Annotated in this window: 437 protein-coding genes and 5 tRNA genes (2 of these 442 running past the window's edge); 207 read left to right on the forward strand and 235 right to left on the reverse strand. The window is 49.6% G+C overall.

The window, feature by feature from the left end:
- From ubiA to G3M78_10105, 4 genes are all read left to right on the forward strand, one after another.
- A protein-coding gene (gene ubiA / locus G3M78_10090; protein ID QPJ65720.1) for a UbiA family prenyltransferase crosses the window boundary here: on the forward strand, positions 1 to 49 show its end. The gene continues 800 nt to the left of window position 1, outside the view; only the last 49 of its 849 coding nucleotides appear in the window; its start codon lies off the left edge, out of view; the stop codon is at positions 47 to 49.
- Positions 50 to 157: 108 nt separating this feature from the next.
- Positions 158 to 1264, forward strand: coding sequence for an aminofutalosine synthase MqnE (gene mqnE / locus G3M78_10095; protein ID QPJ65721.1), 1107 nt, complete (start codon positions 158 to 160; stop codon positions 1262 to 1264).
- A gap of 256 nt (positions 1265 to 1520) precedes the next feature.
- On the forward strand, positions 1521 to 1904 hold the full coding sequence (locus G3M78_10100; GenBank protein QPJ65722.1) for a response regulator: 384 nt from the start codon (positions 1521 to 1523) through the stop codon (positions 1902 to 1904).
- Between the two features lie 417 nt (positions 1905 to 2321).
- Positions 2322 to 2840, forward strand: coding sequence for a chemotaxis protein CheX (locus G3M78_10105; protein QPJ65723.1), 519 nt, complete (start codon positions 2322 to 2324; stop codon positions 2838 to 2840).
- 72 nt (positions 2841 to 2912) lie between these two features.
- On the opposite strand, the gene G3M78_10110 is transcribed toward G3M78_10105, so the two are convergent.
- The gene (locus G3M78_10110; protein QPJ65724.1) at positions 2913 to 3998 is read right to left on the reverse strand and encodes a chemotaxis response regulator protein-glutamate methylesterase; all 1086 of its coding nucleotides are present in this window, start codon (positions 3996 to 3998) and stop codon (positions 2913 to 2915) included.
- A gap of 218 nt (positions 3999 to 4216) precedes the next feature.
- Here G3M78_10110 and G3M78_10115 point away from each other — a divergent pair, with 218 nt between their 5' ends.
- From G3M78_10115 to polA, 3 genes are all read left to right on the forward strand, one after another.
- Positions 4217 to 4468, forward strand: a complete 252-nt coding sequence (locus G3M78_10115; protein QPJ65725.1) for a hypothetical protein — start codon at positions 4217 to 4219, stop codon at positions 4466 to 4468.
- A 109-nt stretch (positions 4469 to 4577) separates the two neighbouring features.
- Positions 4578 to 5108 (forward strand): NAD(P)H-dependent oxidoreductase, encoded by a 531-nt coding sequence (locus G3M78_10120; GenBank protein ID QPJ65726.1) that lies wholly within the window; start codon positions 4578 to 4580, stop codon positions 5106 to 5108.
- A 108-nt stretch (positions 5109 to 5216) separates the two neighbouring features.
- Positions 5217 to 7910, forward strand: coding sequence for a DNA polymerase I (polA, locus tag G3M78_10125; protein QPJ65727.1), 2694 nt, complete (start codon positions 5217 to 5219; stop codon positions 7908 to 7910).
- A gap of 119 nt (positions 7911 to 8029) precedes the next feature.
- Here the strand turns inward: polA and G3M78_10130 are convergent, their stop codons facing one another.
- On the reverse strand, positions 8030 to 8836 hold the full coding sequence (locus G3M78_10130) for a PAS domain-containing protein (protein ID QPJ65728.1): 807 nt from the start codon (positions 8834 to 8836) through the stop codon (positions 8030 to 8032).
- Between the two features lie 222 nt (positions 8837 to 9058).
- Here G3M78_10130 and G3M78_10135 point away from each other — a divergent pair, with 222 nt between their 5' ends.
- Positions 9059 to 9784, forward strand: coding sequence for a tetratricopeptide repeat protein (locus G3M78_10135; protein QPJ65729.1), 726 nt, complete (start codon positions 9059 to 9061; stop codon positions 9782 to 9784).
- A 43-nt stretch (positions 9785 to 9827) separates the two neighbouring features.
- Here the strand turns inward: G3M78_10135 and G3M78_10140 are convergent, their stop codons facing one another.
- Complete coding sequence (locus G3M78_10140) at positions 9828 to 10739, reverse strand: DUF3108 domain-containing protein (protein ID QPJ65730.1); 912 nt, start codon at positions 10737 to 10739, stop codon at positions 9828 to 9830.
- A gap of 125 nt (positions 10740 to 10864) precedes the next feature.
- Between G3M78_10140 and G3M78_10145 the strand changes: the two genes are divergently transcribed.
- Positions 10865 to 11185 (forward strand): ATP-dependent Clp protease adaptor ClpS, encoded by a 321-nt coding sequence (locus tag G3M78_10145; protein QPJ65731.1) that lies wholly within the window; start codon positions 10865 to 10867, stop codon positions 11183 to 11185.
- A gap of 28 nt (positions 11186 to 11213) precedes the next feature.
- On the opposite strand, the gene G3M78_10150 is transcribed toward G3M78_10145, so the two are convergent.
- A complete protein-coding gene (locus G3M78_10150; GenBank protein ID QPJ65732.1) occupies positions 11214 to 12506 on the reverse strand; it encodes a citrate synthase in 1293 nt (430 codons plus the stop codon).
- 221 nt (positions 12507 to 12727) lie between these two features.
- Here G3M78_10150 and G3M78_10155 point away from each other — a divergent pair, with 221 nt between their 5' ends.
- Both G3M78_10155 and G3M78_10160 read left to right on the forward strand, forming a co-directional pair.
- Complete coding sequence (locus tag G3M78_10155; GenBank protein ID QPJ65733.1) at positions 12728 to 13960, forward strand: dicarboxylate/amino acid:cation symporter; 1233 nt, start codon at positions 12728 to 12730, stop codon at positions 13958 to 13960.
- Positions 13957 to 14319: a sulfite exporter TauE/SafE family protein gene (locus G3M78_10160; GenBank protein QPJ65734.1), complete on the forward strand. Its 363-nt coding sequence runs from the start codon at positions 13957 to 13959 to the stop codon at positions 14317 to 14319. The genes G3M78_10155 and G3M78_10160 overlap by 4 nt, the downstream gene beginning before the upstream one ends.
- 92 nt (positions 14320 to 14411) lie before the next feature.
- Here the strand turns inward: G3M78_10160 and G3M78_10165 are convergent, their stop codons facing one another.
- The 3 genes from G3M78_10165 to G3M78_10175 all read right to left on the reverse strand — a co-directional run bounded on the left by G3M78_10165 (position 14412) and on the right by G3M78_10175 (position 16411).
- Complete coding sequence (locus G3M78_10165) at positions 14412 to 14831, reverse strand: DUF1566 domain-containing protein (protein QPJ65735.1); 420 nt, start codon at positions 14829 to 14831, stop codon at positions 14412 to 14414.
- Between the two features lie 318 nt (positions 14832 to 15149).
- A complete protein-coding gene (locus tag G3M78_10170; protein QPJ65736.1) occupies positions 15150 to 15608 on the reverse strand; it encodes a hypothetical protein in 459 nt (152 codons plus the stop codon).
- Between the two features lie 344 nt (positions 15609 to 15952).
- A complete protein-coding gene (locus G3M78_10175) occupies positions 15953 to 16411 on the reverse strand; it encodes a hypothetical protein (GenBank protein ID QPJ65737.1) in 459 nt (152 codons plus the stop codon).
- Between the two features lie 433 nt (positions 16412 to 16844).
- Between G3M78_10175 and G3M78_10180 the strand changes: the two genes are divergently transcribed.
- Positions 16845 to 17228 carry a DUF2203 domain-containing protein gene (locus G3M78_10180; GenBank protein QPJ65738.1) on the forward strand — a complete coding sequence of 128 codons (384 nt, stop codon included), beginning with the start codon at positions 16845 to 16847 and terminating at the stop codon, positions 17226 to 17228.
- Positions 17185 to 18039, forward strand: coding sequence for a hypothetical protein (locus tag G3M78_10185; protein ID QPJ65739.1), 855 nt, complete (start codon positions 17185 to 17187; stop codon positions 18037 to 18039). The genes G3M78_10180 and G3M78_10185 overlap by 44 nt, the downstream gene beginning before the upstream one ends.
- A 25-nt stretch (positions 18040 to 18064) precedes the next feature.
- On the opposite strand, the gene G3M78_10190 is transcribed toward G3M78_10185, so the two are convergent.
- Positions 18065 to 18847, reverse strand: coding sequence for a hypothetical protein (locus G3M78_10190; protein ID QPJ65740.1), 783 nt, complete (start codon positions 18845 to 18847; stop codon positions 18065 to 18067).
- Positions 18848 to 18959: 112 nt separating this feature from the next.
- Here G3M78_10190 and G3M78_10195 point away from each other — a divergent pair, with 112 nt between their 5' ends.
- The 9 genes from G3M78_10195 to G3M78_10235 all read left to right on the forward strand — a co-directional run bounded on the left by G3M78_10195 (position 18960) and on the right by G3M78_10235 (position 30276).
- Positions 18960 to 19334 carry a hypothetical protein gene (locus G3M78_10195; protein ID QPJ65741.1) on the forward strand — a complete coding sequence of 125 codons (375 nt, stop codon included), beginning with the start codon at positions 18960 to 18962 and terminating at the stop codon, positions 19332 to 19334.
- A 133-nt stretch (positions 19335 to 19467) separates the two neighbouring features.
- The gene (locus G3M78_10200; GenBank protein ID QPJ66829.1) at positions 19468 to 20349 is read left to right on the forward strand and encodes a formylglycine-generating enzyme family protein; all 882 of its coding nucleotides are present in this window, start codon (positions 19468 to 19470) and stop codon (positions 20347 to 20349) included.
- A gap of 413 nt (positions 20350 to 20762) precedes the next feature.
- Positions 20763 to 23690, forward strand: coding sequence for a tetratricopeptide repeat protein (locus G3M78_10205; GenBank protein ID QPJ66830.1), 2928 nt, complete (start codon positions 20763 to 20765; stop codon positions 23688 to 23690).
- A gap of 130 nt (positions 23691 to 23820) precedes the next feature.
- Complete coding sequence (locus G3M78_10210; protein QPJ65742.1) at positions 23821 to 24561, forward strand: tetratricopeptide repeat protein; 741 nt, start codon at positions 23821 to 23823, stop codon at positions 24559 to 24561.
- Between the two features lie 175 nt (positions 24562 to 24736).
- Positions 24737 to 25672, forward strand: a complete 936-nt coding sequence (locus G3M78_10215) for a VacJ family lipoprotein (protein ID QPJ65743.1) — start codon at positions 24737 to 24739, stop codon at positions 25670 to 25672.
- 88 nt (positions 25673 to 25760) lie between these two features.
- Positions 25761 to 27938: a thioredoxin domain-containing protein gene (locus tag G3M78_10220; GenBank protein ID QPJ65744.1), complete on the forward strand. Its 2178-nt coding sequence runs from the start codon at positions 25761 to 25763 to the stop codon at positions 27936 to 27938.
- Positions 27939 to 28074: 136 nt separating this feature from the next.
- Entirely contained in the window at positions 28075 to 29034 is a 960-nt protein-coding gene (locus tag G3M78_10225; GenBank protein QPJ65745.1) for a chlorite dismutase, read from the forward strand.
- A 74-nt stretch (positions 29035 to 29108) separates the two neighbouring features.
- Entirely contained in the window at positions 29109 to 29765 is a 657-nt protein-coding gene (locus G3M78_10230; protein QPJ65746.1) for a hypothetical protein, read from the forward strand.
- The gene (locus G3M78_10235; GenBank protein ID QPJ65747.1) at positions 29752 to 30276 is read left to right on the forward strand and encodes a DUF1643 domain-containing protein; all 525 of its coding nucleotides are present in this window, start codon (positions 29752 to 29754) and stop codon (positions 30274 to 30276) included. The genes G3M78_10230 and G3M78_10235 overlap by 14 nt, the downstream gene beginning before the upstream one ends.
- A 31-nt stretch (positions 30277 to 30307) precedes the next feature.
- On the opposite strand, the gene G3M78_10240 is transcribed toward G3M78_10235, so the two are convergent.
- Complete coding sequence (locus G3M78_10240) at positions 30308 to 30745, reverse strand: hypothetical protein (protein ID QPJ65748.1); 438 nt, start codon at positions 30743 to 30745, stop codon at positions 30308 to 30310.
- A gap of 11 nt (positions 30746 to 30756) precedes the next feature.
- On the reverse strand, positions 30757 to 31647 hold the full coding sequence (locus G3M78_10245) for an Mrp/NBP35 family ATP-binding protein (protein ID QPJ65749.1): 891 nt from the start codon (positions 31645 to 31647) through the stop codon (positions 30757 to 30759).
- A gap of 283 nt (positions 31648 to 31930) precedes the next feature.
- On the opposite strand from G3M78_10245, the gene G3M78_10250 reads away from it, so the two are divergent.
- Both G3M78_10250 and G3M78_10255 read left to right on the forward strand, forming a co-directional pair.
- Positions 31931 to 34060, forward strand: a complete 2130-nt coding sequence (locus G3M78_10250) for an ATP-binding domain-containing protein (protein ID QPJ65750.1) — start codon at positions 31931 to 31933, stop codon at positions 34058 to 34060.
- Positions 34061 to 34112: 52 nt separating this feature from the next.
- Positions 34113 to 34763, forward strand: coding sequence for an adenosylcobinamide amidohydrolase (locus G3M78_10255; GenBank protein ID QPJ65751.1), 651 nt, complete (start codon positions 34113 to 34115; stop codon positions 34761 to 34763).
- A gap of 21 nt (positions 34764 to 34784) precedes the next feature.
- Here G3M78_10255 and G3M78_10260 read toward each other — a convergent pair whose 3' ends face one another.
- From G3M78_10260 to G3M78_10290, 7 genes are read right to left on the reverse strand one after another with little or no spacing between them, the layout of a single operon-like run.
- Positions 34785 to 35588, reverse strand: a complete 804-nt coding sequence (locus G3M78_10260) for a pentapeptide repeat-containing protein (GenBank protein ID QPJ65752.1) — start codon at positions 35586 to 35588, stop codon at positions 34785 to 34787.
- 6 nt (positions 35589 to 35594) lie between these two features.
- Positions 35595 to 36938 (reverse strand): hypothetical protein, encoded by a 1344-nt coding sequence (locus tag G3M78_10265; GenBank protein ID QPJ65753.1) that lies wholly within the window; start codon positions 36936 to 36938, stop codon positions 35595 to 35597.
- Complete coding sequence (mltG, locus tag G3M78_10270) at positions 36935 to 37951, reverse strand: endolytic transglycosylase MltG (protein ID QPJ65754.1); 1017 nt, start codon at positions 37949 to 37951, stop codon at positions 36935 to 36937. Before mltG ends, G3M78_10265 begins: the two co-directional genes overlap by 4 nt.
- 33 nt (positions 37952 to 37984) lie before the next feature.
- Positions 37985 to 39064, reverse strand: coding sequence for a histidinol-phosphate transaminase (gene hisC, locus G3M78_10275; protein QPJ65755.1), 1080 nt, complete (start codon positions 39062 to 39064; stop codon positions 37985 to 37987).
- A complete protein-coding gene (gene gmk / locus G3M78_10280; GenBank protein QPJ65756.1) occupies positions 39064 to 39705 on the reverse strand; it encodes a guanylate kinase in 642 nt (213 codons plus the stop codon). Before gmk ends, hisC begins: the two co-directional genes overlap by 1 nt.
- On the reverse strand, positions 39702 to 40583 hold the full coding sequence (locus G3M78_10285; GenBank protein QPJ65757.1) for a YicC family protein: 882 nt from the start codon (positions 40581 to 40583) through the stop codon (positions 39702 to 39704). The genes gmk and G3M78_10285 overlap by 4 nt, the downstream gene beginning before the upstream one ends.
- Before the next feature lie 5 nt (positions 40584 to 40588).
- Positions 40589 to 42979, reverse strand: a complete 2391-nt coding sequence (locus G3M78_10290) for a sulfite reductase (protein ID QPJ65758.1) — start codon at positions 42977 to 42979, stop codon at positions 40589 to 40591.
- A gap of 214 nt (positions 42980 to 43193) precedes the next feature.
- On the opposite strand from G3M78_10290, the gene G3M78_10295 reads away from it, so the two are divergent.
- Positions 43194 to 43907 (forward strand): isoprenylcysteine carboxylmethyltransferase family protein, encoded by a 714-nt coding sequence (locus G3M78_10295; GenBank protein QPJ65759.1) that lies wholly within the window; start codon positions 43194 to 43196, stop codon positions 43905 to 43907.
- Between the two features lies 1 nt (position 43908).
- Here G3M78_10295 and G3M78_10300 read toward each other — a convergent pair whose 3' ends face one another.
- Positions 43909 to 44316: a hypothetical protein gene (locus G3M78_10300; protein QPJ65760.1), complete on the reverse strand. Its 408-nt coding sequence runs from the start codon at positions 44314 to 44316 to the stop codon at positions 43909 to 43911.
- A 146-nt stretch (positions 44317 to 44462) separates the two neighbouring features.
- Here G3M78_10300 and G3M78_10305 point away from each other — a divergent pair, with 146 nt between their 5' ends.
- From G3M78_10305 to G3M78_10335, 7 genes are all read left to right on the forward strand, one after another.
- Positions 44463 to 44825, forward strand: coding sequence for a YraN family protein (locus tag G3M78_10305; protein ID QPJ65761.1), 363 nt, complete (start codon positions 44463 to 44465; stop codon positions 44823 to 44825).
- Between the two features lie 149 nt (positions 44826 to 44974).
- Positions 44975 to 45802 carry a hypothetical protein gene (locus G3M78_10310; protein QPJ66831.1) on the forward strand — a complete coding sequence of 276 codons (828 nt, stop codon included), beginning with the start codon at positions 44975 to 44977 and terminating at the stop codon, positions 45800 to 45802.
- Between the two features lie 9 nt (positions 45803 to 45811).
- Positions 45812 to 46156, forward strand: a complete 345-nt coding sequence (locus G3M78_10315) for a helicase (protein ID QPJ65762.1) — start codon at positions 45812 to 45814, stop codon at positions 46154 to 46156.
- 666 nt (positions 46157 to 46822) lie between these two features.
- Positions 46823 to 49066, forward strand: coding sequence for a tetratricopeptide repeat protein (locus G3M78_10320; protein ID QPJ65763.1), 2244 nt, complete (start codon positions 46823 to 46825; stop codon positions 49064 to 49066).
- Between the two features lie 344 nt (positions 49067 to 49410).
- A complete protein-coding gene (locus tag G3M78_10325; protein QPJ63875.1) occupies positions 49411 to 49671 on the forward strand; it encodes a hypothetical protein in 261 nt (86 codons plus the stop codon).
- Positions 49672 to 49761: 90 nt separating this feature from the next.
- The gene (locus G3M78_10330) at positions 49762 to 50070 is read left to right on the forward strand and encodes a hypothetical protein (protein ID QPJ65764.1); all 309 of its coding nucleotides are present in this window, start codon (positions 49762 to 49764) and stop codon (positions 50068 to 50070) included.
- 513 nt (positions 50071 to 50583) lie between these two features.
- Positions 50584 to 51066, forward strand: a complete 483-nt coding sequence (locus tag G3M78_10335) for a hypothetical protein (protein QPJ65765.1) — start codon at positions 50584 to 50586, stop codon at positions 51064 to 51066.
- A gap of 82 nt (positions 51067 to 51148) precedes the next feature.
- Here G3M78_10335 and kbl read toward each other — a convergent pair whose 3' ends face one another.
- Together kbl and G3M78_10345 are read right to left on the reverse strand one after the other, a co-directional pair.
- The gene (gene kbl / locus G3M78_10340) at positions 51149 to 52333 is read right to left on the reverse strand and encodes a glycine C-acetyltransferase (GenBank protein QPJ65766.1); all 1185 of its coding nucleotides are present in this window, start codon (positions 52331 to 52333) and stop codon (positions 51149 to 51151) included.
- A 19-nt stretch (positions 52334 to 52352) separates the two neighbouring features.
- Positions 52353 to 53534, reverse strand: a complete 1182-nt coding sequence (locus tag G3M78_10345; GenBank protein ID QPJ65767.1) for a zinc-binding dehydrogenase — start codon at positions 53532 to 53534, stop codon at positions 52353 to 52355.
- A gap of 168 nt (positions 53535 to 53702) precedes the next feature.
- On the opposite strand from G3M78_10345, the gene G3M78_10350 reads away from it, so the two are divergent.
- The 4 genes from G3M78_10350 to G3M78_10365 all read left to right on the forward strand — a co-directional run bounded on the left by G3M78_10350 (position 53703) and on the right by G3M78_10365 (position 57105).
- The gene (locus tag G3M78_10350; GenBank protein ID QPJ65768.1) at positions 53703 to 54479 is read left to right on the forward strand and encodes a hypothetical protein; all 777 of its coding nucleotides are present in this window, start codon (positions 53703 to 53705) and stop codon (positions 54477 to 54479) included.
- Between the two features lie 112 nt (positions 54480 to 54591).
- Positions 54592 to 54981 (forward strand): FxsA family protein, encoded by a 390-nt coding sequence (locus G3M78_10355; GenBank protein QPJ65769.1) that lies wholly within the window; start codon positions 54592 to 54594, stop codon positions 54979 to 54981.
- 34 nt (positions 54982 to 55015) lie between these two features.
- Positions 55016 to 55726, forward strand: a complete 711-nt coding sequence (locus G3M78_10360; protein QPJ65770.1) for a methyltransferase domain-containing protein — start codon at positions 55016 to 55018, stop codon at positions 55724 to 55726.
- Positions 55727 to 55821: 95 nt separating this feature from the next.
- Positions 55822 to 57105, forward strand: coding sequence for an NAD(P)/FAD-dependent oxidoreductase (locus G3M78_10365; protein ID QPJ65771.1), 1284 nt, complete (start codon positions 55822 to 55824; stop codon positions 57103 to 57105).
- A 13-nt stretch (positions 57106 to 57118) separates the two neighbouring features.
- Here G3M78_10365 and G3M78_10370 read toward each other — a convergent pair whose 3' ends face one another.
- Positions 57119 to 57346: a hypothetical protein gene (locus G3M78_10370; protein QPJ65772.1), complete on the reverse strand. Its 228-nt coding sequence runs from the start codon at positions 57344 to 57346 to the stop codon at positions 57119 to 57121.
- On the reverse strand, positions 57336 to 58049 hold the full coding sequence (gene tsaB / locus G3M78_10375) for a tRNA (adenosine(37)-N6)-threonylcarbamoyltransferase complex dimerization subunit type 1 TsaB (GenBank protein QPJ65773.1): 714 nt from the start codon (positions 58047 to 58049) through the stop codon (positions 57336 to 57338). Before tsaB ends, G3M78_10370 begins: the two co-directional genes overlap by 11 nt.
- A gap of 315 nt (positions 58050 to 58364) precedes the next feature.
- Between tsaB and G3M78_10380 the strand changes: the two genes are divergently transcribed.
- Both G3M78_10380 and rnd read left to right on the forward strand, forming a co-directional pair.
- Positions 58365 to 58565 (forward strand): hypothetical protein, encoded by a 201-nt coding sequence (locus tag G3M78_10380; GenBank protein QPJ63876.1) that lies wholly within the window; start codon positions 58365 to 58367, stop codon positions 58563 to 58565.
- A gap of 166 nt (positions 58566 to 58731) precedes the next feature.
- The gene (gene rnd / locus G3M78_10385; protein ID QPJ65774.1) at positions 58732 to 59916 is read left to right on the forward strand and encodes a ribonuclease D; all 1185 of its coding nucleotides are present in this window, start codon (positions 58732 to 58734) and stop codon (positions 59914 to 59916) included.
- A 20-nt stretch (positions 59917 to 59936) separates the two neighbouring features.
- Here rnd and G3M78_10390 read toward each other — a convergent pair whose 3' ends face one another.
- Positions 59937 to 60602, reverse strand: a complete 666-nt coding sequence (locus G3M78_10390; GenBank protein ID QPJ65775.1) for a tetratricopeptide repeat protein — start codon at positions 60600 to 60602, stop codon at positions 59937 to 59939.
- Positions 60602 to 62008 (reverse strand): motility associated factor glycosyltransferase family protein, encoded by a 1407-nt coding sequence (locus G3M78_10395; protein QPJ65776.1) that lies wholly within the window; start codon positions 62006 to 62008, stop codon positions 60602 to 60604. Before G3M78_10395 ends, G3M78_10390 begins: the two co-directional genes overlap by 1 nt.
- A gap of 113 nt (positions 62009 to 62121) precedes the next feature.
- On the opposite strand from G3M78_10395, the gene mutL reads away from it, so the two are divergent.
- On the forward strand, positions 62122 to 63996 hold the full coding sequence (mutL, locus tag G3M78_10400) for a DNA mismatch repair endonuclease MutL (protein ID QPJ65777.1): 1875 nt from the start codon (positions 62122 to 62124) through the stop codon (positions 63994 to 63996).
- Positions 63997 to 64123: 127 nt separating this feature from the next.
- Here the strand turns inward: mutL and G3M78_10405 are convergent, their stop codons facing one another.
- The 8 genes from G3M78_10405 to glgA form a co-directional block, all read right to left on the reverse strand.
- A complete protein-coding gene (locus tag G3M78_10405) occupies positions 64124 to 64663 on the reverse strand; it encodes a helix-turn-helix transcriptional regulator (GenBank protein ID QPJ65778.1) in 540 nt (179 codons plus the stop codon).
- A gap of 67 nt (positions 64664 to 64730) precedes the next feature.
- Positions 64731 to 65504 carry a tetratricopeptide repeat protein gene (locus tag G3M78_10410; GenBank protein ID QPJ65779.1) on the reverse strand — a complete coding sequence of 258 codons (774 nt, stop codon included), beginning with the start codon at positions 65502 to 65504 and terminating at the stop codon, positions 64731 to 64733.
- Between the two features lie 65 nt (positions 65505 to 65569).
- Positions 65570 to 65917: an aspartate 1-decarboxylase gene (locus G3M78_10415; GenBank protein ID QPJ65780.1), complete on the reverse strand. Its 348-nt coding sequence runs from the start codon at positions 65915 to 65917 to the stop codon at positions 65570 to 65572.
- Positions 65917 to 66765 carry a pantoate--beta-alanine ligase gene (locus G3M78_10420; GenBank protein QPJ65781.1) on the reverse strand — a complete coding sequence of 283 codons (849 nt, stop codon included), beginning with the start codon at positions 66763 to 66765 and terminating at the stop codon, positions 65917 to 65919. The genes G3M78_10415 and G3M78_10420 overlap by 1 nt, the downstream gene beginning before the upstream one ends.
- Positions 66766 to 66768: 3 nt before the next feature.
- Positions 66769 to 67614, reverse strand: a complete 846-nt coding sequence (gene panB, locus G3M78_10425; GenBank protein QPJ65782.1) for a 3-methyl-2-oxobutanoate hydroxymethyltransferase — start codon at positions 67612 to 67614, stop codon at positions 66769 to 66771.
- 211 nt (positions 67615 to 67825) lie between these two features.
- Positions 67826 to 68473: a deoxynucleoside kinase gene (locus G3M78_10430; GenBank protein QPJ65783.1), complete on the reverse strand. Its 648-nt coding sequence runs from the start codon at positions 68471 to 68473 to the stop codon at positions 67826 to 67828.
- Between the two features lie 20 nt (positions 68474 to 68493).
- Complete coding sequence (locus tag G3M78_10435; protein ID QPJ65784.1) at positions 68494 to 68835, reverse strand: hypothetical protein; 342 nt, start codon at positions 68833 to 68835, stop codon at positions 68494 to 68496.
- A gap of 290 nt (positions 68836 to 69125) precedes the next feature.
- Positions 69126 to 70592, reverse strand: coding sequence for a glycogen synthase GlgA (glgA, locus tag G3M78_10440; GenBank protein QPJ65785.1), 1467 nt, complete (start codon positions 70590 to 70592; stop codon positions 69126 to 69128).
- A 147-nt stretch (positions 70593 to 70739) separates the two neighbouring features.
- On the opposite strand from glgA, the gene coaBC reads away from it, so the two are divergent.
- Entirely contained in the window at positions 70740 to 71951 is a 1212-nt protein-coding gene (coaBC, locus tag G3M78_10445; GenBank protein ID QPJ65786.1) for a bifunctional phosphopantothenoylcysteine decarboxylase/phosphopantothenate--cysteine ligase CoaBC, read from the forward strand.
- A gap of 322 nt (positions 71952 to 72273) precedes the next feature.
- On the opposite strand, the gene G3M78_10450 is transcribed toward coaBC, so the two are convergent.
- A complete protein-coding gene (locus G3M78_10450) occupies positions 72274 to 73485 on the reverse strand; it encodes a winged helix-turn-helix domain-containing protein (protein QPJ65787.1) in 1212 nt (403 codons plus the stop codon).
- 135 nt (positions 73486 to 73620) lie between these two features.
- Positions 73621 to 74343: a formylglycine-generating enzyme family protein gene (locus G3M78_10455; protein QPJ66832.1), complete on the reverse strand. Its 723-nt coding sequence runs from the start codon at positions 74341 to 74343 to the stop codon at positions 73621 to 73623.
- A gap of 290 nt (positions 74344 to 74633) precedes the next feature.
- Between G3M78_10455 and G3M78_10460 the strand changes: the two genes are divergently transcribed.
- The 3 genes from G3M78_10460 (at position 74634) to G3M78_10470 (ending at position 78515) form a co-directional block, all read left to right on the forward strand.
- A complete protein-coding gene (locus G3M78_10460; GenBank protein ID QPJ65788.1) occupies positions 74634 to 75038 on the forward strand; it encodes a hypothetical protein in 405 nt (134 codons plus the stop codon).
- Between the two features lie 342 nt (positions 75039 to 75380).
- Entirely contained in the window at positions 75381 to 77840 is a 2460-nt protein-coding gene (gene cadA / locus G3M78_10465; protein QPJ65789.1) for a cadmium-translocating P-type ATPase, read from the forward strand.
- 15 nt (positions 77841 to 77855) lie between these two features.
- Positions 77856 to 78515, forward strand: coding sequence for a DnaJ domain-containing protein (locus G3M78_10470; protein ID QPJ65790.1), 660 nt, complete (start codon positions 77856 to 77858; stop codon positions 78513 to 78515).
- Between the two features lie 9 nt (positions 78516 to 78524).
- Here G3M78_10470 and G3M78_10475 read toward each other — a convergent pair whose 3' ends face one another.
- Both G3M78_10475 and G3M78_10480 read right to left on the reverse strand, forming a co-directional pair.
- Entirely contained in the window at positions 78525 to 79625 is a 1101-nt protein-coding gene (locus tag G3M78_10475) for an FAD:protein FMN transferase (GenBank protein QPJ65791.1), read from the reverse strand.
- A 6-nt stretch (positions 79626 to 79631) separates the two neighbouring features.
- Entirely contained in the window at positions 79632 to 81407 is a 1776-nt protein-coding gene (locus tag G3M78_10480) for a chloride channel protein (GenBank protein ID QPJ65792.1), read from the reverse strand.
- A gap of 146 nt (positions 81408 to 81553) precedes the next feature.
- On the opposite strand from G3M78_10480, the gene G3M78_10485 reads away from it, so the two are divergent.
- Positions 81554 to 82201, forward strand: a complete 648-nt coding sequence (locus G3M78_10485) for a ribulose-phosphate 3-epimerase (GenBank protein QPJ65793.1) — start codon at positions 81554 to 81556, stop codon at positions 82199 to 82201.
- 28 nt (positions 82202 to 82229) lie between these two features.
- The gene (locus G3M78_10490) at positions 82230 to 82721 is read left to right on the forward strand and encodes a cyclic nucleotide-binding domain-containing protein (GenBank protein ID QPJ65794.1); all 492 of its coding nucleotides are present in this window, start codon (positions 82230 to 82232) and stop codon (positions 82719 to 82721) included.
- Positions 82722 to 82756: 35 nt separating this feature from the next.
- Here G3M78_10490 and G3M78_10495 read toward each other — a convergent pair whose 3' ends face one another.
- Positions 82757 to 82987 carry a hypothetical protein gene (locus tag G3M78_10495; protein QPJ65795.1) on the reverse strand — a complete coding sequence of 77 codons (231 nt, stop codon included), beginning with the start codon at positions 82985 to 82987 and terminating at the stop codon, positions 82757 to 82759.
- Between the two features lie 128 nt (positions 82988 to 83115).
- Between G3M78_10495 and G3M78_10500 the strand changes: the two genes are divergently transcribed.
- On the forward strand, positions 83116 to 84819 hold the full coding sequence (locus G3M78_10500) for a hypothetical protein (protein QPJ65796.1): 1704 nt from the start codon (positions 83116 to 83118) through the stop codon (positions 84817 to 84819).
- 10 nt (positions 84820 to 84829) lie between these two features.
- Here G3M78_10500 and G3M78_10505 read toward each other — a convergent pair whose 3' ends face one another.
- The 3 genes from G3M78_10505 to G3M78_10515 are packed head-to-tail and all read right to left on the reverse strand — an operon-like array spanning position 84830 to position 87230.
- Positions 84830 to 85831 (reverse strand): OmpA family protein, encoded by a 1002-nt coding sequence (locus G3M78_10505; protein QPJ65797.1) that lies wholly within the window; start codon positions 85829 to 85831, stop codon positions 84830 to 84832.
- A 23-nt stretch (positions 85832 to 85854) separates the two neighbouring features.
- Positions 85855 to 86703: a flagellar motor stator protein MotA gene (motA, locus tag G3M78_10510; protein ID QPJ65798.1), complete on the reverse strand. Its 849-nt coding sequence runs from the start codon at positions 86701 to 86703 to the stop codon at positions 85855 to 85857.
- A complete protein-coding gene (locus G3M78_10515; protein ID QPJ65799.1) occupies positions 86703 to 87230 on the reverse strand; it encodes a hypothetical protein in 528 nt (175 codons plus the stop codon). Before G3M78_10515 ends, motA begins: the two co-directional genes overlap by 1 nt.
- Before the next feature lie 318 nt (positions 87231 to 87548).
- Between G3M78_10515 and G3M78_10520 the strand changes: the two genes are divergently transcribed.
- The 10 genes from G3M78_10520 to G3M78_10565 all read left to right on the forward strand — a co-directional run bounded on the left by G3M78_10520 (position 87549) and on the right by G3M78_10565 (position 99860).
- A complete protein-coding gene (locus G3M78_10520) occupies positions 87549 to 88526 on the forward strand; it encodes a KpsF/GutQ family sugar-phosphate isomerase (protein QPJ65800.1) in 978 nt (325 codons plus the stop codon).
- Positions 88527 to 88560: 34 nt separating this feature from the next.
- Positions 88561 to 91200 (forward strand): alanine--tRNA ligase, encoded by a 2640-nt coding sequence (gene alaS, locus G3M78_10525; protein QPJ65801.1) that lies wholly within the window; start codon positions 88561 to 88563, stop codon positions 91198 to 91200.
- Between the two features lie 416 nt (positions 91201 to 91616).
- Entirely contained in the window at positions 91617 to 91952 is a 336-nt protein-coding gene (locus tag G3M78_10530) for a hypothetical protein (protein QPJ65802.1), read from the forward strand.
- A gap of 79 nt (positions 91953 to 92031) precedes the next feature.
- Positions 92032 to 92105: transfer RNA gene (locus G3M78_10535), tRNA-Arg, on the forward strand.
- A gap of 364 nt (positions 92106 to 92469) precedes the next feature.
- On the forward strand, positions 92470 to 93594 hold the full coding sequence (locus G3M78_10540; GenBank protein ID QPJ65803.1) for an efflux RND transporter periplasmic adaptor subunit: 1125 nt from the start codon (positions 92470 to 92472) through the stop codon (positions 93592 to 93594).
- On the forward strand, positions 93594 to 96719 hold the full coding sequence (locus G3M78_10545) for an efflux RND transporter permease subunit (protein QPJ65804.1): 3126 nt from the start codon (positions 93594 to 93596) through the stop codon (positions 96717 to 96719). Before G3M78_10540 ends, G3M78_10545 begins: the two co-directional genes overlap by 1 nt.
- A complete protein-coding gene (locus G3M78_10550; protein ID QPJ65805.1) occupies positions 96716 to 98131 on the forward strand; it encodes an efflux transporter outer membrane subunit in 1416 nt (471 codons plus the stop codon). Before G3M78_10545 ends, G3M78_10550 begins: the two co-directional genes overlap by 4 nt.
- 200 nt (positions 98132 to 98331) lie before the next feature.
- Positions 98332 to 98727 carry a CBS domain-containing protein gene (locus G3M78_10555; protein ID QPJ65806.1) on the forward strand — a complete coding sequence of 132 codons (396 nt, stop codon included), beginning with the start codon at positions 98332 to 98334 and terminating at the stop codon, positions 98725 to 98727.
- 155 nt (positions 98728 to 98882) lie between these two features.
- Entirely contained in the window at positions 98883 to 99353 is a 471-nt protein-coding gene (locus tag G3M78_10560; protein ID QPJ65807.1) for a cyclic nucleotide-binding domain-containing protein, read from the forward strand.
- A 39-nt stretch (positions 99354 to 99392) separates the two neighbouring features.
- Entirely contained in the window at positions 99393 to 99860 is a 468-nt protein-coding gene (locus G3M78_10565; protein ID QPJ65808.1) for a cyclic nucleotide-binding domain-containing protein, read from the forward strand.
- A 23-nt stretch (positions 99861 to 99883) separates the two neighbouring features.
- Here G3M78_10565 and G3M78_10570 read toward each other — a convergent pair whose 3' ends face one another.
- A complete protein-coding gene (locus G3M78_10570) occupies positions 99884 to 100021 on the reverse strand; it encodes a hypothetical protein (GenBank protein QPJ65809.1) in 138 nt (45 codons plus the stop codon).
- Positions 100022 to 100163: 142 nt separating this feature from the next.
- Between G3M78_10570 and G3M78_10575 the strand changes: the two genes are divergently transcribed.
- The 12 genes from G3M78_10575 to G3M78_10630 all read left to right on the forward strand — a co-directional run bounded on the left by G3M78_10575 (position 100164) and on the right by G3M78_10630 (position 112357).
- Positions 100164 to 100436: a hypothetical protein gene (locus G3M78_10575; GenBank protein ID QPJ65810.1), complete on the forward strand. Its 273-nt coding sequence runs from the start codon at positions 100164 to 100166 to the stop codon at positions 100434 to 100436.
- A gap of 97 nt (positions 100437 to 100533) precedes the next feature.
- Positions 100534 to 100758, forward strand: coding sequence for a hypothetical protein (locus G3M78_10580; GenBank protein ID QPJ65811.1), 225 nt, complete (start codon positions 100534 to 100536; stop codon positions 100756 to 100758).
- Positions 100759 to 101166: 408 nt separating this feature from the next.
- Entirely contained in the window at positions 101167 to 101916 is a 750-nt protein-coding gene (locus G3M78_10585) for an FkbM family methyltransferase (protein ID QPJ65812.1), read from the forward strand.
- A 118-nt stretch (positions 101917 to 102034) separates the two neighbouring features.
- Positions 102035 to 102811, forward strand: a complete 777-nt coding sequence (truA, locus tag G3M78_10590) for a tRNA pseudouridine(38-40) synthase TruA (GenBank protein ID QPJ65813.1) — start codon at positions 102035 to 102037, stop codon at positions 102809 to 102811.
- A 138-nt stretch (positions 102812 to 102949) separates the two neighbouring features.
- Entirely contained in the window at positions 102950 to 104041 is a 1092-nt protein-coding gene (gene leuB, locus G3M78_10595) for a 3-isopropylmalate dehydrogenase (protein QPJ65814.1), read from the forward strand.
- Positions 104038 to 105048, forward strand: a complete 1011-nt coding sequence (locus G3M78_10600) for an aspartate-semialdehyde dehydrogenase (GenBank protein ID QPJ65815.1) — start codon at positions 104038 to 104040, stop codon at positions 105046 to 105048. Before leuB ends, G3M78_10600 begins: the two co-directional genes overlap by 4 nt.
- Positions 105049 to 105210: 162 nt before the next feature.
- Positions 105211 to 107490: a hypothetical protein gene (locus G3M78_10605; protein ID QPJ65816.1), complete on the forward strand. Its 2280-nt coding sequence runs from the start codon at positions 105211 to 105213 to the stop codon at positions 107488 to 107490.
- Positions 107491 to 107670: 180 nt separating this feature from the next.
- Entirely contained in the window at positions 107671 to 108531 is an 861-nt protein-coding gene (gene mtnP / locus G3M78_10610) for an S-methyl-5'-thioadenosine phosphorylase (protein ID QPJ65817.1), read from the forward strand.
- The gene (gene hemL / locus G3M78_10615; GenBank protein QPJ65818.1) at positions 108528 to 109820 is read left to right on the forward strand and encodes a glutamate-1-semialdehyde 2,1-aminomutase; all 1293 of its coding nucleotides are present in this window, start codon (positions 108528 to 108530) and stop codon (positions 109818 to 109820) included. The genes mtnP and hemL overlap by 4 nt, the downstream gene beginning before the upstream one ends.
- A gap of 85 nt (positions 109821 to 109905) precedes the next feature.
- Positions 109906 to 111198 (forward strand): phosphopyruvate hydratase, encoded by a 1293-nt coding sequence (eno, locus tag G3M78_10620; protein ID QPJ65819.1) that lies wholly within the window; start codon positions 109906 to 109908, stop codon positions 111196 to 111198.
- A gap of 54 nt (positions 111199 to 111252) precedes the next feature.
- The gene (locus G3M78_10625; GenBank protein ID QPJ65820.1) at positions 111253 to 111576 is read left to right on the forward strand and encodes a septum formation initiator family protein; all 324 of its coding nucleotides are present in this window, start codon (positions 111253 to 111255) and stop codon (positions 111574 to 111576) included.
- Between the two features lie 493 nt (positions 111577 to 112069).
- Entirely contained in the window at positions 112070 to 112357 is a 288-nt protein-coding gene (locus tag G3M78_10630; GenBank protein ID QPJ65821.1) for an integration host factor subunit alpha, read from the forward strand.
- A 23-nt stretch (positions 112358 to 112380) separates the two neighbouring features.
- Here G3M78_10630 and queA read toward each other — a convergent pair whose 3' ends face one another.
- Complete coding sequence (queA, locus tag G3M78_10635; GenBank protein QPJ65822.1) at positions 112381 to 113430, reverse strand: tRNA preQ1(34) S-adenosylmethionine ribosyltransferase-isomerase QueA; 1050 nt, start codon at positions 113428 to 113430, stop codon at positions 112381 to 112383.
- 355 nt (positions 113431 to 113785) lie between these two features.
- On the opposite strand from queA, the gene G3M78_10640 reads away from it, so the two are divergent.
- Both G3M78_10640 and G3M78_10645 read left to right on the forward strand, forming a co-directional pair.
- Positions 113786 to 114706: a cytochrome C-554 gene (locus G3M78_10640; GenBank protein QPJ65823.1), complete on the forward strand. Its 921-nt coding sequence runs from the start codon at positions 113786 to 113788 to the stop codon at positions 114704 to 114706.
- 121 nt (positions 114707 to 114827) lie between these two features.
- Positions 114828 to 116213 carry a nucleotide sugar dehydrogenase gene (locus tag G3M78_10645; GenBank protein QPJ65824.1) on the forward strand — a complete coding sequence of 462 codons (1386 nt, stop codon included), beginning with the start codon at positions 114828 to 114830 and terminating at the stop codon, positions 116211 to 116213.
- An 11-nt stretch (positions 116214 to 116224) separates the two neighbouring features.
- On the opposite strand, the gene G3M78_10650 is transcribed toward G3M78_10645, so the two are convergent.
- The 6 genes from G3M78_10650 to G3M78_10675 are packed head-to-tail and all read right to left on the reverse strand — an operon-like array spanning position 116225 to position 120023.
- Positions 116225 to 116530 carry a hypothetical protein gene (locus G3M78_10650; protein ID QPJ65825.1) on the reverse strand — a complete coding sequence of 102 codons (306 nt, stop codon included), beginning with the start codon at positions 116528 to 116530 and terminating at the stop codon, positions 116225 to 116227.
- Between the two features lie 3 nt (positions 116531 to 116533).
- Positions 116534 to 116929: a RidA family protein gene (locus G3M78_10655; GenBank protein QPJ65826.1), complete on the reverse strand. Its 396-nt coding sequence runs from the start codon at positions 116927 to 116929 to the stop codon at positions 116534 to 116536.
- 19 nt (positions 116930 to 116948) lie between these two features.
- A complete protein-coding gene (recO, locus tag G3M78_10660; protein ID QPJ65827.1) occupies positions 116949 to 117698 on the reverse strand; it encodes a DNA repair protein RecO in 750 nt (249 codons plus the stop codon).
- A complete protein-coding gene (locus G3M78_10665; GenBank protein ID QPJ65828.1) occupies positions 117685 to 118212 on the reverse strand; it encodes a methylated-DNA--[protein]-cysteine S-methyltransferase in 528 nt (175 codons plus the stop codon). Before G3M78_10665 ends, recO begins: the two co-directional genes overlap by 14 nt.
- Positions 118213 to 118263: 51 nt before the next feature.
- Positions 118264 to 119532: a TRAP transporter large permease subunit gene (locus G3M78_10670; protein QPJ65829.1), complete on the reverse strand. Its 1269-nt coding sequence runs from the start codon at positions 119530 to 119532 to the stop codon at positions 118264 to 118266.
- Entirely contained in the window at positions 119529 to 120023 is a 495-nt protein-coding gene (locus G3M78_10675) for a TRAP transporter small permease (protein QPJ65830.1), read from the reverse strand. The genes G3M78_10670 and G3M78_10675 overlap by 4 nt, the downstream gene beginning before the upstream one ends.
- 94 nt (positions 120024 to 120117) lie before the next feature.
- Here G3M78_10675 and G3M78_10680 point away from each other — a divergent pair, with 94 nt between their 5' ends.
- The 7 genes from G3M78_10680 (at position 120118) to lpdA (ending at position 127462) form a co-directional block, all read left to right on the forward strand.
- Entirely contained in the window at positions 120118 to 120915 is a 798-nt protein-coding gene (locus G3M78_10680) for a formylglycine-generating enzyme family protein (protein ID QPJ65831.1), read from the forward strand.
- 27 nt (positions 120916 to 120942) lie between these two features.
- Positions 120943 to 121848 carry a hypothetical protein gene (locus G3M78_10685; GenBank protein QPJ65832.1) on the forward strand — a complete coding sequence of 302 codons (906 nt, stop codon included), beginning with the start codon at positions 120943 to 120945 and terminating at the stop codon, positions 121846 to 121848.
- Complete coding sequence (gene sppA, locus G3M78_10690; protein QPJ65833.1) at positions 121835 to 122842, forward strand: signal peptide peptidase SppA; 1008 nt, start codon at positions 121835 to 121837, stop codon at positions 122840 to 122842. The genes G3M78_10685 and sppA overlap by 14 nt, the downstream gene beginning before the upstream one ends.
- Positions 122843 to 123217: 375 nt before the next feature.
- Positions 123218 to 124738 carry a sensor domain-containing diguanylate cyclase gene (locus tag G3M78_10695; protein QPJ65834.1) on the forward strand — a complete coding sequence of 507 codons (1521 nt, stop codon included), beginning with the start codon at positions 123218 to 123220 and terminating at the stop codon, positions 124736 to 124738.
- A gap of 56 nt (positions 124739 to 124794) precedes the next feature.
- Positions 124795 to 125442 carry an MOSC domain-containing protein gene (locus G3M78_10700; GenBank protein QPJ65835.1) on the forward strand — a complete coding sequence of 216 codons (648 nt, stop codon included), beginning with the start codon at positions 124795 to 124797 and terminating at the stop codon, positions 125440 to 125442.
- Between the two features lie 38 nt (positions 125443 to 125480).
- A complete protein-coding gene (locus G3M78_10705; protein ID QPJ65836.1) occupies positions 125481 to 126062 on the forward strand; it encodes a hypothetical protein in 582 nt (193 codons plus the stop codon).
- Between the two features lie 2 nt (positions 126063 to 126064).
- Positions 126065 to 127462: a dihydrolipoyl dehydrogenase gene (gene lpdA, locus G3M78_10710; GenBank protein QPJ66833.1), complete on the forward strand. Its 1398-nt coding sequence runs from the start codon at positions 126065 to 126067 to the stop codon at positions 127460 to 127462.
- 6 nt (positions 127463 to 127468) lie between these two features.
- Here the strand turns inward: lpdA and G3M78_10715 are convergent, their stop codons facing one another.
- A complete protein-coding gene (locus G3M78_10715) occupies positions 127469 to 127720 on the reverse strand; it encodes a hypothetical protein (GenBank protein QPJ65837.1) in 252 nt (83 codons plus the stop codon).
- 290 nt (positions 127721 to 128010) lie between these two features.
- On the opposite strand from G3M78_10715, the gene G3M78_10720 reads away from it, so the two are divergent.
- Positions 128011 to 128295, forward strand: a complete 285-nt coding sequence (locus G3M78_10720; protein QPJ65838.1) for a BolA family transcriptional regulator — start codon at positions 128011 to 128013, stop codon at positions 128293 to 128295.
- A 16-nt stretch (positions 128296 to 128311) separates the two neighbouring features.
- Here the strand turns inward: G3M78_10720 and G3M78_10725 are convergent, their stop codons facing one another.
- The 7 genes from G3M78_10725 to rlmN form a co-directional block, all read right to left on the reverse strand.
- Positions 128312 to 128794, reverse strand: coding sequence for a hypothetical protein (locus G3M78_10725; protein QPJ65839.1), 483 nt, complete (start codon positions 128792 to 128794; stop codon positions 128312 to 128314).
- Positions 128795 to 128972: 178 nt separating this feature from the next.
- Positions 128973 to 130253 carry a c-type cytochrome gene (locus tag G3M78_10730; GenBank protein QPJ66834.1) on the reverse strand — a complete coding sequence of 427 codons (1281 nt, stop codon included), beginning with the start codon at positions 130251 to 130253 and terminating at the stop codon, positions 128973 to 128975.
- A 33-nt stretch (positions 130254 to 130286) separates the two neighbouring features.
- Positions 130287 to 132422: a hypothetical protein gene (locus G3M78_10735; protein ID QPJ65840.1), complete on the reverse strand. Its 2136-nt coding sequence runs from the start codon at positions 132420 to 132422 to the stop codon at positions 130287 to 130289.
- A gap of 267 nt (positions 132423 to 132689) precedes the next feature.
- Complete coding sequence (locus G3M78_10740) at positions 132690 to 132887, reverse strand: hypothetical protein (protein QPJ65841.1); 198 nt, start codon at positions 132885 to 132887, stop codon at positions 132690 to 132692.
- A complete protein-coding gene (locus G3M78_10745; GenBank protein ID QPJ65842.1) occupies positions 132884 to 133165 on the reverse strand; it encodes a lipid A biosynthesis protein in 282 nt (93 codons plus the stop codon). The genes G3M78_10740 and G3M78_10745 overlap by 4 nt, the downstream gene beginning before the upstream one ends.
- A 4-nt stretch (positions 133166 to 133169) precedes the next feature.
- Positions 133170 to 133910 (reverse strand): glycosyltransferase family 2 protein, encoded by a 741-nt coding sequence (locus G3M78_10750; protein ID QPJ65843.1) that lies wholly within the window; start codon positions 133908 to 133910, stop codon positions 133170 to 133172.
- A 14-nt stretch (positions 133911 to 133924) separates the two neighbouring features.
- Positions 133925 to 135010 (reverse strand): 23S rRNA (adenine(2503)-C(2))-methyltransferase RlmN, encoded by a 1086-nt coding sequence (gene rlmN, locus G3M78_10755; GenBank protein ID QPJ65844.1) that lies wholly within the window; start codon positions 135008 to 135010, stop codon positions 133925 to 133927.
- A 336-nt stretch (positions 135011 to 135346) separates the two neighbouring features.
- Here rlmN and G3M78_10760 point away from each other — a divergent pair, with 336 nt between their 5' ends.
- Positions 135347 to 136171, forward strand: a complete 825-nt coding sequence (locus G3M78_10760; protein QPJ65845.1) for a J domain-containing protein — start codon at positions 135347 to 135349, stop codon at positions 136169 to 136171.
- On the opposite strand, the gene G3M78_10765 is transcribed toward G3M78_10760, so the two are convergent.
- Positions 136145 to 136921: a hypothetical protein gene (locus G3M78_10765; GenBank protein ID QPJ65846.1), complete on the reverse strand. Its 777-nt coding sequence runs from the start codon at positions 136919 to 136921 to the stop codon at positions 136145 to 136147. The two genes, G3M78_10760 and G3M78_10765, sit on opposite strands and share 27 nt — an antisense overlap.
- Before the next feature lie 103 nt (positions 136922 to 137024).
- Between G3M78_10765 and rdgB the strand changes: the two genes are divergently transcribed.
- Positions 137025 to 137603, forward strand: coding sequence for an RdgB/HAM1 family non-canonical purine NTP pyrophosphatase (gene rdgB, locus G3M78_10770; protein ID QPJ65847.1), 579 nt, complete (start codon positions 137025 to 137027; stop codon positions 137601 to 137603).
- A 17-nt stretch (positions 137604 to 137620) separates the two neighbouring features.
- Here rdgB and G3M78_10775 read toward each other — a convergent pair whose 3' ends face one another.
- On the reverse strand, positions 137621 to 138025 hold the full coding sequence (locus tag G3M78_10775; protein ID QPJ65848.1) for a hypothetical protein: 405 nt from the start codon (positions 138023 to 138025) through the stop codon (positions 137621 to 137623).
- 151 nt (positions 138026 to 138176) lie between these two features.
- On the opposite strand from G3M78_10775, the gene G3M78_10780 reads away from it, so the two are divergent.
- From G3M78_10780 to G3M78_10790, 3 genes are read left to right on the forward strand one after another with little or no spacing between them, the layout of a single operon-like run.
- The gene (locus tag G3M78_10780) at positions 138177 to 138629 is read left to right on the forward strand and encodes a DUF1566 domain-containing protein (GenBank protein ID QPJ65849.1); all 453 of its coding nucleotides are present in this window, start codon (positions 138177 to 138179) and stop codon (positions 138627 to 138629) included.
- A gap of 17 nt (positions 138630 to 138646) precedes the next feature.
- Complete coding sequence (gene acs / locus G3M78_10785; protein QPJ65850.1) at positions 138647 to 140620, forward strand: acetate--CoA ligase; 1974 nt, start codon at positions 138647 to 138649, stop codon at positions 140618 to 140620.
- A gap of 8 nt (positions 140621 to 140628) precedes the next feature.
- Positions 140629 to 140934, forward strand: coding sequence for a hypothetical protein (locus G3M78_10790; protein QPJ65851.1), 306 nt, complete (start codon positions 140629 to 140631; stop codon positions 140932 to 140934).
- A gap of 375 nt (positions 140935 to 141309) precedes the next feature.
- On the opposite strand, the gene G3M78_10795 is transcribed toward G3M78_10790, so the two are convergent.
- Entirely contained in the window at positions 141310 to 143676 is a 2367-nt protein-coding gene (locus G3M78_10795) for a tetratricopeptide repeat protein (GenBank protein ID QPJ65852.1), read from the reverse strand.
- Positions 143677 to 143959: 283 nt separating this feature from the next.
- Between G3M78_10795 and G3M78_10800 the strand changes: the two genes are divergently transcribed.
- The gene (locus G3M78_10800; protein ID QPJ65853.1) at positions 143960 to 145261 is read left to right on the forward strand and encodes an amidohydrolase family protein; all 1302 of its coding nucleotides are present in this window, start codon (positions 143960 to 143962) and stop codon (positions 145259 to 145261) included.
- 96 nt (positions 145262 to 145357) lie between these two features.
- Positions 145358 to 146266 (forward strand): formylglycine-generating enzyme family protein, encoded by a 909-nt coding sequence (locus G3M78_10805; protein QPJ65854.1) that lies wholly within the window; start codon positions 145358 to 145360, stop codon positions 146264 to 146266.
- Between the two features lie 47 nt (positions 146267 to 146313).
- On the opposite strand, the gene G3M78_10810 is transcribed toward G3M78_10805, so the two are convergent.
- The 4 genes from G3M78_10810 to typA all read right to left on the reverse strand — a co-directional run bounded on the left by G3M78_10810 (position 146314) and on the right by typA (position 151039).
- Positions 146314 to 146742 (reverse strand): transcriptional repressor, encoded by a 429-nt coding sequence (locus G3M78_10810; protein QPJ65855.1) that lies wholly within the window; start codon positions 146740 to 146742, stop codon positions 146314 to 146316.
- A gap of 43 nt (positions 146743 to 146785) precedes the next feature.
- Complete coding sequence (locus G3M78_10815) at positions 146786 to 148063, reverse strand: histidine--tRNA ligase (GenBank protein ID QPJ65856.1); 1278 nt, start codon at positions 148061 to 148063, stop codon at positions 146786 to 146788.
- Between the two features lie 31 nt (positions 148064 to 148094).
- Entirely contained in the window at positions 148095 to 149090 is a 996-nt protein-coding gene (gene fbp / locus G3M78_10820) for a class 1 fructose-bisphosphatase (protein QPJ65857.1), read from the reverse strand.
- Between the two features lie 125 nt (positions 149091 to 149215).
- The gene (gene typA, locus G3M78_10825) at positions 149216 to 151039 is read right to left on the reverse strand and encodes a translational GTPase TypA (GenBank protein QPJ65858.1); all 1824 of its coding nucleotides are present in this window, start codon (positions 151037 to 151039) and stop codon (positions 149216 to 149218) included.
- 302 nt (positions 151040 to 151341) lie between these two features.
- On the opposite strand from typA, the gene xerD reads away from it, so the two are divergent.
- The 11 genes from xerD (at position 151342) to G3M78_10880 (ending at position 159651) form a co-directional block, all read left to right on the forward strand.
- Positions 151342 to 152220, forward strand: coding sequence for a site-specific tyrosine recombinase XerD (gene xerD / locus G3M78_10830; protein QPJ65859.1), 879 nt, complete (start codon positions 151342 to 151344; stop codon positions 152218 to 152220).
- A 106-nt stretch (positions 152221 to 152326) separates the two neighbouring features.
- Positions 152327 to 152872, forward strand: a complete 546-nt coding sequence (locus G3M78_10835) for a DUF177 domain-containing protein (GenBank protein ID QPJ65860.1) — start codon at positions 152327 to 152329, stop codon at positions 152870 to 152872.
- Positions 152873 to 152883: 11 nt separating this feature from the next.
- Positions 152884 to 153066, forward strand: coding sequence for a 50S ribosomal protein L32 (gene rpmF / locus G3M78_10840; GenBank protein QPJ65861.1), 183 nt, complete (start codon positions 152884 to 152886; stop codon positions 153064 to 153066).
- Between the two features lie 149 nt (positions 153067 to 153215).
- On the forward strand, positions 153216 to 154358 hold the full coding sequence (gene plsX / locus G3M78_10845) for a phosphate acyltransferase PlsX (protein ID QPJ65862.1): 1143 nt from the start codon (positions 153216 to 153218) through the stop codon (positions 154356 to 154358).
- Positions 154359 to 155360 carry a ketoacyl-ACP synthase III gene (locus G3M78_10850; protein QPJ65863.1) on the forward strand — a complete coding sequence of 334 codons (1002 nt, stop codon included), beginning with the start codon at positions 154359 to 154361 and terminating at the stop codon, positions 155358 to 155360.
- Positions 155354 to 156298, forward strand: coding sequence for an ACP S-malonyltransferase (gene fabD / locus G3M78_10855; GenBank protein QPJ65864.1), 945 nt, complete (start codon positions 155354 to 155356; stop codon positions 156296 to 156298). The genes G3M78_10850 and fabD overlap by 7 nt, the downstream gene beginning before the upstream one ends.
- 33 nt (positions 156299 to 156331) lie before the next feature.
- A complete protein-coding gene (gene fabG / locus G3M78_10860; GenBank protein QPJ65865.1) occupies positions 156332 to 157081 on the forward strand; it encodes a 3-oxoacyl-[acyl-carrier-protein] reductase in 750 nt (249 codons plus the stop codon).
- Between the two features lie 23 nt (positions 157082 to 157104).
- Positions 157105 to 157338: an acyl carrier protein gene (gene acpP / locus G3M78_10865; GenBank protein QPJ65866.1), complete on the forward strand. Its 234-nt coding sequence runs from the start codon at positions 157105 to 157107 to the stop codon at positions 157336 to 157338.
- 21 nt (positions 157339 to 157359) lie between these two features.
- Positions 157360 to 158604, forward strand: a complete 1245-nt coding sequence (gene fabF, locus G3M78_10870; GenBank protein QPJ65867.1) for a beta-ketoacyl-ACP synthase II — start codon at positions 157360 to 157362, stop codon at positions 158602 to 158604.
- 12 nt (positions 158605 to 158616) lie between these two features.
- Positions 158617 to 159330: a ribonuclease III gene (gene rnc, locus G3M78_10875; protein ID QPJ65868.1), complete on the forward strand. Its 714-nt coding sequence runs from the start codon at positions 158617 to 158619 to the stop codon at positions 159328 to 159330.
- 36 nt (positions 159331 to 159366) lie between these two features.
- Entirely contained in the window at positions 159367 to 159651 is a 285-nt protein-coding gene (locus tag G3M78_10880; GenBank protein ID QPJ65869.1) for an antibiotic biosynthesis monooxygenase, read from the forward strand.
- A gap of 14 nt (positions 159652 to 159665) precedes the next feature.
- Here the strand turns inward: G3M78_10880 and G3M78_10885 are convergent, their stop codons facing one another.
- On the reverse strand, positions 159666 to 159884 hold the full coding sequence (locus G3M78_10885) for a hypothetical protein (GenBank protein QPJ65870.1): 219 nt from the start codon (positions 159882 to 159884) through the stop codon (positions 159666 to 159668).
- A 51-nt stretch (positions 159885 to 159935) separates the two neighbouring features.
- On the opposite strand from G3M78_10885, the gene G3M78_10890 reads away from it, so the two are divergent.
- On the forward strand, positions 159936 to 160181 hold the full coding sequence (locus G3M78_10890) for a hypothetical protein (GenBank protein QPJ65871.1): 246 nt from the start codon (positions 159936 to 159938) through the stop codon (positions 160179 to 160181).
- Positions 160182 to 160184: 3 nt separating this feature from the next.
- On the opposite strand, the gene mgtE is transcribed toward G3M78_10890, so the two are convergent.
- Entirely contained in the window at positions 160185 to 161537 is a 1353-nt protein-coding gene (gene mgtE, locus G3M78_10895) for a magnesium transporter (GenBank protein QPJ65872.1), read from the reverse strand.
- A 128-nt stretch (positions 161538 to 161665) separates the two neighbouring features.
- On the opposite strand from mgtE, the gene G3M78_10900 reads away from it, so the two are divergent.
- Positions 161666 to 161908 carry a hypothetical protein gene (locus G3M78_10900; protein QPJ65873.1) on the forward strand — a complete coding sequence of 81 codons (243 nt, stop codon included), beginning with the start codon at positions 161666 to 161668 and terminating at the stop codon, positions 161906 to 161908.
- A gap of 113 nt (positions 161909 to 162021) precedes the next feature.
- Positions 162022 to 162699: a pilus assembly protein gene (locus tag G3M78_10905; protein QPJ65874.1), complete on the forward strand. Its 678-nt coding sequence runs from the start codon at positions 162022 to 162024 to the stop codon at positions 162697 to 162699.
- A 238-nt stretch (positions 162700 to 162937) separates the two neighbouring features.
- Here G3M78_10905 and G3M78_10910 read toward each other — a convergent pair whose 3' ends face one another.
- From G3M78_10910 to G3M78_10925, 4 genes are all read right to left on the reverse strand, one after another.
- Positions 162938 to 164647 carry a GAF domain-containing protein gene (locus G3M78_10910; GenBank protein ID QPJ65875.1) on the reverse strand — a complete coding sequence of 570 codons (1710 nt, stop codon included), beginning with the start codon at positions 164645 to 164647 and terminating at the stop codon, positions 162938 to 162940.
- A gap of 116 nt (positions 164648 to 164763) precedes the next feature.
- A complete protein-coding gene (locus G3M78_10915) occupies positions 164764 to 165567 on the reverse strand; it encodes a hypothetical protein (GenBank protein QPJ65876.1) in 804 nt (267 codons plus the stop codon).
- Between the two features lie 38 nt (positions 165568 to 165605).
- Complete coding sequence (locus tag G3M78_10920; GenBank protein QPJ65877.1) at positions 165606 to 166277, reverse strand: hypothetical protein; 672 nt, start codon at positions 166275 to 166277, stop codon at positions 165606 to 165608.
- Between the two features lie 113 nt (positions 166278 to 166390).
- The gene (locus tag G3M78_10925; GenBank protein ID QPJ65878.1) at positions 166391 to 166807 is read right to left on the reverse strand and encodes an EVE domain-containing protein; all 417 of its coding nucleotides are present in this window, start codon (positions 166805 to 166807) and stop codon (positions 166391 to 166393) included.
- Positions 166808 to 167017: 210 nt separating this feature from the next.
- Between G3M78_10925 and G3M78_10930 the strand changes: the two genes are divergently transcribed.
- The 3 genes from G3M78_10930 (at position 167018) to G3M78_10940 (ending at position 168977) form a co-directional block, all read left to right on the forward strand.
- Positions 167018 to 167968: a nucleoid-structuring protein H-NS gene (locus G3M78_10930; protein QPJ65879.1), complete on the forward strand. Its 951-nt coding sequence runs from the start codon at positions 167018 to 167020 to the stop codon at positions 167966 to 167968.
- A gap of 64 nt (positions 167969 to 168032) precedes the next feature.
- The gene (locus G3M78_10935) at positions 168033 to 168671 is read left to right on the forward strand and encodes a bifunctional 4-hydroxy-2-oxoglutarate aldolase/2-dehydro-3-deoxy-phosphogluconate aldolase (protein QPJ66835.1); all 639 of its coding nucleotides are present in this window, start codon (positions 168033 to 168035) and stop codon (positions 168669 to 168671) included.
- Between the two features lie 42 nt (positions 168672 to 168713).
- Positions 168714 to 168977, forward strand: a complete 264-nt coding sequence (locus tag G3M78_10940; GenBank protein ID QPJ65880.1) for a hypothetical protein — start codon at positions 168714 to 168716, stop codon at positions 168975 to 168977.
- Between the two features lie 41 nt (positions 168978 to 169018).
- Here the strand turns inward: G3M78_10940 and G3M78_10945 are convergent, their stop codons facing one another.
- Positions 169019 to 170569 carry a hypothetical protein gene (locus G3M78_10945; protein ID QPJ65881.1) on the reverse strand — a complete coding sequence of 517 codons (1551 nt, stop codon included), beginning with the start codon at positions 170567 to 170569 and terminating at the stop codon, positions 169019 to 169021.
- Positions 170566 to 172563, reverse strand: coding sequence for a c-type cytochrome (locus G3M78_10950; GenBank protein ID QPJ66836.1), 1998 nt, complete (start codon positions 172561 to 172563; stop codon positions 170566 to 170568). Before G3M78_10950 ends, G3M78_10945 begins: the two co-directional genes overlap by 4 nt.
- A gap of 403 nt (positions 172564 to 172966) precedes the next feature.
- On the opposite strand from G3M78_10950, the gene G3M78_10955 reads away from it, so the two are divergent.
- Entirely contained in the window at positions 172967 to 173575 is a 609-nt protein-coding gene (locus G3M78_10955; GenBank protein ID QPJ65882.1) for a cob(I)yrinic acid a,c-diamide adenosyltransferase, read from the forward strand.
- Between the two features lie 44 nt (positions 173576 to 173619).
- On the opposite strand, the gene G3M78_10960 is transcribed toward G3M78_10955, so the two are convergent.
- The gene (locus G3M78_10960; GenBank protein ID QPJ65883.1) at positions 173620 to 173916 is read right to left on the reverse strand and encodes a (2Fe-2S)-binding protein; all 297 of its coding nucleotides are present in this window, start codon (positions 173914 to 173916) and stop codon (positions 173620 to 173622) included.
- A gap of 40 nt (positions 173917 to 173956) precedes the next feature.
- Entirely contained in the window at positions 173957 to 174832 is an 876-nt protein-coding gene (locus G3M78_10965) for a J domain-containing protein (protein QPJ65884.1), read from the reverse strand.
- A gap of 80 nt (positions 174833 to 174912) precedes the next feature.
- On the opposite strand from G3M78_10965, the gene G3M78_10970 reads away from it, so the two are divergent.
- Genes G3M78_10970 through G3M78_10980 form a run of 3 tightly spaced genes read left to right on the forward strand, consistent with a single transcriptional unit; the run spans position 174913 to position 177401 of the window.
- Complete coding sequence (locus G3M78_10970) at positions 174913 to 175722, forward strand: tetratricopeptide repeat protein (GenBank protein ID QPJ65885.1); 810 nt, start codon at positions 174913 to 174915, stop codon at positions 175720 to 175722.
- Between the two features lies 1 nt (position 175723).
- Positions 175724 to 176380 (forward strand): TlpA family protein disulfide reductase, encoded by a 657-nt coding sequence (locus G3M78_10975; protein QPJ65886.1) that lies wholly within the window; start codon positions 175724 to 175726, stop codon positions 176378 to 176380.
- A 34-nt stretch (positions 176381 to 176414) separates the two neighbouring features.
- A complete protein-coding gene (locus tag G3M78_10980; protein QPJ65887.1) occupies positions 176415 to 177401 on the forward strand; it encodes a methyltransferase domain-containing protein in 987 nt (328 codons plus the stop codon).
- A 9-nt stretch (positions 177402 to 177410) separates the two neighbouring features.
- Here G3M78_10980 and G3M78_10985 read toward each other — a convergent pair whose 3' ends face one another.
- From G3M78_10985 to G3M78_11005, 5 genes are all read right to left on the reverse strand, one after another.
- A complete protein-coding gene (locus G3M78_10985; GenBank protein ID QPJ65888.1) occupies positions 177411 to 179276 on the reverse strand; it encodes a motility associated factor glycosyltransferase family protein in 1866 nt (621 codons plus the stop codon).
- A 77-nt stretch (positions 179277 to 179353) separates the two neighbouring features.
- Positions 179354 to 180118: a methyltransferase domain-containing protein gene (locus tag G3M78_10990; GenBank protein QPJ65889.1), complete on the reverse strand. Its 765-nt coding sequence runs from the start codon at positions 180116 to 180118 to the stop codon at positions 179354 to 179356.
- Between the two features lie 60 nt (positions 180119 to 180178).
- Positions 180179 to 182440, reverse strand: coding sequence for a DUF429 domain-containing protein (locus G3M78_10995; GenBank protein ID QPJ65890.1), 2262 nt, complete (start codon positions 182438 to 182440; stop codon positions 180179 to 180181).
- Entirely contained in the window at positions 182437 to 183093 is a 657-nt protein-coding gene (locus G3M78_11000) for a hypothetical protein (protein ID QPJ65891.1), read from the reverse strand. Before G3M78_11000 ends, G3M78_10995 begins: the two co-directional genes overlap by 4 nt.
- Entirely contained in the window at positions 183081 to 184226 is a 1146-nt protein-coding gene (locus G3M78_11005) for an 8-amino-7-oxononanoate synthase (GenBank protein ID QPJ65892.1), read from the reverse strand. Before G3M78_11005 ends, G3M78_11000 begins: the two co-directional genes overlap by 13 nt.
- Before the next feature lie 276 nt (positions 184227 to 184502).
- On the opposite strand from G3M78_11005, the gene G3M78_11010 reads away from it, so the two are divergent.
- Both G3M78_11010 and G3M78_11015 read left to right on the forward strand, forming a co-directional pair.
- The gene (locus tag G3M78_11010) at positions 184503 to 184886 is read left to right on the forward strand and encodes a glyoxalase (protein ID QPJ65893.1); all 384 of its coding nucleotides are present in this window, start codon (positions 184503 to 184505) and stop codon (positions 184884 to 184886) included.
- Between the two features lie 39 nt (positions 184887 to 184925).
- Positions 184926 to 185321 (forward strand): hypothetical protein, encoded by a 396-nt coding sequence (locus G3M78_11015; GenBank protein QPJ65894.1) that lies wholly within the window; start codon positions 184926 to 184928, stop codon positions 185319 to 185321.
- Between the two features lie 21 nt (positions 185322 to 185342).
- Here G3M78_11015 and G3M78_11020 read toward each other — a convergent pair whose 3' ends face one another.
- The 7 genes from G3M78_11020 to G3M78_11050 all read right to left on the reverse strand — a co-directional run bounded on the left by G3M78_11020 (position 185343) and on the right by G3M78_11050 (position 193045).
- Positions 185343 to 185765 (reverse strand): DUF1566 domain-containing protein, encoded by a 423-nt coding sequence (locus tag G3M78_11020; GenBank protein ID QPJ65895.1) that lies wholly within the window; start codon positions 185763 to 185765, stop codon positions 185343 to 185345.
- 123 nt (positions 185766 to 185888) lie between these two features.
- Complete coding sequence (locus G3M78_11025) at positions 185889 to 186764, reverse strand: hypothetical protein (protein ID QPJ65896.1); 876 nt, start codon at positions 186762 to 186764, stop codon at positions 185889 to 185891.
- Positions 186761 to 188251, reverse strand: coding sequence for an anthranilate synthase component I family protein (locus tag G3M78_11030; GenBank protein ID QPJ65897.1), 1491 nt, complete (start codon positions 188249 to 188251; stop codon positions 186761 to 186763). The genes G3M78_11025 and G3M78_11030 overlap by 4 nt, the downstream gene beginning before the upstream one ends.
- Positions 188252 to 188286: 35 nt before the next feature.
- Positions 188287 to 189495 (reverse strand): FtsX-like permease family protein, encoded by a 1209-nt coding sequence (locus tag G3M78_11035; GenBank protein ID QPJ65898.1) that lies wholly within the window; start codon positions 189493 to 189495, stop codon positions 188287 to 188289.
- The gene (locus G3M78_11040; GenBank protein QPJ65899.1) at positions 189489 to 190178 is read right to left on the reverse strand and encodes an ABC transporter ATP-binding protein; all 690 of its coding nucleotides are present in this window, start codon (positions 190176 to 190178) and stop codon (positions 189489 to 189491) included. The genes G3M78_11035 and G3M78_11040 overlap by 7 nt, the downstream gene beginning before the upstream one ends.
- A gap of 7 nt (positions 190179 to 190185) precedes the next feature.
- Positions 190186 to 191526 (reverse strand): efflux RND transporter periplasmic adaptor subunit, encoded by a 1341-nt coding sequence (locus tag G3M78_11045; GenBank protein QPJ65900.1) that lies wholly within the window; start codon positions 191524 to 191526, stop codon positions 190186 to 190188.
- A 1-nt stretch (position 191527) separates the two neighbouring features.
- Positions 191528 to 193045, reverse strand: coding sequence for a TolC family protein (locus G3M78_11050; protein QPJ65901.1), 1518 nt, complete (start codon positions 193043 to 193045; stop codon positions 191528 to 191530).
- 453 nt (positions 193046 to 193498) lie between these two features.
- Between G3M78_11050 and G3M78_11055 the strand changes: the two genes are divergently transcribed.
- The 5 genes from G3M78_11055 to G3M78_11075 all read left to right on the forward strand — a co-directional run bounded on the left by G3M78_11055 (position 193499) and on the right by G3M78_11075 (position 198971).
- Positions 193499 to 194134 (forward strand): response regulator, encoded by a 636-nt coding sequence (locus G3M78_11055; GenBank protein QPJ65902.1) that lies wholly within the window; start codon positions 193499 to 193501, stop codon positions 194132 to 194134.
- A gap of 112 nt (positions 194135 to 194246) precedes the next feature.
- Positions 194247 to 195068: a transketolase gene (locus G3M78_11060; protein QPJ65903.1), complete on the forward strand. Its 822-nt coding sequence runs from the start codon at positions 194247 to 194249 to the stop codon at positions 195066 to 195068.
- 55 nt (positions 195069 to 195123) lie between these two features.
- On the forward strand, positions 195124 to 196053 hold the full coding sequence (locus G3M78_11065; protein QPJ65904.1) for a transketolase family protein: 930 nt from the start codon (positions 195124 to 195126) through the stop codon (positions 196051 to 196053).
- Between the two features lie 97 nt (positions 196054 to 196150).
- On the forward strand, positions 196151 to 198031 hold the full coding sequence (gene asnB / locus G3M78_11070; GenBank protein QPJ65905.1) for an asparagine synthase (glutamine-hydrolyzing): 1881 nt from the start codon (positions 196151 to 196153) through the stop codon (positions 198029 to 198031).
- Between the two features lie 58 nt (positions 198032 to 198089).
- On the forward strand, positions 198090 to 198971 hold the full coding sequence (locus tag G3M78_11075) for a PhzF family phenazine biosynthesis protein (protein QPJ65906.1): 882 nt from the start codon (positions 198090 to 198092) through the stop codon (positions 198969 to 198971).
- 76 nt (positions 198972 to 199047) lie between these two features.
- On the opposite strand, the gene G3M78_11080 is transcribed toward G3M78_11075, so the two are convergent.
- Together G3M78_11080 and G3M78_11085 are read right to left on the reverse strand one after the other, a co-directional pair.
- Positions 199048 to 199281 carry a hypothetical protein gene (locus G3M78_11080; GenBank protein ID QPJ65907.1) on the reverse strand — a complete coding sequence of 78 codons (234 nt, stop codon included), beginning with the start codon at positions 199279 to 199281 and terminating at the stop codon, positions 199048 to 199050.
- A 130-nt stretch (positions 199282 to 199411) separates the two neighbouring features.
- The gene (locus G3M78_11085; protein QPJ65908.1) at positions 199412 to 199960 is read right to left on the reverse strand and encodes a DJ-1/PfpI family protein; all 549 of its coding nucleotides are present in this window, start codon (positions 199958 to 199960) and stop codon (positions 199412 to 199414) included.
- A gap of 278 nt (positions 199961 to 200238) precedes the next feature.
- On the opposite strand from G3M78_11085, the gene ubiE reads away from it, so the two are divergent.
- Both ubiE and G3M78_11095 read left to right on the forward strand, forming a co-directional pair.
- Positions 200239 to 200958, forward strand: a complete 720-nt coding sequence (gene ubiE, locus G3M78_11090; protein ID QPJ65909.1) for a bifunctional demethylmenaquinone methyltransferase/2-methoxy-6-polyprenyl-1,4-benzoquinol methylase UbiE — start codon at positions 200239 to 200241, stop codon at positions 200956 to 200958.
- Positions 200951 to 202126: a PDZ domain-containing protein gene (locus tag G3M78_11095; GenBank protein ID QPJ65910.1), complete on the forward strand. Its 1176-nt coding sequence runs from the start codon at positions 200951 to 200953 to the stop codon at positions 202124 to 202126. The genes ubiE and G3M78_11095 overlap by 8 nt, the downstream gene beginning before the upstream one ends.
- Positions 202127 to 202159: 33 nt before the next feature.
- On the opposite strand, the gene G3M78_11100 is transcribed toward G3M78_11095, so the two are convergent.
- Positions 202160 to 202360 (reverse strand): heavy-metal-associated domain-containing protein, encoded by a 201-nt coding sequence (locus G3M78_11100; protein ID QPJ66837.1) that lies wholly within the window; start codon positions 202358 to 202360, stop codon positions 202160 to 202162.
- Positions 202361 to 202890: 530 nt separating this feature from the next.
- On the opposite strand from G3M78_11100, the gene G3M78_11105 reads away from it, so the two are divergent.
- On the forward strand, positions 202891 to 203196 hold the full coding sequence (locus G3M78_11105; protein ID QPJ65911.1) for a flagellar biosynthesis anti-sigma factor FlgM: 306 nt from the start codon (positions 202891 to 202893) through the stop codon (positions 203194 to 203196).
- A 51-nt stretch (positions 203197 to 203247) separates the two neighbouring features.
- On the opposite strand, the gene G3M78_11110 is transcribed toward G3M78_11105, so the two are convergent.
- From G3M78_11110 to G3M78_11120, 3 genes are all read right to left on the reverse strand, one after another.
- Positions 203248 to 203748, reverse strand: a complete 501-nt coding sequence (locus G3M78_11110; GenBank protein ID QPJ66838.1) for a hypothetical protein — start codon at positions 203746 to 203748, stop codon at positions 203248 to 203250.
- 236 nt (positions 203749 to 203984) lie between these two features.
- Positions 203985 to 204542 (reverse strand): hypothetical protein, encoded by a 558-nt coding sequence (locus G3M78_11115; GenBank protein QPJ66839.1) that lies wholly within the window; start codon positions 204540 to 204542, stop codon positions 203985 to 203987.
- Positions 204543 to 204598: 56 nt separating this feature from the next.
- Complete coding sequence (locus G3M78_11120; GenBank protein QPJ65912.1) at positions 204599 to 204835, reverse strand: hypothetical protein; 237 nt, start codon at positions 204833 to 204835, stop codon at positions 204599 to 204601.
- A 214-nt stretch (positions 204836 to 205049) separates the two neighbouring features.
- On the opposite strand from G3M78_11120, the gene G3M78_11125 reads away from it, so the two are divergent.
- Entirely contained in the window at positions 205050 to 205472 is a 423-nt protein-coding gene (locus G3M78_11125; GenBank protein ID QPJ65913.1) for a DUF1566 domain-containing protein, read from the forward strand.
- Here the strand turns inward: G3M78_11125 and G3M78_11130 are convergent.
- Both G3M78_11130 and nadC read right to left on the reverse strand, forming a co-directional pair.
- Positions 205469 to 205894 (reverse strand): hypothetical protein, encoded by a 426-nt coding sequence (locus G3M78_11130; GenBank protein ID QPJ65914.1) that lies wholly within the window; start codon positions 205892 to 205894, stop codon positions 205469 to 205471. The two genes, G3M78_11125 and G3M78_11130, sit on opposite strands and share 4 nt — an antisense overlap.
- Positions 205884 to 206741: a carboxylating nicotinate-nucleotide diphosphorylase gene (gene nadC, locus G3M78_11135; GenBank protein ID QPJ65915.1), complete on the reverse strand. Its 858-nt coding sequence runs from the start codon at positions 206739 to 206741 to the stop codon at positions 205884 to 205886. The genes G3M78_11130 and nadC overlap by 11 nt, the downstream gene beginning before the upstream one ends.
- Before the next feature lie 108 nt (positions 206742 to 206849).
- Between nadC and G3M78_11140 the strand changes: the two genes are divergently transcribed.
- On the forward strand, positions 206850 to 208103 hold the full coding sequence (locus G3M78_11140; GenBank protein ID QPJ65916.1) for a Glu/Leu/Phe/Val dehydrogenase: 1254 nt from the start codon (positions 206850 to 206852) through the stop codon (positions 208101 to 208103).
- A gap of 64 nt (positions 208104 to 208167) precedes the next feature.
- On the opposite strand, the gene G3M78_11145 is transcribed toward G3M78_11140, so the two are convergent.
- The 8 genes from G3M78_11145 to rpiB form a co-directional block, all read right to left on the reverse strand.
- Positions 208168 to 209493, reverse strand: a complete 1326-nt coding sequence (locus tag G3M78_11145) for an L-lysine 6-transaminase (protein QPJ65917.1) — start codon at positions 209491 to 209493, stop codon at positions 208168 to 208170.
- A 257-nt stretch (positions 209494 to 209750) separates the two neighbouring features.
- Positions 209751 to 210779 (reverse strand): diguanylate cyclase, encoded by a 1029-nt coding sequence (locus tag G3M78_11150; protein QPJ65918.1) that lies wholly within the window; start codon positions 210777 to 210779, stop codon positions 209751 to 209753.
- Between the two features lie 14 nt (positions 210780 to 210793).
- Positions 210794 to 211729 carry a hydroxymethylbilane synthase gene (hemC, locus tag G3M78_11155; GenBank protein ID QPJ65919.1) on the reverse strand — a complete coding sequence of 312 codons (936 nt, stop codon included), beginning with the start codon at positions 211727 to 211729 and terminating at the stop codon, positions 210794 to 210796.
- On the reverse strand, positions 211729 to 213003 hold the full coding sequence (locus G3M78_11160) for a glutamyl-tRNA reductase (protein QPJ65920.1): 1275 nt from the start codon (positions 213001 to 213003) through the stop codon (positions 211729 to 211731). Before G3M78_11160 ends, hemC begins: the two co-directional genes overlap by 1 nt.
- A 1-nt stretch (position 213004) precedes the next feature.
- Entirely contained in the window at positions 213005 to 213790 is a 786-nt protein-coding gene (gene ccsA / locus G3M78_11165) for a cytochrome c biogenesis protein CcsA (protein QPJ65921.1), read from the reverse strand.
- Positions 213791 to 213943: 153 nt separating this feature from the next.
- Positions 213944 to 214429 carry a transcriptional repressor NrdR gene (gene nrdR, locus G3M78_11170; GenBank protein QPJ65922.1) on the reverse strand — a complete coding sequence of 162 codons (486 nt, stop codon included), beginning with the start codon at positions 214427 to 214429 and terminating at the stop codon, positions 213944 to 213946.
- Positions 214430 to 214438: 9 nt separating this feature from the next.
- Positions 214439 to 215686 carry a serine hydroxymethyltransferase gene (locus tag G3M78_11175; protein QPJ65923.1) on the reverse strand — a complete coding sequence of 416 codons (1248 nt, stop codon included), beginning with the start codon at positions 215684 to 215686 and terminating at the stop codon, positions 214439 to 214441.
- 1 nt (position 215687) lies between these two features.
- The gene (gene rpiB, locus G3M78_11180) at positions 215688 to 216173 is read right to left on the reverse strand and encodes a ribose 5-phosphate isomerase B (GenBank protein ID QPJ65924.1); all 486 of its coding nucleotides are present in this window, start codon (positions 216171 to 216173) and stop codon (positions 215688 to 215690) included.
- 761 nt (positions 216174 to 216934) lie between these two features.
- Here rpiB and G3M78_11185 point away from each other — a divergent pair.
- Positions 216935 to 217420, forward strand: a complete 486-nt coding sequence (locus G3M78_11185; protein QPJ65925.1) for a CPBP family intramembrane metalloprotease — start codon at positions 216935 to 216937, stop codon at positions 217418 to 217420.
- Positions 217421 to 217469: 49 nt separating this feature from the next.
- Here the strand turns inward: G3M78_11185 and tatC are convergent, their stop codons facing one another.
- Positions 217470 to 218342 carry a twin-arginine translocase subunit TatC gene (gene tatC / locus G3M78_11190; GenBank protein QPJ65926.1) on the reverse strand — a complete coding sequence of 291 codons (873 nt, stop codon included), beginning with the start codon at positions 218340 to 218342 and terminating at the stop codon, positions 217470 to 217472.
- A gap of 351 nt (positions 218343 to 218693) precedes the next feature.
- Here tatC and G3M78_11195 point away from each other — a divergent pair, with 351 nt between their 5' ends.
- The 5 genes from G3M78_11195 to G3M78_11215 all read left to right on the forward strand — a co-directional run bounded on the left by G3M78_11195 (position 218694) and on the right by G3M78_11215 (position 220317).
- Complete coding sequence (locus G3M78_11195) at positions 218694 to 218879, forward strand: hypothetical protein (protein QPJ65927.1); 186 nt, start codon at positions 218694 to 218696, stop codon at positions 218877 to 218879.
- Between the two features lie 24 nt (positions 218880 to 218903).
- Positions 218904 to 218979, forward strand: a tRNA-Gly gene (locus G3M78_11200).
- Between the two features lie 49 nt (positions 218980 to 219028).
- Complete coding sequence (locus tag G3M78_11205; protein QPJ65928.1) at positions 219029 to 219310, forward strand: DUF507 family protein; 282 nt, start codon at positions 219029 to 219031, stop codon at positions 219308 to 219310.
- A gap of 16 nt (positions 219311 to 219326) precedes the next feature.
- Positions 219327 to 219605, forward strand: a complete 279-nt coding sequence (locus tag G3M78_11210; GenBank protein ID QPJ65929.1) for a DUF507 family protein — start codon at positions 219327 to 219329, stop codon at positions 219603 to 219605.
- A 40-nt stretch (positions 219606 to 219645) separates the two neighbouring features.
- A complete protein-coding gene (locus tag G3M78_11215; protein ID QPJ65930.1) occupies positions 219646 to 220317 on the forward strand; it encodes a YdcF family protein in 672 nt (223 codons plus the stop codon).
- A gap of 2 nt (positions 220318 to 220319) precedes the next feature.
- Here the strand turns inward: G3M78_11215 and G3M78_11220 are convergent, their stop codons facing one another.
- The 5 genes from G3M78_11220 to G3M78_11240 form a co-directional block, all read right to left on the reverse strand.
- Positions 220320 to 221714, reverse strand: coding sequence for an aldehyde dehydrogenase family protein (locus G3M78_11220; protein QPJ65931.1), 1395 nt, complete (start codon positions 221712 to 221714; stop codon positions 220320 to 220322).
- A 49-nt stretch (positions 221715 to 221763) separates the two neighbouring features.
- Positions 221764 to 222975: a nickel pincer cofactor biosynthesis protein LarC gene (gene larC / locus G3M78_11225; GenBank protein QPJ65932.1), complete on the reverse strand. Its 1212-nt coding sequence runs from the start codon at positions 222973 to 222975 to the stop codon at positions 221764 to 221766.
- Positions 222972 to 223520: a hypothetical protein gene (locus G3M78_11230; protein QPJ65933.1), complete on the reverse strand. Its 549-nt coding sequence runs from the start codon at positions 223518 to 223520 to the stop codon at positions 222972 to 222974. The genes larC and G3M78_11230 overlap by 4 nt, the downstream gene beginning before the upstream one ends.
- Before the next feature lie 143 nt (positions 223521 to 223663).
- A complete protein-coding gene (locus G3M78_11235) occupies positions 223664 to 223936 on the reverse strand; it encodes a (2Fe-2S)-binding protein (protein ID QPJ65934.1) in 273 nt (90 codons plus the stop codon).
- 250 nt (positions 223937 to 224186) lie between these two features.
- Positions 224187 to 224263, reverse strand: a tRNA-Met gene (locus G3M78_11240).
- A 283-nt stretch (positions 224264 to 224546) separates the two neighbouring features.
- Between G3M78_11240 and G3M78_11245 the strand changes: the two genes are divergently transcribed.
- Positions 224547 to 225083, forward strand: a complete 537-nt coding sequence (locus tag G3M78_11245; protein ID QPJ65935.1) for a hypothetical protein — start codon at positions 224547 to 224549, stop codon at positions 225081 to 225083.
- Between the two features lie 55 nt (positions 225084 to 225138).
- On the opposite strand, the gene G3M78_11250 is transcribed toward G3M78_11245, so the two are convergent.
- Together G3M78_11250 and G3M78_11255 are read right to left on the reverse strand one after the other, a co-directional pair.
- A complete protein-coding gene (locus G3M78_11250) occupies positions 225139 to 226332 on the reverse strand; it encodes a hypothetical protein (GenBank protein QPJ65936.1) in 1194 nt (397 codons plus the stop codon).
- A 59-nt stretch (positions 226333 to 226391) separates the two neighbouring features.
- The gene (locus G3M78_11255) at positions 226392 to 227159 is read right to left on the reverse strand and encodes an alpha/beta hydrolase (GenBank protein QPJ65937.1); all 768 of its coding nucleotides are present in this window, start codon (positions 227157 to 227159) and stop codon (positions 226392 to 226394) included.
- Positions 227160 to 227386: 227 nt separating this feature from the next.
- Here G3M78_11255 and G3M78_11260 point away from each other — a divergent pair, with 227 nt between their 5' ends.
- A complete protein-coding gene (locus G3M78_11260; protein ID QPJ65938.1) occupies positions 227387 to 229645 on the forward strand; it encodes an aconitate hydratase in 2259 nt (752 codons plus the stop codon).
- A 288-nt stretch (positions 229646 to 229933) separates the two neighbouring features.
- Here the strand turns inward: G3M78_11260 and G3M78_11265 are convergent, their stop codons facing one another.
- The gene (locus G3M78_11265; protein ID QPJ65939.1) at positions 229934 to 231091 is read right to left on the reverse strand and encodes a M48 family metalloprotease; all 1158 of its coding nucleotides are present in this window, start codon (positions 231089 to 231091) and stop codon (positions 229934 to 229936) included.
- 17 nt (positions 231092 to 231108) lie between these two features.
- Positions 231109 to 231783 (reverse strand): tetratricopeptide repeat protein, encoded by a 675-nt coding sequence (locus tag G3M78_11270; GenBank protein QPJ65940.1) that lies wholly within the window; start codon positions 231781 to 231783, stop codon positions 231109 to 231111.
- Between the two features lie 177 nt (positions 231784 to 231960).
- On the opposite strand from G3M78_11270, the gene G3M78_11275 reads away from it, so the two are divergent.
- Entirely contained in the window at positions 231961 to 232983 is a 1023-nt protein-coding gene (locus G3M78_11275; protein ID QPJ65941.1) for an NAD(P)-dependent glycerol-3-phosphate dehydrogenase, read from the forward strand.
- A 141-nt stretch (positions 232984 to 233124) separates the two neighbouring features.
- Positions 233125 to 233883, forward strand: a complete 759-nt coding sequence (gene larB, locus G3M78_11280; GenBank protein ID QPJ65942.1) for a nickel pincer cofactor biosynthesis protein LarB — start codon at positions 233125 to 233127, stop codon at positions 233881 to 233883.
- Here the strand turns inward: larB and G3M78_11285 are convergent.
- From G3M78_11285 to G3M78_11335, 11 genes are all read right to left on the reverse strand, one after another.
- Positions 233861 to 234862 (reverse strand): NAD-dependent epimerase/dehydratase family protein, encoded by a 1002-nt coding sequence (locus G3M78_11285; GenBank protein ID QPJ65943.1) that lies wholly within the window; start codon positions 234860 to 234862, stop codon positions 233861 to 233863. The genes larB and G3M78_11285 overlap by 23 nt on opposite strands.
- Complete coding sequence (locus G3M78_11290) at positions 234859 to 235464, reverse strand: dephospho-CoA kinase (GenBank protein ID QPJ65944.1); 606 nt, start codon at positions 235462 to 235464, stop codon at positions 234859 to 234861. Before G3M78_11290 ends, G3M78_11285 begins: the two co-directional genes overlap by 4 nt.
- A gap of 13 nt (positions 235465 to 235477) precedes the next feature.
- Positions 235478 to 236350: a branched-chain-amino acid aminotransferase gene (locus G3M78_11295; GenBank protein ID QPJ65945.1), complete on the reverse strand. Its 873-nt coding sequence runs from the start codon at positions 236348 to 236350 to the stop codon at positions 235478 to 235480.
- A gap of 62 nt (positions 236351 to 236412) precedes the next feature.
- Positions 236413 to 237162, reverse strand: a complete 750-nt coding sequence (locus G3M78_11300; protein ID QPJ65946.1) for a CvpA family protein — start codon at positions 237160 to 237162, stop codon at positions 236413 to 236415.
- Positions 237163 to 237192: 30 nt separating this feature from the next.
- Positions 237193 to 239598, reverse strand: a complete 2406-nt coding sequence (locus G3M78_11305) for a transglycosylase SLT domain-containing protein (protein ID QPJ65947.1) — start codon at positions 239596 to 239598, stop codon at positions 237193 to 237195.
- On the reverse strand, positions 239595 to 240101 hold the full coding sequence (locus tag G3M78_11310) for an NUDIX domain-containing protein (GenBank protein QPJ65948.1): 507 nt from the start codon (positions 240099 to 240101) through the stop codon (positions 239595 to 239597). The genes G3M78_11305 and G3M78_11310 overlap by 4 nt, the downstream gene beginning before the upstream one ends.
- A gap of 15 nt (positions 240102 to 240116) precedes the next feature.
- A complete protein-coding gene (locus tag G3M78_11315) occupies positions 240117 to 241439 on the reverse strand; it encodes a hypothetical protein (protein ID QPJ65949.1) in 1323 nt (440 codons plus the stop codon).
- A 26-nt stretch (positions 241440 to 241465) separates the two neighbouring features.
- Entirely contained in the window at positions 241466 to 242008 is a 543-nt protein-coding gene (locus G3M78_11320; GenBank protein ID QPJ65950.1) for an HNH endonuclease, read from the reverse strand.
- Positions 242009 to 242138: 130 nt separating this feature from the next.
- Positions 242139 to 243563, reverse strand: coding sequence for an FAD-binding oxidoreductase (locus G3M78_11325; GenBank protein ID QPJ65951.1), 1425 nt, complete (start codon positions 243561 to 243563; stop codon positions 242139 to 242141).
- A gap of 4 nt (positions 243564 to 243567) precedes the next feature.
- Positions 243568 to 244164, reverse strand: coding sequence for a hypothetical protein (locus G3M78_11330; protein ID QPJ65952.1), 597 nt, complete (start codon positions 244162 to 244164; stop codon positions 243568 to 243570).
- 204 nt (positions 244165 to 244368) lie between these two features.
- Positions 244369 to 245064 carry a bifunctional precorrin-2 dehydrogenase/sirohydrochlorin ferrochelatase gene (locus G3M78_11335; protein QPJ65953.1) on the reverse strand — a complete coding sequence of 232 codons (696 nt, stop codon included), beginning with the start codon at positions 245062 to 245064 and terminating at the stop codon, positions 244369 to 244371.
- Between the two features lie 131 nt (positions 245065 to 245195).
- Between G3M78_11335 and G3M78_11340 the strand changes: the two genes are divergently transcribed.
- A complete protein-coding gene (locus tag G3M78_11340) occupies positions 245196 to 246140 on the forward strand; it encodes an AAA family ATPase (protein ID QPJ65954.1) in 945 nt (314 codons plus the stop codon).
- A 12-nt stretch (positions 246141 to 246152) separates the two neighbouring features.
- Positions 246153 to 247985, forward strand: a complete 1833-nt coding sequence (locus G3M78_11345; GenBank protein ID QPJ65955.1) for a hypothetical protein — start codon at positions 246153 to 246155, stop codon at positions 247983 to 247985.
- A 12-nt stretch (positions 247986 to 247997) separates the two neighbouring features.
- Here the strand turns inward: G3M78_11345 and G3M78_11350 are convergent, their stop codons facing one another.
- Positions 247998 to 249629 (reverse strand): DUF4139 domain-containing protein, encoded by a 1632-nt coding sequence (locus G3M78_11350; protein QPJ65956.1) that lies wholly within the window; start codon positions 249627 to 249629, stop codon positions 247998 to 248000.
- 11 nt (positions 249630 to 249640) lie between these two features.
- Entirely contained in the window at positions 249641 to 250213 is a 573-nt protein-coding gene (locus G3M78_11355) for a hypothetical protein (GenBank protein ID QPJ65957.1), read from the reverse strand.
- Between the two features lie 270 nt (positions 250214 to 250483).
- Here G3M78_11355 and murJ point away from each other — a divergent pair, with 270 nt between their 5' ends.
- Positions 250484 to 252070, forward strand: a complete 1587-nt coding sequence (gene murJ / locus G3M78_11360; GenBank protein ID QPJ65958.1) for a murein biosynthesis integral membrane protein MurJ — start codon at positions 250484 to 250486, stop codon at positions 252068 to 252070.
- Between the two features lie 44 nt (positions 252071 to 252114).
- The gene (gene thrH / locus G3M78_11365; protein ID QPJ65959.1) at positions 252115 to 252735 is read left to right on the forward strand and encodes a bifunctional phosphoserine phosphatase/homoserine phosphotransferase ThrH; all 621 of its coding nucleotides are present in this window, start codon (positions 252115 to 252117) and stop codon (positions 252733 to 252735) included.
- Between the two features lie 23 nt (positions 252736 to 252758).
- On the opposite strand, the gene G3M78_11370 is transcribed toward thrH, so the two are convergent.
- The gene (locus G3M78_11370) at positions 252759 to 253355 is read right to left on the reverse strand and encodes a response regulator (GenBank protein ID QPJ65960.1); all 597 of its coding nucleotides are present in this window, start codon (positions 253353 to 253355) and stop codon (positions 252759 to 252761) included.
- Between the two features lie 83 nt (positions 253356 to 253438).
- Between G3M78_11370 and G3M78_11375 the strand changes: the two genes are divergently transcribed.
- Together G3M78_11375 and nfi are read left to right on the forward strand one after the other, a co-directional pair.
- A complete protein-coding gene (locus G3M78_11375; GenBank protein ID QPJ65961.1) occupies positions 253439 to 255034 on the forward strand; it encodes a PEGA domain-containing protein in 1596 nt (531 codons plus the stop codon).
- 15 nt (positions 255035 to 255049) lie between these two features.
- Complete coding sequence (nfi, locus tag G3M78_11380) at positions 255050 to 255730, forward strand: deoxyribonuclease V (protein ID QPJ65962.1); 681 nt, start codon at positions 255050 to 255052, stop codon at positions 255728 to 255730.
- Here the strand turns inward: nfi and G3M78_11385 are convergent.
- From G3M78_11385 to G3M78_11400, 4 genes are all read right to left on the reverse strand, one after another.
- The gene (locus G3M78_11385) at positions 255723 to 256478 is read right to left on the reverse strand and encodes a class I SAM-dependent methyltransferase (GenBank protein ID QPJ65963.1); all 756 of its coding nucleotides are present in this window, start codon (positions 256476 to 256478) and stop codon (positions 255723 to 255725) included. The two genes, nfi and G3M78_11385, sit on opposite strands and share 8 nt — an antisense overlap.
- Before the next feature lie 64 nt (positions 256479 to 256542).
- Complete coding sequence (locus G3M78_11390; GenBank protein ID QPJ65964.1) at positions 256543 to 257541, reverse strand: ATP-grasp domain-containing protein; 999 nt, start codon at positions 257539 to 257541, stop codon at positions 256543 to 256545.
- Positions 257538 to 258320: a methyltransferase gene (locus G3M78_11395; protein ID QPJ65965.1), complete on the reverse strand. Its 783-nt coding sequence runs from the start codon at positions 258318 to 258320 to the stop codon at positions 257538 to 257540. Before G3M78_11395 ends, G3M78_11390 begins: the two co-directional genes overlap by 4 nt.
- Positions 258321 to 258353: 33 nt before the next feature.
- Positions 258354 to 259511: a radical SAM protein gene (locus G3M78_11400; GenBank protein ID QPJ65966.1), complete on the reverse strand. Its 1158-nt coding sequence runs from the start codon at positions 259509 to 259511 to the stop codon at positions 258354 to 258356.
- Positions 259512 to 259751: 240 nt separating this feature from the next.
- Here G3M78_11400 and G3M78_11405 point away from each other — a divergent pair, with 240 nt between their 5' ends.
- Positions 259752 to 260186, forward strand: a complete 435-nt coding sequence (locus G3M78_11405) for a hypothetical protein (GenBank protein ID QPJ65967.1) — start codon at positions 259752 to 259754, stop codon at positions 260184 to 260186.
- A 74-nt stretch (positions 260187 to 260260) separates the two neighbouring features.
- Here the strand turns inward: G3M78_11405 and G3M78_11410 are convergent, their stop codons facing one another.
- The 5 genes from G3M78_11410 to G3M78_11430 all read right to left on the reverse strand — a co-directional run bounded on the left by G3M78_11410 (position 260261) and on the right by G3M78_11430 (position 265103).
- Positions 260261 to 260653, reverse strand: a complete 393-nt coding sequence (locus tag G3M78_11410; protein QPJ66840.1) for a Rieske 2Fe-2S domain-containing protein — start codon at positions 260651 to 260653, stop codon at positions 260261 to 260263.
- Between the two features lie 97 nt (positions 260654 to 260750).
- Positions 260751 to 262139 (reverse strand): trigger factor, encoded by a 1389-nt coding sequence (tig, locus tag G3M78_11415; protein ID QPJ65968.1) that lies wholly within the window; start codon positions 262137 to 262139, stop codon positions 260751 to 260753.
- Between the two features lie 21 nt (positions 262140 to 262160).
- A complete protein-coding gene (ispG, locus tag G3M78_11420) occupies positions 262161 to 263312 on the reverse strand; it encodes a (E)-4-hydroxy-3-methylbut-2-enyl-diphosphate synthase (protein QPJ65969.1) in 1152 nt (383 codons plus the stop codon).
- A 64-nt stretch (positions 263313 to 263376) separates the two neighbouring features.
- Complete coding sequence (locus G3M78_11425) at positions 263377 to 264390, reverse strand: radical SAM protein (protein QPJ65970.1); 1014 nt, start codon at positions 264388 to 264390, stop codon at positions 263377 to 263379.
- Positions 264387 to 265103 carry a DUF4197 domain-containing protein gene (locus tag G3M78_11430; protein QPJ66841.1) on the reverse strand — a complete coding sequence of 239 codons (717 nt, stop codon included), beginning with the start codon at positions 265101 to 265103 and terminating at the stop codon, positions 264387 to 264389. Before G3M78_11430 ends, G3M78_11425 begins: the two co-directional genes overlap by 4 nt.
- A 199-nt stretch (positions 265104 to 265302) precedes the next feature.
- Between G3M78_11430 and G3M78_11435 the strand changes: the two genes are divergently transcribed.
- The 3 genes from G3M78_11435 to G3M78_11445 are packed head-to-tail and all read left to right on the forward strand — an operon-like array spanning position 265303 to position 269689.
- Positions 265303 to 267168: an ABC transporter substrate-binding protein gene (locus tag G3M78_11435; protein ID QPJ65971.1), complete on the forward strand. Its 1866-nt coding sequence runs from the start codon at positions 265303 to 265305 to the stop codon at positions 267166 to 267168.
- A 29-nt stretch (positions 267169 to 267197) separates the two neighbouring features.
- Positions 267198 to 268334, forward strand: coding sequence for an ABC transporter permease subunit (locus tag G3M78_11440; protein ID QPJ65972.1), 1137 nt, complete (start codon positions 267198 to 267200; stop codon positions 268332 to 268334).
- 8 nt (positions 268335 to 268342) lie between these two features.
- A complete protein-coding gene (locus tag G3M78_11445; GenBank protein ID QPJ65973.1) occupies positions 268343 to 269689 on the forward strand; it encodes an ABC transporter permease subunit in 1347 nt (448 codons plus the stop codon).
- 123 nt (positions 269690 to 269812) lie between these two features.
- Here the strand turns inward: G3M78_11445 and G3M78_11450 are convergent, their stop codons facing one another.
- On the reverse strand, positions 269813 to 270589 hold the full coding sequence (locus G3M78_11450; GenBank protein ID QPJ65974.1) for a carbonic anhydrase family protein: 777 nt from the start codon (positions 270587 to 270589) through the stop codon (positions 269813 to 269815).
- A 125-nt stretch (positions 270590 to 270714) separates the two neighbouring features.
- Here G3M78_11450 and G3M78_11455 point away from each other — a divergent pair, with 125 nt between their 5' ends.
- The 4 genes from G3M78_11455 (at position 270715) to G3M78_11470 (ending at position 276093) form a co-directional block, all read left to right on the forward strand.
- Entirely contained in the window at positions 270715 to 272730 is a 2016-nt protein-coding gene (locus G3M78_11455) for a dipeptide ABC transporter ATP-binding protein (protein ID QPJ65975.1), read from the forward strand.
- Positions 272731 to 272934: 204 nt separating this feature from the next.
- Entirely contained in the window at positions 272935 to 273618 is a 684-nt protein-coding gene (locus G3M78_11460; protein QPJ65976.1) for a tetratricopeptide repeat protein, read from the forward strand.
- Between the two features lie 371 nt (positions 273619 to 273989).
- Positions 273990 to 274886: a proline dehydrogenase gene (locus G3M78_11465; GenBank protein ID QPJ65977.1), complete on the forward strand. Its 897-nt coding sequence runs from the start codon at positions 273990 to 273992 to the stop codon at positions 274884 to 274886.
- The gene (locus G3M78_11470) at positions 274864 to 276093 is read left to right on the forward strand and encodes a glycosyltransferase family 4 protein (protein QPJ65978.1); all 1230 of its coding nucleotides are present in this window, start codon (positions 274864 to 274866) and stop codon (positions 276091 to 276093) included. Before G3M78_11465 ends, G3M78_11470 begins: the two co-directional genes overlap by 23 nt.
- Positions 276094 to 276097: 4 nt before the next feature.
- Here G3M78_11470 and G3M78_11475 read toward each other — a convergent pair whose 3' ends face one another.
- The 3 genes from G3M78_11475 to lipA are packed head-to-tail and all read right to left on the reverse strand — an operon-like array spanning position 276098 to position 278932.
- Positions 276098 to 276550 carry a response regulator gene (locus G3M78_11475; GenBank protein QPJ65979.1) on the reverse strand — a complete coding sequence of 151 codons (453 nt, stop codon included), beginning with the start codon at positions 276548 to 276550 and terminating at the stop codon, positions 276098 to 276100.
- Positions 276547 to 278022 carry a PAS domain S-box protein gene (locus G3M78_11480; GenBank protein QPJ65980.1) on the reverse strand — a complete coding sequence of 492 codons (1476 nt, stop codon included), beginning with the start codon at positions 278020 to 278022 and terminating at the stop codon, positions 276547 to 276549. Before G3M78_11480 ends, G3M78_11475 begins: the two co-directional genes overlap by 4 nt.
- A 10-nt stretch (positions 278023 to 278032) precedes the next feature.
- On the reverse strand, positions 278033 to 278932 hold the full coding sequence (gene lipA / locus G3M78_11485) for a lipoyl synthase (protein QPJ65981.1): 900 nt from the start codon (positions 278930 to 278932) through the stop codon (positions 278033 to 278035).
- A gap of 98 nt (positions 278933 to 279030) precedes the next feature.
- Here lipA and G3M78_11490 point away from each other — a divergent pair, with 98 nt between their 5' ends.
- A complete protein-coding gene (locus G3M78_11490; protein ID QPJ65982.1) occupies positions 279031 to 280332 on the forward strand; it encodes a YjgP/YjgQ family permease in 1302 nt (433 codons plus the stop codon).
- Between the two features lie 26 nt (positions 280333 to 280358).
- Here the strand turns inward: G3M78_11490 and G3M78_11495 are convergent, their stop codons facing one another.
- The 7 genes from G3M78_11495 to cysE all read right to left on the reverse strand — a co-directional run bounded on the left by G3M78_11495 (position 280359) and on the right by cysE (position 288411).
- Positions 280359 to 281978, reverse strand: a complete 1620-nt coding sequence (locus G3M78_11495) for a CTP synthase (GenBank protein ID QPJ65983.1) — start codon at positions 281976 to 281978, stop codon at positions 280359 to 280361.
- Positions 281979 to 282017: 39 nt separating this feature from the next.
- Positions 282018 to 282770 (reverse strand): 3-deoxy-manno-octulosonate cytidylyltransferase, encoded by a 753-nt coding sequence (gene kdsB / locus G3M78_11500; GenBank protein QPJ65984.1) that lies wholly within the window; start codon positions 282768 to 282770, stop codon positions 282018 to 282020.
- A complete protein-coding gene (locus G3M78_11505; GenBank protein ID QPJ65985.1) occupies positions 282760 to 284166 on the reverse strand; it encodes an undecaprenyl-phosphate glucose phosphotransferase in 1407 nt (468 codons plus the stop codon). The genes kdsB and G3M78_11505 overlap by 11 nt, the downstream gene beginning before the upstream one ends.
- On the reverse strand, positions 284160 to 285281 hold the full coding sequence (locus G3M78_11510) for a glycosyltransferase family 4 protein (GenBank protein ID QPJ66842.1): 1122 nt from the start codon (positions 285279 to 285281) through the stop codon (positions 284160 to 284162). The genes G3M78_11505 and G3M78_11510 overlap by 7 nt, the downstream gene beginning before the upstream one ends.
- A gap of 63 nt (positions 285282 to 285344) precedes the next feature.
- A complete protein-coding gene (locus tag G3M78_11515; protein ID QPJ65986.1) occupies positions 285345 to 286298 on the reverse strand; it encodes a tetratricopeptide repeat protein in 954 nt (317 codons plus the stop codon).
- A gap of 216 nt (positions 286299 to 286514) precedes the next feature.
- A complete protein-coding gene (locus G3M78_11520) occupies positions 286515 to 287675 on the reverse strand; it encodes a cysteine desulfurase (protein ID QPJ65987.1) in 1161 nt (386 codons plus the stop codon).
- A 64-nt stretch (positions 287676 to 287739) separates the two neighbouring features.
- Positions 287740 to 288411 carry a serine O-acetyltransferase gene (cysE, locus tag G3M78_11525; protein QPJ65988.1) on the reverse strand — a complete coding sequence of 224 codons (672 nt, stop codon included), beginning with the start codon at positions 288409 to 288411 and terminating at the stop codon, positions 287740 to 287742.
- Between the two features lie 258 nt (positions 288412 to 288669).
- Between cysE and G3M78_11530 the strand changes: the two genes are divergently transcribed.
- Positions 288670 to 288864, forward strand: coding sequence for a hypothetical protein (locus G3M78_11530; protein ID QPJ65989.1), 195 nt, complete (start codon positions 288670 to 288672; stop codon positions 288862 to 288864).
- Positions 288865 to 288934: 70 nt separating this feature from the next.
- Here G3M78_11530 and G3M78_11535 read toward each other — a convergent pair whose 3' ends face one another.
- Positions 288935 to 289327, reverse strand: a complete 393-nt coding sequence (locus G3M78_11535) for a hypothetical protein (protein QPJ65990.1) — start codon at positions 289325 to 289327, stop codon at positions 288935 to 288937.
- 201 nt (positions 289328 to 289528) lie between these two features.
- On the opposite strand from G3M78_11535, the gene G3M78_11540 reads away from it, so the two are divergent.
- Complete coding sequence (locus tag G3M78_11540; protein QPJ65991.1) at positions 289529 to 291505, forward strand: DNRLRE domain-containing protein; 1977 nt, start codon at positions 289529 to 289531, stop codon at positions 291503 to 291505.
- A gap of 55 nt (positions 291506 to 291560) precedes the next feature.
- Here the strand turns inward: G3M78_11540 and G3M78_11545 are convergent, their stop codons facing one another.
- Genes G3M78_11545 through G3M78_11555 form a run of 3 tightly spaced genes read right to left on the reverse strand, consistent with a single transcriptional unit; the run spans position 291561 to position 293887 of the window.
- Entirely contained in the window at positions 291561 to 292373 is an 813-nt protein-coding gene (locus G3M78_11545; protein ID QPJ65992.1) for a segregation/condensation protein A, read from the reverse strand.
- Positions 292374 to 292418: 45 nt separating this feature from the next.
- Complete coding sequence (locus G3M78_11550; GenBank protein ID QPJ65993.1) at positions 292419 to 293156, reverse strand: 16S rRNA (uracil(1498)-N(3))-methyltransferase; 738 nt, start codon at positions 293154 to 293156, stop codon at positions 292419 to 292421.
- Complete coding sequence (locus tag G3M78_11555) at positions 293153 to 293887, reverse strand: HAD family hydrolase (GenBank protein QPJ65994.1); 735 nt, start codon at positions 293885 to 293887, stop codon at positions 293153 to 293155. The genes G3M78_11550 and G3M78_11555 overlap by 4 nt, the downstream gene beginning before the upstream one ends.
- 252 nt (positions 293888 to 294139) lie before the next feature.
- Between G3M78_11555 and G3M78_11560 the strand changes: the two genes are divergently transcribed.
- Complete coding sequence (locus tag G3M78_11560) at positions 294140 to 294685, forward strand: DUF2284 domain-containing protein (GenBank protein QPJ65995.1); 546 nt, start codon at positions 294140 to 294142, stop codon at positions 294683 to 294685.
- A gap of 10 nt (positions 294686 to 294695) precedes the next feature.
- On the opposite strand, the gene G3M78_11565 is transcribed toward G3M78_11560, so the two are convergent.
- The 3 genes from G3M78_11565 to G3M78_11575 are packed head-to-tail and all read right to left on the reverse strand — an operon-like array spanning position 294696 to position 297915.
- Positions 294696 to 295286 carry an SH3 domain-containing protein gene (locus tag G3M78_11565; protein QPJ65996.1) on the reverse strand — a complete coding sequence of 197 codons (591 nt, stop codon included), beginning with the start codon at positions 295284 to 295286 and terminating at the stop codon, positions 294696 to 294698.
- A 12-nt stretch (positions 295287 to 295298) separates the two neighbouring features.
- Complete coding sequence (locus G3M78_11570) at positions 295299 to 296816, reverse strand: carboxypeptidase M32 (protein QPJ65997.1); 1518 nt, start codon at positions 296814 to 296816, stop codon at positions 295299 to 295301.
- A 13-nt stretch (positions 296817 to 296829) separates the two neighbouring features.
- Positions 296830 to 297915: a hypothetical protein gene (locus G3M78_11575; protein ID QPJ65998.1), complete on the reverse strand. Its 1086-nt coding sequence runs from the start codon at positions 297913 to 297915 to the stop codon at positions 296830 to 296832.
- 150 nt (positions 297916 to 298065) lie between these two features.
- Between G3M78_11575 and G3M78_11580 the strand changes: the two genes are divergently transcribed.
- The 8 genes from G3M78_11580 (at position 298066) to carB (ending at position 307742) form a co-directional block, all read left to right on the forward strand.
- On the forward strand, positions 298066 to 299262 hold the full coding sequence (locus G3M78_11580) for an MFS transporter (GenBank protein QPJ65999.1): 1197 nt from the start codon (positions 298066 to 298068) through the stop codon (positions 299260 to 299262).
- The gene (locus G3M78_11585) at positions 299259 to 299513 is read left to right on the forward strand and encodes a hypothetical protein (GenBank protein QPJ66000.1); all 255 of its coding nucleotides are present in this window, start codon (positions 299259 to 299261) and stop codon (positions 299511 to 299513) included. Before G3M78_11580 ends, G3M78_11585 begins: the two co-directional genes overlap by 4 nt.
- A gap of 237 nt (positions 299514 to 299750) precedes the next feature.
- A complete protein-coding gene (gene pyrR / locus G3M78_11590) occupies positions 299751 to 300287 on the forward strand; it encodes a bifunctional pyr operon transcriptional regulator/uracil phosphoribosyltransferase PyrR (protein ID QPJ66001.1) in 537 nt (178 codons plus the stop codon).
- A 5-nt stretch (positions 300288 to 300292) separates the two neighbouring features.
- A complete protein-coding gene (locus tag G3M78_11595; GenBank protein ID QPJ66002.1) occupies positions 300293 to 301228 on the forward strand; it encodes an aspartate carbamoyltransferase catalytic subunit in 936 nt (311 codons plus the stop codon).
- On the forward strand, positions 301212 to 302513 hold the full coding sequence (locus G3M78_11600; GenBank protein ID QPJ66003.1) for a dihydroorotase: 1302 nt from the start codon (positions 301212 to 301214) through the stop codon (positions 302511 to 302513). The genes G3M78_11595 and G3M78_11600 overlap by 17 nt, the downstream gene beginning before the upstream one ends.
- Entirely contained in the window at positions 302510 to 303646 is a 1137-nt protein-coding gene (gene carA / locus G3M78_11605) for a glutamine-hydrolyzing carbamoyl-phosphate synthase small subunit (protein QPJ66004.1), read from the forward strand. The genes G3M78_11600 and carA overlap by 4 nt, the downstream gene beginning before the upstream one ends.
- The gene (locus G3M78_11610) at positions 303646 to 304521 is read left to right on the forward strand and encodes a hypothetical protein (protein ID QPJ66005.1); all 876 of its coding nucleotides are present in this window, start codon (positions 303646 to 303648) and stop codon (positions 304519 to 304521) included. The genes carA and G3M78_11610 overlap by 1 nt, the downstream gene beginning before the upstream one ends.
- Entirely contained in the window at positions 304521 to 307742 is a 3222-nt protein-coding gene (carB, locus tag G3M78_11615) for a carbamoyl-phosphate synthase large subunit (GenBank protein QPJ66006.1), read from the forward strand. The genes G3M78_11610 and carB overlap by 1 nt, the downstream gene beginning before the upstream one ends.
- 24 nt (positions 307743 to 307766) lie before the next feature.
- Here the strand turns inward: carB and G3M78_11620 are convergent, their stop codons facing one another.
- Positions 307767 to 308681: a hypothetical protein gene (locus G3M78_11620; protein QPJ66007.1), complete on the reverse strand. Its 915-nt coding sequence runs from the start codon at positions 308679 to 308681 to the stop codon at positions 307767 to 307769.
- 161 nt (positions 308682 to 308842) lie between these two features.
- Between G3M78_11620 and G3M78_11625 the strand changes: the two genes are divergently transcribed.
- From G3M78_11625 to G3M78_11635, 3 genes are read left to right on the forward strand one after another with little or no spacing between them, the layout of a single operon-like run.
- Positions 308843 to 309607, forward strand: a complete 765-nt coding sequence (locus tag G3M78_11625; protein ID QPJ66008.1) for a formylglycine-generating enzyme family protein — start codon at positions 308843 to 308845, stop codon at positions 309605 to 309607.
- A 24-nt stretch (positions 309608 to 309631) separates the two neighbouring features.
- Positions 309632 to 310276: an endonuclease III gene (gene nth, locus G3M78_11630; protein ID QPJ66843.1), complete on the forward strand. Its 645-nt coding sequence runs from the start codon at positions 309632 to 309634 to the stop codon at positions 310274 to 310276.
- Positions 310277 to 310284: 8 nt separating this feature from the next.
- Positions 310285 to 311040 (forward strand): M14 family metallocarboxypeptidase, encoded by a 756-nt coding sequence (locus G3M78_11635; protein ID QPJ66009.1) that lies wholly within the window; start codon positions 310285 to 310287, stop codon positions 311038 to 311040.
- Here the strand turns inward: G3M78_11635 and G3M78_11640 are convergent, their stop codons facing one another.
- The 12 genes from G3M78_11640 to G3M78_11695 form a co-directional block, all read right to left on the reverse strand.
- Entirely contained in the window at positions 311041 to 313212 is a 2172-nt protein-coding gene (locus tag G3M78_11640; GenBank protein QPJ66010.1) for a LysM peptidoglycan-binding domain-containing protein, read from the reverse strand. It abuts the gene before it with no gap.
- Between the two features lie 161 nt (positions 313213 to 313373).
- Positions 313374 to 313661, reverse strand: coding sequence for an EscU/YscU/HrcU family type III secretion system export apparatus switch protein (locus tag G3M78_11645; GenBank protein QPJ66011.1), 288 nt, complete (start codon positions 313659 to 313661; stop codon positions 313374 to 313376).
- The gene (locus tag G3M78_11650; protein QPJ66012.1) at positions 313658 to 315142 is read right to left on the reverse strand and encodes a flagellar hook-length control protein FliK; all 1485 of its coding nucleotides are present in this window, start codon (positions 315140 to 315142) and stop codon (positions 313658 to 313660) included. The genes G3M78_11645 and G3M78_11650 overlap by 4 nt, the downstream gene beginning before the upstream one ends.
- Before the next feature lie 33 nt (positions 315143 to 315175).
- Complete coding sequence (locus G3M78_11655) at positions 315176 to 315577, reverse strand: hypothetical protein (protein QPJ66013.1); 402 nt, start codon at positions 315575 to 315577, stop codon at positions 315176 to 315178.
- An 11-nt stretch (positions 315578 to 315588) separates the two neighbouring features.
- A complete protein-coding gene (locus G3M78_11660; GenBank protein QPJ66014.1) occupies positions 315589 to 315924 on the reverse strand; it encodes a hypothetical protein in 336 nt (111 codons plus the stop codon).
- A gap of 115 nt (positions 315925 to 316039) precedes the next feature.
- Positions 316040 to 316657 carry a flagellar basal body-associated FliL family protein gene (locus tag G3M78_11665; protein ID QPJ66015.1) on the reverse strand — a complete coding sequence of 206 codons (618 nt, stop codon included), beginning with the start codon at positions 316655 to 316657 and terminating at the stop codon, positions 316040 to 316042.
- Positions 316658 to 316765: 108 nt separating this feature from the next.
- A complete protein-coding gene (gene tsaD, locus G3M78_11670) occupies positions 316766 to 317782 on the reverse strand; it encodes a tRNA (adenosine(37)-N6)-threonylcarbamoyltransferase complex transferase subunit TsaD (protein ID QPJ66016.1) in 1017 nt (338 codons plus the stop codon).
- Positions 317783 to 317808: 26 nt separating this feature from the next.
- The gene (locus tag G3M78_11675; GenBank protein ID QPJ66844.1) at positions 317809 to 319257 is read right to left on the reverse strand and encodes a S41 family peptidase; all 1449 of its coding nucleotides are present in this window, start codon (positions 319255 to 319257) and stop codon (positions 317809 to 317811) included.
- A 112-nt stretch (positions 319258 to 319369) separates the two neighbouring features.
- Positions 319370 to 320545, reverse strand: a complete 1176-nt coding sequence (locus G3M78_11680; GenBank protein QPJ66017.1) for a peptidoglycan DD-metalloendopeptidase family protein — start codon at positions 320543 to 320545, stop codon at positions 319370 to 319372.
- Positions 320535 to 321458 carry an FtsX-like permease family protein gene (locus tag G3M78_11685; protein ID QPJ66018.1) on the reverse strand — a complete coding sequence of 308 codons (924 nt, stop codon included), beginning with the start codon at positions 321456 to 321458 and terminating at the stop codon, positions 320535 to 320537. The genes G3M78_11680 and G3M78_11685 overlap by 11 nt, the downstream gene beginning before the upstream one ends.
- Positions 321455 to 322111 carry a cell division ATP-binding protein FtsE gene (gene ftsE, locus G3M78_11690; protein QPJ66019.1) on the reverse strand — a complete coding sequence of 219 codons (657 nt, stop codon included), beginning with the start codon at positions 322109 to 322111 and terminating at the stop codon, positions 321455 to 321457. The genes G3M78_11685 and ftsE overlap by 4 nt, the downstream gene beginning before the upstream one ends.
- Before the next feature lie 57 nt (positions 322112 to 322168).
- Entirely contained in the window at positions 322169 to 322807 is a 639-nt protein-coding gene (locus tag G3M78_11695) for a hypothetical protein (GenBank protein ID QPJ66020.1), read from the reverse strand.
- A gap of 125 nt (positions 322808 to 322932) precedes the next feature.
- Here G3M78_11695 and G3M78_11700 point away from each other — a divergent pair, with 125 nt between their 5' ends.
- Positions 322933 to 323649 carry a hypothetical protein gene (locus tag G3M78_11700; protein ID QPJ66021.1) on the forward strand — a complete coding sequence of 239 codons (717 nt, stop codon included), beginning with the start codon at positions 322933 to 322935 and terminating at the stop codon, positions 323647 to 323649.
- Complete coding sequence (locus tag G3M78_11705; protein QPJ66022.1) at positions 323646 to 324377, forward strand: formylglycine-generating enzyme family protein; 732 nt, start codon at positions 323646 to 323648, stop codon at positions 324375 to 324377. Before G3M78_11700 ends, G3M78_11705 begins: the two co-directional genes overlap by 4 nt.
- A gap of 13 nt (positions 324378 to 324390) precedes the next feature.
- On the opposite strand, the gene G3M78_11710 is transcribed toward G3M78_11705, so the two are convergent.
- On the reverse strand, positions 324391 to 326403 hold the full coding sequence (locus G3M78_11710; GenBank protein QPJ66023.1) for an Rne/Rng family ribonuclease: 2013 nt from the start codon (positions 326401 to 326403) through the stop codon (positions 324391 to 324393).
- Between the two features lie 244 nt (positions 326404 to 326647).
- Between G3M78_11710 and G3M78_11715 the strand changes: the two genes are divergently transcribed.
- Positions 326648 to 328198 (forward strand): phosphoglycerate kinase, encoded by a 1551-nt coding sequence (locus tag G3M78_11715; protein QPJ66024.1) that lies wholly within the window; start codon positions 326648 to 326650, stop codon positions 328196 to 328198.
- Here G3M78_11715 and G3M78_11720 read toward each other — a convergent pair.
- From G3M78_11720 to G3M78_11730, 3 genes are read right to left on the reverse strand one after another with little or no spacing between them, the layout of a single operon-like run.
- Positions 328150 to 329874, reverse strand: a complete 1725-nt coding sequence (locus tag G3M78_11720; protein ID QPJ66025.1) for a glycosyltransferase family 9 protein — start codon at positions 329872 to 329874, stop codon at positions 328150 to 328152. The genes G3M78_11715 and G3M78_11720 overlap by 49 nt on opposite strands.
- Positions 329875 to 329876: 2 nt before the next feature.
- Complete coding sequence (locus G3M78_11725; protein QPJ66026.1) at positions 329877 to 331670, reverse strand: glycosyltransferase; 1794 nt, start codon at positions 331668 to 331670, stop codon at positions 329877 to 329879.
- A gap of 3 nt (positions 331671 to 331673) precedes the next feature.
- Positions 331674 to 335138 (reverse strand): glycosyltransferase, encoded by a 3465-nt coding sequence (locus G3M78_11730; GenBank protein QPJ66027.1) that lies wholly within the window; start codon positions 335136 to 335138, stop codon positions 331674 to 331676.
- A 190-nt stretch (positions 335139 to 335328) separates the two neighbouring features.
- Here G3M78_11730 and G3M78_11735 point away from each other — a divergent pair, with 190 nt between their 5' ends.
- The 11 genes from G3M78_11735 (at position 335329) to G3M78_11785 (ending at position 344770) form a co-directional block, all read left to right on the forward strand.
- Positions 335329 to 336015, forward strand: a complete 687-nt coding sequence (locus tag G3M78_11735; protein ID QPJ66028.1) for a sulfite oxidase-like oxidoreductase — start codon at positions 335329 to 335331, stop codon at positions 336013 to 336015.
- A 120-nt stretch (positions 336016 to 336135) separates the two neighbouring features.
- Positions 336136 to 336336, forward strand: a complete 201-nt coding sequence (locus G3M78_11740) for a cold-shock protein (GenBank protein ID QPJ66029.1) — start codon at positions 336136 to 336138, stop codon at positions 336334 to 336336.
- A 74-nt stretch (positions 336337 to 336410) separates the two neighbouring features.
- Positions 336411 to 337028: a CBS domain-containing protein gene (locus G3M78_11745; protein ID QPJ66030.1), complete on the forward strand. Its 618-nt coding sequence runs from the start codon at positions 336411 to 336413 to the stop codon at positions 337026 to 337028.
- Positions 337029 to 337179: 151 nt separating this feature from the next.
- Positions 337180 to 338526 (forward strand): bifunctional folylpolyglutamate synthase/dihydrofolate synthase, encoded by a 1347-nt coding sequence (locus G3M78_11750; protein ID QPJ66031.1) that lies wholly within the window; start codon positions 337180 to 337182, stop codon positions 338524 to 338526.
- On the forward strand, positions 338456 to 340618 hold the full coding sequence (locus G3M78_11755; GenBank protein ID QPJ66032.1) for an LPS-assembly protein LptD: 2163 nt from the start codon (positions 338456 to 338458) through the stop codon (positions 340616 to 340618). Before G3M78_11750 ends, G3M78_11755 begins: the two co-directional genes overlap by 71 nt.
- A 112-nt stretch (positions 340619 to 340730) precedes the next feature.
- On the forward strand, positions 340731 to 341366 hold the full coding sequence (gene pyrE / locus G3M78_11760) for an orotate phosphoribosyltransferase (protein ID QPJ66033.1): 636 nt from the start codon (positions 340731 to 340733) through the stop codon (positions 341364 to 341366).
- Positions 341367 to 341591: 225 nt separating this feature from the next.
- The gene (locus G3M78_11765; protein QPJ66034.1) at positions 341592 to 342329 is read left to right on the forward strand and encodes a 2-oxoglutarate:ferredoxin oxidoreductase; all 738 of its coding nucleotides are present in this window, start codon (positions 341592 to 341594) and stop codon (positions 342327 to 342329) included.
- Between the two features lie 213 nt (positions 342330 to 342542).
- Complete coding sequence (locus tag G3M78_11770; protein QPJ66035.1) at positions 342543 to 342914, forward strand: response regulator; 372 nt, start codon at positions 342543 to 342545, stop codon at positions 342912 to 342914.
- Positions 342915 to 343015: 101 nt separating this feature from the next.
- Entirely contained in the window at positions 343016 to 343852 is an 837-nt protein-coding gene (locus tag G3M78_11775; GenBank protein QPJ66036.1) for a protein-glutamate O-methyltransferase CheR, read from the forward strand.
- Positions 343853 to 343855: 3 nt separating this feature from the next.
- Complete coding sequence (locus G3M78_11780; GenBank protein QPJ66037.1) at positions 343856 to 344317, forward strand: chemotaxis protein CheX; 462 nt, start codon at positions 343856 to 343858, stop codon at positions 344315 to 344317.
- An 18-nt stretch (positions 344318 to 344335) separates the two neighbouring features.
- Positions 344336 to 344770 (forward strand): chemotaxis protein CheX, encoded by a 435-nt coding sequence (locus tag G3M78_11785; protein QPJ66038.1) that lies wholly within the window; start codon positions 344336 to 344338, stop codon positions 344768 to 344770.
- 76 nt (positions 344771 to 344846) lie between these two features.
- Here G3M78_11785 and G3M78_11790 read toward each other — a convergent pair whose 3' ends face one another.
- Both G3M78_11790 and G3M78_11795 read right to left on the reverse strand, forming a co-directional pair.
- Positions 344847 to 345506, reverse strand: a complete 660-nt coding sequence (locus G3M78_11790) for a response regulator transcription factor (GenBank protein ID QPJ66039.1) — start codon at positions 345504 to 345506, stop codon at positions 344847 to 344849.
- Positions 345503 to 347515, reverse strand: coding sequence for a GAF domain-containing protein (locus tag G3M78_11795; GenBank protein ID QPJ66040.1), 2013 nt, complete (start codon positions 347513 to 347515; stop codon positions 345503 to 345505). The genes G3M78_11790 and G3M78_11795 overlap by 4 nt, the downstream gene beginning before the upstream one ends.
- A gap of 540 nt (positions 347516 to 348055) precedes the next feature.
- Here G3M78_11795 and G3M78_11800 point away from each other — a divergent pair.
- The 3 genes from G3M78_11800 (at position 348056) to G3M78_11810 (ending at position 354016) form a co-directional block, all read left to right on the forward strand.
- Complete coding sequence (locus tag G3M78_11800; GenBank protein QPJ66041.1) at positions 348056 to 351517, forward strand: molybdopterin-dependent oxidoreductase; 3462 nt, start codon at positions 348056 to 348058, stop codon at positions 351515 to 351517.
- A gap of 83 nt (positions 351518 to 351600) precedes the next feature.
- The gene (locus tag G3M78_11805) at positions 351601 to 352878 is read left to right on the forward strand and encodes a nitrate oxidoreductase subunit beta (GenBank protein ID QPJ66042.1); all 1278 of its coding nucleotides are present in this window, start codon (positions 351601 to 351603) and stop codon (positions 352876 to 352878) included.
- Between the two features lie 163 nt (positions 352879 to 353041).
- Entirely contained in the window at positions 353042 to 354016 is a 975-nt protein-coding gene (locus G3M78_11810) for a nitrite oxidoreductase, gamma subunit (protein ID QPJ66845.1), read from the forward strand.
- 103 nt (positions 354017 to 354119) lie between these two features.
- Here the strand turns inward: G3M78_11810 and G3M78_11815 are convergent, their stop codons facing one another.
- The 4 genes from G3M78_11815 to G3M78_11830 form a co-directional block, all read right to left on the reverse strand.
- Positions 354120 to 354653, reverse strand: coding sequence for a DJ-1/PfpI family protein (locus tag G3M78_11815; GenBank protein QPJ66043.1), 534 nt, complete (start codon positions 354651 to 354653; stop codon positions 354120 to 354122).
- A 53-nt stretch (positions 354654 to 354706) separates the two neighbouring features.
- A tRNA-Arg gene (locus tag G3M78_11820) sits at positions 354707 to 354780 on the reverse strand.
- Positions 354781 to 355001: 221 nt separating this feature from the next.
- Positions 355002 to 357095 (reverse strand): response regulator, encoded by a 2094-nt coding sequence (locus tag G3M78_11825; protein QPJ66044.1) that lies wholly within the window; start codon positions 357093 to 357095, stop codon positions 355002 to 355004.
- Positions 357096 to 357272: 177 nt separating this feature from the next.
- Positions 357273 to 357920 (reverse strand): DnaJ domain-containing protein, encoded by a 648-nt coding sequence (locus tag G3M78_11830; GenBank protein ID QPJ66045.1) that lies wholly within the window; start codon positions 357918 to 357920, stop codon positions 357273 to 357275.
- A gap of 257 nt (positions 357921 to 358177) precedes the next feature.
- Between G3M78_11830 and G3M78_11835 the strand changes: the two genes are divergently transcribed.
- From G3M78_11835 to G3M78_11875, 9 genes are all read left to right on the forward strand, one after another.
- A complete protein-coding gene (locus tag G3M78_11835) occupies positions 358178 to 358858 on the forward strand; it encodes a trypsin-like peptidase domain-containing protein (protein ID QPJ66046.1) in 681 nt (226 codons plus the stop codon).
- A 123-nt stretch (positions 358859 to 358981) separates the two neighbouring features.
- Complete coding sequence (locus tag G3M78_11840; protein QPJ66047.1) at positions 358982 to 359860, forward strand: hypothetical protein; 879 nt, start codon at positions 358982 to 358984, stop codon at positions 359858 to 359860.
- 50 nt (positions 359861 to 359910) lie between these two features.
- Positions 359911 to 360891, forward strand: a complete 981-nt coding sequence (locus tag G3M78_11845; GenBank protein ID QPJ66048.1) for an ABC transporter ATP-binding protein — start codon at positions 359911 to 359913, stop codon at positions 360889 to 360891.
- Positions 360888 to 361856: an ABC transporter ATP-binding protein gene (locus G3M78_11850; protein ID QPJ66049.1), complete on the forward strand. Its 969-nt coding sequence runs from the start codon at positions 360888 to 360890 to the stop codon at positions 361854 to 361856. Before G3M78_11845 ends, G3M78_11850 begins: the two co-directional genes overlap by 4 nt.
- Complete coding sequence (locus G3M78_11855) at positions 361849 to 362730, forward strand: AEC family transporter (protein ID QPJ66050.1); 882 nt, start codon at positions 361849 to 361851, stop codon at positions 362728 to 362730. The genes G3M78_11850 and G3M78_11855 overlap by 8 nt, the downstream gene beginning before the upstream one ends.
- 317 nt (positions 362731 to 363047) lie before the next feature.
- Entirely contained in the window at positions 363048 to 363821 is a 774-nt protein-coding gene (locus G3M78_11860) for a motility protein A (protein ID QPJ66051.1), read from the forward strand.
- Positions 363822 to 363883: 62 nt separating this feature from the next.
- On the forward strand, positions 363884 to 365347 hold the full coding sequence (locus G3M78_11865) for an OmpA family protein (GenBank protein QPJ66052.1): 1464 nt from the start codon (positions 363884 to 363886) through the stop codon (positions 365345 to 365347).
- Positions 365348 to 365369: 22 nt separating this feature from the next.
- Positions 365370 to 365708 carry a PilZ domain-containing protein gene (locus tag G3M78_11870; GenBank protein ID QPJ66053.1) on the forward strand — a complete coding sequence of 113 codons (339 nt, stop codon included), beginning with the start codon at positions 365370 to 365372 and terminating at the stop codon, positions 365706 to 365708.
- Positions 365705 to 366358: a hypothetical protein gene (locus G3M78_11875; GenBank protein ID QPJ66054.1), complete on the forward strand. Its 654-nt coding sequence runs from the start codon at positions 365705 to 365707 to the stop codon at positions 366356 to 366358. The genes G3M78_11870 and G3M78_11875 overlap by 4 nt, the downstream gene beginning before the upstream one ends.
- A gap of 46 nt (positions 366359 to 366404) precedes the next feature.
- On the opposite strand, the gene G3M78_11880 is transcribed toward G3M78_11875, so the two are convergent.
- The 3 genes from G3M78_11880 to G3M78_11890 form a co-directional block, all read right to left on the reverse strand.
- Positions 366405 to 366617: a hypothetical protein gene (locus G3M78_11880; GenBank protein ID QPJ66846.1), complete on the reverse strand. Its 213-nt coding sequence runs from the start codon at positions 366615 to 366617 to the stop codon at positions 366405 to 366407.
- 156 nt (positions 366618 to 366773) lie between these two features.
- A complete protein-coding gene (locus G3M78_11885; protein ID QPJ66055.1) occupies positions 366774 to 367091 on the reverse strand; it encodes a DUF971 domain-containing protein in 318 nt (105 codons plus the stop codon).
- 37 nt (positions 367092 to 367128) lie between these two features.
- Positions 367129 to 368220, reverse strand: coding sequence for an Mrp/NBP35 family ATP-binding protein (locus G3M78_11890; protein QPJ66056.1), 1092 nt, complete (start codon positions 368218 to 368220; stop codon positions 367129 to 367131).
- A 362-nt stretch (positions 368221 to 368582) separates the two neighbouring features.
- Here G3M78_11890 and G3M78_11895 point away from each other — a divergent pair, with 362 nt between their 5' ends.
- The 4 genes from G3M78_11895 to G3M78_11910 all read left to right on the forward strand — a co-directional run bounded on the left by G3M78_11895 (position 368583) and on the right by G3M78_11910 (position 376403).
- Entirely contained in the window at positions 368583 to 370865 is a 2283-nt protein-coding gene (locus G3M78_11895) for a DNA topoisomerase 4 subunit A (GenBank protein ID QPJ66057.1), read from the forward strand.
- A 12-nt stretch (positions 370866 to 370877) separates the two neighbouring features.
- A complete protein-coding gene (locus G3M78_11900; protein ID QPJ66058.1) occupies positions 370878 to 372770 on the forward strand; it encodes a DNA gyrase subunit B in 1893 nt (630 codons plus the stop codon).
- A 792-nt stretch (positions 372771 to 373562) separates the two neighbouring features.
- Positions 373563 to 375992, forward strand: a complete 2430-nt coding sequence (locus G3M78_11905; GenBank protein QPJ66847.1) for a GspE/PulE family protein — start codon at positions 373563 to 373565, stop codon at positions 375990 to 375992.
- Between the two features lie 81 nt (positions 375993 to 376073).
- Positions 376074 to 376403 (forward strand): YnfA family protein, encoded by a 330-nt coding sequence (locus tag G3M78_11910; GenBank protein ID QPJ66059.1) that lies wholly within the window; start codon positions 376074 to 376076, stop codon positions 376401 to 376403.
- A gap of 7 nt (positions 376404 to 376410) precedes the next feature.
- Here the strand turns inward: G3M78_11910 and G3M78_11915 are convergent, their stop codons facing one another.
- The 32 genes from G3M78_11915 to G3M78_12070 all read right to left on the reverse strand — a co-directional run bounded on the left by G3M78_11915 (position 376411) and on the right by G3M78_12070 (position 412961).
- Positions 376411 to 377742, reverse strand: coding sequence for a methylenetetrahydrofolate--tRNA-(uracil(54)-C(5))-methyltransferase (FADH(2)-oxidizing) TrmFO (locus G3M78_11915; GenBank protein QPJ66060.1), 1332 nt, complete (start codon positions 377740 to 377742; stop codon positions 376411 to 376413).
- 2 nt (positions 377743 to 377744) lie between these two features.
- The gene (gene topA / locus G3M78_11920; protein ID QPJ66061.1) at positions 377745 to 380000 is read right to left on the reverse strand and encodes a type I DNA topoisomerase; all 2256 of its coding nucleotides are present in this window, start codon (positions 379998 to 380000) and stop codon (positions 377745 to 377747) included.
- Between the two features lie 21 nt (positions 380001 to 380021).
- Positions 380022 to 381092, reverse strand: a complete 1071-nt coding sequence (dprA, locus tag G3M78_11925) for a DNA-protecting protein DprA (GenBank protein ID QPJ66062.1) — start codon at positions 381090 to 381092, stop codon at positions 380022 to 380024.
- 53 nt (positions 381093 to 381145) lie between these two features.
- On the reverse strand, positions 381146 to 381919 hold the full coding sequence (locus tag G3M78_11930; GenBank protein ID QPJ66063.1) for a TolC family protein: 774 nt from the start codon (positions 381917 to 381919) through the stop codon (positions 381146 to 381148).
- Between the two features lie 398 nt (positions 381920 to 382317).
- Positions 382318 to 383181: a site-2 protease family protein gene (locus G3M78_11935; protein ID QPJ66064.1), complete on the reverse strand. Its 864-nt coding sequence runs from the start codon at positions 383179 to 383181 to the stop codon at positions 382318 to 382320.
- Positions 383178 to 384470, reverse strand: coding sequence for a glutamate-5-semialdehyde dehydrogenase (locus G3M78_11940; GenBank protein ID QPJ66065.1), 1293 nt, complete (start codon positions 384468 to 384470; stop codon positions 383178 to 383180). Before G3M78_11940 ends, G3M78_11935 begins: the two co-directional genes overlap by 4 nt.
- 109 nt (positions 384471 to 384579) lie before the next feature.
- The gene (locus tag G3M78_11945; GenBank protein QPJ66848.1) at positions 384580 to 386712 is read right to left on the reverse strand and encodes a hypothetical protein; all 2133 of its coding nucleotides are present in this window, start codon (positions 386710 to 386712) and stop codon (positions 384580 to 384582) included.
- 41 nt (positions 386713 to 386753) lie between these two features.
- Positions 386754 to 387488: a hypothetical protein gene (locus tag G3M78_11950; protein ID QPJ66066.1), complete on the reverse strand. Its 735-nt coding sequence runs from the start codon at positions 387486 to 387488 to the stop codon at positions 386754 to 386756.
- 33 nt (positions 387489 to 387521) lie between these two features.
- Entirely contained in the window at positions 387522 to 388415 is an 894-nt protein-coding gene (locus G3M78_11955; protein ID QPJ66067.1) for a formylglycine-generating enzyme family protein, read from the reverse strand.
- On the reverse strand, positions 388412 to 389293 hold the full coding sequence (metF, locus tag G3M78_11960) for a methylenetetrahydrofolate reductase [NAD(P)H] (GenBank protein QPJ66068.1): 882 nt from the start codon (positions 389291 to 389293) through the stop codon (positions 388412 to 388414). Before metF ends, G3M78_11955 begins: the two co-directional genes overlap by 4 nt.
- 77 nt (positions 389294 to 389370) lie before the next feature.
- Positions 389371 to 389865 carry a restriction endonuclease gene (locus G3M78_11965; GenBank protein ID QPJ66069.1) on the reverse strand — a complete coding sequence of 165 codons (495 nt, stop codon included), beginning with the start codon at positions 389863 to 389865 and terminating at the stop codon, positions 389371 to 389373.
- Entirely contained in the window at positions 389866 to 390048 is a 183-nt protein-coding gene (locus G3M78_11970) for a hypothetical protein (protein QPJ66070.1), read from the reverse strand.
- Positions 390049 to 390124: 76 nt separating this feature from the next.
- Positions 390125 to 392770, reverse strand: a complete 2646-nt coding sequence (locus G3M78_11975) for a c-type cytochrome (protein QPJ66849.1) — start codon at positions 392768 to 392770, stop codon at positions 390125 to 390127.
- 182 nt (positions 392771 to 392952) lie between these two features.
- Entirely contained in the window at positions 392953 to 393705 is a 753-nt protein-coding gene (locus tag G3M78_11980) for a cytochrome C (protein QPJ66071.1), read from the reverse strand.
- 55 nt (positions 393706 to 393760) lie between these two features.
- Positions 393761 to 394549 (reverse strand): DUF4405 domain-containing protein, encoded by a 789-nt coding sequence (locus G3M78_11985; GenBank protein QPJ66850.1) that lies wholly within the window; start codon positions 394547 to 394549, stop codon positions 393761 to 393763.
- 127 nt (positions 394550 to 394676) lie between these two features.
- Positions 394677 to 395240, reverse strand: coding sequence for a Rieske 2Fe-2S domain-containing protein (locus tag G3M78_11990; GenBank protein QPJ66072.1), 564 nt, complete (start codon positions 395238 to 395240; stop codon positions 394677 to 394679).
- Positions 395241 to 395377: 137 nt separating this feature from the next.
- Positions 395378 to 396724, reverse strand: a complete 1347-nt coding sequence (locus tag G3M78_11995; protein QPJ66073.1) for an NAD(P)/FAD-dependent oxidoreductase — start codon at positions 396722 to 396724, stop codon at positions 395378 to 395380.
- A 31-nt stretch (positions 396725 to 396755) separates the two neighbouring features.
- Positions 396756 to 397112, reverse strand: a complete 357-nt coding sequence (locus tag G3M78_12000; GenBank protein ID QPJ66074.1) for a hypothetical protein — start codon at positions 397110 to 397112, stop codon at positions 396756 to 396758.
- Positions 397113 to 397136: 24 nt separating this feature from the next.
- Entirely contained in the window at positions 397137 to 398153 is a 1017-nt protein-coding gene (locus G3M78_12005) for a GGDEF domain-containing protein (GenBank protein QPJ66075.1), read from the reverse strand.
- Between the two features lie 143 nt (positions 398154 to 398296).
- Positions 398297 to 398381, reverse strand: a tRNA-Leu gene (locus tag G3M78_12010).
- An 11-nt stretch (positions 398382 to 398392) separates the two neighbouring features.
- A complete protein-coding gene (gene secG, locus G3M78_12015) occupies positions 398393 to 398707 on the reverse strand; it encodes a preprotein translocase subunit SecG (protein ID QPJ66076.1) in 315 nt (104 codons plus the stop codon).
- Positions 398708 to 398731: 24 nt separating this feature from the next.
- Positions 398732 to 399481 carry a triose-phosphate isomerase gene (locus G3M78_12020; GenBank protein QPJ66077.1) on the reverse strand — a complete coding sequence of 250 codons (750 nt, stop codon included), beginning with the start codon at positions 399479 to 399481 and terminating at the stop codon, positions 398732 to 398734.
- Between the two features lie 6 nt (positions 399482 to 399487).
- Positions 399488 to 400504 (reverse strand): type I glyceraldehyde-3-phosphate dehydrogenase, encoded by a 1017-nt coding sequence (gap, locus tag G3M78_12025; protein QPJ66078.1) that lies wholly within the window; start codon positions 400502 to 400504, stop codon positions 399488 to 399490.
- A gap of 240 nt (positions 400505 to 400744) precedes the next feature.
- A complete protein-coding gene (locus G3M78_12030; GenBank protein ID QPJ66079.1) occupies positions 400745 to 401566 on the reverse strand; it encodes a hypothetical protein in 822 nt (273 codons plus the stop codon).
- A gap of 106 nt (positions 401567 to 401672) precedes the next feature.
- Positions 401673 to 402404 (reverse strand): pyridoxine 5'-phosphate synthase, encoded by a 732-nt coding sequence (locus G3M78_12035; protein ID QPJ66080.1) that lies wholly within the window; start codon positions 402402 to 402404, stop codon positions 401673 to 401675.
- On the reverse strand, positions 402401 to 403249 hold the full coding sequence (gene folP / locus G3M78_12040; protein ID QPJ66081.1) for a dihydropteroate synthase: 849 nt from the start codon (positions 403247 to 403249) through the stop codon (positions 402401 to 402403). Before folP ends, G3M78_12035 begins: the two co-directional genes overlap by 4 nt.
- A 111-nt stretch (positions 403250 to 403360) precedes the next feature.
- Positions 403361 to 405289: an ATP-dependent metallopeptidase FtsH/Yme1/Tma family protein gene (locus tag G3M78_12045; GenBank protein ID QPJ66082.1), complete on the reverse strand. Its 1929-nt coding sequence runs from the start codon at positions 405287 to 405289 to the stop codon at positions 403361 to 403363.
- An 87-nt stretch (positions 405290 to 405376) separates the two neighbouring features.
- Positions 405377 to 406816 carry a tRNA lysidine(34) synthetase TilS gene (gene tilS, locus G3M78_12050; GenBank protein ID QPJ66083.1) on the reverse strand — a complete coding sequence of 480 codons (1440 nt, stop codon included), beginning with the start codon at positions 406814 to 406816 and terminating at the stop codon, positions 405377 to 405379.
- A gap of 41 nt (positions 406817 to 406857) precedes the next feature.
- Positions 406858 to 408117 (reverse strand): hypothetical protein, encoded by a 1260-nt coding sequence (locus G3M78_12055; protein QPJ66084.1) that lies wholly within the window; start codon positions 408115 to 408117, stop codon positions 406858 to 406860.
- Positions 408092 to 409072: a hypothetical protein gene (locus G3M78_12060; protein QPJ66085.1), complete on the reverse strand. Its 981-nt coding sequence runs from the start codon at positions 409070 to 409072 to the stop codon at positions 408092 to 408094. The genes G3M78_12055 and G3M78_12060 overlap by 26 nt, the downstream gene beginning before the upstream one ends.
- The gene (mfd, locus tag G3M78_12065) at positions 409059 to 412502 is read right to left on the reverse strand and encodes a transcription-repair coupling factor (protein QPJ66086.1); all 3444 of its coding nucleotides are present in this window, start codon (positions 412500 to 412502) and stop codon (positions 409059 to 409061) included. The genes G3M78_12060 and mfd overlap by 14 nt, the downstream gene beginning before the upstream one ends.
- A gap of 84 nt (positions 412503 to 412586) precedes the next feature.
- Positions 412587 to 412961 carry a hypothetical protein gene (locus G3M78_12070; protein ID QPJ66087.1) on the reverse strand — a complete coding sequence of 125 codons (375 nt, stop codon included), beginning with the start codon at positions 412959 to 412961 and terminating at the stop codon, positions 412587 to 412589.
- Positions 412962 to 413219: 258 nt separating this feature from the next.
- Between G3M78_12070 and G3M78_12075 the strand changes: the two genes are divergently transcribed.
- Together G3M78_12075 and G3M78_12080 are read left to right on the forward strand one after the other, a co-directional pair.
- Positions 413220 to 414092: a carbon-nitrogen hydrolase gene (locus G3M78_12075; GenBank protein QPJ66088.1), complete on the forward strand. Its 873-nt coding sequence runs from the start codon at positions 413220 to 413222 to the stop codon at positions 414090 to 414092.
- Positions 414093 to 415148 carry an agmatine deiminase family protein gene (locus G3M78_12080; GenBank protein QPJ66089.1) on the forward strand — a complete coding sequence of 352 codons (1056 nt, stop codon included), beginning with the start codon at positions 414093 to 414095 and terminating at the stop codon, positions 415146 to 415148.
- Between the two features lie 36 nt (positions 415149 to 415184).
- Here the strand turns inward: G3M78_12080 and G3M78_12085 are convergent, their stop codons facing one another.
- Complete coding sequence (locus tag G3M78_12085; GenBank protein ID QPJ66090.1) at positions 415185 to 415547, reverse strand: LapA family protein; 363 nt, start codon at positions 415545 to 415547, stop codon at positions 415185 to 415187.
- 38 nt (positions 415548 to 415585) lie between these two features.
- Positions 415586 to 416482 carry a hypothetical protein gene (locus G3M78_12090; GenBank protein ID QPJ66091.1) on the reverse strand — a complete coding sequence of 299 codons (897 nt, stop codon included), beginning with the start codon at positions 416480 to 416482 and terminating at the stop codon, positions 415586 to 415588.
- A gap of 458 nt (positions 416483 to 416940) precedes the next feature.
- Between G3M78_12090 and G3M78_12095 the strand changes: the two genes are divergently transcribed.
- Together G3M78_12095 and G3M78_12100 are read left to right on the forward strand one after the other, a co-directional pair.
- Positions 416941 to 417729 carry a sulfurtransferase gene (locus G3M78_12095; GenBank protein ID QPJ66092.1) on the forward strand — a complete coding sequence of 263 codons (789 nt, stop codon included), beginning with the start codon at positions 416941 to 416943 and terminating at the stop codon, positions 417727 to 417729.
- Complete coding sequence (locus G3M78_12100; protein ID QPJ66093.1) at positions 417730 to 418044, forward strand: Rieske (2Fe-2S) protein; 315 nt, start codon at positions 417730 to 417732, stop codon at positions 418042 to 418044. It abuts the gene before it with no gap.
- Positions 418045 to 418109: 65 nt separating this feature from the next.
- On the opposite strand, the gene G3M78_12105 is transcribed toward G3M78_12100, so the two are convergent.
- The 4 genes from G3M78_12105 to G3M78_12120 form a co-directional block, all read right to left on the reverse strand.
- Complete coding sequence (locus G3M78_12105; protein ID QPJ66094.1) at positions 418110 to 418496, reverse strand: hypothetical protein; 387 nt, start codon at positions 418494 to 418496, stop codon at positions 418110 to 418112.
- Between the two features lie 227 nt (positions 418497 to 418723).
- Positions 418724 to 419044, reverse strand: a complete 321-nt coding sequence (gene fliE / locus G3M78_12110; GenBank protein QPJ66095.1) for a flagellar hook-basal body complex protein FliE — start codon at positions 419042 to 419044, stop codon at positions 418724 to 418726.
- Positions 419045 to 419131: 87 nt separating this feature from the next.
- A complete protein-coding gene (gene flgB / locus G3M78_12115; GenBank protein QPJ66096.1) occupies positions 419132 to 419557 on the reverse strand; it encodes a flagellar basal body rod protein FlgB in 426 nt (141 codons plus the stop codon).
- 244 nt (positions 419558 to 419801) lie between these two features.
- Positions 419802 to 420398 (reverse strand): sel1 repeat family protein, encoded by a 597-nt coding sequence (locus tag G3M78_12120; GenBank protein ID QPJ66097.1) that lies wholly within the window; start codon positions 420396 to 420398, stop codon positions 419802 to 419804.
- A 172-nt stretch (positions 420399 to 420570) separates the two neighbouring features.
- Between G3M78_12120 and G3M78_12125 the strand changes: the two genes are divergently transcribed.
- Entirely contained in the window at positions 420571 to 423414 is a 2844-nt protein-coding gene (locus tag G3M78_12125) for a GAF domain-containing protein (GenBank protein ID QPJ66098.1), read from the forward strand.
- A 174-nt stretch (positions 423415 to 423588) separates the two neighbouring features.
- A complete protein-coding gene (locus G3M78_12130) occupies positions 423589 to 424893 on the forward strand; it encodes an adenosylhomocysteinase (protein QPJ66099.1) in 1305 nt (434 codons plus the stop codon).
- A gap of 67 nt (positions 424894 to 424960) precedes the next feature.
- On the opposite strand, the gene G3M78_12135 is transcribed toward G3M78_12130, so the two are convergent.
- From G3M78_12135 to G3M78_12150, 4 genes are all read right to left on the reverse strand, one after another.
- Positions 424961 to 425845 carry an alpha/beta fold hydrolase gene (locus tag G3M78_12135; protein QPJ66100.1) on the reverse strand — a complete coding sequence of 295 codons (885 nt, stop codon included), beginning with the start codon at positions 425843 to 425845 and terminating at the stop codon, positions 424961 to 424963.
- Complete coding sequence (locus G3M78_12140; protein QPJ66101.1) at positions 425839 to 426873, reverse strand: 3-oxoacyl-ACP synthase III; 1035 nt, start codon at positions 426871 to 426873, stop codon at positions 425839 to 425841. The genes G3M78_12135 and G3M78_12140 overlap by 7 nt, the downstream gene beginning before the upstream one ends.
- Positions 426860 to 428638 carry an ATP-binding cassette domain-containing protein gene (locus G3M78_12145; GenBank protein QPJ66102.1) on the reverse strand — a complete coding sequence of 593 codons (1779 nt, stop codon included), beginning with the start codon at positions 428636 to 428638 and terminating at the stop codon, positions 426860 to 426862. The genes G3M78_12140 and G3M78_12145 overlap by 14 nt, the downstream gene beginning before the upstream one ends.
- 168 nt (positions 428639 to 428806) lie before the next feature.
- On the reverse strand, positions 428807 to 430876 hold the full coding sequence (locus G3M78_12150) for a universal stress protein (GenBank protein ID QPJ66103.1): 2070 nt from the start codon (positions 430874 to 430876) through the stop codon (positions 428807 to 428809).
- A 581-nt stretch (positions 430877 to 431457) separates the two neighbouring features.
- On the opposite strand from G3M78_12150, the gene G3M78_12155 reads away from it, so the two are divergent.
- The gene (locus G3M78_12155; protein QPJ66104.1) at positions 431458 to 432855 is read left to right on the forward strand and encodes an aldolase; all 1398 of its coding nucleotides are present in this window, start codon (positions 431458 to 431460) and stop codon (positions 432853 to 432855) included.
- A gap of 6 nt (positions 432856 to 432861) precedes the next feature.
- On the opposite strand, the gene serB is transcribed toward G3M78_12155, so the two are convergent.
- The 5 genes from serB to G3M78_12180 all read right to left on the reverse strand — a co-directional run bounded on the left by serB (position 432862) and on the right by G3M78_12180 (position 438506).
- The gene (gene serB / locus G3M78_12160; GenBank protein QPJ66105.1) at positions 432862 to 434079 is read right to left on the reverse strand and encodes a phosphoserine phosphatase SerB; all 1218 of its coding nucleotides are present in this window, start codon (positions 434077 to 434079) and stop codon (positions 432862 to 432864) included.
- 2 nt (positions 434080 to 434081) lie between these two features.
- Positions 434082 to 434534: a hypothetical protein gene (locus G3M78_12165; GenBank protein ID QPJ66106.1), complete on the reverse strand. Its 453-nt coding sequence runs from the start codon at positions 434532 to 434534 to the stop codon at positions 434082 to 434084.
- Positions 434531 to 435829, reverse strand: coding sequence for a replication-associated recombination protein A (locus G3M78_12170; protein QPJ66107.1), 1299 nt, complete (start codon positions 435827 to 435829; stop codon positions 434531 to 434533). Before G3M78_12170 ends, G3M78_12165 begins: the two co-directional genes overlap by 4 nt.
- Positions 435830 to 435855: 26 nt before the next feature.
- On the reverse strand, positions 435856 to 437529 hold the full coding sequence (locus G3M78_12175) for a hypothetical protein (protein QPJ66108.1): 1674 nt from the start codon (positions 437527 to 437529) through the stop codon (positions 435856 to 435858).
- A gap of 62 nt (positions 437530 to 437591) precedes the next feature.
- Positions 437592 to 438506: an alpha/beta fold hydrolase gene (locus G3M78_12180; GenBank protein QPJ66109.1), complete on the reverse strand. Its 915-nt coding sequence runs from the start codon at positions 438504 to 438506 to the stop codon at positions 437592 to 437594.
- A 198-nt stretch (positions 438507 to 438704) separates the two neighbouring features.
- On the opposite strand from G3M78_12180, the gene G3M78_12185 reads away from it, so the two are divergent.
- A complete protein-coding gene (locus G3M78_12185) occupies positions 438705 to 440138 on the forward strand; it encodes a tetratricopeptide repeat protein (protein ID QPJ66110.1) in 1434 nt (477 codons plus the stop codon).
- 11 nt (positions 440139 to 440149) lie between these two features.
- On the opposite strand, the gene G3M78_12190 is transcribed toward G3M78_12185, so the two are convergent.
- Genes G3M78_12190 through G3M78_12200 form a run of 3 tightly spaced genes read right to left on the reverse strand, consistent with a single transcriptional unit; the run spans position 440150 to position 442885 of the window.
- The gene (locus G3M78_12190) at positions 440150 to 440842 is read right to left on the reverse strand and encodes a hypothetical protein (protein ID QPJ66111.1); all 693 of its coding nucleotides are present in this window, start codon (positions 440840 to 440842) and stop codon (positions 440150 to 440152) included.
- A 26-nt stretch (positions 440843 to 440868) separates the two neighbouring features.
- Positions 440869 to 442533 carry an arginine--tRNA ligase gene (locus G3M78_12195; protein ID QPJ66112.1) on the reverse strand — a complete coding sequence of 555 codons (1665 nt, stop codon included), beginning with the start codon at positions 442531 to 442533 and terminating at the stop codon, positions 440869 to 440871.
- Between the two features lie 52 nt (positions 442534 to 442585).
- Positions 442586 to 442885, reverse strand: coding sequence for a hypothetical protein (locus tag G3M78_12200; GenBank protein QPJ66113.1), 300 nt, complete (start codon positions 442883 to 442885; stop codon positions 442586 to 442588).
- Between the two features lie 141 nt (positions 442886 to 443026).
- Between G3M78_12200 and G3M78_12205 the strand changes: the two genes are divergently transcribed.
- The 4 genes from G3M78_12205 to G3M78_12220 are packed head-to-tail and all read left to right on the forward strand — an operon-like array spanning position 443027 to position 446306.
- Complete coding sequence (locus G3M78_12205) at positions 443027 to 443761, forward strand: uracil-DNA glycosylase (protein QPJ66114.1); 735 nt, start codon at positions 443027 to 443029, stop codon at positions 443759 to 443761.
- Between the two features lie 7 nt (positions 443762 to 443768).
- Complete coding sequence (locus G3M78_12210) at positions 443769 to 444716, forward strand: MoxR family ATPase (protein ID QPJ66115.1); 948 nt, start codon at positions 443769 to 443771, stop codon at positions 444714 to 444716.
- A 53-nt stretch (positions 444717 to 444769) separates the two neighbouring features.
- Positions 444770 to 445765, forward strand: coding sequence for a DUF58 domain-containing protein (locus tag G3M78_12215; GenBank protein QPJ66116.1), 996 nt, complete (start codon positions 444770 to 444772; stop codon positions 445763 to 445765).
- Positions 445758 to 446306, forward strand: coding sequence for a molybdenum cofactor carrier protein (locus G3M78_12220; GenBank protein QPJ66117.1), 549 nt, complete (start codon positions 445758 to 445760; stop codon positions 446304 to 446306). The genes G3M78_12215 and G3M78_12220 overlap by 8 nt, the downstream gene beginning before the upstream one ends.
- Here the strand turns inward: G3M78_12220 and G3M78_12225 are convergent.
- The 3 genes from G3M78_12225 to G3M78_12235 all read right to left on the reverse strand — a co-directional run bounded on the left by G3M78_12225 (position 446303) and on the right by G3M78_12235 (position 449049).
- Positions 446303 to 446998, reverse strand: coding sequence for a response regulator transcription factor (locus G3M78_12225; GenBank protein ID QPJ66118.1), 696 nt, complete (start codon positions 446996 to 446998; stop codon positions 446303 to 446305). The genes G3M78_12220 and G3M78_12225 overlap by 4 nt on opposite strands.
- 115 nt (positions 446999 to 447113) lie before the next feature.
- Positions 447114 to 447770, reverse strand: coding sequence for an alpha/beta fold hydrolase (locus G3M78_12230; protein QPJ66119.1), 657 nt, complete (start codon positions 447768 to 447770; stop codon positions 447114 to 447116).
- 4 nt (positions 447771 to 447774) lie between these two features.
- On the reverse strand, positions 447775 to 449049 hold the full coding sequence (locus G3M78_12235) for an MFS transporter (GenBank protein ID QPJ66120.1): 1275 nt from the start codon (positions 449047 to 449049) through the stop codon (positions 447775 to 447777).
- Positions 449050 to 449230: 181 nt separating this feature from the next.
- On the opposite strand from G3M78_12235, the gene G3M78_12240 reads away from it, so the two are divergent.
- The 4 genes from G3M78_12240 to G3M78_12255 all read left to right on the forward strand — a co-directional run bounded on the left by G3M78_12240 (position 449231) and on the right by G3M78_12255 (position 454711).
- Entirely contained in the window at positions 449231 to 450796 is a 1566-nt protein-coding gene (locus tag G3M78_12240) for an OmpA family protein (GenBank protein QPJ66121.1), read from the forward strand.
- A 116-nt stretch (positions 450797 to 450912) separates the two neighbouring features.
- Complete coding sequence (locus tag G3M78_12245; protein ID QPJ66122.1) at positions 450913 to 453003, forward strand: adenylate cyclase; 2091 nt, start codon at positions 450913 to 450915, stop codon at positions 453001 to 453003.
- A gap of 11 nt (positions 453004 to 453014) precedes the next feature.
- Positions 453015 to 453851, forward strand: coding sequence for a biopolymer transporter ExbB (locus tag G3M78_12250; protein ID QPJ66123.1), 837 nt, complete (start codon positions 453015 to 453017; stop codon positions 453849 to 453851).
- An 8-nt stretch (positions 453852 to 453859) separates the two neighbouring features.
- Entirely contained in the window at positions 453860 to 454711 is an 852-nt protein-coding gene (locus tag G3M78_12255) for a pentapeptide repeat-containing protein (protein QPJ66124.1), read from the forward strand.
- Between the two features lie 23 nt (positions 454712 to 454734).
- Here the strand turns inward: G3M78_12255 and G3M78_12260 are convergent, their stop codons facing one another.
- A complete protein-coding gene (locus G3M78_12260) occupies positions 454735 to 455598 on the reverse strand; it encodes a formylglycine-generating enzyme family protein (GenBank protein QPJ66125.1) in 864 nt (287 codons plus the stop codon).
- Positions 455599 to 455771: 173 nt separating this feature from the next.
- On the opposite strand from G3M78_12260, the gene G3M78_12265 reads away from it, so the two are divergent.
- The 4 genes from G3M78_12265 (at position 455772) to G3M78_12280 (ending at position 458728) form a co-directional block, all read left to right on the forward strand.
- Positions 455772 to 456311 (forward strand): SH3 domain-containing protein, encoded by a 540-nt coding sequence (locus G3M78_12265; GenBank protein QPJ66126.1) that lies wholly within the window; start codon positions 455772 to 455774, stop codon positions 456309 to 456311.
- Between the two features lie 27 nt (positions 456312 to 456338).
- On the forward strand, positions 456339 to 457205 hold the full coding sequence (locus G3M78_12270) for a M48 family metalloprotease (GenBank protein QPJ66127.1): 867 nt from the start codon (positions 456339 to 456341) through the stop codon (positions 457203 to 457205).
- Between the two features lie 184 nt (positions 457206 to 457389).
- The gene (locus tag G3M78_12275; protein ID QPJ66851.1) at positions 457390 to 458355 is read left to right on the forward strand and encodes a hypothetical protein; all 966 of its coding nucleotides are present in this window, start codon (positions 457390 to 457392) and stop codon (positions 458353 to 458355) included.
- Between the two features lie 145 nt (positions 458356 to 458500).
- On the forward strand, positions 458501 to 458728 hold the full coding sequence (locus G3M78_12280) for a hypothetical protein (GenBank protein QPJ66128.1): 228 nt from the start codon (positions 458501 to 458503) through the stop codon (positions 458726 to 458728).
- A gap of 90 nt (positions 458729 to 458818) precedes the next feature.
- Here G3M78_12280 and G3M78_12285 read toward each other — a convergent pair whose 3' ends face one another.
- The 3 genes from G3M78_12285 to G3M78_12295 form a co-directional block, all read right to left on the reverse strand.
- Entirely contained in the window at positions 458819 to 459328 is a 510-nt protein-coding gene (locus G3M78_12285; GenBank protein ID QPJ66129.1) for a response regulator, read from the reverse strand.
- Positions 459329 to 459417: 89 nt separating this feature from the next.
- Positions 459418 to 460986: a GAF domain-containing protein gene (locus G3M78_12290; protein QPJ66130.1), complete on the reverse strand. Its 1569-nt coding sequence runs from the start codon at positions 460984 to 460986 to the stop codon at positions 459418 to 459420.
- 207 nt (positions 460987 to 461193) lie between these two features.
- Positions 461194 to 461373, reverse strand: the 3' portion of a protein-coding gene (locus tag G3M78_12295) for a hypothetical protein (GenBank protein ID QPJ66131.1). The gene runs 135 nt beyond the window's last position; the window shows 180 of its 315 coding nt (coding positions 136-315); its start codon lies beyond the right edge, outside the window; it ends in the stop codon at positions 461194 to 461196.

The following is a 461373-nucleotide window of genomic DNA, read 5'->3' on the forward strand; positions in this document are numbered from 1 at the left end:
ATGCGTTAGCCTGTTATTGATGTTTGTGGTGATTGCGGATTGTCTGTGATGTTTTGTTGGATGAATTTTACAGGGTTCCATGTATAATAAAAATTTTTAACTGATCCTGAGGCTTGCCTGAATGCGATGCATGGGCGGGCGTTGGAAGTGAGTGAATATGCTATTTGAATTTGAAGACAAGGCTTTGGAGCCTATTGCGGAAAAGACGCGACGGGGTGAACGACTTTCGTTTGACGATGGCGTGGCGTTGTGGAATTCGCCGGACCTTCTGGGCGTGGGTTATCTTGCCAACATGGTTCGCGAGCGTATGCATGGCGACAGGACGTATTTTATTCATAACCGTCATATCAACCACACGAATATCTGCGTCAACAGTTGCCAGTTCTGCGCGTTTGGCGTTAAAGAGGACGACCCGACGGCTTACACGAAATCTCTCGACGTGATTTTTGAGGATGCGGAAAATTATCGCGGCGGCAAGGTCAGCGAGTTTCATATTGTCGGCGGTCTTCACCCGGATCTTCCTATTGAGTATTATCTCGATATGTTGTCGGGTTTGAAGGATCGTTTCCCCGAGGTTCATATACAAGCCTTCACTGCGGTGGAGCTGGAGTATCTGGCGAAGATTGCGGGCATGGGTTTGCGTGAGACGATCGTGTTGTTACGCGAAAAGGGCCTTGGCTCGGTGCCGGGCGGCGGGGCTGAAATTTTTTCGAACAAGGTTCGCCGAAAAATCTGTAACGAAAAAACCGGTGCGGATGACTGGCTGGGCGTTCATCGCACGGTTCACGAAGTGGGAATGAAGAGCAATGCGACGATGCTCTACGGTCATTTGGAATCGGCAGAAGATCGCACCGATCATTTGATTCAGTTGCGCGAGTTGCAGGATCAGACAAACGGTTTTCTGACGTTCATTCCTCTGGCATTTCATCCTGAAAATACCAATCTGTCTTTTTTGAAGACAACGCCGGGCCAACTGGATTTGAAGGCGCTGGCGATTTCTCGTTTGATGCTGGATAATTTCCCGCATGTCAAGGCATTCTGGATCATGATCACTCCGAAGATCGCGCAACTTGCCTTGTCTTATGGCGCGGATGATATGGATGGTACGGTGGTCGAGGAGAAGATCACGCATGCGGCTGGCGCGGTGACGGATCAGATTTTTCAGAAAGATACGATCATTGATATGATTCGCGAAGCGGGACGCGAACCTGTGGAGCGGGATACGCTTTATGAAGAGTTTAAAGTGTTGGGCTGTGTTGCATAATCAGGTCTCTGCTTTATGAGTGTAATGATTGCCACCCGGGACGCAAATATGGCTTGATTTGCGTTCCCGTTTTCTGTAAATTTTGCGTCTCTTTTTCGCTTTAATCTGATTTTTTTATAGGTTATCACCCATTCGCTTGAAGGGGATGGTCTATAGAGTTACAATTAATTGCTAAGTGATTCGTTGTGTGGTAAAAGTCGTGAGCAAGGGGCTGATTTAACTCAATAATGATTTGAATTTTTTTGAAGGGTTGCTTATGTCATACGATAGCAAGAAAGTTCTGGTTGTCGACGATTCGGCTGTAATGCGGCAGATTATAAAAAACACATTGAAGCAACTGGGATTCGGCGCAGGAAATTTGACTGAGGCTGAGGATGGGGCCGCGGGCTTGAAAAAACTGGAGGAAAACGGCGTTGATCTTGTTATTTCAGATTGGAACATGCCGAAAATGACCGGTATTGAATTCTTAAAGGCGGTACGCGGTAGCGCGAGTTTGAAGGGCACCAATTTTATCATGGTCACTTCAGAAGCAGATAAGGAAAAGATCATGGAAGCGGTTCAAGCGGGCGTCAATCAATACATTGTGAAGCCGTTCAACGCCAAGCAACTTGAAGAAAAAATTTCTGCAATCAAATTTTAGTCTAATGTAATGACGGGGAGGCTGGTTCCTCCCCGATGTATTTTATGCCATCGTTTATCCGGTTTTCCCACCTGCGAGCAGTCGTATTTCCTTCTCATTGAATTTTAGCCTCCCTGCATTTCGATAGAATTGTTTCAGAATTTTTCTGTAAGACTCTTTGAATTTTCAGACAGTGTGTAGAAATATCGCATTGACCTGTTGTTTGAAAAGCTATATAATTGTTTTTATATAACTTATTTGAATCTTGTGGAATGAATTAACAGAGTGCGCTCTGAGAATTGGTTTGATATTTTTTTCTGTTTAAATTTGTCAGGATTATTTAGGGGAGTTGAACCCGTTTTTGGTGGATGCATCGATTAATTTCTTGCTACTCAATTCAGGCGCTTGGCAAAGGGGCCAGCTTATGGAAGGAGGATCATGGTTGATCTTCAAATGAAAGATGGCGTTATTCCCAGCGAACTTTCGGAATGCGTGAAGGGTTCGGTTATTTCAATTTTCAATACCATCATGGGTAACGATCCCACATACCATGAGGTTACCGAAACCAAAAAGTTGGGTGATGGGGTGGTTGGAATCATTTCTTTTGTCGGGGATATGAATTGGCTTCTCATGCTGACCTTGCCAAAAGATTCTGCTGAAAAGTATGCGCTCAAATTCGTCGGTTTCGACATCTCCTACGATAGCGAAGATATGGGGGGAGTGGTGGCCGAGCTTGCAAATTGTCTTGCCGGGGATATTGTGGCGCGTCTGGGGAAGATAAATGTGAAGGCTTCCATGTCCTTGCCTACGGTCATGCGGGGACAAAATGTAGAACCGATTTTGCCGAGGGGAACTCCCACCTGCCAGCAGTTATTCAGTTTGCCTGAGGGCGAGATGCTACTGAAACTTGCAGGGGCCAAACCTGGCGAGACTTTGGGACGTATTCCTGGAACCTGATTGTGTAGATCGGAGAAGCCGTAGAGCGGCTCCGATGTTTCGATAGTTTGTTTTTGAGGTCGCGTGGATTGATTAGCGACCGTACTTCAGCCGGAACATGATTTCACCCGCTATATGTTGAAGCGGCATGACCTTGTCGGCAAGCCCGTCTTTGGTTACAAAACCTGGCATTCCCCATACCACGCTGGTTTCTTCATCCTGTGCGACCACTTGCCCTCCTGACTTTTTGATTTGCTGACACCCGATCAATCCATCCTGTCCCATCCCGGTGAGTATCACTCCCAGCGTATGTGCTCCATAAATTTCGACGACGGACCGGAGCATGACATCGACTGCCGGGCGACACGAATTTTCAGGAGGGTTCTGGTTGGTTGTTATTTGAACAGATGTTCCTTTACGCTCAAGACACATATGGTAATCGCCGGGAGCGATCCAGGCTTCGCCAGGTTTCAGCGTCTCGCCTGCCGCGCCTTCTTTGACCGGAATGCGGGATTTGGAGCTCAGGCGTTCCGCCAGCAACTTGGTGAAGTAAGGCGGCATGTGTTGGGTGATTACGATTGGTACCGGAATTTTAGCCGGGTCTAATGCCGGGAACAATTCAGCGAGCGCGTTGGGACCGCCAGTTGATACGCCAATAGCGATGATGTCGATTCTCGATTTGACAGTGGTCTGAGGAGTTCGCGCTTGGAATGTTGCCTGTGTCGTCATTGGAGCAGGGCGGGAGGCGACCGGCGGCGCAATGCCTGCGGCCTTTGAACAAAATGATTTAATCTTTGGGATGAGTTCGTCTCGAACCCGTTGCATGGCGATGGAGACGCTACCGACGTTTGCCGGTTTGGTGACGTAATCGGTTGCGCCCAGAGCCAGCGCTTCCAGAGTTTTTTCTCCGCCGCGCTCCGTCAATGTGCTGAACATGATGACGGGTAATTTGGGGTATATCTTGCGGATTTCAGCGAGCGCTTGCAGTCCGTCCATTTCCGGCATTTCAATGTCCATGGTCACAACGTCAGGATTGACCTGCTGGATTTTGGCTAAGCCGATTTTTCCATTCGCGGCGAGACCCGCGATTTCAATTTCCGGGTCGACGCTTAACGAGTCGGACACAATTTTTCGTACGACTACGGAATCGTCTACTATTAAAACCCGGATTTTTCTCATGTCGATGAATTAAAGGAATTGATTCGCAGGCGATTTTTTCGAGAAATAAATGATTGACAAAAATCGCATTCAACATAAACTCAAAAAAAATAAATACTCGGATAAGATAACTCAGTTGATAGCAATTATCTACTAATATTATTGATTTTATTTGCGTTATATGACTCGTTTGTGAAGGCTCCGGGTTGCGGGAAATCATTTAAAAAGAAAGTCTTTTTATGCAAGAAGTCGTGAATGGTAATGGCTTGAAACTGGAATTCACTGCCAGAGATATTTTGAATGATATGAAGTCGGGATCGGGTCGATGCATGAGTTCGCAGGCGGCGATTTACATGGAGAACAGTTCCATTACCGACCAGCAGGTCATTGTCGAACGCTATGGCGCGGACGATCGCGTGGCTGAAACGACGCGTTTCAAACTGACGGAAATCAAAGAAGCGGTGGTTAAGTTTATGGACTGGTGCAAGTGAGTCGAATGTAGCGGTCTTTCTGATTGAGGCCTGGCTTTGGCGTATTGAAGTTTGAAAATTTTTTCATTCCAGATTTTTTTCTGAATTCTATTTTTTAACGAGTGATCCGGTGTCTTTCTTAATCATCTCTGCAAGTTTGAATCCTGACAGTCGCAGTCGCATTCTGGCGAATTATGCCCGGTCTGTGGCGCAATCGCGTGGTATGACAGTCGATTTCATGGACTTGGAAGGGCTTCAACTACCGCTTTGCGACGGACACAAGGCTTATGAGGCGGAAGGGGTGGATGCGCTCCGGGCCAGGATAGAGTCTGCGCAGGGTATCTTGATTGCGTCTGCCATCTATCACTTTTCTCCCAATGCGGCGGCGCGCAATATCATTGAACTGACGGGTTCGGCCTGGAAACAAAAGGTGGTGGGTTTCCTTTGCGCGGCGGGCGGCAAGTCGAGTTATATGTCGGTGATGAGTCTCGCCAATAGTTTGATGCTGGATTTTCGATGCTGGATCGTTCCGCGTTTTGTCTATGCGATTGGCTCTTCATTTGAGAATGATGTTTTGACCGACGAGGGCATCAAGGAGCGGGTTTCCCTGCTGATTGCTGAATGGGAGCGAGCCACCCGGGCTTTAAACCCTGAGGCATGATTGCGCTTTGGTCAGGCCTTATGCTTTAAAATTTCCTCTTTAGTTTTGCGAAGCATGAGGCTTTGCATGAATACCACTCCCATCAAAAAAACTTTCACTGATTGAGTCATGTCGAAAAAAAGCACGCTTTATCTCGTTGACGGGTCGTCTTATATTTTCAGGGCTTATTTTGGCATTCGGCAAAACCTGACCACTTCGAGTGGCATGCCGACGAATGCGCTGTATGGTTACGTCAATATGCTCAACCGCGTGGTGCGCGAAGAGAAGCCGGACTTTCTGGCGGTCGCTTTCGACAGCAAAGAGAAAACCTTTCGTCATGAGTTCTGGCCGGAGTACAAGGCGAACCGGGACACACCGCCGGAAGATTTGCAGGCTCAGTTCCCCTATTTCCTTCCCGTTACAGAAGCCTACAACATTGCCTGCCTCAAGCTTCCCGGATTTGAAGCGGATGATTTGATCGGAACGCTTTCGCTGTGGGGACATCAACAGGGTCTGGACGTGGTCATCGTGAGCGGCGACAAGGACATGATGCAGTTGGTGGGAAACCATGTGGGGATGCTGGACACGATGAAGAACAAGCGGATCGGGCGCGAGGAGGTGATCGAGAAATTTGGCGTGCCTCCCGAGAAGGTGATTGAAGTGATGGGCCTGATGGGCGATACCAGTGATAATATCCCCGGCGTTAAAGGCGTCGGTCCCAAGATGGCGGCGGAATTGATTTCTCAATATGGAACGATCGAAGGGGTGTATGAACATATTGACGAGATCACAAAAAAGAAATTGAAAGAGAACCTGGAACGGGATAAAGACCAGGCTTTTATGAGTCGCAAACTGGTTACCATAGAGACTGCGGTCGACCTGCCTCTTGCCATAGAAGATTTGAAGTTTAGAGAACCGGATAGCGAGGTTTTGAAAAAACTGTTTTCACAGTTCGAGTTTAAATCTCTCCTCAGCGATTTGGGCGCTCCCTCGGATGACGCCCCTGAGATACCTGACAAAGTTGAAAGGAATTATCAAACGGTGCTGGATGCGCAGGATTTCGACGCTCTGACGGAATCGCTAAAGAAGGCGGAAACCTTCGCGTTTGATCTGGAAACTACAAGCAAGAGTCCGGTGCGCGCCTCCATCGTTGGGATTTCATTCTCATTTGAACCGGGTCGTTCATTCTACATTCCTTTGGCGCACAACTATATTGGCGTCCCTGAACAGCTCGACAAGAAAATGGTTTTGGAAAAATTGAAGCCATTGTTTGAAGACGCCAGTTTGAAAAAGGTCGGGCAAAATATCAAATACGATCTGATCGTTTTGCGTAACGAGGGCATTCAGTTGCGAGGCATCTATTTCGATACCATGCTGGCGCATTATTTGCTGAACCCTTCCAGTCGCGGACATGGCCTGGATGAACTGGCGATGGAGTTTCTCGGCGTTCAAACGATCACTTATAAAGAGGTGGCGGGTTCCGGCGCCAAACAGCGCGGATTTGATGAAGTTGAAATTGAAGCGGCCTCGGAGTATGCGGCGGAAGATTCCGATGTGACCTGGCAACTCTATGAGATTTTCAATACCCGACTGGATGCGGATGAAAGAAAATTGCTGGATGAAATTGAAATGCCGCTCGTGGAAACGCTGGCGGATATGGAACTTGCGGGCATCCTTCTCGATGCAAAAATGTTGGGCGGCTTGTCTGTATCGATCGATGGGATGCTGAAGGATTTCGAGGCGAAAATTTACGATCAGGCGGGGGAAACTTTCAATATCAATTCCACCAAACAGCTGGCGGTGATTTTATTTGAAAAGCTGGAATTGCCCGCCGTCAAAAAAACCAAGAGCGGTTATTCCACCGACGTGTCGGTGCTGGAGGAACTGGCGGCGCAACATCCTCTGCCTGAACTGATTTTGAATTATCGTCAGCTGGCGAAATTGAAATCCACCTATGTCGATTCGCTTCCGCAGGAAGTGTATTCCAAAACGGGCAGGGTGCATACTTCTTACAACCAGACGGTGGCGGCGACGGGGCGACTGAGCAGTAGCGACCCCAATTTGCAGAACATCCCGATCCGTACTGAAATCGGACGTGAAATCAGGAAAGCCTTCATTGCGCCTGAGGGGCGCCTTATTCTTTCCGCAGACTATTCGCAAATCGAGTTGAGACTGCTCGCGCATCTGTCAGGCGACCCTGCTTTGACGCAGGCGTTTGAGCGCGGTGAAGACATTCATTCACGAACTGCGGCGGAGATATTCAATCAAGATCTGGATGCGGTGAACCCGGATTTGCGGCGTATGGCGAAGGCGGTTAATTTTGGCATCGTCTACGGCCTGAGTCCTTTTGGATTGTCGCGTCAACTCAAAATATCTCAAAGGGAAGCGAAGGAATTCATCGAGCAGTATTTTCATCTCTACAAAAACGTAAAGCTCTATATGGAGACGACGGTCGAGCAGGCGAGGGATCGCGGTTTCACGCTCACCCTGTTCAATCGAAAGCGTTATTTACCGGATTTGAATAGCAAGAATCGTCAAGCCCGGCAAGCGGCGGAGCGTGTCGCCATCAACTCACCGGTGCAGGGCAGCGCCGCCGACCTCATCAAAGTGGCGATGATCCGTTTGCGAGAGCATTTTGCAAAATCAAAAATGCAGGCAAAAATGCTGATGCAGGTGCATGACGAATTGGTGTTTGAATGCCCGGAGGAGGAGAAAGATGCGCTCGGCAAACTGGTGAAGCAGGAAATGGAACAGGTGATGAAGTTGTCGGTTCCGCTCGTTGTTGATATGGGCTGGGGACCCAATTGGAACGACGCTCACTAGTTTTGTTGGAGGATCTTTTATTAGATTCTATCAGGCTATGAAATACAGCGGCGTGTCTACCGCGCGAGCGCCCGGCGCTTTTTTAGTTCAAAACAAACTTCAGTCCTTCCCAGCTTGTTCTAATGAGAGACGTTTTCTTCAATCGCGATGAAGTTTTTTAGTTTGCCGTCTTCATCGTTGATGGGGAATACCTGGGCGGTCGACCAAAATGACCTTTCATTTTTTTTGTCGCCGCGAATCTCTCCCTTCCATTCTTTAGAAGACGGCGTGTGATCCCACATGATTTTATACTCCGCTTTGCTGGTCCCTTCGGTTTGTAAAATACGCGGCTTTTCTCCTATGATTTCATCCTCTGTATAACCGGTGCGCCGGTAGAATTGTGGATTTGCATATTCGATTTGCGCGTATTGATCTGTGATGAGGATGGCGTTGGGATTTTTTTCTACGGCCTGGATGAGTTTGAAGTTTTCGTTCTCAGATTGTTGATGCAGATAGATTTCTTTCTTTAGCAGGTCATTGGCTTTTTTGAGCCCCTCGGTGCGGTCGTTGATCACTTTCCTCAGTGAATTTTGGAATTCAAAGAGAGCGTTCTCTATTGCTTTTATTTTGAGACACAGCAGGGCTACGACCCAGATCGAAAACAGAATCAAGCCGCGATTCATGAGCGGTTTCCAGGATTCGTTCGTTGCAGGAGATAGATAGTATCCTGCAATTGTGAGCAGGCTGGCCAGAATCGCGAGCAAAACGATATATCGTTTTCCAGGAAGCCAGACTCCTATGAGGATGATTGCTGTGTAGGGGATGCCGCTGGCAATACCGAGTTCAAGCGATAGGTCCATTCCAAAAATTATCCCGAGCAATACCAGCGCCCCAGACAAGGTAGGAATGACAGGCTTTTCGATATCTTTTGATTCAACGATTTTCACTGTAAATTATTTCCTGTTCTTGCGCTTGTGAGTTTTGTTTTCAGGGCTCATCCTGTTCGGAAGACCATTTCGAATGCTTCTTTGTTACTCATAAAGATATAACTTAAATGTAACGTTTGCTCCGAATAATGCAAGTCAATTCAGCGCTTAAATTGTTATACTGAAATTCGACCAATTGTAAAATATGCATGCGTTCTTTGGCGCGAAAGGGGGATCGGCTTGATGACTATCAGGGCTTGTTTGTGGGCGCTGTCGTTCGTTATATTCGGTTCGCTTCAGGGCTGTGGTAATGGTAATGAGATTGAGAGCGCTGTTCCGTCCAGCGCTGAAGGCTGGCTTGAAAAATCGGCACAGGATCAAGGCATCGGAGCGTTTGAAGAGGCGATCCTTGCGCTGGATCAGGCCCTGATACTGAAACCCGGTTGGGATGAGGCTCATTTTCGCAAAGCCAAGGTTTATCAGGAATGGTCGAAGAATCGCGAAGCCATGCGCTCTTTCAAACAGGCTCTGGAGATCAGCCCGGGGCATGTCGAGGCATTGAGCGGCCTGGCGGTTGTTTTGTCCGCGCTCAAGTTGAATGAAGAGGCGATTGAAGCCTATAAGAGGATAGCGCGGATACAACCTGAAAATGCATCGATCCATTTCAAGATCGCTCTGGAAAACTGGTACATCCAGAATTTACCGGAAACGGTCGAGCATTATAAAAAGGCTATCGAAATTGATCCCGAATATTTACAGGCCCATCTCAACCTCGCGAGCGTTTATGAAAAGATGGAAAACTGGCAGGAGGCGATTCGCGAAGTTGAAATTGCAACGCAGTTAGCGCAACAGAAGGGCGATATGAGGGAAGTCGCTATTGCAAAAAAGAAATTGCCGTTTCTGATCGCCAGAGAACATTTGACTAAGGAAGAATTGGCCTTGAAGTCCCATCCATCGTTCAACAAGTGATTCTCTTGCCAGAGGGAATTCAGGCTGCGCGAGCCAGGCTTAATCAGTCGCGTTGCCTTTGCAGGGATTTTACGGGCTGAAGAATTTTTCTTTCTTTAAGAACCGCATGCAGGTCTCCGAGCAAAATATAATCTTCTACGGTTGTCTCCACTGGAATGAGATGCTTTGAACTCCAAAAAGTCAACTCGCCATGCGTGGTCTTGAAAATTTCCGGTGGGATGATGACTTTGAGGGCCAGTTCATCTTGTAAAGGGCGTTGCTGTAGCTTCCTTAAGGCGGCTTCTTCTTCTGCATTCATGATATGGACTTTGAATTGCGCCGTATTTTTTTCTGGAATCGTGTTGATGACGTAGTCTGAATCCTTGCGGATTTCTCCGTAAGCGTTATTTCTGAAATTGTAAAATGCGGCGAGAATGTCGTCGAATTGAACTCCTTCGGGGATTTCCCGCGAGCCTTTTTCGATCACCTCGTCATCCGACATTTTGTACCATTTGTTGAGGCGGGAATTGTAGTCCAGAAAATTCACGGTTTTCTCCACAGAGCCGCCTATGGTGACCTGGCGAACAAATTTTCTGGATCGAAATCGTTTTCCATTATCAACAACGTTGAACTGAGCCTGGTAAAAATGCCTCCGATAGGCTGTGAAAAAACCAACGAAACCTTTGGTCTCGGCTTCCAGACTGGCAGTGAAAGAACCGTCTTCATTTTCTCGTAGTTCGACGCGCGCGGTGGCGGCGTTTTCAAACCAGAGAAAGCTGATATCAATCAACAATTGTTCGTTTTTAAATCGGCGGATATCTCCGCTGGCCTGGTAGCCATCATATTCGCCGATCCGAAGCGGAGGTTTTGGGTCCGTCGGCGCCGTTAAAAGAGGATCCGCGAGCGCTGTTGTCCCAATAAAGAAGTGCAAAAGAAGGAAGAGTGGAGTGAATTTACGGACGGACAGTTTATTCAAAATAATTACCTTTTGATCGCCACAATTTTTTCTGAAACTCTTGCCAGAACGCGCAATTTATGGAAGAATGTTAAACCTGATTCATACAATTTTAACCCTATGCTAATTTTGATCCTATAGATTTTATGTCTACAGAAACGCTCCCATACCTACCTGGAACAGACGACGATCAAGACGAACGAACGCGATTATCCTACCTGCCGATGTACAGGGTCATCATGTGGAACGATAATGTGACGACGATGGAATTTGTGATTCGCGTTCTCATCAACCTGTTCGCGAAAGATTTCGATACTGCGGAGGGGTTGATGTACGAAATTCACGTTAATGGTTCGGCTCATGTCGTTACGCTCCCTCTGGAACAGGCTGAGTTCAAGGTGGAGCAGGTTCATTCCGCGGCGGCGCTGGAACAGTTTCCGTTTACCTGCACAATCGAACCAGAATAAAAGTTCTGTTGGTTCCCGCCCTAACCAGTCAGCTTGAACGCTTCTCCAGCGGGATGTATTGTCTTTTTTCGCTTCCGTCGTAGATTTGGCGAGGTCGGCCGATCTTGAAATTTTCATCCTCCTGTAGTTCTTTCCACTGCGCGATCCATCCGGGCAAGCGTCCCATTGCAAACATCACCGGAAACATATTGACCGGAATTCCCAGCGCCTTGTAAATCAATCCAGAATAAAAGTCAACGTTGGGGTAGAGTTTCTTTTCGACAAAGTAATCTTCTTCCAGAGCGATGCGTTCCAGCTCCAGAGCGATTCCAAGCAGTGGTTCTTTGTCGCCCAAAGGTTCGATGAGTTGGTGCGCCATTTTCTTGATCACGCGCGAGCGCGGGTCAAAATTCTTGTAAACCCGGTGGCCAAATCCCATCAGGCGGAATGGATCGTCCGGGGATTTTGCCTTGTTGATAAATTTCCGCACATCGCCGCCGTCTTCGTGAATCTGTTGCAACATTTCCATGACGGCCTGATTGGCTCCGCCATGAAGCGGCCCCCACAATGCGTAGATGCCGGCTGAGACGGATGCAAACAAATTGCACATCGAACTGCCAACGAGTCGCACGGCGCTGGTCGAGCAGTTCTGTTCATGATCTGCATGAATTAGTAAAAGTGTATCCAGAGCCTTGGCCGCAATGGAGTCTGGCTCGTAGGGCGCGCAAGGGGTTCCAAACATCATTTTTAAAAAGTTGCTGGCATAGTCGAGTTGGTTGTCCGGGTAGGGCAGGGCCTGACCGATTGACTTCTTGTAACTGTATGCGGCGATGGTTGGTAACTTTGCCAGCAGGCGATGAATGGTGATTTCGATTTCCCGCTCATTGCGCACGCTCAATTCGTTCTGGTAAAACGTTGCGAGCGAACCGACCACAGCAGAACACACGGCCATAGGGTGCGGGTTGTTGGGGAAACCGTCGTAAAAGTTTTTTATGGATTCATGCACCATCGAATGATGGGTGATGTGATATTGAAAAGTCTCCAACTGATCCTTCGTTGGAAGCTCGCCGTAAATGATTAGATAAGCGGTTTCGATAAAATTACTTTTCTCGGCAAGATCTTCGATGGGGTAGCCGCGGTACAACAAGATGCCTTTATCTCCTTCGAGGAAGGATATAGAGCTTCTGCAGGAGCCGGTGCTCATGAATCCGGGGTCGAAAGTGATCAAACCGGTTTCATTCCTTAACTGGGTGATGTCGATTGCCTTTTCGCCCATGGAACCTTCGATCACAGGCAGTTCGTAGGTTTTCCCCTGATAAACTAATTGAGCGGTTTCATTCATTGTTAGACTCGATCTTGTGCTGAATTGAAAATTGGATGATTAACTCTGCGGTTGTTTTATTTTTACAATCTATTATAACCATAATGCAGGTTAAATTTAATAATTTGTTCGCGATTTCCTGCCCGTTTTGACTCTTCATTGATTGAGTTATAAGGATCCTTGAAATGGTTGTGGCTGTTCGATGGCCCTCACGAGATTGCAATTTATGAAATGACAAGATTATGAAATCGAATCAACTTTTGCTTTACATGATGTTGGCAGGCATTGCGCTCGGAATATTCTGCGGTTGGAGTTTTGGTCATCGCATGGAAGCCGTCGCATGGATCGGTGAAATGTTTCTCGACGTCTTGAAAATGCTGGTCATTCCTCTGATCGTTTCTTCAATGATTGTTGGCATCTCCGGGCTTGGCGATATTCGCAAAGTCGGGAAGACTGGTGTGCTGGCCTTGATCTATTTCAGCACGACGACGGCGATTGCCGTGCTGATCGGGATCATCATGGTAAATATCTTCCAGCCTGGGGTGGGCGTTGAGTTGGCCTCGGAAATCCCTGATAAAGTCGCGGGCAAAGAGGTGGTGGGGATTACGGATGTATTGAAAAGTTTTGTGTCGCCCAATCTGGTCGAATCCATGGCGAACATGGATATCTTGCCTATCATCATCTTCTCCCTTATTTTCGGCGGGACCTTGACGACTTTAGGAGAGAAGGGCGTTCCGGTGATCGCTTTTTTTGAAGGCGTCAATGAAGCGATTATGAAGATGGTGCATTTAATCATGTACGTCTCGCCAATAGGCGTGTTTGCATTGATTGCTTCCAAACTGGGGGCGGCGGGCGGAGGCGACTTGTTCGTGGCAGAAATTATGAAGATTGGCAAGTACGCGGCGACGGTCATCACCGCTTTACTGGTTCATGCTCTTATCGTTTTGCCATTGATTCTTGTACTAGTTACCAAAAGGAGTCCTCTGGTCTATTTTCGGAACATCAGCGAGGCTTTGACGACGGCATTTTCCACGGCGAGTAGTTCTGCGACCTTGCCGGTGACGATGGAGTGCGTTGTGAACTCCAATGGGGTCCGTAAAAAATCAGCACAGTTTGTACTCCCCCTTGGCGCGACGATCAATATGGATGGAACGGCTCTTTACGAATCGGTGGCCGCGATTTTCATAGCTCAGATGGTTGGAATTGAGTTGGGTATGGGGCAACAAATGATTATTTTTCTAACAGCGACCCTGGCGGCGATTGGCGCGGCGGGGATCCCGGAGGCGGGTCTCGTTACCATGGTTATGGTATTACAGTCGGTCGGCCTTCCCTTGGAGGGGATCGGCATGCTTTTGTCAATCGACTGGTTTTTGGATCGTTGCCGTACCACGATCAATGTCTGGGGCGATTCGATTGGCGCGGCGGTCGTCGATCAGCTGGAATTGAAATATGTTGAGAAAGGAGGCGAGTCTTGATCATCGTGGCATTGGGGGGAGCGTTGGTTGGTATATTGTCTTCAGGCACGGGAATGGGGGGAGGATTTCTGGTGGTGCCCTTGCTGATTTTTTTGGGAAAGGATGTGAAGCTGGCGGTGGGCACGTCGTTTATTTTTATATTTTTTGCCGCCGCGTCCGCGCTTGCGGCTCATCATAGGTTGGGGAATCTGGAATGGAAGACAGGACTGGCTCTGGCTGTTGGAGGGCTTGTAGGCGCCCAGATCGGGCCTGCTTTACTGGAACAGGTGCCCGACGCCATGTTCAAACGGGTTTTCGCGTTTATTCTGGTGGGAGTCGGGGTGTGGATGTTGTTTTCAGCAAAAAATAACGGCGCTTGAACTTCTCAATGAAATCTGGGATTCGAGCGGCTGTCTCTTGATGATTGAATCATATTCCTGGTTGCTGAGAGCGGCGCTCTCAATGATATCAATCAGGATTTTCGTTCCCCTCTGACCAAGCGTACTGCAAAAGGCCCTTCGCCAAATTTATTGATCCAGCTGGATCGACCTTTAACCAGGCTGAACATCATGGCGCGTTCTCCGTTCACGGTGTCGGTCCAGGTGCAGTCTGCGCAGCCCTTTTCAAATTCCTCGGGGATAAAGATTTCATTGTTGCCAAAGTCCCGGTTGCTGAATTCCTTATTGTAAATCGTTTTAACGTCCTCCAGAGTTGGCACTCGCCAGTCATTGAAGCCTCCCACTTGCGATCCACTTTGCTCCTCTGCAAACTTTCTGGCTTTTTCAAGGTGCATCCATTTTCCGGTGACTTGTCGGGAATCTTTTTTTAGCCAGGTCAGGCCTGAAATGGAATCGGTGATGGTATCGTTTTGATTGTCGATGAATTGAGTCATTAGAACCTCATGAAGAAAATACGTTTAGAAAATCAATCTGTCCGGGAGTCAGCGGAGCTGACGTTTTAGCGAATACCCCAAGAATCGTCTTGAAAAATCGGCAGAAGCCGCTCGTCATGAAAGGCGGGAACGGAGGAGACAAGCGCCTTCTCATGGCGTTCGGCTTCTGCCTTTAGACCAGCCACAGGGTGGGCTTGTATATTAGATAAGAATAGCAGAGTTGGGGATTCGTTTTGGAGAAAAAAAAGCGAGGGAGCGCAGAAATAAAAAAAACCGGCAAGCCCGTAGGCCTGCCGGTTTTCTTGTAAAACGGATTACTTATTTGATCGTAGCGTGATTGTCTTCACATTGTGCATCAGAAACCAAAGGCTCTTCCATGAATCCATCGCGGCTTTGATTCATTTGTTTGCGATAGGCATCGTCAGAGTTATCTCCGCGACAGTCGCCGGGGATCAAGCCTACGGTGCGAGCTTCTTCAGTCGAGCGATTCAACGTTGCAGATTTCCAGCTTTGATCGGATTGAGAAGCGCCGAACTGGTAGTCGATGTTGATGCTACCAGTCGTATCATTTCGAGCCATATCCGCTCGTGAAGCGCGGTTAACGGCATCCGTTAACGTTCTTTGTTGTGCGCCCATCTGCATGATGGTTTGTCCAACGGACATGACGCTGGAGTCAGTTTGTACATAAGAGCCGGGTAAAACCGTGTCAGCAGAAGCAGAGCCAGCAAATACGACCGTTAAGGCAGTCGCAGCCAAAATCGATAATGCTTTTTTCATCTTTAATCCTCCTGGAGAAAAAAATTTCATTCAGCGATTTACCCTTTAATAAATCACCGAACTTTTAAAAACAACTTCCCTCAGTCGAAAGAATGAAGGATACCCTGATTAATTCTTACACAAAGTTGTTAATTTTGACCTGAAGTATTAATTCGGATAGAAAATTTGGTAGTGTGACTCCAGGAGAAAAATCAAACTCTATATAATTGGGGTCAATGTAACCTAAAAATTAAAAAATAACCATCTATTTATGTGGAAATAAGGAAAAAAAATGGAGGGCGTAGTAAGGCGAGTGAAATCAACCGGCAGAAGCAGAATTCTGCCGGTTGATTCTACTGTCAGTCTTATTTAATCGTTGGATGATAGTCGCCACATTGGGAGTTAGCAACCAACGGCTCTTCCATGAATCCATCGCGGCTTTGATTCATTTGCTTGCGATATGAATCATCCGTGTTGTCGCCTCGACAGTCGCCAGGAATCAAACCAACAGCGCGGGCTTCGTCAATAGATCGATTTAAGGTAGCCGCTTTCCAGCTTTGATCGGATTGCGAAGAACCAAACTGGTAGTCCACGTTAATGCTACCACTGGCATTGTCGCGGGCCAGATCTGCGCGGGATGCGCGGTTGACGGCGTCAGTTAAAGTTCTTTGTTGAGCGCCCATCTGCATCACAGTCTGCCCAACGCTCATAACGCTTGAATCGGTTTGTACATAGGCGCCCGGCAATAGAGTGTCAGCCGTAGCGCTTGAAGAATAGGCCATCAAAAACATAGTTGCAATTGCTAGAAACACCTTTTTTTTCATTTCAAAGCCTCCCCGAAAAAAAATGAAAATTGACTCGGTTTCAGTTACTTGCGTTAAGTTTCCGAGCTATTTAAAAGTACAACTTGATCAATGTTATATATTGTTAGTTGGTTTTTAAATGCTACCAGCTTGTCATCCTTTTCCTAGTGGCCCGAATGTATAATCATAATGTCTATTTGTCAATAAAAAATGCTTGTGTTTTGTAAAGAATCTTGCTAGTCGAAAACGGTTTTTGAGGGTCTTGGGATTTCTATCAAAGAAATGATTTTGCAACTATTTGAAATATATATATTTTCACGGAAAATTGCTATAAACGCTGGTTCTTCAATGGCATTTAGTGATATGTTTTAGCAGTCTCACAGGCTGATTACCGCATGCGCCTCTGTATTGATTTTTTATTTTCAATTTAACCCTGAAAAATTAAATAGTTACTATGTCTCAAAAAAAATATTTTACGGTTACGGAAGCGAACTCCTTCGTCGACCGTTTATTAACAGATATTCCCAGGATTCAGGAGTTATTAGGTTCGTTGAGCAATGATTTTGAAGATGTAAAACATGCACAGAAAAAAGCGAATCTCAATGGCGGTAGTTTGCAGGGTGGGGCTTATCTGGAAAAGGCCGTATTATTTCAAGATATGATCAAGCGCTTGGAATCAGATGGATGCATTTTAAAGGGCGTCCAGAACGGATTGGTTGATTTTCTTCATGAGCGGGAAGGTCGTGAGGTGTACTTGTGTTGGCGTTATCCGGAGCGGAAAATTGAATACTGGCATGAAATTGACGGCGGCTTTGCAGGGCGACAGAAAATCGAATGAACATTCCGTGTCGTCACCCTGGCGGGGTTTGGCGCGATGCGTTGGCCTCCTTTGCGCGGTTTTTCTTGTCACTGCGTTTTCCTTGAGTTCCTTGCCCTATCCGGCGTTCGCCGTGGACAAAAAATTGCCTGAGTATTCGTATCAGGTTTCTGTGCATGAATTTAAACCCGAAGAGCTGAAGTCTTTCCAGTTAGAGTTGAAACAGCCCTATGCCCTGGACGCGCGAAGGGTTTCTGTGGCCCTGTCGCGTCTTGCCTATCAGCAGAAGAAAATACTGTGGTCTGGTAAGAAGCGAGTCTTTCCTCCCGCGCTGGTGAAATTGCTGGCGCCTCAAATTACGCAGGGTTTTCGTCGCGCCGGCAGTCATGATCGTATTGTTTTCCAAGTCAAAAATGCAAAAGGGCGAAGCTATCTGGCGGGCGACGTCTTCCTCGCCTCGAATGGCTTGCATTGGCGCGTGACAATCCTGAAGTATGAATCGAGGGCGATTGGCGATTTCAGCGTTTCCGGCGAGCGCTGGCGGCTGGCTCCGCTTGAGGGGCAGTCTTATATGACTCTCAAACCATTTCCAGATCTCAAGCAGGAACTCACAAACTGGATTTATTTTGAAACGATCCGTCCAAGCCCGGAAGGGCTCTTAAAGGAAGTCGAACCTTCCAGTGAAAGCCCGCCTTCTTCCGGCGCGTCGATAGAAGGGACGAGTGACAGCATCAAGGAAAGGCTTCGAGTTCTAGAAGAGTTGAAGCGAGATCATTTGATTCGACCGCAGGAATACGAGAGAAAGCGTAAGGAAATTCTGGATCGTCTTTAACGGATGAGTCGACGGGTTTGGGAACTTAATCAGAAGGCTTTATAAGTTTTCTGATTTCTCTGACCAGACCGGGGCTACCGACCAGCGCCGTTCCTTCGGAAATATCTTTTCGATTGCCCGTGAAATTTGCGAAGCTTCCCCCGGCTTCCTCGGCGACAATTTTACAGGGCGCAAAGTCCCAGATATAAGCCCAGGGGTCGACCATTACATCCACCGCGCCGCGAATGGCCATTAAATGACCAAAGGCGTCCGGGTAGGTTCTGAGCAGGGCGGATTGACGACTGAGTTGATTGAACAGACTCTTGCGTTTTTTCGCTTCAAAGCAATAGATATCCGCGACGGCGACTACGGCTCCGTCCAGTTTTTTTCTGCGAGAGCTTTGCAGACGTTGCGCGCCTTCCCAGGCTCCGTGACCGCGCGCCGCCCAGGCGGTTTCTCCCAGGGCGGGAAGGGAAATGACTCCCATCACCGGTTGGCCTTTGTGTAATAAGGCAATCAATGAAGCGAACAGCGGTAATCCCTGGATAAAAGATCGAGTTCCATCAATAGGGTCGATGGTCCAGACCCATTCCGCCGTTTCGTTTTCGTTGCCGAATTCTTCGCCAATGATTCCATGATCGGGGAAATCCCTCTTTATTCTTTTTCTAAGAAGGGTTTCCGCGTTTCGGTCGGCGATGGTAACGGGGCTGTTGTCCGCTTTGTGAGCGACTTTGAATTCTTTGCGGAACCATTTGAGCGTTTCTTTGCTGGATTGTTTTAAATAGTCCAGAGCGGCGTCTTTGGCGTGGATCAAGTCAGTTTGGGGCATAAACTTCTTTTCGGTCTGCGTGAAAGGTTGCGGGCTGTGCTATTCCTGAATCGGACAGGGCGTATTTTAATCTAATAGAGGACTTATTGGAAATCATTAAAAAGGCGGAATTTTGGAGTCATATAAAAATAAAGCGGATTTGGATGCGTTTCGACGAGAGACTTTGAATGTCGTCGTTTGTTTTAGCGGCGATCCCGATCAAGGCTATCAGCATTTAAAGGCTCAGTTGACAGGCGCGGCCGACGAGATTGGTTATCATTATGTGATCGAATCGGATGGTAAAATATTAATGGGCCGAAATCAGAACCGCCTGGGAGATTATCATCCCGAATATAATGAAAACAGCGTGGGTATTATCGTTGCTGGAGAACGGGATAGTATGGAGTTGGAGCAGGATTCGGCATTGATTTTGTTACTCGACAAGCTCCAGGCGGATTATCCCGGCGCACGCAGTGTGAAATACATTTATCGCGTTGCCCAATCCTGACGATTCCAGGCGGTCTGGCGCGTAAATGTCTGGAGTGGGTTTAAAACCTTGCTTTCGTTTTATTTTTTCAAATATAATCGAAACTTTATTTGCACTATAGAGGCTATTGGAATTCATGAAAGACAAGCGTTTGATGTTTGGCATCATTGGCAGTTTTGCCATTTCTATTTTATTTTTGCTGGTGATTGTGTGGGAAGTTCAAAAATCCATTACTTACGATAAAGAAATCAGGAAAAAAGCAGGCGAAGCCAAGCAATTGGTGGTCGGCGACAATCGGGATTTCAGCATCTATGAATCGTATGTCGGCTCTGACGAGCGGGAGATGGTCCTCATTCCAGAGGGCGTGTTCACGCGCGGGGCGGACAATGGCGGCTATGACGAAAAACCCCAGCAGGAAATTTATCTCGACGCTTTTTATATAGATAAATACGAGGTGACGGTTGAAGCTTACGACCGGTTTCGGCGCGCATCGAATTATGTGGAACCCTCATTTCCTTTTTTTCAGGGGGATAGCGCTATCTTTGCCACGCCGGACTTTCCGGTTGTCGGCGTTTCTTGGGTGGACGCCAGCAATTATTGCGAATGGGCGGGCAAGCGATTGCCGAGCGAGGCGGAGTGGGAAAAAGCGGCTCGCGGCACGCACGGTCTGACCTACCCCTGGGGCAACAAGTATTTGTCCAAGCGCGCCAATATCAATGGCACTGAGGACGGTTTTCAGTATCTGGCGGCGGTTGGCAGTTTTCCAATGGGGCGGAGTAATTACGGCGTTTACGATATGGCCGGCAATGCTTCGGAGTGGGTTCTCGACTGGTACGACCAGTTTTATTATGCGAATGCGCCGATGATGAATCCTGAGGGACCTGAGAACAAGAGCAATCGGGTTTTCAGGGGAGGTTCCTGGGACGCTCGAAAAGTCGACGTGCGTTCGGCAAAACGCTTCGCCGCAACGCCGGGTCGAAAAGACAGTATTCTTGGTTTCCGTTGCGCTCTTGCGAAAAAAGACGTTGAAAAATAATTGCAGTTTTTTCAGCAAGGCTTCCAGGTTTTTTCAATGATTATTCCTGCTTGCGCGGCATCCCTGACTTTTCAGGGATGCTCGCGTTGAGGGAGCTGAAACGTATTTGCGCAATTTTACAGATTGCGTTTCCCTTCAATCCTTGCCTGGATTTTTGGGGATGCGAGGGAAGCGATAGAAGCGGGTTTTGAACCTTTCTCTAATTTCTGTTCCGGCGACTCTTATTCTCTGATTTTCGGAGGACGTTTGCGGCCATTACCTTTTAGAACTCTCTAACTGCGGACCCGGAATAAACAACTAAAAGAGTTGCTTTGAATTCTCCTTCCAGAGTTTGGGTTTATTTTTTCTTTTTCATTTCCGGCGCAACGGGTCTGGTTTACGAAGTTGTATGGACCCGTTTGTTTACCCTTGTTATGGGGAATACCCAGTATTCCGTCGCCACGGTGTTGACCTTGTTCATGGGAGGTCTGGCTGTCGGTAGTTTCTGGGGCGGAAAACTGGTGGATCGCTCGCATTCACCCTTGAAGATTTACGCTGTTCTGGAGGTCGCCATTGGCCTCTTTTGTCTGCTGGTTCCGGTTCTCATTGACTCTGCCTTCCCAATTTTTCAATTCATATATTTGAGTTATGGCGACAATCATGCCGTTGCGAGCCTGCTACGTTTTCTGGTTTGCGGCGTCATCCTTCTGATCCCAACCTCTCTCATGGGGGCTACGCTTCCGGTGTTGGGCAAATTTGTCTCCAATGATCCTGCGTTCATAGGTCGGGATGTCGGCAGTTTGTATTCGGCCAATACTTTTGGCGCTGTGATTGGCGCCTTTGTTTCCGGCATCGTTTTGATTCGTCTTTTCGGGGTTCAGGCCTCCATTGGCATCGCCGCCTTCTTTAATCTCTTCATCGCCTGGGTCGTCTGGTTTTTATTTTTGAGACAGGCTTCTGTAAATGAAAGCGGGGTGGGCGGGTCGGATTCCGATGTGAAAACGCCGCCGACTTCCTGGACGTCGGAGCAATGGCAGGTGTTGATGGTTTTTTTCGTTTCCGGCGCCTGCGCCATGATTTATCAGCTAGCCTGGAATCGTATTTTCTCGCTCTTGCTCGGTTCGTCCATCTACGCCTTCAGTTTGATCCTGACCACCTTCATTCTTGGCCTTGCTCTGGGAGCGGTTGTTTTTTCCAGATGGGTGAACCGCTTTCAGGATTTGCCAAAAGTTTTTGCCGTCATGCAGGCGGTGATCGGGCTTTCGGCCTTACTCGCCCTGCCTTTTTTTGGCGACATTCCGTTTCTCAATCGCTGGGTCTATCAGAACCTGAATTACGATTTCATTTTGATTCAGGGTTTCATGTTTCTGGTCATCTTCAGCCTGCTGTTCATCCCGACCTTTTTCATGGGCGGTCAGTTTCCTGTGGTCGTTAAAATCCTGATCGAGCGTCTGTCTAATCTTGGCGAAAACGTCGGTCGGGTCTATGCCTCCAATACGATCGGCTCTATCGCAGGTTCTTTTGTGGCGGGCTTTGTGCTGATTCCGATCGTCGGCATTCAGAATTCCATTTTAACGGCGATCATGCTCAACCTGACTCTGGCGGTTATTCTGCTGTGGAAAAGTCCGAGCGTGTCGTCTTTCGCCAAAATCTATATTGCTCCCATACTCCTTCTGGCTTGTCTGGCTGTCGGTAAGAACGTTCCCGCCTGGGACAAGGCGGTGATCTCCAGCGGTTCATTTATGCCTTACCGTATTGAGGATTTGAGCGAGGCCGAACAGAAAAAAAATAAAATTCTTTTTTATAAAGAAGGGATGCACACCACGGTGACGGTGGAATTGTCGGTATCCGGGAATGTTTTTCTGCGTGTGAATGGAAAAACAGACGCTTCCCTGGCGCTGGACATGCGGACTCAACTCTTGTCCGGTTATCTGCCGATGGTCCTTCACGAAAACCCGCAAAGCGCCTTGGTGGTCGGGCAGGGGAGCGGCATCACCTTGGGCGCAGTCGAACAGTTTCCGGTCAAAGAAATCGATCTGGTGGAAATATCTTCGGCGGTGATCGAAGGCTCGCGCTTTTTTGATCCCTTCAACCATCAGGCGCTGGACGATCCGCGCGTTAATTTGATTGTGGAAGATGGGCGCAATCATATTGCGCTGACGGACAAGAAATACGACGTCATCATTTCTGAACCGTCCAATCCCTGGATATCCGGCGTTGGCGCTTTGTTCACGAAGGATTTTTTTGAATTGGCCCAGAGCCGTTTGGCGGAAAAGGGCATCCTGTGCATCTGGGTACATACGAACATGTCTCCAGACGGTTTCCGTTCGATCGTCAAATCATTCTCTGAAATTTTTCCTGTCGCTACGATGTGGGAATCCATTGTCGGGGATGATTATTTATTGATCGGGTCGAACACTCCTTATGCGATGAATTACGAAACGGTCGAGGGCCTGATTCATGGCGAGTCGACGCGAAAGGATCTCAACGGCGTCGGAATTTTCGATGTCAGCGATCTCATGAGTTTGATGACTATGGGGCGGGAGGGTTTGCTGAAATTCAGTGAAGGCGCCATGATTCATACCGACGACAATTCCCTGCTGGAGTTCAGCGCGCCGCAGTATATTTACAAGGATGAGAGGAGCCGGATTGTTAGCGATTTGACGCCGTTTTTTTCTATCGACCCGAAGCTGGTTCGCTTCACGCACACTCTTCCAGAAGAGCAGGACCGCATTCTCCAGCATATTTCAGGTTTGAAACGCTCTGAAAGCCAGATGGCGGAAATCAAACGCAATGGACAGATCGAATTGAGGCTGGAGCAGGGCAAGGAGGCGGTTTCTGAAAACAATTACGCGCTGGCATTGCAACGTTATAAAGACATACTGACCATCGACCCGGACCATGTGCTGGCCCTTTACAATATGGGTTCCATTTTTTCCGGGATGAATGAACCCCGCGCCGCGATTGCCGCGTTCGAGCGTACTCTGGAAATCAACCCGCATTATCTTTTTGGAGCCATCGAACTGGCGAAGGCGCATCTGGCTTCAGGCAGTCCCGAAGAGGCTGTGACTTTGTTGCGACCGCTGATAGCCAAGTACCCGGCAGACAGCGAATTGCATTTGAATTATGGATTGGCGCTGGCTTTCGACAAACAACACGATCATGCGATCAGGGAATTTCAGCTAGCGTCGCGATTGAACCCAAAATCCCCATTACCGCATTATTATCTGGGCGTTGAATTCAGTAAAAGTAATAAGGGCGAGGCCCGGGATCATCTGAGACGTTTTGTCGAACTGGCGGCTAGCGATGCAGAAAAGCAGGGTATGCTCGATAAGGCAAGAAAACTTCTAAACTCCCTTTAAATTAATAGGGCTTTCACGTATACTGTGGTTTTTTTTAAGCTTTTTTTATTCAGAATGCACATTTTTCCACGCATACTCCACCGTAGCGCAGATCACTGCGGTTCATGTTCCAAGGATTTTTAATACTACCATGCCTACCAAATATAAAGTTATCTGGACCTTTTGCACCCTCATCGTTCTGTTGGGTTTTGTTCTTGTCTCTGCAATTAATAAATCGGGGAAAGCGGGTAAGGGGCCGATGAAGGAAGCAAAAATCAAGAAAGAATTTGACGCTAAAATGAAGGCGGCGCAGGAACCGCCCGCTCCCCCGCCAGTCGACCCAATCAAGGAAATTCAGGAACTCAATGCTCTGGGTAAATACGTTGAAGCGGCAGAGTACGCCGCTGAAGTGGCGGAGGTTAACCAGGATGTCTCGAAAATTTTCACCTGGTGGGGGATTTCGCTCGTTAAAGCGGAACGTCGCACCGAGGCGTTTGAAAAATTCGAACGGGCTGTTCAACTGGACACGGCCAGCACGAAAACCTTTTTATATTGGGGTCTCGCGCTTGCGATGGAAAAACGCTACCAGGAGGCGATTGAAAAGTATGAGGCGGCTGTCGCTCTAGATCCTGAAAACGCCAGCGCCTACGCCTATTGGGGCGCCGCCCTGGGACATCTGGGCAAACATCGTGAAGCGGTGCAGAAGCTGGAGCAGGCGCGTCTGGTCAATAAATTCGAGCAGGCGAGCTATGGCTTGCTTGTGGACATGTATTTTCATTTGAATAATTACGATTCCGCTTGGGAAATCGTGAAAATTGCCGAAAAGATGAATATCGCCATACCGGAAGGTTCCTTGCGACGATTGTCCGAAGCTCAGCCCCGGGTCGGCTGAACTCAATCCGAATGGCGCGCGGGCCCCATGTCCGCCTTTCGAAACGGCCGTTAGGCTTGGGCAATTGTATGAAATTGTTTGAATTAGCATTTTTTTTCAGGTAACTTTATAATTGGTTAGTTACATTTTGCATTAGCCCTTTTGACTCTAACCTATCCTGTTGGAGGTTGCGCAAGTGAATCATTTTCGAATTTTATCCATTATCTGTGGGGCCTTGTGCGCGGTTTTACTGGTCAACGCGCCGGGAGACACTTTCGCGAGCGCGAGTCATTCGTTCCAGTCGCCGACAGTATCTTCGCAATCAGCTTCGGATCTTGTTTTTGCACAGACTTCGGAAGTCACTATCAATCTCGAAAAAAAGATGCCGTCTCAGATGGATATAGAGAAGGCGAATGAAGATTCAATTCAAGGCGAAAAGCCGTCCGCTCTGGATGGCGCCGTTTCAGAAAGCTCCTCTTTCAGCGATATCGAAGATCCCTTCGCGACCCAGGCGGATGAAATTCCTGAATTGAAGGATCCGCTCGAAGGCTACAATCGTTTCATGTTCAACGTAAATGAGAATATTTACGACTATTTCATGGAACCGGTAGCGCGCGGCTATCGCGCTGTTTTGCATGAGGACATCCGCATCGCCTTGAAGAATGTGTTTGATAATGCGATGTCACCAGTTAAGTTTGTCAGTAGCGTGGTTCAAGGCGATCTGGATAAATCGGCCCGGGTATTGAGCCGTATGGTGATTAACACGACGGTTGGATTGGGCGGGATTTTTGATGTTGCCGGCGATGGTTACGCAGTCGACAATGTGAATGAAGATTTTGATCAGGCACTGGGTTATCACGGAGTGAATACAGGGCCATATATTGTCCTTCCATTCTTTGGCCCCTCAACGGCGCGTGGAATGGCGGGTCGCGTGGTCGACTCATTTTTAAACCCCACAACTTTTTTCTCACCGTCCTTTTTGGTCGGAGCGGGAATTACCATGGAAGAAAAGGTGAACGACGTGTCGTTCATCATCGAAGATAAGAAGTCGATCAACGAAAGCGCGATTGACGAATATGAAAGCGTTCGGGATTTTTACCATCAATATCGAGAAGGTCTGCTGAAAGAATAAGAGCCTGCGCTCTCTATTTCCACACCCCCATCGTTATCTCCGAAACGGTTGCGTCGAGGAATCCCGTCTTTACTGAAATACACTGATTATGGCCAATGCCCTGAGCGAGTCCACGAGTCCTTACTTGTTGCGTCATGCGCATCAGGCGGTCAATTGGTTTCCCTGGGCTGAAGAGGCGCTGAAAAAGGCTGTCAGCGAGCAAAAACCGATTCTTTTGAGCATAGGCTACACCGCCTGCCACTGGTGCCATGTGATGGCGTCGGAATCGTTTGAAGACCCCCGCATCACCCAATACCTGAACGAACATTTCATCTCCATCAAAGTCGACCGGGAAGAACGTCCTGATGTCGACGCCTTTTACATGAAGGCGTTGATTGCCATGAACGGGCAGGGCGGCTGGCCTCTCAACGTTTTCCTGACTCCCGATCTCAAACCCTTTCTGGGCGGATCGTATTTCCCGCTCAAAGGCGGAGACAATCGCCCCGGTTTTCTCGATGTGTTGAAAGCCGCATCGGACAGCTTCCAAAATCGCTCCGAAGCCACCGCTGAATACGCTGAATCCATCATGAAGCAGACGGCGCAGTCGCGCATCAAAAAAGGCGGCTCCGGTTCGCGCGAATCCGTATTGAAGGGAGCGTGGAAAGATGCGCTTGCCGTTCTCGAAGAAAACTACGATTCGGAATATGGCGGCTTTGGTTTTGGCATGAAGTTTCCCGAAAGCTCGGTCTATCAATTTTTATTGAGATGCTGGCTGAAAACAGGTTCGAAGGAAACGCTGGAAATGCTGGATAAAAGTCTGACCGCCATGAGCAAAGGGGGATTGTACGACCAGTTGGGCGGCGGCTTCCATCGCTACGCGACGGAACGAAACTGGGAGGTTCCTCATTTTGAAAAAATGCTCAGCGACAACGCGCTCTTGACGCGCCTGTTCCTTGAATGTTTTCAGGCGACGCGGCAGGAGATGTATTCACGGATTGCGCTGGAAACGCTGGATTATTTACGACTCGAAATGATGTCTGAAGACGGCGTATTTTACTCCAGTCAGGCGGCGCATACCGACGGGCTGGAAGGCGCTTATCACACTTGGGAGATGAAAGAAGTCCTGGCCTTGCTGGGGCCGAGAAACGCCAAGGTGTTTGCCCAGGCTTATGGAATGAGCGCTGGCGGCAATTTCAATCGCCGCAATGTGCCGGTGGCCCGAGCGTCAATGGAGGCGATCGCAGAGCGAGACGGCATCCCCATTTTTGAAGTGCAACATATTTTGAACTCAGGAAAGAAGACCTTGATGGAAGCGCGTCGTCGAAGAAAAGCGCCTGAGAGGGACGATAAAATCATCACCGCCTGGAATGGTTTGATGATTCAGTCTCTGTCGCTTGGTTACGCGGTGTTGCAGGACAAGAGCTTGCTCGACGCTTCTCTCAAATGCGCGGAGTTTATCTGGAGTCGGCAATGGGATGGAGATCGGCTTTTCCGCGTGTATTCTCAAGGCCGGTCCAGCGTGCAGGGGACGCTTGAGGATTATGCCTGTCTTGTGGAAGGTTTCATCGCCTTGTACGAGGCCTGCTTCGATCCGGTTTGGATTGAACGCGCCTGTCAAATTGCCGATGCCTTGATCCGTGAATTCCACGACGTCTCGGACGGCGGCTTTTTCATTTCTTCGATTTCGGATGATTCCATTCCTCTGCGTCTAAAAAACGCCGCAGACGATGCGGCTCCGTCCGCCTATTCTCAAGCCGTATCTGCATTGGCGCGATTGGCGGCGATCACGCAAAAGAAAGAATACCTGCGTTTGGCGCGTGAGTCTGTCACCGCCTGCGGCGACATGATCGAAGAGACTCCCGCCGCATTCGCCAGTCTGCTGGGCGCGCTCGATCTTGTCGAGGGGCCGGTGGCAGAAATTGTCTTTACCGGTTCTGCCGATCACTCAGAATTTAAAAAAATGTATGCGGAAGTGTTTCATGATTTTCGTCCCTGCAAGATTGTGATGCAGGCTGTCGGCGACGCGGCGGCGGAAACCTTGCCGTTGACACTGGGGAAATCATCCGCACAGGGAGAACCGCAGGTCTACGTTTGTCAAAACCAGACCTGCAATGCGCCGGTGGATTCTGCGACGGCGCTCCAGCGATTGCTGGAACCGCCCCCTGAAATTCAAATCAATATCTTTGATGAAAACAAGCATACGGCTGAAATGCATACCAAGGAAAATGAGAATTTTCTTGGCGCCATGTCTGAAATTTTCAAACATTCAGGCTTGGGCGGTAGGTAGCAGGCGAGAAAAGGTTATTTTTTGTTTTGTAGTTGCGTTTGGATTAGAGCAAGGCCAGGATATAAAATCTTTGCTTTTATGAATGGTTAAGGTATAATCCGCTTATTCAAAACCATTAAATAAAGAGAATTCCGATATGAGTGTGAACGACAAAGAACTTGAAGATTTCATGCCCGCCCTGGAATTGAACTGGACCGACGGCGCGGTCGAGCGAATGAAGAATGTACCGTTCTTCGTACGCAAGAGCGTTGTCAGAGGGATTGAACAATTTGCGAAGGATATGGGCATTGAAGAAGTAGACGATGCGGTTGTTTCACGAGCCAGACAAGAGCGTGAAGGCGCGGCGATCGCTAAAGCGCGCGCAGAGAAAACCCAGACGTCGACTGATAACGGAGAGAATAAGGAAGTTAAGCGTCAGTATGTTAACTTCGCTTTTTATAAATTGGACCCTGCGTTTCGCCGACTTCCCAAAGAGGAACGGGAAGAAGCCAAGCGTGAGTTCACCGACTTTTTAGAGGAATGGGACGCCAATTCCAAGATGATCCTCCTCAGTTATTCCATGGTGGGGATTCGTAGTGACTGCGACATCATGTTGTGGCGGATTTCTTATGAGCTGGAAGAGTTCCAGCGCATGACGACGCGTATGTTGCTCACGAAACTGGGTTCGTATTTGAACGTAACGCTTTCGTATTTGTCGATGACCAAGCGTTCGATGTATCAGGATATGTTCAACCCGGAGCATGAGGAAGATCGCACCCATATCATTCCTGGAAAAGCGAAATACCTGTTCATTTATCCTTTCGTTAAATCGCGAGAATGGTACTTGCTGACTCAGTTCACGCGTCAGGGAATCATGGACGAGCATATTTTCGTAGGTAATAAATTCCCATCCGTTAAATTGAACACGACCTATTCGTTCGGCATTGACGATCAGGAATTCGTCGTGGCATTCGAAACGGATTATCCTCAGGATTTTGTGGATCTGGTCATGGAGTTGCGCGAGACAGAGGGAAGTCGCTACGTTGTGGAAGACACGCCGATTTTCACCTGTGTTGCGATGTCTCTTGAAGACGCGATCAACAGCCTGGGCATCTAGTCCTCGGGATTGATTTTTGATGGAAAGGGCTTGCGCCTCGGGCGCAGGCCCTTTTTTTCGTTGTGGAGGATGTCGTGCGGATCATTTATCTCCTGTTCTTCATTTTAACAGCATCGCCAGTCGGAGCGACGCCTGTAAATGTGGCGGCTCTGGGCGACTCCTATGTGAGCGGAGAAGGACTTCTGCCGGAAGAGGGCTGGCCGGAGCAATTGATTGCAAGGGTTGAAGGGGTGGAGTTTTCAGGCAATCTTGCGGTCTCTGGCGCGATGGCGAACGAAGTCTTGCAAGATCAAATTCCCGGCTTGAATGCTCTGCGCCCGGACTACCTTCTGTTGCAGGTGGGCGTCAACGATTGGATGCACAGCGCATCCAGCAAAACCTATCGCAAACGCTTGCGGCGACTGCTTGACGCGATGCAGGATGCGCTCGTCGATAAAAACAATATTCTGTTGGTGACTGCGCCCTTGTTCTCATGTTCACCGGCGCGTTCAAACTGGGGTTACGGCAAGAGCGCGGTGAACGGCATTCAGAGAATGAATCGAATTTTGATGGAGGAGGCGAGCTTGAGACATCTGGCAGTGGTCGATATCTTTGATTTATCCAGACAACTTTGTTCTGGCGAGGACATGTTCGCGGACGACGGACTGCACCCCTCGGCGCGTCAATATACGGAGTGGACAAATCTCATCCTTCCAGAATTTTTGAAACTACTGGCAGATGACAGACGATAAAGAGTGGGACAGGGGCGCCTCGTTTTCCCGGTGCGGCGCCTACCGATACGACCTTTGGCGGATATGGGATCAGAATAAGGATTTTGTCGCCTTCATCATGTTGAATCCGTCAACAGCGGACGTGTACAAGAACGACCCGACGGTGGAGCGCTGCCAGCGATTCGCCCTTGCCTGGGGCTTTGGCGGCTTGCATGTTTGTAATATTTTTGCGTTGAGAACAACCTACCCAAAGATTTTAAGAGAGAACAGTCGCCCTGTGGGAACTGGAAATGATGCGATGATTCTAAAGCGAGCGCAAGGCGCGGGGAAAGTGATTTGCGCCTGGGGGAATCACGGCGCATTTCTGGATCGGGGTGAAAAAGTGGTGACCAAACTCCTCAAGCGCGGGATTCAACCACACGCCTTTGACCTGACCCTGCAGGGGCAACCCAAACATCCTCTTTATTTGCGGAAAACCGCCAAGGCCAGGCCCTGGAACGGTTTCCCGCGCAATAAAAAGAAAAGCTCCTGACAAGTAGAACGGCTCGCAAGCGAGCGCTCTGTCACATACCGACTTTTTCGCGAACCTCGTCCATCAATTTGGCGTCGATGGTGGTGACGCCGCGTTCCAGGGCAAAATTGATGACGGTTTTTTTCGCCATGTTGCGCACGAAAAATGGAACGCGCTTGATGCGTTGTTGCGCCTCTTCCGTCCAGATCAAATCGTCTGCCGACGGAGCGCCTTTTTTCAGTTCTTCTTTTCCTTCCGCAAGACTCGAAGAGAGCACGCCCATAGGGGCCGTGCCTTCCGCCGACGAGCCGCCCATTTCGACGCCGAGTTTGCTGACAAATTCGGTTTCAAATTTATTGGTCAGCATGGCGATGGAGTGCCCGCACTTATTACACTTGAATTTCATGGCCAGGTTTTTATTTTCTTCCGGCATGATGCCGTCAACCTGGGTTTGCATTTGTTCATCGCAAGGGATGCAAAGGAATTTCATTACTCCTCCTGTCAGGATTTTTGTTTGATAAAAGTTAAGATGGCGTCGGCAACTCCTTCGATGGCTTTGCCCGTTACTGAGTCTTTGTTTTCTACGTAAAACAGACCGCCAGAATCGGTTTTTCTGGAGATTCGGGTGTCGAAAGGAATTTTGCCGATGAAGGGGATTCCCTTGCGCGTTGAAAGCTCGTTGACGTCTTCGCCTTCAAATAAAGTTCCTTCTTTGTCGCAATGGGGGCAGACATAGGTGGCCATGTTTTCGATCAGGCCGATGACTGGAACCCCCATTTTGTTATTTTTGGTGATGGATTTTGAAACGATGTGTTGCGACAGGGGAGAGGGGATGGTGATCTCCACCACGCCGGACAATTCCGGAATCAGACTGCGGATATTGTCAATGCGGTCGCTACCCGGAGGCATGTCCACCAGCAGAAAGTCCAGTTCGCCCCATTTGGTGTCCGCCACAAGCTCGCGCAAGGCGGTGGACTCCATGGTGCTCACCCAGACTGCGGTGGCTTCCGGGGTTTCCGTCCACATCACCGGTTGGTCGGGATTGGACAAGAGCATGTCCATTGACATGATCTTGATTCCGTGAACGCCGTGTCCTGGCTCCACGCCGGTTTCATCGACTTCCAGCTTGGCGTCTGGGGCCACTCCCAGGAGATGCGCGATGCTGGGACCGTTCAGGTCGGCGTCGAGAATACCAACGCTGAAACCTTTATCCGCCAGACAGGCCGCAATGTTGGCGGTAACGGAGCTTTTGCCAACCCCGCCTTTGCCGCTCATCAGGCAGATTTTGTATTTGATTTTATCCAGGCGGGAGCGCAGTTTGACTCCCAGGCTTTGCACCTGCTCAACAATATTCGAGCCGCCGTCTCCCGCAAGGTCCTCATATGTTTTCATGAATTTCTCACTAATGATTGGTTAGGATAATGTTTTCTGGCGTGACTTCTATCATAGCGAAAAATCCCCTCATCTCAAAGCATTACTTGCCCCATTGCATGGCGTTAAACGTAAATAACGCGCCGGGGAACATTATTATTGACCCTGAGACGCAAGATAGTTAGAGTGATGGGTTTCAGCCGATTCGTCTCTGCGGCGGCTTTTCGGGCTAATTAGCATGGAGTCTATCGAGTTCGTCGATTGATCTTATGTCGCTGGTTTTAAATTGAATATTGAATAACTCATGTCCCTTTCAGAAACAGATAAACAGCTGGTTGAGGCGGAAGAAGCGTTGTTTCAGAAAACGCTTCAATCCTTGTTCGAGCAACTTCCCAAAGCGCAGTTGGCAAAAATCGCGGCGCACAATGAAGCGCGTGAATTGACCCGTCAAATGGTAAACGAGTGGAATGACGAGGCGCGTCAGGCGCTGGTTTCTGATGAAGCGGTGGCGCATCGTGTCTCGGAAATTCGCAACGACTCCGATCAGATTCTGCTGGAATTGCTCAAGGAGCCTTACTTCGGGCGCATCGTGACCGAAGAGGAAGACGGTTCCGGGGCTTCGTTTCTGATCGGTTCTCGCGGCAATCCCGATGCGGGAATCGTGGACTGGCGCAGCGGTCCGCTCTCTGCCCTGTATTTCAATTACCAGCAAGGCGAGGAGTTTTTCGAAGAGATCAACGGTCGCGAGCGTATTGGGAAAATCAAACTGCGCCGATCCTACAAAGCGGATCAGGGGCAGTTGATTCAGATTGAAACGACGGAGGGCGTGTTCCAGAAGAAAGAGGGCGAGTGGACTCGATTGGATGAGGACATGCAGGCGGCGGCGATGCGTTCACGCGCCGGTCGTTCCAAAGAAAAGCGCTTGCCTTCCATTCTGTCGCTCATCACCAGCGAGCAGTATGAAATGATCACCACCGACCCGCACCGACCCGTTGTCATTCAGGGATCGGCGGGTTCAGGTAAAACAACGGTCGCTCTGCATCGTCTGGCCTGGCTCCTGCATGAGAATAATTCATTCGCCAGCGCAGAGAACACGCGCATCATCGTGATGAACAAATCCCTGCAGGTCTATGTCGGCGCAACCCTGCCTTCGATGGGGATCCACGATGTTTCGGCGACCACTTTCAATAGCTGGGCTTTTGCGTTTGCGCGCGAAGCAGGGGTGGATCAAAACCGTTTCAAATTTCAGGAACTGCCTGCGGATGTGGAGGAGATCAAATCATCGGAACGCTCGCTGGCTCTCCTGCGTTCCTATGTGCAAAGACAGAGCGACGCTCTGGACGCGACCGTACGCGACGCGGTCGCCTCTTCAGCCTATTTGCTGGCGATTTGGGAGGCCTCGTCGTCCAAGGCCTGTCTGCCGCGACTGAGGGACTTTTTGTTCGATGTGGGTAAGGAGAAATTACCGCCGGATGAAAAAGAGTCGATCGTCGCGACTTTGAATTCAAAATTGCAACGCCTGGAAGATTATCCCCAGGACATTTACGACCTGTTCATGGACACCGCTTTCCTGCAACAGTTTCTCGGAAGCGACCGCGCCCCGACGCTGGAATTGCTCGGCCGCAGGACGGAGAAAAATCAACAGAGCCGCCTGCTCGATTTCTTTGATCTGACTTTGATCCTGAAGCTCATCCAAATCAAAAACGGCGGATTGCCTGCGAAGAATGGCGGCTATGTGAAACTCGATCATCTGGTCGTGGACGAGGCGCAGGACTTTGGTCCGGTTGAATTTGACGTGTTGTTCGGCGCAGTGAAAAGCAAAAGGGATGTGACCATCGTCGGCGACGTGTCGCAGAAAATTGTGTTCTCACGAAAATTCCCTGGCTGGGACCGCTTGCTGGCAAGTCTTGGCATTCCCAAAAACGAATTGGTTCGTCTGGAGGTTTCGTATCGTTGCACGGCGCCGATCATCAATCTGGCGCGTAAGATTGAAGGCAAGCAAACGGATATCGAGGGACGACGCGGTTCTCCGCCGCACTGGATACAGGCGGAAACTTATGAAGACCTGCTCTTTCGCATGGCCGAGTGGGCGGATAAATTACGCAAGAAGGACCCCAATTATTTGATCGCGCTGATCTGCCGACGCACCCGCCAGGCGATGGAATTCAAGGAAGAGCTGGAGCAATACATTCCCGGCGTTCGCTTGGGGCGCAGGGAAATGTTTTCCTTTGAGCCGGGAATCATGGTCACTAACGTGCATCAGGTCAAGGGATTGGAATTCGACGCCGTCGCCCTCATCGATCCGAGCGAAGACAATTATCCTTCGCATCAGGAAGAGAGTCGAAATCTTTTATATGTTGCGATCACCCGCGCTCAGGACGAGCTGGCCCTCGCCGTGCATGACAAAGAATTCTCGCGCATACTGACCAACTGACGGCTTTGGATTCAGCGATCAAACGCCGGTTGAAATTTCAAGGCTTCATTCCATGCAAAGCGATGTCCGCATTGACCTCATCGACAAAGCCCTTGTGGTCCGGCTTCCCGAAGCCTGGCCCGTTATCAGCTGGGCGCCTTTCAACGGCGGTTCTCGCCGGGCTTCCACCCTTGTCAATAAACAGATAGAGAGCGTTGACCCCGAGAAAATAGATTCTCTGTTCCGGGAATCCGCGCGATCTCTGGACGTCTTGCCTGATGAAATGGTGGGGCTGTTGACAGCGGCGGATGTTGGCAAATATAAAGTGTCGATGATCGAATTGGATGGACTGTGGGTTCTCGCGGCGATCACGCTTGGGCTGGACAACGCGCGAACCGTAGGCGAAGCGCATGAGCCAGATCAGCGCAAACGACGCTCTCCGGGTACCATCAACACCCTCTTGTTATGCAATGCCCTTCCCAATGAGGCGGGACGCCTCGAAGCCCTGCACATGGTCGCCATGGCCAAGACCTATGCCCTGATGCAACACGGCGTGAAGTGCAAACACTCCGGCCAGCCTGCGACGGGAACCGGAACCGATTGCATCGTCATCGCCGCCAGCGGCGAAAAGCCGGTCGACTATTGCGGCATGCACACCCCGCTCGGCGAACTCATCGGCAGAACAGTTGCTACGGCGATGAACGCCCATCTTTCCGTCGAGTAATAATTTTTTAATAATTGCTAGTCAGCGTTTCTTTTTGGCTTTTTTGACGACTTTTTTTGCACCCGGTTTTTTCCTGGGTTCTGGAGGTTTGGTTTCTTCTTCAGTTTTTCTCTTACTGACTTTGAATGTCGATTTGGAAGTCCATGAGATGTTGATATAGTCTGGCAGTCGAGTGGCTTTATCGATCAGGATCGATTCGATTTGCTCAGGTTCCAGATTCAATACGGAAGAGAAATCGGTTCCTTCTAATTGCGCGTCGGTGAGCATGGCTTTGTCGACGATTGTGTTTTCAAAAACAGCGTTGCGTAAATCGGCGCCGTAGAAATTGGCTTCGGTGAAATCGGTTTCGATGAAATTCGATTCGTTCAGCGCGGCGTTGCTCAAGTTGGCCCAGCTGAAATCGGCGCCATCCATGTTGACGTTTCTCAGATCAGCTCTGTCGAATTGCGCATCGCGACAGTCGGCGTCGCTGAGATTGGAATTGGAGAGATTGCATTGTGAGAGGTCGGCTTCGATGAGTCCGGCGTTGGACAGGTTCGCTCCGCTGAGGTCTGCGCCGCTTAGGTTGGCGTCGGTCAGGCTTGCATTGGACAAATTGGCGTCGATCAAAATGGAATTGGATAAATCAGCGCGGTTCAGTTTTCCGTCGCTCAAGTCGGCGCCGCGAAGGTCTTTGTTGCTGAGGTTTTTACCCGAGAGATTGGCTTTGGAGCGTTCTACTTTTTGAATTTCTTCGAGGCGCGCGGCTTCCTGCTTTTTGATTTCGGCGAGTTCGGCTTCGCTGAGTTCAAACTCATCTTTCTTTTTTTCAGTTTCTTCGGCCATGACGGATCATTCCGCCTGTCTGTAAATTTCAGATGCGGGTAGAATTTTGATGCCCAGCGCTTCGAAACCATCCTTCGCCCTTTGCGTGAATTTGCCTCCAAGCATCAAATCGATTTCCTTGTTGGAGCTTTCCTGAATGGCTTGAATTATAGCCTTCGCCATTTCCGCTGTTTCCTTATCCCATGTCAACAGATCCCAGGCGATGGGAATCACCCATCTGGAGTTGTCAGCCTGAGCGACCACGCGGCCGTTGAGGACGGCAATGCGATTGATTGGCGAGTGATCTTGAGAATATTGTCTCAATAATTGAGCGCGTTTTTGATTCAAATAGGCCTGTGAAAAATTATTCGCCTTCATGGATTCCCTGATAAATACAGAACGATCAGCGGTTCCTGGCATGGAATAGAGGGCGGAGACAAGAATGATTTCCTGCCTCGGGGTGTAGTGCGGGTGCCTGAGAAATTCCTTGATGATATCTTCATCCATGTCCATCTGCAGAAGACGCTTGCGATTGATACTGCGTAAATCTTCCGGTGGATAATCTCTGATGATTTCGTTGATCTGGGTGGATTCTTTATTTCGATTCGATGCGCCGCCGGTCAGGGAGGACAGCCCTTCTCCAATAATGAATCCTCCGCTATAGCTGGCCCAGGCCACGCGGTTGAGCTCCTGTTGCAAGGCCTTGTTCGGTGAATAGACGTCGATATCCAATTGAAACGCCAGTTTGCGTTTGGCGGAAGAAAAGCCGATCAGTTCTTTTGCAATGGCGTCTTCTTCTTCACTCCGACTGCCTGTCGCCATTTCTCCAACGCGGTCCATGTAGCGAACGACGCCTTTGGGAATGCCGGTGATGGTGTCGACGGGATCTTCTAATAAATTTTTAACGAAGTTGAAAGGAGCGAGCGCGGCTTTTTCTGCGGCGCTGACAAAGGATTTTGATTCTTTCATGTTGAGCAATGCATGCATTGCGTGAATTTCGCGAATCAGATTTTGCGTGTGGCGGACCCCCAGCGGGGTGTGCGAGCCGAATTTGCTTTTAATCTGAAACTGGACGAAGCGTTCATTGAGCTGGGCGCGTGAGCTGACGCGGTGTAGCTTGCTCGCCATGAATGAATCGGCAAGAAATTGTCGAGTCTGTATTTCTGAAAGCGATTCATAGTCAGCGGAGACTTCAAGCGGTTTCGTTATTTTAGGGAGCGGTTGATAGAGACCTTCCCATAGATTGGGGGAACTGGGTAATTTCTGGGCGAACAGAAGCTCGACGTTGCCGGCCAAGAGCGAGCTACAGAACAGGCCGAAAATTGTAAGAGAGAAAAAGCGGCGCGAAATGTTTTTGGAGGTATCTGTCATGGCGTCCTTTTAATGGGTCGCAACTGATATTTATGTACGGCGCGGTTGTGTTCCTTCAGATTATTGGAAAATTGATGCGTTCCATCCTGTTTGGAAACAAAATACAGGTGATCGGTTTGCGCGGGGTAGAGTGCCGCTTCGATGGCCAATTGACCCGGGCTGGCAATGGGGCCGGGGGGCAGGCCGCGATAGCGGTAGGTGTTGTAGGGCGAATCGATGTACAGATCCTTTTTTCTTAAATTGCCGTCAAAATCCTTGATCGCATAGATGACGGTGGGATCGGTTTGCAGGCGCATTTTTTTATTCAGACGATTGTGGAATACCGATGAAATGAGTTTGCGCTCTTCTTTGGCTCCGGTTTCTTTTTCTATGACCGATGCGAGAGTGATGATTTCATGCAGACTGTAGCCGATTTCACTGGCGCGCTCCAGGTATTCTTCGGTGAAAATTTTCTTTTTAAAATTATTCAACATCGTTTCCACGATGACCTGGGCGCTGGTGTTGCGCGTGAAGTGGTAAGTGTCCGGGAACAGGTATCCTTCCAGCGATCCGCTGGTGATGCCGAGGGAAGCGAGGTGTTCCGGGTTGGAGACTTGTTCAATAAACGCTTCGCCTCCGGCGAGTCCTTCGTCGCTGAGGATTTTATTGATCTCGATGATGCGGTAGCCTTCAGGGATGGTGACTCTGTGTAAAATGGCCTGTCCTGAGGTGATCTTCTCTAGAATCTCTCCGGGTTTCATCCCAGCGTTCAATTCGAACTCGCCAATCTGAATATTCTTTTGTTTGCGTTGCGCGTAGGCAAGAAGTCGGAACGCGCTGGGACTGCGGATGAGGTTCTTTTCAAATAAAAGACGGGAGACGCTGGTGAGGCTGGCGCCTGGCGGGATTTCAACGATGGCGGCTTGTGAACCGCGTTCTGCAATGGGTGTGAACGCCTGATAATAGAAGAGGCCGCAGATATAGAGAAAAAGTCCTAATGCAATACCCGCTCCGGCGAATACGGAATATTTCAATAGCCGCATATTCTTATGAAGTAGACCGTCTCGCTACTGGAAAGACGATGCGCTTGTCGTGAGTTGGTTGAGGAATAGGTCGTTTTGTTCCGGTGAACCGATCGTCGCTCTTAAACAATCTTTAAGGCGCGGGTGCGCTCCCAAATAACGAATCAGAACTCCATTTTCTTTCAGGCTTTGATGCCATGCTTCGGCCTGGCCCGGGGCCTGAAAAAGAATAAAATTTGAATCGGAAGGGAAGGGCGTTACATTTTCTATTTCTCCAAGTCGGGCGCTCAAACGCTCTCGTTCCTGAAGAATGATTTCAATTTGTTTTTCTACGGCTTCAAAATTCGAGATCAATCGCTCTGCCATGAACAGGGACACTGAGTTCAGATTGTAGGGTAGGCGAATTTTTTCCATCTGCGTGATGATTTCGGGAGAAGCGACGCCGTAGCCAACGCGTAGACCGGCGAGTCCGATTTTGGAAAGGCTTCGCAAGACAACCAGATTGGGATAGGAACTCAATTGATCGACAAAACTTTTTCTGGCGAAATCATGGTAAGCCTCGTCAAGCACGACAATGCCTTTAAAATTGTCGAGCACCTTGATGATTTCCTGTCGTGAAAAACAATTTCCCGTTGGGTTGTTGGGGTAACTGAAAAAAACTATTTTTGCTTTGCGTTGTTGCAGGACGTCCAGAATGCGCTCCCCTTCAAAATCCCATGCGTCGTTCAAATCAATGGGGATGGGCGTCGCGCCCAGACCCCGCGCAATGATCGAGTACATGGCAAAGCTCGGATCGGGAAATGCGACGCCGTCTCCGACGTCGCAAAAAACCTGTATCAACAGTTGAATCAGTTCGTCGGAGCCGTTGCCCAGTACAACTTGAGAGACGGACGTTTGCAGTCGGGAGGCGATGGCCTGTTTGAGTCCTGCGCCCGACGGGTCGGGGTAGCGATTCAGTTCCAGAACAGACAACTGGCTTTGCAATTCCGCAACCAGTTCCGCCGGAGGGGGAAACGGGTTTTCATTTGCATGCAGAGAAATAGCGTCGAGCGGTTGCTCCGCATGATAGGGATTTAAATCCTGAATTTTTTGAGTGACCAGTTGCGGGTCCCAGGTTCGCGGCATCAGATGATTCGGTTTGAGTGTAGTAATGTTTGTAAATCCTGCGCGGTCGGCACATAGTGCGCGGCTCTTAATTTTTCGGTCTTGATGATCGACATGATGTTCTGCGCAGTGTCTTCGACATTATGATTGGTGATGACGTAATCGTATAATTTGTACTGGCAGATTTCATTTTTTCCGGTTTCAATTCTACCTTTGATTTTTTCTGGACTTTCCGTGCCGCGCGTTTCCAGGCGGCGCTGAAGTTCTTCAAGAGAGGGCGGCAAAATGAAAATGAAGACGCCGGAAAAATTCATATCGCGCAGGCTTTCCACGCCCTGGATGTCAAGCTCCAGCAATACGTCGTCGCCTTTAGCAATGGTTTTTTCGATGGCGTCGATTGCGGTGCCGTAAAAATTATTGTGGACTTGCGCCCATTCCAGAAAATCTCCGTTTGAGATTTTTTGCTTGAAGGTCTCTTCGGAAATGAAATAGTAGTCCAGGCCTTCTTCTTCTCCGTTTCGCTTGGCGCGAGTGGTGTGGGAGACGGCGAATTTCAGTTCAGGCAGTTTGGCCCGAAGCAATTTGCAGGTGGACGTTTTTCCCGTACCCGAGGGAGCGGAAATGATGAACGGAATTCCTTTTTTGGCGCCGTTGATGGTCATTCAATGTTGGCCAACTGTTCGCGGATTTTCTCGAGAATACTTTTAATTTCGATTGTGGATTTTGAAATTTCCAGATCGATTGCTTTGGAACCGATGGTGTTGGTTTCCCGGTTGAATTCCTGAATCAGAAATTCCAGTTTGCGGCCAATCGGTTCTTCGGATTCTGCCAACTGACGGAAGTGGTTCAAGTGGCTTTCCAGCCGGGTGATTTCTTCCGTGATGTCGCAACGGTCCGCCATGAGCGCGACTTCTTGCGCGAGTCGACTTTCTTCCATGGGCGCGCCGTCGAGTAAGGCTTGAATCCTTTCCTTCAGACGTTCCTTGTATTGCTCCACCATGATCTGTTGGCGCGGCATGATCGCTTCCTTGCAGGTTTCAATTTCATCCAGTCGTTGCAGGATGTCCGTTTGCAAGTGATCGCCTTCGTGCCGTCGCATCGTCAACAATTCGTTCATGGCGTCTTCTGCGGCGCTCAACACCAACTCTTCCTTTTCTTCATCGACGCTGGTTGGCTCTACCTGAATAAGGTCTTTGAAGGACAGAAGAGAGTTCAGGTCAATCTCGCCCGATAGACCAAGCGACTCCCGAATTTGAATCAACGCGCCATGATACTGCGTCGCCAGAGGCAGATTCGGCCGAATTTCTCCAGTGATGCCGTCGGCGTCGTTCTTTTGAAGGGTGACGGAGCAGTCCACCGTGCCTCGGGCGCATTTGGATTTAATAAGCTTTTTGAGGGGAAGCTCCAGGCTTGCAAAGTTTTTAGGGATGCGCGTTTTGACTTCAAGAAACCGGTTGTTTACAGACCGGATTTCAACCTTGCACGTGTAGTTTCCCAATTGCTTTTCTGCCCGGCCAAACCCGGTCATGCTTTTAAACATTCAGTCTACGCTTTTTTAACGACGATTTTGTGGTGTCCGTTCTCGCTGACCTGAGACAGGATCTCATGACCATCGTTGCCAAGGCTTTTGGGAACGTTTTGAATCGGTTCGCCGTCGTCCAGCAGGATTTCGAGCAACTGACCTGAATTCATCATTTCCAGTTTCAACTTGGCTTTAACGTAGTTGAAGGGACATTTGACGCCAAGAAGGTCCATCGACACTTTCTCAACAGTCGCTTCCTTTTTAGAAGATTTCTGCTCTTCTGCAGGAGAGTCTCCGCCGGTGCGAATTCTCAGCGATTTGTCCTCGTGAAGTTTATTCGTGACGAGTTTGCATTGTTCCAGTAAGTCCTGTGCGTTTGCGACCCACCATTCAGACTGTTCCTGCGTCACCGTCGAGGTGTTGCGGAATTGTTCGATGAGGCTGGAGAAGCGTTGCGACACGATTTCCATATCGATAATCAGCGAATGGAATTTTTCCATACATTCCAGATCGTCGGTGAAGTCCATGCCTTCGGTGACAAGCAAGGCTCTCGCCGAGGCGACCGCAGAGCGTTTTCCGAAATCGACCGATTCCTGATACTGTTTGTTTTCCAAAGCAAGTTTGCACTGGAATTGTGCGCGTTCCGCTTCGGAAAGTCGGTCGGTTATCATATCGGTGACGGCGCCGGCGCATTCGCCCTGACCCCGGTCTTCCAGAGAAAACTTTTTCTCGGAACCGTAGTCGAGATAGGCGAAAGGGTTCTTTTCGATTTCTTCAAGAGCGATGTAATCGCGCAACAGTTCCTTGAAATAAGGTTTACCCATGCGCTCAACATAGCCTTCGAAACGTTCTTCGGATTGTTTCTTTTCCTTGTAATCTTCAATCAGCTTGCGTATTGCCGCCGGTGAATTTTTAGCGGGCAGTTTGATTACGGACTCGCCAAACTTCATCGCTTCTTCGGTGACGTATCCGCCGAGGAACAATTCGTAATGCGGCGTGAGGATGCCGTTCACCTTTTTGGCGCCGCCATGAAGGCCGATGGAGGCGATATGGTGCTGACCGCAGGAGTTGGGACAACCGCTGGCCTTGATGCTGATGTGGTCGAGATCGGCTGAATGCGGGAAGCCGTTTTCCATTTCCTTGCTCAGATGCTCTGCGATGCCGCGCGACGCGGTGATGCCAAGGTTGCAGGTTTCGGAGCCGGGGCAACAGGTGATATCGCGAATCTCTTCGGTGCCTGCCTTGTGCAGACCGATTTTCTTCAACTCGCCAAAAACATGACCGAAGGCGCTCTCCTGAATCCAGGGGATCATGATGTTCTGGTTGACCGTGTTGACCACTCTTCCCGCAGCGTATTGCGACGTGATTCGGCTCAAGGCGCGGGCTTGATCGCTGTTCAGGTCGCCAAGAAGCAGTTTGATGTGGACATTAAAGAATCCATCCTGCTTCTGGGCAAAGGTGTTGCGGGCCTTCCAGGACTGAAATTCCGGGTCGGCGTCGAACTCCGTATTTGCCTCAAATTTGGGAATATGAGGGGTGAATTCTTCGGGAACCTCAATCTTCGGAAATTTCTTGTCGGCGCGGGCGTCGAATTCTTCCTGAATGAGTTGGTTGACCTTGTCTGAACCTAATTTATCCAGCACATATTTGAAACGCGCCTTGTTGCGGTTGCGCTTGTCGCCATGCTTGTCGAAAACCGCGACGACGGATTCGCACAATCTCAGAAGGTTGTGCGCTTCAACGAAATCGCTGAAAGGCTGGGCGATGCGCGGGGAGGAACCGAGGCCGCCGCCCACAACCACTTTGAAACCGAGAACGCGCTTGCCGTCTATGACTTTATCTGCGGCGTTCAGGCCGATGTCGTGCATCGGAGACAAACCGCAACCGTTACAGCCGCCCAGACTGATCTTGAATTTGCGCGGCAAATTCTGCGTCATCTGATGGCGGATGAGGAAATCGGTGACCGCTCGCCCGTAAGGCGATACGTCAAACAATTCATCTTTGCAGGTTCCAGCTTTATGACAGGCCGTTACATTGCGCACGGTGTTGCCGCAGGCTTCGCGCGTGGTCATGCCGTTTTCGGCGAGCAATTGCATGGCTTCGGGAACGTCTTTAACGTTCACGTAATGGAACTGGATGTCCTGTCGCGTGGTGACGTGTAAAATTTTATTGGAGTATTTATCCGCAAAATCAGCGAGAACATTCAGTTGTTCCGAGCTCAAACGCCCTTGAGGGAGTTTGGTGCGAACCATTTGCTGGTTTTCTTGTCGCTGACCGTAAATGCCTTGTTGCAGACGAAATCGTTTGAAATCGTCATCGGATACTTCGCCGCGTTCGAGCCGCTCTACCTCTGCGGCAAAATCTTCAATTTCACGACGGACGACCTCGGGGATATTAATGGTTTTGGCGTCCATGACTTGGAACCTCAAAAAAAGTGTCTATAATTTCGATTTGATTTAGTTTAATGACGTGTATATGAAAGCGCCTGCCGCAAGGTTTGCATATCTATATAAAGCAGGCAAAAATAGTGATTGAATGAGTCGTCGGAGACGACGGCTTCTATTGAGCTTCTATCTTATAATAAAATTACCAAAAAAAACAAAGAAATACTGTATTTTATGTGTCGTCATGATTGAATCCATCATTTATTTCAATTTCATTGTCTTCGTCGCGGCGTTTGCATTCGCCTTGTGGAAAAACTGCAACGCGACGACTTTGCAGGTGGGCGCCATCTATCTGGCTCCGCTGATTCCTGTGGGTTTAGATGATGCGGTGGCGGAACGGTTTCTTATTGTTTCTCTTCTGAATTTTATTTTCGGAATCATCGAGCTGGTTCTGTTCGTTAAAACGGTGAGGCCGGGGGACGCTTCGCTCTCGAAGGATTATTTTCGGCAACTGTTCGGTCATACTTTGCCGATCGCCGCCGCTCTGGTCGGGGCGTCATTTATTGCGCGCGCGTCGGAGGCTCCGGTCGGGTTTTATGAAGGGATGGCTCTTGCTCTGATTTTTATCGCGGGAGCCGTTTTAAGGGTTGTTGCGGTCTGGCAAATTGGAGCGCTTGGCTTCAAATTTGACATTGTTTTTCGCGAGGAGCAGACGCTTAAAAACGATCAGCTTTACGCCCTGATGCGTCACCCGAGCTACACGGGAATGATGCTGGTGATCCTGGCTTACGCGATCAATACGCATTCCTGGATCGCCGGAACAGTGACGCTATTGGTGGCCTGGTTTGGCTTTCAATTCAGGATTCATTACGAGGAAAAGGCGCTTGAAGCGCAGTTTGGAGAGCCGTATCGGGAATATCGGGAGCGCACTTCGATGTGGATTCCGTTTGTAAAATAATCTAGCTATTAAGACTATTTACGATTGATATTCTTATGAAGTAGTTTAGGTAAAGTGTGAGCAGGATATAGCCATAACTGCCTAAAATGTAGATGGGCAGGTTGATGCTTCGCGGCGGCGTTTCCTGGAGCGCGTCGGTCTCTTGTTTTTTGATGCGGAACCAGTTGGCGATCAGCATGACCACGATCAGAATAGGGGGATGGTAACTGAGCACCGCCATCAATCCGGCGGTGATAAACGAGAGTCCCCACATCAGAGGAACCTTGATCCAGTGATTGCCGGTGAAGTCGTCGGAGGCGTTCATCATCGCCGTGAAGCAAACGAGATAAAAGAGTACGGATTGCACCAGCCAGACCAGAAACTGGGCAATATTTCCTCCACCGGGGATGTCTTCTAAAGTCAGGATCATGATTCGATTTTCAATCTCAGGATTTTTCTATGCCTCACGCCGGGCGAAGGTTTTTTGTACAGGGCGAAGGATAGCAGGGCCGTTTAAAATGTCTAGTCCCATTTTTGCCATATGGGGCCTCTGATAGATTTTCTTCCGAGGGAGTAATGACGAAAGCGAACAAGTCATTTGGAGATGCGGGAGAAGCCGCCGCTGTTGCGCGATTAAAAAAGCTGGGCTACCGGATATTGAAGACAAACTACAAGGCCCCGTTTGGCGAAATCGATGTGATCGCAGAACACGAAGGCGCCGTCGTCTTTGTGGAAGTGAAGGCGCGAAGCGGGACGGATTTTGGCGGTCCGTTACTCGCCGTGCATCCTCAGAAACAACGCAAGATTGCCCAGGTGGCGCAATATTTTCTAACAAAAAACAAGATCGGCTCCCGCGAAACGCGATTCGACGTGGTGGGCATTACGGGAAATCAGGACGATTGGACGATTGAGGTGGTCAAGGGGGCGTTCAGGATTTAGAATAGTATTTGTATTCTTTTGGCTTAGATGGGTGAAATCTTGCAACTTTTTGCCGTTTTTTGCTTCAAAATGAATAACATATCGACGACGCTGGTAGGTCTTCGATCATTAATTGATTTCAGGAGATGTCTGTGAATATATTGAACAAAATGAAAACCCTGTTTTCCGGTTCCGAGGCGAAGCCGCGCGAGGCTGTCGAGCCGGAAAAGCAACCGGTCGCAACGGAGGAAACAAAAATGGAAGAGCCTAAGACGCCGGAAGCGGCGCCGAGTATGATTCAACCGCCTTCAATGCGCGACGATATGGACGAAGAAGATAAAGTAGCCGCGCCCGTGGTTCGGCGCGTGCTTCAGGCCCCGGTCATCGAAACCGGCCTGTTCGAAGAGGGAACGGACAAAATTCTCATCAAGGCGCAGGCCGCGGCGAATGGCGAGCATTGTCTGTTCCGCGTCAATCGCGATCTGTTCAAGGGCCATTCCTGGTGGTTCCCGAACTTCGAAGCTGCCGCAGGTTCTCCCATCGCCGAGCGCATGTTCAGCATTGACGGCGTCGAAACCGTTCTCGTTCATGAATCGACGGTCACTCTCACGCGCACCGATAAGACTCTTGTGGACTGGAAGGCGATGGCGACGGAAGTGGGTCAGACCCTTCGCGAATTGCTGGAAGAGGGAGGGCCTCTGATTTCCGATAAGATCATCTCCGAGATGCTCACCGAAGAGCAAATCCGCACCGGAATCCAAAAAGCCATCGACGTGGAAGTCAATCCCGGCGTCGCCGGACACGGCGGCAACGTCACCTTGCTCGCGGTCAAGGGCAACACCGTCACCATTCAAATGGGCGGCGGTTGCCAAGGCTGTAGCGCGGCGGATATCACCCTCAAGCAGGGCATTCACACCACCTTCCGCACCCATGTGCCCCAGGTGGGCGCCATTTACGATGAAACCGATCACGCCGCAGGGCTCAACCCATTTTTCTAGGTCTCAACCATGCCAAAACTGAATAAATTCAAAGTGACCGTGGAGACCGGGGACAAGGGAACCGAAGGCCCCATCCACTTCTGCATCAACAATCATAAAGTACCCTTCGAAGAGGTCAAAGGCTCCACCGCCCCCGGCGAAACCTTCGAAGGCGAGTTTGAGGTCAACAGCTTCGCGCACAGCCTGACGCTGGTTGGTCCGGAAAAGGGCGAATGGGAGATCAAGAAAATGAAGGTGGATTTTGAACCGGATTTGAATGAACCCTACGCCGTCACCTTCGGCGCAGTCACCCTCGACGAAACGACGGAAGTGAATATCTGGAAAGACCCGCCGCTCCCCGTTTTCGACGTCTGAAACCGCGGGATCACCGCAACGCGATATATATTCAGAAACGATCCAGTTTGAAAAAGCCCTGCCGGAATCCCGGCAGGGTTTTTCTAATGGCGCTCACCAAGTGTAATCCAGATTGTAAATTCAGAAAGGTCGTCATCGCGGCGACTGTTAAGTAGCGCGGTGATCCAGTCACGTTTCGCATAAGACGCTGGATTGCTTCGTCGCTTTGGCTCCTCGCAATGACGTTATTTCCAGGCAGGCTTTTCTATTGGCTCTCGCTCAATGCAATCCTCAATTTCGAAGTCAGGAGGCCGTCATCGCGAGCGACTGTTAAGGAGCGCGGCGATCCAGTCACGTTTCGCATAAGACGCTGGATTGCTTCGTCGCTGGTGGCTCCTCGCAAAGACGTTATTTCCTGGCAGGACTTTTCTATTGGCTCTCGCTAAATGCAATCCTCAATTTCGATGTCAGGAGGTCGTCATCGCGAGCGACGATAGGAGCGCGGCGATCCAGTGACGTTTGGTATGAGACGCTGGATTGCTTCGTCGCCGATGGCTCCTCGCAATGACGTTATTTCCTGACAAGGCATTTTTTATATTGGAGCGACTGCGAAGCGTTGACAATCGATTGCGAATCGGACATCATTGGCCTTCCGATATTTCCTTATAACAATGAGGAACCCCTTTCGTGAACGAACCCAAAACCCGACCCAAAGTTTTCATCAGTTACGATCATGCCACCGAAGGCAATAAAGAGCGAGTTGCAGGTTTGAGCGCGATTCTTCGCTCCAAAGGAGTGGACTGCATGATCGATCAGTACGAACCAAATCCTCCAAAAGGCTGGCCTAGGTGGATGAAGGGCCAAATTGAAGAAGCCGATTTTGTACTGGTTGTGTACACAGAAATTTATAAACTGAGATTTGAAAATAAGGATGCTCCCGGTCAGGGCAAGGGGGTTGTCTGGGAGGGGAACATTATTACCCAGGAACTTTATGATTCCTGCGGCATCAATACAAAATTTCTCACTGTTGTTTTTGATGATGGAGATGCGGCCCATATTACTGATCCTTTGAAAAAACAAACTTATTTTCAGGTATCAGCGGAAGGTGGTAGAGATTTTGAGAAATTATTTCGTGAATTAACAGGTCAACGACAAAACCTTCCTCCGCTGGGGCCAATTGAAATTTTACCAACCGATGCCGAGCCAATTACGGAAGCGCGATTCGATAGCCCAGTCTGGATGGTCCCTTACGAGAAGAATAATTTCTTTGTCGATCCGGACAATCAACTGGACGCGATCCAACAGAATCTGGAATCGCAGGGTGTTGTAGCGTTGTGTGGTCAGCCGGGGGTGGGGAAGACCCAGACCGCTTCAGAATATTGTTGGGAAAATCAAGATTCCTATTCGTATGTGTTTTGGATCACGGCGGACAACGCGGACGCGCTGGATCAAGAGTACCTGACTCTGGCAAAAGCTATGGGAATGACCTTCACGGACACGGACGATCTTTCCATCATTTCCGCCCGCGTCAAAGACTGGCTGTCGTCGCGCGCCGACTGGTTGCTGGTTCTGGACAATGTGGAGCGCTGGCAGTCTGCTGAAAAATTTCTTCCAAAAACGCGACAGGGCAAGGTCTTGATGACCAGCAACCAACCTACAGGTAGCCATTGGTTGTATCGCATGCCTGTTGACTTGATGAGTCCGGCGACGGCGAAAGCGTTTCTGTCAAAGCGTTTGGGCGCACCGGAGAATAGCGAAGGCCTTGACGCGGTCTGCGAAGTCCTGGATTACCTGCCATTGGCCTTGGAGCATGCGGGCGCTTATATCGAGAGCAATGGAATCGATTGTAAAGAATATCTGGAATTGTACAGGGAAGAAGGCTTTCGTTTATTGGGCGAAGAGGGGGCGCAGCCGACGGATCATCAAGCCGTTACTGTCACCTATGCGATGGCTTTCAGAAAAATAGACAATCCAGTTTCGATCAATTTATTGAAGGTTTTTTCTATTCTCGCCCCTGATGATATTCCTGAGTCGCTTTTTCAGGGCGACGCGCTCGCTTTGTGGGAGGGAACGCTGGGAGAACTGTCAAGTAATGTAGATTTGCGAAACGCAGTGTCGGCTATTTCAAAATATTCGCTGATAAAGCGCGAGTCCAAAACCAAAACTTTAAGTCTCCACCGTTTATTGCAAGCCGCCGTATGGCAGGAGATGGACAATGAGGAACGCAAGCTCTGGACGGAACGCCTTGTAAAGGTTTTAAGCGCCGTGTTTCCCGAACCTAAATTCGAAAACTGGGACGCTTGCCGATCCTGGGTTCCACATATTGAACATGCGGCGAACCGTATCAAGCAGGCTGAAGTTGAAACCGAATATGCGGCGCTTTTGTTGAATCAGGCTGCATGTTATTTTCATGCGTTTGGAAGCTATGCGCCAACCGAGCCCTTATTCAAAGAGTCCTTAGAGATTCGTAAGAAGGTATTGGGATACGAGCATCCGAATACGGCGAGCAGCCTCAATAATCTGGCGGGGCTGTATGAGTCCCAGGGACGTTATTCCGAAGCGGAGCCCTTGTATAAAAAGTCCTTAGAGGTTTATAAGAAAGTTTTCGGCGACGAGCATCCAGACACGGCGACCAGTCTCAATAATCTGGCGCTACTGTATGGCTCTCACGGACGTTATTCCGAAACGGATCTTTTAATTAAAGAGTCCTTAGAGATTCGTAAGAAGGTATTGGGTGACATGCACCCGGATGTGGCAGCGAGTCTCTATAATCTGGGTGTTTTGTATGCGCAACAAAGGCGTTATCAGGTAGCGGAGCCTTTGTTGGTTGAAGCTCTGAAAATTTTGGAAGCGGTTTTAGGAGTTGATCACCAAAATACACGAAATGCCCGCGAAAGCTTGAAGAATGTTCGTAGAGAAATGGGGCGTTAATTTAATGACTCAGGCCGGATGGTTGAATAGAGTCATGGTCGTCATCGTGAGCGACTGTTAAGGAGCGTGGCGATCCAGTGGCGTTTCTCATGAGACGCTGGATTGCTTCGTCGCTTTGGCTCCTCGCAATGACGGCAGGCTCTGCTTGATTTGCGTCTATCAGAACAGCCCCCCTCACCCAGCTATTGTCTGGCTATGCCTGCCCGAAAGGGTGTTTTTTTCGTTGTATCCTTAATGGGAAAAATTATTGGCTAGGGGCGATAGTGTTTGTTGACAATTTCAAGCAATCCTGTCTATTCTCAAATTTGTTCCAGATGTCCTTAACTATTCAATTGAGGGTTGCCATGAAAAAAATGTCTTCCAGAGTCATTGTGTTTTTGATGGTGTTTTCTTTTGTTTTCGGCGGGGCTTTGCAATGGTCAGGGTTTGACCTGATGGGGCCTGTTGCCGCTGATGCCAAGAAGGACAAGGACAAAGATAAGGATGATGATAAAGATAAGGATGATGATAAAGATAAGGATGATGATAAAGATAAAGATAAGGACAAGGACCGGGGTAAGAGTGATGGTAAGGGGAAGGGAAAGAAAAAAGGTCACCATAAATAAAAATGTCGTTCTTCCTGAAAAGGATCGCGCTTCTATTCATTTCGGGTTTTAACTTGAATTTATCAGGGGCTGATTTCAAGCTGGAAAAATATGAAACAGATCGAACTGGTATTTGACAGGGACTGCCCGAATGTAGACAAGGCTCGACACAATCTGCGCGAGGCGCTTGCCTTGGCAGGTCTGTCTGAGTCCTGGAAAGAATGGGACCGCAGTGATGCGGCGACTCCGGCGGATTTAAGCAGGTTCGGTTCGCCAACGGTTTTAGTCGACGGAGTGGATATCGCAGAATCTCCTGAACAGGCTGGGAATAATTGCCGGGTTTATTCTGATGGGAATGGCAGATTTCAGGGCGCGCCTGCTGTGGAGGTTCTTGTTTCGGCTTTGAACAAGACCGAGTAATGTAAAAGTTCGTCATCGCGAGCGACTGTTAGGGAGCGCGGCGATCCAATGGCGTTTCGGGGCGACGTCGTTTTCCCCCTCACCCAGCCCTCGTCAGGCTGAGCCTGCCCGTGAGGGGAGAGGGTTCATTCTTGTCGGACGCTTCGCCGCTAATGGCTCCTCGCAATGACGTTAGCAAAGGGAAGGATGCTATTCGTAGATTCGTCATCGCGAGCGACTGTTAAGGAGCGCGGCGATCCAGTGACGTTTGGCATGAGACGCTGGATTGCTTCGTCGCCAATGGCTCCTCGCAATGACGTTATTTGTTAGCTAGGCTTTTATTGTGTTTTTTTCTGTGTAAAGAGTTAGAGGGCAGGAGTGTATGGATTGTTGTTCATAATAAGGAAGGCGGGTTTAAACCCACATTAGATCGAGATGTCCTTGGTATGAAGTTGTTTAGTATCCGACGCTTCCATGTCGTTTTCTAGATTCCTGCCCCTTTACAGAAAACAAGGCGTATTTTATAAATTGAAAATGAATGATGATATTAAAATAGTAGCGATTAGCAAAGATATTAATGGCCTTTTGGTAAGATTTAATGGCGTCAAAGGTTCTATAAATTGTCCGTCGCTAGTTAAAATGATAAGGCGTATAGTTCCACTACCTTGGATTTTTCAGGTTATTCCATATGGCGAGCACAAGCGTAGTTTAGAGGGAATTTTAACTGAATTGGAGAACCATAGAGCTACTATCTGTAACCTAATATCTAACACTTCTGAAGAGAAAAAAGATTATCTTGATCTCTTGTTACAATATTCAAACTGTTTATCCGAATCTATTATTTTATTTTTGAAAATCGTTACACTGCTAGACGGCGTATCCAATAATCAGGTGAATTACAAATGGAAAGATTATATAAAAGATGAAGATCGCTTTGAAGAATCTTTTGAGAGTTGTTGTTTATTAGGGGATCGTTTAACTATGTTTTACAAAAAACTTATTGCTGACATAGTTTAAAATGTACCGTGATGGTATTTTGAAAATAGCGGTTCCAGACCGATGGCTCCTCGCAATGACGAATATGGATACTTTTCCCCAATCACAACACGCCAAGGTCCTTGCCGATTTTTTTGAAGGCGTCGACGGCGCGGTCGATGTCCCCTGTTTCGTGCGCGGCTGAGACTTGCACGCGAATGCGGGCTTCGTCTTTGGGAACGACGGGGTAGCTGAATCCGATCACATAAATGCCTTCCTCCAGCATGCGGTCCGCCATCACCGTCGCCAGCTTGGCGTCGCCAAGCATGATGGGCACGATGGGATGCTCTCCCTCTCTTATCGAAAATCCCGCTTCTTTCATTCGCGAGCGAAACCGCGCCGTGTTGTTCCGCAGTTTTTCCAGCAGATCAGGCGATTCATCGACCATGGCGATGGCCTCCAATGTTGCGGCGGCGATCACCGGTGACAGGGAGTTGGAGAACAGGTAAGGGCGGGAGCGTTGCCGCAGTAGCTCGACGATTTCCTTTTTCCCGGAGGTGAAACCGCCGGAGGCGCCGCCGAGGGCTTTGCCGAAGGTGGAGGTGATGATATCGACGCGGCCCAGTACGTCGCGGTGTTCGATGCTTCCGCGTCCATTGGCGCCGAAGAATCCGGTGGCGTGGGAGTCGTCCACCATCACATGCGCGGAGTAGCGTTGGGCGAGGTCGCAGATTTTCTTGAGCGGCGCCACGTCTCCGGTCATGCTGAACACGCCGTCGGTGGCGATGATGCTGTGTCGGTATTTTTCGGCGCGTTTGAGTTGGGTTTCCAGATGCGTCATGTCGCAGCTGTTGTAGCGAAAGCGCGTGGCTTTGCACAGGCGCACGCCGTCGATGATGCTGGCGTGATTCAGGCGGTCGCTGATGATCGCGTCTTTTTCTGTCAGAAGGGTTTCGAACAGGCCCGCGTTCGCGTCGAAGCAGGAGGAGTACAGAATCGTGTCTTCGGTTTGCAGGAATGCGGAGATTTTCGCTTCGAGTTGCTTGTGCACTTGTTGCGTGCCGCAGATGAAGCGCACCGAGGCCATGCCGTAGCCGTGTTCGTCGAGAGCGTTTTTAGCGGCCTGCAGGATGCGCGGATGGTTGGCCAGCCCGAGATAATTGTTGGCGCAGAAATTGACGACCTCTCCCTCGCGCGTGTTGATGTGCCCGGTTTGCGGCGACAGCAGGACGCGTTCGTTTTTGTAGACCCCGGCGTCGCGCAGGGCCGCCAGTTCCTCGCGTATGTGTTCGAGCAATGGATCGTTCATGAAAGCTCCTTGTTTCCGCTCAGCTGTATTTCAAAATAATTTTGGGATGCTTTTTGATCGTCGCCTCCAGCTCATCGGCGTCGGTTTCGTGAAAGGGCAGGATCACGTCGCGTCCTTCATTGAGTATGTGACGGTAGATTTTGTCCTGTAATTGATGTTCTTTGGAAGCCAGCAGATTGCTCATGATGTACCAGGTCTGGAATACCTTGCGCCCGACGATGCTGTGCAGGGTGATGCCGTTCATGATGATGTTCTGAAAATTGGGGATGACAAAATCTCCCGCAGACAAGCCAAACAGAATGACGTCGCCTCCAGCGCGCGTGGATTCGATGGCGTTGTTCAGGGCCTGATTGCTTCCCGACATTTCGAAGGCAACGTCGACGCCGTCGCCGAGACATATTTTTTTGATGGATTCCGCGATCTCCGCGTCGGCTGAGTATTTGTTCTCCGGCGTCACGGAATTATCGACATGGAACAAGGCGTCGACGCCGAGCCGATCAGCCAGCGCCAGGTTGTTTTTATTCACGTCCACGCCGATCAGCGTGGTCGCGCCCATCGCCCGCGCCACGAGCAGGGCGAAGAGACCGATGGTGCCGCAACCGAAGATGGCGACGGTTTTGCCGCGCAGGTCCACCCGGCTACAGGCGTGCACCGCGTTGCCCAGCGGTTCCTGAATCGCCGCGACCTCCGGGCGAATCTTGTTCAGGTCCGTCGGCCACAGTTCTTTGGCGGGCAGTTTGATTTGTTCGGCGAAACAACCGTCCATTGAGATGCCGATGATTTTGTGATTGGTGCAGACATGGGCGTCGCCGATTTTGCATTGGTGGCAGATACCGCAAAAGATATGCGATTCGGTGGAGACGATGTCTCCGGCTTTGTAGCCGTAGCGCTGGCTGGCGAAGGAACCGACCTCCTGGATTTCGCCCAGCAGTTCGTGTCCGCAGATGCGATAGTCGGCAGTCGGGTCGCCCGCCGCTTTTTCGGCGTCGAGCGAATCGAAGATCATTTCCTTGAAGGCGTGACGAAACCAGATGCCTTTGTCGGAGCCGCAAAACCCGGTGTAGAGAGGACGAATGAGAACCCGTCCATCGTCGAGCGCGTCTTTCGATTCGTTCAGTTCGGGCGCGGAAACGTCCCGAAACCGCATCCCCCGTGTCGCTTCCCATTCCTTGCGTTGAATATCGATCACTAATGCGCGCATGAACTCTGGCTCCTGGCAGATAGTTTCTATCTATTATAGCGCGTGTCGTATTGAATTTCTTTAAATTGCTCGACGGCGTTGTTGAAAAATTTTTAGCGGCGGGGGATTGATAGTAAGATGCTCTTGATACGAAATTTCCCTTTTGGGGTTCTATATGGGGGCTTTGCTATGATGGTTGTATCTAAAATTTCCGGCGTTCTGCTTTTGATAATTCTGGCGCTGTTCTCCGCCTGCGCGGGGCCGGTTGACGAGAAGCGTTCTCAGGTCAGCTTGAGCTTGTCTGCCTTGTCCGGTTTCAGCGCGAAGGAAATGGGAAGCCGCTATTTTGATCGGGCGATGAGTTATCAGGATTCGCGCTTTGAGGCGATTTCCCTGACCGAAATTGCTTCCGCTGAATCCTTCGAGGGAGCGGATGCGTTGTTGCTGGATTGTCGCGACGATTACGAAGGGGTCGTTTCCCTTGCGGATATCAGGGATTTTGATCTGCATATGGCGACGAAGATCATGCTCAAACCGGGAATCGCGGCGCCGGACTGGTTGCAGGCGGGTCTGATCCTTGTGCCGGATCATATCAAGGCGCCGTTTCAGGAGCGTTTTGTCACGGCGAATGTCCGCACGATTCGCTCGATCAATCTGGATGAATACTATCGACCTCTGCATGAGGCGGTTCGCAAGAAACCGGAATATTTGAAAGCCTTGCAGACCTATAAAGATAATTGCCTGTTTTGTCATTCACTGGGATCGGTGGGCGGTAAAAAAGGCGGCGGCTTGCTGGAAAAGTTCCGATTTGAGAAGGAAGAGGGGCGCAGGGCCTTTGCGGTCGCCTTCATCCAGTTTCATAATCAGGGAAATATGGACAAACAGAATATGGAGCAGTTCGTGTCTCCCCACATGCTCAGCGATCTTGCCGGTTTTCTTTATTATATGGAGGGTCTTTCTCATTGACAGGAAGCGCCTGCCCGGCTTATCTTAATGGGATTTCCCTTAGGTATTTGTTCGCAACGGAAAAATAGTAACTATTTCGATTCATTTTATAATTTTTGTAAAGGATCATCCCTTGTTATTGACAGCGCTATTTGCTTTTGGGACCGCCCTGGAATTGGGCGGCCTGATATTACTGAATAATTATATGGATACGGTTTCCATCCTCAATGAGATCATGCTGACCTTTTTGATCGGTATTGTGCTGGGCCGTAGTTATGGTAAAGAGTATTTTGAAAAAATGCAGTGGCACCTGAAATCGAAAACCCTTCCGGCGGACGATGTGCTCAACGGCGCGATCATGGCGATTGCCAGCACCTTGCTGATCACGCCGGGAATCATAACGGACATGATCGGATTTTTGATTGCGATTCCGCTGACCCGGAGTATCTTTAAAGAGATCGCTCTGAATTTTTTCAGGAAGAAAACCAACCGCGGCGAACTGTATTATTTCTTTAAAGATTGATAGCAAGCTCCCGCCAATCACCCTGTCTTGAAGCATGCTGTTTTCTGCGCCTCCCAGGAATTTGCGTCCGGAATTGCTCGATCTGGACGAAGCCCCTTTTGAAGAAGTCCGCAAAAGCCTGAAAGACGTGAGACGCGTCAACCGCTACCTGAGCGGTTATCGCGTGCTTCTGCATTACGCCGAAGAGTTGTTCCGAAGTCATAACGAAAAACGACCGCTGACGATTCTGGATCTGGCGACCGGCTCCGCAGACCAACCCCTTGCCTTGCTTCAACATGCTAAAAAAATGAAGGTCGAAGTTCGCATCACGGCGGTGGACATCAATCGCAAGATGCTGGACTACGCCAGAGAAGAAACCGGCAAGCACAAGGAAATCGATCTCGTGCAAGGCGATATTTTATCTCTCCCCTTTGCCGACAGCAGTTTCGATCTGGTCGTCAACTCCCTGTCCCTGCACCATTTCTCCAGCGAGCACGCGGTCGCGATTTTGAAGTCGGCGATGCGTGTTGCGCGGCGTCGGGTTGTGATCAACGATTTGAATCGAAGCCGCATCGCTTTCGGGGCGATCTGGATTTTAACGCGACTGCTCACGACCAATCGCCTGACCCGTTACGACGCCCCGGTCTCTGTGATGAACGCCTTCACGCCTTCTGAAATGACGGCTCTGGCTCAGGATGCGGGCTACGCGAATTTCAAGGTGCATCGTCATTTCCCATACCGCATCGCGCTGGTCGGCGAAAAATAAATTTTTTCATAGTCAGAAACGGGAATCGGCGTTCTCTCAATTCAAGCAGTGGCAATCGATCTCTGGCAGAACTTATTTCACTCTTCGAGTCGCGCATGAAAACATACGACCTGATCGTTATTGGAGGCGGCCCGGCGGGCTCGGCTTCGGCTATTTTTCTGGCGCAACGCGGTTATCGCGTCGCTTTGCTGGACCGCGCAAATTTTCCGCGAGATAAAGTATGCGGCGAATTCATCAGTCCGGGCGCCGATGCGATTCTGGACAGCCTGGGCGTGTTGGACCGGGTGAACGCCGCCTGTAGCATGCGCTTGAAGGGAATCGCCGTTTCCTCATACGAGACGGAAGGCTTCAGCGCCGAGTACCCGGATTGTCCAAAGACCGGGCGGGTGATGACGAGCCTTTCACTCGACCGCATGACCTTCGATCCGATTTTATGGGAAGCCGCGGGCGAAGCGGGAGCGGAGCGATTCCCAGGGTTTCAAGCGACGGATCTGATTTTAGAATCCGGTCGCGTGGTCGGCGTTAAGGGATGGGACGCGGAGAAGACCGTGTTTGAGCTTCGCGCCAGGGCGGTGGTCGATGCGGGCGGCAGAAACGCGATTTCATTGCGACGGCTGGGTTTGAAACGGGAACACTCCGGAGAGGGCAAGGTGGCTCTGGCCGCGCACTGGGACGGCGTTTACCCCCCGGAGCCGCTGTGCTATATGCATGTGAGCCGACCCGGTTACACGGGCCTCGCCTGCGTCGGCCCCGGACGAGCGAATATTGTTCTGGTGGTCGATCAGAAGCGATTGAGGGGCGAGTCGGTCCACGAATTTTATGTGCGCACGGTTTTGGGAAATCCCCTGCGCGCAGGCTTGCTGGCTCAGGCGCAACCGTCGGAAGAGGCGCGAACGATTGAGTCGCTGGCGTTTTCCGTACAGCCGCCGAAATGCGGCGGATTGTTTCTGGTCGGCGATGCGTCGGGATTCATCGACCCTTTCACAGGCGAAGGCATCTACCTGTCTCTGCGGAGCGCGCAACTTGCCTGCGAGACGATCGCGGATTGCCTGGATGCAAATGATTTTTCAATCACCCGGACTGCGGCGTATGAAGATCGGAGAAGGGCGGAGTTTGGAAGGAAATTTTTCTTAAGCCGGGCCTTGCAGTTTCTGTTGTATCGTCCCGTGTTATGCAAGGCGGTGACGCGGATATTTGCGCGCAATGCCGATCTGGCTTCGCGAGTGGTGGGGGTGATCGGCGATTATATCGAACCGGCGAGCGTTGTTGCGCCCCGGTTTTTGCTGGAGTTGGTCTGTCGCATGGCTCAATTCCCGGCGCAGGATCGCGCCGGGTTGGATTTTGTGAACCGTTTGCCTGAAAAATTCAGAGCGGGATAAAGAAGAATTCCTCTTATTGAATATTGGGTTCGTGCTCGACGAGCAGTTTTTCCATTTGGTCCTTCATGATGAGCTTTTCTTTTTGATGCTGTTTCTTTTCCACTTCCTGTTCGGGCGTCAGGTATTTTAATTTGTTGAGCGCTTCGACTTTTTGTTTGAGACCGTTGTGTTTTTCGTGGATTCTTTTGAATTCGGGGCTGGCGTTAATCATTTTTTCTAGCAGGTTAGCTTCAATTTCCATTGGATCGACCCTCCTTTTTGGTGATGTCGGGTTGCTTGAACTCGGCTTCCGCCTTTCTAGCATATTGAATTGTCAGTTGATTGATTTCGGTTTGCGAGTTGCTCAGAAACGCCGACCGACCCAACAACGCGGCAGATGACGCGATGGTTTGCATCGGTTTGGGCGCATCGAGAAACCGCTCCCCAAGTTGTTCTCTAAAAAACGATTCGTAAGTTTCCAGACCGCTCCCTACAAAAATCGTTGGTTTGATGATTTCATCGCACAGCGCTTCGGGGTTCATTGCACGGTCCCCGGACAAACGCTCAAGCGTTTCCCCCTCATACTGAAACAAGGCGGCGTAGACCTGCTTTTTTCTGGCGTCGAGAAAGGCGCAGATTGGTCCTTCGACACGCGGTATCGAACGCGCCACAGCTTCCAGAGTGCTGGCTCCAAACAGAGGCTTTTGAACCACCATGACAAGGCCTTTGGCCAGACTCACGCCAACGCGCAGTCCGGTGAAGGAACCCGGGCCGGAGGTGACGCAAAATCCGTCGATTTCGTTCAATTGACAGTCGGCGTGTTTTAAAACCTGATCGACCATCTCCAAAGCCTTGTCGGAATGGGTCCGTGTGCGATCATTAGTGGTTTCGTAGAGGATACAACTATCCTGAATGAGCGAAACGCTAGCTGTTGTCGTGGAAGAATCGATACCCAAGATCTTCATATGGAATCGACCTTAAATAGCCCGCAATGGGAGGAATTTTGTTCAGATACATAGTTAAAATAGGTGATAGTCGGTGAATTGTCAATCACAATTCCATGCGACAGAGAAGCGCATATGTCGCGGTTTTTGAGACGGTTTGCCAAATAATGAGCTTAATTATTGATTTTATTGGGTTTATTTTCTTGACAAAAAAACAATTTAAATTTAATGTTGATTTCTGTTTCATTAAGTTACTGTTTTATTGAGTTTTATATTAGTAAGGGGGCAGTCGAAGCCATCAGGCCGGGCTTTCATTTTTGAAAACAGGAGGGCGTCATGTTTTTTGAAGTCAAAATTTTTGATTCCAAAGGCGATTTACAAAAAGTAGTCTCTCCCAAAAAACTGAGTCGGCGGTTTTGGAAAGAGGACAGCATTGGCGTTGGGGAGTATGTTGACGGAAGTTTTGTCAAAGATGACTGGGGTGATTCGGCGGAAAAAGAACTGGGCTTGAAAATGGAAGATAAAGAATTAGGATAAACAAGCTCAAATTGATTATAATCTCATTAGAAACCGGGTTGAGGCATTGGCGGATGTTAAGATACCGCTAATGTTCACCCGGTTTTTTTTTGTACTTTATAACTGACCTGTCAGGCGACGGGACAGAAAGTATTTTTTTTATGACAGCTATCTCTATAAATCGACCATGTATATAACAACCGACGAACAACTGAAAGAACTTTGCGATACCTTGCGCGGAAGCGAAATGCTGGCTCTGGATACGGAGTTTGTGCGCGAGAGAACTTATTTCCACCGGCTGGGATTGATACAGGTGGCGAATGATGAAGTGAGCGCCGCGATCGATCCGATCACGATCAATGATCTGGAGCCGTTTCTGGAAATCATCAAGGATCCGAAGGTGTTGAAAGTGTTTCATGCGGCGCGACAGGACCTGGAAATTTTCTACCGTCTCTGCGGGATGGCGGTTCGCCCGGTGTTTGATACCCAGATTGCCGCCGCTCTGGTGGGATGGGGATCGCAGATTTCTTTCGCTAAAATTGTTCACAAGGTTTCTAAAAAACATATCTGTAAAGCGCATCGTTATACGGACTGGTGTCGGCGTCCTCTAAGCGAAGGGCAGATTGAATACGCGCTGGACGACGTTCGTTATCTCGGTCCCGTCTATAAAAGGTTGAATTCGCTCATGAATAAAATGGATCGGAAGGAATGGATCGTGGGCGAATTTCAATGCCTGGAAGATCCCAAAAATTTTCAGCCATCAGACCCGAACAAACAATTTTTAAAATTAAAAAATATACGTTCTTTTAAACCGCGGGCGCTCTCTGTTCTGCGTGAACTGGCCGCATGGAGAGAGTTGGAAGCGCGTTCGCGGGATTGTCTGGCGAAGTCGATCATTCGGGACGAAACCCTGATCGAGCTGGCACGCTCGGCTCCGAAGACGATGGAGGGTTTGCGTTCCCTGCGCGGCTTTTATCAGAAGGAAGCGGCGCGTAGCGGCAAGGTGATTCTTGAAACCATCGAGAGAGGCTTGAACGTGCCCGACAGTGAGTGCCCGCGACTTCCCGAGTCGGACGGTTACACGGCGCCGCGCGGGCTGGAAGAAATCCTTGCGGCGGGCGTGCAGGTGCGGGCGGAGGAAATGAAGATCGAAGCCAATGTGCTGGCGGATCGAAAACAGATTCATGATTTTGTGAAATGTTTTGAGCGCAATCAGGATCTGGAAGAGCATTTTCTATTCCAAAGCTGGCGCAAGGAATGTATAGGCGAAACCCTGGCGTCCTTGCTTCACGGCAGAACCGCGCTGGTGATCGGCCAGGATCGAAAGGCTCAATTGATGAAGGTGGAAAGCAACGGAATCCATTCCGAATGATGGATTGACTTAAGGCGCGGCTAGGTGGTGGTGGGTAGCGCGTCGTACCAGCGTTTGAATTCCGGCGTCGCGCGAACCGCCGTCAAGTCCTCATCCCCTGCGATTTCTGCGACTCCGGGAAGTCCTTTCTCAATCGCTGTTTGCAACATTTTCAAACTTTCCTGCAGTTTTCCCGTCAACGAATAATAACAAGCGTAGTTGTAATACAGGTAAGGGTGGGAGGGGTTCCTGCTCTCCAGCGCTTTCAAGGTATTGAACGCTTCATCGTATTGTTTGAGCCGCAGATAAGCGGAACTGAGATTGACGTAGCTTTCTGAGAAATTTTCGTTGTGGCGCAGGGCCATTTTGTAATTGACGATGGCTTGTTCGGCTTCTCCCTTACTGAGAAAACGATTGCCCTCGTTGTAATGAAAGATGCCCATACGCCGCTGGTTTTCAGGGTCCGAATGATCCATCGGCCCATGATCGTGTCCGTCGTCTGCATGCGATTCTTCCGAATGGCTTCCCTCCATCCCCTTGGAGCCTTCCATTTCTTTATCCTTCGTGGATGCTTCCTTCAGGACAGGCTCCAGGCTCGGCGCGTTATTTTTTTGCGCTAGGTCGGCGATGATCGTGATTCCTGCGCACAGGATGAGCAGGGGAATGATCGCTTTTTGCATTCGCAATTGCCATTTGTTGTTTGTCATTATCCGTCGTGAGTGAATGAATGCGGGTTTTGGATATTGGGAATGGAAGCGATGCTCGCTCCGTGCGATCCCCAGTTGACGATTTGAACGTCGGGGTGACGGTCTATGATTTCTTCCAGCGATCTCAAATAACTATACATAACCTGGCTGGTGTTTACCATGTTTCCCTGAACGCCTTCGGTGGGCGTGGTTTTGCTTCTCACAGTGGACTTGCGTTGTTCGATAGAAACCGTGCCGCCAGGAAGAACGCGATCGAGAAATTCCATAGAGGGAACCGAGTATCGAGCGTAAGCGCGACTGCTTGTGAATGCGCAGTCCTGACCGGCGAGCAGAATGGGATCGCATCCCCACTGAATCAGGCAATCGAGGGCGAGGCAGGCGACGGAGCCGCCGGATTGCGTGACGCCTTTATCGCGCGCCCAATCGACTTCATCCTTGTAGAGCCGATGACCTTTTTGAATCGCGACGCGCTTGGGTCCTTCGTATCCGGCGACCACGCGCGGGAAGGCGGTCGGCGTGAAGATCAGCGTCGCGCTTTGTTTGAGGCGTCCGTTGAAATGCTTGAAACTGGCTTCCTGCGGGTCGAGGGTGAAGACATAATCGGGAACGATTCCTTCCTCCATCAGAACGGGCAGGGCGGTGTCGACGCAGGCGATTAAAGTTTTTTTTCGCGCCAATAATTTTAAATAGGGCAGGACCTTGTCCAAAGAAGGACCGGCGCTGACCAGCACAGCCGTTTGCCCTGCATGCGCCTTTGCCAGGTCTTTAATACCCGAAGAACTGTCAATCCATTCCCGGTTCCAGTCGAGGTTGGAGCGTTCCTGATCGCCAAGAACGGCGGGAAAGCGTCTCTCGATCAACAAAACTTCGAGGGCGTTGGACAAACGCGGAAACTGTTCCGGGATGCATTTGAATGCGGGATTGAGAAAGCGGATTTCCAATGGATGCCCCGGGCGCGAATTCAGACGCGCCATGGCGGCTGAAAGTTTGCCGACAGCGCTTTCTTCGTCCTCGGCATAAATCAGAGAGAATCTAGGGTCAGAAAGCACGGCGCTGTGATCGCGGCAGGTCAGGGCGGTTTTCAAAATATCCGGGTTCAGTTCGATGACGACGAGCGAGCCGTCGTCGCCCAAACGCTTCAATAATTCCGGCAGGTGATAGCCCATGCCGAAGCCGTAAAGAACGACCTGACTGCCCGCTGAAATCTTTTCTGAAAAGCGGTTGCCTTCCGTTTCCGGGTCATATACGCTATGTAACAAGACGCCGTTGTAGCGCAAGGTGGGCTGACCATTTTTTGCGTTAAGGATTTCCAGAGAGGGAGGCGACGCGCGTTTCTGGAGCTTGGACAAGCCATCCTTGTTTTGGTCCAGAGCCTTCAGGTTTTTTTCAAAAAAATCAACGGTCAATAGAATGTCCTTTCTTTTTTTCCGTGACCCATCATAACATTATCCCGTTTATTCTTGTCATTGGATGACGCTTGAATTAAAAAAACAGAGAGCAACCCGCCGGAAGTGTAGCTATGAATAAAAGGTCTGAATCCGAAAAATCGCCGATGTCCCGAATCCATGTTCTGCCCGATGCGCTGTCCAACCAGATCGCGGCGGGGGAGGTGGTGGAGCGTCCTTGTTCGGTCGTTAAAGAACTCGTGGAAAATGCAGTGGACGCGGGCGCGCGAAAAATTTTGATCGAGGCGGAGCAGGGCGGCAAAGAACTCATCCGCGTGGACGACGACGGTTGCGGCATGTCGATGGAGGATGCGGAATTGTCTTTCGAGCGTCACGCCACCAGCAAGATTTCATCGCAGGAGGATCTGGTGCGCATCGGGACTTTTGGGTTTCGCGGCGAGGCTCTGCCCAGCATCGGTTCGGTCGCCAAAGTGCGGTTGACCACATCGCTCGATGAAAATCAGGGCGGCCAACTTGTCTCCGTGGAAGCGGGCGAATTGAAGATGTCCAAGCAGGTGGGGCGACCGCGCGGCACTCAGGTGGAGGTGCGCCATTTATTCTTTAACACGCCGGCGCGTCGGAAATTTTTAAAATCGGACAGCGCGGAATTTTCTCATATTGTTCAGGTAGCGACGCAACAGGCGCTGGCGCATCCCGAAATTCATTTCACGCTGATTCATAACGGTCGGAAGATTCTCAATACCGCATCCACCGATCAGTTGCTCTATCGTATCGCTGAATTGTTCGGCTCGGATTTAGCGGGGGAACTGGTGCAGGTCGATGCGGAGGTCGGCGACTATCGCCTGACCGGATTTATCTCAAGCCCAGTGTTCACGCGCTCGAATCGCAATAATCAGTATGTCTATGTGAACGGTCGACTGGTGCGCGACAAGGTGGTGCAACACGCGACCCAGCAGGGCTACAGCCATTTGCTTCCCAAGGGAAGACACCCCGTGATTTTTCTGTTTCTGGAAATGGACCCGGCGCTGGTGGATGTGAACGTTCATCCCGCCAAGGCGGAAGTGCGTTTTGCGTTCCAGAGCGACGTTCACCGTTTCGTCAGCCGCGCGGTGCGCGGCGCCTTGTCGAGCAGCGATAAACTGCCGCTCGCCGAACCGACGCAGGAATCCGGAGCGGGAGCCACTTATTCGCCGCCTTCAGCGCACAGCGTGCAGAGCCATCACGACCAGCCTTCGGCGCAACGGACCATGGAATGGAAACGTGAGGAGCCGTCTCCAAGGGAACATCAGGAAGCGCTGGCTCAGTCGCTTGGCGCCCTTTACCAGAGCGAGGCTTCCGATACGCATCGCGATGTCACTGCGGGCGGTATGACGCTGTTCGAGAAAAAGGGCATCCCCTTATCAAAACTGATTTATTCCGAATTCGAGCCGATCGGGCAGTTGGAAAATTCCTTTATCATCATGCAGGGAAAAAAGGGAATGGTGATTGTCGATCAGCATATAGCGCATGAACGGGTGTTGTACGAACGTTTTCGCGAAGCGGCGCGCGACAAGCGGGTGGAATCGCAACAACTGCTTTTCCCAAAGACCCTGGAATTTTCTCCGGTGGAGGCGCAGATTTTGACGGATGAATTGCCGGTATTGAAAGAACTGGGGATGGAGCTGGAGCCGTTTGGAGAGAATGGTTTTTTACTGCGTTCGGTTCCCGCCATCCTGAAGAATGAAGACCCGGAGCGCGTCCTGCGCGACATTCTCGAACTGGCTGAGTCGGGAGAGGGCAACGCCCTGCAGAATAAATTCGACGACATTCTTATCATGATGTCGTGCAAGAGCGCGATAAAAATAAACCAGCCGATGGAGTTGAACCAGATTCGCAAACTGATTTCTGATCTGGAAGCCACTGAAATGCCCTACACCTGCCCACACGGACGTCCGATCTCTCTCCTGTTTGACATGGACGATATTCTCAAAAAATTTCTTAGAAAATAGTCTCAATTGTCCCTAGATCGTTCGATCTCTCTCCTGTTTGATAGGGGCAATATTCTCAAAAATTTCTTAGAAAATAGTTTCAATTGCCCGCACGGGAGTCCGATCTGAAGGGTCAGACTTCAGAAGTTTAGAGCGCGGATTTTTCGTTATAGCATTGCGCCAGGTTCTTCAAGCGTTCAATATTTTTTTTCTTGATAACGCTTTTAGGCGTGCGTTTGAGGTAGGGTGAAAGTTTGCGCTTGTTTTTAAGCGTCCACTCCGCATCGAGAATGTATTTTTCTTTCTGCTCAGCGCTGAGATTTTTGAAGCGGTTCACGGCATCGCTCTCCTGACGGTCGAGGCAGACCAGAATATCCTCGGCGATTCCCTTGATCGTCAGGCGACCGGAAGCGAGGCTCCCGCCCAGGACATGAGGTTTTTTTATAATCCCGGATACAAAATCTTCTTGAGTGAGATCGTCCGCCTGGGTTTTTGTGGTCAGGAGTTGATCGAGGCTGAGTCCGCCAAGCCGGGCGATTTGCACCAGCGTGGAAGGCGGCGGCGGGCGTTCGCCGGATTCGTAGCGCACATAGGTGCGAAATCCAATGCCAAGCACTTCTGCCATGGCGAATTGGGTGCAACCATGCATCTTGCGAATGGTTCTAATATTATCTGAGAGGAAGGACATGATTCCTCCATCCCTTTTACAGGGAGGTAGAATCCATACCTGGGATTCTGGCGACAGTTAGGGTAGCTCAGGCAAGCTCAATACCGTTCTTTTTGAGAAACTTGTAGGCTTCGTCAATCCAGTAACGCTCTTTTTCCAATTTATAATCGGGCAGGTCTTTGGAAGAGCCGATAATACTTTTCATGTAACCAATGGCGCCCTGTTTATCGCCTTTTTTATCCAGCAGGCGGGCGTAATGGTAATAGGCTTTGAAAAAGTGAAATGAGTTGATCACTTCTTCGTACATCTGGAGCGCCTTTTCGTCTTCACCAGCGAGTCGGTAGCAGTCGGCGAGTCCAAAAATAGCATTCCCGTAATCGTATTTCCGGTCGATAGCGACCAATTTTTCCAGCACTTCGGCAGATTCCATAAATCGGCCCAGACCGTGCAGACATTTTGCCAGACCGTATCGCGCTTCTTCCATTTCAGGATCTTTGCGGATGGCTTCCTCAAATTGAGGAATGGCCAGTTCAAATTTCTTTTGTCCAAGATAAGCCTGTCCGAGTTTGTCGTAATGATAGGCTTTGTGATACTGGTTGATCAATTCCTTCAATTGCAGGGTTTCTTCGGTTTCCAGCTCACGCGCCGAAGACGGGACTGGGGAGAGTACGCGACCGATGCCGCCGCCGCTTCCGGGAACCTGTGACGGAGCCTTGGATTTGACGACGAAAAAATAGATCAGCGAGCCGATGGGAAACAGCGCAAGCATGATCACAACCCAAACGAAATGTTCTTTTCGTTGAAGACAATCCAGGCACATCCAGCCTGTAAATACCCCTGCAATGACAAAAAAAATGTCCATCTAAAATCTCTCCTGGATTGCGCTTTAATTCCTATTAAAGAATGAAAAGCGACAAAACCGGTTGGTTATCGTATTACGTTATTGTTCTCGTTGAGCAAAGCCACTCTAGGAGCATATTCCTGGGTAACGTTATCCATCATACCATAGGCGGCAATTATGATGCGATCTTTAATATGAACCATGCGCGCGGCCGCGCCATTGACTGAAATGACGCCGGACTTGCGTTTGCCCGGAATCACATAGGTTAAAAATCGATTGCCATTATTGATGTCATAGATATGCACCTGCTCGTAGGGCAGGATGTCGACCATTTCCATCAGATCCTGATCGATTTCAATGCTTCCTTCGTACTCCAGATTCGCGTCGGTGACGCAGGCCCGGTGTAGTTTTGATTTTAACATAATACGTTGCATTAAGCGTTCTCCACAATACAATTATCAATCAGTCGCGCCGATCCTACTTTTACCGCCAGCGCGATCAAGGCTTTTCCATCAATGATCTCTTTCTCCGACAGGTTGTTTGCGTCGCAGATAGAAATATAGTCAATTTCTGTTTCGGGTTCTTCGGCGATGAATTCCCGTAAAAGCTGGCGAATGGACTCGCTCCGATGTTCCCCGGATTGTATCTTGTCCCGCGCGAGACTCAGCGCTCTGTTGATTTTCAGAGCCGACTGCCGTTGCCGGGTCGTCAGGTAGCGATTTCTGGAACTCATCGCCAGCCCGTCTTCATCGCGAATCAGCGGCGCCGCGCAAATTTCGACGTCGAGATTCAGATCGCGGACGAGGGTCTCGATCACGCGCAGTTGTTGCCAGTCCTTCTCGCCAAAATAGGCTTTGTGCGGAGCGACGATATTGAACAGTTTCAACACCACTGTGGCGACGCCGCGAAAAAAACCGGGGCGGCTCGCCCCACACAAAAATTGTGTGATTCCTTCAACCTCGACGTGAGTTTTGAAACCGTCCGGGTAAATCTCAGCCGCGTCGGGATAAAACAAATAGTCAACGCCCGCCTCGCTCAACAGGGCGATGTCCTGATCGATGCTTTGCGGGTACACGGCTAAATCTTCCGTAGGACCAAATTGCGCCGGGTTGATGAAAATACTGGCGACGCTTCGGTCGCATTCGGATTTTGATTTTGCGACGAGACTCATGTGCCCGGCATGCAGGCATCCCATGGTCGGCGTGAAGCCGATGTTTTCTCCATTGCTACGGATCGCGCGCGCGATGGATTTCATTTCCCCAACAGTTTTGACGATTTGCATGGATCAGCCTGTTTCCTCAACCGATCTCAGCGAAGGACTTTCCTGATTATAAGTGTGTTCTTTGGCCGGAAACTCTCCAGAGCGGACTTCGCTGACATAGGACTGCACTGCGCTTTGAATTTGTTCGCCGAGATTTGCATATTGTTTTACAAACTTCGGAGTGAAATCGACGTTCATTCCGAGCAGATCCTGTAGCACCAGAATTTGCCCGTCGCATTCCACGCCCGCGCCAATGCCCACCGTTGGGATTTTCAGTTCTTTTGTGATTTCAGCGGCGAGGGAGCCGGGCATGCCTTCGAGAACGATAGAAAAGGCGCCGGCCTTTTGCAACTCTCTGGCGTCCTGCTTGATCTGTCTGGCGTCGGCATAGTGCTTGCCCTGTATGCGGTAACCGCCCATTTGATGAACCGATTGCGGCGTCAGACCGATATGCCCCATGACCGGGATGCCGGCCTGGGAGATGGCTGAGACTTTGTCCGCTTCGCGGGCGCCGCCCTCCAGTTTCACGGCGTCGGCGCCGCCTTCCTGCATGAGCCGTCCGGCGTTGCGGATCGCCTCTTCAACGGAGATTTGATAGGACATGAAGGGCAGGTCGGAGACCAGCAAGGGGTGGTTCACCGCTCGCTTGACCGAACGCGTGTGCAGGATCATGTCCTCCATGGTGACGGGCAGGGTATTCTCATAACCGAGACACATCATGCCCAGCGAATCGCCCACGAGGATCAAATCGAGATCGGTTTCGTTCAGCAATCGTCCGAAGGAGTAATCGTAGGCCGTCAGGGCCACGATTTTTTTTCCGGAGCTTTTTCTGTTCAGTATTGTGGGAATGGTTACGCGTGAATTTTTCATGATCGACTTCCAGCAGAAATTAAGTTGTCCGGGCTGGGAGCGCAGGAGGGGGGACGGTCGAAAACTACGCGCGAAAGTTCGCCTTGCCGTCTTGCATGGCAATGGCGGGGGCTTGCTACCCATAGAACCCGTTAGTTTTATTTAAGGCCGCAAGGGTCCTCGTTAAACGGGTTCTGTGTCATTCAGCGTTGTCTTTCCGTCCCGGTCCTCTTCAGGATCCAAGCGGATTGTAATATTCTCTACCTATTCTATGCTTATTGATCTTATTTATCAACTCATCCAGATCGCATTTTTTCTCTACAAAATCGATTTCATTCGTGTTCACCACCAGAAGCGGCGTTTCGGAATAGTAGAAGAAAAAATTGTTGAAGGCGCTGTTGACGCTCTCCAGATAATCCGGGTCCATATAGGCCTCGTAATCCCGGCCCCTTTTCTCGACCCGCGCTTTCAAGACTTCGTTGCTGGTTTGCAAAAACACCACCAGGTCCGGCTTGGGTAATTTGTGCCGGATCAAATCATAGATCTGCTCATAGAGATGCAGTTCATGACCTTTCAGATTCAAGTTGGCGAAAATGCTGTCGCGGGAGAACAGGTGGTCGGTGATAACGACGGAATTGAACAGGTCGCGTTGCGCCAGCTTGAGGTATTGATTGTAACGGCTCAGTAAAAAAAAAATCTGGGTCTGAAAGCTGAAAGTTTCTTTGTCCTGATAAAATTTGGCAATGAAAGGGTTGTCTTCATCCTTCTCCAAAACAATCTGCGCGTCGAGTTGCTTGCCCAGCAATTTTACCAACGAGGTTTTTCCCGCGCCGATGGAGCCTTCCACGGCTATGAATCTGGGTTCTATTTGAGTCGTCATTAAGTAAGTTTGCCGTTATTTTATTGGAGTGATTGCTTGATGCTGGTCTGCAATTGAAAGCCGTCCCCGGAGCGTACCGCAGGCGAATTGCAGGCCCAGGTCTGAAAGCTCATTTTGTAATCGCCGTGCTGAGTGACCAGAATGACCGGTAAAAAATTTCCATCTTTGTGACGGAGAGTCTGGATGAATTCAGATCCCGATTCGCCATCCTGCTGATCCCATACGACTGCATCGACGCCCTTCAGCTCAGGGAGCGTTCCCTGTTCTGTGATCGAGCCATTGAAGCCCGCTCCCTGAACGGCTTCCAGCGCCCATTGTCCTTCTTCACTGCTGTTGGAAACGATGAGTACGTTCTTTGACATGGATGTTGGCGTTCATTCAGGCTGATGACCGTTTTATTGCAATCGGATCAGCGGGTTTCGATTGGCGTGAACAGATTCCCTGACGCCGACGCTATTTCAGCGACGCGCCTCAGGAGAGTATCTTTTTATAATATCCTGACCGGATTTTCAATTTTAACTTGTCTAGCGCGACGGGGCGCTAAAAAATGTCGCGAAGCAGGGAAGCGAATGAAACTCAATAAACGCGGTTTATTTGGTAGATGGGAAATCTGTCAATAGATGCATTTTTTAAAGCGCAGTTCGGGAGAAACTCATGCGCTCAGAGCGCGTCGGTAAAGGTCGATATAGCGTTGCGCCGAAGGTTGCCAACCGAAATCCTGGCGCATGGCGTTATCGACCAGCGTTTTCCATAATTGAGGTTTGGAAAAACAGCTCTGCGCTTTGTTCCAGGCGTTCAATAAATCGTCGCGCTGAAAATTGTCGAATTTGAATCCGGTGCCCTTCGCGGAATCCACGCTCACTTCCTCGACAGAATCCTGCAGTCCGCCGGTGGCCCGCGCCAGCGGCAGGGTTCCATATTTCAAGCCATACAATTGGGTCAGGCCGCAGGGCTCGTAACGCGAGGGGATCAGGATCAGATCGCTTCCGGCGATGATCTGGTGCGCGAGAATTTCATCGTAGCCGATAACGACAGCGGCTTGATCGGAAAACCGCTTTTGTAATTGCTCGAAACGGTCCTGGTATTCCGGGTCGCCGGAACCGAGCAGGATGAATCCGGCTCCCTGATCCAGCATGCGTTGCAAATTATCTGCGATGAGGTCGATTCCCTTTTGATGGGAAAGCCGTGTGACCATGCAGGCCAGGGGTTTGTCCGGCGCCAGCTTCAATGCGAAACGACGTTCCAGATCGCGGCGGCAGGCCAGTTTCGTTTCGGGTTGTTTGATGGAATAGCGGGAAGGGAGCGTCGCATCTGTTTGCGGGTTCCAGGTTTCGTAGTCGACGCCGTTCAGGATGCCAACGAGATGATCGGATCGTTTCTTGAGAAGTCCCTCCAGTTGCCAGCCGCCTTCCGGAGTTTGAATCTCCTTGCTGTAGGTTGGGCTGACGGTCGTTAAATAATCCGCGCAGACCAGCCCGGCTTTGAGGAAACTGAATTGACCGTAGAGTTCGACGCCTTCGGGATGGTACAGCTCGCGCGGAACATGAGCGAGTTCCAGTAAATCACTGGAAAAATTTCCCTGATAAGCCAGATTATGGATGGTGAATACCGATTTCGTTTTGCTGAAGAATGGGTCCTTCGCGTAGACGGTCTTTAGATAGAGCGGTACCAGTCCGGTCTGCCAGTCGTTGCAATGGATGATGTCAGGCTGAAAGCCGATCGCCTTGCAGGTTTCCAGCGCCGCCCTGCAAAAGAAGATGAAACGCTCTCCGTTGTCGCCGAACTCTCCGTATTCGCTTCCGTATAAATCTTTGCGAAGAAAATAAGACGCCTTGCTGATCAATGTAACGGGCGGACCGTCGGGAAGGGCGCTTTCGAAGAGAAAGCCCTTGCATTGCCGCTGTCCCACAGGAACCGACACATCAATGCCGCTGGGTTTCAATCCCTGATCGCAGTCAATGACCGACGCGTATTTCGGAAGCAGGAGGCGAACATCATGCCCGGCGCGTTGCAGAGCCTTGGGAAGGGCGCTTGCAAAATCGCCAAGGCCGCCGGATTTGGCGAAGGGGTAGGCCTCCGAAGCGACGAATAGGATTTTCAATGGTGAAACCGCACTCATATTTCGATCCGGGGAGAAAGGAAAGACTGTCAGGGGCGCGAAGAAACTGAAACGCGAAAAGCATTGAACCCACCCTTATTAACGCCTATAATTATTAAATTCAACTATAAAAATTAATAGCTTGCAGAATCGGAGACGCATCGGGAAATGGCCGGAGAACTGAAAGGAAAGAATATCGCGCTGGGCGTTGCGGGCGGAATCGCCTGTTACAAGGCGGCTGAATTACTACGCCTGCTTGCCAAAGAAGGAGCGGGGGTCTATGTGACGATGAGCCAGAACGCGCATCGCTTCGTCGCGCCCTTGACCTTTGAAGCCTTATCGGGCAACCGTGTTTACGATGCGATTTTCGAAAGCGACGCCTCCTCCTCCATGGAACATATCAAGATGTCGGAAACCGCAGACCTTCTGCTGGTGGCTCCGGCGACCGCTAGCAGTCTGGGTAAGATGGCCAATGGTCTTGCCGACGACGCCCTGTCGAGTTTGTTCATCTCGTTTCGCGGTCCGGTTGTAGTGTGCCCGGCGATGAACGACGGCATGTACGCCAACCCGGCGGTGCAGGCGAATTTGAAAACGCTGAAAGAGCGCGGCGTTCATGTGGTCGAACCGGACACGGGAGAGCTGGCCTGCGGTTCCATAGGGCCGGGACGTCTGGCGGAACTGGAACGCATCGTCGCCGAAACGAAAGGCATCTTGAATGCGAAGGAAGATTTGTCCGGTCTGCGATTTCTGGTGACGGCAGGGCCGACGCGGGAATTTCTCGATCCGGTGCGCTATATCAGCAATCCCTCGTCCGGCAAGATGGGTTATGCGCTGGCGGAGCAGGCGAGACAACGCGGCGCGCAGGTGGATTTGATCAGCGGCCCAGTGCAACTGGAAGCGCCCTCAGGCGTTACCGTGCATCCCTGCGTTACGGCGGCTGAAATGCAGCAACAGGTGCAGAAGCGTTTCGGCGATTGCGATGTGCTCATCATGACCGCCGCTGTGGGCGATTTTGCACCGGATCTTGTGCAAAAAGAAAAGATGAAGAAAGCGGGCGGCGATCCGCTGACTCTGACTCTCCGTCAAACCGTCGATATTCTCAAGGAAGCGGGAAACGCCAAGACCCATCAATACGTCGTCGGCTTTGCGGCGGAGACGCAGAACATCGTCGAAAGCGCAAAAGAAAAACTCGTCAACAAAGGCGCGGACATGATCGTAGCGAATGACGTGAGCGCGCCCGGCATCGGTTTCCAGTCCGACGCCAACCAGGTCACCTTGGTATTTAAAGACGGGAGCGTGACGCCGCTGGCGCTCGCCTCCAAACGCGATATCGCCAACGCCATTCTGGATCATTTGCTTCCGCTACTTTCAAAAGGCTAGATGAACCGAACTTTTTTTCTACCCGGAGCGGGCGCAAGCAGCGCTTTCTGGAAAAGCGTCTTTTCCTTCCATTGGCTGTCGGCAGACGGTTGAAAGATATAATGCCAAACGCTCAATTGCATATCGTTGCAGGCGGCGATCACAATTTAGCGAATACGCATGTATCAGAAATTGCTCCCATCATTGCGAAGCATATAGATCTTAGATTGAAGCGCGACTGATTCAAGGGAGATGGAACAATAAACTACGGATCGATCTGCTGAGGTTTCTTTGAGAGGTCGTTCGATGGGGAGACCGTCGACATGATTTCAAGAAACATCCACTAAAGATAATTGCTGAGCGCTTTCACGAGCCTTTGTTTGGCGAATGAGGGGCGACAATGCGTTACGAGCACATTGTCGCACTGATCGAAGCGGGCAAAATCTATTATCGCGGAGGCCAGTGGATCGGCCAAACCGGAAAAGGTTCGTTGACTGGAAAAATCCGGTTCAAGAAACAATGCCTTGATTTCAAATCGCGCCTCCTCGCGGTGAGCTTTGCAGTCCATTCGACCGATGAATCGGTCGCCGCGCAGTATGGGTAAGCAAAAATAACCGTAACGTCTCTTAGCTTCAGGGACGTAACATTCGATCTGGTAGTCAAAGCCAAAAAATTCCCGCACGCGTTCGCGCTGGATGACCAGATTGTCGAATGGAGACAATATTTGTACGGTATCAGAAGGAAGAGTTGTTCCCTGATCTAAAGTCTCCGGCTCGATCCAGATTTTTGTGCCCGCGCTCGTCGTCGCACAGTTGAGTTCGCCGGACTCGACGCGACGTTTTAATTCGGCTTTCACAGAGTTGCCAAGCGACATTCCGTATCGTCCGCCGGAGCTGAACGATGTGTAGGCGGCGAAACCATGGCTTCGAATCGTTGTGTCGATGAGAAAAGAAGCAAACTCTTCAATCGCAGGTTCTCGGGTATCGACGGTCGAAGGCAGTACTCGTTCGGTCAGGTCGTAGGATTTTTCGAAGCCATCACGCGCGCTAATCATCAGGTCGCCTTGAAAATAGAGTTGCTCCAGCGCGCATTTGGCGGGTTTCCAATCCCACCAGCCTGAACTTTTGGGGGCATTGTCTCCAAAGTCCCGGGAGCGCAGGGGGCCCTCTGAGCGGATGCGTTGCAATACCCGTTTCATCATCGATTGGACCTCTTTCGAACGAGGTTGTTTTGACCTGAATTTGCGGGCGTGCAAGCGCGTGAACCTGAAGTCCTGAATCGGACGAAACGCAGCGACAGGAAACCGGTACTCAAAAATTTTTCTTTCCTTGAGCAATGTTTCCAGGTAACTGTTTTCGAAATTTGACACCCGGGTCAAGAGCGTGTGCGTGTGCGCACGGGCAACGACTGAAATCGTATCAATCTGGACATATCCCAAATGACGAATCGCGCGTTCAACGGCGTTCAGGCCGCGCCCAAACGTATCGCGCTTGAGTAAGCCCTGTCGGTCCAAAGCAATGTGTTTTAGTTTGCCGGGAGAAATAAGATCGGTCATGCCGCGAATTGCCCTGATCCCAAACGATCATTTATAATACTGCCAGCCGACTTGGTTTGTTCGCCTGCCTTCGGAATCGTTAGATACCGCGACGCCCGCACGTTGTTTGAAAAACCGACCGGATTCTATCGCAACTTACTCTTCCTCAGGTTTGATTGGAAGAACGCAACGAAAGCCGACGGTTTTGCTTCTGCTGGTGGGGACCGTGGCATTTCGATAGGTCAGGCGAATGTCTTCTGCGGTGTTTCTCCAACTGCCGCCGCGGATGACTTTGTACTGTCCCTTGTCCAGTCCCATCGGGTTCTTCTTGGGCGAAAAAACGTAGTATTCCGGGTAGTGCCAGTCCCAGACCCATTCCGCAACATTTCCAGACAGGTCGTGCACGCCATAGTCCGAGACGCCTTGCGGATGATTCCCCACGGCAACGGGTTTGCCGACTTCGTTATTAAAGTTGGCTTTGACGCTGTCCGGCAAAACATTTCCCCAGGGAAAGAAGATGGGGCGTTTACCGCGAGAGGCTTTCTCCCATTCGGCTTCCGTCGGCAGGCGTTTGCCCTTCCATTCACAATAGCTTTTGGCCTCTTTCCAGGACACGCCGACCACGGGCTGGTCGGGGGCGTTGAAATCCGAATTGTTCCAGAATGCGGGTTTGTTCGCCTGAGTCGCCGTTACATAGGCGTCATAGTCTTTATTGGTCGTTTCATAGATATCTATATAGAAAGGATCGATATCCACTTCATGCGCCGGGTCTTCCGGCCCCAGGGTGTGGCGATCCGTATTGAACAAATCGGTCGGGTCCAGTTCCAGCAGAGACTGTCGGCTTCCCATTTCGTAGACGCCGCCGGGGATCAACGCCATATTGTTAGGGGTTTCCATGGCGGTGGCGATGGCGGGGGATGAGGCCCAGGTTCCTAGTATTGCCAGACAGGCGACTGCAAATTTCATAAAATTCTCCACAAGAATAACTTTTTGACTAAGGAAACGGAATTATAGGCGCCGACAACAGGGAACTCAAGGATGATTATTTGCGTTGCCGGAGATGTGATTTTCCAGTTGATTGACAGAATTATAACTTCAGTTTACAATGAGCCTTCGGTAATTACAAAGAATCGCTCCAGTTTTCCCTTTGAACGAAAGGGTCTTTGCTCTTGAAGGAAAATCCGGAAGAAGAACCCACGCTATTGAATGGCGAGCGCGAAACTCATTTGTGTCTGAATTGTGGATTTCCCAATCGCAATTCGGACAAGGTATGCATGTACTGCCGCGCCAGTCTGGTTGAGGATACGGGATTGATTTCCTGGGCGCGCAATACCTATCTGGTGTTGAAATGGCGCTGGGAACTCAAACAGAAACGTCAGGGGCTTCAATCGGCGACCCGAAGATCGCTGTTGGCGGTCATGGGTTATTCCACCGCCGGCATCTTGCTGGCTGGAGGCGGTTTTCTGCTACTGCGCGATGCGCTTTCCGAAAATTCCTTTGCCAATGGTTTGATCTCCATTGTTTTTCTGCTCTACGGCGTATTTGTTCTCAAATCGCTCTTCACAAAAAAATAATTTTCCCTCAGTTTTAATTTTTAAATCCCACTTCCATATTGATACATCGCATACATGAGTTCGGTGTTGGCTTTGATAGGTAATGTTGAGATTTCCAAGGAATCTCTAAAAATTATTTTTTCGAGCTTGCCAACGAAAACAGGCAATCGCATATCAGGAATTAGGGCCTTGATTTATTTTGAAATTGCAAAATAAGGTTTCTGGTTAGCAGTCCCCAGCCCTGAGCGCAGGTCAGGTTTTTATAATCCTACTTGCGAACAGTTAACCATCCGATCCCCTTTTGATATCGGATTAAAATTTTGTTTCCTTCACTAGAGGACGATTCTTCATCGTACAACATATATGATCGACACCACTCATGATAATTCTGTATCGATTACGCTCCCCATCAAGGGAATGACCTGCGCCAGTTGTTCGGGGCGCATCGAAAATAAAACCAAACAACTGCCCGGGATGCGCGAGGCTCATGTCAATCTGGGCGCTGAATCAGGAAAGTTCACATTTGACCCGGATCAAATCAGTTCAAACCAGATCATTGAATCGATCCAGGGGCTGGGTTTTGAGCCGGGTCTCTCCACGCAAACATTCAATGTACGAGGGATGACTTGCGCCTCTTGCGTGTCCCGCGTTGAAAAAGGTTTGAAGGGATTCCCCGGCGTGCTCGATGCGCGGGTCAATCTGGCATCCGAAACCGCGAGCGTGGAGTTTTTGCCGTCGGTGAACGGCTTTGATGATTTCAAACAGCGTTTGGAGAAAATGGGATTTTCTCTGGAGCGGCGCGATGAATCTCAGGAGGCCGAACGCGCCGAGGAGGAGCGTTCTCAGCAGGAGTATAAAATTCTCAAACTGAAGTTGATCGTCGCGGCTTTGTCTTCGCTGGTCATTATGATGTTGAGCATGGGAAGCATGGCGGCAGAGCCTTGGTCGCGCTGGGCCTTGCTGGCTCTGAGCACGCCGGTTCAGTTCTGGTGCGCCGCTCAGTTTTACAAGCATGCCTGGAATGGAATGCGGCATGGTTACGCGGATATGAACACCCTCATTGCGATGGGAATCACCGCCGCGTATTTTTACAGCTTGGCAATAACACTGTTCCCAGACTGGGGAGCCGTTGGCGGCGCTCCGGCGGAAGTGTATTACGATTCCGCCGTCATGATCATCGCATTTATTTTACTGGGTCGTTTGCTGGAGGCGCGGGCCAAGAGCAAGACCACCGACGCGATCCGTCGCTTGATTCAACTTCAACCGAAGATGGCGCGCGTGAAACGCGATGGCATGGAAAAAGATATTCCCGTTGAAGAAGTGGTAGCGGGCGATTGGGTGATCGTGCGTCCGGGAGAACAAATCCCTGTGGATGGAGAAATTATTGAAGGCAGAACGACGGTGAATGAGTCGGCCCTGACAGGTGAAAGTCTCCCGGTCGACAAGGTGAGCGGGGCCTCTGTATACGGAGGCACAATCAACCAGACAGGGAATTTCATAATCAAGGCCACGAATTTGGGCAAGGATTCCATGCTGGCGCATATCATTCACCGGGTTGAGGAAGCGCAGGGTTCGCGGGCGCCGATTCAAAGATTAGCGGATCAGGTGGCGAGTATTTTTGTTCCGATTGTGATCGGTCTTGCGGCTTTCGTTTTTATTTTCTGGATGATCTTCGCCGAACAATTGATATCGGAATCGGCTTTTCAATTTGCATTGACGACGTGTATTGCGGTTCTCATTGTAGCCTGTCCCTGCGCTTTGGGATTGGCGACGCCAACAGCGATCATGGTGGGCACGGGGAAGGGCGCAGAACTCGGCATTCTCATCAAGGGTGGCGAAGCATTAGAACAGGCAGGCCGACTCGACACGATTTTGTTTGATAAGACGGGCACCTTGACTCACGGCAAGCCGGTGGTGACCGATTCAATTCTGGCCCCGGATTCGGGCTTAACGATAGAGGAGTTTTTCTCTCTGGCGGCGTCTTTGGAGTCGCGTTCCGAGCATCCGCTGGCGACGGCGGTGATGGAGGAAGCAAAATCCAGAAAAACGTCATTTCTGAATATTGATGAATCGAACGCGCTTCCAGGCTTCGGCATCGAAGGGCGGGCGGGGAGTAAATCTCTTTTGTTAGGCAATCCCCGATTGATGAAAGAGCGTGGCATTGATATGTCCCTGCTCGAGAAGTATCGGGAGGAGTTGTCCGCTCAGGGCAAGACGGTGATGATCTTGTGCGTGGACAATCACCCTGAAGGGATCATTGCGGTGCGCGATCAAATCAAAAAGGAAGCGCGTCAGGTGGTGGATCGTTTGCGCGAAATGGGAATGGATGTTTTAATGCTTACGGGTGACAATGCCGGAACGGCTTCGGCGATCGCCAAAGAGTTGGGCATCTCAAAAGTTTTTTCAGAAGTGCTTCCAACAGACAAGGACGATGTGGTGGCCCGCTTGATAAAGGAAGGTCGCACGGTGGCGATGGTGGGCGACGGCATCAACGACGCGCCTGCATTGGCCCGCGCTCACGTCGGGATCGGATTGGGGACGGGAACGGACATCGCTCTGGAAGCTTCTGATATCGCCTTGTTGTCGAAAGACCTCAATGCGGTGCCCAATGCGATTTTGTTGAGTCGGGCGACTTTGAGAAAGATTCGGCAGAATCTTTTCTGGGCGTTTTTCTATAATATACTGGCGATACCCGTTGCGGCAGGAGCCTTCTATCCCTTGCTCGGTCTGCTTCTCAAACCTTCGATGGCGGCGGCGGCGATGTCGTTCAGCAGTTTCTCCGTAGTCGGCAACGCACTTTTGTTAAAGCGGTTCCGGCCTTGATGGCGTTATGACTTGATGAAAAAATATTTCGAAATTTTACAGGCCTCTCCCGATGCGTCCCTGCAAGAGATCAAACGGGCTTATCGGGAGCGGGTCAAGGCCTGGCATCCCGACCGCTTCCCTGCGGTTTCGCCGCGCCTGCAAAAAAAAGCGCACGAGCAATTGAGTCTGATTAACGAAGCCTACCGGGCGCTCGAACAGCATCATTTGTCTGAAGGGGTGGCTGAATCGGAATCGACAAGGAGTCATTCCAGACAGGCGACGCCTTCGGAAACTCCTGTCGAAGACGGTGGCTTGAATATTGATCCCTTGCGCGCTTGTGAACAGTTTCGAGTTTTTACCTGGGAGAATGGCGACCGCTATGAAGGCGAAACGCTGGACAACCAGATGCATGGATTGGGCATTTACAGCTATTCAACGGGCGGTAGCTATCAGGGCGAATTTTCCAGAGGAAAACCCCACGGTATGGGGGAGTTGAGATTACCCGGCGGCGATGTGTACCGGGGAGAGTTTCATCTGGATCAGATACAGGGGCGCGGCGTCTATTCATATGCAAACGGAGATCATTATGAAGGCTCGTTTGCCAATGGGCAACCGCATGGTCACGGCGTCTATACCCTGGCTTCAGGCAGTCGCTACAGCGGACAATGGCAAAACGGCGTTTTTTCTGGCTGAGGTCATCCTCTAATGAACGTTGCCCGCTTCAAACCCGCGATAAATAAAGTCGGGTTGGTATTTGAAATTTTCTGAAAAAAAGGTTGTCCCTCCCTCCGTGATGATCATCGCTTCAGCGGAGTCCAATGCATTCGCCAGTTCAATTCCTTTTTGCGGTCCCATAACAAATAAAGCCGTTGCCAGCGCATCGGCGTCCATCACCGATTTCGTTATCACTGTCGCCGAAACGATGGAAGCCTCAGTCGCAGGCGATCCGGTTTTCGGGTTGAGAATGTGGTGATAGCGTTTGCCTTCGAACATAAAATATTTTTGATAGTCGCCAGAGGTCGCCATCGACTGATTTTCCAGAGACAGGGCGGCGATCATTTTTTCCGGGTGACGCGGGTGTTGTAGTCCGATGCGCCAGGGTTGCCCCTTGCGTTTGCCGAACACGGCGAGGTCGCCTCCGGCATTCACCAGCGCCGCTTCAACGCCCGCCTCTTTCAACGCTTCAATGGCGCGATCCACCGCATAGCCTTTTCCGATGGCTCCAAGATGCAGAGACATTCCTTTCGCTGTCAATCGCGCCTTGCCGTCCTTCAGCTCGAGTTTGCGGTAGTCAATAAGAGACGCGGCTTCTTCCAAAGTTCCGGGAGAGGGGAGCGCTTTTGGAATTTCTTCCAGATTCCATAAGGCCGCCGCCGCTCCGATCGTGGGGTCGAAGGCTCCTTCTGATTTTTGAGACCAGTACAAAGCGCGTTTGAGAACCTCCTGCGTTTCTTTGGAAATCGCCACCCAGTCGCCTCCGGCGTTCTGGTTGATGCGGGAGATTTCGGAGTCGGGCAGATGCGAACTGAACAGGTTTTCGATGCGTTGCATTTCGTCGAAGGCCTTGCTGGAGGCATCGTTGGACTGCTCGGGAGTCCGCTCGCTGATGATGATCTCGACAAGCGTTCCCATCAGTATTTGCGTGCGACGGTGCAGATCGCCGTTCCCATCGCCACAGGCGGAGAGGAAGGTCAGAAGCAAAAAAAGGGCGATGGTTTTCAATGTTAAAAATCTTTCAAGTTTGTGAACCACTATATATTTCGTATCTACGACGACGTTGTTGCCGGAAGTTGGGATCTTCAATGTTTCTTATCTTTCAAATTTATGAACCAGAACTTCCCGATTGTAAGCCGCGACCACGTCGCCGCGATTGATCATGCCGATGACCTTGCGGGGATTATCTTCAGGCGAAACCGGGAGTTGCTCGATGTCCAGACGCGCGAACTGTTCCATCGCTTCGTTGAGGTTCTGGTTCGGGTGCAGGTAGACGACTTCATGCGTCGCCAAAGTGCTGGCGATAACGAGGTCGTCGAGACCTTCTTCAAAAAACACTTCCCTGAGATCGGAAAACGACAAGATGCCAGTCACGTCGCCTTGCTGATTCACGACGGGGAAGTACAGACTTTTGGAATAGGATACCGTTTCCAGAATGCGACGGAAAGTCATTCCTTCCGGTATCGTCGTGATTTCTTTGGTCATGACATCCTTCACCTTGATGGCATTGAGGATGGAGACTTCGCGACCGTGCTTGATGTTGATCCCCTTGCGCAGGAGATATTCTATATAAATCGATATTTTACCCCGACCGCGAAAAACATAAGTCGATACGATGCAGGTCGCCATGATCGGCAGGATCAGCGTGTAATCGTTGGTCAGTTCAAACAGCATCAGGATATTGGTCAAGGGAGCCTGCATGACCGCGCCGGCGACGGCGCCCATACCAACCACCGCGTAAGTTTCCGGCGATGCCGTGAACTGCGGCGAGATACTGTGAATGACCGCGCCAAAAACCGAACCTGTCATCGCGCCGATGAAAAGAGACGGAGCGAAGATGCCTCCCATGCCCCCGGAACCAAGCGTTATGGCGGTCGCAAGTATTTTCAGAAACACCAGGGCCAGAGCCAGTCCCCAGAACATTTGTCCGTTGAGGGCCTGCCCCATGGCGTCGTAGCCATTGCCGAGTACCTGCGGAACGGCGATGGACATGAGACCAACGATCAAACCGCCCAGCGCGGGTTTGAGAATTTTAGGAATGTTGACTCGTTCCTCAAAAAATTCAGAGGACTTGAAGTAGGTGGTCGAGAACAAGCTGGCGACCAGTCCGCACAAAAGGCCAAGGATCAGATAAAAAATAATTTCGGTGTGGCTGACCAGCTCGTGAAAGGGAACCTCGAAAGTCACCGCGTTGCCCTCCAGCGCCCGTCCGGTGACGGTGCCGATGACGGAAGCGATGACGATGGGGCTGAAGGTGTGAATCGTGAAATCGCCGAGAATGATTTCCATGGCGAACAACACCCCTGCCAGCGGAGCGTTGAACGAGGCGGCAATACCCGCCGCCGCGCCGCATCCAACGAGAACGCGCATTCGATCTGTTGAAACGTGAAGCCATTGGCCTATCAAAGAACCGACGGCGGCTCCAATCTGCACGGTCGGGCCTTCTCGTCCCGCCGAACCGCCGGAACCAATGGTGATCGCTGAAGTGGTGGAAGCTGAAAGAATGGTGCGCGGTCGGATTCTGCCGTTTTTCAGAGCCACCATATGCATGACCTGATGAACGCCGTTTTCTTTGACGGCATCTGGAAAGAAATGACAGATGACGCCGATCGCCAGCCCGCCCATCATTGGAATCAGCGGGATCACAAAGGGCAGGATCGATCCTGTGATTCCGATTAAGGCAAGGCTCTCTCCTGAGAATATTGAATCGACAAAATGGATCATCCACCGAAAAGCGGTGGATGCCAGACCTGCGAGCAATCCGATCAATGCCGCGAGGACCAGTAAATGCGGGTCCAGAAGCAGCGCTTTTCTTATCAGCTGGCGAAATTTCTGTCTGTATTTCTGGCTTGCAGGTTCGGTGGTCGACATAAAATTTAAGAAGGATTCTTACAAAACCAGTCATTATAAAGGATTCATACGCTAACTGCCAGAGCTTGCGAGCCTTTTCATGAATCTGTTTAGGAAATATTTTTTATTATGGTATTCTCTTGCAAATTATTTTTAAGGGTTAAACGATGATTAAAATTGCTCCATCCATTTTATCCGCTGACTTTGCAAGATTGGGGGATGAGATAAAAGCCGTTGAAGATGCCGGCGCAGACTGGATTCATGTTGACGTGATGGACGGACATTTTGTGCCGAATATTACGATTGGGCCGCCGGTCGTGGAAAGTTTGAGAAAAGTGACCCAGCTTCCTCTGGACGTTCATTTGATGATCGAAAATGCGGACGCTTATATCAAGGATTTTGCATCTGCAGGCGCGGATATTTTAACGGTGCACGTCGAGGCTTGCCCGCATTTGCATCGCACGATCCAGCACATTAAAGAACAGGGCGTGCGCGCGGGGGTTGTGCTCAATCCGGCGACGTCGCTGTCCAATCTTGAAGAGGTCTTGCACGACGTGGACATGGTGTTGTTGATGTCGGTCAATCCGGGATTCGGCGGCCAGAGTTATATTCCTTCGATGACGGACAAGATCAGCAATATGCGCGATATCATGAACCAGTACGAGCATGAGTATGATCTGGAAGTGGACGGCGGCGTGAAGCCTTCCAATGTAGCAGAAGTGCTGGAAGCTGGGGCGAACGTCATTGTTGCGGGATCGGCGATCTTCAACAGCAAAAACTACAAAAAAGCCATCAAGGCTTTGCGAGGTTCCTGATTCACAGGGAACGCTTCCCGGGTCCAATATGAAAGAACTCAGCAAGGATGAACTTCTCGGTTTAATTTACAAGATTAATTTCTTCAAGACTTTCACCCCGGAAGAAAAATTCAAACTGGCGGATATCCGAAGCCACCTGGTGTCTTACGTTCCCAACGCTTTCATTCTCATTGAAGGCGACCCGGGTGATGCCCTCTATATATTACTCAAAGGCCAGGTCTATATCACCAAAAGCAACAGTCCGGGCGTGCGGCTTGCCGAGCTGGTTCCCGGCGCGATTTTTGGCGAGGTATCCTTTCTTTCACATCGACCGCGTTTGACCAATGTGCGAGCGGACGCCAAGGTGCTGGCGTTGAGGATTGACCCGGAATTTTTAGAGGTCGTGGGGCCGGAAATTGCCTGGAAAGTTAAGGATCAATTGTTGACGGCGATGGTGGACAAGCTCGATCGAATGAATCTGGTTTTTCAGGAGGCGAAACGACGCATCCCCGGCGACGAATGGTACAAGCGGGTTTTATAAACTGAGGGAGCCTGATTGAAACGGGACGGGAAAAATCAAGCGCCGCCCAGTATAATCGCCAGTTCTTCCAAACCTTCATTTCTTGCCGTTCGCGCTACCGCTTCCCAGGATTCCTGATTTTCGATTGCCTGGCGTGTTGGACTCGAATCTTCAAGATCGAGCTTTAATTCCCCCAAAAGAATTTTCACAGCCGCTTCATATTTACTGCTTTCTTTCAAATCCCTGCCGTTGGACCAAAATCGGGAAATTGGGTCGTCGACCAACATAATAGTAAACCTTTCAATAAGTTATGGCTAAGCTACATTGCTAAAAAACTCGATTATTGTACAATAATTGCAGTATATTTATAAACTAAATATATGACTTTCCTTTATTTTCTCAAGCGTGGGTTGTTTTGACGCCGGGTCGTTTGGCGGTTCAGGTGGGAGCGGCGCTTCTGATTCTGGGCGCTCTGTTTGGAACGGCCTATGTGCAGGGCGTACAGAACGCGTTTCATCCTTTCCTTTTTGCCGACGATGCGCGGCAACAGATCGTTCCTTTTCTAAATATTGAGAGTTCCACCCCTGTCGCCGCATACACGCCCCAGTATTATCAAAAAGTATTCATCCCCGCAGGCGTTCGATTTTTATATGAAACGCTTGCCGGTTTTAGCGATCCTGCATTTGCCAGCGTTGTTGTCAGCTATTTTTTATTTTTCATATTCTGCTCGCTCATGGGCGCGTCTGCCTATCGTCTTTCTGGGACTGGTTTTGCGACTTTGATTCTGGCGCTGTCGAGCGATCTGTTTCTGGAGCGGATGATGGGCGGTTTGCCTCGCTCCTTTGCTTATCCAATCCTTGCGGGAGCCTTGGCGGCGCTGGTTTATGGAAGGGCGGGGTGGCTGGTTGTGTTGACGATTCTGGGTTTCGCGTTCTATCCGGTCGCTGGCGTGGTTTGCGGTTTGACCTATGCCTTGTGGAGTCTTCTCTCTTTGAAAGATGTCGAAAGCGGAATCAGGATTAGAAAAATTCTGAACCGGATAAGGTGGCTGGGCGCTATTTTGTTCGTCTCTCTGGCCATGACCTTTCCTCAATTGATTGCGAGCGGGGATTATGGCTCCCGCATCACGCAGGCGATGTGGAATGAATTTCCCGAAGCAGGGGAGGGCGGACGCTACGGTGCGAACGACCGTCCGCCGTATCCCGGTTTGATTGCAACCTTGCAAGATATGGGCGTTGCGACGCTGGACGGTTCGGGGTACGCTCCCGTTCCCTTTCTCAGCCTCAAGGATAATGAGAGTTATTCTACGATTCTTACTGTCTTCGTCTGGCTGGCGTTTGCGGTGATTGCAGTGGGCGGAGTTTTTGCGCTGGTTCGTAAAACGCATACTAGTTACTTGCGCGGATTGATTCTTCTTCCCGCGTCTCTGCTCGGATACTTTCTGGCGCTTGTTTTCGATCCCTATTTATTTCTGCCTGAACGTTATTTGTTGTATACGATTCCGGTTCTTTTAATCGTTCTGGCGCCCTCTGCGATCGTTCTGTTACTACAAGATCGTATGAGAGATAAATCATTCGTCTTGCATGCGTCGTCGTTCGCGCCGGTGTTCGCTCTATGGCTCGCAGTGGGAGGGACCGGAAATAATATGGCGGGCTTGACGGTTCGCGCAGAAGCCTGGAAACCATTTTATGAAGCGCTCGAAAACTTGCCGAAAGGGAGTCTGATCGCCGGGTGGCCCGGCGGACTGGTCGAGAATGTTCCTTACCTGAGTCGTCGCCCGATTTTAATCAGCTATGAAACGCATCAGGTCTTTCACTCGGAATACGCTCTGGAAATGCGCCGTCGCATGAACGCGCTGATCACAGCCTATTGGGCGCAAAGCGCATCGGCCCTGCGTGAATTAAGGGATGATTATGACGTGGATTATTTGATCGTCGATCTTCAACATTTCTCAAGCAACCCGCCGGGTTATTTCAAACCTTTCGATGCAACTATCGAGGCGGCTTTGACTCGCAATGAAAATCGACCTTTTTATATTGAGCGTCGTTATTCAGAGATGGCGCTTTTTCAAATGGGGACTCAGACGCTTTTGGATTTGCATAAACTCCCGACCGAGTGACGGCCTTCGTTTATTTCCTGACAATGATGCTGATGCGGCGATTCATGGGGTCGAGGAGATTTTGGGGATTGTAGGGCTGAGTGTCCGCATAGCCGACGACTTTTTCGAAATAGGATTTATCCACTCCATTTTTCTCAAACTCCTGGCGCGCCGCAACTGCACGCAAGACAGACAAGTCCCAGTTTTTGGATCGACTCCCGCGAAATGCCGAAGCGTCGGTATGTCCCTCGACAATTAATTTATTGCTGAGTCCTTTGATATTTTCAGAAAGCATGCGCACCATTTGACGTCCCCTCTTATTCAATTCGGTGCTTCCCGGATCGAAAAGGGCCAGATTGTCGCGGTCGAGTATTTGAATCCTCAAGCCATCGCCGACGGGTTCCATGAGGATTTGACCTTTCAGGTGATTGAACTTTTCATTGACGTCGCGACGGATGTTTTCCGCAAGCATGGATATCTTGGCGCGTTGAGCCATTTTCTGAATGTCATTCATTGCGTCCGGCGAAGCGTTGCCCATGAGAGCGTCTTGCGCAGACACGCCGTTTGGGTCCGGCATCGGGTTGCTAGTGGCTGTGGCAAGACTGCCGCCGCTGGCGAGGAATTTTTCCGGGTCGGTAAAGTATTCGGAGAGTCCGCCCTTGGTTTCCGCTGGAACCATGTTGATCAGCCACATCAGTAGAAAGAACGCCATCATCGCGGTGACGAAATCAGCGTATGCGACTTTCCAGGAACCGCCGTGATGCCCGCCGCCATGCCCGCCTTTTTTCTTTTTGATGATGATTTGCTGAATGATTTGCGGTGTCGCTTCTTCCTCTTCCGGTGAACGCCCGCCGAGCGATTTTAAAAAATCAGGAGAAAAAATCCGCCAGGCATGGGCCTTGTGCTGATGGAGCCAGAATTCGAATTGATCTTGCTGAATGCTGTACTGATCGCAAATTTTTTCAATACTGTCCCCCTGATGGTACTGCAGGACGATTTTATTGATCAATTTGGGATCGTTGATGGTGGCCATGAGCGTGTCGCGTTAAACAGCGTTCAGTTTTTTAAGATTTTTTCAGCTTTAAGGAATGTCGGGCGCGCCGGTTCGGGAATCATGATGCGTCCGAACTCGATGCAGATTTGCGGTTGCAGTCCACCGACAAAGCCTACGATGATATAGCGCAGGATATTTAGATATTCTTTTTCCTGATCCGCCATCCATTCCATTTTTTTCGCCAGCGGTCCAACGACTCCATAAGCGCCGAGGATGCCGATAAAGGTTCCGACCAGAGCGGCGCCGATATGATGTCCCAGCACTTCGGGCGGTTCATTGATCTTCTGCATGGTGATGACAACGCCGAGAACCGCCGCGACGATGCCCAGTCCCGGGAGGGAGTCGCCGATATTGGCGACGTTTTTAGAAGAGGCCATCATCTCTTCGTGATAGGCGTCGATTTCGGCTTCCATCAGGCTGTCGAGTTGATGCGCTTCCATTTTGGAAGAGCAGAGCATGCGGAACGAGTCGGTTGTAAGATGTAGAGCGTGTTCGTTCTTCAGGAAATTTTTGTGACGGGCGAAGATGGGGCTCTTTTGCGGTTTGTCGAGATGGGCTTCGAGCGCGACCAGTCCCTGCTTTTTAACCACGCTGAAAACGCTGTTCAAAACCTGCAACAGTTCCATGTAGTCTTTTTCGGTGTAATGCCGCGCCGACAGCATGCCCTTCATACTGTGAAGCACGTTTTTCATCACCTGACCGGAGGAGGTGATGATGAAGACGCCGAAGGCGGCTCCGAAAATAATGACAAATTCAGCCGGTTGCCACAGAATGCCCAAGGCGCCGTGGGCCATCAAATAGCCCCCGACCACGCAACCAAACACCACGCACAGTCCGACAATAACTCCCATTAGATCTTTGCTCCTTCAATGCCGCGTTCCAGATTGAGAATAAATCCCGCCAGTTCATTTTCCATCCATTGATCGAGCCCGACAAAATGAACGGCAATATCGTGCCGACCCTCCTCTTTGGTGAGACAACGAATGACATCACCGTACAATGTGTACACGCACTGCCTTGCCATTGACTGACGTTTGATTTTAATTCTTAACAATGATTCTGCTTCAAACGTTTCCTTCCACTTGAAACCCATGCCGGTTGCGCTGAGAGTGACCGGGGTGGATGTGAATTCTTGTTTGCCTGCTTCCCGCTCGGAAAGCAGTTGAATGATGAGGTCGAGTTTTTTGTTGATGATGTTCAGCGCCGGGTCCATGGCGGGATCATTCGATTGAATGGAAGTCGACTTGAATGAAGCCTGATTGGGCAGACCCATGTCGCTGACGGAGCATTTTGTATTATCCGAAGGGTCGCGAGTTACCAACTCAACCTGGATCGGTATGAGCGACTGCACCCGGTAAAACTGCCTTTGGTTATCCATAGGTCAAAAATCAATCATTCCAAAAAGTTAAGGCCTGCGATCTGGATTTCTGTGAGTCGCTGGTGATATTTAGAGAGCCTAGCATTTTATCTAAAATTGCTAAAAGCTCAAGCGTCGATATGCGATCCGGGTTTCAAAATACACAATTTTAGGGAAATGGGTATCCCGAACGCTTTGAATCGCAATTGCGCCCGGGCAGACAAATAATATGTATGCTATTGATTTTCCACTTTCTCCATATGTTAAGATGGCGTAGAATCACGGGTTTTCGTACTCACGACCTCGCTTTAAATGAAAGCGCTTTAAAATATTCTTTTTATGGATCAGAAGGACACCGAAATCATAGCGGCGGGACAGCGCGTTCTGGATATCGAATCGCGTTCCATTCTGCAAGTCCGGGACCGCCTCGGCGAAGATTTTGCCCATGTGGTGCGCAAAATCGACGCCTCTGAATCGCCTTTGATTGTGACGGGGCTGGGCAAGTCCGGCATCATCGGCTCCAAGATTGCCGCGACCTTTTCGAGCATCGGCATTCCGGCTCTGTTCCTGCACGCCGCCGAGGCCAGTCACGGCGATTTGGGCATCATCGCCAAGCACAGTCTGGTTCTGGCGATCTCGAATAGCGGTGAAACTGAAGAATTGATAAAAATACTGCCGGCGATGGGGCGGCTCAATTGCACGCTGGTGGCGATGACGGGCAACGCAAATTCTACGCTCGCGCAACGCAGTGATTTTCTCCTGAACACTTCTGTGGATGAGGAGGCTTGCGGTAAAGATCTGGTGCCGACTTCCAGCACGACGGCGACTCTGGCGCTGGGCGACGCTCTGGCGATGGCTCTGCTGGCGCTTCGCGGCTTCAAGGAAGAGGATTTTGCAGTCAACCATCCCGGCGGCAGTCTGGGCAAGAAATTATTGATGACGGTGAACGACCTGATGCACGCCGGGTCTGCAGCGCCCATCGTGTCCGAGCAGGCGGATATTTTTGCGGTTTTGAAGGAGATGAGCGCCAAACGCTTCGGCACGACCTTCGTCGTTTCTGAAAACGGCGATTTGAGCGGCGTCATCACCGACGGCGACTTGCGTCGCTTGATCGAAAAGAAACAGGATATTTCCCGGGTTCTGGCGCGCGAGATGATGGGTTCGCGTCCGAAGACGATCCAGCGCGACAATCTGGCGACCAAGGCCGCGTTTTTAATGGAACAACATTCCATCACGGCGCTCGCCGTGACGGAGGATGGAAAAAAAATAGAAGGCATCCTGCATTTGCATGATTTGTTGAAAGCGGGAATCATTTGAATATCATCAAGGATCAATCCTAGAGAAAAGGCATATGACTGGAGACGAGTTAAGACAGGCATTTCTGGACTATTTTAAAGGCAAGGGACATCACTCCGTATCGAGTTGTTCCCTGATTCCCCAGAACGACCCGACCCTGCTGTTCACCAACGCGGGTATGGTCCAGTTCAAAAATATCTTTCTGGGCGAAGAGACCAGCGAGCACTCGCGCGCGGTGTCCTGCCAGAAATGCGTTCGCGCGGGCGGCAAGCACAACGACCTGGAAATGGTCGGCCGCACCGCAAGGCATCACACCTTTTTTGAAATGCTGGGAAATTTTTCCTTCGGCGATTATTTCAAGCGCGACGCCATCGAATACGCCTGGGAGTTTCTCACTCAAAATCTGGGCATCCCGAAAGACCGCCTCTACGCTTCCGTTTTCCGTGAAGACGACGAGGCCTATGAGTTCTGGAAGAACGACATCCATATGCCGACGGAACGGATTTTCCGCATGGACGAGAAGGACAATTTCTGGGCGATGGGCAACACCGGCCCTTGCGGTCCCTGTTCAGAAATTTATATCGACCAGGGCAAAGAACTGGGTTGCGGCAAGCCGGACTGCACTGTGGGTTGCGATTGCGACCGCTACCTTGAAATCTGGAATCTGGTCTTCATGCAATACGACCGCGACGAAGCGGGCAAGCTGAGTCCGCTTCCCAAACCCTGTATCGACACGGGCATGGGGCTGGAGCGTCTGACCGCCGTCATGCAGGGCCGCACCAGCAATTATCATGGCGACCTGCTGATGCGACACATTCAGGAGACGGCGTCGGTCACTCACCAAAATTATCTGAAAAATAAGGAAACCGACGTTTCCATCCGCGTCATCACCGACCACGCCCGCGCCACCGCGTTTTTGATCGGCGACGGCGTGCTCCCTTCCAACGAAGGGCGCGGCTATGTTCTGCGCCGCATCATCCGGCGCGCGCTCCGACACGGAAAATTACTGAATCAGAAAGATCCCTTCTTCTATCGCATCGTCAATCATGTCGTCGAGCAATTCTCCAGCGTCTACCCGGACTTGAAAACGCATTCCGAGTTCATTGAAAAAGTGGCGCTGAATGAGGAGGAGAGCTTTGGCAACACCCTCACTTACGGCACCCAGAAGCTGGAAGAGGTGCTGGCTCGCGTGCGCAAGGATCAGCAGAAAGTCATTCCCGGCGACGAAGTGTTCAAGCTGTACGACACCTTCGGATTCCCCGTCGACCTGGTCGAAGAGACCGCGCGCGATGAAGGGCTGGCTCTGGACATGGAAGGCTTCAACAAGGCCATGCAGGAGCAGAAGGAAAAGGCCTCGGCTTCCTGGAAAGGTTCGGGAGAAAAAGGCGTGTCGCCTGTGCTCATGGATTTCCTCAAGACAAAGCCCGAGGGCGTTGCGTTCACCGGCTACGGCTCGGTGAAAGGCGAGGGGACCGTGATCGCCCTGTACAAGGACCAGACGCTGGTAGAGAGCGCGAAGTTGGGAGACGAAGTCGAAGTGATCGTTGACCAAACGCCGTTTTATGGCGAGTCGGGCGGCCAGGTGGGCGACGCGGGCAGCGCCTACAACGAAAACGTTCTGATGGAAATACAGGACGCCTTGAAACCCCTGCCGAACCTGATCTTGCACAAGGCGAAGATCGAAAACGGATCGCTCAAAACCGGCGACACGCTGACGCTGGAAGTGGACCCGGAGCGGCGCAACAGCACCGCCCTGAATCACTCCGCAACGCATCTCCTGCACGCCGCGCTCAAGGAAACTCTGGGCGATCATATCAAACAGGCGGGGTCGCTGGTCACGCCGGATCGCTTGCGTTTCGACTACACCCATTTCTCCGCGCTCAGCGATAAGGAAAAAGAAAAAATCGAATGGATGGTCAACGACAAGATTCGCGAAAACATCATGGTTGAAACCCGCGAAATGGAAATCGACGAAGCCCTCAAGGAAGGCGCGACCGCCTTGTTCGGCGAGAAATACGGCGAGAGCGTGCGCGTTGTCTCCGTGCCCGGATTCAGCAAGGAATTGTGCGGCGGCACACATGTCGGGTCGACGGGAAGCATCGGCCTGTTCCTCATCACTCACGAAGGTAGCGTGGCCTCCGGCGTTCGCCGCATCGAAGCCGTCACCGGCCCGACCGCCCTCAGATCCGTGCGGCGCGAAATGAACGCCCTGTCTTCCATCCGCTCCGTCCTCAAGGCCCAGCCGGATGAGGAAGTGCAGAAATTGAAGAAGAGCCTCGAAAAAAACAAGGAACTGGAAAAAACCGTGGCTTCGCTCAAAGAGAAACTGGTCAGCGGTAAAAGCTCGGGCATGCTGGAAGGCGTCGAAGTCATCGACGGCGTCAATGCGCTCATCAAAAAGCTGGATGAAGTGGACGCCAAAACCCTGCGCAGTTTCATCGACAACGCCAAGAACCAGATGAAATCCGGCATCGTCGTGGCGGGCACGGCTATGAACGGAAAGGTCCTGCTCGCCGCAGGCGTCACCGCCGATTTAACCAAAGACTATCACGCCGGAAACATCCTCAAGGAGATCGCGGGTATCGTCGGCGGAAGCGGGGGAGGGCGGCCGGATATGGCGCAAGCGGGAGGAACCCAGCCGGAGCATCTGGAGCAAGCCCTCAATCGCGCGCGCGAACTGGTCAAAAAATCCTGAAATTTTCAAGTATGCGCGCGAAGGTGTTATGAAAATTTTGTACTTTTAAGAGCGCTTGCTAACAGGCTAATAAACTCTGAAATTTTCAAGTATGCGCGCGGGTGGGTTCATGAAAATTCTATTCTTTTAAGAGTGCTTAGGAATGGGGCTATACACGCAGAAATTTTTTAAGTGTGCGCGTGAGCAGGTTATGAAAATTTTGTACTTTTAAGAGCGCTTGCTAACAGGTTCATAAACTCTGAAATTTTTCAAGTATGCGCGCGAGTCGGGCAGAGGTAAAATTGATAAGTATGAAAGCGCTTGCGTGCAGTTCTTAAAAATTTTTGAAAAATTTTAAATTTGCATTGCAGAGGTTCGGCAAGTCTATTACTCTTTTTTAATCCCAATTTTGTAAATATCACATCAAGGACGCGACAATGAATTCGAAGAAGAAAAAAGAACTCGAAGATAAATGGAAAGCCCTCGTGGTGAAGGCTGTGACGGATGAAGATTATAAACGCGAACTGGTGGATCAACCCGTTGAGAAAATGAACGCCGAAGGCATCCCGCTTCCCGAAGGCGTCGACGTGAAGGTGACGGGCAAGGGGCCGGACAAACGCTTTTCTCTGGTCGCCCAGACGAAAGCCAGCGATGAAGTGAAAGAAGAAATCAAGTGGTGGACCCTGCGCCTGGAAATGACCCGCGAGTTCGGTCAGGAACACAGGAAAGTGGGCATAGACGCCGCCGCGCCGGGAGAAGGCGAAGACGTATAGAGTGTCGCACGGTTTCAATCCCTGTCCCGCTCTTACAAGAGAAACGGGAGGAATGGCAGTATAAGATAAAGAAAAATATGCGCCCGTAGCTCAGCTGGATAGAGTGGCGGTTTCCGGTACCGTAGGTCGGAGGTTCGAATCCTCTCGGGCGCGCTCCTACACGGAGGGTGGCAGGGCCGGCGCCAGCAAATAAATCTGATTCGGCTAGCCAGCCTTGCTTCTGGAATTATCTATTCCGGAGCGACATTTCAAACAAGCGTTCAAGCCTTTTGGCTTGAACGCTTGTTTGCTTTCATACCTTTTCGGATAAAAATCCTCTCTTTATCAGAATAGCCCCCTTATTGATAAAGCATTCAAGTTATTAACTTTTTGCTGGTTTGGGGCTTCAGATTTCGTTAAAGTATTTGCATACATTTACATTTTATTCTCTCCGATATACCGGAGCCAATGGATTGGCTCGGGCGAATTTTGCAAAGGGATTTGAGCCATTTTTAGAAAATTCATTCTTTTCATTTTATTGTTAGTTGCGCTTGGCGTGTTGTTTTGGGAAAACGGCGGAAGTCGTCTGATCGATCCGGGAAAATTTTCCGTGAAAGGGACGATCGCTTATCTGGAACAACTCGGTTCTTTTCTGAAGAAGGAAGACTCCGCGAATGGATCTTCGCGAAGAGGGCGCGGTTCGGGTTCTGCGGTGAAGGTTCTCGTTCAACCGATTGTGATGTCTTCCAACGACCGGGTGTTTGAGGCGGTGGGCACGGGTCGGGCGCGCTTGTCGGTGCAAGTATTCCCCGCCGTGTCGGAAGAGGTGGTGGAAGTATTGTTCAAGGCCCAGGACAAGGTGGCGAAGGGCGACATTCTGGTGCGACTGGATGACCGCGAGGAAAGGCTGGCGGTTCAGAAGGCGGAAATCGAATTGAAGAATCTGCACAGTCTGCTGGGTCGTTACGAGAAGGCGGTGAAGGAGGGAGCGGTTCCTGAAAGCGAAGTGGATTCGGCGCGCGCCGATTTCGAAGCGGCGCAGGTGACTCTGGACGAGGCGCGGCTGGCGGTGGAGGAGCGTCTGGTGAGGGCGCCTTTCGACGGCGTGCTCGGGATTCCCAACATCGACCCCGGCGACCGTGTCAGCCCCAGCGCTTCGATTGCGACTCTGGACGACCGAAAAATTTTACATGTTGATTTTGAAGTGCCCGAAGCGCTGGCGGGTTCGCTGATGAAGGCGCAGGAGGAGAAGCGCAGGATCGCGGCGACGACTCCGGCTTATCCGGGGCGCATGTTCACGGCCAATATCTCGGCTCAGCAGAGCCGACTGGATTCCGGTCGGCGCACCTTGACGGCGCGGGCCAGCATTAAGAATGACGACGATACTTTACTTCCCGGCATGTCCTTTACGGTACGCTGGGAGGTTCTCGATAAAGAGTATCTCACTGTCCCTGAAATTTCCCTGCAATGGGGGCGCGAGGGTTCCTTCCTCTGGATCGTTCGAGAGAAAAAAGCGGAGAAAATTTATGCGCGGGTGATTGCGCGCCGAGCAGGCCAGGTCCTTCTGGAAGGGAAGATTGCAGAAGGGGAGAATGTCGTGGTCGAAGGGATTCAACGCCTGCGTCCCGGCACAGAAGTTGAAATTCTCGGAGCGGAAAACTAATGCATGGCATGGGTAATAGCCTGACCGCCCTGGGCGTGCGAAGGCCGGTGCTGATCGCCGTCGTCAATCTGCTCATCATGCTGGCGGGTCTGGGAAGCATCATGGGCGTCGACGTGCGCGAGCTTCCCGACGTGGACCGGCCCATCGTCAGCGTGCGCGCGATTTATGAAGGCGCGTCGCCGGAGACGATGGATACCGAAGTCACCAGTATTCTCGAAGGCGCGGTGGCGCGTGTTTCCGGCGTCAAGAGCATCGAGTCTTCCAGCGAAGAAAACAACATGCGCATGCGCGCCGAGTTCGATCCCGGTTACGACCTGAACGATGCGGCGAGCGATGTGCGCGAAGCGGTCAATCGCGTGCAACGGGAACTGCCGGACGACATCGAACAACTCGTTGTGCTCAAGGCGGACGACGACGCAGACCCCATCGTACAAATTTCCGCTTACAGCAATACCCTTTCCAAACAGGGGCTGGCGAATCGCATTGAAAAGGACGTGGCGCCGGAACTGCTGTCCATTCCCGGCGTGGCCGACGTGCGACTGGACGGCGACCAGCCGCAGGTCATGCGCGTTCTGCTCGATCCTGCCCGTCTTGCCGGATACCATTTGTCGGCTTCGGATGTGGTCGCGATTCTGCGCGAAGCCAGCTTCGACGTTCCGGCGGGCAGTTACGAGTCCGAAGATCAGGAATTGATCGTGCGCGCTTACGCTTCGGTCGTCGACCCCGATAAAATCAAACGTCTGCATATCAAAGACAATATTCGTATCGAAGACATTGGCGATGTGTTTTTTGCGCCGATGGAGGCGGAGTCCTATTCCCTGCTCAACGGTCGCCTGGTGATCGGCATGGGGGTGGTGCGTCAGGCGGGGTCGAACACCATCGAGATTTCCAGCGAAGTCGCCAAGCGCATTGAAAAAATCAATCAACGTTCGCGCGATTTCACTCTGGTCATCACCTCCGACGACGCGATCTATATCCGCGGCGCCTTGAAAGAGGTCATGCTCACGCTGGGCTTTTCCATCGTTATCGTTCTGATCGTCATCGCTGTTTTTCTGGGCCAGTGGCGCGCGGTTTTGATTCCCGCCGTGACCATGCCGATTTCATTGATCGGCACCATTGCGGCGATCTGGCTGTTTGGCTTTTCCATCAATTTGCTGACGCTCCTCGCGCTGGTGCTGGCGACGGGTTTGATCGTCGACGACGCGATCGTCGTGCTGGAAAATATTCAGCGGCGGCGCTCCGAAGGGCTGGGGGGCATGGCGGCGGCGGTGCTGGGCACGCGCCAGGTGTTCTTCGCGGTGATCGCGACCACGGTCACGCTGGTGTCCGTCTTTGTTCCCATTGCGTTCCTGCCCGGCGAGACCGGGCGCATGTTCCGCGAGTTCGGGCTGGTGCTGGCGATTGCCGTTATCATCAGTTCCTTTGTTGCGGTGACCCTGTGTCCGATGATGGCGTCGCGTTTGCCGGAGATGTCGCGCAGAAATTTTCTCAAGGCCGCATTCACTAATTCGATGAACGCAATCGGGCGGGTACTCAGCCGTATTTATCTGACAACCCTGAGCGGCTTGCTGTCCTGGTCTTTCCTTGCGGTTCCCATCGCCCTGTCGATCGTCGGCGTCGGCGTTCTTGGTTTTCTGCAATTGAATCATGAACTCCTGCCGCGCGAAGATCGCGGCACGCTCCGCGTTTTGCTGACCGGACCGGACGGCGCTTCGCTGGCCTACTCCGATCGCCAGTCGCGAAAAGTAGAGGCGGTCCTGCGCTCCTATCAGGAAGAGGGCATTGTTCTGGACATTTATACGATTGTCGGGCGCTGGGACAAGAATCGCACCTACACGATGGCGACATTGAAGAACTGGGAAGATCGCAACATCAGCCAGATGGAACTCGCCAAGGACATCAACAAGGCGCTTTCCGATTTGCCGGGCGCTCAGGTTCGCATCTTTCAGGACAACAGTCTCAATATTCGCGGCGCCGGTTCCGGTCTGGAGATCGCTCTGGTGGGCAACGATTATCAGGAATTGTCGAAAGCCGCCGATATGTTTTCCGAAGCTCTGCTCAAGAAGATTCCTGAAATCGAGGACGTGCGAATTCAGTTCGACACCTCCCAGCCGGAGTTGTCGTTCAATATTGACCGGGAAAAAGCGCGCGACCTCGACGTGCCGATGGAGCGCATCTCTGAAACGCTCAAGGTGATGGTTGATAAATTCGAACTGATCGACCTGAGCATCGCCGATCAGGCCGTTCCGATCATGGTCGGTTCTTCGCTCGGGGCGATCAACGACCCGGGCGACCTGCTGAATATTTTTGTCACCAACACGCGCGACGAACTGGTACCCCTGAGCGCGATGATCGAGGTTCACGAGAAGGGCGTGGCGGCGGAGCTGGATCGACACGCTCAACGCCGCGCGATTGAACTGGACCTGGGAATCCCGCCGGGCACGGCGCTGAGCAAAACGCTGGCGCAGGTGCAGGCTCTGGCTCATGAATTGTTGCCTGCGAATGTGAATATCCTCTTGCTTGGAGAAGCGGCGACGCTGGAGGAAACGTCTTACGAAGTGGCGGTGACTTTTCTGATCGCCCTCGCCGTGGTTCTGCTGGTGCTGGCGGCGCAGTTCGAAAGTTTTGGCAGCGCCCTGATCGTTATCTTCACCGTTCCCTTCGGTCTGGCCGCCGCCATCTTTGCGCTGTTGCAGACCGGACAGTCGATCAATCTTTATAGTCAGATCGGATTGGTGATGCTGGTGGGTCTGATGACGAAGAACGCGATTTTGCTCATCGAATTCATGGACCAGATGCGCGATGAAGGAATGAACGTTCGCGACGCGATCATGGAAGGGGCGCGGGTACGCCTGCGTCCGGTGACCATGACGGTGCTGTCCACGGTGCTTGGAAGCCTGCCGCTCATTCTCAGCGAGGGACCCGGCGCGGAAGCCCGACAGGCGATCGGCTGGGTGGTGTTCGGCGGACTCGGATTCTCCGCGCTGTTCACGCTCTATCTGGCCCCGGTTGGTTATTATTGGATCGCGCCTTTCATCAAACCCAGGTCGCATGCAGGACAGGAACTGGACGCGCAATTGCGCAAAGCGGAATCGAAAGGCGTCGCGCTGGAGGAAGCGTTATGAGAATAGGGCGACTGTTAGCGCTTTTCATCGGACTGCCCTTTCTGGGCGCCTGCGTCGTGGGGCCGGATTACAAGGCGCCTGATATGGACGCGCCTGCGGAATTCGTCTCTCAGGAATTGTTGAAATCCCTTAATGAGGGAAAGACGGACGCGGATTTTTCCGCTCAATGGTGGATGGGATTCACCGACCCGATTCTGGATCAACTCGTAACGGCGGGGCTGGACAATAATTTTCAACTGGTCGCGGCGCGGGCTCGGGTCAAGGAAGCCAGCGCGCGTCTGGCGCTTGCAGGCGCAGGCGATGAATTGCAGACAGAGGCGGGGTTGGATCAGGGTCTGGAAGCGGAGCGTAATTTGAATGATGCGGATACCACGAAAACCGCCAGCGTGTCCGGCGGTCTCTCCGTCGCATTGCCGCTGGATGTTTTTGGGCGAACCGCGAGAGAAGTGGAAGCGGCGCTCGCGGGACTGCAAGCGGCGAAGGCGGAATTGCGCGGTCGCGTTCTTGGCATCAGTTCGGAGATCACGCGGGAGTATCTGCGTTTACGCGGATCGCAACGCCAGCTTGTACTGCTGGTAGAGTCGGTCCACTTGCAGGAAAAAACGCTCTCAATCGTCAAAAGCCGTTACGAAGCTGGCTTGTCTCCGGAGCTCGATATGCGCCGCGCCGAAACATCCGTCGAAAATTTACGCGCGGGCATTCCTCCTTTGAAAGAAGCGCTGACCAATGCGCGCAATCGCCTGGCCAGCCTGACCGGTCAGTATCCCGGAGTTTATGAAACGCTACTGCATGAGCATCAAGAAATTCCCGTCTACAAGGGAAAGTTTCCCGAACTGGTTCCCCTGGCGGTGTTGACTCAGCGTCCCGATATTCGCCAGACTGAAGAGGAATTGAAGCGTGCGGTCGCACGGATTGGCCTTGCAGAAGCGGAATATTACCCCACCTTTCGCCTGATCGGCGCGATCAATATTGGCGCCACCGGCGTCACAGGCGCTCCGGCCCTGAACGTTCTGACCGCTTCTCTTGGAGCCTTGATCGATCAGGTGGTGACCGACGGCGGCGCGCGCAAGGCCAATGTCGAGATCGCCCAGTCGCAAGCCGAAGAAGCCTTGGCCTTGTATCGCGATACCTTGCTTTCAGCGAGCGAGGAAGTGGAAATTTCATTAGCCGCCATCAAGTCGTCGCTCGACCGCCAGAGCTCATTGCAAAAGGCCGTGAAGTCCAGCGAGATCAGTTTCTATCAGGCGGAGACCTTGTATCAGCAGGGACTCATCAGCTTTCTCGACGTGGTCGACGCGCAACGCGTGCTTGCGAACGGCGAGCAACAACTGGCCTCTGAACGTACCAACTACGCGACGGAAATCGCGACCCTGTTCCGCGTGCTGGGAACGGAGATCAAGGCAGGAACTTGATGTGTTACCGCGTTTTCAGCAAGACATGAAGCTAGTTTGAAGCGGAACCGTTCTCAGTAAAATTATGAGTTTCCGAATTCTGTTGAATGTAAAATTTTTTCCCTCAAGGATGATAAAGATAGTAAATTCTTTCTATTGATTTAAAAGGAAACTTGATGTAGCATTGTCCTAAACCCATTGTTTATTTGGAGGGTATTCGTTTGGACAAGATCAAAACTTATATGAACAAGAATGTGGTCAGCGTCGATCACACGGCGACGGTGATGGAAACCGTGCAGTTGATGGCTGAGCGGAATATAGGTTCCGCTGTGGTGATGAAAAATGGCGCTCTGGTCGGAATTTTTACTGAGACGGATTTGTTGAAGAAAATTGTCGCTGTTGAAGCGCATCCTGAGCGTATCGGCGTCGAGCGGGTGATGTCGGAAAAGATTTATACTGAAGATCTAAACGCTTCCATGGCGGCGGCTTTGGTGAAAATGGAGCAACACGACATTCGTCATTTGGTCATACTTGATGGTAAGGATTTGATCGGGATGTTGTCGATCCGTGATTTAGTGCGTTACATCGTTGGGAAGTTTTCTCTAAAGAAGGAATGATTTCTCTCACCCTGATTTCCTGAATTTGCTGGAACCCTCTCCTGATTTTCCCGCCTTTTTTAGAAACTTTTTTCAGATCACCCGTATTTTCTGCAGGTTTGATATATAATCAATTTCAGAAATTGATTTGAATTCAACTCCCGATCGAATCCTTTATGTCTGGCACAGAAATATTGAAGTGGATGGATGAGTCGAGTTTTTTCGACGCCTTCACAATCGACGAAAAGGTTCAGCTTCTTGAGCATTCTTTGGAGTTTTTCCGCTACAGGAAAGGCGACAAGGTCATTAAAAAGGGTCATGCGGACCAGTCTGTCTACCTGATTTTAAGGGGAAGCGTTAATGTTGAGAGTTTCCAGAATCGTCGGGATTTCGTGATCGCTACCCTGAAGGAAGGCAGTTTGTTTGGCGAGTTGTCTTTATTGCGCGAGGGAACGCGGCTGTTCAATGTGATCGCCAGGGATTCTGTTGTCGTCATGAAAGTGGATGTGAAGCGCTATGAAGCGATGCCGCATAACCTTCAACTTAAATTCAACGACAAGTTTCTTGAAATCATGCTGGAGCGGTTCGAAGAGATGAACGAGACCTATGCAGAGTTATTGGACTCACGGAGAAAAGAAGAGGGCTAGCCATTGTGTTGGATCGAAAATTGAAATTAGAGGATTGATATGGAGCCTGGAGTTCGCGCTCATTTAATGAGTCGTCATCCTTTTTTTACCGGCTTCAACCGAATGGAGCTGGAGGAAATGTCTCTGGAAGATGAGTTGTTCCGCATCTATGAGCGTAGGGCAAAAATCATCCAGGAGGGAGAAGAGGAGCAGGCCCTGTACATCATTTTGAGCGGGCATGTGTCCGTTTTCAAGGCGACTCCGGAAGGCGGCTCCGCTCATATCGTGGAGTTCAGATCGGGAGGGATTTTTGGGGAGTTTTCTTTACTAAGAAATGGCAAGCGAACCTCCAGCGTGGTCGCTATAGAGTCGACGCATGTCTGCCGTTTGACGCCGGATCGCATCAATGCCTTCGGCCCCAAACTGGAAATTAAAGCGAGAAATCAGGTGTTGAAGCTGGTCGTCAGGCGCTACGAAAACCTGTGTCAGAAATACATCGATGTGCTGTGTCAGGCAGGCCCTGTTTAAAGAGCGTTGTGGAGAGTTGTGGCTCAGGGGAGTATGTATTCCATGTAGACCATCCATCCGATCATGGAGAGGATGAGGATGGTATAACCGGTATGCACCAGAACGGTGAAAACAAGATTTTCCTTCCTTCGCTCCGGTGGTTTTTTATCAGAGGATTTCAATCGATTTTCCTTCCAATTTCAGGCTGAAATGATACTGAATCATAAGCGGTATGATTTTGTTTGTAAAGAAATGTCGGGAAAATTGATTAACATGGATGGTAGTTGTGTTATAATTGTGGATGAACTAAGACGGTGAATATCAATGGAAAACCCTCTGTCTGTGGACAATTCATCCAGCCTGGGCAGTTTTCAAGGTGCGAAGAGAGATGATCGGGTAACAGAGATCAGTCGTCTCAGCCAGGAGCCATTTCAAACCAAGGAACTGCAGGAAAGCCGTGCGAAAGAATTTGGCGCGTCGCGCAGTCCTTTAGGCTTGATCAGCGTCGGCGGCAGTCAGGTGAACAGCGCGTCGTCTACGATTATCAGGGTCCCCCCGGAAATCGGGAAAGGAAGTATCACCGACTCGATAGCCTGATTTGCCTGGCATGCTGGCAAAGGAATTTTCTGGTATGGATTAATTGTTCAAAAGTATTGCGAAATCGTGATCGAGGCCTATATTAAGTTTAGAACTAATGAAAATCCTGTTCACTATTGAAGGGAAAGGCCATGAATCCACCTTACAATTTAGCTTTGAACTGAATCTAACTAGTTCGCACATAAGTGTGGACGTCTTGAGCCACTGGCCAAGCCAAATAAGAGAAAAAGCGCGTTGCGTTTCGCAACGCGCTTTTTTTGTTGCTAATTCTGGTGCATGGCCTTTAACTGAAATTAAAGATATACGTTTTTATTTGATGTAAACAGTTCAATTCCTCCAATAAGTTTCTGGAGGGTTTAGTAACTAATCAATTCTTTTTATGAAGGTGGACCGTGACTCCGGATAAAATCAACAAAATTTTTCGCAGTTGTTTTATTGTTATCTCTGTTTTTATAGTTGCCTGGGTGGGATATTTCCTGATGTTGTAGTTTTTAGCATTGTATTTCCTTCTTTGACCCATGACGGATTTTGTGATTTTCTTTCACCCGCCAAATAATATTATGGGTCATGCATCGCTTCCGAATATTTATTTTCAAAAATACCTTATGCAGTCGTTGAGTCATATCACTCTCGAAGGTTTTCTCAGGCTAGCGCCGTCTGCTTGACTTTCTTGGTTTTTTACGGGTTGTGAGTTATAACAGTCCATTATTTGCCGACAGGAAAATCATGCATGTGTCATCACTCTCCAGCTAATTTTGCGGCGGCGTTATTTCAAAAGCCGTTTTACGTTGCCTTCATCAATATTTTTCGATTCTTTGATAACCCGCTGGGAATTCTTCGACGTTATGTTTTGGGCAAGGGCAAGTACCCTGCTGTCTGCTCCGTCAGGACCCCTGTAGGGCGGCAGGAAATCACTTTGTATGATTTCGCCGATATGATCACTGCGGTCGAATGTTTTGGCAAGCTCGACTACAAGGCGCCTGCCGACATATCCTGCGTGGTTGATTTCGGTTCTAATATTGGCATCAGCGCCCTTTATTTTTTGACTCGAAACCGCAATGTGCGAGTTTATTTGTATGAGCCGCTCCCGCAAAATATTGAACGTTTGAAAAAAAATCTTCAGGGTTATGAGGATCGTTATGAGCTGCACCCGGTCGCGGTGGGTCTGGAAGCCGCGCGAGCGACCTTTGGTTTTGAAAGCACGGGTCGTTATGGCGGTCTCAACAAGGAAAATCTTCCAAACAGTTTCGACGTCGAGGTGCGGGATTCTTCAGAAATACTCGACGGTGTTTTGCTCAAGCATCCGCGTGTGAATATTTTGAAAATCGACGTGGAAGGACTTGAAGATGCCTTGTTGGAACGACTGACGCCTGAACAATTGTCACGCATTGATAGCATTTGCGCCGAGACGGATGCGGGGCCAGCGATTGACGGTTTTCGGCAGACTCGGTATGGCGCAATCGCCCGCTATTCAAAATAAATTTCACCTTGAATTCCCGCCCTGATTTTCTCTTGAAATTGCATCCCGTTTGCCCAAAGATTCGAATGATCCCAAACCATCAATCTCCAGCATGAACGACTCCCGGAATGAAAGCCAGATGCGACGCATTAAACTGACCCTGGAGTATCAGGGAACGAATTATTGCGGCTGGCAGCAACAGGATAACGGCATATCCATACAAGCCGTCATTCAGGACGTGCTGAAAGTCCTGTTCAAAAAGAAGACGACGCTTTATGGATCGGGGCGCACCGACGCCGATGTGCACGCCGAGATTCAGGTGGCGCATTTCAACGCCGAAACGCGCATGACCTGCTTTCAACTGATGAAGGGATTGAACAGTTTGTTGCCGCGCGATATCGTTGTGCGCGCCGTTGAAGACGTCACGACGGATTTTCACGCGCAATTTTCCGCCATTGGAAAATTGTACCGATACACGATTCTGAACCGTCAGTTCCCGACGGCGCTCAATCAACCTTTTTGCTGGTACATCCATCACGATCTGGATGTTGAAGCGATGCGCAAGGCCGCGCGTTTGCTGGAAGGCGAGAAGGATTTCACCTCGTTTCGCGGAGCCAATTGCAGCGCCCGCCATGCGGTCCGGCGCATAGACCGTATCGTGATCAACCGGGAGGGCGATTACATCCAGAGCTATTTTATCGGTTCCGGTTTTTTGAAGCACATGGTCCGTATTCTGATGGGCACGCTGGTCGACGTGGGAAGAGGGCTGAGGACGCCTGAATCGATCGAAGAGATTTTGCAGGCTAAAAACCGGCGCAAGGCGGGACCCACTGCTCCGGCGATGGGTTTGTGTCTGGTTCAGCCTTTTTACGATCAAGAGGAAATGTGCAAGCGTATTGAAGAATTTCAAGATTGAATGCCTGTCGATGTGTTGGATGCATGCCTTTAGGCTTGCGCCGCGCGGGGCCATTAGGTAAAGTGGAAGTTTTCAAACGAATGCGTAATGCATGCCCGCCGGGCAGTTAAAGTTCAATCCATTGAGGTCGAGTCTTAAATGAAAAACGATTATAAAATTACAATTTTGCCCGGTGACGGCATTGGGCCCGAAGTGGTGGGCGAGGCTAAAAAGATTTTGCAGGTTCTGGAGTCCAGGCTTGGGCTTCAATTGACGCTGAAAGAAGTTCCCGTGGGCGGCGCTGGATACGAGGCCTCCGGTCACCCTTTGCCAGATGAAACGCTTGCCGCCGCAAAAGATGCGGACGCCGTTTTACTTGGAGCGGTTGGCGGCCCGAAATGGGAGAGCATTGATTTTTCGCTGAGGCCGGAGCGGGCTTTGCTGGGCTTGCGCAAGGAGCTGAACCTGTTCGCTAATTTGCGCCCGGCGCGCACCTTCAAGGCGCTGGTCGATGCCTCGACCCTGAAACGCGAAGTGGTCGAAGGGCTGGACCTGATGGTGGTGCGGGAGTTGACCGGCGGCATTTATTTCGGCGAACCGCGCGGCGTCGAAACCTTGCCCGATGGCAGTCGCAAAGGATTCAACACGCTGGTTTATACCGAAGCGGAAATCGACCGGATCGTGCGTATCGCTTTTCAGACGGCGCAGAAACGCAACGGCAAGGTCATGTCGGTGGACAAGGCCAATGTGCTGGAAGCGACGGGACTGTGGCGCGAAGTGGCGCAAACGGTTCACAAGGATTTCCCAGACGTTTCGCTCGATCATATGTATGTGGACAACTGCGCCATGCAACTGGTCCGCGCGCCAAAACAATTTGACGTGATCGTGACAACGAATATGTTCGGCGATATCCTGAGCGATGAAGCGTCCATGCTCACCGGTTCGATCGGCATGTTGCCCTCGGCGAGTCTGGGCGGTAAAACCGGAATGTACGAGCCGATTCATGGAAGCGCGCCGGACATTGCCGGCAAGGGCTGGGCGAATCCGTTGGCGACAATCTTATCCGTCGGCATGATGTTCAAACATTCCTTCGACCGCGAAGAACCTAATTTGCAGATCGAGCAGGCGGTAGAAACCGTATTGTCGCAGGGCTACCGAACTAAAGATATTATGTCGAAAGGCATGAAAGAAGTGGGAACCGAAGAGATGGGCGATTGCGTGGCCAGCGAATTGGAGAAACTGTTGTCATGAAGGATAAAAAAGCGGTCAATGTTGCGGTCGCTGGAGCCACCGGCGCCGTAGGGCGACGCATCATATCCATTCTGGAAGAACGAAATTTTCCCGTGTCGCGCCTCGTATTGCTGGCGTCGGCGCGCTCGGCAGGTCAGAAACTCCCTTTCCGCGGTCAGGACGTGGAAGTCATGGAATTGACCCATGATTCGTTCGAGGGCATGGACGTTGCGCTGTTTTCCGCTGGCGCGTCGGTGAGCAAAGAGTTTGCCCCGTCTGCGGTGAAGGCGGGTTGCGTGGTGATCGACAATAGCAGCGCTTACCGAATGGATAAAGAGATTCCGCTGGTGGTGCCGGAGGTCAATCCGGGAGACATCAAGTCCGGGCCGGGCATCATCGCCAATCCCAATTGTTCGACCATTCAGATGGTGGTGGCCTTGAAGCCGATCCACGACGCTTTCAAAATTCGTCGCATTGTCGTTTCAACCTATCAGGCAGTGTCCGGTTCAGGACAGAAAGCCATTGACGAGCTGAACAGTCAGAGTCGTCAGAAGCTGGCGGGAGAGACGGCGCAGATCAAGGTGTATCCGCATCAGATCGCATTCAATTGTCTGCCACATATCGACGTGTTTCTGGAAAATGGCTACACGAAGGAAGAGATGAAGATGGTGAACGAAACGCGCAAGATTCTTGGCGACGATTCCATCGCGGTGAGCCCGACCACGGTGCGCGTATCGACCTTTCATTGTCACTCGGAATCGATCAATATCGAAAGCGAGAAGCCCATGAAAGCCGCCGACGTGAAGCGTATTCTTGAAAATGCCCCGGGCGTGCAGTTGGTGGACGATCCTTCGCAAAACCAGTATCCGCTGGCGATTGACGCTGAAGGCAAGGACCCCGTGTTTGTCGGCAGAATCCGCGACGACCTTTCGAGAGACAACACCGTGAACCTGTGGGTGGTTGCGGATAACTTGAGAAAGGGCGCGGCGCTGAACGCTGTGCAGATCGCCGAAGTCCTGATCCGATGATTGCAAATTGAAGAGAATGTCGTTTGACTCAAGAGCTATTTTATTAATAAAATCATACAGTTCTTGACAGATCAGCGCTTCTAAGTTTATATAAACCTGATATATAATGGTTTTTTTCGCGTTTGGGCTTAAGCGAGCCAAAAAAAATTGTGAGGACCTGTTATGGCCGAAGAATCTTTTTCAAGACCTCCTGACGATTCCGTTAAAAAAAAGGAATCGACGCCTTCTCAATTTGACGTGAAGCAATTCAGTGAATTGATTGACCGCGCCGCGCTGGAACGTAAAAATCTCCAGATGCTGGCTGAGTATTTCGATAAGAAATCGGATGAGCTGGAACAACGCCAACGATTTTTCGAAAGCATCAACACCCGCCTTCCCGACACTCTAAAAAAGCTCGATAATCTCAATATCCGTATGGAAGAAGTGAAGACCCTCGACGTGCGCGTCCGGGATTTTCAGCGGATTTCCAAAGAGCTGGAGTCCAACTACTCAACCCTGACCCGTGAATTGGAAGAGATGCACCTGCTCACGGAGCATATTGGCAACAAGGTCAAGGGACTGGAGCAACAGCGCAATCTGGTCGAGAAGGCCAATGAAGACGCGGGCCGACTGAATGTCCTGATCTGGGACATGGATTCCAAGGTCAAAAAACTCAAGGAAGAAAACAAAAAGGTCAAGGAAACCGATCGCAACATCAATCGCCTGGAACACATGCTGGAGACCATCTCCGGTCATATGGAAGAGGTCGTTGAATTCAAGGATACGATGAAGTCTACGGCGGGCAAGGTCGTGGAGATGAAAGACGTTCTGATCGAACTCGATTCACGCTACGAACGTATCCGCAAGGAAAAAACCATCATTGAAGGTTACACGAGAGACGCCTCCGAGTTGAAACGATCTCTCGCCACGCTTCAGGAAGATTACGGAAAACTTCTGGGGCAGAGCCACATGATCAAGGAAACCCAGGACACGCTCAACCAACTGGTGCGCGACACCGCTGAATTGAAGATTGAGTCGAAAAATATTTCCGTAAAAAATGAAATGATTCGCGCCATCAGCGGTCGCCTGAGGGATCTGGATTCCATCGCCGTTGAAGTGGAGACGCGCATCTCCAAGATATCCGAAGAAAAAGTCATCATCGACAAGACCGAAGAGAAAATCAATAAACTGAATACCTTTCTCATCGACAATCTGAGCAACAAGATGAAACTGCTCAAGGACGAAATGAAAGTCATCGACGGCGCCAGCGAAAAGATGGGTCGATTCAATATCATGGCGGAGGAAGCGGATCAGAAGTTGTCTCGGCTCGATGAGGAGATTCAGAAGGCCGACACGATTCAGGGCATCCTTGTTAAGATCGAGGAGTTGGGCGAGACCACGCAACAGCAGATGAGCGAGATCATTCGGAAAAATCAACTCGTCAGCCAGGTTGACAAGAAGATCAACGACCTCAGCTCCATGGTCATCAGTCTCGACGTCAAGATGGAAACGCAGATGCAACGAAAAGCCCTCATCGAGAAAATGGAGAAGAAGGTGGACGGTCTGGATTTCTTCATTGAAGAAGCCAATATCAAGATCGCCAACGTGACCAAGAAAATCGACTTCCTAGAAAAAATCGATCAGCGTCTCGAAGATTTGAAGAACATGACCAACACGGTCGAAGAAAAGATTCTCGACATTGCCAAAGAGAAGGCGGCGATCGACGATCAGGAACGCCGCATGAACAGCCTGTCTTCAAAACTCAGCATTCTTGAAATTGAGATGCGTTCCAAGTTCAAAGACCTGCAGGACGCGAACGATGAAATCGTGAAGATTGAAGGCATCCGTCAGGAACTGGGGGAGGTCTCCGTTAATTTTGAAGACAAGGTCGCCTTGCTGGACAAAGACCTGATCAAAGTCCAGCACACCGAGAACAAGATTCAGGATCTGGAGCGCCTGCTCAAAGACCTGCGCGACCGCCAGCAATCTCTGGAAGAAAATGAGGATACGATCCTGCGCGCCGAAAAGAAGGTGGACTTGTTGGGCAATATGTTGTCGCAACTGGAAATCCGAATCAAGAGCGTGAACTCCAGCGAGAACAAGGTCAAGGAAACGCAACGGGCGTTGGCGGAACTGGAAGCGGTGATCAAGCATGCGAATATGGAACGCGACCGAATCGAACGAGAGAAAGAGCACATCGATCAGATCAACGTGAATATAGAAAAACTAACCTCCATCACCGAAGAAGCGGAATCCAAAATCGATCTTCTAAACAGTCGCATTCACATGCTGGACGAAGTGGAGAAGAAACTGGGCGCTCTCAAGTTGATGTCAGAGGACGTGGGCGTGAAAGTGCAGAGTTTGAAGGAAGAGGAGAGCACCATTTCGAGAGCGGTGGAGAGTGTTGCGGAATTGAAGTTTTTGTTGAGCGAAGTTGAGAAAAAGAAACAGGGGCTTCTCTGATTATTCCTTCGCGAATCCAGATATTCACAGCTTTTATTTAAAGGGTGTCGCCATCCCCGTATAGCGGTTGTTCCACGCCCCTTGCCTGAAAAAATTCCTTCCGTTTATTTTAATAGATATAAAAAAATTGATATGACATTTCTAGCCCTTGCATCAACAGGGTATGAGGAGATATGAAGAATGGATACTATGTTGACGGGAGTCATCGGCGGTAGCGGTTTGTACAAGATGAAAGAGTTGAAAATACTCGAAGAGAGGGACGTTGAAACTCCGTTCGGCTCGCCGTCTGATAAAGTGGTTATTGGTGAATTGAACGGCGTTCGTCTGGCGTTTTTACCGAGACATGGCGTGGGCCATCGCATCCCGCCGTCGGATATCAATTTTCGCGCCAACATCTACGCGATGAAGAAACTGGGCGTCGAGCGAATCGTGTCCATCAGCGCGGTCGGCAGTATGAAGGAAGAATACCCGCCAGGGCATTTCGTGATTCCTGACCAGTTCATTGATCGCACGCATCGCCGCATCTCTACATTTTTCACGAACGGTCTGGTCGGTCATGTCAGCTTTGCCGACCCGGTATGCGGCACGCTATCGAATCTCTTGTACGAGTCTGCGCAGGCGGTTGGCGCGCCGACGCATAAAGGCGGTTCCTATATCTGCATCGAAGGACCCCAGTTTTCCAGCCGCGCCGAATCGCATCTGTACCGTCAATGGGGCGTTGACGTGATTGGCATGACCAACGTGACCGAGGCCAAACTGGCGCGGGAAGCCGGACTGTGTTATGCGACGCTGGCGCTGGTAACCGATTACGATTGCTGGAAAGTGGAAGAAGAGGAAGTGACGCTGGAAGCCGTTTTGGAAATCATGCACAAGAATGTGGAGATGGCCCAGCGCGTATTGAAGGATCTCATTGGACGTCTGGAAACGGCGCCGTCGTGGAATTGCAAAAAGGCCGCGGCAAATGCGATTGTTACCGACCGGAGTCTGATCCCCGAAAAATTGAAAAAGGACATGTCGATTCTGTTCGAGGAGTTATCGTGAAGCGAAGCCAGTCAGAAAAATTATTCGAAGAAGCCCAACGCTACATGCCCGGCGGCGTTAACAGCCCGGTGCGAGCGTTCAAATCCGTTGGCGGTCATCCCCTGTTCATTCAAAGCGCGCAGGGCGCGCGTATCACCGACGCGGACGGCAATGAATTCATCGACTACGTCGGTTCCTGGGGACCGTTGATTCTGGGTCATGCGCACCCGCGCATCGTCGAGGCGATCACGAAACAGGCAAAAATCGGAACCAGTTACGGCGCGCCCACAACGATGGAAATTGATCTGGCAAAAAAGGTGGTCGACTGCGTTCCCTCCATCGAAATGGTGCGTATGGTCAACTCCGGCACCGAAGCGGTGATGAGCGCCTTGCGGTTGGCCCGCGGCGTTACCGGTCGAGATTTTATCGTGAAGTTTGAGGGCTGTTATCACGGCCACGGCGACAGCTTGCTGGTTAAGGCGGGATCGGGGCTGGCCTCTCTGGGCATTCCGGATTCGCCGGGTATTGTTGACGATCTGGCTCACAAAACCCTGACGCTTCCCTACAACGACAGCGATAAAGTTCGTGAATTGTTTGACAAGCGCGGCGATGAAATCGCCTGTCTGATTGTGGAACCCATCGCCGGCAATATGGGCGTGGTGCCTCCGCGACCCGGATTTTTGCAGACCCTGCGCGAGGTCACACAGGAGCATGGCGCCTTGCTGATATTTGACGAAGTCATCACCGGCTTCCGCGTTGGACTGGGCGGCGCCCAGGAATTGTATGGCATCCAACCGGATCTGACCACGCTTGGAAAAATCATCGGCGGCGGTTTACCCGTTGGAGCTTACGGCGGAAGCGCAAAATTGATGTCCAATATTTCCCCTGTTGGGCCGGTGTATCAGGCCGGAACCTTGTCGGGAAATCCATTGGCGATGGTGGCCGGTAGCGCCATGCTGGAGGCGCTGTCTGAGCCGGGACTGTATGAATCTCTGGATGCAATGGCAAAAACTTTATGCGACGGCTTTCAACAACACGCCGATCGATTGGGAATTCCCGTGCAGATTCAGCGCGTCGGTTCCATGTTTTCGATGTTTTTCACGGATCAGGAGATCGTCGATTTTGCCTCTGTCAAAACCGCCGATGCGGATTTTTTCAAGAAATATTTTAACGCTCTGTTGGAAGAGGGCGTGGCGATAGCGCCTTCTGCGTTTGAAGCGGGCTTTGTCAACGCCGCTCATACTAATGAAGATATCGAAAAAACGCTTGAAGCGATGGGCACGGCGCTCGGCCGGGCGATGAATAAATAATTACAAAGCAAGGCGCGGCCTCAGAATCTGACGGATCGCGATTAAAAAATTAAATGCAGGCTGAAAATTCCAGGGAGCGAATGCGATGAGCGAGATTGTTGGCTTACAGGCGAGACAAGTGTTGGATTCCAGAGGCAACCCCACGGTTGAGGTTGATATCTTGCTCGAATCAGGCATCACCGGACGGGCGATGGTTCCTTCCGGCGCGTCTACGGGGTCAAGAGAAGCGGTGGAGCTGCGCGACGGCGATCCCAAGAAATATATGGGCAAGGGAACGCTGAAAGCCGTCAATAACGTGAACTCCAAAATCGCTCCGGAACTGGTCGGCATTGAAGTCACCGAGCAGGTCTTGATCGACACCCTGCTTGTTGAAATAGACGGGAGCAAAAACAAGAGCAAGCTGGGGGCCAATGCAATCCTCGGCGTTTCCCTGGCGGTGGCCCGGGCGGCGGCGAACGAGCTGGAGTTGCCGCTGTTCCAATACATCGGCGGCACCAACGCCAAAGAGCTTCCCGTTCCGATGATGAACGTTCTCAACGGCGGCGCGCACGCGGACAACAACGTCGATATTCAGGAATTCATGATCGTGCCTGTGGGCGCGCGCAGTTTTTCCCAGGCTCTGCGAATGGGAACCGAAATCTTTCATCACCTGAAAGCCGTGTTGAAGAAAATGAATTGCAGTACGGCGGTTGGCGACGAGGGCGGCTTCGCTCCCGATTTGAAGTCCAATGCGGAAGCGATTGAAGTGATTTTGAAAGCGATCAAATCGGCGGGCTACAAGGCGGGCAAGGATGTGTGCCTGGCTCTGGACGTTGCCGCGTCTGAACTGTATTCTGCTAAGAAGTACAACCTGGCCGCTGAAAAAGGCAAATGGTCGAGCGCGCAGATGGTGGAGTTCATCGCTTCATTGACTTCGCGCTACCCGATCATCAGCGTGGAAGACGGACTGGATGAAAGCGACTGGAAGGGCTGGAAGCAACTGACCGACGCGATCGGCGATACGGTGCAGGTGGTCGGCGACGACGTCTTCGTGACCAATACGGAAATTCTCAAAAAGGGCATCAAGGAAGGCATCGCCAATTCCATCCTGATCAAAGTCAACCAGATCGGCACTTTGACGGAAACTCTGGATGCGGTGGAAATGGCGAAACGTTCCGGTTACACCGCTGTGATTTCGCATCGCTCCGGTGAAACCGAAGACACGACGATTGCCGATCTGGCGGTCGCGGTCAACTCCGGGCAGATCAAGACAGGCTCCCTGTGCAGGACTGACCGGATGGCAAAATACAATCAATTGTTGCGCATCGAAGAGATTCTTGGCGATACCGCGATCTATCGCGGAATGGATTCTTTCTATAATTTGTCGAAAAGAAAGTAAAATTTTGATATTATTGGACTTAGGCAGTTTTTCGCAACTCTTGATGCGTTCTGAATGAGTAAATATTCGACTTATCATAAATCCATCTTTCTGAGCATCGCTTTTTTCATGGTGATGATTCTGGTCGCCATATTTCATAAAGATGGAATAATGACAGTTTTTAAAATCGAAACGGAAGCGCTTTCCCTGGAACAAAGCAATGATCGTATCCGCGAGGAAAACAAACGCCTGACTCAAGAGATAGCGCTTCTGCGATCCGACCCCTATGCGATCGAAACCATAGCGCGGGAAAAATTAAATCTCGTTCGCCCCGGTGAAAAAATGTATCGCATCCTTCCTCTGGACCCAGATAATTCCCCTGCGATGGGGAAGAACTGAATCCCTCCCACAGCGTATTATCCGATTTTTGTATTTGTTCTGATTTGAAATTTACGTTAAAGCGCGGGCTTCTAGGCGGAGCCGTATTATTCGGATATTCTATTTTTAAATTGCTATAAACCTGAGTCTTCAAGAAGTTTTTTTAAATTCACTATAAATAAAGATTTTTTTGAGCCGTTTTTCAGTCGTTTTGCAGGGGGGAGAGGATGCCTTGGATTTTGCTGGTTTTCTTTCAATAAAAAAATTAAAATATATTGAATAAGATATTGATATTTTTAAGATAAATGGTAAAGTAGTCTCATTCAAAATAAATGAAACTTCTACGGGATAGGACGCAGATTCTTTGAGTCGCACCCATTTTAGATACCAAGTTCCTTGCATGTTTAAATTTTTTCCAAGAACGCTTTGGGGGTCATCGAACAGCGAGGGTCTTAAGAAATTCTATATATTTTGATCAGTCAAGTTTTGCATTTTCAATTCGTTTGGAGGAGATATGACCAAGCAAGACATCATAAACAGGGTGAGTAGCAAAGCCGATCTTTCCAGAGCGAAAGCCGAGGAAGCGGTTGAAACTGTTATTGAATTGATTAAAGAATCTTTGGGCCAGGGTGAAGCCGTGATTCTTCGTCGTTTCGGGACATTTCAGGTTCGGGCTAAAACCAAGCGAATGGGGCGTAATCCCAAAACGGGACAGGAAGCTGAAATTTCCGCCAGAAAAGTGGTTCGATTCAAGTCTGGAAAGCATTTCAAGTCCACGGTAAATGTAAACGAGAAGGAGTAGCCTTTTCGAGCTTACCTTGATCGCTATGTAATGAGCATCGCATCTCCGTAACTGAAAAATCGATACTTTTGTTTTATGGCCTCATGGTAGGCCTGTTTAATCAAATCGGAACCCCCAAATGCGCAGGTCAGCAGGAACAATGTGGATTTGGGCAGGTGAAAATTGGTTAAAAGCAAGTCCACGTTTTTAATGTCGTGGCCCGGATAAATAAAGATGTCGGTTGATCCGCTGATATTTGATCCGGCTTCCACTGTCAGCTTCACTGATTCAAGCGTTCGGACACAGGTCGTCCCAACCGCCAGAATGGGTTTCCCTTCCTTCTTTTGAATAACCAGTTTATTCCACTCCTCACGCTCGATCAGAAAATTTTCATTTTCCATGCGGTGTTTTTCAATAATCTCTTCGCGTATCGGCTGGAAGGTTCCCGGTCCCACCAGTAAAGTCAAGTACGCCAGAGTTGCTCCTGCCTGTTTTAACTGATCCATCACAGTCTCAGTGAAGTGCAGACCCGCTGTCGGCGCGGCTACGGCCCCATCGTTCCTTGCGAACACGGTTTGATAGCGATCCCGATCGAGTTGTTTCAATTCTGTTTCATCAGTGAGAGAGCGCTTGATGTAGGGCGGCAAAGGCATGTCCGCCTGTTCGATCAAACGCTTCTTTAAAGCGTCGCCCGCGACATCGAATTTCAAGACGGCGTATGCATCTTCTCTTCCTGCAAATACAGCCTCCAGAGTTCCGTCGCAATAGCGAATGCGCAGGCCCGGTTTCAATCGCGACAAGCCTTTTATCAAGGCCCGGCAGGTTCCTGAATCGTCGCGGCTCACGATAAGAGTTTCAAATATTCTGTCAGAGCCATCGATGCGTCCAAATAATTTACCGGGAACGACCCGCGCATTATTGAAGGTCAGCAGACAGTTGTCGGGAATCAATTGCGGCAGTTCATGGAAGGCGTGATGGGAGATTTCGCCGCGTTTCCGGTCGATGACCATCAGGCGGGATGAATCCCGAGTTTCTGCAGGCCGTTGCGCGATCAGTTCAGCGGGAAGTTCAAAATCAAAATCAGAGAGATTCACAGAGACACCGGTTGGCAAAGAAGGGAGAACGGATCAATCAACAGGGTGAGTTTGGGTGAAAGCGATAGTCATGTATAGCTACAGTTGTTTTATATGCAATCGGGCGCGTTGCGGCCTTGCAATGTGCAATAACATAGGACAGATTGACGCCCGGTTCAAATGAAAGATAGCAAGCCTTTGCGAAAGAATTTTCAGGCAAGCCAAAAGAGCTATCTGAGAATGACTGAAACACCGCATTTACAGTGCATAAGGCCTTGAAAATCTGGAAACAAAATGGCCTTAACTATTGACCCCAACCTTGTTTTATATTATCCTTCGACCGTTAATATAGAGGGTTTCTTGGCGTTTTACTCAAATGTTCTTGGGGGAACTAATGTACAAAATTTTAAAGAATCTGAGTCTGGCATTGGTTGCCATGGTACTCGTCATAGGAAATAGCGATCCGGCTTTTGCAAAAAAGAAGAAAGTACCGGCTTCGCCTAAATACGTGGGAGCTGTTAAATGTAACGGAAGTTGTCATGACCCGTATTATCAGGCATGGAAGAATTCCCCCCACGGTGGAACTTACAAATTATTGAAAGCAGGCGAGCGAGCCGAGGCTAAAAAACGAGCCAAGTTGGACCCTGATGAGGACTACACGACCAACCCTCTCTGTCTGCGCTGTCATACGACCGGTTATCGCCAGAAAGGCGGATTTAAAGCGGCGGATTCCAAGAAACCTTCAGCCATTGACCCTTCCGAGCCAAATCTGGAGCAGGTCGGTTGTGAAATGTGTCACTCCGTCGCAGGCGGATCGCAGATGCGCGTTGTGATGAAGAACACGAAGGGCGACTTTGCCAAGGCCGATATCGAAAAATACGGACAGCGCTGGGATTATGCGAATGTCTGTACGCGATGTCACACGCATCCCAAAACGCCGTTCCTGCCCAGTGTCCATGATAAATACAAATTCAATTTTGAAGAACGCAAAATGAAGGTTCACGAAATTGATAAATATTGGACGGAAGATAATCAGGACCAAAAGGTAGAGAAAAAGGCCGACCGAGCTAAGGAAACAGGCATTACCGAGAAAACTCCTCTTGTGATCGAGGACTTTAAATTGCTTGAGAAGAAGGGCAAGAAGAAGCTCGTGTTTGATAAAAAGACGCTTCCTTATCAGTCGGTTTCCAAGAAAGACAAAAAGGAGTTCAAGAAGAAGTTTGGTAAGAAATATAAAAAGACCAAAGAATGGAAAGAGTTTCTTGCCAAACGAGATCCTTACGTCTACAAGAAGTAAATTGAATGGTAGCGAGTTTCGTTTGAATCGCTCTCATAAAAATAGTTGAGCTTTAATGAAAGGCCTGGTCCGCTTGGACCGGGCCTTTTATCGTAGAACGCAACCTTAAACAGTGGATTCAATGAGCCAACCCGGATTTGTTAAAAATATTTTATGCATTGGGGCCGGTTATGTAGGCGGCCCTACGATGACGGTGATCGCCAACCAGTGCCCGGATTACAAGGTCACGGTTGTCGATATCTCGGAAGACAGGATCAATGCGTGGAACTCTGACAAGCTCCCCATCTTTGAGGTGGGTCTGGATGAGCGAATTAAAAAATCGCGCGGCAAGAATTTATTTTTCTCCACGCAAATCGACGAAGAGATTGAAGCGGCAGACATTATTTTTGTCGCTGTGAACACGCCGACCAAAACCTTTGGCGAGGGAGCAGGCAAGGCGGCGGACCTTCAATACATTGAGAAAACGGCGCGCCGGATCAAGAGTGCGGCGAAGTCTTCCAAGATCGTCATTGAAAAGAGCACAATCCCGGTGCGCGCGGCGGAAACGCTGGAAACGATTCTTCATTCTGGAGAAGGCTCGGTTCGATTCGAAATTTTATCCAACCCGGAGTTTATGGCTGAAGGGACGGCGATTCAGGATATGGAATGCCCCGACCGTATATTGATCGGCTCGAACGACACGGATACGGGGCGCGCGGCGCGGGATGAATTGATGAAAATTTATCTCAACTGGGTGCCTCGCGAAAAATTAATCACCACCAATTTGTGGAGTAGTGAACTGTCCAAGCTGGTTTCCAACGCTTTTTTAGCGCAGAGAATTTCCTCGATCAACAGCATCGCGGCCTTGTGCGAGGCGACCGAAGCGGATGTGAGCGAAGTGGCCCGCGCAGTGGGTATGGACTCGCGAATCGGTCCCAAATTTCTGGGGGCGGGCGTGGGTTTTGGCGGTTCCTGTTTTCGCAAGGATATTCTGCATCTGGTTTACCTCTGCGAATATTATGATCTGGAGGAAGTCGCGCGTTTCTGGGAGCAGGTGGTTGCGATCAACAATTATCAGGTCGAGCGATTTGTGAAGCGCATTTTACACGCCATGTTCAATACGCTGGTGGGAAAAAAAATCGCTATCTTTGGATACGCTTTCAAACCGGATACCAGCGACACGCGGGACGCCCCCGCCAGTTACGTTTGCCATCGCCTGATGACGGAACAAGCGGTTCTCGCCATCACGGACCCGCACGCTCTGGGCAACGCCCGGTTCGACTTTGAGACGGACCCGGAGGGTGTGAGTTTTTGCGAAGATCCCTATGAAGCGGTGCGCGGAGCGCATGCGATTGCTTTGGTTACGGAATGGAAGCAATTTCGCGAGCTGGATTATCAGCGGATTTTTTCCGCTATGGAACAGCCCGCATTCATCTTTGATGGTCGCAACCTTCTCGACCACAAAGCCCTCCATGAAATCGGCTTCAATGTATACCCACTGGGCAAGCCCTCTCTAACCCATTTCTAGTCAAGACGCGCTTAACCTTCAGGGGTCTCGTCGCTCTGCGTTTTCAATTCGTCCGTTGCGCTTGCAAGATTTTCATCCGAGTGACAGAAGGTGCAGGTCGACATGGGGCGATGCGGCATGATGGGAATATTTTCTGATTCTGTCATGTGACAGCTGAGGCAGGTCTCAGCGTTTGCTGATCCCTGATGTTCGGGGATGGGACTCAGAGCGGGAGCCGCGGTCAGAAATCCGTAGCCGATGGTTCCGATCGTGACCACGCCGATGAACGCCATGAACCGGAAAAAATTGCGTTGTCCTGTATTTTTTTTTCTAGCCATAATTTAAGCGACGCTTCCTTCTGAATGGGCGATGAAGTCAATCTCTACCAATGCGTTCTTGGGAAGGGCGGCGACCTGAACGCAGGAACGCGCGGGATTGGATTCCGGGAAAAAGGTTTCATAAACCGAGTTCATGTCTGCAAAGTGTCCCATGTCCGCAAGGTACACGGTGGTCTTGATGATATGGTTGAAGGTCAATCCCTCGGCGTGCAGAATGGCTTTGATATTTTGCATGACGCGCTGGGTTTCCTGTTTGATGTCGCCGCCATCCATCGCCCCGGTTTCCGGGTTGAGGGCGATCTGGCCCGAGGAAAATAACAGGTTTCCAAACAGGACCGCTTGCTCATAGGGGCCGATGGCCGCAGGCGCGTCGGTGGTTTTAACGGCTTTTTTATTCATGGGTATCTCCATCGTTGAATCAAGCTAATGATTTAATAAAGGGGTAAGATTTTAACTCCCGCCCTAGGTGCGACAGAACCAGGCGGTGAGTCACCGTTTCAATTTCATCCTCAAGTCCTTTGGGGAGTCTGAGACGTCCGCTGTTTTGAGGCGTCAGGGCCATCATCTTTTTCAAATAATTGAGCACTCCCTGATTAAAGCGCGTCCCCGGTTGCAAGCGATGGGTGCAGGGTTGACAAAGGATACCTTTGCGATTGTAACTGAAACCGATCCAGCCCGGAGCGGGAACCGACTTGCAGGCGAGGCAATGGTCAAATTCCGGCGAGTAGCCGAGAACCGCCATCAGCTGAATTTCAAACAAACGTCGCAGGATGATGATGTGGTCATTGCACTCAAGAGCCGCTAGCGTGTCGCACAGTAACTGAAAGGCGCCCAGTTCCGGGTGCCCGTCGGGAATCAGGGCGTCGATCAATTCCAGAAAATACGCCCCAGTGAAAGTCTTTTTGTAGTCTTCCCGTATGGGATGAAACGAGCGGATGATATCGGCTTGATTCAACCGGTAAAGATTCTGGTTCTCCTTGCCAAAATAGATCATCTCTATCAGAGACAAAGGCTCCAACGCCGCGCCGAAGCGGCTTTTGATCTTGCGCGCCGCCTTGGCGACAACTTTCACCTTGCCGTAACGGTCGGTGAGAAGCGTCACCAGCTTGTCGGTTTCGGAGAGATTGAAGCGGCGCAGGACAATGGCTCGACAATTATACAGTCCCATGCGTACCGGATTCCAGATCGAGCAGGAAGCGTTTGATGTGGATTCCTCCTGTGTAGCCCCCCAGCTCCCCATTGTGTCTGATGACGCGATGGCAGGGGATGATTAAAGGGATCGGGTTCCTGCCATTCGCGGAGCCGGCGGCGCGGTAGGCGCGCGGACGTTTGGAGGCTTCGGCGAGCCATTGGTAGCTCTGCGTTTTTCCATAGGGAATGTGAAGCACCTGGCGCCAGACCGATTTCTGGAAATCCGTTCCGTGTCCCAGGTCGAGTTTGCAATCAAAACGTTTCAGTTTACCGGAGAAATACTGCTCCACCTGCTTGACGCCCTGGCGCAAGGCCGTTTGGTTCTGGCGCGGCGAGCTGTTGAATTGCTCTTCCAGTTCATTGATGAAATCGTCTATTGAATTGATTTGCAGTTTGAGACGGCACACACCTTTTCCGCGGTCCGCCAACCCGGCCAGGCCGAGCGGGGTTTCAAATAAAGCGTATTGGATGCTGTCGATTGATTTGGGCATTGTGGATTTGAACGCTACAGGTTGCTGAACTGTGTGTATTTTAACCTAACTTCAGTCCGTTGCAAAGCGGACAAGAAACAAACTGAGATCGGGGAAATAGGTGATGATGAGCAGACCGATCAGTTGCAATGCCAGAAAAGGAAGAGCCGCCTTGTAAAGCCGTATCACCGGTTCGGAAAAACGCGCGCTGGAGATGAACAGGTTGATGCCCACCGGAGGCGTGGCGTAACCGATTTCCAGATTGGCGAGAAAAATGATTCCCAGATGAACCGGATCAACTCCGTAATGGAGCGCGAGCGGGATGATCAGGGGAACGACCACGATGATCGCGGAGAAGATATCCATCATGCAACCGACGATCAGCAGAAAAATATTCAGAACGATCAGAAATGCAATTGGACTTTCGATATGTTCTTTGAAGAAAGCGAGCAGTTGCATCGGCATTTGCTCGTCGATCAGGTAGCTGGTGAAACCCATCGCCGCGCCCAGAATGATGATGATGGAACCGACCAGCGTCATACTGTTCAGCATCAGTCGCGGCAAATCTTTAATGGGGTGCAGTTCCTTGTGGATGAAGGTTCCGACAAGAAGGACGTATAACACGGTGACGGTCGCCGCTTCCGTCAATGTCACCAGTCCGCTGTAAATACCGACGATCAAAATGAGTGGGAGAGGGATTTCCCATATCGAGTCGCGCAGAGCCGCCAAGGCCTCCGATTTTGAAAAAGCCGCCCTGGATACAGCGGGACTGCGGAATCGGCAATAGAGGCCCATCACGCCAACGAGAAGCAGTCCGGGCAGTATTCCGGCGAGGAATAAATGATCCACGCTCACCTGGGCGACGATGCCGTAAAGTATGAGGGGCAGGGAAGGCGGGAACAGCAGTCCGATGCTTCCTGAAGAAGTGATGAGACCGAGCGAAAAATTTTTGGAATAATGTTCTTTTAAAAGCAAGGGGTAGAGCAGACCGCCCAACGCGATGATGGTGACGCCTGAGGCGCCTGTAAAGGCGGTGAAAAAAGCGCTGGCTCCCAGAACCGCCCAGGAGACGCCGCCGCGCAGACCGCCAAGAAATGCGCGCGATAAACGAGTGAGGCGTTCCGGCGCGCGACCGTTGGCCAGAACAAATCCCGCGAAGGTGAATAGGGGGATGGCGGCGAGGGATGGGGCCGAGGCGACCCGGTACAATTCAATGAACAGCGCCGCAGGTTCGATGTCCAGCGAGTGAAACGCCAGCATTGTGGCCAGGGCAATGACGACGAACAAGGGCGCTCCCATGAGCGCAAACAGGATCAAACCTGAAACGACCAGATAGCTCATCGTTTTTCATCCGTCGGAGTGAAGCTCAACTCGATAGCGTGAAGAATGAAGCGAAAAGAAATGACTGCAAAGGCGTAGGGAATGACGGTTTGAAACGCCCAGGTAGGGATGTCAAAAATAAGCAGACTGCCGCCTTCTTTTTCAAACATGACAAAATCCCAGGCTGATTTGGTCAGAAACGCGCAGACGATCCCCGAACCAAAATGAACCAGTATGCGGAGGATACGATTCTTTCGCGCAGAGAGCAGGTGTGATAAAAAGGCGATGGACAAGTGACGCGATTGTTGCGCGGCGATGGATGCCCCAAGAAGACCAAGCCACAAGGCCCAGTGTCGCAGAAGGATTTCGGCCCAGCTCAATCCTGAAGAAAAGAAATTGCGCATGAAGACTTGCGAAAATGAGATGAGGATCATTCCTGTGAGGAGAACAAGAATCGCGCAACTTTCTATTTTTCCAAGCCAGCCATCAAAAATTTTGAACAGGCGAATCATCGAGGGGAACCTATTGTGATATTTAGGTGATACTCTGGACCATGCTTCTTATAATATGCCATAAACCCTCAATCCCGTAGAAAGGAAACTTTGAATGAAATTTTGGCTTTTGTTTTTTACCTTTTTTCTTGGCTCCGGAAATCATTCTACGGCGCATGGCGGAGAGGCGATTGAGGGCATGGTGTTTTTCCCTCCGGGCGAATTCATGATGGGAAGCGATAATGTGACGGGGAAGGATGATGAGCATCCCAAACGTCCTGTTTATCTCGATGGATTTTATCTGGATCAATACGAAGTGAGCGGCAAGGATTTTGAGATTTATCTGGAAAAATATTCGAACGAGCATCCAACGATCACCGGATGGTACGGGCGTAAAGTGAAACCGGATATGGCGGACAGTCCGGTCTTTGGCCTGACCTGGGAACGCTGTCAGAACTATTGCCTGCGCAACGGAAAACGACTTCCCACGGAAGCGGAGTGGGAGAGGGCGGCGTCGGGTCTGGAGGAACGCTTGTATCCCTGGGGGAATGAAGAGCCGTCTCCCGAACACGCCAATTTTGGTAAATGCTGTTTTATCATGAGAGGTTCGATTCTTTCCCCGGTGGATGGCTATGAAGCGGGTAAGACTCCGGAGGGCGTGTATAATCTGGCGGGAAATATTGCTGAATGGGTGTATGATTGGTATGATAGAAATTATTATAAAGACAGTCCCTACAAAAACCCGCGCGGTCCTGAAAGTGGAGAGTTTCACGTGATTCGCGGGGGCGCCTGGAACAGCCTGCCTGTCTATCTTCGCAACGCCTCCCGGTATGGTTACGATGATGCAAAAGATTATTATGGGATTGGGTGTCGTTGCGCGTTGTCCGGTACGACAAAGGTCAATAACGAATAAAATTTTTCAATTGGGGTGGTTTGCGTAATGGAAGATCTGGATAAAAAAATAAATTTGATCATTCGCGATAAAATTTCTTACATGCTGGCGGAAAATTCTGTTCGTATCAAGAAGGTCAACACACGCTACACCAATAAGAATCTGTACAACACCGTTGAACGGTTGAACGATATTGTCGGCAGTTACGACCGGCTGGTTCGTACCATTTGCAAGGAAAGATTCAGCGTAGAGAAAGCGGTGCGGCTTCGTTATATATCTGAATTGACGCCGGAGCGCTTGCATACCGTTAAGCGCGAAACCTTGAATGAAGTGGAACGCGGCTTGAGACAGTTGACAGAGGAATATAAAAAACTCTACAAACCCTTTGCCAAAGAGGCAGAGTTTGACGAGCAGGTGGAAAAAATTTTTGAGAACGCTAAAGAAAATATAGAAAAACTTGCTGAGAAAACTTTGGAGAAAATCAATTCCGAAGTGGTGGGGTCGACGCGGGTGTCCCCGGATGATCTTCAAAACTTATACGATATTGAACAATCTTCCCTGGTGGATCTCGCCATCATCAAACCGCTTCAGAATATGCATTTAATGCTTGCCCGCCTCAGCGAGAAACCGGAGGCGCAGTCATTGCAACGGAATATTCAGGAGGCCATCAAGGAGTATGTGAAAATTTCCAAGTCCAATGAATCGGACGCCTGGGCCATCCCCTCCGTTCAGGGCAAGAAAATGCGCAAGATGGAAGTGGCGGGTCAGGATATCTTCTTAAAGGATATGATCTACGGTTTGCACAGCTTGATCCAGAATGCTGAACTGCCTGCTGAACATCGTAATCGCGAAGTCATCGATAAAATCTGGAAACAAATCGAACTGGGTCTGGATGCAAAAGAGAGCCTGGCGAATGTGAAACAGAATTTGAAAACTCTTTATGATTTGCTGTGATCGTTTGATAAAAGAATTTCTGCCCCACTTCAAACCGGTTTTATACGCGTTTCTAGTCGCCCTGATCCTGTCTGTTTTATCGGGTTGCGCTTACATCCAATTAGGGCCATCCATCGGGCCGCTTGAGGAAGTTACATTAGAAGGCGAGGGCGACGAAAAAATCCTTTTGCTCGAAATTGAAGGGGTGATTGGCAACAAAGCGAAGCGCTCTCTCACCGGATTCTCCATCGATGTGGGCATGGTCGAAAAAGTCCGTGAGATTTTGAAACAAGCCAGCGAGGACGACGCTATTCGTGGCTTGCTGGTACGCATCAATTCCCCGGGTGGGACAGTTACCTCAAGCGATATTATTTTTCATGAATTACAGCGATTCAAACAGGAGAGAAATATCCCCGTTTACGTCGCCATCGTGGACCTTGCCGCGTCGGGAGGCTATTATATCGCGCAGGCGGGCGACCTCATCATGGCTCATCCCACCTCGCTGATAGGAAGCATCGGCGTGATCGCCATGAAGGTCAACCTGACTGAGTTGATGGGCAAAGTGGGCGTCGATTGGGAAATCGTCAAGTCCGGCGACAAGAAAGATTTCCTGTCCCCATTCCGCGCCTTGACAGAAGAAGAACGACGCTTGTTTCAGGACACGATCGATCAGTTTCATGACCGTTTTGTTCGCCTGATTGCGGACAACCGACCGGAATTATCTTACGATCAGGCGTTAATCATTGCTGATGGACGAGTCTACACAGCGGAACAGGCTCTCGGTAACAAGTTGATAGACAAGATCGCTTATTTCGACGAGATGACCGAGCACATGAAAACACATCTTGGCGTCGATGCATTGAAGATCGTGACTTATCAGCGTTCAGGCGATTTCAAGAGCAACCTCTATTCTCAAGCAGATCGAATTCCCCCCACAGTCAATTTATTCAATATAGATATTGGAATGGATTGGCTTCCCTCGACCCCCCAGTTCATGTATTTATGGGCGCCGTGATTACCGGAAAAGCCTTATAAATATTCAAAAAACCGATATAAATCCTTCTATTATTTCGACTTGGTTGAATTTTTCTGATTTATTCATTAGAATAACATAAGGTTCTCTTGATTATGACTGGGCGTTCATATCTTGGGAGACTCCTTTTTTAGGCGCGGTTCGCAGTCATTCATTACGAACCGAATCATATTTCACACCAAAGTTTATATGTTCGTGAGAATCTATTCTCTACTATTCGATTTGAGCGAGCATCCGGTTTTTTAGTTCAGTTGTTCTTAGGCTGTGTGTATCGGCAGGCTTCCTCTTGTTTGATCTGGTGGGACTCGCCGGAGTAAATTGTATTTCTTCTTGAACCTGAACGCAGGTAAACCAGCAGTGTCCGAATACCAATTAAAAGAAGAGACGGCGTTGTTGAAGGGGGTTTCTCTTGCGAACCATCACCTCTTGACGCATGCCGACTACTCAGTGTCCCTGATGAACGCCTTGTCGTCTATCGGCTCCGGGGTGAGGGCAGATTGCAGCGCCATTTTCATACATGAATTTAGCGCCTTGAATCCTTCGACGATCCAGCATTATTTTTTATGGAGCGAAGTCGACGGCGCATGCCAGAAATCCATAGAACAGGGAACCCAATATGCAACTCTGGAACTGGCGTCTTCTTACAAGAAGTTGTCCAGTGAAAAGTTTGTTGTTCTGGAAAGACCTCACATTTCCAGCGTTCTTTTACAATTTTTACCCTCAGATGAGCTTGCAAGCGTTTTGTTGATGCCTATTTATATTGAGGAACAATGCCTGGGAACTTTGCTTCTGGGTTTCGATCAAGTGAGAAATACCTGGTCGGACAACGAAATCGCCATGCTGAAAATGGCGACGGATGGACTGGGCGGTAAAATTAAAAATTTCCGCGATGAAACATCGTTCAGAGCGATTGTTGAAGGCACCTCGGCGCGTGTGGGAGAAGAGTTTTTTCGTTCTTTAGTGCGCAATCTGGCGTCGTCCATGCCGGTCTATGCGGCCTATGTCGCGGAGTTAACAGAGTTTCAAAATCATCAGTGTCGCGTTCTGGTCGGTTGGGAAGGAGATCATTTTATCAATTCCTACACCTTTGATCTGCGTAACACGCCTTGCGAGGAAATCATTGCGGGGATGATGACATATAGCCTGAACAACGCGCAGGAAACCTATCCAAAGGATTTTTCAATGGCCAGAATCGGCGGCGTCTCCTACGCGGGCGTTCCGTGTTTTGATGGACAATTGAAAATCATCGGAGCGCTTTGGGTGGTCAATCTCAAGCCGATCACAGAAAAAAACAGAACGCTGAGTATTTTGAAAATGTTTGCGGCGCGCGCGGGCGCTGAATTGGAACGCAAACGCTCAGAAGACATCATGAAAAACATGGCCTATCACGATGCGCTGACAGGTCTGCCCAACCGGGTCCTCTTGAATGATCGTTTGAAAATGGTTCTGGCGCATGCGCAGAGACATCAGGTGTGTCTCGCTGTTTTGTTCATTGATCTCGACGGTTTCAAGGAAGTCAACGATTCCTGGGGTCACGGGGCCGGGGATATCGTTTTGCAGGGGGTGGCCGAGCGCTTGAAGCAATGCATCCGCCAGGAAGACACCGTAGCGCGTTTGGGCGGGGATGAATTCATTGTGTTGATGTCGCGTATTGGCTCCGATAAAAATGCGGCGAGCCTCGCTCAGAAAATTCTGGATATCATCGAGAAACCATTCTATTTTGAAGATCGGGAACTCAAAATTTCAGTGAGCATAGGAATCAGCGTTTACCCGGACGACGGCAACGATGCTAAAACATTACTGCGGAAAGCCGATACCGCATTGTATCGCGCAAAAAATAAAGGCAAGAATACCTATTTCTTCACCAAGGATATCTAACAAAAAAACTGGCTGATTTCTGGATGTGTTGTCGAAGGCCTTCCCTGACCAACCTGATGATTACCCTTCTTTCTGTTAATGTTGGCAAACCTAAAAAAGTCACTTTCCCAAACGGGAGAACGTTTTATACGGGCTTCAACAAGACCCCTACATCAGAACCGCAATATCTGGATGCGCCCGGTTTGATTGGCGACGGCGTGGCAGACCGCCGCTATCATGGAGGTTCCGATAAAGCGGTGTGCGTCTATTTTGCAGACCATTTTGCCTTTTGGAAATCGGTTCTTGGAGTTGCTCTGTCTCCCGGTTCCTTTGGTGAAAATTTCAGCATCTCTGGCATGGATGAAACGCAATTGCATATTGGCGATATCTATCGGGTGGGCGACGCCGAGTTGCAATGCACCGAGCCGCGCCAACCCTGCGTGAAGCTCGCTTCAGCGTTGAACTCCTCCACCCTGGTGAAAACAATGCGCGACACAGGTTACAGCGGGGCGTATTTCAGCGTGCTAAAGCCGGGACAGGTGCGAGTAGGAGATTCGATGGAATTAATAACAGCAGATCCTGAGCAATTTTCAATTTCCCAAGTCAATCAACTTCTGTATCATGACAAATCAAATACGGCGTCGATGCAAAAGCTTCTGGCCATCCCCGGAGTGTCGACAACCTTGCGGCGATATTTTGAAGGCCGTTTGGAAAAATCTCTTTAGCTGACTCGCCGCATCACTCAAACTTCCCTGCAAGGTCCATGGGTTCCAGGTCTCAGATTTTTTCAACACAATCGCGTGAGCAATGGCTCGAATGGTTTCGAGAGGAATGCCTGGTGGATGGTTTGGATGGCTCTCTTGCAGAAGCCTTTTTGGATTATCTCGCTGACCGGGGCTTGTTCGCCATTGCATCCGACGAACAGTGGCGCTGGAACAGCGCTGGCGAAACTACTGTGAGCCGGGATCATTTGGACAAGGATATGGAGAAGCTGGGCGCGGCGAACACGATGAATGCGCTTTCTTATTTCATCAAAGATTATAAGGCGAGCGTCTTGCCTCAGAGTCCGGCAGATTCCTCTTCTGCGCGCAGTCATTTATTTGGTAGTAAAAAAACGCGATCAAAAAACAGTTCTTCCGATCTCAGTAATCAGCAGATTGTGAAGAAGATGGAGAGTCAGTTACGCCCCTTTCTGGAGCAGGAGAAAATTTTGACGGCGTTGTTTGAAGGGCCGCGCGTTGCAAAGGACCGGGCGCGTTTATTGTGCAATTTTGTTATGAAACAAATCCAGCATCAGGTTCCGCGTAGAGAATGGGAACAACTGAGCAGACGCAGACACAGGTGAATATGATATCGGTGGATCTTTTAGTGATTGGCGGCGGGCCGGGCGGTTATCATGCGGCTTTCGACGCGGCGGACCGCGGCATGAAAGTGGCGTTGGCGGATGAGAATGCAACTCTGGGCGGCGTCTGTTTGAATCGCGGTTGCATTCCCTCCAAAGCCTTGTTGCATGTCGCGGCTTTGATTCAGGAAACGCGCAGAGCGTCTGAATGGGGGGCGACTTACGCCGACCCTTCCATTGATCTGGATAAATTGAGAGCGTGGAAGGATGCGACGGTGCAACGAATGGCGAAAGGGCTGGATGAACTGGCGCGTCAACGCAAGGTCCAGACCTTTCAAGGGAGAGCTAAATTGACAGGCGCTTCTTCAGCTGAGATCGCGGGGCACGGCAGGGTCGAATTCAAACACTGTTTGCTGGCGACCGGGTCTCGTCCTAAAAGTCCTTCATTGTTCCATCCACTCGGCAATTTGTTGATGGATTCGACCTCTGCCCTGGCTCTGGAGAACATCCCTCAAAAACTTCTGGTGCTTGGCGGCGGCTACATCGGATTGGAAATGGGGACAGTTTACGCCGCTCTGGGAAGTCGCGTGACGGTGGTGGAAATGCAGAGCGCCTTATTGCCTGGCGTGGACAGCGATCTGGTTCGCCCATTGGCGAGGAATCTGGCTTCGATGTTCGAAACAATTCATCTCGACACGAAAGTGACTTCGGCGTCAATTGTGAACGGCGAAGTTCAGGTCGGGATGCAGAAAGGCTCGGAAGAGACGCTGGAGACTTTCTCTAAGATTCTCGTTTCCGTCGGCAGGGAGCCAAACACGCAGGCGCTGGGGCTGGAGCACACAGCGGTTCAGCTCGAAGAAGGCGGTTTCATTAAAACCGATTCGAACGGTCGGACCGATGAACCTGGAATATTTGCGATCGGCGATATCGTTGCTGGCGCGATGCTGGCGCACAAAGCCTCGCATGACGCTCAACGGGCGATCAACTGGATTGAGCGGGGGGAAGCGGGCAAGTCATCGGTGATCCCCGCCGTGGTCTTCACCGACCCGGAGATCGCCTGGTGCGGGCTCTCTGAAACGGATGCGCGTCGCAAGGGCATCGCATTTCATGTTTCGCGATTTCCCTGGTCGGCTTCTGGAAGGGCGCAGGCGATGGGCCGGGGCGAGGGATTGACCAAGTTGATTCTGGAACCGGAGAGCAACAAAATTCTTGGAATGGGCGTCGTTGGCGTCAACGCAGGCGAGTTGATTGGTGAAGGCGTGCTGGCCATGAATATGGGAGCGTCCGCAAAAGATCTGGCGCATGCGGTTCACCCGCATCCCACGCTTTCAGAAACGATCTCCGAAGCGGCGTTTGCGGGCATGGGACAGGCAATACATATTTACAAGCGGCCTCGAAAATAACGGGTTTTATATGTCGATCACATCCTGATCGTTGCGATTGGATCTGTACGGACGTTGATGGGGCAGGGGAGGTTGCGCGGGTCTTTTTCTTAATAGCCGAAGAAGAAAAATGATGACGCCTGCAATCAATGCGATTGAAAACAGCGTGAATGTAAATACAAACAACAGGGTCAGGCTGACGACGATCCACAAGACCATGTAGATTTTGGTGGAGGTCGGGATTTTCTCGTTCTTCAAAGTGTATTTATGAAACATCATGATAGCGTTTGATGTGATTGGATTTACTGCGGGAATTTGATAATATGAATTATGAATGATACGCCTTTAACAATTATAGCTTGCCCCCACTGCCAAGTCAAAAACCGTGTGCGCGCTTTCAAGCCCGGACAAATCCCCGTTTGTTCGAAATGTCGCGGGCGTTTGATGTCCGAAGAAGAAAGCGAGACGCATGCCTGGTTTGGGGATTCGATGAATAAATTCAAAGACCTCCCTGATTTGGGGTTCCGGTCGGAAGAAAAATAACTCACACACTACAGGATTGGAATTGCATGGAAACGACAGATTTGATCGATCAGATTTTGAAAGAAAAATTGAACGCCGACCACGTGGGCATCATCGACGAGAGCCATTTGCATCGCGGTCACAAAGCGGCTGGAGGCGGCGGGCATTACCATGTGACCGTGGTATCCAGTCAGTTTGAAAACGTCAATTTGATTGACCAACGCCGATTGGTTTATTCAGCGCTGGACGATCAGATCAACGGACAACCCAAGTTGATCCACGCCATTCAAATCAAGACCCTCACCCCGGAAGAATGGAAAAGCAAGAACTGAACCCGCGCGCCTGCGTCTATTCCCTGTAGAGCTCAAGCTCTTCGCAGTTTTTCAGGTTGGGCGACTCCGCCAGGGCCTTGTAGCCAACATTGCCATACTGGTTCTTGTAAAGATCGAGCTTTATATATTTTTTGCTCTGCTCGGAATCTGCGAAGGCCTTCGCGCCTTCGTCGCCGATGACATTCCCGAACATCGTGAGGTTTACCAGTTTTGGGAAATTGGTGGAGTTTGCAATGGCGATGGCGCCATCGTCGCCAATTTCATTGTGATTCAGATTGAGTATTTCCAGATTGCCCAGTAGAGAGGATTCCGCCAATGCCTCTGCGCCTTCGTCTGCGCATTGGTTTCCCGGTAAAATCAATTCCTTGAGATTTTTTAAAGCAGGGTGATTTGCCAGTTCCATGATTCCCCTCAGGCCAATGTATTTATCTCGCAGGTTTAAAATACTTCCATCCTCCGAGAGCCCTTCCTTAACCATATCGTCGATTCGCTTACTCATATCAAATCCTTGATTACGCGCTGTTTCAGCGGTATTTAAAAGTGAAGTGGAAATTTAAAAATGTCCTGTTACGTTAGCATACATTCGGATGGATTTTAATAAATTTTAGGAAACGAGAGGGCGGCGCAAATAAAAAAAAGGCAGAGGCCAGAGGCCCCTGCCTTTGTTTGACTTTCGTTTATAGCAACGGATCCATGAAGAGGCCTTCCGTTTTCCATCGCTCGATATCCTCTTTCGTGGGAACGGGAGGAATCGGTCGCTTCTCCGTTCTGGATTCGAGAGGAGAATGGAAGGTTCGTGCGTAGGCTTCGGTTTTCCACAAAATTAAATGTGGGAAAACGCTTCCCCATGCGGCCATTGGGGTGCCGTCCACACCGCGCGTAACCCGCTTGTACCATAAGCTGTCCGGCCAATCTCTCAGGGGAACGCCTTTCAACTGATCCGGCATTTTGTCGGTGTCGGGCTGGGAATCATCGCGGAAATCCAAGGCACCGGTCATCATGGGAATACCGTCCTTACCATGACAAACCGCACAGTTGAGACCTTCGGCGACGCCTTCACCTTCGCCATTGAAGATCTTTTTGCCTTCTTCAATGATTTTGGGATCGTCAAACCAGGTCCATTGTTCGCCCAGCTTGCCTTCAACCGGCGCATGCTCAGGGTCGCGAAGCGTTTTCATGTAGGACACCAGAGCGTGCATTTCGTCTTCGCTCAGATCTTCGCCGTAATAGGTCGGCATGGCCTTGACGGATTTTGGATCCTCAAAACCGGGGGACTGCAATACCCGAGGGTTGACGACTTGTTCTTTAATATATTCTTCAGAATAAAGCCCGATCTGCTTGGTGCCCAAATTGGGGCCGCGATCCGAGTTGCCTTCCCAGAATACTTTATGACAGTTGAAACATTTGTTCTCCTGAAAAACAGCGCGACCAGCCGCGATGACCTCAGGGCCAGCCAGACCGCTCAGTTTGATGGGGGGTTTTTCCAGCTTGGCTATTTCCACCGCTGGATCAAACTGAGGCAATTGAGCTGTGATTGTAATGAATATACCCGATGCGATGGCGTAGGTCCCGAGCAGACGGACGATCCAGTCCATATGCCGTTGCTCTTCCTTCATGGCTTTGGAATCGAGAATAATGAAATAGACCAGCCCGACACCGGCAAAAGCGACAAATTCAATCTGCCACCAGATCGGGAACCCGGCTTTACCGGCAACAACCCAAATGATAGCTCCAATGACAAGAATGCCAGGGATTTTGAATTTGATATTCTGAAAGAATGTTTTCTCTTTTAATTCGCCGCTGGGGATCGCAAGAAGCAGAGCGTATGTCATCCCGACCAATGTCAGCGCAACGCCGCCCAGACGCGCGGCATCAGCGAAGCCCAAGACTCCAAATAATACCCAGACTCCACCGGCAATAGCCAAAGAAACGACTACGATCAAGCCAGCTTTCTGCATAAACGATTTTTCTGCCATCCTATGCTCCTAGAATTACTCCGCCATTTGAGGGCTTGCCTGTGGCGGGGCTGTTTCGACTGCCTTCTTTTTAGATTTTGGATATTTGATTCCCAACCAGATAATGGCTGTCATGATGATAAAGAAAGTCCAAACGATGGTCGTCACATGGAAACCTGCGTCGGCAAGGGTCGGCGCAAATTTATCAACGGTGACATCTTTGTAGACTTTATAAACATGCCAGTTCATTCGGGATAACTCGCGAATCGTACCCATCCAGCTCATCAGCCAGATATCTGCAAATCCGAGGAAAATCAGCGCATACAATCCAAGAGGATTGATTTTGCCATAATGAACCTTACCGGTGCGGGTTGCGATGGTATAGAAAATATAGTTGATAAAGGTCACCGCAACCAGAGCAAAAGCGGCGGTATTCTTAGAGACCATGAGCGCCAGGAATGCCAGGTTATCCGGTAGCACCATGGCGCTGTCCATTCCCGGTTCAGGCATCATGGTTGCGTAAAAACGTCTTGGCGTGAACCAGATTGTGGCCGCAATGACGATCAGTACGAATCCAAATTTCATGGCTGGGAAGAAGCGTTGCGCATTTTCGATACGCTTCATACTCACCCACATATAGATATTACTCATACTGAACATGGTTCCAACCAACAAGCCCTGAACCAGCATGAACATGGATTCTCGATCGGACATGATGTACATGCCGATGGTTGCATCGTACTCGTAAATTTCGCGTACGAAGATGTAACCCATTGCCGGAAGCGGGATCATGATGCCGACGCCAATCAGGTTGCCAATGTAGCCAACCCAGTCATAATATTCTTTTTCTTCTTTCGTTTTGGACCAGAGGTACATGTAAGCGCCAATGATACAAACCATGTAACCGCCGAATGTTCCGTTACCCACCAGTCGATGGTAGTTCAAAGGCATCCAGGTGGCGTTAGCGATTCGCGACCATTCTGATATGGTCGTCAGCGAATCCAGTGGTTTTGGCGGCGTCTGCATATATGTCGCCGGACCGTCCAGGGCGCAGAGTAGAGTCAGGCCGAGGATGTTCAGGAAAATACCGACAACGATGTGGCGTCCTTTTTTATTCGATTTGTTCAGCGGATCCCAAGAGTACACATAGATGTACATGACGATGGTTTCCAGAATGAACAGGGTCGGATAGCCAACCATGAACAGGACTGGAAAGGACTGAATCAGATAGGTGATGAAATCTTTGTACGCGATCAGCATGACAAACAGGAAGAGTCCGCCGGTCAGCGCGGTGAAACTGTAACAGATACCGATGACCTTGGTGATCTCATGCGCCAGACGCTCGAATTTGAAATCGGCCTGGGCAAACATGATCGCGTTTGAGAGGATACCGCCCACAGCGCCGTTAACAATCGCCAGAATAATCGCTGAAGTTTCAAGATGCTCGACAGGCGTTAACGGAATGGCGATCAATGTTCCAAAGACCGCGCCCACCAGGGCCGAGACTTTAGCATTCATCAATCGGTGGAAATAGTTACAGAAGCTCACAAGGAGCGCGCCAAAGGCGCAGGCCCATAGACCATAGAGTACGCCGTGATGAATTCCGACTATGATTTCGCCTGTAATACCGATGACGACGCCGATGAGAACGCCGAGAAATACGTTGGATAATATGATTGCCTTACGCACGCCCTGAGTTCTTCGCGCGCCCATAACCTCCATGATGACAACAAACATGGGACAGCCGAGAATGAACGATGCGAACAGGATATGTAGTTGAGCCGCCGCCCAGGTGAACTTGCGATTGCTCGTTCCCATGAAGGTATAGGTTTCAAACTCGTGATCTTTGGCTGGGCCAATATCCGTCAAATAGGACAGGTCTTCTTCTTCGGTGGCTTCTTCCCCATCTTCTTCGCCGGCTTCTTCTCCACCTTCTTCCTCTTCTTCGCCTTCTTCCTCGTCTTCAAAATCTTCGAAATCCTCAAAATCATCATCTTCTTCTTGCGCATAAGCATTGGAAGATAATGTGGGGTTGATGTTGAAGGATCCGAAAGTGGTCTGCATTACGGAGGGGTTCATATGAACCAGACCGTAAATCATTAGTAAAAGGAAGGAAATACCAGCTTTTTTTAAGAGGGAATTTGTGTTCATTTCGTTAGATGACTTGTCCATTTAAGATCTCTTTAGCGCCTGTGGTTATGAATCCGAATTTTTTGCGGCTCTAACAATTGCAAGCCCCGCTTATCCATTTGATAAAAACGATTTTTGAATCGAGAAAAACAGGGACTCTGATTACGCATCTTCACGCAAGCCCTTACTCAGGGCTTTAAGAAAGGTAGAGAAATATCATAGGGGGTACCCAAAGTCAAGCAGTTTAAGGGCGTTTTGGATGCGTGAAATGAAGGACTTTTAAATTCGCAGTGGCGATGGAGATGTGGGTCAGGGGGATGGCGGAGAGGGGTCGTCGTCGTTGGGAAGAATCAGGATTCCAAAGCCGATTGCGGCGAACAATACCGAGAGCAAACCGGTCAGCAATTGCGGCCATTCGGATTCGATGGAGCGCATTGACCAGACGAATAGGGCGCCGCCAAAGAGCAGGAGTCCTGTTCCCAGCAAACGGATTTTGAGCAAACTCATTCCCCGGCCTTTTGCAGGGTCTTTTTCTTGCGGTCGATGAGCACCAGATTTCTTATATAGATTACGGAGCCAAGACTTTGACCGACAATGAAGACCGGGTCGGCTCGATGTAAAGCATAGGCGAGCAAAACGAGGCTTCCGCCAATACTGCAATACCAGAAAGCGATGGGAATGGTGCTCTCTCCCTTTTTCTCTGAAACAATCCATTGAATAATGAAGCGCGCTCCAAACAGGGCTTGCCCCATAAATCCCACAGCCAACCACAGGGTTGCGGTCATGTACTCAATCCTCCTCTATTATATCGTAGTTAATGATTCGTTTTTTCATCCAACGGATTGCCAGAAGGTCCAGCAGGGACGCCCATAAACGATTGCTGATATTGTATTTGGATACGCCGTGTATGCGCGGGTAATGTCCGACTTTGACCTGGGTGACTGTAAATCCCTCCATTTTCATAATGGTGGGAAAGAAGCGGTGCAGGCCCTTGTAGAGTTTGACCTTGTCAAAACAGCGACGGCGAAAGGCTTTGAGGGAACAGCCGGTGTCGGCGATGGACTCGTCGCTCAGGTAATTGCGCACAGCGTTGGCGATTTTGGATGAGACCTTGCGCACCCAGGGATCGTTGCGTTTGTGGCGCCAGCCGCAGGCGACATCGAATTTGTCCATTTGCTCGAGCAAGAGGGGTATGTCCTCGGGATTGTTCTGTAAATCGGCGTCGAGCGTGACGATGATGTCGCCGCGCGCCGCTTCGAATCCTGCGGCAAAGGCCGCGGTCTGACCATGATTGTGGCCAAAACGAATCAAGCGGATTTTTGGGTTCGATTTCTGTAATTGCCTGACCAGGTAGGCGCTTCCATCCCGACTTCCGTCGTCGATCAGGATGATTTCGTAATCGAGGTCCAGAGGGGACAGGGCGGAAAACAGTTTTTCCTCAAGAGGAACGAGGTTCTCTCTTTCATTATAAAGAGGAATCACAACGGACAGGTCGATTGCGTTAGACGTTTTTTCGGTCGAGGCGTTCATATCGTTCTGGGAGTTTAAAGAGGCGCGGTCGCGGTCTGCGAGACGGACGCCGTCTGCGAGACGGTCGCCGTCTGCGAGTGCGCGGCCAGTTGTCCGCAGGCGCCCATGATGTCGGCGCCGCGATTTTTGCGTATATAGACGGAATAGTTCTGTTCGATTAAATAATTCTGAAAGGCCAGGGTCTCTTCTTCCTTTGGAGGTTGGTAACTGGAAGGGGAGAAGGGGTTGAAGGGTATCAGATTGATTTTGCTTGGAATCCCTCTCAACATTTTCGCCAGTCTTCTGGCATCCTCCGGGCTGTCATTGACGCCTCTCAGAAGGATGTATTCAAAGGTCATGCGCCGTTGCGGTTTGAGCGGATAATTGCGCAGACACTCGAGCAGGGTTTCTATCGGGTATTTCTTATTGATCGGGATCAGCGTGTCGCGGGTGGCGTTTTCGGTCGCGTTCAGGGAAATGGCCAGATTGATGTGCAGATTTTCTTCCTGAAATTGCTTGATCTTGTCGACCAGACCCGAGGTGGAAATGGTCACTTTGCGGGTGGACAGGCGCAGGGCGGAAGGCGAGATCATCAGACGGACGGCGTCGACCAGCGCGTCGTAATTATCGAGCGGTTCTCCCATGCCCATGAGAACGATATTGGTGATTTTGCCTTCCTCGCCGACATCGTTGTTGACGGCCATGATCTGACCGATGATTTCCCCTGCGCTCAGATTGCGTTTGAGTCCCATCGTCGCTGTCATGCAGAAGGAGCAATTCAATCGACATCCCACCTGGCTGGAGACGCAAAGGGTCTTGCGGTCGCCGGAGGGCATCCAGACGCTTTCAATGCATTCCCCGTCTTCAAACTGAATGAGGTATTTGATGGTGCCGTCTCGCGATTGCGTCTTTTCCTTGATCGAGGGCAGGCTGATATGGAACTTGTTGGCCAGTTGCGCCCGGGTCGCTTTGGATAAATTGGTCATTTCATTGAAATCATAGATTCCATAATGGTAGACCCAGTTCATCGTTTGCCCGACGCGATAGGGCTTTTCTCCCAGAGCGATGAAAGTTTCTTCAAGCTCTTTTTCTGAAACGCCTATTAGATTTTCCGTTTTCATTACTTTATGGAAAAAATGCTGAAAGTTAAGTTTAATTGAGGATTGCGGACGTAATGGCTACGGCCAAGGCAGGTATTCAGAGCCAGTAATCGCTGATTATTTTATACTTCTATGGCTCGGAAACCAAGTTTGAAAGCGCAGAAATCGTGATTTTTCTATGATTCATCAGAAAAATCCTCTTTTTTGCACCATATTATTTTCTAGCGCTGGCAAGTCTGCGGAATATTCGGCGCTTATAGGGCGCATATTTTTTTAACGATAAGCTCGATTGTAGACTTGCATTTTTTTAACCATTGATTATTATAGAATTAACCGATTAACCCTTAAACGAGCGCCATGACAAGCATACGAGCGATGAGCCTGAAGGATTGCTGTGATATTTTGCAGACCGATCCTTCGTTATCTCTGGATGAAATCCGCAAGGCTTATCACCTTCTTGCGCGTAAATACCATCCCGATCACAATCCTGGCAATCCGGAGTTTGAAGATCGTTTCAAGGAAATCAGCCGGGCTTTTCAAACCCTGGAGAAGCGATTCCGCGATTTTAAACTGCTCAATGTGGACGTCGACATCGCGCAAGAGCCAGAAACGTATGATTCTGGGTTCTTTGCAAAGTTTTTAGAAAATCGACCGCGCCTCAAACAATTTGTCGAACAGACCGTTTCTCTTTTGAATGCTTTGGAAACGCAAGTCTTCCTGCTCGATGTGATTCAAGAAGTCGCCGTGGATTCGAGAACGGCGGAGCAGGGCGGAACGATTCGAATTCGCAAGGGTAAAGAAAACTATCTGGTGCGCATCCCTCCCGGAGCCTGGAACCGCATGACCTTGAGAATCTCGGGGAAGGGCGAGTCCAGCCTGTTTCGCAAACGACGCGGCGATCTGGTCATGACCCTGCGAATCGCTTCTGAGGAGGCGACAGCGGCTATGGATTTCTACTATGAGTTTCCCCTGTCCCGTTCGCAATTGCTGGAAGGACGCATCCACACCCTGCGCACTACGGATGGAATGATTAAGTTCACGCTACCGAAGCATGCGAGCGACGGGCAGGTGTTCACCTTGCGCGGTAAAAAGGGGAAAAACATATCGAGGCAGACGCGGCATGTGGTGACAGTACGCGTACAGGAAGATGCCTCGTCAGTAGAATTTAACGAAGATATATAGTTGGGCGCCCGCCGAAAAGAAGGACAACAGCAATGAGCAGGAAATCAGACCGATCAGGGGCGATGGCGTGCTCAGCGCATGTTTTTTCAGCCACAGACTGTTAGAGAGTAGAATCGCGGCCCCTGCGACCAGAGAAAAAGAAGTCATCCCCGTAATGAATCCCGTACGCACCGTGTCCGAAGCCATGTGATTGAACAGGGCGAGGGACCATCCCAGTGGAACCAGCATCATGAAATAAGACGCGAACACCAGCCGATACTGCGACGATTTATAGCGAAAATATAATTTGATTCCGAAGACAAGCAGAATCATCATCAACACACGCGAGGTCCAATCGTTCAGAGCTACTTTGGCTTGTTCGCTACGAATGAAGTTCAATGCGCCGAGCACATAGCTGGACACTTCTTCATCATCCATTTCATAGAATCCGCCTTGATTGGTGTCGAAAGCAAAAACGCGGGCAGTTGGAGATTCCGCCCCCAGCGCAATCGCGCGCCAGTTGTCTTTGTTCGCCTCCTGCAGTTCCAGATAGACCAGACCGTTGTCGTAGCTGAAATCGTAGTCGCTGATTTTTAAAAGGCCGCTCGCATATTTGCCATTTTCAGCGTAATATTTTTCCTGGATTTCAGCGAGGTCGTGCAGGGCTTTTTGAGCCTGAACGTCTACGTCCAGTTGAAAAATGGATTTGCATCCTGATAAAACAAGGATGGCGGACAGAAGGACAACGATACGAATCAAAGATATTTTCATGGAAATATGAGGAGCTTTTGAGGCCTTGGGCGGTTCAATTAAAGTTGGGAAAATTTATTCTTATAACACAGGTATGCGGTTGTGACAATATGAGGCTTGTATTATGAACTGGGAGGCATGGTTCCGTCAAACCGTTTTTGTAACGGGCAACTTGAATAAAGTCAAAGAAGCGGAGCGCATTCTGGGCGCCTCGCTCAAGCATGCAACGCTTGAGGGGATTCAGGAGATTCAAACCGCAAGCGTGCAGGAATTGATAAAAGACAAGGCGATGCAGGCGCACGCGAAAATAGGCAAGCCGACGCTGGTGGAAGATTCGGGGCTGATTTTTGAAGCCTGGAATGAGCTTCCCGGAGCGCTGGTGAAGTGGTTCGAAGTCAATGTGGGTTGCGAGGGTATGTTGAAAATGCTGGACGGCTTTGCCGATCGCAAGGCTCGCGCGGTTTGTTGCGCGGCCTGGTATGACGGAGAGACAATGGTTGTGGGGACGGGCGAGGCGGCGGGATCCATCTGTAATGAGATTCGTGGAGAGGGCGGCTTCGGCTGGGATGTGATTTTTATGCCCGAGGGGCATGATCGGACTTTTGCAGAGATGTCGGCGGGTGAAAAGGATGCGATCTCGCATCGCAAACGCGCGTTTGAATCCTTACGCAAAGAAATGCAACTTCGCTTCAAGGAGTCGTGAAAGTTTGCTCGCGCCGTTCAGGCGTTTAAGGGGTGGGGCTGAATGTCTTTTTTCATTTGCTGATATAAGGATTCGAAAGATTTTGCAAACGCTCCCAGTTCCAGGAAAATTTCTTTTGCATTCTGCGGCGGGGTTTTGACGAGGTCGTTGTAACAGGCGTCGATATGCTCCCAGTCTTCAAGCGTGTTGATCCAGCCTCGTTCGAGCGCGTAGTTGACGCAGTCCTTGTTGTCCAAAGTTGCGCCCTGTTCAGTCGCATGCGCCTTGAGGGTTTTTAAGGTCAACTCGAATGTGAAGCGAAAACGTTGTAAAGCGGCGTTTTGAAAATAGTCGCTGGTTTCGCGTTTGAGAGAATCCTCCAGATGCCGGATGGACCATTCGAGATGCGAAATCAGCAATTGCGATGGACTGGGTTTTGTCATGGTATTTGTTTCAGTTTATATCAAATTTTAAAAAGTATCGTTATATAGTAGACCTGCGATGCCAGTCTTAATGTGTTTTGAAAATGATCGTCAATGATGATATTTTATCCTACTTGTTAAGTGTAATTTATCACAACCAATTAATTATGATATGAAATCTAAAGAGCGGTTTGTACTGGCTTCAGAAGACGTCGTGGTCGATACGGAACGGCGCTTGATGTGGAAGCGTACCGATACAATGAATGATTTGAAGCGGTGGGTGAATTACCCGGACAGCGCCGATTACGCGCGAGAGTTGAGGGAGAATAAATTCGCGGGTTTCGACGATTGGCGTTTGCCGACAAAAGAAGAGATGGAATCTTTATACGATGAATCGTTATCGAATAAAGATCGTTTTGATAAAGAGGTTCATATATCTGAACTTTTTGCGCCCGGCGGAGGAATCAGTATGGTCGCCGGAATGGTGAGCGGAAGGTTTCGTACATGGGTGATGAGCACTCGGGACGGTTCGTTTGAACATCCCGATGGCTTGTGGACATTGTCGGATTCCGCCCGCGCGGTGCGCACGATGCGGGACGATGAGACAATCACAGAAATTTCCTGATTCGGGAGAAGGATGCGATGACTGAATTATACAACCCGCCGGCGTCGGTGGCTGAAGGCGCCTGGGTCAAAAATATGCAGGAATATCAGGACATGTATCAACGTTCTGTTGAAGACCCGGAAGGCTTTTGGGCAGAGCAGGCGGAACAGTTTGCCTGGTTTGAGAAATGGTCTGAGGTGAGAAATTATAATTACAACGTCAATGACGGGGCGATTCACATTGAATGGTTCAAGGGCGGCAAGACCAATATCTGCTTCAATTGCCTGGACCGTCATCTGGAAACGCGCGGCGATCAGACGGCGATTCTATGGGAAGGTAACGAGCCGGGCGAGGATCGAAAATTCACATACAAAGAACTGCACGAGCAGGTCTGCAAATTTTCCAATGTTCTGAAACGTCACGGCGTCAAAAAGGGAGATCGGGTTTCGATCTACATGCCGATGATCCCTGAACTCGCAATCGCCATGCTGGCCTGCGCCCGGATTGGCGCGGTTCATTCCATTGTGTTTGGCGGTTTCTCCGCCACAGCGCTGGCGGATCGTATTGTCGATTCGACTTGCGAAACGCTCATCACCTCCGACGGTTCGTTTCGAGGCGCCAAGCCGGTTCCGATAAAAACCAACGCGGACAAGGCGATGGAGTTGGCGGAAGCGCAAGGGGTGCGGGTGAAATCCTGCATCGTCGCCAAACGGGTGGGCGATAAAATTCCTTCGCCCATGCAGGAAGGTCGGGATGTCTGGTGGGACGATGTAATGGCCACCGCTTCGGCAGATTGCCCGGCGGAACCGATGGACGCTGAGGATATCCTGTTCATTCTTTACACTTCCGGCTCGACCGGGAAACCCAAAGGCGTTCAGCACAATGTCGGCGGCTACATGGTTTTCACGGCGATGACCTTCAAATATATTTTTGATTATCACGACGGAGATATCTGGTGGTGCACTGCGGACATCGGTTGGGTGACGGGGCATTCCTACATTATCTACGGACCTCTGGCTACCGGAGCCACGAGCATCATGTTTGAAGGCGTGCCGACTTACCCGGATGCGGGGCGGTTCTGGTCGGTGGTGGACAAGTACAAAGTCACGCAGTTTTACACCGCGCCCACGGCAATTCGCGCCCTGATGTCGCATGGCGAGGAGATTCCGGGCAAGTACGATTTATCATCTTTGAAAGTATTGGGCTCGGTTGGCGAGCCGATCAACCCGGAGGCCTGGAGATGGTATCATCGAGCTATCGGAAGAGGGCGTTGTCCTGTGGTGGACACCTGGTGGCAAACCGAGACCGGGGGAATCATGATTACTCCCTTACCCGGTTGCACGCCCGCCAAACCCGGCTCGGCGACTTTGCCCTTCTTTGGCGTCAAACCGACTGTGATTGAGTCTGAAACCGGAAAAGTTCTCGAAGGCAACGGCGTCAACGGCGTGCTGGCCCTGTCCGAACCCTGGCCGGGGCAAATGCGCACGGTCTATGGCGATCACGCGCGTTTTGAAGAGACCTATTTTAAAATGTATCCCGGTTATTATTTCACCGGCGACGGTTGCACACGCGATGCGGACGGTTATTACTGGATCACCGGGCGGGTGGACGATGTCATCAATGTTTCGGGTCATCGCATGGGCACGGCGGAAGTCGAGTCGGCTCTGGTGCTTCACCCCAGCGTCGCCGAAGCGGCGGTGGTGGGATTCCCGCACGATATCAAGGGGCAGGGGATTTACGCTTACCTGACGCTCATGGACGGTGTTGAAGAATCGGATGCGCTCAAGAAAGACCTGGTTCAGTTCGTGCGCAAGGAAATCGGTCCGATTGCGGCGCCGGACATTCTGCATTTCACTCCCAGTCTCCCCAAGACCCGGTCGGGCAAGATCATGCGCCGGATACTCAGGAAAATAGCCGCCAACGAAGCCGATCAACTGGGCGATGTGTCGACTCTGGCGGATCCGGCGGTGGTGGAAGCTCTAAAAGCCAATCACCAAATCCTCACTAAGTAGAGGCGGACGTGGCGATTTATATGTCGGCGCGTTTTCGCGTGCATCGTCATGCGATCAAGAAATGCAAGGAAGCGATGGTTGAGCTGGTGGATTATGTCCGGGCGAACGAACCGCGCACCCTGGTGTATCTGGCGCAGCAGGAGATTTCCGATCCCACGCGTTTCATGAGTATTTTGATTTTTGAAAATGAAACGGGTCTGGCCTTGCACCGCAATTCCCCGGCATCGAAAAAATTTGCGGAAACGGTCTACCCCGAGGCGCTGGAACCGGTGGAGTTTTCGGAATACAACGTGGTTGCGGATCGCAATCAGTGAGCCGACGGCGTTTCCTGTAAAAGGGATTGGCGTTAGTTACTTTGCAGGATTCAACCTGATTGCGGATCGCAATCAGTGAGCCGACGTTCCTTTCTGGAAGAGATCGTCGTTTGAAGACGGACGTCCCCGAGGCGCCGGGACTCACCGGCGTTTCGTCAGGGATCATGGAGCTGAACAGAATTCAACTCCATGACTTTTCACTTAAAGCGAAAAGAGAAAGGTACCTCCCCCCTCCCCCTATGCACTGACGACTTGAAAACCTTTAGTTTCTTTAAAGCGGATTCAAACATTATAACTAAAAAGTTTTCGCTGTCAATTTTAAAATGTTGGCAGGGGTAAAAATTTCAATGAGATAAGGAATATCGGGCTGGGGATTTAGCGGGGCAGGGCGGAAATCAGTTGCGCTCTTTCTATTTTTTGACGCGCCATCGCCTGTTTCACTTCATTGAGTCCGTTATGCGGGCTGTTGTTCAGCGGCTCTACTTTGACGGCTCTCAGGAAAGCGGCGCGCGCTTCGGGCAGGCGGTTCAGTTTCAACAGCGTCCAGCCGAGAGCGTCAAGCGCATCGGGTTGATCGGGGTTCATCTCCAGTTCTTTCTTGAGCAGGGCGAGGGCTTCCAGATTGCGGTTTTGCGCAAGATACAATCGCCCTAACTTGCTTCGAACCGTTGTCGCCAGCTCGAAGGGCGCAATGCTTTGAGTTTCTCCCGCCGCCTCCACGATGGTTTTCGGTTGCGGGTTGAGGGCCAGAGTCTGGCGTAGGTACAGCGAGGCGTCTTCGAGTTTGTTGAGCGCCAACAGGTTGTAACCGAGCCCCATGCGCGCTTCAGATTTGTTGGGTTGCTGCCGCATCGAAACGAGAAACATTTCCATGGACTTGTCGTATTGCTTCTTGTGGTAATAAGCCCAGCCCATTTGATTGTAGACCTGCCAGCCGAAGCGTTCTTTTTTCAACAACTGTTCAAACTCTTCGTTGAGGGCGAGACTGGGGTCGAGAGAAATTGCTTTGCCAAAATATTCGATAGCCAGATTGCGATTGTCGAGTTCATAACGCAACCAGCCGATGCCCATGTATAACGAGGCGCGCAGGGGGTACCGTTTGAGGGTCTGGTTGAAATACTCCATAGCCCTTGATGAAGACCAGCTTTTGAGAACGCTGTCGTCGTAGAGATAGGCGATTTCAAGATTGTCGGGTTGAGCATCGTGCGCGATCTTCAAATACTTTTCGGCCTGGGCATAGTTTCCAGCTCGGTAGAAGGACATCCCGGCGCCGCGCGCTGAATCGATTTTATAATCTTCGCTGACTGAGGCGCGGATGAATTTCTCGGCGGAAAGGTCGTACTGACGTTTCTTGAATTGTCCCCATCCCAGTCCGTTCAGAGCTTTTGCGAGAAAGGCGTCCACTCCCACAGATTCATTTTCTTCAATATAGTCCGCATAAATCAACGATGCCTTTTTGAAGTTGCCCTCTTGCATCAGCGCGTCTGCCAGATGCAATTTAGGTTTTAATTCCAGCAGGGCTTTCTGGCGTCCTTGCAAGGCGTCCGGGTTGGAGGGTTCCATCGCCAGAGCGCTTTCAAAAATTTTCCAGGCGTCGTGAGTTTGTCGCTCTTTGAGTTTCAAATAGGCGATTTGGATTTGTGGATGCGCCCAGTCTGGAAACTGTTCCTTCAAATCCTCATACTCATTCAGAGCCAGTTGGGTTTTGTCCTTATCAAAATAATAGTGAGCGAATTGCGCCCGCTTCATTTTAGCCAGTTCCACTTGTTGCAATCCTTGAACGCTTCCAGGGAAATGCGGGAGACGCGCCTTGATCCGTTTGAAGACATCCTCCGCTTCCCTGATCCGTTTGGAATGTAACAGGCTCCAGCCGAGACCGTTCAGTCGGTCGATGCCGTCCGCATCGATTGCTTCGGCTTCTTCGAAGGCTCGCACGGAGTGGTCAAAGAATTGTTTGCCATACAATCTCCAGGGGTCTTTCAAGTCTTGTAAATCCAGAGCGACATAGCCGAGCAAGGCGCTTTGATACCTAGGCGCTTCTACCGGAAGCGTGAAGATGGATGGAGAGCGCGGCGAAAGCGAAAGGATGCGCGGTAAGGGAGACGCTTCGTCTGATTTCCACTCGGCTACGAGCGTCCAGAGTTCTTGCACTTGTTCGGGATTGTATATTTGTTCCCATTCCTGCCGGGCGTCCTCGGGTCGGTTCATGAAAAAATAACAGAATCCTTTTCCCTTCAGGACCTGATATTTTTCAGGAGTCAGTTCTTCGGCCCTTTTGAAAGCGTCGGTCGCTTCTTCATAGCGTTTGGTCGCGAAATAAGCCCAGCCCAGCCCAATCCAGGGTTCCGCTGATTTGGGAGCAAAGGTCGTCGCGCGCTGGAATGCGGTCAGGGCCTGATCGTATTTCTGCTGATAAAAATAAGCCCAGGGCAGTTGGCGCAGAGTTTCCGCATCATGAGGCGTTGTCAGGAGGGTCTTCTTGAAATAATATTCCGCAACGTCAAACTTCCCCTGCTGGAATTGATGTTGAGCAAACTCCAGATCGCTATTGATTTTTTTGGAATACGATGTTGGCAGTTTGGGAAGTTTTGGAAGCGAAACAAAGGACAGGTCAGGCGCCTTCAATTCAGGCATTTCAGGCAAAGAGAAGCTCCTCAGCGTTTCACAGCCGCTGGTCGCCGTCATCGTCAATGCCAGGCCGAGCGCGATCCAGCCTTTATTTCGAAAGGAGTCAGGGGTCATGAGTCGAATTTCGTATCGTGGCGATTCATTACAGTATCCTAACGGCATTCGAGCGCATAAATTTTAGTTTTTTTCTCAGTTAATAGGGCTTGATTCATATTTTTACATGAGTTTGTTTGTTCAGGACGATATAATTTCGATATCATTGAGTGAAAGACGCCTTTCCGAAGCGCACGACAGGCGGTCTCGATTTATCAAGCTGATGTTGTTTGATTTTCATCTCCGCGACATCCCTTGCCAGAACCCAAATTGATATTCCAACCACCACAGGATTTATTTCATAATGATTCATAATTTTCAAAACATATGGCTCGCAATCACAGCCAGAAGTATTGCGTTGTCTGTATTGGCTCTGGCATCCTTATTCCTTAACGTCGCCCAGGCAGAGACGCCAGGGCATGCGCCCGGCCATGATGAATCCGATCAGTCCATTCTATTGAAAGCCTCGCGCATATTCGACGGAAACAAGATGCATTCCAATGCCGCTTTATTGATCGATGGAAACAAGATCGCCAAACTGGGGCCTTCCGACAGTATCAGCGATCATGCCGCGACGGTGGTGGATTTGGGCGACTCGACGATTCTTCCCGGTTTCATTGAACTGCATTCGCATATCGTTTTTCAGCATGTCCCGCGCCGCGTTCTACTGGAACATGGCGTGACCACGGCGCGCGACGTTGGCGGCGATTTGCTCGCGCCATCGGGCGGGCAGGGCGTATTGCGATTGCTCAGTTCGGGGCCGATTTTGACGGCTAAAGGGGGCTATCCCTTGTCGGTCTTTGGTCATGGCGGGCATCATCACGGTTCTGGAAAGATTGCGATAGGGGTGGAGACGGAAGAACAGGCCCGGCAGGCTGTACGGCATCTGATAGAAGGCGGCGCGTCCTTCATTAAGATTGCATTGGAACCCGGCGGAGAACCGGGTGCTCCCTGGACGATGGGACATCATGGCGGCGTATCTTCAGCCTGGCCTCTGCTGAGTCTGGAAATTGTAAAGGCGATTGTTGATGAGGCGCATTCATTGAAGCGCCGCGTGACGGCTCATGTCTCCGAGGACGTTGGAGTTGCCCTGGCTCTGGATGCCGGCGTGGATGAATGGGCGCATGTTCCCTGCATGAAAATTTCCGATGCTCTCTTGAAGCGGGCGGTTCAGCAGGATGTGAAAATCGTCTCGACTCTGGACACCCTGTCGGCTTGTCACGGTATTCACCATAATGCAAAACGACTGGCCGAGCTGGGAGCGGATTTTTATTATGGCGCGGAAGTCGCTCATGTCGATATTCCCTGGGGCATTGATGCCAGGGAATTGCAACTCATGCATCAGCTCACCGGTATGACGGCGCTTGAACTGTTTCATACAGCAACGGCAAAGGCGGGGCGTTATCTGGGTCTGGAACCTTTAGGGCAACTCACTCCCGGCGCTCCGGCCGACCTGATTGCGGTTCGCGGCAATGCCTTGCATAATTTAAAACGACTCGAATACCCGGATCTGGTGATGTCGGGTGGGCATTGGATCGTGAATAATTATTCAGGCGCGCAGAGTGAACCCGAAAGCGCTCCCCATCGCCCCGCATGGAATCATTAACAAATGCATGCAAGGAGCTTTGATTTTGCAGGGAATTGGACTTGTAAAAAGACGTTAAAATGATAGTATATAAAACTTTTAACCCAACGTCCGACCATGAAAAAAATTCTGATACCTGTCGCTTTAATCCTTCTCTTAAGCCTCTCCGCTTGCAGTGAGCAAGAGACCGTCGAACCGGCTATAGAGGGCGAGGCGAACCCGGCCTTGTCTGAATTAAATATTGACCCCAACGCGCCGGATGTTGATATCCCATCCAGTCAGGTGGTTCCCGTTCAATTGTCCCCTGAAGACAAGGCGAAGGCGGATAAAGCTCCGGAAGGCATGGTCTTCATCAAGGGCGGTTGTTTCCAGATGGGCAATAATTTTGCACAGGAAGATGAAAAACCGGAACATGAAGTTTGCGTGGATGATTTTTATATGGACAAATACGAAGTCACGCAAGCCCGTTGGGTCAAGTTGATGGGAGGGAATCCGTCCCGTTTTAAAGGCGACAATCACCCCGTAGAACAGATCAATTTTTATGACGCCCAACGTTTTGCTGAAAAGTCCAAGGGCGCATGTCGTTTGCCCACGGAAGCGGAGTGGGAGTATGCGGCGGGCGGTAAAGTAAACTCCCGTTATTACTGGGGGAATATGATGGACGACGACTACGCCTGGTATATGGATAACTCAAACGCGACGACGCATCCGGTCGGACAGAAAAAACCGAATCAGTTTGGTTTGTACGATATGCTTGGCAATGTCTGGGAGTGGACCAGCAACTGGTGGGAGGCGCCCTACACGCTTTCTGATTCACTGAAGCAAAACCCAACCGGCCCGGCGGATGGCGAATACAAAACGGTTCGCGGCGGGGCTATGGATTCCTCAGCGGGCGCGCTTCGCGTTACAAATCGCACCTGGTTGCATCCCAAAAACCGGGTGTTCCCGAAAGTCACCCTCTATGGGCAGACGATGAACGAAATCTATAATTATATTGGCTTTCGTTGCGTTAAGTCGGTTGACTGATCCTGCGAGAGAGCGGCGCTGATTTATCAGTCAGCCCTTGTTTTTTCCTACCTGCATTCAGAACAGATACCGAACATGTGGAGTTTGTGCGAGGTGATGGTGAAGCCGTTACGAGTGGCGACTTCTTCCTGAAATTTTTCAATCAGAGGATGATTGAATTCGAGAATCTTGCCACATTCCGTGCAGATCATATGATCGTGATGACTGTGCATGAAGCGATGCTCATAACGTTTCTGACCGTCGCCAAAGTCCAGCTCTTGAGCCAATTGACTTTGCGTTAGCAAGGCGAGGGTTCGATACACCGTGGCGAGACCGATCTTGGGTTCCTTTTCGGTGACCAGTTTGTAAAGTTCCTCGGCGCTGACATGTTTTTCGCATTCTAAAAAAGCATTCAATACCGATCGTCGCTGGCGCGTGATCTTCAGATTATTCTGCGCAATATAATCTTCAAGGACTTCGAGTTCTTTACTGGCCATGATTCAATTCGAGTAATATCAAAAATAGTGGAGTTAAAGAGTATCAGGAAGGCCCAAGGTCATGCAAGCGTTGTTTGATCTCTTCCAGATATTGTCCTGCGATGGCGACTTCCGCCTGTGATCCGTCCTGCATATTTTTGAGAATTAATTTTCCATCCTGCAATTCGTTGTCTCCGACAATCAGCGTCAAGGTCGCGCCGGATTTATTGGCCTTGCGCATCTGACTTTTCATGCTGGAGCTGTCGAAATCTCTTTCGACGCGTAAATTCTGCAAGCGCAATTCATGCGCCAGTTTAAAGCCATAGCGTTCCGCTTCGGCGCCCAGGCAGACCATGAACAGGTCCGGTGGCGATTGCAGGTTCACCTGATCGTCAAAAGGAACCAGAGAGATCAAGCGTTCCATGCCCAATGCAAAACCAAAGCAAGGCGTTGCCGGGCCGTCGAATTCTTCCACCAGTTGATCGTAACGACCGCCGCCGCAAATGGCGTCCTGCGATCCGAGCGATTCTGATTTCACTTCAAATGCAGTTCGCGAATAGTAGTCCAGACCGCGAACCAGCAATGGATTGTGACGCCAGGGAATATTGGCTCCGTCGAGGAGCTGTTTGACTTTGCCGAAACGCGCCTCACAGTCTGCGCACAGGCAGTCGCTGGTTTTGGGCAATTCGGTCGCGATAGCGGCGCAGGTTTCCACTTTGCAATCGAGAACGCGCAGGGGGTTTTTTTCATAACGCGTGTTGCAATTCGTGCAGAGTTTTTGCAAATGCGGTTTGATTGCGGCTTTGAGCGTTTCGCGGTACTGGGGTCTGCATTCCGGGCAACCCAGGCTGTTGAGTTGCAGATAAACGTCGTTCAAACCCAATGCGGAAAAAAAATCCATGAGCATGGTCATGACTTCCGCATCGACGGCTGGATCGGGCGATCCCATCGCTTCGACGCCGATCTGGTAGAACTGGCGGAAGCGTCCAGCCTGCGGACGCTCGTAACGAAACATGGGGCCGATGTAATACATTTTTTCAAGGCCCGGCGGATTGTACAACTTGTGTTCGATATAACTGCGCACGACGCCCGCCGTGCCTTCGGGACGCAGGGTGATCTGGTCGCCGCTTCGATCTTCGAAGGTGTACATTTCTTTCTGTACGATGTCCGTGGTCTCGCCAATGCCGCGTTGAAACAGAGCGGTTTTCTCAAAAATGGGAACTCGAATTTCAGCGAATCCATAGCGCGAAAAAACAGAGTGAGCCATTTTTTCAACGTAATGCCATTTTGGAATTTCAGCGGGAAGGATATCTTTTACGCCGCGTATGCTTTGAACTTTCATGATCCTGAATTCGAATGAGAGACCGCTGGGGTCAAGCGTTGAGAAACTTGTTTGAAATTTGTATGTCCTTGAGACTGCCGACAAACAGCGGCGTTCGATCATGAATGTGGCCCGGCGTCATTTCCAGAATACGCTCTTTACCGTTGGTGGCGTCGCCGCCAGCATTATCCACGATCATTGCCATCGGCGCCGCCTCGTAAGAGAAACGGAGTTTTCCCAGAGGATTGGCTGAATCGCCGGGATACATGAACAGGCCGCCTTTAATCAAAGTGCGATGGAAGTCGGACACCAGTGTTCCAATGTAACGCGATTTATAGGGCTTGGGCGAGTCTGGCTCCAGACCTTTTAAATAAGAGACCAGCTTTCTCTGCTTGTCATTCCAGAGCGTGGTGTTTCCCTCATTCACGCTGTAAATAGACCCGGTTTCAGGGATTTTCATGTGCGGGTGCGACAGGAAATATTCGCCGAGAGAAGGGTCGAGCGTGAAACCATGCACGCCCCTGCCGGAGGTGTAAACAAACATGGTGCTGGATCCGTAGATGATATAACCGGCGGACACCTGTTGATCGGCGCGTTGGAGCAGGTCCTCTGAAGTCACTTCGTCGCCGTCGCTGATCTTGCGATAGATCGAGAAAATGGTGCCGATGCCAACGTTAACGTCAATGTTGGAGGAGCCGTCGAGCGGGTCCATCATGAAAATGTATTTGCCGGGTTTTTTTTCCTGCGGGATGATGACCGGTTCTTCGTGTTCTTCAGAGGCGATGGCGCACACCGCTTCCGATTGACCAATGATGGTGGTGAAGGTGTGGTTGGCGAAGTCGTCCAGTTTCTGGACTTCTTCGCCATGCACATTGGTTTCACCCGTCACTCCCAGGATGTCTTCGCCGATGCCGGCGCGATTGACTTCATTGGAAATGATTTTGGAAGCCACGATGACTTCCGTCATCAAATTGGTGAACTCCCCGGTCGCCTCAGGATTCATGCGTTCCTGTTGGCGGATATGTTGAACTAGCGTCGTCTTTTCCATTAATCCATTCTAGAGTGCAGTGGGTTGGGCTTGTGACAAAGAAGGCAAATTCTAACTCATTTTAAAAATGAGGGCAAATGATTTGCCGCGCCCACTCACGATTCCACGCTCTAAAAGGATTTGGACTATGCGACCTTCTGCGATTTTGACGATCGCTTGCGCTCGTTTTCATCAAGGAAACGTTTGCGCAGACGAATGCTCTGCGGAGTGATTTCCGCCAGTTCGTCTTCATTCAGGTAGCCCAGCGTTTGCTCCAGACTCATAACGCGCGGCGGCGAAAGGGAGATGTTTTCATCGGAACCCGAAGCCCGCATGTTGGTGAGTTTCTTTTCCTTGCATGCATTCACGATCAAATCGTTGTCCTTGTTGTTCTCTCCAATGATCATGCCGATGTAAACTTCCTGACCCGGTTTGAGAAACATCGTGCCGCGTTCCTGAAGGTTGTACAGCGAGTAACCGGTGGTTGTGCCATTTTCGAGAGCGATGAGCACGCCGTTTTGTCGTCGCGCAATTTCTCCGCAATGTGGAACGTACTGGTGGAAGCTGTTGTTCAAGACGCCGGTTCCCTTGGTCAAGGTAAGGAAGGGAGAGCGAAAGCCGAACAGTCCGCGCGTTGGAATGTGATATTCCAGTCGGCTGGAGCCGGAGCCTGCGTTGATGATGTTGATCAGGTTGCCTTTTCGTTTGCCCATTTCCTCCATAACGCCGCCCATGTATTCTTCGTCGACGTCGATGACGACGAGTTCTTCAGGCTCCATGATCTTGCCGTTGATTTCCTTCAGAACCACTTCGGGGCGGGAGACTGAAAACTCGTATCCTTCGCGCCGCATGGTTTCAATGAGGATCGACAAATGCAATTCGCCGCGACCGGATACTTTGAAAGCGTCGGCCGCCTTGGTGTCGCTGACCCTCATGGCAACGTTGCTTTTGGTCTCTTTATAGAGACGATCTCTCAATTGCCGGGACGTTACAAATTTACCTTCGCGTCCTGCAAAGGGAGACGAATTGGCCATGATGTTGATGGACAGCGTCGGTTCGTCGATCGTTAAAACAGGCAGAGCTTCTGGACAATCGGCGTGGGCGAGGGTCTCTCCGATATCGATGTCTTTCATTCCGGAAATGCCAACGATGTCGCCGGTGACGAGTTGATCCGCTTCTATGCGCTTCAGTCCTTCGTAGGTGAACATCTTACTGATTTTAAAATCCAGATGTTTGCCGTCGCGATTGATGAGCGTCAACGGGTCTTTTGCGCTGAGCTTGCCGCGTTGCACTTTGCCAATAGCGATGCGACCGATGTAGTCGTTGTAGTCGATGGAAGACACCAGCATTTGAAAGGGCTCGGATTCCTCGCCGGCATGTGGTTTGACTTTCTCAACGATGAGATCGAGGAGCGGGGTCATGTCCTGATCCGGTCCATTCGGCTCGGTGCGGCAGATGCCTTGTTTGGCGGATGCGTACAACACAGGGAAATCCAGTTGCTCGTCGGTGGCGCCCAGGTTGACGAATAATTCGAAGACCTGATCGAGTGCGTGATCGGGATCAGCGCCCTGGCGATCGATTTTATTGATAACAACAATGGGGTGCAATCCAAGATCGAGGGACTTTTTAAGAACAAAGCGCGTTTGCGGCATGGGGCCTTCGGCGGCGTCTACAATCAGCAATACGCCGTTGACCATTTTCAGGATACGCTCGACTTCGCCTCCAAAGTCGGCATGGCCCGGGGTATCGACGATATTGATTTTGTGATTGTCGTGGTAGATGGATGCGTTTTTTGAAAAGATGGTGATGCCTCTTTCGCGCTCCAGATCGTTGCTGTCGAGAACGCAAGTCATCGCAAGTTCGCTATCGCGAAACATTCCGCTTCTCTTCAATAAACAGTCTACCAGTGTGGTCTTCCCGTGATCTACGTGCGCAATGATGCCTATGTTCCTGATGAATTGCTGTTGCATTAATTTGCCTGAATTTGGATGTAATAGAGAATTAAAATAAAGCCTGACTAAGAGGAGGCCCAAAAAAAACCAATTATATAATATAGCCTGAATTTGCAAAAAAACAAATACTAAAGATTATATTTATTAAATATATACGATTTCATTCGGTAATTCAGGATGGGACGCGATCTCAATTTATTTTGACTTACTAAACGATTCTTCCATGTTGACCCGGGGATTCTGGAGCTCACTCGCATGAAAATGCAGTTGCGGGAAATTAAGACTTGATATAACTGTTTGAAAAATAAGATAATAGTCTCATGAACTCGACAATCAACGCTTTTTCAGATTATTTGATCATCGAAAAACGTCTGTCCGCGAATACGGTGAGCGCATACGATCGGGATATGAGGCGACTTGCGTCCTTGTTTAAGGATCGACCCCTTGAATCGCTCGGAACTCAGGATTTGCGCCAGGCGTTACTGGCTTTCAGGAAGTCGGGTCTATCGTCCGGGACGGTGGCCCGGGCCTTGTCTTCGATGAAGATGTTTTACAAATTCCTGAAAACGGAGGGCGAAATTCAAGCCGACCCCGCGCATATTCTGGAATCCCCGCGTCGCGGTCGCAAGCTCCCTGACACCTTGTCGCTCGAAGAAGTGGATCGTTTGCTGGAGGCGCCCGATCTGGAATTGGCGCCGGGCCGTCGCGACCGTGCCATGCTTGAGGTTCTGTATGGAACCGGCCTGCGCGTTTCCGAATTGATCGCCTTGAAGCGGACCGATCTGGATTTGCAGGCAGGCTATCTTCGTACGATGGGTAAAGGCTCCAAGGAGCGAGTGACTCCATTGGGCGATGAAGCGGTGATCGCGGTGGACGATTATTGTAAAACAGCTCGGCCCGCGCTGGACAAGGGGAAAAACAGTTCATTTTTGTTTCTCACGCAGAGAGGGAAGGGGATGACGCGTCAGGGTTTCTGGAAGATTCTGAAAAGCTATGTGCAAAAAGTTGGTATCCGTAAATCGGTTTCCCCGCATACATTACGACACGCTTTTGCAACCCATCTTCTGGAACGCGGAGCCGATTTGAGGTCTGTTCAAATGATGCTGGGTCATTCCGATATTTCAACGACACAAATATATACCCATATCCTGCAGGACAGAATTCGATCCATTCACAATAAATATCATCCACGTTCCTGAGTTTTAACTTGACTGGTTTTTAAATAAAAGATAACATTTGCTGGTTTGGATTCCCTGCCCAAAAAAGTTCTATCTACTGGATTTTAAATAGGTTGTATTTAATGTGATGGAACGTCATCCTTTGCTTTTTAACGTCGATGAAATTTCGGAGGACGGCGTTAAAATTGACCTGTTGGGCAACAGGGAATTATTCAAAATTAACGACGACGATTGCTCTCTCACGCAGGATGTCAGTCTGCAGGGAGACATACGAAAAATATACGAAGAGCTTTATTTTAAAGGCGTTTTCGAGACTCAGGCGAAGTTGTTGTGTTGCCGTTGTCTGGGGCCGGTCGTTCGTTCATTGAAGGGCGAAGCCTATTGTAAATTTGTTCCCAAAGGGCTGGAGCCGGAATTGGGCGCCGAGATGGAAATCGATCCTGCCGGGATTGATGTCGAATATTTCGACGGCAATACCGTGGATTTGATATTGACCGTTCGAGACGCTATTTTATTGGCGGCTCCATCTGCCATTACCTGCGGCGAGCAATGCAGGGGCTTGTGCAGTCAATGCGGGGTGAATCTGAATAAGAAAACCTGCGACTGCCAGACCGGCATTGAGGTAGACCCGAGATTTGAGATACTGAAATCACTGAAGTTTAAAAATAAATAAAAGAGGAAATTATGCCAGTCCCTAAGAAGAGAATGTCCAAGTCCCGTCAGGGAAACCGAAGGTCTCACGATCATTTGAAAGTATCTGCATTCAACGAATGCCCCCAGTGTCATGAAATGAAACGGCCTCATCACATTTGTCTGCATTGCGGTTTTTATAAGGACAAAGAAGTCATGGAAGTCGAATCCATCTAACCGGGTGGCGTGATTTCTTTTTGTTGTTGTAAAGAGGGTCGTCAGATCATAGTCTCATTAATACTGAACAGGGCGGTCCATACGCCCTTTTTGGCCTGCCAATTTTTCCGCATTAGATTTGAATCTCGATTTCAGGAGCGGTTCTTACAATGAAAATTGTAGTTGACGCAATGGGGGGCGACCATGCCCCTGAGGCGATAGTCGAGGGAGCCGTTCTCGCCGCCAGAGAAAACAATTGCGAAGTGATCCTTGTCGGTATTGAAGACCGGATCCGGGAAGAACTGGCCAAGCATGATATTGGGCAATTGCCCATTCATGTTCAGCACGCCGACGAAGTCGTGGAGATGAGCGACATCCCCGGAAAGGTGGTTCGCGCCAAACGAAAATCCTCAATGAAAATCGGGCTGGATCTGGTCAAGAGCGGCGAAGCCGACGCTTTTGTGAGCGCGGGCAACACCGGCGCGGTGCTGGCGTACTCGACTTTGATTTTGAGACCCCTGAAAGGCGTGGATCGTCCTGCGATCACGATTCAATTGCCCACTCTGAAAGGTTATTCCCTGTTGTTGGACGCCGGGGCGAATGTGGATTGCAAGCCGCTTCAATTGTTCCAGTTTGGCGTGATGGGGCATGTGTTCGCGAAATACATTCTCGGTAAGGAATCGCCGACGATTGGTATTTTGAGCATTGGCGAAGAGGATGGCAAGGGTAATGAAATTACTAAAGAAGTGTTTCATATGTTGAAGAAAAGCCACATTAATTTCGTTGGCAATATCGAAGGCAAGGAAGTCTATCGCGGTAATGCAGATGTTGTGGTCTGCGACGGTTTCACCGGCAATATCGCTTTGAAGATCAGCGAAAGTCTGGCGGAAATGATTGGAGCGAACTTGAAGACTCTGTTCACGCGCAACTGGGTCAGCAAGCTGGGCTACTTTCTGCTCAAGCCGCAACTTTCAGAATTCAAGAAAAAGGTGGATCATTCGGAAACCGGCGGCGCCCCCTTGCTGGGAGTGAATGGCGTGTGTATCATCGCGCACGGCAGTTCGTCGCCCAAGGCGATTAAGAATGCGATCAAGCGAGCGAGCGAATTGATTGAAAAGAAGATCAACGATCACATCCGTGAAGATATTGAATCCAACCTTGAAGATATTGACACCAGCATCTGGAAGCAGATCAAAAGCGCCTTTGTCCCGGAAACACCGGAAGACGGCGCATCTACTAGCAAACCTTCCCCTGAAGCCGATAGCGACGAGGCATCGGCTACGCCAAAGCCCCCAGAGGTTAGCGATAAATAAATGACAGAATCATCCATGCTTAACGCGGAGGTCATGGGAGTCGGCTCTTATGTCCCTGAAAAAATTTTAACCAATGCAGAACTGGAAAAGAAACTCGATACCAGCGACGAATGGATTCGAACGCGCACCGGTATTTCTGAGCGACGCATCGCCGCGAGCGATCAGTCCGCATCCACGCTGGCCGCGAATGCGGCGCGCTGTGCCTTGACTTCATGTGAAATGTCGGCGGAAGATATTGATTTGATCATTGTCGCTACTTCCAGCCCGGATGTTCTGTTTCCTGCTACGGCTTGCTTTGTGCAAAAAGAATTGGGCGCCGCCCGAGCGGCGGCATTTGATATCACCGCAGTCTGTTCTGGTTTTGTGTTTGCCTTATCGATCGCTGAGCAGTATCTCAAAATGGGTCGCTATCAAAACATTCTGGTCATTGGTAGCGAGGTCAATTCGCGCATCGTGAACTGGGAGGATCGTTCAACCTGTATTCTGTTCGGCGACGGCGCCGGGGCGATGTTGCTGGGAAGCAGGAATGGCGGAAACCGTTCCGGTATTCTGTCGACACATATTCATTCTGACGGGCAACGCTCCGAGTTGATAAGGGTTCCGGGAGGCATCGGTAAGACGGGCGTGTCGGCGCAGTCGGTTGAAGAGGGTCAGTATTTTATTCATATGGCAGGAAACGCTACTTATAAAGTGGCGGTGCAACGACTTGAGGAAGTTTCGCGGGAAGCGTTGGCGGCGAATGGGTTGACTCCTGAAGATGTGGATTGGGTGGTGCCGCATCAGGCCAACAAACGCATCATCGACGCCGCATCCGAGCGTTTGAATATTCCCGCAGAAAAAGTATTTTCGAATATCAATAAATACGGCAACACCTCTGCCGCCTCGATTCCAATCGCTCTGACCGAGGCATTTGAGTGCGGCAAGATTGAAAAAGGAAATATCGTTTTATTGATGGTGGTCGGAGCCGGATTAACTTGGGGAGCTTGCGTGATTCAATGGTAAAAACAGCATTTTTATTTCCAGGGCAAGGGGCGCAAACCGTTGGCATGGGGCGCGACTTTTACGATCGATTTCCAGAAGCCAAAGAGATGTACGGGCAGGCCAACGAGGTTCTCGGCATCGATATCGCAAGTATTTGTTTTAATGGTCCTGATGAGACCTTGACTCTGACTGAAAATACCCAGCCGGCGATTCTGATTCATAGTATAATCGCCTTGAAAATGTTGAGGGGAAATGGTATAGATGCCATACTTGCGGCAGGCCACAGTCTGGGTGAGTATTCGGCGTTGGTTGCTTCGGGGGCCTTGGAGTTTCTTGATGCAGTGCGTCTTGTGCAGTTGCGCGGACGTTTCATGCAGGAAGCCGTGCCGGTTGGAGTGGGTGGCATGGCGGCAATCCTTGGAATGCCGCTGGAGAATGTGCAGACCTTGTGTAATGAGTTCTCCCAGCCGGATCAGATCGTTCAACCCGCAAACATGAACAGCCCCGAGCAGATTGTCATCGCCGGGCATAAAGCGGCGGTGGAGAAGGTGTCTGCCGAAGCCCAGAGTAAGGGCGCTAAAAAAGCGGTCATGTTGCCTGTCAGCGCTCCTTTTCATTGTCCTCTCATGAAACCCGCAGAAATCAGATTGCGGCAGGAACTGGACCGGACAGAATTTAAATCCATGACGTTTCCCATCATCGCTAACGTCGATGCGCAGTTGGTTAGCGATGGAAGTGTGGCGCGTGAGAATCTGGCGAAACAGGTTTGCTCTCCCGTTCTCTGGACGGATACCATGCAGGCGTTGCTGGATCAGGGAATCACAAGATTTATTGAATTGGGACCGGGGCGGGTGCTTTCCGGGTTGATGAAACGTTTTGACAAGTCGGTTCAGTGTTTTCAGGTTTCCGATGCGGCATCGCTGGAGAAAACCCTGGCTGAGATCAAGGCGAGCGCCTGAAACGAATCCATTAAATTGAATTTTTGAGTTTTTATGACAGAGAAAACGTTGCAGGATAAAGTAGCGCTGGTGACTGGCGGCGCGCAGGGAATTGGTCTTAAAATCGGCGAGGCGCTGGCGGCTGAAGGCGCGCACGTGATTTTGGGCGACGTGAACCTGGAAGGCTGTCAGGCCTCTGCGGATCGCATTAAGGGGCAGGGTGGATCGGCGTCTGGAATTCGCTTGGATGTTTCCAACGCGGAAGAAGTGAAATCCGCTTTTGATTCCATCGCCAAGGATCACAAGCCGCTCGATATCCTCGTCAACAATGCGGGAATCACGCGAGACGGTTTGCTGGTTCGCATGAAGGAGGACGATTGGGATCGCGTTCTCGACATCAATTTGAAGGGCAGTTTTCTGTGCGGTCAGCAGGCGGCAAAGCAAATGATGAAACAGCGACAGGGCGCCATCGTTAATATTGCATCCATTGTCGGCGTGATGGGGAATGCCGGACAGGCCAATTACTCCTCATCCAAAGCGGGGTTGATTGGTTTGACGAAAACCATGGCGCGCGAGTTGGCGCCAAGGAATGTGACGGTCAACGCGGTGGCTCCCGGATTTATCGATACGGAAATGACGCGGGTCCTGGATGAAAAAGTCAGAGAGAAATTGATCGAGCAAATCCCGTTGGCGCGCTTGGGATTGCCTGAAGATATTTCGAACAGTGTTTTATTTTTAGTTTCTAGCAAATCGGGTTATATTACCGGTCAGGTTATCAATGTTAATGGCGGCATGTTGATGTAATTTACTTTGAGGAGTTTTGATTTATGTCCGTTGAAGAGAAGGTCAAGGAAATTATTGTAGATCAATTGGGCGTTGATGAGAAGCAGGTGAACGGCGAGGCGTCTTTCATTGACGACCTGGGCGCGGATTCTCTTGATACCGTTGAGCTGGTGATGGCGTTGGAAGAGGAATTTGATATTGAAATTCCGGACGAGGACGCAGAGAAGATATCCACCGTTCAGCATGCAATCGATTATATTCATAACCATACAAACTGATTCCACACTCAATACTTGATAATGTCTGCGAATCGTCGCGTAGTCGTGACGGGTATAGGCATGGTCTCCCCGCTAGGGATTGGTCTTGAAGCGAACTGGTCTGCCGTTACAAACGGTCGTTCAGGCGTTGGAGAAATCACCTCCTTCGACACCAAAGATTTCCCTGTTAAAATTGCGGGCGAGGTTCGTGGTTTTGATCCCGCCGACTACATAGATCATAAAGAAATAAAGAAGATGGATCGGTTCATCCATTACGCCGTCGCTTGCAGTAAGATGGCGTTGGAGGATTCCGGCTATGTGATCACCGAGGAAAACGCGTATCGCACAGGTGTGCAGATAGGCGTTGGGCTGGGCGGATTGCCTGCGATTGAAAAATATCACGACGTTCTCAAAGAACGCGGCGTGAAAAAAATCACTCCGTTTTTCATTCCCATGCTGATCGCCAACCTGGCTTCGGGGCAGGTTTCAATTCTGTTCGGAGCTAAGGGACCCAATACTTGCGTCGTTACTGCTTGCGCTACGGGCACTCATAGCATTGGCGAAGCCGCGCGCATGATCAAGTATGGCGACGCGGACATGATGTTTGCCGGCGGTTCGGAATCGGTCATCACGCCTCTCTGTGTTGGAGGCTTTCACGCTTCTAAAGCCTTGTCCACTCGCAACGATGATCCGCAAGGCGCCAGTCGACCTTTCGATAAGGATCGCGACGGTTTCGTGATCGGTGAAGGTTGCGGCGTTGTGATTCTTGAAGAATTGGAATCCGCTAAAAAACGCGGCGCAAAAATCTATGCCGAACTCACGGGCTATGGACTCAACGGCGATGCGCATCATATCACCGCGACGGCTCCCAATGGAGAAGGCGCGGCGCGCTGTATGAAGCTGGCCCTGGAGAGCGGTAAAGTCAATCCTGAAGACGTCGACTATATCAACGCGCACGGCACATCGACAGGCGCCGATGCGACGGAGACGGCGGCTATCAAAACGGCGTTTGGCGATCATGCGCGTCGTGTTGCGATCAGTTCCACCAAATCCATGACCGGGCATTTGTTGGGCGCGGCGGGTGGTGTGGAAGCTATTTTTGTAATTCTTGCCATCGGTCGCGGGGTGTTGCCCCCGACTATCAACTACACTACGCCCGATCCTGAATGCGATCTGGATTATGTCCCCAACCAGGCGAGGGACAAAGAAATTAAGGTTGGGATGTCGAACTCCTTTGGGTTTGGCGGTACAAACGGCGTATTGATCTTCAAAGAATTTTTAAACTAGAATCAGCGCGGAATGGTTTCAGACAGTCGTCAACTCGAACTGGATGATCTGCAGGAAAAACTGGGTTACCGGTTTAAAAGTCTTGATCTGCTGAACAAATCGCTGACTCACAAGTCTTACACGCACGAAAACAAAACGCGCGTTAAGCACAACGAGCGCTTTGAGTTTCTGGGCGATTCGGTTCTGGATCTGGTTGTGAGCGAGTTCATGATTCGTGAGTATTCGGATCATGGCGAAGGCGTTTTGTCTAAAATTCGCGCCGCTGTTGTGAATGAATCCTGTCTGGCGGAAATGGCCCGGGCGATCGATCTGGGACGATTTCTGCTTCTGGGCAAAGGCGAGGAAAACACCAAGGGAAGGGAAAAAAGTTCTCTCCTTGCCAATGCTTTCGAGGCTCTTGCAGGCGCCTTGTATGTGGATGGCGGTCTGGAGCCGGTTAGAAAATCCCTGTTTCCTTTATTGAAAGTTGAGATCGAAGCGCTGGAAAACTCGCAGAATTATCGCGATTATAAAAGCGATTTACAGGAATACACTCAGGAAAAGCTGGTTTGCATTCCTATCTATAAGGTGGTTCGGGAATCGGGGCCGGACCATGACAAGCGTTTTGAAGTGGAAGTGACGGTTAACGACCGGGTTGAAGGCAAAGGGATTGGCCGTAGTAAAAAAGAGGCGGAACAGGTAGCGGCCATGATGGCCTTGAGGCAGTTTCAATCCAAAAACGATTGAAACTATTTTTCAATTATTCAAAGGGGAGGGGATGGTATGGTCACGATTGGAATGAATTATAAGGTGATTCCGGGAAAAGAAGAAACATTTGAGAAAGCATTTGCCAGCGTGCTCAAGGTCATGGAAGAGGGCGAGGGGCACACGAAATCTGCTTTGTATAAAGATGTGAGCGATGCGCAGTCTTATTTGATCGTGTCCGAGTGGAACTCAGAAGACGCTTACCAGACTTTTATCAACTCGGGTAAATTTGCCGAAGTGGTTAACTGGGGAAAAGAAAATATCCTGGCGGGTCGCCCAAGCCACACGATGTACAAGCATTGATTGCCTGGAGTCGTTCAGGGTTCGTACTTCGGCGTGTATTCAAATTCGCCGTTTTTAATACAGCGAACGACTTTTTTGTAAAAATGTTCCGTATCATGCGGGAGATGGTTGTCTTCAGGTTTCCAGCGGATTTGCACAATTTTTCCAGAAGGACCTTCTATGATACCGGTGACCTCTCCCGTATTACGTGACAGGGGTTCGAAGAGAACGTCTCCAACTTTAAGTTTTCCCATTGAGTAGCGCCTGTTATAGATATTGATCTGTGAATTTTATTGAGGATTACTATGGAAGATTATATCGTAATGTCCGCCATGTATCCTACCATGACGTCGGGAAAAGTGGACAAATTCCTTGTCAAACAAGGAGACAAGGTGATTCCTGGAATGGCGGTCGCTGAAATTATTTCTGAAGGCTACTTCACGCTTCTTTCGGAATTCGAAGGCGTCGTCTCCGAAGTTTATGTGACAGAAGAAGAGTATGTTGAGGTCGACACTGTTCTGATGTCCATCGAACTTGCAGGCGGAGAATAGGTTTTAGACAAAGCCCAGGATGAGTTTCGCCGTCATGAGGTAGATGAAAATTCCCATGATGTCGTTGGCGACGGTTACAAAGGGGCCTGCGCTGATTGCCGGGTCAATCCCGAATTTCATAAATATCGTAGGCGCCAGCGAACCCACCAGACTGGCGACAATGACAGCCAGCATGATGCCGGTTCCCACCACCAGCCCTAAGACCGGCGTGGTATTCAGTAACGGTCGGGCAACCATTGCAATAAAGACACCGCACACAAGGCCAAAGATCACCCCGTTGGCGGCGCCGACCAACACTTCGCTACGCACGACAGTTCGCAAGTTGTCATCTTGCACGTCTCCCGTCGCCATGCCGCGAACAATGACCGTTGCGCCTTGAATGCCAACGTTGCCCGCCAGCCCGATGACAAAGGGAATGAAAAACAGGATCGTCGCAAATTCAGATATTTGAGATTCGAAAAAACCCAAAATTGAAGCGCTGAGCATTCCGCCGATGAAGGTGATGAACAACCAGGGCGCGCGCGTTGTGATTTTGTTGATGGTTCGTTTGGCGAAAGGGTCTATTTTTGCCGTACCGACCATGGTGAAGATATCTACGCTGGCGATATCCTGCATGGCGCGGATGACGTCGTCGAAGGTGACGACGCCTTGCATGATATTGTCTTCATTCACTACCGGAATGGCGCTCAAATGTTCGTTGTCCATCAGGTTTGCGATTTTGTCGCAGGTATCGTCCAGCAGAACTGTAGGCGTATGTTCCCGAACGAAACTGGTTGCCGGCGCGAATGCGGGAACGTTCAACAGATCGCGGAGTTTAAAAAAACCGGCAAGCTCTCCATTGCTTTTGATCACATAAAAATACGGAGGCATCTCGTGATTGGACTCGCGCTTCAATTGAACCAGAATGTCGGTTGCGGTCTGGGTGGGGGAGACGCGGTAGAAAAGCGGCGTCATTAATCCGCCCGCCGTTTCCTCGCCGTAGGTGATGAGGTTTTTGATGACATCGGCGTCCTTCTTGCCCATTTTATCCAGAAGTTCCTCTTGAACTTCTTCTTCATATTCCTTTAAAAGGTCGGCGGCCTCGTCCACCGGCATTTCGTCCAGCAGGAAAGCGAGATACTCCTTATCGAGCGAGTCCTGAATTTCGTGACGACTGTCCCGGTCGGTCTCGTAGAGAAGGGTCTGCCTTTTCTCATCCGAATCGAGCGCGTGGAAGACCTTGATTTTTTCCTCTACTGTCAACTCGTGCAAGAGACGGGCGATCTCAAAAAAATTCATTTCATTGAGTGTCGCGACGATCTCTTCCTGAGGCTTCTCTTCGGCGGAAAACAGACCTTTTATTCTTTCAACGGGCATGGTCGGCTCTGATTCTTGTTGAAAATAACAACATTATTTTTAAAAGTACTTTATCGCAGGGCTTGAAATCGAGTTATAATAGAATTGTAATAAGCTTTGCTTATCAACAATCTACTGATTGAGGAATCATGGTAATCAATATTTCGCACGAGGATAAATTAAAGTATAAAGAGCGTATCAAGGGCCAGCAAGTTACGAAAAGGCGCAATCGCACTACTATACTATCAGATAAGACAAAGGGGAAAGCCCTAAAACAATCCAAGATATACGCCAGCGTTTCGGAAATGGATGGCGATGTGCAGGTTGATGAGCATTTCAAAATGAACGACAACTACATGAGGACGGGTCCTTACACTCCCAAGAAAAAATAAAGCGTTATCGACGGCATGATTACATGCATCAGCCAAGAAAAGGTCGGACAGTTATGTCTGGATAGAGTGATCGTCACAGCGATCCTTTTTAATGTTGAGAGTTAGATTCAGTTATGGAAATTCTACATCGTGGTGATCTGGAACAAGGAGGATTTGCGGACCTCAGAGAATATTACCTGGTAGAGGACCCCAGGGCTCTGGGTGACGATATTGAAGAAACATCCTGGCGGGGGATAGGCAATTTCGCTTATCTGGCGGATTCTAAATACAGTCCCAAAGGGACTACAAGAATGCACAGTCACAAGGAAATTGATGTTATTACTTTCGTTTTGGAGGGTCGGCTTTTGCACGAGGGTTCGTTGGAAAACGGACAGGATCTCTCTGAATCGCAGATACAGGTCCAACGTGCGGGCGGTGAAGGCTTCTCTCATAACGAGATCAACCCTGATGATATCGAAAACAGGGTACTCCAGCTTTGGGTTCTTCCAGAAATCGAGGGAGAACCTGCTGGCTACAAATTGTATCAACCTGATTGGGGAAAGGTGACGCGGATATACGGTGGCGCCAAAGATCAAAGCGAAACTTTTGACAGCCATACTTTAGTGGATGTTGCAAAGATGAAGGAAAGCCAGAGCTTTAAAGTAAAAGGAGAGTTTATTGCTTATTTAAGCTTAGGCGAAGGCATAGCAAATGATCTAGAAATTTCTGAAGGAGACTTGATCCGTGGTAACGGATTACATTTTAAAGCGAAGCAAAAATCCCAATTAGTTTTGGTTCAATTGAATGAATGAGGTCTTTAAAATTTTACAGCACTGACAGCTGACCGAAGAAGGGTAGCTGTACGATCACATTTTGTTACTACAGGTTTCAAGTCGAATCGCATTCTGGCCCTTGCTGGCAAACCCAGCGGGGGCTTTTTTTTATTGCCGGTACGCGATTCGCGCAGACATTATAGAGTCAGCTTTCAGACCAGCGTCGCAGTGGGGAAACTAAACTAATGAGGTGTAGATTGGGTTTGGACAGAGTCCGTTAATTTTTAACGGCGGCGCTGTTTTCCACTTCTTCAGCGTCTTGAGGCTCGGGGCTGGGTGGGGTTTCGTATTGCAGTTTGTATTTGTCGTAAACAGATTCGTTGATGAACAGTTCGACGAGATCGTTGTCGAGTTCTCCATCCTTTGCCATACTTCTCAAAATCTTGTAGACCACATTGAGAGGCATGGCTTTTTTGTAGGGCCGGTCTGCGGCGGTGAGGGCTTCAGCGATGTCGGTCACTGCCATGAGTTTTCCTTCAAAGGGAATTTCATCGCCCTTTAAACCGAGTGGGTAGCCTTTGCCGTTGATAAACTCGTGATGCGCTCCTGCGAAATGAGGAATGTTTCTCAGTTTTTTCGTGAAAGGAATCTGGTTTAACATTTTGAGCGTTACGGCGGCGTGGTCCTGCATTTTCTTGCGTTCTTCTTCGGTGATACTACCGCGACGGATCGACAGATTGAGGAGTTCATCTTCATCGAGGAAAGGGCGTTCGTTGCCATCTTCGTCGATGTAGCTCATTTTGGAGATCACTTTGAGTCGGTCGATTTTTTCGTCTTCGAGGAATTCCCCCGGTTCATTGCATTTGTTGATGAAGGTTTTGACCTCCTTGATCTCATCAATTTTTTTTCTCATCTCGGCATCGATTTTCTGGATCACTTCCTGAGCGGCGCCTTTCTGCGCCATCTCGAATTTTTTCTCAACGCCCTTGAGTTTGACTTTCTGCAACAGGTAATCCATGCGGACATTGATGTACTCGATGCGATCAAAAATAGTCTGTAGTTTTTTAGCTTTTTCGACGATCTCGACAGGCGTTGTGACTTTTCCAATATCGTGCATCCAGGCGGCAATGCGGAGTTCGTAGAGTTGCTCGGAATTGAATTTGATGTCTTTGAAGCGACCCTCGGCCTGATCGTTGATGACGTCTGCGAGAGTGAGGGTCAGGTTGGCCACACGGCGGATGTGTCCTCCGGTTACGGGGGACTTTTCGTCGATTGCTGTTGCCATGACTTGCACGAACGATTCGAACAGGTTGGTCATGTCCGATATCAGGGTGGCGTTGGTGACGGCGACGGCGGCTTGCGATGCCAGTGATTCGGTCAGGTTCTCGTAGTCGGGCGAGAAGGTGATGACCTCCATGGTCTTCGGGTTTTGCGCGTTCAGCAATTGCAATACGCCGATGATATCGTCCTCGTGATTACGCATCGGCACCACCAGCATGGATTGCGAGCGGTAGCCGGTGGACTGGTCGAATTTCTTGGGACCGGTGAAGTCGAACAAGTCGGTATCATAAACGTCGGGTATGTTGACCGATACGCCTTTGATGGCGACAAAAGCGGAAACGTTGGTTTCCGTCAGTTCAACGGGATCGAAGGGGATTTTACCGCCCGTCTTGCCGCCCATTCGGATTTTCAGTTTGTCGTTTTGAACAATTTTGAATTTGAGCTTATTGTCTTCCATCAGATACAGGGTGCCCGCATCTGCATGGGTGAATTGACGCGCCTGGTCGACAATCATTTCCAGCAATTGATTGAGATCGTGAACACCCGACAGGGCTCGACCGATATCAGATAATTTTTTGATCTGATTGGCGAGGCGATCCGCATAAGTCTTCACTTCGAGGACAACGCTGGTCAACAGTTCGTTGAGGTTTTCATCCTCTGAAAGTTCAATTTTATGATCGTCGGTTTTGACTGTCCGTGAGTTCATGGATTGCGTTTAAAAATGAGTTGTGTCGCATTGATTTACATCTATTATCAAACAAGGGGGCGCAAAAATCAAAAGAATTGTCTCTACGGGACTGCGTTTCCCGGCAACTGGGGGTTTTACAAATAGTCCTTAAGGAGTAACGGTTCTTCGGTTTGCCATATTTTTTTACCGCAAACATTGATAAAGACTGAGTCCGGATTTTTGAATAATACCAGGTGCGACTCATAGAGATTTTCTTGACGCGTTCGACTGTCGCCGTACAATTCTTTTTCCTCATTGAAAATGCCGTCTTCAAATTTTTTGATTCCTTCGCTAGTCGGGCAGTTTTCAAAATAAGATCGCACCAGGGGGTCTTCGATATTTTCCGGGTTTTTTGCAACTTTTCTTAACAATAATTTGATGCCGCGCGATGAGGGAGATTCAAACAGACCGGCTCGAATACAGGCGTGTTTGGATTTGCCGGGTTCCACGGTCCATTTTTCGATGGCTTCTTTGGAGTAGCCCATGGCTCCGTATGAAGCGAGCTGGTGCTTGATGGTGTAGAAGGTGGAGTAGGCAACAATGGTTTTCACATTCAGGCGATCTTCCAGTTGGGGAATCGGGTCAAAAGAAAGCTGATTGGATTTTGCAATCTTCTCCGCAGTGGCGTTGCCAATGGCGGTTCCGACTTCGCCGAGCGCGGTGGCGTAGAACATGTAATCAAACTCGCCAGAACTGAATTGCTCGATACGGTCCACGCATTCCGGACTGGTGATATCGCCGAACAGGGTTTCGTCTGCGCCTTCAATCGTGAAGCCGGGAATTTCTTTGCCATACCAATTGGCAAGAATTCTGGCTTCAGAACCGAAATGGGTTCGAATGGCTTCTATGGCCGCAGTTCCCATAACGCCGGTGCCGCCAATAATCAAAAAATTACTCATGTATCGTCTCCGTTTCAAATAAATGCGATTCCCGGGTTTCAGGATCCGCCGTGGTTTTCATCCATATCCCAATAGGGGGCCTGTGCATTTTCATAGATGGCCTGAGAGACATAGGAATCGGTTTTGCAGAAATTCTTGATATTTTCTAACAGGTTGCTAGCGATGCTTAAAAAATCGCCTGCGTTACCTGTATCCATTGCGGCGTTGAGTTCAAAATATTCTTTGAACAAAGCCAGTGATTTTTGAATGGAGTATTGAACGGTTTCGGGCTTGAGTTTTCTGTGCTCGCTCTTTTTAGAGAAGTGATAAAACTTGATCCATTTATCCAGTTCTTCCGGAGATTTGCCCAGGTCGACCCAGAATTTTTTGAACGACTCGGCGTTGGATTTGTCGACTTCCTGGGTGATGTAACGAGCCAGTTCATTCAGAGGAATTCCGTCTTGCGAAGTGCAGAGGAATTTTAAATTGTACAGTGTTTCGCGCAACTCTGTGTCGAGTTTCAGGGCGATTGTCGAATCGTCGCGCAAGTCGCTTCTTTTTTCAAACTGCGCCCAGATGCCGCCTGTCATGCCCGGTTCGTTCAGATACCTGGCGTGAGTTTCGAGGCGCTTCAAACAGTCTGCAATTTTTTCATCGACTGCAAAGACTGTGTTTGGAATACATAAGAAGATGCTGGTGAGTAGGAGTATGAGGCTTCGTGGTATCGTCATAGGAGCTTTTGGGATAGCAGGAAGGGGAAAAATATCGTGATTGTTTTGAACAACCTCACAAATTTATACGCGCTGAATTGACAAGTCAATCTTCTTTTGAGTGAAGCGCTGCATCAGGGCAGGCGGGTTTCGCCCAGTTTCATAATGATGTTGAATTCTTTTGCGGATAACGGCATGACTGACAAGCGGGACTGTTTGATCAGCGCGACGGATTCCAGACCCTTTGCCACTTTGACCTGATCCAGGGTAACCGGTTTCTTGAAGGTTTCTATTGGCTTGAGATCGACCACCACCCAGCGTTCGTCGTCTGTTGTCGGGTCGGGATAGCTTTCGCGACAAACTTCAGCAACGCCAACCACTTCCTTGCCGATAATGCTGTGGTAATACAGGACCTGATCGCCTTTTTTCATTGCCTTGAGGTTGTTGCGAGCCTGATAATTTCGCACTCCGTCCCAATGGGTTTTGCCGTCTTTGACAAAATCCTCCCAGCTATACTTGGAGGGTTCCTGCTTGACTAACCAATGATTCATGAAATTCTCCAGCATTTGCAGCCATCAGTCTTTGCCCGGTTTACTGACAGTGAAGGGCTTGTTTTAATCAATTTCCAAAAAAAATAAATATCTAATTGACCCGCAGAGATTAACTCAATATAATCAAGCAATTCAAACTTTATTTTAGCGCAATAATTATTCGGCAAAAAAGATCGTCAAGACCTTATTCATTGCCAGAGGTTAACTATCATGTTTCGAAAAGAAATCAAGGTTTTAGATTGCACCATTCGTGACGGTGGTTTGATGAACAACCATCAGTTTTCAGATGAATTTGTTAGCCGCGTGTTCCAAGTCGTGAATGCCGCAGGTGTGGATTATATAGAATTGGGTTATAAGGCGGATGAATCCCAGTTCAGCAGAAACGAATTTGGACCGATGAAATTTTGTTCCGAAAAGGACATCGAAACGGTTGTTGGAAAAAGCGAGAAGAAATCAAAAATTTCCGTCATGGTCGATATCGGCCGCGTAAATCCTAACGATATTCCACTCAAGAGCGAAAGCCTTGTGGATATGATGCGTATCGCGTCCTACACCAAGGATATCGACAAGGCGATCGATCTTGTCAACAGCATCAAGAACAAGGGATACGAAACCACGATCAACATCATGGCTGTTTCGCATGCGCGTGAGAATGAGCTGGAGGAAGCGCTGGAGCAGATCGAAAATGAAAGCCAGGTGGATGTCGTTTACCTGGTAGACAGTTTTGGCGCATTGTACTCAGAGCAAATCACTTACCTTGCTAAAAAGTACAAAAGAATTCTGAAAACCCGCGAACTCGGAATCCACGCGCACAACAATCAACAACTGGCGTTTGCGAACACCATCGAATCGATCATCAATAACATTAACTACCTTGATGGAACGATCCTTGGAATAGGCCGGGCGGCAGGCAACTGTCCCTTGGAGTTATTGCTTGGTTTTCTGAAAAACCCAAAATATGATTTGCGCCCGATTCTGGAAGTCCTCGAAACGGATTTTGTCAAATTGAGCAAAGAGATTGAATGGGGATACACCATTCCCTACATGCTGACGGGTATCATGGATCTCCACCCGCGCTCTGGAATGAAATTGCGCCGTTCGGAGAATAAAGATGCTTATCTGGATTTCTACGAGCAATTGATCAACGAAGCCAGCGTTTGAATCTGAATTTCAAGCGATGCGTTTGTTTTGAAGTCGGCGCGTGAAACCCCTGCAATGCGATACCATGTTTGACTGGAAAGAGTTTCACGCCTTACCCGTCATGGGAATTTTGCGCGGCGTGGATGAGGCGTCACTTCCCGGCGCGCTGGAGGCTTCGGAACGAGCCGGTCTTCGATTCATTGAAATCACACTCAACACTGCGAACGCGCTTCAACTCATCCGCTCGATAGATCGGCGTCGCTTCAAATCCCTGTGCGTGGGCGCGGGTACGGTGTTGAGTTTGCAGGACGCCGACTCTGCCGTAAATAGCGGAGCGGCTTTTCTCGTGTCTCCGACCTTGAACGAACAGGTTGCGGCTTTTTGTCAGGATAGAAAAATCCCCTATTTTCCCGGAGCGCTTACTCCCACTGAAATTGAAAGGGCCTGGAACGCTGGCGCGTCGATGATCAAGGTGTTTCCCGCTTCACAAATGGGGCCTGATTATTTTAAGATGATCAAAGGGCCGTTCCAGAACATTCCTTTAATGGCCGTCGGCGGCGTGAACTTTGAGAACAGCCAGCGCTATTTGGCGGCGGGGGCTTCTGCGCTGGCTCTGGGCGGATCGATCTATTCTCCTGAGCGTCTGCGGGCCAAAGAATTCGACAAGATCGAAAACGATATCAAGGCATTTTTACAACCCGTCTCTGATTTTATTTCCCGATAATATTTTTTTTGATTGCTCACGTTTGAAGCGAGGCTTGGAATCATGGCTTTTGATTTTATGAAAAATTTTTTGATGCTGGAAGATGAGGAGAAGTTCGCGCGGCTTTGCGAAACTTTAGAAGAAGCGTTGAACGATGTGGAGAGCCGGGATGGCAAGTTCTCTGATCTGGAAGTGATGCAGGCCCTTGATTACATCGGTTTCAATTTATTCCGCGACGATTGGGAAGAATTTAAAAAAATGGATATGCATCGAAATCTGGGCGGGACCGATTTCAACGGGGCCAATTCAAAAAATCAAATTCATTAAGTTGTGTTGGCTAAGGGCTTCTATGTGTTTTGGAGGCGCGTTTAATTTTTAGAAATTTTTTCAAACTCTCCGATGCGTTCCATCAAGTAATGCATCTTTCGGTCCAGAGTTGTGATGTGACGACCGATTTCATCGATTTCCTTTTTTTCCTTCGTTAGATAGACCGACTTGCATTTCTCCAGGTGCTGGCCGATATGCTCGATCATATCGTGTACTTCCATGCTTTCGATGGACAGGTCCTCTACCTTTTCATGGATGTCCTCCCAGACTTCTTCGGAATCTTTGCTGGTAGATTGAAGTTGTTTTGCGGTTTGTTTCTTTTTAGCCTTGAACAGCAGGATGGCGATCCCTGAGAAAACCAAACCTACCAGGCCCAATGTTGCCAGGTCCACCAGCAGTACAAAATACGAACCGAAATAGCGACCGGTGTGTAATTCGGTGATGAATTTCACCATATCCATTTTGCGGACAAGGGGTTTGGAGTGCATCCCGTTTCCCTTGATTGGAGGGTGGATCCAGCTTTCTCCCGCATCGCTGGAAATGAACAAGCCCTGATTGGAGCCAGCCAGCAAAAGGGGAGCGCCTTTCGAGATGCTGTGGAAACTTGTGAGTTCCGGCGCGAAGGAGAGCCCGAGCGCTTTCCAGTCCAGATCCAAAACCTTCCAGTCGTCTCCGCCATTTGTGCTGTGTAAAATGCGTCGATCTGTGATGGCGTGCAGTTTTGCGATGTTGTCGGGGTCGGCAATGATATGTTTGAGAGGTCTCAAGTCTTTCTCTTTCGACTTCAACCAGTTTCTTCCCGCATTGAAGGTCCGGTGCAGTCCTTCTGCAGAACCGCCATAGAGGAACTCCGGGTCGGATTTAAGCGATATCATAACATCGAGAGGCGGGAGCATGTCGCTCCACACGTCTTCCCAGTGTTTTCCCGCATTCAGACTCCTGTAAATTCCTTTCGCCATCAAGACATAAATGGTCTGCGGGTCATTGCCTGAAAAGATGATCCGGTGCGCTGGATTGTCATCATCTATCAATAGGGGGCTCCATGATTCGCCGGCGTCGTCGGAGTGATAAATGCCGCCGTCGGTCGCCGCAAGAAGGGTGTCGCTGTCGCCAGGGTGGATCGCGAGATGATTGATCGTTGGGCTGGAAAGTCCGCTCGCCGCATCGAACCATTCAGGCCAGCTGATTCCGCCGTCGTCGGATTTAAAAACGCCGCCGGATGTTCCTGCGTAAATTGTAGGCGAATCAGGAACCACCGCAAGCGTACGCACATCCTGAACAAACAGACCCTGATCGTGCCGGTTCCAATGCTTTCCCGCATCGGTGGAGACATAAAAGCCGTGATGCGATCCGAGATAAATCCGGGAGCCGTCGCTGGAAGAAGCGATGGCTTGAATGGCCGTTCCTGTGGAGCCGACTTCGAAATATTTGTCCGGGAGAAAATCGCCTTCAATTTCCTTGTGGTTCAATCCCAGAGACTCGTAATGCATGAGAAGAACTCCGGTGATCGAAAGTAGCAGAATGAAGGCGGAACAAACCGCGCCCGCCCAGCCATGCAGTATTCTGGATTTTCTGAAAAATCGTATGTTCAAGAGAGTCCTTTTTTCTCGTCGACTGCAAGCCCTGACTGGGCAAGACGATCAAACTCATTGAGAAAACGATTTTCGACGGCGCTGACATGGTCGTACAGTTCATGAACTTTGTCGTCGATCTCTTTCAAATGTTCGGACAGTTCTTTAAGGTCCTGGTCTTTGGTATCTTTTAAAAACACTTCGCAACGTCGGGCGTGCTGGGAAATATGTTCAACCAGATCGTGAACCAGAGTGATGTCGTTTTGAATTTTCCCGGTTTCTGACTGAAGCTGTTGCGTTTCCACTTCCGGTTTGATGACGAAGGTGTAGAGCAGGGCAAATACATAGGCCAGCACCAGTACGGCTTGGCCGATGAATGTCTCCCAGGTCGGGTACATGCCCAGCCATGAAATTTCCGGAGCGAATTCGGCGGCGGTGAGCGAGACCTGTTCGCCCATCTGCAACTCGTGGATTCCCTTGCCCATGAAAACAAATGCCATGAAGTAGAGGAAGACGCTGGTGACGGCGAAGAACCATTTGACCGGAATGCGCATTCCCAGCTTGCCTATCAAATAGTACACAACGAACAGCAAGAGACAACCAACGACAAAGCCGGGAACGATGCCGCCGGTTTCGTCGCCTGCGTAAAGGTAGAGCGCTTTATAGAATAAAACGGTTTCGAAACCTTCGCGGTAAACGGACAGGAAAGCGACCATGCCCAGCGCCCACAGGCTTCCGCCGGAAACAGCGTTGCGCATTTTCCCGGTGATATAACTCTGCCATTTAGCCGCTTCGATTTTTGTGACCAGCCAGTAACTCACCCAGAACAGGGCGACGACGGCGACGAGCATGATCCAGCCTTCCATGATTTCCTGATCAACCCTGCTGATCTTGAGCACTTCATGGAGAATGTAGGCGGTGACGAAACTCAAAAGAATACCAATGGACGCGCCGGAATACACCGCGCTCAGTTTGTCGGCATTGCGCGATTTGGTCAGAAAGGTGATGAGCGCGGCGATGATCAGTATCGCCTCGAAACCTTCTCGCACGATGATGGAGAGGGATTGCAGGAACAGACCCGTGAATCCGATTTTTTCAATGAGGACGTTTTGTGCTTCGCCAAGGTTTACATTGATGCCGTCATAAATGCTCTTGATCAAATCCTGAGAGGCGTTGCGCTTGATCTCGGCTCGATACCTGCTGAATGAAGACTCCAGTTGCAAACCGAGATCTTTCTTTTTGCTGGTCAGGCCTTTTTCGATGCCTTCATAAATCATATAGGCGTCAAACGCCATTTCCGCGGCGGCCTCGGTGTCCCCGTCCTTGAATAATTGCAGGCTTTGCGCCAGGTAGTCGCGCGTTTGCTGAATCGTGTCCTCAATGCCTTTTGCGGCGTTGTCGGCGGCGTCTCCTTGAACAACCGGGATCACTGGATTGGCGTTTGAAAAAGTGCGAATGAAAAAGGTGACGTCCCAGATTTCCGGTTCGGTGAGGAATTCCGCCCAGCCGATCATCCCGGTGTTGGCGATGCCGACATTGATGACCTGAAAATTATCGTAAGGATTGCTATGCTCGTCTCCCGTAATATTGGGGTCGGAGAGGACTGCGGGGGCAGGGTCGAGAGTTGCCGCCAGTGGCCCGTCGCCGTTGCCTTCGGCGCCATGGCATAACACGCATCGATTTTCATAGATTTTTCGGCCATTATCAAGGGATACGGGCTTTGTCGGTTCCACTTTCAGTTCAACTTTGAACTGATCCAGTATGGCGGCGTTCAAACGCTTGACGCCAACGCTGATTTCTCCCGGGTCGGATTTTGAGTTGACCAGTTCTTCCAGTCGTTTGAACTCGGCTATCGAGTTTTCGCTCTCGGAGGCGGGGGATTTTTTTGCAAGATCCTGATAGCGGCTGAAGGCCTGGTTCAAAAAAATCTGGCTTTCTTCGTATTCTGCGGCGTTAATGATCTCTCCCTTATCGATTGCCAGCCCATATTCTATGGCGACAATATTCATCATCATGACAATCTTTTTCACTTTCTTCTCATCTGCGGGTGAAGCCGCCAGCAGGGGAGAGGCGAAAAGTGAGAAGATAAACACGGCCAGGAGAATGCGAAAAGGGAGTAAGTGTTTCATAAAATTGAGTTTCCTATGATTCCAGTAATTAGTATAAAAAGCGGCAGAGTATTATTCATGTATTATAAAGGTAAGAATATTTGATTATAAATAAAAATGATAATTATTATCAATAAAAAATATATTTTATTTCCCGTATCTGGTCTGGGAACGGAATTAAGGGGAAAAGAAGGCTAAATTGACAAATCGTTTCATTATTCTAAAGATTTAGACTATTTTGATACGATCAGTCGTATTTATTCAAATATCAGTTCCCCTCCTGAATCGAGCGGGGGAAGAAAGAGATCGCATGGTATCAATCAATCGGGTTTACACAAAAAAGGGCGACGGTGGGGAAACAGCGCTGGTTGGAGGCATTCGAGTCGCCAAGGATTGCGTTCGAGTCGAGACTTATGGAACGGTGGATGAATTGAATACCGTCATCGGCATCGCTCGCACCTTCAATATCAAACAGGAAGAGTCACAGCGCCGCGACAAGCTGGATATCATTCTGGAATGCATTCAACAGCGCCTGTTCGATATCGGGAGTATTCTGGCGACAGTTCCGGGCACGGAGAAGGCCTTGAAGAAAGAAGTCTCCCCTGAGAATGTCGAGTGGCTGGAACAGATCATTGACTTGATGAACGTCGAAACCGGTAAATTGAAAAGTTTTACATTGCCCGGCGGGGGGCCTGTTTCGGCTTTTCTGCATCAGGCCAGAACGGTTTGCAGACGCGCTGAAAGGCAGATCATTCGACTGCGGCGTGAAGAGGAGGTCCCGGAACAAATCCTGCCATATATCAACCGTCTTTCAGACGCTCTCTTTGTGTTCAGTCGTTGGGCCACCTTGAGTTTCAAGGAACCGGAATTCTTATGGATACCCAACAAGGGCGATCCAGACGACTGGAAATGGGACTGAGTTTTTAAAATAAAATCTCGATTGCGCAAGGCCTGCGCGTCGCTTTATTTGGCGCGCACGCCTTTCCAGGTGATCTCAACCTCGCCTTTTTTGATGCGAACCTGGCAACCCAGACGCATGCCTTCTTCGAGGTCTTCTTCGAAGAGGTAATCCCTTTCTTCTTCAGAGGGGCGCGAACAATTCTCTCGACCTTTCAGGATCGTCAGTTCGCAGACGCCGCAGGTTCCCTCGGTACAGCCGAAGGACAGGGTGGTTTCAAGCTCCTCGCAGGCTTCGATGAGAGGAGTGCCATCTTCGATTTCGTGATGGATGTTGTCGGGTTTCAAAAAAATCTTTGCCATTCAAATTCCTTAAATAAAAAATCAGTAAAATATTTCGGCGTTAAAGGCCTGTTTCTTTCAATTGTTCTATCAGTTCGGTCTGTTGCGGGTCGAGAACTTTAGGCAGTTTGACCACAACCTGCACCAGTTGGTCGCCCACTTTGGAACCGTTCACCCGGACTCCTTTTCCCGTCAATCGCAATTTGGAGTGACTTTGGGTTCCCGGCGGGATTTTCATCAGGATATTCCCGTCGAGGGTGGGCACTTCAATGGATGCGCCGAGCAAGGCATCTGAGAGGCGTATCTCCTGACTCAAAATGATATCATTGCCCTCCCGTTTGAAGGAGGGATGAGGTTGAACCTGTATTTTCAGCAACAGGTCGCCCGGAGGGCCCCCTGCGGCCAAATATCCCTTTCCAGCGAGACGGATGGTTTTGCCGTCGGTGATTCCTGCGGGAATTTTAAAACTGATTTCCTCGCGCTTGTCCAAGCGCTGAATGGAGACGATTCTTTTGGTTCCCTTGATCGCCTCTTCAAAGGAAATCATCAAGGTCTGTTTGAGGTCTGCCCCGCGGTTGACGCGAAAGCCGCCTTTGCGACCGGAAAAGAAACCTTCGAGATTGGAAAAAGGGTCGGCTCCGGAAAAACCGCCGCCAAAATTGCGGAACACTTCGGAGAAATCGAAATCCCTGAAAACGTCTTCTTGGGTATATTTTTGTCGAAACCCTTCCGCCCCAAACTGATCGTATTGTCTGCGTTTCTTTTCATCGCTCAATACGGCGTAGGCTTCGCTGACTTCCTTGAATTTATCCTCGACCTCCGGCTTGTCTTTATTGCGGTCGGGGTGGTATTTCATGGCCAGTTTCCGATAGGCTTTCTTGATCTCTTCAGGGCTTGCGCCTTTCGGAACGTCCAGAACTGTATAATAATCTTTCATTTTCCTCTAAACTATTGAAAAAATTAGGTTTTTATTCTAACATGAATCCGCTGTCCTGTTTATTATATAAAATCCAAAATATGAAAAAGCCATATTTTTCGACATTTTTTCTGATTTTATCTGCGTTTCTTTCAGCTTGCGCACAAACGCCGCCGCCGACTCAAGAGAACGCTCCTTCGGAAGCGGAAATTCACGCATGGTTTCCGCCGACGCAAAAGGAACTGGAGTTTCGGAAATTGCATCAAAAGGAACTGGATCTCATCGAAGGGGATATTGAGGCTCTGTTCTTTGAGCATGAGAAACACGTTTTGATGGAAAATGAATTGCGCGATTCGGTGGCGCAGGTCGATCCAAAGATCGCGGAGTTACAGGCGAAGACCAATGCGGAAATTGAGGCCTTGGCCAAAAAACGGCAGGACACCGTAAGCGAACTTGATTCGCTGAAGTCTGGCGCTGATAAATTGTCTAAACGGATTGAGGAATACGAATCGATCAAACCGCGCCCTGAATTTTCTCCCGCTGATTATACGCGGGGTATGACTTTATTCAAGGAGCGGGAGTACCAAAAAAGCGTCGATCAGTTTCTGCTGGTGTTAAAGCAAAATCCACCTCAGGCCTTGATGGATAATATTCATTTTGCGATGGGGTCGGCTTACTTCAAAATTAAAAACTATCCAAAGGCTTTGGATCATTTGAATCGGATTGTCTCTGAATACCCACAAGGCGATAAGTGGCATATGTCTTATGTGTTGATGGGACTGATTCACAACACGATGGGCGAAAAGAGCAAGGCGATTTACGGACTGGATCAGGCGTTGAAGAACAACCCTCCGACTCCTGTCATTCGTTTGATCAATCGTCTGATTCGTCTTATAGACAAGGATGCATGATATGGTTCAGTTGAATGAAGCGGCTCCGGATCTGATCGTCGGAGAATGGGCGCAGGGAGCGCCCAGTAATATCAGCCAGGAAGCGGGAAATGTGATTTTGATCGAAGTGTTCCAGGTGAATTGTCCGGGTTGTTTCATCGGCGGTTTGCCCGAGGCGATTGAAGTGTATGAGGCGTTCAAAAATTCTCCGCTCACGGTTTGGGGGCTGGCGACGGCTTTTGAGGATTATGATAAAAACTCCCTTTCGAACTTGAAACTTCTGCTTGAAAGCGGGCAGGTGGTTGGAGAAACCCTGGCGGAATTGGGCCGCAGGAACCTTCTGGATTATGACCGCCTGGGTTATAGCCTTCCATTCCCCGTGGCGATGGACTCGGTCGTGCGTGAATCTCCAAGTCTGGACGAAGCTTCGGTGAATGAGATCATCTATCGAGACATTCCCCAGTTTGATGAAATGACCTCCGCTCTGAAAAACAACGTGCGTCAACAAGTGAAGGAGTATCTGTCGAAAAAAACGCATTCCGCAAAAACCTTCGAGATGTACAAGTTGCGCGGCACGCCGTCGAGTATTTTGATCGATAAAAAAGGACGCTTGCGCGAATGTCTCTTCGGTTCCAGCCTGGGACTCAAGGAGATGGTCGAAGCCTTGCTCAATGAGTGATTTTATATAAAATTCTTAAATTCGGAAATGATCCATGCTGAGTTTTCAGGAAATCGTCGATAAAATTGATCAACTTGAAGAAGCCAATATTCTCGTCGCCGCCTTGCAGTTTCGTATTTATACTCAGCTTGGCAAAGGCAGTATGTCTGCGGCGACGCTTGCCAGGCGCACTAAAACCGATCCCGACGCAACGGCGCGTTTGCTCAACGCTCTGGCGGCGATGGGGGCCTTGAAGAAAAAAGGAAACGCTTTTGCCAATACCAGCGAGACCTATAAACACTTTTCTGAAGATAGCCCGCACTACAAACGCGGCACGGTCATGTTGCGCGAAGACAATCGGCGCGAGTGGAACGGTCTGATTGAGTTAACCAAAAAAGGACGCAAGCAAAAAGATTTCGAAGGAGGCGACGATCCGTTGTTTCGTCGCGAGTTCACCCATGCGATGCATGAGCGCAGTCGGCTCTATGCTCCGGATCTGGTGGAGTTTGTAACTCGAAAACCTGTCGGCAGGCTTCTGGATCTGGGTGGAGGGCCGGGTTCTTATACAGCGGCTTTATTGAAAAAAGATAAGGCCGCGTCAGCGGTTTTGGTCGATCGTAAAGCGACGCTCAAGCAGGCGAAATTGATTTTACAATCTTTGAAAGTTTTGAAACGCATTGAACTGCTGGAAGGCGATTTGTTCGAAATCGATTTCAAGCAATGTTTCGATTCGGTACTGTTTGCAAATATCCTGCACATTTTTTCTCCCGCTGAAAATAAAAAACTGTTGCGCAAGATACATGAAAGTTTGAAGCCGGGAGGGCGGTTGTTGATCGTCGATTTGTTTTTGAAGGACAATCAAATTGAGCCGCTGGAAGCCGCCTTGTTTTCTCTCACCATGCTCATGGCTACTGCGACGGGGAAAAGTTACAGCTTCACTGAAACGGAAACCCTGTTGCGCTCTATTGGGTTTGGAGCTTTTAAGAGGGCAAATCTGGGAAGAGGCTGTAGCGTGATTGAAGCCGTCAAGAAAGCGGGCTAGAATCGAGCGTCATCCCGAGTTGGAAATTTTCTCAAGCTCCTCAAGCATGTATTGGATGGCGTTTTTGAGAACAGGGAAAAATTTGCGGTCTCTTTCAAACAGTCGTTCGACCGTTCCGTTTTGATCGGCGCTTTTATTAATCGCCTGTGTGCTGGTTTTCCATTCAACAAAATCTGCAAAGGCATATTCTTGCAATAATTTCATCATACTTATATCTTCCAGCATCATCTTATAGAAGTTTTCCATCTCATAAGAGAAGCGTTTTTTCTCATCAGATTTTACAAAATCCTTCTGCTCAAATTTCAATCCGAAGTCCTTGAGAATTGCAGCCAGTTTGCTCAGCTTATCGATTTCAGCTTGAATTCCAATCTGAGAAGTAGTCGTTTCGGCGGATTCGTTCGCGTTGTTCTCTTTCCATTCATTTTTTGAATCGCAAATAGTTTCTCTACAATAATTATTAATGAACTCCCTGAGCGTTGTATCGCGCATATCCGGAATGGGGGCGCCGCCTTCCGTTGCGTTGAAACATGAAATTTTATCAGGCTGGGAAGGAATGAACTGATGTTTGTAGGTGTCCAGATTGGTCAATGTGGCGGTCGAACCGCCAAATAAATCCACCGCAGACAGCGTCGTTCCTTGAAAGCGGTTGAAGCGATTTTGTTCGAACTGTTTCACGACGCCTTTTTCAGTGAAATTGTCAATATGCTCGCTGTGGTAAGCGCTGTAGGAGCAGTGTTGACGGTGACCGTCGAAGGCCAGGTCTTGGCCAATGAGCGCGATTGGATTGCAACCGATGTGCTGAGCCAGAGCAAACGCGGCATGAGAAACGGAATGCATGTTTCCCAACGAGCCTTTGGATTCGGTCAGATTCACCAGCCATTTTGACAATTCGATATTTGAGTCAAAGCTCATCATCTTTCCGGGATAATTGTCGATGACTCCGGGAAAAGTGGCGGGATCAAAAACAAGCCAGGGTTTTTTCGGGATAGGCGCCTGCTGAAAAAATTTCAACAACAAGGGCGCCGGGTCCACAGCGATGACAAAATCCGGTTCGATACCCCGGCTGAGCAGAGGCTTCAAAGCCGTGGCGACAGCGATGATCAGGGCGCGGTTTTCCGCCTGTTTGAGATAATTGATATTCTTGTCCAATGAAGGTCCCGCCGATACGATAATGGCAGGCTGATCCTTGAAGGCATTTTCGATCTGATTGATTCCGGAGCTGGATCGAATATGCTTCCAATTCTGAAAAATATTTTTATAGAAGATTTTAGAAAAAGCGGATCGTGTTCCGAGGTTGACCTTGGATTCCTGCAATTGTTTACGTAAACGAGACTCCAGTTTTATCTGTGCATCGGCGTGCAGGGCGGTCAGGGAATGCGTCGTCAGCGCATGGTAACCGTGCAGGCTGAATTCCAGCGCAAGGTCTTCAGGTAGAAGGTCTCTTGCTTCCAAATTGGGGGCGATAAAAAAATCAATATTAGGATTGGCCAATTCAGCGCACAGATCCGAAGTTTGCAACGCCAGCCTGAATAATTCAGGATCATGTTCGAAGACCAGAATGCGATTGCCCTTCGGCGCATTGGCGCACAGGCGTCGAAGGCCGTAAGCCAACTCCAAACCCATGATGATGAAATGGTCTGCGCCACTTTTGATTGCGGTGTCGGTGGATTTACAGGCTTCCCGTTCAGGATCGTAAGCGCTGAGCAGGAATTTTTGTTCGCCAGACGGCAACTGTAGCGCAAGGGTTGGAGCGCCGGAGCGAGCAGGAACGGATCGGTAGGGAGAGGCAGTTGCAAGCCTTGCTAACAAGCGCGCGAGTTCGGGCCGGTGGCGTGTCAGGCATTTTAAATTTTCAGTCCAGACAACTGAGGTCATGGTCGATTAGCGACGAAGCTGTGAACAATAGGAATGATTTTCGCGCCATGCATCAGTTAGAGATGGACGAAAATCATTCAAGGGAGATGCGCGGAAAAATAAACAATCTCCCAGCGAGCCAGAACGCCTTTGGGAGTCGAAAAATTGGCGTCATAATCTCGAATCAGGCGTTTCATCTGACTGTATGATAGTTTTCTTATCGGCGCCGCGCCGATTGAATGTAAGTGTTTTAATAGAGACTGGGTGTTTTGAAAATAAGTTTCTTCAAGTTCTGAAATGGCGAAGTCTATTTTGAAACCAAGCGCATACAGCGATTGCTTGATTTGCTCAAGCGTATGGAAGGTTGTTGGAGAATCAATTCCAGCGACAGCGCGCATTTCCTGAAGCGTCGCCGGGCCGAACAGGTTGAACAGTATCTTTCCTCCCGGATTCAATACGCTTTTAAAATTCTTCAGCGGTGATTCCGGTTCGCTGAACCATTGAAAAACAGCGTTTCCTGTGACCAGGTCGCAGGGGTCAAAATGAGTGAGAGCGGCGTCTCCGCTGATGCAGTTGGTTTGCTTTTTGAAATCGGGATGTTTTTGAACCTGTTCCAGCATTTTGGGAGACAGATCGTTGAGCGTCAGCCGCGGAGGGTTCAGGCGGAACAGGTGTTGGGAGAAAAATCCGGTTCCGCATCCAATTTCCACAATTGAAGCCGGCGTGGAATGAGGAAGAAAACTTGCGAGACGATCCGCCATCAATTTTTGAATCGAAGCGTATTGATCGTAACTTTCTGCTCTCCTGGAAAAACTTTCGAAAATTTTTTCCTGTAGATCGGAGGATGCATTGATAGGTTTCATGGGACTGTGATCGAATGAAAACGGAAGTTTAATTTGCAGGTGTTGATGTTGGCGTCCATCTCATCTGTCGGATGCGCGGCGTTTGGGGTGAAGCCGTTCGGTGACTTTGGTTGGCAAGCTGATGGTGAACACCGAACCTTTTCCAAATTCGCTTTTCACAAAAATATCACCGCCCATCATTCTGCAGAATCGCCGACTGATGGCCAATCCCAATCCCGTTCCTCCCACTTTGCGAGTCGATGAGTCGTCCGCCTGGGTGAACTCCTGAAATAAATTTTCAATTTTTTCTGGAGGAATGCCAATGCCAGTGTCTTCAATATAAAAATGGATCCAGTTGACGTTATTTTCCACCTGCTTGTTGATCGTTAGCGTTATGGAGCCGTTTTCCGTGAATTTGCAAGCGTTTGACAGCAGATTGATCAAAATTTGTTTGACGCGAATCGGGTCGGCGTTGATGTTTCCTATTTTGGGGTCGCATTGCAAATTGATCGTGTTTTTATTTTTCTCGGCAAGCGTTTTAACGGAGTCGAGGGCTTCATTGACCATTCCTAAAATCGGGAAAATCTTGAGGCTGATTTCCATTTTTCCCGCTTCGATTTTAGACAAGTCGAGAACCTCATTGATGAGTCCGAGCAGATGTTTTCCTGAAGAAATGATTTTTTGAAGATCGTCTCCAAAATCATCAAGCTCCATTTCCTGGGAATCTTCAAGCAACATCTCGCTGTAGCCGATGATGGCGTTCATTGGCGTTCTCAATTCATGGCTCATATTCGCCAGAAAAGCGCTTTTGGTGCGACTGGCTTCAAGCGCCTGATCGCGCGCATAGATCAGTTCCCCATTTGATTTTTGTATTTCGTCGATCAGGTTCACGGTGTTGATGGCGACGGCGGCCTGGGAGGCCAGCGATTCGATCAAACCTTCGTAGCCCTGCGAAAACGAAATCACTTCGCTCAAATTTTTCGGGTTGCGCGCATTCAAAATTTGCAGTACGCCGATGACCTCTTCAGAGTAATTACGCATGGGAACCACAAGCATGGATGTGGTGCGGTAGCCCGTGCTTTTATCAAATTTCTTGGGGCCGGTGAAGTCAAAGGGTTTGTAGTTGTAGACGTCTGGAATATTGATGGTGATGCCCTTCATCGCCGAGTAAGCGGATACATTGGACTCCTGCATTTCCACCGGCGGAAAGGTGATTGTGGAACCCGTAGCGCCTCCCATGAAAATATTCAGCGTTTCATTCTGAACAATTTTGAAGGAGAGCGCATTGTTTTCTACAATGTATAAAGTCCCTCCATCGGCGTGCGTTAACTGCCGGGATTCGGTGACTATTTTCTCCAGTAGCGCGGTCAGGTTGCGCTCGCCTGAAAGCGCGCGACCGACATCGGACAGTTTCTTGACCTGACTCATCAGGTTGATGACATGATGATCGGAGACCGAAGACGGGTTGTCGAGATATGTGGATAAAGATTTTTCGGAAGCGTCGGATTGCGTCACCATTTCCTGAACGAGTCTCGGATCAATGATCCATCCTTCCGACTGGATCATGGGGTGCGACGCATTGGGAATGCCATAGCCCTTGCGGCTGTATCCCCAGGCGGCCTGTACGGCGCATAATATCGAATCGAGCACATCTCCGCGCGCGTCCTCCAAAGCTTTGATGACTATTTCCTGATCCACGACGGTCGAAAATCCGAATTCCTGGCTGAATTCTTCGGAAACGATTCCTTTTAATATGGCCTTGCGAGAATCTTCAAATTCCGAGGCATGCGCTCCGGAACCGCTCTTGTATTTACCTGCAAAGCGCCGCGCAACAAGGGCGGGGTAGGCCTCCAGAACGATCTTTTTGGATGCGCCGGGCGCTCCTGGCAATATGGAGACATCGGCTTTTTGCAGGCGCGGGGCCAGTTCGAAAAACATGCGGGCCAGAGGCGCGTTGATCAGTTTCAGAGGGCTTTGGGCTTTGGCGAGGCTGTCTGTCACGCGCATGGAATCTTTTTGCCCGCGTGGAAGAGCGTCCTTGTAGCGTTTTATTTTGGTTTCAAAGCGCTTCCAGCCCAGTTTGGAAATCGCCTGCGTGTAGGCGTTCAATTCGAGAGGAAGGGAGCTTGCGTTGAGAAACTGGACTGGCAGTCCCAATGGGGCATCGATGCCTGCGACCCAGGGGCCGGCTTGAGACAGAATCTCTTCAAACTCTGCAAAGGTCTTGGCGGAGCTGATCTGTTCAATGATCAGCCCATTGGAATTGGAAAAATTTCCCTGGATGCAGGGAATCCGCTTTTTGCTTCCAGGTGAAGATGTAAAATCAATTCCGATAATTCTCATTGCTTCATTTCATCTAAAAGTCGTACTAGCGCCTTCAGCAAAGGCGCTGGGCCATGAGCGGCGTCATCCACAACGTGAAGGTGGGGAATCAGGTTTCGCAATATATCCGAGTCGAGAAAACTGTCGTTGGCGCCCAGAATTGCGATGAAATCTTGCGCCGCCTCAGGTTCGACCTTTATGGATTTTAAAAACTCAAGGCCCTTGATCAAACAATCGGGTTCAGGAATTTCTTCTATCCGGTTTTCAGGGAACGGAGCTTCGCAGGCCTTGTAAAAATCTTTCAAGGCGGATTCGCCGTTGCTGGAACGCCGTTTTAACAAATTCAGAAAATATTTTAGTTTAGATTCGTCGGTTTTGCCACCCATATAATGTTCTTTAGGGAATGCGAGTATGGGGGCCAGGGCGATTTTATGGGCATCGGCGCTTAAAAAAATCCGATGCCGTAACAACCAGAGACTGCCAAGAGAATATCCCAGATACATGTCCGTAGGCTGATTTTTGAGGCGTTGTTGTGCTTCATCTGCATTGAATGGATCGTTTGGATAAATGAGGGTGACATCGGATTCAGGAAATGCGAGTTGCACCTGCTCGCGGAACCATTCCGGCGGAAGCGCCCAGCCACAGACGGCGATGATATTTTTTAAGCTTTCCATTTGCTAAATAAATCGATCATGCGTTGTATATCGGTGTCGCTCAGTCCTGTGTGCAAGGATAGACGCAAGCGTTCGGTTCCGACAGGGACGGTTGGCGGACGCACGGCTCCGATCAAGATATTTTCTTCGAGGAAACGGCGACTCAATTCGACGGCTTTTTCGGAATCGCCGATCATGACGGGTATGATGGGCGAATCAAATGGATTGACCTCATAGCCGATCCGGGTCAATTCCTGACGCACCTCAACGGCGCGTTCGCGCAATCGTTGACGGTCTGGGCTGGCCTTTTGGATCAACTCGATTGCGGCGCTGGCGGCTCCGACCGCAAAGGGGGGGAGAAAGGTTGAGTAGATGTATTCGCCTGCATGGTTGCTCAGGTAGTCGATGACTCCCTTGCGCTGGCTCAGCACATAAGCTCCCATACTGCCGATGGCTTTGCCCAGTGTGCCGATCAGAATATCGACGCTGTCGGCGACTCCCATTTCTTCCGCCAACCCGGCGCCCTTAGCGCCGTAGACGCCGGTTCCGTGCGCTTCGTCGAGTATCCAGATAAAGCCGTATTCTTTCCTCAGTTGGGCCAATCGTTTCAGGTCAGGATAATCGCCGTCCATGCTGAAAACGCTTTCGCTGACAACGAAGAGGGTCTGGTAATCCCCGGCGGCTTTCTTCAATTCATTTTCCAGAGCGTCGAGTTTGAGGTGTTCGTAACGCTTGAATCGCGTCTGCGATCGGTCCAGCGCCTGGATCATGGAATGGTGAATGAGTCGGTCGCAGAGGATCAGGTCATCCGGCCCCGGTAGACGTTTCAATAAAGCCTGATTGGCCATGAAACCCGTATTGAACAACATGCCATGCGGTTTTTGTTTCCAAACTTTTAATTGTTCAAGGAGCGCTTCGTGGCAGGGATGGAAACCGCCGAGAAGGGGAGAGGCTCCGCTTCCGGCTCCGTAAGTTTGCGCGGCGGCGAGTCCCTTTTCATAAACGAGGGGGTGACGCCGCATTCCGAGATAATCGTTTGCGCATAAGTCCAGTACGCCCGAAGGGCGCGTCTGGGTTGATCGGAAACGGTTCTGATCGCGGCGCTCGTTCAACGCTTCTTCAAGTCGTTTGTAAAATATTTCCTGGGAATTCAAAGCTCAAATTTCTTGATACGAAGGGATCGGGACCTATTGCATTCCTGAGAATGACGCTTCATCAATTACCCTGTTAAAATAAGCTCTCTGCGAGAAAGGATCAATTGGAAAAAGCGCTTGGGCGTTGGATAGAAATTCATGCTGATTCATTTTTGTGCTATTTTCTAAATCTCAGCATGGTGATTGTAGCGCTTATAAAGCGTTGATTGGCGCGAACTCGTTTAAGAAAATCATTCGCCAGGCAGGAGGTTTGTTTATTGAATAGGGAGAGAGTCGATGAGTCTTGATGCGATCGGAATCGCGTGTGCGGATATTCCCAAAAACCTGGAATTTTTTGAGTTGCTGGGCGTGAAACTGAAAGAGGTGGGCGGTTCCGGGCATTTTGAAGGAACAACGCCAAGCGGCGTGCGCATCATGCTGGATTCTTTTGAATTGATGAGGAAGATCAATCCCGAATGGAAGGAACCGAAAGGTTCAGGCATTGTATTATGCTTTTTGCAGGACAGCCCGGATCGGGTGGATGCTCTGTATGCCAGAATCACAGAGGCAGGCTTTGTGGGCGTCACCCCACCCTGGGATGCTTTTTGGGGGCAACGCTACGCTTCGGTTCAAGACCCGGGTGGTCATCAGATTGATCTGTTTGCGCCGCTGGAATCCTGATCTGTAATTTTAAATATATAATTGTAATGTGAGTGGATGATGCAAATAGACGATAAGGGAAAAATCTGGGTCAAAGGATCGTTTCGCCCGGTTCCTGCAGTGCGCGTGGGCGACGCCTTTCATCTGCTGGGTAATGAGATGGATCACGAACCCGACGTTTGGCTTGAAGGCGAATATTTATATGTGGATTGGCATGACCCGAAAGCGCGCGTCCGGCTGGGGCGACGCATTCCTCTGGGTTTGGAAGCTAAAATCCCGGGAACCTTGTTCAACGGTTTTGAACAAACGAAGCATCAGGATGTTCTGTCTGTGGATTTTAACGCCGAAGGCGTCGAAAGCGTTACTTTTAAAGCGGACGAATACCTTGCCAGGAATCTGTCAAGCCTGAGTGGAAACGAATTTTTTCAGCAAATGCTGATTGAAAAAAATGGATGATCCGCCAATTCGGCGAATTGCTTATGCGTTGCGAACGAGCCGTGTGGAATTGAGGTTTTTTTCGCTCTTGTCCTTGTAATCGACTTCTCCGTTTCTCAGATTCAATCGCGCCGCCTTGCCCTCGTCGTTCAGGTCGCTGGTCCACATCCAGTAAGCGCACCCGACGACAAATTTGGGGTCGATGTGGATGTCCTTGCCTTCGAAATCTTTATGTGTCAGTGAGGCGTCGTAGAATTTTTTCGCTTCGTCAAGCGTTGGCATGCGCCAATCTGCGTGTCCCCCGGCGTAGACCTGACGCATGATCTGAATATATCCCGCGATTTCATCGTAGGTTTTCCAGTCCCCCAGATCCTGCTTCGAATCTTTTGGGAGCCACTGCTTTTTTTCGCGCGAGTCGGCGATGATTCCATTTGGATTTTCAATAAATCGTTCTGAAGTGGTCATGGTTTCTTTAAATTTAATAGCGCACGCTCGCGTTCTAGATTGAGAGCGCGTCGCTGAAATGGGCGCGACAAGTCATCGATGCGTCAATGATCGATTCCTGACAGTTGCCGGGAATTTGAAAAATTAGCATGATAAGTCCGGGTCTTCAACTATTTTCAGGTACTCTTCCCGCAGGCGGCGGGTGAGGGGGCCGGGGCTTCCCTCGCCAATCAGGCGATGGTTGATTGTGACGACGGGTAAAATTTCTATCCCGGTGTTCACTAAAAACGCTTCGTCGGCATCGAGCGCCTGCTCGCTTCGCATCTCGCTTTCGATGCTTTGGATGCCCGCCCTCTCAGCGATTTCCAGAACCAGTTGCCGGGTGATTCCGGGAAGGAGATAGGGGCTGAGAGACGGCGTTTTGAGGATATTATCTTTGACAAAAAACACGTTGGTCGTTGTGCCTTCGCAAATTCTTCCCTCGGGATCGGTGGAAATGAGGTCGAAAGCCTCGTCCTTTCTGGCCTTTTCCTGCAGGAGGATTTGCGGAAGGAAATTGCAGGATTTGATCGCCGGGTCGACATGCGGCAGGCGATGCGCCGTTCCTTCAGAAATGAGGATGCCGACTCCCTGTTCGTATTTTTCAGTCGACAGTGGGTTGGCCTGACGTGCGAATATCGACAGCGTAGGCGCTGTCGGATTCAACTGAATGCCATGTTCCGAAACGCCGCGAGAGACGGTGATGCGGAGAATGGCTTCGCTGAGTTGATTGCGGTTGAGTAGTTCTTCTAGCGTGGATTGAAGACTTTCTTTGTCGATTCCAATATCCAGATGAATTTGAGACGCAGAACGATACAGCCGCTCGAGGTGCCGGGATGCTTTGAGGATGCGTCCGCCATAGGCGCGCAGGGTTTCGAACAGTCCGTCTCCATACAGGAAGCCACGATCCAGTATGGATATTTTAGCGTCCTTGAGGCGGATATATTCGCCGTTCAAATAGACCCATGCCTTCTCGTTCATGAGGTTTCTTTTGCCAGTGTGCTCAAGGCTTCCATCATGGCGCCGGCTTTAGACAAGGTTTCGGCGTACTCTGTTTCCGGGTCCGAATCGGCGACGATTCCCGCGCCGACATGAAAGCTGGCGCGCTTGTCTTGAATGAGAACGGATCGGATGATGATATTCAAATCCATGTGTCGTGAAAAACCAATGTAGCCAAACGAGCCGGAATAGGGGCCGCGGGCGCAGGGTTCCAGTTCATTGATGATTTCCATGCAACGAATCTTGGGGCATCCCGTGATGGTGCCGCCGGGAAAAACGGCGGTGAGAATTTCCTTGAGCGAAGTCCCCGGTTTCAGTTTGCCTCTTATATTCGAAACGATATGGGTGACGTGTGAATACTGCTCCAGAAACATCAGATCCGTCACGCTCACCTGGCCGGGCAGACAGAGACGCCCCAGATCGTTGCGCTCCAGATCGACCAGCATCAGATGTTCGGCCTTTTCTTTTTCATTCAATAACAATTCTGCCGACAGGGAATGATCCTCTTGTTCGGTTTTGCCGCGCGGACGCGTTCCGGCGATGGGTCGGGTTTCGATCCAGTCCCCTTCAAGCTTGACAAGTCGTTCCGGTGAAGAGCTGATGAGGGTCGCTTCAGGAAAATTAAAAATTCCCGAGAAAGGGGAGGGGTTGACCTTCCACAAACGACGATACAGGGAGATCGGATCTTGCTCGGTTTCCGTTTCGAAGCGTTGTGCGAGGTTGACCTGGTACACATCGCCCTCTTCGATATAGTTCTTGGCGCGGCGTACGCATTCCATATACTGCGTCTGTGTCATATTCGACAGGAATTCTTTTGGCGCCTCTTCAGTCGATAGCGAAGCGTCTTCGGCTGGCAAGTCGCAAGACGAGGGCAGGGCGCGGATTCTGTTTTCGATCCTGTTTAATTCAGAGACCGCCGATTCATAGGATTGATCTGGATTGCCTGACTCGACGGCGACGATGATTTTCAGTTCCTTCGTTTTGTGGTCGAATCGCAAGAACTGGAACGTTTCGGCGAAAAACAGATCGGACAAGTCATCGGCGCTCCCCTTGTCATCTGGCAGGGTTTCAAAGATTCCTCCCGCTTCGTATCCGGCGAAACCGATCCAGCCACCCCAGAAATGCGGAGCGTATTCAGGCGTTTTCGCCGCATCGTTGAAATTCAACAGGCGCATGGCTTCATCAATCTCAATTTCCTGAGGAGCGTTTTGTCCGGGATACTGAAGGGATGCGCGTTTGTTTTTAATCGTTACTTGTCTGCCGGAACAGGAGCCCAGGAAAGAAAAACGCGAAATTTCTTCGGGGCCTTTGCCGCTTTCAAATAAAAACGAAACGGCTTCCCTTGCATAAAGTTCCTGATAAATCCTGTCAAGCGCGGCTTGGGGCGCCTGAATGACGCCAACCACCGGAACATAGGGTGATTGATCGCTCAGTTTTTTGAATTCTTCTGGCGTTGGACAAATGAGCATCGCAGGGCAGGGAAATTGTTTTCAGGGACGGCTGATCACTCGTAACGCAAGGCTTCGATGGGATTCATCTTCGCCGCTTTGTTGGCGGGATAAAAGCCAAAGAAAACGCCCACGCATACGGAAAAGCCAAACGCCAGGGCAATGGTCTTGATGGAAACGATGGTGTCCCATCCTCCCATATCGGAGACCAGTTTGGAAATGCCGACTCCGAGCGCGACTCCGATGGCGCCGCCGATGAAACTGATCAGAATGGATTCTATCAAAAACTGTTCGCGAATTTCGCCTCTTTTCGCGCCGATGGCCATGCGAATCCCTATTTCGCGTGTGCGTTCCGTAACCGAAACCAGCATGATGTTCATGATGCCGATGCCGCCAACCATGAGGGAAATGGCGGCGATTCCACCTAATAGATAAGTAAAGGATTTTGCGGCATCGCCCCAGCTATTCAGGAATTGGGACGAGTTCTGGACGTAGAAATCATCTTCTTTACCCTCGGCGATATTGTGACGGCGGCGCATCAACTCCTCAATATCCTTGATGACCTGATCCATGCCGTCAATGCTTTCAGACTGCACGTCAATGGACTGGACGCTGTCCATACCGAATAATCGCTTCTGCGCCGTCGTGACGGGGATAAAAATCTGGTCGTCGGGATCGAACCAGCTCATGGAACCTTTGGCTTCGGTGATGCCGATGATGAGGTAACTGTTGCCGTCGACTTTTATGGTTTCGCCAATCGGGTCGGTGTCGGGGAACAGGTTGTTGACGACGGTGGCGCCGAGTACGGCGATGCGACGTGCGCTACGAACTTCCTGTTCGCTGAAGTAACGCCCTCGCTCAAGAATGAAATTGGCGAGGCGGGCGTAGTGGTGTCCGGTGCCGCGCACGGTGGAATTGGAATTTCTGTTGCCGAACTTCAATTGCGCCGAGCGATAGACCTGCGCCGCCGCGCCGGTGATGCCGCTGATCTGCTGTTCAATCGCCTCGGCGTCTTCCAGCGTCAGGGTGTCGACTTTATCCGTAGAAACGTGACGGGTTTTTTTGAGTCCGGGTTTGACGGTGACGATATTGGTGCCGAATTTGGAAATGGTGTCGAGGGTTTTCTGGCGCGACGCTTCGCCGATGGAAATCATCGAGATAACTGACGCGACGCCGATGATGATTCCAAGCGCGGTCAAAAAGGTGCGCAGTTTGTTGGCAGAGAGGGAGCGCAGGGACATTTTGAACAGACCCCAGATCAACATGGCGCGGTACGTCCTTTCACGGCTTCATCGCTTGTGATGCGTCCGTCCCGCATCTGGATGATGCGACGGGCCTGCTGAGCAATGTCCGGTTCGTGCGTGACCAGAATGATGGTGACGCCTTCGCGGTTCAATTGATGAAATAACGACATGATTTCGTTTCCATTTTCGGTGTCCAGATTACCCGTCGGTTCGTCCGCCAGAATCAGCGAAGGATCGTTCACGATCGCGCGGGCGATGGCGACGCGCTGGCGTTCGCCGCCAGACAGTTCGTTGGGCTTGTGCTGTACCCGATCCGCCAGTCCTACCTTGGCCAGGGCCTGGAGCGCTTTTTCCCGCGGATGCGGCGTGCGCGCGTACAAGAGCGGCAATTCGGTGTTTTCCAAAGCGCTGGTGCGCGACAGGAGATTGAAATTTTGAAATACGAAGCCGATTTCCTGATTGCGCACATCCGCCAGCTGGTTGAGGTCGAGGGACTGGATTTCCCGACCCTCCAGACGGTAAATGCCCGAAGTCGGTTGATCCAGACACCCGAGCAGATTCATGAGCGTCGATTTACCGCTACCGGACGGTCCCATGATAGCGACAAATTCACCGCTCTCAATGGAAAACGTCACCGAGTCCAGAGCCGCTACAATTGAAGGCCCCATCTGATAGGATTTGCAAAGCTGTTCGATTTCAATCAAGACAAAGTCACCGCGAACGAATCATCCAGAGTATTTTCCTCATGGTCGAGCCTTTATCTTTAGATGCGAGCGCCTCCTCTAACGTTTTTTCCCAATCGCCAAGAACCACTTTTTGTCCGGGATTCAATCCCTCTTTGATCTCTATATGGATCGGGTTGTTGAGTCCCGTCGTAACGGGGACTTCCTCCGGCATGCCTTCATCGTTGAGAATGGCGACAAAGGAACCGCCTTTTTTCTGGCGCACCGCTTCTCTGGGAATGTAGAGCGCATCCTTCACCTTGTCGATGATGATATCAACATTGGAGGTCATTTTGGGTTTCAGGACTGTTTTGCCCTCTCCGAGGATTTCGATTTTCACTTTGAAAATGGTGATACTGCTTTCGATCACCCCTTGAGGGGCGATGCGAAGAACGCGACCGCGAAACGACTTTTCAAGAAAGGCGTCCGCCGTAATCTGCACCGCTTGCCCGGGTTCCACCTGTCCAATGTCCGTCTCGTCGATATCCGCCATGATGAACATTCGCGACAGGTCGGCAATATTCGCCAAAGCCGTACCGCCGCCGACGTTTGAGATGCCGGATGCGATGATCTGTCCTTCTTCGACCAGTTTTTCGATAATGACGCCGTCGATGGGAGCGTAAATTTCGGTTTCCTGCAAGCGTTCATTCTTTTCCGCCAGAGCGATTTCGGAGCGTTGGACCTCGGCGCGAGCCAGCTCCACTTCATGTTCGCGGATGCTGATGTCGTGCACAAGATTTTCTTTGGCGTTCAACTTAGATTTGGCCTGAACCAGATTTTCCTGATTCACCTTGAATTCGGTTTCGGCAGAATCGAGAGCTTCCTGGGACACGACTTTCTTTTTAAATAAATCCGATTGTCTTCTCAATTTATCACTGGACTCGGACAGGTTCGCCTGGGCCGCCAGAACCGCTGACTTGGCGGTTTCGATATCTGTCTGGTATTGAGCCTTGATCTGCCGTAAAGAGGATTCGGCTTTGCGCAGATTGGCGGTTGAACTGGCAAGATCGGCCTCGGCAAGCGAAACGCTTCGCAATTCATCCGATTTGTCGAGGCGAATCAAGGGCTGGCCCTTGATGACCTGATCGCCTTCGTTGAGAGGGAATTCAAGGACCTCTCCGCTGGCTTTGGATTTGACTTCCACCTGAAAATTAGGCTCAACAACCCCCTTCGCGGCAATTTTAAGAACCAACTCATCGTGGATGACATCCGCCGTTTTGAATTCGATTTCAGGCTTCATGTCCTTCGACGTATCTGCCGAGGCGCTGATATAAAAATACAGGCCGCCGGTCAGCAGGAGGGCGCCGGTTACGAGGAACGCTTTTTTCATATCACTCGGTTTCGCTTAATTTGATTCCATACTCATCCAGAGTCGTGGCCATGGCTTTTCGCAGGTTGATGCGGGATTTGTTCAAATCGGTCAGGGATTTGATCTCGTTGCTTTGTTCTTCTGCAAGGTCTTCCTGAAATTCAAGAACATTGAAACTGGTGGACAGGCCGACGGCAAATTTCTGCTCTTCCGCGTCGAGTTTTTCCTCAGCCAGTTTGCGCGCGACCCTGGCGGCTTCAACACGCTTGATATCGGTTTTGACCTGGCGTGCGGCCTCTCGGACTTCAACCGTGATCTGACGTTCGAGGTCCTTTAAATCCATCAACAATTGCGCTGATTCCAGGCGAGCTGATGTGAGCTGGCTTTCCGCCGATTTGTTGCCCAGCGGGTAGCTGAGTTGAACGCCAAATTTCCACAGGAAGTATTCGCTGGAAAACATGTTTGACAGGGATTCGCCATAACCGCCGTCGAACTGGCTGGTCACGGTTCCGCCGCTGAAGCGGGTGATTGGTTTGGCGTCGCCGGCAAGACCATTGAGGCCCAGGCTGGCGACCAGATCGAGCGATGGGTAGATTTGGTTCTCATTGTACTGAACCAGAATACGTTTGTTCTCCAACTCTTTGCGTTTGGCCAGATAATCGGGGCGACTCAATAGCGATTCCTTGATGGCTTCGTCGACATTGAGATCGAGTTTTTCGAAAAAAACTGGCGCGTCTACAGGAGTGATCTTTTTATCTCCCTCGATGCCGAGGAATGTCAGGTTCAGTGTGTTCTTTAATTTGTCTTCATTATCGGTGATCAGGTCCTCGGCGCTGACGAGCAGTTGCTCGCGCGATGCGACTTCGGACTTGGCCTGTAAAATTTCGAGAGGTGCGAGCGTTCCAACATCGACTTGAGCCTTGACGCGCCGCTCCAGATCTTTGGCGCGTCCTAACGAGGTTTGCTTGACGCGCAAATCTTCAATACTGAAAACCAGATCCCAGTAAATATTCTCAACATCGCTGATGACGCTGATGACTTTGTCCCTGAAACCAAATTCTGAAATATTGACGTCGTTGTTGGCGATATAAATATTTCTCTTGTTGGTGTCGATGCCAAAATTTTTCAGCAGGGGTTGCGTGAAATCCAATTGCAACTCAGCGTCGTAGCTGGGGTTGAGTCCAGAGTTGGGCGAATTGGTTTTGTTGATCCCGTTATTAAATTCCAGGCTGTATTCCGCGCCAGTGACCAGCTTCTGGCTCAAGGAAAGATTCCAGGCGGTGTCTTGATTCCTGCCTTTGTCTGTGGAGGTGCCAGCGACGGCGCTTTGGATCGTTTGTTCTTGAGAGGTCAGTTCCATGCCAATGGTAGGGTCGAATTCCGACTCGGAGTCTTTTACGGCTTCCTTTTTGATTTTTGTATTGAAGCCTTCAACGGCGATGGAAATATTGCTGTTCAAGGTACCAAATACGGCTTCCTTTAAACTCAGGGGAAGAGAGTCGGCGAATGACAGGGCCGGGACCAGCAGTGTGGCAATCATAATAAAAAAACAAGTTTTTCTGATTGAGCGTAAAACGTACATGTAGCGCGCTCCTAAATATATAAAAAAGGTTTGATTTTTTAGCGGTTAACCTATTATAGCCCCGGATTTCGCAAATGAAACGCTTATATTTGCTATTTTCTAATTAATTTCAGGAATCAACACAGAATCTGGGCAATGGCATGAATTTGTATTATTTATCGGGAGTTTTGGGAGAAACCTTTATCAGAGAACTGTAAATTTGAAGGTAAGGTACAAGGGGTGGTTGCATTTAAAAAAAATCGGTTTTTCAGATAATTTGAGCAGGGAATCATTTCTCAATCATGATATCTTTATGGGTGTATGTAATTTTTTTTAGAAAACACTTGAAAAGTTACATTCACTGTGTAACATTTTAGTATTCAAAAAAGCTTAGGCGCCTGTTAATAACAAACAAAAAAATGGCAAGCAGAGATGAGTGATATCGAAGAAAGAGTGACTGCGGCGGAAATATTAAAGGTGGTTCCGATAACAAGGAAAACCTTATGGCTATGGCAAAAGAAATACAAGTTTTTCCCTGATCCGCAGAAAGAGGCTCACCCTGGAGGGAAGGGGATCGTCGGCTACTATCCCGCATGGGTCAAGGAGCGTTGCAAGAAAGTGTATGCCTTGCAGAAGCAGGGGCACACGATCAAAATGATTCAGGATATTCTAGAGAAGGAAATTTCTGAAAAATCTACGAAAAAAATATTGATCGTTGACGATGAAGTGAAGTTCACCAATTTGCTGAAAAACTATTTTGATAAGAATGGATTTTTGACGGAAACTGCGTACGACGGTCTTGAGGCGGGCCTCAAAGCCGCCGAGTTCAAACCCTCTATCATTATCCTTGATCTCGCATTGCCTGGGCTGAGTGGAATCAAAGTCTGCCAGAAGCTGAGACAAAACCCCACGGTGAAGAATGCGAAGGTGATTGTCGTTTCCGGCGATCTGCGTTATTCAGAAGCCGATATTCTGGAAGCGGGGGCCGATCAATATTTTTCAAAGCCGGTAGATTTCACCCAGTTGCTTGAATCCTGCGAAAAATACGTATCATCTCCGCTGGAATAATCCGCATGTTATTGTGAATCTACGCCTGCCTCGGTTTCCTGTTTGGAACCGAGAGCCTTCTATGCTATAAATCTAGCTCATTTATCGTTCATCGATTACCGGGAAAAAGATTTTGGACACACAAGAATTGACGAAACTGGAAGACCTCGCAAAAACTTTGCGAAGGAAAATTTTGACTGTCATTCATCGGGCTGGCTCCGGTCACCCTGGCGGCAGTCTGTCTGCGATCGATTTGGTGACGGCGCTGTATTTCGGAAATATCATGAAATATGATCCTGCCAATCCGAAAGATCCTGGAAGAGATCGTTTCCTCTTAAGCAAGGGACACGCCTCTGCGATGTTTTATTGTGTACTGGCTCAAGCGGGATATTTCCCTGAAAACGATCTGGTCGATTATAGAAAGATCAATAGTAAATTATTTCTATCGGGTCATCCGCACCCGAAAACGCCTGGCGTTGAGATTGCGTCTGGCAGTCTGGGGCAGGGCTTGAGCGTGGGACACGGCATCGCTTTGGGATTGAAAGAGTCTTTTCCTGACAGCCGGGTTTACGTTGTCATGGGCGACGGAGAATTGCAGGAAGGGCAGGTCTGGGAAGCGGCGATGTCTGCGGCCAAATTCAAAAGCTCCAACCTGATTGCGATTGTCGATAACAACAAAGTGGCTCAGGACAATATAACGAAGGACCTGAAAGACCTCGAACCTTTGGAAGATAAGTGGGCGTCTTTTGGATGGGACGTCCTGCGGATTGACGGTCATGATATGGGACAAATCATGGACGCATTGAGCAAGCCGGTCGCGAAGGATAAGCCGCGTGTCATTATTGCCGACACGATAAAAGGCAAGGGCGTGAGCTTCATGGAAGGCAAGACAGCCTGGCATGGCGTGGCTCCATCAGATGAAGATTTTAGCAAGGCTTTAGCAGAGTTAGCGTAAGTTTCTTAAATCGAATAGTAAATACACTAAAGCATTTATACAGGTGAGTGACTCAATGATTGACGGCGCAACAAGAGATGGGTATGGAGAGGCTTTGCTGGAACTGGGCGAGGCGAATCAGCAGGTGGTGGTTTTGGATTCTGGAGTCAGCGACAGCACGCGAACCAAGAAATTCGGCGACAAATATCCCAATCGCTTCTTCAATATGGGCATCAGCGAAGGCGATATGGTTTGTACGGCGGCAGGTCTGGCAACGACGGGTAAGATTCCATTCGCTACCAGCTTCGCTTGCTTTCTTTTGGGACGCAGTATGGACCAGACTCTGGTCAGCGTGGCTTATTCCAACACCAATGTGAAACTTGTTGGAACGCATTCCGGAATCGCCGTTGGTGAGGATGGGCCGAGCGCTCAGATGATCGTTGATATGGCCTACACTCGTGCAATACCGAATATGGTCGTCATTCAACCTGCGGACTGGGAAGAGGCGCGTCAGGCAACCAAAGCCTTGGCTGAATACACGGGGCCTGCGTATTTGCGTTTGGGACGCGCCAAGCTCAAGGGGATTTACGATTCGTCCTATAAATTTGAAATTGGCAAGGCCAGCGTGGTACGCGAAGGGTCAGATGTGGTCATTTTCGCAACGGGCGGAATGGTGCAAGAGTCCTTACTGGCGATAGAAGCGATCGGTGGCAATCCGAGCGTCACTCTGGTGAATGTCGCATCGATCAAGCCTCTGGATGAGAAAATGATTATTGAACAGGCGTCAAAGCACAAGGCGGTGATCACTGCCGAGGATCATAATTTCATCGGCGGTCTGGGCGACGCAGTCGGCGAAGTTTTGTTGCGAAACAGAATTCACAAGCCGGTTGAGAGAATCGCCGTGAAAGACCAGTTCGCTGAAACGGGGTCGGGCGCTCAGTTGTATGAGAAGTACGGTTTGTCTTCAAGTCATATCGTTTCTGCTTTGAAGTCGATTCTGGACTGAAGCTGAAGTTTTAAAGGTTCCCATTCTTAGTTGACATAATATCTATTATGGGAACCAGCGTTTAGATTGTTTAATCCTTCCTTGAGAGCTCTTATTCATGTGTGGTGTCGCCGGGATTCTGGCGTTCCAGCCTCAAAATCTACCAGAGCCTCCTGAAATTCTACTGGATCGTATGCTGTCCCGACTTGAGCATCGCGGGCCGGATGGACAGCGAAGCGTCGTATTAAAAGATACGGCAGACCTCTGGGTCGGCTTCGGGCACAGCCGTTTGTCCATCATCGATCTTTCGGATGCGGGCCGACAACCTATGTCGGATTCAGAGTCCTCAGTCTGGATCAGCTCCAATAATGAAATCTATAATTACAAAGAACTGCGCCGCGAGCTGGAAAGTTCTGTTACCTTTCGGTCTGATTCCGACACCGAAGTCCTCTTGCATACGATCAAGGATGATCTGGCTAATGGCTTGAATCGCCTGCGCGGCATGTTCGCGTTTGGTTATTGGGATTCGGCGCGTGAAACCTTATCGCTTGCCAGAGATCGTCTGGGCGTCAAGCCGCTGTATTATTATCAGGATGAGAATTGCCTGATTTTCGCTTCTGAGATTCGATCCATTCTTGCCACGGGTATTCCGGCGAAAACGCTCAAGCCTCAGTCTGTGTTCCAGTTCCTTTCTTTTGGGCGCCCCCTGGCTCCCGATACTTTGATCGAAGGCATCAAGGAACTGAGACCGGGGCATCTTGCTATTTGGAATTCGGGCGATTTTCATGAGGAATCCTGGTGGAATCCGGCCTCTTTCTCCATCAAACAACAGGCTGATATTGAAAAATCGGCTAAAGAGCATTTGCAGTCTGCCGTCAATTCCCGGCTTGTGAGTGATGTTCCCGTCGGCGTCTTTCTCAGCGGCGGGATGGACTCCTGCGCCGTGGCCTCCTTGTGCCCCCCTCCCCGTCCGCGCTCCCTGTCCATGTCTTTTTCTGAATCTGCTTACGATGAATCCGTATATGCGCGGGAAACTGCGGAATTTCTGAATCTGGATCATCAGAAGATAAATATAAGCCCCGATGAGGCATTGCAGTCCTTGCCGGACTTTATTGCGGCGATGGATCAGCCGACGCTGGACGGTTTGAACGTATTTTTGATCTCCAGACAAGCGCGGGCTAATGGATGGAAGGTGGCTCTTTCTGGCCTTGGCGGGGATGAATTGTTTGGCGGTTACCCTTCATTTCAATTGCTCCCCAAACTGGCGCGTTATCAGAATCTTTTAAATTGCCTGCCACGATCCTTTGTTAAGGGCATGTCGGCGTTGTTGAGAAAATTCAGTCGCAATGACAGGGATACCAAATTATTACGCTGGATGAGCGGCGATCATTCGGGACCGCATCCCTGGTTTTTACTGCGTTCTTTATTCAGCGGTTCCGAGCTGAATCAGCTTTGGGAAAACGAGGGCGATCTTGAGGCTGAAACGGAGCTTCATTGGCGCCGCGCACAGCTTCTCGTGGATTCAGTTGCAGATTGGGATTTGTTGAATCAGGTCTCATTTCTTGAGGCGACACAATACATGGTTCCGACCCTTCTGAAAGATGCCGATGTCATGGGGATGTCGCAGGGCCTGGAAATTCGCGTTCCCTGGGTCGATCATTTGCTGGTGGAGTGGATGTTTTCCTTGTCGGCCAATGAGAAATTCAAGATTCAGGGGCCTCTCAAGCCGCTTATGTATAAGGCCTTGCAGGGAAATTGGCCGGAAGGCATGGACAAACGTCGCAAGGCCGGTTTCACCCTGCCCTTTGAAGTGTGGATGCGTGGCGAATTGCGTGAGGAGATGGAGCGGATTTTATTCACTCATGTCCCCATCCTTGACCCTTATTTACAGGACAAGGGCGTCAGGAGAGTATGGGACCAGTTTCTAAAAGGTCGCACCGCCTGGTCGCGACCCTGGGCTATTTATGTCCTTAAAAAATGGGTTTTAAGGAATATTTAAGGTTTCAGGCTCATTTCCCTAAATGGGTTTCGAGTATTAATATTTAAGGCTTCAGTCTATGAAAATTCCATTTTATCAGGTTGATGTTTTCACGAATTCCCCTCTTGGCGGCAATCCGTTGGCGGTCTTTCCAGACGCTTCGGGTTTGGATGAGTCTTTATTATTGAGAATCGCGCGCGAGATGAACTTGTCGGAAACGGTTTTCCTCTATCCTTCCGACTCGGAATCGGTGGATTATCGCATGCGAATCTTCACCCCGGCGAAGGAAATCCCCTTTGCGGGGCACCCGGTGATCGGGACCGCCTATGTCATTTGCAAGACCGGGATGCGCGTTAAATCGAAGAATTCAGTTCAACTGGGCCTGCCAGCTCAGACGATATCGGTGGTCAGTGGAAACGAGGATGAGTATTTCATGGAACAACCGGAGGCTCAGTTTGGCAAGACCATGAACGATCTGGAACTGATTGCCAAGGCGGTGAATCTGGACTCCCGGCTCATTGGAGGCGTCGCAGAGCCGCAAGTTTGCAGTACCGGGCTTGCCGCCCTGTATGTTTCCATTGATGGTTTGAAAAGTATTGAAAATATAATGATTAATGGTCAATCTCTTAATGCTTTACTTGATCTTTCTCGCGTCGATATGCTGTATGTTTTTACGCTGGAAACACAGGGGGCATCCGTGCATTCGCGTTCTTTCGCTCCGGGAATTGGCATTCCTGAAGACCCGGCAACCGGGAGCGCGGCTGGAGCGCTTTCAGCTTATCTGGCAAAGAATGAAGTTTTGGACAAAGAAACCCTGAAGCATTTTGTCATTGAACAAGGCTATGAGATCAATCGCCCGTCGCAAATCATTGCAGGGATCGAATGGGAATCCGGGAGTCAGATGAAAATCAAAGTGGGTGGGTCCAGCGTTCTGATAATAGAGGGGCAGATGATGATCTGAGAGATCAGATCATCAATGGACGAAATCTGCAAAGCGTGAGCGCTTTACTGACAGAACGGTCTTCGTCTTAAGAAATTCAGGCTGACTTCTGTTTTTCGTCTACGACAAAATCGGGACGAACATAAGCGCAGGCGCCGCAATGATGCGAAACGTCTCTGGAGCACATCAGGCAAGCTTCCAACTCGCCGCTGAAACGGATGGCGCCGCCGCAATGGTTGCATCTCAAAGCCGGTTTTTTGGCTTTTCGAGGCTTGTAGGAAAAACGCTTTTTGTTGATAAGTAATTTGCTTCTTGAAATATTCACGTGCATGATCTCGACCTTATAAAAGCTGACCTCTGATCTAACGAGGGTTCAGTCGTCAATTTTAGAATTTGATGCACTCGTTTCGTGAAAGGATTTAAAAAAATGTGGTATCCCGATCACGGATTTTCAAAAAAAGTTAAAGTTTCGCCAATACGCCTTCATTGACGATATGGACCCGGTCGATCCCAAACAGGCATTCCACCAGTTTCATGGCAAATTCCATTGCCGTTCCCGGACTGCGGCTGGTGATGATCTTTCCGTCGACAACCACCCTTTCCTCCTCGTAGTTGACTCCATTCAGTTTTTCCCGAACCGAAGGGTGACTGGTGATGTGATCCCCTTTCAAAATTCCCGCCGTTTGCAGAACCAGAGGAGCGGCGCAGATAGCCGCGATGAACTTGTCGCCACTGTGCATCTGTCGCAGGATATCGAGGAGGCCGGGATCTTTTTGAAGATTTGATGTTCCCGGCATTCCCCCTGGCAAAACGATCATCTCGAATTCGACGGGGTCGACGGCGCTCAACAGGCAATCGGGCATGACATGAACCCCGCGTGAGCCTTCGACTGGCCCTTCGCTCAAACCTGCCAGCGTAACGCGCGCTCCAGAACGTCGCAGGATGTCGACAACGGTGATCGTTTCGATTTCCTCAAAGCCCTGCGCAAGAGCAACCAGAACTTTTTTCATGAGTTAGAACTTTCATTTGAGTTAGCTTCGATTTCCTTTAAATCCTGTTTTAAAAACATTCCAATCATTTAGAGCTAATATAGATGTTCAATCCATTTCCTGCAATGCGTCCTGATTATTATTTAAGAGCCGTTTGATTTGGAGTTTAGAATTTCAGCTTTCAGGTCGTTAGGAAATCATCGCATAGAATACTGAACCTGTTGATAATGTAGCATATTGACTTGTTTGATCGAGCTGTATAAGTTACAATTTGTGTTAAACTAACAGACAAAGCAATAATGACTCTAACGGATCGAACCTCCCTGTTCGCTCAACAAATCGAATCCATGTTCGGGGCGATCGCTCCGCGCTATGATTTTTTGAATCGATTGTTGAGTTGCGGTCAGGATATCTATTGGCGGCGCAAGGCGGTGGATTTACTGGAGCCCGAGGACGACGCTTGTTATCTCGATTTGGCGACGGGAACCGCAGACCTTGCTTTGGAGATCAAGGTGCGCAGAAAGAGCCGGGCGCGGGTGATCGGCGCTGACTTTTGCCATCCGATGCTTCAACTGGGACAGGTCAAGGCGCGCAAGGAGTCGGTCGATATCGCTTTAGTGGGCGCCAGCGGAGACGCGTTGCCCTTTGCAGACGCTTCATTTTCGGGCGTGGCGATTGCGTTTGGAATTCGTAATTTTGCCGAACCGGAAAAGGGTTTGTCGGAAATATTGAGAGTTCTTAAAGACCGGGGGAAACTCGTTGTGCTCGAATTTTCTTTGCCAGATCATCCTTTTTTGAAGTGGGCCTATCAGTTTTATTTTGTCCGGGTCCTGCCTCTCATTGGTCGATTGATTTCACGTCATGGCGCGGCTTACTCTTACCTTCCCGAATCGGTTTTACGTTTTCCTCAGCGCGGCCGTTTTGTTGAGATGATGGAGGCCCAGGGATTTCGCGAGGTGGCTTTCAGGAATTTGACCTTTGGCATCGTGTCGCTTTACTGGGGGCGCAAGCATGTTTGATAACCGCAATCTCTATGGGCCGGGCAGCGCCCTGCTCCTCATAGCGCTGGTTGTATCGATCTCCTTGCAGAACGCTTCTTTCTTTGAAGAAGAGGAAACAACGATTAAAAAAGTTTCCGTCCGTGAAAGTCCTTTTGCGGATCGCCCCGAATTCAAAAATCTTTTGGAATTGCAAAATGCTTTTGTTCGCAACGCCAAGCGCGTCAAGCCGGTTGTGGTGAGCATCAACAGCGTGGAAGAGCAATTGGAAAATTCTTCCTGGCATGCGCCCTCTTTGCAGGATGTTCCCTGGTACTACCGTTTCATGGATTGGGCCAAGAAGAAAGTGGCGCGCAAGAAATACGCGCTGGATCATTTGGGATCGGGAATCCTGCTGGATTCAGACGGTCATATCTTGACGAATCATCATGTGGTTGAAGATGGCGAGCGCCTGCTGGTGAAGTTGATGGACGGCAGGAATTTGTATGCGGATCTTGTTGGCGTGGACCCCAAAACCGATCTCGCCGTCATCAAAATCTCATCGTTCCGAAGTTTCCCGGTCGGTACATTTGGCGATTCCAAAAAGGTTGAGGTGGGCGAATGGGTGATGGCGATCGGCAATCCCTACGGCCTTGAAGGAACGGTGACGGTGGGCGTGGTCAGCGGAAAGAGTCGCTATGACGTTGGCATCACCACCTATGAAAATTTCATCCAGACCGACGCTTCCATCAATCCCGGCAACAGCGGCGGTCCTTTGGTGAATCTGGACGGGGAGATTATCGGCATCAACACGGCGGTCGCGGAGTTGGGTTCTGGTGTGGGCTTTGCCATTCCAATTAAAATGGCGCTGGAAGTCAGTCGCCAGTTGATTGACCACGGTAATGTCGAGCGCGGCTGGCTGGGCGTTGGCATTCAGTCGTTGACGCCGGAGTTGGCGCAATCCTTCGATTTGCCCCAGGGCGCGTCTGGCGTACTGGTGAACAGCGTTCAGGAGAAGACACCGGCTGAAAGCGGTGGCATTCTACGCGGCGACATCATCTTCCAGTTCGACGGCGGCAAGGTTCCCAATTCAAAAATGTTTCAGCAGATGGTCGCCGATACTGAGATCGGAAAAAAAGTTGAAGTCACTATTTTTCGAAACGGAGAAGAAAAACGATTGTGGATCAAAATCGGCAAGCTCTTCTCTTGAGCATTACGTTTTATATTTAGCGTTAGCCCTGCCCTATTTCACTTCAAAGCCGACTTCAGTGATCGCGCTCCGGACGGTCTCCATTTCGACCTTGTCTTCCTCAAAATCAAAACTGACATTTCCCTGTTCCAGGCTCACCTGAACATTGTGAACGCCTGAGAGTTTGCTCAAGGCCTTGGTGACTGTTTCCACGCAATGACCACAGGTCATTCCATCGACGTCGATGATTTGCATTTGCATGACGGAACCCTTCCTTAGTTTTTCTATTTAGAGATGAATTTGAAAGCCAATTGAAGTTTCGACTTTTTGGAACTGCAATGTATGTTTGAAGCCCTTCGGACACTATTGGATTCAAGGTAATTTTAAAATCAATTATTTCAATCAGTTACAAATTAAATGGGCTTGCTTTCACTGAGAGGACCTGAAGCGGATCTTTATATTCAAAATATCAGACATTTAATTTATGTGAAAACCGTTAAATAACTCAAGAATATTAATTAAAAGCCGAAAAATCATATATGGAATGGCTGGAGGGCTGGTTCCATGAATCCGTAAAATTAATAAAAATGACAGTTGTAAACGACGACCCATCGTTCCATTTCAAGGAGGAAATGGCTAATGACGAATCGAATTGTAAGGAATCCTGGACGTATTCAATCCAATTTAGGTAAGCAACAACTGCGACCTGTTGTGGCGGATTGGAGAAGTGCGACTTTGTATCAAGGGAGTCAATGCAGTTCATGGAACCTTTCTAGGAGGACAGCATGAATGAGTTGAACCCAGCATCTAAAATTATCCGTCGTCAAGCAATCAATAAAGCGAGCCCGGTGGCGAAATCAGCGAAAACGGTTTCCAGCAAAGGGGAGTCGGAGGATCGCGTTACGCTTTCAGTCGCCTCAAAAGTTCAGGCCTCGAAAAAGTCTGCGCCAACAAGCGGCGAGCTACGTATGGACCTGGTGAACAAATTCAAGAGCGTTCTGGAAAAAGGTTCCTATGACGTGAAAGCGGATGAGATTGCGGACAAGATGGTGCAGAAAATCAGGGAACAAAAAAACCAGGTGATATTCTAAAAGAGTTGCTTTCAAAGAAGGTATCTCTAGGCATCAACTCCGGTCGACTATTTATTGCCCCGCTTTCACGATTGTGAGGTGGGGGAAATTGTCGCCTTCCTTTAATTTTTCTTCCCAGCGTTTCCCAAGTTTGTTCGATCTCAAATCGACGCTTTCCAACAGCGGCATGAGATCGCTTTCGGCGAGCGCCAAAGCCCCAACGCGGGTGATCTGATTATTCCTCACATCCAGCTTCTTTAAATTGGCGAATTGCGGCGATTGCGCGATGGCCTGCAAACCCACGTCTCCAATAAAATTCTGACGCAAATCAATACTTTCAAGCTCCTCAAGGTAAGGATAGCGGCTGAGGTAGATAGCCTCGACAGCGGTGATCTCCATATTCGCCATTTTCAAAGATTTGTTGTTCATGCCGATTCTGGATTGAATGAATTTCTCGAACAGGGTGATGCTACGCGTCCGTTCTTTTTTGAATTTGGCGTCGATGGCAGTGTTGATCTTGTTCAGATCCCCCTTCGTCGTGTAGAACATATCGAGAACGATTTCTTTGACCATTTCATCTTTATCCATCTTTGGCGACATGGCGGATTCTTTCTTTAAATGGTTATAGTTCTTTCATTCTAGGCCGGGCGGTCAAATTGTCAAGTTGCATTGAGGGCTGGAATTATAGGGGGGAATCCTGCGTTCCTGGCAAAGGTCCATTGACAGGAATATGCTTCTGCGGATTTCAAACGTATAAGGCTGGGGCGCAAACTGAAGGTCTGGCTTTCTGTAATGAGATGTAGCTGGATTCATCCCTTCTTCAGCGAGCTACCGGAGGCGCTGTCCCATGTGATGGTGTTGGGGCTGGATACATGCGTCGCTTCTGCAGACCACTGATCGAAGGTGGCGTTGATTTTTGTGATGCGCACGCAGGCGTCCATGCCATGAGAGCCGGCGGTGTGAGAATGAATTTTCTGAAGATTTTTGATGTAAGTCCCCTGCTCTGACTTGTAACGATCCTGCGCTTCCGCGATATTCGCCAGCGCGTTTTCCGCCGCCGTGTCATACGCGAAAATTGTTTTCTTGATGTGAGCGAAATCCACTCCATAATTGATATAGCCCCAGATGCACAAGGGAATCACCGCCAGAGACCAGAGCGAACGTTTGACCATCGCTTTGTCGATGAAAATCCCGGCAAAAATTAAAACGATGCTTGCGATCGCCGCATAGAGGGAACCTTGTTCGTAATAATTGAGGGGGATGAATTTTTCGCCGCATTCGACGCTTTCCGCCTGAATCAGATGGGGAATCGAGTCAACGAGTCCCGAGGCGAGCAAGGCTTGCGCAGGTTCTGGCAATATGAACAGGGAGGCGCTGATAAGGGCCAGCCCAATTTGCTGGCGCATGCATTTAGAAGTATGTTTCATTCTCTATCCGGTGCGTTGGAGTGAAGATTATCGCCGTCTCTCCGTTTTTTATTTTTAATTTTTACCGGTTCTTTATACCAGTCAAATTCAGGACTGCCTTCGCGGATGAAGCGGAAGCGATTATTATCGATGCATTTGGGGCAGGGAAATATATAAATGTTTCCCACCGCTCCGCCGAGGGAGTGTTTGATCAGGTGCTTGCATTGTTCACATTCGTAGACGAACAGCGTCATACAGTATCAGAAAAATTATATGAAAAAGTGAGTCGGTTCTACTTGATTATTCTTCCCTCAAAACCTAAACTTTAGGTTTTTACCAAATATGGCATTGAAAAGCTATCATCTATTTTATATTTCCGTCTAACAGTTTACTGGCTTAAGGTCCTGAAGACTATGGAATTAATAAAAAAATGGATTCATCTTTCAATTTATTTTATGGAGCGAGCCTATGAGCGATTCACCCCGATTTACGGACAATGGCGACGGAACCATAACGGACAATAATTCAGGTCTTGTCTGGTGCAGTCAGGACTCGTGGCATCTGGCGCACGACTGGCTTGATTTTCAGGAGTCGCTGGCGTTTGTCGATGAGATGAATAAAAAAGATTTGATGGGATTTCACGATTGGCGTATCGCGGAACGCGAGGAAATCGAAGCCTTGTACGTTCCCGAGTCGATCAATCTGGCCCGCTCAAAAGAAGAAATTCATATCGACCCCTTGTTTGCTCCTCAGGGCGGCAACGGTTCCTGGTGCCTGCCTTTCGACCAGCGCGCGGCTTTTTACTTCTCATACGCCAGCGGCATATCGCAGTTCTTTGATCAGGATTTTTCTCAGGGCTACGTTCGTCTGGTGCGTTTGTGCGGAGATTAATTGTCGTTCTGTTTTTTGGCTTCAGTGTGACAAGACACTGGAGGAGGCATTTCTTTCAGGGGCTTCACATCCATGAGGATCGTGACGCCCTTTTCATCCTGCGAGATGGAGGCAATTTGATAGCGGTCGTTGTCGACGGGACTGCGGTCTCCCAGATAAAGCGCGGCGCAAGCGGTCAGGGCTTCCCAGTCGAGATAAAGTAAAAAGCGTTCTTCTTCGTCTTCGGTATCGAATTGCGCAAACAGCGCATCGAGACTCAGCGCGCCAATGGCTTCAATGGATTGGCCGATGCAATATTTCTTGAAGGGACCGCCTCCGCCTACGGTTTTGTCGCAGGACAGTTTCGCAAAAATATAATCGACGAGGCGTTCGTCATAGTCAAGCGTCACAGACATGCTGGCGGTGGTATCGCTACAGGGCATGAGAGCCTTCTTCCCAGATAAAATTCATACTGATGTCAATGGAGGGGGCCGAGTGGGTGATGCGTCCGACCGAAATGCTATCGACCCCTGTTGAGGCAATTTCATGAAGGTTTTCCAGCCTGACGTTTCCTGAGGCTTCCGTCCTGGCCTTGCCGTCGATTATTTTTAGCGCTTCTTGTATCGTTTCGATAGACATGTTGTCGAGCATGATGATCTCCGCTTTTGCCTGCACCGCTTCTTGAACCTCTTGCAAGTTGGAGGTTTCAACTTCGACCGGGAAACCGGGCGCCAAATTGTCGCGCGCTTTTGACACGGCCTGCGCAATGCTTCCGACGGCCTTGATGTGATTGTCTTTGATCAAAACCGCATCGTAGAGCCCAAAACGATGATTGCTCCCACCGCCGCAAGCGACGGCGTATTTCTGAAATGTTCGCAAGCCCGGCCAGGTTTTTCTCGTGTCGAGCAGAGTCGCCGGTTTGGCCCGCTCTGCGTAGGCGCGCGTCAGGGTGGCGATGCCGCTTAAATGTTGCAGAACATTCAGGGCCGTTCTTTCGCCTTCCAGCAAGGCTCTCGCCTGCCCTCTCATGCGAAACAACAGATCACCTTCATTGTATTCCTGCCCGTCATTGGCGGCAAACTCAATTTGCACTTCGGGATCCAGTTTCTTAAAGACAGCTTGAAAAAAATCCCGCCCGCAAAGCGTGAGATGTTCCTTTGCGGTGGTTTCCGCTATCAGAATTTTCCCCTCGGGGATCAAGTTGCGTGTGGTAATATCTCCTGTGCCGACATCCTCTTGCAGGGCCAGATTCAGTAAATTCTGAATTTGTTCTTCGCTTGGGCGGTGCATGTTACGCAATCCTTTGATACGAATTATTTATTAATTGGCTCATAATAATTCATTTTGATTTTTTTATCCGCTCAAATTTCCCGGCTCTGAAGCCGGTTGGATGATTCCATGCAATTACCACAGAGATTACAACTTGAAGAAGTGACTGCGGAGGACATGAACGACCGGTTCAGTCACAGCGCCTGGGAGGCCTCTGGACGTTACAGGATGCTGGACCCTGATACGGGTCGGGTTTGGGGATTTATCGTTGTGGATCAGTCGCTGAGAGGTCCTGGCCTTGGAGGAATTCGCATCGCCCCCGATCTGACACTGGGGGAAGTGATGCGCCTTGCGCATGTGATGACTCTGAAAAACAGCGCCGCTAATTTACCGCTTGGCGGAGGCAAATCGGGAATCATCGCGGATGCTGAAATTCTGCGTAGCGAGCCGGCGATGAAAAAAGAACTGATTGCAAAATTTGCCGAAGCGGCCTTTGAGGTTTCGGATTATATTCCTGCTCCTGATATGGGAACGGATGAGCAGGACATTCAGCTGATTTACGATCTTTACTCAACAAAACTTGGCGCGAGAAACCATCGTCGAGGCGGCGCGGGTCGTCCTCCCGAGCTAGGCGGCGTGCCGATAGACGATTGGGGCTTGACGGCGCACGGTCTGTTTGCCGCGGCTGAGACGCTTGAGTCCTTGGATGAAGATTTGAAGCTGGAGCATTGCGATGTGGTTGTGCAAGGTTATGGCAATGTCGGTTCCCGGATTGCGGAGAAGCTGGCGGCGCGCGGAGCTCGCATTGTAGGCGCGTCGGACATTCATGCGGCGCTTTGGAATGCGCAGGGACTGGACCTTGATGCATTGCGCACGGCGCGTCGCAATCCCTGGGGGCTTGATACCTATTCCGGCAAGGTTGATAAGAAATGGGGGCCGGATCGTTTGCATTGGCTGTTGGAGGCCCCGTGTCATTTCTTGATTCCTGCGGCCCGCCCGAACGCTATCACGGCGCGTAATGCGGACCGAATTCAGTGTCGCTATGTTTTACAGGGGGCTAATGTTCCCAGCAGTAAAGTGACGGAGTATTATCTTCAGAAGAAACGCGGTATTGTGTCTTTGTGCGATTTCATCGTCAATGCGGGCGGTGTGATCGGTTGCGCGGCGGAACTGGAATACACTTCCGATGCGGCCTACCGAGAGCGGGTCGATGCGCGCGGCTTTCGAAATTATCTGGAAGATCGCATCTACGAGACGGTGCGGAATAATACAAGGTCCATCATGGCGATGACGCTGGAAAATGAGGATTTGATATTTCGCGACGCGGCGGAAATCCTCGCTCACGAACGCCTGAATGTCAAAGAGAAGGAAATCTGGATCTAGCGATTCATTGTTCTCGAGATGCAGAAAGCCCCCTGTTCTATTGTGAACAGGGGGCTTCAGTTATTTATGGAACTTTTTTGAAACCGGCTTCGAAATGCGTCAGTCCTTCGTCGGCTTCCGACACGCTCAGGTTGAGCGGAGGTCGCAGGCGCACGGATCGTTCTCCGCAGGCGAGAACAAGGCAACCGGCTTCGCGCAGATGATCGATGAAATTGTTTCTGGATTTAGAGTCGGGTAAATCGAAGGCGATCATCAGCCCGCGTCCACGGACATTGCCAACAAAATCGTATTTGCCCGCCAATTGGATCAAGCCATCCAACAGATAATCCCCAATGTCGCTTGCATTCTTTAGAAGATTTTCTTTTTCGATGATCTCAAGATACTTTCGACAACGCACCATATCGACCAGATTGCCGCCAAAAGTCGAGTTAATGCGACTGGGAACGGTGAAAACGCTTTCCACTTCCTGAATCCGTTCGTTTGCCATGATGCCGGCGACCTGGGCCTTTTTACCAAAGCAGATGATGTCGGGCATGACCCCAAAATGCTCTGCGCACCACATTTTCCCGGTCAATCCCAAGCCGGTTTGCACTTCATCGAATATCAACAAGGCTTCCTTTTCGTCGGCGATTTTTCGAAGCATTTGAAAAAACTCAGCGCGAAAATGGTTGTCTCCTCCTTCGCCCTGGATGGGTTCGATGAGGATGGCGGCGATGTCATTCGGATTATTCTTGAAGGCTTCATCAATTTCCCGGTAGGTTTGTTCTTCAAGAATTTCGACATTTCTCTGGTTTTCAGCCGTTAGAGGAAATTGCATATAAGGACTGGTCACTCTCGGCCAGTTGAATTTTGGAAAGTATTTCGTTTTGTTTGGTTCAAAGGTATTGGTGACAGAGAGCGTGTATCCCGTTCGCCCATGAAAGGCTTTTTGAAAATGAAGAATTTGAGAGCCTTTGTCGTGAATGCCCCGTTCAATATTTTTACGCGCTTTCCAGTCGAATGCCGTTTTCATGGCGTTTTCGACTGCGAGCGCGCCGCCTGAAATAAAGAAAAAATGATCGAAGCCTTGCGGCGTCGCCATGTCATGAAAGGCGCTGACAAATTCCGCCATTTCTACGCTCAGGACGTCGGAGTTGGCGGGCTTGCACTTGCCGGTTCGATAGATTTCTTTTAAGAAAGCCGGTTCATTGAGTTCCGGGTGATTGAATCCAACGGGCAGGGACGCAAAAAATGTGTAGAAATCCAGGTAAGACCGTTGGGTCAAAGAGTCATGCAAATAGGAACCCTGGCTTTTGTCGAAGTCGACGACAAGATAAGGCGGTGTGAACAGCATGAACTGTTTGATTTGCGAGACAGCGACTTTGGGTAAATCTACCTTTGAGGCTTTCATGGAAGATCTCCTTGACTGAATTCACAGAATATTCTTTTGTTCTTCTAATTAAGATGGCGCGTATGGCGCGGTGGATTCTCTTTTCGGAGGCAGGGAATGATGATTTCTATTTCATGAAAAAAAATTAATGTTCCTGTTGCGAGAGAAAAATAACTTTTTGAAGCGAGACGAGGGGGGAAACAGATAAAAAGAATTTTAACGAAAATGCTTCTGTCTTTTCAGCGGTACTCGGGTCGAATTGTGTGTGGGGAATTCTCTTAGGAAAACGATTCCAGTTCTACGCGATTGCGCCCCTGCTCTTTGGCTTTGTATAAGGCGCGGTCGGCGCAGGCAATGAGATTTTTTTCGCTATGGATGCTGTGGGGAATGCCGTAGGCGAGTCCAATGCTGACGGTCACATGGTTTATAGTTTGTGAACTTTTGTGTGGAATGGAGAGTCCGGAAACGGCAGAGCGCAAGGCTTCTGCGACTTGAATGCCGCCCTGGGAGCCTGTTCCCGGCAGAACCACGGCAAACTCTTCTCCGCCATAGCGCGCGATGAAATCTGCGGGACGGTGCAGATTATTGTCCAGCGCGTGCGAAACTCGTTTGAGACAGTCGTCGCCTGCCTGATGCCCGTAGGTGTCGTTAAAATTCTTGAAATAATCAATGTCCATCATGAGGAGGCAGAGTTCCTGTTTTTCCCGTGCGGAACGCTTGACCTCTTTATCCAGCGTTTCGTCGAAATAGCGTCGGTTGAACACGCCGGTCAAGGCGTCTAAAATGGACAGTTGCTGAAGCGACTGGTTGTGCTGTAAAAGAGATTGTTGACTCTCCCTCAATTCATTTTCAATTTTATCTTTTAACGCCAGTTCTTCCTGAAGCTTTTGGTTGATCTTTTCCAGTTCTGCCGTGTGTTTTTCGACGGCCCATTTCTTTTCAATTTGCTCCAGACACAGGGAAATACGTTTGGCGATTTCGCCTTCCTTGCAGGGTTTTAACATGAAATCGGCGACGCCCACGCGAATGGCCTCGATTGCGGACTCGAGAGTGGCATAACCGGTCATGATCAGAAGGAAGGTGTTGGGGCGAATCTTTCTGATCTGGTTGAGCACTTCCAGTCCGGTTTGACCTTTCATGCGCAGGTCTGTCACAACGACGGAATAATCAAACTCCTTGACTTTAGCGAGGGCATCGTCCGGGTTATTGGCAATGTCCACCTGATAGCCATTTTTCACCAGAGCGTATTGCAGGGAAATTAGAATGGTTTCTTCGTCGTCTATAAGAAGGATGGAGTGCTTTTTCATAATCTCTGTGTAAGTTAATTCTGAAGGAGTTCCTTGAGGATCACCCCTCCCCCGTTCTCGTAAATTTCTTCGCCGAGATCGAAACCCATTTTTCTGGCTTCGTAGCTGGGGCCGGTGATTTGGGATCGAATGATGGTTTTGCCATCGAGACTTGCTACAAGTCCTTTTAAGGTCAACTCGTCGCCGTCGAGAGTCGCGTAGGCGCCAATGGGCACCTGACACCCTCCCTCCAGATATTGTACGAAAGCGCGTTCCGCTTCAACGGTGAGGTGGGTTTCTTCGTGATCGAGTCTGCCGACGATGGCTTGTATATCCATGTCATAGGTTCTGTTCTCAATGCCGACTGCGCCCTGCCCCATGGCGGGAAGGATCACATCGGGAGAAATCAGTTCCGTTATTTTATCGTTCCAGCCCATACGGTGCAAACCTGCGGCGGCAAGAATGATGGCGTCGAATTCACCGGCTTCGAGTTTTGCAAGTCGGGTATTGATATTGCCGCGCAATTGTTTGATTTCGAAATCGGGTCGGTAGGCCAGTAATTGCGAGCTTCGGCGCAGACTGCTGGTTCCGATCCGGGAGCCTTTGGGCAGGGTATCCAGCGTTTGTCCTGATGTTGAAATCAGCGCGTCGAAGGGGGATTCTCTTTCCGTGATGGCCCCGATGCTGAGTTCGTAGGGCAATTTCATTGGTACATCCTTCATGCTATGCACCGCAATATCGGCTTCCTTGCGCATGATGGCTTCTTCGATCTCTTTGACGAAAAGACCTTTGCCGCCGATTTTATTGAGAGGGACATCGAGGATTTTATCGCCCAGCGTTTTAATCTTTAAAATTTCGACAACGACCTGGTTTTCAATTTCCTGGGTTTCGATGAGAGATTTTATCCAGTTTGCCTGCCACATTGCCAATTCGCTACTTCGCGTACCAATCACTACTTTTGTTATATCCATTAATCGTCCAGGTGAAACAGATGCCGGATGGCTTTCAGATAATGATGACCATCTTGCGTCTGGGTTTTCTTTTTGAGGTTTATCGTGGGGTGGTGGAGAATCTTGTTGATGATCGACGTGGTCATTTGCTCGATCGAAAGACGATCTTCCTCGGAGAGCGATCCCATTTTTTTGAGGGTGCGATCCAGTTCTTTTTGCCGAATCAATTCCGCCTTGTTGCGCAGTTCCACAATGGTGGGCACGGCGTCGAGAGAATCCACCCAGTTATTAAATTTTTCGACTTCGCCATGAATGATATCCATCGCTTCAATGGCTTCTTTTTCGCGCTCCTTGATATTGGCGGAAACAACGGACTGCAAGTCGTCGATGTCGTACAGATAGACGTTTTCGAGTTCGTTGACTTCGGGCTCGATGTCGCGGGGAACGGCGATGTCTATGAAGAACATGGGCTTGTTCTTGCGTTTGTGAATGGCTTGTTCGATCATCTCTTTTTTGATGATGAAGTGCGGCGCTCCCGTGGAGGTGATGACAATATCGGCCCGATGCAATTCTTCGTTGAAATTGGCAAAGTCAATCGCCGCGCCGTTCAGGGTCGAGGCCAGAGTGACGGCCCGTTCATAGGTTCGGCTGGCGACATAGACGGTTTTCACGCCATAGCTGATAAGGTGTTTGGCGGCCAGTTCGGCCATTTCACCTGCCCCGACCAGCAAGATGGAGTGGTTTTCCAAATCCTCGAAGATCTTCCTGGCAAGCTCGACTGCGGCGGAACTGATGGACACGCCGCGCTCGGCGATCCCGGTTTCTTCGCGAACTTTTTTGGCGACGGTGAAGGCTTTTTCAAAGAGCTGGTTGAGAACCATTCCAGTCGCCTGCATGGCGCGGGCCTGGTTGTAGGCGTCTTTGACTTGTCCGAGTACCTGGGACTCTCCCAGCACCATCGAATCCAGACTGGATGAGACGCAAAACAGATGCTCGACGCAACGGTAGTCGCGATAGCTGTAAAAATAACGGTCCAGATCGTTAAAGGACAAGCCGTGAAATTCAGCGATGAATTTCTTGAGAGAACGGATCCCCTCATCCTGATCCTTGACGCGGGCGTAGATTTCCACCCGGTTGCAGGTCGACAGGATAATGTGTTCAATGATCTCGTAGCGTCCGACCAGTCGCTCGGCGGACTCCTCGATTTTTGACGGAGTGAATGCCAGGCGCTCGCGAATCTCTACGGGGGTTCCCTTGTGATTGACCCCCACCATGACCAGTCTTGATTCAGCCATCTTAAACGTGCATTAGATAAGTTAATATAACCAGTATAAAACCAAAAATCGCTCCCTGGGCGGCTTTTTTTCCTCGCATGCCAATGGCAAGGCGTCCGAAGAATACCGCCCCATACACCAGCCAGACCAATACGAGAGGCCAGGTTTTCATAGCGCTCCAGGAAAAAAACGGCAGGTCCATTTTGATATTCCAGATGGAGCCTGTCATGAATCCCAAAGTAAACAGCGGAAAACCGATCGCTATGATTTTATCATTCAAGGTGTCCAGCATTTCCAGCGAGGGCATGCGAAAATACATGATGCCCAGCTTCTTGGATTTGACCTGATTTTCCTGTATCAGATACATCACACCCACAGCAAAAGCGACGGTGAACGCGCCATAACCCAGTACGGACAGGGCGCGATGGAGCGTCATCCACAAGGCGGCTTCTGAATCCTGCACCGGCAGGTCTTTGGAAAGGAAGATAGAATAAAACAAGGAGAGAAAAACAACGGGGATGACAAAGGCCCCCAGATCCTTGATTCTGTATTTCCATTCCGTAACGGAGTAGCCGATCACAACCACCCAGGAAAAAAACACCGCAACTTCAAACGAAGTGGTGTAGGGGCCGTGGCCTGTTTCCGCTGACCGCAGGCCGATCATCAAGGTATGAAAAACCAGCCCGATGCCCACCAGAACATTCGCAATATTAGATAAAGTGGCCTTTCTGTATACCAGAAATATAAAAAACGCAACCGAGGCGCACAAGTAACTGATGACTGAAATATTAAAAGCTATTTTCGTCATTTCGGTTCGCAGATTGGGAAGCGATAAACCTCATCATATCAAAGAATTTCTAATAGAGTAGCGCTATGCTATCATTTTACGGTAAAGGATTCAATGATTTGGGTGGCTTTCTGCATGGAATATGAAGGATTTTTTCGGCGGGCATAAGCCGCTTTATATCAGGTCGTTTTTGGCGGGCGCGTCTTGCTTGTTTTTCAGGACTTCTTTGAGTTCTACCATGAATTCGTTGACGTCCTTGAAGGAGCGGTAGACTGAAGCGAAACGGACATAGGCGACATCGTCGAGATTATAGAGTTCCTTGACGACTTTCTCGCCAATCGCGACTGCCGAAACCTCTTTTTCGCCCAATTCCTGAAAATACTGCTCGACGCGATCGACAAGGTCTTCAATTTTTTCAATGCTGATGGGTCGTTTCTGACAGGCCGTCTTCACCCCATGAACGATTTTCATGCGGTCAAAATCCTCCCGTCGACCATCGCGTTTGATGACCATCGGGAGGGTTTTTTCCAATCGTTCGTAGGAGGTGAATCGCTCCTGACAACTCAGACATTCGCGTCTGCGACGAATGATGTCGCCTTCTTTATTCAGACGGGAATCAATGACTTTATTTTCCAGGTTGGAACATGCCGGACATTTCATGAAAAATCCCTAACGTGTGGCAAATTCGCCATAGAGCGGAAATTGTTCACAAAGGTCCATGACTTTCTGTCGCGTCTCCTTCTGGAACTCGGCGTCGTCTTTTCTTTTGATGGCTTCGATAATCATTCCGCCAATCAATTCCATTTCGCGTTCTTTCATGCCGCGAGTGGTCAGGGCTGGCGTTCCGATGCGTATGCCGGAGGTGACAAAGGGGCTTTGGGTCTCGAAGGGCACCGTGTTTTTGTTGACGGTGATTCCCGCCTGCTCCAGCGCATGCTCGGCGTCCTTACCGGTGATATCCTGAGGTCTCAGGTCAACCAGCATGAGGTGTGTGTCGGTCCCCCCGGTGATGATTTTGAATCCATTGTCGGAAAGAAATTTGGAAAGCGTCTGCGCATTTTTAATGACTTGTTTTTGATAAGTTACAAAGTCATCCATCAGCGCTTCCTTAAAGGCGACGGCTTTGGCGGCGATGACATGCATCAAAGGTCCGCCCTGGATTCCCGGGAAAATGCGCTTGTTGACTTCGCGGGCATCTTTTTCACGGCACAGGATCATTCCGCCGCGCGGTCCTCGCAAGGTTTTATGAGTGGTTGTGGTGACAAAATCAGAATGCGGCACCGGAGAAGGATAAAGACCGGTGGCGACCAGACCCGCCGGGTGGGCGATATCGGTCATGATTCGAGCGCCCACTTCATCGGCGATTTCTTTGAATTTGACGGCGTCAATGATGCGGGGATAGGCGCTACCGCCGACAATAATCATTTTCGGCTTATGTTCTTTCGCCAATTCCAGAGCGTGATCGTAATCGATTCGTTCCGTCTCTTTATTCAGTCCGTAGGAGACAACTTTGTAATTGTAGCCGGAGAAATTGACAGGGCTTCCATGAGTGAGATGGCCGCCGTGGGACAAATCCATGCCCATGATGGTGTCGCCGGGTTTGAGGACGGTATGAAATACCGCCATATTGGCTTGCGATCCTGAATGCGGCTGGACGTTCGCGTGTTCGGCGCCGAAAAGTTTTTTAGCGCGTTCAATCGCCAGACTTTCGGCGATATCCACGCACTCGCAACCGCCATAATAGCGTTTTCCGGGATAGCCTTCGGCGTATTTATTGGTCATTACAGAGCCGAGGGCTTCGAGTACCCTGGGGCTTACAAAATTTTCGGATGCGATCATTTCCAGAGTGCTTTGTTCGCGGTGCAGTTCACCTGCGATCGCATTGGAAATTTCAGGATCGAATTCAGCTAAAGACAATTTATGCCTCCCGTTCTAGCTCGGCTTTAACGCCGTTGGTTTGTAAAGTTTCGTCAATTTTATTGATTTTATCGAGACGGTTCTGGTGGCGCCCTCCTTCAAAAGGGGTCGTCAACCAGGTTTTGACAATTTCCTGGGCCAGCCCGGGTCCGATGACGCGACCGCCCATGACTAAAATATTGGAGTCGTTGTGTTCTCTACACAATTTGGCTGTATAGACGTCTGAACAAAGGGTTCCGCGTATTTTGGGGAAACGATTGACGACGATGGACATGCCGATTCCGGTGCCGCAAATAACGATACCGCGTTTGAACTGTCCCTGTGAAACGGCCTGGGCTAGAGACATGCCGTAATCTGGGTAATCTACCGAATCGGTGTTACAGGGACCCAGGTCTTTCACTTCATAGCCTTCCTGAAGTAAAAAACTAACGACATTTAGCTTTAACTCATAGCCTGCATGGTCTGATGCGATAGCGATATTCTTCATTTCAAGTCCTTGCTGGCTAACCGGTGTTGCTTCAAATGATATAAGATCGGTGCGGTTAAAAACGGGAATAGGAATCAACTCAATGAACGCAATCCAATTAGATTGCCTACAAAGGGCAATTTGAGGCCATTTTTCTCAATATACCTTGCTCACTGAGTTAAGTAAATAGTTGTATTTCGTCTGAGAATGGAAAAATTATCTTTTTGCAAAATTGAGAGAGTCTTTAATATTGCAAGATTATTTAAAAATTAATATAATATTGTCTTGTAAATACAATTCAAACGTCTATTTTCGTTCAGATTATGTGGAAGAATATCTTCTTGGAGTCTTGCGCCCTGTCTCTTTTTATTTTTGGCGGGTTTTACCTGAGCTCCTATATCATGACAAAGGAAATTACCTCCCCTGCCCCTATTTCGAGTAAAGTGGCTTTGGGAGCTGGCGCTGGAGTTTTGACCGCTAATAATTTCACGGAAAACCAGTTTCATATCAGCGGCGCATCCTCAAACGCTCCTTCTGAAGATGAACGCTCGATCTCTCCATGAGAATTGAGTTGATCCCGTCCCCTTGTCGACTCTCCTGATTGCGCTTTAGTGCAGAACCGAGTTGCTTTTCAGATCGCTTGCCTGTTCTTTTACCTTTCCTCTTTTGCTTTCATTCAATTCTATTTTCAACTTTCCTGGCCGGGATGGTTTTTTTGGGCCATGCCTTGTGCTTTATTCTTAACCGTCTCCTTAACTCTTCTGCTCACTTCAAATTATCGAATGGGCTGGGTGTTTGACCGGACTCTCTATTATCTGTTCAGCGGCTTGGCTCCGGGCATTTTGCTGATTGGCTCATTATATTTGTTGAGCGCTGGAGTGGCGGCGCTGGGTCAGGATCGTTTGTTTGCAGATGCGGTTGCTTCCCCCTTGGAAGACAATTCATTGCCTGAGCTGGCTTTATTTGGCGCGCGCGCGTTAATCGAGAGCGTGCTGTTTCAAACGCTGTTCACCGGGGTTTTTATCAAATTCCTTTTGAAGGCGATGTCCCCCATCCTGGCGATTTATCTGGCGGGAGCTTTGTTTGCGGTGGGGAGTTTTAGCTTTGATATGTCCTGGTTCCTGCTGGGTTTGGTATCGGCGGGTCTGTTCAAGGCGACGGGTTCGCTGATCGGCCCTGTGGTATTTCATTGCGCCGCCAGTATATCCGGGCTATTGATAGCAGGACCGCTTTCCAATTTGATCCCGTTCCTGGTATTTCTCTATTAGAAAGGGATATGAAAATCATCCAGCCCTTAAGGGCTGGATGTCACAAGTTTCAGGTGGATGCTTTTTGAGAGCCGGTTGGTTTTTTGTCCGTACGCTTACCCGCTCCGGCTTTTGTTTTTTTGGCTGAACCTGCGGCTTTTTGTTTGGCTTTGCGCATTTCCTCCTGCAGAGCCATTTCTTTTTCGACCCTGGCTCTTACTTTGGGATCTTCAAACCAGCGGGAAACGACAACGCCAAACTCATAGAGTCCATAAAGCGGGACTGCCAAAAGAACCTGAGTGATGATGTCCGGCGGCGTGAGAACAGCTGAAAGAGCGAAGGCGCCGAGAAAAGCCCATTTCCGATAGAATCTCATCTTGACCGTGTTGACCAGACCGAATTTGGTCAACAATACCATCAGAAGAGGCGTCTGGAAGGCAAAGGCAAAGGCGAGAATGAGTTTGACCACAAAGGAAAAATAAAAGCCGATAGTGACCTGCATTTTCCACCAGTTGACCCCGTAGGTCAGCAGGAATTTGAGTCCGAGCGGAAGCACAAGGAAATAACAGAAAATGCCGCCCATCAGGAAGAACAGGGTGCCAAAGGCGACAAACATGAAGGTGATCTTCTTTTCCTTGACCTTCAGCCCAGGAGATATGAATTCCCATACTTGATACAGAATCATGGGCATGGAAATGAAGATGGAACCCATGAATGAGACCTTCATCGCTGTAAAAAACGGTTCGGTTGGCGTGATGAAAGTCAATTCCGCGTATTTTGGGGGTAGCGGGTCTTGTAACCAAAGCAGGAGGAAATCTATGAAATAGAAAGAAAGTCCAAAAAAAACGGCAACGACTAATGCCACCCGGATGAGCCGGTCTTTCAATTCAATTAAATGGTGACTGATTGGAACTTTTTCAGTAAATTGAACAGTTTTAACCACTAGATTCCTCTAATTGATATGGGGCGCATCAGGCGTCGCGATTTTGGAATTCAAACCGAAATCAGGTATGCATCGAATCTGATGATAAAATACCGATTGTCATAGGAAGGAACATATTACTTAATAAAATAAGTAAATTCAATATGATTTCCGAAGCCTGCGAAAAAGTGATTTGATCCGACGCGAATAGAAATTTACGCTCTGTCACATTCAGCGTAGAAAGCGTATTAATGAGAAATATTTGATTCGAAATTTCAAATAATAGATAATGCGCTTTGTCTACACAGATTTAGCGGGAATAGCCTCTGATCTGCCAAAGCCTTTCTTTTCTTTTGTTTTCAGAGAATTTAAATGAACTTGATTAGTAGTTACATTACGGGAATAAAAGTTTTAGATACCGCTGAGGAAAGCGCTCAGGCCATTGAAACGATGGTCAACAAGGCTATTGCAGAAGCGCGATCCAATGGGTTTGATATCCTGGATTTGCAGATGTCTGATAATAATATTGTTTTGGTTTTAGGCAAAAATAAAGAGTAAGGAGCGCCGCTTTCGCTGTGGCGAGCGGGAGTAGCTCAGCTGGTAGAGTGTCAGCTTCCCAAGCTGAATGTCGCGGGTTCGAACCCCGTCTCCCGCTCCATTTTAAAAAACCTATTTGTTTTTTCAGGAAAATAAGGCATTTAGTAATTATGAGATTAACTAAAGATGAAGTTGGCAGGCTGTCAAAGAAAATTGTTCGACGCTTGATGAGCAAGCACCTGTTGATATGGGATGAAGGCGAAGAGAAACTGGAAGGCATCGTGAATGCCATCATTACGAATGATTTGATGGTTGAGGATCAGTTGAATGAAGAAGTGAAATTACTCTTGGAAGCGCGAACAAAGGAATATGAACGTAGCATGATGGATTATGGACGAGTGTTCCAAATGGTTAAAACCAAATTGGCGCGCGAAAGGGGATTGATCTTATGAAGCGAGGAATGAAATTATGAAAATCAGCAGAGACAAGGTCAACCACATCAGTAGTCTCATCATATCGGATTTCAAAAAACGTTCTGAACTGGATTACAAGGTGGATCTGAATGACATCCGGCTTGAGATTGCGGAAGAAATGTTGACTTACCTGAAAATGGACGACAACGCAGACGCGGCGGCTCGCGGCATTCTGGCTTCCTACTCGACCAATCGCCCGCGGGAAGGAACGTCTGAGTGGGAAATTTTATATCAAAAACATTATGAAGAGTATATGAACAAGCACGATTTATAATGACGCTTCCGTTCCACCCTTCCTTTTATCCCGGCTGGTGATGGGTTTTCCCTCTTTATTCGTTCGTAAAATGCGCTGGTCGCTCACGGCCTGGGGTTATCTTTTCTTCATATCTCCTGTATTGATTGCGCTTTACTTCAGTTTCTTTTATTTGCATCCTTTTCTGGCTACCGATCAAACCGTGCAGGGGGAAGTTTTGGTGGTCGATGGTTGGTTGTCGGACTCTTCCTTGCAAGAGGCGGCTGTTTTTTTTAATCAGGGAAACTATCAGTATCTCATTGTGACGGGCGGCCCCATCAGCCGCGGATCGTATCTGTCGCCTTACAAGACCTATGCGGAGCTGGGCGCGGCGACGCTGAGGGGCATCGGATTTGAAAAGAACAAACTGTATCTGTCTATTCCCGCTCCCGTCATCAAGGATCGAACCTTTGCAACCGCGCTTTCAGTCAAGGAAACGATCAAAAGTTTACCCGCTCCCGTTTCAGCCATCGACGTTTATACGGAAGGGATTCATGCGCGTCGTTCTTTGATGTTGTACGAACTCGCTTTTGGAGATGCTCTTCGAATCGGCGTGACCTCGGCTGAGACAAAACACTACGATGCACAGGAATGGTGGAAATCAAGCGCTGGCGTTCGTCAGGTGATTAACGAATCGATCGCTTATTTATACGCGAGGTTTATCTTCACGCCACCACTGACCGCTGAATCCTGAGCCTAGACGGAGGGGGATTTGAGGATCATTAATTTTTCTTCCGTCATTTCTTCCATTGCAGGCAATATCCCCCCTACTCCCAAGCCTGATTGTTTTCGCCCGCCAAAAGGCATCCAGTCAACCCGGAAAGCCGTGTGCTCATTGACCATCACCGCTTTTGCGTTGAGCCGTTTGACGGTGTCCAGCGCCGTATTGAGATTTTGCGTATAGACTGCGGCCTGAAAAGAAAATTTTGTTTCATTGGCTCTGCGGATCGCATCGAGTCTATCCTTGAAAGAATAGATAACCACCACGGGGCCGAAAATTTCCGAGCAGGAAACGTTGACGTCGTCCGGGGGATCGAGGATGACGGTGGGTTCGTAACAGGTTTCGCCAATCTTCTTGCCGCCGCATAAAATGGAGGCGCCCGCTTTACTCGCTTCCTGTACCCATTCATGCACCCGGTCGACATCGCCCTTGCTAATGAGGGGGCCGACTTCCGTGGATGCGTCCAGCGGGTCTCCCACCTTCAGCTGTTTTGCCAGTTCGACCAGACCGTGTGAAAATTCATCGACGCGGCTTTCGTGAACATAAATTTTTTGCACGGAAACGCAAACCTGTCCGGCGTGATAGAAGCCTCCCTTGGCGAGACCGGGAAGGGCCGATTTGAGATCGGCGTCGGCGTCGACAATCACGGGAGCGGCGCCGCCATGCTCCAGCGCGCACCGGGTCCCCGGGGCCAGTTTGGATCGTAATTTCCAACCCACCGCTCCGGAGCCAATGAAAGAAAGAAATGCCACGCGCGGATCGGTCGCCAGCTTCTCGCCGATTTTGCTGTCGCAGAGCAAGGGCTGGCACCATTCTGGCGGTAAACCGGCTTCATAAAGACAGTCCAGTAAATTGTAGCAGGAGATGGGCGTTGTGCGGGCAGGCTTGACGATGACCGGACAACCCGCCGCAATAGCGGGTATCGCCTGATGCACGATCAGGTTGAACGGATGGTTGAAGGCGCTGATCGCGACCACAACACCGATCGGTTCGCGCAGGGTGTAGGCCATATGGTTCAAGGAAGCGGCGTTCAGGTTCATTGGGATCTCGCGTCCCGCAAGGTGCGGGATGGATCGCGCGGCTTCTCTGATGCCTTGAACCGCCCGGTTCAACTCGACGCGGGAATCTACAAGGGGTTTTCCGCCCTCTTCCGCCGCCTGTCTGGCATAGTCCTCAATGCGTTGCTCGACCAGATCTGCTGTTTTCTCAAGAATGGAGATTCTGTCGGGAGTTGGAATTCGCGTATCTGGATTGTTGGCGAGGCCGGATGCGATTTGCAGAGCGGTTTCCATTTCCGCCTCTGTATTCAGAACCAACTTTTTTATCAGATGCCCGTCATAAGGGGACAGAATTTCTAAGGTGTCTGGCATGAGAGTCTCCTTTCTTAAACTTTACAGATTGCCCAGAGAGTGGTTGTATTTAAAAATTTTTCGACCAGTCAAGAGACTGCGCCATGCGCAGAATTTCTTCATAGACGGAGATGACGGGGCGGTTCTCTTTTTTAGCGATCGACTTACAGTCTTCGTATTCCGGGGTGATTCGTATGATCTCGTTTCCTATCTTTCCGATTTTGATTCTGACCTTGCCGATCGGGGAAATCATCGGCTGGATAGAGCGATCCAGCACACTGCGCTGTGTCTGATAATATCGAACGCCAAACGTTGAAGTTTCGCGGAGTAAAATATTGATGCACGCGTTTAATTGTGAGGCGTCTGTCAGCACAGATATCTTTGTCGCCGGGCGGTTTTTCTTCATCAGAATCGGAGTCAAATAAACGTCCGCGGCCCCGGCCTTGAACAGGTTGTCCATCACGGTTTCAAAAAACTCAGGATTCATGTCGTCGATATTGGCTTCCAGCGTCATCAGGTCGTCTTTACTCCCGACGCCTTGCGTTTCGCCCAGAACCACGCGAAGCATGTTGGGCGTTTCGGGGATGATGTGGTCGCCTGCTCCGTAACCGGCGTCGATGATATTCATCAGGGGCATGGGTTGAAAGCCTTGCGAATAATGCGCGATCAATGCGGCGCCGGTGGGCGTGACCATTTCCTTCTGGACGCCGGACGAATAACAGGGAATGCCTTTGAGGATGCGCAAGGTTGCGGGAGCGGGAACGGGAAGCGTTCCGTGATCGCACTCGACAGTACCTTCGCCAAGATTCAAAGGGGATGCGTAAATGCGGTCAATATTCAGCAAGTGAATAGCGAGGGCGCTTCCGACAACATCGACGATTGAATCCACCGCCCCGACTTCATGAAAATGCACTTTGCTTTTAGGGATCTGGTGAGTCTCCGCTTCGGCAACGGCGATTCGATCGAAAACATCCAAGGCGCTGGACTGGACCGCTTCGGGCAAATCCGAAGCCTGTATCATTTTGATGATATCGCTGTGATGTCGGTGAGAATGCGTTTTAGTTTTGGGACGGGCGACGAGAACCTGAACATTACATCCGTGGATTCCATTGCGTAGAATCGGAGATGATTTGATTTGAAATCCGGTAAGGCCCAACGATTTGACGCCCGCCCGGATTTTTTTAAGATCGGCTCCCAGATCGATCAAAGCCCCAAGAGTCATGTCGCCGCTGATGCCGGAACTGCAATCAAAATACAGAGTACGTAATGCGTTCGATTTCATTTATTGAAAGAGTGTTCAAAAAGCTCTTTGATGGCTTTTTTTCCGTGTGGGTTCAAGAAGCGCGTGCCGGTACCGGCAAAACATTTTTTGCGTATTTTAGCTTGAGCTTTCTTCCATTTGGAAGCGTCCCATTTAAACCATTCCTTTTCTTCCTGATCGAAAGTGTAGAGCGTCTTGTTGCAAATTTTGGCAAACTCGGCTCCCCAACCGGTACCGCCTTTAACCGTTAAATCTTCGAGGATATGGCCGACGACAAATATTTCTTCTGCGTTATTGACCTGATGCCAGATGCTTTGCAGAACCTTTTTCATTAATGGGCCTTGCTTGAAAGACCGGTTCATGAGTTTTGATAAATAGCTGAGGCTCACATCGCCATTGAGCAATTCATCTTTGGTCAAGACGCGGACGCCGCGACTGCGCGCAATTTGATGGCCTTCAAATGTAAAATTGACTTCCTGAACGCCGAATGCTTCGGCCTGACTTCCAAACTCTGCTTCCGCTCCCTTCACTCCGCCGCTGAATAGAATGTAATCCTGAGGTTTCATAATTCACGCTCCTCGTTGATGGGGAAAAGATCGTTCGGTCGTGCGACCTATAAATTATGGGAAAAAGGAAAGGAGAGCAAGAAAATTGATAGCGTATTTGCGACTGCCAGGAATGGGGTAAGTGAGATGTTTTATATGATGACTCAACTCTTGCCAAACAGACGGCCAAAAAATCCCGGGGATTTTTTAGACGATTCCTGTTGGGCCGCTTTAACTGCGTTGGCCTGCTGGTGTTCGTCAATGAATAACTGGATGAGGATATGGCAGGAATGACAACCGCCTCCAGCGCCACAGGCTCGCGTCACTGAGTCAATGGATTCCAGATTACCAGCTTCGATGGTTTTTCGAATGGTGGTTTCCGATACCTGATAACACTTGCAGATGATTTCTTCCTGATTTGCGACGCTTATATCCATTCGTTGAAAAACTTGCTGAAAGTCAGTATTTGAGAATAATAATCATTATATAAAATGCCAGGCGCTTTTCCAATTGGATTTTTCTAATGGAGAGGCCTATTCAATGGATCACATTGGGGGTTCCAGAGCGCGGGCAATAAAAATTCGGCGTTCATACTAAAGCCGTAACAATCTTACTGATAGAGAATCTATCTACACATAAAGGGGAAATAAAAAAGGGGGTCAGCAAAGCTGAACCCCTTTATCTATTTGGTGGCGGTGCAGGGACTTGAACCCCGGACACTACGGATATGAACCGTATGCTCTAACCAGCTGAGCTACACCGCCCTGAATGGCGTTATCAAACAAGCGAAAAATTCTACATCAACGCTTGATGATTGGCAATCTTATTTTGACCTTCATTTTAAAGAAGCAGTGAATGCTTGAAGGATTGTTAAATGCGAATTTAATATTTGCTTGTTGATAGCAGGGAACCGCTTGCGATTGAACGCTAAATCGGATCGCGCTACCAGATCTCTTCTCTGAAAGTTGGGAAAAAGGTTGACTTTAGGGAGTTGGTTTCCCAAAATCATAATTTAAATAATTTAGAAATTCATCACTCGTGAGTCCTATGGAAGAAACAGTCAGTTTTGAAGTTGGAAAGACTTGTCCTATAAAAGTTGAAGGAACCGGCGCTGGGCTTTCATTTTCCCCCAATGGCGATATGTTGCTGATAGGCATGTTTTCACGCCCGACAGCCAATCAGATTAAATTGTGGGAAGGCAAATGGAGATCCAAGCTGGTGGTGGAATCCGAATTCCCTTCGATTCCCATATTTGCGGTGGGAGACGAAAGCTGGATCATTGAAGCGCCTTGTAATCCTGCGCAACAGGAGATGGAGTCTCCCGGTTTTGTCGAGGCTTTATTCGCCAAAGATGAACATATCATGGCGGCTATTCTTGTGGACGCGGACACCAATATCATCCAGAAAATTTCTCATGTGGAACTGGATGAGTTGTTCATCGAACGCCTGTCACTATCCTGGAATCCATATCGCCACGCCGGGGATCAATACAATAAAGTCTTCACTCCCCAAGAGTTTGCCGACCGCATCAACAGTATCTTCAAATTTAAAAATTCACAGGAACTCTGGAGAACTTCCTGGTAGATTCGCAATGATCCAGGGTCAAGCCGTCTGGCGCAAGGCGCCAGCGGCTGTCGTCTCAATTTTCATACTCTTCATCATCGAGGTCTTCCTCTTCCTCGACATCTTCAATTTCCTCGACATCTTCAAACTCTTCCTCTTCAATCTCTTCTTCAACTTCTTCCTCTTCACGTTCAAATTCAGGATATTCCAGTTGTAGAAGAAATTCGGATTCGCCCAGCGCCTCGAAGCCTTCGTCCGTATAAAGATTTTCCTCAATATAAAGACGTGTCAGATTAGACATGTGCTCGGATCCGGCTATGGCATGGAGGCCTTCATCGGTGATGCCATTGAACTCGATCATCAGGACGCTCAAATTGGCGAATATTGGGGAATTGGCAATATGGGTTATGCCCTCGTCGCCGATCTTGTTGCGGTCGAGAGACAGCAGGGTTAGGTTGCTCAAATGTTCCGATTCGGCCAGCGCTCTGGCTCCTTCGGAGGTGATATTGTTCAGTTCCAGATACAGGTGAGTGAGTTCCTTGAAATCTTCGCTCTGCGCCAGGTGACGACATTCAACATCGCCAATGCCCAGTTTGCTGAGATCGAGAACGGTTCCTTCATCTTTCAGGCGGCTGATGCACAGGTGCAGGATCAGGAATCCAGAGAGAGCGTCCTTGGCATTCTGAGAAATTTCATTGTCGGTGATGTCGATTTTTTGCAAATTTGGAAATGATTTGCTGGAGACAAGCTCCATGATCCCTTCATCGGTGATTTGTGTTTTCCTCAAATCCAGATACTCCAGATTGGGAAATGCCGTGGATGTGGAAAAGGCTTTGAGCCCTTCATCGCCAACCGGATTTTCCGCCAGCGAAATAGAAGTGACTCGGCTCAGATGGGGAGCCTTTGCCAGATGGGCAACGCCCTTGGGTCCAATTTTGTTCCAGGCCAGTCTCAATGAAGTCAAATTAGGTAAGCGAGGCGTTTCGCTCAAATAGGCCAATCCCTCGTCGCCTATTTTGTTTTTGTACATTTTGAGGGATTCCAAAAGACCGAGGCTGTCCGACTCTGCTATGGCCTTGGCGGCGGAAGGTCCTAATTTGTTCGAGGACAGGGTCAATCGTCTGAGTTGTTTGATCGATCTGGATTTGCACAAGGCCTCGACGCCGGCATCCCCCAGCTTTAAAAAGTTGAAATCCAGAGTTTCGTAATTTTTGCTCAGAACGAAACCATTGCGGATTTTACCTTCTATATTGAAATATTTTTTATTCATCAAAATGTGGCTCCAGTGTATCCAGGCGTCTGACCATGTGAGATTATCAATTCTTGATCTTACCCGACAAAGACGGAATTCCAAAAATTTTTCAAAACCAAAAAGTATTTACCGTCCTGCGCCATCATCATATCGTTGTGCCCTACCCCCTCTAAAATCTCCAGGGCCTTATTTTTCGCCCCGGCGTTTTTATGGTTGAGTTGGGCTTCTGCCGGGGAAATCAGGAAATCATCCTCGCCGTGCATGATGAGCGTGGGGCAGGACACCTTGGAAATTTTCTGGCTGTTATTGAAGGTCGCATTGTCTTCCGGGGAGATGGCGTCAACTTTCAAGCCTCTGCGTTCAACCAGGGGGATCGGGTCTGCATAGCCGCTTTCAATGACGCAACAAGCTATTTCAGGATATTGAGAACATAACTCGATAGCAGAGGCGCTTCCAAGCGATCTTCCCATCACGCAAACGGATTTTTTAAGAATCCCTTTTGCCTTGAGTTCATCATAGATGCGCCGTGCATCATCCAGGGCCCGTCTCAGCGTCGGCGTTCCGTCGCTTTTTCCATAACCGCGGTACTCTGCGGCGACAAGCTCAGCGCCCAAATCGCTCAAGATGCCTGAAAGATCGTCATAATCCGAAGCGATTTCGCCGTTGCCGTGAAAATACAGTAGAGTGAAGGATGCGGCTGGGTTTGTGTAGCGGCGAACATGTATTTTGATTGGCGTTTCGACCTCAATGAAATGATCTTCTGCATGCGCGGGAGTGGCTTTCTGATCGGGGCGTGGGAAAAAAAGATTGTTGTTGAATTCGGCTGAATCAAAAATTGAGTTCATGAGTTATCCGTATCCTTGTAACTTATTGATTTTATTAATGTTTTTAAAGGAGAATAATTAGAATATAAAAACCCGAAAACTATTGAAATGCGGTCAATAAAATGCAAAAATAGCCAATTTTATCTGGATTGAGTGCATTTAAAGTATGTGAATTACCAAAATAACGGTTTTCCGTTCTTAATATTTTAACTAGCGCTATCAACCGAGTTTACTCGAAGGAGACTTGCATGTTACTGGAAACTGGACCGATTGAGAAATTATTTCAATCTATGGATCAAAAACTGGACGCCGCCAGAAAGAATTTGGGGCGCGGCCTGACCCTGGTCGAGAAGATTTTATTCTCGCACATGGACGACTCGGATTTTTCCAAGCTGGAGCGTGGAAAATCTAATATCAAAGTATTTCCTGATCGTGTTGCTATGCAGGATGCAACGGCGCAAATGGCAATTTTACAGTTCATGTCGGCGAACATTCCCAAGGTTAAATCGCCGACCAGTGTGCACTGTGACCATTTGATTCAGGCGCATGTCGGATCGGACAAGGATCTGGTCTCGGCTATCGAAACCAATAAGGAAGTTTACGATTTTCTGCATTCTGCGGCGATGAAATACGGCATGGATTTCTGGCGGCCGGGTTCTGGCATCATCCATCAGGTTGTATACGAAAATTATGCGGTTCCCGGCACATTGATGATCGGTACCGATTCGCACACGCCAAACGCTGGCGGCATGGGCATGATCGCTATTGGCGTTGGTGGAGCGGATGCGGTGGATGTCATGACGGGTCAAGGTTTCGACACCAAGATGCCGAAACTGGTAGGCATCAAATTGAAAGGTAAGTTGAGCGGTTGGGTTGCTTCCAAAGACATCATTCTCAAAGTGGCTACCATGCTGACGGTTAAAGGCGGCACGGGTAAGATCATTGAGTATTTTGGCGAAGGCGCGCGGTCCATGAGCGCAACGGGTAAAGGCACCGTGACCAATATGGGCGCGGAAATCGGAGCCACCACCTCTATCTTCAATTATGACGAGCACCTTGACCCCTACATGAGAGCTACCGGTCGCGGAGCCGTTGCTGATCTCTGTAAGAAATATGCGCATCACCTGCAGTCTGATCCCGAGGTGGAGCAAAATCCTGAGAAGTATTACGATGAAGTTCATGAAATCGACCTCAACGCTCTGGAGCCGCATATTGTCGGGCCTCACACCCCTGACCTGGGACGTCCTGTTTCTGCAATGTCCAAGGAAGTGGATGAGAAAAAATACCCCGAGGCTTTGTCTGCGGCATTGATCGGTTCCTGCACCAACTCCAGCTACGAGGATTTGACGCGCGCGGTCAGTCTGGTGCGTCAAGCCAAAAAAGCGGGATTGAAAGTCAAATCCAGCTTCATGGTCACCCCCGGTTCGGAGACGATTTTCGAGACAATCAGCCGAGACGGTATTTTGAAGGATTTTGAAGATGTTGGCGCCACCGTGCTTGCGAACGCTTGCGGTCCCTGTATTGGGCAATGGAAGCGGGATGATGTTAAAAAGGGTGATCCCAACAGCATTCTGACGTCTTACAATCGTAACTTCGCAAAACGCAACGACGGCAATCCTGAGACGCTGGGTTTCATCAGCAGTCCCGAGCTTGTAGTCGCAATGGCTTTCAGCGGTTCGATGAAATTCAATCCTCTGACGGACAGCCTGAAGGACAAGGACGGCAACGACTTCAAGTTTCAGCCGCCGCAGGGCGACGTATTGCCGGTCAACGGTTATTCCTCCAAGGATAACGGTTATGAAGCGCCGACGATGACGGGCGAAGTCATCATCGACCCTTCCAGCGAACGTTTGTCGTTCCTTGACCCGTTCCCGAAACAAGATCCGGCTGGCGATTACAAGGATCTGCCTGTATTGCTCAAGGCAAAGGGAAAATGTACCACTGACCATATTTCGCAGGCGGGTCCGTGGCTGAAGTTTCGCGGTCATCTGAACAACATCAGCAACAATATGTTCCTCGGCGCTACCAATGCTTTCACCGGCGAAACGGGTAACGGCACCAACCCGGTCACTGGAGAAAAAGGCGTTGAACTGAACAAAATCGCGCGCAACCTGAAGGAAGATCATAATATGGGTTGGGTGGTTTTTGGCGACGAAAACCTGGGCGAAGGTTCGAGCCGCGAGCATGCGGCGATGGAGCCTCGACATATGGGTTGTCGAGCTTTCATTGCTAATTCATACGCTCGAATTTTTGAAGCGAATCTGAAGAAGCAAGGCGTTCTCGCTTTCACCTTCACCGACAAAAACGATTACGACAAGGTGCAGGAAGCGGATCGCGTTACAATCGAAGGACTCGATCAGTTGGCGGCAGGCAAGCCTGTAACGGTCAAGATCAAACACAGCGATGGCTCCGAAGAGTCCATTCAGGTGAACCACACCTTGAATGATACGGAGATCCAGTGGTTCTATGCAGGTTCTGCATTGAACTATGTTGGCGCGCAGAAGTAAGAAGTTTCAGGTAAACGAAACCCCGGGCGTTTCTCGCCCGGGGTTTTTTATTTTGCCCATTTCCTCGAGTCTCAAACGATTCAGTTTGGACGTTCAATCCAGCCTTTTTTCTTTCCGCTCCTCCAGGTAATTTGCAACCAAGCGTCTTTCCTTTGTAACGGCGTGACCGAAGTCCCAGCAGGGAGTCGATTGCACTTCTCACCCCTGGGCTTCAAATGGACATAATAGGTTTTTTCCAGTTGGAATGCAGAGGACATGGAGGTCTGTCCCTTGAACGAATGGGGGGAATTAACGGGTTCTTATATCCGGGCGACCCACTTTTAAATCATCTTCAGGAATGCGATTGAGTTCCGGCACATTCGGCATGGCGGACCCCTTCGCAACAGAATTGAGAGTATCCTCTTCCAGTTTGACAATTTCCTTGCCAGCGTAAACGCCCTCTCTGATGATTTTAATCAGGGTTCCGGGTTTGAGCGGATCGTCGATTTTCATGCCGTTGAGAACAGCAATTTCGAGATCCATTTTAGGTTTCTTGAGAATCTTATCGGCGATCACTGGGAAGCTGTCCCCGGGCTGAACTCGATAAATGTCGATGTATTTTTCTTTGATTACCCGATTGTCGTTGGATTGTCTCTTGCCATCATAAGGCAGTCCCCTGAGTTGGCTTATGTACTGTTCACGTCCTTCGACCAGATTGGTTTTATGGCGTGTCATTGTCGAAGAAAATAAATCCGCCTGTATGATTCGTTCTTTGGTTTCCGGGTGAGTGGCCTGAAAGCCATGATAGGACTGACCCGTCATGATCTCGTGGTGGCGCAGACTCTTTAGAAAATCAACCATATTTTTCGGGTTATAACCCGCTTCCAGGGCATTGAACATGCCTTGCTGGTCGGATTCCATTTCCGCTTCCCTGCCGAAACCGAGGTTGATCTGGCTCGACATGGCGGTGCTGATCATCAGCCATTGTCCCGCATTCTTGGGGCTGGCGATGGCGCCGCCGATACTGAGAATCTGGGCGCCAATACTGCGGATCATCATTTTCGCGCCGTGATGGAAAATGACATGGCCAATTTCATGCCCCAACACGCCGGCAAGCTCGGCTTCGCTGTTCAACGCGGCCAATATCCCTGTCGTGATGTAGATATAACCGCCTGGCAAGGCGAAGGCGTTGATCTCAGAACTGTCAACAACCTTGAAATGATACTTCGCAAATACCTTGTCGGACAGCTTGGAAACCAGTTTTTGACCGACTTCATTGACGTAAAGCTGTAACTCCTTGTCCTGATACAAGCCGTATTGACGAATGATCTGAGGGTCAGCTTCCCTGCCCAGATTCAGTTCCGTCTCTTCAGAAATGAACGGAACCGCGCGCGCCGTCTCTGGGAGGATGGCAAAAGCTCCGCATAAGAGGAGCAGGCTGAATATTATTTTAGCGCGCTGAAGCATAGGTTTGATTTGTGTGGTTAAACTTCTTTTTCCAATGCCTGTATCTGTGCATCAACTTTCCCGATGACATTACCGGAGAATTTATTTTTCATTTCGCGTAAAACGAGCAGAGCGCCCTTGCTGTCGTTATTGAGCTTGTAGCAACGCGCCAGGCTGAAATAGACATGAGATGTGGGCGGAATTTCGGGCATATCAATCAATGAACGGTAATAATCGATCGCCTGCGGGTACTGTTTTTTCACTTCGAGAATGGAAGCCAGACCGACCTGCGCGACCTGATACTGAATTTCAGAAGGTTTCGTGTCAGCGATGACTGAATCGTAGATCTTTTGAGCTTCATCGTATTTCTTTTCTCTATAAAACGCATCCGCAAGCATCAAAGCGCCGCGAGTTTTATGCGTGGGGGAATCCAGTTTTTCGTAGATTCCTTTCAAAACGCCGGAAGCGTTTTCTGCGCTCTTTTCCTGTTCGCTTTGCATCTGGCTCAAAAGGATTTCCTGACTTTCCATGTTGGATTTCTGAAAGGCGGTGAATCCCCAGTAAGCGCCCAAAAGCAGAAACAGGCCGACAAGGCTTGCGATTACAGTCGGCTGTCTGTCTGAAAGGTAATGAATTATTTTGTCAGACTGGGTTAAAAACTGATCGGGCGTTTTAACAATTTGTTTTCTGGAAATTCGTTCGTGTTTAGCCATTACGCTTCCGGTGGGGTGGTTTTTGATTAAGTTTTGACGTGTGAATTCTATATATTCATTTAATCATAAAAACGCAAGGGCCGACAAGGGAATTCTCCTTCCTTAAATTGGAGTTTGAGAGGCCGCCCAGTTTGGTTATAATGAGCCTTCTATTATCTATTGAACCTGCCGCATCCTATGAGAAATACTAAACTTGCCGTACTCGGCGCCGGAAGTTGGGGAACGGCGCTTTCGATTAACCTTGCCAAACGTTTGGAACGAGTCGATCTCTGGGTTTATGAGAAAGACTTGTTTGATCTCATCGAAACGACCCGGGAAAATTCTTACTTTCTTCCTGGCGTTCCCCTTCCCTCGGCAATTCATCCGACGCATTCCTTAAAGGAGGCCGTTGCTGGAAAAGAGATTCTGCTTCTTGCGATTCCCACGCATTTCATTCGCGAGACTTTGGCCACAATCCAGCCGTTTTTAGCGCCCAATTGCTTGATCGTGAACGCGGGTAAGGGAATCGAAAACGACACGCTTTGCGTCATTCACGAGATCATCGAACAAATTCTGGGTTCTTCTATACGTACGGCGACCATATCGGGTCCGACCTTTGCCGCAGAAATCGCTCAAGACGCGCCTTCGGCCCTGGTCGCGGCGGCGAAGACGATGGCGGATGCCGAGATCGTTCAGGAGCTTTTTAATGGCCCCGATTTGCGGGTCTTTGCCAGCAACGATCTGATCGGAGTGGAAACGGGCGGCGCCTTGAAAAACGTGATCGCCATTGCCGCCGGGATTTCGGATGGTTTGGGGCTGGGCCACAATGCGCGCGCGGCGTTAATCACGCGCGGCCTGGTGGAGATCTCTCGAATTGGGACCGCGATGGGCGCTCGGCCCGAGACTTTTTCCGGTTTATCCGGTTTGGGGGATTTGGTTCTCACCTGCACGGGCGATTTGAGTCGGAACCGGAGCGTTGGCATTAAACTGGGACAAGGTCAGTCGCTCGCAGAGATCACCGGGGGGATGAAAATGGTGGCGGAAGGCGTGCGCACCGTTAAATCGGCGCGGGACTTGAAAAACAAATTTGGACTGCAAGCCTCGGTGATTGAAGAAACCTATCAAATCCTCTATGAGAATAAACCGCCGTCTCTGGCATTGAGGGACCTGATGAAAGTCAACATCACATCTGAATTTTCTGGAGTGAAAGGTCTTCCATAGATAATGAGTTTCTCGAAGTATAAATCCTGGTGAAATTTCGATTGAGTTTCAGGGAATGAAAGGTCTTCTATGGTCTTGGTGGGTCCGGGCCAAACATATTAGTGAAATTGAGTTTAATTTTTAGGGAGTGAAAGGCCTCGCATGAATATTGAGTCGCTGGAAGAACTGATGCAGGCGCTGTATCAACAGGAGATTTCTCCAAAGGAAGCGTTCAAGAAAATTAAAAATCTTCCTTATGAAAATCTTGGATTCGCCATGGTCGATCACCATCGGCAAATCCGCACCGGCATGCCGGAAGTCATTTTTTGTCAGGGAAAATCCCCTGATCAAACCTTGAGCATCATCCAGCGTTTGTATCAGGCGGGAGCCGATGTGCTGGCAACGCGCTTGTCTGAACAGGACTATGAAACGATTCGTCAGGACTTACCAGAACAGGCGGAATATCTACGCAATGCGCGTTGTCTGGTCATTAAGAAACCGACGACGAAGGAAGCGATCGGAAAAATATGCGTGGTCACTGCGGGCACCTCGGACATTGCCATGGCGGAAGAAGCGGCGATCACGGCGGAAACTTATGGCAGTCATGTCGAACGCATCTTCGATGTGGGCGTGGCGGGCATCCATCGCCTGTTCGACAATATGGAGCAAATCCGTTCAGCGCGCGTACTCGTTGTCGCCGCGGGTATGGACGGCGCTCTGGCAAGCGTGATTGGCGGCTTGGTTGAAGCTCCGGTCATCGCTCTGCCCACCAGCGTGGGTTATGGCGCTTCCTTTGGCGGCGTGTCGGCCTTGCTGGCCATGCTCAACAGTTGCGCAACAGGCGTGGCGGTGGTCAATATCGATAACGGATTTGGCGCCGGATCGATGGCGCATCGAATCAATGTGACGGGTCAGTCCTGAGGCTGGCGAGTAGACTTTGCATCCCCTCTTCCGGCGTCGTTGAAGGCGCATATCCGAGCTCGTTGCGCGCCCGGCTGATATTGAAGTGATGCGATGTCGCCAGTTGGGAGGCGACGAAACGGGTCAAGGGCGGCTCCCTGTTGATCCTCAAGGCGCCGTAGATCATTTCAAATACAGCTCCAAGGTTATGGGCTGTGCGGTGACTTATCTGTTTTTTGATGGGCGGTAATTCCAACTCGGACAGCAATCGATCGACCCAGTCCCACAGGTTAACGGGCTGACCGTCGCTGATGAAATAAGCCTGTCCTCCTACCTGTTCTGAATTGTCTCGCAAGGCCTGTTCTGCTTTCAAATGCGCTTCGACGGCGTTGTCGATATAAGTCATATCGACTTTATTTTTCCCTTCCCCCACTTTAACGAGACGACCGGTTTTCGCCTTATGTATGATGCGCGGGATCAGATGCGCATCGCCCGGCCCCCAAATCAGGTGCGGTCTCAATGAAACCGTTTTCAATCCTTGCGGGTCGTTCGCCTGCGCGACCAGCGACTCGCCCTGGGCTTTGGTTTTGGAATAGTCGCAATAATACCGTTCAGGGTAAGGGGTCGACTCATCGACATTCTCCTGATCCGTCATGTGAAACACCACGCTTGGCGAACTGGTATAGATCAGTCGTTGCGCTGAATTCTTCTTGCAGGCATGGATGACGTTTTGAGTTCCGCCGACATTGATCGAGTGATACTCATCGTAAGAACCCCATACGCCGGGGATCGCGGCGACATGATAAACCGCGTCGCATCCGGCAACAGCTTTGGATACGGCGTCGAGGTCTCGCAGGTCGGCGCAATGCTGGATAATCGCTGATGGCAAATGGGCGTAGTGCTTCCGGCCCAATATGGAAACCGTCTGCCCTTCGGCGAGCAGGCGCATGGCGATGTGGCTTCCCAGAAAGCCCCCTCCCCCGGTGACCAGAACCTTCATTGCTTTGCCAGCTTTGCGATGCTTCGGAAAGTTGCGAGGGTATTGCTTTGCAATTCTTCCAGTGTGCCATCGTTATGGATGATGAAGTCGGCGAATTTTGATTTCTCCTCAAAAGGCATCTGGCTGTTCAGACGTTCGATGACCTTCTCGCGCGGCCATCCATTGCGGGCCATGACTCTTTGAATTGCTAATTCTTTTGGGCTGTGAACCAGTACGACCTGATCCATATTGACATGATTCCCTGATTCGATGAGGAGCGCGGCGTCGATAACGACCAGCGAGGAGGGGTCGGATGCGATGAGTTTTTCATAAAGTTTTTTCTCTTCCTGAAATACGAGCGGATGCAGGATCGCTTCGAGCCGTTTTTTTGCCGAAGGATCATTGAAGACGCGCTCCGCCATTTTTTTGCGATCCAGACGATTTCCAGAGTCGAGCACATCATCGCCAAACTGTTCGCGGATTTGTTTCCAGCCTTCATGTCCCGGCAAAGTCAGTTCGCGGCTGATGATATCGGCGTCGATGACGCGCGCACCCAGATCTCTCATCAGATTCGCGACCTGAGTTTTACCTGAGCCGATACTTCCTGTCAGTCCTATGAGCACAATCGGGTTCCGATCAGGATGGGTAGAGGCGCGCGTGACTCTCTAGGTGTTGGTCGTAGAGGCGCGCCATTTTCAGGGAAATGGAACCGGGTTTGCCGCTTCCGATCATTTTGCCGTCGATCTGGGTGACAGGCATTACGCGCTTGATGGTTCCCGTAATAAAAATTTCATCGGCGGAAATCATGGCCTCCACAGGCCAACGCCCCTCTTCAACGGGCATGTCATTTTCTTCAGCTATCCGCATGATGACGCGCCGGGTGATGCCTTCGAGAATGCCGCAGTTCAGCGCGGGTGTGAAGAGCGTTCCATCGCTACAGAAAAATATATTGCTTGTGGTGCTTTCAGTGATGCAACCCGCCGCGTTCAGCATGATGGCGTCGTGAGCGCCCGAGCGGTTCGCTTCCATGATCGCCAGAATATTATTCAGGTAATTGCCGGTCTTCATGCTGGGATTCAATGAATCGCTCGAATTTCTTTTGACGGAGACCACGGCCAGATTCACTCCTGTGACGTAATTTTCAGCCGGGTATTTTTTTTCCTGAGTCACATAGATGATGACGTTGGGTTTGTGACAGGAAGACGGGTCTATGTTCACGTCCCCTTCCCCGCGAGTCACAATGATGCGAATATAGGATTCTTCATTGCCAGCCGCTTGCAGGGTTCGCTCCACTTCCTGAATCAATCGATTCCGGTCAAAGGGGATGTCGAGAAAAATCCCTGCGGCAGAGCCTTGCAGGCGATCGATGTGTTCGTTGAGAAAACAGGGAACGTTGTTTGACGTGGCGATGACTTCATACACGCTGTCCCCAAACAAGAAACCGTGGTCGTAAAATGAGATGGATAAATTATCGCTGATTTGACCGTTGCAATTGATTTTTGTCGACATCTGTAACTGGCGCGCTTTCGTGTAAAGAGTTTGAATTTTCCGTTCCTGTGAGTGGCGGGAACTTATTTTTTCTGGTCGAGCTTTTTCAACAACTCATCCAGTTTTTTCATATCGTCTTCGGTGTATTTCTCTTGCGGTTTCCCCAATAGTTCTTTGGCGCCTTCAAGATTACCCGCTAGTGAATTCATTTGGTCCTTGCCAGAGCCGGACTGACCGCTCTCGGCGGACTTGCTGTCCATCGCCCCGACCAAAGATTGCAGTTCCTTAAATTTTTCCTTGAGTCCATTGATGGAGTCTCCGGCGGCTTCGCCCATGTCTGGAATTTTATCCATCAGGCTTTGTGATGCGCCAACAGTGTTTTTCATGATTTGGGCCACTTCAGCCAGGTAGGGTTCGAACTTGGAACCGGCGGTGATTTTACTGTGAAAATCAGGAAAAAAGCCAAGAGGAATCATCAGGATTGAAAGCAGGACAAAGCCTTTGACCAGACCAACGGCGCCGCCAAGGAGCCGGTCCATGCCCGACAGTCCCGCCGATTCCTGAAACAACAGGTTGCGGACCATTCTTCCCACAAATGAAATAGCGACAGCAGCGCCAAAATAAATCAGGATGAAAGCGACTACTTTGGCGACGGTTTCATTGCCCAGAGAATCTTCCAGAACGGATGCAAAATCATACTGAAATTTAAGCGCCGTGAGATAACCGCCAACATAGGCCAGCAGGGAGAAAATTTCCCGAACGAATCCTTTAAAAATGGAGTAGAGCAGGCTGAGGGTGAGTACGATCGCGACAATAGTGTCAAATGGGGTCATAGAGAATCCAGAATTTTGAATAAAGATTTATTAATCGCGCACGCCTGTCAATACGTCGGTGATGCCATCGCTGTAGCGCTCCTGATAGAGCGCTCTGTACAATATAAAATTTCTAAGAACTTTTTTAACATAATCCCGGGTTTCATAATAGGGGATAGATTCCATGAACTCAAGGATGTCGTAATCCTTGCGCAGTCGTCTCCAGGAACGAACCTTGCCGGGGCCGGCGTTGTAAGCGGCCAGGGCGAAGACCGCATTGTTATCCAGACCTTCGAGGAGTTGATTCAAGTAGTGGGAACCTATGGGAATGTTGACCCCTGGGTCGCTCAAGTCCTTTTCGTCTGGAATGGGCAGGCCCATGTTTTTTGCGACCCTGCGCGCGGTTGAGGGAAGCAGTTGCATCAGGCCGATGGCGTTCGCTGAGGATTTGATCGCGGGTGTGAATGCGCTTTCCTGACGGATCAAGGATGCGATGAAATAGGGATTGAGCTTGTGTCTTTCAGCCTGTTTCCGGATAGGTTCAAAAAATCCTTTTGGAAACATAAACTGTAGAGCCAGCATTGAATGAGCGTCATTGGGATTGCTTTCGAAGGTCCTCCAGGCAATACGCATTGAATTCTGGTAACTATCCACTCTGGCGGAGAGCTGGGCCAGATAGATCATGAATTCAGGCGAATCGGCTTGATATGAAAATGAATCCAGTTCTTTGCGCGCCCAATCGATCAAATGTATCGAAGCCAGCTTTTCGGCGCGGTTCAAGCGCTTTCTGTCGATATCACCCAGTCCGGGAATCCTCTGCAAAAGCTCTGGGGGAGTTTTTTCTTTAGGGAGCAGGCGGTCCAACCGTTCCCTGTTTAATAGAGAATAAAAATCAAATGGAAACTTTTGCTCCAGATCAGCCAGAGTTTGTTTCGCTAAAGCATCTTTGTTGAGACGTTTCTGGACATCGCTCAACCAGAACAAAGTGGAGGCATGATACTTTTTATTTTCTGGAAAGACGTCGAGAAGACCCTTGTAAACGGGACTCTCAAAGAAGCGATCGGCCTCTATGAAAGCGGTTTCAGATTCTGCAAGTTTTCCGCGTATGCGCTCCAACCAGCCCAGCTTGAAAAAACTGGAAGCGGTGTAAGGTCCGGAATTGTAGCGTTGAATCAATGTCCGGTAATAGGTCAATGCGTCGTCAAAACGTTCCTGATCCTCGCGGATACGCCCCAGAAAATAGAGGGACTTGTGGGTGAGGCTGACTTCCAATGGGAAATCGATTGTGATGGATTCAAATACAACTGCGGCGTTGTCTCTCATGCCTCGCGACCAGACACCGAGGCCGAGCGCATAGCGTTCCTGAACGGATAAGGTTTTGAGCAAGGGGTCGTGAGATGATTGCCACTCTCTGTCGAGTAATTCAGCTTTCAAGCCGTCTATCAATGATTTGGTGATCGCGTCCACTTCCAGGTCGCCTGCAAATTCCTTACGTAATTCTGCCGCCTGACTCAGGCGTTCTCCATTATTTTCAAATTTAGCGGTATGGAAATTTCTAAAAATTTCTTTTTCCGGGAGAGCCTTATCTGATTGCAATCGATTTCCAGAAGATTCCAATTTGATGCGCAGAGAATTGAGCTGGATAGTCAGGGGTGCGAAAGCAGGGAATTGTTCCTTGTAGGTTTCGGCGTGATTTTGAAATCTCTCGGTCAGAGCTTTGATGATTTCCGCAGATGGATTGCTACGTAAAATAAACTGGTATTGATCTTCCGTTTCGAACCAATCCCCAGCGGCTTGATAGGTGTCGGCAAGGGCGAGCGCCACCTGATTGACAAACTCATGGTTACCGGGAAAAGACCGCATGAGCGCGCGCCGGTAAGCCTGCCAGGCCTTTTTATGATTGTTGGTCGCAAAGAAAGCGTCGCCCAGTTCTCTGTCCGTTTTCGCAAGGTCCTCTTCAATGCTGTCAATGAAAGGACTCAAGGGGTAATTGCGATGGATCAGTAATAGCTGATCTCTTGCATTTTTCAATAAACGGATCGCAGATTGAGGGTTTTTATTTGCAAGCGACTCTTGCGCATGTCGACGCTGTGATAGCGATAAAATATACAGGCGATAATCTTGCAGAATAAAATTACCAAGTATCTGGTTTTTTAAAATCTTTTCTGCGCTGTGATAGTTTTCCTGTAGGAAAAGAATGTAGCCGAGGGCAAGCGCGAGCAGATTTTTATCTTCCGTTTCCTTCATATCCGCACGCGATTTTCGCAATTCACTGTAAAGCGTCGAAAGGCGTTCTTTGTCCAGGGACTTCAGATCAGCGTAGCCGTCTGAAATGGGGAATTTATCAAAAGGAAATGGATCTCTTGATTTGTAAATATCCAAATGATCTGCAAACAATTGCGGGACAAAACAAATCGAAAACATCCATACAGCAAGGGCGATACCGGGTAGTTTCATGAGGTGTTGGCTTGGAAACGATTCCAGATAAGAACGAACGAAGAGGTGAATTGATTCGAAGGCGATTGTAGCGCGATTTCTATTTCCTCAAAGGTCCAGAAGCGTCCTTCGCTGATTTCATCGCGATTGATGATAATGGTCTGATCCGTGTGACAGGAATAGACTCGAACATGCTCGTTGAAGGTTTGCGGGCAAGCGGATAATGAAAAGGCTATTTTCAAATCGGATTTAATACCCAATTCTTCCTGCAACTCACGATGCGCCGCCGTATCATAGTCCTCTCCAGCGTCTACATGCCCGGATGTGGAGGAATCCCATAAGCCGGGATTTTCATCTTTGGATTCGGCCCGCTTCTGCAAAAACAAATCGCCGGCAGGGTTCAGGACAAAAATATGCACGGATCGGTGCATCCAGCCTTTTTGATGGACTTCCCTGCGAGTGGCTTGACCAATGATATGATCCTGAGCGTCAACCACGTCGAACATTTCATCGCCGTTATCCATAGTGGGAAAATACGCTCAAGAACCGTTTTGCTGAGAACGCAGATAAGCCAGTTCTTGTGGAATCGGTTTGTCCTCGCAATAATTATTCTGAGCAAGAATTTTTAAATCTTCAAGCACGCGCGGATCGCTTTCGAATTGCACGTTTTGAAGTCCCTTGTCGGCAATGATACCGCCTGCCTGCAACATGCTCATCACGGAACGGGCATTGAACTTCTCATCGTCGACAATGAGAAACAGGTCGGAGTCGTATTGCCGTGAAATTAAAGAAAGGTAAGTAGAGGGCCTGGCATGGAAGCCAAGGGGTTGAGGGATCGGCAGAATGATTTTCTGGGTTTTGAGATATTGCATGAGAATATCTTTGGAAATTTCACTTCCTCGCTGAATGAAATAAAGAGCGTAAAAATAGGCGAAATTGACGATCTTATCAAGCAGGTCGTTCTTATCCGCCATCATGGATATTTTTCTTTTACATTCCCCCGGGCGAATGGCGTCTTCATGTCGTTCGTATAAATGCGATAACCAGAGGGCCGCCGCTAACAGGTGAAGCGGCATGGAGATATACCCGCGAATGTATTTCAATTGTTCACAGTCCTGCTCCATCTTTGTGTTTTTGACATAGGTATCGTATTCAGACTGTACGTTGTGAATCAGATTCAAATATTCCCGGATTTTCTTTTCATTGAGTTTCCCCGGGACGATGATTTTTAATTCCTCGGGCTCTGTTGTACTTTCAATTTTGGAATCAACCATCATTCGCGACGCGTTCTGAATGATTTCGCATAAGCCAATGATGCGTTCGCTTTCATCTTTCATTTCATCTTCGCTTATATTTCTTGGCAGTCTCCTGTTGGCGAGCACTTCGGATATTTCCGGCGGATGATCGGTTTCATCACAAGCATTCAATCCGTTCTCCTGGCCAGTCGCCAGTGTTTCCTTGAACAAGTTGTAAATGGAACTGTTGAGAAAGCTCAATGTTTCATCAGCATTTTTTTTGAAGGCCGCGTCCATTTCAGGGTTTTCCTGAAGATTGTAATAGGGATAACGGTCGAGAACATGACGCACATAAAATGCGGCTAAAGAAAGGTTTCTTATTGAAGCTATGTACTCTGAAAAAAACGACCATTTCTTGTTTTCCCTCGCGCCATAATCATCGAGAAAACTTTCGAGCGAATCGATTTCATAATGCAGGTGAGAGTAGAACTTTTTTGAAACTTCTTTGCCGCTTGCAAATTTACTGTTCAGTTTATTGAACAGCTTGCAAAATTCAAAAAAAGGAGGTTGCGCCAGGTCGCGAAATTCATCTTCGTTGATAATTTGATAAAGAGATTTGGGTTCCATGAGGTGTTTTCCGCAAGTCAAACTGCCTAAGAATAATAAGCGCCCTTGATGATTTTTTCAGGAAGGTATTTGCGCCAGATGTCGAGATGTGATTTCGGTCCAGTGGGTACCGCAAAGTGGAAATATTGAAATTGAGGTTGCTTGGGTTGTTTCATCAAACGCATGTTGGCTTCGACAACGGTTCGATTGCCTTTTTTCAGGTTGCAGGGTTTGCAGGCGATCACGACATTGTCCCATTTCGCCTCGCCTCCTTTTGATTTTGGAAACACATGATCGAGAGTTAAGGGTTGCCTCGTATCCCCACAATACTGGCACATAAAGCTGTCGCGGCGCAGGATATTTTTTTTGCTGAAAGCGATTCGGTTGGAGCGTTTGACACGAACCAGATTGAGTACCCGGATCACTGCGGGCAACCTGAATTCCGCATTGGGCGAACGGATCACATAACCATCGCTTTCAACGGCTTCGGCGCGACCGGACAAAATCATGATGATGGCGCGCTTGGCGCTGCAAAATTGTAGCGGTTGGTAGGAATAATTTAAAACCAGACTTTTGACCGAATCGAGCATCAATGAATTCCCTGAAACAGGTTCATTCAATAACTTGATGAGTGTATTTAACGCTTCATTTACTGTCAATACTGTCGTTGATAATACTTCAAATATCGATTCTTTCTAACACAGGGAATGGGTCTTTGTATTAGAAAATAGCGCCCTGCCCCAACAAGCCTTTTGGGTCCAATTCAGCTTTCACCTTTCTCATATCAGCGAGTCCTGCATCGCCGACCATTTGTCGTAAAAATTCCTTTTTGAGTTTCCCGATACCGTGTTCCGCCGAGATGGTTCCGTCCCATTCCAAAACCTGGTCGACCAGCGAATGATACAGCGTCATGATTTCTTCTTTCTGGCTTCCCCCGGATTTCGGAAATAAATTGATGTGTAGATGATTGTCGCCAATATGTCCGAACATGACAAAATCGATTGTTTGCTGGGAAAGGGATCGTTTGTAAAAATTCATGAGTTCTAAAAAATGCTGATCTGAAGTCGCCAGATCGGTGCCCATTTTAACCCATCCTTTTCGGCTGATTTCCTCGTTCAACAGTTGCGGCAAAGTGTGCCTGAATTCATGGAAGCGATCTACATCTCGATTGCTTTGAGCAAACCAGGAGGATTCCAGATCCACCCTGTTTTCATCAAGGAATTCAACCCAGGCTTCGGTAATGGCATCGCTGTTTGTATCCTTATAAAGGTCCTGCTCGACGAATAAAGCGGCCTGGGCGGTTGGCGGCGTGTTCTCATATTTCGTTTTCAAACGTTTGAGTGAATTGCAGTCGAAGTATTCCAGAGAACAAGGGGAAATCAATTCGTTCTGCTGTGCTTTTATCGCGTTTACAAGTTCCCATGAACTTTCCTCGTCCTCAAAAAACAGGATGGCGCTGAAAAAATCAACCGGTTCGGGGCGCAATTGCAGTTTCATTCGCGTTGTGATTCCGAGCGTGCCGCCTGAGCCGATGAAAATATCGAGCCAATCCATATCGGCCTGCATGTAATAACCTGCCGCATTTTTACACTTCGGGCTGATATAGCTGACTTTGGGGAAAGTAATGCACGATCCGTCGTCTAATGAAAGAGGCTCTGCAATGGTTTCGCCGCGCTTTAATAAGGCATGACGTCCGTCTGCAAGAAACACATGCGCCTCTTTCACATAGTCCCGGGTGACGCCAAATTTGTAGCTCCGCGATCCAGAAGCGTTGGTGGCAAAATTGCCTCCCAAAAAGGACAAGGCTTCTGTTGGATTGGGCGGGTAAAAATACCCGCTCCCCTTCAGCCGGGTTTGAAGGTCTTTCAAACGAACTGCGGCGCCCACTTCAATGCAAGCGTCGGCAAGCTCTCCGATCCGGTCGAATTTTTCAACTGATAGGACGGCGCCTCCCAGCGGGGTGCGTCCTGCCGTCAAACCGGTGCCTGCGCCGGAAATGGTAATCGGTTCTTCATTGGTCTTCAAAAACTCTCTGAGGTCATCTTCGGATTCAGGAATCGCAACCGCTGTGGCATGGCCCTCTGCATAATTGGAAGCGTCCTTCAAATAGGCTGAAATTTCAGTCGGAGCGGTTTTTAAAATCATCTGATTAGATTCGTGTGGACTCCATCAGGCCGTCGGCCTGGGGCGGGAGAAAACCTTCGTATCCGTTATGACGCTCAATAAGTTCTAACACCGTGAAAACTTTTCCTTCCTTTATTTCAGGAGTGGAAAAAATCTGTCTCAGGTCGGATTTTCTTTCGCCAATGATCTGATCCGAAAAGGACAGCCCCTGTTCGCTTAGTTTCTGCAAGGCGATTTCGATATCATTGACCTGAATGGCGATATGATGAAAGGTCTGGTCGCCGTGGTCGTTCACCCATTGCGGGATCAGACTTTTCGTTCCTCGCTCGTCTGCGAAAGCCTGGTCGATGAAGAGCGCCGGGTAACCTGGCTTTCTGTATACTTTGGCCCACCAGTGATCGAAAGTCAGAACGCCTATTTGCTCGTCCTGTACATAACCCATTTCCTCAAATTCAAGGGCGCGCTGGTCGACATTGTCCGTTCGTATCGTGCAATGATCGATCAAGGGGCGCAGGCCTACCCCTGTATCGTTCAATAAGTTGTTTAACAGATTTGCGGCCTGATTCCCCTCAAGGTAGCGCTGGATATAATCGTCGAGAATCAAGTTCAATTGAGCGTTCATGATCCATTTTACTGATTTTCAGTCGTGTTCTTTTCAATCGTCTCTGCGGCTTTTGCCTTTTCTTTATTTTGTTCCAGTTCTTTGGGGTAATGATTGATGAACTTTGCGTATTTAAACAAAGAATAGAACATAAACAGTACAAACAGGGTGATGGCTACTAATACAAAATTTTCCACTTGATGGCCTTTTTCCAGAAATTAATAATCACTCTTCAATTTTACCAGAATTTACGACCCTTTCGGGTAAAGAATATTCCCTTAGCAAAGCGAGCGCCAGGTCTCTTGCTGTGTTGAACTGATTTTGGCTCAACTGTTTTTGTATGGCTGGGTTCTCTTGCAGGAGTTGCAAGAATGATTTTCTTTGCTCTGCTGAGGATAATACCGTTTTCGCTTCCTCACGGATTTCACTTTGTAGACGGATTTGCAACAGATCAAGCTCCGAAATAAGGTCAGGGAGAGCGCTTTCCAGCGATTCTCGAAGTTTGCGCGCCATTAAAGGACTTTTTCCATTTGTAGACAGAGCTAATCGGACGCTGTTCTTGAAATTTATCACGGCGGGATGTGAAAAATCCGAATATTCAGGATCGTCAACCGAATAGACATAGGCGTCTGTTGCTTTTGCCGCATTGATAATGGAACGATTGAGCGCTTTATCATCCGTGGTCGCCAAGACCATGTAGCAAGGGAAAAAAGCCTCAATTCGGCTCGCATCGCTCAAAGTTTCTGTAATCAATTGGTAATTTTCATTTTCAAGATGTTCCTCCAGCTTCGGGTGGAATGCGGAAGCGATGAAAATCAATTGCGCGCCCTGCCCCGTCAAGCCCTGCACCTTGCGGGTGGTTTCGCGTCCCCCGCCAATGATGAGAATCTTTTTTTGAAATATATTGAGATCGACCAGCATAAATAAACTATAGTTGAATTCTGTTTGTTACTATTATTATAGTCTAACTGCTTCGCTGTTTTTGAAAAACTCTATTGTCGTCATGTCGCCGACTCAAGACCTGCTGTTATTTTGAACCAAAGGAGAATCTGTTGAACCACAATGAGCGCACCCTAAAAATCGATGGAGTGGAAATTCATCTCAGCCGCCCGGACACGACAGAACCGCGCTGGATAGGCCAGACGGATTTATTGAAACAAATTCTAGCTTGCTGGCTCGTTGTTTCGGAAAAAGACCTTCCTTTATCGCCGCGAATTGTGGGCATGCCAGGGATTGGTAAAACCACCCTCGCCATGGCGGCGGCTCTTGAGAGAAAACAACCGCTTTATATTTTCCAATGCACCAGCGACACGCGCCCGGAGGATTTGCTGATCTCCCCGGTATTGGCGGAGTCAGGAAAAATCACTTACCATGCTTCTCCGCTGGTGAGCGCTATGGTCACTGGCGGAATCTGCATTCTCGATGAAGGCAACCGCATGAACGAAAAGAGCTGGGCTTCTCTCGCCCCTCTGCTGGATCACCGGCGTTATGTGGAATCCATCATAGCCGGTATTCAGGTTCGAGCGCATCGCGAATTTCGCTCCTGCGTGACCATGAACAGCGACGAGTCGACCTTTGAGATACCGGACTATATTCTATCGCGCATGCAACCCACTTTGAAACTGGACATGCCGAGTTTCAACGACGAGCTTGCGATATTGAAATACCACCTTCCTTTTGTGGATGACGAATTTTTAAATCTCACGGTTGAGTTTCTTCAGCGTTCGCATCAGTTCGATCTTGATTTTTCTCCGCGCGACGGCCTGCATATTTTGCAATATGCCGTCAAACGCCTGCGTCAGGACAAATCGCACCCACTCGCCAAAGATGATTACTGGAGGGAAGCGGTCAGCAAAGTGCTGGGTGAAGAGGCCCTGGACCTTGATGAACTTGCGTCCCGAAAACGTCGCGCTTTGGGCGGCGAAAGGATGCCGATGGGACTGGGCGATTTCTTTTTCAGCGGGGATAACCCTCTGCATCCCGATTCCGACAGCTAAGACCCCCACTCAATGTCTGACATTTTCAAATTAAGCGATAGAATCACCCTTCTGCCCGTGGTTCACGGTAGCGGCAATTTTGCGCGCGAAATCCGCAGTCGTTTGCTATCGACGCCTTGCGATTGTCTGGCGGTGGCCCTGCCGGAAGAGTTCCAAACCACGGTTGAAGCGGGAATCGAAAAATTACCTCATATCACGGTCAGTTGCCTTCGTGAACCGAATGGCGGCGTGAATTTTGTTCCTATCGACCCCTGTCAGCCTTTAATCATGGGCTTGAGAATCGCCATGCAGGAGGGGATCCCAAGAAAATTCATCGATTGGAATCAACCAGAATTCGAACCGCGCTCTATTTTGTTTCCCGACACGGTTGCCTTGCAAGGCTTGTCCTTCGAGAAATTTTGCGCGGCTATCATGGTTTCGCTGAAACGGCCGGAAGCGGACAGTTTTCATGATTTGCGCGCGCGCTGGATGGCGTTTCAGTTGCACCGGCTGGAGATGGAACATGAAAACATTATTTTCATCTGTTCCATACTAGATTGGCCCTGGGTCAAGGAAGCGTTTGCGGAACGGAAAGAATACCGCGAACCGCTTCCTGCTGGAGCGACTCCGCATTTATACGATCTACGAAAGAATTCACTGTATTTCGCCTTGTCTGAATTTCCCTATGTCACGTCCCTGTATGAAAAATATCGGCTGAATTTGAAGTCAGACCGCAACACATCGATTGACGGTATCAAGGAAATCCTTCTGCATGCACGAGAGGAGTTTGTCAAAAAACGGCGATTGCGCTACCACGGTTTGTCGGCGCATACCTTGCAGATGCAATTGCAATACATTCGCAATCTGTCGATCCTGGACAACCGCCTGACTCCCGATCTCTACACCCTCGCCTTGTCGGCCAAACAGGTCGGCGGCGACGCTTACGCGATCGCCACGCTCGAAGCGGCTAAAGAATACGTGTTTCAGGAAGACCGCGACTCCTCCCTGGAAACCATAGACCTGAGTATCGAACAGGCGGTCATCGATTCAGAAGAAGGCGCCGTTGCGGCAATCAATCGTTTGTCTGAAACGGATATGGAATGGCGTCGTCTGAATCTGTCTCCAGAACCGGAGTTTGAGAAGCAGGGAGAATGGAAATACAACTGGGACCCGCATGGGCAATGCTCATGGCCTCCCGAAGATGAAAAGATCGAAAGTTTCAACACGCATGTGCGCGAACAATCGAAAATTTTACTCAGCAATGATCTGGCGCGTAGCGAAAAATTCACATCCTCGGTTAAAGACGGTATTGATATCAGAGAAACGCTCCGCAACTGGCATACGGGGGATATCTATGTCAAAGAGGTTCCGCCTTCTCGCGGCAAGGTGGAAATTGTGGTCATGATCTTTGACGACGAACCCAGCCCGGACCTCTATACATGGCGACAAACCTGGTATGCCGAGCATGAAGAAGAATCGACCCTCTGTTTTTTTGCAACGGAGTATCTGGAGAAAATGGTGGGGCCGGGCATCGGCCAGTCGGTCTATGGAGGCTGTATGACGATCTTCCCGCCGCGCCCTATTCCCAATATCTGGGACGATCCCAGAATGCGCATGGCGGACACGCTGGAAGAAAAATTACTGGAGGCCGCTTTCTTCCATTCCAGAGAAAGGCATGTGACCGTGGTGTCGCCGAACGCGCCGCGTTTGAGCTGGAGAAATCTGGCCCGGCATTATAAAAAACGCATCATCCATATTCCCCTGAAACGTTTCTCCAGTCAGACGATTGATAAAATCCGTTATTTCCACGTCCTGAACGGAAAAGAGATTCGATCTTACGCGCAACGGTTCATTCGCGATATGTGACCGGTCTGTCGCCTACAGACCCGTGATCCGTTTACCTTCGGGATATTCCACCTGAAAATCCAGAGTCAGCGTCTTTTTCTCTCCCGCAGACAAATTAAGTTCCCAAGTCAGTTTGTTTTCCTTGTCGCGCTCTTTCGGCTCCGGCTCCAGGCGCTTCACAATGACTTCGATGTCCTTTTGATACGATAAGGGCAACTGGTCTTCCACTTTGACTTGAATCTTGCGTTGTTTGAAGTTTTCCAGTTCGATTTCATAAATGAAGCGTTGACGCTCGCGCGAATCGAACAGCCCTTCCGTTGCTCCCTCCTTGAGAACCAGCTTACGACTCGCCTTGATGGAATCGTCCACGCCAAGCCCCATTGTGATTTCTTCACCCGGAACCGAGGACTGGAAATGCCCCGAACCGATGAAGTCGCCGTCCAGATATTTCCAGGTATTACCGGGAAGTAAATGATAGTCGCTGGAGTTTTTCCAGTCCGCAGACAGGTAAACATGGGGCTGGTATTTGGGAACGCTGTGATAGATGAACCCGGCGTCAAAGGTATTTTGATAGATCAGCACACGCTTGCTCTGCGCCCCGGTGGGAATGGATTGCTTTCCGCTGATTTGATAGAGGAGCGCATTTCCCGCCTCCTGAACTTGCGAGAGGGCCATGACGGATGAAGCCGCCCCTTCCATCATGTCCGCATCCATCGCGGAGAAGGTTTTCTGTCTTTGCGATCGCAAAACGCGCGGATCCTGAAAATAATCGAGAGTCCAGGGATGCAACTCGGGCGGCTGACCGCCGAATTGCGGTCTGCCCGTCGACAGTTCAAAATCCACTCCCTGCCAATCCTCGCCGCTGTTCTGCGAAACCTCGCCGTAATATTCAACGCGCAATTGTTGAGATTCTGATTCTGCATGAATGATATAGGCTGGATTCCATCGCGCGTTGCGTGTTTGATAAGTCAGCTCCAACACGCGCTTTCCGGATTTCGAGAAGTTCGCCTGAATCTGAATGCTGTAGGTTTCTTTTTTTGCGCCCTTTTTGAGATCTTCCAATTTTTGTTTTTCTGCCTTCAGTTTTTGTTGCACCGTCTCGGCAAGGTTCCGTTCAGCGCGAATCGCCTGTGTGATGTCGGTGCCGCGCGAAAATAGAAACTTCAAGGCCTTGTCGGCGGATGCGATATCAAAATCCGGTTTGGGGGCATCGGATGCGTCGCCGCTCATGCCGCCCTTGGCGATCTCGTCCAGCCAGCGTAATTGCCGGGTGAGAACCCTCTCCCGATCCTTGATGAGATTCAGTTCGGCGCTCAATTCATCAACGCGCTTTTGTTGATCCTGAATCGTGGCGCTGGAAAAATCCGTGTCGAATTCTCTCTGGGGATTGATGGATGCGAATTGCGCTTCCGCACCTTCAATCTGGGACAATCGGATCGATTCGACCATCAAAGTCGCCGGTAAATTCTTGAGATGGATCGTGTAAGAGCCCGCCTCAAAATCAGCGGTATAGCGTCGAACCGCCTCAGCGCGGTCGGTATAAACCCGAACTTTAATCAGCGTTCCCTCATCCAGAGTTTTAGCGATAGCGTTGAAAGGGATGAAGCCGCCGGCCAGAAGGATCAGGCATTGCAGGCTCAGCAGGAAATTTTTAGGATTCGTCATGGATAGACCTGTTAGTTTAAATATTTGCCGTGAGATGAATTTCCTGACTGTCGAAAATTTTCGAAGAAGGCCTGCTGTATCTGATCGGGGAAGGCCTTGTCGCATTCATGAAGGTATTTCATGACAGCCATCATCCAGTCCGCGTCTTTGGGCGCGCGCAGGATGGCGATATTTTCATTCTCGAATTGTTTGCAGATTTCGGATTCGAACTTTGAATGATTATCGCGCACTTCCTTCTTTTCAATCGTCAGGGGGCGAACCGGATCGATATGGATGATTTCCAGTCCTTCGTATTCTTCGGGAATATCTTCGCTGATGAATTCCTCGATAGGGATGCCTCCTGCGTCATGGCCGGAAGGATCTGAAAGGGAAGCGATATAGAGCGGAGCGCGCTGGATTTTGGAATGCTCCACAAAACCTTTGCGCAGGCTGATCTGTTTTTTATCGAGCGGGGCGAAAACGACAAAATCCCAACGACCGGCTGTCATTTCCTTTTGTCTCTGGATGATCTCAGATTCCTCAAACGCCTTGACGACTTTTTCTATGAGTTTGCTGTCTTTTGCTTTGAGTTTAAAACGCGGCATTCGTATGTCCTGAAGATTTAAAATGAATTATAGCATGCGACGATATGGGGCAAATGTATATTTAAAAAGACACTTCATAAAACGCTTCTTATTTTAGCGCCTCGCCCGTGAGTTGATCGGATAGTCGGCCCGAACCCGCTTAAGACTTCGGTATTTACACAATTTAATTGTTGGCGAACCCGTCTAATTTGTTATACTTCTGGACGGTAGCGGTCGCAATATCTGTTCACCGCGCACGCAAACACCCACCCCCTGTTCCTGCCAGTTTCGATGGATAGTAAAGTTCAAATCAGTCAGGCCGCTGGCGCGGTTGGCGGAATGACTCTCATTTCCAGAATCTTTGGTTTTTTGAGAGACACCATCATCGCCATGGTATTTGGTTCGTCCATGGCGGCGGATGCATTTTTCGTCGCTTTTCGCCTGCCCAATATGCAACGCCGGTTGCTTGGAGAAGGCGCGGTTTCCGCCGCGTTCATACCGGTCTTTGCCGAGACCCTCGGGGAAAAAGGCAAGGAAGAAGGCTGGTCCCTTGCGAACTCCCTGCTCAATATACTCTGCCTGCTCCTATTGATCATGGTGGCTGGCATGATGGTTTTCGCTCCCTGGATCATCATGGGATTTGCTCCGGGCTTTCTGGATCAGCCCGAAAAATATACGCTGACTGTTGAGCTGACCCGCTGGATGGCTCCCTATCTACTGTTCATTGGCCTTGCCGCATTGTTGATGGGCATCCTGAACACTTTCAAGGTTTTCGCAATTCCCGCTTCGGCGCCCATCCTGCTTAATGTTTCGATGATCCTCTCGGTTCTCTTCCTGTCGCCTCAGTTGGAAGAGCCGATCTGGGGACTTGCGGTTGGCGTCTTGATCGGAGGAGCGGTTCAGTTTCTGATTCAGGTTCCGGCGGTGATTAAAAAAGGCTATGTCTGGAAACCGCAAATGCAATGGAAGCGGCCGGAGATCGTTCGCATTGGAAAACTGATGATCCCGGTGATTTTGGGACTGGCGGTTTACGAAATCAATATACTGGTCGATACCATCCTGGCTTCGCTACTGCCGGGTGGCTCCATTTCCTATTTGTATTATGGCAACCGTCTGGTGCAACTGCCGCTGGGAGTCTTCGGCGTGGCTTTGGGCGTCGCCATACTGCCCCTTCTATCTGAACAGGCGGCTCAAAAAGATTTTCAAAAACTGACCTCGACGCTGGCTTTCGGAATCCGCCTCATCCTGTTCGTCACGGTTCCGGCGACCGTGGGTCTAGCGGTTCTGCGCTTCCCCATCGTCAACACCCTGTGGGAACGCGGGGAGTTTACGCTGTTGAGTACCCAGGGAACCGCATCCGCCCTGCTCTTTTACTCGGTAGGCCTGTGCGCCTTCGCCGGGATCAAGGTGATCGCTCCCGCCTTCTATTCGCTTCAGGACACGCGCACCCCGGCGAAAATAGCCGCTTATTCTCTTGTCTTGAATATCCTATTGAACCTGATTTTGATGGGGCCACTGGGGCATGGCGGCCTCGCGCTGGCAACCTCTTTGTCGGCAATTTTCAATGTCGGCTGTTTGATATTCTGCATCCGCAAAAAACTGGGTTTGATGGGTGGGAGAAAAATTGCCGTTTCTTCTGCTAAACTGGCGGTGTCCTCATTCCTCATGGGAATCGCAGTATTTGCCATTAATGACGCCTTCTTTGACCCGTCGGCAAATTTGAGCTATAAAATTCTGGTTTTGTTTGGTGAAATAGCTGTAGGCGTTGGCGTGTTTCTTGCCTCGTCGCGTTTGTTCAAAAATCAGGAATTGGATTTTATTGCAGGATTGATTCGCTCGGATAACAGAAACCATGCGAGACGAAACATTCCTGAATAAATTTATTAATCAGAAGAAGCTGACATCCCATTGAAAGGTTTTGCATGATTGCATGTCTGGATTTAGAAGGCGTACTGGTTCCCGAAGTGTGGGTGAAATTTGCGGAAAAAACCGGAATTGAAGAATTGAAACTGACGACCCGCGATATCCCCGTGTATGACGATCTTATGGCCGGTCGCCTTGAGATTCTGAAGAAACACAATTTGAAACTGGACGATATTCAAAATGTCATTCGCGATATTGAACCCTTGCCCGGAGCAAAAGATTTTCTAGATTGGTTGAAGACAGAATTTCAGGTGGTCATTCTGTCCGACACCTTTTACCAGTTCGCCGGACCGCTGATGGCGCAGTTGAATTACCCGACCTTGTTCTGCCATGAATTGATTATCGACGATCAGGGCGCTGTTTCCGGTTATCAATTGCGCATCGAAGATGGAAAGACCAAGGCCGTTGCGGCGTTCCAATCCTTGAACTTCCAGGTGATTGCGGCGGGGGATTCTTATAATGACACAGGCATGCTGGGTCAGGCAGAGGCGGGAATTCTGTTTTGTCCGCCGGATAACGTGATCGCAGAATTTCCACAGTATCCAGTCACGCGCAATTATGAAGAATTCACGAAAACCTTTAAAGACAAAAAACGAGAAGTGTTAGCAATGAAACGCTAGGAAGAGTCTGAAGAGGAACGAAGTTAGAAGGATTCTTTCAGGTCAGGCAGACAGTCGTCGCAATATCCGTGGGACAGATCAAGATCGCTATTGGAGATCAGATAATCTTCAAAAGTGATCCAGGGACCTTTGCCCGGCCCCACATTCGAATCGTCGCGGATTTTTTTGCAGACGCAACAGATCGGGATGATTTTTTCGTAGAGCTTGATTTTTCTTTTGAGTTCGATTTTCTCAAAACAGTTTCGTACGCGGAGCAAAAGCTCCGTTCTCTGGCAAGGCTTGACGAGAAGATCCGCCGCGCCCAGCCGCATGGCTTCAATGGCCGTGTTCATCGTGCCGAATCCGGTGAGAAGAATCACAAAGGATTCGGGTTCTATCTGTTTAATTTCTCGTAGAAGGTCAACGCCGCTCATGCCCTCCATGACCAAGTCGGTGATGACCAGATTGTAGGGATTCGCCTTGAATTTATTGACGGCGATTTCCGCTGAAGCGGCGGTGTCCGTGTCATAATTGGCTTTTCTTAAATCGTAGCTGACACTTTTCAAAATCGATGGTTCGTCGTCAACGAGAAGGATGCTGCCCAATGCGCTTTTCTTTTCTTCAATTAAATCGCTTGTCATTGTCGCTCAATGCTACTGAAGTGACGAGGGACGTTAGATAAACGTCTCTCTAAAATAAAATCTGTTTTTCCAGAAAATTGTTTGTGAAACTATTATATTTGATTTTTACCACTCTGTGGTTATTTTTTCCCTATACGGTCTATTCGCAATCAGATCACCCTGAGTTTTCGGTTCGGAGTGAATCTGGCGGCCTCATAGGCTATTACCAAAACAGCGCGGCGCTGATCTTTGACCTGTGCTCAGCCTCATCGCAAAACAATAATTTATTCTTTGAGTCCGCCGATCCATTGCTGGGCGTCCAAAATCTGCTTGAGGCGAAAGGCTTCAAGGTGATACGCGCACAAGGCCGGGATAATTTGCAGACCGTGTTTCGGAAATTCTCAGTGAATTATGGCCAGTCTCCCGCAAGCCGACTCCTCTTCTATGCGGCCTGCTCCAGTCAGGACACGGGATTGGCGCATCATGCAGACATCTTCTTCAAGCAAAGCCAGACGCCTGCGATGCAGGATACCAGTAAGGCGAACGCCAAAAGCCTGATCGAGTGGAGTCAGACCCTGCGCTCGAGGCAGGTCTTGCTGGTTTTTGAACAGGCGATTGCTTATGACAGTTTCTCCGAAAAACAGGCGATTGCAAAATCCACAACGAGCGACAGCGGCTCCTGGGTTCGTCAGATCCTGACGAGCGCTCGTTTCGGTGCGAATAGCGAATCTGCGGATTTGTTTCGACGTTCCTTTATTCAGGGTTTGAGTGGAGATGCGGACAGAAACGCGGATCATGTCATAGGCGTCGGCGAGTTGAGCGCTTTCATACAATGGAGGGTCGCCAGAGACTCTCATTGGAAACAGGCGCCGCAATACGGCGAGCTCTCGAGAGAGGGAAAGACTGCGGGTGATTTCATGTTTCCTGATCGACCCACTTTGTTTCCGAGAACAACGGATCAGTCCGCTCCCCCTATTCTGCTGAACGGTTATCTCAAATTGACGAGCAATGCGGCAAATGCAGAGGTCTATATTAACGGACAATTTTACGGCAGGGTCGCCAAAGGACAGGTCTTTGTCAGCAACGTCCTGCCCTCAGGACTTTCCAAGTTGAAGGTGAAGGCTCCCGGTTTTGCCCTGCATGAAGAAATGATCGTGATCGACCGCAACGCCTGGAGCGAAATACATGTGGAATTGCGCCCCGCCCTTGAGGAACCGTCACAAGGCATTCGAGACTCCGAGGACGCGGTCGAAGATTTTGACAAGGAACGATTGCGCATTCGTGAAATCAGCCAGAGCGCATCCGCCCTGCATTCCGATAAAATTCTTGCGCTTCAGGAGTTCCTTGTTCTTTTTTCAGGAACGGGTCGCGATATGTACGACGAACAGCGTTTGCTCGCCAATCTGGAACTGGAGTGGGACTTTGCTCAAACCGAAGCGCTGGAGCGCCAGCTATTCAAGTCATCGCAACACAAATACGACGCCTGGCGACGCCTGGAGCTTGCATACAAGGGAAACCGTCTTATAAAAGACAACCCGCTTCTGGAAAAAATAGGTCAAAAAATTTTAAAGGTAAAAGAGGAATCGTGGTTTGGCCTTGAGGAAACTCCTCTCGAAACGCAGGCTCCTGTCGCTCCGAAAGCGGACTTGTCGGGCGCTTGCTGGTCTGAAGATCAAATGGCTTACCAGCCCTGCTCGTGAACGATTTATAGAACGATGAAAATCCGAAATTTGCACGACTGGGACCTTTCACCCAAGGAAGCGGTTGCTTTGCAAAGGCGATTGGCGGATCAAGTCCGGCTTTCAGGAGGCGGAAAAAGGCCGCGCCTTGTCGCGGGAGCGGATGTGAGCTTTACGCGCTATTCCAAAACCGGTTTTGCCGGTGTGGTGATTTTGCATTTCCCCAGCCTTGAAGTGGTCGAACGCCATGCCTTGCAAGGGGAGCTGACTTTCCCCTACATTCCGGGCCTGTTATCGTTCCGCGAGGCCCCATTACTGCTCCGATTGTTTGAAAGCATCAAAACGCGCCCCGACCTGATATTTCTGGACGGTCAGGGCATCGCTCACCCGCGTGGCCTGGGGCTTGCCTGTCATATTGGATTATTTCTGGACACGCCGACGATTGGTTGCGCTAAAACCCGTTTGACTGGATCACATGACCCCGTGGGCGAAAATAAAAACGATTCGGTTGAGCTATGGGATCAAGATCAGAAGAAAATGGGATATGTCCTGCGTTCGCGCAATCGCTGTAAACCGATCTTCATTTCTCCCGGACATCAGATCAGCGCGGAGAACTCCTTGAAATGGACGCTGGATTGCATTTCGAGCTATCGCATCCCTGAACCCACGCGCCAGGCCCATCTTTGGGTCAACGAGGAACGCAAACGGCTCAGTTGAATCCGTCGACCGGATGGACGATCAAGAGGCGAGCGGAGCCAGCGTAAACCAATTCGCTGTGATCGATAGCGAAACCCACCGCTTCCACTTCCTTCTCCATTTCGCCGGGCGCATAGCCTTTCCAGTGACCTTCCTGAATGCGTCTTTCAATTTGTTTCAGACCCAGTTTGTAAGTGAGCCTGTAAAGCATTCGGTTGATCCATTGGCGCGGCAGACTGTCCTTTTCGCGGGAGATGACAAGGCTGTCTTGAATGATAAGAGAAGCGTCGTAATCATCGGTTGGATTGACAAGGGCGAACACGCCGTCTTTTTTAAGAGATTGACGTATGTGATTGAGTAAAAGCCGTCGTCTATCGGGCGCATTGAGGGTGTAGAGAGAGAAATGAGCCAGTGCGACGTCGATAGCGTTTTCTTTAACAGGAGATTCAAGGCTCAGATCGGCTTGAAAGCCGAGAAACGATGGCGCCAGCCCTGCCCTCGCCGCTTTGGCGGAACAGCGTTCCAGCGCGGTCGCCAAAACGTCCGTGGCCAGAAGTTTTGTCCCTTTTCGCAGATGAGATTGCCCTTCATCGATCAACAGGCCCGAGCCGCAACCGACATCCAGCCAGACGCCATGTTCCCGACCCTGCAACAGTGTCAGGGCGCGAGCCATCGAAGCCCGATAGCTGTGCGGGGTCAGGAGATCGTAAAGAAAAGATTTAAAACCGAAGGACCAGTAATGCTTTATCCAGAGAGAGCGAATCGACATGCAAGATCAGGGGCGCAGGCAACGCGATTGCGAAGCGCCTTCGTAATCGGGTGGGCGTGAAAATTCAGGATGCGGCTTGAGGAAATCCGCATCGATCCAGAGCGGAGCTTACAATAGATGCGATGAGAATTTCAAAATTTTCTTCAAGCGTGAGCGAACTGTGGCATAGCGAATGGATGCGCAAGCTACGGCTTTTGATCGGATTCAGTCCGGGGATGCCATTGACCTCGATGACTTTGAGTCGACCGTCCTTATCTTCCTTCAAGTCAACGCGGACATGATCCAGACAGCCCAGCGCTTCCACCGAGCGATTGGCCAGTAGCGACGCTTGTTTGGCTTGAATCTCATTGGATGAGGCGGAGAGGACGATAGCGTCATTGCCTTTGAGGTCTTCCCGGATCACGGGGTATTGCTTGAATCGAGCCGGGTTGACATTGTTGACGACAGGAAATAATTGTCGAGAGTTTCCATTGCCGAGGACAGAGACCGTCCATTCTGTTCCCGGCAGGTATTCCTCGATTAAGGCCGGTTGATTGAAATTATCCTCGATGTATCGAGCGCGGGAAGTCATTTGGCCTGTGTTCTGCGAGACGCTGGCTTCTGTGATGCCCGCGCTCTCGGATTCAAACCTTGGTTTGACGAAGGCGGGAAAATCTTTCAGGGAATCGAGATCCGTTTCGTCGGATGAGACCTGCCAGGGTACGGGTATGCCAGCGTCCTCAAGAACTTTGTGCGTCGCCGCCTTGTCGATCATCGTTCTCATGCACTGGGCGGACGATCCGACAAAGGGAATGCCCACCTGTTCCATATAATCAGCCAGCCAGAGTTCGCCGCCGCCAATGCCAACTCGGGAAGCATCCTGATCCAGATGGTAGAGCGCGCTCCAGACAAGATCGAATGATTCTTTATGGATGGCTGAAAGGAACTCCTCATGGCTGGTGATGAACGCCACAGACGCTTCGAAACCTGATGCAATCAAGGCCTGGTGGATGCGATCCGTCGTGGCCATGTCTCCCCAACCTTGCGTTGGGCCGGCGGGTCCCGTTATGAGTAATATTTTCATTGTCCCGACTCCTGAAACTGTTCGAGTTCTGACAGCGGTTTAACAATTCGGATTAATTTTTGCTTGCCCAAACCCTCTACCAAAGGTTTAAGGACACCGACCTCTTCTTCCCAAAATCGATCGTCGTTGAAAACGTCGATAACCAAGGGGAGATGCCCGTCCTGCGACATCAAGATGCCGCCAGGCTGGATCAGCGGGTACAGGTGTTTGATACAGGTTTTGGTTGAAGATGCCAGGTCGACATCCAGATAAGCGAGAGCCACTTCTTCTTTGAAATGTGGAAGCGTGGATTCGAGCCAGCCGGGAATGAATTCGCAGGACTCCAGGTTTCCATAATGAGAAATATTGCGGGTGACTTCATCAAGGCTTCCTGAATACTCGCCCTGACTGAAAGTGACGGGTCTACCGTAGATATTGGTGGTGTGGTTCTCTTCGTGCTGAGGAATACCGCGAAACGAATCAAAGAGAAAAAGTTTGCGTCCCGTCAGTTTGGCGGCAAGGCTGAATTTGGCGGAACTCCCTCCCTTGTAGCAACCCGCCTCGACAAAAACTCCGGAAGCATTCCGGCTCGCGCTGAAAGCCGATCTCAGCAGAGACAGCATTTCCGACTGGGTGTGAGGGCAGTCCACTCGCGAACTGATGCGGTGGAATTTGTAAAGCAGATCGGCCTTCCCGGACAGTTTGAGCGGGATTTCGCGATCAGAGATGAAGCGCAGGGCGGAGGAGAACTCGCTCCACCGCCCCGGTCGCTGAATGTTATCGAAATAAACTGAGTTCATGAATCGCCTCGATTTTTGTAACCAGGATCGCTATCAAACCAGCGTTGGCGTTTCAACGCGCGGGCGTTGATTCGGATCGACTCGTGTTGTGCCCTCAAAATTGGATTTGAAATATTTGTAGCGGTAGACTTTTTCCTCCTCAGAAATCTGACCATCCATCTCGGCTGCTTTGGTTTCCGGTCGTGAGGAGTACATATGGCAAGCCATGGTATTGAATGTCGTGTCGCGACAATACTCGATGGTCTGCTCCAGTTCCTCTCGCGTTTCAGTGGGAAAACCGACGATGACGGCGGATGAAAGGATGATATCGGCGGAGGCTTCTCTGATTGCCTTGAAATTTTTCTTGAATTGTTCCATGTCGCAGGACCGACCCATCAAACGCAGAATTCGGTCGCTTGCCGATTGAATGGGTGAATGCAGGGATTCGATCTTGCCCTGCCGTGCAAGTTCTATAAGCTGATCGATGCATTTCGGGATGTACCAGGGGGAGATGTCTTCCAGCACCAGCTTGAATTGGGCATCGACCTTGAGGATTTCATCGAACAGATCGCCGAGGTTTTTACCGTAATCCATGCCGAACGACCCCGCGGCTTCGCCAATGAGATAGATGCGTTCGTGGCCGTCCATGATGCCCTTGTAAAACTGGTCCATGACGTCTTCAATTGTCTTGCTGACGCTGTCCCCTGCCTTCCAGATACTGCAGAAGGTGCAACGACTGGAGCATCCGTCCTGAATTTGAATGAAAAACCGATCCGAATTAGGCATGTGGTTGGTCGCTGGAATTTGCTCATAAGGAACTTTAGCGCTGATGAATTTATCAAAGACCTCGTAATTATCCATGTTGAAGGTCATGCCGCCGAATTCTTCTTTCATGCGTTCCGGGTTCATATTGGTGAGACAGCCGCCCATGATGATCTCGGCTGAGGGTTTTTTATTTTTCTTAATCATCTCGAGCGCTTTGAAATCTCCGTCTTCGATATCCTTGGTGAATCCGCAAGTTGTCAGAACGATCAGATCGGCATCCGGGTCGACATTCAGGTTCTGCAAGGGAAAAGCGTATTTATCCGTCGGGTCTATCCCATGATCGTCGCTGATGACTTCATAACCGTTGCTTTCAAAATAATTTCTCAGGCGCTGTACTTTCAATCCTTCACGATGGCAACTCTTTTCCACGATCTGTACTTTCTTCATGGCGACCCTCCGAGTGATTTATTGGATGCTGAATTTATAATTTCATAAATATGAACTGTTAATTTGGAATGCAGATATAGGGGTAATAGTATAAATATTATGGTATGTCAATATTTTATTTCAAAATAGATTGCAGGAGGGAGAAAGTAGCTGATAATACGAAATTAATTTTTTCCTTTAAAAAAGAGCTGGCGCTACATAAAATGATATCGAAGCAATCATTCCACAAAGGACATAGCAATGGCCAAGAAGCCTTTTATAAATAAATATGGATTTGTAGAGTATCCGTTTTTGCACGATCAACGGAAAATGGGAAACTGGTGGTTCTGGAATTTGCTCGACGACTATCTAAAACGGCGAGCGCGGCAGAAACATGGTCATGGTTACACCCGGGAACAAATGGAGGAGGACTTTAATTCTATTCTTGGGAATACAGTGTTGAAGTTTTTTGCGCTGGTACCGGTAGGGATGGGGATGGAATTCAAAATGATAGGATTTTACAAGACCCCTGAATTGACTCACCTGGAAGACCCGGTTCCGTTCATCACGGAAACCTATGGCGGCGGCAAGTTCAAGGTAAATATTTATCACGAAGGCACCTTTGCTGGCACCGAAAATTACAAGACGCACGGCGAACCGCACTGGGTGGAAATTGAAGACCCCATGCCTTATTAGGGCGAAATTTCAGAGACTATTTGCGCGGCGGCGCGAGCCGGAAAATCTCCAATAGCTTGCAGGGCGCTACGCTACTAAAGGGTTTCGTCGGGGTTGATGGGTTTTTGTATGGTGGGAATACTGAATCTCAAACTACTGGGCGCTTGCGATGAATCTTTGCCCAGGGCTTTCTTTTCGTCTTTTTCAAAACCAATATAGATTTTTCCGCCTTTGGTTCTCACTGGATAGATAGTGATTTTCAACTCCGGGTTCTGGTGGCTGGAGCCGTCCTTCAGATCGAAGCGCCATTCATGGTTCGGGCAGATGACGATGCACTCTTCAATGCGGCCTTCGCCAAGCGGCGCGCCGCGATGTGGACATTTGTTGTCGATTGCATAATACTTGCCTTTGTAGTTGAACAAGGCAATCTCAAGCTCTCCGGCGCGAATAATCGCTGACTTGCCAATCGGCAAATCCTCTTCTTCCATTACTTTTACGTATCGAGCCATGGTCTGTTAATTTGAAACCTCAGAAATGGGTAATGATTAAAAGGGTCCGTGAGACCGGTTGATAATTGTCCAGGAATCAAGCGTCGCTTTTTTGATCGGTTTCTTCATCCGCATCGATCGGATCGTCTTCGCCTTGATAGTATTCAAATTCGCAATTGGAATAAATATAATTCATGGCTTTTTGACCGCGTAATTTTGAACTGGTCTGCTGGAGCGTTTCCTGGTTTGCCATCATTCGTTTTCTCACGTCCTCGACTTTTTGCTTCGTCTCTTCAGCCAGCTTTTGATACTCCAAATCCATATCTTCCTTGGTGATATGCAGTTTCTCCTTGTTCGCGATTTCTTCCAGGATCATATAACCTTTTGAGTTGAAGGTCGCCCTCTCGCGCCATTCCTTTTTTGCATTTTCAGGATCGAAACCGGAATCTTCAAGACTCATTCCCGATTGTTGAATCTGATACTTCATGCCTTCCAGCATGTATTTGAGTTCGGTTTCAATCATGGATTCAGGCGGAACCGCGTCGTGCTTCTTCACAATGATATTGAAGATTTTTTCTTTGACGCGAATTTCCTCGCGTTGTTCTCCATAAGCCTGCATTTCCGTCTTAACCTTTCGTTTCAGATCATCTACGCTTTTGCATCCCTCTTTTTTTGCGAGTTTATCATCGAGGGCCATGGGAACCAGTTTTTTGACTTCCTTGATATTGACCTTGAACACCGCCAGGTCGCGCGAGTCCTCCCCTTCTGCGCCGGGAACAGGCATGCTGACGCGGCGGATTTTATTATTCCATTGTTGAGGGAGTGGAACCTTGACCTCGAAGGATTCTCCCAATGCATGTCCGAGCAATTGGTCTTCAAAGCCCGCGATCATTTTCTTTTCGCCGACGCGAATATGGTAATCCTTTGCGGAGCCTTCCTCCAAAGGTTCGCCGTCCATGAAGCCTTCAAAGTCGAGGGTGAGAAAATCGCCGTGTTGTACCTTGTGGTCGTCGTCATGGTGTTCCAGATAACCGTGGTGATTGCATAAAATCTGCAAGCCCTCTTCCAGTTGTTCGTCGGTGACGATGATTTCTTTTTTACGGAGTTTCATTCCCTTGTAGTCGATCAAATCTATCTTGGCGCGCACATCGACGATGACCGAAAATTTCAAAGGCTCGTCTTTCTTGATGTCCGCCAGCTCGGAATGGTCGATCTCCGGCGCGCCGCTCGGCGTCAGTCCAGTTTCTTCCAAGGCCCGTTCATAATGTTCCTGCATGAGTTCCTGAAACATTTCCGTGAGCGATTGCAGAGGCACCTGTTGCTCAAGCACTTTTTGCGGAATCTTACCAGGTCGGAATCCGGGCATCTTCAATTGTCGGTTGAGGACTTTGTAGGCGTCGTCCACCCTTTGGGAAAGAACGTCTTCGGGAATCACGATTTTTAATTTGCGCTTCATCCCTTCCAGTTTTTCGACTTCGACCTGCATGGAATCTCCTTTATCTAGCCTTCAGGCGTGCTGTTCTTCGGCGGCGCCGAATTTTTCGTTGATGATAAGATCGACTTCTTTTTTTAATTGAACCAGAATGTCGTCGTAGGAATACGAACCGAGCGATTCCGGTCCTTTTTTCAGGTTGACCCGCGTCGGCCCGCACCAAAGTCCCAGATCGGCGTCGTCGGTTTCTCCGGGGCCATTGACCCGGCAACCCATGACCGCGATCGTCAACTTATAACGCTCGGCATACTCCGTCATTTTGCGAACTTCATGAGCCAGTTCAACGAAGCGGTCGTTTTCAACGCGCGAACAACTGGGACAGGCGATGATGTTCAGTTTTTCTGTGAAATTGGGAGGAACACTACGGAATCGCCCCTGACGAATATCGTTCAATATCTCATGACCAACGGAGATTTCCTGTCCCTTGTCCTCGTTGGGAAGGGTGAGGGAAACGCGGATGGTGTCGCCTATTCCCTGCGAGATCAATTGCTCGAACGCAATGCAGGTTTTGATGATGCCCTCGGGCGGCAGTCCGGCTTCGGTCACGCCAAGATGCAGGGGAACGTCGGGTCGCAATTCAGAAAATCTGCGGTTGGCGGTGATGACTTTTTGCGCGTCTGAATCTTTCAGGGAAACGCAGTAATTCACGAAACCAAGATCGTCCATCATCGTGCAATGATCCAATGCGCTCTGCACCATGGCTTCAATGGAATCATCGGGAAAACGCGCCTGATAGTCTGGGTCGACCGAGCCGCAATTCACGCCGATGCGAATGGCGCAGTCATTGTCGACTGCCGTTTTGACGATGAAGGCAACTTTCTCCTGAATGCTTTTGTCTTTCTCAAGATGGTAGAGGTGCCCGGGGTTGTAACGGATTTTATCCACATAAGGAGCGACGATGGGAGCCAGTTTGTAGTTCTCCTGCAGATCGACGGAAAGCACCGGATCGGGAAACTGCGCGCGCAGGATTTTTAAGGCTTCAACATCCTGCTCGTTATCGACGGCGATGCGAATGACGTCCGCTCCTGCCGCTTGCAGAACTTCGATCTGGCGCGCGGTGGCCTTGAGATCCTTGGTCTGGGTCGCCGCCATGCTCTGCACTGCGATGGGAGAATCTCCGCCGATGGTCAGGCGTCCAATTTTAATTTTTCGGGTATTCTTTGACATTATCTGAATTTGAATTGAGAGGTAGACATTAATGAAGGCAAAGACGTCTTTGCCGCTGAAAAGATTAACAGAATTGGGGCCCGTTCACAAATGAATCCCTGTAGGGAGATTGTTTCAATGGAAAGGGATCTTCGGCCCGGGTGAAATCGGGAAGATTATGTTCCTTGCACTCCGGGTCTTGAATGAAAAGATGTTCGAATCCCAGCTCTTCGGCCATTTTTACTACGGCTTGATACTCTTCGGGAGACGGTCGGCGCGCCAGTTCCGGGCTTTCCATGGCTTTGTTGACGGGTTGATACTGGCTCATCAAGCTCAGCGGGATGCGCGTCGACATCTCAAAGGCGATGAAGCACAGGGTCTCCCATGAACCCGCCAGGCCGTTGGGCAGGACCAGGTGGCGGATCAGAACGCCGCCTTGCGCAAGTCCGTCCTCTCCTATAGTCAACGGTCCGGCCTGACGATACATTTCCAACACGGCTTCCTGAGAATGCGTCTTGTATCCCTTGCCGCGAGAATGTTCCCAGCCCATCTCGTCGCTGGAATATTTCATGTCGGGCAGATAGATATCGATCACGCCATCCAGCAATTTAAGCGTGGGCAGGGCGTCGTAGGCGTTCGTATTGTAGATGATCGGCAGTCTCAGACCCTGATCCCGCGCCAGCGCCAGGCTTTTCAGAAGTCCGGGAACCACATGGGAGGGCGACACCCAGCCGATGAAATGCCCGCCCTGCCTCTGCAAATCGAGCATCTGACTGGCGGTTTCCTGATAACTGACCTCGCGCCCTATTTTCTTTTGCGATATCTGAAAGTTCTGACAATAACTGCATGCCAGATTGCAGGAGGATACGAAAATATTACCGACGCCACAGGTTCCGGTGAAGGGCGGCTCCTCGCCAAAATGTTTCACCGCCGCAGAAACCGACAATTGATCGCTTTGCCCGCAGAAACCCATCTCCCCAGCCGTGCGGTCCACCGCACAGGCGCGCGGGCAAACCTCGCAGGAGCGATAAATTTCATAGGCCTGGTCGGCGCGACGATTCAGTTCCGCGCTGGACAATTGCAGATACCTGGGGTTCATTGCTTTTGAAATACTTTCTTGAGAAGATCGGTGGCGCGGGCTTGCGGATTGGAACGGATATTTTTCTCTTCCTCGCCCAGCAGGACAAACAAGCCGTCCAGCGAATTCTGGGTCACGTACTGGTTCAGGTCAAACGGAAATGCGTTCATAAACGGAAGCGAGGAAAATTGGTCCATCATCGCCTTGAAATAGCGCGTAGCTCCGACCTGATCGAGACTCGAGGAAATGATGGGTGCGAACAGAGCGCTCAATTGCTGAAAGGTTTTGCCCTTGAGAAATTCGGTTGCGGCGGTGTCCCCGCCATTCAGGATTTTGAGGCCGTCTTCAATGCTTGCGTTCTGAATCTGATCGAGAAAAATCTGTTTGGCCTGGGGCGCCGCTTTTTCCGCCGCACGGTTCATGCTGACCTCAAAGTCGTCGACCAATTGTCCGTAGCCAACGGCTCGAAGTGCTGACGAAACTTTCTGCAATGGATCGGGCAGAGGAATGCGTATGGCATCGTTATCCAGAAAACCATTGCTGGAGGCGGCCTCTTCTACCGCATTGCGGATGCCTAGCGTCAACGCTTCTTTCAATCCTGAAACGGCTGTGTCAGAATCGATCATGCCCGAAAGGCCGGCGCTTGCAGGTTCATCGGAAGATCCAAAACCCGGGATGCCGGACTGAGATGCCAGATCATCCAAAAATCCCGCCGAGGCCGGATTCGCGCTCATCGCAACGGATAAAATAATAACGCTCAATGTTCTTTTCATCGTCGAGTCTCGGGTTAAAAGTTTGTTAGAATGAATACAGCAATCAGGGCGAAAAACTCAATGCTTGCCTGAATCTTCGCAAACCTTGAGATATGCAATCATGATAGCCCAGACCGCGTATTTATCCACTATTTATTGAATCAATGATAAGGCGAAGCCAATGATACGACGTTTTCTGACCGCGCTGGTTTTGATGAGTTTTCTTCCCGCCAATCTCTATGCAGAAGCCTTGCACGGCTTGTCCATATACGGCCCCGAAGGTTTGAAATATAAAAAGGACGAATCCTACGTCTACGCCAACCCTTCGGCTGCCAAAGGGGGGCGGTTGACTCTGGCGGATTTTGGCGCCTTCACCAAACTCAATCCGGCTTCTTTGAAAGGCGTTCCGGCTCCGGGCTTGAATGGTCTGGTTTTCCAGACCCCTATGGACAGCTCCTCGGACGACGGCGAACCCTTCTCTCAGTACGGGAACCTTGTGGAATCGGTCGACCTTGCCGAAGACCGTATGTCGATGGTCTATCATATCTACAAGATGGCCAAATTTTCAGACGGTCATCCTGTGACGGCGGATGACTTCATATTTTCTTTCAATATCATTCATCATCTGGAATACCATCCGGTCTATAAGGAATATTTCAAGGACATCGCAAAAGTGGAGAAGATCGATTCGCATACGGTCAAATACACCTTCGCGATTTTCAATCAGGAATTGCCGCTCATCACCGGGCAGATGTTGATCTTCCCCAAACATATCTATGGGGCGCCCGGATCGAATTTCGGATCGGATTTTGACAACATCGCCATCGGGAGCGGTCCTTACGAAATCGAAAAATACGAGTTTGGCAAATACATCACCCTCAAACGAAAAGCTGACTGGTGGGGCAAGGACCTGCCGAAGAATCGCGGGCGTTATAATTTCGACCAGATCACCTGGAAAATTTATCTTGATCCTGTCGCTCAGAGAGAAGCGTTCAAGGGCGGCGGATACGACGCATCGCAGATCAACAGTTCGCGCGACTGGGCGCTGGACTATAAGGGAGACTTCGTCAAGAAAGGTTATTACCTGAGGGAAGAGATTCCGCACAATCGCGTCGCCGGAATGCAGGGCTACGCCATGAACATGCGCAACGACTTATTTGAATCGCGCAAGGTGCGCGCCGCCATCGCGCTGGCGTTTGATTTCGAGTGGAGCAACAAGAACCTGTTCTACGGTCAATACACGCGCAATCAGAATTATTTCGATAACAATGAGGAGATGAAACCCAAGGGACTGCCCGCAGGAAAGGTCAAAAAACTTCTTATGGACTTGCAGGGCAAGTATGGAGCGGATGTCCCCAAAACGGCATTGACCAAACCGGTGGGCGCGCCTGGGGAAGATCAACCCTTTGAGAAAAACATTCAACTCGCCAACGCTCTGTTGGATTCGGCGGGCTGGAAAATCGGCGCAGATGGGATCCGCGTTAAAGACGGCAAACCTTTCAAGTTCACACTCATCCTCGCCAGTCCGGGCTTCATGCGTATTTCTGAGCCCTACAAAAACAATCTGGCCAAGATCGGCGTTGAAATGGATATCAAAGTCGTGCAGGTCGCGCAATACGAGGAGAGTCTGCGCGAATTCAATTTTGATATGATCGTCGCCAGTTATCCGCAGAGTCGTTCGCCGGGAAACGAGCAACGTTATATGTGGGGTTCGCCCGCCGCCAAAACTCCGGGATCGCGTAATTATGCGGGAATCACAAACAAGGCCATAGACGAATTGATCGATATCATCATCAAGGCCAGCAAACGCGACGAGCTGGTCGACGCCATTCAGGCGATGGATCGCATTTTAACGCATCAGTTCTATGTCGTTCCGCACTGGTACATCGCTTACGACCGGGTGGTTTACTGGAATAAGTTTTCGCGTCCGAAGATCAACCCCTCTCAGGCGCCGATCATTGGAAACATCATCGAATGGTGGTGGCAGGATGAAGCAAAATTCAAAAAGCTTGAAGAGGCGCGGTCCAAGGGAAGCGCCGTCAATTGAAGGATAACCTTTCGCCTGTTTGATAGTTTATGATCAGCTATATCATACGCCGTTTGTTGCTCATGTTCCCCACCCTCATTGGGATCGTGACCATCACCTTCATCACGATTCAATTTGTTCCCGGTGGTCCTGTGGATCAAATGAAATCGATTCTTCTGGGCCACGGAAGCGAGATGTCCGAAGCGGGCGGCGCGGCGCTGGGCAAACAGGGCAAGGCTCAGGAACTGGATCCGGAACGGCTGGAGGAGCTTCGAAAAATTTATCATCTGGACCGTCCTCTGTGGGAACGTTATTTACGCACCTTTCTCTGGTTCGCGCCTGAGGACAAAGAACGCGGTTTCTGGACCAATTTTTTTGACTATGACAGTTGGGAAGGTTTTCTTGTTTTTAAATTTGGAAATTCTTTCTATCGCAACAAGTCGGTTCTGGAGTTGATTGTCGAAAAACTGCCGGTCTCCGCTTCGCTCGGCGTGTTCAGTTTTTTCCTCATTTACACGACCTGCGTCGTTCTCGGAATCGCCAAGGCGGTCAAGCATGGCGAGCGATTCGATACCGTCAGCAGTATTTTTGTGTTGATCGGCTACAGCATTCCCGGATTTGTGCTGGCGATTTTCCTCATCGTTTTTCTGGGGCCGGGCGACGGGGCCATCGCGCACTGGATACCGCTATCGGGTCTCACATCGGCGAGCGCTTACGGATATGAAGACTGGTCGACCTGGCGCAAGATCGTGGATTATTTGCATCACCTCGCGGCGCCCCTGTTCTGTTATGTGATCGGCGGCTTTGCCACGCTGACCATGTTGACGAAGAACGCCATTCTGGAAGAATTGCGCAAGCAGTATGTCATCACCGCGCGCGCCAAAGGCCTGCCGGAAAAGGTGATCCTGTTCAAACATATTTTAAAGAATGCGCTGATTCCCCTGGTCACCGGCTTTCCCATCGCGTTCCTTGGCATGTTTTTTACCGGGTCCTTGCTCATCGAACAGATATTCACGCTCGACGGTTTGGGCCTTCTCGGTTATCAGGCGGTCATCCAGAGAGATTATCCTATTGTCATGGGCACCCTGTTTTTGTTTTCCCTGATGGCGCTGGTTGGTCAACTCCTGACCGATCTGTCCTATGTTCTAATCGATCGTCGCATCTCCTTTGAAGAATCACAGGGCTGAGCCGCGCCATGAAATTGAACAAGGAACTCGAAGTAAAAATTCAAAAATTCCGGCGAGACCGGCGCGCCTATGTGAGCTTCATCATCCTGTCGATGATGTTCCTGTTAACCCTGCCCGCTGAGTTCCTCTGCAATGTGCGCCCCATCCTGCTTGTTGTTGATGGGAAAATACATTTCCCAATATTACTGACCTACAGCGAAAGGGATTTTGGCGGAACCCTGCCGAGTGAACCCGATTATAATTCCCGGCATTTTCACAGATTGCTTTATGGCGAGGAAAAAAGCGCGGCATTAAACAATGAGTCGTCAGACGCCAGTCTCAGTCTGGATGATTTCGAAGATTCGCCAGGCATGGGTCTGGGTCTGGATGATTTTGAAGAGACCAGCCCTTCTCTGGATTTGGGGATGGCCGATTTTGAAGACGGGCCTGCCACTCAAGAGAAGCCGGATTTTTCACTTGGACTGGGCGACTTTGAAGACACAGGCAATCCATTGCAAAGCGCTTCCATCGAGACTTCTCCCGCTCAACCGACCCCTCCTAAAGAAGTCTGGGCCTTGTGGCCGCCCATTCGATACGACTACAAATACATTCCCAGCGAAAGCCAAACCGGCAAGGTCGTGCTGGCGGCGCCCTATGAAACGATGAGCGCCAACGGAGAAGAAGTGATCGAGTCCGCATGGAAGGATGGTCATTATCTCGGCACCGACGACCGGGGGCGCGATATCCTTGCGCGCCTGATCTATGGCTTGCGTATTTCGATGATCTTTGGATTGTCGCTGGCAGTCACAGGAACGATCATCGGATGCTTCCTCGGCGGTTTTCAGGGATTTTTTGGCGGCTGGGTCGATCTGGTCGGGCAACGCTTGACGGAAATCTGGGGATCGATTCCGCGATTGTATATCCTCATCATCCTCAGCGCCTTTCTTGTGCCTTCGGCAATTCTATTGTTTCTGATTTTGAACCTGACGGCCTGGATGGGAATCGCCGCCTACATACGCGCTGAATTTTTGAAGATTCGCAATTTTGAGTTTGTCAAAGCCGCCAAGGCTATGGGCGTTTCCGATTTTCAAATCATGCGGCGCCACATCCTCCCTAATGCGATCACTCCAGTGGTCACATTTTTTCCGTTTGAAGTGACTGCGGGGATTCTGGCTCTGGTCAGTCTGGACTATCTCAATCTGGGGGTGCCCTCCCCTGCGCCGAGCATCGGCGAGCTGTTATCCCAGGGTAAAAATAATTTGCAGGCGATCTGGATCATCCTGCCGACCTTCGCCGTGCTGACGGCGACCATCACCCTGCTCACCTTCGTGGGAGAAGGGATTCGTAACGCCTTTGATCCCCGACGCAATGCGTGACGGGGGAATGGCCGGGCGGATCACCGCCCAGCCTTTTCAGGATAGTTTACAAACATCCATTCAAGTCCTGGACGGGCCGTGGATTGAAAAGAATGTGATTCCTGCCAGCCTTTTCAGGATAGTTTACAAACGTCCGTTCAAGTCCTGAACGGGCCGTGAATTGAAAAGAATGTGATTCCTGAATTGCGACAAGCGATGCACTGAAATATCGACCGGGTTTTTCATAACAAACCACTGAACGCCTTCCTTGCATGGCGGCGTCGTCAAAGAACCAGGATAGGAAAAATATTCGCGATTCAAAGGTAGGAAAAACTCGGCGTTGATGGTTTCACCGGGAACCGTGATTTCTTCGCCAAGCGTTTCGGGAAGATTGTCCCAGAAAGGTTTCATGTAAGGATTCAGCGTTCCTCTTTCAAGGAAAACACCGACAACAGCTAAATTTTTCTTATCATCCTCATGAATCAGATGCAATTCCATGTCGGTCGATACACCGTCAATCGTATGCTCGCCGGGATGGTGGATGTGAAATTGGACGAGATTGAATTGTTTTCCGTTGATTAGGACATAACTGCCTGGCGCGTAGTTGACGTCAATGCTGTTGCCATTATTAATAATCCTAAGGGGCGACTTATTGTAATGAAATTCCAGGCCGCCAAAACGAGTCTTTGCATCAGCGCTGAAATTCACCGGAGATTGTTCCATGCCAGACGAGCAGGTTTTGAAGGCAGAACTGAGCTCGCCCCAATGCTCGGGGCCTTCAGTTCCGGAATAACTCCATTGAACGCTGTCAGACAAACGAAGCGTGGGCTTCATCTCTGCGACTGGCATTGAGTTGTCCTTGTCGCTGAAAATAGAAGCAAGAATCATGAATATGAAAAAAAATATGGGTACGATTTGCATCCTCTTTCTCCCAAAATAATAAAGTGGCGGCATGATACTATACTCGCTGTATTACTTCTAATTTTTTGACTGGATTGAGCTTGGTTTTTAAACGCTATCATGCAGGATCATGGACTTCGGATTGAATGTTATTAACGGTTAATGATTTAAAAACGTATTTCAGAGTCGGTATTGACCAGACGGCGAAAGCGGTCAACGGCGTTTCGTTTTCTCTCGAAAAGGGCAAAACGCATGCCCTGGTTGGCGAATCCGGCTGTGGAAAAACCCAGACGGCTTATTCGATCATTCGTTTGATCGCAGAAAACGGTTATCATCCGTCGGGAAAAATCCTTTTCGACGGCGTTGACATGTCGGGGCTGAATGATGGCGAGATTCGAAGTATACGCGGCAATGATATTTCAATGATCTTTCAAGAGCCGATGTCATCGCTCAACCCGCTGTATCGTATTGGCAATCAGTTGGCGGAGCCCCTCATTCAACATAAAAAAATCCAGCAAGGCTCGGCGAGAGCGCGCGGTATCGAATTGCTCGACAAGGTGGGAATCCCCGACCCCGACAAACGCATCGACTGCTTTCCGCATGAACTGTCCGGCGGCATGAAGCAACGAGTGATGATCGCCATGGCGCTGGCCTGCGAACCCAAACTGCTCATCGCCGATGAACCAACGACCGCTCTGGACGTTACGATTCAGGCGCAGGTGCTACGCTTGATGTCCGACCTGCAAGACGAGACCGGGATGAGTATTTTGCTCATCACTCACGATATGGGAATTGTGAACCAGATGGCGGACAGCATCGGCATCATGTACGCCGGGAAAATTGTCGAGCAGGGAAGCCGAAAACAAATTCTGGAGGAATCGGCGCATCCCTACACGCGACTGTTGCTGGAGTCCATCCCAAAAACCGGAGACGCGCCCTATTACCTGAACACGATCAAGGGCATTGTGCCGCCGGCGACGGAATATGGCGCGGGCTGTCTGTTTGCCGAACGCTGTCCGCATGTCATGGACAGGTGTCATAGAGACGAACCGCCGGATCACCGACTCGAACCTCAGCATATGGTGAATTGTCATTTATATTCAAGCGAAGGACATTCTACGGTTCACATCGCTGGCGAGAAAAAACTTGCGCCCAAACGAAACATCGAATCCACCCCCTTGTTGACCTTGAAATCGGTTGATACGCATTTCCCAATTCGAAAAGGAGTTTTCCTGAGAACTGTGGGACATATTCCAGCGGTGGACAATGTCAGTCTGACTATCAATAAAGGAGAAACCCTGGCTTTAGTCGGAGAATCCGGATGCGGCAAGACGACGCTTGGGGAATCTTTGTTGAGGCTGAACCGTGAAGTGAAGGGAACGATCCTGTTGAATGGCCAGGATATTATGAAACTGGAATCTCAGGATCTGAAAAAAATCCGCAGGCATATGCAGATTGTTTTTCAGGACCCCTTCGCGTCTCTTTCGCCGCGCATGACCATTGAGGAAATCGTTGTGGAAGGTTTGCAGGTGCATTTTCCTGAATTGAGCGAAACTGAGAAACAGGAGCGCGTGGCCAAAACGCTCAAGGAAGTGGGATTGTCTCCCACGATCACCAACCGTTATCCACATGAATTTTCCGGCGGGCAGAGACAGCGAATCGCGGTCGCGCGCACTCTGATTCTCGAACCGGATTTCATTGTACTGGACGAACCCACCAGCGCGCTGGACGTCTCGGTGCAGGCGCAGGTTTTAAATCTACTGCGCGATTTACAAAGCCAACGTCAACTGACTTACCTGTTCATCACCCACAATTTGAATGTGGTTCGTTATATGGCGGACAAGGTCGCCATCATGTACCTCGGGCGAATCGTTGAGTACGCGCCCGTTGAACAGTTATTCGATAAACCCCGTCACCCTTACACCAAGTCACTGCTCGATGCCGTTCCGCAATTGGGCGCCATCAAAGCCTTTTCTCCTATAACCGGGGATGTTCCCTCGCCCAGCAACCCGCCGCCGGGGTGCCGGTTTCATCCCCGTTGCAATACCTACCTCGCCGAAGAGAGCGATTCCCCTCTGGCCCGACGCTGTAGAAGTCAATACCCTGAAAACACAGGCGAAATTGAAAATTTTGTGGCCTGTCATCAGCCCTTGAATCCTTAGCCATCCCGCTGTTTTACCTCATAATTCAAAAAAATATTGGCGTAGTTTGTTGAAAAAAAAGCCATTGTAAATCTACCTGCATTGAAGCTCCGTTTGCCAAAAAAACGGGTTGTTTTCAATGTTTTATAAAACAAATAGATAAAACATTTACCTTTACAAATGGCTGAAATTTGACTTTTATCTAGGTGAACAATTCGAGTTCCTATGAAATCGCACGCTAAAAAAATCATCATCATCATTCTCTCTATCGTCTTCCTTCCCGGAACGTCTGGCGAATCGCCGCAGGCCAAACAGGAAACTGCGACGTCTGGAGCGAGCTTGCAGAATGGTTCAATGGATGCGGATCAGCTTTCCCAGCAAGGGCAGGATTATCTGGGACAAGGGCGATATGCGGAAGCGCTCACACCCTTACAGCAAGCGATCGTATTGAATCCGAACGAACCGGAAAACTATTATTTTCAGGGTTTGGCTTTAGGGGGGATCGGCAGACATCAGGAAAAATACAACGCTCTGGAAAAGACCATACGGCTCGATCCCAAGCATGTGGGGGCTCAGTTTCGGCTGGCTCTGGCCCAAGCGGCGATGAACCGTCATCAACAAGCCGTGGAGCATTATAAAATCGCTTTGAGCCTGGAACCTGGTCTGGAGCAAGGCCATTATTACATTGCCCTCTCCTACTTTCTGACGAATCGATTTCGAGAAGCCGTTAGCTCACTAAAAACCCATCTGGAAAGGTATCCAGATCATGCAGAAGCGAGTTATACATTGGGGTTGGCGCTGATTCAACTGGGGCAATACAAACAATCGATCACTCCCTTGAAAAAAGCTCTCAAAATAAACCCCGAGCTTGCAAAAGAGGAATCGTATCTGGCAAAGGCCGCGCCTTAATTACGATTACGGACAGGCGATGAAACTCATTCAATTTTAGAATAGATATAGAATAATACGGTAATAAGTAGGACTCCTCCAACTCCTGACCACACTAACATTCCGACGCTCATTACGTCTCCTTCCGCTTTAATTGTTGCTACTAAACCATAGAACCCTTGCCTTTTGCAACCAATCATTTTTGTTTTCCCACCTTTAATGATTTTAAGATAGAAAAGCGTTTGTCAGTCGATCTCTCAGTCGACACAAACAAAGTCGTATTCATTCACAAAAATGACAAACTGGCTTTTCTGTATGTCTTTTGTAAGTTTTTTTTTGACCTTAATACAATGTTTGGAGATATATTAATTAAAGGCTGTTATTGAATAATCATGCGGCTTGATTTCAGTCAGGAGAACTCCATGCATCTGCTCTATCCTTTTGCCAGAAGGTTCATCGCCGGGGAGGACATGCCCTCGGCTTTACAGTCTGTTAGAAAATTAAAGGAACAGGGTTATGAGTCCACCATTGATATTCTGGGAGAGGCCGTCAATCTGCCCGAAGAAGCCTGTCTCGCCCGAGATGAATATCTTTATCTGATTCAAAACGCCGACCCTTTTGACCCATCGCTCGACATATCAATCAAACTGACTCAGGTGGGTCTGGATATAGACCGGAATTTATGCAGGGACAACCTGTTGAAAATTCTCAACGCTTCTGAGAAACATACCATTCGCTTTGATATGGAAGGTTCCGCCCATACAGATGAAATCATTACAATGTGTCTGGAACTATCGAAAGAACATTCGAATTTGGGGATCGCCTTACAGGCCATGCTCTATCGAACTGAAACCGATGTGGAAGCAATGATGGCTAATAAGGTTTCGGTTCGACTGTGTAAGGGCGCTTATAAGGAACCGAAGAGCATCGCCTTTCAGTCTATGGATGAGATACGCGAACGATTTATAACGCTCGCGGAAAGGTTGTTGATCGAAGGACGTTTGCCCTCAATTGCGACTCATGATGAATTCATACTGAAACGACTTCTGGAATTCATTGAAAGCAGAAAGATATCTCCCGGTACATTCTATTTTGAAATGTTGTATGGGATGCGGAGAGACCTGCAGGATATTTTACTCAAAAAAGGCTATCGCGTTCGCATCTACACGCCTTATGGAAAATCCTGGCTCCCCTACACGCTCCGACGACTTGCAGAGAAGAAGGAAAATATTATTTTTGTATTGAAAAATCTCATAAGAGAAACTCTTGGAGCCCAAAAAATCCATTGACCCTCGAATGCATGATAACGCTTCACGACGCGTCACAATCGTAACGACTTCTTTCCCACGCTATGCAGGGGATTTTGCCGGGTCCTTTGTCTACCGCTTCGCGCTGGGTCTGTCGAAATCGGGTTGCCAGGTTCAAGTGGTGGCGCCGGGCGATCCCTCAGCGCCAGAAGATGAACTGTTGGGAGATATTCAGGTAAGACGTCCGCTATACTTCTGGCCGAAACGTTTTCAATCCCTCGCTTACGGAGCCGGTCTCACAAGCCGGATTCGATACAATCCCTTGCGACTATTACAGGCCCCGCTCCTACTCAGCGCCATGACCCGCTGTGTTCTTCGTCACTCCAGGCCGTCTGATATTCTGTTTTCATTCTGGACCTTGTCCGCGCTGGTGGTCAGGATGGCTAAATTGATGCGCGGTTATTCCACTGTCGCGCGTTTTTCCGGGGCCGATGCACTGCTTCTGAAAACTCAATCAATTCGTTTTTTTATGAAATGGTTGTTGAATGGTCAGGACCAATTGCTGTGTCAGGATCAGAATATGCAACAGTCTCTTCTTAACTGCGTGTCCTCAGCAGATAGAATAAAATTGATCTCTAACGGCGTTGATATTAATGAATTTTATCCCGGCCCTATGCAGGAGGCTCGTGGTCATCTGAATTTACATGCGAATGATTTCATTGTATTGACGGCGGGCAGATTATCCGCATCCAAAGGGCATCGCTTTCTAATTGAGGGATTTGCAAAATTAGCGGCGACGCGGAATGATCTCAAATTACTGATTCTGGGAGACGGCGAAGAAAGAGCTAAACTTGAAAATTTTGCGGCGCGTCTGGAAATGCAAAAAAAGATTCTTTTTATGGGATTCCAGGAAAGCTCAACGATCGGACAATGGTTGCGAGCATGCAATATTTTTATTCTGCCGAGTCTGCTTGAGGGAACACCCAATATCCTGCTCGAAGCGATGGCCTGTTCCCGACCCGTCATCGCAACGAATGTCGGCGGGGTTAGCGAAGTGATCGAAGACGGGAAAAATGGCCTGTTGATAGACGCCGCGTCAGGCCCTGAAATTCACAAAGCCTTATTATTTCTGATGGAGAATAAGGAAGCCCGGGAATCCTACGGGGGTGAGGCCTTGCGAACAATTAACGAAAGGTTCGGCGGTTGGCAAGAAACTTCTAAAGAATTGCTGGAAATTTTTGATCAGTGATCTGTCATGGAAACAGCACCAGGGGAGACCAGAAATTTTTGATAATATTTTTGAATTCTTGTAATTGATCAATTCCTTGAGGTTTATTGATATAAGAATTTGCGCCATTTTCATAGGCTTTGATAACGTCGCGCTCATTATTAGATGTGGTCACCATGATGACGGGGATTTTGTTGGTCATAGGATTTTGTTTAACTTCCGGGACAACATCCAGCCCGGATTTCACGGGCATTTTTATATCCAGAAAAATTAGTTTTGGAGTTGGCGATAGCTCAGGATCTTTAAAAGAGTTTCTTCGTAGCAAATAGTTCAACGCTTCTTCGCCATTTTTAACCCACCTCAGATCAACATTCGTCGAACATTCATTCGTCGCTTCCTTGAAGAATAAATAGTCATCTTCGTCATCCTCAGCCAATAAAATCACCATAGGATCAATATTAGAAGAAACGCTAATCATTGGATATCTGTCCTTTCAGGGAATTGGATGCAAAATTCAACCCCATTGCCTGGAGATGTTTTAACTGAAATTTCTCCGCCATGACTCACGACGACCTTTTTGCAAATCGCGAGTCCCATGCCGACGCCATCATGTTCGCTGTCTGGAACCAGTCTTTCAAACGGCTTGAAAACTCGTTGCGCATATTCTTGCTTGAAACCGGTTCCGTTGTCACGATAAATAATTTCGATTAGCCCATTATCAAGTTTCTCGCCAGAAATTTCAACACTTAAGGGTTTATTGGCATTGGCATACTTGATGCTGTTCGAAGCCAAATTCTGAAACAACTGCATAATTTGCGTCCGGTTACACGCCATCTTGGGTAAGGGTTCGATTTTAAAAACCTGTTCCCGGCGTTCCAGTCTATTCTCTACATTACGTAACGCCTCTGAGATGATCTCATTGAGGTCGTTCGTTCGAATCAGCTTTACATTTTGGGTTCCAATACGAGAGTATTCGAGAATATTTTCGAGAAGAACGCTCAATCGAACAGCGCTGTCGTGAATCCTGGAGACTAGGAAATCATTCTTTTCAAGTCTTTCTGTTTCTGTTGCACCTCGATTGTACATTTCAGAAAATGTTATGATCTTTCGTAAAGGAGCCTTGATATCGTGTGAAGCGATCATCGCAAAATCTTCCAGGTCCTGGTTGCTTCTTTCCAGTTCCTCCATTTTGTTGCGCAATTGCTTTTCAATCGATTTGATCTCTGTGATATCCCGTATCGATGCGACGTAATAGCGCGAATCGTTTTCATGGATGACGCTCAATGAGATTATGATTGGAAATTCCTCAGCGTTTTTTTTTCTTCCCTCAAGTTCAATATTCTTAATGAATGAGAATTCGGAATCTTCCGATGAAATCACATCAATCAATTTATCGTAGTGAGGCTTGCAATGATGGGGAAACAAAAGGGTTATATTCTGCCCGGTCAGCTCTGATGCGGAATACAAAAACATATTCGATACGGCAGGATTGACAGATAGAATCGCGCCATCTTGCGAAATTGAGACGATTCCTTCGATCAGGTTATTGAGAATGTTTGTGTTTTGAGTTTCAAGATGCTTCAGGTCGTTGACGGCGATCGTCACTCGATCATCCAGCTCCTGATTGAGCGTTTCCAGCTCAGTATGCTTTTTATGATAGAGAAAACACAGGCCCGCAGTCGTCCAGATGGCAAAGAGCGCCAGCCCCCGGTTCGTTAAAATTTTCCACTCTTCCCCGCCTAGGGGGGAAAAATACAAGCCCCATAGCGTCAATAAAGATCCTGTAATGGCGCCCAGAAGAATGAAGCGTCGCTTTTTGGACCACAGACCAAGAAGCACGAGGGAGACATGCGGGATGCCCGCCGCCACGCCCAATTCAATCTGAGTGTCCAGATAGAAAAACAGGGCGCCCAGTAAGATCCCAAATCCTAAAATTTGCTGATTGTTCATAGCGCGCTAATTATTTGTTGGTCTTTGCAGATTTATTGAATGCAGAAAATTGATTTTCAGCCATGTAAGAACTGCGCACCAGCGGGCCGGAAGCGACACTGCTAAAGCCCAGGGACTCACCCAGTTCCTTGTACTCTCTGAAACGATCCGGGTGAATGAATTCTTTGACGGGTAGATGACTGGATGTGGGCGGTAAATATTGCCCCAGGGTGAGCATTTGACAACCCGCTTCCAGCAAGTCATTCATGACTGCCAGAATCTCATCATGCGTTTCACCCAGACCCAGCATCATGGAACTTTTGGTACGCAAGCCAAACTGTTGGCTCGCTCGTTTCAATATATGCAGGGACCATTCATACTTCCCCTGAGGTCTCACTTGACGATGCAAGGCGGGCGTGGTCTCCACATTGTGCGCAAACACATGCGGAGCCGATTCGCAGACATGATCGATCCAGCGATCCTTCGCCTGAAAATCGGGTGTCAAGGTTTCGATGATGAGATCGGGACATGCAAGGCGGACCTTCTCAATCGTCTGCCGCCATATCGTCGCGCCCAGATCAGGCAAGTCGTCCCGGTCGACGGATGTGATGACTGCGTAACGAAGATCGAGCGCGCTCAACATTCGAGCCACGTCATCCGGTTCCTGAAGGTTTGGCGCTTGCAATTGCCCCGTGGGGACATCGCAAAATCGGCAGGCCCTGGAACAGGTGTCGCCCAGTATCATAAGCGTCAGGGTCCCGGCATTCCAGCAGGAACCAATGTTCGGACAGGAAGCCGACTCGCAAACCGTATGCAGGCCATGCTGGGCGGTCAGTCGTTTCAGGCGGGCGTAACGTTCACCAGAGGGAAGGGATGCCTTCAGCCATTCGGGTTTGCGTTGACGTGGTTGTTGATTCGATGCATTGCTCATGGATTTCAGCTTTCTTTGATACCCTGCTATCTTTGTTTCATAGTATAATGAAGCGTTTGATTCTAGTCCTTCTCTCCGCCTCATATTAATTTCAATCGATGCTTTTTACCACCATAGATCGCTATATCTTCAAGGAACTGCTGAAGGTTTTCACCATCAGCGTCGGCGCCTTGACGGCTGTATTGTTTCTCGATAAATTTTTGTTCATGGCTGAAATGATTATCAGTCGCGGCGTCACCCTGGCGGAGCTGGTACTCATCATCACCTATATTTCTCCTGCTTTTCTCGCTCTTTCCATTCCGATGAGCGTTTTAATCGCGTCGGTGTCGGTCTTCAATCAATTTTCCGCGTTCAATGAGTACATCGCCATGAAGGCCAGCGCCTTGAGCTATATGGACCTTGTAAAACCGGTGGCGTTTTTTTCAATTTTCGCTTATTTTCTCGCAAATGTCGTTATGTTCATCGCCCTGCCCTGGGGAAATTTGTCATACAAAAAATTGATTTTTGACATCATTCAAAACCGCGCCAGTTTCGACATCAAGGCTCAGGTCTTTAACAAGGATTTTAAAAATCTGATTCTGATTGTTAAAGATAAAAAACACTACAATATCACCGATATCTTTTTAGCGGACCTCACCGATAAAAACGCGCCCAAAATCATAACGGCGCGTACGGGAGAGATTCATCCCAATCCTGCCACGCTTAAAATATTATTGAAACTCAGCGACGGGGCGATTCATACGAACCAGAAAGAACGCAACGAATATGAGACCTTGAATTTTGACCGCTATGACTTGACCTTGAGCCTGCCAGACCCAAAACGCCTGAAAGAAGAAGCTCTGGTCGGCAACAGGGAGCTTTCACTCTCCCAGATTCAGGAGCGCATCAAACAGATGGAAGCTGACGGTTTGTCCAGCTGGGGCCCCAAAGTTGAATTGAGTAAGAAATTTTCAATTCCTTTCGCCTGTCTGTTATTTGGGTTGCTCGGGCCGCCTCTGGGCATCAAATCATCCCGATCCGGGAAGTCGGGAGGTTTTGCGATCAGCGTGGGAATCATCCTGCTGTATTACATTGGCCTGATTTCAACCCAGAATCTGGGACGCGCGGGCGAGATCAATCCGTATTTGTCTGTGTGGATTCCCAATCTTATCTTGATTGTCGTGGTGTCTTTCCTGACCTACAAAATGCAAAAGGAAATCCCATTCACATTCCTTGAAAAAATTGTGGGATGGCTTGAAAGCGTTTTCAAATTGCTCAAATCGACATTTAAAGCGATCCTCTCACGATTCCCTAACTCTGCCCCCAAAACACAGCCACAGTACAGAAGAAACCAACAGGCGTTAGACAAAACAACGCAAGAGTACCTGGAAGAAAAACTAAAAAATTTACGCCCGAAATAGCAAGACGCTTATTCGCAATTCTTCATTTATGCGCGGTTCTTATGCATCACTGCGGATGATGCGATGAAATCCCTGAAGAGAGGGTGCGGCGACATTGGAGAGGACTTGAACTCTGGATGGAACTGTCCCGCAAGAAACCAGGGATGATCTTCCAGCTCAACGATTTCGACAAGATTGCCATTCGGAGATAAACCGCTGATGACCAGTCCGGCTTCTTCCAGCTGAATCCGGTATTTATTGTTAAACTCGTAACGGTGGCGGTGGCGTTCGTAAATTTCGCGCGCGCCATAAGCTTTGAAAGCATGGGATTGTTTGCGCAACTGACAAGGGTACTCGCCAAGTCGCATGGTCCCGCCTTTATTTCCGTTCACTTCCTGATCGGATAACAAATCAATAATCATGTATGGTGAAGTCGTGGAAAATTCCGCGCTGTTGGCATTTTTCAAATTTGCGACGTGGCGAGCGTATTCAATGACGGCGCAATGCATGCCTAGACAAATACCAAAATAGGGAATTTTCTGGGTGCGGGCAAATTCGACGGCTTTTATTTTCCCCTCAATGCCGCGTTCTCCAAAACCGCCCGGCACCAGAATGCCGTCGCAGGTTTCAAGAAATTTTGCGCCGCCATCCTTCTCAAGATTTTCCGCATCGACCCAGTGAATATTGACTCGAAGGTTATTGCCGATCCCTCCATGCATGAGGGCTTCGGTCAAACTCTTGTACGATTCCTTCAAGTCGATGTATTTGCCGACCAGCCCAATATTCACTTCGCCGCTGGGTTTCTTGATGATGTGATTGATCTCTTTCCAACGCGTCATCTCGGGCTCGACGGCGGGAAGTCCTAATTTCTTTAATACGGTTTTACCCAAACCCTCACGGTTCAAGGCAAGGGGAACCTGGTAAATATTATCAACGTCTTCAGCCGTCATTACAGAGTCCACAGCGACGTTACAAAACAATGCGATTTTCTTTTTGATCAGTTTAGACAGAGGGCGCTCGGTGCGGCATAATAATAAATCCGGCTGGATACCAATTTCTCGAAGTTTCTGTACGCTGTGCTGGGTGGGTTTGGTCTTCAATTCATCTGCAGTCTTGATGTAGGGAACCAGCGTCAAATGGACATAGAGAACATCGTTGGGTTTCTTATCGAATTTGAATTGCCGGATTGCCTCCAGAAAAGGCAGGGACTCGATATCGCCAACCGTTCCCCCTACTTCGCAGATCGCCACATCGTATCCCACCCCGACATTTTCCACATGTCTTTTGATTTCATCCGTAATATGAGGAATGACTTGCACCGTATCGCCGAGATACTCGCCGCGACGTTCTTTTTGAATGACGTCGTTATAAATTCGTCCGGTAGTTATGTTATTGGAGCGCCGCATTTTTGCCAGGGTAAAACGCTCGTAATGACCCAGGTCCAGATCGGTTTCGGCGCCGTCATCGGTCACGTAAACCTCGCCATGCTGAAACGGGTTCATCGTTCCAGGATCGACGTTGATGTAGGGGTCGAGCTTCATGAGCGTGATCTTAAGATTTGCCCCTTCGAGAAGAGCTCCTATGGAAGCGGCGGCAATTCCCTTGCCCAGGGAAGACAGTACGCCGCCGGTTACAAAAATATATTTTGTCCTTTTGCTTTTTCTCAAGGCTTGAACTCCAAATGATGGTGGGGGGTGAACTCGACCTTATAACTTCATGATGCTTTGCACGGCAACCAGATCTTCCGGGGTATCGACCCCTTGAGAAGTGAGATCGGTTGTTAATACCTTAATCACGTATCCATTTTCCAAAACGCGTAATTGTTCCAACTTCTCCAAACGTTCCAAATTACTTTCCGGCAACTGAGTCAACTCCAGCAGGAATGATTTTCTATATGCGTACAGCCCAATATGTTTATACCAGAGGTCTGCATTTTTGTCCTCATTGATTCCGCTTTCACGATGAAATGGTATGGCGCAACGCGAAAAATAAAGGGCGTTGCTTTCTTTGGATATGACCACCTTGACGGTATTGGGATCATTGATTTCCCGATCCTGAACAATGGCCGTTCTTAGCGTCGCCATGGGAATATCCGGAAAATCAGCCAGACATTGAGCAACGCGATTGATATTTTCCGGAGGTATGAGAGGTTCGTCCCCCTGAACATTGACGACTATGTCGCAAACCATCTCCCGAACAACTTCAGCGATGCGGTCGGAACCGGAAGGATGATCCGGGGACGTCATTACGGCGCGTCCGCCAAACTCCTGCACGGCATTGTAAATGCGCGAATCGTCGGTGGCAACCAGTGTTTCGGATACCGCAGAAGCTTCGAGGCAACGTTCATACACCCATTGCACCATGGGTTTCCCATGAATCATGGCAAGGGGTTTACCGGGAAACCGAGACGCCGACCAGCGAGCCGGGATGACCGCGACAATTTTCGGGTCAGTAGGCATGGGGATTGACAAAGCCTTTCCAAAGAGTCATGAACAGGATTTTGATATCGAACCAGAATGACCAATGCCGTATATAATACAAATCATACTCAATCCTCTTCTCCAGCGATGTGTTGCCTCGCCAGCCGTTCACCTGTGCCCAGCCGGTCACTCCCGCCTTCATTTTGAGACGCAACATATAGTGGGGAATGGTCTTTTTGAAATCATCGACAAAAACGGGTCGTTCCGGGCGCGGTCCGACCAGACTCATATCCCCTTTCAGAACATTGAATATCTGCGGGAGTTCATCCAGACTTGTCGAGCGTAGAAATGTCCCAAGCCGGGTTCGACGGTCGTCGTTCTGACGCGCCCACACCGGGCCGGAATCATCTTCTGCATCGACCCGCATAGACCTGAATTTGAGCATATCAAACACTTTGCGGTCCAGTCCCTCACGTTCCTGACGATAAAAAATGGGACCGCGTGATTCCAATTTAATTGCGATGGCGATCAAAGCCATGATCGGAGATGCAAGCAAAAGAGCCAAACAGGACAGAATAATATCGGAGGTCCTTTTGATAATAATATTCCAACCGTATAACGGGGAATCGCTCAGGCTGATGATTGGCATGCCGTCCAAATCCTCAACTCCTGCCTGCAAATTCATGAATTGAAGCAAGTCTGGAACCACCTTGATGGTAACGGTCTCCTCAGACAGATGAACCAGAATTTTCACGATATCATTCTGTCGATCCAAAGGCAGGGCGATATAGACCTGGTCAATCCCCCGGCCTTTAATGACTTCGGGAATCTTATTAAAATCGCCCAGGTATTTCATCGGAACGCTTGATTCTTGCACAGGCGACGGGGGGTATTCATCAATAAACCCGACCACACTGAAGCCGTACTCCGGATGCATTTTCAGGCGTTCTGCGAGGGAATTAGCGAGAGAACCAGAACCTATGATCAACACATGGCGAAGGTTGAATCCCTTTTTCCGCAATTTCATCAAAGACAGGCGAATGACCCAGTGCGAAAGGGTCAGCAAACTCATCTCCAGAATTATAAAATAAGTAGCAATGAGCCGGGAAAAGGACTCTTCCCGATAGTAAAAAGCCAGGGCCGACAAGATCAACCCTGATAACAAAGTCGATTTGACGATTATCAGGAACTCGGCAGAAAATGATTTTCCCCGCAACGGCCGATACAAACCAAAAGACTTCGCCGTGAGCATGAACACGGCCCAAACGGGTATCAAAGCAAGATAATAAGACTCGGGAGCAGGCTCGCCATACAAGAGAGGAAAGATGGGCAGATTGACGCGCGCCCAGAAAGCCGTTAACCATGAAACAACGATGACCAGGCTATCAGCAAATATCAGTGTGGAAAGAAATAGCTGACCGTGTTTCTTCAGCATCGGTGATGAGTGAGTTGGTCCTGGATAAAAACCCTGATTCGTTCTGCAAAGGCTTCGGTTCTGAACTTCAAAGCCTGATCGCGAATGGTTTGGGGGTCAAACCTGGATTCTATCTCTTCAAAGTGTTTAATTGACGCCATTAAGGAATCACGGGTCGCTTCGTAAAAAAAGACGCCTGTGGTCTGGTCTGCGCTGGGTTTTGGAATGCCCGATTCCGCTTTCCAGCTGTCTGGATCGGGAACCACTGTTTCCAACGCCCCGCCCTTTCCGAAGGCAATGACGGGCGTTCCCATGGCCTGCGCTTCGACGGGTGTGATGCCAAAATCTTCCTCGCCCGGAAAGATCAATGCCCTGCAACGTCCAAGGTAGGAACGAACGTCTTCAGAACTCAGCCAGCCTTTAAACTGAATGTTCTTTCTCGCTCTTTGCCGTAACGAATCAGCCTCTTGTCCCGCGCCCACAACGACCAAAGGATACCCCAATTCATTGAAGGCATCAACCGCTAAATCCACGCGTTTATAGGGGGCAAAGGCAGACAGGATCAGGAAAAAATCTTCCCGCGCTTCGCCATGTGTTTGATAAAACACGGTGTCAGCCGGGGGATGAATAACAGTGGAATCGCGCTGATAATGTTTCTGGATACGTTTTCTTACATGCTCGGAATTGGCAATATAGGAGGTCACTCCCCTGCTTGTTCGAACATCCCATCGACGCAGAAAGGGCGCGACGATTCGCATCGCGGTCGCCACCAGCGGAGATGAATTGTCCTTGCCAAAATATTGATCGAACTGGTCCCAGACATAGCGCATGGGGGTGTGGCAATAACAGACATGCAGCGCTTCAGGAGAAGTTCGGACGCCTTTGGCGACGCAATGACTGCTACTCAGAACCAGATCGTATTCGCGCAGGTCCATTTGGCCGATAGCCAAAGGCATCAAGGGAAGATAATAGCGGTAGTGCGACTTTATAAAGGGGAGCTTTTGTAGAAAAGAAGTGCGAATGGGGTGACGCTCGATTTCCGGGGAAACCGCGCCTTCAACCCAGAGAAGGGTGTGCAGATCAGCTTCCGGGAACAGGCGGCAGAAAATTTCGAGACATTTCTCGCCGCCGCGCATTCCCGTCAACCAGTCATGAACGATCGCAATCTTCATGGGGAACCGATCAGGCTCAAGGATCGGTTATTGAATTTCTTGCAGTTTCTTCTGAATCTTTCCGCGAACTTCAGCTGTGGGATTGCCGCGAAGGGCCGCTTGCAAAATCTCGACCGCTTTACTGCTTTCACCTTTTTTGTAATAGCTCAAACCCAGCATATAGCGGGAATCGTGTACCTTGTTGCCATTCGGGTATTTGTTCAAAACGGTTTCAAATTGCTGGATCGCATCGTCATACATTTCCAATTGAAGGTAATTGCTTCCAATCCAGAAAACGATGTTATCGCGCAGACTGGAAGGCGGATTGCTCACCGACAGCGATTGGAATAAGAGAATCGATTCGTCATAATTTTTGGCTCGGTAAGCCGCCAGAGCGCGCTGGTATTCAGGCGGAGTGGCCTGCGCACGACTCGCCCGATGCATTGATCTGCGTTTTGCCGATTTCTGCATTTCCATCTCTTGCGCTCTTGTCTGCATTTCGCGGACGCGAGTTAACTCAGCATTCAGCGTTTCGACTTTGCTTTTGAGTTGTTCCACTTCAGGTTCAAGGAATTCGGTTTTACCCTGCGCCGCGGCCAGACTTCCTTCCAAGCGCTGTTCAGTTGCGCTGATTTTAGGTTCCAGCGTTCTCAGGATTTCTTCCAGTTGACGCACTTTGGCCACCAGAGATTCCTGCTGAAATTGCAGGTTCTCAACATCGCCTTTCAATTCGCCTTTTGCGGTGGCCTGATCGGGATTGGCAAACTCCCCGTCCACATCCAGGAAATCCCCGCTGTCTTCTGCAAAAAATGCGCTGTCATCATCAGACGCAGGAGCAGAATCGCCAAACAAATCGCCCTCTGTACCGAAATCATCTTCAAATACGATATCTTCCTCCTGATCGTCTCCGATCCAGGGGATGTAACTACACCCTTGTAAAAACACTGGCGTAACGAGAAACGCAATTAAAAATAGGTGGGATATTTTTCGTGAAAGGGACATAACAAACCTTCTCTCCTATGGCAGGAAAATTAATAGAACCTTAATTTTCAATAGATTATAAATATCTTTTGAAAAACTGTCAACTGATTTACTTCAGTGAACCCTATACATTTAGCCCAATAAGGCTATTTGCATTGATATTCCTGATTTAATTGAATTACGGTTCTATTCTTTATCGAAATTTTTGCCAGATACATTAGCATAAGTACTGTTTTTTCAATTGAAAACCGGGGGAGGCTTGCGGTTCATCAGAGTGAGTTCCTGTAAAACCCGAACCACTTTATCCAAATCTTCCTGAGTCGTGCCCTTCCCCAGGCTGAATCTCAAGGATGAGTTCACGCTGTCTACAGGCAAACCCATCGCCAATAACGTGGGAGACGGCAGTCCCGAACCCGAACTGCAGGCGGAGCCGGCAGAAACGGATATGCCCGCCATATCGAGTCCGATGAGCAAAGTGTCGCCCTCAACGCCATCGAACACGATATTGAAAGTGTTGCCCAGTTTCTCCACGCCTTCACCGATCAGCGACACGTCCGGAATGGAATCTTTCAAAGCCTTCAAAAAATACTCCCCACGTTCCGCAATACGGCGTGAACCGCCTTCTCTCAGAAAATTCCTTGCGATCTCGCAGGCTTTGCCAAATCCGGCGATGCCTGAAACATTCTCCGTGCCGCCGCGCCGCTTTCTTTCCTGGCCGCCGCCGCACAACGGGGAAAATAGGGGAGGCGTTCCCTTGCGCAGATAGAGCGCGCCGACGCCTTTGGGACCGTACAATTTATGCGCCGAAAAGGAAGCCATGTCTACCGGAAGATTTTTGAAATCCAAATCTATTTTCCCGGCCGCCTGAACCGCATCGGTATGAAACAGGATGCCGCGCGAGCGAACTCTCTCGCTAATCTCAGCAATGTCCTGAATGATTCCTGTTTCGCTGTTGACGTATTGGATCGACACCAACAGGGTGTCGTCGGTCAGTGAAGCCTCGAGTTCGTCTGGATCAATTTTTCCGTTGGAATCGACGCCCAGCAAGACAATGTCGTAATCTTTTTCCAACTGCTTCAGCGGATTGATTATCGAGGCATGTTCCACTTGCGTCGAGATGATGCGCCCCGCCCTTCCTCTGGCGGAAAGCGCGGCCCCCAGCAGAGAAAAATTATTCGCTTCCGTACCGCCGCTGGTAAAGATGATTTCACTGGAGCTTGCCCGAATCAGATCGGCAACCTTCTGTCGCGCAATGTCAAGAAATTCACGAGCCGCCCTGCCCTCATAATGAATACTGGAGGGATTGCCAAAATCAGTTTTCATTACCGAAACCATAGTCTCCAGAACTTCCGGGTCCAATGGGGTCGTAGCGTTATGGTCTAGGTATATGCGAGACAAAAACAGGTCCTCCGGGAGTAAGCCCGTCTGGCTAAGGTCGAATTGGGAAGGTTGACTGTACTGTTTATTCTTTGGAAGATGCGTCGACTTCGTTTTTGATCTGTTCCTTCAACAAGCGGATATCGCGCTCCATTTGGGGGAGTCGCTCCAGCATACATTCGATCACACGCGCCACAGGATCAGGAAAACTTTCTTCGCCGTCCACTCCGGTATTAACGTCTTTGCCGGAATACACAACGCGTCCGGGAACGCCAATCACCGTAGAGTATTCGGGAACGTCCTGCAAAACCACCGAACCGGAACCGACCTTTGTATTGTTGCCAATGTTTATGGGGCCCAATACCTGCGCGCCCGCGCCCAGCACAACATTATTGCCAACAGTCGGATGGCGCTTGCCTTTCTTGGTACTCAATCCGCCGAGCGTGACGCCATGATAGATAAAAACATTATCGCCGATGATTGCGGTTTCGCCGATCACCACGCCCATCCCGTGATCGATAAAAAACCGTCGTCCGATAACAGCCGCGGGATGAATTTCGATGCCAGTGATCCATCGAGCAAAAAATGAGATGAAGCGTCCAAGGAATTTCCAGCCATGATTCCAAAACCAGTGCGCAATTCGATATACAACAAGCGCATGCACTCCTGGGTACAGAAGCAGGACTTCCAAACGATTACGCGCCGCGGGATCTTTTTCCATCGCGACGTTAATATCTTCCCTGATTTGCTTTATCATTAGGAGGCCGAAAAATTCAAAAGCTGTAAATTATTATAATCAATATACATTATTCCACATTTTCCTGAAAAAAAGAAATGCTTCTATTGATATCCTCTGGAGAATATCCCGAATTATTGACACGGGTTTTGATTAAAACAACCAGTTCCGACAGATTGCAATTGTGAAGATTCGACGCCGGTGATTTAGTCGGTTGCCTTCAAAATACTTTGCAGTTACCATGCGAACTGTATTCTATTTTCTCTCTTGGGTATTCACATGGAATCCTTAAATGCGGCGATTCTCTGGCGCGCCTTCCTCACCACGACCATTGTTTCCCCTTGTTTGAAATGGGGAGTCAAGGTGAGCTGGCCCTTTGCCGGAATCTATTTCACGCTGTTCGCTCTCACAGCGGGAGCGCTGTATCTGGCGTTTTATCTGGAAAGCAAGTGGGGAGACGAGGATGAAGGTTAAGAAAGATTCTATTTATAGAATATGACGCGAGCGCCCTTTCGAGTTGCGACATGCGGAACTGTCGGCAGGATCAATCCAGCAGTTTATGTCCCCGATTGCGCATGCATTTTCTGTAGGAGCTTTTATAGGTTCCTTCCGACTCAACACCGCTTTTCACGCCGCCCGCCGAGCCTCCAATCGCCGCGCCTGTCGCGGCGCCGCTACCCGCGTTGCCAGACACTGCGCCAATCACCGCCCCGACCGCCGCACCCACTCCCGCTCCGATCGCTGTTCCCTTTGTAGCAGAACTTGCAGTGCCGCCAGACGCTTTCAATGCCAGTTGACGACATTCCTCCAGATGCTCATCGATGAGGTCTGCGTTGGCGTCTCCATAAGGGTCGACGGTGGGTTGCCATCCCTGGCTGGCGCAAGCGGAAACCAATCCCAGACAGAATATAAAACCCAAGAGTTTTGACGAATTCATTCCTATACCCTTTCCTCAAAATGCACGACGGCTTGATTCAGACGCTGTTTGATAAACAGTAGAGTCCTATTTAAAGGTTTAACACAAATCCATTTTCAATAATATATCTTAGACCAATTTAACCTTATCCGAATCCTAAAGCTAATATTCACACAAGCCGATATCTTAATAACAATCATAAAAACAAGGAGAAGGGAAAATATGAAGAATTGCTTTCGAGTGATATCGGGACTGTTGTTATGGGGCGCTCTCTGGGCTGGAGCGGCAAATGCGCATACCCTGCACACCACAGGGGACAGTTACATCAACCTCAGTCAGGTCAATCAGGTCAATGGCGACAAACGCAATGTCCATATACGGAATCTGGGAGGAGACCGGCAGGCCTTCGCCCAGTTCGATCTTTCGACGCTTCCTTCAGGCATCACCAGCGCTGATATTGCCAAAGTCACGCTCCGCGTCTGGGCGATGAATGTTTTGAATGCAGGCGATCTGGACCTGTTCAACGTTACTTCTTCATGGGACGAAGCGACCGTGTCCGCCGCCAACAGTCCTTCGCTGGCATCGACCGCCCTTTCCACGGTGACTTTCAATGGAGCGGACGAGGAAAATTTTGTCGCCATCGACATCACCGCGCTGGCAAAAGACTGGGTGGATGGCACGACGCCTAATTACGGAATCGCCCTTATGCCCAACGCGCAACAAGGCAACGCTATCAGCGTGCAACTCGACAGCAAGGAAGCGACGGGCACCAGTCACCCGATGGAAATGGAAGTCGCGCTCATTGGCCCCGAAGGTCCGCAGGGAGCGACGGGACCTCAGGGCATACAGGGAGTCACCGGAGCGACGGGACCTCAGGGCGCGACCGGACCGCAAGGGCCGATTGGCTTGACTGGCGCGACCGGACCGCAAGGGCCTATCGGTTTGACGGGAGCCACCGGAGCGCAAGGACCAACCGGACCTCAGGGACCGACGGGTCCCACCGGACCGCAGGGCGCGACCGGACCTCAGGGACCCGCCGGAGTCAGCGGTAAGGATAGCGCCGACGGCGTGCGCATCACCTTCGCCCGTCAGGTCAATATGGATCAGGGCGAAACCGGCGTGACGGCTCTCGATCTGAACGGCACTGATCTGTTTCAATCCGCAGACCCGACAGTCACTCTGGGCGGAACCGCTCTGACCGTGCTTTCCAAAACATCATTGGGCGGCGGTCAACAGCAAGTCATCGCACAATTGCCGCTTGGACTCACGGATGGAAATTTTGTGGTCGATCTGGCCAACTCCAACGGCGACTCGGAATTTTATCTTCCTCTACAATCCTCCACTCTCAATGACGGATCGACCTGGACCGAAGCAACGGCTTCAGCCGCATGGGGAGGTCGGTTGGGCCTGGGGTCTGTTATCTTTCAAGATAAAATCTGGATCATGGGTGGGGAGGGTTTGAATGATGTTTGGAAAAGTTCAGATGGAGTCAACTGGACACAGGTTACTGCATCAGCTAACTGGGGAGGGCGTTACTCAATGGCCCCATTAGTTTATAATAATAAAATCTGGATCTTTGGCGGTAAAACTAGCGGTTATTTGAGCGACGTCTGGAGTTCCAGCGACGGAGCCACCTGGACCCAGGCAACCGCATCTGCGCCTTGGGGCGGAAGAGCATTCCACTCAACCCTTGTCTTCGACAATAAAATGTGGGTCATTGGCGGTTACAGCGGCGGTTATACAAATGATGTCTGGTGGTCTACAGATGGAGCCAACTGGACGCAAGCCACGGCATCCGCCCCATGGGCGAGTCGATCAGGTTTAAACTCAGTAGTCTTTGACAATAAGATGTGGGTGATGGCTGGAGTGGACCAAAGCCAGGTTAATCTTAATGATGTATGGCATTCCAGCGATGGCGTCAACTGGACGCAAGCCACCGCTTCCGCTTCATGGGTGGGACGTGAAAGCCCTGTTTCACTTATCTATGATAATAAAATGTGGATCATGGGCGGCTATGGCGGAGGGTACCGAAATGATGTCTGGAATTCGTCCGATGGCGCCAACTGGACTCAAGCCACGAGCGCGGCTTCCTGGTCGGGCAGAATGCTATTGTCAGCAGCTGTCTATAAATCGAAGATGTGGGTTCTTGGCGGATACACTGGCGGACGTGTGAACGATGTCTGGCACACGTCTGAATGATATTCAGGTAGCGCAGGATTTGATCCCCTCTCTGGATTCCAGAGGGGGGATTTTTTTATTCAGCAATCGAGTCGAGATCGGCGATCGACGTTTCGTCTTTTTGTTCCATATCGTATTGCTTGAGCGCTTCCTCCTGCGCCGCTTTATCCGCCGCGGCGTAAACGCGGATGATGCCGAAGCGTTGCGATTGCTGAATACGGATCAGACTCATGCGCATCGATTCGAGAACAGCGAGAAAAGTGACGATGATTTCCTGCTTGGTGTTCAGCGATGTGAACAGGGAATCGAAGGTGATGCTTTCGGACGCATTGAGAATGTCCAGAATATAGGCGATGCGGTCCGACACCGACAGCGTCGTGATCTTGATTTCATAATCCTTCTTGACGACCTGATTGCTGACAATTTTTTTGAACGCCGTCAACAGATCGAAGACATTGGCTTCGACAAATCCCTCGTCTTCTTTCTCAGCAATCGTGAGCGGACTTCCGCGCACAAAAACCTGCTGGTGGTCGTATTCCATCTTGCGAAGCTGAAAGGCCGCGTCCTTGAAGCGCTGGTATTCGATGAGTCGCCGGGTCAGTTCATCCCTCGGGTCTTCACCTGCATCGGGATCGACCTCGTCGTCGTGTTCCTTCGGTTCGACAGGGAGCAACATGCGGGATTTGATGCGCGTCAACTCAGCGGCCATGATGAGATATTCACCCACCAGATCGAGATTCAGTTCGCGCAACATATCCAGATACTCCAGATACTGGCGCGTGATCTGGGCGATGGGGATATCGTGGACGTCCATCTTCTGCTCTTTAATCAAATGAAGCAGAAGATCGAGGGGGCCTTCGAATATATCCAGACGGCATTGATAGTTCATGATTGGTAAATTTAAATGTTTCAAATTTCGGACACTTTCCTGACTCTAAAAGTCCCCATATAAGTACTGCAAAATACTCAGAATGGCAATGGGCGCCGTTTCTGCTTTAAGGATTCGCGGCCCCAGCCGGATCGACTGAAAACCATAACGCCTGGCAAGGTCCACTTCCTCTGGAGTGATGCCGCCTTCGGGGCCGCAGATACAGGCGATGGAAGGGGCGGCTGAAACATTTGGCAGGTCGGTCAATCGACGCGCGTTTTCCTCCTCCCACAGGATCAATTTCAGCGATACACCTTCAAAACGCTGGCAGAATGTTTCCAGATCGATTGAAGAATCCGGCAGGTCCGGGGTCACCGACCGTTCCGATTGACGCACCGCCTGATGGATGATTTCCCGCCAGCGTTTCAATTTCGCTTCCCTGATGTCTTTTTGCGGAATGCTCCGTTTCATCGTTATGGGGTACAGTCCGCTCAGGCCCAGTTCCACCAGCGGGCGTATGATGTCGTCGAACTTCTTTCCCTTCAGCATCCCCAAGCCCAGAATGATCGACGCAGGCGATTCATTCCCCGCTGGCAAACGTTCCAGAATTTTGCCAGACAATTCGCCCGCTTCGGGTGAATTCAGCCGTACCTGATATTCTGCGCCCTGACCGTCGAAGGCATAGATAATATCGCCTTCGCCCAGACGCAGCGAATTTTTGATATGCCGCCAGTCTTCTTCGCGGAAAATGATCTGAGCGCCTCGAATATTTTCAGGGGGAACAAAAAAACGTCGGCGGGTCATGAATGAATGGAAGCTCCGTTCAAACTCAAAATTTCACTGAGCGAGTTGATTTCATAATCCGGTCGGATGGAGTCAGGAAGAACGCTGTTATCGCGATTCAGCCAGACCGCTTTCATGCCAGCTGATTGAGAACCGACAATATCCGCCGCCGGGTTGTCTCCAACGTATAAAATCTCATGAGACGGCAGGTTCAGCCGCTCAATCGCAATCTGGAAAATACTGGGATGCGGCTTGCGGTAGGGAACGCTGGACGAGTAAACCGCAAAATTGAAATAGGCGTCCAGGCCGCATTGACTGCGTTCGTAGGCCTTCATGAACTCGGGATTGGTTGTATTTGAAATGATGCCCATGGGAATCCCCTGTTGTCGCAATGCCTCCAGAGTCGGCGTCACATCGCCATAGACCTTGCGTCGCTCGTAGGTTTTTTTATAGTACACGGTCATCAGCTCTTTCAAATCCTGGTCGCTTTCACTCGGCAAGCGATGACTGATAAGGAAACTTTTGAGAACGTCTTCAAAGCGCGCCTCCTGATGGCTTTTGCGCGATTGCTGAATCAAGTTTCGGAAGCTGGTTTTGAAACGGCTGTAGAAATCATCAAAAGCAGGCGCTTCCCAGCCGCGTTCCTGCATGGACTGGTGCATGGCCTTGAATGGAGGCAAATCATTTTCGTCGCCCAGATCAACGAGGGTAAACGCCCAGTCGAACACGACAGCTTTATAAGTAAATTTCATTCTGGAATGTGGTTTTTGTAGTTCGTGAATGATGAGAAATTATGTGCGAAATTGAGAGAAAAACCCTTGCCCCCTTTATATACAGGGAATTCAGCTAAGTAAATTTTAGATTCAGGCGCCGCGCTTTGTAAATATTAAGAGTGACAATAAATAATCTGATGAATTTTAATGACTTTATTTCAAGGAAGCTGAATTTGGTGATAATATTATATCTCATCTCATAGACAGACACATTCATTTCAGAGGATTTTGATGGATTCGAAAGATTCAAATGTCAGGGATTTTCCTGAGGATATTAAAGCCAATCAGGAATTCATTCGCGAGGCTCTCGATATGGGAGCGTCAAAATCCAAGATCATCGACGCCCGTTCCATTGTGCTGGGCAACTGGGTGAAATTGCAATGCCAGTTTGGCTGTGAAAATTTTGGCAAGATGCATACCTGCCCGCCCCACTCTCCGATGGCGGATGAAACTTCTGAAATCCTTCTGGACTATCAAAAAGCGATTCTGCTGGATGCCGACGACGACAAGAACATGAATGAAATTGTTCTCAGTCTGGAGACGAAACTGCGCAGTAAGGGATTTTATAAAGCCTTCGCCCTCAGCGCCCAGCCCTGTGATTTATGCGAAACCTGCACGGTTGAAACGCATTGCAAGTATCCCGAAAAAGCCCGCCCCACCCTGCAGGCTTGCGGCATCAATGTTCAGGAAACCATGGATCAACAAGGTTGGGAACCATCCAACAGCTGGCAGCCCTGCTCGCCCAAAAACAACATCGGCATGGTTCTGATCGCCTGAGCTTTCCCCTTTACTTTTTTTCTACCAGCAACTTCGTTCCAATCCATGCCGAGCCGCCCTTGTAGCGTATCTGCGTCCATGAATCCTGAGTCTGCAGTACCGTCACTTCCAGCCCCCGGCTGACAATTCCGATTTTTTTGCCATTCATTGAAGGTTTGTCGCGGACATTCGCCGCAAGCACGTTGACCTTCATGATCCTTGAGCGTTTCTCTTTTGGCATCGCCGGTTTTGTGCTCTGCGTTGGCGTCGCGCGCGGCTTTACAGCTTCCGGCGCAGGCTCTGGCTCGGGAGGCGGGTCGGGAATTGATACCGGAACCGATGTAGGCCATAACTCTTCAATTTTAAAATTTTCGAACCCGTTCAGTTTGAGGCTGAAAAAAACGCCAAATGAAACGAGGAGAATAACGATATAGAATGTCGCTCGAAAAGGCGACATGAAACGACTGGAGGAGACGGCGTTTAATTCCGGCGGCCCGCAATAGGAGCAAAAGGCCGCGCCTGCGGCAAGCGGATTGTCGCAAACAGAACAGACCTGCAGGTTCTTGCTCTTATCATCCAGACCTATTTTTCGATCAAAAAATGTCTGAAGATCATCCTTCATACAGAATCCTTATCAATTCAAGGAATAAATGGATCTGTATTTCTCAGTCAGATAATTAATGAACAGTTGCGGGTCGAGCGGCTTTCCCGTAACCCGAAGAACCAGTTCGTCGGGGGTGTACAATTTGCCTTGCTGATGAATATTCTCATTCAACCAGTTTTTGACCGGAGCCAAATTCCCTTGGGATATTTCATCCTCCACTCCGGGAAGCGCCTCGCGCAGAGCTTGATAGAACTGACAGGCATACATCGCGCCCAGTGTATAAGACGGAAAATATCCAAAGGCGCCGCCGCTCCAATGCACGTCCTGCAAAACCCCTGAAGCGTCGTTTGGTGGGCAAATGCCCAGATATTCCTGCATTTTAGCGTTCCATATCTCAGGCAAATCCTCAACTTTAAGGGAGTCGTCGAACAAGCCTTTCTCAATCTCGAAACGTAAAATCACATGCAGGGGATAAGTCGCTTCATCGGCTTCGACCCGAATGAAAGACGGCGAAACCATATTGATTCCGCGATACAAGGTTTCAGCCGATACATTCTTGAAATTCTCGGGAAAGGCTTCGGCGAAAGTCTGCAAAAATGCGCCGCAAAACGGACGTCCCTGAGCGATCATCCGCTCCCAGAACAGGGACTGCGATTCGTGGATGCCCATGGTGAGACTTTCCGAAGCGGGCAAATCCCGCCCTTCCCGCATACGCCCCTGCTCATACAGTCCGTGCCCGGTTTCATGAATGACGGCGTACAGGGATTCGATAAAATTATCCTCGCGGTAACGCGTTGTGATGCGCACGTCGGAAGCGTCTCCGCCGCCACAAAAGGGATGAACCGAGACGTCCATCCGACCATGATCGAAGGAGAACCCAATGGCCTGACTGATTTTTTTCCCCAGCGCCTCCTGATCGGCGACTGGGAAACTGCCTTTAAGAAAAGTTCCGTCTGGAGCGTTGGAACTCTCCGCCACGCCTTGAATCAGATTTTTCAAAGGAGTTTTAATCGTATCGAAAATTGCAGTCAAGCGTTCAGCGCTCATCCCGCGCTCATAAATATCTATAGTGGCGTCGTAAGTCGATAGCTCGGGAAAGGCATATCCAGCCCATTCTTTTTTCAGCTGTACGAAACGCTTCAACGTCGGAACGAAACTGGAAAAGGAATTCTCCTGCCGCGCCTTCACCCAGACATGATGGCCCTGCGAACTCAAACTCGCCAACTCCTGGACCAGCGCCTTGGGAATGCGCGCGCTGAGATCGTATTCACGCTTGGCTTCCGCAATGTTTCGCCATTCGAACAAGCTGTAATTATCAGGCCCGGCAGAAAACAGGTCTTCCGCCAGAGCGCCCAGTTCCTTGCGCGAACTCTTTTCGTGCAGGACGCCCGCCAAGGCCGCCATTTGACCGGCCCTGGACTCCGCCGCTCCAGAAGGCATGATCACCTCCTGGTCCCAATGCATGATCCCCATCACCGAGCCTAAGCGCGAAACCTCGGTTAATTGAGATACTAGCTCTTCGTATTTTTTTTGCTGAGTCTCGTTCATGACGTTCTTTCCGCTAATTGCCAACCGGGAGCGTTAATAAAGGCGCGCCGCTTTTCGCGTTGCCCGCCTGCAGGGAAAATATTTGCCCCAGTAAGGAGAAGGTTGATTTCGAATCCAAATCGGATTGAGAGATGTAAAACCAGTTGTCGCCGTACTTCACCGACACCGCGGGATTATCCGGCGAACTCTCCTGAGTGCGTACATTCAGCAAGTCGCCCGACATCTTTTTCCAGTCAAACGGCGTTCCATCGGCTTTCACTGTCAGAGTGACGTTTCCAAGTTCGGCATCGGCTTGAGGCGTTTCCACCGCATGCGACAGATAATACATGATGCCCAGCAGGGATCGCGTTTCAACCGTAAATTCGCCAAAAGAAGGATCATTCGCCGCATGACCCAGAGAAAACGCCAAGGCTCCCTCTGGAAGTTTGAGATGCGCTCTCAATTGCTTCAATTCCTCAGATTGCTCGGCCGAAGGATCGATTTTAAAAGTCAATTTTCGACTGTCTATCTCACCCGACAGCGAAACGCTCAATAAACCTTCAACCTGAAAATGCCGGATCAAACGGATGACCTGCACGAATGCTTCAAACTCCGGCGCTTTTTTTGGAGTCGGCCCAGATGCGTTGGGCGCGTTTTTCAAAGGCCCGATCTGCTGTATGGCAATGCGCATCACCCGCTCAATACTCCAGCCCGATTTGTACAAGAGGTAAAGATGGTCGATCGGAATCTGCGATAAAAACCGCTGAATGAATTGTTCTCCCTGCAAAGGAGAATAAGTGACTGTCGGACTTTCCTTGAGCAACATTCCCGCTTTTGGACCAAAAATACCGTAGTCGCCCTTCTGCAAGGTCGCCGATAACGAGGCGTCGGCGCTGATGGTGAATTGGGAAGCGATGCCGCTGACTTCGAGAAAAAACGGCGTGTCCCTGTATTTGAGTCGCACCAGATTGAGTAACAATTGTTCGTTATCTGATTTCTGAATCGATGTATTGTATGAATTGCGATCCGATTTGATCGATGCCGGGCCAATCCAGCCCATGCAACCGCTGAGAGTCGCGACGCAAACCATTAAGGATAAAATATTCCTGAGACGACGCATGTCTAGCCCTGTCTGAAGTATTTGAAAATAATAAAAAAAGGTCCAATGACCCTTTGGGATATAATAACGGAAATAGACGCGATTAAAAAATATTATTAATAAATTCAATAGATTCGCCAAAGTCAGCCTTCTGCTCTATTGCGCTTTCTTATGAAATACATTCATCCAACCGTTCTCCTTCTGGGAATCATCAGCCTGTTCAATGACATGGCAGGCGAAATGATCTACCCGCTCTTGCCGCTGTTTTTATTCAAGACCCTCGGAACGGGCGCCTTCAGGCTGGGTCTGATAGAAGGTATTGCAGAAGCGACGGCCTCGTTGCTCAAAGTGATTTCTGGAATCTGGACCGACCGAAGCGGGAAAAGGAAACCCTTCATTCTTGTGGGATATGGGATGGCAGGTCTGGCCAAACCGCTGATCGGCCTGGCAGGTTCCTGGCCCGCAGTTCTTGCCCTGCGCTTCATGGATCGCGTGGGAAAGGGAATTCGCACATCGCCCCGGGATGCCTTGATCGCCGATGTCAGCCCGCCAGAGCATCGCGGAGCCTCATTCGGTTTCCATCGCGCTATGGATCATGCGGGCGCGGTGATCGGCCCTCTGGTCGCCGCGCTTTTATTGATGCTCCCCACTATTTCTCTACGCGAGGTGTTCTTTTTGGCGGCCATTCCAGCGGCTATCAGCTTCTTAATCGCATGGATTGGAATCAAAGAAAGTTCGCGCACACCCGTAGCCGCTCCGACGCCCTTATCGAAACCGATAAAACTGAGTTCCTGGAATCGTCTGTCCAGCAACTACAAATTGTATTTATTCAGCATTTTCATTTTCACTTTAGGCAATTCCACGGACGCTTTTATTTTACTTCGACTTTCCGATGCAGGAGCTTCTGCAACTTGGGTGGCGGTCTTGTGGTCGCTTCACCATATCATCAAGATGGCGGCTAATTATTATGGAGGCCGTTTGTCCGACCGTTGGGGGCATCGACGTCAGCTCGGTCTTGGATGGATTTTCTATGCGGTCGTTTATCTTCTGTTCGCTATCACGGATTCCATCTCTGGAATTATCGCAGTCTTCATGCTCTATGGATTATACTATGGTCTGGTAGAGCCTTCGGAACGAGCCTTGGCCGTGGCCTTGGCGCCAGATCATCTGCGCGGCACCGCTCTGGGTTATTTTCACCTGACGCTCGGGCTGGCCGCCCTGCCCGCCAGTCTGTTGTTCGGGATGATCTGGCAAAACTGGGGACACGGGCCTGCATTTTTTGTCGGAGCGGCTCTTGCGCTCATTGCGACGTTGGCGCTCCAATTCAATGATACGAAGTCAGAATTAAAGAATGGGAGGGAAGCATGAACCAACAGGATGAAACAATTGGCACGATTAAAGGACGTCTGGAAGCGCTGAACCGTTCGCTTGTCAGCGAGAGAAATTCAGAACAGTATTATGAAACCCTGCTTGAGAAAACGCCCCCGGATACGGAAGAAAATATTGGCATGAGACGCATGTACCAGGATCTAAAGGAGGAGGAAAAGAAACATGTCGCCACTTTGGAAACGCTAATCAAGCAGTGGGAACAACGGATGAAGGAGTTATCAGAGAAGTAACTCATCCAAAGTTTGTGCAACCTGCGTGTAAACGAAACAAAAAATAATGCTTCAATTGATTATATGTTGACGACGCCCCCGGGCTTCGTTAGTATGAACCAGTTCGTTAATGACTTTAAAACGATCCTGTGAGATCGTTAAGGAATCCAGCATGCCTCTACAATTTGCCCCATTTTGTATCGACCTCTCTTTGCAACGGCAACGAGGGGTATTTTTTTATCCTGCGAGGGCAATACGATGACCGGTTCAGAAATATTGAAAGAGAAAGACTTCTCCCGGGCCATCACCCGAATCGCCCACGAAATCGTTGAAAAAAACAAAGGCGCAAACAATCTCGCTCTCATCGGAATCCGCACCCGAGGCGCCATCCTTTCGAAACGTCTTCAGGAAAAAATTCAGGAAATTGAAGATACGCAAGTGCTTCACGGGATTCTCGATATCACGCTGTACCGGGACGATGTCGGGATCGGCAAGCAAAATCCCGAAGTCAAGGAAACCAACATACCCTTTTCACCCGAAGGTTTGGTCGTCGTTTTATGCGACGATGTTCTGTTTACGGGCAGAACCATACGCGCGGCCATTGATGCCTTGATGGATCTCGGACGCCCCTCGCTCGTGCAATTGGCGGTATTGATTGATCGCGGACACCGCGAACTGCCCATTCGGCCCGACTTTGTCGGTAAAAATATCCCCACCTCGCGATCCATGCGCGTTCAGGTTCATTTCAAGGAAACAGACGGTCAGGACCACGCCATGATAGGAGAAGCCAGCTAAACGCCATGCCCCTGTCAGTCAAGCACATTCTCGGCGCCAGAGACCTGACGCGCAAAGATATCGAAACCATCCTGACCTCGGCGGAAAGTTTCTGCGAGCTTTCCAGACGACCTATTAAAAAAGCCCCTGCATTGCGCGGAAAAACGGTAGTGAATTTATTTTTTGAACCGAGCACGCGCACCCGCACCTCGTTTGAAATCGCAGGCAAACGCCTCAGCGCCGACGTCATCAATATATCGGGATCGACCAGCAGCGCCGTTAAAGGCGAAAATCTCATTGATTCGGCCCGCGTGCTGGAGGCAATGAATCCCGACATTCTCATCATCCGACATTCAGACTCGGGAGCGCCTCACCTCATTTCGAAACATGTCAAATGCAGGATCATCAACGCTGGCGACGGTTCTCATGAGCATCCCACACAAGCCCTGCTCGACTTGCTGACCTTACAGCAAAACAAAGGCAGGCTTGAGGGACTGACCGTCGCCATTGTAGGAGACATCGCCAACAGCCGGGTCGCGAGATCCAATATTTTCGCCATGAAAACCATGGGCATGAAAGTGCGCGTGGCCGCTCCGCCGACAATGATTCCGGATCAAATGGAATCGATGGGCGTTGAAGTGTTCCACAATCTGGAAGATGCTCTGGTCGATGTCGACGCCGTGATGATGCTCCGCATCCAATCAGAGCGGCAGGAGGGCAGTCCCTACCCCAATCTACGCGAGTATTCGAATTTATTTTGCCTGACTCAGGAAAAATTAAAGCGCTCCCGGAAAGATATGGTTATAATTCACCCCGGTCCCGTCAATCGCGGAGTGGAAATAGCCCTCGATGTCATGCAAGGGCCGCGATCTATTATTCTCAATCAAGTCACGAACGGAGTCGCTGTGCGAATGGCCTTGATGTATCTACTTCTTGGAGGAAACGATGAAGTGGATCATTAGAAATGGAAGGGTGATCGACCCTGCAAACGGGTTGGACGGTCTCTACGATATTCTCATCGAGCGCGGTCTGATCAAGGCGGTCGAAACACAAGGCGCCCTGAGTCCCGAGCCTACTGAAAAATACAAAGAGATTGACGCCGCCGGAAAAATCGTCGCGCCGGGTTTCATTGACATGCACGTTCATTTCAGAGAACCGGGTTTCGAATACAAGGAGACCATTGCAACCGGCTGTCAATCCGCCGCCGCCGGCGGTTTCACCGCAGTCGCGGTGATGCCCAACACCGACCCGGTGATCGATAATCGTTCCGTCACCGAATGGGTGCAGGCGCGCGCGCGCGATACGGGCATCGTCAAGGTTTATATTTTCGGCGCGATCACCAAGGGACTCAAGGGCGAGCAATTGTCGGACATGGCGGACATGAGCGCGGCGGAGGACGTGGTTGGATTTTCCGATGACGGGCGCCCGGTGATGAGCAACGACATCATGCGCAAGGCCCTTGAATATTCAAAAATGTTAAATTTACCTCTGGTTCAGCATAGCGAGATTCTCGATCTGACCCAGGGCGGGTGCATGAATGAAGGCGCGGTCTCTACCGAATTGGGGCTGAAGGGCATGCCCGTTGAAGCGGAAGACATCATGGTCTATCGCGATATATCCCTGTTGCCTCGCACCGGCGGTCGCGTTCACGTCGCTCACATCAGTAGCGGCAATTCAGTCGAACTGGTGAGACGCGCCAAGGCGCAAGGCTTGAAGATCACCTGCGAAGTCGCCCCGCATCATTTCATATTGACGGATGAGGCGGTGCGCGGTTATGACGCGAACGCCAAAATGAGTCCTCCGCTTCGATCGCAAAACGATATAGACCGCATCAAGGAGGGATTGGCCGACGACACGATCGATATCATCGCGACCGACCATGCGCCGCACCATGCGATGGACAAGGAAACCACCTTCTCCTGCGCCTGCTTCGGAATTGTGGGATTGGAAACCGCCCTGCCCCTGACCTTGAAACTGGTCGATGATAAAATCATCACCTTGAACAAGGCGATTGAAAAACTGACGTCGCGACCGGCTGAAATCTTCGGTCTGGACCGAGGCACATTGGGCGTCGGCAAACCCGCCGACGTCGTGATTTTCGACCCGGACAGAAGCTACAAAGTCGACGCCTCTCAATTCAAGTCCATCAGCAAGAACACTCCTTTTGACGGCTGGGAGGTGCGCGGCAAAGTGACGCACACCCTGGCAGAGGGAAAACTTGTATTTTCGGAAGCCGACGAACAATGAAAGCAACTCTTGTACTCGCAGACGGAAGATCGTTCAGCGGCGAATCCTTTGGGGCGGAAGGCGAATCCATCGGAGAGATTGTTTTCAACACCAGCATGTTCGGCTATCAGGAAATCCTGACCGACCCCTCTTATTGCGGTCAAATCGTGGTCATGACCTACCCCCTCATTGGCAATTACGGCATCAACCCGGAAGACAACGAATCGGACAAGCCGCATCTCAAGGGCTTCATCGTCAAAGAACTGAGCGGCATTCCCAGCAACTGGCGCTCCACACAAACTCTGGACGAATTTCTGAAACAACATCAAATCATCGGCATACAGGGAATCGACACGCGAGCGCTGACCCGGCATATCCGCGACAACGGCGCCCAGCAGGCTGTGTTGTCCACGCTGACTGACGATATCGAATCCCTCCGCGCAAAGGCGCAGAGCGAGCCGCCAATGGAAGGCCGCGATATGGTTCGGGAGGTCACCTGCAAAAGCCCGTATGACTGGGCAGTCGGAGAATGGGAAATGGCGGAGGGCCGTATCCGGCTAAAACCGGAGTCGACCAACGGAGCTTCCAAAGATCGTTTCTCTGTCGTCGCCTATGATTTTGGTATCAAGCAGAATATTTTGCGCAAGCTCGTGCAATCCGGTTGTCGCGTCAAAGTGGTTCCTGCGAACACCCCGGCGCAAGAAGTTCTCGACATGAAACCCGATGGAATTTTTCTTTCCAACGGCCCCGGCGATCCAGATGCGGTTGCTTACGCGGTGGATACCGTAAAACAGTTGCTCGGAAAAGCTCCGATTTTCGCAATTTGTCTGGGGCATCAGATTCTGTCCCTGGCTCTCGGCGCGAAAACCTTCAAGCTTCGTTTTGGGCATCATGGCGGCAACCAGCCCGTGATCGATCTGGCCACGCGCAAAGTTGAAATCACTTCGCAGAACCACGGTTTTTCAGTCGATGCGCAATCTGTTGGAGGAGGATTCGAATCCGCTTCCCTGAATCTCAACGATCAAACCGTTGAAGGAATACGTCACAAGGAAATGTCGATATTATCCGTTCAATACCATCCCGAGGCCTCGCCGGGTCCGCATGATTCTGATCACCTGTTTCAAGAATTCATAGAAATGATGAAAGCCCGTTGATGCCCTGGAATTACCTGGAAAAAATAATCAATGACGGAACCCAGGAGCCTTACTCAAAGGACCTGGTCGAAGCCAAAAGCGAATACCATAAAACCGCCGGTGAAATCTACGAAGATGACAAGGCCTATGAGACTCGTATGGCCTTGTTTCTGGAGTGGTATTTGTTCGATCGCATTCTTGCCGGAACTGAAACGACCCAGTTGGATCGGCTCATCGAGTTGAATCAATCGATTTGGGACGAAGATTACCTTGAAGCCTGCAAAGGATTTACGGGCAATATTTTCGGAATTTTTATTGTAAAGAAAATCCGGGATAAAGAAGTCACCGTGCTCAATCTGTTCGACGCAATGACCTACACCGTCAAGGAACAGGACGGCAAGATGATGTTCGACAAGAACGATATTTTCCAGGCTCGGCTGTTGCCCTATCAGGACGCATTGTATTTCACCCGTAATTTCTGTTTCCATCCAAGAGACGCGAGAAAATTCATAGAAAACGAAATACGGGACGCGATCAAAGAACAAACGGCGTCAAAATCGGAAATCAAGAAACTCAACAGTTCGATAGAAACCTTACATAAACGCCTCAAGAAAAACAGGGAAAAACTGGAAAAATTCCGCAATAAAATTGAATCCGTAAGCAATGAAGCCAAACGGGCTAAATTGATCGTGGAAGAGCAGAATATGCTCGGCGCCTGCGCGCAACTCGAACAGGAAATCGGTTCCTTTGAATATAAAAAAGAACGCATCGAAATTGAGAAAATTAAAATTGAGGGACGCACCGTCAACTGTCAGTTGGCCCATCGTCTGGGCTACATGCAATTGAAATGGGAGCGCTCGCGCCAAATTGATTTAAAAGATATATATACAAGCTGATGCCTAAACGAACCGACATTAAAAAAATACTGCTCATAGGCTCCGGCCCGATCATCATAGGCCAGGCCTGCGAATTCGACTATTCCGGAACCCAGGCCTGCAAGGCGCTCAAGGAAGAAGGTTACGAAGTCATCCTGGTCAACAGCAATCCGGCAACGATCATGACTGACCCGGACTTTGCGGACCGGACCTATATCGAACCCGTCACCCCGGAAACGGTCGAGCAGATCATCATCAAGGAACGACCCGACGCCCTGCTCCCGACCATGGGCGGGCAAACGGGACTGAACACGGCGATGGCCGTCGCAGAATCCGGCGTTCTCGAAAAGTATGGCGTCGAAATGATCGGCGCGAACGCTCACACCATCCGCAAAGCGGAAGACCGCAATTTATTCAAGCAGGCGATGCAGAAAATTGGCCATCAGATCGCGCCCAGCGGGCATGCGCACAGTCTCGAAGAAGCTCTCGATATCGTCGCGGAAACTGGCTTCCCATCCATCATCCGTCCTTCATTCACACTGGGCGGAAGCGGCGGCGGCGTCGCTTATGATGAAAAAGAATTCGAAGAGATGGTCTTGCGCGGCCTCAGCATCAGCCCGGCACAGGAAGTGCTCATTGAAAAGTCGCTTCTCGGATGGAAAGAATTTGAACTGGAATTGATGCGCGATACCAAAGACAACGTCGTCGTTGTCTGCTCGATTGAAAATCTGGACCCGATGGGCATCCATACCGGAGACAGCATCACGGTGGCGCCTGCGCAGACATTGACGGACAAAGAATACCAGATCATGCGCGACGCCTCGATTGACATTATCAGGGAAATTGGCGTAGACACCGGCGGTTCGAATATCCAGTTTGCCATGGACCCGCATACCGGCGACATGATCGTTATTGAAATGAATCCCCGCGTTTCCCGAAGCTCGGCTCTGGCTTCAAAAGCAACCGGCTTTCCCATCGCAAAAATTGCGGCGAAGCTCGCCGTGGGCTACACGCTGGATGAAATCCCCAACGATATCACGAAGGAAACCCCGGCATCGTTTGAACCGACTCTGGATTATTGCGTCGTTAAAATCCCTCGATTCACTTTCGAAAAATTCTTCAAGACCGAGCCGGTATTGACGACGCAGATGAAATCTGTCGGCGAGGCCATGGCGATCGGCAGGACCTTCAAAGAGGCCTTGCAGAAAGCCATACGTTCTCTGGAAATTGGCGTTCATGGCCTGAGCGAAATTTTCGCTTCCAAATTCCCGCAGGGCGCGACTGACGATGAGATCAAAGAAGCTTTGAAGCGTTTGTACTGGGATCGCCTGTGGTATGTGGCGGCGGCGATCCGTCGCGGAATCTCTGAAAAGGAGATTTTCGATTTAACATGGATCGACCCCTGGTTTCTTCATAATATTAAAGAAATCGTGGACATGGAAAAACGGATCGAAAGTCTGAAATCGCTCCAGCAACTGGATGAAGCTCTGTTTCGCAAAGCCAAGCAGTTTGGCTTTTCAGACATCTACCTGAGTCGCTTGCTGAAATGTTCTGAGAGCGAAGTCTCGAAAGCGCGCAACAGTTACGGCATCGTTCCAGTATACAAACGGGTCGACACCTGCGCCGCCGAGTTTGAAGCGCACACGCCCTATCTTTACTCTACCTACGAGGACGAATGCGAATCCGCGCCATCGTCTCATAAAAAAATAATCATTCTTGGTGGCGGCCCCAACCGAATTGGCCAGGGCATTGAGTTCGACTATTGTTGCGTCCACGCTTCATTCGCTCTGAAAGAGGATGGTTATGAAACCATCATGGTCAACTGCAACCCGGAAACGGTGAGTACGGATTACGACACATCGGATCGGCTTTATTTCGAACCGCTCACCTTTGAAGATGTCCTGAATATCATCCGCGTTGAAAAACCGGACGGCGTCATTGTCCAGTTTGGCGGTCAAACGCCGCTCCGTCTGGCGATCGCCCTGCTAAATGCAGGCGTACCCATCATAGGCACGAGTCCTGAAAATATTGATCGCGCTGAAGACAGGGAGCGATTCAACCAGGTCATCAAAAAGTTGAATTTGCGACAGCCTCAAAATGGAACCGCAACTTCTTTTGAGCAAGCGGTAGCGATTGCGAACGAGATCGGTTATCCCGTTGTTGTGCGTCCTTCTTATGTACTTGGCGGCAGAGCGATGGAAATTGTTTACAACGAGACCAGTTTGAGAAAGTACATGGAACACGCGGTCATGGCCTCGCCGGAGCATCCGATTCTGATTGATGATTTCCTTGAAGACGCGGTTGAGCTGGATGTGGACGCGATTGGCGACGGAGTCGACGTCGTCATAGGCGGCATCATGCAACATATCGAAGAGGCGGGAATCCATTCCGGCGACAGCGCCTGCTCGCTTCCCCCCATATCCATTTCGGACGAGGTTTTAAAAACGATTGAAACGCAGACCCACGCGCTTGCCAGAGAATTGAACGTGATCGGTTTGCTCAATATCCAGTTCGCCGTGAAGGAAGAACTCGTCTACATTATCGAGGTCAATCCGCGCGCGTCGCGCACCGTGCCTTTCGTCAGCAAGGCCACCGGCATTCCGCTGGCGAAGATGGCGGCGCGTGTGATGGGCGGAAAAACCTTGAAAGAGCTGGGTTTTACCGAACAAAAACGAATCAAACATATTGCAGTGAAAGAGTCGGTCTTCCCATTCAACAAGTTCACAGAGGTCGATATTCTGTTGGGACCGGAGATGAAATCGACGGGGGAAGTGATGGGAATCGATCTGAGCTTTGGCAACGCTTTTGCCAAATCACAAATCGCAACCGGCTTGCAATTGCCCACCCAGGGCGTCGCTTTTATCAGCGTTAAAGATGCGGATAAAAAAGCGTCCGCTCAGATAGCGGCTGATTTTCTGAAGCTGGGATTCAGCATTCTGGCGACTAAGGGCACGGCGGAATATCTTAATAAAAATGGAATCACCGCAACGCCGATCAACAAGAACTCCGAAGGACCGCCGCATATCGTTCAGGCTATACTCAATAACGAAGTCGACATCGTCGTCAATACGGTTTTTGGCGAACAACCGACGCGCGATTCCTTTTCCCTCCGCAGATCGTCCTTAACGCAGAATCTGCCTTACTGCACGACAATCTCCGGCGCCTTCGCTCTGGTTAAAGCCATTCAATCGATCAAGGAACAGCCCTTGTCGGTCATGGCCTTGCAGGATTATGAATTCTAGGGCGGGTGCAAAAATGTGCCGACTTCACTTCATGCGGATCAATTGATTCTTTTTGATGTTCTCCCCAGCAAGTATCATAGCGCGTGAAATTTTATCCTGCACTTCAATGACTCGGATCGCGCCTTCGAGCAAATACTGATCTCCAAGAACCGCATGCGTGTCTGGATCTTTCAATTGGAATTTGATCGAGTAAACATTGAATAAGTCGCGGACCTTGATGCCCGACTCTGTTCCCAGATTGATAGTCACCAGACGTTCTTCAGGTCCCGTGTCAATGACCTTCCCTTCCAGCGGGATTTTCGCGACTGCAGATTCAATCCAGCGAGCCGCCTCCATCGCGGCTTTCTTCACAGCAATTCCCATCGAAGCGCTATAAAATTCCGCAGTTGCCCGGGCGGAACTTGTGAAAGGATTGCGCCCATCAGAGGATTTAACAGTCAGGGTGCGCTGATTTAAAGTCCTCCCTGTCAGCGTATCGATCAGCATTAATTCCAATTGAAGCGCCGCATGCTCCTGAACCATAATGGACGGCGCCTTTGAAGCAATTGGAGACGGCGCGTTTGGATCGAATTTTTTTACTTGTCCGCGCAAGACGATCTGGGCCGCTGATGGAATTTTTTTACTCATCATTGTCGGCATCGCATCCCCCGCCATTTCCTTTGATAAGAGCGCTTCAAGCGATGGATTCATAGATTCTTCGCCTTGAGTGTGCGCATCAAGCGGAATGAAATGGACTGTGGAATTACCTTCCAACTCTGCCAGCATGTCTTCCAGTATCCAGTCGCCGGGCGAATACGCTTCCTCCCAGTTTTGTGGAGACTCAATCGGCGTGGTCGCGATCAGTATGCGAGCTTGCGCCCATACGGGAGCTGTCTGGGCGACAAGCGCCAGCGCTGTAACGGCGATACAAATGCTCTTGAATATAGACGGAATGGACATGCGAAATTATCCAGAATGAGGAGTGTTGATTTTCTTAACGAAGAGACGCCGGGAAAACTTCAATCATTTATTATTTTCACAGGAAATTGTAGTTCAAATAGACTATTATAGAAACTTTTGAAAATACTGAACTGATATTATTCCAACTGCCCGTTAATGCCATGCTCAAATCCATACAGTCTCTACCCGTTTTAATTATCACACTTTTGTTGACGATTCCACAGACTCCTGCATGGGGTTCATCATCCGCCCTGGAGGACATGAAACTCATCAAAGGCGGCTGTTACAAAATGGGAACAGATAAAGTGTTCTGGTATAACCTTGATGAATGGGACAATACCCGGGAACGACCTGCGCATAAAGTCTGCCTGAATGATTTTTACATGGATATCTATGAAGCCTGGCAAGGCAAGTGGGAGAAGGTTATGGGTCATCACAATTCGGTTTATAAGGGCGCTGATCTCCCCGTCTCCGGCATCAACTGGCGGGAAGCGCGCGAGTTTTGCCACAAACAGGGTAAGCGTCTTCCAACTGAAGCGGAATGGGAATATGCGGCGCGCGCCGGAACCCAGACGGACAATCCCTGGGGCGATGGCATCAATGATGATTATCTCTGGTGGGGGGGCAATTCCTACCGCGAGTACCCACGTCGAGGGACCAAAAAACCTAACGCATGGGGCTTGCACGACATGATGGGAAGCGTGTGGGAATGGGTTGAGGACTGGTACTCCGTGCATTACTACGAGGAAAGCCCGGTTGATAACCCTAAAGGACCGACCGAAATGCAAAGCTGGCGCGTGATTCGAGGCGCCTCCTGGATTGAAGAAGAGAAAGACATCCGCGTGACCATTCGAATGCGCGGCCTGGCAGACGCAACGGAAGATTTCTGGGTGGGCGTTCGTTGCGCCAAGTCTGCATCTAAATAATAATGGCAAAAACACATCTCTGAAATTAACGCAGTGGATTCAAAAACCGTCAATCGAATCTACGCCAAGCTGAAGAAAAGCCTTCCAGACGCGCGCTCGGAACTCGATTATAAAAATTGCTTTGAGCTATTAATCGCAGTGATACTCAGCGCGCAAGCCACCGACAAATCCGTCAACAAAGCCACCGGCGAACTTTATAAATCCTATAACACCCCGCAAGGTTTGATTGAATGCGGTGAAACACGCCTGCGATCCTATATCAAAACAATCGGTCTGGCCCCCACTAAAGCGAAGAATATTATAAAGACCTGCCAAATACTTCTCGCTCAATATGAAGGTCAGGTACCGGATGATCGTGAGGCTCTGGAGAGTTTGCCAGGCGTCGGACGAAAGACCGCTAATGTGGTCTTGAATGAAGGATTTGGAAAACCGACGATTGCAGTGGACACGCATGTTTTTCGGCTAGCCAATCGAACCGGTCTCGCTCCGGGAAAAAATGTGCTCATGACAGAAATGAAACTTTTAGAAGTAACGCCTAAGAAATGGCTGAAAGACGCGCATCGCTATCTGATTCTTCACGGTCGTTATGTGTGCACAGCGAAAAACTTTAAGTGCGGCGCCTGCGCGATTCGATCCGAATGTGAATTTCCCGACAAGACATCTAGCTGAGCCTTAATGTGATTGAATCCTACTATTCAAAAATCGTTCAACGGTTGGAGGCATGGTCTGCGCATAGCGACACGCCAATACTTGAAATCGGTCGATCCCCTGCAGGCGATGCATTGATGCGTATTGACAAGGGAGTTCAACGCCCCCATCGCGCTCTAATATCCGCAGGCATTCACGGGGACGAACCCGGCGGCGTCGAAGCTGTTTGCGCAATGCTGGAAAACAATCTACTGGATGATTTTCTCAATGACTGGGAATTTGTGATTCTGCCCTGCATCAATCCCGACGGCTTGAATCGGGGCACGCGTAACAATTCGATGGATCAGGACTTGAATCGCTTATTCAATACCTACCCTCCCCCAGAGGAAGTGAAATGCGTTCAGGATATTTTTGAACGCCCCTTTGATCTGACGCTGGAATTGCATGAGGACACAGAATCAAACGGCTATTATCTCTATCAAAAAATCAGGCGACATGATTGCGAAAGGTTTGGAGGATTGATTTTGAGAGATGTTCAACTCATCACGCCGCTGAATTTGTCCAATGAGATTGACGGTCATGTGGCTGAAGGCGGAATGATTGAAGTGTCAAAACAACCCGTACAACTGGAGTTTTGGCCAATGGCGTTTTACGCCTATCACAAAGGCGCCAACGCCTGCCTCACTTTGGAAACGCCTGGCGGCGAAGCTCTTGAGCGGCGTGTTGAAGCGCATTGTGCCGCAGTGCCCAGCGCCTTGCGGCATTATCAAGAATTGTTTGTCTGATTAAGCGATAGGAGCGATCATGGGAATCACGATCGGTTCGCCAACGGAAAGAGAATTGATGTTTTTGTCGGTGTTGTAACTGCTGAGCAACCAAAAGGGAATGATAATGTTGTCGTTACAAATTTCCCACAAGGTTTCCCCTTTTTTCACATTTCTAACAACCAGCCGCTTGATTTCGTAGTTGTTAAAAAAGTCTTCCTGAATCGCTTTATGATATTCCTGACGTCGTTCTTCAAACTCGTCCGGCGTGACTCGATTCAGAGGAACCTTCACCCGCTCATTGATAGATAATGACGCTTGACGGCTCAGCCCATTGAAGCGCAAAACTTTTCTCACAGAGACGCCAGCCCATTCAGCGTAATGACTGAGAGTTTCGTCGAAATCAACGGTGATCCATCCCACATTGGGATCACTCGCCGCATTATTTTTTTTCTCCACATTGAATGAAACCGGACGAAAGGCGGGACGATTCTGATTGAGTCGTTCCAAGTGAGCCAGTTTAACTTGACCTAATTTATCTGCAGTCGGTTTAACATCCCTTTTATTAACAGACAAGGCGATAGCAGAGCTTTCTTTGCGTGCGATCTGAATGACTTTTTCCGGCTCGTTTTCGTTCTGGATGAGAGCCTTGGAAGCGGGGATTTTCAGCCATTGCCCCGGGTGAATCGAGTGAAGATCGTTGATGCGGTTCAATCGAGCCAATTCCTTGATGTCGGTATTGAAGCGCCGCGCAATTTTTGTGAGATTGTCTCTCTTGCGAATTTTGTAGCGCACCATCTGCCGGTCACCCAGATTAACGCGCTGAATAGTTTCTCTCTCTTGAGAAGAGTGGCGGCTCCGGCCCGTACCGGGAAGATTCAATACCTGCCCTGCATAGATTCGGTTTTTCCGACCAATATTATTATAGTTCTTTAATTTTTGAACGCTGGTTCCATATCGCAAAGCGATCCCTGACAAGGTATCCCCTCTGCTTACGGTATGCCATTTGGAGCGCACCTGACTCGAATACTTTCTGCTCTGAGGAATCGTGTCATAAAGCGATGCCAATTTCGCATAGCTTCGTTGCGGGGCTTTGAAAACAAAACCCATGGGAATACGTTTTTCACCAGACAAAACCGGTTTTCGCAAAGAAGGATTATATTCTTTAATCTCCTCAAGCGTCATTCCCCAATGGTCAATCAATGTATCCACGTGAACGTAATCAGTAAAATGCAAGGACGTCATCTTGACAGGGAGCATGATGTTCAAATTAGGAAAATATTTCTCTTTATTCCTGACAACATGCAAGGCCGCAAGAAATTCCGCGTAAAAGTTCTTTGAGGCAAAGCCAAAGATGCGACTGCGATAAGAATCAACCACTCGTTTTATATTTGATCCATGTTTTTTTTGCGCACGTTTCATTCCCTGCAAACCGTGGTTGTATGCCGTAATCGCCAAGGGCCAATTCTTTAGATTTTTGTAATTCAATTTAAGCAATTTGGCGGCCGCAGTCGTTGCCAGGATCGGGTCCAGACGTTCATCCACGTCGTAGCCAATCTTCATAAACATCCGTCCTGTTCCGCGAGTGAACTGCCAGATCCCAGCCGCTCCAGCGCTCGAATAGGCCGACAGCTGAAAAGAGGATTCAACGTGAGGAAGAACGGAAAGTTCAATGGGCAATCCGTGATTGCGGATGATCCTCTCAATCTCCTCCATATACAGACCCGAACGCTCGATCCCACCTCTAAAACGATCTTTCTGCCCAATCTGTACCCGAATACTTCGCGCCGCCTTGTTAAAATCTTTTTTGACCAGACGGTAAACCGCCATTTCCTTATTCGATAAACCTGTGAAATTCTTTGCGCGCGCCAGTTTTCTCAGTATTTTTTTGTAGCCCGCCTTGACCTTGTCTGTGATGCGATCTCTCTCTCTTCTTGACAAGCGGTTGCTCCCCAAATCCACCACTTCATAAACGATACTCAGATCATTGGAGTCATGAACGATCGCATGGCTGGTTGAATGTTTTGAGTAAACGTCGACCCAAAATGCAACGCGATCCTCAAATCCATGGGGAATTGCGAAATGCGTTTCGTCAGCGGGTTGTAGCTTGGGTAAACTGGCTTGCGCCGGCAAAGAAAGGAAGGCAAAAACGAACACTGCCAGAACGACGCGTATTGTTAATTTAAATACCAATGGAGGCTCGTTGAAAGTCGTTTTTATTTTGAAACACAACTACAATTTTAAAGGACTCAGATAAATAACAGGCTTCACGATTACAAAAAAAGAATTGAAGTAAGCCCTTTAATTTGAAAAGGATAGCAAAGCAAAACTGGCCCGTCAAGGAAAACCGGATTTCATGAAGGACCGGTATATTTTTTATTGACCTGATAGACAAAGGTCAGCAACTCCGCAACCACTTTATATAAAGACGGGGGAATATCCTTTCCCACATCAATCTGCGAGAGCACGCTTGTCAGATCCGGGTCTTCTTTGATTGGAATTCCGTTTTGCCGCGCCAGTTCGATGATTTTTTCAGCGACGCCCCCCTTCCCTTTTGCTGTGACACGGGGGGCCTCATCTTTTTGAGCGTCATATTTTAATGTGACCGCAGTCTTTCTATGAGGCGCGTTGGCTGGATTCATGTCTGCACATCCACAAGACGCGCATCTCTTGTAACCAATAATTTTTCGAGTGCGTCGTCAATCACCATTTCTTCCTGCTTTTTAATACAACAGGTCGCGATCCCGGAATAGCCAATCTCATTCAAAGCCTGGGTCAATTCAGGAAGATTCATTTCGATAAAACCCGCAATGCTTTCATTTTCGACCGCAAACTGAACTGAAACATTTCTATTGTGAACCTTCGCATCAATCTGCAAAGCCCCGAGAGCGGTTAAATCCAACATGAAGACTGCGTTAAAACCCTGAGGGTCGCCCTGTCTTGCTTCGCCCTCTTCTGAATCATCCATCTTTCGAACATAAACCTTGAAAGACTTGTCCTGTTGAGAAAATGGATTTGGAAAATTCAGAACCAGGGGTTGCGATTCCTGCTTGGCAAATTGCTGTGATAATTGATTGAATTCCAAGGTATCCAGGGCGCCGCGAATCGTTGAGATAATCTCTGAAATATTCAATTTACTGGCAATATGAGTTTGGCTGGGGCCTGCCTCCGGTTTCTCGAGGAGAGTTTGCAAGCCGAGCAATTGACTCTTCAAATCGGTCTGCAAATGCGGCTGGATATCCGGTTTCGATCCTGATTGCAAGACAGCGAGTAGTTTGGACTCCAACGTCTTCGTCTGCGTTTCAGTCGCCCTTCTCAAAGCCTGTTCGCCAGGAACGCGATCAGCTTGCGGCGTCAATGATTGCAAGCTTTTCCCCAAACCATCCAGCAGAGATTTATCTTTAATAGACAAGCTGTCCACAGGCAGGGACTGAGTCAGCGTTTGCAGTTTTTCGGCGAGGGCCGACATGTCAGACTTCGTCGGCAAATATGGCCGAAGCATTGCCGGACTCACAACGGCGGGTCGCTCGGGGGCCGCTGGCAGACTGAATTTTAAAGTCAGCTGATTATCCGGCTGAGATTGAATCGTGAACGTATCGCCAGGGCGTAGCGGAATTTCATTGGTAAGCTTCAACCTTGCTGTTCGATGATTCGCCGTCACAACAAGCGAGTCATTGCCCGGCGCACGGGTCACCGTCGCCGTCACTTCAGCGCCTTGGCGTATTTGCAGTTTGGATGCAAGGCCCTGCTCATCCGGCATCTTTAAAACAAGCCTGACGCCTTGTTCAGGCGATTGGCGACGCGATTGCAGGGTCAGGGAGTCGCCGCGCGGCTCCAGAGGTGCCGTATGCGGAGTCGGTATAATTTTAAGGACGGGATTAGGCTCGGCTTGCTCTATCCGGGCGCTAATCTGCTGGCCCGGAGACAGCGGGGTTTGGGTCTGAACCATGACGGAACGCCCCTGAAAATCGACTAGCGCTTTTCCCTGAGGCAGAATTTTGAGGATGGCGCCATTGAGAATCTGGCCGACCTGCAGTGATTTTAAAAATGCCGCATCGGGACCGCCGCCTGATTCTCCAGACAAAATTTTAAGGATTGCCGCCGACAGCTCGTTGATTTGCACAGGTGCATCCCTCGATCACAAAGTGATCCGTTTTTATTGACGAAGGGTCATCGCCAATTCAACTTCGCCAATGGGCATGTTGAGTTTTCTTGAAATCGTTAAAGGCTTCATGCCCTCGTCCGCCAGACGAATCACTTCGGCATATTTGTCCGACGGACCGTCATTCGGTGGAGATGGCTGGGTCTGTGAAACAGGAGCAACGCCCTTACGCTGAAGCTCGCGGTACTCCTCCAGCTTTTCGCCAATTTCCCGCGCAATCTTTAGCCCTTCTTGATTCAAATCGTCAATCGAATCTCTAAGGTCCAATAAATCCTGAGCTTGTGCAGGGCTTTCCAGCAGGGTTTTTTCAAGTTTTTTGAGCTTTATCAGGCAAATGGCAAAGGAAGCCAGGCAAACCAGACTGAGCAAAATGCTGAAAATGAGAAGGAGAGTCATTCCGGAAAGGTTTAAACCACCAGATCGATCTTATGACCGTCTTCTTCGCTGGTCTTAGGCTGATCAACAGAAGCCTCTTCAGTAAGAGCCAATTCTTCCTTCTCCTCCTCGTCGTCTTTTTGCTCTGGAGTCTGTTGATTGGAGCTGTCTGCGTCAAAAGGGGTGATAGAACTGCTCTCATCCAGTTCCTGGACCTCTTTGCGTCGACGTTCGTCTTCCTCGATGCGTTCTTCTTCCAGTTGCTGGTGAGTGACCGCAGGCAGATGTTGGGCAACATCCTGCACCTTCTCAACGATGTGGCCCATATGCAACACTTGCTGTGTATTGATTGGAACAATTGAAGACATCGCCGAACCTCCGTAGAACATGCTATCTAACTAATATACATTCCCGACAGGGGTTGTCAAGCGCCCCGCGCTTCAGAAAATCAATATATATAATAAGTTACGTCATTTAAGCGAGTTACTTGACGATAAATTTCGTAAAAAATACGTCATTGATCGTCCCTGTACCACTGAGTAATAAAGCATTTGAAGCGGTTAGAATTTCCCTTTTGATTTTCTCTTTGGTCTTGATTTTATCCTTTAAATATTCATCCGGGGACTTGCGCTTTAAAATGACGTATATATTCTTTCGAATCAAAGGTTTAACTTTGGTGACTTCTTTAAATAATGTGGCGTTACTCAATTTCAAATTGGGCGTTATCGAAATGAATTTACCCGTTTCAACGCCGTCATTCAAGAGAGGAAGGAAAAACGCGCCGAGACGGTAAATATAGACCTTGTCAACAATCTCTTTTTTTTCCTCGTCGTCTTCCAGAACCGGTTCCGCTGAATCTAGCGCCGCCTCTTCGACAGCGACAGGCTCTTCCTGCAAGAACAAGTAAATCCCTGCCCCTAACCCCAATATGACGACAAGTAAAATAGAAAGCGTGATGATGGTGGCTTTTTTACTGGAAAATAATTTCCCCAGAAAACCGCCAGCCGCTGTAGATCCTCCCCCCTCATCGCCTTCGCCTTCTCCGAGAAGCTTCTCTAGTTCCGCCGCCTCACCGTCGTCAAGTTGATTGTCTTCCGCCATAATTCAATCACCAATAGTTTGCAAATGACTTGTTGTCACTTCAATATTCATCGACTTAAAGATCAAAAAAAACCACTCGCTGATAAGGGTGGAGCCAGGTTGCGCGATCTACAGGGAAAGATTGGCAAGAGCGTCCAGAGAAAACGCATTGTCCCAGCGTTCCGGTTGTTCCAGAAATTTGAAATGCCCGGCGCAAGCGATCATAGCGGCGTTATCCGTGCAGTAAACAGGCTTGGGGAAATACGAAGCGATGCCCTCTTTGCCCAAAACGCTCTGCGTTCTGGCTCGTAGCGCCCCGTTTGCGGCAACGCCGCCGGTAACTACTGCGCGGGATATGGACTCACTCCGACAAGCGAGTAATAATTTTTTCACCAAGGTATCGATCACCGCCTCTTGAAAACTGGCGGCGACATCAGCATCGGACAAGCCCGTCGCTTCGCGATTGAGAAGAAAGTTTTTAACGGAAGTTTTAACGCCGCTGAAACTGAAGTCCAGCGAATCTTTGTCCAGCATGGCTCTTGGAAAGGCATGAGCCGAAGGATTGCCCTCCCTTGCTAGCTTTTCAATCAAAGGGCCGCCAGGGTATCCCAAACCAAGCATTTTAGCGACCTTGTCAAAGGATTCACCCGCCGCATCGTCGCGGGTACGCCCCAGCAATTGATAGGAGCCAAAACGCTCCACGCGGTACAAATCTGTGTGCCCGCCTGAAACACTGAGAGCGATGTAAGGGAATTCAACCGCTTCCTGAAGGTAGATGGATGTCAAGTGACCTTCAAGATGATTCACGCCGATAATGGGAATTTTCAGGGCATAGGCGATCGCCTTGGCGACATTGAGTCCAACAAGCAGGGATCCGGCCAGTCCAGGCCCTTCGGTAACGGCGACCTGATCGATGTCCTGCCAGGAAAGACCGGCTTCATTCAGAGCCTGCAGAATGATCTGGTCGATCACATCCACATGCGCTCGACCCGCCAGTTCTGGCACCACGCCGCCGTAACGCGAATGAATCGCTTCCTGGCTGGAAATCACGTTCGATAAAATTTCGCGACCGTTCTTAATTACAGCGGCGGCGGTTTCATCACAGGATGTTTCAATACCAAGGGTGTAAACAGTTTGATCCGTCATTGTTTAATACGTGTCTAGGGCGCTGATCAGCGATTATTAAAACTGACTTGATCTGCCGCCGATTCATCGGATTGCGTTTCGCTGGTTCGCCTGATGTTGTTCTTCATGATATCCCAACCGCGCAGGAGAAACACTGCATGCCTCAACTGGGCGTCCTTTTGCAAATCCGCCTTTAATTTTTCCTGACTTTCAGACGCTTCTTCAGAGTCGCTTTCATCATTGGCAACAGTGTCCAACCCTTCAGGCGTTTCACCGTCGATACTGCTCTTACCCTTGAGATGTTTTTTCAGATCCTTCTCGCGCAGGATGCGTCGAATCGTTGATTTTTCTTCACTCTCTTCTTCCTTCGCATCTTCCTCAACTTCAGAAACCGGGTCTTGATCGACAATGATATCGGGAACGATACCATTCTCCTGTATCACCCGTCCGCTTGGCGTGTAATAACGCGCTGTGGTCAAGCGCAGGGCCGAACCGTCGCTCAAGGGAATGATGGTTTGCACCGATCCTTTACCAAAAGTCGGGTTGCCTAAAATGATTGCGCGCCCTAAATCCTGCAAGGCTCCAGAGACGATTTCGGAGGCGCTGGCGCTGCCGCTGTTCACAAGAATGACCATCGGGTACTTGACGCGCTTGATATCATCCCGGGTTGTGAACCGCATATTCTGTTCTTCGTTGCGCCCTTTGGTATAAACAATGAGGTTTTCGCTGTCCAGAAAACGGTCGGTGACTTCAACCGCCTGATTGAGTAATCCACCCGGATTGTTGCGTACGTCGAGAATCAGTTTGGTGATGCCTTTCATTTCCATTTCGGCAATGGCCGCATCCATATCCGAGGCTGTGGACTTGGTGAAACTGCGTATGCTCACGTAGCCCACAGTGTCTTCATAAATCTTGTGCTTGACGCTTCTCACCTTGATGATATCGCGCACGATAGTGACTTCAAACGGCGTCTCACGGGTTTCTCTGAAAATCGTGATATTGATCGGCTTGCCGCGCTCGCCTCGCAATCGGGATACGGCGTCGGTCAAAGTCATATCAAGAGTTGATTCTTCTTCGATCTTGATGATTTTGTCGCCCGCCTTGACTCCCGCTTTCCACGCGGGCGTGTCTTCGATCGGCGATACAACGGTGAGAATGCCGTTGCGCATACTGATTTCAATTCCCAATCCGCCGAACTTCCCGGAGGTTTCGACCTGCATGGCTTTAAATGATTCCGCGTTCAGGTAGGAGGAATGCGGGTCGAGAGTTTTCACCATGCCGCGAATTGCGCCTTCTATCAGATTGTTGGCTTTGACTTCTTCGACATAACTGCTTTCGACCAGAGAAAGAATTTCAGAAAAAATTTTCAATCGCTCATAGGTGTCTGCCTGAGTTTCGCTCTCCCCTTCCACGTCCTCTTTTGCCGTTACGCTGAACGGAGACTGAAAAGCGAACAACAGGGTCATCATGCCGACTAACAGGATTCTGGAATACATACAACGGATCTCAAATTTCAATGTCCCGTCTCCAATTTAAAGTTAATGAAAATTCTGGTCTGTATTAATGCTGAATATCTAAAAGTCGCGACACACTGCAAAGCGACATATTTCATTTTTTTGCGACGGCAAACCATTGCGTCGGTTCCACCGGTTTGCCGTTGTGGCGAATTTCAAAATAAAGCGTTTCGCCTTCGATAGAGCCGGTATCGCCTGACCGACCGATGATTTGACCGGTGCGAACGGTTTTTCCTACTTCTGTAATTATGTCATCCAAATGGCCGTAAAGGGAATGATATTCTTTGCCATGCCCCAGAATCACCAGGTTTCCATAGCCTTCAAGAAAGTCCGCAAACAGCGTCGTTCCAGAAGAAACGGCGCGAACCGCATCGCCTTTGCTGGCCTCAATATTAACTCCATTATAGACAATGATGGCGCCAAAATCCTTGTGTTTCTGCTCGCCAAACCGGTTGAGAATTTTGCCGTCAACTGGCAATTGCAGACGACCCTTTTTATCGGATATGTCCAGACCTTCTCCGCGAATGAGTTTTTCTTCAAGCCCTGCAATGAGGGAGTTCAGTTTGCCCGCGCTGTTTTTCAGTTCGGCATGCGCTTGCAGATATAATTTCTTCTCGCGTTTCAGTTTTTTAAGAAAAGCGGATTTTTCCTGTTTCTGCCCCTTGATCTCTTCCTGTTTCTTCCGCGCATTTTTTTCGAAACGCACCAATTGTGTCCTGGCCCGTTCTAGAGAATCGCGCTCAGCCTGGAACTCCTGAATCTGTTGCTGGTGCGACCTCAAAAGATCAGCGTCGTATTCGGTGATTGATTGAATGTAGCGGGACTGAGAAATCAAGTCATTGAAATTTTCGGCGGAAAACATCAACTTCAAGGGGAAGAGGTTTCCCTCCTTGTAGATGGACCGAATGCGTCGGGACAGCTTATCCTTGATATCAACCATCTCTTTTTCATTGCGCGCGGTCTTGCTTCCCAAGGCTTCAATTTTACGTTCATTCGCTTTCATATTCCATTGATAAATTTTCAATTCCCGTTCGCTTAATTTCAATTGATCGTCGAGATTGCGCAAGGTCGAAAGAGCCGATTTGGTTTGGGCGCCAACCGATGAAATCGACCTCTTTTGTTTCTCCATGCGCTTCTTCAATATTTCCAGTTCCTTTTTCTCGCCTTCCAGCAAATCGCTGATCTCGTCTATATCCTGAGAAAAAACGCTATTCGCAACGAGGGAGACGAGCAAACAAGTCAGCGCGATCAGGAAGCGGCTATTTATCATTTTCGCCATCTCGAGAAAGGAATTGAAATATTGAAAACAAACTGCCAAGCAGACCGACGACCAGACTCAATAATATAAGTCCGCAAACATAAGCGCCCGGCAAATAATGAAAACGAAATCCAAGAAAGGACGATTCCATCGCTCCGCCAAATTGTATGTCGACATAGCGCTGAATGAGATTCAGAAGAAGCAATGCCAGAGCGGAGCCGCAGAGTCCCTGCACCGCTCCTTCGAGCAAGAAAGGCGCTTTGACAAATCGAGGCGTGGCTCCGATCATTTGCATCAATTCGATTTCGTCGGACCGGGAGTAGATGGATAATTTGATGGTGTTGGACACGATCAGAATCAAACCCAGCGCGAGCAATCCCCCCGCCGTGAGCAGAAATATTCTCATGAACATCATGAAGTTTTGAAAACGATTGATCCATTCGCGTCCGTAATCAACGGACTCAACGCCTTGCAGGGCGCTGAATTTTTCCGCCGCAGTCGCCAAAACGTCGAGGTATTGCTGGCCTTGTTTGAACTTGATCTGATACGAAGAAGGAAGCGGATTGAATTCGAGGTCCGTCAAAATGGGCAGACGATTGGAGAACTCTTTCTTGAAGGATTTCCATGCATCCTCTTTTGCCAGGTACTCAACGCTCTCTATGATGGCAATGGAGTTGGCGTATTGCTCGATCCGGTCGCGTTCTTCGCTGGATGCCGAATCTTTCAAATAGACCTTCAGTCGAACCTGTCCTTCCAGTTTATCCAGAGTTGAAGTCAAACTGACAAAGATCGCCAAAAACAGACTGAGTATGGAAAAAGCGATCGCCGTGGTTCCCACAGAAACCAGAAACAATTGCTTGTTGGCGCGTATGTTGGACGCCGTGGTGAAAAACGCATTGATGATGAAACGGAACAATGACTTCAAGGCTGGACTCGTTTTCCTCTTTTCAACATGATAACGGGGTGTCGACTGTTTCTTATCATCTCCTGATTGTGGGTGGCGAAAACAATCGTGACGCCCAAATTCTGAGCTTGTTCAAACAGTTTTAAAATTTCCTGCGAGATATCCGGGTCCAGATTGCCCGTAGGCTCATCCGCCAGAATGATTTGCGGATTGTTGACCAACGCCCGCGCAATCGCAACGCGCTGCTGTTCGCCGCCTGAAAGTTGCAACGGCAGGGCGTCTTTTTTATGAGTCATGCCAACGTTTTTCAAGGCCTCCCAGGTTTTAAGCTTGATGGTCTTTCGCGGCGCGCCGACAATTTCCTGGGCGAATGCGATGTTTTCAAATACGGTTTTCCTCGGCAGTAACTTGCAATCCTGAAACACAAAACCGATTTGTCGCCGATGCTGGTAGAGCCGATCCGCAGATATCTTGCAGATATTGACGCCGTTCACCAGAATCTGCCCCTGATCGATGTTTTCCCAGCGAAACAGAATTTTGAGAAGGGTTGTCTTGCCTGCGCCACTGGGTCCGGTCAAATAAACAAATTCGCCGCGCTTGATCGACAGAGACACATTCGCCAGCGCCGGGAATGCTCCACCATAGGATTTGAAAACATTGTAGACCTGGATCATGGATAAGAAAAAGCCGGGGAATTAGGAAATTAGATCATCACGGTCGAAACATGCCATTCAGGTCTGATTGGCATCTGCTTCCATAAAATCTTCGACAGGCTCCGATTCGTCGGACAACATGAAATCGCTTTCATTGAAATCATCCGCCAGAAATTCTTCGGAGATAATAGAGATGGTGCCCGGACCATAAAACTTGAGGATTTGCTCCTCAGTCAGCAACTCAAAATTCAAAAATGTTTTTACGATCAGACGATCGTTTTCCAACTCATACGCAAACACGCCCACGGGACAGGTCAGATAGCCCTCCTGCTCGCCAAAGGTCAGCAGAGCGTCGGACATATAAACATCCAGAGCGAGGATGCAATTTTCCTGGGTGTCGGTGCGCGAACTGAAACGTTCCATGCAATGCGTTGTGTAAAAAACCTGACTGTGAGAGAAGGATTGAAACAAACGCCCTTTATCCGTAGACTCCACTCTGGATGGGGACACGATGGAATGAAAACCGCGCTTGTCAAAATCGACAAGACATAAAACGTCCTTGCCGAATTTCTTGCTGGCCTTCTGGGTGATTTCTTTCATGAATCGCTGTCGTTTGCGCAAGGAGATACGCCCGGCCTTGCGAAACCGCTTTTCAAATTCAGATTTGAGATAGTTCTCTATCTGAAATTTTTTAAACTGAATATTCTCGTCTTTCACTTTTTAAAATACGGGACTTGGTTTAAAATATTGACATCACAATCTTTTATAATACTCTACCACATTCGAATTGGGAAACGAACCCTAAGCCATCTATTTGTTTTTTTTGTATTTATAATTCTCACATGACTAGCACTCTTAAAATATTCGCGGGCCTCATGCTGGGCACCCTGCTCTTTCATCAAATCCTGAATTTCATGATTGGAAATATAGAAGATTTTGAAACGGTTCCCCTGCCGCCCAAAATCCCGAAAAAATTCATAGCGGACAATCCGCTCCTCAAAATTGACGCTACATCAAAGGATATGTGGACCCTTGTCGATTTTGCGACGGGTGAAACGCATCAGGTCAAGGAACCGGAAGAACAGCTCAAGGACCTGAAAAACATCAACTGGGACCTGGGTTTTCAAAGAACCAAAATCATTTCCAACGGCGGCGATTTATCGACCGGCGGTCAAGTGGGCGTCGTCAATCTCGGACAAGTGGATATCAACAGCGTTGAAACTGCGCCGGATTCCGGTTATCTGCAAATGACGCGGAGTTTCGGCAAACTGAGCAATGACGCCTTGTCGGACTGGTACACCTACCGCACGCGAACGCATAATATTGAGTCGCATAAAAATGTCTACGTCGTGAAAACCCATGCCGGGGAATTCATGAAATTTCGCATCCTGAATTATTATTGCCGTAATCAGGAGAAGGACTGCCGAACCACCGTGTGCGGAAGGGATGAAGCGGCCTGCCTGACCGTCGAATATGCCTTTCAGTCGAAAGACACCGGACGATTTCCTAAACCGAAACCGCCCGTTACGGTTTCCCAAACAGCCGTCACAACGCCTTGAAGCGCATTTCTGGATTCATTTTACTGCTTTTGTTCGTCGCGTCCTGTCAGGGTAACAAACCGGATGACATGGTCCTGATTCCTGCGAGCAAGTTCCAGTTTGGCATCGATCCCGTCAGGACAAAAGAGTTCTTCAACCTTCCACAATCGTCCGGCGCCAACGCTCAACCTGCAAGAGTGATTCATCTCGACTCATTTTACATCGACCGCTATGAAGTCAGCTATCAGGATTTTATCAAATTCAAACCGAAGGCAAAATATGAAACAATTTCGGTCTTGGAACCGGTTCGGGGGGTCAGTTGGTTCGAGGCGGACGCCTATTGCATGTGGCGTGGCAAACGACTTCCCAGCGAACGGGAATGGGAGAAAGCGGCGCGGGGAAGCGATGGTTTTCTATTCACCTGGGGGAATGCCTATCAGGATGAGTATGCCAACTTCAGTCAGACGGTTCGACCCGTCGGCCAGACCCCGCACGATATCAGCCCCTATAAAATTCATGATCTGAATGGCAATGTCGCAGAATGGACCGACGACTGGTATCAAGCCTATCCAGATTCAGACCATAAAGACCCCAATTTTGGCAAGACCTTCAAAGTCACTCGCGGCGGAGCGATCCGAAAAAACGACCATGGATTCATGAAAGAATTCAGCATGGTCTCTTTTCGGAATTTTGCCCCACCCCACTTGAGATTCTGGGATACCGGGTTTCGTTGCGCCCAGTCCCTTTAATTTCAGCTACAATTTATTTGGGTATTTCAACCACCACATTTGGCAAGGCGTCTTTTCTGATCTTTGGTTTATCAGGCCCCTTCGGCAACTCGCTGTTCTTTTGGGAAAATTCTTTCATCCCCAAGGGCATGAAAAAGTTCAACAACTTATTCGGCGGTAGTTTTCGATAATCGAGCGCGCCGTTAGCGCTGGTTTTCAGGCGATTGAACTGAAAGCGACCGCTTTCCGGCCGGGTGTAACGCCGACGCCGACCGCGCATCTGCCGGGGACGCCTGCCCTGAGGCGATCTTCGTTGCGAACGCGAACGGGAGTATCGACCGCGCGAACGTGGACGCTCCTCCCCTTCTTTTACTTCTTGCTCCGTCGCATCAATCGTGGCCGTTGCTTCTGCGACAGGACGAACTTCCTCCGCCGGTTCCTGACGAGGCTCGCTCCGGGGCTTCTGCGCAATTTTTTTGCGGTTGTCAGGGACTCGGCCTCTGCCATTCCTCGAATCCGCTCTGGGTTCTCGGGTATTTGTTTTCGGCGGCGTCTCGCCTTCCTTGTAATATTCGATCACATTGAATTTGAAGTTTTCAAATTCCAGACCTGGCGATGAATCAAAATGAATCGCAACCTTGTGTTTTTCCTTCAAGTCGCGGATGAACTCCATTTTGTAACTCAATAGATAAGAAACCACTTCCGACGAAACGTCTACGCGCATTTCCTTGACTGAATCCTTGCCAATGATTTCCTGAATTTTACGCAGAGTCAGAATGGAAAGGGCGCCCACACCGCGCACATATCCTGCGCCTTTACAACGCGGACATTTCTCAAAAACGCCCTCTTTAACAGGAGGCGACATTCTCTGACGAGACATCTCCATCAAACCAAACTTGGAGATACGCGCAAGATTGATTCGCGCCTTGTCTTTCTTGAATGCCTTTTTGAGTTGTTTCTCCACCATCATTTTGTTCTTTTTCTGGAACATGTCGATGAAGTCGATAACGATCAAACCGCCAAGATCGCGCAAACGAAGTTGACGCGAAACTTCATCGGCGGCTTCCATATTGGTTCTCACTGCGGTGGATTCGAGTTCATTCGAGCTGGTGGTCTTGCCGGAGTTGACGTCGATGGAAACCATCGCCTCGCCCACATCAATGACAATGGAACCGCCTGATGGCAGGTGAACGGTTCGGTGGTAGATCGTTTCAATCTGTTCCTCAACGCCATGCACTTCAAACAGGGGGCGCACATCCTGATAGAGTTTGACGCGGCTTTGCATGCGCGGCATGATCATTTTAATGAAATTTCTGACTGCCTTATAGGACTCTTTATTGTCGATGATGATTTCGTCGGTGTCTGCCGTGAAATGATCGCGAACCGTCCTCAAAACCATATCCGCTTCCTTGTAAAGCAAATAAGGCGGCGTCATGGATTCATTATTGATATCTTGATTCAGGGTTTCCCAGATTTTCAGGAGCATCTGCAGGTCTTTCTGCAACTCCAGCTTGGTTCGCCCAACGCCTGCCGTGCGGATGATGACGCCCATGTTGTCCGGCAAGTCAAATCCCTCGACAATACTACGAAGCTTCTTACGCTCCTCCTCATCCTCAATTTTTCGCGAGATGCCGCTACCGCCGCTCCCAAGAACCAATACAAGAAATCGGCCGGGTATAGAGACGCCGTTGGAAAGAGAAGGCCCTTTATGGTCCCGTCCCTCCTTGACCACTTGAACCATCAATTTCTGACCCCGTATCAGAACATCCTGAATGCGCACTTTGGCCTTGCGTTCGCCGGTCTGCAAATAATTCTCGCGAAGCACGTCTTTGAAGGGCATGAAACCGAATTTTTTCCCACCGAAATCTACAAAAGCCGCTTCAATTGCAGGCTCGACCCGGTTAATCACGCCTAGGTAAATATTCCCTTTAATCTGCTCATGCGAGGCATGCTCGACAATGAAATTTTCAACCTTTCCATCGTCCAGAATGACCGCTCGGCATTCCTCCGGTTGATCGGCATTGATCAACATAATTTTTTTGGACATTTTAGCCTTTCCAAACGCTCATTTTCGGGAGCGTCTCGTACGAATCCACCTCTTCTATAAATTCTTTCAATTTATGGGTGAATTCTAAATTTGTTTCTGTTAAGATTATTCTATAAAATTCAATAAGTTATCTGATCTCAATTGGGGCGTTCGACAATTGAATTTTTCTATAAATGGCTTGCAAAATTTTTCAAATCGTATAAAAGAAAATGTCTCTAGGAATTTTGCGCTAAAGGTTTCCCCAATGAAAAATGAAATTGGAATACTGTCGCTGGACGCCCTAAGGCCGGCTGATTTAATTGGGAAAACCATCTTCATTCGATCTGATTTCAATGTGCCCTTACTTCCCCACAAAGGGTATTACCGCGTTGCGGACGACACTCGCATTCGGCGTTTTCTGGACCTGACCTTCAAAAAAATTCATGAACTGACTGACGGAAAGTGCCGCGTCATCATTGGTTCGCATTTGGGACGTCCTCATAAAACCAAGGACTACACGGGCTGGGATGGGATTTTCAACATGCAATTTGTCTGTTCCCATTTCGACACCTTGATCCGTGAGCGCTACGGCGACGCTTATACGATTTTTCCTCCTGAAATTATTGATTCTCAATTAAAAAACTCTCTTGAAATTTTTCTATATAACCGGTTTCCGCTGGGCGGTATCAAATTTCTGCCTAATTTGAGATATTTGCTCGACCCTGCCAATCCTGACGCTTACCGGTTGGAATTCATTGAACAGCTTGCCAATGTTGCGGATGTGTATATTAATTGTGCGTTTGGGTGTAGTCATCGAACGACGAAGAGTATCCGCATGCTCCCTCAGGTTATGAGGAAAGAAAATAAACTCGTTGTCGCCGGGAATCTGCTTTATGAGGAAATTCAGAAACTGGGGCATTTTGGCCGCAGGGCAATTGCCAATCCCAAGAAGACTATAGTTGTCGCCGGCGGGGCTAAGGTTGCCGACAAGATCAATATTCTCAAACAATTCGTCCAAACGCAAATTAAATCGATCTTTATTGGCGGAAAAATGGTGAATGCCTTTTTGCTGGCAAAAGACCGTTTTTCAGACGGAATGCCGCTGGTTGCAGAAAACCTCCCGAAAAAGCTGTTATCCCTGGACGCGGACAAAAACAAAGAATTGCTCAACGAGATCAAATCGGCTGCCGAAATCATGGCGATGGCGGAGGAAAACAAGGTGGAAATCATCCTTCCGGTGGATTACAAAGTCGCCGCCAATTTCGAAGACCCCACCTTTATCATCAAAGACAAGCCAGATTTTGACGAAGAATTGCAACTCGACCTCGGCCCCAAGACCATTGAAATGTTCACTGAAACGATTCTTCATGAAAATATCAGGAACATCGTCTGGAATGGCCCTTTGGGCGCCTACGATCACCCGCACTGCCCTTCCTACGCCGAAGGCTCGTTGGAACTGGCCAAACTGCTTTTTGGATCGGCGATTCGAAAAATGGAATTGTATGTGGTGATTGGCGGCGGGGATTCTGCGGCGATCCTCAACAAAATCTCAATGGATGAGATGAAACGGATCATCAAGGAAAAAATCAAGGAGCAATTTTCCGAGACTATCAATCAGGAATTGATCTCTGTCGATTTCAAAAAGAGCGACTGCTTCACGCTCTGGAATTACTTCACGAGCAATTTTTTCATTTCCACCGGCGGCGGCGCTTCTCTCGAGTTTCTCGAAAAATTCCTCAAATACAACGGTCAGAACGATATGGCCAGTTATTTGCCGGGCACATCGACGCTCATGGAACTGTGTTCTTTAAAATAGTTCCGACTTCTCAGATCCACCGTCTCCACCAGCCGCTTTAGTTCCAGGCTTTCAATCTCCAATTGTTGATAGCAGGCCTGAGTCGCGCGCGCCAGTTGAACAATATCATCTCCCTGAAAATTTTCCTTACGCTTGCTGAACATATCCGCGACCGGTTTGAGTTCAGGATGCGACCAGCCCAGACCCGCAATGCTCTTGTCCAGGGCTTCAAAATCATCCTTAAATTGCATCAATCCCGTATTCGTTAGTTGACGATTTGATACCTTCTTGAGCAGACGGGTGGCTGATTTAGAGCCGTTTCTTGCCAACTGCATCAATTGCTCCAGAGCTGTTTTTTTCTCTTCCAACTTGTGAATCAACCCATCCGCTTCGTCGCATTGATATTCGCTTGCAAAGATTTCCTGAGGCGACTCGCCCGGCTCCCATTGCAGAGCGACTTCCTGCCCGCTCAACACCGCAGGCCATAAGCGAAAATACAATTCTCTGAAAACATCTTCCATCGTCAAAGCGTGCCGCATCAGAGATCGCAGGCGAAAGCGATTGTCGGAGGCAAAGTCCGTCGTGTACACATTCATTTCTGAATTGTTTCGATCCACATTCCAGTTGCCGGAAACATGATGATATTGCATCGCATCGAAGACATGATGCGGCTTGACCGTGTGAATACAGATAATATTGTTGCACTCGACTCCGTAACTACAGGGAGCGCAGGAGATGCGCGATTGGAAAATGATATTGCCCGGAGCGAAGGGACCGGTTTCCCAGGGATGCGCATGCGCGAAGAACAGTCCGACGATGCGCACGCCCAAAGCGGCGGCGATGTGCATGGTTCCCGTATCGTTCGTCACCAGATACCTGCATTTGCCGAGCATGGCGACCAGTTGATTGATCTTCGTTCTTCCAGTAAGGTCGACCACCTTCTCCTTGTTCGCCACCGTATCGATGATGTCTTTAGCTAATGACGATTCGGAAGCGACGCCAAAGAGCAAAACGCGCGCATTCATTTCAGAGCTCAATCGGTCGATCAATTCGGCGAAGTAGCGGGTCGGCCAGCGCCGTCCTTCAATGCTGGAACCGGCCTGAACGCCGATCAGCAACTCGCCTTCCTGAATGGAATGTTCTTCTAACAAATTCTGAATCGACGCTTCATCATCCGCCTGGGGCAAAATCTGAATCGCTTCGGAACCCGGGTCGACATCGCCGCTCCGCGTGAAAATTTCCACCAGGTTGAAAGGGTTGTAGGCGCGATTGAAAGGCTCAATGCCAAAATACTGCATCCAGGGATGGCGCGACATGCGGTCGCCGGTTTCGTTGCAGGCAAAGCCAATGAACTCTTTCATATCCAGATAAAGGTTCATGAAGGCGCTGAGCTTGGAATGACTGAGATTGACCATCAGATCAAAGCCCCGGCCCTTGAGCGAGTCCATGAAGTTTTCAAGGTAACGATAAACGTTCACCCAGAGCGTGCCTTCTTGCTTTTCTTTAAACTGTCGTAAATCAAAAACGATGGTTTCATCCACATGCGGGATGCGCTCGGCAAACTCGGCAAAATCCGAGGAAACGACCTGTGTGATTTTCGCCTCTGGATATTTCTTGCGCAGACCCGCTATAAGCGGCGTCGCCTGCACGAGATCGCCAATGCGGGTCAGAGTGAGAACGAGAATGGATTCGGGCAAGGTCAATCCTCCTTTTTAACCACCTGGTCAAGCATGAGAAACAGGGTTTCCTCCCGACTCAATTTCCCCTGCCCGTTTTCTATTTGCGTCATGACGGTGTCGAGCGAAAAATCGGCGACGCCGCGAAAGTTTTCCATGAACCCGGCGAGCGAACTGCCCTCCCCCGCTTCTTCGATCACCTGCTCGACCGGATCGCGACGGGACTGTATGCGTTGCTTCAGCGCTTGCGCCTGATTCGCAAAAACATGAATCAACATCTCGCGCATACGATGCGCCATGGTGTGCTCTGCCAAGACGCGGGCGCGGCCTTTTGCGATGATCTCTAGTCGTTCATCGGGATGTTTCAGGTAATAATTGATTTTCTCTTTGAGTTCTTCAATCGAACTGAAAACGGCGATTTCCTCGTCGACGCGAAACAACTCCGCCAGTTCGCTTCGCTCGTCGACCAGTTGAAAACCCCCGCAAGCCGGTATCTCAAAAGTTCTCGGATTGACAAAATCGCCTTCAGGGTTGACGCCGGAATGACAAATCGAGGAATGCAGATTGAGATTTATTTTGCCCGCGTTGTAAATTTTAACCGTATCCTCTCCACTGACCCGCTCATTCTTGTTCTGTACGCGCTCCCCAACTTCTGTTTGCAGATTCCACTCGGTTCCCCAGATTTTGAAATCCTGATCCAATAAATGGGGAAAGCTCTGTTGCCTGTTGAAATATCCCGCGCCCATGAAAGACAGATCGCATTCGTATCGTTCGCGATCTTCGTCGCTCAAGTCCAGCGGGCGATGCGTTTGCGGGTGACAGGCCTGCGGCAGGTAGTAATAGTTATGCGCGCCCGACTCAGCCAGTTCTTCAAAAAATTCGCCGCGTTGAATGGTGAAAAAATGATCGTATAAAGGCGCTATTTCTTTCCAATAAGACAGGGTTCGGAAATCTTCAACGAACCAGAAGGCAATCGGCGCATCGAGTTTTTTGAGAGACTGAATCGTTTCAGGACTCATCGGCGCCTGCGCCAACACCAATACAAGATCAGGGACGCAATCCGCCGCCTTCGCTAAAATCACCTGCCCCATCAGCGAGATAAACATTCGGTCGAGTATCTGACGGTTGCCCTTGTTGGACGTGACCTTATGAATACCATGAAAACTGTCGACGAAGTCCTCGCAGTGCACCGATTCGACATGATGCCCCATCGTCCTCAAGGCGTCGGCGCAATAGTTCGCAGTTGGCAAAGAACCGCCATAGATCGGATTGACGACAAGAATGCGGAGAGAATTTGAGCCAAGCACTTGCAGGGCCTGCGCGCACTGATCCAGATTTTTGTAATACTCCGGCGCGATACGTAAGGACGGCTTGTGCTCAAACACGTTCCATTGCGTCGGGTCTTCTGTCGCGAATAGTTTTGCGGGCGGCGTTTCAATATAAAATTGAATACTCGTTAGAAGGTCGGAAAAATCCCGGCAGGACAGCAAAGCGCGAAACAGTTGAAGTGAGGGTTCGATCACAGTGATGGAACCATCCGTCTGCATCAACAGTTCATGGACATGATAGCCAAATCCCAGACCCAGCACGACGACGCGCTGATCCTCGGCAAGTTCTCCGATGTGAACGGACTTGCGCGCTTCTTCCAGAGGCTTGTAGGCGCTGTGCAGATAAACGCCGTTGATTTTCGGGACGGGATAGCCGTCTTTCGACGTCTCCACCACCAGAGATTCTGGAAAGGGGATAGCCGCAACACGTTGCGCAAGCGCAGGATCATGCGCCTTCAATACCTTCAGATTTTTATCGAAATAATCCATAGCTCAGTTATCAATGAAAGCGTGTCGTTTTTCCGTCGCATCAATTTTTTGAATCAACGCCCGCGCGTCTGCATGATTGGGTTCAAAAATCATGAGCGTTTGCAGACTTTCCCTAGCCATATCCATTTGACCGGAAACGAATTGAATTCCGGCAAGACCAAACAGGATATTCAGATTGGCGGGATGAACCTCCAGATATTGTTTGAGGAGCCGTTCCGCATCGTCAAACACCTGCAGTTCATAGGATAATTTCAAGAGACCGTTCAGAGCCGCCTCGTTATCGATATTAGACTCCAGAGCCTGAACGAAGCGTTTCAAAGCCTCATGTTTATTGCCGATCATGTTTTCGACCAGTCCCAGAGCCGCCAGAGCCTTGTCGTTTTCAGGTTTCATGGCGATGGCTTTATTCAGATAGTTTGAGGCGCGCTCCAGATCATTGCGTTGCATTTCCAGAATACCCAGTCCCACCCAGGCGCTGGCTGGCGGAGAAGGGTTTTTCAAGGCGGACTTGTAATGCGTTTCGGCTTCAACAAGATTTCCCTGTTGCAAACTCACATTGCCCAGACCGACAACGGCCTCAGCGTTCTGCGGACAAAGCGCCAGCGCCTCGTCGTACAAGCGCATGGCATAATCGGACTGATTCATGAGGAATGCCTGTTTCGCCTTCTCCAGCAATTCCTGAACTTGCGGCGTTGTTGCGTCCACTCCGTCATCTACCGGCTTCAACGCGGCCTCTTTCCTGACGCTCGCTCGGATCTTGTATTGAAACACAAAAAACTGTTTCAGCTCTTCCGGTTCCAGGTTGTTCACCGTCACCCGTCCCATGGTGACCGAACGGCTTCCTGAATTTTTAAAGGCTTCGTATTCAGGCGACAGGTTTTCTTCGATCTGGTCGATTTCCATGCCGGCGTCATTGAATAATTTTTTCATCTCTTTCAAGGTGAAGAATCTTAAATGCGTACGATCCAGAATGCCTTCATCCTGATAGGTCCAGGCGCCCTCCCCCAGTTGCCCGAGGATTGCATAAAACTGAATATTCGGAATGCTGGCGACAACGCTCCCGCCCTCTCTAAGCAAAGGCGCCGTGCTCTTGAGGACACTCAGAGGATCGACCAGATGTTCCAGAATGTCCGCAAAGATGATGCAGTCGAAGCTCTCCTTCGCATAAGGGAGCGGCATGGATTCAATATTGCCCTCGATCACATCATCCAGAACTTCACGCGCCAGATTCGCCGCAGAGGAATTCATTTCCACCCCGGCCACAAACGCCTCGCGTTCCCGTTTCAATTCTGCGCCCATCCCTCCTGAGGCGCAGCCGACTTCGAGAATGCATGAGGCATTGAGTGGAACCAGGGGGATCAGATCCTTGCGCGTGTTTCTGTAATACGATTTCACTTCCGGCTCCTGAGTCGCCGCAGAAGATTTTACGAGTTCGCTGGCTTGCGCCCCAGCGCTGCGAATCGCGTCGCGTTTGAATGCGTTGTTGATGTAGTTCATCATCGTATCCATGCGATGGCTGTATGTGTGCCGACTCAACACCTCCCTGCGCCCTTCCGCCGCGATACGCTCGCGCTCTTCCTCGTGATCGAGATAATAACGAACCGTGTCCAGCAATGTGGCGTCGTCGTAATAGGCCAAATGCTTTTTATCCGTAAACATTTCCTCAAGCCCGCTACCGGTGGCGCGGTCGGTCACCAGCAGACTGCCGCTACACATGGCTTCGAACACTCGCATGTTCAAGTCCTGGTTGATCGCGTTGTTAAAAACAATTCTGGACTCTGAATACAGCGCCGCCATTTCGTCCATGAATTTACGCTGACAATTCAAATTGAAATGACTGGACAGCTCGTTCAGCAAACGCTTGCGTCGCTCCGGGGCCGAGTCCACCGTTCCCACAAAACCGACATCGCAAAGTTTCTCTGCCGCTTTTCCTGAGTGAATTTCTTCATCGCAAGCGAGAGGAAGCCAGATCACCTGTTCATAACCTGCTTTTTTAAAATCATCGACATATTTTTTTTGCGCCAGAAAGACGAAATTAAACGGTCGCGCGATCTTCAAGTGATTTTCCAGATGGATGTGCGTGTCGATCAGGTAGCAAGCCTTGGGCATCGTAAGATTCGACAAGTCCGCTGGAGGCAGACTCAATCCCGTCTCGACCCAGAAGAAAAGATCCGCATGCCAGCCCCTCGGCAAATGCTCCAGGACCGATTTCAAGGGCGCATTCGGGGCGCAGGGTATGTCTTGCGGCTTGACTTCCCATTTCAAAGCTCCGAGGTTCCACAACTTGCGCACTTCGTCGTTGATCATGGTCCCGCAGGTGATCACGTTGTGCTTTTTTCTCAATGCCCGTTCGAGGTAATGCGCCGTGGTCGCCGGATGCGACACATAATTCATCAGGATATTTTTGCGCGCGATCTTGTCGAATGGCGGTCGCTTTTCTCCATCCATCACAACTCCCGAGTTCTGCAAAAACTCGACAAGCGTCGCGTGAATGACTCGCTTCCATGAGGTCGTAAAGCGATCGATATTGAACTGACTCTGAACGGTTTTACGCGCTTCCCTGCCGATTTGTCGGGCCTGCGCCGGATTCTTCAAAAGAAATTCGACGTCCCTGCGAATCTGCGCTATATCGTCTGAGATGAATCCATTCACGCCGTTCACGATTGGCGAACCGGAATGCTTGTAGGACACCACAGGCATGCCCGTAGCCATCGCTTCAAGAAGCGACAGGTTGTAGCCGTCTTCATAAGCTTCCATCGTCGTGTTCAGATAGACCCGGCAATGCTGGTAATGATCCAGCAAGTCAGAGAATCCACGCGACAATCGCGCCGACGGGATACCGGGATTCAGTCCCAGAGTCACGCTGGGGAAACCGTCGAGGATCTGTTCGCCTATTGAGTAGCCCTTGGCCGCATCCATTTCCTTGATGAGATTTCCAACCCTCAATACGCTCGCCTGATCGCCCTGATAACCCGGGTAGTCGGATATATCCAGACCGTGAGGAATCACCTCGCCCGGCAAGCCCCAATCCTGTTTCTTGGATTCGGAAATGAAAACATTTTTGACGCCCGACAATAAAGGAGCGATGCTCCCAAGATAATCATCGCGCTGAACTTGATTCCCGCCGATGGCGATTTCTGCGCTGAGGCGACAATGAAATAGCGATATTTTGGGTAGATGGAAGGATTTGACCCAGACCAGGTCTTTGATGTTATTGGCGATGACCAGATCAAAGCCCTCTTCCTCAAGCAGTTTCGACGCCTCTTGCTGGCTGAGAATCTGCGCATTTTCCGGCAAGGGCCGCATATTCGTATCCCAGCGGCGGAACTTGCCCGGACTGAGTTCAGGCTCGACAATGTAAAATTGAAAACCAACGCGCGCCAGAAGGCAGATATACGGCTCGTGCCAGTTAAAGGTTAAAATTTTAAGATCCATATCAGGCGGTCTCCCAAAGTTTGATTCCGTCATAGTTCTCTACGGATTTTTGGCAAAATCTCTTTAGCCCGTTATAGAAGCAGGAATTATGCCATTCGGCAAAACGCGCCTTTTCGTAACTTTTTTGACCTCTCACCCATCCTATGCTTTAATTTTCAATCACCCACCGCCCTATTGGCGCACAGGGTTTATCTGACGCTTACATCATGGAGAAAGCATTCCAATGCAATACGACCCCAATTCGAAGCGTATCAAAGGCCGCGAGGCCTTGATTGCATATAAAAAAGCGAAACGTCAACAGGAGGGATGGGATGGAGAAATCCCTCAAGGCTCAGGAGACTTGAACCGTGACGGCATGCCCGAGGTTCCTCCCGGTCAACGCGTGGTCACCAACTGGCCGGTGCTCGATTTGGGCGTTCAACCAGAAATACCGCTGGAGAACTGGAGCCTCACCCTGTCCGGACTGGTCAAACAGGAAAAAACCCTGACCTGGGACGACTTCATGGCTCTGCCGCAAACGGAGGACGTCTCCGACTTCCACTGCGTGACAACCTGGAGCCGTCTGAACAACCGCTGGAAAGGCGTTAAATTCACCGATCTCGTCAAATCCTGCGAGGTTCTTCCCAGCGCGAAATACATCTACATCAAAGCTTACGACGGCTATTCCACCAATCTGTCGCTGGAAGAAGCCATGAAATACGACGTCATGCTCGTCCATGAATGGGAGGGCAAACCGCTCACCGTGGAACACGGGGCGCCTCTGCGCATGATAACGCCGCAATTGTATGCATGGAAAGGCGCCAAATGGATCGGAGAGATCGTCTTCAAGGAAAAAGACGAGTTGGGATTTTGGGAGCTACGCGGTTATTCCAACAGCGCCGAACCCTGGCTGAACGACCGCTACTCCTGAAATGGAGCATTGTTTCCTGATCGCCCCTACCCCGCCAGCTATGGAAATTTTGGTTCCGAGGCCTTATTTTAGTGTGATAAAATATCCGGGTTAAATTTCCATTTTTTAGGAGCATCGGTCATGGCGGTCGGAAAAGTGAAATGGTTTAACGATAGCAAAGGTTTTGGATTTATCGAATCAGAAGACGGGGAAGATTGCTTTGTTCATTTTTCAGAAATTCAAACGGAAGGCTTCAAGACTTTAAAAGAAGGTCAGGCCGTTGAGTTTGAAAAAAGCATGGGCGAGAAGGGTCCCCTTGCATCCAAAGTTATTCCCAAATAACCCAATAAAAGCCGGCGGAGCGCGGACTTCGTCGGCTTTTCCCTCGATTCCCATCGCCGCTTTGCGGATCGACCATGGACAGCGTTAAAAAATTTCTTCAGACTCCTGCCATCGTCATCGAAGCGAATGAATCCGCCGCTGTAGGCGCAAAGCTCATGGCCCGTGAAAAGACCAAAGCGCTGATCGTCAGAGAAAATGGCGACTGCGTCGGACTGGTCACCGCATCCGATTTTGTCTCCAAAGTCATCGCAAACGCATCAAACGGAACAGACATCCAGATCGGCTCCATCGCCAACAGGCCATTGATAACCATTGGCGGTGAGGCGTCCATGAACGAGGCGCTGTCGCTCATGCTGGAGCATGATATCCGCTCGCTGGTGGCGATTGAAAATGACAGACCCTGCGGCCTGCTTCACGGCAACGACATCGCCTCCTATTATTTTCAGGACTTTTTAAAGAACAGCAATCCCATCGCCCGTTTCTGGGCGCAATACAGTTGCCATGAGGGCAAAAACACCTTCAATCAATTAGTGGATCAACTCCTCCATGAAATGGAAGACCATCTCGGCCCTTTCAGCGCCACTGCGCGACGCATCAGGAACAAGGCTCCCTGGAGCGATATTGCTGAAGAAGCTGAAGAGGAAGAATTGTATGAACTGGCGCAGATTCTGAATTTAGCCAAAATTGAATAACTGAAATTTAAAACCCGCCGAACCCGCCCTCCTCCGCCAATATTAATTTTTTTTAAGAACGCCACCCCACCGGCTTTGCTATGATAGGCCCTTGCGCCCTGAAAGGCGCCAAACGTTCACGCCAACCCCATCAGTTCTGCAGAAACTTTCAATGGATCGACTCACGGCAGTAGAACACTATCTTTACAATCTTCAACCGAGCAAGATCGTGCTTGGTCTGGAAAACTCCATCCGCCTGATGGATGCCCTGGGCCAACCGCATGAACATTCACCCGTCATCCATATTGCCGGGACCAACGGCAAGGGTTCGGTGGCCGCCATGATTGACTCGATCCTGCGACAATCCGGAATGAAAGTTGGTTTGTACACCTCCCCCCATCTGCTGGAGTTCAACGAGCGCATCCGCATCAACGGCGCCCCCATATCGACGCAGGAACTTGAGGAACTCGTCAACGAAGTCAGGCAAGCGACTGAAGCGCATAAAATCGAAGCGACCTTTTTCGAGTTCACCACCGCTGTCGCTTTTCTCCATATGGCGCGGCAAAACACAGACCTCAATGTCGTCGAAGTCGGGCTTGGAGGCCGTCTGGACGCCACCAATGTCTGCAAGGCCCTGATCTCCATCATCACCTCCATCGGCAAAGACCACGTCAGCTACCTGGGAGACGATCTCAAAGGGATCGCCTTTGAAAAGGCCTCCATCATTAAAAGTAAAGGTACGGTTCTTGCTCATGTAGAACCAGATGAAATATACGAAATTATCGAGCGTTTTGCGCAGGAACAAAGCGCCTGCATAAAACGCTCGGGAAGAGATTTTTTCTGTCAGTCCACAAGCTGGAATGATAAAGGCCAGACCGTCGAATTTCGCAACAACAGCCACGCCTATTCGGATTTGGAGTTGCCTCTTATGGGCTCGCATCAAGCGGGCAATGCGGGACTGGCGATTCAGGCCTGCATCGATTGGGCTGAACAAACTAAACAGGAGTTGCTAGAAAACTGGGTAAGAAACGGCTTAAAAAATGTCAGCTGGCCCGGCCGAATGGAAATTGTCTCGGAACAACCTTGGGTTGTTCTCGATTGCGCCCACAACACTGAAGGCGTCAAAAAACTGACCCAAACACTGGACGATTATTATCCAGACAAAAAAAAATGGATTATTTTTGGGGCTTTAAACGATAAACCCTATCTCGAAATGGTCGCCCATCTTAGAGGCTGGGCAGACCAGTTGATATTAACTCAACCCGATAGCGACCGGAGCCAATGCCCGCATGAAATCATGGATCAATCAGGTGAGAATCCTGAAAAACCTGTGCAAATCATTGAAAAAACGGCAAAAGCTCTCGAAATCCTTAAAAATAAAGCAAGTTCTGACGATATAGTTTGTGTGACCGGGTCTTTATACACCGTAGCCGAAGCAAAACAATACATTGATCAACTATCTAAAATACATCTGCCTTCTATGGATTCTTCTGACTCCTCAGGCTCTTCTGTGGGCTGAAACGGAAACTCCGCCTGATCAGCATGAAGGCGCATCAGTCAACATAACCGCCGATCACCTCAGCCAAAGCGGTGAACAGAACACGATCAAGGCCTGGGGAAACGTGATTGTTTTTTACCAGGACCGTTTGCTCCGCGCCGACCGCGTGACCATCAACACCGAAAGCGGCATGGGAGAAGCCTTCGGAAATATCTACCTCAAGACCGCAGAGGGCTCGAAGATACGCTCCGACAGAACCCTCTTCAATATCAAGTCCGAACAGGGGCAGATATTTCAGGCCCGCGGCTCCATCAACGAAGAATACCTGTTCAAAGCAGAAAAGATGACGCGTTATTCCGACACGCATTATTCCATGGAAAACGGAGCCATCACCACCTGCCGAGGCAAGATCCCCGACTGGTTGATAGAAACCGAGTCCATGGACATCATACAGGGCGACCGGATTTTATTTCGGAACCTCAAATTAAAAGTCAAAGACATCCCCATCCTGTATTTCCCAATCGGCTATATTCCCATGGATCGAACCCGCAAAAGCGGTTTGCTCATCCCCAGCTTTGGAAGTAGCAACACGGACGGCTTCACGCTACAAAACGCATATTACTGGGCGATCAGCCAGTCCACCGACGCTACTGTCTATATTGACTATCTTTCCAAGCGCGGCGTCAAGCCGGGTATTGAATACCGCTATGCGCCCGCAGATACTGTTCGCGGAGAGTTCCGCGGCTTCTATCTGGATGACGACAACGACTCCAAATTCTGGAAGGTCGACATGACTCATGTGCAGTCATTTTCCAACGGTTTCAATTTCAATGGCAAGCTGGACCTTGAAAGCGACGACGGTTTCAACAAAACATTTGAGAACGACACGGACCAGAGAACCCGGCGCCAGACAGATTCGTTTGCATCGCTCAATAAAACCTGGACCAACAACACGCTGGATATACTGACCCGCTACCGCGACAGCTCTCAATCGCAACGCGACGACACGCTGGGACAATTACCGCAGGTGACTTTTAAAACCCAGAGAATTCAGCTTGGCAAAACAGGCATGTTCTTTAATCAGGAATCCAGTTTCACTTCATTTTTAGCCGATCTCGACACGCGAGAAACCGTGGACGATCATTTTACAGTTCAGCGACTGGACTTCCATCCGCAAATCAGTTTGCCGATGAACCCCCTCTCCTGGTTGACCTTTACGCCGACTCTCGGTATTCGCGAAACCGTCTATAGCAAAGGACGTGATGCTTCAGGTAAAAAATTCTCCGCTTTCTCAAGAGAATCATTCGACTTTAGAGGCGTTCTGGAAGGACCCAAATTTCACAAGATATACGAGCCGGCAGGCGGAAGCTCCAAATTCAAACATGTGATCGAACCCCGCTTTGTGGTGGACTACATTCCCAGCACGGACTTTGACGACCGCCAGAAGATTCACACTTTCGACCAGGTCGACGAAGTCGATCCCAAAAGTCTTGTCACCTACTCCATCACGCAACGACTTCTTACCAAGGACACAGGCTCCGAGAACGTGGATCAGTCCAGAGAGGCCCTGCGCTTCACTGTCAGCCAGAGTTATGATCTGCGCGAAGACGAAAGAGCGCCATCAACAACACCCAACCAGCCCTTTTCCGATCTAAGAGTCGATCTTGACAGTCGCTTGTATGATTCGCTCTTACTGAATTTTGACGCCGAGTACGATGTGCATGACAGTCATTTAAGCTCCTTGAATCTTGAAGTTGGCGTTCAGGCCACGGACTCCCTGACCATGTTGCTGGAACGACGCTATACGAAAAATGAAAATACCTTCTGGAGCGGAACCATTGACTGGGCCTTCAAAAAAGGCTGGAAAGTGCAGTACAGTTCCCGCTACGATGAGCAAGCCAGCACTTTTCGTGAAAATGATTTGAGTTTATTGTACGATGACGACTGTGAATGCTGGGGATTTACCTTTGACTTTATTCAGAGAACCCTCGCCACCGGAGCCTCCGAAAGAGACGAGACCAAATTCATGCTCGGTATAAAACTAAAAGGATTCGGGAGCATCAGCAGTGGCAGAGACCAACGCTTGATACACCGCACACTCGACGACTATTGAACATTCCCCGTGAATACCTAATGATGGACCCTGGCGTTCGCAAATATCAAAACCATTAATAACCAGATTTATATCCACCCAAGCCCTATCTGCCAAAGAAAGACGCACTGAAATGCCAGCAAACGAATTAGCCGCAATCTGCCTTGAAATCGGCGCCATCAAACTGAACCCAATGAAACCCTTCCAATGGGCTTCAGGCAATGTGATGCCCGTATACAACGACAACCGACTCCTGCTGAGCGCCTATGAGCACCGGACTTTTGTCGGGAAAAAATTTCTCGACATAATACGAGAAAAAGAGATTAAAACGGATATGATCGCAGGCGCCGCCACTGCAGGAATTGCTCCAGCCGTCACACTGGCCAACCTCATGGAATGCCGCCTCGCCTACGTCAGACCCGACGCCAAGCAACATGGGATGAAAAATCAAATCGAAGGAGCCGATCCCGAAGGAGCGCAGGTCGTCGTCGTAGAAGACCTGATATCGACCGGAGGGAGCGTGTTGAAAGTTATCGACGCGATACGCGAAGCAGGCGGAACCGTCCAGCACTGTTTTTGTATCTTCAGCTATGATTTTGCTCAGGCAAAGGAGCGATTCGCCGAAGCCGACTGTGAGATGCACTCACTTCTCACCTTCCCCACCCTTCTCGAGTACATCAAAACCTCCAGTCGCTTCACGCCCGGGCAGGCTGAAATCCTTGAATCCTGGTATCAGGCCCCCTTTTCATGGACTCCGCCAACCCCTTAATTAAAAACTATTTAGGTCTTTTAAATGAATAAGAGCCTATCTTGAGAAATATAAAAAAGTCCTAACGGCAAATAAAAATTGACAGGGCATATATATAATAATAAGATAGGCGATTTTAAGACTGGGATGGTACTTCAGTAGCCAATTTTGGTTCTCTTACCTGCACAAATTACAGATTAAGAGCAATTTTAATATGAAAGATATATCGATGGAGGTTTTGTAAAGATGGGAAAAATTGAAATAGGACCCATTGGCTTATTGCCACCTTCCGCAGCATCCATGGGAATTTTCCAACCCGAAAAGGGTTCTGGTTTGGAGCTGGTTGAAGGCGAGCATATGGCAGAAGATAAGGCCTATGAAAAGTTCGCGGTTGAAATGTTGACACGACGCAACCCGACCCTGTTCCCCGGCCCCATGATCGTTTGGGGATGGAATGAAGAGGCACGACACAAAGCGGAAATGGCGTTGCGGCTGGTCAAGGAAATTCCAGGAATGAATATTATTCCAATGCCCGACTACCGTCCCATCTACCCCAAAATCGACCCTGAGGCTGTTATCAACCCCTGTCATCCCAACCTGACAGTCCAGCACAACAAAATACACGTCTGTGCATTGATCGGCGTACATTGCCATTTTGCGAACATCACGCTGAAAATGATTCGAGCCGGTACGAACTGTTACACGACGGCTCTTTGCGCGTACGATGGACACGAAGATGCTTTACTGTCTGTTAGCAACCTCGACGAAACGAAACTGGAAAAAATTATCCAGGCCGTAATTAAAGTTCGCGAGTCCGGAGTCGTGACCCCGTGGGCATACACACCGGAAGGCAAAGAAGAATTAGAAGAAATCCGAGCAAGCAAAGAGAAAAACAAGGCTTCCAGCAAAGAAGGCGCTACCATTTTTATGCAGGACAAAGAAATGCTTCCTTTGGAACAAGGCTTGGACGAAAACGCAGAATAGTTTTAACTTAAAATCCCCCATGCAAATATATTTGCATGGGGGATTTTTTTTGACTTATTTCCACCTCACCCCATATTTCCCCCTGTTTTCAGTGTCCCATTGACAAACAATGTAAACTTTTAGTTTGACACCTCGAAGCAATACCATTAGCCTTAGGACAACAGAATATCTAATGAATTTTTTCACATCCAAAGTAGTAATAAGGAGGAACCTGTGCGCGCTTTGGTAATTGACGACTCAAGAGCAATCCGCTTGATATTAGGTCAAATTATGAAAAAAATTGGCTTTGAAGTCACCGAAGCCGGCAATGGTCAGGAAGCCCTGGACAAACTCAACCCCAATGAACCCTTTGAGCTTGCCCTGGTGGACTGGAACATGCCGGTTATGAACGGCTATGACTTTGTCCTCAATGTCCGTAAAGACCCCGCTTATAACGACATGAGGTTAATGATGGTCACCACTGAGACAGAAATGTCCCAGGTTGTCAAGGCTTTGGAAGCAGGAGCGAATGAATATGTAATGAAACCATTCACTAAAGATATGATCGTGGAAAAACTATCCCTACTCGGATTAGACCTCGGATAGCGTTCAAAGTGTAGAACCCGGTCATGTGAATATACGGCAGGTCATATAAATTAATTTGTCTTTCCAAAAGCCTCTGTTAGAAAAGTCTTAAAGGAAAAAGTATGGCAAACAGTGCGGGCATCAGCCAAAGCGACTTTGAATTTATAAGCAAAATTGTAAGAGACAACTCTGCAATTGTACTCGAAGCCGGCAAGGAATACCTTGTTGAATCGCGCCTCAGCCCTTTACTCAACTCAGAGAAATTAGGTTCCTACGAAGAGTTGGTAAAAAAAATGAGAAACGACGTTAGCCGGACCCTCGTCGGTAAAGTTGTCGAGGCCATGACAACGAATGAGACTTCATTCTTTCGCGACATTCACCCCTTCGAAGTTTTAAAAAGCGCCATCATCCCCGAACTCATTCAAAAACGCGAAGCCACCAGAGAGTTGAATATATGGTGCGGGGCCAGTTCCAGCGGTCAGGAACCTTTCAGCATTGCCATGATGTTAAAAGAAAATTTTCCTAAACTGAATAATTGGAAACTGTATTTCATGGCAAGCGATATTTCAAAAGAAATGCAAACCCGTTGCAAGCAAGGTATCTTCAGTCAATTGGAGATCAACCGGGGCTTGCCTGCAGCCCTCATGGTCAAGTATTTTCAGCGCAATGGCACCTCCTGGCAGATCAAGCCTGAAATTCAGAATATGGTCGATTTCCAGATCATGAATCTTTCCGGAAGTTGGCCCATGATACCCAAACTCGACCTGGTAATGATGCGCAATGTACTCATCTACTTTGACGTGCCTACAAAGAAACTCATTCTCGGCAAAGTAAGGAACCTGTTGAAGCCCGATGGATACCTGTTCCTTGGAGCCGCTGAAACCACTCTCAATCTTGATGAAAATTTTGAACGTATGAATTTCAAACAATCTGGATGCTACCGACTCAAACAAGGCTGAGCTATGGACATCAACTATAACGAGGAAATCATCCAATACACCCGGGACATCTGGAGCCAGATACTTGGATTGGATGTTCAACCCACCGAAGAAGACTTCAAACTCGAAAGCGCCAACAATACCCTGTCCGGCTGTGTCCAGATTATGGGAGCATGGAAAGGAAGCGTCATCCTCATTTGTCCCGTTCCATTAGCAAGGAAAGCCGCCGCAATCATGTTCAGCATTCCCGAGGAACAAGCATCTCAGGAAGATATTAAGGACGCGCTTGGAGAAATTACAAACATGACAGGCGGAAATATAAAATCCCTGGTGCATTCAGGCGATGAACAATGCGTCCTGTCCCTACCCGCCGTAGCGTTTTCCGACAACGAAATGCATGTCCCCGGAACCAAACAGGTTTCCAGAGTCAACTTCAAGCAGGAGAATCAGACTTTTGTTGTGTGCCTGATGAAAAAAGTAGACTAACGCTTTCTTGGAAGGATCATGGATTCTCTAAAACCACAAGTGACTGATATAGCGACCATGGTGTGGGACACCATGTTCGCATTGACCATCACGCCGACTCCGGTACCAGCCAAGCTGGAAGGCGATTTTAGAATAGGCCTGATTCATATTACCGGAGAATGGAATGGCTCCGCGAATATCAATATATCCGGCCCGTTGGTTGAGCGACTTGCGGCCATCATCTTCTCAACTCCTGAACCAACACGCGATGAAATTCAAGACGCTACAGGTGAAATCATCAATATGATAGGCGGCAACATTAAAGCCATTCTTCCAGAACCCAATCACCTTTCAGTTCCAGATGTCATTTGGGAGGGGGAATCCTACTCATGGCCAGACAACACAATCACTTTAGACATGGGCTTCGCTTGCGAAGGACAGCCTGTGCAAATACAACTTCGACAAACGCTGTAAAAAATACCTGCCTCAGCAGCGATGTCAGCTCAATAGACGCCCCAGCAACACAACTCACCAGCGTTATTCAGCAAAGCTATATATAAAGCTTGTTCACAAAAGCGTAATGCGCCAACTGAACATTATTCTTTAAATTCATCTTGGTGAGAATACGCGCGCGATGCGTATTAACGGTGGGAATACTCAAAAACAACTCTTCCGCAATCTCCCTCACTGTTTTTCCCGACGCGATCAAGCAAAGAATTTGTAATTCGCGAGGAGATAACAATTCATGCGGCAATTGGTTCGCGCTATCCCCCTGCGTCAACTGCTTTGCAAGTTGCTCCGTCAATGAAGGACCAAAATATTTTTTTCCAGAAGCCACAATTCGCAACGCCTGCACCAACTCCTCTGATGCGCTCGTTTTACAAACATAGCCCGAAGCCCCCGCCTTAATGCACTGCAATGCGTATTCGCTTTCCGGGAACACGCTCAGCACAAGCACTTTCAAATCGGGTTTTTCCATTCTGATATGCATCATCACATCCCAACCGCTCTTCTCGGGCATGCTGATATCAAGAAGGATCATATCCGTCTCCGTATGCTTTATCATTTCGAGCAACTCGTTGCCGTCGCTGGCTTCTCCAACAATATCAAACTCGCCAATCTCTGAAATGATGTCCTTGATACCGCGACGCACCACAGAATGATCTTCAGCGATTATGATTCGAATCTGCTTCGTCATTTTTTCACTCATGTATTTAACAAAGGAACGCTGATATAAACCTGCGTGCCCTCCCCTGGCGTTCCTGATATGCTGAATTCCCCGCCCCATTCCATCACACGCTCCCGCATCCCCGTCAAACCGAACGAGTTGGAATTATACATGCGGCTCGGTTCGATGCCCTTCCCGTCGTCCTTCACCGTCAAGGTAAGCGACGAACCATTTTTGACAAACTGAACATCGACATGCTTCGCTCTGGAATGTTTAACGATGTTCGTCAAGGTTTCCTGATACACGCGATAGATCAAGGTTGAAAGATCAGGGTGCAGGGTAGGCACTTGATCAGAAATATGCAAGTCACATTTAACGCCGGTCGCGTTCACAAACTTTTCAGTTTCCAGTTTCAAGGTTTCAAACAGGCCCATAACATTCAGGACATGAGGGCGTAACTCAGAAGTGATGCGATTCAATTCCTCAATCGTCCTGTCAATATGCGTCATCATATAATTGATTTTATCTTCAATATCTTTAGTCCCATTAGAACTCCCCAAGTTTTTCTGCTTGAGCCAGGACAAGTCCAGCTTACTGATCGTCAGCGCCTGACCAAGTTCATCGTGAATTTCTCTGGCAATGCGAGTCCGCTCTTCCTCTCGCACATTTTCCAGTTGGTTGTAGAGGTTGCGTAATTTGACGTTGGAATCAGCCAATTCAAGCGCGCCGGTAAAACGACTCGCCGCGCTCCCAAGCGCCTGACCGAGCCAGACCAGCATACTATTCTCTTCAACCAGAAAAACTTGATCGTCAGGAACAGAAGGTTTCTCTATATAACAAACCTCAATCATACCTCTGACTTTATCCTCGACAGCAATCGGAGTGGACATCATACAATCCGATGGAGGGAGACATTCCGATCCGTATATTTTCCCATCAAAAGTAATACGAACACGGGTCAGCTCCGGATATTGCCATGCGGGAATCAAAAGAGATTCTATAGAACTCAGTATATCATCCATAGACGAACTTCGATTGATCAACTTTGCAACCTCGCTCATACAAGTCAATTCCTTGACCCGCTCTCGCAAAGATATCAAAATCGTTTCCATATCTTCTGCAGAAAAACATCGCTCCAGAGCTCGCCCGATCTGCACGCCAATCTGGTGCATCAGCTCCAGCAAATCACTGTCCGAATTCGTCGGACGACTGAAAAAGAATTCCATAACGCCAGTGATTTTATCCCCAATAAAAATGGGAAACGCAAAACAGGATTTTATAGACAAGCTATCCTGATGATGCGCTCTTGGAAAATTGATATCTTTAGATACCTGTTCGATCCAAACCGGCTTTCTCGACTCATGCACCAAACCTGGCAGACCAATACCAGACTCGAAAATATGGTGCTCTGTCAATTCGCGAAAATCCTTATACTCCTCTTCATCCTCCATGTACCAGATTTTTTCAGGCAATAATCGACTCGAATACCTGTCTTCAGCAAGGTACAAATGACCGACTTGAGCATTAGACAATTCACTAATTTTATACAAACAAAACTTAAGAATATCCTCGATCTCAATTTCCTCATTGACCTTTTCAGCAATCTGTTTGTGTAGCTCCAGGTAATGATTCTTCTTTTCGAGATCCAACTTCGCCTCATTTAAGGAACGCGTTCTCTCAGTAATCAAATCATCCTGATTCATGTGAATTCGTTTCAGGTCCATAGACGCGTTGAATTTCTTCAGGCACAACAAGGCCATCATCCAAACAGTGAAAATTGAAATGCCCCGGTTGATGAGAACTTTCCATATCTCCCCTCCTTCTGGAGAGAAAAAATATCCAATCACCGTTAGAACGGTTCCCAAGATCGCTCCAACTAATATCAGTTTCTTATCAAGAGCCAGCAAACCAATTAAAGAGAGAACCGCGTAAAGACTGCCATCCACCACACCTAGAGGAAGAACCAGATCAATAACAAAAATTACAACCGTAGCCAAACAAGCGATTGAATAGTAAACAAAAGGCGGAATGGAGCTTCTATTAATAGGCATGATTCACTTTGAGCAATTTAAATCGTAATTGATATCCTTAAAAAAGCATTCTATTACCGCTGAAATGCATTTATCAAGCATTCATTATCCCAGTGAAATCAGCGCTGAAACACAATTTCACCAAGCACAGAATTACATTCAAACATTTTGCAAAGCTCTAACTATCCAGCCCAGCTAGCCTTAGCCTGATTGATCAAAAAACGGTGACGAGGCAGGCCTTAACAGCGATACATACTCACCCACCCCACAACTACATGCGATTCATATTTTTTACTACACAGAATAATACTTCTGATGATTTCCCATATTCTTCAACGGTGCTAGTTTCAAACATGCTTTCTCGATCCTGAAAAAGAAGTAATCCGGGATAAGACAATCGAAAGCAGTAACACCCCGATTGGGTTAGCGCTACCAACCCATTCCTTATGTTGTTTGAATCGAATTATGACTTTGTTTGTAGTTCGACAAAAGCAGTCTGAGTTTTAGCAGGATGAAGCACTTCAAGTTTATTAGTACTTATTATAAATCAGGAGGAATTTCATGAGACTAAACAGAAGGAAATTCTTGCAAGTGAGCGCTGGCGTAGCGACAGCTATGGCGTTGTCTAGCAAGAAAGTGGGAGCACAGTTGAAGCCGGTAGTAAAAGTAGGCAATCCGTTGGAAGCGTATCCGGATCGTCGCTGGGAGGAAGTATATCGAGATCAATATAAGTATGAGCGTTCGTTCACGTATTGTTGTTCGCCGAACGACACGCATCAATGTCGCGTTCGCGGCTTTGTGCGTAACGGCATTCTGATGCGTATCGAGCAAAACTATGACCATCACAAAGTACGCGATTTGTACGGCAACCAGGCAGACGCCGCGTGGAACCCACGCATGTGTTTGCGCGGTATGACCTTCCCGCGTCGCGCGTATGGTCCTTATCGCAACAAGTACCCGATGATTCGTGTTGGCTGGAAGCAATGGGCTGATGACGGATTCCCTTATCTCGACAAGGAGAATCGGGAAAAATATAAGTTCACGAGCCGCGGCACGGACGAATTCGTTCGTATGACGTGGGATCAAACGTTCACGTACCTCGCAAAAGGCCATGTTGCTATCGGTAAAGCATACAGCGGCGCTCGCGGCGCACAGCGTTTGAAAAACGAAGGCTATCAGCCTGAGATGATCGAAGCCATGGGCGGATCCGGCGCGCGCGTAATGAAGTATCGCGGCGGCATGGGTCTGTTGGGCGTTGTTGGTAAATACGGTATTTACCGAATCGCTAATATGCTCGGTCTTCTGGATTCGATCGTTCGTGGTCGAGGACCGGGTCAGGTATTGGGCGGCCGCGCATGGTGTAACTACACCTGGCATGGCGACCAGGCTCCGGGTCATTCCTGGGTTCATGGTATGCAGACCTCGGACATCGACTTTGCTGACCATCGTTATGCAAAGTTGACGATCCAATGGGGTAAAAACCTGATCGAAAACAAAATGCCTGAAGCGCATTGGTACACGGAGATCATGGAACGCGGCGGTACGCTGGTTGCAGTTTCTCCCGAGTACAATCCTCCGGCAACGAAAGCTGACTACTGGATCCCGGTACGTGCAGGTCTTTCCGACACCTCCCTGTTCCTGGGTTGTGCGAAGATCATCATGGACGAAGGTCTGGTAGACGTGAACTACGTGAAGGAATACACGGATATGCCTTTGCTGGTTCGAACCGACAACCTGATTCGACTGCATCCGGATGATTTCATTCCCGGCTACCGCAACCAGGATCTCCCGAAAGACGGCTTCACCACGAAGTGGATGAAGAACTTCAATCGAGACAAAATCCCGGATTTCGTAGTTTGGGATTCCAACACCGACAAACCAGTCGCAATCACGCGCGAAGATATTGGCGCCAAAATGCGACGCAAGAACATTGATCCTGTTCTCGACGGTGTATTTGACGTAAAACTCGTCAATGGCAAAACCATCACGGTAATGCCCTTGTATGAAATGTATAAAATCCACCTGAAGGATTACGACATCGACACGGTCAATCAGATCTGTCATGCGCCGAAGGACTTGATCGTCCGTCTGGCTCGCGACATCGGAACGATCATGCCGGTTGAAATCCACTACGGTGAAGGTATCAACCATTACTTCCACGCTACGATGCATAACCGCGCTTCGTATGTGCCGCTGATGTTGACGGGTAACGTCGGACCGAAGGGTTCGGGTTCTCACACATGGGCAGGTAACTACAAAGCTGGTAACTATCAAGGCTCCCATTGGTCGGGACCTGGATTCGCATCGATGGTTGCGGAAGATCCTTTCAACCCGGTTCTTGACATTGCCAAGAATGCGGACTGGAAAGATATTAAAGGTTACATGAAGGGCGAGGAAGTGAGCTACTGGGCGCATCGCGACAAGGCGTTGATCGTTAATACGCCGCGTTACGGTCGTAAAGTGTTCACCGGTCGTTCTCATATGCCGACCCCTTCAAAGTTGATCTGGTTCGTTAACGTTAACGTAATCAACAACGCAAAATGGTTCTACGAGCTGGTGTTCAACACGAACAACAACGTAGACATGATCGTCGCACAGGACATCGAGTTTACCGGTTCCTGCGAATACGCCGATCTTATCCTCGCGCCAAACTGCTGGGCAGAGTTCGAAAGTTACGAGATCACTTCATCTTGTTCGAACCCCTTCCATCAGATCTGGGGCGGCACCGGCATTAAGCCGATTTTCGATACGATCGACGACAACTTGATTCATCGTGAATTCTCCAGACGTTTGGCAGAAGTAACGGGCGACAAGCGTTTCGCAGATTACATGAAAGTGTATGAAGGCGAAGCTCCAAACCGCACGAAAGCGATGATTCGACGCTTGTTCACGACGTCCACGTCGGGTATGGGTTACAACATCGACGACATCATCAACGGCAAATATGGTGAGCCGGGTTGTTGTCTGTTGCTGTATCGTACCTATCCGCGTTCTCCGTTCTGGGAGATGTACACGGAGTCCAAACCTTTCTACACCCGCCATGGCCGCATTCAGTTCTACAATGACGAGCCGGAAGCGATCGAGTTTGGTGAAAACTTCATCGTACATCGAGAAGGACCGGAAGCTACGCCTTACCTGCCGAACGTCATCGTGTCGACGAATCCTTACATTCGTCCCGACGACTACGGGATTCCGGAAGACGAGCAGGATCCGGATCTTCGCCACGTCCGCAACATCAAGAAGCCTTGGTCTGCGGTTCGAACGACGAAGAACTTCCTGTGGGAGAAGGGTTACCGCTTCTACTGCGTAACGCCGAAATCCAGACATACCGCGCATTCGTCCTGGGCGACGACTGACTGGAACATGATCTGGAACAACAACTTCGGCGATCCTTACCGCATGGACAAACGTTCACCGGGTGTTGGTGAATGGCAGGTTCATATGAACCCGTTCTTGTGTAAGGACCTTGGTATCAACGACGGTGACTATGTGTATTGTGACGCGAACCCGGCTGACCGACCTTACATGGGTTGGAAACCTTCGGATCCGCGCTACAAAGTCGCCCGCCTGATGCTTCGCGCGAAATACAACCCATCTTATCCGTACCACACCACGATGATGAAACATGCAACGTGGCAGTCTACGGAGCGATCGGTTAAAGCGCATGAAGAACGACCTGACGGTCGCGCGATGTCGATGACGACTCCGTATCAATCCAACTTCCGATACGGCGGACAGCAATCGATCACGCGTTCATGGTTGATGCCGATGCAACAGACGGACAGCTTGTTCCATAAAGCGAAATCGAAAATGAAGTTTATGCACGGTTACGAAGCAGATAACCATGCAGTAAACGCAGTGCCGAAGGAAACTTTGGTTAAATTTTCGAAAGCGGAAGACGGTGGATTGCATGGTAAGGGCCTGTGGGAACCGGTCCGAACCGGCTACACTCCAGAGTCTCCGTTGAAAGATCGTTTTGCGGAGATGTACCTTGCTGGTCAGTATGTCCGTGTGAAGATCTAAGTGGGATTCGGGGGTCCCTTGTGGGACCCCCGGTCTTAACTTTAAGATAAACTAACCTTAAACAAGTTTAGGGAGGAAGTATAATGCCTGAGGTCTATAACTGGCAGTTAGGTCGCAAAGCGACGTATGTCTACGAAGAGAAACATCCGAAAGAACAGTTCACCTTCGTATTCAACACGAACCGCTGTATTGCGTGCCAAACCTGCACAATGGCTCATAAGTCAACCTGGACCTTCTCGAAGGGTCAGGAGTACATGTGGTGGAACAACGTAGAAACGAAGCCTTACGGCGGTTACCCGCAGTTTTGGGATTGGAAGATCCTGAAGATGCTGGAGCAGTCGAATCCGGGTCAGAACGTATGGAACGTACGTAAGACGTCTAACAAGGCGATCCACGGCGTTTATGAAGGCGTAACGATTTTCGAAGCGCCGGCAAAAATCGGTCTGAACCAGCAGGCGATCGGTTACGTACCGACAGACGAAGAATGGCGATTCCCGAACTTCGGCGAAGACACCGCACATGGACGAGAGTTCACGCAATCGCGTGAAGGAACGTTCGGCGGCGACAACGGCACGAAGTCGGTATTGCCTGAGCATAAAATCTGGTTTTTCTACCTGCAGAGAATCTGTAATCACTGCACGTATCCGGGCTGTCTGGCCGCTTGTCCGCGTAAAGCGATCTACAAGCGTCAGGAAGACGGTATCGTATTGATCGACCAGAGCCGCTGCCGCGGTTACAAGAAGTGCGTAGAGCAGTGTCCTTACAAGAAGCCGATGTTCCGAGGCACGACGCGTATTTCTGAAAAATGTATCGCTTGTTACCCGCGCATCGAAGGTCTTGACCCGCTGACGGAAGGCGACCAGATGGAGACGCGTTGTATGGCGGCTTGCGTAGGCAAGATTCGTCTTCAGGGTCTGGTGAAAATCGGCAGCAATGGCGAGTGGGCGCATGATCCGGATAATCCACAGTATTATCTGATCCGCGACCGCAAAGTTGCGTTGCCGTTGTACCCGCAACTGGGCACGGAGCCGAACGGATATTATATTCCGTCGCGTCACGTCCCGCGCGCGTACTCGCAACAGATGTTTGGTCCGGGTGTGGATCATTCCATCGACCAGTACATGGTGCCGGATCGAGACCTGTTGGGCGTATTGCAGTTGTTCCGCACGACGCAGAGAATCATCTTCAAATGGAAACGTGAGCCAGGTCCGAAAATTTTCGAGACGAACGTTCATGGCAAGAAGTTTGAGATGTTCAACGACACGGTCATCGGGTTCAACAGGAAGGGCAAAGAAATCATCCGCGTTACGGTTGAAGAGCCTTTCTATGTACGACCTGAAGAAAACGTCGGTGCGTTCTAAGGAACCGCAACTGCGCTCTTGAGCGTATAGCAAACGGACCATCCCCTGCGCGGCCCAGGCCGCGCAGGGTGATACCGCAAACTAAACGGTTGAGAGTCAATAATAAACTCTAACAGTCAAGTTAACTTAGGAGAGCACTGTGAACAGCAAATCTAAAATTGCAATGGCGTTTGTCGCTTCTTGTGCGCTGGGTTTGGGCGTTGCGTCCACCTCCGACGCGGCAGTGATCCAAGCGTTGAAAATTTCTGGGGACATCCCAGGCAATCCGGGCGATGTTTTCTGGTCAACCTACGGGCCGACCCGAGGCAAAGGTTCTCTGATTGAAATGGATCCTCAGATGATTACGAATCCGATGTGGCCGAACCCTGCAGTAAAATGGGTGAACGTCAAAGCGGCTTCAAACGGTAAAGAAGTAGCGGTACGTCTGGAATGGACTGATGGAACGCGAAACGACATCATGGTTCGATCTCAGCAGTATAAGGATCAAGCGGCCATTATGTTTCCGGTGGATCAAACCGGCGAAGAGCCTCCATTCACGATGGGCGGCGACGGTGAGCGCGTGAACATCTGGCAATGGAAAGCAACCTGGGATAAAGAAGCTGCGGGCCTGGCAGGTAATGACGGCATGCAGGATCTCGAAGATCAGTATGCTGATATGGTTCTCGGTGGCGGCGGTTACTACATGTACGAGCCGGACGGCACCTTGTCTGGTTTGGACACGGTTCATGAGCCGGGCGCCAAGGAAGCTTCTCTCTCAAATCGCGGCGCAGGCGACATCAGCAAGCGCTCTACCCATTATGATAGCGGAATGGGAAAGAACGAAGGCGTTTACAACCCGGGTCGCGCAACGGGTAACATCATGTCAGACGCACGCAAGCGCGTTTCTGCAGTTGAAGATATGAATGCAGAAGGGTTCAGCACCCTGACGACTCAAGCGCATCAAGACGTTCAAGGTAAAGGCGATTGGGAAAACAACCGTTGGTCGGTTGTATTCAAACGCGCTTTGACCACGAGCGATGCCAATGACACGCAATTCAACGGCGGTAAAACGCCAATGGCAATTGCTGTCTGGGACGGTCAGAACAAAGAGCGTAACGGCCAAAAAGCGGTAACGCAATGGCACGAACTGCGCTACTAAGCCTGACAGCTTAAATAGCTAAAATAAAGGCCCAGGGGGTGACCGTCTTTGACGGTTGCCTTCCTGGGTTTTTTTTTGCCTGATTTCCCCCGCCACGTAACCCTTACAATAGCTGACGGATGGCTTCGCAAAACTCCGGCATGACAGACGCGTCTCTGGCGGATACAACGCGATGATAGGACACAAGCCCCTCTTCCGCTACGGCTAAACGGTAATCATTCAAACGCGCTACAACGTCTTCATTACCCGGAGCGGCGACTTCGCCTTGCGCCAATGAGGAAGAACCCAGAACCGGGGCCGCCATACCCGACGTCGCAACCACGCTTCCAGCCCGGTGATGGTCCGTTAAAATCTGAGGCAGGATCGGGTCATCCCAGAGTGATTTCTTTGCGCCCTTCCCTCCAGTCACTATCACAGCGTCGTATTTTCTTTGGTCCTGAAGATGCTTGTTCCAATCAACGATCATTCCATCTGGAGTGAAGCGGGTTTTCTTGTTCCCAACCGCTTCCTGTCCCAATCCAGAAAGAATCACCAACTTGTATTCCGGGGATGAAAAGAAATCACGAACGAAAAAAAGCTCGTCCTCGTCAAACTGGTTCTTGGGCATCACCAACAGAATGTTTTTCTTTTTATCCATTTGCAATGAGGGTTGGAGGACGCGTGAAAACAAGATGCGCGCCTGTTAGAAAATGCCCCCGGCGCGATTCGAACGCACGACCTACGGATTAGGAATCCGTTGCTCTATCCTGCTGAGCTACGGGGGCTTTATATAGCGCTTAATTTATGCGAAGTGACGCGTTAAGGATCGACTTAATAATTAAGTGATAGTGAAGATATTAGCATTTTTTAAATTAAAATCCGATTTGAAAATGGGATTTTTCAAAAAAGATCCTTTATTCAATCTCAAAACTTTAACTAGAGAAAACGCTTTTCAGAAAGTTTCATCTGCGGCGCATTGCTGATTATGATGTACAAATTAAATAGATCATTTCTTATGGATCATATCCAGCGATTCGATAATTTTGTCCATATTATAATCCTTCAGGTATCCCTGAAAAAGTTTTAGCAATTTCTCATTCCCGCCCTGCTCTTCCAACACAATTAAAATTTTCTCTAACCGGGTGATGTTGTAGAGTTCTGCGGCTTCTTTCAATTGGGCGTGTATGTCTGCCTCGATAGCTATTTCTGATAGTTCACTTGATGTGATGCCTTCAGGAATAACGCTATCGGAATCCTGATATTCTCTATAAATATATTTCACACCGAGGAGTTCTTTCATGGAGTGAAAAATATCGCGCGCATGAAAGGGTTTGGAAATAAAATCGTCGCAACCAATAGAGAAATAATGATCCTTTTGGTGCGCAAAGACAGACGCGGTTACGGCTATAATTTTTGGACGTTTTTTTCCGAATAACCCCAGAATTTTTTCAACCGCCTCTTCGCCATTCATCACGGGCATTCGCATGTCCATAAAAACAACATCGTATTTATTTCTCTGCAGTTCCTCTAACGCTTCTTTGCCGTTAACCGACTCAGTTACTTTTACAGCGGCATCCTTCAGAATTTCTGAAAGCACTTCACGGTTCAACGAATTATCATCGACCACCAAAGCATTCACAGAAAATCCTTCTACTAACTTGAAAACTTCCGGGCTGGAATAGTCCGGCAATTGGGAAGATTGTCCTGTAACGGTTGGCAAAGAAAGCGTGAAAAAAAACTTAGAACCGCGCCCCAAATGAGATTCAACCTGAAGTCTGCCTCCCATCAATTCAATATGCTTTCTTGAAATAGTCAAACCCAGCCCGGCTCCGCCGTCCTGGTATCCGGCTTCTCCTTGCTGGAATGCGTTAAACAGACCCTCTATAGCATCCTGTTCAATTCCTGGGCCTTCATCGGAAACCTCAAAATAATACTCCCCTTCATCAACATTTTTAACCGTCAAGGTGATTTGCCCTTTAGCCGTGAATTTTACCGCATTGCCCAGGAGGTTGATGAGCACCTGTTTTAATTTATTTTCGTCGCCACTGACAATAGCGTTTTCTGTTCCTGAGGATTCCAGTCTCCAGATTAATTTTTTATCATCACATCGCGGTTTGAAAACTGATGAGGCCCATTCCAGAGCCGAATTCAGATCAAAGTCGCTACAGTTTAACTCCATAGAACCTGATTCAACTTTTGAAATATCTAATATATTGTTGATCAATCCCAGTAAGTGATTTCCGCTCTTGCTAATGATTTCCAGACCGTGTCTCTGCTTGCGATCCAGGCTACTATTGCGCTGAAGAATTTGGGCGTATCCTAAAATTCCATTCAGGGGGGTACGAATTTCATGACTCATGTTAGCCAGAAAAACGCTTTTAGTTTTATTTGCAGACTCGGCGGCTTCGCGCGCCGCCTCTAAATCCTTTTGATACTTTGTAGAAGCTTCGAGAGCTTCTTCCAGCGGCCGGGTCATCGTACGGGATATGGCGATTGAAAAAATGACAACCACCAGGAATGACAGAGTGAGACTCGCGATCAAGGTATTGACCTCATTATCAATACTGATGCCCAGGTTGTCGCTAACTTGCCGCGTCATTTCCTCATAACGTGTTTCCAATACATTGAAAGCTTCGATAGCAGGTATGTCGTCAATCCGGATAAAATCATCTACGACAACAGGCGTTGTTCCGTCGGCAATCAAGGCCCTGGCGATGAGCAACTTGGATTGATAATTTTCAATGCTCTGTTTGATTATTTCAAGGTTCTTCTTTTCCTCAGTCGAAATATCCCTGAACGTATTGTAGGAGGAAATTGCCTGGAGGGAGCGATCCAAATGTTCTCTGGCATCGTCAAAATATTTTACATTTCTTCGCAATACATAATTTTTATAGGCGTGTATAGCGCCGCCAAAACCCATATGGGATTTGATATCCATCAACAATTTCTGACGCAATGCGACCTGATCTCGGTAGACAGTCCAGTTTTCTTCAATTTCATGGGCAGAACGGCTGAGCGTCCAAAAGGTGGATGAAAATATAAAGCCAATGATTAAAATCAGGAGTAAAAATTTTTGATTAATACTCAATCGCTGGAACATGTCTTACCTTGTGATCATCAGAAGCATTAATATTTATCTATCTATCATTAAATATTCACCCTTAGCTTAATGAATTCCATCCCCTCTATGGATTGATATTGAAAGATGACGCCTCTTTAAAAATTATAAAAAAATTTCAATCACCCTTGAGTATTCAATACGCTCGGATCATATGATTCAGCCCATAAAGCGCCCTTGATCCCATTGACCTGCTTGAACTCCTTGCTGGGTCGCGAGTATTCCTTCTCCGTGATATTGATTGTGGGCAAAATGCCCCATATATCGATCCCCATTCACAAAGAGCATTTTGCCAGAACCGTGCATCTGGTTTTCCTCGACGGAACCAATGTACTTGTTACCATTGATGAATTTAAACTGGCCCTGCCCCTGCATTTTCCCAAACCGAAACTCGCCTGTGTAAACGTCGCCATTAGGATATGTGTAAATGCCGCGCCCATGAAATTGACCGTTCAACGCCATCCCCTCATATCGCGTTCCATCGGGCCATTTTTTATCAACCATTTCGATGGTCTGCGTCGGCTGTCTATCCTCCTCGTAAATATCCTGAGGGTAATAGTCATAGGGGGAAGAACCTTTCCCACTGCCGCCATAGGATGATCGCTGAGCCTCAGAGTGGTGTTTGATCAGCCGGGTATAGGATTCGCTAATCTGGAGAAACATCCGGTGAGCTTTCTCCTGAGCCTGTTTCTGGCTGGCTGGATATAAATCCGGGTGCCATTTTTTAACGAGTTTTCGATAGGATTTCTTGATGCTATCAAGCGAAGATCCCGGCTTCAGTTGAAGAATTTCGTAGTCTTTATACATAGGCTTTAGATTTTATGGTATATCGAAAAAATTCTAGCATATTTCACTCAATATCCCTTAAATTAAAAAAACGGACGGGCCGATAATTCCCCATAGGTCCAATTAAACATGATACAGCCACTGATATATTGTATTGTAACTTCCTGCCGTGTTCACCTTATATATATTCGAACTCAGGCTTCTTATTTATCTGACTGCAGTCCATAGTCAGCCTAACAGCATTTCTCCAGGATCACTGAAAGGCGCTGTGCAATCACATGTTTAAAATCATTGGCGGTTTAGCCGCAATTGGATGCATCGCATTCCTGGTGTTCAACACGCCGGTTGTCCGCATGGGGTCCGGTTTTCTGATTGGCGAGGGTCGCTATGTCATAACCTATAACGATCTTGTTAAGAATGCGTCGACCCTTACGGTCCAATTTCCAAATGAAGACGATATCAAAGCGACCGTATTTCGCCAGGATGCCGACCACAATCTGGCGATTCTGAAATTAGAAAATCAACCGCGCGTCAAATTTAATAAGCTGACCTTTCATAAACCGGGGATGAATGCAAAGAATGAAGTCGTTTTTACGCTTGGATATCCATGGACCAACACCATGGAAGACCGCCATTCTCTGATTGAAGGGTCCAGTCAACCCGATGGAAGTTCGATTTTCATTAAAATTAACCTCCCTATTGACCCGGTCAATAGCGGCAGTCCTTTGTTCAACGAAAAAAATGAAGTGATCGGGATGGCTCTCACAGGAAAAGATATGGCGGACTATCACTCCCTGCCTGTGCCAGCACATATTAATTTTGCGATACCCGTCCGATTCATCACCCCCTTGCTGGAATCTTCAAACATCTCCACCGATTCTCCTCTGAGTGAAAAATCACCCCGAGATGTCTTCATTGAAAATATAAGGAACAATGTTGTTCTCATTGAAGCCTCCTGAACTTGAGAATCAGCTCAACAGCTCTATAATGTTGCAGGCTAGGTCATCCGTCGCTTTGACTTATCGGGCATGGCAGATTATTATAGGCAGGACTAAAGCGTCTTAAACTGGAGAACCCAACTCATGATCAAAGTTCGTATCAGCCAGATTTTTTCCCATGCCGCCGAAGATGTCGTTGCGGCCAAAAAAGAATTGGACACTGGCGCTTCATTCGAAGACATGGTTCAAAAATACAGCACTTGTCCTTCTAAATCCCAGCAGGGCGATTTGGGCTGGATGCCGGAAGGCAACGCAGAATCTTTACTTGGGAGCAAGGTGTCGGAAGACCAGAAGGGGGAGATTCTGGGGCCGATTCATTCGCCCTACGGCTATCATATTTTAAAAGTCTCCGATCTTGAAATAGAACGGATTGAAGGTCCCGTTAAACTGGAAATGGAGATGAGTTTTCTCAATGAAATCTTTCCAGATGCTCATTCCCTCTTATTCAAAAACTTTCATATAGGCTTGCCCATAGAGGGCTACCCCAAAGGCGAAACCCTGGCCAATATTTGCAAAGTTCATAACAAATCCGAGCTGGAAGTTTTGAACTTTCTCAATCAGGCCTTCTCGGACAAAAACGTCGCGACACTTTCCGTTGAAGCTCTCAAGGAAAAATTGAGTTCCGGCGCGACCGTTTCCCTTCTCGATATTCGCGAAGGCTGGGAACGCGATATCGCCAAAATTGAAGGCTCTTTGCTCATCACGCGCGATAATAACGAGGAGATTCTCTCATCACTACCCAAAGACCGTGAAATTGTTCTCATAGACTGGAAGCAGGACCGCAGTCCAAATTTTCAGAAATGGCTGGCTCAACGCGGCTTCACGCAAGCCAAATGTCTCGAAGGCGGTATTGACGCCTGGGCTGAAAAAGCAGATACCCGCCTGTCGCGTTATGATATCGACGAAGACGATGGATACCGCTACGAAGATATTCTTGAAGAGCCTGAAGATCATTCCCATTAATCTCCATTAATCCACGAGCGCCAAGTTCTGGAATATTTTGGAAAGACCGCATGCCGCCCCTGCTCCAGATAAAGGATTTACGCGTCAGTTTTGAAACGGATGAAGGCAAGGTTCAGTCCGTTCGCGGGCTGAACCTTCAAATCCAAAGCGAGGAAACGCTTGCGCTTGTCGGAGAATCCGGTTGCGGTAAATCGGTAACAGCTCTCAGCGTCTTGCGCCTGGTTGAAACGCCGCCCGGCGTTTACGAGTCCGGCTCCATCCAGTTTGATGGACAGGATTTATTGAAATTGCCCGAAGAGAAACTCCTGAACATTCGCGGAAATCAAATAGGGATGATTTTTCAGGAACCGATGACATCGCTCAATCCCATCTTCACCGTAGGCGATCAGATCGCAGAAACATTGATTTTGCATCGGGGAATGAGCGTAACTGAAGCGCGCAACGAAGTCATCAGCCTGCTTCGTCAGGTTGCCATCTCCGCCCCTGAAAATCGCATCGATCAGTACCCACACGAGCTTTCAGGCGGAATGAAACAACGAGTCATGATCGCCATGGCGCTCGCTTGCAAGCCGGCGCTTCTGATCGCCGATGAGCCAACCACCGCGCTCGACGTCACCATTCAGGCCCAGATCATGCGCCTGCTGGAAAACGTACGCAAGCAGATGAAAGCCGCTCTATTGTTGATAACCCATAACCTGGGCATCGTCGCGCAATTTGCCGACCGAGTGGCCGTCATGTACGCGGGTAAAATCATCGAGGAAGCAAGCGTCGCGGAGTTGTTTGAAAATCCCGCGCATCCTTACACCAAAGGCTTGCTGAACTCCATTCCCAACGGCGACCCGTCGCAAGTATTGACGCCCATTCCCGGAGCGGTTCCTCATCCAGCCCAACTCCCGGAAGGATGCGCATTTCATCCGCGATGCCCGGATGCATTTGAAAAATGCCGATCCGAAATCCCGCCCGCCTTTTCGATGAATCAGCAAAACACCCATCAAGCCGCTTGCTGGCTCCATGAGAAAATCCCTGCATGAATACGCTCTTTAAAATAAGAGAGCTTGGCAAAAGTTTTCCCTTGCACCGGGGGCTGGCCGCGCACAACTCGACAGTGCTCGTACACGCTGTCAAAAATGTTTCCCTGGATATTCTTGAAGGAGAGATTCTGGGTCTCGTCGGCGAATCCGGTTGCGGCAAAACCACGCTCGGACGTTTGACCCTGCGCTTGATCGAACCCAGTCAGGGCCAGGCATTTTTCAGGGGAGAAGATATTTTCCAACTGAAGCCGCGAGCCCTGGAAAAACTGCGACCCCAGATGCAGATCATTTTTCAGGACCCCTTCAGTTCTCTCAATCCGCGTTTTACCGTTGAACGAATAGTGGGCGAGGCCATGCTCATTCACGGTTACGCGACGAAAGCCAACCTCAAGGATAAAGTGGGAGCTTTGCTGGAGCAGGTGGGCCTGCCGCGCGCCTACGCTTCGCGTTACGCTCATGAATTTTCAGGAGGACAGAGACAGCGCATCGGCATCGCCCGCGCCATCGCTCTCAAACCGCGCTATATCGTCTGCGACGAACCGGTGTCCGCGCTCGATGTATCCATACAAGCGCAAATCATCAATCTGTTGAAAAGCCTGCAAGCTGAAAACAATTTGACCCTGCTGTTCATTTCGCACGATTTGAACGTGGTGAGCCATATTTCACAACGAACGGCGGTCATGTACCTTGGCGAAATTGTCGAGTTGGCGCCGACGGAAAAACTGCATGCAAAGGGAGCGCACCCTTATACCCAGTTGCTCTTGTCTGCAAAGCCAACGCTCAACCCGAAACTGAAAGGCAAGGAGCTTACCGGCAAAGGCGAACCGCCCTCCCCGCTCGATCCGCCCAGCGGGTGCCATTTTCACCCACGCTGTCCCGAAGCGATGGACCATTGCAAAACCAGGGCGCCGGAATTGAAGGAGATTGAAGACGGTCATCAGGTGCGGTGCCATCTCTATGATTGAAAATTTTTACCAGACCCTTGGCATCGTATCCCCCGCATTCATCCTCATCGCGCTGGGATTCCTTTACAACTCAATCGCCAAATCCGATACACAACCCTTCGTGCGCTCCAGCATGAACCTGCTGGTCCCGGCTTTTGCGTTCTACCATATTATAATCATGCGGGTTCCGGTGAACCTGATGAGTTCCATTTTTCTGGCCGCATGGATTGTGATACTAGGCTCCGGCCTGGTCGCCTTCCTTGTCTTTCGGGTTTTGAAAATTTCCAATTCCGGGCTGTACCTTCCCATTATGTTCATGAACACGGTGAACCTGCCCTTTCCCATCCTCATGGCGGCTTATGGCGAAAAGGCCGTGTCTTTGAGCCTCATGTTTTATCTCGCTGGCCTGCTCGGAGCTTTCACCATCGGCATTCTCATTGTTTCGGTGAAAGACGCCTCGACCGGATTATTCAAAGAACCGGTGCTCTACGTGCTTGTACTCGGCTTTGCCCTGAAATATTATTCCATAGAAATTCCAGAACTCGTCATGGCGCCGCTCAAAATGCTGGAAAGCGCCACGGTGCCGCTAGTGCTCATCACACTGGGCATGCAACTCTCCCAGGTGAAGATCACAGAACTTCGTCTGCCGCTGATCGCAACCCTTTGCCGCATCGGCGGCGGTTTTCTGGTGGGGCTCGCCTGCGTGTACTTTTTACAACTGGAGGGTTTGCCGCGTGTCGTCGTCCTGTTCAATTCCATCATGCCCAGCGCCGTTATAGGTTACCTGATCGCCCAAAAATACGATAAGGATGGCGGACTGGTCGCCTCCACCGTACTGGTATCCACACTGGTTTCCATCTTTCTCATCCCCCTAGCTTTGATCTGGCTCAAATAATCAAAATATAGCCTGCTCAGGCATATTTGAAAGCATTTGAAATATCCAGCCTTATTTTTCCCTCAAAACGCTCATTTTCCTCGTTAAATTGCTAAATTTTTGAAAATAAACTAATTAATCGACTGCCCGGAGCCGTTAAAAAATAATATAAATTCGATGTGTTCATCTGTATTCAAGCTATAAAGCAGTAACGCTTGATACAGAAATTTCCTAACTAACGGAAATTATTGCACAAACTTGATTAAAGCGCTAAATTTGTAGCATCGTTTAAATATGATTTTCCAAAGGTAACACGCATTTAAGGAAAAACCAGATTTATGGATTTTGCATCCTTCGCAGGAATCATATCCGGTATTTCCCTGATTTTGACCGCCATGTTCATGGGCGGCGAAATGGGGAGCTTTTTAAATATCCCGGGTATCATGATTGTTTTTGGCGGAACGATTGCGGCCACCTTGCTGACTTTCCAGATCAGCGACGTTGCCTCTGCCTGGAAAGCCGCCGCCATTGTTTTTCGTGAAGACAAGGAAGACCCTAACGTCATGGTTTCCACGATGGTGGAATTGTGTACGCTGAGCCGACGCCAGGGCATTGTAGCGCTGAGCAAGCTCGAATTCGAAGAGGACTTTCTCAAGAAGGCCTGCAACCTGATCGCCGACGGCTCCAAAGAAGATTTGATGCGCGATACCCTGACCATTGAGATCGACTCAATGAAGCAACGCCATTTTATTATTCAGGATATCTTCAAAAAAATGGCCGCCTACTCACCCGCCTTTGGGATGATAGGAACGCTGATCGGATTGATCCAGATGCTCACCAAATTATCCGACCCGGAAACCGTCGGGCCGAATATGGCGGTCGCATTGCTGACGACCTTTTACGGAATGATTCTGGCCACGCTCATCTTCAACCCCATTGCGGGTAAACTGCGAGCCAGAACGATGCTGGAAGTGATCAATCTTGAAATCATATTTGAAGGGGCGATTTCTATCCTGTCGGATAACAACCCCATGCTGGTATACGAAAAATTGTCATCCTATATCCCTGCTAAACTGCGCAAGCCGATGCAGAGAAAAATGATGAAGAAGTAACAATCCATTCAGGTCTCGGCTGACAAGCCGATATCGCATCCACAGACTCCGGGTCTCGGCGCATGGCTAGAGAAAACGTCGAATTAATCAAAGAGCAACTCCGCGCAAAAACCCGCGAGCTGAACAAACTCACCTCAAAGCAATCCAAAAAAGAAGAAAAGTACCAGCACCTCATCGAAGTCAGTAAACAAAAAATTGACGAGATGAAAAAGGAGCTGGACGATAAAGACCAGCAAATCAAAAAAACCGAAGGCATGGGCGGAGGAGGAGGATTTTCATTTTCCAGTTCCGCTTCGCTCGGCGACATAAGCGACGATAGCGACGATGCGCCTACCGTGGTTGAAAAAGAAGTCATTGTCCAGGACCCCAAACTGGTCAAAGCCCTCAACAAATTGCGCAAAAAAAACAGCCAGCTCGAAATGGAGGTTGAATCGCACCAATCCGAAAAGGCCAAGCTGGAAAAACAGCGCACTCTGCTGACCAAGGAAATCAAACGGGTTCGAAAGCAACCCGACATGATCAAGCAACTCAAAATTAAAGCCCGGGATATAGAGGAAAAAGCAAAGCTCAATCAAGATAAGTACATGAAGGTGATCGATGAGAAGGAGGAATTGATCAAGTCCTACGAAAGCGTCATCTTCGAAGCCGCCGGCGATGGAGCTAAATCCAAACTTCCTTCTGAAATCATCCGCGAACTTAAAGACGAACTCGAAGAACTACGACACGACAAAGAACGACTGGAAAACGAATTATTCGAAACCAAAAAGCAATTCGACAGAAAACTTTCTGAAAAAATCAAAGCCCTTGAAGAAGAATGGGGAGAGAAACTCAAAAAGCTTCGTAAGGAAAAAGCCAAATTGTCAGGGGAAATTTTCGACGAACCCACCGATTCCTGGATGATCACCTACGCCGACATGGTGACTCTGCTTTTGACGTTTTTTATCCTGTATTATTCGATCGCATCAGTCAATATGCAGAAGTTCAAAGAAGCCATTATAGGGGAGGAAAACGCCAGTATCGGACTTCTGGAATTACTCGACAGCGCCGAAATTAAAGAGTCAATTCAGAATTTGACAGGAATGAAATCAAACGATATATTAAATGAAATTAATGAGGCGGTAGAAGAAACTGAGCTTAACGTAGACACGAGTACATCCAAAATTGTTGTGAGAGTGCCCGGTAGCACCCTGTTTGCCACGGGCGGGGCCGATTTGACAAAAGCAGCATTACCCGTATTGGACGAGGTGATCCGAATCACCAAAAAATATCCTAACTATAAAATTCACATTCAAGGACATACCGATGACGAGCCTATTTCCACCGAGCGGTTCCCGACCAATTGGGAGTTATCCGCGGCTCGCGCGACTGCAGTCCTGAGATATTTTATCGACAAGGGTTCCGACGCAAAAAAACTGACAGCAACCGGCTACGCGGACACCTTTCCACTGGCCACAAATGATTCTGAACTAGGAAGAGCTAAAAACAGGAGGGTTGAATTTGTTCTGGAAAAAGAAAAAAAAGGATGAGGGTAAAAAACAGCTTTTCAAAATGCCGGCAGAAACACGGGGAGCTTTTCGCGTTTATCCATCCAGGGAAAACCCGGTTTACCTGAAAGTGAATAACACGAATCTGACGGCCGTTGATATCAGCGCCGGGGGAATTTCATTTGAAAATAAAAGTTTCAAAAAGAATGTCTCCTACGACATGCAAATCACCTTGCCTGCAACCGACAATGAGATCAACGCAAAAGTTGAAATACTCAAGATCGATGAAGGCAATATCTGTCGCGCTAAAATGGTCGATTTGAGCCCTCAGGATGAAGACGATATCCATCACTACATCCTGACGCGGCAAAAAGAAGAGCTGATAGAAAAAAAATATAAGTGACGTTTTCAGACGACGCGTCAGACTTGCCCCTGTCGCAGGACAGTCTAGAGGCCCAATGGTCGGCGCGCGATATTTCCATGATGAACGTCACGGAAGTATTCGCGCGCAAACCCGGAATCCTTAAGAAAGCCGAAGCGCAACTCACGCGTCTTAAAGAGTCCATTGAGATTGTATTGCCCGACTACGCGAGCGCCCTTCCCGCCGAAGCCAATATCCAAAAATGGCAAATCGCTCGCGGCGAAAATCACAAAAACTTCCCGTTCATTTCCCTCGACATTCCGCAATATTTTTCAAAAACAGAAATGTTCGCGTTCCGCACCCTGTTCTGGTGGGGGCACTATCTTGGCTTTGCATTGATACTCAAAGGCGAAAAACTTCCAGGCTACATCAAGCGCTTGACTGAATTGAAAAACGGGGATGAGTGGAAAGACGTTTACTTTTCCAGCGCGCAAACGCCTTGGGAATGGGGGCTTGAATCCTGCCAAAACGCGCAGGAAACAAGTAACGATAGCATCGAAGATATCGTAAGCAACATCCAGTATCTGAAGCTCTGCAGGGTTTTTCCCCTGGACGCTCCTGAATTCAATCAACTGGACTGGGCAAAAGAAGGCGCCACCTCTTTCAAAATCATGGCAGAGGTGGCGCGCTAATATTTTCGAATTTGGTCTACCCTCTTTAAAAAGAGCGAGACAAGCTTTAATTATAGTTCTGCTTGACCAAATACTCGGGAAGCGCCCATTCAACCTGATCGGAATCAATGTTGTAATGACCCAGCGCCCCGCAGAATGAGCAATACTCAACGCCCACATCGTAGTCCAATGTTACGGTATTGGATTTATGTTCACAAAAAACTTCTTTCTTCTCTACCGCATTTTCCGAACCCTCTTCATCAAACCAACCCTTGGAAATCGTCAAATCCTTCATCTAATCTTCCTCCTTCAATTGCTAAAAAATTGACCGGAAGTCGGCGTTTGAAAAGTAACAGTTAGACTACAGCTACGACTCCATTGTAACCACAAAAGATCAAAAATAAAAAACATTTTTTTCATGCGACTCTCCGCGCTTCTATCCCAGAGAGCGCAGATACTCATGAGAATACAATCCCGTGTCGTGCCCATCATTCCATGCAAACTGAATCGCGTACAAGCCTACGGAATTTATTTTGACCGGGCGAATCGTGTCTTTGATATCGCCCTCCTTGATTCTTTTTTCTCCCGTCCACTCGTCAATGCAATTCGCGCAAGGGCATTTCTCGCGCAACATCTTGACGTTGTAGACGGACTCGTGACCATCCGTCCAGGTGATGCCGAGCGTAGTCGGATCCACCTGCTTGATCGCCTTCGGCGATGGATAGTTCGAATCTACTTGTTGAGAAGTCGTCATCGCCGTCCTCTCTGGTTCAATATGTATTTCATGGACCTCACTCTTTCCACGCAAGTTCAAAATTACTATCGACCTCTTTCGAAGCCTGAACAATACTCAACTGAGAGGCAACCTGTCCGGCAAGTTCCTTGTAGGCTTTCGAAGCTGGAGACTCGCTATCGCTCAAAATGATGGGCAGACCGGAATCTCCGCCTTCCACCACGCCGCCAATGATCGGCACTTCGCCAAGGTATGGGATTTTGAACTTGTCCGCCATCTCCTTGCCGCCGCCAGAACGGAAAATATGGTGCTTCTTGTCGCAACCGTCGCAAACAAAATAGCTCATATTCTCAACGACACCCAGCAGAGGAACCTTTACCGATTGGAACATTTTCACGCCCTTTTCAGCGTCGATCAAACTCACCTTCTGCGGCGTCGTGACAATAACAGCGCCCGATAGCGGCGCGCGTTGCGTCAGGGTCAACTGAACGTCGCCGGTACCCGGAGGCATGTCAATGATGAGGTAATCCAACTCGCCCCATTCCACGTTTTGCAGGAATTGCTGAATGATGCCGCCCAGCATAGGGCCGCGCAACATCAAAGGCTGGCCTTCTTTCGACAAGAAAGCCGCAGACACCACTTTCATCCCATGCTTCTCATGTGGGAAAAATTTATTGTCGCTACCGCCTTTGGGAGGCGTGATCGGAATGCCCAGCATCTGCGGAATGCTCGGGCCGTAAATATCCGCATCCATCAAACCGACTTTTGCGCCGGTCAGATGCAAGGCCGCGGCCAGATTGACGCTCACTGTGGACTTGCCAACGCCGCCCTTGCCGCTCGCAACGGCAATGATGTTCTTGACGCCGGTCAGAATCGGCTGGCTGTGTTGAGAAGCACGAACCGATGCCGTCATATTGACAGACACTTCCTTCACGCCATCGATGGCCTGCACCTTGTCCTCGCATTCCTTCTTCAATTGTTCCTTAACAGGACAGGCAGGAGTCGTCAGTTCGACGTCAAATTTGACAACGCCGCTTGTGACGGACATGTTTTTAATAAAACCAAGACTCACAATATCTTTATGCAAATCGGGGTCTTTTACGGTTTTAAGAGCCGCAATTACCGACTCTTCTATTTTTTGATCAGACATAAATGGCTCCAAGGATATGGCACTCTTCCCAGCGGGTTATAAATACCAAGTTAGATGTTTCCAGGCATAAAAAGGTTTGGCTAAATTTCCAGAATGAATGAGGCGAGAGATTGCGGAGAAGCGTCTAAAACGCTAATCATTGATTTTACTTGCGTTGCAACCCCGTATATCGTATATAGTTAATTTCGCCATACAATATATGGTAAAAAAATCCACGTCATCCACATTGTGACACGCTCAAACGCATACAACAACCTATTCATTATCAATAGAATCAAAGAACCGGTATTGCAAGCCTCCACTCGAATATTTCTTTAGCAACGACCGATTTTGTTTAATTTTCTATCCCCAGACACACACTCATGAATGATGTAAAACTTTCCGATCTGCAGGAGGAACTCGAAAATCGTTTCCTCACCTACGCCCTGTCCACCATTGTCTCGCGTTCACTACCCGATGTGCGCGATGGTTTGAAACCCATTCACCGGCGAATTTTATACGCAATCGACCAAATGGGCGTCAGCGCGACCGCAAAACATGTCAAATCGGCAAAGATCATCGGTGAAGTTCTGGGTAAGTACCACCCGCATGGAGATGCTTCGACTTACGAATCCATGGTCCGCATGGCTCAGGATTTTGCCATGCGCTACCCGCTGGTCGAGGGAAAAGGAAATTTCGGCTCGGTCGACGGAGACCCGGCGGCGGCTTACCGTTACACGGAGGGGCGACTGACTCCGATCACCGCCTTCATGCTCGCGGACCTGAAAAAAGAAACCGTCGATTTCAAACTCAATTACGACAACACTCTCAAAGAACCTGTGGTCCTGCCCTCGCAGGTGCCCAATCTTCTGGTCAACGGCTCGTCTGGAATTGCCGTGGGAATGGCTTGCAGTTTTCCCAGCCACAACTTGAAGGAAATCAACAACGCCCTGATCGCTCTGATTGAAGACCCGGAGAAGACGGTTGCGCAATTGATGAAGCATGTCAAGGGACCCGACTTCCCAACCGGCGGCGTACTGCTCAGCAGTAAACAGGATATTCAATCCGCCTACGAACAAGGACTCGGGTCGCTCCGCGTTCGCGGGGAATGGACAGTCGAGTCGCTTCCCAAAGGCAAACAACAAATCGTCATCACCTCGATTCCTTACGGCATCAACAAATCCAAGCTCATCGAAAAAATCGCAGAGATCATCATCGCAAAAAAACTACCGGGATTGACCGATGTGCGCGATGAAAGCGATGAGAAAATCCGTATCATTCTGGAGACCAAAAGCTCCATCGATACGGACAAGATGGTCGCCTATATTCTCAAGCACACTGATTTTGAGACCAGCATCCAGATCAACTTCAATTGTCTGAATCCAGACGGCGAGCCGAAACGTCTGTCTCTCAAGGAAATTTTTCGTTATTTTCTCGACTTCAGAAAACAAGTCGTCACGCGCCGATTCGAGTATGAACTGCGTCTGCTTGAAAAACGACTGCATATCCTCATCGCCCTTGCAAAAATATTCAATCAACTCGATGAAGCGCTCAAGCTGATACGCAGTTCCAGTTCGCGCAAAGAAGCCCATGAAAAAATCAAAAATGCCTTTGATCTGGACGACGATCAAACCACTGCGATTCTTGAAATTCCGCTCTACCGCCTGGTCTCGCTCGAAATAGATAAAATCCTGGCCGAGCAAAAAGAAAAACAGGCGGAAAAGAAGCGCATCGAAGGCATCCTCAAATCCCCTGCAAAAGTATGGGCGGAGGTGCGTTCAGAGATTGAAATCATCAACGAAAAATTCGGAGACAAACGAAAAACAAAAATCAAAACGGACGACAGCATTGAATTCAACGCAGAGGATTTTGTTGAAGAGGAAGAAGCCTTCCTTGTGGTCAGCGCTTTGGGATGGTTGCGTAAAGTGAAATCCATGCCGGATGAAGCGACCCTGCGCTTCAAGGAAAACGATTCCCTGCTGGAAATCGTTCGCGCCAATTCCAAAGACATGATTGCATTTTTCACCAATCATGGCATGGTTTACGTGCAGAAGGCCTACCAGTTCCCCTATTCCAGAGGCGGTTTTGGAGATCCCATCCAAAATATTTTTAAATTTACCGACGGAGAAAAGCCCTTATTCATCTCAACTCTCGATGGTTCCGGCGCGGAAATCGCCAGCAAAGCCAAACCGGCGAAGAAAGATAAACAACAGTCCCTGGCCTTCGAAGAGAACTCCAATGTCAGCGAAGATCAATGTTTGACCGTATCGACCCAGGGCTATGGTTTCAGATTTTCTCTATCGCAAATCTCCGAGACCACTCGCGCCGGGCGCAAGTTTGCCAGCCTCAAATCCGGCGCCTTGTTAGCCGGCGTCACGCCGGTCAGTGGGGACTATGTCTTTCTCGCTTCAGAAAAAGGCAAGGGCATGATGATCCCGCTCGACGAAACGCCATTACTCACAGGCCCCGGAGCCGGAGTGCGTCTGATCAAATTGATCGACACCGAGTTAGCGGGCTTCAAATGCGTGACCGCAAAAAGTTCGGCGACGCTGGAACTGGATGGCGGCAAAACGAAAGAGATCAAAATGAACTCGGTTCCCGTCTACAGTCGCGGCAGTCAAGGCGTTGCCCTGTCCAAAAAATTAAAAATCCTGTCAATCCGTTAGAAAGTCATAGGAATGTCGAACACATACGATTCAAAAGATATTCAGGTTCTCGAAGGTCTCGAACCTGTACGCAAGCGACCGGGCATGTATATCGGCTCCACAACGAGTTCCGGCCTGCATCATCTGGTCTGGGAAATTCTGGACAATGCTGTTGACGAGGCCTTGAACGGACATTGCGACCAGATCGAGATCACTTTGGAAGACGACGGCGGCGTCACCATCAAAGACAACGGGCGCGGCATCCCCATTGACACTTTTCAAAAGTCAGGGAAGAGCGCAATGGAAGTCTTGTTCACCACCCTGCATTCCGGCGGCAAATTCGACGACGACGCCTACAAAGTATCAGGCGGTTTGCATGGCGTGGGTATGGCGGTGGTCTGCGCCTTGTCCGAAACGCTGGAGTCAACGTCGCGTCGCGACGGATTTGAATGGAGCCAAACTTATTCGCGCGGCAAGCCGACTGGAAAACTTGTCAAAGGAAAATCATCGCGCAATTACGGAACGACCATCCACTTCAAACCCGATCCGCAAATATTTCCAAAAATCGAATTCGCGCCCAAACTCATTCTCGAACGCGTGGAGGCCAAGGCATTTCTCAACAAGGGACTGAAAATTGTCTTCAATGAGAACGGTCAAACGCATACCTTCCAATACCCGGAGGGCATCAAGGATTATATCCGGCACCTGCTCAAGAACCAGTCCACGCTTTCGGACGACCCCTTCTATCTTGAAACAGAAAACAAAACCATGCGACTGGAAACCACTTTCATGTGGAGTTCCAAAACAGACACGCTCATTTTGTCTTACGCCAATTCAATACGCACGGCAGACGGCGGAACGCATGAAAATGGCTTCAGGAACGGCATCACCAAAGCCTTGCGAACCTACATTGAAAGAAGAAATCTTCTACCCAAGGGCGTGACCGGAATCACCGCCGACGACGTTAAAGAAGGTTTAACGGCGATCATCAATGTCTACCTGCAAGGCGACGTTGAATTTCAGGGCCAGACTAAAGGACGCTTGAACTCCGAAATCACTTCTCAAGTCGAGTCCTCAGTGAAGCATTCGCTGGAGCAAACGCTTCATGCGCATTCGACGCTCGGCGACACGATTGCAAACCGCGTCATCCTGTCCGCACAGGCCCGACTGGCCTCGCGCCTGGCGAAAGACGCGATTCATAGAAAAACCAACATCTCGCACCGCCTGAATCTTCCCGGAAAACTTTCCGACTGCGCGACAGTGGATCGCGATTCTGCCGAACTGTTCATTTGCGAAGGAGACTCTGCAGGCGGTTCCAGCAAACAGGCTCGAGATCGCAAGACTCAGGCCATCCTGCCCATTCGCGGAAAAATCCTCAATGTCGAAACCGCAACCTTGAGCAAAACGCTGAACAATAACGAAATCAAAAATATTATTTCAGCTCTGGGAACCGGCATCGAACCCAAATACGATTACGCCAAACTCCGCTACGGCAAGGTCATCATCATGACAGACGCCGATGTCGACGGCGCGCACATCTGCGCCCTGCTCCTGACATTCTTCTACCGTCATATGCCGCAGTTGATTGCGAACGGCCATCTCTACATTGCGCAACCGCCCCTCTACCGCATCGACGCGGGTAAAAAGGTGATGTACGCCGTCGACGATGAGGAAAGAGACGCCATCGTTGAAAAACTGAATGGTGCTGCTTACGAAATCGGCCGATTCAAGGGGCTTGGAGAAATGCCCTCTTCCGACCTCAAACAAACCACGATGGATAAAAAGAACCGTTCCTTGATTCAGGTAAAAATCCGTAACGCCGAGGAAACTAATCAGGCCTTTGTCGATTTAATGGGGAAAGACGCCGAACCTCGCTTCAAGTTCATTACAGAACGCGCTCTCGACGTGAAGGACCTCGACATCTGAATAGCCTCCAGGGCCTTAACCGGTAATTTTATCAATAAGTTCCCCTCTCGATTCCATTCCCAAAGCGCTTGTTTTTCCCCTATCAAAAGAGTAGTCTATATGGTAATCCGTTGTAACTTATAAACGGGACGTTATCAGAAATTTTGCTTTTTCCAAATTCAAAAGAAGACTGGCATTCTGGTAAGGAAGAATTTGATATACGGGTTCATCAGAATAGAAAAAACATCAGAGTGGTGAAATTTGTCAGCAAGCGATTAGAAACGGAATGACCACATTGTAACAGGTCGGGATCATCAGGATTTTTAGAGGGGACTGTGATTTATAACAACCCCAGTCCACTTAAAGCGTTTAACTTTTCAATTTTTCAAACATCAATTCATAGCAACTATTATTATGCAAGGACAACCTCAAGGTTCCATAGAAGAAGCGGCGTCCGCATCTGAAATCATCAAGAATTTAGCGGCCACCCTGCAGAATAATACCGAGAACCGGGATTTCATGGAAGTTTTAGCCTGCGATCTGAAAAAAGTTTTCAGTTGCAACCATATTTCCCTCTACGGCGTCGACCGCGTCAATCGCCGCCTGTTCAGCCCAATCAGCGATGGCATTGAAAGTGAAACCAAAAGTTATATTGATATCTCACCCAAAAAACTCATCGGCTATGTGGCGATCACTGGAAAACCTGTCCTGCTTCAAAATGCATACTCCGAAACAGCTCTCTCAAAATTACATTCTCAACTAACGCCGGGCTCATCCATTGAAGAAGCGTTGGATACCAAATCACAATCGGTCATGGCTTTGCCTTTGCCCGCAAATAGAAAACTGGTAGGCATTCTGGAAATCATTTCAACCCAGGATGACAAAATTTTTGATGAGAACGATCTGAAAGTCGCGCGCGATATATCCCCGATTCTCGGTCAGTACATTCATTCCCTGGATCGACGGAAAGATTCGACGCCGGAAGAACAGTTGCACCGCATTTCACAGGTGATCCATTCCGCAAAACATGTCGACGATATTCTGATTGAGGTTAAGAACTCTATCCTCGACTTGTTTGAGGCCGACGTCATCACGATTTACGCCGTCGATTCGGCAAATAACGAAATTTATTCCAAAGTTAAATCCGGCGATCGTATCGACAAAATACGGGTTCCCATTTCTCCCGTAAGCATCGCTGGATGGGTGGCGATGAGTCAAAAAAGCGTCAACATCAAAAACGTCTACGACGCTGAAGAAATCAAAACCTATCACGAAGATATTGTTTTCGACGATTCATGGGATAAGAAAACCGGATACCAAACCAATTCCATGCTCTCCTGCCCCATGCTGAAGGGCACGGAACTGATGGGAGTGCTCCAGCTCATTAACAAAAAAGATGGAGGTCCCTTCACAGAAGCGGATGAGAAGAACGCCAAAATCATTTCAGAAACTCTGGCGCTGGCCTTTCACAACTACAGTAAATACGTCCCGGAAACGCCAACCAAGTTCAGTTATCTGGTGAACGAAGGAATCATTTCTGCAGAGGAATTGAAGGAAGCGATTTTAAAATCGAGAAAATCTCAAATCGACGTCGAAAATATTCTATTGAATGATTTTAAAATCAAGCGATCCGACCTCGGTAAATCGCTGGAGACCTTTCACAACCTTCCCTATTTCACATACAGCGATACGGTGGTTTTGCCAGGAGAAGTTTTCACCGGTTTGAACAAAAATTTCCTTCTGAAAAACTTTTGGACTCCGCTTCAAAAGGAAGGCGACAAGATCACTATCCTGATCAACAGCCCGGACAAGCAAGACACCATCAACAACATCAAACTCATCTTTTCCCGCAAACAAATCGAGTTCAAGGTTGGCTTGAAGATCGACATCTACGATTACCTCAATTCCAGCCTGGGCTATGACGAAAGTATTTCGACGCCGGAAACAGAGGGCATGTCTTCTCTGCTTAGCGCACTGAAAGATGAATCCGGAGCGGAACTGGAATCAGCGCCGGACAACGACGAGTCCAATATGATCAGCGAAACGGACAGCACCATCGTCCGACTCGTTAATAAAATACTCATCGACGCTTATGATCGAGGCGTGTCAGACATTCACATTGAGCCGGGACTGAACAAGGATCCCATCACGGTGCGTTTCCGCAAAGATGGTGAATGCTCGATTTACGAAGAAATCCCTTACCTCTTCAAACATGCTGTGTTGTCCCGAATCAAGATCATGTCCAAGCTGGACATTGCCGAGCGCCGCATGCCGCAGGATGGGAAAATTCGCATGAAGTACGGCCCCAAAGATATTGAATACCGCGTCGCCACCTGCCCGACCGTGGGCGGCAACGAGGATGCGGTGCTTCGTATTCTGGCGGCGAGCAAACCGATCCCTCTCGATAAGATGAATTTCAACGATCGTAACTACGCGAAGCTTATTGACAAGATCGTCAAACCTTATGGCTTGATCCTGGTCGTAGGACCCACCGGTTCGGGTAAAACTACAACGCTACACTCGGCGCTTGGCTACATCAACAAACCGGGCAAAAAAATATGGACGGCTGAAGACCCGGTGGAAATCACGCAACGGGGTTTGCGGCAGGTTCAGATGCTCAACAAAATTGGTCTGGACTTTGCGCGCGCCATGAAATCATTTTTACGCGGCGATCCCGACGTCATCATGGTCGGTGAAATGCGCGACGCCGAAACCTGTTCGATCGGTTTGGAAGCGTCCCTGACAGGGCATTTGGTTTTCAGCACCCTGCACACCAACTCGGCGCCGGAAACCATCACCCGACTGCTCGATATGGGAATGAATCCTCTCAATTTCGCCGACGCCTTATTATTGATCGTCGCCCAGCGTCTGGTCCGCACACTCTGCAAGAACTGCAAGGAAGACTATCATCCATCGCGCGAAGAATTCGATACTCTTGTCCGTGAGTACGGCGAAAAGGACTTTCAAAAACTCGGTATCGAGTATACCGACGACCTGATGCTGAAAGGCCCCAAAGGTTGTGAGAAATGCGGCGATAGCGGTTATGCAGGTCGAACAGGTATCCATGAACTGCTGGAAGGAACCAACGATATGAAGCGGATGGTCATGCAACAGAGCATGGTCGAGCAACTGCGCGAACAGGCGATTAAAGACGGCATGACCACCCTGAAACAGGATGGCATCCTGAAAATATTCAAGGGCGATTGTGATTTAAAACAGGTCCTAGCGGTTTGTATCGTCTAACCCAGTAAGAACAAGGCCGAATGAGCCGCCCCCTTCCTGGCTCTCAGGACTCGCCATGAAACTCAGCAGAATAATAATTCCATGACTTCCCTTGCCATATATTTTTCAGCCGCAATGGCTGAGATTGGCGGATGCTTCGCATTCTGGGCCTGGTTGCGTTTGGGAAAAACCGCGTACTGGCTGATTCCCGGCATCGCCTTGCTCGCCTTGTTTGCGTTTCTACTCACTCAACTTCAATCGGAATTTGCAGGCAGAACCTACGCCGCTTACGGAGGGGTTTACATCCTTGCGTCTTTACTATGGCTATGGGCTGTGGAGGGACAGACACCTGATCGCTGGGATACGCTGGGGGCTGTGGTATCTGTCGCCGGAGCGGTCATCATTTTCTACGGACCGAGAACGACGGTTTAATTGAGCGTCAAGCCGCAGATCCGATATTCGATTTATAATCTCCCAGCCAGGCATCCAGACTCGCCAGAGCATTCTTCGCGATCTTTTCGTTGCGCAATTGCTTGTTTTTGACCTTCATTTCGGGCACCAGAAACAAACCGTAATTGATATTCATCGGCTGGAATTTCCCGCCATCCTGTTTGGAAAGATAGTTGATCAACGAGCCAAGAGCCGTGTCGCCAGGAGGCGGCTGATACTTGCCATTTTGCATTTTTTTAACAGCGCTCAAGGCCGCCAGAGCGCCCATCGCCGTCGACTCCACATAACCTTCAACGCCGATGATCTGCCCGGCAAAATACAAGCCCGGTTTACTTTTCAAATCCAACTCGCGGGTCAATAAACTCGGCGCGTTGATAAAGGTGTTGCGGTGAATCGCCCCGAGTCGGAAGAACTCCGCGTTTTCCATACCAGGGATCATGCGAAAAACGCGCTTTTGTTCCGGGTAAGTCAGTTTGGTTTGAAAACCCACCATATTGAACGCCGTGCCTTCCAGATTCTCATGCCGCAACTGAACCACCGCATGCGCGATCTCTCCCGTCCCGGGAATCGGCAGGCCCACCGGCTTCATCGGTCCAAACGCCAGCGTCTGATCTCCGCGCAGAGCCAGTTCTTCAACCGGCATGCAACCTTCAAAGTAGATGGGTTTTTCAAACGGCTGAAGCGGAACCTTGTTGGAGCTTTTCAATTCCTGCACCAGGGCCAGATATTGTTCTTTATTCAAGGGACAGTTCAGGTAGTCTGCGTCGCCCTTATTGTAACGGGAAGCAAAAAACGCTTTGTCGTAATCAATGGTGCTGGCATCGACAATGGGTGAAATCGCGTCGTAGAAATACAGGTATTCCTGGCCAATGAGCCGGGAGATGCTATCCGACAAACGCGGCGACGTTAAAGGCCCCGTCGCAATAATGACAGGCCCTTCTTCAGGGATTTCATCCACCTCTTCCCGCTTCAATGTAATGTTCGGATGATTTTCCAGCTTGCGAGTGATCGCGGCTGAGAACAAATCGCGATCCACCGCCAGAGCCGCTCCAGCAGGAACAGCAAATTCATCAGCGCAGGCAATGATCAGGGAGTTCAGGCGGCGCAATTCTTCCTTCAAGATATATGGCGCGGCATTGGGCTGATTGGCGCCCATGGAGTTACTGCACACTAACTCGGCGCAAAACTGCGTCTTGTGAACCGGCGTGGGATTGACCGGTCGCATTTCATAAAGAACCACCGGGATGCCGCACTCTGCCGCCTGCCAAGCCGCTTCGGAACCGGCCAGTCCGGCGCCGACGACGGTTAAATGATCTTTCATCGTTAGGCCGCGTTGTCTTTTTTAAATTTGCATTTAGGGCAAATGATCGACGCCCCTTCATTTTTCTTCCATTTTTCCACCAGGAAGGGATTTTCACATTCCGGACAAGGTTCGGGAACCGGTTTGTCCCAGGAAGTGAAGGTGCAATTGGGGTATTCGCTACAGCCGTAAAACGTGCGTCCCTTTTTGGAGCGACGCGAAGAAATATAGCCTTTGCAATCCGCTTCCGGGCAGTCGATGCCTAAACTGATAGGTTTGGTGAATTTGCAATCCGGGTAAGTCGAGCAGGCTATGAATTTACCAAATCTCCCCATCTTGATGACCAGCGGAGACTGGCATTTGTCGCACACGCCCTCCACCTCTTCAGCCGGAGCGCCTGCCGGGTCGCCATCGCTTCCAACCTCCCGGGTATTTTTGCAATCGGGATAACCGGAGCAGGCCTGAAACTTGCCAAAACGCCCCCATTTGATAATCATGGGCTTGTCGCATTTGTCGCAATTCTCGCCGGTCTCTTCGATCTCACCCTTGATATCGCGCATTTTCTCTTCGGCTTTTTCCAAATCCACTTTGAAGGGGGTGTAAAAAGTCTTGAGCGCGGACACCCAGGCCACTTTGCCCTCTTCAATCTGATCGAGTTGATCCTCCATCTTCGCGGTGAACTCTGTCGACATGATGTCTGGAAAATTCTCTACCAGCAGATCGGAAACCAGAGTCCCCAACTCCGAAGGTTGCAATCGCCTTTCCTCTGACCGGACATAATCGCGATCCTTGATAACGCTGATGATCGAAGCATAGGTACTCGGACGCCCCACGCCTTTTTCCTCCAGCTCTTTCACGAGCATGGCTTCTGTGAAACGCGGCGGCGGTTGCGTGAAATGTTGTTCGGGATTGGTCTTCAAAACTTTGAGAACTTCTCCTTTGGCGATATCGGGCAAAATACGGTCATTGCCCGACCCAGAATCAGGCAGGGTATTGTCCTCGCCTTCGACATAGACTTTCATGAAACCTGCAAATTTCATCACCGAACCGTTACTGCGAAACAGATACGACCCTGCTTTGATATCAAATTGCGTGGTGTCCATGATCGCCGGAGACATCTGACTGGACACAAAACGCAACCAGATCAGTTCGTACAATCGGAGCAGATCAGATTCCAGATACTCCTTGATCTCTTTAGGATCATGCGCCACATCCGTCGGTCGAATCGCTTCATGCGCTTCCTGAGCGGCTTTTTTGTTCTTGTACTGATTCGGCGTCGCAGGAAGGAATTCCTTGCCGTAACGCTCTTCAATATAGGAACGAACGCCGACAATCGCCTCGTCTGCAACTCGGGTGGAGTCGGTACGCATATAAGTGATGAGACCGATGGTTCCCTTCTTTCCCAAAGTGATGCCTTCGTACAAGCGTTGCGCCAGCATCATGGTTTTCTTGGGGGAAAAATTCAGCTTTCGCGACGCCTCCTGTTGCAAACTACTGGTGATGAACGGAGCCGACGGGTTTCGTTTGCGCTCTTTTTTGACGACGCCCTCCAGAACAAAGGATGCGTTTTCGATAGCCTTCAGAACTACGTCGGTTTCTTCCTTATTATTCAGTTCCGCTTTTTCACCGTCAATTTTAAACAAGCGCGTCTGAAACTCCGGGTCTTTGGAACCTTTGACGTCCAGAATCAGGGTCCAGTATTCTTGGCTTTCAAAGCTCTGAATTTCTTTTTCCCGTTCGCAAACCAGTCGGAGCGCCACCGATTGCACGCGCCCTGCGCTCAAGCCCCGATGCACTTTCTTCCATAATATGGGGCTGATCTGATAACCCACCAGACGATCCAGAATGCGCCGGGCCTGTTGGGCGTTGACGAGATTCTCATTCAATTCCGTGGGGTTTTTGATCGCCTCAGAAACCGCTTTCTTTGTGATCTCGTTGAACAGAACCCGGTACACCTTACCTTTGTTGAATTTGCTGATTTCATTTCCGACATGATAGGCAATCGCCTCGCCTTCGCGATCAGGGTCAGGAGCCAGATAAATATCGCCGGCTTTTTTCGCCGCGGCTTTCAGTTCGCTGAGTATTTTTCCTTTACCGCGTATCGTGATGTACTGAGGGGAAAAATCATTATCAACATCGACGCCCAGCTTCTTTTTAGGAAGATCCTTCAAATGCCCAACGGATGCCTTAACAATGAAATTACTACCCAGTATTTTATTTAACGTTTTGACCTTGGTTGGGGACTCCACAATAACCAAGGATTTTAGGGGCCGTGCCATGTATTTCCCTCAGAAAATGATTCAACAAATAGCGGCGTACACATTTCCATCCAACTGCCGCACAACTCCTTTCAATTCAAGTTGCAACAGTGTAGCCGAAACTTCACCCGCTGACAATCCGCTGTTTTCAATTAAGCGATCTATATGCGATTCTTCGTTCATGAGCAGAGCGACCAGACTTTGCTCTTTTTCTGTGAATGCATGCTTCGATTCCAGAGTTGCGCCTTGTGGTTTCTGAGTCAACGCCTCCTGAACCTCAAAAGGCATTTCCTCCAGAATGGAATCGACCGAATTCACCAGTTTGGCCCCGGTCTGTATCAAAGCATTGGGACCGCGACTTTTAGGCGACGAAATATTTCCCGGCACGGCAAACACTTCGCGACCTTGCTCAACGGCGAATTGAGCGGTGATCAAAGCCCCACTCTTTTCACCCGCCTCGACAACAAGAGTTCCCAGGGACATGCCGCTGATAATACGGTTACGCGCCGGAAAATTGTTGCGCTCCGGACCCATCGTAACGGGAAACTCGGAAATCAACGCGCCATGCTCTAATAGCTGTTCTCTCAAACCGGAGTTCTCAGGTGGATAGGTTTGCGCCAGCCCACAACCAAAAACCGCCGCGGTTTTGCCTCCGGCCTTCAAAGCGGCGCGGTGCGCGCAGGTATCAATCCCCCGCGCAAATCCGCTCACAATTGAAAAGCCTTTGCTTGCCAGCGCCTGGCACAAATCATTCGTTACATGTTTGCCATAACTTGTTGGACTGCGAGCGCCGACGACGGCAATGGGAAAGGCCAGGCTTCTCAGGTCCAAACCCTGGCAATAGATGACCGGAGGCGGATCGTAGATGGATTTCAGCAAAGCCGGATATTCATCATCTTCCCATGTGATGATGCGACCGCCCAGTTTATCGACAAGAGAAAATTCACGCTCGGTCTTTCTCTCGACTTCAAAATTCAAAATCTCCTGCGCGGTTTTGGCTCCTATTCCTTCAACTTCAAGCAATTGATTGCGATTGGCGTAAAAAACCGCTTTAGGGGAACCCAAATGCGTCACCAAACGGCGGAACAAGGTTTTGCCAACACCCAAAACCATATTCAGAGCTATCCAATATCGCCTGGATTCCATAATCCCGCTGTTATGAAGGTTTAGTGCAAGGCTTCCAATCGGGCAACAGAAAGATTGAACTCGTAGACCGACGCATAATAGCCTTTCAAGACTCGCGTATAGATGATAAGCGCTTCAAACAAATCGCCGGAATCGCCAATCCCGAAATCATAGTTAGCCACTTCAGTGACCAGCAGAGTGCGGGTGATTTTTCGATTCTTCTTTGCCAAGAGCATGACATTTTTTGATTTAATAACAGAAATGAACGCTTTTTCCAATTCGAATCGGTCTGCAACCTTCTCTTTCTGATCGGCGAGGAATGCATCAAGCGAAACGAAGGGGAATGAAACGGGTTTGACCTTGGCTTCGGCCAGCACGCTTTGATCGCCGAACTGCCGTCCCAGAAGTTTTCCAAGCGAGAGTTTGGCGATTTGAATTTCAGCGGTCAGTTCATAGATGTCATTCAATGTACCCGCCAGACCCAGCTTCAACTTGGTGATATTCGACTGGGAGATGTCTTCATCGCCTTCGTCATACTTCTCTTCCGATTTTTGAACCGCTTTCTGAAAATGCTCTTTCACTTCCTCCGCAACTTCAAGTTGCTCTGCCTTCGATTGAATTTGAAAATAGAAATCCTTAACCATCAAAATGAGAGACGAGCGCGGCGTCTTGTCAGCATCCAGGGTCAAAGCCTGCTGAATGGCTTGTTCAAGCGTTGGGATTTCCTTCGCAACGGATTCCTTCGCGACGCTGGTTTCTTTCGCAGACGCGTCCAGAGTAGCGAACACAAAAAGGATAACAATAAGAAACGACATCCAACTTTGGCGTGTTGTTTGAGTATAACTTTTATCTAAAATCATAACTGAGATGGTGTTGAAGAGAGGGAGTGTTGAGACAGATGAGCAGGGTATGAAAAAAGGGCGCTGAACAATCCTGCAAAGAGATCTTGATGGCAACCAAGAGAATTCTTTTTAAGGATCTGCCGCTTGAAAGGCAAGTGTTCAGCGCCCCAGATGTGTAAAACGTTATCATATGGCTTCACTTTATGTCAATATTAATTTGGCCAAAACAGGGCAAAAACACAAGCCGTAGAATACAAAAAAAATCCTTATTTTTCAATTACTTACATGGGCATTATTATAATTCACATTCACCGCCCAAGGACTTTCAAACGAACGTCAAAACCCTAGGGAAATTGTTATTAATCAATCAGTTAAAAGCCAATCGCCATGAAGGGTACCGGAACAAAGGTGAGAGCAAAGATCAGGATACATAAGAGCCCTATTTTACGGTGAAACGGTGACAATTTTTGCTCAGCGAACACCAGCGGCGCAGGTTTGATGCCAGCGATAAGAATTAAAACAGCCCAAAACCACCAACCACTCCACAAAAACCCGAGCGGTATCAAAGCCAGGTAGCAAATCCTTGCCAGATACAGATATTTTTCAAAAAACAAAGCATACAGGATATGACCGCCATCCAACTGCCCCACAGGAATCAAATTCAGAGCCGTGATGAACATGCCTATCCAACCGGCAAAAGCGATCGGGTGCAGTTGAATGTCCACCTCGTTTGAAAACGGCGTCACGCCTAGAATGATCTTCGACAAAGCCGCCAGAATGATAGAGCCACCAAATGAAATCCCCTGGATGGCCTGTACCGTTGAAACCTCTGAAAGAGATAAACCGATCCATAAAGCGATTAAAGCGACGATGAAACCCGCGATGGGGCCGCTCGCGCCAATCTCCATAAGCACATCGCGGTCGGGGATCGGATCCTTGATCTGTATGAACGCTCCAAAAGTACCGGCAATAAACATGGGAGGCGCTGGCATGAAATACGGAAGCGATACCTTGACTCGATTGCGGCGCCCCGCCCAATAATGCCCGAATTCATGCGCGCCAAGAATGAGTAGCAAACTGATTGCGAAGAGCGCGCCGCCCGCCAGATACATGGTCAAAACAGTCGCGCACAACAAAGCGCTGAACACAAGCCACTGCTTTGTTCCGGGTGACTCAGGAATCTCCCGGACCTGGGAGGATGACGTGTCTGACGAAATGTCGTCGAATTGAGTCATTCAATCGGTCTATGCGTGAAGGAACGCGCGTTTTCGCCGGAATATTGAGCTACGGTCTGCCCCTTGCCGCGTAACTGATACTTGTAGATAATCAGCCCTTCAAGCCCGACAGGTCCGCGCGCGTGTGTCTTATTCGTGCTGATCCCAATTTCGGCGCCCAATCCGTAGCGGAAACCGTCGGCAAAGCGCGTCGATGCGTTCCACATCACGCTGGCGGAGTCCACTTTTTCCATAAACTTTTCAGCCGAGGACTCATTCTCCGTAATAATCACGTCGGTGTGACCCGATCCATGGCAGTTGATGAAATCAATCGCGTCGTCCAGACTATCGACAACTTTGATGGATAATTTCAATCCCGTGTACTCCGTATCCCAGTCTTCAGGACGGCAGGCGGCTATCCCTGCTTTCTGCGCGCGTTCGCACCCCACCAGTTCCACGCCTTTTTCTTTAAAGCGGGTTACAAGCTCTGGTAGCAGACTCTCTGCTTTGGACGAATGAATCAACAAATTTTCGATGGCGTTACACGCGGCTGGATATTGCAGTTTTGAATCCAGAACAATCTCGATGGCTTTGGAATCATCTGCTTCCGAGTCGATAAATGCATGACAGATGCCTTCTGAGTGTCCCAAAACCGGAATTTTCGTATTCTCCTGTATATAGCGGACAAAATCGTTACTGCCGCGCGGGACAATCAGGTTGATACAGGCATCCTGTTTCAGTAATTCTTCAACCTCAGAGCGTGTTTCAATCAACTGAACCGCGTCTTCCGGCATATCAGATACAGATCGAATCGCCTGTTGAAGCAAAGAGCCAATGATTTTATTGGAATTTTGCGCTTCCCTGCCGCCCTTGAGGATCACCGCGTTGCCCGATTTGAATCCCAAAGAGGCGATTTGCGGAACCGCGTCGGGGCGCGATTCAAAAATAGCCGCGATCACCCCGATCGGGCAAGTCAGACGGGTCAGGATCAAGCCCTCGTCCAGTTCCATGGCGTTCAATTTCAAACCAACGGGATCAGGCAGAGCCGCGACGCTACGGATTCCCTGCGCCATTCCCCTGATTTTTCCTTCGCTCAATTCGAGCCGGGAAATCAGAGGCGCTTCTATATTTTCCTGGCGAGCCCAATCGAGGTCTTTCTCATTCGCTTCCAGAATTGCGGGAATATGATTTTCGATGGAACAGGCCATCGACTCCAGCACCTGATTTTTTTGAGTAGAGCTGAGACGCGCCATTTTCAACGCCGCTTGTTGAGCCGCTTTCGCGATACCTTCAACCGTTTGATCATTCATAGGGGAACTGTTTCTATTATCGTGTGATTATGCAACGAACCGGCGGCGTCGCCTCCGGATCAGAATTGATTCAAGGTTAACAAAGAGTGGGAGAAAAATCTTTAGAAAATCAGGGGAAATTATGCACCGTACTGACAACAGACAGGCCATCCTGCATCCAGCCAATATTCTCGTTACCGGCGACCGTTTCTATCGTTCCGTCCGTATTGATGCGCCGCACCTTGTTATTATCACGGTCGGTAAAATAAAGATTCCCGCTATCATCCAGAGCCAAGCGGTAGGGACCCTTCAGGCGAGCCTGCGTCGCAGGGCCGCCATCGCCGCTATGCCCCGCTTCGCCAATACCGGCGACCAAAACGACATTACCATCGACGTCGATTTTTCGTATGTAATTGGATTGTTCCTCAGCGAAATACAACTCACCTTTGGGCGAATAGACCAGTCCGCCTGGAGAACGCACTCCAGCTTGCAAAGCCGGGCCGCCGTTGCCGCTGTCTGAAAAATCCCCGTTTCCCGCGACCGTTATGAATTGAGGGCCAGCAGTGATGCGCCGGATTTTGCTACTCCCGGCATCAGAGACATAGAGTTCCCCATTGGCGCCAACCGCCAGTCCATTGGGGTGCACTTCGGCCCCCAGCTTTTCAAACTGGTCTTTTGTGACGCTGGTGATGACGCCATTCAGATCTATTTTTCGGATATCATTATTAATAAAGTCGGAGACGTAGACGCGACCCTCTTCATCTGCAACGATATCGGAAATGGAGTGAAAGGACGCCTCGGTGGCGGGACCGCCATCGCCTCGCTTGCCCTGCATTCCATTTCCGGCAAAATGAGTGATGATGCCATCCGAATCTATTTTACGAATGATCCAGCCGTTTCCAGAGCGACTCGCAAAATAAATCCGATCCTTTCCGTCTATGGCCATCTGCGATGGAAGGAACAGAGCCGCGTCGAGAGCAGGTCCGCCATTGCCCTCATTTCCAAGCGATCCATTGCCTGCAAATGTGGAGATATAACCATTCTTGTCAATTTTTCGAATGCGGTTATGCTGTTTGTCGGCAAACAGGACATTGCCTTTTGAATCGATTACGATCCCGGAAGGAGAATCCAGGGTCGCCCCGGTTCCAGGACCTCCATCTCCTTTGAAAAGAGATTCCCCATTGCCGGCAATGGTGGCAACGCTTTGCCGCTTCAAATCGATGCTACGGACCCTGAAATTGGATCGGTCGGCGATCAATAAACGTTGCCCCCTGTCGATACTTATCATCAAGGGTAAATACAAGTTGGTCTCAGGGCCGATTTCGAGATCGCCATTATAGTCCGGCTTGCCCGTTCCCATGAATGTGGTGATGACGCCGTTCGTATCAACCTTGCGGATTCGATTGTTGTTGCGGTCGGCGATATAGACGACGCCGTCGTCTGCGACTGCGACATCGGTGGGAAACGCCAGACTGGACTGAAATGCAGGCCCATAGTCGCCGCTGAAAGAATGCGAGCCATCTCCTGCAAAAGTGGTAATGATCCCCTTCGAATCGACCTTGCGCACCCGGTTGTTGCCCCGATCAGCGATATACAAATTGTCGCTGGAATCGACTTCGATCCCAAAAGGATATTTCAGGAGAGCGTCCGTCGCCGGTCCATAATCGCCTCCAAAATCAGCAACTCCCAGCCCCACAACGGTTTTTATATTACCAAGATGGTCCACACGTCGGATGCGATTGTTCGAACGATCGGCGATGAACAAATTGCCGTCTTTATCGACAGCAACGTCAGAAGGAAAATTCAACTGCGCCAGTAAAGCCGAGCCGCCATCACCGCCAAAGCCCGCCTCGCCGGAACCGGCGACCGTCGTGATGATGCCCTTTGTATCGATTTTTCGAACACGGTGGTTGTTTCTATCCGCAATATAAAGATTTCCGGCCTTGTCAAAAGTCAGGCCCGCAGGGAAATTTAACTCCGCCTTGATCGCAGGGCCGTTATCCCCTGCGAAGCCTGCGCGACCGCTCCCGGCAACGGTAGAAATAATACCGTTAGCATCGACTCTGCGTATTCGGTTCTTGGAACGATGGGAAATATAAACCTGACCGACTGCATCCACGGCGATGCCGTCTACCAGCGTCAACGGCGCATGGGTCGCCAGCTTGCCATCCATGACGTCAGGCAAGTTATGAGAAGGAATCGGACTGGAATATGAAAATGAGGGAAGGAATAAAACGACAAACAAGAAGGGCCACAGCAACATCCCGAAACTGACTGGAACTATTCGCGGTCTCATTGGCCTCCTTAAGTCACTCGAAGCGTTTTCAGTTTGGAAAATGAAGGTGAATTCACAATCGCTTTAACGCCAGCGTCGCCTATAGATGTATCATAAAACATCAAAGTTTCAATATTGGTCAGCGTTTTAGTTTTGGCAAGGGCCTCTGCCGCTGGCAGGTAAATATAATTACGCGCCAGATTGAGGTATTTTAATTTTTTCATTACCTTCGATTTTGACAGCGTCTTGACGCCCTGGTCGGTCACTCCCGTGCGGTAAAAATTCAATTTCCGCAAATTTCCAAAACTGGCGTTCTTCGAAAGAATTTCCAATGCCTGGTCGCCTACCATATTCTCCTGAAACACCAACACCTGCAAACGACGAAACAAATCCGATTCGGCAATCGCCTTGCCGCCCGCAAGGCCAATATTATTAAAACGCAAATCCAGTTGAGACAATTCGGAAGCGAATACAGCATGGGCCAGCGCTTCCGCTCCGCGATCGGCAAGATTGTTGTCGCCCAGATAGAGACGCCGCAAATTTGCAAACTTGGGGTTGTCGGCAATCAAGGGTCCGCTTTTATGCGTCAGGTGATTGCGAGTCAGGTCCAGATTCTCAACTCCTTCCAGCCGATCCGACATGACCAGAGCCTCGACCCCGTCGTCGCCAATAAATTTCCCCTTAAAATCGAGCGTTTCATCGTCATCCGCGAGAGATTCGTCGATGAGTCGGTCGATGTATTCTTTTTTCTTTGGGAGCACCATGTCTTTATTGCCAAACTCTATGAACGCCGTCTATCAACGTTTTTTGTGAATAATGTTGAGCGCACAGCGAAAACCGATATCGTTGAACCCTCTGGAAAATGGATGGCTCCTGTCGCGCCATCCTGACGTCATCGCGTGAATACTGTCCGACCAGGCGCCGCCCCGGCGCACTTTCATCTGTCCTCTGCGCGGACCCTTTGGATTGTACATGATTTCGGGAAAACGATCATTGATAGTGAACCAGTCCGAGACCCATTCCCACATGTTACCAGCCATATCATACAGTCCATATTTATTTGGCGGATAACTACCGACAGAAGCTGTTTCATCACGAAGTTTCAAGCCCCCCCTCGCCTGCCCCTTTGTGACGTCAAATTGAGGTCCCCATGGAAATTCGCAACCATTCCTTGCGCCTGCGGCTTTCTCCCACTGCGCCTCGCTGGGAAGGGTTTTGCCGATGAGATAACAATAGTCCGCCGCTTCATACCAACTGACTTTTGAAACGGGGCAATCATCACAGGAGGAAAATGGACTGCGGCGCAAGCGATGTTCTGGAACAACCTTCTCATAGAGCTTGTTTGTCACCTCATATTTATCGATAAAAAAAGCGTCCAGAACAACGTCATGTTCCGGGCCGCCATGCTGAATGCCGAATTGATTGCAACCCATCGTGAATTTTCCGGCAGGGATCAAGACCATATTATAAATGATGTCCTGAGGTCCCGGTTCGGCCTGTTCGCCTAGAGGCTGTTCAGGTGAAACCTGTTCAGGTGAAACCTGTTCCTGCTCTTGCTGAGCCAAATCTGCCAGGGCAAGCCCCGTCATACAAAAAACCGCCATCCATAGCGTTGCAATGCACGCAAGGAGGCGGTTTAGAAAAACAAACCTTGAAAGACCGTTCAAACTGATTTTTGTGGAAAGATTCATGGGCCGCCCTGCGATTGTTTCATCAAAGCCTCCATGATAGCCAGTGTCGCATTCGAACGGTTCAGCGTATAAAAGTGAATACCCGGAGCGCCGCCTTGCAATAAATCGGCGCATTGCTCAGTAGCAAACTCAACGCCAATCTGTCTCACAGCCTCGTCGTCATCCTGAACCTTTTCTAGTTTCGCCTGAAGGCTGTCAGGGATGCGTGTTTTACACATCTCAGTGATACGAATGATTTGTTTGAGATTCAAAATCGGCATGATGCCCGGGATGATGGGAACCGTCACTCCGGCGCTACGCAAGCGTTTCACATAATCGAAATAATAGGAGTTATCAAAAAACAACTGAGTGACGATGAATTCGCCGCCCTGTGTAATTTTGTTTTTCAAATGCTCTGTATCCGTCTCCGCATCTGCGCACTCGGGGTGAACTTCTGGATAACCCGCAACGCCAATACAGAACGAAAAATCTTTTTTTATAAAGCCGACCAGTTCATTCGCATACTCAAAGCCATTAGTCGGTTTAACAAATTCTGTTTGACCCTGTGGAGGATCCCCTCTTAAAGCCAGAACATTTTCCACGCCTTTGCTTTCAAGCAACTCCAGCACATCGCGAATCTCTTCAGCGCTATGACCGACACATGTCAGGTGAGCCATCGACTCAATCCCCACCTCGCTCTTGATGCGGGAAACCAGCTCGACCGTTTGAGCGCGGGAACTTCCGCCAGCGCCATAGGTGACAGAAACATAGGCCGGGTTCAAAGGCTTGAGTTTTTCTATCGTCTTGTAGAGCGTTTCAAATCCAGCGTCGTTTTTAGGAGGGAAAAATTCAAATGAAAAAGCGGGATGGGTCTGCTTGAGTATATCAATGATTTTCATGGAGGGGATTTTATCAAGCGGGAGCTTATATTACAATCACCCTTTCAGGGTTGCGTGTTCTTTAATACTCAGAAATATCAGTATATTTCGAAACGTTTCAGATAGGTGAGGAATTGTAAGACGTCAACCAGTTCCACCGGTTCTTCATCGACAACGTTCATGGCATCAGCGGAAAAATAACCGGTTGTGATGAGGATACCGCGGCTCGCGCCTTCGCCTTTAACCGTATCGATGAAACCTTTAACCTTGATGGAGTCCACGGTATTATTATAAGGATTGATGATACAAAGTCCGAGATAGACGCCGCCTATGACCGGAGTTTCATCCTGCATCGCGATTTCCAGCTCACTATCACTGGCCCAAACAGAATGTCGGTATTCCAGGTTGAATTTTTCAAGAAACTCGATGCACTTGCTCTTGAATTCATCGGGATCGATGAGATATACAGGCTTATCATCCGGATTATCGAAATGAACTTTATCCGGTGGCGGGGGTGGAGACGTATTTTTCAGGAACACAATTAAAACAATGCCGATCGCGAATGCGACAAAAGCTATAATAAAGATTCCCACTTATTTGATCATTTCATCCCAGATTTTTTCTTTCTTGTTTTCCTTAATCAGCTTGTCGTGTTTGATCATTTGCTTCACTGCAATCCAAGTGACCCAACCAACAAACAGCAACATGGTTCCAATAGGAATGTTATCAGGTTTCGTTGCGATCAACAAAAAATTTTCAAGGCCGGAATTTTCCATGGAAGTTCACCTAACATATATTTGTTAATCGGCGGGGCGAAATCGCCCCGCCATTTCAGTTTAAGAAGGAAGAAACTTACTCGTCCTCTTCCTCTTCATCATCTTCGTCATCATCCTCTGAGGCGCCATCCGAACCACCGCCCTCAAAGAAATCATCATCCTCTTCTTCATCTTCATCAACTTCTTCAACTTCTCCAAGTACCAGAGAGTTATCATAATCGGGATTATTATAGCCGACAATGAAGTCCGTGATCGCGTTCACCTGTTGATCCACCGAGCCAATTGTTTTCAGCTCTCTGAACTTGGTTTTCACGACCAGCTTGCCCTCTTCTTCGTCCCAATGGTTTGGCATTTTCGTCCATGGAATCAAGCTCTGAGTCTCCTTCATCCATTTCGGAATCCATTCCTGTTTCAACCGGGAGCTGGCAATCTTGAAGGAGATACCCTTCGCGCCGTCGTCATGGCATTTTCCACAATCCATATAATTCACGACTTTAACACCCGTCTGAACTTTTTCAACAGGCTTGGCGATGTTCAGGCCTTCTTCATATTTAATTTTCTCAGGCGACAAGGCTTCAAAATAAGCCGTCAGCTCTTGAATCTCCTTGTCACTGAATGAGAAGGTCGGCATCTTGACATCCACCCAGGTGCGAACCGGAGTCGGATTTTTCAGGAATGAGAAAATCCAGGACGGCTTGATTCTTTCGCCCACATGGTAATCGCCATGCTCCAATGGAGGCGGATACTGAACCGTTCCTTTAAGATATTTCTGAATATATCCGCCCTCGCCTTCAACATGATGACAGCCTTTACAGTTATAGCGATCAATCAACCGACGCCCTGTTTCCAGAGCCTGTTCGCGCGCAGTCATGATATCCTGATATTTATCAGGAACCTTGCTACCATTGAAGCCGCGTAGCAGAACAACTAAAGCATTAATCTCGTCATCAGACAAATGAAAGTTCGGCATCTTGTCCAAAACGCGCTCGGTGCGGAAAGAGGTCGGCTCTTTCAGTTTAGTCCTCACCCAGTTATCCCAGGTATGGGGGATATGGGTATCGCCAAACTCTAACTCGGCAACCATTTTACGACCGAAGGACGACAACTCGGGCGCTATGCGTCCCTCGCTATCCATGCCGTTGACATCGTGGCAAGCAAAACAACCGCGTCCACGCACCAGCTTTTCACCGTAAGCGACTAACTCAGGATTCCTGGCTCGTTTCTCCAGTTCCCGGTCGCGGATTCGATCTTTCCCATCGAGAAGGTAAGCGGCAATATCTGCCCCTTCACTCTCTGAAAGACGAAGGTCTGGCATTTCACTCCCAGGATTGTAGGAATGGGGACTCGATATCCAATTCACCAGCCAGCGCGGTCGTACTTTCGTTCCCACATTAGTCAAGTCTGGAGCATGTTTCTCGCCCTCGCCCTTGAATTGATGACAAGCCTGACAGCCAACGCTTTCAAATAATTTCTTACCGTTGGCGGCATCGCCCGGCGGCAAATCATTATTGTATTTAAAATCCTTGTCGGAGGACTCAACCAGATACGCGGTGATTGCAAGAGCGTCCTTATCATTCAGCTCAAAATCAGGCATTCGGGTTTCTGGCAGATAATTTTTTGGATTCTTGACCCAATCGTAAATCCAAGCCGCGCCGACTTTCCATTTAATGCGTCTCAGGCTCGGACCGACTTTAGGCTCTTTCTCAAACCCTTCCGCCAAATGACATCCATGACAACCCAGCTTTTGAAATATTTTCTTACCCTTGTTGAGCATCGGGGCGCCTTCCAACTGCATTACGCCATCATGGCAGTTGCGGCAATTGCTTTGCATCTGATCGCCCAATAAAATCGGCTCATTGACTTCGCGAGTCTGATCCATTTCATGATGCGAACCATGCGCGTCTTCAACAGGGGCCGTCGCGGTTCCCTGACCCAGATGACACCATGTACAGCCCGTTCGTTCAGGCGGATGTTTTTTGATCAGAATTTCAAGATTGGGGTGTGTCTTGAGCGGTTCCTTGAATTCTTCATAATAAGGATCTTTATAGGAGACATGACAGGTCATACAACGATCAACCCGATAAACAATCTCGCTGAAATTGTTTATGGAAAATCCTGGAATCACTGTTTGCAAAATTTCCGCAGGGCGCCACATCAGATTGAAGGGACGATAATAGTCCATTTTCTGCTCTATGATTGCGCGACTGCTCACCAAAGAACGCAGTTCTTTTTCAAGATTGACGCTTTTAGCCTTAAACTCCATTAATGCCGCTTCAGCTTTATCGAGAATTTCCTGCTTTTCAGCAATGAGAGGATCGTATTCTCTAACCTTTTCCTCTAGTTCCTCCAGCTTGGCTTTTTCGACATCATAATTCCTGCCCTCGTGCATGGCCTTTTTAAAATAATAATAGGCTTCATCCACGCGGCTTCCAGCAAATTTCTTCTGCTCTTTCTCTTCATCCAAATGGATTTGCGCTTCCAAAGCCGCTTCGGACAAGGCCTGATAAGCCTCTGAAGACTCCAGCCGTTGAGCCTCTCCCGCCAATTGCGTTTGAATCTCTATTTCTTTGGCGGCTATCTTATCATTTGTCTCTTTCCATTCTACCCGGGCGCGCTGATATTGAGTTTTATGGTACTCTTCCTGATAGGTTTTAAAACCTCTGCGCGCAAACTCATCATCCCAAAACGCCCACACAGTTACGAGCAGGAGCGCCCCCGACATAAGGAAAAACAAAAAGCTGTAGGAAACCTCTTCATCAATAAAAGGTTTTTCTTCAGGATTCGCTTCGTTCGTATCTTCTTGTTCTTTTTCGCTCAATGGACAAGACCTTAAATCATGTTTGTTGAATAGTCACGTAACGCAACGTCAGCCCTCAGGGCATCAAAACAATGCGAAACAATTATCTAGACATTGAACCAGGGAGTCACCCACACATACTTGATGTTGAAGGCCAACCTCAGCACAATCTTTATGACGATCCCGATCATAATGAGAATCAATTGGATTTTTATAAACATCCTCATGAGCCCCACTGATTTGATCGCCTTTCTTTCCATAAAAAAGTAGGCCGCTGTTCCGACCGCAAAATAGCCGCAAACAACCACCCCGCCAAACAACATCGCCATATTGTAGGAACGGACCCCAAAGGCATAGGGCAAGTCCACACTGACCAAGGCTACAACCTTATGCGGGTCCCAATATTGCCAGGGCATGAACAGGTTCCAGCCAGGGCCGCGAAGGAATACACCCATGATGATCAAGGCGATCCACAAAACCAAAAAACCAAACAGATACACCCAAATTGCGACTTTTCGCTCGGTGTAGGTGTAATAGCCATTTCCCTTAGGGTTTACATCTAAGTAGGGAATCAGCATCAACCCGACAATGATCAAAACTGGCGCGACAACGCCTGCAAACCAGGGATCGAAATAAACGAGAATATCCTGCAATCCCAGGAAGTACCAAGGCGCCTTGGAGGGGTTGGGGGTTTTGGTCGGATTGGCCGCTTCTTCCAGCGGCGCATCAATCATTATCGACCAGACCGTCAGGCCCAGAATAACGATTATAGCGCACATGAATTCCAACCTTACCAAATAGGGCCAGACATGGACCTTCTCGGGGGTTGCTTCAGGATTTTTTCTTGGCGCTACAGCCATATAATTTTCCCTTTCAAATTCAAATCTAATTGATTAGCGTGTCACGGAAAACAGCTTAGAGAGGTCCCGATATCCCGCCGTCTTTTCGAATTCGCCAAAAGTGAACGATCATCAAGCCCCCTGCCACCAGCGGGATGAAAATACAGTGCAAAACATAGAACCGCAACAGCGCAGGCGGCCCTACCAGACTGCCGCCAATGAGGACGGAGCGGGCGTCATAACGCGGCGTCACGCCGACGTATTCAGCGAATGGCCCTTCATGACCAAGGAACGGGGTTGCTCTGGCCATGTTCGTACCAACGGTAACAGCCCACATTGCCAACTGATCCCAAGGCAACAGATAGCCGGTAAAACTCAACAAGAGAGTGAAGGTCACCAGGAACACCCCGATCACCCAGTTGAATTCACGCGGCGGCTTGTACGAACCTGTCAAAAAGACACGAAACATGTGAAGCCAAACGGTGATGACCATGGCATGAGCGGCCCAGCGATGCATATTCCTCATAAGCATGCCAAAAGGGACGTCATATTGCAGGTATTTCATGTCGTAATAGGCATATTCCCCTACAGGACGGTAATAAAACATCAAAATCACGCCCGTGACGATCGTGGAAAGGAACAACAAAAAGGTGATCCCCCCCATACACCAGGTAAATTTGATACGAAGCGCATGGCGATGCATTTTGACTGGATGCAAATGCAACCAGACGTTACTTGCTATCTGCAAAACGCGGTTTCGAGGGGTATCAGCATAACCATGCCGGAACGTCGAGGTCCAGACTTGCGACTCGGTGATTTGCTTGGAAATATCCTTGAAGATTTCCCCGCTTTTCACCTTCGCCATCAATTCTGCAATGCTAGGAATCTCGGGTACTTTATTAGCCAAAACAAAAATCCTCCAAAAATTCAGCCGCCACCAGGGACGGCAGAAGGAAAGTTATAAAATCAGTGTAAAGATGCAAGCCCTGATATCAGATCAGAAATTTAGACCCCGGGTCGCCCCATTGGCCCTTTTCATATAGAAATTTCTTGCTCTTATCGATGATCAATTGCCCATCGGGCGCCAATGCAATTTTCAGGCGCTCCAACGGACGGGGAGCAGGACCTTCAAAATGCATTCCCTCTCGGGTGAACCCGCTACCATGGCAAGGACATTTATATTTATTCTCGGATCGCAACCAACGAGGCGTACAGCCCAAGTGAGTGCAGAGAGCAAAAATCGCATAAATCCCTTCATCGTCGCGAACAATCCAAACGCGCTGGTCATTCACCCATTTAGTGCTCACTTCTCCGACGGTATAATCCATCGGGTTTCCCGCTTTAAAAATCGGCGACGGCTCAAACAGCACGCGGGGAAACAGTAGCCGCGTAAAGTACAGCGACGACAATCCCACGGCGCCAAGAAAGCTGGCCCAGCCTGCATAAGAAAAGAAATCCCTGCGGGACCAGAGCGTATCTACCTGTTCTTCTTTTTTATCTTTCGATCCCGCCTTACCGGCTGGTGTCGCTTTGCTTACCGCTTTGGCCTGAGCCATAATAAACTCCCAATTTTCATACTTTTGAAAATCTTCGCAACCTCTTCAAGAGGCTCGAAAAGCGTATGGTTTCCCCATTTGAGGAAGTTGGTTTTTAACATAATTGAGAAAACGAGTCAAGACAAGAAGTTTATCGTTTACGGGGACTTGAGACGCTTTTTCATTGCTTTTAACAAGGCCCTTCCTGCGGACCGAACTCCGTAAGCGGGGGAGCCGCGTTGACAACTCAAATTAGCCAGTGTTTGGGCTTTCAAACCGCGTCGCATGACCAGCGATATCAGGTCGACCATATCGCCTGCATGCGCGCACGCAAGCTGTGCGCCAATGATTCGTTCTGACTCGGCATCTGCCACCAGCTTAACAAATCCTTCTTCCTGATTCAAAACTCCCGCATCCAGGGCTTCGGTTCGAACAACGCCTTCGAGACCGCGAAAGCCAAGATGGTGGGCCTCTTGCGCCGAGACTCCTATCCACGCCAGTTCCGGACTGCAATGTATCATGCGCGGGATCATATCCCGGCTTATTTTACGAACCTTTCCAAGCGCATTCTCAGCCGCAACGCGTCCTTCCTCTTCTGACAATCCGTGAAAGCCTTCGCGCCCCAAAATGCTTCCTGCCGCGAACACGCCCTGGGTCGATGTCTCCAGCGTTTCCTCGGTCAATATTTCGCCGTGTTCTCCCAGGCGCATTCCCATCGCATCCAGCCCCATGTCAACCGGCTTTCTGCCGCCAGAAACCAGAATGCATTCAGCGGAGAACTTCAGGCCTCCATCTAAAGTGATGTCCAGAGCGCCTTCTCTTCGGTGAAATGATTCGACCTTCTTATTGCTGATCAGTTTGATTTTCTTCTGCTTCAAATGCCGCTCCATTATATCGCATAATTCGGGATCGGCATGCGACAGAACCCGGGAACCGGGAAGAACCCAGAAAACCTTGCATCCCAGCGCCTTGAAAATCCGAGCTGTTTCATAACTCAGATCTCCTGTCCCCAATACCATGATGGAGGCCGGTATGTGGGAGCGATTCCAGAAATCTGCCATACTCAATATCGTCTCTCCGTCCAGCGGCATGTGTCGGGACGAGTGAGGGACCGAACCGCAGGTCAAAATGATTTTATCCCCTTCGAGCACGGTTTCTTTTTCATCTGGACCGACGACCTGCACCTGGCGCCCTGCGGGTCGACCTTCGCCGTAAATGATATCGACGCCAAGGTCTTGCAAGTTAGTCTCACAATTCTTAGAAATTTTGCCAAAGGCTTCTTCACAACCCTGCTTTAGTTGAGAAAAATGATCGTCGCCGCTTTCCAAAGTCGGCAGAATATTCTCAACGATCTGTCGAGCGTAAGAGTCTGAATACAGCAGACGCCCTCCCAATCGTTTTTTTTCAATGAGTCCAACCCTTGCGCCCATTTCAGCGCAAGTCAGCGCGGCGGCGATTCCTGCCGTTCCACCGCCAATGATGACAACATCTTTTTTGACTGTCATGACAAATCTAGAATTAAGTGAGCTTCGGGGATTACAGGATCGTGAAGGCTACCGTTCCTAACAATAATACCAGCCCAACGGAGGCGATCACAGCGTGCTGGGTTTCTTCCATTGTACGGCTATAAGGAATAATTAAAAGAAAATAAACCAGCACAAACAGATCAAGATAGGTGGCTTCCAGGAGATAGTGTTTGGATAAAACATAAAGACACAAACTGCCAACCGCTCCCCAGTAAACATAGCGGTGGATACTGTAACCGCGTTTTTTTTTGTCGCGTGAAAGCAAACTCACGCCAATCAAAACATTGGCCAGAGTGAACAGTATGGCAAGAAAGAGAATGAGAAAACTGGGGTGGGAAAAAAGACTGCCTAATGTGGTGATCTGCATTTTTGCGACAACGCTCTGGGCTGACTAGGCGTTTTGATGCTCAACAACCTGATTGCGACCTCTTCTTTTAGCATCGTACAGGGCCTGGTCTGCATTTTCGAATACGGTTTCTTCATTATCAGATTCATTGATAAAGGCCAGACCTATAGAAATTGTCACCTGTAATTTTTGTTTTTTATAAACCAGATAATCTTTTTCAATAGCGGCTCTTAATTTTTCAGCGAGTTTCAGAGCATTCTTTCGATCAATCTTATTCAATATTACGACAAACTCTTCTCCCCCGTACCTGAAAATTTCATCAGTCGATCGAACCGCTTGTTTCAAGGTATCGGCCACCAGAACCAAAACTTCATCTCCGGCTTTATGGCCATACTGATCATTGATGTTTTTAAAATGGTCAATATCGATCACAAGCAAAGCGAAAGCTTCATGGTAGCGTTGGAATTCTTTTACAGACTGGTTGATTTTAATTTCGTAAGCGCTGCGATTGAATATATTCGTCAACACATCCACGTGCACCATGGACTCGGATTTCTGCAAGCGTTCGCAAAGGGATGTCATCTCGCTGTTCAAACCATCCATCTTCGCACGGAGGGTCGCGCATTCACTTTTCAGGGTATCCATGACGTCGATGACTGCGGACTTGCACTCGAGCAAATCCTTCAATGTTGTCGCCTTCTCAATCCGCTCGATGTAGCTATCGATATTACCTCCCAGACTGCCTGAAGCGCCAACCATTTCCTTCATGGATTTTGCCAAACCGAGAACCATATCCTTAAGTCCCTCTTTTTCGACCTCCGCCATCTCCCTGTTCAGTTTGGCTTTTTCAAAATAGTTGCCAACATCCTGAGCCACTCCTTCCAGGGGTTTAACCCTGACCGATTTACGAATCACGCTAGCGAGATCACTCAGCTTTGCGCCGAGCATATCTTCTTTGCTGAGTAGCTTTAAGATGCCCTCGAGAAACGCGTACAGGATTCGGGCTATTCGGACAGTAAACTCTATTGGAAAGGATTTAGCAGTCTCATCTTTCCGGCTCATAGTTTTCCTAGAAAAAGAAAATTTAATCAAGCGCTTGATTATATGGAAAGTATACCATTAATAGAATTACAGAGCATTTAATTTTCTGCAAGACTAACACAGATTTCGAATGTAGGTAAAAAAAACAGGGAGGATAGGAAAAATGGTGCCGACGGGGAGACTCGAACTCCCACGGATCGCTCCATACGCCCCTCAAGCGCACGTGTCTACCAATTCCACCACGTCGGCAATTTTGAAGATTATTTGTTTTCAGAACCGGGGTTCGCTCCGCTCTCACTACTCACGGGAGCGCTGTCCAATCCGCCCAGCACAGATTTGGAATCTTTTTTCGAGGAGATGACCGCCAGAGTGAGAGAGGTCACAAGAAATAATGTCGCCACGCCTGCAGTCAGTTTGCTCAGGAAATTACCGGCGCCTGAACTGCCAAACATGGTCTGGCTACTGCCCGCGCCCAAGCCCGACCCCATGGCCGCGCCTTTTCCGGTCTGCAGGAGGATGACCAGTATCAAAAATAAGGTGGCTAGAACATGCAATACTGTTAGAACGGTTTCCATATGATTAAAGCCTTGTTCGTGTTGTTAACTCGCTGAATCTATAATATCACAAAATGAATCGATATCGAGACTGGCGCCGCCCACCAACGCTCCGTCAATATCGTCTTGCGAAAGTATGGAACGACTGTTGCCCGGATTGACGCTTCCGCCATACAAAATGGAGGTTGATGCATTCGATCCGAAGCGTTGCAAAAGCCATTCTCTGATAAGACGATGAATCTGTTGAGCCTGATCGGGGCTGGCGTTCTTGCCGGTGCCAATCGCCCACACCGGTTCGTAAGCGATCAAAATCCTGTCAAGCGCTGTCGCATCCAAACCGCTCAAACTGCCGCTCAATTGTTCCTCAACAACGGCCTGAGTGGCGCCGCTGTCTCTTTGCGCCAGGGTTTCGCCCACACACACAATCGGTTTCAACCCTGCGGCGAGAGCCGAATGGACTCTCTTGTTGACGCTCGCATCATCTTCATTAAACAACTGGCGACGCTCGGAATGCCCCAAAATAACATAATCGCAACCTGCTTCCTTCAACATTTTACCGGATATCTCTCCGGTAAAGGCGCCCGCTTCCTGCCAGTATAAATTCTGTCCTGCGAGTTTTATAGCGCCGCCTTGCTCCAGCTCTCCATGCATCGCATTGAGAACCGTAAATGGAGGGGCCAGAACCACTTCAACTTTCGAATTTTTGAGTCGCTTTTGCAACAAGGCAACGAAAGCGACAGCGCTTGCGTCGCCTTTGTTCATCTTCCAGTTTCCGACAATCACTGGAGCTGACATGCTCAATCAAATTCCCTTGCTGGCGACATATTTCACAAGGTCCTTGATTCTGGATGAATAGCCCCACTCGTTGTCGTACCAGGAAAGAACCTTCACCAGCGTGTCGCCCATCACCTTGGTTGACAAGGCGTCGACAACGGATGACGAGGGTTCCCCGTTAAAATCAATCGAAACCAGGGGCAATTCTTCAACCCGTAAAATATCTTTCAAAGGACCCGACGCCGCATTCCTGAAGGCATCGTTCACCGCTTCGGCCGTGGTCTTCTTTTGCACCACAACCGCAAGGTCCACCAGCGACACATTGGGCGTGGGAACGCGGATCGCCATTCCGTCCAGCTTGCCTTTCAGCTCAGGCAAAACCAGAGAGACGGCTTTCGCGGCTCCGGTCGAGGTCGGTATCATCGATACGGCGGCGGCGCGCGCTCGTCGTAAATCCTTATGCGGCAGGTCCAGAATTCTTTGATCGTTCGTATACGAATGGATCGTCGTCATCAAACCGTGGCTGATGCCAAAACTGTCGTTAACGACTTTCGCCACCGGGGCCAGACAATTGGTCGTGCAAGACGCATTGGAAATGATGTGATGCGCCGCAGGATCATAGCATTCGGCGTTGACGCCGAGCGCGACCGTAACATCCGGGTCGGTGGCCGGGGCTGAAATAATGACTTTCTTTGCGCCCGCTGTAATATGTTTTTGCGCGCCTTCTCTTTTGGTGAAAATCCCCGTGGACTCAACCACCAGATCCACATTCAGTTCTTTCCAAGGGAGTCGTTCCGGGTCGCGTTCGGAGTAAATCTTTATTTCCTTACCGTCCACATAAAGAGAGCCTTCGCTGGAAGTGACCTCGGCGTCAAATTTGCCGTGGACAGAATCGTACTTGAACAGATGAGCCAATGTCGCCGCGTCGGTCAGATCATTGATCGCCAACACTTCAACGCCAGCGCCCTCGCCTTCCAAAAGAAGGCTTCTCAGTACATTTCTACCGATTCTGCCGAAACCATTGATTGCAATCTTAACTGCCATCGCCTCATATCTCCCTGATTGGCGCCTCCAGCATTTTCGTTTCCAATATGTAAGTCCGTTGACGTTCTGCCAGGAATCGGTCTTGCGAAACTGGTTGGAATTCAAGGCCGTTTTTGATAAACAGCCTACTCGAGGATTTTAAAAATGTAAAAAAGGACGAAAGGTTTGCGCGCTGTCCTAAAGGAGTGGATTATGCAAAAATAACAATATCAAGTCAATAAAAAACAAGGAATAGCGCGATTAAGAGGTCGGCGGGGAGGCTTCATCGTCTAAAACGGAAGCATTTGCGCTTTCGTAACAGTTTTTGGACTCTGCCGCAGTGAGAGTGGAAAACAGCAAGCGGTCGGTTTCTTCCGTCAATTCCATGCTATCGGCAATACGCTGGAGCAGGTCGCGCAGGCTCTCGGTCATCATCTGTTCTTCATTAATGGATTTGCCCAGCTCCGAGTCCACTCGCTCCAGACCTTCGCTGATCTTCTCCCCCATCTCCAGAATGGATTCTTTCTTCAACAGCGCTTTTTCTTTTTTATTTAAAATTTCATCACGGGCAAACAGGATTTCCTGCCGCAAGGTCTCAATGGAAAGCAATTCGGCGTCCATCTGCTTGAAACTCTTATCAAGGTTATCCAAATAATCTTTTCGTTTTTTGATCAGGGAATCGAGCGTCACATGAGTCGCCGCGCCCGTTCCGCCAGCTTCGCTCATAGCTAAAACGGCTTCTGCCGGATTTTCTGCGGAGCCATGCAAAAGCTTTTCGTAGCTTTGTTTGATGTTTTTTTCTTTTTGATCCAACTCTTCCAGATTTTGAACGATACGGTCGGTATTGAGAGAATAAATTCGAATATTATTCTCCAGCGTCTGCAAGCGGGCGTTATTTTCCCGTTCCTGACGCTTGAGTTCAACGCGCTTGCGGTCCAGGGAATTTCTCACGTTTTCCTTGAAGAGAAGAGCCTTTCTGAAAGTTTGCGTGAGCAATTGAAATTCATTCAGCATGGAATTCGCGCGCTCGCCTGCGGAATGGTTTTCTTCAGCCATAGAGGAACTTTTCTTTTCAATATCCATGTGGGATCCCGTCAAAAAATTTGCCATTTTTTATAATATACAGGTATCAAGCAAATTTTATGCCACTTGCAAAAAAAGAGCAAGTTCAATACCAGCCATCGGCTTATCAGCGCAATCGTTCACCTTCTCTGATATTAACCAGCATATCTCTGACCGCCTGCTCCATGCCAACGCTGATCGCCCGGGCTACCAGATTATGTCCGATATTCAATTCTTCCACTTGCGGGATGGAGGCGATCGCCGCTACGTTCGCGTTTGTCAAACCGTGCCCGGCGAATACTTTCAATCCCTGCTCCCCGGCGAATTCCGCCGCCGATTGCAAACTGGACAGCGCTCGCGCGATTTCCTCGCGACTCGTCGCTTCTGAATAGGGCCCGGTGTTCAATTCAATGCTGTCCGCCTGCACGCGCCGGGAGGCTTCGATCTGCTCGCGGTCCGCATCGACAAACAGACTGAATTTGATTCCCAAAGGCGACAATCGCTTGCGAATCGCAATCAGGCGTTCTTCATTCTCTAGGACATTCAAGCCGCCTTCCGTCGTGATCTCCAAACGTTTTTCCGGCACCAGTGACACCTGATAGGGAATGATACGGGCCGCCAGTTCGGTCATTTCATCGACCGGCGCCATCTCCAGATTCAATGGCATTCGGATCGAAGCGTGAATGCGTTGGACGTCATGATCCTGAATATGCCTGCGGTCTTCGCGCAAATGAACCGTGATCCCCTCGGCGCCGGATCGCTCTGCGATCAGCGCCGCTTCAAGCGGGTCCGGTTCGGTTGTTTTTCTGGCTTCGCGCACTGTGGCGACGTGGTCTACGTTTACAAATAATCGAATCATGAATCTTTACGCTCCCTATGCTTGTGAATGGCTGAAGTCACTTTCAAGGCCCGAACCGTCGGCCCGACATCGTGAACTCTGAATACCGAAGCCCCTTTTGAATATGCCGCGACTGCCGCCGCAAGCGAACCTTCCAATCTCTCTTCATTCTCCATAGACCCTAGAATATTTCCAATGAAAGATTTTCTCGACGCGCCCAGAAGGATCGGTTTTTGTAACGGGAGAAACCGGTCCAGATGCGCTATCAGTTCCAGATTATGGTGCAGGGTTTTTCCAAACCCGATTCCCGGATCAATCATTATTTTCTTCGGATCTATACCCGCCTCTTCCGCGATCGCTATGCTGTGTTCCAGATATTCATAAATATCCTCAATCAAACGGTCGTAATGGGGATTCCTTTGCATGGACAGCGGGTCGCCCTGCATATGCATCAATATAACGCCGCCGTCGTGGTCGGCAATGACGCTCGCCATATCGCGATGACGTTGTAAAGCGGTGATGTCGTTGATGATATTCGCCCCGGCTTGCATCGCCGCTTTGGCGATTGCCGGTTTGTAGGTGTCCACTGATATCGGAATTTGAAAACTTCGGCGTATTTCTGTCAGTGCAGGAATCAGTCGCGCCCTCTCCTGATCCTCGGAAATCGCCTGCGAACCCGGTCGTGAACTTTCCGCGCCCAGGTCCAGGTAATCCGCCCCATCGGCGATGAACCGTTGCGCAGTTTCCAATGCCTGGTCGACAGAAGCCACTCGACTGTCCGGGTAAAAAGAATCCGAATTCAAGTTCAGTATTCCCATCACCTGAAACGACTTTGAAACGCTGTCCCCATCCATTCGACTCTCCATCGAAAATATAAAAAAGGGTTTCTGAATGGAGCTTAAAAAAGAAAAGCTCCCCTCCCCCGTTTGTACGGGAGAAAGAAGCTTTTCAAAATACGTCTTTAATGATTCAAGGCATCACGCTGGAGAAGGATCCGGCAATCCGCCGCCCATCAAACCCTCGGCGCTTCCAAAGGGGCCTGATTTCTTCTTCTCTTTTTCTTCATGATGCAGAGGAGTCTTGGAAGACGAATCATCTTCGTCCACAACGCCGCCCGATTTTCCATCGAAGATATCGCGGATTTCGTCGGCGTTGAGCGTTTCCCTATCAAGCAAGGCCAAAGCCAGGGCTTCCAGCTTGTCACGGTGAGTGTTCAGCAACTCAATCGCGACGTTATAACCTCCCATGACCAGCGCCTTGACTTCCTGATCGATGAGCTTGGCGGTTTGATCGCTGAAATTTTTCTGAGCCGAAAAGTCCTTACCCAGAAACACCTGCTCCTCCTTGGTTCCATAAGTCAGCGGTCCCATTTTCTCGCTCATCCCCCATTCGCAAACCATCTTGCGGGCGATTTCAGTCGCGCGCTCAATGTCGTTGCCTGCGCCTGTCGTGATCTGGCCCAGACAAATTTCCTCAGCGGCGCGACCGCCCATGAAAATAGCGAGATTGTTATACAAAAAGGTCTTGGGGTACGTATGCTGTTCATTCAGCGGCAATTGCTGGGTCACGCCCAAAGCCCGACCACGCGGTATGATGGTCACTTTATGAATCGGGTCCGTTCCCGGCAACATGGTAGCGACCAGCGCATGGCCCGCTTCATGATAGGCCGTGGTTTTCTTTTCCGATTCGCTGATGTGCATGCTACGTCTCTCAACGCCCATGAGCACTTTGTCCTTGGCGTCTTCAAAGTCGAGCATCATCACATTCTTGCGATCTTTTCTTGCCGCGAGCAGAGCCGCCTCATTCACGAGATTCGCCAGATCGGCGCCAGTGAAGCCGGGGGTGCCGCGCGCAATGACTTTCAATTCGACGTCATCTTCCAAAGGCACCGTACTGGTATGAACTTTCAGAATGCCTTCGCGTCCGCGAACGTCGGGGCGATTGACCACCACCTGGCGGTCGAAACGACCGGGTCGCAACAAGGCCGGATCGAGAACGTCCGGTCGGTTGGTCGCGGCGATCATGATGACGCCTTCGTTATTTTCAAAACCGTCCATCTCAACGAGAAGCTGATTGAGCGTTTGCTCGCGCTCGTCGTGTCCGCCGCCCAGACCGGCGCCGCGGTGTCGACCGACCGCGTCAATTTCGTCGATGAAGATGATGCAGGGGCTGTTCTTCTTGCCCTGATCAAATAAATCGCGAACGCGCGATGCGCCGACGCCGACAAACATTTCCACAAAGTCCGATCCGCTGATGCTGAAGAAAGGCACATTGGCTTCGCCCGAGATGGCTCGCGCCAGCAGGGTTTTCCCTGTACCAGGAGGTCCTACCAACAGAACGCCCTTGGGAATCTTGCCGCCCAGCTTGCTGAATTTCTGCGGCTCTTTAAGGAATTCGATGATCTCATGCAATTCCTCTTTCGCCTCGTCCACTCCAGCGACGTCCTTGAAAGTGGTCTTGTTTTTGTTCTCGTTCAGCAGTTTTGCCTTGCTCTTGCCAAAGGACATGGCCTTGCCGCCGCCCGCCTGCATCTGGCGCATGAAGAAAATCCAGATACCCAGCAACAGAATCATCGGGAACCATGAGATCAAAATACTCATGTACCAGCTGGTCTGTTCCGGAGGCGCCACCACAATGCGAATGTTTTTCTCGCGCAGGTTGCGAATCAAATCCGGGTCTTTCGGAGGCGTTACGGTTTGAAAGGAACGGCCGTCCAGATATTTTCCGGACACATTGTCCCCCTGAATCATGACTTCTTTCACCTGGCCATTTTCGACCTGTTCCATGAAGTCGCTGAAAATCACTTCAGATTGCGGGGCCAACGGCCTGTTAAACGCATTGAACAATGCGATTAAAATCAATCCAATGATCAACCAAAGAGCTAAATTCTTATAAAACTGGTTCAAGATATTCTCCTGAATTTGTTGGTTTGTTATCGCTTATATATAAAGTCATGATAACACAAAATGATGCGGGAAAAGCCAATATTCCCCTCATCTTTTAAAGTAATTTTTGCTACCTGCAAGATGAAGGAGGGTTGAAGTATTTGCGTCAACGCAATAGCCTTGTGAAATTCTCAGACCGTACACCCAGATAATATCGCCCGACTCTGTAGTTACGATGGGAATTGTCCTTCTAAGGTTTCGTGGAATCTTGGAATCGATAAAAATATCCTTCAATTTCTTATGCCCATTCATCCCCAAAGGATTGCAGACATCGCCATTCTGAAAGCATCGAACGATCAAAACCGAGCCTACTTTGTCAAAATCAAAACAGGCTTCGCACATTGGATCGATCCGGGGCATCGGCTGGGGGAGCAAACGGCTGGTGAAAGAACATTCGCCAGCAGGCCAGTCAAGATCTCCCGGAACGCTCCAGACCATCGACACGCCCTCTGCATTCGCCGTTTTATTTTGAGTCGATTCAAAATAAAACACAGCGTTCGCATTTTCTATCACCAGGGATTTATTTTTCGGCAACTGAACGGTCTGACCGTTTTCGCCTTTAAGTATGAGGCGAAGCGCGGCGTCGACGTGGCTCTCTGAGAATCGACTCCCGCCGCCATATAATTTTCGCAACAGAGTCCAGACCAGACGGCTCTGCAAAAAACTCTCTTCCTTACGAAACGTTTTCAAATCAAGAACAATCCGCCCCTCTTCCTCCCCACCCTGGCTAAGCTTCTTCAATGTCGTTTCAGCCAGCGCCGACAGCGCTCGCTCATCCTGCCGCAGAATGGATGCCGTGCGCGCCAGGACCTCCTTGATATTCGGATTGAAGGTCTCAAGCGTCGGTAATAATTCGCTCCGGACGCGATTGCGCACATAGCTCGGATCGGTATTGGATGCGTCGGTCATATATTCAATATCGTTCGCATTCAAATAGCCCATTATGTCAGCGCGGGAACATGCCGCCAAAGGTCGGATGAGCGTTTCCTGCAGGGGAGTCAGGCCGCCCAGACCGCGCAAACCGCTACCGCGCAACAGATTAATGAGAAGCGTCTCCGCCTGGTCGTCGGCGTTGTGCCCCGTCGCGATACGGGTCGCTCCCAATCGATCGCGCGACGATTCGAGAAATTCGTAGCGGTAACGACGCGCCGTTTCCTGAAAAGAAGTTGCGGAATTTTGTAACAGGGCTTTGATGTCGGCAGAGTCCGTAACCAGCTCCACGCCCAGAGATTGAGCCGTCCTGACAACAAACGCTTCATCCGCATCCGAATCGGCTCCGCGTGCTTTGTGATTGAAATGCGCGACGGCAATTCGGATTTTGAGGGATTCACGCAGTTCATTCATGATCCGCAACAAGGCAATGGAATCGGGGCCGCCGGACACCGCAAGCAAAATGAATTCGCCGGGGCGCGTCATCTCTTCCAAAGAGGCTTTGATCTTTTTACGGAAGGGGTCCATGGGTCTGGCAAGCCAGAGGGGGAAGAACAATGGGCGTCGGATTGTCTGTGTCCGACACTGAAAGAAAGCGATTACAGCTGGTCGAGCAATTCCATCTTTTTCTTTTGATACTCAGCTTCAGAAATTTTCTTCGCGTCGCGCAATTGTTTCATGCGACGCAATTTATTTTCCATCGATTGCAAATTTTTGGAAGAGGTTGCATCTGACTTGCGAATCTTTTTTGAGGAAACCTCAATCTCTTCATCCCACTCCCTCTCCAGCTTTGCTTCAGCAGGGGCGGCTTTAGGTGAAGCGGCTTTTGTTCGAGATCGTTTTTTTAAGCGCTTCGGTTCTTCAACAGCGGATTCTTCATCAAGTTTCACTTCGATAAAGGATTCGCTCTTTAAGGTTTGCACCCAATCCTTGTATTTTTTCTCAGAAGCTTTTCTGAAAATAATATCTTTTATTTTTTCTTTCAGATCATCGTCGTAAGGCTTCGGTTGACTGGCTAAGTATTGATCGACCTTGATGATATGATATCCAAACCGGGTTTTTACAACGTCGCTCACCTCTCCGTCTCTCAAGGAAAATGCGACCTCCTCAAACTCGGGAACCAGCTTGCCTTTCGCAAGCAATCCAATCTCGCCGCCGGACGAAGCGGAAACGTCTTCGGAATAACGCCGCGCCATTTCTTCAAAACTCTTGCCGGAGCGAATCTCCTGAAGCGTCATTTCAGCGCGCTTGCGTTTCACTTCCCGTTCGGCATCTGTGATGCCCGCATCCAGAATGAATAAAATATGGCGGACTTTGATTCGCTCAGGATTCATAAAATCCTGTTTCATTTTTTCGTAATACTGTTTCGCCAACTGGTCTGTCACGATGATTCGATTCCCGAACTGAAACCGCGCCACCCGGGAGACCAGTATCTGATTGCGTATCTGTTCCTTGTACTGCTCGAGACTCCGCCCTTCCCTCTGAAGCATTATCTCCATTTCCTGATCGCTCAGATGATTCTTTTCCTTGATCTCATCCAATGCGCTGAGAACACTTTCTTCCTCCACCTGGATACCGAGCTTTTTGCCGCGCTGGATCTGCAATCGTTCTTCGATCATGATGTCCAGAATCTGCTTCATCAACTCATCCGTCGGAGGCGTCTCCTGGCCGGAACGCATGAGCATCTCCCGGTAAGGCCCCACCCTTTCCTCCACCGCGCTCATTGTGATGATGTCGCTATTGACCTTTGCCACCACGCGATCAAATACCTTCGCGGAAGCCTCGCCGCACATGAAAATCATGAGTCCGGCTCCAAAAGCGATCAGGCCGCGCTTAACCGATTTTATTGAATACGTCATCGTTGATTTCAATTTTCGCGTCTTCTTTTAATTGCAATAACCATTGGCTGAATGCCTCATCCTGATGTGTTTGCAGTAATCGGGCCTGTATTTGTTCTCTCGATTCTTCAAAGGTCATTTTCTGTCCGTCTTTCTTGTCCATGACCTTGAATAGATGAAATCCGTAAGGGGTGTGGATCACATCGCTGACTTCATTGATATCGAGTTTAAAAACAGAGTCAAATTCTTCCGGCATGTGTCCCGCTTCAAAATAACCCAGATCGCCGCCGAATGTCCCTTCCGGACTCAAAGACCGCTCGCGCGCCAAATCGGGGAATTTGCGTAAACGGGATTTCAGGAGTTTTTGGATCTCCCGGCATTCTTCTTCAGTTCGAACCATGATGTGCAAGGCCCGAACCTTATCTCTTTGAGTGAATTCTTCGGGATGCCCGTCAAAATACTCCCGCAATTCCTTCTCTTCTATTATTACTTTACTATTGACGTTCTGACGAATCAATTTTTTTGTTAACATATTGAATTCCAAATCTTTTTTCCATTCTTCCAGCGACACCCCCAAATCTTCCAGATAGCGCTCAAAGGCTCCCTCGTTGTAGCCATTTTTGGCTTTTTGGAATTCAGCCTCCCATTCCTCCCGACTCAGGGCGACATTGCTCTTGCGTATTTCCTGACGTAACAGGGCAGATTGCAAGGACTGGTTCATGGCCTGGGTCTTCAACAAAAACTTTTCCTCGGGCGGTATGTCGGTATGATTTTCCATATGGAACTTTCTTCGCACCTGATTCAGATTTTTCTGGAACTCATCCACTGAAACGCTCTCGCCATTCACCGTCATCACAGAGCCTGGGTTCTGGCTCTGGTTCTTGGGCCGTTCGCTGTCACTGCATGCCGAGAACAAAATCAACACTGCAAGGAGAGCCGCAAATCGTTTGCCTGGGAAGGACCTATGATTCCACATGAGAGACCTCCGCCATTCGCGTCAGGTAACGTTCTATCATTTTCAGGTCGTCCTGCCAGGTGTGTTTGTTTAATTTCAGTTTCATCTGGTATTCAGACACAAAACTCAATCGATCATCCAGTATTACGGTCAATTGTTCCGGCGGGATGAGCGTTGATTCGTCAAAACTGAATACCGCCCCTTCTGCCCTCATGTCCATGCGCGTGATGCGCAGTGTCCGGCATAGGGCTTTGATCTTGACCAGTTCAAGTAATTTCTGAACATCCGGCGGCAAGGCGCCGTACCTGTCCTGCAACTCCCTGTCCATCGCGTCGCAATCTTGCGCGTGGTCGATCAATTGCATGCGTCGATAGATTTCCAGACGCTGGTTCAAATCGGGAATATAGTCCTTTGGAATGAATCCCTTGATCATCAGATTGATTTCCGGTTCCAGATGGGCTTCTACTTTTTCGCCGTGCAATTCCTTCACCGTTTCATCCATCAACTTGCAATACATATCGAAACCAATGGATGAAATATGCCCTGACTGCTTGTGGCCCAGCATGTTTCCAACGCCACGGATTTCCATATCGCGCGCGGCCAGCTGAAAACCCGCGCCCAGTTCGCTCAACTCCTGAATCGCGGCGACGCGCTGACGGGCTTCTTCGGTGATGCTGGTGGCCCCGGGTATGAGGAGATAAGCGTAGGCCTGGTGCTTGTAACGTCCCACCCGACCGCGCAACTGATAGAGTTGCGCCAGCCCGAACTGATCGGCGCGATTGATGATGATGGTGTTGGCTGATGGAATATCCAGTCCCGACTCGACAATGGTCGTGCAGACCAGAACGTCGATTTCCTTTTGGATGAAGCGCCCCATCACCGATTCCAGTTGCGACTCCGGCAACTGACCATGCCCAACGCCGATGCGGGCCTTGGGAAGAATTTTGTGGATCATCGCCGCTACCGAATGAATGCTCTGGACTTTATTATGAACAAAATAGACCTGCCCTCCCCGATCCAGTTCCTTCTGAATCGCTTCCTGAATGACGGCCTCGTCAAATTTTCGGATGTAGGTTTTGATGGCGATGCGATCCCCCGGGGGCGTTTCGATGACGCTCAGGTCGCGAACCCCCATCAGCGAAAAGTGCAGAGTGCGCGGAATCGGCGTTGCGGTGAGAGTCAGGATATCCACCGAGGTTCTCATCTTCTTTAATTTTTCCTTATGCTTCACGCCAAAACGCTGCTCTTCGTCAATGACGATCAGGCCGAGGTCGGCGAATTTCACATCCTTGGAAAGTATCCGGTGCGTGCCAACGACGATGTCCACCTCGCCCTTCTTCAGCTTTTCCAGAATACGCTTTTGTTCTTTTGCAGATACGAAACGGGACAGGCAGGCGATGTTCAGCGCCTGGTTGCGAAATCGCTCGCGAAAAGTATTGTAATGCTGTTGCGCCAGAATCGTCGTCGGCACCAGAAAAGCGACCTGTTTTTTTTCCAGAGCTACCTTGAAAGCGGCTCGCATGGCCACCTCGGTCTTGCCATAACCCACGTCGCCGCAGATCAGACGATCCATCGGTTTGTCCTTTTCCAGATCCTCTTCGACTTCTTCAATCGCCTTGAGCTGATCCTCTGTTTCGACGTATTCAAAGGTATCTGCAAATTCCTGAACCGGGACAGGATTGGGCGCAAACGCGTGTCCTTCGGTCAACTCGCGCGATGCGTAGAGTTTCAGCAAATCGTCGGCCATTTCCTGCAGGGATTTTTTGATTTTTCCGGTTTGCTTCTTCCAGGCCACGCCGCCCAGTTTGCTCAGAGGCGGCGAGCCTTCTCCCGCTCCTATGTATTTTTGCAGGAGACCCAGACCTTCCATCGGCACATACAATTTTTCCTGATCGGCGTACAAAATTTCCAGAAATTCGCCGCCGCTGAAATCTGTTTTCAGTTCGCGAGCGCCCAGATACTTGCCGATCCCGTAATCCATGTGAACCAGATAATCATTCGGCTTGAGGTCTTTGAATCCGCGCTGAAAACTCTGCGACTTCGGCTTGCGTCGCACCCTGCGCTTGTGCCCGCGGCCAAAGATTTCATGTTCCGCAATATAGACGCAGTTGAACTCGGGAAACTCGAAACCAAAACTCAGGATGCCTTGATCCACGTCCAGAGGCAGTTCATATTCCCCCTGCAATTCCTGAAGGCGTCGAGTTTGTCCCTTGGTGGGGGCGACGGCGATCACGCGGCGGCCATTTTCATTCCACTTCCAGATTTGATCTGCCAGCGTTTCAAACTGTCCCCGAAGCGGCGGTGTGGATTGAATGTTCAGAGAAATAGCGTCCGGGTCGCCGCTCAGTTTCAATGCATTCAGATGCAGTTGTTTCCTTGACTTTATTTTCGAAAAAAATTCTTCGCGCGTGTAAAAGAAGGTTTCCGGTTGTGGAACCGGATCGCCTGCGCCTTTGTATTTTTCATATTCCTCTTGAGCCAGTTCCCAGTTGTGATCCACTTTTTCCAGAGTCGCTTCATCTTCATCAATGACGATGAGGGTATTTGCGGGAAGGTAATCCAGCAGGCTTTCTTTTGCCTGATAATAATAGGGAAGGTAACGTTCCATTCCGGGAAACAAACCAAATTGTTCGATTTGGTCCGCAACTTCCTTGACCCGCCTCCGCTCTGCGTCCATCGCCTTGCCGTCTGCAATGAGTTTCTCCACCGCCGCCTGCGACTGTTCTGTTGAAGGACAAATCTCCCGGGTGGGCAGGATGGCGATCTGCTCGATCGACTCCATCGAAACCTGAGAGACCACGTCAAAATAACGCAGGGTCTCCACCTCGTCGCCGAACAATTCGAGGCGAACCGGAGCGTTTTCCGACGGCATGAAGAAATCGACGATATCGCCGCGAACGCTGAAATCTCCCTTCGCCTCGACCATCGGAACGCGGTGGTAGCCATTGTCGGCCAGACAGGCTTCGAGAATTTCGCGCTCCATCACATCTCCCTTGCGAATCGGGAAAATTTGCGAGGTCAGCGTTTTGCGCGGGATCAGGGCTTGAAACAAGGATTCAATCGGCGCGACCAGAAAAAAATCCTCACGGGTCAGGCATTGCGTCAGAACCGACAAGCGTTCGCCTGTCGTCTCAATCAGCGGAGACAAATCTTCGTAAGGGAGCATCTCCCAGGCGGGGAAAAATTGCGGACCGATCTTTGGATTGATCACCCGCTCGAAATATTTCAGATCGCCATAGAGCATTTCTCCGGCGCTCGAACCAGGCGTTACAACCAGAACCGGCCCGGAGTGATTCTTTTTGATGTGGGCGAGAAGAAAAGCTTTCGATGAACCGCTCACGCCTTCAATGCGTAGAGGCGATGCGGCGTCGCTTTTTAACCAGTTCCACAATGGCTCCAGAGCGGAGTCCTGCGCCCGATCCGTTTGTTTTCCAACAGAGGCGAGATTCATTGGAGCCAATTTGATTGTTTCGTGAAAGGCCATCCTGCAAAGGCGTTAAAGATTGTCATAAAACTCAGAATCTGGGGAGACGCTTCAAGAGATTGCGCCGGGCGGCCTGGGATCTTTCAATAAATGCTCCCAGCGGGGTTCTCCCTTGGGCTTGAAATTCACACAGACAATGAAGGAAGGGCCTTCAAAAAAATTCAGCTTGTAATTTCCGCCGCCAAAGGTCTCGAACAAATAAGCTTCCGTGTGATCCCGGAACTGATCAAACTCTTCTTTACTGAAACGCGCAATCTCATGGAAGGTGATGGTCACTCCCTGATTGATTCCGACCAGAAGAACGCAATTGATCTGGCTGTAAATTTCCTCAAACCGCGCATCCATCTCTTCCGGGGACGGATCGCGTTTCAATTCACGCCTTAATTTTGGTTTGTAATAATCTCTAAAAGCATGCTTAACCCACACGTTCGCCTCTTATTTGATTGGATTGGGTGAAATCGGACTGAATGACAGGGAATATTCGAACGACGCTCACAGGGTTTGCGAGCGATAAGAATTGTCTCTCATATTTTTTGCTAAACACTTAATTTTTAACATAAAAGAAATCCTGAAACAATCCATTTAAAAAATGCGGAAAACGCCGCAAGCGGCAGAATTACCGATTGTAGAAGCGCCGCGAATTGCATATACTCAGCCCTGAAAATGTTCACGAACAAAGGTCCCATGAATTCATCAGCGCAAATCACAAGCGTCGGTCTGATTCAGACAAACTGCGTCGAAAACCCTGAACAAAACCTTGCAAATGCCTTGACTCAAATCGAGGAAGCCGCAAAACAGGGCGCCCAGATCATTTGCCTGCAGGAGCTGTTTCGCTCGCAATACTTTTGCCAGACCGAAACTCTTCAATTATTTGATCTTGCCGAACCCATTCCAGGCCCCAGCGTGCTGGCAATTCAGGACTTGTGTAAACGCCTCGAAGTGGTCGTCGTCGCCCCGATCTTCGAGAAACGCGCCCCCGGCATCTATCATAACTCCGCCGCCGTCATCGACGCCGACGGCTCCCTGCTGGGCGTCTACAGGAAGATGCATATTCCCGACGACCCCTGCTTCTATGAAAAATACTATTTTACCCCAGGCGATCTGGGCTTTCAAAGTTTCAAAACCCGCTACGGGACTATCGGCGTTCTCATTTGCTGGGACCAGTGGTTCCCCGAAGCCGCTCGCCTGACCTGCCTGAAAGGCGCGCAAATTCTGTTTTATCCCACCGCGATCGGCTATCAAAAAAGCGACGCGGATGAAGCGGAGAAACAGGCCAACGCCTGGAGAACCATTCAGCAAAGCCACGCCATCGCCAACGGCGTGTTTGTCGGCGCCGCCAACCGGGTGGGAGAAGAAGGCGCTATCAAATTCTGGGGCCAGTCTTTCGTATCCGGCCCACAAGGCGAAATCCTCGCGCAAAGCCCCAAAGACGCTTCGGATATTTTGATCGCTCATTGCGACCTCAGCTTGATCGAAAACGTAAGACGCAACTGGCCTTTCTTGCGCGACCGACGCATCGACCATTATAGCGCTCTCAATCAATTGTACGACGACTAGATGCCCCAGCCCAATTTTCCAGAATCTTCCGGGTATCGGATGCCCGCCGAATGGGAAGCCCATTCCGGCGTCTGGTTGACTTGGCCGCATAGCCAACCGACCTGGCCCAATCAGAATCTGGCGGACGTTGAAGAAGCCTACCTGCTCATGATCCAGGCGCTTGAAGGTAGCGAAACGGTGCAACTGCTGGTTCCGGATTTCGCAACGCGCAAGCGAATCATAGAAATTTTAAAAAACCGCGGCGTGGCTCGCGAGGCGGTCCGGCTTCATATCATCGCCACCAACGATTCATGGATTCGCGACTACGGCCCGAACTTTATCGTCCGCGAAGATGCGGTAGGTCGTCATCTGGCGATGAACAAATGGAATTTCGATTCCTGGGGCGGCAAATACGACTGGACTCTCGACAACCGGGCTGGAGATCATATATCAGCAGGCTTGTCCATTCCCACCTTCCGCCCGAATATCGTGCTCGAAGGCGGCGCCATCGAAGTGAATGGCAAGGGCGTCTGCCTGACCACCGAATCCTGCCTGCTCAACACAAACCGCAACGGCGGTTTGGCGCGCGACACAATGGAAAACTATCTGCGTCGCTATCTGGGCGTTCAGCAAGTGATCTGGTTGAACGGCGACCTTAAGGGAGACGATACCGACGGGCACATCGACAATCTGGCGCGCTTCGTCGCGCCCAATACCATCCTGTGCGCCGTCGAAGAAAATAAAAAAGACGAACACTACGAAAGTTTACAGAAAAATCTGGAATGCCTGAACAAGGCGTCCAATCTGGAGGGACAGCCCTTCGAGGTCATCCCCATCCCCATGCCCGACCGACTGGAAGACGATGGAATGCGTCTGCCCGCCAGCTACGCCAATTTTTACATCGGCAACCACTGCATCCTGCTTCCCGGCTACGGCGGCGACAAGGATCAGCAAATGAAAGAAATTCTGGAATCGTATTTTCCAGAAAGAAGGGTTGCGCTCATTCCCAGTCAAATTCTGGTCTGCGGACTGGGAAGCATCCATTGCATCACGCAACAACAGCCCGCCGTCGCCTGAGCGGCGACATTCAATTTAATCTAACTTAAGAATTTTTTATCGAGAGCTTGAGGAGGAAACCGTCTCGGTTTTCGGCGCGTCTCCGGTCTGCACCGGGATTTGTGGAAGCGTTGGCGTTGTTTTGAGTTTAGCCACTTCTTTTTCGAGGGAGTTTATCGTGCAATTCTGCTTGATGGAGATTGCTTTCAACTTCACCTTCTCATACTTGCCAAACAGCCAGGCAACGAGAAATCCAGAAGCGAAGGCTCCCAAAATTGCAATGATGATGGAGGAATGAATGGTTTGCAGATTGAGCTGAAGATCATAATAGTGGATCTCCACTGGCTCCAGATTCACCAGAGCCAGGGAGACCACAAGTATCATGAATAGCAGAATTGAAATAACAGTGATCGAACGCATAAGTCTGAGTTAAATAATAAATTAATTATGAAGAGAGATTACAGATCGCTATCGTCGTCGTCATCTTCATCGTCAGAATCTTCGTCGTCGCCTTCTTCAGCGTCATCCCCTTCTTCAGCATCATCGCCTTCTGCCGCTTCCTCTTCTGCAGGAGCCGCAGATTCTTCTTCAGGAGCTTCAGCGGGCGCTTCTTCTACTACAGGTTCTTCTGCCGCAGGTTCCTCTGCAACCGGCTCTCCCAGATCAGAATCATCCGCCTGGCTGGTCGCTTCCATAACCTCAATCGTTCCGGCAGGGCTTTGACCTGCAACGCCAAAGTCACTCAGCAATGATTGAATCGCATCGGCAATCGAATTGGATTTGGCTTTAACTTCAGAGGAGTCGCCCATTGACAAGTCCTGAACCGTGACCAAAGCCCGTTTCAATTCCATGATCGCCATAGAGCGTTCGTATTGTCCGACTTTTGCTTTCACGCCGTCTACATTCGCGCTAACAGCATTGATTTTTTCGTCCATTTCCTGACGCAAGGGAGCGATGCTGGCTTCCAAGCTGTTCACAGCCGAATCCATATCACTGACCTTGCCGCCCATTTCATTGACGGTAGAATCGACCTGGGAAACTGCGCTTCCCATGTGGACCACACGACTGTCAAGATCACGGATAAAAAACAAAATGAAGACAATCGCTAACGCCGCCAGACCAAATCCGAGGAACGCAACCGCCTTGAACAAATTAATATCTTCCTGTCGTTTATCAACTTCAGGAAGTGGCTTCTCGTATTCTTTAGCCAAATCCTCTTCAGGTTCTTTTCCCTGTTCGTAGTACGCGCTGGCGTCTTCTTTCTCTTCCTTCTTTATTTCTTCAAGACGATCTTCCGGCGTTGGAGCTGGCTTCTGTTCTTCGTTGTTGTCTTTCCCGTCTTCGCTGGCAACCATATTTCCTCCAAATAACCTTATTTTAAAGATTTAAAAATTTCTTAAAAAATTTGTATAATCGAATATGTAAATAAGAGTGTTTTCAGGTTTCTCTTTAAGCTAAAGGATCGATCCCGAAAAACAACTCTTTAAAATACTTAAAGTTGTGAAAGCATTTCCCAAAGAAGAGCGATATAATGGGGGGAGTCGCCTTCCCCTGAACTTGCAAGGTATGCAAGGTCTTGAACAATAAAATACAACGCTCGCCTTCGTTCACAGAGCATTTAAGAAGGCGTACGCTTCCAAAGGACTCTAAGCGAAAAATGAAGACTGATATTACAAGTGGGTCAGTGTTTTTGTCAAGAAAAAACAAAATTTTTCAGGCTCTATTTTTAGCTCTGATCCTGTTCACTTTAAACGACGTTGATGCTGTATTTGCAGGGGTTTCAGCGAATCTCCTCATTCAACCGCAACAACTCATGAGCATGGATAAAAATGACCGGATCGTTATCGATTCGAGGTCGTCCTGGAAATATTTTCTGGAGCATATTCCCGGCGCCGCCAATGTCTCCGACTGGAGAGAATTCACCGTAAAAGGCAAAGACGTTCCCGGCGTGCTGATTGACGACAAACAGCAACTCGCCAAACTATTGAGCGATCACGGTATCCAGCATGGAAAAACAATTGTCATCTATGGCGAACCTTCCGACCCCTGGCGAACGGATGGACGCATTTTCTGGATGCTCGAATACTTTGGATTTTCCAACGTAAAACTTCTGGAAGGTGGGGTTTCCGCATGGAAGGAAGCTGGCGGAGAGGTCGAACGCGGCCGCGACCATGCCCCAACATCCAATCTAAAAGCGCAGGAAATCAATTTCAATCCCGCCGTCCACGCAGACAAAAGCTATATCAACGAACGCTTGAGCGCAAAAACTCTGGCAATCATTGATAACCGGACGGAAGAAGAGTATAAGGGGGCCACGCCTTACGGATCGCAACGGGGCGGGCATATTCCCACCGCAATCCATATCGACTGGAGAGATTTTTATTCGAGCGAAGGGCGGCTCCACTCCCCCGACACCCTCATGGCTTTAATGAAAACTTACGGCCTGGATGACTCCAGAGAAGTTGTGGTTTACTGCACCGGCGGCGTCCGTTCTTCCATGGCCTATTTTGTTTTTAAATACCTGGGCTATTCCGTCAGAAACTACGACGGCTCGTGGTGGGACTGGAGCAATGATTCAAACTTACCGGTGGAAAATACCTAGATGACGGCATTTGTTGAAGTGGCTCATATTGACGACCTGCAATCGAAAGACAGAGTGCGGGTCGAGTGGGATGGCAGGCGCGTTACCATCTTCAAAATTGAAGAAAAATTTTATGCGATTCTGGATACCTGCCCGCATAAAAAAACAGCTCCGCTTCTGCGCGGAACCCTGGACGGCGTGGGCATCAAATGCCCCAATCATGGATTTCGCTTTGATCTGGAAACCGGTCAATGCGCTGTCAGCGACGATTTCAACACCACCGTCTTTTCCGTCAAAGTGGAAGATGGAAAAATTTTTCTGGCGCCACGCAACTGAACTTCTCAGAACTCGACCCGGCGCTCCCGATTGAACGCCGATCGCAAGATTGATTAGCGCTTGGACTAGTGCCGGCCAGAACCTTCATGACTGTGATTCGAACCCTCTTCCTGCGGCGCATGTTCCTGACCGGACCCCTCTCCCATCATGGGGTTTCTCATCGGTCGACCCAAGGCTTCCGAGGCATGTTTCAACGCTTCATTGTAATGCGTCAAGGCTTCACGCGCATGTCCCAGAGCCTCGCTACCATGCATTTTCAAATCGGAATTTGCATCATCCATTTTCAGGCCAAACTCCAGATGCTTGACCATCTCTTCAAGGTGCAGATAGCCTTCTTCGCCGTGCCCCAGCGCAACACTTGCATGGCCCATTGATTGAGCCTGTGCATTACCAGCGAGCAGTAACAACATGGCGGCGCCTAGCGACCATTTATGCAATCCGTATAATTTCATTTTAACCCCCAGTAAATTGATAGCGATTTCTCCGGCTCAACCTCATTGTCGATCCTCCAGCTATTTTAAAACCTTTTGACGCAGGAAAAAACATCAAAAACAAAATTCAGCCAGACAATCTGACGCCCCAGAACAGTTCTCAGGCGATTCGAAGTCTTTGATCAAACAAAAAAGCCCCTGGTCTGCGCCAGGGGCTTGCAATACTTATTCAGAAGAGAGGACTTCAATCAGACTTGCATACGCATCACTTCCTGATAGGCCTCAACAATTTTATTTCTCACCTGCATCGTTAAGCGAAACGCCAGATCGGCCTTGCCGACAGCGATCATGGTTTCATGAATATTGCCGGTTTTACCCGTTGCAAAATCCTCAATCGCCGTATCCGCTTCCTTTTGCAGATCGTTCACCTTCTGCAAGGATTCGGACAGAGTGTCCGCAAACGATACGTTCTCTTCAGCGCCGCTCCCCTGCTCCGGTTTTTTGACTCCAGCCGAAGGGTTGAGGCCCTGAAGACTTTTTAAATTTGACTGTAAAGTGATGTCTTTCATATCAAATCAAAAATTAGTTTTCAACTCTTATAATCTATAGCGAAGCCGCCAATTTGTCAATGGGATAACTCCCCCTGCCGAGCTCGATTATTGCTGCGGTAGCTCAGTGATTGCGGCGCGCACGGTGGATCCGCGTTTCATCATCATGGCGATAGTCGCGTTGTACTGAATCTGGTTTTCCGCCAGTTTGGTCATCTCTTTATCGACATTTACATTATTGCCGTTAGACCGGGCCGCATCCAGCTCTTCAAACACTTCCGGTTCCAGCGATTTCAAACTTTCCTTGGAAGGCCCCATATGCTTCGAATTCGTCGAGTTGATGCTCAAGCGGCCCTCCGTATTCAATACCTCGCGTAACTGATCCTTGAAATCCAGATCATGGGCTTTGAAACCCGGCGTCTCGGCATTGGTAATATTGCTGGAAATCAGCAGATGCCTCTGCGAATTGAAATCCAGGTTTTTCTTCAATAAAAGAGGCGTATTGTCTGAAAATAGTATTTTGTCAATTAGCATAGCGTTCTCCTTGATATGGATTAATGCAAACTCAATGCCATTATCAGGAGACGCTTCAATATAGTTATAATCGGACTAAATCCCTTAAAACATGAGGCTTTTCATATTGGGACAAAATTTGGCGGGAAGGCCACAAGCATGCAAACAGGGAAAATTTTGACTCTTTGAGGAAATTTTTGACGCTTTCCATGACTTGGAAGCAATTTCCCTGAAAAAAATTGTCAACCGTTCACTCACAATTCAGTCAATCGCCTTTTGATATTTTATATTTTAACGACCACTCCTTTGCCAACCTCTGCGCTTCCTGTATCTGCTCCGGGGTCATTAGTTCGGCCAGTTTATCTCTCATCAGGCGCCCGTCTTCGTGTCCGTTTGCCGCGGCGATATTAAACCATTGGTGTGAAAGAATATAACTCTGCAACACGCCCTTCCCAGAACCGTAAATCATACCAAGGTTATATTGTGAGGTGGCGTTTCCCTGACGCGCCGCACGTCTGTACCAGGTGAAAGATTTGACATCATCCTGTTCTGTTCCAAGTCCATTCCGATACATTAGGCCGAGGGCGGACTGCGCCGTCATGTCTCCCTGTTCAGCTGAAAGGCGGTACCACTTCAGAGCTTCCTGATAATTCAAGGTCAATTTCACACCGTCGAGATACTCACTTCCAAGCAGGAATTGAGCTTCTGCATTCCCCTGCTCGGCGGAGCGTTTTATTTCTTCTATTGTTTCAAATGGATCGCCGGTCTCGTTTTCAACACTTTTCTCTCCAGCAAATACAGTCGTTCCTGAAAACAAAAAAATGAATGCAACGCAAGTAATAGATTTCAGCAAACGTTTCATCGAACCCCTCCCTGTTATTATTATCCGCATGCCAATCAGGATTATACCTTATAAATAAATCCCGGGCATCAGCAAGCCCGGCCCCGGTGTTTCGCTCCCAAACCTACACATTATTATGTAATTACTGCTATAATGTGTCGAAAATAGCGTCAACCCACTCCTCATTGGAAAAATGTCTCAGGAACTGGATGATTTAAGCAAAAAGCTCAGGAATTTTGGCAAGGAAAACCTGTCCGATATCCTGCATTTCATGGCCACCGAGTTGAGGGATCTCTACCGCTGTCGCTATGTGCGTATTTATCTGGAAGACCTCTACGAAGGAATGCTCATTTGCCAATATGTAGCGGGTTCTGGCCATGCGGACGATCCCTCCATCACCCAGTTCATCGCTCCGCCAAAATCCTTTATGTCGCGTGCTTTCTTCGAGAATCGCATGCTCCTGTCCTGGAACACGCCGGAGGGACTGAATGACAATGAGGACCCTTTCGCGCAGATTTCCGGGATCAGATCATCCGCCATCTTTCCAATCACCCATCAGTTGAGGTCGATTGGCGCGCTCAGTCTGGACTGGGAGAAAAAGAAATCCTGGCTTGCCGAACCGCAGATCGCTGACATACAAAATTTCCTTTCACTAAACAGCGGTTCCATCGACAAGGCGAAACGTTTTCATCAGCAGATTTCATTTTCCAGGCACCTCGATCTGGCGCGCAAGAAGGAAGCGGCCTGGCGCATGGTTCGCTCAGCGGTCAATCTCATCGACAAGCTCGCGCTCGCATCGGTGCTCGTGCCCTCTTCCACACAGAACCCCATCACGCAATCGAAAAAACCCATGGACCTTGTAGAAGTGATGGCGGTGTATTCAAGAGACAAAAACGACGCGCTGGTGTATTCAAATAACGACCAGATCAGCATCGCCAATAGCGAAAACCTGATAAACCGTATTGTCGATTACGACCCCGAACGCGGTCTGGTTGCGCGGAGCAAACGGCAAGGGGCGATTTACACGGCGGATATCATGGAGGAGTCTTTCACCCGAAAAGCCATCACCAGCAAGATCAATCTGGTGTCGCTCTACCAGATTTCCAAATTTGCAAAATCCGGCGGGCAGTTCATTTGCGCAGTGCATTATTACACCAACGAGCAACACGAATTCACCGAGTTTGAAAAACGCCTTCTTGAAGATCACGCCTCGATGATCGAGCAATTGATCGTTGAAGAAACGCCGGAGCGAATCGAAATACAAATCCTCTCCGAGATCGAGGAACTGCTCTCCAATCACGAAGACACGCTTCAGGAGTTTCTCCATAAAATCCTCGACAAGGTTTCTGAATTGATCGGTTCGGCCTGCGGCTCCGTTTCCATTCTTCAGGCAATCGACGGCAAGCCCTGCCTTGTCGTCGAAACGGAGGACGGTAAAATGGTGGGCGCCAAATCGCGCGGCTGGATGAAAAGTAAAATCCCGCTCCTGCTCGTCGGCGGCGAGGAACTGGCCGTGCATGAACGTTCACTGAACGGCTACTGCGCGCACACCGCCCGCCCCGTTCTGGTGAACAACGTTCATGATCGCAAGGAAACCAAGGGTTTCTATCGCAACTTCCTTTCCACCGTTCAATCGGAACTGGCAGTGCCTATCATTTACGGTTCCAGCGTCATCGGGGTGATAACACAAGACAGCTTCAGAAAACATTCATTCACCGCCGAGCATAAACGAATTCTACAGATCATCGCCAGCCTGATAAGCCAGAAGGTCTACAACCTGACTCAAATCGAAGAGCTGAGACAACAGACCATTCACGTCAAACGCGACATCGAGTACCGCGACCCGAAAGTCTCTTCCTACTATTTTGGCAACGTGATCGGAAAAAGTTCCAAGATCCATCATCTCGTCCGGCAGATCGACACCGTGGTGGAATCGGTGTGCCGACGCATGTTGAACTGGGACGACGCGCCGCAGACCGAGACCATGATGGGCTTGCCCTGCCTGCTCATCAATGGCCCCACCGGCGCGGGCAAGGAATTTTTCTTTAATAATATTTACTCGCGCATTTCGGAAATCTTCCAAACAGAGAAAGGCGTTCATTTCAAAACGCCGCTCCGAAAAACCAATATCGCCGCCTATAGCGGCGAGTTGACCTACTCCGAATTGTTTGGTCACGCCAAGGGAGCGTTCACCGGCGCCGAAATGCAACGGCGCGGCATTCTGGAAGAAGCCGACGGCGGCGTCGTTTTTCTCGATGAGATTGGCGACGCGGACCCGAAGACACAGGTTCAGCTCCTGCGCTTTCTCGACACCGGCGTCTTTGTCAGGCTGGGGGAAAACCAGCCCAAACACTCCAGAATTTTCCTGATCGCCGCCACCAACAAAAACCTGCGCGAAGAAATCCGCCAGGGGGCTTTCCGAGAAGACCTTTATCAAAGGCTCAACGCTCTGAGTTTTCACATTCCCAGCCTCAATGATCGGAAGGAAGACATCGAAGATCTGGCGACCCACTTCCTTGGAATCCTCGAGCAGACTTATCGCGTCAACGGAGAAGACAAGTCGCCCCTGCAACTGGCGTCTGGAGCGATCGACTTTCTCAAAGCGCACCATTTCAAAGGAAATGTGAGGGAATTGAAAAACATCCTACTGCGCTCAATGTTGTTTTGCAGAAACGGCGTCATCACCCGCAACGACGTCGCCGACGCCTTGCAATCCGATCCGGTAGTCACCGTCGACCCCTCCGTTTCTCAAACCGAAGAAGAATCCATTTTGGATCGACTGGAGTCCGGGCAAGGCGATTTCTGGTCCGAGGTGCATCTGCCCTTCAAACGAAACCAACTGACGCGTGAAGCGGTTTTGTCTCTCTATGAAAACGCTAAAGATCGTTACCATGCCAATTTACCCGGTCTGGCCGTTAAATTGCGCGCGGTCCGATCCGATTTTGAAAACGACCCTCAGGAGAAAAGACGCTTTCTCAGTTTCAAGAATTTTCTCTACAAAACCATAAAAATCACCCAGGCGTCATCGCGTCGCTGAACCCAGTCCCAGGCAATGAGTGATTTTTTTCGTTGTTTGACTCTAGACCTTTGTCACAGATTTTTGTTATACTAAAGGCAGAGTTTTAAATCCTTCCCGTGAATCATGCCGTCTTCTCAGCTTTCAAGTAGACGGATTCAAATACATTCATATCAATCATTCTAAGGAGTAGAGATGAGTCCTACAGCTATTGTTGCGGAAAAATACAAAGTCAAAGATCTGTCGCTGGCAGATTGGGGTCGGGAAGAAATCATCCTCGCAGAAAAGGAAATGCCGGGTCTGATGGCGCTTCGAGAGCAATACGGTTCTTCAAAACCCCTGGCGGGGGCGCGAATTGCGGGATCACTGCATATGACGATTCAAACCGCTGTTTTGATCGAAACGCTGATCGTGCTGGGGGCTGAAGTGCGCTGGGCCTCCTGCAATATTTTCTCGACTCAGGACCATGCCGCGGCGGCTATCGCCAAAGAGGGAATTCCCGTTTTTGCCTGGAAGGGTGAAACCGAAGAAGAGTATTGGTGGTGCACGGGTCAAACCCTCCTCTTCGATGAAGGTCCGAATATGATTCTCGATGATGGCGGCGACCTCACCGCATATGTGCATAAAAATCACCCTGAAATGTTGCCTGCAATCAAAGGCATCACTGAAGAGACCACAACGGGCGTGCATCATCTTTACAAAATGCTGACGGACAATGCGCTCAAGATTCCCGCGATGAACGTCAACGATTCCGTCACCAAATCCAAATTCGACAACCTCTATGGTTGCCGCGAGTCGCTGGCAGACGGCATCAAACGCGCCACCGACATCATGATCGCCGGAAAAATCGTGGTGATCGCCGGTTATGGCGACGTTGGCAAAGGTTGCGCCGATTCAATGAAGAGTCTGGGCGCGCGCGTGCTCGTCACAGAGATCGATCCGATTTGCGCATTGCAGGCGGCGATGGAAGGTTATGAAGTGACCACGATGGAAGACGCGCTGGCGCAAGGCGATATCTACGTGACCACGACCGGTTGTAGCGACATCATCCGCATCGACCATATGGAGAAAATGAAGGACTCCGCCATCGTGTGCAACATCGGTCATTTTGACGTGGAAATCCAGGTCGAGCAGTTGAACCATTTTCCCGGCATCGTGAAAAAAGAAATCAAACCGCAAGTGGACAAGTACACCTTCCCGGACGGGCACAGCATTCTCCTGCTTGCAGAGGGACGACTGGTCAACCTGGGTTGCGCAACCGGGCACCCCTCGTTCGTCATGTCCAACTCCTTCACCAATCAGGTGCTGGCTCAAATCGAACTTTACAAGAAACAATATGAAGTCGGCGTCTACACCCTGCCGAAGCGCCTGGATGAAGAGGTCGCGCGACTGCACCTTGACAAACTCGGCGTGAAGCTGACGCGCTTGACCAAAGAACAGGCGGAATATCTGAATATTCCCCAGGAAGGGCCTTACAAACCCGATCATTACCGCTACTAATCAAAAAAGCGCATCCTTTTCATTCCAGAAAAGGATGCGCTTTTATTTTACCTATCTCCAATATCCCCTAAATAGCATTCTCCTCCAAAAATTCCTCGACCCAGGGGATGATGCGTTCATGCGCATCCTCAAGCACATAATGCCCGGCATCAACCGCCTCATGCACCAGCGCGTCGGGATAAATCTCTTTCCAGCGATTCAAAAAATAAAAATTAAAACAGAAGTCCTTACGTCCCCAAATGATCATTTTAGGTGTTGTATTGAATTGAGCTAAATTTTCCTCGATGCGCTTTACGACTGGATAGCTGGGAACATCCGCCGACATGGGAATGTCCTGAACAAAACGCAGGGTCGCAATCCGGTTGGCGAAGGAATCGTAAGGCGCAAGGTATCCGGCTCGAACCTCTGCGGTCAGGCGGTCTTTATGTTTGGCGGCTCTTATAAGGGCCGCACGCGCAAACGCGTTCAAGCCGCGAATGAGCGCCGCGCCAAGTAGAGGAACGCGACACAGGTTGATGCTGAAGGGGATCCGGTCCGATAAAAACGCGGCGGTGTTGAAAAAAATCAAACGGCTTATCAACTCAGGGCGACGCACCGCGAGGCCCATGCCGATCGCCCCGCCCCAGTCATGAACCAGCAGAGTCAAACGCTTCAATTGAAGCTGATCGACCAGAGCCTCCAGATTATCAATATGGCGCTCCAGCGTGTAATCGTATTCTTGAGGCTTGTCGGACAGACCGCATCCCATATGGTCGGGAGCGATGCAACGATACCTGCCTTTGAAAGCGCTTATGAGATTGCGATAATAAAACGACCAGGTGGGATTGCCATGCAACATGAGAAGAGTCTCGCCCTCCCCTTCGTCGATGTAGTGATATCGATTCGCGCCCAAGTCAAGGAAATGAGATTCGAAAGGGTACAGACTTTTGAATGCGGATGTATCCGTCACCATTCAACGCCCAGCATGAGACAGTTCAGACCGCTACCAATACCAAGCAAGGCGGCGCGGTTGCCTTTTTCCAATAATCCCCTCTCCTCGCCGATGGCCAGTGTGGAGGGTAAAGAAGCCGAGCCGGTATTGCCTAAAAATTCCAGAGTGGAAAAATCTTTGGCCGGGTCCAACTGCAAAGTTTCGTACAACAGTCTGCGATGCGCGGAGCCAACTTGATGACAAAATACCCGGTCCACATCGTCATTGCTCCAGCCCAGTTCCGAGCGGGTCTGTTCCCAGGTCCGACCTGCAAGCTGACAACCTTCCTTCAACATCGCCTCCGAATCCGTTTCCATGAGCGGACCGACGCCGCTATCCCCTTCGCCCCGACACAGATCATTGAATCGGGTTTCCGCCATCGCCGCGCCGCCTAACAAGCGATGGCCTGTCGTGGAAATGTCGCGATGCGTCAACAACACGGCTACTGCCGCAGACGCGATGGTCAAGGACGCGAACGCAGATTTCACATCGGCGCGACAAATGTCTTTGCGCGACAAAAGATTCTCGATGGTAGCGTCCACTAAAGGACCGCCGTTTTCACCGGATACAATCAGTCCCGCCTCGATCTGGCCCAGCTCAATCATATTGGCAACCGTCACCATGCCATTCAATACGCCAAGACAAGCGTTGGAAATATCAAACACCATCGCGCCGGGATCGAGCTTCAAATTATTGTGAACCACAGCCGCCGTCGCCGGTTCCAGAAAGTCCCTGCACACCGAAGCATGAATCAAACAGCCGATACGTTTGCGGTCAAGAGTCGTGCGAGATAAAGCCTGCTCACCGGCAATGGACGCCACCGAACTGGGCGTCTCGCTCTTGTCAAAAAAACGCCGTTCGCGAATGCCGCTCATCAACTGCAAGCGCCCATAGGGCAATTTCAGCGCATCATAGATGGGAGACAGCCTTTTCTCTATATCATCCGAGCTGACGACTTGCTCTGGCAGATGATAACCCAGCGCTTCGATGCAGACATTATTGAACTTCATGAGACTCCGTCTGGGTCATAGAATCCCCATCTACATTCTTATCTCTGAACTGCATGTCGTAATATTTTCGGTACAAGCCGGAATGCTCCAGCAAGTCATCATGCGTCCCTGTCTCAACGATGCGACCATGATCCATGACGATGATTTTATGCGCATGTTTGACTGTCGACAAGCGATGCGCGATGACAAAAGTCGTGCGGTTTTCCATGAGGTTGTGCAGAGCTTCCTGCACCAGTTTTTCCGATTCAGAATCCAGAGAAGAGGTCGCTTCATCCAGCACCAGAATCGGCGCGTCGCGCAGAATCGCGCGCGCAATCGCCAGACGCTGTCGCTGACCGCCGGATAATTTAAGACCTCTCTCGCCAACAACCGTCCCGTACTTGTCGTCCAGTTTCTGCACAAAATCATGAACATGAGCGGCTTTAGCGGCGCGGATCACCTCCTCCTCAGTTGCCTCCGGTCTGCCAAACAGAATATTGTTCCAGATTGTATCGTTGAACAGAAAAGTATCCTGAGTCACCAGCGCCAGATTGTTTCTTAAGGAAGCCAGACGATATTCCTGAATGTTTTTACCATCGATCAGAATCTCGCCTTGCGTCACGTCGAAAAAACGAAACAGCAAATCTGCCAGCGTCGTTTTCCCCGCGCCGCTCATCCCGACGATCGCGATCGCATGGGACTTGGGAACCTTCAGATCAATCCTGTCCAGCACCAGAGTGGAGCGCGTCGGGTACTTGAATGAAACGTTTCGATATTCAATGCTATCGTGAAAACCGTTCAGGACCAGGTCGCCTTCGCGTACCTTCTCCTCCTTCATGTCAAGGATGGCGAAGACCCTTTCAGCTCCCGCGAGTGAGACCTGAAAATTTGCGAATATGCGAAACAACAATCGCACTGGACCGTACAACATGAACAAAGCCACAAGAAAGGCGATGAAGGTGCCCTGAGTCACCCGCCCCTCTAGAACTTCACTGCCGCCATACCATAAAATCACCGAAGCGCTGGCGATGCCCAGAAACTCCAGTAAGGGCGAGGTGATCTCGATGTACTTGACATTCTTCTTCATCACCTGCAAATACGCATCGTTGGTTTTTCCGAACTTTTTGATCTCCTGAGGTTCCAGTCCAAAAGCGCGAACGATTTTCACGCCTGAAAAGGATTCAAGGATTGTCGAATTCAAATCGCCCAGCAATTCCTGGCCCTGGTGACTCAATCGCTTCAGCTTGCGGGCAATGTTTGAGATGGGGAGTACGACCAGAGGGAAAATCACCAGCGACATCAAAGCCCAGTCCCACTTCATATAGAACAGCCATCCCAGCAGACCGATCATCATGATGCCGTTTTGAATGAACTCTTTCAAAAGGCGGGTGATCGTCGATTGCATAATGGAAACGTCATTGATAATGCGGGAGATCAATTGCCCCACCTGATTTTTTTCAAAAAAACCAAAGGGCAAATGATGGATGTGGGTGAATAACTTGTCGCGGACGCTGACAATCAATTCCCATGAAATGCCAAAGATGATTAAATTCTGAACATAAGAAAGAGCGGCTTTGACCAGATACAAGCCCGCCAGTCCTAAAGGGACTATCTTTAACAAGAAGTAATCTTTTTCCTGAAAGATATCGTCAAAAACCGTCTGGATGAGAGGCACCGGAGAGGTTGCAATGGCGCCCACAATCACGGAGAAAAAGATCGCCAAAGTCAGTTTGGGCAGGAACGGTCTCACAAACCCAAACATTCTTTTATACAAGGGGAAATTCATGTTTTAAACGGGGCCGGCTTGCTTGCCGGGAAAGGCGCAAACAAAAAAGCTCCTGCCCTTATGACACAGTCATAAGGGCAGGAGCCTTGTTTATTGATTCCAGATCAACGTATTCTGAGAAACCCAGTGAACAGTCAATCGCGTTCCTCTAGAACCGGAAGTTTGCAATTACGCAGAAACTTCTTTTTTAGGAATGAAATCCTGCAAGCTCGCGCCTTCGGAAATAGCCTGTTCCATCAACTTCACAGACTCCCTGATTCCGGTTTCGCAAACTTCCAGAGATATATCCTTGATGCTGTTTTCATCGCAGTATCCCATCACCCGGTTTCGCGTGTTGTCACGCATGAAACCTTGAGGAACCCGCTCCAAACGCTCCAGAGCTTCTTTGCTCCAGTTGAAGTCGTCCGGGTTCAGACCCGCGCCAAAATTCATGTAATCCTTCGCAGGAACTTCTTTCTTCTCCTGAACAATTTTCTCATTCAGGATTTTATTAGCGAAAGCGACGGTGACCGTCGGGATATTCTGAATACGCGCGTTCTTCTCAACTCTCGCATGGGCTTTGCGTCGCACATGACCTTCCGGATACTCTTCCAGAATTTGTAAGGCTTCCTTCGACCACTGAATGTATTTGTCGTCGAAAGTCGTCATGGTGGACAATTCGCCAGCTTCCTTTTCGGTCGGAGTGAAATCTTCCTTCCAAACAGGAACCAAGGACTCGCCAATGGCTCCGCACACGAAACATTTAATGACGTCCGATTTCATATTCGTTCCACACTTGGAGCATTTCAAAGTCACGTCATGTCCCACTGCGTCTTTATTGAATGCGACCTCTTCTTCTTCAGTCAAAGGCTTTTCAAAATTCTCAATGACTTCCTGAGCCAATCGGGCTTCCTTCTCTTCTTCAGTCTCATCCGCCCGAGTGGTCTCTTCATGCGCTTTTATCATCTCGGCATTGACATCATCGAGAACGGTTCCGGTCGGATCCATGCCCTCGTCTTTCATTTTCTGCCCAACGGCTCGCATTGCCTGCATGGCGCCCGCCGGCAGAATGTTTTGAACCGCTTCAGTGATGACGCCGGAAGTGATCATGCTATGACCGCGCTCCAAGGCATATCGCAAAATCGCGGCGGTTGCCATGGGACGAACAAAGCCAGGAATCTTTTTGAGTCGTTCTTTACCTTCAACCGTCCACTCGATCGTTTCCTCCGCCTGCAAATCAATCGGCGGCTTGAAAACGCGGCTGGACAGGAAAACATTACAAGGCACGAGGCGCAACAAATTCTCCGTGTTGCCGCCAATATCCATATCCGGCGCGCTGTGAACGCCGATTCGGCCGAGGATCAACAAATACGGATTTTCTTCGCGCGCATACTGAAGCACTTTCTCAAAAACCTTACCATCCAGCAATCGAATGGTGCAGTCCACGCCTTCGTCTTCAGCAATCTTGCGGGAAATTTCCAGATGGGCCTGATAAATCTTGGCCAGTCCTTTATCAATGATATCTTCGTGCAGTTTTTCCTGTTGTTCAAATTTGAAAACTTTGGAAGCCTCGCGGGACAAAACGCCCGTCAGGCTGTTAAACATTGCATAGTGGAAATAAGGGTCGAAAGTGGAAATGATTTCCAGAGGCTTGTTCAAGCTTCGGGACAATTCAATACCCGTTTTCAAACCGCCAAAGGAATGTCCGCTACCATCCACGGCAACAACGATTTTATCGCTGGAATGTTTCTTTTCGCCATGAAGAGCGGGAATGTTCTTAACGACCAGAGTGTCCGTGTTGATACGACGAATCACGCGCTCTGCAACCGTTCCTAATTGGCTGTCTTTAATAGCGCCCAAGCCAACGGAACCCAGGATCACCAGATCGTAATCCGTTTCCTTAATGTCGCGAACCAACTCAATCCAATTGCGGCCTTCCAGAGATTTTCCCTCAAACTCGACGCCTTCTTCTTTACAACGCGCCTTGGGGACATCCAGGTAAGAGTCGGTAATGACTTCCATCCCTTTTGTAATCAATTGATCATGAATGTTACGTTGCTTTTCAAGTTCCTGCTCGTCCTGATATTCTTCAGGCAATCCGCTTTCCATCTGACGGAAACGAACATCATGCATTTTAGCCGCATACACATGACTCGCCGTAATCTTGCCTTCACTCTGTTTCGCTAATTCCAAACCAATCTCAATACATGTATTGGAGTAATCGGAATTGTCTACAGGCAAATAAATATGCTTAAACATTTATATGATCTCCTTTGAACCCTAAGCCGTACTCAATAACTCGCTTTTACAATGGGAATTTAATAAGTCTGACAAACGACAGGCGCAATAATCTGTTGGTTATGCAATCTACCATAATCGACTCGAAATTTTAGCAAAATAAATGTTTCTGTCAACCCTAATCGAATCCTAATAGCGCTGATTTTTTAGCAATTGACCTCATTGCCAGGTTTCCGAGTCAAATGAAGCATTTTATATTCTACTTATATTGCATGAGCGCCACTCATTGCGCTGACTGTAAGATTTTATCCTGTCAAAACAACGACAAGAATACAGCTATCAGATCAGCATAACAAGCATAAATATACTATATAAAAAGACTTTAAATATAAAAAACATTTCCTGAAAAGATTTTGTTCTGTAATGAAAATTTTGCTAGAATGGTTTTCATTTTAAATGAAACATTGAGCGTTTTAGAACCTGCCGACACATTTTACGCCTGATTGCAGACAATGATCCAGCGATGATTTTCATTCGACGCCGGGCCTGATTAAAAAAAAATTTTCGTTCCCACATTCCTACATATTCAGGAGCAAAACAGAATGAAGTTATATGGAAGTAAAAACGACATTGAAAACGCGCTGAAGGGAGCGGCATCTATCGATGCGACGGGAATAAAACTAATAAACGAAGACGCTGTACGCGGCGTCATTGACGATCTGGTATACAACGCGGCGGTGAACCCAGACCAGGAGCTTCGCGGCTTCTCCCGTTTCATCATTCGCTCCGCCGCTCTGCAAATGGGAATCATCCCCTCTTCCATCCAAGGTTTATATGAAGCGCGTGGACGAGGCGAATGCAAGGGTTTCACCGTCCCCGCCTTGAACATCCGGGGCATGTCTTATGAATTGAGCCGGGCCATTTTTCGAACTTCATCGGCAATGGATGCAGGCGCCTTCATTTTCGAAATCGCCAAATCCGAGATTGGTTACACCAAACAAATGCCCCCCGAACTCGCCGCCACAATTCTAGGCGCCGCGATTAAAGAAGGCTTCAAAGGCCCCGTTTTCATTCAAGGCGACCATTTTCAGGTCAACGCACAAAAATATGGCGAAAACCCCAAAAAAGAGATCGATGGACTGAAAACATTGATCGACAGCGCGCTGATGGCGGGCTTTTACAACATCGACATCGACACCTCGACGCTGGTTGATCTGAGCCACGAATCCATCGTTGAACAGCAACGCGCCAACTTCGAAGTGGGGGTTGAACTCACAAGCTACATTCGCCAGCACGAGCCGGAGGGAATTGAAGTCTCCGTTGGCGGAGAAATCGGCGAGGTTGGCAAAGAGAACAGCACGGAAGCCGAGCTTCGCGCCTATCTCGATAATTTCAACTCCGGCCTCGAAAAAGTCTGTCCCGGTAAAAAGGGAATCAGCAAGATTTCGATCCAGACCGGAACCTCTCACGGCGGCGTGCCTCTACCCGACGGAAGCGTGGCGGAAGTCAATCTGGATTTCGAGACGTTGGAAAACCTGTCGCGCATTTCCAGAGACACATACGGACTGGCCGGCGCAGTGCAACACGGCGCTTCCACCCTGCCCCCGGATTGTTTCAACCGATTTCCTGAACTGGAAACGGCGGAAATCCATCTGGCGACCAGCTTTCAAAACAGGATATTTGAGAGCAAACATTTTCCGAAAGATTTCAAGGAAACGATTTACTCTCACCTGCGTGAAAAGTTCGCATCCGAAAACAAGGGCGGGATGACCGACGAGCAATTCATCTACAAAACCCGCAAGAAAAGTTTTGGTGAGTTCAAAAAAGAGTTCTGGGATTTGCCGGAAGAAATCAAGTCGGCTATCGGCAAGGAACTGGAAAATGAAGTGGCTTTCCTGTTCGAAAAATTGAGCGTTGGGAACACTCGTGAGATTGTGGAAAAATCGGTCCAACCGCTGGCCATCAGTCCCTCTCTGGAAGCTGAAATCGCTAACGCCTGAGGCGGATCAGGCCGACGAAAGCCTATCCAACTCCTTTAACTCATCACCGCTAATTCCAAGAAAATAAAGGATTAATCCAAGATCGCGCATATTGATACTGGCATGTGCGGCCTGCTGAACGATGGGCTTGGCATTGAAGGCGATGCCCAGCCCGGCTTTGGCCAGCATCGGGATGTCGTTGGCGCCATCGCCCACCGCGACCACCTGTTTCAAGGTCATTTTTTCACGTTTTGCAAGCGATTCCAAAATGCGTTCTTTAGCGCTCGGCCCGATGATTTCGCCAACCAATCCCCCTGTCAATTTGCCGTCCACCACTTCCAGACAATTGGCGAAACCGTAATCCAGCCCGTATTTGTTCTTCAACGAATCAATAAATAATTGAAAACCGCCGCTCACAATCGCAACCTTGTAGCCCAGGTATTTCAGGATTCGCACCAGACCCTCGGCGCCGGGAGTCATCGGAATGCAATTAGCAAATTCAACCAGGCGTTCCACCTCCAGTCCTTTGAGCAAGGACACGCGCTCGCGCAATGCTTCTTCAAATTCAATTTCCCCGTTCATGGCGCGATGCGTGATGGCTGACAACTGCTCTCCCACCCCGGCCATTTTGCCAAGTTCGTCGATGACCTCGCATTGAACGAAGGTCATGTCCGCGTCCAGCACGATCAGGCGTTTGTTGCGGCGAAACACCGTGTCTTCCTGAACCGCGATATCCACATTGTAATCTTTTTTGAATTCCACGAGCGGATTCAGCACCTCCACCGTCGAATGGGATTTGCGGGTTCCGATCACAAATTCCATCACATGCCGGTCGCCGTAATCCAGTTGTTCGATGCGCAGGACGTTGATATCCAGAGCGGCGAAGGTTTTCATGAGTTCCTGCAAGGCCATGAAGGATATGGCCTGACCCAGCAAAGTGACAACGGAACGGTACTTGTAGGTGGCGTCGGGTCGAAAACTGGCGTCCCAGGGATAGATATTGACCTGCATCCCGGACTTTTTGGCGTAGCCTTGCAGTTCTTTTTTGAAGGCTGTCAGAGAAATCGTCGGGTTTCCATCCAGTAACAACGACAGGTTCAGCAATCCATTGAACACAAATTGCTTGATATCCAGAACCTCCAGCCCGAAACGGCGAATGGATTCCATCGCCTCGGCCAGAATTCCAGGCCGATCCTTACCGGATACATGCACATGTAATTGGACAGCTTTCGGGGATTGGGGCATGTTCACTTGACCGGATTGTAACGCCAACCTTCTTTTTTCTTACAGGTCCAGCCATCGTCTATCTGGAAAACCGACAAATTGCCAAGAGTCTGGGATTTGAAAAGAGCCACCACTCCCGCCCCGTCTACGAGATTGTTTTTCAGATGCAGTCGCTTCAGTTTCGGCAAACACTTCGATTCCGCGAGCGCTTTCAAGGCCGCATCGCTGAGACCGTTCTTATTCAAATTCAGGTACTGGACATTCTCCAGCATGGGACTTTGCGCCAGCGCAAGCACTCCCGCATCACCGATCTGATTATCGTCCAGATCCAGCCAGGTCACCTCTTTCATCGTCGGCGAGTTCCACAACAGGCTCGCCTCTTCCGCCGTCAGGCGTTGTCCACTGATCATCAATTGATTGCCGCGCAGGCGTCCTTCGTAAATCGCCTCGGCGTCTTTAAATCTTGGTTCCGTCATTTCGATCCTTTTTCCTCCTTTTGGGTCTTGCTGGATACATACTTTCTCCCTTTCAATTCATTCGGGAGATATTCCTGTTCGACATAATTGCCCGGATAATCGTGCGGGTATTTATATTCCTTACCATAGCCATAACGTTTCTTGGCGTCCTGATAATGCGTGTCGCGCAAATGCTCGGGAACGGGAAAGGACAAACCCTTTCCCTGAATATCGCTCAAGGCCTCATCCACAGCGCAGATCGCCGAATTGTCCTTGGGCGCGTTGGCTACATAAATCGTGGCTTGCGCCAAGGGGATTCTCGCCTCCGGCCAACCGAGTTTCTCCACCGCCTGCGCCGCCGCGTGCGCCAGCAGAAAGGCCTGGGGGTCGGCGTTGCCCACATCCTCGGCCGCTGTCACCAGCAGTCTTCGGATGATAAAACGCGGGTCTTCCCCACCGGCAATCATTTTAGCCAGCCAGTAGATCGCCGCGTCGGGATCCGAGCCGCGCAAACTTTTCTGATACGCCGAGGCGTGATCGTAATGTTCCGTCCCGCCCTTATCGTACAAAACCGCGGATTTTTGCAGGATTCCCTGCACCGTTTCCGCGTCGATCTCAGCCGATTCTCCGACTTCAGATCGCGCCCAGTCTGCGGCGGCTTCCAAGGCGTTCAAGGCCCGTCGCGCATCGCCGTTGGCGTAATCGACGATGAGGCCCAACGCCGCCTCCTGAAATTTTGGTTTCCATTGTCCCAAGCCGCGAACCGGGTCGGCGATCGCCTGATCCAGTATCTGCCGGATCACAGACGACGACAAATACTCCAGTCGAAAAATCTGGCATCGAGACCTTAACGCAGGAATCACTTCAAAAGAAGGATTTTCCGTAGTGGAACCGATCAGGCGGAGCGAACCGTTTTCAATATAGGGCAGGATCGAATCCTGTTGCGCTTTATTGAAACGGTGAATCTCGTCGATGAACAACAAGGCGCGTCGCCGGGAATTCTTCCAGAGTTTGTCCGCCAGCGCAATCACTTTTCTTATATCCGACACCCCCGCATTGACGGCGCTGATCTCAAAAAACTCCGCGTTGGAGAGATTCGCCGCCATTCTGGCAATAGAGGTCTTGCCGGAACCCGGAGGCCCCCACAAAATGAACGAAAGATTGGAATTTTTCTGGATCAATTTACGTAAGGGCTTGTTCTCGCCAAGAACCGGGTCATGCCCCAGCACGTCTTCTAAATTGCGCGGGCGCATGCGGTCCGCCAAAGGCGAAGGCCGCGCTTCATCCTGCATTTCAAATTCCGGGAAAAGTTCCATAGCGCATTATAAGCATTTATCAAAAATCATAAATCCATTTTCTGCAGAGCGCGTTCGCCTTTATGCATTGGCCACCAGGCCACGAAGAGAGTCAGGAGAACCGTCGCCGCATAACAAATCGGAACGTCCCATCCGCCAAGGGATCGGGACAGAAAAGTTTCATTGAAATGGACGTAGACCGGACGCGCTCCAAGAGCCAAGAGAACCCCGATATAGGCCAGACTGAACACCATGAACAAAATACCGCCGGTGCCGCTGGAAATCTCCGCGACATTGTCGTGTTTGAACATCGGGTACATGGCGCCCAGTCCCAGCCCCAGACCGGTTAGCGCCAGGGTGATGAAGAAGGTACCAACAATGGACACCGCCATCACATAAGCATCAACCTCAAGCAGGTAGCTGGAAACTCCCGCCAGCAATTCTGCGATGAACAGTAGCGGCGGAAAGAAAAAGCAGAACTTGCCCCATAAAAAAGACTTCATCGAGGTCGGCGAGCTGTAGATCGTCCAGAACGCCGCGCCTTCCATGCTTGGCGCGGAAAACACGAATCGGGCAGATAAAGCGGATAACACAAAACCGATCAGCCCGACATTCAAAACGGCCACCACATGCTGTAAGACGCGATTGTCCAGCGGTAGATTGATGATGTTGAACAAATAGACCAGGGTCAAGGCGGCAAGAATGAACAGTTGAGACCATTGCTCCGGGTCGCGAAAAAACAATTTCAAATCCTTATCCCATAACGCCCGAATGGGATGAACGGAACGACTTCGATGACCGTTCCCATCGGCTCGCGAATCATCAAGAGGCGCGGTCCTAGCCTCGCCCGCCAGACGCCAACCCTGCAGGTATATCTTCTTGCCCAAAAAGAGCAGACCGGCCACTGCAAACACGGCGGCTATCATCAGATAAGAAAAATTCCAAAGCGCGCCGCCCCAGTCCCCCGCCCTCGCCTGCGTGACCCCCAGAGTGATCCAGCTACTGGGAAGGAAGGGATAATCCGGGGTCTGGAGTTTCTCGACAAACAGCATGATCTGGGCGTCGGAAACATTTTTGCCAAAGAATTTTTCAGGCGATAGAAAACGCAGGTAGGTGATCAATCCCACCAGAAAAACCAGCCCGATGAGCGACAACATCTGGTGAAGACGCCGCGAGGGGAAATAGCGCAGTAATACCAGCGTCGCCATCGAGCCCAAAGCACAGGCAATAGTAAAAAATGGAGCCAGCGCCGCCACGACATACATGTAATAAGCGACCGTTGCCTGAAAATGATTTCCATAGGCCGCATAAATCGGCAATGAAAAAAGTAACATCATCCAGGAACTGTGGACCACGCACTGGAAAAATCGGGACGTTAAAATTGATGTGGGCGATAGAGGAAGCGAATGCAGTAATTCCAGATCCGGCGCCATATAAAATAGCGACAAGGACACAATGACGCCTGAAAACGCGCCCATCACGAACAAAGTCAGAAAGACGACGTTCAGCAACTGCGGGATCAACTCGTCGCCAGCCTGAAAAGGAAGTTCCGCCAGATACTCGATGATGCGATGGAAAAAGATATAGTCGCCAACGACAAACAGACAAGCCAGAATAGCGATCGTCAACCAGCGGTTCCAGGCCCCCTTCTCGGAAAACAAAACAATATTGCGAAAGAGAGTTCGACGCAGGCCCAGCAATCGGGACAACTCGCGGATCATCAGACCCCGCCGCGTCGAAAAAAGTTCAGTCCCGTACAAAGATCGTTGGACATGGCGCTCGCCTAAAGTGGGGTCTTGCGTTGCATGGCCCAGTCAATGATCGCCCAGTCCATCCAACGGTGATCGTCAAACGGAGTCGTTTCTTTGCAGAGATAGCCCATATGCCCTCCCCCCTCCGGCGTTTGAAGATCAAGAGCGTGGCTCAGTTCAAGACCTTTGAAAATTTCTATGGGAATGAAGGGATCGTCGTTTGAACACAAGAGCGTCGTTGGAATCTGAATCGAAGCGAGAAACTGACCGCAACTGGATCGGGTATAATAATCGTCGACATCCTCAAAGCCTCCGGCGGGCGCCGTGTAGGACACATCAAATTCCCAGATCGTTCGAGGCAGATGATCCAGCCTGAAACTTTCGGCAAAGCATTCCTTGATCGCCTCCGCCTGCTGATTGATCAGACGCATATAATAACGATTGAAGAGCTTGCATTTTGAAGAGGTCGAAATCAAGCGGCTGGCCATTTTTAAATCGACGGGAGGATTGACCGCAAATGCCCCGCGAACCCATCGCGAAATCTCCCGGCCCTCTCCAAGATATTTGAGCAGAATGTTGCCGCTCAGGGAAAAGCCAATGAGCAAAACCTCTCGCTTGGGATAGATTTTCATGGCATGCTCCACCATATCGCTAAAATCATCGCTGGAGCCGCCGTTCCACAAGCGCTCGCTCATACCAATCCCAGCGCCCGAGCCTCGCTGGTTTAACAGGAAAACTGGAAATCCATGATCGTTCAGCTTCTTGCCGATACGCTTCATATAGCCGGAATGAGAACAGCCTCCCATTCCATGCCCCATAATGACCAAAGGCGAGCTGGTGTCTGCACTGGGTATTTCAAAGCACAAGGTGACGCCGCCATCGGCAAGCCGAACCTTATGCGTGCGAAGCTGGGGCAAACGGGCTTCACCGGGAAATTGCGAGGCCATAATCGTTTGCAGTACCGCGTTTCCAAGCAGAGGATGGCGAGCAAATTTTTGCAACGCGCCGGGCTGAATTGATTTAATATTGGATGGCGCGATCACGGGCATAATAGAGGAACAAACGAATCCGAGCAGGTGTGAATTGACAGCCTAATTTAAGGTTGATACAGTAATTTCAATCAATACTACCACTTCAGAAACGCTATGAAACCACTCATTCAAAAACTCAAAACCGTTCAACAGTTTCCGTATATTCTAGCAGGTATTTTATTGTTCGTCTCCTGTTCCTTGTCATTTGCAAACGAACCGGTCAAGCCTGCAGAACAAGCCTATCTAGAGGGAATAGAATACAGCAAGAGCGCGCTTTGGGGGGATGCAATCGATAAATTTTCTGAAACGATCCGGCTCGACGCCAAGCACTCGCTCGCGCACGCCAATCTTGGCGTGGCCCTGAGCCAGTTGGGAAATCACAAAGCCGCCTTGATCGCATTTGAAAAAGCCCTGGTTCTGGGCTACGACCATCCCATCTTTCGCTACAACCGAGGTTCGTCTTTCGCAAAACTGAACTTACTGGAAGACGCCGAACGGGAATATCTCAAAGCGCTGGAGATGAACCCGCGAATGGTCCTCGCCGAATACGAACTTGGCATCGTGTACGTTTTGTTGAACAAGAACCACAAAGCGCTCGAGCAAGTTAAAAAATTGTACAACCGCAATCACAAACTGTCGCAGAAACTGTTTGAGAAAACCCCCATTGATTACAAGATCATGTCCGTCGATGACGGCGGAACGCTCAACGGTCGCGTTGTCATGTTCGGCGAAACCCCCAGAATCCGCGCCTTTCATCTGATCAATTCGCCGAACGTCGAATTTTGCATTCGTATTTCAGACGGTAAAGGCCACCGACTGTTGAAAGACTTCAAGGTATCCAAAACAGGAGGATTGAAAGACACCGTCGTCGCGCTTAAGAAAGTCAAGAAAGGCAAACCTTTTGATCCCGCCATGCAGGTCTTTCATATCGACCGCTGTCATTCCGACAAATACGTTATCGGTATTAAAAGCGGAGACGATATTCTGGTCGAAAACACCGACCCCATCACCCATGAAGTCGCCACTTATGAATCGGCGGGAAAATATGTGAATCAGTTGAGCAATAAAACCGTACTCCCCAAGTCCACACAGGTCCGCAACGCCTATGTTCGGCATGATGTAGACGAGTTTTTAATCAAATGCAATTTGCATCCATTCCTGCAAACGCATGCCTTTCTGGTCGACAATCCTTACTACGCTATCACCGACGAAGAGGGCAATTTCTCAATCGCAGACATCCCTCCGGGAACTTACGAAGTCGTCGCATGGCATCCCTATATCGACAACCTCACCGCAACCGTGACCATCGAAGCCAAACAGCAAGCGACCGTCGATTTTGAGTACCACTCCAAAAACGTTCGCAGAAAATTGTACAACGATGATATCAAGGGATATCGCTTCAATACGGTGTATGACAGCGGAGAGAATTTTTACGGCGGAAAGCGAAATGACGACCCGGTGGAAATTCTTCAGGTCTTCACGGATCTGGACGAACGCTACGAAAGTGAATCCGGCCCTGGAATGATTCGCAACGTACCGACCGACTGATCTACTAATGGCTAGGCGGTTTCGGGCCCTACTGAAGATAACACCGCGCTGGCCCCTTCTTTTTGGGAATAAGCGCTCATCGTTCCCCGAGCTTTTTCAGAATCTTCAAAAGGACCGATATATACCCGGTTCCAGACGCTTGAGTCGTCGAGCGTGACGGAACGGGAAAAAGCCGGGTAGCCCTTCTTCTGCAATTGCCCGACATGATCCATGGCCCGCTTCAACTCGCGAAACGAACTCACCTGCAGAGAGAAGACGGCTCCGGTTGATGATTTTTCATCAATCGCTTTCGCTTCGGGAATCGGCGCTTTTGCAATTTCCGGGGCTTTGGGCTTTTTCACCACCGTTTCCTGCCGAGCGACCGCAAGCGGTTTAGAGGGCGCCATCTGTTCCTCGCGCCTCATCAGGCCGAGAGGGCGATCGCCGCGATGCACCTTGCCGTCGAGTCCGACAAACTTGACCATCCGGTCATCGTTCAGAACTTCATAAAACGTGAAGTCGGTTTCGCGCTTCACAGGTTCGGGCGCGGTCTTATTCTCTTTTTTGAATTTCAGTTTTTCCGGCGCAACTTTCTTAACTATCTTTTCAGGACTCTCCTGCCGTCCTGGGTCCCACGACACCAGAGCGTTCTTACCGGCGTAATACATGCCAACGCCGGCAAAAATCAGGACCATGATCTTAAATAAGGATTTTACTGCGCCCATTCCAATATTCTTTCTGGCTGACACAATTACATTCTGACAGGAGCCGAAACGCCAAGAACGGACAGACCGTTCGCAATGGTCGTTTTCACGCAATCCAGTAAAAATAAACGCGCCTGACTCAAGGCGACATCGTCGCCCACCACGCGGTGCTTCGCATAATAAGAGTGAAAATCCGACACCAGATCCTGCAGATAATGCGGCAGACGATGAACCTCCAAAGCCAGCGCGCTCTTCTCTATCACTTCAGGCAGAGAAAGGATTTTCTTTATCAGCACATAGGCCTCGGCCTCTTCAATCGGACTCAAATCCACGCTGTCCCGATCAGGCACCTTGATCCCCTTCTCCTCAGCCGCGGCAAACACACTACAAATTCGCGCATGCGCATACTGGATGTAAAAAACGGGATTCTCCGGCGTTTCCTTCTTCGCCAGTTCCAGATCAAAGTCCAGATGCGTGTCGGAACTACGCATCAGAAAAAAATAACGCGCCGCATCCACGCCCACTTCATCCAAAACATCCGAGAGCGTCACAAATTCTCCAGAACGGGTGGACATGGAAACCTTTTCCTCGCCGCGTTTCAAAGCGACAAACTGAACCAGCAATACTTTGAACACATTGCTGTCGTAACCCTGCGCTTCGAGAACCGCCTGCATACGCGGCACATAGCCGTGATGGTCGGCTCCCCAGATGTCGATAATCTTTTCAAATCCGCGATCGATCTTGTCTTTATGGTAGGCGATGTCCGAACAAAAATAAGTGCGTTCGCCGCTTTGTTTCACGATCACGCGATCCTTCTCATCCTGAAAGGCCGAAGACTTCAACCAGACGGCGCCGTCTTTTTCATAGACAAATCCTTTTTCGCGCAACCAGTCCACCGCCTTTTCGACGCGACCGTCTTCATACAAGGTACCTTCTTTAAACCAGCGATCGAACTCCACACGGAAATTTTTTAGGTCCTTGTTGATGCCGTCCAAAATGGAATCGCCCGCATAGCTTCTGAAAAAGGGCAGGGCCTCCTCGTCGCTTTGATTTAAAAACGCATCGCCTTTTTGCTCGATGATTTCCTTAGCAATGTCGAAGATGTAATCGCCCTGATAGAGATTCTCGGGGAACTCGGCTTCAACGCCCTGCAACTCGCGATAACGGTACAAGGCCGAAAGCCCCAGATTATTCATCTGATTGCCGACATCATTCACGTAATATTCCGTTTTCACGTCGAAGCCCGCGCGCTTCAACAGCAAGCTGAGACAGTTGCCCACCGCCGCGCCTCGACCGTGGCCGATATGAAGCGGCCCTGTCGGATTTGCGCTGACGTACTCCAGCAGAATTTTTTTATTTTTACCGGCGTCGCTCGAACCGAAATTTTCTCCCTGAGACGCCATGTCCAGCAAACGTTTTTGAAAAAATGACGGCGACATTCTGAAGTTGATGAATCCCGGCCCGGCGATTTCCACCGACGCCAATTCTCCGTTGTTCGTCGGAAAATGTTTGCAGATCAACTCTGCGATTTTTTTCGGAGCCTTTCGTTCTGCACGGGCAAGCCCCATCGCAACCGTCGTCGAAAAATCGCCCATCGACTCGTCTTTCGGGTTTTCGATCACCACCTCCGGCGGCGTTTCCAGCGTCAAATCGCCCGCTGTCTTTGCGTTGTCCAGAGCGGACTGAACCAGTTCCTGTAAATAGCGCTTCATGTTGCTTTTAATATTCCAATCTAGTCGACAAGGTTAGAGAGTACCGGGCAATTTATTTTTTGCGTTTCTTGACAGCGTCCACCTTCGCTTCCATCTCTTCTTCCAGAGCGGACTTATCCGTAACAAACGCCTGCTTGAGTTCTTCCACCACCTGATGAATCTGTTCAGGGGGAGTCCGATCTCCCACATGTTTGAGCTTCGTTTCCAGAATGACTTCTTTGTCTGCGATCTTCGCTTTATACTCCAAGCGAATTTCAGAAATTTCTTTTTTTTGGCTGTCACTCAGCTTGGATGCCGCCTGATTCGACGTTCTCTCCATGCTCAGGTCCAAAGCGCTCTTCAATCCGGACATGAGACCCTCCTTTTTCGATGCGGGTTTGATTATAAACCAACCTAAGCCCTTGAAACAATTGAAATTATTGATTTAATTGACTTTAAACCGGAATTTCTTTCCTGTTGTCTTGCCAATAGGCATTTGCTATTCTGCAATCCTATGCCTTTTGAAAACAAAAATCCAGACCTGAAAAACTTAAATAATTTCCTGAGTTACCTCAAAGAATACGGGATGGACGAGATCCCCTGCGCCACGCCCCTCGCCCCCGGCTCGGCTGTTCAGGGTCGCCCCGCGACCGCGACCTCCGCTCAGTCACCCAGCCCCTCCGCGTCCAATCCGGAGCTGGTCTCAGCGCGTGAAGAATTGGGCGATTGCAGCCGTTGCAAACTGTCGCAGGGTAGAAAAACCATCGTCTTTGGCTCGGGCAACCCGCATGCGGATATCGTCTTCGTCGGCGAAGGCCCCGGCGCGGACGAGGATGAACAAGGACTTCCCTTTGTCGGTCGCGCGGGAAAAAAACTCACGGAGATCATCGAAAAAGGCATGGGTCTGAACCGCGAACGCGACGTTTATATCTGCAACATCGTTAAATGTCGACCGCCCAATAACAGAGACCCGGAAGCGGACGAAATCGCCGCCTGTAAACCCTTTCTTGAATTACAACTCAATGCGCTCAAGCCCAAAGTCATCGTTGCGCTGGGCAAGCCCGCCGCCAGTTCCTTATTGGGACGCACTGTGGCGATCACAAAAGAGCGTGGCATCTGGCAGGAATTCAAGGGAATCAAATTGATGCCGACCTTCCACCCGGCCTATTTGCTACGCGCTTACACTATTGAAAACCGCAAGGCGGTACACGAAGATATGAAAAAAGTCCTCGCTGTCATCAAAGGTTGAGAAAAACATGCTGGAGCAAAGCGCCCTGAGCCTGATAAATCGATTGCAAAGCAATATGGAGAAAACCATCTTCGGCAAGCCCGAAGCGGTGCAGTCCTCCATCATCACCCTGCTCGCCAAGGGGCATCTGCTAATAGAAGACGTCCCCGGAGTGGGCAAGACCACGCTGGCTCAAACCCTGGCGCGATCCATCGACCTGGAGTTCAGACGCATTCAGTTCACCAACGATATCTTACCGTCGGACATCACCGGCGTTTCGGTTTACGACCCGGAGGCCAAACAGTTCATATTCAAGAAAGGCCCGCTGTTTTCCAATATAGTGCTGGCAGACGAAATCAACCGCGCCACGCCAAGAACGCAAAGCGCGCTTCTGGAGGCCATGAGCGAGCGCCAGGTCTCCTCGGATAATGTCACGCACGCGCTTGAAGAACCCTTCATGGTCATCGCCACGCAAAACCCCGTCGAAAGCCACGGAGCCTACCCGCTGCCGGAATCGCAGATGGATCGTTTCATGATGTTTCTATCGATCGGCTACCCGACGCTGGAAGATGAAAAACGCCTTCTCGAATCCACCCTGGGAAGCCAGGCTCCTAGCGTTGAATCCGTTGTGACGCGGGAAGAATTACTCCTCCTGCAATCTCAGGTTGAGCAGGTAACGCTGGATGAGTCGCTTGCGGAGTACCTGCTGGCTCTGGTTCATGCGACGCGCCAGCACAAGCACCTGGCGCTCGGCGTCAGTCCGCGCGGAGGTTTGACCCTGAGACAGGCGGCGCGCGCAAAAGCCTTGACCGAAGGCCGCACTTATTGCCTTCCCGACGACGTCAAAAGCATGGCGCTTCCAGTTTTCAAACATCGGGTGATGCTGTCCTCGCAAACGGGGAGTCACCGCGCCCAATCCGAAAACGCCGCCGCGATCATCATGGAAATACTCGATCAGGTGGAAATTCCCGTTTAGCATTTTTCGAACGAGGGCAAACCCGTGCAAGCAACGCGCCGCCACCAACTACCGTGAACAGCCCCGCCAATCCGTCTTACAAAATTGTTTTCACTGTCAGCCTGCGCGGACAAACGCTACAACTCACGCGCGAAGGAAGCGGTTTTGTTTTTCTGGTTTTCGGCGTGGGGCTTGGAGCCATCAACACGGGAAACAATCTGCTCTATCTCGTTCTGGCGATGTGTTGCAGTTTCATCGCCATCTCAGGACTGCTGTCCGAATGGACCCTGAAGCAAGTGACGGTTAAAGGAAAACTTCCCCCCACATTTCACGCGGGCGAAGCGACCCCGCTGGTCCTCTCGCTCGCAAACGCCAAAAGCAGTCTCCCCTCTTACGCCCTTCGCGTTTATTTCCCAAATCACAAAACCTTATTCAAGCTGGAAAAAGAAATCAGCCTGTTCTATCTGGCCCCCGCATCCTCAACTGATAAAACCGTCATGATGAGCGCATTGAGAAGAGGCCCGCTTCAGATCGATCAATGCCAGCTCGCCACCAGCTTTCCATTTGGATTTTTCATTAAATCCAAAACCGTTCCCATTCAGATTGAAGCGCTTGTTTTGCCCAGACTGTATGAGACAACGGCCCCGATGGTTTTGAGCAAAGAAGTCGAAGGAGATGGTAAAAAACGCCAATCCGGTTCCGAAGTGCATTCACTGCGTGAATTCAGCGAAGGCGATTCCCCGCAAAGCATCCATTGGAAATCCTCCGCCAAGACAGGCGGCCTGCGCGTCAAGGAATTCGGTCAAAATGCAAACCGCTCTTGCATCGTCCCGCTTCATTTCGAAGAAAACGAGCTAGACCCTTTTGATGAAAAACGCATCGAAGAAAAAATATCCAAAGCCGCTTCACAAGTTTTTCATATGATTCGACAGGGAGTCCAGGTCCAGTTAAAAACAGACGACATGGAAACGGATTTCGCCAGCACAGAATCGCATCTCGAAAACATCATGCAATATCTTGCCAAGCTGTCCCCTCAAACACAGCATCACCGGAAAGCGGATGATGCCTGAACCCGAACGCGCTCCAGAAAAATCAATCGCCGTCATCGGCTCCGGTTCAGAACCTCACCTTGCCCTGACTATTCCTTTAGGGAAATTAATCGCAGACTCCGGTTTTCATCTCATCAGCGGTGGCGGAGCGGGAAGTATGCGCGCCGTGTCCGAGTCTTTTGTCAGCCAAGCTCAGCGGATGGGAAAATGCATCGGCATCCTTCCCTCCAGCGCCGATTGCAACACCCCGGAGAAACGCTCGCTATACTGCCCGCCTCAAAACTACCCCAACGACTGCATTGAAATTTGCATCCGCACGCATCTTCCATTGTCCGGCGCGCATGGTAAAGAAACCGCCAGCCGCAATCATCTGGTCGTTTTAAGCGCGGATAAAATCATCGCCCTGCCCGGCTCCGAAGGAACCCGTTGCGAGATTGAACTGGCGCTGGAATATAAGAAGGAATTGTTGTTGCTGGATCCGGATGGAATTTGGAGCGACTACTATGATCTTGCAGATCATACCAGCGCTATGGAGCAGGTCGCTGAATGGCTGGGCGCCTAACCTGTTTTTTGGTGATCGAACTGATAACCAATGCCGCGAATGGTTTTGATGTACTGACCGGCTTCGTTCAATTTTGATCGGAGCCGTTGAACATGCGTATCGATCGTTCGGGACAGAACGTCGTCGCCATATTCCCAGATTTCGTCCAGCAGAACCGAACGAGACTGCACTTTCCCCGGCGTTTCGACCAAGCGAGACAGGAGCTTGAATTCCGTGAGCGTCAACTGAATGGTCTCGCCTTTGACCTTGACTTCATGCTTCGCCTGATCGATCCACAAATGACCGAACTCAAGAATTTCTGCATCAAGAAAAGACGAAGCGCTGGTTCGTTTCAAAACATTCTTGATACGCAGGATCAATTCGCGCGAGTTGAAAGGCTTCGTCACATAATCATCGGCGCCAAATTCCAGTCCGAGGACGCGATCCACCTCGTCGTTGCAAGCCGTCAACATGATTACTGGCAGATCGAGCGTTTTGGGATTGGAACGTATCGTCTTGCACACTTCCATTCCGTTAATATCAGGCATGTTCACGTCTAGAATGACAAGATCGGGAATTTTTTTCTTGAGATTTTCAAGAGCATTTGAACTATCGTTGGTGACCTGCACCTTAAAGCCCTCGCTTTGCAACTTCAGTTCAAGCAGGGACAAAAGCTCTTCATCATCATCAACAATTAAAATACTGGGCTTCATAATTCCAACGCCTGTCTTTACGTTAATGTAAATTAAATTAATGACTATGTAACACTACATCAACTCAGTTCATCTCACAATAAATTCCCATATCCTAAAAAAAAAAGTTCGCCTATTATACTGTAAAAAAACCCCTTGAACCAAAAAAACCCAAACAATCTTCAACAATCCAGTCAACGGACTTGAGGAGAGAATGGTCGTCATCCAACTCAACGCATTCGCGATCCTTCGCTAATTTTACAAACTTTCGGGATTCTTCTATCGGCACCGTATCGTCGTGAATCCCGTGAACGATTCGCGTTGGGATCGTTTGCGTCAACGGCATCGCATCCCAGACCTCCGCGTCCGAAAAAATATTTGAGTCCAAAGACATCAATTTATTATGGCGATAATTGAATACTTTGAGAACGCTGGCCCGAGGCGCGTTGACGGCGTCTCCTTTCTCCCAGACAGACCTCCAGCGTTTCAGAAAATTAAAGCCTGGGGCCATCAGATACATTCCCTCGACCTGCTTGGAAGTATGCGCCGTTAAAGCGGCGAGGTATCCCCCCATACTACTCCCTATCAAAGCAAAAGAATCCTTTGGATGATCTGCCAGCAAACCCTTGATGACCTTCATCTGACGAGAAATTGTCAAAGTCTGGAAATCGCCTCCTTCAAGATCAGGAATGACCAGATCAATTCCTTTGGCTTCAAACCGTCTCTTGAAAACCTGCGCCTTTTGCGAACCCGGCCCTGATGCGAAGCCATGAAAGTATAAAAAACGATGCATGATCTCAATCCGAAATAGCTTTTGCTTCAGCGTCCACACCATCCAAAGCGATGATTTTACTTTTCATGCGTTGCAGGAGAATCAATCCCGGCAAGGCGATGATAAAAGTAAAAAGGAAGAACCAGACCCAGCCGTAACTTTCCGCCAGAAAACCGGAAGTCGGCCCCACATACACTCTTCCCAGAGCCGCCAGCGCCGACAAGAGAGCGAACTGGGCCGCCGTGTATCGCGCATGACACAAGGCCATCAATAAAGCCACAAAAGCCGCCGTTCCCATCCCTCCCGCGATGTTTTCAAATCCAACCGCAAAAAACAGCAGGTAATAATTTTTCCCCGCCTCCGCCAACGCCATAAAGGTTAAATTAGACACCGCCTGCAAGACGCCGAAAAGCATCAAAGAGCCATAAAGCCCCAAGCGCGCCATCAAGGCGCCGCCAAACAAGGCGCCCACCAGAGTCGCCGCCAGGCCAAAACCCTTGTTGAAAGCGCCCACTTCGCCGACTGAAAAACCGGGACCGCGAATCAGAAAAGCCGTCGTCAAACTGCCCGCGAAGGCGTCGCCGAGTTTGTACAAAATGATCAGAATGAGAAACAGCCAGGCGCCGTTCCTCGAAAAGAAATCCTTGAGAGGACCGATCACCGCCTCTTGCAAGGATTCAGGTGGATCGACTTTATCCTGCGGTTCCGGCCCCAAAAATGACGCCAGAACCCCCAGCCCCATCAGCGCCGCGATGCCCATGTACGCCGCCTGCCAACCGACAAATTCAGAAGCGACCAAGGCTCCCGCGCCAGAAACCAGCATCGCCAAACGATAGCCCGAAACAAACACCGCCGCGCCCATGCCCCTTTCAGGCGCCAGCAGAACATCCGTTCGGTAAGCGTCCGCGACAATGTCATGCGAGGCCGAGCAAAAAGCGATCATCAAAGCCAGACCGCCCATCAACCACGGGGTCTCGCTGGGAGAACCCAGGCTGGACGCCAGAATCATAACAATGAGGGCCAACTGGCACATCAACATCCAGCCCCGACGGCGACCCAGCAGTGGAGGGACGAAGCGATCCATGAAAGGCGCCCAAAGAAATTTGACCGTATAGGGCAAACCCACTAAGGTAAATATTCCGATCGTTTTTAAATCAACCCCCTCGACCGTCATCCAGGCCTGCAAAGTCCCTCCTGTAAGGGCAAGCGGCAAGCCGGAGGCAAAACCCAAAACGAGCGTCGCCCCAATGCGGCGATTGGCCAATTCTCTGAAAATATCAGCAAAGCGTTGACTCAGCATAAGATCAAAAACGTGCAAATACAGGCAATTTAAGGTTGTTCCATTGACAGGAAAGGGACATCTTTAATAAAATTCAGATACAAAACAGTATTTTTTATTGCGGATTATTTCGTGCAAATCATTGAAACATTGTAATTATTTCTCTTCATACTGCCGATAGGCTTATCGAGAGAAACATTCTATGCCCAAATTTGAATCAGCGCAAATGTTCAAGGAGCAACTCAAGATGCAGGCCGTCGAGTTGCGCAAAGTCAAGGCCGAGAAGGATCAGTTTGCCCAAAAATTCCAGGATGTCATCTCATTCAACCAGGGCGAAGTCAAAAAACTCAAAGAAACGCTCAAGCAAAAAGACATAGAGATCAAGGAACAAAAAGACCTTGCCTCCGCCGCTCGCCTCGCCAAACATTCAGGCGGAGGGGCCACGCCAGGAGTCGTCGCCGACGAGCCATCGGGCGAAAGCAATCCCGCTCTGGAGAAAAAAATTGAAGATTTGCAAAAGAGAAGCGAGCGCCTGAAGGAACGGATTGACGAACGGGAAAAGAAAATCGTCAAATTTCAAAAAGAAAAAGACGTCCTCCTCAAAGAACTGAAACGACTGCGTCAAGACACGGACACCGTCGATAATTTAAAAGATCGCGTCAAGCAACTCAAGGACGATCTGATAAAAGCCAAGAAAGACAAATCCGGCCCCGGCCCCAGCCCCGAACTACTCAAGGAAAAGGACGAACTGATTGATAAGTACGAGAAAATGCTCTATGGCGGGCTGGACGCCGACGAAGAGGGAATGCTCCCCTCGGAGATCATCGCCGAGCTGAAAGATGAAGTGGACGAACTGGAAAAAGAACGCCGCGACATGATCGTCGAGCTGGAGATGCTCCGCGAGGACAACGCGGAAATCGAAATGAAGCTCACCCTGCTGGAAGAGAAAAAAGACCCCAGCGGCGGCGGCGAAAAAGGAAACTATCGCGACAATTCGGACAGCCGCGGCGCGGCGTCGGCCGAATTTTCCGCCGGTCTCGAAAACTTCCTCGTCACCTACTCCGATATGATGACCCTGCTTCTGGTTATCTTCGTTTTGATGTTCACCGTATCTAAAATGGATGAAGAAAAATTCGCCGACGCTCTCTCGGCCTTTCAGGAGCAACGCATGAAAATCGAGCGCGTCAACGTGCGCCTGACCCAGGATGAAATGCGAATGCTGGACCGGGTGCGCGAACTGGTTAAGGATAACGTCGATCCCGAGAGTCTGGTGCGAAGCGACACCCGAACTGTTCTGAAACGTCTGCCCACTTCTGATCTGTTCAGCCCCGGCAGCTCCAATCTGCTCGAAGGCGCGAAGGACCTCATTAAAAATGCGATCGTCGAAGATATCAAGGAAGGCGTCAAACAAATTCTGGTCGACGGTCATACGGATGATATCCCGACCAAATCGGCGCAATTCCCGTCCAACTGGGAACTCTCGGCCGCCCGCGCATCCACCGTTGCGCGCTATATCATCGACGAGATGCGTTTCCCGCCCGACCGTATGGTTGTGACCGGTTACGGCGAATACCGACCGCTCAAGGACAACACCAACGACGAGCATCGGGCATTGAACCGTCGCGTGGAAATCAAAATTCTCAAGGACATCAAAGTCGCCGAGAGAGAAGCCGCAGAACGAGAAGCCGCCGGCAAGGGAACCAGCTCAGGCGGCGCGTCTTCGGGCAAATCAGGAAGCTCTGTTCTGGGAGGAAAACTTATACAATGATCGCTGATAGCCAACGCGATAAAAGAAAATAAATTTTCTTAATTGAAACTTGTTTTCTATAATAAAAACAGACTCATCCCAATTTCGGTCAAATCTTTCAAACAACGCTGAATCCTATGGAAAACGGAACGCATCAAGACGCAGACGCTTTGTTTAAAAACCGAAAGGAATTTTTAAAATACAATCGATTCAAAATCGACCGCACTTTAAAAACCCTGTCGGATATAGACCGCCTCATCTTTGCCGCCGTTCCCCGGCTCCTCCATGTCCATCAGGAAGGTTTGCCCGGCTATTTTGAATCGGAAGATCCCGTCCCCTGCGGAATCCATAATTTCAAGGTCGATAAGGAATCTCAAATCGCGACTGAAAAATTATTCCCCGATATCGTGATACGCAGGAACGAAGACATTCAACCGGTCATCCATTGCGTTTTGCTCATGGGTAGCGTCGGTTCCATAGCACAGACGACTAAATCCGATCTCGACTACACCTTGCTGATCGATAAAAGTTATTTCACGCCCGAGTCGCGCCAGTTATTTCAAAAGAAATTAAACCTCATTGAACAATGGACCTGGGACAACTTCAATCTGGAGACCCATTTCTTCATCAACGACTTCAATGAAGTGAAGAACAATAACTTTGGCGAGAGCGACAGCGAAAGCACCGGTTCGGCTCTTGCTATTCTGCTCAAAGAAGAAATGTTTCGCACCACGATCATCGTCAACGGAAAAATCCCGTTCTGGTGGATCGTTCCCCTCGATACAGACGACGACAAATATGAGCAATTGCTTGCGCTCGTCATGTCCAACGAAACCCTGCTCAAAAAAGAAGAATTCATCGACATTGGAAACGTACACGATATCTCTCAAGGCGAATTTTTTGGCGGCTCCATCTGGGCCCTCATCAAATCATTCAAATCCCCCTTCAAAACCTTGATGAAGATGGGACTGCTTGAGGAATACATGTTTGGAGATACCGCATCCAACTTGCTTTGCCATGAAGTCAAGAAACGAGTGTTTGCGGGCGACACGCCCTACATAGATATCGACGCTTATTTGATTCTCTTTGATCGCGTTCAGAAATTTTTCGCGAAAGATAAAACCGATAATGAAGTCGACGCGCTCCGCTCCGCCTTCTATTTGAAGGTCGGCACCAAAGTGTCAACCGAAGATTTTGAAACACCGCCCAAACATTGGAAAAAAGCCCTGCTGGTGAAAATGATGAAGGAATGGGGCTGGACGCCTCTGAAGGTCGAACAATTGAATCAATACGGCGACTGGCAGATGATGCAGAAAGTGGCGCTGGGCAACCGCGTTAACAAAATCCTGATGGCCTCCTATAAAAATATTTCCGAAGTGAACAAGAATCTGGACCCCAGCGAAAGTTTGATCACCGAAAAAGACACCCATCTGTTAGGCCGCAAATTGTTCAGCTTTTTCCGAAAGGCTCCCAACAAGGTGGAAAACCTCACCGCAATGGTGGACGGCAAAACATTCGAAAAAAACCTGACAATTTTGTGCGAGAAGTCCAGCGCGCAGGAACGTCCCCAGTGGTATTTGATCCGCGGACGCACCATGGCCTTCATCGAGCACGTTCCCAAAGACGACGTCATCAAAAATTTCGCATCCTATCAAGCCATGATCGCATTTGTCGCCTTCAACAAACTTTATGTCAGAGGCGAAACCGAACTCCTTCTGCGCGCGGAAGGACAAACCATCAAAGAAGATGACATAAGGCATTTGATGGAAAAATTGTCCGGCGCCATCGACTCCATCAATATCGCCGCCATATCCAACGAAGAATTGATGATCGACGCCAAATTGAAAAAACTGTTCATTGCGATTGATTTTGGATCGCCTCTGCCGCGCGAAATCGAAACGGGAAACATCAAAGCATGCACGACCAACGAAGAGTTGAATCAATTCATCCACAAACAGTTGGAACATATTCGTAGCTTGACCGCGACCTACATGACGTCCTGGGGGGAACTGTTCAGCAAAACCTATTCCGGCGTTAATTGTATGGCGCGTATGATCGGCGAACTCAGCCCGCAGACCTTGCCCGAATCGACGGACAACCCAGAATTCCTTAAGGTTTTCGTCCATTCAGGCCGAAGAGATGAATTTACAATGCCATGGATCAAGAACTATGTAGCGCGGGCAATGAAAGCCCGGTCCACGGCTAAATTAGATAAAGTCGCTAGCTAGAAATTCAGATAATGGCAACAGCAACCAAGGAAGCAGAAGGCGTCGCCGATGTAAGACAACGCGGCGATGCACAGGCGGCCCAGCCCGAAACGGGAATAGATACCGGAACCCTGTTGGGAACCCTGGGCGGAACTTTTTTGATCATCACCGCGATCATTCGTGGCGGCGACCCCGAAGTCTTCGTCAACATCAACGGAATGTTGATCGTTATTGGCGGCACCCTTGCCACTTCGTTCATCGCCTTTCCCTCGAAAAAGATATTGGTCATGTTCCCGGTGATCTATAACGCCTATCGCCCCGACAACCAAACGCCCGCCGACCATGTGGACTCGATCATGAAGCTGGCGACCAAATACCGTTCCGGCGGAATGAAGCAACTGGAAAATGAAGAGGGTAAAATCGATAATCCCTACCTCAAGAACGGGATCGCGATGATTGTCGACGGTTACAACGGGAGAGAAATTCATGAAATCCTGGACCGCGAACTGACATCGCTGGTAGAGCGACACAACTCAGGCCAGAAAATTTTGCGCTTCATGGCGGTGCAAGCTCCGGTTTTTGGAATGGCGGGAACCCTCATCGGTCTCATTCAGATGCTCATGCATATCGACGATCCGTCGACGATCGGCCCGGCCCTGGCCACTGCATTGATCACAACCTTTTACGGCATCATCGTCGCCAATCTGATCATCACGCCCATCGTCGCCAAGCTCGCGTCAAAAACAGATGCGGAAAGCCTGACCTATAAAATCATTCGCGTCGGCGTGCTCGGCATTCATGATCGAAACAATCCACAAAAAATCCAGAGAAACATGAACACCATGTTGCCTCCGGCAATCAGGAAGTAAGGTAAACCATGTCCGACGTTGACGATCTTCTAACCACGCTGGCAAAAGATTCCAAGCAAGACGGCGCCGACTTCAGCGGCAACAACCTGAAAGGCATCAGCATGAGTAGCGCGAGTTTTATCTACGCGACTTTCATGGAAGCCAATTTGTCGGAATCCGAACTCAGAGGCATCAATTTCACCAACGCCTCCATGCAACAGGTTTCGTTCAAAAAGGCGCGTTTGAAAAACGTGATTTTTTCAAATGCAAATCTCAGCGAAGCAAATTTTGAAGAAGCGACTCTGATCGACTGCACATTCACCAACTGCAGTATGGAAAACTCCGAATTCATGTCGGCGACTTTCAAAAACTGCGACCTGCGCGGGGCCAATTGCAATTACTCCAATATGTATTCCGCCATCATGGAGAAATCCAATTTATCCTTTTCGCGCCTGATGTACGCCTATTTGAAACAATTGGAACTGAGCGAATGCAACATGAAAGGGGTCAACGCCAGAGGATCGGACCTCAGCTATTCCAAGCTGACCAATGTCGAACTGTCCGGTGCGATTTTGAAATACGCCGATCTGAACACCTGCACCTTCAAGGACGTCAAGCTCAATAACGCCAATCTGACCGGCGCTGAATTGAAAGACGCCCATTGTTCAGGAATTGAAGGGACTGAAACCAATTTTGAAGGCACGGACATGACCTATGCCAATTTTGAAAACTCCAACCTTCAGAATGCATTTCTACTCGAAGCCAATTTACACGGCGCCAATTTCACCAACGCCGATCTCACCGACGCCTATCTGGTCGACGCGAACATAGCTAAAGCCGTCACCAAGGGCGCGAAACTGGACAACACCGTTCTCCAGTAACCCCCCTCTTCTCAGCCAAACGGCTATTTCTTTTCTGACGCCGACTTCGTTTCAATCGCCTTCACGCAACGGAAGCCGACGTTTTCATAATAACCGTCCGGGTCCACTTCGGTTCGGGAGAAGGCGTAATGGTAGGCATCGAGAAAGTAATGTCCGGCTTTTTGGAAACTGCTTCCGCGTAAAACTCTAAAATTCATTCCAAAGCGGGGATCCTTGTAGTCGTTTCCCGGGTAAGCCTGATACCAGTCCGAGGTCCACTCCATCACATTTCCCGCCATATCCAAGGCCCCGTAAGGACTGACATCTTTGGGAAAGGAACCCACCGCGGCGACGTCGCGCGTCGCTTCAATATCAATATTCGCCTGACCCTTCTCGTATTCGTTGCCCCAGGGATATAAGGAACCATTCGGGCCGCGCGCGGCTTTTTCCCATTGCGCTTCCGTCGGCAAACGCTTGCCCGCCCACAAGGCGTAGGTGAGCGCCTCGGCCCAGGTGATATGCGTCACCGGAAAATCATCCATACCTTCAGGCGGATTCCCCTCGACCCAGTTCGCCGGGTATTCATCATACCCCGTGTCTTCAATGAAACGTTTGTACTCGCCAATCGTGACCTCGTGCTTGTCAATATAATAAGCGTCGAGCGTCAGCTTGCGTTCAGGATGCTGATCGACATACAACTCCTTCACAGCTCCAATTTTCTGGTGTTGATTCTCCGTGTCGACTTTGTCCGTGCCCATGATGAATTCACCGGCGGGAACAAGCACCATTTCTTTATTATCAACCGGCGAAACCCAAAGCGGAGCCAGAGATTTTTTTGTAGCCTCGCCATTTCCACAAGCGCCGATAAAAGCGATAAGAACAAATAATCCAATACGAGCGTTAATCATCGAAAATGCAACCTTAGAAAAAATTTAAAATAAGAGCGTCCAATATACGCTAATTACAGAAGATCGAGAAATCATTCCGCTACACAAGAAAAGGTCGAGACATCCACTATCCGCTCCCTATCAAGTCCTAAAAATCTATTGACGCCTGGCGCAATTGCAACTAATTTAAGGTCATGCGAATTCATTCCAAATCAAAATTTCGACACGCACTACGCAAGGCGGTTTTGATCCTCGCCATCGCTCTTCTCAGTTCCATATCCAACACGGCGTTTGCAGAAACCATGTACAGCAAAAAAGCCGACGTTGTATTGAAAGAGAGCGCCTCCGGCTCCGCGAAAGATATAGGAACTCTGAGCAAGGGCGAATCCGTCGAAATCCTTAAAAAAGACGGCAAGTACTATCAGGCCAAGACGGAATCTGGCAAGACAGGCTGGATCTTCAAATTCCATCTATCCGATTCGGCCCCCGAGCAAAGCGACGGAGGAGGCGGATTGCTGGCGGCTCTGGGCGGTCGAAGCGATGTTTCAGCGAGCGAATCGGCCTCCAGCTCCAGCATTCGCGGACTCAGTCCCGTTTCAGAAAAACATGCAAAGGACAAAGGCATCTCTGATGCAGACATTCAGGCAGTCAAGGATATGGAAAATTTAAAGATCACAAGCACAGAACTGAAGCAGTTTTTAGCGCAGAGAAAACTAGGTCCCTTTTCCAAATAAAGTCTGACCACATAAGCCGAATGCGTCATGAAAAAAAATAAATCAAATCACACACTTTCAGGACTGATTACAGGAATCGCCCTGCTCATCGCGGGCGCGGGATGTGTCGCCGCCGTCGCCCCGGCGATTGAAACCTATCAGGCCTACAATATCGGTCAAGGCGGTATTAAAGCGGCTCAATCGCTACAACCCATCGGACTGGAAGAGGAAAAATCCATCGGCGGCTCACTGGCCATCCAGGTGTTCAACCGATTCGGCCCGCGACGCGAGGACCCGGCCCTGCAACGCTACGTCTCCCTCGTCGGGCATGCCATCGCGGAAGTATCGGACCGACCAGACATTGACTATTATTTTGCCGTCGTCGATTCAGACACGCCCAATGCCTTCGCCGCTCCGGGCGGTTATGTCTTTCTAAGCACGGGATTGCTGAAACTGGCTCAAAATGAGGCTCAGTTAGCCGGGGTGCTCGGTCACGAAGTCGCGCATATCAGCGAAAAACACGCATTGAAAACGATGGAAAGAAGCAAAAAATTATCCGGCTTTGGCGCGCTCTCGATTTCCCTTTTAGGACAAGACCCGGCGCTCTTCGACAAGGTGCTAGAACAGGCTATGGAAATCCTGTTCACTCACGGTCTGGACAAGGAACTGGAATACGAAGCGGATAAAGTCGGCTCGGAATACGCCGCGCGGCTGGGCTACGCCCCCTCTGGATTGAATGATTTTCTCGGCATTCTTGAAAAATCCCTGCCCGGCGGCTCGTCCGCCCTGCTCAGCACGCACCCCGGCCCCGCAGACCGATCCGCCAAACTCATTTCGCAATTGGCCAATCACCACCCGCCCACCGGCCCCTTGTTTGGAGAGGCCTATCTATCGGCAGTGCGCGGTAGACTTTGATCGCATGCGTTTTCTGTTCCAACTGTTCCTTCTATTTCATACAGTCGGCGCCGCCGATGCCTTCGACCAGCCCATAGCCAAACAAACCACAGGCGCACTTTACCCGCACATCCTGCACAACGATGTTTATGAGTTGAATGCAAGAAACGTCAAGTCGATCCAATGGATCGACCAGAGCGTGTGGATAGGAACCTCGCTCGGAGTCATTCGTTACGACTCCCAGTCCCAATCCGATTACGAAATTTACGACAACACCAACGTTCTTCTCAGCAACGGAATTTTCAATATCCTGAAAGACCCCCAGGGTCGGCCCTGGGTCGGCACCTACGGCGGTGGGCTCAGTTATCAGGACAAGGGCGTGTGGCGCAATATCAACACGCCGCAAGGTTTGTGCGACGCCTTCGTGTACGACGTGGAATTCAACAAGGATCAAACCTGGATCGCGACCTGGAGCGGAGCCAATCGTGTGATCGGCGACCCCTTTGAGCGAAGCTCATGGGAGAGCTTCACCCGGGAAAACACTCAGGGCGGATTGATAGACGACTGGGTCTACGCTATCGAGATCGCAAAGAACGGCGTCGTGTGGTTCGGAACCGAATCCGGCGTTTCCTCCTACGATGGACAACGCTGGAAGTCCTGGAATCACGACAATGGATTGAGCGCGCCCCTCTCTCAAGTCAGCCAAGACAACCTCGGGATGACAGATTACCTGCAGGGAAGTCACCACGAACAACAAAGCGAAGATATTCCAAACGCATCCAACCAGACCTACCGGCCCAACTATGTCGTGTCCATGCGAATGGATGAAAGAGGAAGACTATGGATCGGTTCCTGGGGAGGCGGTTTGACCTTGCTCGACCCGGAAACAGAAACATTGCGCACATTCACCGTGCAGGATGGCTTGCCCGGCAATTACATTCTTGAAATCAAGGAAGGCCCCGACAACCGCCTGTGGATCGGGACCAATGCAGGCTTGAGCCGATTCGATGGCGCTCAATTCACTAATTTTGGTCGAACCAACGGACTGAAGGGAGATTATATTTTCAGCCTCGAATTCGGCGACGACCACTCCATATGGATCGGCTCCCATTACAGCGTGAGTCGTTTCTGGCGCCATCCGGACGGCGACAGTTTTTTGAATCTGGAATAATCCTCGTTACATAACCGCGTTCGACCAATCCTGATATTCGCAATGTTTATTTTTTTCTGCGACAGGAATGCAATCGCCCGGTCAATTTGCTAAACTACTTACAAATATTTACTCCCATACATTTTTACTAAAGGGATTTCACACAATGTATATTGAAAAAGACGACCAGTACGCCGTCGAATGCCAATTAAAAATAGCCCCCGATTGCATCAAAACAGGTGAGTTTTGTGAAACAAATGAAGACGCCGTAGAGTGGGTCGAAGAAGAATGTTGGATCTACTCAGGGGAAGGATGGATCTGTACGCAGTGCAATCTCCAGATATTCCAGAATATCGGCGATTTGAAACGTCGACAACGTCTTCCCAAAGACTAGAAATTCGCACAAAACAGCCCAAACAAGGTTGACGAAACGAGACATTAGAGCCGCGATGCCTGTGGAGTCCATGGAAAGTAATTGAGGGCCTTAATTCCCACCTTCCTGCATACGCCGCTTTAATTCGAGTTGCGCTTCTTTAGTCGTGAGACGTCCCTCGTTCACAAGAATTTTCAAGACCATTTCCAATTCCATCGAATCCTCCAGAACTGGATGAGGACTGTTCGCAGACAAACGCCCCGCCGCCTCATGGATCGTATCGTCCAACGCATCCAGATCGACGGGTTTTTCCAAAAATGCCACCGCTCCCAGTTCCAGGCAATTCCTCTGCACCGCTTTATCCGTCACACCGCTGACCATGATGATCGGCGTCTTTGGAATCCAGGCCCGCAAGGAACTCAAAAACAAATCACCCGCCAAACCCGGCATTTTGATGTCGAGCAAGATGACGTCGGGTTTGTAATCATGAATCAGAAGAATCGCATGTTGACTGTCCTGCGTGCATTCCACCTTGTCAACATCCGATGAATTTTTAAAATGAAACCGCATCATCTCAAGAACAGTTTCATCATCATCAACGACTGCGATTTTGATGCCCATTGAACCTCTTAAAAAAAATAAAAATTGCCTCGTCCTGACGGAGCAGACTGCCGTCGCCCGTTCTCCAAAAATAATATAGCAAAGTTATCTTACAAATTTATATTGATGATAACCTCAGTGCCCCAGTCCTTTTCGCTGATCAATTTGACATCCCCGCCCCACATCAGCGCTCGCTCCTTCATTCCCATGATGCCAAGCGAAGTTTCGTTATCGAATTCGTCCTGCATCATTCCCTTGCCGTCGTCCTTGACCCTCATTTCGAAAAAATGATCGTCGCTTTTGATGACAACTTCAATCTGACTCGCTTCAGAGTGACGCGCAATATTTGTAAGGCATTCCTGGAAAATCCGAAAAATACTGATTGAACGTTGTTCATCCAGTTTAATGTCCGTGGAAGAAGTTTCCAGACTAAAGTTAACGCCCGTCTTTTCGTAAAAAGATTCGCCCTGCCACTCAATCGCCTCCGTAATGCTCATAGAATCCAGAATCGGCGGTCGCAAATCCTTCGATATTTTTTTGACGATCTGAATCGTATTATCAATCAGACTGTACAAACGATCCATATTTTCTGAATACATCTGCAAGTCAACGCCATTTTTTTTGAGGAGTTTGTCAAAGAGAGAGATTTCAATTTTCAAAGTCGTTAACACCTGCCCCAGGCCATCATGCACTTCTCGAGCCATTCGCTTGCTTTCTTCTTCGCGGACAAAATCCAGCTTGCGATACAATTGTCTCAACTGAGAATTGAATTCCTCCTTATCTTTATCCGCCTGCCCCCGTTCGATAACGCGACCGAGCAAAATTCCGATGCTCTCCATGACGTCCAAAAAATGCGCGTCGGGTTCTTTCCCCACTTCTGAAAAAAATTCCATGACCCCGACGATCTGCGCCCCGATCAGGATGGGAAAGGCGAAACCGGAAGTCACGCCAATATTGCTGACCAGAGCGGCGCGGGGAAAGTTCGGGTCCTTATCAATATCAATGGTCCATTGCGCTTTTCCAGCTCCCACCACCCTTCCCGGCAATCCATGGCCCTCGGAAAAACGGGTTTCTTCGGTAACTTTTCGAAATATTTCAAACTGGTCTGGGTTTTTCATGTACCAGATTTTGGTTGGGTACAAACTGCTGGAATCTTTTTCTGTCAGGTACAAATGCCCCACCGGCCAGCCCGTCCCTTCGCAGATCCGCTTCAGTGCGTATGAGATCGCATCGTCCATAGATCGACTCATATTCGTGTTGAAAGCAATATCCCGGTTCAACTCAACAAAACCACTCTCGAGCCGAAGGAGCTGATAGGCGCGCTCCGTTTCCTTGGTATTCAATCTTTCTTCCGCCCAGGTAATTTCCATAACGCCAAAATAGGCAGTCAGGATTATCATCATTAATGCCAGAGAGCGGTTGACCAGCGCATGCCATAGATCAGGACTTGGAGGTGAGACCCAGAGACCGAGGATGCAGAATACCGAGCCGGTAACGGCGCCCGCAAGCACATAAGGTCGGCGCCGGGTTCGAATCCCTAATAAAACCAAAGCCACATAGGGAATGCCTCCGGCAACGCCCAGGGGCAGGAGAAAATCGATGTAAAAAAAACTCAGCGTTAATATCACCCCAACCACGACGTAGGGCAATGGAGAAGCCTGATCTAATTTTTTATCCATAAGTCACGCTGAACGCTTGGGACAATTTATTGAATATCACGAAACCGTATCGGCGCTCGTCCAGGGCAAATCAATTGTGCAATAGCCCTTTCGATGCAAGCCTGGAACAACCCGATCCCCTTGACTCTGAGCATAAATACCCGCATTCGCGATGGACGACCGTATCACCATAAAATTCTCTATCGATAAAAATCCAGGCAGGAAAACTTAATCCGACCACTCGTCATCCTCGTCGTCGCTTCCAGTGTCCTTATCAGCATCCGTCTCTTCAACGAGAGCATCCACCTCATCCTGCTCCGCTTTGGTGATGAGTTCCTGAATCTCTTCATAACCCGAAGCCAGGCGTTGTATGTTAATCAGAAGGTTGATAAGGTCTTCTTCCTTACA

Origin of the sequence: Candidatus Nitrohelix vancouverensis (genome assembly GCA_015698305.1) — a bacterium.
In the GTDB taxonomy this organism is placed as follows: Bacteria; Nitrospinota; Nitrospinia; order Nitrospinales; family VA-1; genus Nitrohelix; species Nitrohelix vancouverensis.

Coding starts and splice junctions, on each gene's coding strand:
- mqnE (QPJ65721.1), top strand. CDS start 158: ATGCTATTTGAATTTGAAGACAAGGCTTTGGAGCCTATTGCGGAAAAG.
- G3M78_10100 (QPJ65722.1), top strand. CDS start 1,521: ATGTCATACGATAGCAAGAAAGTTCTGGTTGTCGACGATTCGGCTGTA.
- G3M78_10105 (QPJ65723.1), top strand. CDS start 2,322: ATGGTTGATCTTCAAATGAAAGATGGCGTTATTCCCAGCGAACTTTCG.
- G3M78_10110 (QPJ65724.1), bottom strand. CDS start 3,998: ATGAGAAAAATCCGGGTTTTAATAGTAGACGATTCCGTAGTCGTACGA.
- G3M78_10115 (QPJ65725.1), top strand. CDS start 4,217: ATGCAAGAAGTCGTGAATGGTAATGGCTTGAAACTGGAATTCACTGCC.
- polA (QPJ65727.1), top strand. CDS start 5,217: ATGTCGAAAAAAAGCACGCTTTATCTCGTTGACGGGTCGTCTTATATT.
- G3M78_10135 (QPJ65729.1), top strand. CDS start 9,059: ATGACTATCAGGGCTTGTTTGTGGGCGCTGTCGTTCGTTATATTCGGT.
- G3M78_10145 (QPJ65731.1), top strand. CDS start 10,865: ATGTCTACAGAAACGCTCCCATACCTACCTGGAACAGACGACGATCAA.
- G3M78_10150 (QPJ65732.1), bottom strand. CDS start 12,506: ATGAATGAAACCGCTCAATTAGTTTATCAGGGGAAAACCTACGAACTG.
- G3M78_10155 (QPJ65733.1), top strand. CDS start 12,728: ATGAAATCGAATCAACTTTTGCTTTACATGATGTTGGCAGGCATTGCG.
- G3M78_10165 (QPJ65735.1), bottom strand. CDS start 14,831: ATGACTCAATTCATCGACAATCAAAACGATACCATCACCGATTCCATT.
- G3M78_10170 (QPJ65736.1), bottom strand. CDS start 15,608: ATGAAAAAAGCATTATCGATTTTGGCTGCGACTGCCTTAACGGTCGTA.
- G3M78_10175 (QPJ65737.1), bottom strand. CDS start 16,411: ATGAAAAAAAAGGTGTTTCTAGCAATTGCAACTATGTTTTTGATGGCC.
- G3M78_10180 (QPJ65738.1), top strand. CDS start 16,845: ATGTCTCAAAAAAAATATTTTACGGTTACGGAAGCGAACTCCTTCGTC.
- G3M78_10185 (QPJ65739.1), top strand. CDS start 17,185: ATGAAATTGACGGCGGCTTTGCAGGGCGACAGAAAATCGAATGAACAT.
- G3M78_10190 (QPJ65740.1), bottom strand. CDS start 18,847: ATGCCCCAAACTGACTTGATCCACGCCAAAGACGCCGCTCTGGACTAT.
- G3M78_10200 (QPJ66829.1), top strand. CDS start 19,468: ATGTTTGGCATCATTGGCAGTTTTGCCATTTCTATTTTATTTTTGCTG.
- G3M78_10205 (QPJ66830.1), top strand. CDS start 20,763: ATGGGGAATACCCAGTATTCCGTCGCCACGGTGTTGACCTTGTTCATG.
- G3M78_10210 (QPJ65742.1), top strand. CDS start 23,821: ATGCCTACCAAATATAAAGTTATCTGGACCTTTTGCACCCTCATCGTT.
- G3M78_10220 (QPJ65744.1), top strand. CDS start 25,761: ATGGCCAATGCCCTGAGCGAGTCCACGAGTCCTTACTTGTTGCGTCAT.
- G3M78_10225 (QPJ65745.1), top strand. CDS start 28,075: ATGAGTGTGAACGACAAAGAACTTGAAGATTTCATGCCCGCCCTGGAA.
- G3M78_10235 (QPJ65747.1), top strand. CDS start 29,752: ATGACAGACGATAAAGAGTGGGACAGGGGCGCCTCGTTTTCCCGGTGC.
- G3M78_10240 (QPJ65748.1), bottom strand. CDS start 30,745: ATGAAATTCCTTTGCATCCCTTGCGATGAACAAATGCAAACCCAGGTT.
- G3M78_10245 (QPJ65749.1), bottom strand. CDS start 31,647: ATGAAAACATATGAGGACCTTGCGGGAGACGGCGGCTCGAATATTGTT.
- G3M78_10250 (QPJ65750.1), top strand. CDS start 31,931: ATGTCCCTTTCAGAAACAGATAAACAGCTGGTTGAGGCGGAAGAAGCG.
- G3M78_10255 (QPJ65751.1), top strand. CDS start 34,113: ATGCAAAGCGATGTCCGCATTGACCTCATCGACAAAGCCCTTGTGGTC.
- G3M78_10260 (QPJ65752.1), bottom strand. CDS start 35,588: ATGGCCGAAGAAACTGAAAAAAAGAAAGATGAGTTTGAACTCAGCGAA.
- G3M78_10265 (QPJ65753.1), bottom strand. CDS start 36,938: ATGACAGATACCTCCAAAAACATTTCGCGCCGCTTTTTCTCTCTTACA.
- hisC (QPJ65755.1), bottom strand. CDS start 39,064: ATGCCGCGAACCTGGGACCCGCAACTGGTCACTCAAAAAATTCAGGAT.
- gmk (QPJ65756.1), bottom strand. CDS start 39,705: ATGACCATCAACGGCGCCAAAAAAGGAATTCCGTTCATCATTTCCGCT.
- G3M78_10285 (QPJ65757.1), bottom strand. CDS start 40,583: ATGTTTAAAAGCATGACCGGGTTTGGCCGGGCAGAAAAGCAATTGGGA.
- G3M78_10290 (QPJ65758.1), bottom strand. CDS start 42,979: ATGGACGCCAAAACCATTAATATCCCCGAGGTCGTCCGTCGTGAAATT.
- G3M78_10295 (QPJ65759.1), top strand. CDS start 43,194: ATGATTGAATCCATCATTTATTTCAATTTCATTGTCTTCGTCGCGGCG.
- G3M78_10300 (QPJ65760.1), bottom strand. CDS start 44,316: ATGATCCTGACTTTAGAAGACATCCCCGGTGGAGGAAATATTGCCCAG.
- G3M78_10305 (QPJ65761.1), top strand. CDS start 44,463: ATGACGAAAGCGAACAAGTCATTTGGAGATGCGGGAGAAGCCGCCGCT.
- G3M78_10310 (QPJ66831.1), top strand. CDS start 44,975: ATGAAAACCCTGTTTTCCGGTTCCGAGGCGAAGCCGCGCGAGGCTGTC.
- G3M78_10315 (QPJ65762.1), top strand. CDS start 45,812: ATGCCAAAACTGAATAAATTCAAAGTGACCGTGGAGACCGGGGACAAG.
- G3M78_10325 (QPJ63875.1), top strand. CDS start 49,411: ATGAAAAAAATGTCTTCCAGAGTCATTGTGTTTTTGATGGTGTTTTCT.
- G3M78_10330 (QPJ65764.1), top strand. CDS start 49,762: ATGAAACAGATCGAACTGGTATTTGACAGGGACTGCCCGAATGTAGAC.
- G3M78_10335 (QPJ65765.1), top strand. CDS start 50,584: ATGAATGATGATATTAAAATAGTAGCGATTAGCAAAGATATTAATGGC.
- kbl (QPJ65766.1), bottom strand. CDS start 52,333: ATGAACGATCCATTGCTCGAACACATACGCGAGGAACTGGCGGCCCTG.
- G3M78_10345 (QPJ65767.1), bottom strand. CDS start 53,534: ATGCGCGCATTAGTGATCGATATTCAACGCAAGGAATGGGAAGCGACA.
- G3M78_10350 (QPJ65768.1), top strand. CDS start 53,703: ATGATGGTTGTATCTAAAATTTCCGGCGTTCTGCTTTTGATAATTCTG.
- G3M78_10360 (QPJ65770.1), top strand. CDS start 55,016: ATGCTGTTTTCTGCGCCTCCCAGGAATTTGCGTCCGGAATTGCTCGAT.
- G3M78_10365 (QPJ65771.1), top strand. CDS start 55,822: ATGAAAACATACGACCTGATCGTTATTGGAGGCGGCCCGGCGGGCTCG.
- G3M78_10370 (QPJ65772.1), bottom strand. CDS start 57,346: ATGGAAATTGAAGCTAACCTGCTAGAAAAAATGATTAACGCCAGCCCC.
- tsaB (QPJ65773.1), bottom strand. CDS start 58,049: ATGAAGATCTTGGGTATCGATTCTTCCACGACAACAGCTAGCGTTTCG.
- G3M78_10380 (QPJ63876.1), top strand. CDS start 58,365: ATGTTTTTTGAAGTCAAAATTTTTGATTCCAAAGGCGATTTACAAAAA.
- rnd (QPJ65774.1), top strand. CDS start 58,732: ATGTATATAACAACCGACGAACAACTGAAAGAACTTTGCGATACCTTG.
- G3M78_10390 (QPJ65775.1), bottom strand. CDS start 60,602: ATGACAAACAACAAATGGCAATTGCGAATGCAAAAAGCGATCATTCCC.
- mutL (QPJ65777.1), top strand. CDS start 62,122: ATGAATAAAAGGTCTGAATCCGAAAAATCGCCGATGTCCCGAATCCAT.
- G3M78_10405 (QPJ65778.1), bottom strand. CDS start 64,663: ATGTCCTTCCTCTCAGATAATATTAGAACCATTCGCAAGATGCATGGT.
- G3M78_10410 (QPJ65779.1), bottom strand. CDS start 65,504: ATGGACATTTTTTTTGTCATTGCAGGGGTATTTACAGGCTGGATGTGC.
- G3M78_10415 (QPJ65780.1), bottom strand. CDS start 65,917: ATGCAACGTATTATGTTAAAATCAAAACTACACCGGGCCTGCGTCACC.
- G3M78_10420 (QPJ65781.1), bottom strand. CDS start 66,765: ATGCAAATCGTCAAAACTGTTGGGGAAATGAAATCCATCGCGCGCGCG.
- panB (QPJ65782.1), bottom strand. CDS start 67,614: ATGAAAAATTCACGCGTAACCATTCCCACAATACTGAACAGAAAAAGC.
- G3M78_10430 (QPJ65783.1), bottom strand. CDS start 68,473: ATGACGACTCAAATAGAACCCAGATTCATAGCCGTGGAAGGCTCCATC.
- G3M78_10435 (QPJ65784.1), bottom strand. CDS start 68,835: ATGTCAAAGAACGTACTCATCGTTTCCAACAGCAGTGAAGAAGGACAA.
- glgA (QPJ65785.1), bottom strand. CDS start 70,592: ATGAGTGCGGTTTCACCATTGAAAATCCTATTCGTCGCTTCGGAGGCC.
- coaBC (QPJ65786.1), top strand. CDS start 70,740: ATGGCCGGAGAACTGAAAGGAAAGAATATCGCGCTGGGCGTTGCGGGC.
- G3M78_10450 (QPJ65787.1), bottom strand. CDS start 73,485: ATGACCGATCTTATTTCTCCCGGCAAACTAAAACACATTGCTTTGGAC.
- G3M78_10455 (QPJ66832.1), bottom strand. CDS start 74,343: ATGGCGTTGATCCCCGGCGGCGTCTACGAAATGGGAAGCCGACAGTCT.
- cadA (QPJ65789.1), top strand. CDS start 75,381: ATGATCGACACCACTCATGATAATTCTGTATCGATTACGCTCCCCATC.
- G3M78_10470 (QPJ65790.1), top strand. CDS start 77,856: ATGAAAAAATATTTCGAAATTTTACAGGCCTCTCCCGATGCGTCCCTG.
- G3M78_10480 (QPJ65792.1), bottom strand. CDS start 81,407: ATGTCGACCACCGAACCTGCAAGCCAGAAATACAGACAGAAATTTCGC.
- G3M78_10485 (QPJ65793.1), top strand. CDS start 81,554: ATGATTAAAATTGCTCCATCCATTTTATCCGCTGACTTTGCAAGATTG.
- G3M78_10490 (QPJ65794.1), top strand. CDS start 82,230: ATGAAAGAACTCAGCAAGGATGAACTTCTCGGTTTAATTTACAAGATT.
- G3M78_10495 (QPJ65795.1), bottom strand. CDS start 82,987: ATGTTGGTCGACGACCCAATTTCCCGATTTTGGTCCAACGGCAGGGAT.
- G3M78_10505 (QPJ65797.1), bottom strand. CDS start 85,831: ATGGCCACCATCAACGATCCCAAATTGATCAATAAAATCGTCCTGCAG.
- motA (QPJ65798.1), bottom strand. CDS start 86,703: ATGGGAGTTATTGTCGGACTGTGCGTGGTGTTTGGTTGCGTGGTCGGG.
- G3M78_10515 (QPJ65799.1), bottom strand. CDS start 87,230: ATGGATAACCAAAGGCAGTTTTACCGGGTGCAGTCGCTCATACCGATC.
- G3M78_10520 (QPJ65800.1), top strand. CDS start 87,549: ATGGATCAGAAGGACACCGAAATCATAGCGGCGGGACAGCGCGTTCTG.
- alaS (QPJ65801.1), top strand. CDS start 88,561: ATGACTGGAGACGAGTTAAGACAGGCATTTCTGGACTATTTTAAAGGC.
- G3M78_10530 (QPJ65802.1), top strand. CDS start 91,617: ATGAATTCGAAGAAGAAAAAAGAACTCGAAGATAAATGGAAAGCCCTC.
- G3M78_10545 (QPJ65804.1), top strand. CDS start 93,594: ATGCATGGCATGGGTAATAGCCTGACCGCCCTGGGCGTGCGAAGGCCG.
- G3M78_10550 (QPJ65805.1), top strand. CDS start 96,716: ATGAGAATAGGGCGACTGTTAGCGCTTTTCATCGGACTGCCCTTTCTG.
- G3M78_10560 (QPJ65807.1), top strand. CDS start 98,883: ATGTCTGGCACAGAAATATTGAAGTGGATGGATGAGTCGAGTTTTTTC.
- G3M78_10565 (QPJ65808.1), top strand. CDS start 99,393: ATGGAGCCTGGAGTTCGCGCTCATTTAATGAGTCGTCATCCTTTTTTT.
- G3M78_10575 (QPJ65810.1), top strand. CDS start 100,164: ATGGAAAACCCTCTGTCTGTGGACAATTCATCCAGCCTGGGCAGTTTT.
- G3M78_10580 (QPJ65811.1), top strand. CDS start 100,534: ATGAAAATCCTGTTCACTATTGAAGGGAAAGGCCATGAATCCACCTTA.
- G3M78_10585 (QPJ65812.1), top strand. CDS start 101,167: ATGTGTCATCACTCTCCAGCTAATTTTGCGGCGGCGTTATTTCAAAAG.
- truA (QPJ65813.1), top strand. CDS start 102,035: ATGCGACGCATTAAACTGACCCTGGAGTATCAGGGAACGAATTATTGC.
- leuB (QPJ65814.1), top strand. CDS start 102,950: ATGAAAAACGATTATAAAATTACAATTTTGCCCGGTGACGGCATTGGG.
- G3M78_10600 (QPJ65815.1), top strand. CDS start 104,038: ATGAAGGATAAAAAAGCGGTCAATGTTGCGGTCGCTGGAGCCACCGGC.
- G3M78_10605 (QPJ65816.1), top strand. CDS start 105,211: ATGGCCGAAGAATCTTTTTCAAGACCTCCTGACGATTCCGTTAAAAAA.
- mtnP (QPJ65817.1), top strand. CDS start 107,671: ATGGATACTATGTTGACGGGAGTCATCGGCGGTAGCGGTTTGTACAAG.
- eno (QPJ65819.1), top strand. CDS start 109,906: ATGAGCGAGATTGTTGGCTTACAGGCGAGACAAGTGTTGGATTCCAGA.
- G3M78_10625 (QPJ65820.1), top strand. CDS start 111,253: ATGAGTAAATATTCGACTTATCATAAATCCATCTTTCTGAGCATCGCT.
- G3M78_10630 (QPJ65821.1), top strand. CDS start 112,070: ATGACCAAGCAAGACATCATAAACAGGGTGAGTAGCAAAGCCGATCTT.
- G3M78_10640 (QPJ65823.1), top strand. CDS start 113,786: ATGTTCTTGGGGGAACTAATGTACAAAATTTTAAAGAATCTGAGTCTG.
- G3M78_10645 (QPJ65824.1), top strand. CDS start 114,828: ATGAGCCAACCCGGATTTGTTAAAAATATTTTATGCATTGGGGCCGGT.
- G3M78_10650 (QPJ65825.1), bottom strand. CDS start 116,530: ATGGCTAGAAAAAAAAATACAGGACAACGCAATTTTTTCCGGTTCATG.
- G3M78_10655 (QPJ65826.1), bottom strand. CDS start 116,929: ATGAATAAAAAAGCCGTTAAAACCACCGACGCGCCTGCGGCCATCGGC.
- recO (QPJ65827.1), bottom strand. CDS start 117,698: ATGGGACTGTATAATTGTCGAGCCATTGTCCTGCGCCGCTTCAATCTC.
- G3M78_10665 (QPJ65828.1), bottom strand. CDS start 118,212: ATGCCCAAATCAATCGACAGCATCCAATACGCTTTATTTGAAACCCCG.
- G3M78_10670 (QPJ65829.1), bottom strand. CDS start 119,532: ATGAGCTATCTGGTCGTTTCAGGTTTGATCCTGTTTGCGCTCATGGGA.
- G3M78_10675 (QPJ65830.1), bottom strand. CDS start 120,023: ATGATTCGCCTGTTCAAAATTTTTGATGGCTGGCTTGGAAAAATAGAA.
- G3M78_10680 (QPJ65831.1), top strand. CDS start 120,118: ATGAAATTTTGGCTTTTGTTTTTTACCTTTTTTCTTGGCTCCGGAAAT.
- G3M78_10685 (QPJ65832.1), top strand. CDS start 120,943: ATGGAAGATCTGGATAAAAAAATAAATTTGATCATTCGCGATAAAATT.
- sppA (QPJ65833.1), top strand. CDS start 121,835: ATGATTTGCTGTGATCGTTTGATAAAAGAATTTCTGCCCCACTTCAAA.
- G3M78_10700 (QPJ65835.1), top strand. CDS start 124,795: ATGATTACCCTTCTTTCTGTTAATGTTGGCAAACCTAAAAAAGTCACT.
- G3M78_10705 (QPJ65836.1), top strand. CDS start 125,481: ATGGGTTCCAGGTCTCAGATTTTTTCAACACAATCGCGTGAGCAATGG.
- lpdA (QPJ66833.1), top strand. CDS start 126,065: ATGATATCGGTGGATCTTTTAGTGATTGGCGGCGGGCCGGGCGGTTAT.
- G3M78_10715 (QPJ65837.1), bottom strand. CDS start 127,720: ATGATGTTTCATAAATACACTTTGAAGAACGAGAAAATCCCGACCTCC.
- G3M78_10720 (QPJ65838.1), top strand. CDS start 128,011: ATGGAAACGACAGATTTGATCGATCAGATTTTGAAAGAAAAATTGAAC.
- G3M78_10725 (QPJ65839.1), bottom strand. CDS start 128,794: ATGAGTAAGCGAATCGACGATATGGTTAAGGAAGGGCTCTCGGAGGAT.
- G3M78_10730 (QPJ66834.1), bottom strand. CDS start 130,253: ATGCAGAAAGCTGGCTTGATCGTAGTCGTTTCTTTGGCTATTGCCGGT.
- G3M78_10735 (QPJ65840.1), bottom strand. CDS start 132,422: ATGGACAAGTCATCTAACGAAATGAACACAAATTCCCTCTTAAAAAAA.
- G3M78_10740 (QPJ65841.1), bottom strand. CDS start 132,887: ATGAGTTTGCTCAAAATCCGTTTGCTGGGAACAGGACTCCTGCTCTTT.
- G3M78_10745 (QPJ65842.1), bottom strand. CDS start 133,165: ATGACCGCAACCCTGTGGTTGGCTGTGGGATTTATGGGGCAAGCCCTG.
- G3M78_10750 (QPJ65843.1), bottom strand. CDS start 133,910: ATGAACGCCTCGACCGAAAAAACGTCTAACGCAATCGACCTGTCCGTT.
- rlmN (QPJ65844.1), bottom strand. CDS start 135,010: ATGAAAACGGAAAATCTAATAGGCGTTTCAGAAAAAGAGCTTGAAGAA.
- G3M78_10760 (QPJ65845.1), top strand. CDS start 135,347: ATGACAAGCATACGAGCGATGAGCCTGAAGGATTGCTGTGATATTTTG.
- G3M78_10765 (QPJ65846.1), bottom strand. CDS start 136,921: ATGAAAATATCTTTGATTCGTATCGTTGTCCTTCTGTCCGCCATCCTT.
- rdgB (QPJ65847.1), top strand. CDS start 137,025: ATGAACTGGGAGGCATGGTTCCGTCAAACCGTTTTTGTAACGGGCAAC.
- G3M78_10775 (QPJ65848.1), bottom strand. CDS start 138,025: ATGACAAAACCCAGTCCATCGCAATTGCTGATTTCGCATCTCGAATGG.
- G3M78_10780 (QPJ65849.1), top strand. CDS start 138,177: ATGAAATCTAAAGAGCGGTTTGTACTGGCTTCAGAAGACGTCGTGGTC.
- acs (QPJ65850.1), top strand. CDS start 138,647: ATGACTGAATTATACAACCCGCCGGCGTCGGTGGCTGAAGGCGCCTGG.
- G3M78_10795 (QPJ65852.1), bottom strand. CDS start 143,676: ATGACCCCTGACTCCTTTCGAAATAAAGGCTGGATCGCGCTCGGCCTG.
- G3M78_10800 (QPJ65853.1), top strand. CDS start 143,960: ATGATTCATAATTTTCAAAACATATGGCTCGCAATCACAGCCAGAAGT.
- G3M78_10805 (QPJ65854.1), top strand. CDS start 145,358: ATGAAAAAAATTCTGATACCTGTCGCTTTAATCCTTCTCTTAAGCCTC.
- G3M78_10810 (QPJ65855.1), bottom strand. CDS start 146,742: ATGGCCAGTAAAGAACTCGAAGTCCTTGAAGATTATATTGCGCAGAAT.
- G3M78_10815 (QPJ65856.1), bottom strand. CDS start 148,063: ATGAAAGTTCAAAGCATACGCGGCGTAAAAGATATCCTTCCCGCTGAA.
- fbp (QPJ65857.1), bottom strand. CDS start 149,090: ATGGAAAAGACGACGCTAGTTCAACATATCCGCCAACAGGAACGCATG.
- typA (QPJ65858.1), bottom strand. CDS start 151,039: ATGCAACAGCAATTCATCAGGAACATAGGCATCATTGCGCACGTAGAT.
- xerD (QPJ65859.1), top strand. CDS start 151,342: ATGAACTCGACAATCAACGCTTTTTCAGATTATTTGATCATCGAAAAA.
- G3M78_10835 (QPJ65860.1), top strand. CDS start 152,327: ATGGAACGTCATCCTTTGCTTTTTAACGTCGATGAAATTTCGGAGGAC.
- rpmF (QPJ65861.1), top strand. CDS start 152,884: ATGCCAGTCCCTAAGAAGAGAATGTCCAAGTCCCGTCAGGGAAACCGA.
- plsX (QPJ65862.1), top strand. CDS start 153,216: ATGAAAATTGTAGTTGACGCAATGGGGGGCGACCATGCCCCTGAGGCG.
- G3M78_10850 (QPJ65863.1), top strand. CDS start 154,359: ATGACAGAATCATCCATGCTTAACGCGGAGGTCATGGGAGTCGGCTCT.
- fabD (QPJ65864.1), top strand. CDS start 155,354: ATGGTAAAAACAGCATTTTTATTTCCAGGGCAAGGGGCGCAAACCGTT.
- fabG (QPJ65865.1), top strand. CDS start 156,332: ATGACAGAGAAAACGTTGCAGGATAAAGTAGCGCTGGTGACTGGCGGC.
- acpP (QPJ65866.1), top strand. CDS start 157,105: ATGTCCGTTGAAGAGAAGGTCAAGGAAATTATTGTAGATCAATTGGGC.
- fabF (QPJ65867.1), top strand. CDS start 157,360: ATGTCTGCGAATCGTCGCGTAGTCGTGACGGGTATAGGCATGGTCTCC.
- rnc (QPJ65868.1), top strand. CDS start 158,617: ATGGTTTCAGACAGTCGTCAACTCGAACTGGATGATCTGCAGGAAAAA.
- G3M78_10880 (QPJ65869.1), top strand. CDS start 159,367: ATGGTCACGATTGGAATGAATTATAAGGTGATTCCGGGAAAAGAAGAA.
- G3M78_10885 (QPJ65870.1), bottom strand. CDS start 159,884: ATGGGAAAACTTAAAGTTGGAGACGTTCTCTTCGAACCCCTGTCACGT.
- G3M78_10890 (QPJ65871.1), top strand. CDS start 159,936: ATGGAAGATTATATCGTAATGTCCGCCATGTATCCTACCATGACGTCG.
- mgtE (QPJ65872.1), bottom strand. CDS start 161,537: ATGCCCGTTGAAAGAATAAAAGGTCTGTTTTCCGCCGAAGAGAAGCCT.
- G3M78_10900 (QPJ65873.1), top strand. CDS start 161,666: ATGGTAATCAATATTTCGCACGAGGATAAATTAAAGTATAAAGAGCGT.
- G3M78_10905 (QPJ65874.1), top strand. CDS start 162,022: ATGGAAATTCTACATCGTGGTGATCTGGAACAAGGAGGATTTGCGGAC.
- G3M78_10910 (QPJ65875.1), bottom strand. CDS start 164,647: ATGAACTCACGGACAGTCAAAACCGACGATCATAAAATTGAACTTTCA.
- G3M78_10915 (QPJ65876.1), bottom strand. CDS start 165,567: ATGAGTAATTTTTTGATTATTGGCGGCACCGGCGTTATGGGAACTGCG.
- G3M78_10920 (QPJ65877.1), bottom strand. CDS start 166,277: ATGACGATACCACGAAGCCTCATACTCCTACTCACCAGCATCTTCTTA.
- G3M78_10925 (QPJ65878.1), bottom strand. CDS start 166,807: ATGAATCATTGGTTAGTCAAGCAGGAACCCTCCAAGTATAGCTGGGAG.
- G3M78_10930 (QPJ65879.1), top strand. CDS start 167,018: ATGTTTCGAAAAGAAATCAAGGTTTTAGATTGCACCATTCGTGACGGT.
- G3M78_10935 (QPJ66835.1), top strand. CDS start 168,033: ATGTTTGACTGGAAAGAGTTTCACGCCTTACCCGTCATGGGAATTTTG.
- G3M78_10940 (QPJ65880.1), top strand. CDS start 168,714: ATGGCTTTTGATTTTATGAAAAATTTTTTGATGCTGGAAGATGAGGAG.
- G3M78_10950 (QPJ66836.1), bottom strand. CDS start 172,563: ATGATGATGAATATTGTCGCCATAGAATATGGGCTGGCAATCGATAAG.
- G3M78_10955 (QPJ65882.1), top strand. CDS start 172,967: ATGGTATCAATCAATCGGGTTTACACAAAAAAGGGCGACGGTGGGGAA.
- G3M78_10960 (QPJ65883.1), bottom strand. CDS start 173,916: ATGGCAAAGATTTTTTTGAAACCCGACAACATCCATCACGAAATCGAA.
- G3M78_10965 (QPJ65884.1), bottom strand. CDS start 174,832: ATGAAAGATTATTATACAGTTCTGGACGTTCCGAAAGGCGCAAGCCCT.
- G3M78_10970 (QPJ65885.1), top strand. CDS start 174,913: ATGAAAAAGCCATATTTTTCGACATTTTTTCTGATTTTATCTGCGTTT.
- G3M78_10975 (QPJ65886.1), top strand. CDS start 175,724: ATGGTTCAGTTGAATGAAGCGGCTCCGGATCTGATCGTCGGAGAATGG.
- G3M78_10980 (QPJ65887.1), top strand. CDS start 176,415: ATGCTGAGTTTTCAGGAAATCGTCGATAAAATTGATCAACTTGAAGAA.
- G3M78_10985 (QPJ65888.1), bottom strand. CDS start 179,276: ATGACCTCAGTTGTCTGGACTGAAAATTTAAAATGCCTGACACGCCAC.
- G3M78_10990 (QPJ65889.1), bottom strand. CDS start 180,118: ATGAAACCTATCAATGCATCCTCCGATCTACAGGAAAAAATTTTCGAA.
- G3M78_10995 (QPJ65890.1), bottom strand. CDS start 182,440: ATGAGAATTATCGGAATTGATTTTACATCTTCACCTGGAAGCAAAAAG.
- G3M78_11000 (QPJ65891.1), bottom strand. CDS start 183,093: ATGGAAAGCTTAAAAAATATCATCGCCGTCTGTGGCTGGGCGCTTCCG.
- G3M78_11010 (QPJ65893.1), top strand. CDS start 184,503: ATGAGTCTTGATGCGATCGGAATCGCGTGTGCGGATATTCCCAAAAAC.
- G3M78_11015 (QPJ65894.1), top strand. CDS start 184,926: ATGCAAATAGACGATAAGGGAAAAATCTGGGTCAAAGGATCGTTTCGC.
- G3M78_11020 (QPJ65895.1), bottom strand. CDS start 185,765: ATGACCACTTCAGAACGATTTATTGAAAATCCAAATGGAATCATCGCC.
- G3M78_11025 (QPJ65896.1), bottom strand. CDS start 186,764: ATGAACGAGAAGGCATGGGTCTATTTGAACGGCGAATATATCCGCCTC.
- G3M78_11030 (QPJ65897.1), bottom strand. CDS start 188,251: ATGCTCATTTGTCCAACGCCAGAAGAATTCAAAAAACTGAGCGATCAA.
- G3M78_11035 (QPJ65898.1), bottom strand. CDS start 189,495: ATGTTGATCTGGGGTCTGTTCAAAATGTCCCTGCGCTCCCTCTCTGCC.
- G3M78_11045 (QPJ65900.1), bottom strand. CDS start 191,526: ATGAAAAAAGCGTTCCTCGTAACCGGCGCCCTCCTGCTGACCGGCGGC.
- G3M78_11050 (QPJ65901.1), bottom strand. CDS start 193,045: ATGATTGCCACACTGCTGGTCCCGGCCCTGTCATTCGCCGACTCTCTT.
- G3M78_11055 (QPJ65902.1), top strand. CDS start 193,499: ATGAGTGATATCGAAGAAAGAGTGACTGCGGCGGAAATATTAAAGGTG.
- G3M78_11065 (QPJ65904.1), top strand. CDS start 195,124: ATGATTGACGGCGCAACAAGAGATGGGTATGGAGAGGCTTTGCTGGAA.
- asnB (QPJ65905.1), top strand. CDS start 196,151: ATGTGTGGTGTCGCCGGGATTCTGGCGTTCCAGCCTCAAAATCTACCA.
- G3M78_11075 (QPJ65906.1), top strand. CDS start 198,090: ATGAAAATTCCATTTTATCAGGTTGATGTTTTCACGAATTCCCCTCTT.
- G3M78_11080 (QPJ65907.1), bottom strand. CDS start 199,281: ATGCACGTGAATATTTCAAGAAGCAAATTACTTATCAACAAAAAGCGT.
- G3M78_11085 (QPJ65908.1), bottom strand. CDS start 199,960: ATGAAAAAAGTTCTGGTTGCTCTTGCGCAGGGCTTTGAGGAAATCGAA.
- ubiE (QPJ65909.1), top strand. CDS start 200,239: ATGACTCTAACGGATCGAACCTCCCTGTTCGCTCAACAAATCGAATCC.
- G3M78_11095 (QPJ65910.1), top strand. CDS start 200,951: ATGTTTGATAACCGCAATCTCTATGGGCCGGGCAGCGCCCTGCTCCTC.
- G3M78_11100 (QPJ66837.1), bottom strand. CDS start 202,360: ATGCAAATCATCGACGTCGATGGAATGACCTGTGGTCATTGCGTGGAA.
- G3M78_11105 (QPJ65911.1), top strand. CDS start 202,891: ATGAATGAGTTGAACCCAGCATCTAAAATTATCCGTCGTCAAGCAATC.
- G3M78_11110 (QPJ66838.1), bottom strand. CDS start 203,748: ATGGTCAAAGAAATCGTTCTCGATATGTTCTACACGACGAAGGGGGAT.
- G3M78_11120 (QPJ65912.1), bottom strand. CDS start 204,835: ATGACGCTGTTCGTCTACGAATGTGAACAATGCAAGCACCTGATCAAA.
- G3M78_11125 (QPJ65913.1), top strand. CDS start 205,050: ATGAGCGATTCACCCCGATTTACGGACAATGGCGACGGAACCATAACG.
- G3M78_11130 (QPJ65914.1), bottom strand. CDS start 205,894: ATGCCCTGTAGCGATACCACCGCCAGCATGTCTGTGACGCTTGACTAT.
- nadC (QPJ65915.1), bottom strand. CDS start 206,741: ATGCACCGCCCAAGCGAAGAACAAATTCAGAATTTACTGAATCTGGCC.
- G3M78_11140 (QPJ65916.1), top strand. CDS start 206,850: ATGCAATTACCACAGAGATTACAACTTGAAGAAGTGACTGCGGAGGAC.
- G3M78_11145 (QPJ65917.1), bottom strand. CDS start 209,493: ATGAAAGCCTCAAAGGTAGATTTACCCAAAGTCGCTGTCTCGCAAATC.
- G3M78_11150 (QPJ65918.1), bottom strand. CDS start 210,779: ATGAAAAAGCACTCCATCCTTCTTATAGACGACGAAGAAACCATTCTA.
- hemC (QPJ65919.1), bottom strand. CDS start 211,729: ATGGATATAACAAAAGTAGTGATTGGTACGCGAAGTAGCGAATTGGCA.
- G3M78_11160 (QPJ65920.1), bottom strand. CDS start 213,003: ATGGCTGAATCAAGACTGGTCATGGTGGGGGTCAATCACAAGGGAACC.
- ccsA (QPJ65921.1), bottom strand. CDS start 213,790: ATGACGAAAATAGCTTTTAATATTTCAGTCATCAGTTACTTGTGCGCC.
- nrdR (QPJ65922.1), bottom strand. CDS start 214,429: ATGAAATGTCCGGCATGTTCCAACCTGGAAAATAAAGTCATTGATTCC.
- rpiB (QPJ65924.1), bottom strand. CDS start 216,173: ATGAAGAATATCGCTATCGCATCAGACCATGCAGGCTATGAGTTAAAG.
- G3M78_11185 (QPJ65925.1), top strand. CDS start 216,935: ATGGGCTGGGTGTTTGACCGGACTCTCTATTATCTGTTCAGCGGCTTG.
- G3M78_11195 (QPJ65927.1), top strand. CDS start 218,694: ATGAACTTGATTAGTAGTTACATTACGGGAATAAAAGTTTTAGATACC.
- G3M78_11205 (QPJ65928.1), top strand. CDS start 219,029: ATGAGATTAACTAAAGATGAAGTTGGCAGGCTGTCAAAGAAAATTGTT.
- G3M78_11210 (QPJ65929.1), top strand. CDS start 219,327: ATGAAAATCAGCAGAGACAAGGTCAACCACATCAGTAGTCTCATCATA.
- G3M78_11215 (QPJ65930.1), top strand. CDS start 219,646: ATGGGTTTTCCCTCTTTATTCGTTCGTAAAATGCGCTGGTCGCTCACG.
- G3M78_11220 (QPJ65931.1), bottom strand. CDS start 221,714: ATGCCAGACACCTTAGAAATTCTGTCCCCTTATGACGGGCATCTGATA.
- larC (QPJ65932.1), bottom strand. CDS start 222,975: ATGAAATCGAACGCATTACGTACTCTGTATTTTGATTGCAGTTCCGGC.
- G3M78_11230 (QPJ65933.1), bottom strand. CDS start 223,520: ATGAAACCTCAGGATTACATTCTATTCAGCGGCGGAGTGAAGGGAGCG.
- G3M78_11235 (QPJ65934.1), bottom strand. CDS start 223,936: ATGGATATAAGCGTCGCAAATCAGGAAGAAATCATCTGCAAGTGTTAT.
- G3M78_11245 (QPJ65935.1), top strand. CDS start 224,547: ATGGAAGAAACAGTCAGTTTTGAAGTTGGAAAGACTTGTCCTATAAAA.
- G3M78_11250 (QPJ65936.1), bottom strand. CDS start 226,332: ATGAATAAAAAATATTTCAATATAGAAGGTAAAATCCGCAATGGTTTC.
- G3M78_11255 (QPJ65937.1), bottom strand. CDS start 227,159: ATGAACTCAATTTTTGATTCAGCCGAATTCAACAACAATCTTTTTTTC.
- G3M78_11260 (QPJ65938.1), top strand. CDS start 227,387: ATGTTACTGGAAACTGGACCGATTGAGAAATTATTTCAATCTATGGAT.
- G3M78_11265 (QPJ65939.1), bottom strand. CDS start 231,091: ATGCTTCAGCGCGCTAAAATAATATTCAGCCTGCTCCTCTTATGCGGA.
- G3M78_11270 (QPJ65940.1), bottom strand. CDS start 231,783: ATGGCTAAACACGAACGAATTTCCAGAAAACAAATTGTTAAAACGCCC.
- G3M78_11275 (QPJ65941.1), top strand. CDS start 231,961: ATGAGAAATACTAAACTTGCCGTACTCGGCGCCGGAAGTTGGGGAACG.
- larB (QPJ65942.1), top strand. CDS start 233,125: ATGAATATTGAGTCGCTGGAAGAACTGATGCAGGCGCTGTATCAACAG.
- G3M78_11285 (QPJ65943.1), bottom strand. CDS start 234,862: ATGAAGGTTCTGGTCACCGGGGGAGGGGGCTTTCTGGGAAGCCACATC.
- G3M78_11295 (QPJ65945.1), bottom strand. CDS start 236,350: ATGTCGACAAAAATCAATTGCAACGGTCAAATCAGCGATAATTTATCC.
- G3M78_11300 (QPJ65946.1), bottom strand. CDS start 237,162: ATGACCCCATTTGACACTATTGTCGCGATCGTACTCACCCTCAGCCTG.
- G3M78_11305 (QPJ65947.1), bottom strand. CDS start 239,598: ATGAAACTACCCGGTATCGCCCTTGCTGTATGGATGTTTTCGATTTGT.
- G3M78_11310 (QPJ65948.1), bottom strand. CDS start 240,101: ATGGATAACGGCGATGAAATGTTCGACGTGGTTGACGCTCAGGATCAT.
- G3M78_11315 (QPJ65949.1), bottom strand. CDS start 241,439: ATGGAACCCAAATCTCTTTATCAAATTATCAACGAAGATGAATTTCGC.
- G3M78_11320 (QPJ65950.1), bottom strand. CDS start 242,008: ATGCTCGATTCGGTCAAAAGTCTGGTTTTAAATTATTCCTACCAACCG.
- G3M78_11325 (QPJ65951.1), bottom strand. CDS start 243,563: ATGATTTTAAAAACCGCTCCGACTGAAATTTCAGCCTATTTGAAGGAC.
- G3M78_11330 (QPJ65952.1), bottom strand. CDS start 244,164: ATGAACGCTCAATTGAACTTGATTCTCGACGATTATATCCAGCGCTAC.
- G3M78_11335 (QPJ65953.1), bottom strand. CDS start 245,064: ATGCTGGTCGATCTCAATATATTTCAAAAAAAGATTCTCATCATTGGC.
- G3M78_11345 (QPJ65955.1), top strand. CDS start 246,153: ATGTCTGACATTTTCAAATTAAGCGATAGAATCACCCTTCTGCCCGTG.
- G3M78_11350 (QPJ65956.1), bottom strand. CDS start 249,629: ATGACGAATCCTAAAAATTTCCTGCTGAGCCTGCAATGCCTGATCCTT.
- G3M78_11355 (QPJ65957.1), bottom strand. CDS start 250,213: ATGCCGCGTTTTAAACTCAAAGCAAAAGACAGCAAACTCATAGAAAAA.
- murJ (QPJ65958.1), top strand. CDS start 250,484: ATGGATAGTAAAGTTCAAATCAGTCAGGCCGCTGGCGCGGTTGGCGGA.
- thrH (QPJ65959.1), top strand. CDS start 252,115: ATGATTGCATGTCTGGATTTAGAAGGCGTACTGGTTCCCGAAGTGTGG.
- G3M78_11370 (QPJ65960.1), bottom strand. CDS start 253,355: ATGACAAGCGATTTAATTGAAGAAAAGAAAAGCGCATTGGGCAGCATC.
- nfi (QPJ65962.1), top strand. CDS start 255,050: ATGAAAATCCGAAATTTGCACGACTGGGACCTTTCACCCAAGGAAGCG.
- G3M78_11385 (QPJ65963.1), bottom strand. CDS start 256,478: ATGTCGATTCGCTCTCTCTGGATAAAGCATTACTGGTCCTTCGGTTTT.
- G3M78_11390 (QPJ65964.1), bottom strand. CDS start 257,541: ATGAAAATATTACTCATAACGGGACCCGCCGGCCCAACGCAAGGTTGG.
- G3M78_11395 (QPJ65965.1), bottom strand. CDS start 258,320: ATGAACTCAGTTTATTTCGATAACATTCAGCGACCGGGGCGGTGGAGC.
- G3M78_11400 (QPJ65966.1), bottom strand. CDS start 259,511: ATGAAGAAAGTACAGATCGTGGAAAAGAGTTGCCATCGTGAAGGATTG.
- G3M78_11405 (QPJ65967.1), top strand. CDS start 259,752: ATGGCCAAGAAGCCTTTTATAAATAAATATGGATTTGTAGAGTATCCG.
- G3M78_11410 (QPJ66840.1), bottom strand. CDS start 260,653: ATGGAAGAAGAGGATTTGCCGATTGGCAAGTCAGCGATTATTCGCGCC.
- tig (QPJ65968.1), bottom strand. CDS start 262,139: ATGCAGGTCGAAGTCGAAAAACTGGAAGGGATGAAGCGCAAATTAAAA.
- ispG (QPJ65969.1), bottom strand. CDS start 263,312: ATGTCAAAGAATACCCGAAAAATTAAAATTGGACGCCTGACCATCGGC.
- G3M78_11425 (QPJ65970.1), bottom strand. CDS start 264,390: ATGAACCCCAGGTATCTGCAATTGTCCAGCGCGGAACTGAATCGTCGC.
- G3M78_11430 (QPJ66841.1), bottom strand. CDS start 265,103: ATGAGCGCGAATCCGGCCTCGGCGGGATTTTTGGATGATCTGGCATCT.
- G3M78_11435 (QPJ65971.1), top strand. CDS start 265,303: ATGATACGACGTTTTCTGACCGCGCTGGTTTTGATGAGTTTTCTTCCC.
- G3M78_11440 (QPJ65972.1), top strand. CDS start 267,198: ATGATCAGCTATATCATACGCCGTTTGTTGCTCATGTTCCCCACCCTC.
- G3M78_11445 (QPJ65973.1), top strand. CDS start 268,343: ATGAAATTGAACAAGGAACTCGAAGTAAAAATTCAAAAATTCCGGCGA.
- G3M78_11450 (QPJ65974.1), bottom strand. CDS start 270,589: ATGCAAATCGTACCCATATTTTTTTTCATATTCATGATTCTTGCTTCT.
- G3M78_11455 (QPJ65975.1), top strand. CDS start 270,715: ATGTTATTAACGGTTAATGATTTAAAAACGTATTTCAGAGTCGGTATT.
- G3M78_11460 (QPJ65976.1), top strand. CDS start 272,935: ATGAAATCGCACGCTAAAAAAATCATCATCATCATTCTCTCTATCGTC.
- G3M78_11465 (QPJ65977.1), top strand. CDS start 273,990: ATGCGGCTTGATTTCAGTCAGGAGAACTCCATGCATCTGCTCTATCCT.
- G3M78_11475 (QPJ65979.1), bottom strand. CDS start 276,550: ATGATTAGCGTTTCTTCTAATATTGATCCTATGGTGATTTTATTGGCT.
- G3M78_11480 (QPJ65980.1), bottom strand. CDS start 278,022: ATGAACAATCAGCAAATTTTAGGATTTGGGATCTTACTGGGCGCCCTG.
- lipA (QPJ65981.1), bottom strand. CDS start 278,932: ATGAGCAATGCATCGAATCAACAACCACGTCAACGCAAACCCGAATGG.
- G3M78_11490 (QPJ65982.1), top strand. CDS start 279,031: ATGCTTTTTACCACCATAGATCGCTATATCTTCAAGGAACTGCTGAAG.
- kdsB (QPJ65984.1), bottom strand. CDS start 282,770: ATGCCTACTGACCCGAAAATTGTCGCGGTCATCCCGGCTCGCTGGTCG.
- G3M78_11505 (QPJ65985.1), bottom strand. CDS start 284,166: ATGCTGAAGAAACACGGTCAGCTATTTCTTTCCACACTGATATTTGCT.
- G3M78_11510 (QPJ66842.1), bottom strand. CDS start 285,281: ATGCGCGGCGGCGAGAAATGTCTCGAAATTTTCTGCCGCCTGTTCCCG.
- G3M78_11515 (QPJ65986.1), bottom strand. CDS start 286,298: ATGTCCCTTTCACGAAAAATATCCCACCTATTTTTAATTGCGTTTCTC.
- cysE (QPJ65988.1), bottom strand. CDS start 288,411: ATGATAAAGCAAATCAGGGAAGATATTAACGTCGCGATGGAAAAAGAT.
- G3M78_11530 (QPJ65989.1), top strand. CDS start 288,670: ATGGAATCCTTAAATGCGGCGATTCTCTGGCGCGCCTTCCTCACCACG.
- G3M78_11535 (QPJ65990.1), bottom strand. CDS start 289,327: ATGAATTCGTCAAAACTCTTGGGTTTTATATTCTGTCTGGGATTGGTT.
- G3M78_11540 (QPJ65991.1), top strand. CDS start 289,529: ATGAAGAATTGCTTTCGAGTGATATCGGGACTGTTGTTATGGGGCGCT.
- G3M78_11545 (QPJ65992.1), bottom strand. CDS start 292,373: ATGAACTATCAATGCCGTCTGGATATATTCGAAGGCCCCCTCGATCTT.
- G3M78_11550 (QPJ65993.1), bottom strand. CDS start 293,156: ATGACCCGCCGACGTTTTTTTGTTCCCCCTGAAAATATTCGAGGCGCT.
- G3M78_11555 (QPJ65994.1), bottom strand. CDS start 293,887: ATGAAATTTACTTATAAAGCTGTCGTGTTCGACTGGGCGTTTACCCTC.
- G3M78_11560 (QPJ65995.1), top strand. CDS start 294,140: ATGGATTCGAAAGATTCAAATGTCAGGGATTTTCCTGAGGATATTAAA.
- G3M78_11565 (QPJ65996.1), bottom strand. CDS start 295,286: ATGAAGGATGATCTTCAGACATTTTTTGATCGAAAAATAGGTCTGGAT.
- G3M78_11570 (QPJ65997.1), bottom strand. CDS start 296,816: ATGAACGAGACTCAGCAAAAAAAATACGAAGAGCTAGTATCTCAATTA.
- G3M78_11575 (QPJ65998.1), bottom strand. CDS start 297,915: ATGCGTCGTCTCAGGAATATTTTATCCTTAATGGTTTGCGTCGCGACT.
- G3M78_11580 (QPJ65999.1), top strand. CDS start 298,066: ATGAAATACATTCATCCAACCGTTCTCCTTCTGGGAATCATCAGCCTG.
- G3M78_11585 (QPJ66000.1), top strand. CDS start 299,259: ATGAACCAACAGGATGAAACAATTGGCACGATTAAAGGACGTCTGGAA.
- pyrR (QPJ66001.1), top strand. CDS start 299,751: ATGACCGGTTCAGAAATATTGAAAGAGAAAGACTTCTCCCGGGCCATC.
- G3M78_11595 (QPJ66002.1), top strand. CDS start 300,293: ATGCCCCTGTCAGTCAAGCACATTCTCGGCGCCAGAGACCTGACGCGC.
- G3M78_11600 (QPJ66003.1), top strand. CDS start 301,212: ATGAAGTGGATCATTAGAAATGGAAGGGTGATCGACCCTGCAAACGGG.
- carA (QPJ66004.1), top strand. CDS start 302,510: ATGAAAGCAACTCTTGTACTCGCAGACGGAAGATCGTTCAGCGGCGAA.
- G3M78_11610 (QPJ66005.1), top strand. CDS start 303,646: ATGCCCTGGAATTACCTGGAAAAAATAATCAATGACGGAACCCAGGAG.
- carB (QPJ66006.1), top strand. CDS start 304,521: ATGCCTAAACGAACCGACATTAAAAAAATACTGCTCATAGGCTCCGGC.
- G3M78_11620 (QPJ66007.1), bottom strand. CDS start 308,681: ATGTCCATTCCGTCTATATTCAAGAGCATTTGTATCGCCGTTACAGCG.
- G3M78_11625 (QPJ66008.1), top strand. CDS start 308,843: ATGCTCAAATCCATACAGTCTCTACCCGTTTTAATTATCACACTTTTG.
- G3M78_11645 (QPJ66011.1), bottom strand. CDS start 313,661: ATGAATCCAGCCAACGCGCCTCATAGAAAGACTGCGGTCACATTAAAA.
- G3M78_11655 (QPJ66013.1), bottom strand. CDS start 315,577: ATGACTCTCCTTCTCATTTTCAGCATTTTGCTCAGTCTGGTTTGCCTG.
- G3M78_11660 (QPJ66014.1), bottom strand. CDS start 315,924: ATGTCTTCAATTGTTCCAATCAATACACAGCAAGTGTTGCATATGGGC.
- G3M78_11665 (QPJ66015.1), bottom strand. CDS start 316,657: ATGGCGGAAGACAATCAACTTGACGACGGTGAGGCGGCGGAACTAGAG.
- tsaD (QPJ66016.1), bottom strand. CDS start 317,782: ATGACGGATCAAACTGTTTACACCCTTGGTATTGAAACATCCTGTGAT.
- G3M78_11675 (QPJ66844.1), bottom strand. CDS start 319,257: ATGTATTCCAGAATCCTGTTAGTCGGCATGATGACCCTGTTGTTCGCT.
- G3M78_11680 (QPJ66017.1), bottom strand. CDS start 320,545: ATGATAAATAGCCGCTTCCTGATCGCGCTGACTTGTTTGCTCGTCTCC.
- ftsE (QPJ66019.1), bottom strand. CDS start 322,111: ATGATCCAGGTCTACAATGTTTTCAAATCCTATGGTGGAGCATTCCCG.
- G3M78_11700 (QPJ66021.1), top strand. CDS start 322,933: ATGACTAGCACTCTTAAAATATTCGCGGGCCTCATGCTGGGCACCCTG.
- G3M78_11710 (QPJ66023.1), bottom strand. CDS start 326,403: ATGTCCAAAAAAATTATGTTGATCAATGCCGATCAACCGGAGGAATGC.
- G3M78_11715 (QPJ66024.1), top strand. CDS start 326,648: ATGAAAAATGAAATTGGAATACTGTCGCTGGACGCCCTAAGGCCGGCT.
- G3M78_11725 (QPJ66026.1), bottom strand. CDS start 331,670: ATGGATTATTTCGATAAAAATCTGAAGGTATTGAAGGCGCATGATCCT.
- G3M78_11730 (QPJ66027.1), bottom strand. CDS start 335,138: ATGACGGAATCAAACTTTGGGAGACCGCCTGATATGGATCTTAAAATT.
- G3M78_11735 (QPJ66028.1), top strand. CDS start 335,329: ATGCAATACGACCCCAATTCGAAGCGTATCAAAGGCCGCGAGGCCTTG.
- G3M78_11740 (QPJ66029.1), top strand. CDS start 336,136: ATGGCGGTCGGAAAAGTGAAATGGTTTAACGATAGCAAAGGTTTTGGA.
- G3M78_11745 (QPJ66030.1), top strand. CDS start 336,411: ATGGACAGCGTTAAAAAATTTCTTCAGACTCCTGCCATCGTCATCGAA.
- G3M78_11750 (QPJ66031.1), top strand. CDS start 337,180: ATGGATCGACTCACGGCAGTAGAACACTATCTTTACAATCTTCAACCG.
- pyrE (QPJ66033.1), top strand. CDS start 340,731: ATGCCAGCAAACGAATTAGCCGCAATCTGCCTTGAAATCGGCGCCATC.
- G3M78_11765 (QPJ66034.1), top strand. CDS start 341,592: ATGGGAAAAATTGAAATAGGACCCATTGGCTTATTGCCACCTTCCGCA.
- G3M78_11775 (QPJ66036.1), top strand. CDS start 343,016: ATGGCAAACAGTGCGGGCATCAGCCAAAGCGACTTTGAATTTATAAGC.
- G3M78_11780 (QPJ66037.1), top strand. CDS start 343,856: ATGGACATCAACTATAACGAGGAAATCATCCAATACACCCGGGACATC.
- G3M78_11785 (QPJ66038.1), top strand. CDS start 344,336: ATGGATTCTCTAAAACCACAAGTGACTGATATAGCGACCATGGTGTGG.
- G3M78_11790 (QPJ66039.1), bottom strand. CDS start 345,506: ATGAGTGAAAAAATGACGAAGCAGATTCGAATCATAATCGCTGAAGAT.
- G3M78_11795 (QPJ66040.1), bottom strand. CDS start 347,515: ATGCCTATTAATAGAAGCTCCATTCCGCCTTTTGTTTACTATTCAATC.
- G3M78_11800 (QPJ66041.1), top strand. CDS start 348,056: ATGAGACTAAACAGAAGGAAATTCTTGCAAGTGAGCGCTGGCGTAGCG.
- G3M78_11805 (QPJ66042.1), top strand. CDS start 351,601: ATGCCTGAGGTCTATAACTGGCAGTTAGGTCGCAAAGCGACGTATGTC.
- G3M78_11810 (QPJ66845.1), top strand. CDS start 353,042: ATGGCGTTTGTCGCTTCTTGTGCGCTGGGTTTGGGCGTTGCGTCCACC.
- G3M78_11815 (QPJ66043.1), bottom strand. CDS start 354,653: ATGGATAAAAAGAAAAACATTCTGTTGGTGATGCCCAAGAACCAGTTT.
- G3M78_11825 (QPJ66044.1), bottom strand. CDS start 357,095: ATGTTCCAGCGATTGAGTATTAATCAAAAATTTTTACTCCTGATTTTA.
- G3M78_11830 (QPJ66045.1), bottom strand. CDS start 357,920: ATGTATAAAGACTACGAAATTCTTCAACTGAAGCCGGGATCTTCGCTT.
- G3M78_11835 (QPJ66046.1), top strand. CDS start 358,178: ATGTTTAAAATCATTGGCGGTTTAGCCGCAATTGGATGCATCGCATTC.
- G3M78_11840 (QPJ66047.1), top strand. CDS start 358,982: ATGATCAAAGTTCGTATCAGCCAGATTTTTTCCCATGCCGCCGAAGAT.
- G3M78_11845 (QPJ66048.1), top strand. CDS start 359,911: ATGCCGCCCCTGCTCCAGATAAAGGATTTACGCGTCAGTTTTGAAACG.
- G3M78_11850 (QPJ66049.1), top strand. CDS start 360,888: ATGAATACGCTCTTTAAAATAAGAGAGCTTGGCAAAAGTTTTCCCTTG.
- G3M78_11855 (QPJ66050.1), top strand. CDS start 361,849: ATGATTGAAAATTTTTACCAGACCCTTGGCATCGTATCCCCCGCATTC.
- G3M78_11860 (QPJ66051.1), top strand. CDS start 363,048: ATGGATTTTGCATCCTTCGCAGGAATCATATCCGGTATTTCCCTGATT.
- G3M78_11865 (QPJ66052.1), top strand. CDS start 363,884: ATGGCTAGAGAAAACGTCGAATTAATCAAAGAGCAACTCCGCGCAAAA.
- G3M78_11870 (QPJ66053.1), top strand. CDS start 365,370: ATGCCGGCAGAAACACGGGGAGCTTTTCGCGTTTATCCATCCAGGGAA.
- G3M78_11885 (QPJ66055.1), bottom strand. CDS start 367,091: ATGACGACTTCTCAACAAGTAGATTCGAACTATCCATCGCCGAAGGCG.
- G3M78_11890 (QPJ66056.1), bottom strand. CDS start 368,220: ATGTCTGATCAAAAAATAGAAGAGTCGGTAATTGCGGCTCTTAAAACC.
- G3M78_11895 (QPJ66057.1), top strand. CDS start 368,583: ATGAATGATGTAAAACTTTCCGATCTGCAGGAGGAACTCGAAAATCGT.
- G3M78_11900 (QPJ66058.1), top strand. CDS start 370,878: ATGTCGAACACATACGATTCAAAAGATATTCAGGTTCTCGAAGGTCTC.
- G3M78_11905 (QPJ66847.1), top strand. CDS start 373,563: ATGGCTTTGCCTTTGCCCGCAAATAGAAAACTGGTAGGCATTCTGGAA.
- G3M78_11910 (QPJ66059.1), top strand. CDS start 376,074: ATGACTTCCCTTGCCATATATTTTTCAGCCGCAATGGCTGAGATTGGC.
- G3M78_11915 (QPJ66060.1), bottom strand. CDS start 377,742: ATGAAAGATCATTTAACCGTCGTCGGCGCCGGACTGGCCGGTTCCGAA.
- topA (QPJ66061.1), bottom strand. CDS start 380,000: ATGGCACGGCCCCTAAAATCCTTGGTTATTGTGGAGTCCCCAACCAAG.
- dprA (QPJ66062.1), bottom strand. CDS start 381,092: ATGGTTTTGGGTGTTGGCAAAACCTTGTTCCGCCGTTTGGTGACGCAT.
- G3M78_11930 (QPJ66063.1), bottom strand. CDS start 381,919: ATGTCGTTTCTTATTGTTATCCTTTTTGTGTTCGCTACTCTGGACGCG.
- G3M78_11935 (QPJ66064.1), bottom strand. CDS start 383,181: ATGACTCAATTCGACGACATTTCGTCAGACACGTCATCCTCCCAGGTC.
- G3M78_11940 (QPJ66065.1), bottom strand. CDS start 384,470: ATGAATGATCAAACGGTTGAAGGTATCGCGAAAGCGGCTCAACAAGCG.
- G3M78_11945 (QPJ66848.1), bottom strand. CDS start 386,712: ATGTTGCTGTGGCCCTTCTTGTTTGTCGTTTTATTCCTTCCCTCATTT.
- G3M78_11950 (QPJ66066.1), bottom strand. CDS start 387,488: ATGGTGCTCCCAAAGAAAAAAGAATACATCGACCGACTCATCGACGAA.
- G3M78_11955 (QPJ66067.1), bottom strand. CDS start 388,415: ATGAATCTTTCCACAAAAATCAGTTTGAACGGTCTTTCAAGGTTTGTT.
- metF (QPJ66068.1), bottom strand. CDS start 389,293: ATGAAAATCATTGATATACTCAAGCAGACCCATCCCGCTTTTTCATTT.
- G3M78_11970 (QPJ66070.1), bottom strand. CDS start 390,048: ATGGAAAATTCCGGCCTTGAAAATTTTTTGTTGATCGCAACGAAACCT.
- G3M78_11975 (QPJ66849.1), bottom strand. CDS start 392,770: ATGTCGGGGGCGCTCCTGCTCGTAACTGTGTGGGCGTTTTGGGATGAT.
- G3M78_11980 (QPJ66071.1), bottom strand. CDS start 393,705: ATGGCTGTAGCGCCAAGAAAAAATCCTGAAGCAACCCCCGAGAAGGTC.
- G3M78_11985 (QPJ66850.1), bottom strand. CDS start 394,549: ATGGCGAAGGTGAAAAGCGGGGAAATCTTCAAGGATATTTCCAAGCAA.
- G3M78_11990 (QPJ66072.1), bottom strand. CDS start 395,240: ATGGCTCAGGCCAAAGCGGTAAGCAAAGCGACACCAGCCGGTAAGGCG.
- G3M78_11995 (QPJ66073.1), bottom strand. CDS start 396,724: ATGACAGTCAAAAAAGATGTTGTCATCATTGGCGGTGGAACGGCAGGA.
- G3M78_12000 (QPJ66074.1), bottom strand. CDS start 397,112: ATGCAGATCACCACATTAGGCAGTCTTTTTTCCCACCCCAGTTTTCTC.
- G3M78_12005 (QPJ66075.1), bottom strand. CDS start 398,153: ATGAGCCGGAAAGATGAGACTGCTAAATCCTTTCCAATAGAGTTTACT.
- secG (QPJ66076.1), bottom strand. CDS start 398,707: ATGGAAACCGTTCTAACAGTATTGCATGTTCTAGCCACCTTATTTTTG.
- G3M78_12020 (QPJ66077.1), bottom strand. CDS start 399,481: ATGTCAGCTCCAGTGATTGTCGGAAACTGGAAGATGAACAAAGGCGAC.
- gap (QPJ66078.1), bottom strand. CDS start 400,504: ATGGCAGTTAAGATTGCAATCAATGGTTTCGGCAGAATCGGTAGAAAT.
- G3M78_12030 (QPJ66079.1), bottom strand. CDS start 401,566: ATGGATATTGAAAAGAAAAGTTCCTCTATGGCTGAAGAAAACCATTCC.
- G3M78_12035 (QPJ66080.1), bottom strand. CDS start 402,404: ATGATTCGATTATTTGTAAACGTAGACCACGTCGCCACAGTGCGCGAA.
- folP (QPJ66081.1), bottom strand. CDS start 403,249: ATGGAGAGTCGAATGGATGGGGACAGCGTTTCAAAGTCGTTTCAGGTG.
- G3M78_12055 (QPJ66084.1), bottom strand. CDS start 408,117: ATGACGTATTCAATAAAATCGGTTAAGCGCGGCCTGATCGCTTTTGGA.
- G3M78_12060 (QPJ66085.1), bottom strand. CDS start 409,072: ATGTGGAATCATAGGTCCTTCCCAGGCAAACGATTTGCGGCTCTCCTT.
- mfd (QPJ66086.1), bottom strand. CDS start 412,502: ATGAATCTCGCCTCTGTTGGAAAACAAACGGATCGGGCGCAGGACTCC.
- G3M78_12075 (QPJ66088.1), top strand. CDS start 413,220: ATGAATTCATCAGCGCAAATCACAAGCGTCGGTCTGATTCAGACAAAC.
- G3M78_12080 (QPJ66089.1), top strand. CDS start 414,093: ATGCCCCAGCCCAATTTTCCAGAATCTTCCGGGTATCGGATGCCCGCC.
- G3M78_12085 (QPJ66090.1), bottom strand. CDS start 415,547: ATGCGTTCGATCACTGTTATTTCAATTCTGCTATTCATGATACTTGTG.
- G3M78_12090 (QPJ66091.1), bottom strand. CDS start 416,482: ATGGTTGCCAGCGAAGACGGGAAAGACAACAACGAAGAACAGAAGCCA.
- G3M78_12095 (QPJ66092.1), top strand. CDS start 416,941: ATGAGCATGGATAAAAATGACCGGATCGTTATCGATTCGAGGTCGTCC.
- G3M78_12100 (QPJ66093.1), top strand. CDS start 417,730: ATGACGGCATTTGTTGAAGTGGCTCATATTGACGACCTGCAATCGAAA.
- G3M78_12105 (QPJ66094.1), bottom strand. CDS start 418,496: ATGAAATTATACGGATTGCATAAATGGTCGCTAGGCGCCGCCATGTTG.
- fliE (QPJ66095.1), bottom strand. CDS start 419,044: ATGAAAGACATCACTTTACAGTCAAATTTAAAAAGTCTTCAGGGCCTC.
- flgB (QPJ66096.1), bottom strand. CDS start 419,557: ATGCTAATTGACAAAATACTATTTTCAGACAATACGCCTCTTTTATTG.
- G3M78_12120 (QPJ66097.1), bottom strand. CDS start 420,398: ATGAAACGTTTGCTGAAATCTATTACTTGCGTTGCATTCATTTTTTTG.
- G3M78_12125 (QPJ66098.1), top strand. CDS start 420,571: ATGTCTCAGGAACTGGATGATTTAAGCAAAAAGCTCAGGAATTTTGGC.
- G3M78_12130 (QPJ66099.1), top strand. CDS start 423,589: ATGAGTCCTACAGCTATTGTTGCGGAAAAATACAAAGTCAAAGATCTG.
- G3M78_12135 (QPJ66100.1), bottom strand. CDS start 425,845: ATGGTGACGGATACATCCGCATTCAAAAGTCTGTACCCTTTCGAATCT.
- G3M78_12140 (QPJ66101.1), bottom strand. CDS start 426,873: ATGAAGTTCAATAATGTCTGCATCGAAGCGCTGGGTTATCATCTGCCA.
- G3M78_12145 (QPJ66102.1), bottom strand. CDS start 428,638: ATGAATTTCCCCTTGTATAAAAGAATGTTTGGGTTTGTGAGACCGTTC.
- G3M78_12150 (QPJ66103.1), bottom strand. CDS start 430,876: ATGTTTAAGCATATTTATTTGCCTGTAGACAATTCCGATTACTCCAAT.
- G3M78_12155 (QPJ66104.1), top strand. CDS start 431,458: ATGAAGTTATATGGAAGTAAAAACGACATTGAAAACGCGCTGAAGGGA.
- serB (QPJ66105.1), bottom strand. CDS start 434,079: ATGCCCCAATCCCCGAAAGCTGTCCAATTACATGTGCATGTATCCGGT.
- G3M78_12165 (QPJ66106.1), bottom strand. CDS start 434,534: ATGACGGAACCAAGATTTAAAGACGCCGAGGCGATTTACGAAGGACGC.
- G3M78_12170 (QPJ66107.1), bottom strand. CDS start 435,829: ATGGAACTTTTCCCGGAATTTGAAATGCAGGATGAAGCGCGGCCTTCG.
- G3M78_12175 (QPJ66108.1), bottom strand. CDS start 437,529: ATGATCCGCGAGTTGTCCCGATTGCTGGGCCTGCGTCGAACTCTCTTT.
- G3M78_12180 (QPJ66109.1), bottom strand. CDS start 438,506: ATGGCCTCGCAATTTCCCGGTGAAGCCCGTTTGCCCCAGCTTCGCACG.
- G3M78_12185 (QPJ66110.1), top strand. CDS start 438,705: ATGAAACCACTCATTCAAAAACTCAAAACCGTTCAACAGTTTCCGTAT.
- G3M78_12190 (QPJ66111.1), bottom strand. CDS start 440,842: ATGGGCGCAGTAAAATCCTTATTTAAGATCATGGTCCTGATTTTTGCC.
- G3M78_12195 (QPJ66112.1), bottom strand. CDS start 442,533: ATGAAGCGCTATTTACAGGAACTGGTTCAGTCCGCTCTGGACAACGCA.
- G3M78_12200 (QPJ66113.1), bottom strand. CDS start 442,885: ATGTCCGGATTGAAGAGCGCTTTGGACCTGAGCATGGAGAGAACGTCG.
- G3M78_12205 (QPJ66114.1), top strand. CDS start 443,027: ATGCCTTTTGAAAACAAAAATCCAGACCTGAAAAACTTAAATAATTTC.
- G3M78_12210 (QPJ66115.1), top strand. CDS start 443,769: ATGCTGGAGCAAAGCGCCCTGAGCCTGATAAATCGATTGCAAAGCAAT.
- G3M78_12220 (QPJ66117.1), top strand. CDS start 445,758: ATGCCTGAACCCGAACGCGCTCCAGAAAAATCAATCGCCGTCATCGGC.
- G3M78_12225 (QPJ66118.1), bottom strand. CDS start 446,998: ATGAAGCCCAGTATTTTAATTGTTGATGATGATGAAGAGCTTTTGTCC.
- G3M78_12230 (QPJ66119.1), bottom strand. CDS start 447,770: ATGCATCGTTTTTTATACTTTCATGGCTTCGCATCAGGGCCGGGTTCG.
- G3M78_12235 (QPJ66120.1), bottom strand. CDS start 449,049: ATGCTGAGTCAACGCTTTGCTGATATTTTCAGAGAATTGGCCAATCGC.
- G3M78_12240 (QPJ66121.1), top strand. CDS start 449,231: ATGCCCAAATTTGAATCAGCGCAAATGTTCAAGGAGCAACTCAAGATG.
- G3M78_12245 (QPJ66122.1), top strand. CDS start 450,913: ATGGAAAACGGAACGCATCAAGACGCAGACGCTTTGTTTAAAAACCGA.
- G3M78_12250 (QPJ66123.1), top strand. CDS start 453,015: ATGGCAACAGCAACCAAGGAAGCAGAAGGCGTCGCCGATGTAAGACAA.
- G3M78_12255 (QPJ66124.1), top strand. CDS start 453,860: ATGTCCGACGTTGACGATCTTCTAACCACGCTGGCAAAAGATTCCAAG.
- G3M78_12260 (QPJ66125.1), bottom strand. CDS start 455,598: ATGATTAACGCTCGTATTGGATTATTTGTTCTTATCGCTTTTATCGGC.
- G3M78_12265 (QPJ66126.1), top strand. CDS start 455,772: ATGCGAATTCATTCCAAATCAAAATTTCGACACGCACTACGCAAGGCG.
- G3M78_12270 (QPJ66127.1), top strand. CDS start 456,339: ATGAAAAAAAATAAATCAAATCACACACTTTCAGGACTGATTACAGGA.
- G3M78_12280 (QPJ66128.1), top strand. CDS start 458,501: ATGTATATTGAAAAAGACGACCAGTACGCCGTCGAATGCCAATTAAAA.
- G3M78_12285 (QPJ66129.1), bottom strand. CDS start 459,328: ATGGGCATCAAAATCGCAGTCGTTGATGATGATGAAACTGTTCTTGAG.
- G3M78_12290 (QPJ66130.1), bottom strand. CDS start 460,986: ATGGATAAAAAATTAGATCAGGCTTCTCCATTGCCCTACGTCGTGGTT.